The following is a 368,471-nucleotide window of genomic DNA, read 5'->3' as shown; positions in this document are numbered from 1 at the left end:
TATGTTAACGATTAACCAACCAGCAAGTTGCTAAGACACTTGATTTGATGATGAGACAGTCAGACTGATCTACTAAAAACCTTACGAAAACATAGGCTCTGATGAAGCCGCAGGGATGATAAGGACAGTAGAAGCAAATATCCATCAGGGCCAGAGGAATCCCTCAATAACAGGCCGAATATATGGGTGCAATGAACTCTTCTCAAAATTGATATCGAATGTCTTGCAAACCGGATGGGTCCATATATGGTTTTCTCTCGCTAAGAAAGTGCTGAATTATCGGGGGAAGACTTAATTGATTAAGTCTAACTAATTGTTACTCAATAAACTTATCGCGATACTGACACTAAAATTTTGTGCTAAAGTAGCAAATGCAATGTTAGTTGGATTTACCCGTGCAAGCAGTCTGCTGGGTGTGAGTAAGTTAGTGTGAATTTTGATGGTTTGACCTCTACCACCCTAAAAGGTGGATATGATGGAGTAAGTTTTAGATCCAACCTTAGTGCCAATTGAGATGTATTGATTTGATGTTAAACGTAAAATTTTATGAGATTTTACTGCTTGGTTAACGTTTTCCCTCTGTAGCAATATTGGGCATGTGTTTAAGGTCTTACGGTATTCTCGCCATAGGCCGATTGAGCAGTAACGAGATCTGAGTTGGCAAGATGATGATAGATGTACCTATTACGCAGCAACAGCTGGATAACTGGTTGAGTGACTTAAATTTAGTCGCTGAGATATCAAGCAGTAAAGCAATGTTATTAGCATGGAATGCTGCGGGTGAACTTAGCAGCATGTTAAGTTCAGACTCTGCGGCTGAAAGTGAAATACAGGCAATACTCAGCCACCTAAGTGGCAATCATTTGGCTAACCCCCAGCCTGCTATAAGCCAGTCCGTTGCGATGCCGTCAATGGTCACACCATCTGAAATCGTTCCTAATCCCTTTGATATAATTGATAAACCTACTATTTCCCCGCTAAGCAATGCTAAGTTGTACAGCTTGAGCGAGCCGATTTCAGCATTGCCGCGATTAGGCAGTCATCAAATCACGGCTGCATTATCTGTATCACAGCTAACTGAGCAGGTACGTGAGCCTCTGTTAATTATGGATACTCTGCAGCACTCAGATTGGCACACTTGTAGCGCAATCGGCAGCGTGATTTGTTTGTCTCTCGCTTGGCCATCTGGGGCTAATTTTGGCTTTTTATGCTTCTATCATAACAAGGCTCACGGCGTAGATTCAAAAACGCTACAACTCGCTAAGCTTATCAGCGATAGCATTCAACACCAGTTAGGCGAGATATTGAGCCAACATAATGCGGCTGAAACATTAAGCCGAGGTTCACCGAGTCGTGTCGATACGGTCGATTTACAAACTTTTATCGATAGTTTTGACGAACATATTTGGATAAAAAATGCCGCAGGCATTTACACTCTTTGCAATCGTAGTGTTGAGAATGCGTGGGAAATGCCCCGCAGTGAGATTGTTGGTAAATCCGATGTTGAACTCTTTGGTGCTGATATTGCAGAGATTTTTCTAGAGGGTGATAGGCTCGCTATCGAGTCTGGTACGCCTATCATTGTCGCTGAGTGTTTAGATGGCAGTGAAGCTAAAAATCATCTTTGGTTAGAAACGCTAAAACTCCCAACACTCAATGCCAAGGGGGAGCTCGTGGGCGTTATCGGTATGACTCGCAACATCTCCAAGCATAAAGCAGTTGAAGAACAGCTGACACTGGCGACCAATGTGTTTAAAAACTCGGTTGAAGGTGTCGTTGTGACCGATCGGCATGGCAATATTACCGACGTTAACGGTGCATTTTTTGAGATCACAGGTTATGTGAGGGAAGAGTTACTCGGCCAGAATCCTCGGATTTTTAGTTCGGGTCGGCATGATAAAGATTTTTTCGATAAACTCTGGAATACCTTGTTTACTCAAGGTAAATGGAATGGCGAAATTTGGAATCGGCGCAAGAACGGCACGATTTTTCCGCAAAATATCACCATAAGCACTATTTATGATGACGTTGGAGATGTGCGTTATTTTGTCGCTGTGTTTGCCGATATTTCAGCCCAGAAAGAGAATGAAGCGCAACTCACGCACTTAGCGTATTTTGACCCGCTAACGCATTTGCCCAATCGCATGAAGTTCATGATGCAGCTTAAGCAAGAAGTGCGACAAGCTAAGCGGCTGAATTTGCAATTAGCGACTGTGATGATTGATGTCGATCTGTTCAAGCATATCAACGACAGTTTTGGCCACAGTATAGGCGATGAAATGTTGGTCGAGCTTGCCAAGCGTTTACGCAGCCAAGTAGGCGATCAGGATGTGTTATCACGGATTGGTGGCGATGAGTTTGTGGCATTGATTTCAGGGATCGACAATAGTGCCGATGCCGCAGTTGCCATAAATCAATTGCGCCAAGTGTTTGAGCAACCTTTTATTGTGAGCACGGGCGACCACTTACGTTTAACGGCGAGTATGGGCGTTTCTTTGTATCCAAATGATGGAACCGATGCGGACACTTTACTGCGTAACGCCGATGCGGCCATGTATCGCGCCAAAAATGATGGCCGCAATAATTATGCTTTTTATACAGAGTCCTTAACTCAACAGTCTTTTGAGCATCTTAAGCTGCAAAGTGCCCTCTATGGCGCGATTGAGCAAAATGCCTTGTACTTAATGTACCAGCCAAAACTTGATTTAGTGACTCGACAAACCGTGGGATTTGAAGCATTACTGCGTTGGCACGATCCTCAACTGGGTTTGATTTCGCCCGCGATATTTATTCCTGTGGCAGAAAAAATAGGTCTTATCCATGAAATTGGCTTATGGGTGTTAGAAACTGCTTGCCGTCAGGGAATGCGCTGGCTTAGTGAAGGCAAACACTTTGGCCGCATTGCCGTGAACGTGGCAGGACAACAGTTACAGCGCAGTTCCTTTGTGGATGATGTGAAACGTGTCTTAGCTGAAACGGGTTTGCCCGCAAAGCATTTAGAGCTTGAAGTGACCGAAAGTGTGATGATGCAGAATCCTGATCTTGCTATCCGTGACTTAAAGCGACTTGGCGATCTGGGTATCGAATTATCGGTTGATGATTTTGGTACTGGCTATTCATCGCTCAACTATTTGAAAAAACTGCCTATTCATAAATTGAAAATTGATCAATCTTTTGTGCGGGACATTCCCTTCGATACCAACAATACCGCTATCGCTAAGGCTGTGATTGCGCTTGGACATGCGTTGAAGCTGGAAATTATCGCCGAAGGGGTTGAAACTAAAGAGCAAGCTGATTTTCTGCAACAAAACCAGTGCGATCAAGCCCAAGGTTATCTTTTTAGTCGTCCGCAACTAGCTGCAGATCTCGACGCATTTTTATCGTAAAACAAGTTTGCATATAACAATAGGACTAACGCTATGTCGCTAGTCGCTTAGGGTTGTGTCTGCTAAAATTCTGGCCATTATTTTCAGTGGTTAACCGCAATGTCTTTTAGTGCCTTACCCTTAAACTCCACGTTAGTGAATACCTTAGCGGCTCTTGGCTATGAATCGCCAACGCCTATCCAGTTAGAAGCGATCCCTGCCATCTTAGCTAAACGTGATGTTATGGCTGGCGCCCAAACGGGTACAGGCAAAACCGCTGCGTTCGCCTTGCCTATCTTGCATCATTTGATGACACTCAGCCCTACGCAAGAGTTAACGGCTGTGAGACCCATACGCGCATTAGTCTTAGTGCCTACACGTGAGCTGGCTGTGCAGGTGCAGCAGAGTTTTGTTAAGTACGCTAAAGGGACTGATATTCGTATCGGCATCGCCTACGGCGGCGTGAGTATCGATGCGCAGGTTGCCGTGTTTAATGCAGGGATTGATGTGTTAATCGCAACACCGGGCCGCTTACTTGACCACCTTAGGCAAGGTGCATTAAATCTTAAGCAATTGAGTGTGCTTGTTTTCGATGAAGCTGACCGTATGCTCGACATGGGGTTTATGGATGAAATTCAAGCCGTGCTCAAGCAAGTACCGAGTGACAGACAAACCCTGTTATTTTCTGCCACTTTAGATGCCGCTATCTTCAGCTTAAGTAAAGCTTTACTGCGCGATCCCAAGTTGATTGAAGTTGCCAAGCGCAACACGACCGCTGCCGAAATTGAACAAGTGGTTTATGCCGTCGACGCCGACCGTAAAACCGAACTCGTCAGCCATCTGGTACGCAGTAAAAACTGGCATCAAGTGCTGATTTTTAACCGCACCAAGCAAGGTGTCGATAAACTGGTTCAGCAGCTCAATAAAGCCGATATTATTACTCAGGCGTTTCACGGTGACTTGTCCCAAGGCGCGCGCGAGAAAGTTTTGCAGGAATTTAAACAAGGTAAGATTCAAGTGCTAGTGGCAACGGATGTCGCCGCCAGAGGCTTAGATATCGTCGAGCTAAAATATGTGATCAACTTTGAGCTACCCTTTATTGCCGAAGATTATATTCATCGTATTGGTCGCACAGGTCGAGCGGGTAGTGCAGGGCTTGCCATCACCCTCTTTAGTCAAGAGGACGCCCTATTATTGGAAGAAGTTGAAGTTGTGCTCGACAAGCGTCTACCACAACAATGGTTACTAGGCTTCGAACCCGACTTTAATAAGATGGATACTGAACCTAGACGTAACGGCAAAGCGGCTCAGAAGCAAAGAGCGAAGAAACGGGCTTTGGGTGGAAAGGGGAAAAGGTAGGTTTTTAGGTGCGGCGTCTGAATGGCTGAATCTAATAGAGATTAGATCAAGTGACATGATTCATTTATTGATGCCAGTTCAGTTCCCGCCGCCGCATTTGAATCGATAGCTCGAAATAAGTAATCGCATGAAAGTTCAAACAAAAAGGGCTTAACCTTACGGTTAAGCCCTTCTGGTAAAATTGGTGGAGGCGGCGGGACTTGAACCCGCGTCCAGAACACCTACATCCAAGGCACTACATGCTTAGTCTCTCTTTTAATTAACCCGAATAAACTCCGAAAGACAGGATTTCATCGGGCGAGTCCGGTACTATTTCGCGGTTCACCCCCGGACGGAGTTCCCTCGCTATCAAATGTAAGATGACCATCTGTATACACCGCCCATTTGAGAGACCTGTGTCAGATGGCTAGCTAGCCTAAGCTGCTAGAGCGTAGTTATCGTCGTTTGCAACTATAACTGTGCGGCTTTTTACGAGGCCAACCGCCCCTCGGCATGCTCCCAGGGTTTCGTGAATCCTGTCGAATCCAGAATCGCCCCCAAGAATTTGATTGTAACCCGTAGCACTATGATCACCTAGCATCATTTGCTTCAAGTTCAATCGTTTGTTCATTATCCGTGCGTTTTTTCTTTTTTCATCACGCGGGCTTTTTCAACTTCCCATTCACGCGCTTTAGTATCTTCGCGCTTATCGTGATCTTTCTTACCTTTACCTAGGCCAATTTCCACTTTCACCCATGCACCTTTACGCCAGTACATTGAGATAGGAATAATAGAGTAGCCTTGGCGCTCAACTAAGCCCGCTAGTTTATCTAGCTCTTTACGGCTGAGTAGCAGTTTTTTCAAACGTAGGGGATCGCAGACAACGTGTGTCGATGCCGTATTCAAGGGAATAATGGTGCAGCCATGCATAAAGGCTTCGCCATTTTTCAGGAATACGTAACAGTCGGACAAGTTGACCTTACCCATACGGATAGATTTCACTTCCCATCCCATAAGGGATAGGCCGGCTTCCATTTTCTCTTCGAAACGGTATTCGAAGGTTGCGCGCTTATTACGTGCGATAGTCGCAGGCGCGGCTTTGCTTGAATTTTTCTTTACCATAGTGGCGCCATTATACGCACGGTGATTCAATTTGGTATTGATATAAGGTTTTATTTAGTTAATTTCAAGCCTCTATCGTGTTGTTGCTTGTTTTTTGAACGCCATTAAGGGGTTGAGTATCAGCTTAAGTGCACAAGGGGTGCGTTTTTTACGTATCGTGATAAAATCCGTGCAAATTTTGATTGCTTGCCTAAGTTGTTTATTGCACGTGCGTTATTTTCGTGCGTTTGAGTTTGCTTAGGTCGCTGTGAATACGTTAGTGAAGAGTACTAAGTCCTATGCCGCAAATTTCTCGAAGTGTGTTAGTCCGTTTTAGTGCGATGCAAATGTATGACTTAGTGAATGATGTCGAGTCGTATAAGGAATTTTTACCCGGTTGTGTGGGTGGCAAAGTCTTAGAATTTGATGGCAAGACTATGTTGGCATCTGTTGATGTGAGTAAAGCGGGGATCCGTAAGACATTTACGACTCGCAACCAAGTGGTTCCTGGTAAGAGTATTGATTTAACATTGGAAAATGGGCCCTTTAAGCATTTATTGGGGCAGTGGCGTTTTACTGAGCTGACTGAAGAGGCCTGCAAGGTAGAATTCGAGCTGAGTTTTGAGTTTTCAAGTTCGTTAGCCGATATGGCCTTTGGTAAAGTGTTTAATGATCTTATGGTATCAATGGTGACGGCATTTACGAGTCGCGCTAAGGTGATTTACAGTGACAAATGAGACAGATAAGTTTGTAGTTGATGTGGTTTATGCCTTGCCTACACAGCAAAAAGTGATTTCGGTGAATGTGAATCCCGGCACGTCAGCGATTGAGGTTGTGCGTTTAAGTAACATTGTAAGCTTTTTTCCTGAGATCGATTTAGACACGGTTAAGCTCGGTGTGTTTAGTAATGTGATTAAGCATGACCAAGTGATTTTACCGGGGCAAAGGGTTGAGATTTATCGTCCTTTGATTGCTGATCCTAAGGATGTGCGTCGTCGCCGAGCAGATAAAGCTAAAGATGAAGGCCGCGCGAATAAAGTGACGGGCGGACGGGCTTAAATACTGACATCATTGCTCAATAAAAAAGCGCCCTTGGGCGCTTTTTTGTATTTGATTGACTGAGAAGAGCATTAGCAAAGTTTAGGATATTACTTAATTGGTTTTTGAACTTGCGCTTCAGCTTGATTTTCTTTAACTAATGGCTTTTCATCGGCGCGCTGTGCTGGAATTTGTGGTACTAGCTCAGTTTTATTACCTGTTGGTAAGCTGCTTTGCTCTAGCGGCGTACTAAATTCTTTACTCAGTTCATAGTCGCCTTTTACTGAGGTAAGTTTATCGCCCGTAAAGTGCAGTATGAGTTCTTTATGCGTAATGCTGGCATCACGCCCACTCTTGTAGTGATACACATAGTACCAAGTATCGTCAGCAAAACTATCTCGTAATACCGGACGGCCGAGAATGTATTCGGCTTGTTCCTTGGTCATGTCAATGCGCAACTTTTCAACTTGTTGCGGTTCCATGTAGTTGCCCTGTGGAATGTCGGGCTTATAAATCAACCAATCGAACACGCTACAGGCACTGAGCGAAACAGAGAGCGCCACAGCGCCCAGTAGGGTAAGACTTTGCTTTTTATTGATCATTGTATGCGCTACTTCTGAAAATCTGGCGGCCATAATACCCAAGCATTCCCCCTCATGACAAGGGCAATCGGGCTTTGCTACCGTCATAGATCGAATTGTGTGACTTTTCGACCCAGTATGTTGGCTTTAGTTCTCAATCTTTAAGGATATTTATTCGCTAAAGTCATATGGGGCTATGAGTATGATTTTCGGCTTCAGAGCCGTACAGGTTTACTGTTGGCTGGATTGGGAAAAGAGTAAATGTGAGCGATTTCTTCTTTAAAGCCAAGCAATTAGTTAGTAAGTCGATAGACAGTATGTGTGGCGATAAACATAGTAATCTCGTTAAAATCAGATTAAAGTTACCGATATGTTTTTATTGTGTTCTTGTACTGTGGCTTTTTGCCGTGAGTTTGCAGTGTTAGAAATAAAATAGTGGGATAGATGCATTGGGTTCTTTAGTTTGCGTAGGTACGGGTTTACAACTGGCCGGACAGATCAGTGTGATGAGTCGTAGTTATATTGAGCACGCTGATGTCGTGTTTTCACTCTTGCCCGATGGTTTTTCGCAGCGTTGGATCCAGAACATTAATCCCAATGTCATTAATTTACAGCCGTTTTATGCACAAAATGGTGAAGTTAAAAATCGCCGAGAAACCTATGAACAAATGGTTAATTCTATATTGGAGGCGGTGAGGGCTGGCAAAAAAACCGTTTGTGCACTCTATGGTCATCCTGGAGTCTTTGCCTGTGTTTCCCATATGGCGATTACGCGGGCGAGGGCAGAAGGGTTTTCAGCGAAGATGGAGCCGGGGATTTCTGCCGAGGCGTGTTTATGGGCTGATCTGGGTATTGACCCCGGTAGCTCTGGGCATCAAAGCTTTGAAGCTAGCCAGTTTATGTTTTTTAATCATGTGCCCGATCCGACAACCCATTTATTGTTATGGCAAATTGCGATTGCTGGTGAACATACCTTAACTCAGTTCCATACTACGAGTGACAGGCTGCAGATTTTGGTTGAACAACTGAATCAATGGTATCCGCGAGATCATCAAGTGGTGATCTACGAAGCTGCTAATCTGCCAGTTCAAGCCCCTAGAATTGAGTATTTGCCGTTGAGTAAGCTACCCGAGGCAAACTTGTCTCCGAACAGTACTTTACTGATCCCGCCAGCAAAAAAACTCGAATACAACTATGCTATTTTAACTAAATTAAGCATTAGACTTGAAGATTTAGGCTAATTGTGAGTGCTGTACTTCTGAGCTGAATTCGGGAGTCATCATATAAATAAGGAAAGGTATGTCTGCATTATCGGATTTTTTTACCCAGTTAGGCCAAGATGCACAACTGATGGAAGCGTATCAACAGGACCCTGAGTCCGTTATGCGTGCCCATGGGTTAACTGATGAAGAAATTAGCGCTGTAATGACAGGGGATATGACAAAACTAAAAGTTTTGAGTGGCGACCAAAATTATCAAACATTTATTTTAGTCAATCATGGTAATAATTAACTAATCTTGAAACGGTTACGTTGTGCCCTATTAGCCATCTTCGCCTTGTGTTCGACAGCTTTGATGGCTAACTCTCTCGATTTTGATCAGGCACTCAATGAGCTTGATGTATTACTGCAATCTGATCTTAGTGCTGCGCAGAAAAAGCTTGCCGAATATGAGAAAGAATTCAGTCGTTTAACTACAATACAACAAGGGCGACTGAGGATAGATAGAGCGATAGGTTATTTTTTCATCGGTGAATATACTAAAGCGTTAGATGATCTTCACCAAGCTGAAACCTTAGTGACAAATACTGATTTATTAGCGTCAGTTTATAGTTACAAAGCCACTGTATATATAGGGATACGTGACTATGACAAAGCCTTGGCTGCAGTTGCTCAAGCATTAGCCCTAGTGGTGAATATTGATGATGTCACGATTAAACGGCACTCATATTTAAGAATTGCCAATATTTATTCCGAAATGGATGCTTATAGCGATATGGGCCTTTATGCCAATAAGGTGCTACAACTCGCAAAGGAAACCGATGTCCGCGATATTTGTCATGCCAAATTGTTGCGCGCTATTTATTTACTCGGCGTGAAAAATCCCGACGCCTTCGATGCCTTCGAAGATAGCCGTCAATACTGTGATACGAAGCAATTCCCCCTTCTGGCGACTATGTCGATAAAAGGCAAAGCTATGGTTTTGCAGGAGCGGGGCGATTTTTTAGGCGCGAGATCGATTCTGCTATTAGCTTTAAAAGGGTATGAAGCTTTTCAATTTCAGTTAGAAATCAGCCATGTACATGCACTACTTGCCGAGAATTACTTTGCCATGGGTGAGCAGGTTCAAGCGAAAAGTCACGCCGTTAAAGTGCTTTCATTCCCCGATGATAATAGCTACATCGAACATAAGCATATTACATATAAGGTATTTGCCGAACTGATGGCGGCGGATAAACAATTTGAGCAAGCCTATGAATACACAAGAAAAGAACAATATTATAATCAATTGATTTTTGACCAATCTAGAATGAAAACCCTCGCTTATCAGGCGGCTAAGTTTAATGCTGATGAACAGTCGCGTGAAATCAATTTACTCAATAAAGAGCGTGAACTTTACATCGCTCAGCAAATGGTAAAAGAGCGGGAATACACCAATATGCTGATGTTTATCACTATTCTAATGGGTGGGCTGTTCTTCCTTGGAATTTTGTTAGCCGTAGGTCAGATGCAGAAACGTAAGTTTATGCGTATGGCGAGAATGGATGCCTTAACAGGCATATTGAATCGTGGTGCAGGGCAAGAGTTGGGAGAAAACCTTTTTGTGCAAGCCACGGCGCGTAGCGGGGATTTCTGTGTCATTTTATTCGATTTAGATTTCTTCAAACGCATCAACGATTCTTTTGGTCATGGAACTGGCGATTGGGCGCTTAAAAAGGTGGTTGACTCCCTTAAATCCCATATCCGAAATGGTGATGTTTTTGCTCGTATCGGCGGTGAGGAGTTTGCAATTTTATTACCCTATGCCGATGAAGAGAAAGGCATGGAAGTGGCGGAGCAATGTCGAGCTCGTATCGAGGCCATTGATACCCAACATTCAGGGCATAAGTTCGTCATAACGGCGAGTTTTGGCGTGAGCGGTTTAATGGCTGATGATCTGAGTTTGGATCCATTATTTCACCGAGCCGACATGGCGCTCTATGCCGCTAAGGCCAATGGCCGCAACACCGTAGTACGCTATTCTGACATATTAAAATGTGACAAGCAGGCAACTGATTTACGGCGTCATATCGCATCGCCCTCTGTGTAATGCAAGTCGAGTGAGCATTTAGTCTCATCCAGAGTTGGCAAGCCCTTCCTGGTTTTATCCTTCTTTAGTTTATTGCTCACTTTTTATTTTGCAGCCACTCACTAAAATGCGATAACAGTCTAAGGTGTCTCTAAGCGCTCCTTTACTCTGCTTTGTTGCTCCAGTTGATTTCCTCTACGCTTAAGTGTTTTTCGTATCAAAATTTCTCATTTTTAATGAATTGCCTTGACCTTGTTAATAAATAAATGGGATATCATAGCTGATAATTGCCTAGCTATTGCTGGGTCCTTACATAGAACAATGCGCATTCCTTTTTCCGTTGGAGCCTTCATGGAACAGTCGAGTTTACTCACGTCGGTGCTGCTATTTTTATTGGCGGCGGTTATTTTTGTTCCCTTGGGTAAACGTTTTGGCGCGGGTCCTATTCTTTCCTATTTGGCCGCAGGGATTATTTTAGGCCCAGGTGGTATGGCGTTGGTTTCTGATCCTGCAGCCGTGTTGCATTTTGCCGAGTTAGGTGTGGTACTTATGCTGTTTGTACTTGGACTCGAATTGAATCCAAGTAAATTATGGGAACTTCGCAGTGCTATCTTTGGTTTAGGCAGTGGTCAGCTGTTGTTGTCATGGGCTGCGATTGGAGGTTTGGCTTGGGGCTTTGGCTTGTCTATTGAGGCGGCTTTAGTGGTTGGCGCCGCGCTATCTTTATCATCGACAGCCTTTGCCGTGCAGTTAATGAGTGAGCATAGGTTGCTCACAACCCCACTTGGACGTGATGCTTTTGGGGTCTTGTTAATGCAAGATCTTGCGGTTATCCCTATGTTGTTGCTGACAGCATATTTGGCGCCCAATTCTGCTCAGATTGAACATCATGCGGTGCCTTGGTACTGGACGTGTCTTGCGCTCGTTGGTTTTGTGTTAGTGGGAAAATATTTACTGCCTAAATTCCTTAAACTAGTGGCAAGCAGTGGGGTGCGTGAAGTGCTCACCGCTTTTGCATTATTGCTGGTCATGGGTAGCGCTGAGTTAATGGAGTGGTTGGGACTTTCTGCGGGCATGGGGGCATTTTTGGCGGGTATTATGCTCGCTAACTCAAGTTATCGGCACCAGCTCGAAACTGACATAGAACCTTTTAAAGGCTTATTGCTTGGGCTGTTTTTCATGGCTGTCGGTATGAGTATGGATTTGAAATTATTGATATCTGATCCGTTACTTATTCTGGGCATTTTAATGGCTATGTTGCTGATTAAAACCTTTGTGCTGATGGTGTTGGGGCGCATTCGGCACCACAAATGGCGGCCTAGTATTGCACTAGGGTTGATCCTTGCTGAAGGGGGCGAATTTGCCTTTGTGCTGTTATCTCAGGCGCAGCTATCTGGTATTGTCGGCGATAAAATTGCGCAAGTCCTTGTGCTTGCTATTGGTTTGTCTATGGCAGTAACGCCTCTATTATTTACTTTGTTCCGAGCAACTAAAGCCAAAGTGGTGGATACTCGTCTGCCAGATACGATTAATGTCACCGAATCTGAAGTGGTGATTGCTGGATTTGGTCGAGTAGGCCAGATCACGGGGCGTATTTTGGCCTCATCAGGTATCCCTTTTGTCGCATTGGATAAGGATGCGAGTCATGTGGATGTTATTCGTAAATACGGTGGTGAAGTGTATTTTGGTGATGCCAGACGCTTAGACATGTTGATGTCGGCGGGGATTGCTCGGTCTAGATTACTATTGCTTGCCGTGGACAGTGTTGAGGATTCCATTGAAATTGCTCAGCAAGTGAAAACGCATTTTCCCCATATCAACATAGTCGCGCGGGCGAGGGACCGTAACCATGCTTATCGTTTGATGAGCCTTGGGGTGACGGATGTGTTTCGTGAGACCTTTGGTTCGGCGCTATCGGCCAGTGAGAAGATTCTCCAAGGCCTAGGTTTATCGCAGGTACAAGCCAACGAGCGGGTAAAAATCTTTGCTGAACATGATAAGAAACTGGTGATTGCGAGTGCGGCTCATCAGAATGATTTAGCGACGTTAATCAATTTATCGAATAAGGGTAAGGCAGAGTTGGAATCCCTCATGCGTGGCGATAGGGAGAATGTGAGCTAATGTTGTCACTCTGATTTGGATATAAAAAGAGAGCATAAATGCTCTCTTTTTTATTGGTTTACAACATCAAATTTAACGCTGATGTTTAAGTGTTAAAAGCTATAGCTGTATTGCAGTTTGACGTTGCGTTCTTCACCCGGCATACCTCCGAGGAACATGGCTTTACTGTAATAGTCTTTATTGAAAAGGTTATTAATGTTCAGCTGGATTTTCCAAGAATCCGCGTTGTAGCTCACTGCCGAGTCAACGACGGTATAGCTAGGCACGTAACCGTCTGGAATACCAAATGAGCTTGAGTGCGTACTGCGATCATCGACAAATTTTGCACCAAGGCTCAGCTCGATTGGGCTTGATAATCTAAACCAATCCGCGCCATAGGTAACCCAAGCACTGGCAGTGACATAAGGCACACCTTTTTGACGGCTGTCGTAATTTGCGACGTCATTCGGGTTTTGCTTATCCCTTGCATCTTGGTACATGCCATTAAGGTTAACGCGCCATTGATCATTCAGGTGGGCATTGAGATCGAGTTCGACCCCCTGAGTATCTTCGCTGCCATCGTAAAAATATACGGGAATATTAGGGGTTAATATGCCATTGGTATAATCAGGGTTGTTATAGGCGACATTAGTACGCGAGCTTTTAAAGAATACCAGTGAGCCAAGCAATTGATCCTCAAATGCTTTAAAGCGCATACCTACATCATTGCTAATTGATTCTGAATCATCTCGGTCGGTAGCATTATCTTTTACTGCATCAAGTACACTGTAAGCGGTGCGCCCTTTAGAATGGTTGATGAAAAATGATAAATCCTCAATCGGCATGTAGGTTAACCCTAGGTTATAGGTCATACCGTTATCTGTGGTATCAGCTTCTGGTGTTGCTTGGGATTGGCTAGTGCTATAGCGTGGATCAACACCAAAGTGCTCATAGGCTTGTTTAATTTCATTAAAGGCAACACCAATACGTGTGGTAAAGCCGTATGGCAGATAACTGACATGTTGTAAGCCTACGCCCCAAGCGCTGACTTTTTTGTCATAGTTAGCGGTTTTGAGTGGGTCATAGTCCTCGAATTTACCTGTGCCCCAATTAGGATTGCGGATGTCGTATATATAAGGCAGAGATCCTTGGTAAATGATTTTGCCATCTTTGTTTTTAAAGATTTGATCCGCATCGTAGATAGAATATTGTTGGAAACGAATATTACGATCTTCATAGTTGGCATTGAGCAGCAATTCATTGTCGACAGCGCCGAGCTGGAAATCATAACGTAGATCGGCAAAGTACTGCCACGAAGTCTCGTCGGCATCCACTTTACGGTATTCCTGACGTCTTGCAGCAAAAGGATAAAGTTCGCCGTTTTCAACTAATGGCGCGCGGGGATCAGTGTTGATCGGGTTTTTGCCTTGTTTCCAGTAGACGTAGTTATAAGCACCTGTTTGGCGGGCGAAGCCTGAAGTGTAGTCGCGATACTGTAATTGCTGATTAAGAAACAGATTATCGTTGAAGTAAATATTATGGGTTAGTTTAAATCTTAACTCTTCGCCTTCATTGTCCTTCGCCATTGGTGAAATCAGCCCTGCATCACCAAACGAATAGGGCCTTAAGCCATCAGCGCCTGACAACGAGGCCGCTAACTGCTGACGCTGTGCATCGGTCAGTTGTAGACCCTTACCACTTGGATCGTTGATCAAATCCTGCCAAGTGACCTCTCCCGCGCTCTTACCGCCGACTGAATCAGCATTGTAAATCCGAATCGGGTGGCCAATAGAGTCAACGGCGATAGCATCTTTTATGTAAGCACCTGAAAGCATTACATCTTGGCTATCACTTAACACCCATTTTAAGGCACCATAGATTTCGTCTCTGTCTGTACCTATATCGCGATAGCCATCACTGCGGCCGGATTTGGCCACTAAACGGTAGGCGACATCATCACTCAGGCCGCCCGTGCTATCCAGAGCAAGAGAGTAGGTATCCCATTGCCCAACTTCGGCGGTAAATTTGTTTTTTGACTCGAATTGCGGTTTTTTCTCAATTAAATTGATGACGCCGCCAGCACTCCCCATGCCATAGAGCCCAGTCGCTGGGCCTTTTAATACTTCTACGGATTCAACGTTGGTTAAAGAGCGCGTGGGGTTGAAGGTATTTCCTAGGCCTGCACCGCCATACATACCGTCATAGGTGTAATTTGCGCCTAAACCACGGATGACTATGTTGTCACCGATGCCATAGTTATTACCCGCTTGAGTCACACCACTGATGTTACGGATCAAGTCTTGTAGATTATCTGTACCTTGGGTTTCGATCAGTTCTTGGTCAACAATTACAACTGCAGCGGGTGTTTCCATGAGAGACATGTCGGATTTAGTCGCTAGCCCTGAATTTTTCACCACTGAGTTTTGTCTGCCATAAACCGTGATGCGCTCAACGTTGGCTTCAGTATTTGCTGATACCGAGTTAGCTTCGGCGGATGCAGTTTGCGATAAAACGGAAAGGCAGGCGAGTGCAGTTAGTGACAAACGAAATGATTTCATTAATGGTTCCCCCAAATAAATAGGTTGCGAATAGTAATGATTTGCATTTGAGTTGGCAACATATGTTTCAGATGTCGTGGTTGAAATGTGCAGTGCTGCGAATAAGTGTTACGAAAAGGCATGTATTTGAGGAAGTAAGGTATGGGTTCTCGCAGGAGAAAAGCTTCATAAAAAGTCGCGTCTAAGCTCCATCCCGCTGTAATGTCAAATTTGTTTCATTTTTTTTATAAAAAAGTGATTTATTTTTTGAGTTAACCATCACATCCCACCTTGTTGATCGGGAAACGCAACCTGGTACTTAGTTTGAATCGCACACGACACTTATTTCGTTTACGTAAACGTCAAAATGAAACGGTCGTTTTAATTTGTGGCAATAGCAACAGTCTTTATCATTATGATTTATATGAATTTATCTGACTTACCTCTAGGTTAGTTCAAAACATTGAGCATTTTCTACTTAGGTCTAATAGAGTAAAAATGATGTAATAATTAATTTACTATTAGTTATTTAATTACGTAATTAATTACTTTGCGTATTGATTGGTAAAGTTGTCTGACAAGTTTCATTTAACTGCAATTGTCATATGTGATTAAAATGTTTAATTGCATATTTATCAGTTGTTTGTTGTTTGTTTTTTTGTTTGGTCAGACCAATTTTAGCATGGTTTCTACTTAGGTTAATGCATGTTTTTGTCAATCTTGGACTGTTGCAAATACAAACGTTTGTCGGTAAGTTTTAGTTCGAAACAAACATTTGATGGTTTTTTGGTGAGTTTATAAGCAGCGGTGATTGGGGATGCTACTGCTTTATATGTCAGCGCTAAGCCTGTGATAGTGGAGCCTCTTGGGAGGGCATCAAGATGACGGAACACACTTTGAGTGAACAGCAATTGAATTCGACACTGGGTAAAGCTACAGCAAACGCCACGCTTAATATTGTGGGTCGTGACATTCCAGGCCAAGAAGTCATATTTACCGAAGGGGCTGTCGCCTTACTCGAATCCCTTTGTCGTGAATTTGCCGACGAAGTACCCGCCTTACTCGCTAAACGTAAAGATAAGCAAGCGCGTATCGATAAAGGATCATTACCAGACTTTCTGCCTGAAACCCGCGCTATTCGTGATGGTGCATGGCAGATTCGTGGTATTCCCGATGACTTACTCGATCGCCGCGTAGAAATCACAGGTCCCGTTGAACGTAAGATGGTGATTAACGCACTCAACGCCAATGCCAAAGTGTTTATGGCCGATTTTGAAGATTCTTTAGCACCAAGCTGGGAAAAAGTCGTCGAAGGTCAAATCAATCTACGTGATGCCGTGCGTGGTGATATTGAGTACACAGCACCGGACACAGGTAAGCACTACAAATTAGGGCCAAATCCTGCAGTGCTTATTTGCCGCGTTCGTGGTCTGCACCTTAAAGAAAAACACGTGCAGTTTAATGGAAAAGCGATTCCTGGCTCACTGTTTGATTTCGCACTGTATTTCTACCACAACTATCGCCAACTTTTGGCCAAGGGCAGTGGTCCATATTTTTATATTCCTAAGTTAGAAAGTCATATAGAAGCGCGCTGGTGGGCAAAAGTGTTTGCTTTTGTTGAGGAAAGATTTTGTCTGCAAGCGGGCACGATTAAATGTACTTGCCTGATCGAGACGTTACCGGCCGTGTTCGAAATGGACGAAATTCTCTATGAACTACGTTCCAATATCGTCGCACTGAACTGTGGTCGTTGGGATTACATCTTCAGCTATATCAAAACATTAAAACGTCATAGCGACCGAGTCTTACCGGATCGCCAAGCCGTCACTATGGATACGCCTTTCTTAAGCGCTTATTCAAGACTCTTGATTAAGACTTGTCACAAACGCGGAGCTTTAGCGATGGGCGGCATGGCAGCCTTTATTCCTGCTAAAGATCCTGCTCAGAACGAAGCCGTATTGCAGCGAGTTCGTCGAGATAAAGAGCTTGAGGCGCGTAACGGCCACGATGGCACTTGGGTAGCGCACCCTGGCCTTGCCGACACCGCTATGGGGATTTTCAACGAATACATAGGCCAAGATCACTGTAATCAATTACATATTACCCGTGATGTAGACGCGCCAATTCTGGCTAGTGAGTTACTTAAAACCTGCGATGGTGAGCGCACTGAACAAGGGATGCGTCTGAACATTCGTATCGCCCTGCAGTATTTAGAGGCGTGGATCAGCGGCAACGGTTGTGTACCTATTTACGGCTTAATGGAAGATGCGGCTACGGCTGAGATCTCTAGAGCCTCAATTTGGCAATGGATCCAACACGGTAAGTCGCTGTCAAACGGCAAATTAGTGACCAAACAACTCTTTAAAGACATGTTGGTTGAAGAGCTGTCGAACGTGAAAAAAGAAGTGGGTAGCGACAGATTCACCCATGGCAAATTCACCCAAGCAGCGGTGTTGCTTGAAGACATTACCACCTCCGACGAGCTGGTCGATTTTTTAACCTTACCCGGTTACGAAATGCTGACAGCCTAGGATGAGCCCATTTGCTTGAACCGTTTTAGGTAAACCAGATTTAGCTGTGGCGGGGCTACCGCCAACCAAATAATTTAGCAGAGTGAAACTGGGGGCAGTTTCATGATAGCTACAACATCAAAGATAAAGGAGCGACACTATGACTAAGGCAACGACTCAGACTTCACGTCAAGAACAGATTGATGCAATCAAGAGAGATTGGGCAGAAAACCCACGTTGGAAACACGTGCGTCGTCCTTATACCGCAGAAGAAGTGGTTGCGCTTCGCGGTTCAATCGTGCCTGAGAATACTATAGCTAAGCGCGGTGCTGCTAAGTTATGGGAATTGGTTAACGGTGGCGCTAAAAAAGGCTATGTGAATTCACTGGGTGCGTTAACGGGTGGTCAAGCGGTACAACAGGCGAAAGCGGGTATCGAAGCGATTTACCTTTCAGGTTGGCAAGTGGCAGCCGATGCTAACTTAGCCGGCACTATGTACCCAGATCAATCTTTATACCCAGCCAACTCAGTGCCAGCTGTGGTGTCACGCATCAATAACTCATTCCGTCGCGCCGACCAAATTCAGTGGGGCAATGGCGTTAATCCAGAAGATGAAAAGTTTGTTGATTACTTTCTGCCAATTATTGCTGACGCAGAAGCGGGCTTTGGCGGCGTATTAAATGCCTTCGAACTGATGAAGTCGATGATCGACGCGGGCGCTGCCGGTGTTCACTTTGAAGATCAGTTAGCTTCAGTGAAGAAATGTGGTCACATGGGCGGCAAAGTATTAGTGCCAACCCAAGAAGCGGTACAAAAGCTGGTTGCTGCACGCTTAGCGGCGGATGTGAGCGGTGTCGATACACTAGTTATCGCCCGTACCGATGCTAACGCGGCCGATTTGTTGACTTCAGATTGCGACCCATACGATCGTGATTTCGTGACTGGCGAGCGCACCAATGAAGGTTTCTACCGTGTGAAAGCGGGTCTTGACCAAGCGATTTCTCGTGGTCTAGCTTACGCCCCTTATGCGGATTTGATTTGGTGTGAAACCGCTAAACCGGATCTTGAAGAAGCGCGGGTTTTTGCTGAAGCGATTCATGCTCAATACCCAGATCAACTTTTGGCGTATAACTGTTCGCCTTCGTTCAACTGGAAGAAAAATCTGGATGACGCCACTATCGCGCGCTTCCAACAAGCATTGTCAGACATGGGCTACAAGTACCAGTTCATCACTTTAGCCGGCATCCACAACATGTGGTACAACATGTTCGACCTCGCTTACGACTATGCTCGTGGCGAAGGCATGAAGCATTATGTTGAAAAAGTTCAAGAAGTTGAGTTTGCTGCTGCGAAGAAAGGTTACACCTTCGTCGCGCATCAACAGGAAGTGGGCACAGGTTATTTCGACCAAGTGACTACGGTTATTCAAGGTGGCCATTCTTCAGTGACTGCACTGACTGGGTCTACCGAAGAAGAGCAGTTTTAAGCAGTAGAAGCGCTTAGGATGATCCATTGTGATTGTGGATCACTCCTTAGCACGCCTTATGCTGATGTTTGTGGTGAGGCGTGGTTAAAAACTCGAAATAGAGGGCAAGAGCGGACTGTGATGAGTTACCGAGCTTGCAGCTTAAATCTCGAGTTGAGTATGAAAGAGTGTTACCCGTAAGCCTGTGTTTAGCTGCTTTGCAGCTGTTGTCCCCGTGCAGTTCGCCTACATGTGCTGCGCGGGTTTTTAAGTCAAACCTTGTGACTTAACTTCCTACCCAGTAAGTTTTTGCTTGCCTTAGCTTGGCGACTCTATGAGTCGCTATTTTTTTGCTTATTGGTTCATTATTGCGCTGATTAATATGGTGCAACTCTGATGCGACTTGGTGCAATAATCGGATTATTTTACAGCAGCTTATTGCTATCTCATTGTTATTTAATAGCTATCAAATGTGGCCTGAAAAATGCTCTTAATATCAAGGGAAGTTACAGTGCATTAAAGCTGATTATTGGCATTCACATTGAGGTCACCGCCATGAAATATTACAGTCGCCGTTTAGTTAAACCTGAACATTTAAATCCAGCAAATACCCTGTTTGGCGGTCAGTTACTCAGTTGGATAGATGAGGAGGCCGCTATCTTTGCTGCCTGCCAGATGAAGAGCACGAGCCATGTGACTAAGCTGATTTCTGAAATCAACTTTATGACGCCAGCGCATCAAGGGGATGTGATTGAGTTTGGTCTGGAGCTGGTGAGTCTCGGCCACAGCTCGATTACTGTCAGCTGTCAAGTACGCAATAAGATGACGCAGGCGCCAGTGGTGAGCATAGATAAGATGGTGTTCGTGCATGTTAATGCCCAAGGATTGCCTGTGCCCCATGGTATTCGGGCGAATGCGGCTTAAGGGGCGTGGCGCTTAAAATGCGTGATGATTAAATGTATAAGATGCTTAAAATGAGCAGTGACGCCTAGGCGTCACTGTCATTAGTCTTTGGTTAAATCTTCTTTTACCGATTTGACCGCATCCCGTGAAGCATGACCTATGGCTTTTGTCGTGTCTCGAGTCGCGTGGCCTATCTCAGTGGTGACTTCTTTAGTCGTTGTGCCGATGGCACGGCCTGCGTCCTTTAAATCCGCACAGGCGGATGTAGCGAGTAATAAAGGAATAATAATGAGTGTCGCTTTATTCATTGTGATGCTAATCCTCAATTTAAGTTCGTAACTCAATTTACTGGGCCTTGCCATTTTTACTGTGCTAAATGACATTCGGGACAATATAACAGATCTTGAGCTGAATCACGCTATGGCGATATTATCTGCCGAGTCGCTGTTGCAATGCTTCTGGGCGAGTGTCAACCGAGTGAGCGAAACAGAAAGCAGTAAATGACGTCGAGGGTTGAGTTATCGAACTCGACAAATAAAAACGCCAGTGGCGTTTTGCGCACTGGCGTCTAAGGTCGCTAAATAATACTGCAAAGATTATTCGAGTTTGGCTAAGCGTTGTTGATAGTCTTCAATCAGGTGCTGCATGATTTCTTCTGGCGCCGCATCGTCACAGCAATCGTCTAAAAAGATTTTAAAGGTGACTAAGGCATGGCCGTCATTTTTGAGTCTGTCACTCTGCATTGAGAAGTAAGCGTCTTCATTTTCGGCTTTACGAACCACAAACTTATTCGTTTCGAAGGTTTTTTCCCCAGAAAGCTCGTGCCATTTAGTGATGCGATTTAACGCGATCTCACAGGACTGGTTCATTTCAATATGATTTAACCAAGTAACGGGATGTTCAGGATCTTTGTAATGTGGACATCTAACTGTGTAGTTATATACATGGGTGATTGCAGTCATAGCGTACCTACCTGTTCGAGGATATTGTTGCCATCATAGGCATCGTTTTTGAATTCGGTCAATCATTAATTAAGTCTATATAGCCTTGATGTTTTTTGACGGAGAAGGATAGTTACTGCATGAAAATTAACCATTTACTTAATCTGTCATGTCTCTATTTAGCATGAGTTTTATGCCAATAACTTTGTGCTAGATCTCAGTTTTGGGTGAAGTTTCGCTTTTGCTGAATTACTGATTAATAAAGCAACAACTTGGTCGTCAGTAAGTCTTATTGATAAAAAGAGTTTACAGCGGAGTAAATAGGTTAATTAAACTTTGATGGGAGCTATACGGGTAACTGGCAGCATAAGTTGTCGCAGAGGAAACGCAGAAGGAAGAATGGACAGAGGCCCATTCGTTAGAACGGGCCTCTCAGCTGGCTTCATCTTTTGCAGGGAAAAAGCGAACTGGGGCCATCTTATCGGATCTGTAACAGTCTGTAACCCACAGAGATCACGTTTTTTATATCATTTTGCTATGAATATTTTAGGTTCAGATCCTTTCTTCTTGAATATGCTGATTTGTGAGTGTTTTGTCAGTGCAAAGGTGCATAGACACTGAGTTTTATGTTGGTTTTTGTTACTCAATTTTTAAGATAGCAACTTACCTCGCCATCTTGTTGATACAGGTGTAAAAAAGGCCCCAATAGTGCAGCAATAATCTGTGCACTATTGGGGCCTAAAACGAATTCATTGGAGGATGAAGTCGTGTTTACTCACTAGCAGGACAATAAGTCGTTATCCAGCAAGTTAGCGCACGATTGTTGTGTGCTAACTTGCGATTGGTAAGGTATGGCGATTACAGCGCATTAGTGAAGATCTGACAGATCTCCGCATGGGTCGCTTGTTTTGGATTGGTGAATCCACAGGCATCTTTTAACGCGTTATCCGCAAGTGTTGGAATATCTTCCGCTTTCACGCCTAATAAGGTCAGGTTTTCAGGGATCTTAACCGCAACAGACAGTTTTTTGATTGCCGCTATCGCCGCACTGGCACCTTGCTCATCTGTCATCGCAGACACATCCACGCCCATAGCCTTGGCAATGTCTTTTAAGCGAGCAGGGACGACCTGGGCGTTGTATTCCTGCACATGGGGCAGCAGCAGGGCGTTGCACACACCGTGGGGCAGATCGTAGAAACCGCCTAATTGGTGCGCCATCGCATGCACATAACCTAAGCTGGCATTGTTAAACGCCATACCCGCTAAGAACTGGGCGTAGGCCATTTGTTCACGGGCGTTGATGTCTTGACCGTTTTCAACTGCGTTGACTAAGTTAGCTTGAATCAATTCCATGGCCTTGATCGCACAGGCGTCGGTGATCGGGTTAGCAGCAATAGACACATAGGCTTCAACCGCGTGAGTCAGTGCATCCATACCGGTTGCGGCAGTTAGGCTCGCAGGCTTTTTCAGCATTAACTCAGGGTCGTTGACCGACAGCAAAGGCGTGGTGTGTTTATCGACAATCGCCATTTTAATGTGGCGGGCTTCGTCGGTAATGATACAGAAGCGCGTCATTTCACTGGCTGTGCCTGCCGTCGTATTAATGGCTACTAACGGCAACTGTGGTTTTGCGGATTGATCTAACCCTTCATAGTCTTTAATACTGCCGCCATTGGTGGCAACAAGGGCGATACCCTTGGCGCAATCATGGGGTGATCCGCCGCCGAGTGAAATCACAAAGTCACACTTGTTGGCTTTTAACAGGGCTAAACCCGCTTCGACGTTCGTCACTGTTGGGTTAGGTTGTACGCCATCATAGATGGTGGCGGTAATGCCATTTTGACCGAGTTTTTCGGCCACTTCACCCACTAAGCCAATCTTGACTAAGGGTTTATCTGTCACTATGAGTGCGTGTTTAAAGCCTAAGGTTTTGATGTCACCGATAGCATCATCCACTGCGCCTTGGCCTAATACGTTGACAGAAGGAATAAAAAATTTAGCAGCCATAAAATCCACCTATTTGCTTGTAAAGATTAAGTTGTGTTCTTTTCTGGTGATCAAGCTACCAATTTGGAGGTAGTGAAAGTGTGAGCTTGATCGAGTTCGGCGCTTATCTGAGGGTAATTTCCCACTAAAGTTGGAACTGGGTAACTAAATTTCGGACTTTTATGACGGGTATTAGTGTTGGCGTACGATATGGTTTTTTTAGCGTTGTTAGCGCCCCTGGTGATGCATCATTTCTGTGCATTTTTCGTTTACTTTTTATCCCACTTTCTTATCCAGAGTTTGACGGCTCAATTGTTAAATCTAACAGAGGTTAAACCTCATGAATACTCTCATTTGTAGCATTAACTCCAATTAATTAGTTTGATATCTAATATTAATTTATGCGTGCTGCTGTGGTTGTGGTAGGGCCGTAAGTCAAAGAAATCTATACATTTATCTTGTTTTTACAGATTAATTCTTTTTTACATAACTAACTTGTGAGCTTTGTCACTGTGCTATTTTAGGTTGATAGTTACATCACTAATCATTATCATGATTGTTAATTGAACGTTCAATTAACGTCGTTCAGAGTATTGAGATAGTGGTTATTCCTTGAGTATTTATGCCTAAAACCGCCATGAAATTGATACGCAGACAGCAGCTTATTGATGCGACATTAGCATCGGTTGCCTTGCATGGATTGCAGCACACGACCATCAACAGCATTAGTCAGTTGGCGGGGATGTCGTCGGGGATCATCAGTCATTATTTCAGTGGTAAGCAGGGCTTGATCCAAGCGACGCTGCGCCACTTGCTCGAGCAGTTAAAGCAAGCGTTGCTCAATCGAATCCAAGGACAAGTGTTGGCGCCAACAGAGCGCTTAATGATGATAGTTGAAGCGAATTTTACCGAGTTACAACGCTCGCGAAATGTCACTCACACTTGGCTGAGTTTTTGGGCACAGGCCGTCCACGATCCCCAGTTAGCCCGTTTGCAGAATATCAATAGTCGCCGCTTATACAGCAACTTACATTTTTCCTTTCGGCACGTGTTGCCCAAAGAGTTTGCCCTGATGGCTGCTGAGCAAACGGCGGCGATGATCGATGGATTCTGGTTACGCAGCGCCTTAAGTGAAACCCCTGAGCAGGATTTTGTTCAGGCCGAAAAATTATGCAAAACCTTTATCCACAATGTGATAAAGCAGCATGGAGTCAAAACATGTCAGTAGAAGTACAGTACAACTTTATTGCGGGTCAGTTGCTCGCAAACGATAGCGGCGAAACCTTCGACGTCGTCAATCCCGCCACGGGGCAATTGGCGTATCGAGTGCAAGTGGCCGATGAAAAAATTCAGCAAGCGGCCATCGAAAGCGCCAAAAAAGGCTTTGCGATTTGGTCTGCCATGAGTGCCACCGAACGCAGCCGTATTCTGTTAAACGCGGTCGCATTATTGCGGGCTCGTAATGATGAACTCGCGGCAATCGAAGTGTGCGACACAGGTAAACCTTGGCAAGAAGCCTCAGTGGTTGATGTGGTCACAGGCGCAGATGCTATCGAGTTTTTCGCCCATATTGCCCCTGGGCTTGAAGGCGCGCAGCAGCAAGTCGGTGGGGATTTTTATTACACCCGCCGCGAGCCCTTAGGCATTTGTGCTGGCATTGGCGCGTGGAATTATCCATTGCAAATCGCCTGTTGGAAGGCCGCACCTGCCTTAGCTAGCGGCAATGTGATGATTTTTAAACCTTCGGAAGAAACGCCGCTTGGCGCACTGAAATTGGCGCAACTCTTTAGTGAGGCGGGTCTGCCCGATGGCGTATTTAACGTCGTGATGGGTGACGGCAAGGTTGGCGCTTGGTTAACGGGGCATCCAGATATTGCCAAAGTGTCCTTCACGGGTGAAGTCGGTACCGGTAAAAAAGTCATGGCCGCGGCGGCAAGTTCATTAAAAGACGTCACTATGGAACTCGGTGGTAAATCACCGCTTATCGTGTTTGATGATGCTGATATCGACAATGCGGTTTCAGGTGCCATGCTCGGTAACTTTTATACCCAAGGTGAAGTATGTACCAATGGGACGCGGGTGTTTGTCCATGAGTCAGTTTATCCACGCTTTATCGAAAAACTGCTTATGCGTACTCAAACTAATATTGTGGTGGGCGATCCTATGGCGCCAGAGACTAACTTTGGCGCCTTGATCTCCAAAGATCACCAGCAAAAAGTACTCGATTATATTCAGCAAGGTATCGATGACGGCGCAACTCTGCTCACCGGTGGCACAGCATTAACGCCTGATAATGCTCCCAATGGTTACTTTGTTGCCCCGACGATTTTCACCCATTGCACCGACGAGATGCGCATCTGTAAAGAGGAAATCTTTGGCCCTGTGATGTCGGTACTCACCTTTAAAGAGGAAGCCGAAGTGATTGCTCGGGCAAACAATACCGCTATGGGCTTGGCCGCTGGGGTGTTTACTCAAGATATTAGCCGTGCTCATAGGGTCATTCATCAGTTACAGGCGGGTATTTGCTGGATCAATGCTTATGGCGCCTCGCCAGCCGAAATGCCTGTAGGTGGCTATAAGTTGTCGGGTATTGGCCGTGAAAACGGTAGCGAGACACTCAAGCATTACACCCAAGTTAAAGCCGTTTATGTGGGTCTGCAGCCCTTAGAAAGCCCATTTTAAGGAGGCATTTTGACTCAGTCATTAGAGCAAAAATATTATAACTACATCATAGTTGGTGCAGGATCAACGGGTTGTGTGCTCGCCAATCGCTTGTCAAAGGATCCTAAAAACGAAGTGCTGTTATTAGAAACCGGAGGCAGCGATAAGAGCATCTTTATTCAAATGCCTACGGCGTTATCAATTCCGATGAACAGCCCTAAATATGCTTGGCAGTTTGAAACTGAGCCTGAGCCGTATTTAGATAATCGCAAGATGCATTGTCCTCGGGGCAAGGTGCTTGGCGGTTCATCGTCGATCAACGGCATGGTATACGTTCGTGGTCATGCCAGGGACTTTGATGAGTGGCAGGCGCAAGGGGCGACCGATTGGGATTATAGCCACTGCTTACCGTACTTTAAGAAGGCGGAAACCTGGGCCTTTGGTGGTGATGAGTATCGCGGTGAGTCAGGGCCGTTAGGGGTGAATAACGGTAATCAAATGCAGAATCCTTTATATCAAGCCTTTGTGGATGCGGGCATTGCGGCGGGGTATTTATCGACCGCCGATTATAATGCGGCGCAGCAAGAAGGTTTTGGCCCTATGCATATGACGGTCAAAAAAGGCGTACGCTGGTCAACCGCCAATGCCTATTTACGCCCAGCGATGGCCAGACGTAACCTTACTGTGTTGACTCATACCTTAGTGCATAAAGTGTTATTGGAAGGGCAAGCGGCCGTTGGCGTTCGCATTGAGCACAAAGGTAAAGTTGAAGATATTCGTTGTAACAAAGATGTGATTTTAGCCGCGGGCTCAATAGGTTCGCCGCATTTGTTGCAATTATCAGGCATTGGTGATCCCCAAGTATTGGCTGATGCTGGGGTCGAGTTACAACATGAATTACCCGGTGTCGGCCAGAATTTACAGGATCATTTAGAGTTTTATTTCCAATTCAAATGCCTTAAACCGATTTCACTCAATGGCAAGTTAGATCCTTTCAGCAAGTTCTTAATCGGGGCCCGTTGGATCTTAGATAAGTCTGGCCTAGGGGCCACAAATCACTTTGAATCCTGTGGTTTTATTCGCTCAAAAGCGGGTCTGGAGTGGCCGGATTTACAGTACCACTTTTTACCTGCGGCCATGCGTTACGATGGCAAAGAAGCCTTTGCGGGTCATGGGTTTCAGGTACATGTGGGCCATAACAAGCCTAAGAGTCGTGGTGCCGTGACCTTAGTGTCGGCAGATCCTAAAGCGCCACCTAAGATCCAGTTCAATTATTTACAGCATCCCGATGATATTGAAGGCTTTAGGGCCTGCGTGCGCTTAACCCGTGAGATCATCAATCAAGCGCCATTCGATGAGTATCGCGGTGAGGAAATTCAACCCGGCACACAAGTGCAAACCGATGCGCAAATCGATGCCTTTGTGCGTCAATCGGTTGAGAGTGCATATCATCCTTCTTGTTCGTGCAAGATGGGCACAGATGCGATGGCGGTGGTGGATCCCGAAACCCGCGTGCACGGATTGCAGAATTTACGGGTGGTGGATTCTTCTATTTTCCCGACTATCCCGAACGGCAATTTGAACGCGCCGACCATAATGTTGGCTGAGCGCGCCGCGGATCTGATTTTAGAGGCTGAGATGTTAGTGCCAGCAGATTCCGCCGTTGTGGTTGCCGACGCTTGGCAAACCACACAAAGAAGTACTGCGACAAGTTAAAGCCATAAGTTAACAACACGCCTGCTCAGTCCGTCGTATCGACGGACTGGCGGCTTCAATTTTGAAGTGACTCATTAATTGATGGCTCAAAACTCATTAATTGATTACTCAAAAGGGTCATGATTCATTTTATCTAAAGGGTCGGTCAGCCCGCAGTGAGTGTGCAAATGACCGCTTTCACGACTGATCATCTATCAGGGTTTAACTATCGCGGAGTGTTTTTAAGTAGCGATATTTAAGGCTTGAGGGCAGAACGTTGCCTTTAAAAATGGTTCAGTTTTTATTATTAAATAAAAACATGGAGTTACATTTTATGGGTTTATATCCAGATGCCGACTTATACCCAGTATCGACTGGGACTGAGTGCTCATTATGACTTGGTTATTATCCGCAGGGATACTGTTCACTTTTGCCGCGATTGCGTTTGTGATTTATCGCTGGGGCAATATTCGCTGTATCGGCGTGACGCCTGTGCGTACTTTTACCTTTATCGCGATTCTGTTTACCTCAGGACTTGATGTCGGCTTGATCATGTTTCCGCTCACCGAGTTTGCGGGTTACGCCAATGTGGCGGCGAGTCCTGAATACGGCTTTAGTAATCCGCTGGCGATTGAGTTTGGCTTCTGGGCCTTCTTGATTTGGAGCTTCTACTTTTTAACCTGTTTTTATTTTTGTGTCATCGAGCCTAGGGTGAGATTCTTCGATATTCCTTGGGTTAAGTTCATCAATAATATCGTAATTATTGGCACCTGCGCCTTTACCGCCTATTTGCTATTGAGCAATTTACCTTGGTATTTACCCGAATTAGGTGATGGCGAAACCATAGTCGGTAGCTTCTATTTAATCGTATTTATGGTGATCGCCGCGGCTGTGTATTCTAGCACTAGCATACGTTATGTGCGTATCTTGAGTCTGGCGAGCACTTGGTTATTTTTAGGCTTGATTGCCATGATGTGGGCCAGTGCATTTTTATCGGCTGACTCGAGTGTGGGCGAGTTCTTTACGACCTTTGCCATGCTGGGTGACTACTTCGGCAATATTCAACATTTTGTGTTACCCATCAACGACTACCATGAGTTTTATCTGTTCTGGTGGTTTGCATGGAGCATTATGATTGGTCAATTTACCTCGCGCTTTGTTGGCGGGATGAAAACCTATCAAGTGCTGCTGGCCATGATGGTGTTTCCGTCTATCCCCATCGCGATTTGGTTCACTGTACTTTATTACTACAGCGCCAATGGCTTAGATACCTCGGGCTTCTATAATCTGGCGATGGTGATTGTGGGAATTACCTTTGTAATCAATTCACTCGACTCACTGGTGCGCCTCTATACCGATAATCTTAATTTGACCATTGAGCGGTTAGGCAAGTTTAAATATGTCAGCTTTAACTTAGTCTTGCTCTGCAGCCTGACATTACTCTTTCAATTAGACTTTCTTCAAATTCAATGGGTTGGTGCAATCGCACTGGGCCTGATCTTTAGCTGTTTTGGTTACATCATGATGACGCAATTGCAAACTGTTCGTGCCATTGAGCGCTCGCCAAAAGAGAACAAAATCGACTTTACTAAAATTGAGCTAGCCAACTAATGGAAAAATTAATAATGAAATCAAAATGTTTTTATCTTGTCGCTGGAGGGTTGTTATTGGTGTCAACAGCGGCCAATGCCGGATTATCGGCCACTGTGACGGCGACGTCGGATTACACTTTTAACGGTGTTAGCCAAACGGATAGCGGCCCAGCACTGCAAGGCAGTCTGGATTACGGTTTTGATTCGGGATGGTATGTGGGTGGGTTTACGTCGAACGTCGACTTTGGGGGGAACGATGACACTTGGTTGGAGCTCGATGCCTATGCGGGTAAGTTTTATCAGCTCAATGAGCAACTGAGTTTCGATGTCGGACTGGCTTATTACACTTACCACGGCGAGTCGTTTTCCGATGAGTACAACTATCCTGAGCTGTATAGCAAGTTAGGATATGATAGTTCACTGGGTCACTCTGAGGCTAAGTTGACCTATACATGGGATTACTTTGGTTTGGGTGGTGAGCATTACACTATGTTGCTTGGCCATACTGTCAGTGTCGCTGAAGGGCATGATATTCGCTTTAGTGTCGATCGCTCGACATCACTTGATGAGGATAAATGGTCATGGGATGGTGGCAAATCCTTTAATCATTTCCGTATCGCCTATCTGACCAGCTGGAGTGGCTTTGATTTTAGCCTTGCCGCCGAAGATACCAGCATGAACTTAGATACCAGTGACGAGCGTTTAGTGTTGTCGGTATCGCGTCAATTCATGTTGTAATCTAAGGGACTTTTACCATAAAAGTGCCTCCCGTGGGTGAGTTCAGTCGCGCTTTCTGGTAAGGTGCACTCGTTGCTTAGAATGGGGAGAATGAAAAGAACGATGGAAAAGTACGAACAACTGCTTATTTCGCTGCGCCGAGTGATACGCGCTATCGACATTCATTCTCGCCAGCTAAACAAACACTCAGGTTTAACTGGGCCGCAATTGATGGTGATGCAGAAAATCGCCCAATTGGATGCGCCATTGGCTAAAACCGTGGCGGAAGAAATTACGCTGAGCCCTGCAACTGTGACGACCATTATCGATCGACTCGAGGGCCGTGGTTTAGTGATCCGTCTGCGCAGTGAGACTGACAAACGTAAGGTGCATTTATACCTTAGCGATGCGGGCCGAGCGCTGTTACAGGACTCACCTAAACCGCTACAGGATCATTTTATTAAGCGTTATCAGAATCTTGAAGAATGGGAGCAGAGTCAATTGCTCTCAGCCGTTGAGCGTATCGCGACTATGATGGACGCCGATAAAATTGATGCGGCGCCTATGCTCTTGGTGGGGAAGATCCAAGGGGATGAGTAAGTTTCGTTTTTTCAACGACTAAAGTTATAAGATAAAAAAGCACTGAATTCTCAGTGCTTTTTTGCTTTTAGCCGATTAAGCGTTAGATCAGACTGCAGGGCAGCTTGTTTCTGTTACTGAATTGATGAGGATCTCTTGTACTGGTGTGTCTTGGAAGCCTTCGATATTTTTTGTTGGGACTATGCTGATTTGATCTGCCACCTCTATGCCGTCAACCACTTTGCCAAACACGGCATAACCATAACTACTCGCTGACGCGTCTAGATGTGGATTATCTAATACATTGATAAAGAACTGAGAGGCAGCGGTATCAGGTGCATTTGCTCTTGCCATCGCAATAGTGCCACGTTTGTTGCTAATACCGACTGCGGCTTCATTCTTGATTGAGGCACTGGTCGGTTTGCTTTTGAGACCAGTGGTAAAACCGCCGCCTTGGATCATAAAGTTATTGATGGTTCTATGGAATAAGGTGCCGTTATAGAAAGACTTATCAACATACTGCTTAAAGTTTTTACCTGTGATTGGCATGTTAGTTAAGTCAATGGCAAGTGTGATATCGCCTTTTGTGGTTTTCATTAAATAACACACATCCGCAGCTAAGGCTGGCGGAGTGGGATCGGGCGTCGGTGGCGTCGGCGTTAAATCACCATCTGTACTTCCTTCACAACCCGTCAAGGCTATGCAGCCGACAAATAGTAATCCTGATAACTTCTTCATTTCATATCCTTATTCTCAATCATCATTGGGGTGTTTTTGCTTTAGCATTCCATGGGCTTGAGCCACTGGCGTATATGTGAGGGCATATCAGGTTCCATGAATTTAATGTTGTTATTATGTTTCTATGCTGTAGCGAGACGAGATGTTGACAGAGGAGAGATAGGCTGTTCAAGTTATAAAACGCAATTGATACAAAGTGTTGCACTGATATCTGTGGTTAATATGTAACTTGACGTATTTGTTAGTATTAGTCTGAACACAATGACATAAAAATGACTTACGCTTGTCATGTTATTTCTATCCCTTTGCTCTTCACTTATTGCATGCTTTAGGAGCCATGCTTGCCCTCTTGCTGAACGCATGCCCCAATTTAGTGCATTCCACTCTTTATATCCTGATAGCTACTGAGCGCCAACTTAACTGAGTGCTTCTAGTAAGTTACTGATTTTTTGAAAATGTTTTTTGTTATTTCTCTGAAGTATTTATGTCATCTTCTTGTTACTTTTCGTTGGCATGGTTACTGTATATCTAAAGCTATGGATGAGCGGTCGCGGGGGCGACAAAATATGGGGCTGGAAAAGTTGCTGTATTTGCGGGGAGTTGGAGCAGAATTTACTGATTGTTTTGGCCAAAATATCCATATTTCCGAGGTAGACAGGCAAGGTATCTTGACCTGTATGTTACAGGAAAAAAACAGCGTGGCAGGGACTGCCATTGATGCTCCTGCTACAGAAGCGTTATCGAGTGATGCTGGGCTGACCTGTGTCGATGCGGTATTGACCGAAGCACTGATCGCGTCGCAAATTGATTTACTGGATGCCCGTCCTTGGACTCAGGTTCTACCTGAATTCCATTGGTGTTTTGTGGATGAACCTTGGATAAGCCTTTGTTTACCAGAAACCTATACCTCAGATCTGAGTGTGGCGATTGAATGCGAACAGGGTGAGTCCATCGTATTCGATGTGCCTTTCTCGGCGCTTAAGTCCATTGGCGATTACCGCATTGAACAAACGCTTTATCTACACTATCGCCTTGATCTTACGCAACAGGGATTCGCACGCCTCGATTTAGCTGAGGCCAAGACCCAAGCTTTCCCTGACAACTTAATGCCCGCCGAGACTGAGGCGGTGAATTTAGCGTCCTACTTCCTGAGCAGCCAAGAGTTCACTAACAACCCTGCATTCACAAAAAACCAAGACTCATTTGCGCATGCAGCCGACAAAAATGCGAGTGATTTCTCTGTGTTAGGTTTGGGCTTTCATCGCATAGCCTTAAGCTTAAAACATACCCTATCGACAAGTACACAAGCGGCAAGCTTGGCGCTAAAGAGCAGTGTGACGGCAGAGGCTGATACTCGTACTTTGTTCTCTGGCACCTTAATGGTGGCGCCGCGGGCCGCCTACCAAGGCGTACTCACGGCTGTCGCCCAAGGTAAACGCCATAAACCTTGGGGGATCAGCGTTCAACTCTACAGTTTGCGCAGCGAGAGCCAATGTGGCATTGGCGACTTTGGTGATTTAGAACAACTGATCGGGCTGGTGGCGGCGCAAGGCGCGGATTTTATACAACTCAATCCCTTGCATGCCCTCGACATTGCGGCGCCAGAGCATCCGAGTCCCTATAGTCCGTGCGATCGCCGTAGACTTAATCCTCTTTATATACAATTACAAAGTGTTCCTGAATACCAAGCACTTGCCACTGAATTTTCAAGCGCTTCTTGGGTAGAGGCTATCGCCTTACTGAATCGTGATAATTGGCTCGATTATCCTAAAGTGAGCGAGCTGAAATACCGTGCCTTTGAGCAGTTATATCGCGTTTTTTGTGATACGCATCTGGCGAACGACACGCCCAGAGCGCAAAGATTCCATGAATTTGTGCGTGAGCAGGGCAGTGCGCTACAAGAGTTTGCTCAAGCGGAATATTTGCGTAGTCCTAAAGCGTTTGTGCAAGAGGAAGGTTTCTATCTTTACCTGCAATTTGTGGCTGAAAAGCAGTTACACCTCTGTCAGCTAAAAGCTAAAGAGGTGGGGATGGGGCTGGGATTGATCCGTGATTTGGCCGTCGGTGCAGCGCTGCAGGGCAGTGAAGTACAGGCTAATGCCGAGCAGTTTTGTTTAAATGCCAGCATAGGTGCACCGCCCGATCCCTTTGCACCCCAAGGACAAAATTGGGGCTTAACGCCACTCGATCCGGTTAAGTTAAAACAACATAATTTTAGTCATTTTATCGCCTTGATCCGCGCCAATATGGAAAGCTGTGGTGCTTTGCGTATCGATCATGTGATGGGCTTACTGCGACTCTGGTGGTGGCCGCTGGATAAGCAACTCGGTCACGGTGCCTATGTGTATTATCCCGTCGAAACCTTGCTTGCCATCGTTTGCCTTGAGAGCCAACGTGCTCGCTGTGTGGTGATTGGCGAAGATTTAGGACTGGTGCCACCTGACATTATTCATCGTCTCTACACTTCTGGCATTTATTCCAACGAGTTGTTCTATTTCTGCAAAGACCATCAAGGCTTTAAATCACCGGATCAATATAAGTCCCAAAGCTTAATGATGCTGGCGAACCACGATGTGCCGACTTTAGTGGCTTGGTGGTGTGGCAGCGATTTACACCTGCGTCGACAGTTATCCCTGTTTGAAACTGACGACCAGCTAGGCGAGGCGCTTGCTGGGCGTGAACATGAAAAGCAGCAACTCATTTCACTGTTAGTCGCTCAAGGTCTGTTAGCCGAGGTGGCGATAGCCGAACTCGATATTCAAACTTTGCTCACGGCTTGGATGACCTTAGGAGCTTGCGGTAATAGTGCGCTATACAGCGTGCAACTGTGCGATTTATTAGCCGATCGCCATGCGGTGAACATTCCCGGTACTTGGCTCGAATATCCAAATTGGCAGCGTCGCCTGCCGCTGAATTTAACGCAAGTGTCGACTTCGCCAGAGATACTGCAGCGATTACAAAATATCGCTGTGGCGAGACAGCTACCGAGCTAAATCTAGCACCAGCGAAAGGCTGCCTATGTCGCACCACATTATGCCATCCCTAAAGATGAGATTATTAGGGGGATGTGGGTAAAGAGTGCCAATTTGCAAGTTTAATTGACTGATAAACGGAAGAAAAATGATGACTCAAGCCAATGCCTATTTCTACGATGGTGCCGACGTCGCCCTACTTAATGGTCAATACACTGATGTTTTTTCGCTCTTGGGTATGCACAGTGCCAACGAGGGTAAGGCATTAATTGTTCGTTGTTTTTTTCGCAATGCCCTCAGTGTGGATGTGATCAGCATTAAAGATGGCCGCAAAGTGGCGAGTCTGGATAAGGTCAACGAGCAGGGACTGTTCGCCGGCACTTTGGGACGACGCGTCAAGCCGTTTCTCTACTTGCTACGGGTGGAATATCCCCTGTGTCAGTTAGATATAGTCGACCCTTATCAGTTTAATTCACTGCTCAATAGTGATGATATTTACCTGTTTGGTGAAGGCAGCGCCGAGCGCGCCTATGAATTTTTAGGTGCCAACTGGCGTCAAACCCAAGGCGTCGAAGGTGTGCATTTTTGTGTGTGGGCACCCAATGCTAAGCGGGTGTCTGTGGTGGGAGATTTTAACCATTGGGATGATACTCGCCATGTGATGCGCCAACATATAGCCAATGGTTTATGGGAGCTATTTTTACCCAATGTGGCTGAAGGTGCACACTATAAGTTTGATTTGGTTTATCAAAATGGTGAGCGCCATACTAAATCCGATCCTATGGCAACCCAAATGGAATGCGCGCCCCACAATGCTTCTATCGTGCCCAAAAAAGCCCACCATAGCTGGAATGATACCGCTTGGATGAGTAAGCGAGCGGCGACTGCTTGGCATAAAGCGCCCATGTCGGCCTACGAAGTGCACTTAGGTTCGTGGCGTCGTAAGGGAGAGCAAGGCGAGCAATATCTTGATTATCAAGACTTGATTGAACAGCTTATTCCCTATGTGAAGGAGCAAGGCTTTACCCACATCGAACTGATGCCGATCAGCGAGTTTCCCTTTGATGGTTCGTGGGGATATCAGCCTGTGGGTCTCTATGCGCCTACCCACAGATTTGGCGATGCCAATGGGTTAAAGGCCTTTGTGGATGCCTGCCATCAGGCGGGGATTGGTATTATCCTCGATTGGGTGTCGGCGCATTTCCCTAAGGATCCCCACGGCTTAGTGCGTTTTGATGGCACATGTCTGTATGAACATGAAGATCCTCGCAAGGGTACACATCCCGATTGGGATACCCTGATTTATAACTATGATCGCGGTGAAGTGCGCAGCTTCTTGTTGAGTAATGCTTGTTATTGGCTGCGGGAGTTTCATTTTGATGGCCTGCGTCTCGATGCCGTGTCTTCTATGTTGTATCTCGATTACAGCCGCGAGCCGGGCCAATGGCTGCCTAATGCCTATGGTGGACGGGAGAATCTCGAGGCTATCAGTTTCTTACAAATTTTGAATCAACGCTTGTACCAAGCTTTCCCCGGCATTTGCATGATTGCCGAAGAGTCCACCGCTTTTGCGGGGGTGACTAAGCCGACGGATCAGCAAGGTCTTGGCTTTGGTTTTAAGTGGAATATGGGATGGATGAACGACAGCTTAAGCTACTTAGGCCGTGACCCGTTTTACCGCCAGTTCCACCATCATCAATTGACCTTCAGTTTAATGTACGCCTATACCGAGCAATTTATGTTGTCCGTGAGTCACGATGAAGTGGTCCACGGCAAGGGTTCGTTGCTGCATAAAATTCCCGGTGATGATTGGCAGAAATTTGCAACTCTGCGTGCCTATTACGGTTTTATGTGGGGGCATCCAGGTAAGAAATTACTCTTTATGGGCTGCGAGTTTGGTCAGCGAAATGAGTGGAACCATAACCAGAGTTTAGATTGGCACTTATTGGCTTACAAGCCGCACCAAGGCGTCCAGCGTTGGCTTAAAGATCTCAATCACTTATATCAAAAAATGCCAGCCTTATCGGTTCAGGATTACGAGGGCGCAGGATTTAGTTGGCTAGATTGTGAGAATAGCCGCGACAGCATCTTTACCTTTGTGCGTTACGGGTTAGCGGGTGATGCGCCGTTAGTGTTTGTCATCAACATGACGCCCCAATTACACACTGGGTTCCGTATTGGTTTGCCTTTGGCGGGGGATTACCGCGAATATCTTAATAGCGATAGCCAGATTTATGGTGGCAGTAATCAAGGTAATGCGGGCACTGTGGTTGCTGAGTCGCTGCCGTGGCAAGGAATGGCGCAGAGCGCGCTGATCACTGTGCCGCCCTTGGGCTGCCTAGTGATAGGGCCTGCAACTGGATTGGCTGAGGCTAACTAGCATGCAAAAGCCCACGGCTGATGATATTAAGCTCAACCCTGACGCTAAAAACCACCCATTTCAAAGCGAAAAATGGGCGTTAGGGGTAGGTGAGCCTTTTCCGCTCGGTGCTAATGTTGAGGGCGATGGCGTTAACTTTGCGTTATTTTCAGCTAACGCCACAGCGGTCGAGTTATGTTTATTTGATGACAATGGCGAGCAAGAAGTCGCGCGTATTGCGTTAACTGAACAAACCCAGCAAATCTGGCATGTGTTTGTGCAAGGGCTTAAGGCGGGGCAACTCTACGGTTATCGCGTTTATGGCTCCTATGAGCCTCAGCTTGGTCACAGATTTAACCCCAATAAATTATTGCTCGACCCCTATGCGCGCCAGCTCGTTGGTGAATATCGCGACCATGAGTCTAACTATGGTTACGAGCTGAACCACATGGATGAAGATTTATCTTTCAGTAAGTTAGATAACGCTGCCTATGTGCCAAAATGCAAGGTCGTGGACATTCGTCCATTAATCAAGATAGCTGCCAAGCAGTCGATTCAGCCCCTTGCGACGAGGTTTCAGCCCAAACCCCTAGAGCGCAGCATCATTTATGAGATGCACGTTAAAGGCTTTACGGCGGTGCATCCTGAGATTGAACCCCATAAACGTGCCACCTTTGCGGGTTTAGCGACTCAGCCAGCTATCGATTATTTGGCCGAACTTGGGGTGACGTGCGTCGAGTTACTTCCTGTACAGGCCTTTTTCACTGAGCCATTTTTGCTCGAGAAAAAGCTCACTAACTATTGGGGTTACAACAGTATCGGTTTTTTTGCCCCTGAGCCGAGTTATCTGTCATCCGACGATATTGGTGAGTTTCGGGCCATGGTGGATGCACTTCACGGCGCAGGTATCGAAGTGATCCTCGATGTGGTCTATAACCACAGCGCCGAGGGGAGTCGACTTGGGCCGACCTTTAGTTTTCGTGGCATAGATAATCTCAGTTATTACCGTCTGCATCCGAATGATAAGCGTTTTTATATTAATGATACGGGTTGCGGAAACACCTTAAATATCAACCATCCACGCATGTTGCAGCTAGTGCTTGATTCGCTGCGTTACTGGGTAGAAATCATGGGCGTCGATGGGTTTCGCTTCGACTTAGCGGCCTGCCTAGGTCGCGAGGCCTATGGTTTTGATGCCGGCTCAGGTTTCTTCGATGCATTGTTACAAGACCCTGTTTTGTGCCGAGTGAAATTAATTGCTGAGCCTTGGGATATCGGCCCCGGTGGTTATCAATTGGGCAATTTCCCCGTGGCTTTTAGCGAATGGAATGACAGATATAGAGACACTATGCGCCGCTTTTGGCGAGGCGATCACAGCATGTTGCCCGAATTTGCCAGACGTTTTCACGGCTCGGGGGATTTTTTTGAGCACAGTGGCCGTCCACCTGCGACCAGTCTTAATTTTTTAACCAGTCACGACGGTTTTACACTTAAAGACTTGGTGAGTTATACCCAGCGCCATAACTTGGCAAATGGGGAGGATAATCGCGACGGTCACCAAGAAAACTTCAGCCATCATTATGGGATTGAAGGGGAAACCGAAGATAGCGCAATTCTGGAGCTTCGCAGTCGTCAACAACGTAACTTATTGACTACGCTATTTTTATCTCAAGGTGTGCCTATGTTGTTGAGCGGTGATGAGACGGGCCGCACTCAGCAAGGCAACAATAATGCCTATTGCCAAGACAATGAACTGAACTGGTTTGATTGGTCGGCAAAGGGCATGGACACTGAGTTGTTGGCCTTTACTCAACAGCTTATTGCCCTGCGGAAACGTTTCCCGCTGTTATGTGCTAAGCGTTTCATTCACGAACAGTTATTGGCTGAATCCTTAGCCGATATTGGTACTCGATTAGATTGGTTTAGTCGCCAAGGTGAACAAATGACCAAGAGCTTGTGGACCGAATCTATGTGCCGCAGTTTGTCTGTGGTGCTTTCCGGTGATTTAGAAGATCAAGGCAAGCAGCAAGCTTTGCTGTTGATGGTTAATGCCGACGACAATCCTCTCGCTTTTACCCTGCCGACATTCGAGCACTTGAGTCCGTGGCAATGCCTTATTCATACCCAAACTGAGCCGCTGGATGTTCAGATCTCTGCGACGCGATACTTACTGCAAGATCGTAGTCTCATGCTTTTTCATGCTGATTTGATTTTATAGGAAATGAAGGAATTAACTATGAGTGACAAAAGCGAGCTGAGCCCCAATACCAGCGAAAAACCAGTAACACTAGCTCAGTCAAAAGCCGCGAGCAAGAAGGCTCCCGCTAAGCGTCAGACTAAGTCTAAAGCCGCTGAGCCCTGTGAACCCTGCGATGCTTTGCCCGCTTCTTTTGAGCGCCATTTACGTTATGGACTCAGCCGTGGCGAAGGCGTGAGCTGCGAATTATTTCAAGCGTTAGCTTACAGCGTGAAAGAACAGATGCTAGATAATTGGCGTCAGACTCGAGTGGATGACAGCCATTTTAAGCGCAAGCAAGTGGCGTATTTATCCCTCGAATTTTTGATGGGCCGAGCACTAGGTAATGCACTACTGAGTTTAGATTTGCAACAAGATAGCCGTGATGCCTTGAGCAACTATGCCGTATCGCTAGAAGAGTTAGAAGAGGCCGAACATGATGCTGGTTTAGGCAATGGCGGCCTAGGTCGATTAGCCGCGTGTTTCCTCGATAGCTGCGCCAGCATGGACTTATCAGTGACAGGCTATGGCATACGTTACGAATATGGCATGTTCGCCCAGAAGATAGTCGACGGTTACCAAGTTGAACGCCCTGACCGTTGGTTGCGCGAAGGCAATCCGTGGGAAGTGCGTGTCCCTACTCACAACGTAATAGTGCCATTTTTTGGTCATACCGAATCCTATGTCGATAAACAAGGCCGTCGGCACATTATTTGGGTTGAAACCCAAGATGTGCTCGCCGTTGCCTATGACATGCCAGTTCCTGGTTATCGCAATGGGCGGGTAAATACCTTGAGATTGTGGAAGGCTGAAGCGACCGATGATTTTGATTTAGCTGAGTTTAACCAAGGCGACTACACGGAAGCCGTGGCCCGTAAAAACTTGGCCGAGCAGATCACTATGGTGCTCTATCCTAATGATGCGAGCGAGAACGGCAAAGAGCTGCGATTACGTCAGCAATACTTTTTATCCTCCGCTAGCTTGCAGGATTTACTCAAACGTTGGGTGAGTCGTCATGGTCATGATTTTACGCAGTTTGCCGCTAAAAATGTCATGCAGTTGAATGACACTCACCCTAGCATTGCCGTGCCTGAGTTGATGCGGTTATTGATCGACGAATACGGTTTGGAATGGGACAGTGCGTGGGCGATTACCAGTCAGACCATGGCTTACACCAACCATACCCTGTTGCCTGAAGCATTAGAGCGTTGGCCCGTGCGTATGATGGCGCAAATGTTGCCACGCATCTTAGAAATCATTTATGAAATCAACGCCCGTTACTTAGATATAGTCGCCCACCATTGGCCAGGAAATAGTGAGAAATTGGCGAGTATGTCAATTATTCAAGATGGTCCACATCCCCATGTGCGTATGGCGTATTTGGCGATTGTGGCGAGTTTCTCGGTCAACGGTGTCGCGGGTTTACACACGCAACTACTCAAATCTGGGTTGTTTAAGGATTTCTATGAGTTGTGGCCGCATAAGTTTAATAACCGTACCAATGGTGTGACGCCAAGGCGTTGGCTTGCCCATTGTAACCCTGCCTTAGCTAAGTTACTGACCGCCCATTTAGGTCAAGAATGGGTGACAGACTTAAGCCAGTTAACGGCGCTCAATGCCCTCACACAGGACAATGCGTTTATCCAAAAATGGCGTGATGTGAAGCAAGCCAACAAGGCTTTGCTGGCTAAGATGATTGTTAAGGAATGTGGGGTTGAGTTCGATCCGGCGATGCTGTTTGACGTGCAAGTGAAGCGTATTCACGAATATAAACGTCAGTTACTCAATATCTTGCATGTGATCCATCTCTATCACCAGATCCAGCAAGGCCACACCGAAAACATGGTGCCACGTTGTGTATTGATCGGCGGTAAAGCGGCGCCCGGTTACTTTATGGCTAAGTTGATCATCAAGCTCGCCAGCAATGTTGCTCATATGGTCAATTCCGATCCTATGGTGACGCCTTACCTACGCTTTGCTTTCTTACCAAACTACAACGTCAGCGCCATGGAAAAAATCTGTCCGGGGACTGACTTATCCGAGCAAATTTCAACCGCGGGCAAAGAGGCATCGGGCACGGGCAATATGAAGTTCATGATGAACGGCGCCCTGACAATCGGCACTATGGATGGCGCCAATATCGAGATGTTAGAGGAAGTGGGCTCAGAGAACTTCTTCCTGTTCGGACTCAATGCGGAGCAGGTCTCGCAGGTACGTAGTCACTATCATCCGCGCAGTATTATTGATGATTCACCGGCGTTATCTGAGGTGATGAAGTTACTCAAAAGTGGTCACTTCAATCTGCTGGAGCCGGGGATTTTCGATCCCATTATTACCGCCATCGAAAGTAGCGACGATCAATGGATGACGGCCGCCGACTTTGACAGTTACCGAGTCGTGCAAGAAGCCGTGGCGCGGGCCTATAAAGATCCGCAGGTGTGGACGCAGATGAGTATTCGCAATACCGCCGCCAGTGGACGTTTTTCGAGTGATGTGACGATCGCGGGTTATCGCGATGAAATTTGGAAACTGTAGGGTTGGGCTTTGGGTTATAAGTCTCTTGTTATAGCGGATGAGTATAAGTGTTTGAAAGGAATGCAGCAATCAATGGAAGGAATGGGGAATGCAAGTGAGAAATACTCAGGGGAGTACGGCAGTGTCTGCCGTATCGATAAGCCATTTATGGGCAATCAGTTTGCCGATTTCGGAGTAAGAGCCTATGTCTAATGTTCGTTATATCAGTAATTTAACTCGTGAAACCTATGCGTTGATTTTAGCTGGTGGGCGCGGGTCTCGCTTGCATGAACTCACGGATTGGCGTGCTAAACCTGCACTGTATTTCGGTGGTAAGTTTCGTATTATCGATTTCCCGCTCTCAAATTGTATCAACTCGGGTATTCGTCGTGTCGGGGTTGTGACTCAGTACAAGTCGCATTCTTTGATCCGTCATGTTATGCGCGGTTGGGGCCATTTTAAGAAGGAGCTGGGCGAGTCGGTGGAGATTTTACCCGCTTCACAACGCTATTCGGAAAACTGGTACCAAGGCACGGCCGATGCGGTATTTCAAAATATCGATATCATTCGCCACGAGCTGCCTAAATACGTGATGGTGTTGTCTGGCGATCACGTGTATCGCATGGATTATGCTGGGTTATTAGCTGCCCATGCCGAGTCGGGTGCAGATATGACTGTCTCTTGCCTTGAAGTGCCGATTGCCGAAGCTGCGGGTTCGTTTGGGGTGATGGAAGTCGATGAAGAGATGCGCATTTTAGGCTTTGAAGAAAAGCCGCTGCAACCTAAGCATTCTCCGGGTAATCCTGAAATGTGTTTAGCATCTATGGGCAACTATGTGTTTAACACAGAGTTTTTGTTTGACCAGCTCAAGAAAGATGCCTTAAACGAAAGCTCAGATCGGGATTTTGGTAAGGATATTATTCCTGCGATCATCGAAAAACATAATGTGTTCGCCTATCCCTTTAAGAGTGCTTTCCCAAATGAGCAAGCCTATTGGCGCGATGTGGGTACGCTAGACTCTTTCTGGCAAGCGAATATGGAACTGTTATCGCCTACGCCAGCACTGAATTTGTACGATGCGAAATGGCCAATTTGGACTTTCCAAGAACAATTACCACCCGCTAAATTTGTGTTTGATGACGATGATAGACGCGGTATGGCGTTGGACTCGATTGTTTCGGGCGGTTGTATTATTTCGGGGGCGACAGTGCGCCGTAGTGTATTGTTTAACGAAGTGCGCGTTTGTTCTTATTCGTTAGTTGAAGATTCAGTAGTGCTACCCGATGTAGTCGTGCTGCGCCATTGCAAAATCAAGAATGCGATACTTGACCGTGGCTGCATTATTCCCGAAGGCATGGTGATAGGTTATAACCATGATCACGACAGAGCTAAAGGCTTTAGGGTGTCCGAAAAAGGCGTGACTTTAGTGACCCGTGACATGCTAGGTTTGCCTGTAGGCTATGAATAGTGCTTTGATCATTAAAGTAAAAATGGCTTAGGTATAGGCAGCTTAATAAAAGCTGCACAGTTGAAGTAGCGGGAGTATCCAATTAATTGAAACAACGCATTTTGATGGTCGCGGCTGAAAACGGTGCCCTTGCGGGCGCCAAGGTTGGCGGTATGGCGGATGTCATCCGTGATTTACCCGCCGCTTTGGCGGGTGTTGATTTGTGCGCCGATGTGATCATGCCAAGCTATGGCTTTTTGACTGCGGTAGCGAATCAACCCCAAGATCTGGGTGAGTTAACTGTGGCTTTTGGCGGCCGATTGGAGCGGGTGCATGTGTTTGCCATGCCCCATCCCCATGTGCCAGAGGCGATGATTTATCTGCTCGAACATGCATTATGGCAATCCGTACCTGGGCAGATTTATAGCCAAGGCAGTGCCGAGCGTCCTTTTGCCGACGATGCAACTAAGTTTGCTTTCCTTTGCGCGAGCGTCGCGACAGCATTAGTTACTGGTAGAGTGCCTATGCCGACAGTGCTGCATTTACATGACTGGCATGCGGGCTGCTTAGCCATGTTAAGAGCATTCGTGCCTGAGTTCAGTGCTCTCAAAGAAATTGAGTGTGTGTTCTCTATCCACAATCTTGCGTTGCAGGGGATACGTCCCTTAAGCCAAGATTCATCCTCCTTTGCGGCTTGGTTTCCAGAGCTGTTTGCCACTTTGACGCAGGGGCAAAAACAGTTAATTACCGATCCCCGTTATCCCTACTGTGTTAACCCTATGCGCATGGGCATAGTGCTGAGCGACAAAGTGCATTTAGTCTCACCCAGTTACGCCAAGGAAGTGTTGCAGCCCTCCAGACCAGAAGCGGGATTCTTTGGTGGCGAAGGGCTAGAGCAAGACTTACAGGTCAAGGCCAATGATGGCAAAGTGGTGGGGATTTTAAATGGCTGTGTATATTCGTCAGTATCGGATTTACCCGCTAAGCCACCTGCGCGTATTCAAATACCCGAGTTCAAGCAACTGCTCAGTGCGGTTGAAACTGCGTTAGTGCAATGGCAGGGGCATCAAACGCAAGTGAGTGGCGTGGACATGATTGCTTTTGCCCGCACCCAAGCCCATTGGCGTCAAGCAATGGCGGAGCAAGTACCGAGTCTGTTATTGACTTCGGTGGGCCGCTTGACCGATCAAAAAGTATTATTGCTGCGCCATCAATTGCCCTCGGGTTTATCTGTGCTTGAAACCTTACTTAACGCGTTGAAGCAGACAAAACCGACGGCACTGCTGATTTTACTCGGCAGTGGCGATGCATCCATTGCTAAGTCTTTCCAAGCGTTAGGGGCTAAATACGATAACCTATTATTTTTGCAAGGATATAACGAGGCGTTATCCGAAGCACTGTATCAGCATGGCGATCTATTTTTGATGCCAAGCTCCTTTGAGCCCTGTGGCATCAGTCAAATGTTGGCCATGCGCGCGGGACAGCCATGCTTAGTGCATAGTGTAGGCGGTTTAAAGGATACCGTTGAGGATGGCGTTAATGGTTTTGCTTTTAACGGCAATAGCTTAAATGAGCAGGCCGAAGCGTTTCTGCAAAGGTTGGTGCAAGCCATTGCCTGTTTCGAGGGGAAAACATGGCCACATGTGCGTGCTGCGGCCATGGCACAGCGTTTTGACTGGCATTCTATTGCAGAGCAATATCGTCAACAACTCTATTGCAAAATGTAATGTGGTAAGTCCAAAGTGTGATGCGGCAAAGGGAATTAACGCATGATTTCTAAGTGATTCTGCTACACTTGTGGGGGAATGTTAAAATGTTATCAAGCCCCCTCATTTTTGGAGTCGCTCTCTGAGTTATGGATAAAGGTATTCTCTTTCCGTTAGTACAAAATGCGGCTTTATTGCTGGCGTTGGTCTTTTTGTACGACGTGATTCCTAAAAAGCATCAGCGGCAGTATTTTTTACTGTGGCGCATCATTATTGGGATGCTCATCGGTGGTATTGGTATCACTATTATGAGTACGCCTTGGGTATATTTGCCTGGCGTTTTCTTTGATACCCGTTCAGTTATTCTCTGTATTTCTGGTCTATTTTTCGGTGGTTTACCGACCTTAGTGGCTGTCGTGATGACGGCGCTGTATCGCATCAGTATCGGTGGCGCTGGTATATGGATTGGCGTCGGCGTGATAGTGTCATCCGGTTTAATCGGGGTGATCTGGCGTCAATATCGTAAGTCTCTGTTAGCCAATATTTCAGGTGGAGAAATTTTTCTCTTTGCCTATACCGTTCATATCGTGATGTTGTTGTGGTTCTTATTTCTACCCGATGGCATAGCAATGCCATTACTCGCCAAAGTGACCCTCCCAGTATTGACCATTTTCCCGATTGCGACTTGGCTATTGAGCCGCTTGTTATCGCGACGTTTTGAATTAGAGCGTGATGAACAAATTCGTCTGCAGGATGATTTTCTTTTTAGGAGCCAATTCAACGCGGGCAATATTGGTATTGCAATAACGGGGATAGATCAAAAGTGGATAAAGGTGAATCCACGGTTATGTCAAATGCTCAAGTATTCAGAAGCTGAATTGCTACGGATGACGTGGGCACAAATTACTCATCCCGATGATTTAGAAGCGGATGCCCTGAAATTTGAGCTTATGCTGCGGGGGGATATCGATAATTACGAGATGGATAAACGTTTTATCGTTAAAGACGGCAGCGTGGTTTACACCCATATGACAGTCGCCTGTAAGCGCGGTGGTAATAATGCCGTGTTGCTTGTTATTGCTGGATATTTAGATATCACCTCACAGGCCATTGCTGACCAAGAGGTGCTCGCTAGCCGTGAACAACTCGAACTGGTGTTGAGCAGTAGCGATCTTGGGGTGTGGGATTGGGATATTCGTAATGATCGTATCGAACGTAACGCCCGCAGCGCCGATATACTTGGCTGCGATGTTGATATGCTCAACGCTAATAGTCGCCAATGGATGGATGCGATAGTCGCCGAAGACAGGCCTAAAGTGCTGCATTCGATTGAGGCCCATATTCGTGGCGAAACGGCGCAACATAAGATGGAGTACCGCTTAAATACCGTAAACCGTAAGGTGCGGTGGATCCTTGATACAGGTAAAGTCGTGAGCAGAGATGCAAACAACAATGCTCTGCGTATGTGCGGAACCTATACCGATATTACCGACGCAAAACTTATCGAAGAATCCTTAAAATTGTCGGCACTGGTTTACGATAACAGCTCAGAAGCCATGAGTGTCCTCGATGAAAAGGGTGTGATTATTACCGTCAACGCCGCCTTTAGTGTGATGACGGGTTATCGCGAATTTGAAGTGCGGGACCAACATATTCGGCTGCTTTATTGTGACCTCAATGGCCGCGATTTTTACACCAAAATGAATAATGATATCCGCGAGAAAGGCCAATGGCAGGGGGAAATGTGGCAGCGGCGCAAAAATGGCGAGGAATATGTCATCTGGTTAACCATCAATACGATTAATGATAAAGAAGGCCATCCCTATCGACGTGTTGCCCTGTTCTCAGACATTACCGATAAGAAGCAAAATGAACATCTGATTTGGAAACAGGCTAACTACGATACGCTGACGGGGTTGCCTAATCGGCGCATGTTGTTGGAGTATTTAAGCAGTGAAGTGAAAAATGCCGACCGCAATCGCAACCACTTTGCCTTATTGTTCTTGGACTTAGATTTCTTTAAAGAAGTGAATGACACCTTAGGCCATGCCATGGGCGATTTACTGTTGATAGAAACCGCGAGTCGATTGAAATCCTGTGTGCGTGATGCCGACGTCGTGGCGCGTCTTGGCGGCGATGAATTTACTGTGGTGTTAAGTTCGATGGAAGACCATAAGGGGATTGAGCGCGTCGCCGAGAATATTTTGCGACGAATTGCCGAACCCTATGTGTTAGGGGAAGAAACCGCTTATATCAGCGTCAGTATTGGGATTACTTTATATCCCGATGATTCGACCAGTATTGAAGGGCTTCTCAAGCATGCGGATCAGGCGATGTATGCGGCGAAAGATCAAGGGCGTAATCGCTTCAACTATTTCACCCCATCGATGCAGGAATACGCCAAATACCGCATGCGCTTGATCCAAGACTTACGTCAAGCGGTCGTGAATAAAGAATTTGAACTGCATTATCAGCCGATTGTTGCCTTAGCAACGGGTGAAGTGACCAAGGCTGAAGCCTTGATCCGCTGGCATCATGCGGAGCGTGGTGCTGTGTCGCCTGCTGAGTTTATTCCTGTGGCGGAGGATACTGGCTTGATTGTTGAAATCGGCAATTGGGTGTTCGAGCAAGCCGCTCGCCAGAGTGCGGCGTGGCGTCATGAATTAGGGGTTGAAATCCAAATCAGCGTCAATAAATCCCCAATCCAATTTCGTGATGAAGGCACGCTGCTCAATGATTGGTTGAAGTTATTGCAAGATCTTAATATTACAGGCGCGGGCGTGTGCGTTGAAATTACCGAAGGCCTGTTATTGGATGCCAGTATGGGCGTGACCGAAAAACTACTGGCCTACCGCGATGCGGGTGTGCAAGTGTCGCTGGACGATTTTGGTACGGGCTATTCGTCACTTGCCTATTTGAAAAAGTTTGATATCGATTATCTTAAAATTGATCAATCTTTTACCCGCCATATTGATACCGATTCAAACGATCAAATTCTCTGCGAGGCGATTATCGTGATGGCCCACAAGTTGGGAATGAAGGTGATTGCCGAAGGTGTCGAAACCGATGCGCAGTGCCAAGTGTTGTTGGCTGCTGGTTGTGACTACGGCCAAGGTTACTTGTTCTCAAGACCTGTGCCTGCGGGTGAATTTAGCCGAAAATACTTACAGGATCCGCTTTTAGTCTCCCATGTCTGAGGAGATATTAACTTAGTGGCGATAATTGCCTATAAAAACGCCGCGGATTTTGCTAGACTCCGCGGCCCCGCGTTGGGGCATTGAGTATCACCTCGCATCAAAGTTTTACTACTTAGCTAAAGAGTCCCTATGAAATTTGAAACACTCGGTTTATCTTCTCCTATTTTGAATGCGATAACTGAGTGTGGCTATCAGCAACTCACTCAAGTGCAAGAGAAAGTGATCCCGCTTGCCTTTGAAGGCAAAGACATTATGGCCTGCGCCCAAACGGGGACAGGTAAGACGGCTTCCTTTGCTCTGCCTGTACTTGAAAAGTTGGCGGCTGAGTCTTTAACAAGCGATAGCAATGATAAACCGATTTTACGCGCGTTGGTGATGACGCCAACCCGCGAACTTGCGATTCAAGTCTGCGAAAATATCCAAAAATACAGCCAGTTCCTACCACTGAAAACCTTAGCGGTTTACGGTGGCGCCAACATGAATCCCCAGCGTAAAGGGGTAGAGCAGGGCGTTGATATTTTGGTGGCAACTCCTGGTCGTTTATTCGACATTATTGGCCAATTCCAGTTAGATTTGTCGAGCGTTACCACATTAGTGATCGACGAAGCCGACCGTATGTTAGACATGGGTTTTGTGCGCGACATTGAAAAAGTGAAACGCTTAATTGCGCCGCAGCATCAAACCATGTTGTTTTCAGCCACATATAGCGATGCAGTCAAACAACTCGCCGAGAAAATGCTGAATGAACCTCAGTGGGTCAATGTTGCTGACACGACTACCGCATCCACAGTTGTGCAGGAAGTCTATCGCGTTGATAAACGTCGCAAAGCCGAGCTGTTGTCTGAATTGGTTGGCCGCAACAATTGGCGCCAAGTGCTGGTGTTTGCCAGCACGAAAGAAAGCGCCGAGCATTTATTACAAGAATTAAAGCTGGATGGCATAGCCGCTGGTGTATTCCACGGCGATAAAACACAAGGCGCCCGTAATCGGGTGTTGGAAGAGTTTAAAGCTGGTAAATTGCGGGTGCTGGTGGCGACCGATGTGGCCGCTCGTGGTTTAGACATTCATGCCTTGCCTATGGTGATCAACCTTGAATTACCTTTCCTCGCCGAAGACTATATCCATCGTATTGGTCGTACTGGCCGAGCTGGATTAACCGGCCGCGCGATTTCGTTCGTTTCACCTTCTGACGATGAAATGCTCGCTGAAATTGAAGCCTTGATTGAGCAGAAACTGCCCGTGTCGGTACAACCGGGTTATGAAGAAGGCACGCCTTTGCCTGCCCGTTACCGTGATGCGCCCGCAGCACCGATTAAGCCGATTGGAAAGTGGAGCCATAAGGCGCCGCAGGATCGTACTATTGGCCAGTCTCGTCAGGGTAAGTACGCGAAAGGTAAAGCGCAGGATAGCAAAACCAGTGCCGATAAATCCTCTAGCCGTGCTAAGCCAGCTTCTGGCTCAGGTAAGCCGTTTAATGCAACTAAACCTAAGTCGAATTTGGTGAGCAATAAGTCAGGTTTTGGCTCTCGCACCAATAAGTCAAAATAGGCTAAGTCAAAATAGGCTAAGTCAAAATAAGTTAAGTCAAAATAAGCTAAGCCCAACAATCAAGGCTAATAAGTGCAAAGTGCCTATTAGTTTAGCCGTCTAACGGTTGCCTAGTTTGTTAATTTGACTGTTGAATAGTCAGTTGCATATTTTGCTACATAGCCTGTCGCTATTCTAAAAGCGCATCCTCACCGATGCGCTTTTTGTTGAGCTTCAAAGCCAATACTTCTACACTCGAGCGCCAAGCTTTCTATTCGAGCGAGTTTCCTTATGATTATCAAAGCGATTCCCACCAATATCATTACAGGTTTTTTAGGTGTAGGTAAAACCTCTCTGATTAAGCAATTGCTGGCGACTAAACCCGCGGATGAAATTTGGGCAGTACTGGTCAATGAATTTGGTGAGGTCGGCATTGATGCGGGGTTACTGAACTCCTCCGATAACGGCATACAAATTCGTGAGGTTGCGGGTGGCTGTATGTGCTGCGCCGCGGGCGTACCGACACAAGTGGCCATCAATCAGTTGATTGCGAAAGCGAAACCTGACCGCTTATTGATTGAACCGACTGGGCTTGGGCATCCTAATGAAATCATTAAAGTACTGAGTGCGCCCCATTATCAGAATGTGATTTCACTGCGTAGCACCCTATGTTTGGTCGACGCGCGTAAGATCCACGATCCTCGCTATCGCGAACATGCAAATTTTATTCAACAGTTGCAAGTGGCCGATGTGATCATCGCAACTAAGTCTGACTTGTATGATGCTGAAAATACTAAGTTACTCTATGAATTGCAGACTTATTTAAGCCATATTGAACGTACTGATATTCCTGTAGTGAGCCACTCTAATCAACAGCCTTTACCTAGCGCTTTGCTGGACTATCTTAACCAACCAAGGCGCGTGTCACTCAATATAAATGGGCATGCTAGCGCGGGCCTAAAGCTGGGCAGCCTACCGACGACGGCCCCAAGCTTGTTTCGTGCTGGTGGTTCTCGCTTGAGTGAGTTGAGCCTCTTTGCCGAAGGTGCAATCGAAGCCGCACTTGATTTTGATGATCGCGGTATAGTGCGAAAGCAGAATCAAGGTGAAGGTTGTTTTAGCTGCGGCTGGGTGTTTGAACCGAGTCAAGAATTTGATTTTGATAAATTAATGGATTTTATTCAGCGGCAAGCTCAGTCATCCAACGTTGGGCAAGTGTTGCTTAGATTAAAGGCCGTGATGATCACTACTGATGGAATTGCAGGATTTAACTGGATTGACCATGAGTTTACTGTGGTTGAACTCGATGACACCTTAGATTCCAGACTAGAAATGATTACCATGGACGACGTCAATTGGAACGAGATTGAGCTGCAGTTGATTGCTTGTCTTAGCTAACAGAGTTCCCCATCACTCTTTATTACAGGTGTGAGCATAGGTAAGAGGGGTCAGATTTGGTGGGAATAGTAAGGCCGGATCAGTAAGGCAAGGTTACGCGGTATTTTTGGCCGAGTGTCGTGAGTGTGCCATTTTGGATCATCTCCTCGAAGAAGCTGTCAAAACGAGTTCTTAGCGGATCAAATTTAGCTTGTTTCGGAAAAGCCATAAAGCCGTCTCGCACATCGATTATCGGCATGATTGGCGTAATTGCTTGAGGGATTTTGATTTGGGCGAGCACTGCATTTGTATTGCGACTATTGGTGGCGAGTAGATCTAAATCACCCCGCGAAAGCCGTTCTATGCCACTTTTAATATCGACAAATTCATTGATATTTAATGATTTAGTTTGTTCAGTAAACCTTGTGCCATAACTCCAGCCCTGCATTTTTCCAATCCGTTGCGTTTTAATACTGGCATAGTCGCCATTCCACACTATTTCATTGTCTGCCCGAGCATAAAACACCATATCATCGCGGTAAAATGCCTTCGCCGCAAAAACCAAGTTGGCATTACGCTCTGGGGTATCGTAGGGACCAATAAGAATATCCGCTTGGCCACGTTCAACCATAGAGATAGCGCGGCGCCATGGGGTAATTTGATAGTGAATGTTCACACTTTGCTGCTGGGCGAAGCGATTCAAAATATCGACACCTAAGCCGGTATATTCGCCATTGGCTTGTAGTTCAAAAATTTGGCTGAAACTCGAACCCACTGCGAGCAGGTCTTTGGCCTGTGCAGTCAAGCAAAGGCTGCTGAGCGCCAAAAGGACGACTTGTGCAAAGCCTTTGCTGAGTATCATGGCATTCCTTGTGTGGTTTGAATGCGGGAGGTTAGAACACTGTCTCTCGTAAAAGCGGCGATATCGTTATGCAATTCACTAGGGTTAAGGTTAGCAAATTTTACTCAGATTTGATTGCACGTTAACATTTTAATGTTTTGAAATAAATGGAAGATAAATCGTAAGGGCATTAAGCCGTTGATCTTCAATCGATACATCATCCTATCTCTCAGCCTGCTTAGTTACGCCTAAAAGTTTCAATTTGTATCGTTTGTAAGTGAGAATGAGAAATGTATTTTAGCTATGCGTTTAAATCAGTTAAGGCCGAATAAAGGGGATTGGGGTATGCTCTGCCATTCATTGATTTATACCCCAATGCTGGGCGGTTTATTTGAGCGGGATGTTATGAAGCTGCAGGAAATAGATAAAACCTTGTATCGTAAAAATATGAATTTATTCATTGTTATTCTAGTTGTTAGCTTAGTCGTGTTATCACTGATTTTTGGTACTGGACTCATTGCGCTGTTTGGGGTGACGCCAGTGCCAGGTGAGCCAACAGGTAATTTTCACTTGAATCTCTTAGGCGTGATTTTCAGTTTGAGTCTGTGTAGCGCCGTGATTTACAACTTAAAAGACCGACCTTTTTTCAGTGAAATTTATTATGTGTGGCAATTGAAGCAGCTCCATAATCGTATCTATCGCAAGTTGATAAAGATTAAAGCCGCTGCGGCGCAAAATGATGTGAATGCTTTGATTATATTGCTTTTTTATTACACCAGTTTAAGACAAGTGTATGTACTCGATGATAATACGCTGACCTTACCGGCACTGACTCAAGATCTTAATCGTCTAAATGCGCAAATCGAGAGCTTAGGCCTATTGCTTTCGCCCGAACAATTTACGCTCGAGTTGCTGACAAGATCTTTCTGATGCTGACAAGATAAGATGAGGATTGCTCCTCACCTTGCCATCATCTAGCCCTTATCTTGTCTTTGTCGTCCTTGCCCAGAATGAGGTCAGCGAGTTTCACTTATGCGGCTTGCTGGGCTCTTTGTAGTGTGAGTAACCACTTACCATAGATGTAAATTCCTACCGCTGAGATAGTCCCTATGGCGGCTATGATGTACCACGCCATGCCAATGTTATGGCTGTGGTACAGCAATTGAGTGAGATCGTGTGCGTTTTCACCTGTGTAACTCACCAAAGTAGTAAAGGCTTCACCTTGGGGAATGGCGCTGACCTCAGTGCTGTTCATGCCGCGCTCTAGCAATAAATCCCGCGAAAACAATTCCTTTGATGCATAAATCTCATAGAGTTTAGGGCCAAAGTAGCCTTCTAATCCCCAGCCGATCCCTTGGGGCAACATCACAAATCCTAAGTACATGGCTTTTTTGCCTTCGGGAGCAATATTACCCATAAACTCGTTTTTCTTCGGGCTAATCATCATTTCGCCAATGGAGAACATGGCAATCGCGAATACGATAAACCATGCCGCATGGAAAGCACCGATAAACACAAAAGCTAAAATACTCAGCAAACAACCAATAAACATAGCGGTAGTAATACGGTATTTAGCCGTCAGCGCCGCGACGATAAAACAGCAGGTCATAATCAGGCCCGCATTGAGGTTTAACATGCCTTCGGGCATCACCTTAGTGCCTTCGTTATTGAGGCCAAGCCAAAATTGCAGAATACCGTTACTGGTGCCTTCGCTGCCAAAGAGAGAGGTGACGATTACGCTGGTATCGACCCATTCGGAAATATGGATAGGCAGCACATCGAATAGGGCATTGAACAAGAACCAAAATCCTGAAAAAACGAGCATATAGTAGATCACAATCGGCTTTTTCAGCTCGCGCCAAGCATCACGCCACAGGGATTCTTGTTCGACTTCACCCGATTTTATTTGCTTATTGCGTTCCAGTCGCTCGGCTTTACCTGGCTCGGTATAGGTGAGTAAGAATAAGAAGTTGAGTGAAATAATCGCGGCGCAGGCGAAAAATACATTGTCCCACGACAATTGGCGCATATGCACGGCAACCAAGGGCCCGAGGAAACCGCCAATGTTTACAACTTGGTAAAAAATGCCCCAAGCCATTGAAGTGTTATTGCGATTAGTGGACAGCACTAAGGTGCCTTGAATGCCCGGTTTAAATATCCCTGTGCCTATGGCGAGGAGTAATGCACCGACAAGGAAGCCCCAAAAGCTGGGGAAGAATGCCATGACGAGATAGCCAAAGATTTTAATGATGGTGGAGCCGAAGATGGTTTCTTTGTAGCCCACTCGGTCAGACATGCCACCGGTGAATACGGGCACAAAGGTTTGCATGATTGCCCAGAGGGAAATAATAATGCCGTAGTCACTCAGGCTGATCCCAAGGCCGCCCGCAGACTCTGGCGCTTTAGCGTACAGTCCTGCACTGGCTTTAACACCGTAGTAGGCTATACGCTCGACTAACTCCATACCGCCAACTAACCAAAACACATAACCTAAGCTAGTAATGGAGGCCCACATGCCGAGCTGTTTGACTTCTCGCAGATCGTTGCCTGCATTTGGACTATTCTGACTCATGTCCTTCCCTTATTATTGTTATTGAATTTATTTCTATTTAACCCATTAATTATCAAAAACTTAAATTTATAAAGTTAATGATTTCATCTTGCTTAAATACGTTAATGGGCTTGCTTGAACGGATACTTTACCTAATTCGGCCTTAAACACCAAAAAAGTAGCAGAAAATGATGAATTAACCCACATCTGTTATTGAACTGTACTGAGTTTGTCATTTGGCTGAAATTGGACTGTTTCTTCTTAAGTCATTGTGATGATTAATCTTTATTGTTAATTATTCACAATGAACATGCTTTGAGTTCTCGCTATTTTTAGGTACAATCCATTGTCGCATTTTTGTTCACCCGATCATTTTTCTAGATAGATACGACTCTAGCCCCCCTTTTTGTGAGAAACGCTAATGACAGCAACAACATCTAATCATGCTCCTGCGGATATGAGCTTGCTTGAGGAGCCGATTGCGAAGCTTTTTTGGCGCTATACCATACCCACCATAGCCTCTATGTTGGTGACGGGCGTATATGTGACAATTGATGGCATCTTTGTTGGCCACTATTTAGGTGAAACAGGGTTGGCGGGGATGATGTTAGCTTACCCTGTTGGCGCGATTTTATACGCTATTGGCGCCATGATAGGTATGGGTAGCGCGGCATTAGTGTCAATCAATCTTGGCCAAGGTAATGTAGTCAAGGCCCGTAAACTACTGGGTAATGCCTTTACGTTATGTTTATTAACGGGATGCTTTTTTGCCCTTGTTGGTGGGATATTCTCGCGAGATATTTTGGTTGCTCTCGGGGCGCAAGGGGAGATGCTCGAAAACGCTAATGAATACTTATTCTGGTATTTTGCACTGTGTCATTTTCCCATAATTTCAATGACCTTCACCACACTGCTGCGTAATGATGGCAGGCCATCCATGGTGACTTGGGTGCTGATTTTGGGTGGTGTATTAAACACTTTCTTAGACTGGCTGTTTATTGTGGTTTTCCCCTTTGGTTTAGCAGGTGCAGCGATTGCGACTATGTTGTCGCAGGCGGTAACGGGGCTTTTGTGTTTGCAGCATTTTTTCAGTCCGCACACTCAGCTTAAAATCACTTTTGAGCAGATGAAGCTCAAGCTCGATAATTGCCTTAATATAGCCCGCGTTGGTTTCCCCAGCTTTTTGATGAATCTCTATTTGTCGATAGTGTTAACCCTGCATAATACGGCTTTTTTGTGGGTTGGCGGCCCATTACATGTGGCCGCCTATGGTGTGGTGAGTTACACCGAAGCGTTTTTCTATCTGATTTTTGAGGGCATTGCGCTTGGAACTCAACCTATTTATAGCTTCAACGCGGGAGCTGGGCGTTTCGATAGGGTTAAACAAGCGCGCAATATTGCCTTTGGTATGACGTTACTCACCGCAGCTTTAGGTTTAGCGCTGATTTATTCTCGCCCTGAATGGTTAGTGTATTTGTTTGCCGGTGATAATCCGAATTTAACACCAGTGGCGATTGAAGGTATGCGCTGGTATTTTTGGGGCTTGCCTATGGAAGGCTTAATCTTAGTCGGTGCGAGTTTCTTCCAAGCTATTAACTGTTCGAAACAAGCTTCTATGCTGACGGGCGCTAAGCTTATTCTTATCGCTGCGATCATCTACTGCTTTGCATGGGCGTTCGGCGTGATTGGTGTGTGGGTGTCGCTCGCGACCTGTAGCACTATCTTGACGATATGGATGTTTTACGCCATGAAGCGAGTCGAGGCACGTCTGCATTAATCCTTGCTTTGGGTTGTATTGGTTTCGCCTGATATATTGAGAAGACAAGGGGCGAGGCAAGTAACCTGTAGCTGTGGCATAAGTGTTTAGTTTTACGTAAATTTTACAATTGGGGCGATTAATGGCCCCGATTGTAATTGCCTGCATATCTTTCGTCGTTAAACATGACTTAGGGCTAGCGTGGGATGATGGCCTCTGGTACATTTCGCTGGTTTAATCTGCAATCAAAAATGACTTATCCAAGTGTGCTGTTGAGCCGAGGCTATAGCCCTCAATTAACAGACTGAGTTCGCTTAGGCTTTTGGGTCGATTGATTGTTGATATGACTGGGTATTGAGCCGAATGACTCGCTCGTTGATTTTAGTAATTTATGTTTTATGAGGCCCTTATGCGCACCACTGCAGTCATTTCTATGCTGTTGCTTGGCGTGTTAACGACAGTTAATGCCAGTGCCAAAGAGAATGAGTTAGTGTTTGCCAGCGACTTCGAAGGCAATCGTTTATCTCAACCTTGGTCGTGGATCATGGGTTGTCAATTTGAAGGCGCTGAACCTCACACAGGTGAAAGTGCGCTGCTTTGCGTCGAAGGCAATAGCAGTATCGTCAGTAAGTATCCTATTTCTGAAGCGGGTCTATTAGAGTTTTGGGTCAAAACCCAGAATACTCAAACCCAATATCGAATCAATGTATTGACCTCTCCGGTATTAAAGCTCGATGCCCAGTGGCAGCATGTTGCTTTAATCGATATCACCCCTGGGGCTAACGAATATTTAGCACACCGAGTGTCTATTGATGATCCGAGTCGCCAATATATCCGTCTTGATATTGAGGCCATTAATGGCCCTATCAGTTTGGACGATTTGAGCTTAGGTAAAATTCGCCTTGATATGGCCCTGCAAAAAAATGAGCAGAAAATTATCGGCGGGATTTTAGATAAGCTGAAAGCTGACAAGAATTACGAAGTGCAGTCTGAGTCATTTCGTACTTTAGGTAAAAATTATGCCGCCCAGCTAGAGAGCCAAAGACAATACCTCGAGTACTCGAATGCTATTTATTCAAGTATCACCTTTGTGTTGGCGACGTCTGAACGCAATAAAATGTCTAACCCTATGGGATATAACACCTTTAGGTCGGTTTTAACTGACGCTAAACGTGTGGCATCACCTCTCCAACAGGCGCGTTTAGGTTCTATGGTTAAACCCTTTGGTGACTTGGCTACTGCCACCTTAAACGTGGTTAGTGCCGGTGCGTATTCCGCCTTTGCCGAACCCTTTAAGTCATTCTTAGCTGCGACTTTTGATCGCTCTAATTATGACAACAGTGACTTAAGCCGTAGTGATAAAAAGTTTGCTGAAGAAAATGGCCTGAAAATTTATCAGCAGGCCGAACGGTTTATGTCTGAAATCGAAAAAGAACTGCAACAAGTCACTGCACTTGACAATGATTTAGTCAGTATGCAGAAGAACTTAGATAATTTCCGTAAGGATCTCGACAAACATCTGCGCAGTTACTTACAGCATGCCAGTATTGCCCGCACACCTGAAAATTACAGCCGAGTGATGAGTAAAGACGAGCAGGCACGCGCGCTGGTGATTGCCGAGGCGAGTGCCAATATCAGTGCTAAAGCTGAGGCGCTATTGGCTTCGAACAGCAATGCAGAGTTAGTGCAGTACATGATTAAAACCACTGAGAAGATTGATGAATTTCAAGAGTTCAAGGAACGTTTTAATCAGATCACTTCGGCCATGCTGACCTTCTACGACAAATTTGAGCGCTCAATTGCCGCCGAGCAAAACCCCTTTACTGATCCTAGCGATCGCGCCGTGTGGGAGCAGCACGCCAAAAGCGCCCGTAACTACATTCGCCAGTCGAAGGAAGCGTTCACTAAAGCCTTTATGTAAAGGATTGTTGTAAGTAAGTGGTAGTAACGGCCTAAAATTATGGCGATTTTTCTATTTTAGGTTTGGAGTTATCAAGGATAAAACAGGTAGTCAGAATCATTTCTGTTAGTGGGCAAGGATGATGAGTAAACCCTATACAACAACTCGGTTTGACACAGATACCGCCACAATGGCGATATTTGATCCCGCGGCATTAACTCATCGCTGTGAAGATACGGCTGATTGGTGGTCTGTGCCGAGTGACGAAATTTTGGAAATCAATCAAGGTCATGTGCTATTCGTAGGACTTGGCGCCGATGGCTGTTATGAGGTTGAAATTTTCCGCAAGCTAGGTGAGGCTGGGCTCAATTCGAATTATCTCTCTGCAAACTTAACAGTATTGTCAGGGTGCCTGTATATTGGCGCCGCCGAGCAAGTTCCAGCAGGAGATCTTGGGCCTGAAACAACCTATGGCGGCGCTTTAATTTATGCTGTGCGAGGGAATATTGAGGTGAGAGTGTATCGGCTTACACCCCATAAACTGGTGGTTGAATATGAGTCAACCTCAGAAGATGTACTAAACGAGTTTACGTCTAGCCCATTACTTTAAGCGGCTTACTTTATTCGCTATCATTTTTAATCCCTATACGGGCTGTTAAACACCAAAGGTAACTTGTTAATCATCAGGGGTAAAAAAGCAATTTAACATTATGAGTTCTATGATGAATAATACTAAATGGCGCGAATGTATGACGCTGTTAGCTTCTCGTCCTGTGTATTTGCAACTACAGTTGGTCGGTGAAGAGGACTTTCCTCTCGATTATGAAGCCTCAAATCAAGTGTTATCCGAGATCATGGCTACTGATTGTCTTTTTGTGCAAAGGCGTATTCGCTATAAATCCATTAACGCGATTAGAATTGCGAAAACCGTTTTTCCCGCCGGTTTGGCGGATGACAATGTATTTCTGCTTGCTGAATTAAAAATCAGATTACAGCAACTCGGCCAGTTACCACTAATTGAAGACGATCAGTTTATTGTTATTCATGGCTATCATGACCTCATGGTTTGTTGAATCCAGAGCATCTACACTGGCTTACAACACACACCATATCTTAAGCTCGCTCTGCGATGGAGTTCATAGACTTCACAACCTAACAATGGCTCAGTTCTATTAAGAACTGCGCCAAAACGCTCAAAGTAGTCTTCATTAACTTGTTTTGCACTGATAAGTGGTACTTCAATACTGACATCTACACGACCTTTACGTATCAACGCTGGGTCAAGATTATCAGGATGATTTGTGGTCATTATTACAAGGCAGTCATCAAGAGGAATGATTCCGTCTAACGCGTTTAGAATGCCACCTAAAGTGAGTGGTGGGTTATCTACATTGCTTTCAGCAGTACGTGATACCGTAGCCTTTACACAGTCACAGTCCTCTATTAACAACATAGCTCCGGGCGGTACCTTTCTAATCGCCTTATGAATAGTGGCATCATTTACAGTCGAAAGATTCAATATGTATAGATCGCGATGATACTCAACAGCTAAGGCTCTCGCTATACCCGTCTTACCCGTACCCGTTTTTCCATGTAACAGTATGGTTAGCTTACTTACAACCGACTTCCCTCTACTTGCGAAGTTATCAACTTCCCCCATCAACTTCTGCTTAAACCCTTCATCTAGCACTAATTCACTAAAACCCGATGATTTCAATGTGCCATAGCGACACCATTCGGTTTCTTCGAAAATATTCACTTTCGGCTCTGTAGATATGTCTCCACGAGTATCTTCTAAAAAACTATATAGTTTATCTTTTGCCCACCATGGTGCACTTACAGTAATAGAATCGTATGCCATCGTACTATCGACCTTAGATCGGGTAGCCAACATGAAACAACCACCGTATTTAAACAGGTGCATACCGTAGCCGATAGACTTAACACTGACACGCCCGTCGTAACTCACACTATAGTCATAGTACACAGCCTCAGAGATAGAGCGTGAAAAAAACGGAATAGTTGTATTACTGATCAAAAAGGACAGTTTATTGAATACCTCTGTGCGCGCCTGATGACTATCGTCTATAGTGAGCCGCACAAACAGCAGACTACTGAGCCAACTTAACAGCTTCGTGGGGACATCTTTTAGCATGTAGCCTACGAGTCCAATTAACGTTAATGTTAATACTCCAACAATGACAGCCGTCAATAAAGGATCACCATTGGTGAGCGCCTTTATTTGTAGTAATACCTCGTTCATTTACTCACCTTTACTATAAATGCCTCATGGACATAATCGAGAATACTATCAACCGAGTCGAGGATACTACTAAGGTATCCTCAGTATGTGCGCTATCGCACGTGGTTAAAGCGACTTGATAAAGATCCCCTGCTTATCACTAACGATTGCCTTAGAACGTAGTAATATCACATTTTAAATCAATATCTTAATGTTGGGTTTATATTTAAGCGTCACTAACGTACACAGATAAATATCAGAGATGGCGCCGTTCATCAAAGAGCAGGACGGGGCGACCCTGCATCCACGGATTGACTTGAACAACATCCGCGTTTAACTGCCAGTTCGCCATCTGACAGGCAGGACGCCTGAATGTCGTGCAATGCAGGGATGCATGAGAACTACCATGGCTCTCGTTCATAAGCTTAGAAACCCTAGGTTTCTATTCACCGAGTCGGCGAGTGAATGCCATGGCAAGCCTGTAAACTGCTCGTCAATAAACGTTAATTGGTAAGCAGTGTTAGTGGTTTATCAGCCTACAAATCAAATATCATTCAGCGAAGTCTCAATAAGAAAGCCGCTAATGAAGGCGGCTTTTGTGTTTCGATTATTCCATAACCCTTGAATTTTCTTGGTTACATTAAATCTCGAGGCATTAGAGTAAATACACGTTCAAGCTGCAGGCGCCGTGGGCGCCGACGACGAGGGCTTGTTCGATATCGGCGGTTTTTGATGGACCCGCGATAAACACCCCGAACTCACCTGATGCTAACGTGATTTCTTTAGCTGCCTGATGTAGGGTCGGCACAATCTTATTCGTTGGCAGGGCTAAGATCAGGTTTTCACAGATAAAAGGTGTCACTCTGTGGCCTAGATTCTTATTGTTAACCCAAATGGCACCGTTTTCGGCAACGCCAATGTCACCTGGGATCACTGCATAATCTATGTTTTTGAGCTCGTGGGCTGTGGGTGGCATTTCACGGTTTGCCGTGACACCCTCTACAAGGGAGATGACCTGTAACCCTTGGGCGATAAGTTCATCGACTTTGGCTTGCAGGGCTTTGATGCCACCTTCTTTATGCAGCGTACCCGCGACAGTATTGAGGTTGGTCTCGAACTGGCCGACGAGATTTTCGACTCTTGGCGTCACATCTATGCTTGGCATAGGATGATTTGTTAAGGCCGACAGTTTGAGCGCATTGAGAATTTCAAGTTTACTAGACATCTTATAGGCTCCTGTGTTTCTTAAACCAAGCTTCGAAGCTGGAGTTCGGGGCAACGGGCAGTTCACGGTATTTACCCCATGCACCGCTAAAGGGTTTTAACAGACTACCCGGTAGAATGCGCAGCGCAGTTCTCGCCACACTCATAGAGCAGTTCAGCATGGTTTCGCTTGCCATAAATTTACCCACTAATGGCATGTAACTGTTTTTGCCATAGGGGAGTTTTCCGGCTTCAGCCTTAAGGCGTCTGTGGTGGAAAATAATCTTATCGAGCGGCACCTTAGTCGGGCAGATATAGGTACAGCTGCCACACAAGGTACAGGCCCAGGCAATCGAGTTAGTGTCATCAATCTTAGCGCCCACTGCGATACCAATTGGGCCAGGGATAGTGTAGTTGTAGCTGTAACCGCCGGAGCGACGATACACAGGACAGGTATTGAGGCAACCACCACAACGAATACACTTCAATGATTCTGCGAGGATTTTATCCTTGAGCATCTCAGTGCGGCCATTGTCGACGATAATAATGTGCATCTCACCTTCGGGCTGTGGGCCACGGTAAAAGGCGCTATAAGTCGTGACAGGTTGGCCTGTGGCGTTGCGTGCCAGTGTGCGTAGCAAGACGGCTGCGCTATCGATATCGGGCACCACTTTGTCGATGCCCATTGAATGCAACTGCAACTTAGGCAGGTTAGCACCCATGTCGGCGTTGCCTTCGTTCGTGCAGACCACCACGGCGCCTTTATCGGCAATCGCCATGTTCACGCCTGTCATCGCGGCATCGGCGCTAAGGAACTGTTCACGCAGGTGAGCACGGGCGGCGCGGGTTAAATACAAGGGATCGGCTGCCCCTGCTTTAGTGCCGAGTTTCTCATGGAAGAGTTCGCCGACTTCTTCCTTTTTCATATGGATAGCGGGCACGACTATGTGTGATGGTGGCATTTTGGCGAGCTGAATAATCCGCTCACCTAAGTCGGTATCTATGACCTCAATGCCACGTTGTTCTAAGTACGGATTGAGGTGACATTCCTCGGTCAGCATAGACTTAGACTTCACCAACTTTTTGACTTTATGGCGGGATAAAATGTCATGCACGATACGATTGTGCTCTGCGCCATCTTTCGCCCAATGGACTTGTATGCCGTTGGCGATACAGTTTTGTTCAAAGGTTTCAAGATATTGAGCAAGATGGGTTAGCGTGTGGAGCTTAATTTCTGAGCCTAACTGACGCAGTTGTTCCCATTCTGGGATGCTACCCGCGGCGCGGTCGCGTTTTTCTCTGAGCATCCATAGCGCTTTTGAATGCCAGTCGACACGGGTTTCGTCGCGGCAAAAAATATCGGCTTTATGGGCATGGACTTGGGAGCCATTAGCTCCGTGATTATGATTGTAAGCCATGGTGAGTCTCCTAGAGCGCGGCGTTTAGCACTTGCGCTATGTGGCGAATTTCAATCGGCAATTGCTGTCTGCGGATCATGCCATCGAGGTGCAATAGGCATGAGGGATCAAAACCCACCACATACTCAGCACCCGTTGCGGCGTGGGCTTGGGCCTTGTCTTTGCCCATTTTGGCCGACACAGCGCCTTCATCGACGGCGAAGGTGCCACCAAAGCCGCAGCATTCGTCACGGCGGTCTGGATACACTATGTCTATGCCGGCAATATTGGCCAATACAGCTTCGACTTTGTTGAATCTTGGCCCCATTTGCTCACTTGGGGTGGCAAGGCTTAACATGCGAATGCCATGGCAACTCAGTTGCAAGCTTACCTTGTGCGCGAAGGGCTTGGTAAAGGCTGGGATCGGCGCGATATCGTGTAAAAACTCTGTGAGTTCATAGAGTTTGTTGATCACAGCTTGTGCTTCTGGGCTGCTATCAAACTCGTGGAAGTTTTCTTTGGCGGCCACTAAACAAGAGGCGGCAGGGCAAACAATAGCGTCGCATTCCACTCCTTTAAAGGCGTTGAGCAATTTAAGGGTGGTACTGCGTGCTGCATCGAAGCAACCCGAGTTTGTCATCGGCTGGCCACAGCATGTTTGACCCGCGGGTAGAATCACTTGGTGCCCGAGTTTCTCTAATAATTCCAAGGTGGCAATCGCGACCTCTGGCATCATTTGATTGACTAGACACGGGATGAAAAGGGCGATTTTCATTGTGTTTTCTCTTTCTTGTTAGTGAACGACATTGCCTTGCAGTGTGACCCAATATCCACACTAATGCTAAGGTAGTTGATCAAATATAGGCCTATCTTAGCGGAATAAGTAGCCCTAATTTAGTAAATGAGCTTGTAGATTTTTTCAAAAATGAGAATATTTTAACTTGATGATTACATTGATTTTAAAATGTATTTATTCAGGTTTGAAATTCTCAAAAAATACTTAATGACAAATAAATGAGAATAGTTCGCTTATATAAACAAACGGGGCAAAAAATAGCCCCGTTGTTTACTACTGTCATACCAGATTAGCGGCTGCACTCTTCGAGCAGATAAGCTAAGTGGCGGTAGGAAATGCCGCTGTGTTGGGTCAAACCGACTTCGCACATACGGTTGGCGTAATAGCCTTCCTTAATCTCGACAGGAATGAGCTTTTTGATATTACGCAGTGCGCTGGCGTTGATTTCAGGCTTATACAAGCCTTTTTCACCCGCATAACCGCAGCAGTCAATTCCTGCAGGTTTGAGCACTTGTGCAGAGCAGGCATCGGCGATTGCTTGCATCTTAGGCTCGAGTTTCATCTTGCGTGCGCTACAACCTAAGTGCAGTGCCACATTGACTTTTTTGCTGATGTTGAGCTTAGTCAGTAGCTTGTCGTGCATAAACTCAACTAAGTCGATAATTTGTACTTTTGGATTACCTGACAAAGTGCGGTAGGTGCAAGACAAGGCATCGACGATCACTGGCAGCTTGCCACCATTGGTCATCTTGCTCACTGCATCGATAAGTTCTTGGCGTTTGGCATCGGCGTTTTTAAAGTCGCCCTTAGATTCCCACATCTGACCGCAACATAAATCGCGGGTTTTTTCTGGCGTGATGACGTTATAGCCAGCACGTTCCAGCAGCGTGACGACCACCTCTGGCAAAGTGCGGTTATCGGGATCTTTTGGCGTCGGACCAAAGGTTCTGCCGCCGCAGGCTGGGAAGTAAACCACTGTTTCTTGGCCAACTTTAGCGGGGGATGGTTTTGGCAATTTGCCGCCTTTCGGGAAATCGGGGTTCCAATAAGGCACTTCTTTTGAAATCAAACGGCCGGTTTTCATTAGGGCACTGGTAATGTTGTCGCCAGTGATCTTGTGGATCACGCCAAGCATGTCAAAACCTGAACTGATAACCTGGTTAACTGCGCCAAAGTGTTTGGCTTGGAAATCTAAGACTTTTTGTTCAGTAGTGCTGATGTACGGCGTGCGCAGTTTACGCACCAGTTGGCCCATGCTGTTATCCACTGGGCAAGCAATAGTACAAAGCTGGCAGGCGGCACAGGTATCAACTACATCGTATTTAGCGGCGGCGCGCATTTCTGCTGCGGCGGCTTTATCACCGGATTGTTCTAAACGTTCGATTTCACGCAGAGTCGCAATACGTTGACGAGGTGAGAAGTTGAGTGCCGATGTTGGGCAGGTTTTTTCACAGAAACCACATTCGATACATTTATCAACAAAATCATCGACCACAGGGCAGGGCTTGATGTTTTTAACGTGGACATTGCTATCGTCGTTAAGAATAACGCCTGGGTTTAGAATACCCTGTGGATCAAATACTTGTTTGATGCTCTTCATCAAAGTGTAAGCATCTTGTCCCCATTCTTTTTCGACGAACGGCGCGACAGCACGGCCAGTACCATGCTCGGCTTTCATTGAACCGTCGTACTTGTTAATCACCATGTCGGCAATATCATCCATAAAGGCATGGAAACGATCGATATCAGCTTGAGTCGAGAAGGTGGGGGTGATAATAAAGTGGAAGTTCCCCGCAAGAGCATGGCCATAAATACAGCCTTCAGGATAACCATGTTTATGGAAAAGCTCAGTGATATCGTGCGCCGCAGCAGCAAGGTGCTCTAGTTCAAAGGCCACGTCTTCGATGATAACTGAGGTTCCCTTTGGACGCTCACCACCTACAATCGGGAACAAGCCTTTGCGCATTGCCCAGTATTTGTCATAAACCGCTGGATTCGTACTAAATTCCATTGGGCGGATAAAGTCAAAGCCGGCGAGTTTCGCGGTGACATCTTGAGTATAATTTTCTAAGGTTTTGTCGTCATCAGCACGGGACTCTATCAGTAGAATAGCGGATAGGGCTGGTAACTCTGATAACCAATCTGGCATGCCTGGCTTGCCCGTTACTGCTTTGATTGATGGCCAATCAAGGAGTTCAGCAGCAGAAACGCTTTCACCGTTTATCAGTGGTATGGCTCGTGCGGCATCTTCCATATTATGGAATACGGCCATAGCTGAGGCTTTAAATTTAGCTTCATTCACTGTGTGATAAGTGACTTCATTAATAAAGGCTAAGGTGCCTTCCATCCCCACCATTAAGTGGTTGATGATGTCAAATGGGTCGGTAAAATCGAGTAACGAATTGATGCCGTAGCCGGTGGTATTTTTAATGGAATACTTTTTACGAATTCTGTCCGCTAACACTGTGTTATGACGAGTCATGTGCGACAGTTCTGTCAGCGCATCCAGTATTTTTCCATGGGATTTAACAAAGGCAGCTTTTGATTTTTCACAGCCTGTATCGAGTTCAGTACCATCTGCAAAAAGAAGTTTCGCGGAAGCGATAGTTTGGTAACTGTTTTGCGCAGTACCACAGCACATTCCCGAAGCATTGTTTGCCACAATACCACCAATTTTGGCGGAGCCTATGGTGGCGGGATCGGGACCAATTTTGCGGTTAAGCGGCGCGAGTACGGCGTTAGCATCGGAACCAATGACAGCAGCACCTAAGGTGATCTGTTTGGCATCGCTACTGACTTCAATCTTTCTAAAACCATCATGGCCAAGGATCAACAAAATACCTTCACCGATAGCTTGGCCAGATAAACTGGTTCCAGCGGCCCTAAACGTGACGGGTGCATCATGCTTACGGGCAACGGCTAATGTGAGCTTTACCTGTTCTAGGGTTTCTGCATGGACAACCACTTCTGGGACTATCCTGAAGTAGCTTGCATCGGTGGACCAGGCAAAACGGCGAACGGGATCATCCGTCACGGGATGATCACCTAATTGCGTTCTTAGATCATCGATGACCAGTTTATAGTTAATCGACATAGCATCACTCTCTTTATTAATAGATTAAAGCCGAAGTCACTGGGAGTGACTTCGGGCATTCAATAAAATAAAACGGCTTAGAATCCACCCCACAGGGTAGCTATTGTGCCCGCCAGTAAGGCATAACCAATGGCAACAGGCATTGTTTTACGGATAATTTCTGACTCTCTACCTGCCATACCCACTACCGTTGCAGCGGCAACCACGTTCATTACGCACATCATGTTACCGGCGTTTGCACCGATACCTTGTAGTGCCAATACCAGTGTGTGGTTCATGCCAATATTGTCGGCAACGCTGTATTGTAGGCTGGAGAACATCATGTTTGAGAAGGTGGCTGAACCGGATAAGAAGGCACCAAAAATCCCCACGATAGGCGCCATCCAAGCCCACACTGCGCCCATGGAACCTGCCAACATATCCGCTAAAGCGACAGGCATTGAGGCAAGACCTGCACCATTCGCGCCTGAGTTTAAGAAGATTTTCACCATAGGCACTGATGCGCCTAATGAAATAATGGTTGGCAACATGGACTTACATGAAACACCGACCGTTTGCTGAATCGCAGGGCTTTTCATTTTGAACAGGAAGAAACCTAAAATACACACGGCAACAAAGAAGGCACCTGGTGCATATAAGGTTGCGAAGCTGGCTTTAAGCTCAGTGCCCATTAGGCCTGTCCAGCTGATGTTAAAGCTTGATAACCATGCTTTTAACGGTGCCACTGTACGCGACAGTACCAAAAGCGCAGCCATGATGATGTAAGGTGTCCAAGCGGCAATTTGGGAAAACTTAGCCGTTGTTTCGACTTTTCCGCTTTCTTGACTGTCATTCTCTGCGAAATCATTCCATGGTGTTTTAGGCAGTAAGTAGCCTTTACGCGCAACCGGGATCACTAAGGCCATACCGATCAATGAACCGATAACCGAAGGGAATTCTGGGCCTGCAAGGTAGTTGATGATCCATGCGGGGACGGTAAAGGCAAGACCTGAGAAAATCGCAAATTTCCAAATTGCTAAGCCTTCCTTAAAGGATTTATTGCGACCAAAGAATCCAGTTAGCATGGTCACCATTACGAGAGGAATTAATGAACCTGTGATTAAGTCGATAGTGATCATATGCATGACGATATATCGAGCATAACCAGCATAGTTACCCCCATGGGCAGCAAATTGCTCCGCCGCCATGCTCACGCCACCTTGGATCAGACCCTGTTCCATCCCAAAAAGTACGGGTAGACCAATCGCACCGAAGGATACACAGGCCGAGTCAGCAATCAAAGCCACGACAGCTGCGGCAACGGGTGGTACACCAAGCAATACCAGTAGTGGTGCGCCAATGGCTGCGGGAGTACCAAAACCAGCACTACCTTCAATAAAGGCACCGAATAACCAACAGATGATAATGACTTGTACACGGGCATCGGCACTGATGTTAGTAAACCCTGCACGGATAGTGTCCATGGCACCTGAGTATTTCAGGGTATTGAGTAGGAATACGGCACCAAAAATGATGGTTAATGGTGTGATGGCTGAGAGCAGTCCTTCGAGGACCGATGCCGCCAGTAATGTGGTATCCATTTGCCAAATAAACACGGCGGCGAGCGCTGTGATTATCATGGAGATAGGCATAGCCTTAGATGCAGGCATTCTGAGTAACACTAGAAATAGCATTACACTGAGCACTGGCGTCAAGCTAGCGAGGAGTTGAAGTATTGTCATGCTTGCCTCTTCATAAAGTGGTCTGTCTTATTATTGATATTAGGATTTTTCATCTGCCTTCATGTCGACTTCCCAGACCAATAAATCAGCAGTTAATACTGCAAGTACTTACGGTCTCGACATTCTGTGTTGTGTACTAGACGCTATTGTGAGCTTGACTAATATGATCTAGATCATCTTGGCTGTTATATGAAATGCTAATTTACAGTGCTGCGGGGTGCTTCTCTCGGGGGATTTTCTTATATGTGACAATGATCACTTAGACTGTTGGGTGTATATCTACTTTGGTTATATTAAATTAAATTTGTTGTTTTTCTGGTTATTAAAAGTAGAGCTATCACTCATATTCATCGTCATTATTGCAATTAACTGATCCATTTATTTCATTAATAGTCTGTTATTGGTTTTTTCAGTCATTTTTAAGGTGTGATTAAGGTCGCATAGATTGTTGTGGCTGGATTAACTCATTTACTTCTATTTTCATCAAGCTATTGTAATGCTTGCCTAATATGTCAATTTTGGAATGGTTTTTTATAGTGATCTAGAGCACGTTTTAAAATGGTGGGATTTTATTGTGATGGATATCACTTAATGAATTTTACTTTAATATGAAATTTAATAACCATTATTTAATTTAATTTCAGTTTATTTGAGCGAACAGCCAGCCAAAATATTCAAGTATATTGAGAGAACAACAGAAAAGTTGAAATAAATAGTGACCGCTTCTAATGGGTTAAGAGGGGAAATTGAGAGAACAGGGTGAAATTGAAGCAGAAATTTTAAGTAACAAAACTAAAAAATACTGTTTGAACTTTTATCAGACTGGTTAGTGTCATTAATGCTTAAACGCCATTAATGCGAATATTAGTCGTTTGTGAGAAGTGCTAAAAAGTTCACCAAAGACTGTGCAGGGGAAAAGATAAGGCTTTAATCGCAACCTTCTAGGTTAAATTTACAAAATAAAAAAGAGACGTGATATGTCTCTTTTATTGGTGATTTAGCCCAAAGATACAGACTTAAAACAATTTGCTGCCCCAGCCTAATTTGGTCCGCAGAACGTGGAAATAGTTGTGTCCTTTAGGATGAATAAGCCGTAAACGTTCAGAGCTGCGGCGCACTATGATTTCATCGCCGGGTAACACGGCTAAATGCACGTGGCCATCACAGCTGACTTCGAGGTTTTCGCCATTTTCAGGTGATACAACCATTTTTATGGTGCTGCACGCATCGACAACAATCGGGCGGCACGACAAAGTGTGCGGGAACATAGGTACTAAGATTAGGGCCTGTAAATTAGGCGTCAGAATAGCGCCGCCAGCGGAGAGGGCGTAGGCCGTTGAACCGGTAGGCGTTGACACTATCATGCCGTCGGCACGTTGGCTGTACATGAACTGATCGTCAATATAGACCTCAAACTCAATCATGTGGGCAATTTTACCCGGATGGAGTACGGCTTCGTTGACGGCGGTGTTGCTCGCCTTGAGCATACCGTGGCGATAGACTTCGGCTTCGAGTAAGAATCTATGCTCGGTATCGAACTCTCCATCGAGTACCTTGGCGAGCGCCTCTTCGAAGGCATCGGGCGGCAGATCGGTTAAAAAGCCTAAATTGCCGCGGTTAACCCCAATCACGCCTAAATCAAAGCGGGCTAATACCCTTGCCGCGCCGAGCATGTTACCGTCACCACCGACGACTATGGCTAAGTCGCAACGCGCGCCAATTTCTAGTAAATCGACCGCTATGATATTGGGTCCTAATTCGGTAGCAACACGCTCTTCCACTAAGACTTCAAAGCCCTGCATTGTCAGCCAATAATGCAGACGCTTTAAGGTTTGGTTGGTCCCTTGGTGGTGAGGTTTGCCGATAAGGCCGATAGTATGAAACTTTGTGGTCATATTTATGCTAGATCTGGCCTTAGGCCTTGAAACGTCAAAATTGATCCCCATAATATGCCCAGAGTATTTCAGAAACAAAGCATTTTTAGCTGGAGTGAAAATGAGCAACGAATCGATTAAAGCAGAACAGGATCTGATCCAAGAGGGTGTAGAGTCTGAAGTATCTACCGCAGAAGCAAGTCTGATCGATGAGCTTACCCAGGCCAATTTCCGTATTGAAGAGCTGGAACAGTTACTCGCTGAAGCTTTGGCGAAAGTTGAAGAGCAGAAGGATTCAGTCATCCGCGCCGCAGCCGAGGTCGATAACATTCGTCGTCGTGCCGCAATGGATGTGGAAAAGGCGAACAAGTTTGCCTTGGAAAAGTTCGCCAATGAGCTTTTGCCTGTGCTTGATAACATGGAGCGCGCGCTAATGGGTACAAACCCAGAAGATGAAGCGACGAAAGCGATTTATCAAGGTGTTGAGTTAACTCAAAAAAGCTTACTCACTGCGGTGGCTAAATTTGGTGTTAAGCAAATTGATCCACAAGGTCAGTCATTTAACCCTGACCAACATCAAGCGATTGGCATGCAGCCAAGCGCCGAGTTCCCAGCGAACACTGTGATGTTGGTGATGCAAAAGGGTTATGAGCTGAATAGTCGCTTGCTGCGCCCTGCTATGGTGATGGTGTCACAGGGTGGCCCTAACCAAGAAAGTGCAACGATAGATATCGAAGCTTAAGCTTTATTGGATCAGCAGCTGTTATAACAGACAGCAACAAAAAAGGACTGCAATTGCAGTCCTTTTTTTATGGGCGGAATTTTTTATTGATAACATTTAGCGTCTTAACGAGATAAGCAAGTTCAGCCTATTGCGCTAGATAAGCATTGATTTGCGCCAGTATGCCTTCGGCATCCAGTTGCAAGTCGTGGATGACTTCCTCTGGCGAGCCATGTTTAATGAACTCGTCTGGCAAACCAATTTGGAGTACGGCTTTAGGCATTTTTAGCTTTTGAAGCTGTTCAAGCACTCCGGCACCCGCACCGCCTATAATGGCATTTTCCTCCACAGTGACTAACACTTCATGGGTTAGTGCCATTTCTTTTACCAGATCAACATCAAGTGGTTTCACAAAGCGCATATCGACAACCGTCGCATCTAAGCTTTCGGCAGCGGTTAATGCCGATGCGAGCAAGGTACCAAAGTTAAGTATGGCAATACGCTTACCGATGCGCTTAATGACACCTTTACCAATTGGCAACGCAGTCATGGACTCGACTTGCATCGCTCCCGTGGCACTACCTCTTGGGTAACGCACCGCACTTGGGCCCGCATCATAGCAATAGCCAGTGTAGAGCATTTGACGACATTCGTTTTCATCGGACGGCGCCATGATCACCATATTAGGGATACAACGCATAAAACTTAAATCGAATGCACCTTGGTGGGTTGGACCATCAGCACCGACGATACCGCCACGGTCAATGGCAAATAACACGGGCAATTGTTGTAGTGCGACATCGTGAATAAGCTGATCATAGGCGCGTTGCAGGAAAGTCGAGTAAATTGCGACTACAGGCTTGAAGCCTTCGCAGGCAAAACCCGCCGCTAAGGTGACGGCATGCTGCTCAGCAATCGCTGCATCAAAATATTGTTTCGGGAAGCGCTGGGAAAACTCCACCATGCCAGAACCCTCACGCATCGCAGGAGTAATCGCTAACACTTTCTCATCTTGTTCGGCAATGTCGCACAACCATTTACCGAAGACTTGAGAAAAGGTCGGTAATCCGGGTTTGGTGGCCGGCTTTTTAAAGAGTGATGGGTCAAACTTAGGCACAGCATGCCAACCGATAGGATCTTTTTCAGCAGGTTCATAACCACGACCTTTTTTGGTCATGATGTGCAGCACCTGTGGACCTTTCAGATTACGCATATTGCGCATGGTCTCGACCAGAGCGTCTACATCATGGCCATCGATAGGACCTATGTAGTTGAAACCTAACTCTTCAAATAGAGTGCCAGGAACGACCATACCTTTGAGGTGTTCCTCAGTGCGCTTGGCCATTTCTTTGATGACTGGCATACCTTTTAACACTTTTTTGCCGCCTTCGCGCAGTGTGGTGTAGAAACGGCCTGACATCAGTTGTGCTAAATGATTGTTGAGGGCGCCGACATTTTCTGAAATCGACATTTCGTTGTCGTTCAGTACCACGAGCATGTCATTGTGCAAGTCGCCCGCGTGGTTCATGGCTTCAAACACCATGCCGCCGGTCATAGCGCCATCGCCGATGACAGCGACAACTTTACGACCTGCTTGTTCTTTTTCTGCAGCTATCGCCATCGCCAGCGCGGCGCTAATCGACGTGCCTGAATGGCCAACGCTGAAAGTGTCGTATTCACTTTCTTCACGCCATGGGAAAGGATGTAAGCCATCTTTTTGCCGAATGGTGTGCATCTTGTCACGTCGACCCGTGAGAATTTTATGGGGGTAGGCTTGATGGCCTACGTCCCAGATCAGTCGATCAAAGGGGGTATTGTAGACATAGTGCAGTGCCACAGTGAGTTCTACTGTGCCGAGCCCAGAGGCAAAATGTCCGCTGGACATGCCAACAGACTTAAGAAGGAACTCGCGCAGTTCATCGGCTACTTGTGGTAAAAGTGCCTGAGGAAGCTGGCGGAGCTCATTGGGGGTGTTGGCCTGCGCCAACACGGGAAACTGAGAAATGTCCAAACTCATAGCGAGATACTTCGACTCTTATTATATTCTTCGCTCAATGATATAGCGGGCGAAGTCTGCAATTAACTGGCTATTGTATGGCAATTTAGCCAGCGCTGATAGTGCCTCTTGGATCAGTTGTTTGGCGGTGTCTTGTGCACCTTGTAGTCCAAGTAGTTGTGGAAACGTACTCTTATTCGATTCAGTATCAGAGCCTTGCGGTTTACCTAGCTCTTCGGTGGTGGCTACGATGTCAAGGATATCGTCTTGTACTTGGAAGGCGAGTCCTACCGCACGGGCAAAATCCATCATAGCAGCATACTGATCTTTTGGCGCGTTTGCGGCGATTAAAGCTAACTCAACGGCGCAGCTGATAAGGGCGCCAGTTTTCATATTATGTAGCTGAGTTAACGCTTTAAGATCAATATGCTTATCGGTCGAGGCTAAGTCTATCGCTTGGCCTCCACACATACCACGATAACCTGAGGCTTTGGCCAATACTCTTACCATAGCAATATGTTGTTCGCTGCTGATCCCTGGTACGGCTTCGGTGACAATTTCAAAGGCTAAGGTTTGCAGAGCATCCCCCGCTAAAATGGCCGTCGCTTCATCAAAGGCGATATGCACGGTCGGCTGGCCACGGCGGAGCTCGTCATCGTCCATGGCGGGTAAATCGTCGTGGATTAATGAATAAGCATGGATACATTCAATAGCTGCGGCGCAAGCATCTAACTTTTCGAGTTCGACCCCAAACATGCGTCCTACACTGTATACGAGGAACGGTCGAATGCGCTTACCTCCCAATAAGGCACCGTAAGTCATGGCGGCTTTTAATTGGGGAGCTGTATCTTCAAGCGTACTAAAACGCTGTTTTAATTGATTATCAACTCGTTGTTGATATTCTTGAATGGTACTGACTAACACGCTTATTCGCCCTCAACGGCATAGGGGGATAGGGGCGCATTTTCATCTTGTTTCAGTAAAATGGCCACTTTTTGTTGGGCTTGTTCGAGTTTTGCTTGGCTATTTCGAACGAGATTGATGCCACGTTCAAATTGTTTTAACGCGTCATCGAGGGAGATATCGCCTTGTTCTAGATCGGCAACGATGCGTTCAAGTTCGCCAAGGGATTCTTCAAAACTAAGATTTTCGGGTTTCTTCGCCACGTTCAGGTTTCCTTTGATTTAGCGGACACAAGGTATATCAGGGCGGCGTAAGGGTCAAATTCAGACTAAAGATATTTGCTCAATAGCACGCTTTGTTACTGAAATTTTTCCAGAAAATATAAATTGTCGCTAAACTTGCTTAGTGTGTGTCCGATAACTGACAATAGTATCATCATTTGTATGGTAATTTTTAACTGGATAAACAAGACTCGTATGTGTGTCGGTGGGATTATCTTATTCGGTAGAATAACTGAGTGTTCTTGCTTACCCAGAGTAAGTATTATGTCGTTTATTACGAAAATTGAGGAGCCGTTGTGGATTTAGCAACAATAATCGGAATTGTGGGAGCCTTTGGTTTTATTCTCGGCGCTATGGTGACCAGTGGCGGCTTGATGATTTTCGTTGATGTGCCCTCGATCCTGATTGTGTTCGGTGGGTCCTTCTTCGTGGTAATGATGAAGTTCACTCTTAAACAGTTTTTAAGCGCCGTTAAAATTGCTTTGAAAGCTTTTGTATTTAAGATTGATAAACCAGAAGACTTGATTGAACAGTCAGTGACTATGGCGGATGCTGCCCGTAAAGGGGGTTTTTTGGCATTAGAAGAAGCGCAAATTAGCAATACTTTTATGCAAAAGGCTGTCGATATGTTAGTCGATGGTCATGATGGTGAAGTAGTGCGTGCAGCTCTAGAGAAGGACATCGCTCTAACGGAAGAACGTCATCGTACGGGGATTGGCATATTTAGAGCCTTTGGCGATGTTGGGCCAGCGATGGGGATGATAGGTACACTCGTTGGTCTCGTGGCCATGTTATCAAATATGGCGGATCCTAAATCTATTGGTCCTTCGATGGCGGTTGCGTTGTTAACCACATTATACGGCGCTATGGTTGCTAACATGGTTTGTCTTCCTATCGCGGATAAGCTAACGCTTAGGATGGGGGAGGAAATGCTCAATCGTAACCTTATTATGGATGCGGTATTGGCGATTCAAGATGGACAAAACCCGCGGGTGATTGAAGGCTTTTTGAAAAACTATCTTGCTGAAAAAAATCGTAAAATCGATACAACGGACGGAGAGTAGCCCATGGCTAAGTGCAATTGTCCACCGCCCGGAGCACCGCTCTGGTTGGCAACATTTGCTGACTTGATGTCGCTGTTGATGTGTTTCTTCGTATTGTTATTGTCATTTTCTGAAATGGACGTGATGAAGTTTAAGCAGATCGCGGGCTCAATGAAGTATGCCTTTGGTGTTCAAAATAAGGTGGAAGTTAAAGATATCCCGAAAGGGACTTCTGTCATTGCCTTAGAATTTAGACCCGGTCGCCCCGATCCGACTCCGATTGAAATCATTAACCAGCAAACGAATGAAATGACTGAACCTGTATTGGATTTCCAAGCGGGTGAAGACGATAGTGCGGGCGGCGTGCAGCAGCAAAATGGTTCTCAGCGGGGTGGCGAAGCGAGTGCTACGGCGCAAGAAGTTGCCGATGCGGTTAAAGCGGAAGCGGCAGCGGCAGCGGCGCAAGAAAAGATCAATCAGCAAGTGAAGAAGATGGCGCAGGAGCTCAATAAAGAGATCACCGATGGAGCGATTGAAATTGAGTCATTAGGTCAGCAGATTATTATTCGTATACGTGAGAAGGGGTCATTTGCTTCTGGCTCAGGTTTCCTGCAGCCTCGATTTAAACCTGTGGTACGCTCAGTCGGCGAATTGTTAAAAGATGTGCCAGGTGTCATCACAGTGTCAGGTTATACGGATGATATGCAAATAAGCGATGAGCTTTATAGTTCTAATTGGGATTTATCCAGCAAACGTGCCGTGGCAGTGGCCCATGAGTTAGTACAGGTCAGCGGCTTTGATTCTAATCGAATGAAAGTGGTTGGTATGGCGTCTAACAATCCGATTGTGCCTAACGATTCTCCGGAAAATCGTGCCCGTAACCGCAGGGTTGAAATTGCTATTGAGCAAGGTAAAGCGAAGGAGTCTGAAGAAATTCAGATCGGTAATTCGCCTTAAGTGTTTAGATACTCCCAATCAAAAGCCGCAATAATCTTGCGGCTTTTTTATCGAGCTAATGTGGACTTTTCCCTTTTTAGTTAACGTGTTATGCATCAAATCGCTGTGGTTGATTTAAATCCATTTGGGCTTTACGTTAATCACATTGAGTGTGTAATCCCTAAGTTTCCTTGACCATCCCTCAACGACTTATTGTTAATAATTCATCTCAAATCACTTATTTTAAGCAGGGCAATTCACACCATTCGAATAGGCTTTAGTGACATTATTTCAGCCTAACTAGCTGCCGTGATTGAGTCATTAATACGCAATGAATACGCAATGAATACGCCATAAATGTGGCCTGTGTCGCTGTTGGCTATGTGCGCTGAAACTCGCCTTTTTAGGTTGCTTGGGTATATAATCCCCCGATTATTCTTTTAACCAATTTTGCTGTTTTAAAATTGCCCGCGGAAATCCCATGAAGTTTATTGTAAAGCTGTATCCAGAAATCATGATGAAGAGCAAGCCTGTACGCATGCGCTTCACCAAAATGCTCGAAACTAACATCCGTAATGTGCTTAAAAAAGTTGACGAAGATGCAAAAGTGCAGCGTCAATGGGACCGCATTATGGTGATGGTACCAAAGGATAAGCCTGAATTGGCCCAAGCTTTCGGTGAGCGTCTGGCGTGTATTCCTGGCATTGCACACGTAGTGCAAGTGGATGAGTACAGCTTTGAATCTGTTGATGATATTTATCAGCAAGTCTTGCCTGTTTACCGTGACCAACTCGCGGGTAAAACCTTCTGCGTGCGAGTAAAGCGTACTGGCGATCATGATTTTAATTCTATTGAAGTTGAACGTTATGTCGGTGGTGGTTTAAACCAGTTTACCGATGCGCTGGGCGTGCGTTTAAAGAATCCGGACATTACCGTTAATTTAGAGATTGAGCGCGATAACCTTTATATGGTGACTAAGCGTATTGAAGGTCTAGGCGGTTTTCCGATGGCAACACAGGAAGATGTATTGTCCTTGATTTCGGGTGGTTTTGACTCTGGCGTTTCTAGCTATCAATTTATCAAAAAAGGCGCTCGTACCCACTACTGCTTCTTCAATCTGGGCGGCGCACAGCATGAAATTGGTGTTAAACAAGTGGCTTACCATTTGTGGAAAACCTACGGTGAATCCCATAAAGTGAAGTTTATCTCTGTGCCTTTTGAGCCTGTGGTTGCTGAGATTTTAGAGCGTATCGATAACGGTCAAATGGGCGTTGTATTGAAACGCATGATGATGCGTACCGCGGCGCGTATCGCCGAGCGTATGGGCATTCAAGCCTTAGTTACCGGTGAAAGTTTAGGCCAAGTGTCTAGCCAGACCCTGACCAACTTAAACGTCATCGACCGTTGTACTGAGCTATTGATTCTACGTCCCTTAATCGCCATGGATAAGCAAGATATTATCAACGAGAGCCGTAAAATCGGCACCGAAGATTTTGCTAAATCAATGCCTGAATATTGCGGCGTAATTTCGCAAAAGCCAACGGTAAAAGCGGTATTAGCTAAGGTTGAAGCGGAAGAGAAAAAGTTCTCTGAGGATTTGATTGATCAGATCATCGCCCAATCTGTCACTATCGATATCAGGGAGATCGCAGAACAAATGGATACTCGGATTACTGAGACAGAAACGGTTGCCAGTATCGATACCAACCAAGTGGTCATTGATATTCGTGCTCCTGAAGAAGAGGAAAGCAAACCGCTGCAAATTGAAGGTATTGAGATAAAGCGCATCCCATTCTTCAAGTTAGCGACTCAGTTTGCCGATCTCGATAAGCAAAAGACTTATTTGCTCTATTGTGAGCGTGGGGTGATGAGTAAATTGCAGGCATTGTATTTAATCGAGCAAGGCTACACGAACGTGAAAGTGTATCGCCCATAAGTCGGGCGAAAACCTGCCCATTGCCGTATATCGTCAGTGGGATTGATTTGTTATTCAAGTACAAAAAAGCCGCATATTAATGCGGCTTTTTCTTTGCTCTTACTGAGCGTGACCTGAATTTCAGTGTCGTTTAGGTTATTCGGCTTTAACGACCTGCTGATGAGATGTGACATCATCTGTGGCAATCAACAGAGTGGCTTCTTGTAGCACTTCTTGGTGCATTTTATTCATTGCAGCGGTTAAATCTGCAGTGATATTGGCTTGCAAGTCGCTTGTGTCGATGACGATTTCGTCAACGAGTACATTTGCACTGGCATTAAAGCTGAGTGCTGAGACTAATATTAACGCAAACGCCGATTTTAAATTGAACATAGTCGCCTCCGGGCTGACAAATTAACGCTGTCAGACATTCCCATCATCAACTTTGAGATTGTCTAACTTAGGTATTTCATAGCTATGGATGTTTCATCGCTATTGGTGTTTCGTTGATAAGCTGTTTCATTGGCGCAAAATTTAACCAAAAACGCTGGCCTTTACAAACGATTAAATGTAACAATACGGATTAGAAAAACTAATTAAAAAACGAGACTGAGATCACTATGTCGAGACGATTACCACCGCTTAATGCGGTTAAAGCTTTTGAGGCAGCCGCGCGGCATTTGAGCTTTACGCGGGCAGCGGAAGAATTGTTTGTTACACAGGCTGCGGTGAGCCATCAAATAAAGGCATTAGAAGATTTCCTCGGATTAAAATTATTTCGTCGAAAGAACCGTTCTTTGCTATTAACCGAAGAAGGGCAAAGCTATTTTCTCGACATCAAAGATATCTTTATTCAGCTTGCCGATGCTACCGACAGATTACTCGCCCGCAGTGCGATTGGTTCGCTGACGGTCAGTATGTCACCCAGTTTTGCGATTCAATGGCTAGTGCCACGTTTGGCTAAATTCAGTGAGAAAAATCCCGATATCGATGTGCGAATTAAGGCCGTTGATACTGAAGCGAGTTCATTAACCGATGATGTGGATGTGGCTATTTATTATGGCTTAGGTAATTGGCCTGGGCTACGTGCAGATAAGCTCAGAAACGAAGTGCTTATTCCCGTGTGTTCGCCCATGTTGCTCAATGGTCCTAAACCACTCTCAAAACCGAGCGATTTAAAGTATCACACGTTATTACATGATATGAATCGTCACGATTGGCAGGCGTGGTTTAGGCAATGTGGCATTACCGATATTAATGTGAATCAAGGACCTATTTTCAGTCATTCGTCTTTGGTATTGCAGGCGGCGGCCCACGGTCAAGGGGTTGCCCTGGGTTACAGCGTGCTGGCACGCCCCGATATTAAAGCTGGGCGGCTTGTGTGCCCATTCCAAGAAGTCTTGGTCAGTAAAGATGCTTATTACTTAGTTTGCCAACAAAACCATGCTGAGTTAGGTAAAGTGGTGGCGTTTCGTGAATGGATGTTAGACATGTTTGCCGAGGAGTCTCGCAGTGAGTTGTTGCCCGGATAAGCCGATTTATGTATTAGAAGGGGAGCCTGCGAGTACTTTGATTTTATTGGCCCACGGTGCGGGTGCTAACATGGATTCTGATTTTATGCAGGCCATGTCGGCGGGATTCGTTGCTCAGGGCTTCCGAGTGATGCGCTTTAATTTTCCTTATATGCAGGCGAATGCAGTCGATGGCAAACGGCGTCCACCGGACCGTGCGCCTAAATTGCTTGCGTGTTTTACACATATGCTCGATATCGCCCACTCACAACCACAAGTTGAACGTGTGGTGTTAATGGGGAAATCCATGGGCGGTCGTATGGCGGCCCTATTAGCCTGTGATCCTGCATTAGCGGCGCGCATCGATAGGGTGATTTGTTTAGGTTATCCTTTTGTGCCACTCAAAGGCGGCGAGCCTAGATTGGAACCTTTGAATGAATGCCAAGTCCCAGTATTAGTCGTACAGGGGGAGCGGGATAAGTTTGGTGGCAAAGCGCAGATCCCAAGCTGGCCCTTGAAAGCTGAGATAGGATTGGTTTGGATAACCGACGGCGATCATAGTTTTGTCCCAAGAAAGTCGTCAGGCACCAGTGAAGCCACTAACCTTGCACGTGCTATTGATTTATCAAGTGATTTTATTCGTGAGCTTGATGTTGAGCGAATAAATGTTGAATGAGTTAATCCCATTCCAGCAGGAGCGTTAAATGCGTAAAGGTTTATTGTTACTCGCCGCCGTGAGCGGATTCTTAGCCGTCGCTTTAGGGGCTTTTGGTGCCCATGGTTTAAAAGCGGTCGCGCCACCAAACTTAATTGAAGTCTTTAACTTAGGTGTGCAATATCATTTCTACCATACCTTTGCCCTCATCATGGTTGCATTCTCGGGCCAATGGTTAACCTCGCGTTTACTGGACTGGTCGGCATATCTCTTTGTCGCAGGCATAGTACTATTTTCGGGCTCACTATATGGACTGGCTTTGTTTGGGACTAAGTGGTTAGGTCCTATTACGCCTATGGGTGGTGGTTGTTTCTTACTCGGTTGGTTATTATTTGCCGCCGCGGTATGGCGTCACAAAGTTATCGATGGTCATGAGTCTTAATCGCTGATGCTTATGTGAGTTAATAGGCTTAGGGTGCACCTAAGCCTTTTTTATTTCTCTAATCGCAATTCAAGGTTCAGCAGTAGGCAAATAGGGCATTTGTGGATTGAAATTGGTATACTGGCGCCCAAATCGATAGTCAGCCAATGCTTTGGCTTGGATTTCTCAGGGATCCCCATGAAAAACCTATTTTTATTTTGCCGCGCAGGCTTTGAAAAAGAATGCGCTGCAGAAATCCAACAGCGAGCCGGTGAGCTCAATGTGGGTGGCTTTGTTAAGGCCAACAATAACGACGCTTATGTTGTATACCAATGTTTTGAAGACGACGCTGCCGATACGTTAGTCAAACAACTACCTTTAGACTCGCTCATTTTCGCCCGCCAGATGTTTGCTGCTAGCGACTTGTTAGTCGACTTGCCTGAAAATGACAGAATAAGCCCAATCGTTGCGGCGCTCAGTGACGTCAGCAAAGCGGGTGAAGTGCGGGTTGAAACACCTGACACTAACGAAGCGAAAGAGCTCTCGGCTTTTTGCCGTAAGTTCACTGTGCCTTTACGCCAGCATTTGAAAAAATCGGGTAGCTTGCTCGCGCAGGAAAATCCCAAACGTCCGATTATCCACGTGTGTTTTATTGGCCCCGGCCGTGCCTATGTGGGTTATTCCTATAGCAATAACAGTTCGCCACATTTTATGGGCATTCCACGCCTTAAAATGGCGGCGGATGCACCGAGTCGTTCTAGTCTGAAACTCGACGAAGCCTTTGGCCAATTCGTGCCTAAGGAAGAGCAAGAAGAGCGTATTCGCAGTGGCATGAACTCAGTGGATTTGGGCGCTTGCCCTGGTGGCTGGACTTATCAACTGGTGCGTCGCGGCATGTTTGTGTCGGCAGTTGATAATGGCCCTATGGATGAAAAACTGATGGAAACGGGCCAAGTGAAACATTACCGTGAAGACGGTTTCCGTTTCGAACCGCAACGTAAAAATATCTATTGGCTGGTGTGCGACATGGTTGAGAAACCTGCGCGTGTTGCCGAACTGATTGAAGCTTGGGCGATTAACGGTTGGTTTAAGGAAGCGATTTTTAACCTTAAATTACCGATGAAGAGCCGTTATAAAGAAGTGACAGCTATCCTTGAGACAATGCAGACGATTCTTAAAGAGAATGGTGTGACCGATTTTAAAATACAGTGTAAGCATCTTTATCACGACCGTGATGAAGTGACAGTGCATTTATGGCTACGTCCTAATACCGCGTGGAATTAATTGCTGCGCTAACCCTGCGGTGATCTTGTTGTCGCTAGAATGGTAATAGTCATGCGGGTTTAAAGCCACGCAGGTTTAAAAGCTAGATAACAAAAAGCCCCAAAGGAAACTTTGGGGCTTTTTTGTGTTTACTCATTTGAGTTTCAAGCGCTTGCTTCTTTATAAGCTTTTGCTTGAACACGCGCGTTATACGCTCGTCTTAAACGCGCTCAGCATTGAGATCACAGACGCTCAAGCACCGCTTGCGTGAAGTCAGTCGTGCCGTGAGTGCCGCCTAAATCGCGAGTCGTACGGTCGCCTTCTTCGATCACTGCAGATACCGCTTTACGGATTTGCTCAGCTTTGTCAGCCATACCTAAGTATTCTAGCATTTGGATAGACGCTAAAATCACTGAGGTTGGGTTTGCGAGGTTTTTGCCAGCGATATCAGGCGCACTACCGTGAACGGCTTCGAAAATCGCAGCATCACGGCCAATGTTTGCACCTGGCGCCATACCTAAACCACCCACTAAACCAGCACACAGATCCGATAAAATGTCACCGAATAGGTTAGTCGTTACGATCACATCGAAGTTTTCTGGGTTCATAACTAACTTCATGCACGTTGCATCGACGATCATTTCTTCTGTTTTGATGTCTGGGTAACGTAGGCTCACTTCGCGGGCCACTTTCAGGAACAGGCCAGAAGTTGACTTCATAATGTTGGCTTTGTGTACAATAGTGACTTTCTTACGGTTTTCTTTGCGAGCTAGTTCGTAGGCGAAAGTGGCGATTTGCTCAGCACCTTGGCGAGTGACGATACTGGTTGCTTCTGCCGTTAAACCATCTTCAGACACTTTTTGACCATGGCCAGAATACATGCCTTCGGTGTTTTCACGTACTGTGATGATATCGATATTTTCGTAACGGGCTTGGGTACCTTTGAAAGACAGTACTGGGCGTACGTTAGCATACAGACCGAATTTCTTGCGCAAGGTTACGTTGATAGAAGTAAAGCCTTCACCAACGGGAGTCGTCAGCGGCCCTTTCAGCGTGATACGGTTTTTTTCAATGAGTTCTAAAGTGCGAGCTGGCAGTAACTCGCCTTGCTTTTCAAGTGCAGTCAGGCCGGCATCGGCAAATTCATATTCAAAATCACAGCCCGCTTTATCAAGAATTTTTAAGGCTGAATCAATAATACTTGGGCCAATTCCATCACCTGGAATTACGGTTATCGTTCTTTTTGACATGGAGAAGTCCTTCCACGGTTCGTCGTTACTGCAATTGTCTGCCCCAGTGCTAACTGGATAGCAGGACTATGAATTTGGTATTTTTTCTGCCTATTATTTTAACCATCTTTGGTCAAACTTCACAGGAAATAGTGAGCAATATCACGATTTTTTATGTGGTATAACTTGTAAAAATACTGGGTTCTCACCATGATGGAGAGCCAATGGTTAAAAAAGTCTACTTTAGTCTAACAAATATATAAAAGAGGAAGACATTGAAGTTAATCCCTATCACATCTCTGGTTTTGTTATCCCTTGGAATATTGCCAGCAGTGCAGGCTGAAACCAGCACTAAACCGCTCACCCTAACAGACATTATGCATTTTGAATCCCTTGAAAAGCCGGTTATTGCAGACAAGGGGCAAGTCATCGCGGTCGAGTCTGCGCCCGATCGCGGGGATAGTCACGTCATTGTGAAAAATGTCCTGTCGCAGCAAAGCTATCAAATCTCGGGGGGGTCAGCTCCCTTGGTGAACCATGATGGTCGTTATGTGGCTGTGGTGGTTAAACCGAGTTTGCTTACGCGTGAGACGAGTGATGTCAAGGCGAAGAAAAAACTTAAGTCCGACATGGTGTTGCTCGATACTCAAACTGGCACGCAAACTCGCTTCGAGCGTGTGAAGGAATTTGTGTTCAGTGATGACGGTAAGCATCTGGCGATTTGGTTTGAGGCTGATGAAGAGTCCAAAAAAGAGGCTGAGCCTAAAACGACCGAAAAACTCGCTGAAGCAGGCACACAAAGCCCTGCGAATATTGATAAGCCAAAGGTCGATAAGTTTGACCAAGGTCGACGTTTTACGTTGCTCAGTTTAGAAGACCAAACAAAGCGAATTGATGTCGAGCAGGTTACTGACTATGTTTTTGATAAGGCAAGCCGTAGACTCGCGCTGGCAGTGAACGATATCACCAATAAGCAACATCAATTGCAGTTAGTCGATTTAAACACTCACAAAAAAACCGTTGCCTTTGATTCGCTTAGCCAACAGATTGGTGCGTTAGCGCTGGCTAAAAATGGTCGTTGGCTTGCATTTACGCAGGGCAAAGACAGCGAGTTACCTTATGGCCGCAGCTATCAGTTATCGCTGGTCGATTTGCAGTCTGGCAAAATCAGTACCCCCCCTGAGTCACCCGAGTGGAAACTTAATCGCTACACAAGTTTAAGCTTCTCATTGGATAGCGAACGGCTGTTCTTTGGCCGCGTACCTGAGGTGAGTCAGCTGCTCAGTTTGCAGAAGATCACCGAAGAAAAAGACCTGTTCGATACAAATATTGTCACCGGACAGCGTGGGCTTAAGGTGTGGCATGGGGATGATCCTCGTATTAAGCCTAATGAAATCAAGCAATATGAGGATGAGCAAAAACGCACTTACCTTGCGGTATTGCATTTAGGCTCAAATAACGTGGTGCAGCTTGGCGATAAAACTGTTCCAGATGTGACGATTTCACAACATAAACGTTTTATGTTGGCCAGTTCAGATTTGCCCTATCGCAAGATGGCAACTTGGGCAGGGTTCTACCAAGATTATTATCTGGTCGATATTAATACTGGCAGTAAAGTGCCATTTTTGACACAACAGCCGAGTGATGCCGAGCCTACGCTGTCGGGAAATGGCAAGTATGTGGCTTATTATCAGCAAGGTAATGTGTATCTCTATGATATTGCTCAGGATCGTCGTACTAATCTCACAAAATCCCTAAAGGTCAGTTTTGCCGATGAAGACCACGATTATCCATCCAGCGCTCCAGGATATGGTTTTGGTCCTTGGCTTAAAAATGATGCGGGTTTCTTGGTTTACGACAAATACGATGTTTGGCAGTTTAATACCGAATCTAAGGCGGGTTTTGCCTTAACCGCAGGTAAAGGGCGCACTCAGAAAATTCAATATCGGCTTGAGGGCTTAGTCGATAATCCCGATGAGCCGACAGAGCTTGCCTATAACGCTACGGTTTTACTCCACGGTTATAGTGATAAAACCAAGGCCGATGGTTTTTATCAAGCCACCTTGGGTGAAGCAGGCGTGAAGACGTTGATGCAAGGTGAGTATAAGCTGACAGTATTGGGACGCAGTAAAGACGCCGATACTATCGTGTTTTCTAAGGAACGTTTTGACTTATTCCCTGACTTGTATACGGCCAGCTATAGCGCACCGCAAAATGCAGTTAAGCAAACCGATTTAGATAAGCAGCGTCAAGCATTTAACTGGAGCCAATCCGAGTTAGTTCACTGGACAAATGGCGATGGTAAACCGTTAGATGGCGTGCTGATCAAGCCGACGAATTATCAAGCGGGTAAGCGCTATCCTGTACTGGTTTATTACTATCGCTTTATGACGGATAGACTGCATGCCTTCCCGCAGATGAACATTAACCACAGACCTAACTTTGCTTGGTACATCAATAATGGCTATGCGGTGTTTCTACCGGACATTCGCTTTGAAATTGGTTACCCAGGGGCGAGTTCAGTACAAGCGCTCACGTCTGGCGTGCAAAAGCTGATTGAGATAGGAATTGCTGATCCCGATGCTATTGGTTTGCAAGGTCATTCTTGGAGTGGCTATCAAACGGCGTTTGCCATTACTCAAACTAAGATGTTTAAGGCGGCGGTTGCAGGTGCTCCAGTATCGAACATGACCAGTGCCTATAGCGGTATTCGCCACGGCACAGGTATTGCGCGTCAGTTCCAATATGAAACCGGACAGAGTCGTATTGGCGCAAGTTTGTTTGCCGCGCCGCAAAAGTATATTGAAAACTCGCCAGTATTTTATGCTGACCGTATTCAAACGCCTTTGATGATCATGTTTGGTGATAAGGACGATGCAGTGCCTTGGGAACAAGGTGTTGAAATGTACTTAGCCATGCGCCGTGCGGGTAAAGAAGTGGTGTTCTTACAATACGAGGATGAGCCGCATCACTTGAAAAAGTACCCGAACAAGCTCGATTACAGCATTCGCATGATGCAATATTTCGACCATTATCTGAAGGGAAAACCCGCGCCAGAATGGCTCAGCAAAGGTGAAGCCTATGTCGAGTATAAGGCCGATGATGAATAGGCAATTGGTTTAGTTGTTTTACAACTGAGTCAATTCGTTGATTGTCAAAATAAAAACGCCACCGATTCGGTGGCGTTTTTATTTAACTGTCAGTCGTATTTATTTACTGGTTAATGTCTCTTGGGCAGAGCTGAGGACTGTGTCAGTATCTGCATCGAGATATTGCTTATAGGTATCTTGGCCCCAAGCAATCAATTGATCATTTTCAAAAATAAGTGGGGTACATTCCTCTTTCGTGGTTACACCGTCTGATTTTTCATGGTGAGTGCGATAAAAGAGCACCTGTAGCTTGGTTTCTTTTACGGCTTTGGCCTCTGAAAAGTCAGCTTTACCTAGTAACTGTTTTACTGAAACGATATTTTGCCCTAGCGCTAACTCGTTCATTTTTTGGCTGTTATAGGACTGTCGGTCCTCCCAACTCATGTCATCTGGCGTAGGTTCATAAACGAGTACCACCACAGCGACAAAGGCGACGTAGGCGGCGAAAATGCTACCGATGATTACCGAAACTTTTGATTTCATTTACAGTTATTCCTTTACCTCATTAAATGAGTCACGTTATTACGTCCATAAAATACGCTTTTGTTGTTCTAAGGTAAATGCGTTAATTGCAACTTTATATTAACAGATGTTTAGGCAGGATTGATTGGGGTTTTCAGGCAGATAGTTATTATCAGGCAAGGAGTTCATCACGCGAAAATCTTTTAAATTAATATTGAGTGGCAGGTCTGTTTGTAACTGTGCGAGCTTATAGCTGAGTCTTGCCATCTCCTTACCTTCGGCAAGTTTTTTGGCTTGTTTAGCGCCTAAGTTAGATAGCGATGAAAACAAGGTTGGTAAGCTTCTAAAGGTTTTCAATAATTCGGCAGCCGACTTAGGGCCTATGCCCGCAATACCAGGAATTTTATTACCGCTATCGCCCGCTAATGCCATCAAGTCGAGAAATTGACTGCGTTCGACACCGAGTTTTTGTTCCAATGCAGCGATATCTAAGTACTGCTGATTAAAGTGATCCCACTGGCTGATTTGGCGATGATTAAGCTGACTAAACCCTTTGTCGGTGGACACTATAATGGCTTCACCCTGCGCTTTGGCGGTTTTTATCGCTAGAGTGGCAATCACATCATCGGCTTCAGCCGCCGCATAAATAGAGCCAATGTTCATCATGGTTAAGTGATCTTGCAGTGCAGCAAGGCCTTTTGCCAGCGGCTCAGGCATAGGTTTACGGCCTTTCTTGTAATCGGGGTAAAGCTGTTTACGCCATGAAACTTCATCCCCATCCCACACGATAGCCACATGGGTAGGGCGATGCACCCGCAGCAGTTTAGTGCACGCCAAACTGACGCGCTCTGTGAGACTTTGCATATCGGATTCATCGGGGATCGCCGCATAAATGCGGCGAACCAAGTTGAGACCATCGATGATTAAAAACTTGTTCATGGGGTGTTGTTGCTTCGCTCTCTATTTCACTATTTGATAGCAAGGAATATAGGCGCTTCCTGGAAGCTTCATTCTTTGTTGTTGTACAAATGCACTTAAAAGTTTATCCATCATATCCATGAGCTTAGGATCGCCTTTTAATTGGAAGGGGCCATCACGCTCTATGTGCTTGATTGTTTCTGACTTGACGTTACCCGCCACTATACCCGAAAACGCTTTACGCAGGTTGGCGGCAAGTTCGGCTTTATTGGTTTGGAAGTGTAGATCTAAGTTTGCCATCACTTCGTGGCTTGGGATAAAAGGTAACTGAAACTCAGACTCAATCTTCAGTGCCCACTGATATTGGTAAGCATCACCCGTTGAGCGGCGATAGGCTTTTACTTGCTCCATTCCTTGCTTCATGATGCGTGCCACTTCAGTGGGATTATCTATGATAATTTGGTACTTTTTCTGAGCTTCGGGTCCTAAGGTTGAGGCAATAAACTCATCAATCTTAATGAAGTAATCTGCGCTCTCCGTTGGGCCTGTGAGTATCAGCGGGAAAGGCGTTTGTTGGTTTTCTTCGTTAAGTAAAATACCCAATATATAGAGCAATTCTTCAGCTGTGCCAGCACCGCCAGGGAAGATAATAATACCATGGCCTAAGCGCACGAAAGCTTCGAGGCGCTTTTCAATATCGGGTAAGATCACCAGTTCATTGACAATTTGATTCGGTGGCTCGGCGGCAATAATACTTGGTTCAGTTAAACCAATATATCGTGCATTTTTAATCCGTTGTTTGGCATGACCTATCGCCGCACCTTTCATCGGACCTTCCATCGCGCCAGGACCACAGCCAGTGCAAATATCTAATTCTCTCAGGCCAAGTTGATAACCTACCTCACGTGTGTACTGGTATTCAATGGCATTAATACTGTGTCCGCCCCAACAGACGACCACATTAGGGTCTTTCATCGGTGCTATCGCCCTCGCATTACGCAGAATATCAAACACCACATTGGTGATATGGTGGGCATTGGTCAGATTAATGTGTTTTAGTGAGTCATATCTATCACTGATATAAAGGATATCGCGTAAGACTGAGAATAGATGTTCTTGAATTCCCGTGATAATTTGACCATCGACAAAGGCTTGTTCGGGGGGATTGATCAGTTCTAATTTTACACCACGCTCCCGTTGTAGAACGTTGATGTCGAAATCATGGTATTGCTCGAATAGGGCTTTAGAGTTGTCGGTTTTTAAACCCGCGGCAAGCACTGCTAAGGAGCAGTTGCGGTACAGTTGGTATAGGGCACTTTTGGCACTATTTTTGAGTCGATCAACTTCAAGTTGCGAAAGCTGATCCATGCTGCCTTTTGGGCTGACTTTTACTATCATTTACCACTCCTTCGTCATGACAGGAGTGATTAGAGGAGGCGTATAGTGGGGCTTAATTATACGTCAATCACAACCCTGTCTCTGCTTTCGTGTTTCGCTTTGTAGAGTGCTGCATCGGCGCGTTCAAAGGTCTCATGTATGAGTTCACTTCCCATAACTTGCGCAGCCCCTATAGATACTGTAACTGTAATTCTCTGATTTTTAAATTTAAATGGAATATTTTTTACTTTCTCGCGCACTCTGTTTAAAAGTTGAGCGATATCAGCAGGGGCCACATCAGGTAATAGCAGTACAAATTCTTCGCCGCCATAGCGGGCTACAAATTCTGTATCTCGCAGGGAGTTTTTCAATGCCATTGCTATAACTTGCAAGGTTTTATCACCTGTGCTGTGGCCAAAACTGTCGTTGATAGTTTTGAAGTGATCGATATCGGCAACGGCAACCCACAACGGGGACTTATGCCGTTGATAGTTACGGTATTCTAGCTCCATGCGCTCTTCTAATGCCGCACGGTTAGGCAATTGAGTTAAGCTGTCGAGTAAGTTGAGTTTTTGTTGTTCAAACAAACGCTCTTTGTAGGTGTTAGCCTCACTACTTAACTCATTAAGCTCTTTGCGCATTGTCTCCATCGACTTGCGCAGCAGAGCTTGCTCTCTTTGCTCTAGGGCTTCTTTACGGGCTAATGCCGAGCGGATAGAGTTAAGTTGCTCTGTTAGTTGAGCTTTAAGGTCAACGACGTCTTCCACATCGATAATGATTTCACCGGCGTTGTCGACGCGGGTGTTAATCTCACGATTCAGCTGGGTTTTTAATTGGAAGCTACGTTGATTGTGATTGTAAGACTCGCTCACCACCTCACGTACCGCGGCTAAGGCATCATTGAGTGCAAACAAAAACTCTTGGGATGCCGATTTCTCGCGGGCGATGTTATCAAGCAATAACGCTAAAATGGTTTGGTAGGCTTCGAGCAAGCTATCAACTTCAATCTCAGAAGAGAGTACTTCTTTGATCACTAATACTTGGTCACGTTGATCTTTACGGAACTCGATTTCTGAAATCATCTGCGCCAGCTCATGGGCTAGTTGCCTGTGCTTTGGTAAGACATCGAGTTTTTCAGATTCGCTAAATTGTAGCTGTAATATGGTTTCGTAGAAGCCAATGATTTGCTTAACTTTGGGTATATATTCCCACACAGTATGAAAAGGTTTCGCCAGATCTTGCTTGAAGTAATTGACTTCTTTTTTGAGCTTTTCAGGTGCAGAGTTAACACGTTGGATCTGACGGATCACCTGTGATAAACCAGTACGACTCTCTTCGAGTTGTACCATCACATGGTGATATTGGCCTTTTAGCAGGCGCTCGACATCAACTAATTCTGGCAATGCCTCATCGACTCGCTCAAACGTATTTAAGTTATGGCGCAGTTTGGCGAGTTTATTATCCAGCTCAAGATTTTGCCCTTTACAGGCGAGGCTTAAGTGACCAATAAATTGGAGTAATGTCTGTAACTTTGCATTTCTATCTTCATTAACTTCATCAAGGGCAAGTTTGGCCGAATGGAGTTTCTGTTGCAGCAAGGCAAGTTGTGAAACTGTAGCGCTTGAATCCTTCATCCTGAGTATTGTCCTAACTCTGCAAGGCTAAAAAACATGACAATCCTATGTCCAGATTAGCTGTTAACTCATATGATACTAATGTTATAACACTGGGCGTAGAGTGCAAATGCGATTTGCCTGTGACTCTGTGATTAATTACCGATATTGATCAAATATTTTCCAATAATTGCCTATCTTGGTTATTTTCCCAGCAAGGCCAGCGAATATCTTCTTTATTGCCGTTGGTCTCTAATCTGATTAATCCACGCTCAATGCCTTTTTCAAGGTGTAAAAATAACGGATTTGCAAATAAGCTCAAAGGAACAAAGTCGAGGGCTCTGAGAGCGACATAATAGTCGTTATTGCCACCTAAACTACGGGCACAGGCAAGCGCCATCTGCACTGTTTCAAATTTTAATTTCGCGGCCATTTTAATTTCTGATTTCGCTAAAAGTGGCAAATGCGCAAAGCCAAGACGGAAATGATGTGTGATTTGCTGTTCATCGAGTTTCAGGCGTACTTGGCTGAGTATTTGTTTCGGCTCAATAGGTTGCGTGAACCGAACCGCAAATACCCCTTGGCGTACCACATAAACAGATGCTGCGAGTGCATCCGTTAGATGATTGGCAATTTGCGCTGTTACTGCATCACTAAAATATTGGCCGTAGTCCAGATCCGCCGTAAGTTGGGTGGGGAAGGCGATAATCGCGAGTGCCGTTGTGGATTCCTGACTTTGATTATGGCTTAAGTGCGCTAATAATGCGGCATACCCTAAATTGTGAGTGAAGGGCTCCTGTAGCGTTAATTGAGTTAATGCCGCGTTTTTAGCCGTTATTTTGCGGCGATTTTGTAGCATGAAAATAATCACTAGCAGCAAGAGTCCGGCAATAAGGCTGCAAATGAGCAGTAGCGTGTGAGTGTTGTTGCTTTCTTTCACTGTCTCAACGAGTTTTCCCTGTAGCATGTTGAGCTCAAGTTTAAGCTGTTGCTCTGCAAGGGCAGAGGCCGACACTGGGGAGTCTTTATCTGTCTCCGCAGGCTTTTTACTTAGCTCAATGATACGGGCTTGGGCATCGATGGTTTTTGATAATTCACCTAATTTTTGCGCCGCCGAGGCGATAAGGGTGAGTGCGGATTTTTGTTCATCGACCAGTTTTAAATCGACCGCGAGTGCTAATGCGATATCGGCATGGACCATCATCAGCGGCCAATCTTGGTTGGTTTGGGCGATTTCACCAATTAAGAGTTCGTTATAAACTTGATAGTGATGGCTTTGTTTTTCTTTGAATATTTGATTGGCCATCAGTAAATATTTTAGGGCGTTAACATTGTCTTTAATATTTGAGTAGGCTTGTCCTAAATTATGGAAATTAAGCCCCTGTGCGATGTAGTTACCGCGTTTTGCATCTAATTGCTGGGCATTTAGGTAGTAATCAATCGCTTTATGCCAATCCCCTTGTTCGCCATAGACCATAGCGATCACTGTCATACAACTTGAAAGATAAGTGTCATTGCCCATTTTTTTAAAGCCAGCCGCGGCTTCATGAGCGTTTTTAAGCGCTTCATCCCACTGCTTTAAATCACGGTATACCTTTGAAAGTTGTAATTGCAGATTGGTTTTCATTGATGGGTAATTAGAACGATTGGAGATCCGAATCGCTTCACTATAATGCTGTAATGATTTTGTAAGCTGCTGATTAAAGTTGTAATAAAAGCCAAGCCTCGCTTCAGCCGCCGCGATTAAATAATCGTTTCTGAGTTTATAGGCAATGTCGCGGTATGTGTGGAAGTGCATCAGTGCTGGCACTTCTTGGCGGATCAATAAATGTAAGCCACCTAGATGTTCATGAATATTGTGTTTAAGAATTAATGCTTCGATGTCATAGCTGTCGTTGATGCGGGTGAGCGCTTCATTATAAAGACCAATCGCTTCTTGATATTTCTGTTCCGTACGGCCAAGGTAACGGCCATTTAACATGGCGACCATGGCAAGTTCGTAGGGCGATTGCGCCGCAGTCGATAGGAGTTCAATCAAGCTTTTTGCGTTTTGAAAATCGACCTTGGTTTTAACGTTTGGCTCCATATTGAGGCGGGCCAGTAAATACAAAATCTGTTCAAATTCGAGTGGATTGTAGCCTTGCTCTTGGGCTGCGCGCTCAAATTGGTCACGGTTTTGAAATGCGAGGGGAAAGGAAATCGTTTTGTTGAGTGCATCATACATTTGCTGCGGTGATTCTCTTAACTCAACCTCATCCGCTTCGAGATCTCGGCTTTGGACTGTAAAAGGCAGTGACAGCAACAGAGTAAATAAAATAACCGTGAGTTTTTGCATTTGAACTGTGATTCCTCATTCCTTTAGTCAAGGAACTTATTTTGTTAGCTTTTGTTAGCGCCTAATGAGGATGCTACATCGACTTGTTATACTTGGAAAAATCATAAGAAGCATAATAACAGAAGGAAGCAAGAGTGAAACCCAACAGACTATCAATCTTGATATTGAGCGCATTATTTTCGGGTCAAGTATTGGCCGATGTGAAATACCAAATCGACCTTATTAAACCCGAACACCATATTGCCCAAGTGAGTGTCACTTTTCCTGAAGTGAAGACGAACGATTTTACGGTGAATCTCCCTGTGTGGCGGACGGGCAAATATCAAGTATTGCCTTTGGCCGATGGTGTGCGCTTATTTAGTGCTAAAGATAGTCAAGGTCATGAACTGCGATGGAAGCGCACCGCGAGCGGTGAATGGCAAGTGGCGCTCACGCAGCCAACCCGTGTTACCGTCAGTTATCAATTGTACGCTAATGAATTAGGCCAAAGGGTGCGCCATATTGACGCGAGCCATGCCTATTTGGATGCTAGCGGTGTGTTCATGTACAGTCCGCAATTTCGCTCTGAACCAATATCCGTAGAATTAAAAGTGCCTAAAAATTGGCAAAGTTACTCTGGGATGTCATCGGGTAAGGCCGCTCATTCCTTTATTGCCCCTAATTATGATGTGTTGATCGACTCCCCGATTGAAACTGGTGTGAGTACTCATAAACAATTTAGTGCTAATGGTAAAAACTATGAATTGGTGTTTTGGGGGGAAGGTAACTATGACACGGACAAAATAGTAAAAGATCTTAAAGCCTTAAGCGGTCAAGCTAAGGTGATTTGGGATGATTATCCTTTTGATCGTTACGTTTATATGGTGCATGCAACGAGTGGTGCCAGTGGCGCGACAGAACATTTAAACTCTACTGTCATTCAACTGCCGCGCTTTAGTTTCCGTGAACGCAAGGACTACCTGCGCTTTATTAGCACTGCATCCCATGAGTTTATCCATACCTGGAACGTGAAGGCTTATCGCCCCGAGGGATTAGTTCCCTATGATTATCAACATGAAAATATGACGGAATTACTGTGGATGGCTGAAGGTTCTACCAGTTATTTTCAAGATCAGTTGCTGTTGCGGGCTGGAGTGATAACAGCTAAAGAGTTCCTCGAAGATTTAGCCAAGCGCGTCGAGAAAAACCAACTCAATCCGGGTCGTGAAACTCAATCTGTGGCAGAGGCGAGTACTGGGGAGTGGAGCAGTATCAGTGGCGATTATGCCATTAACCACAGTGTAAATATTTACTCAGAGGGTTACTTAACCTCTTTAGCCTTAGATTTTTCATTGCTTCAAGACTCCGAGCTTAAGTATTCATATCGCGATGTGCACCGTCGTTTATATCAAGAACATCGCGTACCAAAAGGCTATGGTGTTAGTGATGTTCAGTACATTCTTAAAGACTTATCTGGCAAAGATTATGCGTCTTGGTGGCAAGCCAATGTGAATAGTCCCATGAGTTTAGATTTCCCAGAATTATTATCACAGGCAGGGTTAAATCTGTCCTATGGTAAAGATTCAAAAGCTGAGGCATTTGCGGGAATGACCTTGAGCAGTACCCATGGCTCTTTAGTGTTAGACCAAGTGTTGCGTAATGGTCCTGCTTGGCAAGCGGGCATAGTTGCGGGGGATGAAGTATTAGCGATTAATGGTCTCAAGGTGACTGCTGCGGGTTTCTATAAGCGCATCAAAGACTTTAAGGTTGGCGATAGTGTAGAGGTGATATTATTTAGCAACGATAAAATCAAGCAAGTACAGCTCACCCTTGGCGAGCAGCAAAGCGGTAAGCTAGTGCTCAAGGGGGATGCAAAAGCGACTAAACAGCAAAAAGCTTTCTTCAAGACTTGGTTAGGCATTGATTGGCCATTTGACAATAAAGGCGAGTTAGCGACTAAAGCTTAATGTGGTTAGGACTTCATCTTTAGCATCTAAATGCCTTTGTCTTAAAGCCACCTAAAGTAAAATCGTCATAAAAAAGGCGCAACCATTATTTTGATGGGGGCGCCTTTTCTTATCTTGTACGGCTCAGTCTAACAAGCGAATTGCAGATCTCGTCTGCTTAACGATTTCTGCTTAAACTTGTGCGTCTTCGAGTCCACCAAGGGCGGCCACGAGTGCATGCATCAAGGCGACTAACTCGCTGCCCATTAGGGCAAAGTCTGCATCTAAACGGGCCATAGGATCGTCAGTGCCGACTTCATCGTTCCCTGCTCTAAATTCTTCAGAGAATTTAAGGCGTTTCACGCTGGCATCTGATTGCAATAATAGTGCAATCGATTGGCCGAAATGCAGCGCTAACTTGTGTACTTGCTTACCTGTTGCTAAGTGAGCTAACACTTCGTCTTCTTTCAAATCCTGCTGTTTAAAGCGCACAATTCCGCCTTCATCAGCTTCAGATTTGAGCTCGGCTTCGTCTTGCATTTCAAAGGGTAATGGCGCGCTGCCAAGTTTTAACCATTCAGTTAAATTGGATTCGACTGGCGCTTTAAAGCTTAGTGGGATCACAGGTAAACTGCCGAGAGCTTTACGTAATAACGCTAATAATTCTTCGGCCTTAGTGGCACTTGAACTATCAACGAGGATCATTTCTAGTTCAGGCAAAATCAAGGCGTGGGTTTGGCTTCGGCGCGAAAAAGCGCGTGGCAGTAGGCTAGTGATGATTTCATCTTTTAGCGCATCTTTTTCTTTTTTCGCCAGTTTACGATTTTCTTCATCTTCAATGAGAGCCACTTTTTCTTCTAAGGCTTCTTTGATGACTTGGCCTGGCAGAATTTTCTCTTCTTTAGTCACGCAGATCAGATGGCGATTGTCAGCGCTATGGACCAAAGAACTGCCTTTTTTGCCTAACGCATTTGAGAAACCAAATTTACTGACATCTTGGCTTGAGCAGGGGGAGAAAGTGAAATCGGCCAACGCAGTTTCTAGCGCTTCGGTTTCGACGGCAAAAGGTTTATTGAAACGATAAAGAGTAAGATTTTTAAACCACATAAGAGGCGCCCATTGAAAATTAAAGTGGCAGTTTACGGCATAGTTTGGGCGGGGTAAACCTGTGTTCAATAGCTGATTTTTAACTGAGGATCAGAATTCATTAAACTGTAACATAATAATTAGCTTAGCTGCAGCCCGCATTTTTACTGGGTTTTATGCCTGGCTTCGCGTCAGCTTTTTTGCACGCCAACGTTAATGGTCACAATTGAAATAAAATTGAAACACATTCATTGCAAACTTTCGGTCGTTCCAAACCAATAACCAAGACGAACATAACGTCGAAAGGATTAAATGATGAACGTTTTTTGTAAAACTCTACTTGCTTCTGCGCTAGCTTCTGCAACTCTGGCTTCAGCTAATGCCGCTGAGCCACTGACTGTTTATGGTAAGTTGAATGTCACTGCTCAATCAAATGATGAGAAAGGTGATGCTACAACAACTATTCAAAGTAATGCTTCTCGTTTTGGTGTGAAGGGTGATTTTGCGCTGTCTAGCTCGCTGGAAGCTTTCTACACAGTGGAATATCAAGTTGATACAGGTGCAGCATCAAGCGATAACTTTACTGCACGTAACCAATTTGTTGGTTTGAAAGGCGCATTTGGTTCGTTCTCTGTGGGTCGTAATGATACCTTATTGAAAATTTCTCAAGGTGATGTTGATCAGTTTAACGACCTTTCAGGTGACTTAGGTAAGCTGTTCAAGGGTGAAGTTCGCGCTGCTCAAACGGCGACTTACCTTACGCCTTCCTTTGGTGATTTTGTATTCGGTGTTACCTATGTTGCCGAAGGAAATGATGTAAAAGGTCAATTTGCTCAAGATGGTTTTAGCTTAGCTGCCATGTATGGTGATGCGAAACTGAAGAAAACACCCGTTTATGCATCTCTTGCCTATGACTCAGATGTGTCTGGATATGAGATTGTTCGTGCCAGCTTACAAGCTAAGTTAGCCGGAATTAAACTGGGTGGTATGTACCAGCAACAAGAGCAAACCTATAAATTTGATTCTGTAACGTCTATGCCAGTTGAAGTCACTGCAGAAAGTGCTAACGGCTATCTATTAAGCGCAGCCTATGATATCGATGCTGTTACTTTAAAAGCTCAGTTCCAAGATATGGAAGAACTTGGTGATTCATGGTCGGTAGGTGCAGACTACAGCTTAGGTAAGCCAACTAAACTATTCGCTTTCTACACGAACCGTTCATTAGAAGCGTCTACAGATGATGACAAATACATTGGTGTTGGCTTAGAACACAAATTCTAAATCCAGCATTAAAACTCAATTAAGGAGGCATATAGCCTCCTTTTTTATTGCTATAAACAAACAGTTATATAAACTTATTATGACAAATATTACTACTATATGGCTCAAGCGGCGTGTTTATTCATAAATCTGTAATAAAAATGACTAATAATAGCCGTGTTGACATTCACTGACAGAAAATCACTTATGACTGCAAGGATATTGATAGTAGAAGACGAGTTGGCCATCCGCGAGATGCTGACTTTTGTAATGGAACAGCATGGGTTTACAACCTCTGCGGCGGAAGATTTTGATTCGGCCATTGCGCTGCTAAAGGAGCCTTACCCCGATCTGATTTTATTGGATTGGATGTTTCCTGGCGGAAGTGGTATTCAATTGGCGAAACGCTTAAAGCAAGATGAGTTTACGCGCCAAATTCCGATCATTATGTTAACCGCCCGCGGTGAAGAGGAAGATAAAGTCAAAGGCCTCGAAGTTGGCGCCGATGATTACATCACTAAACCTTTTTCCCCTAAAGAGCTGGTCGCACGTATTAAAGCCGTATTGCGTCGCAGTGCACCGACTCGTTTAGAAGAAACCATTGATGTACAGGGCTTAATGCTCGATCCTGTGAGTCACAGGGTGAGTGTGGGTGAAACTGTATTAGATATGGGCCCAACCGAATTTCGTTTATTACACTTTTTCATGACCCATCCTGAGCGTGTTTACAGCCGTGAACAGCTGCTCGATAATGTGTGGGGCACCAATGTGTATGTTGAAGACAGAACCGTTGACGTGCATATCAGACGCCTTCGTAAAGCCGTTGAAGAGTCTGGTCATGATCGCTTGATCCAAACGGTTCGTGGCGCTGGTTATCGTTTCTCTACACGCATTTAGTGCTGAATAACTGTTAGGCACAAGTTAGCTTTTACGCTATCTTGTGCTCCTCTTATTTAGCCTGATGTTTGGGTTTATTTATGTCTGACTCTTATTCAGGGTATCGGTTGTTTACGCGCTTAGGTTTATATCTACTGCTTTGCGCGCTAATAGGTTTATTGGTAGGGAAACTTCTCTGGATACTCTTTATCGGCACGCTAGGGTTAGTTTGCTGGCATTACCGACAATTATCACGGCTTAACTTTTGGTTATGGCGGGATAGGAAACTCACGCCGCCGCAGGGCAGTGGGAGCTGGGAAGGTGTATTTAACGGTATTTATCGCCTTCAAGGGAAGAATCGTCGACGTGTCGGTCAACTGGCCGCACTGCTGGCACGATTTCGTCAAGGTGCTGAGGCGTTACCCGATGCCGCTGTCGTGCTTGATTCAGAGCATAATATTTTATGGTGTAACAAGTTAGCGCAACTCATTCTCGGTTTTGTGTGGCCACAGGATAATGGTCAACGAATCGATAATTTAATCCGTCATCCTGATTTTTCTGCTTACATTAAATCCGCACAATACAAAGAGCCGCTGGAGTTACCTTCGCCAGTATCGGATAGGCGTTTGCTTGAAATCCGTATCATGGCTTACGGTGACCGGCAGTTACTGTTAATTGCGCGGGATATCACTCGTATACGTCAGCTTGAGGGAATGCGTAAAGAGTTTGTCGCCAATGTGTCGCATGAATTAAAAACGCCGCTCACTGTGTTACAGGGTTACCTCGAAATGATGCAAAGCATGGCTGAGCCTGATTCGATGAACGTCAAGCCGTTAGCATTGATGCAGCAGCAGACGCGACGAATGCAATCTATGGTGGAACAGCTATTGATGTTATCGCGAATTGAAGATGCGGCGGATATTAACCTCGAAAACACTGTGAATATGACGCAGTTGATGGAGGTGCTCAAGGAGGAAGCTAAGGCGCTGGCACAAGATAAGTATGAATTGAGTTTCTATTGTGAGCCTGGACTTGATTCTCACGGCAATGAATTACAGCTGAGAAGTGCCTGTTCTAACTTGATTTCTAATGCGATTCGTTACACAGAACCTGGCGGGAAAATTACAGTGCAGTGGTGCAGTGTGGCTACGGGTGCCATCTTTAGCGTAACGGATACGGGTGAAGGTATTGCGGCTCAGCATATTGGTCGATTAACGGAACGCTTTTATCGGGTAGACAGTGCGCGCTCAAGGCAAACCGGTGGTAGTGGTTTAGGTTTAGCGATAGTAAAACATGCGCTTAACCACCATCACAGTAAGCTTAAAATCAGCAGTGAAGTCGGTAAAGGCAGTACTTTTAGCTTTATTATCCCTTTGCATCTTATCGAACGTAAGAAATAGTATGTGTGAGTGAAATATTTACAATAAATAATAAAAACAGGCCATTAGGGCCTGTTTTTATTTCTAGGTTTATTGAGTCTTTATTATACCAATAGTATTAAATATCTGTTCATTCAGCGGGGATTCAACGCGCTTTAGACAAGGCGAAGGCTTGAAGGCAGAGTGGTGCTCTGTCGAAAGCCTTTAACGCAGTATAAAGCGCGTTGCCATGCCGTTAACATCACCCGCCCTTCGGGAGCCACACAGGCATCCCACTCCGGTGTTGCATGAATGACCATTTCTGCGTCAATGCGCCTTGGATTGAAATGCCTGTGAGGCTCTGAACTGATTAGATATTTAATGTGATTGGTATTAATGACAGAAAAAAGCGATAAATAGTGCATTGTCATTTAAGTGTCATATCACGGACATAGAATTGTCATTGTAGCGATTGATACTGGCTGCGTCTGAAGAAACTTAAGTTACAAATTAGTTAGCTTACTACTGGAGCACATAATGAAACTGAAAAAGCTTGTCGGCGCGATTACTCTAACAGCCGCTGGTGTATTCTCTGCCACTGCGATGGCATCGATTGATCCATCTCTGCCTACTTATGAAAAAGCGAGCGGTGTATCTGGCAACTTATCATCTGTAGGGTCAGATACTTTAGCCAACATGATGACACTTTGGGCAGAAGAATTTAAACAAATGTACCCTAACGTCAACATTCAGATCCAAGCGGCGGGTTCTTCTACTGCGCCACCAGCGTTGACTGAAGGCACTTCACAGTTCGGTCCTATGAGCCGTAAGATGAAGCCTAATGAAGTTGAAGCGTTCGAAAAGCATTTTGGTTATAAACCAACTGCGATTCGTGTAGCTATCGATGCTTTAGCCGTATTCGTGCACAAAGATAACCCAATCAAAGGCTTAAGCGTTGAGCAAGTTGATGGCATTTTTTCTTCAACTCACAAATGTGGTAGCAGTGACATCCAACGTTGGGGCGATTTAGGCTTAGACGGTAACTGGTCTGCCAAAGACGTTCAACTTTACGGTCGCAACTCAGTATCGGGCACTTACGGTTACTTTAAAGAGCACGCGCTTTGTAAAGGTGACTTTAAAGCTAACGTAAACGAGCAACCTGGTTCAGCTTCTGTTGTGCAATCTGTTTCTCAATCTCTGAATGCGATTGGCTACTCAGGTATCGGTTACAAAACTGCAGGTGTTAAAGCTGTTGCCATCGCTAAGAAAGGCAATGAGTTTATCGAAGCTACAGCTGAAAACGCGGCTAATGGTACTTACCCACTATCACGTTACTTATACGTTTACGTGAACAAGCAACCAAACAAAGACTTAGCACCAATGGAAAAAGAATTCCTGCGTTATGTGTTGTCTAAGCAAGGTCAGCAAGTGGTAGAAAAAGACGGTTATGTACCTGTGCCTAATAGCGTAGTTGCTAAAGATTTAGAGCAAGTAGGTATTCGCTTGTAAGCCAAACGGCTTGTTAATCAAGGACCTCTCAGGAGGTCCTTTTTGTTTTTGTGGTTTTAAATGTGTGATGATGTCAGGTTTAGACCAAATTAAAGACATAAAAAAAGCAACCTAAGTAGGTTGCTGTAAATTCCAATTCGGAATCTTGGGACGGTCGCGCTAGAAACCATCTAAAGGAGAATGATGATGAACGAAGAAACTCATTACAAAGATTCGGTTCATAATATCTGACTCAGCATCATCAAATTAGTTCAGGGAAAGTGCGAAATATTTTAAATAATTTTGCATTTTGTTTTTATAAAAAGAGGCTGACTCGATTTTTGCCAAGTTTGCACGTCTCAATTTTAGCTGCTTCTACTGTGACTACCGATAAATCCAGCAAGCTAGAGATAGCCTATTGCAAACTCGGTACCTACACCTAAAGATGAACTGTTACAAAAAACTTGTTCCTAAGGATCTTTAAAGCTCAGTTACGATTTGCCTCTGAGTAAATTTGCAGTCGATAATACCTCCCAATGATTAGTGATAAGTTATCAAGCCCGTCACCACAGCAAGGTAACTCATAACTCACTATTTAGAACATACCGCTCAAAACTTGAATATCGAGGCGACAGTGTTGCAACCAACTAAGAGTACATTAGCTGATGTAGCCCCTTGGGATTTAACCCGAGATTACCATTCTTTTGCGAATACCGAACAAGTGCAAGTGACCCATGTCTCTTTGGATGTCATGGTGGATTTTGACGCGCAGCGTCTTTTCGCTAAAGCGACGCTGTCCTTGGATTTTCTTGAGTGTGATGTAACAGAGCTTTGGCTTGATAGTCGAGATCTAACCATACTTGCTGTGACTTGCTTTAATGCTACAGAGGGGGTGAATGCATTAACAGAAATGGATGAAGAACCGCTCGACTTTGTGCTTAATGAAGCTGACCCCATACTCGGGCAAAAATTGTGTATCACTTTACCTGCATTTCTTTGCAGGCAGGTTTGTATTCACTATCAAACTTCGCCGTCTGCCCAAGGATTACAGTGGCTAGCGCCTGAGCAAACCGCGGGTAAACAGTTACCTTACCTCTTTAGTCAATCGCAACCGATCAATGCCCGCAGTTGGATCCCATTACAAGATACGCCTAAGGCGCGGATCACTTTTGATGCTAAGGTGCAAGTGCCCAAAGGCATGCGCGCCGTTATGAGCGCGATGAATCATCCCGATACGCCACTTAATGGTGTGTTTCACTTTGAGATGGAACAGCCTATTCCGACCCATTTAATGGCCTTGGCTGTGGGTGATATTGCCTTTCAAGCGATAGGTCCAAGATGCGGCGTGTATACCGAGCCGAGCATGCTAGCGGCCGCCGCAAAAGAGTTTGAAGATACTGAACACATGCTCGACGTTGCCGAGTCATTGTTAGGTCCTTACGTATGGGGCCGCTATGACATGATTATCTTGCCGCCGAGTTTCCCATTCGGTGGAATGGAAAATCCGCGTTTAGCCTTTTTAACGCCCACACTCATTGCTGGTGATAAAAGCTTAGTGTCAACCGTTGCCCATGAGTTAGCGCATTCATGGACGGGCAATTTGGTCAGTAATGCAACTTGGCGTGATCTCTGGTTAAACGAAGGTTTCACAACCTATTTTACTAACCGTATTGTCGAGGCTGTCTATGGAAAAGAACAGGCAGAATTAGAATGGGTAATAGAGTTTGGTCGCTTAAAAGAAGAAATCGCGTCTTTGCCTACGGGTAAGCAAACTTTACCCGCTAATGTGCAGCAGGACGATCCTAATCTTGCTTTTAATCGATTTACTTATGATAAGGCTTCGATGTTTGTCCATGATTTAGAGCGCAGGCTAGGGCGAGTAGAGTTTGATAAATTTTTACTCACTTATGTGAATCATTTTGCGTTTAAAGCCATTACCACCGAAGTGTTTGTCGAGTACGCAAAACAAACTTTACTGCAATTACACGCAGATAAAATCACTGAAGCTGAACTATTAACGTGGATTTATGGTGAAGGCTTACCTGAGGGCTATTGCGGACCAACATCCATGAGTTTAGATAAAGTCGATGATGCGCTGGCGTGTTTTCTACAGGGAACGGCAGCGGGCCGATTAAGCGTTAAAGATTGGCGAGTGCACCATTGGCAATATTTTCTGACCCAATTACCTGAAGTCGTTAGTCAAGTTCAATTGATGGATCTGGATGAAACCTTCCAATTAACCCAATCGACTAATGCAGAAATTGCCTGTGATTGGTTTCGAGTCGCGATTCGTAATCATTATGATCCTGTGTTGCCGGCATTAAGTGCCTATTTAGTGCGTATTGGACGCGGTAAATTTGTGCGGCCACTCTATGCTGAGTTACAAATTGCGGGATATCACTCTGAATTAAAAGACATCTATACAAAGGCTCGTGCAGGCTATCATCCTTCGATTCAAGTTCAATTGGACAAATCACTCAGCTTATAGAAATTTAGGTAAAAAAAATGGCAACCTATTGGTTGCCACAAAGAAATCAGTGTGGGATACAAATAGAATTCAATGCGCTAGCGTGTTTTCTATTGTGTCCCAAAAGGGAGATGATGATGAACGACCAACCAATTCGACTCAATGCGATAAAACAGAAACTGTGTCATTTGAGGGTATGAAACTGCGACTTCACATATTTCATTCTCAAGGTGCATTTAATCTTATCTGTTAATCCTTACCTATACTCAGAGTCACCATTTTTAATTAAGTTCACTGATATCAGAAAAAAATCCCAAAAAGTTTAAAAAAGATTTTATGGGACATTTTTCTGGGGAATACTGAGTACTCACACTTAAGTGTTACATTTTTTTCTACATTAAAATCATGGGGATAAAAAATTAAACGCGTGTCAGTTTATTAATCTATAAGCTAGCGTTAGCGCTTGTTGAAATTTGAGTAAAAAAAATGGCAACCTAAGGTTGCCACAAGGAAATCAGTGCGGGATACAAATAGAATTCAGTGCGCTAGCGTGTTTTCTATTGCGTCCCAAAAGGGAGATGATGATGAACGACCAACCAATTCGACTCAATGCGATAAAACAGAAACTGTGTCATTTGAGTGCATGAAACTGCGACTTCACATATTTCATTCTCAAGGTGCATTTAATCTTATCCGTTAATCCTTACCTATACTCAGAGTCGCCATTTTTAATTAAGTTCACCGATATCAGAAAAAAGACAAAAAAAGTTTTTGAGAGATATTGAGTGCCCACACTTAGTTGTTACATTTATATTACATATAAAATAAAGGGATAAAAAAAGGCAACCTAATGGTTGCCTAATGACCTATTCCTAGGTCAAGGGGACTGCGCTAGAAGCCCCAGGGAGATGATGAACATGAAAAAGACATTCACTGTTCAATACATTTGAGGGGCCTTGTACGGTTAAAGTTCCATAAAAAATTAAAATAAATCTAAATTTTTATAAATTGCAAGATTTCAAATAGATAGTGATTAAATTATTTTAGCAAAGCAGCAATTTTACTTTCTAATGCTTCGGGTTTGGTCGTTGATGCAAATCTTTCGATTGCTTCGCCTTGGCGATTAACTAAAAATTTAGTGAAATTCCATTTAATACCTTGAGTGCCTAATACGCCGGGAGCGGCTTTCTTAAGGTATTGATAAAGTGGATGCGTATGTTCGCCATTCACTTCTATTTTAGAAAATAGCGGAAACGTCACGCCAAAATTCAATTCACAAAAGGCTTGAATGCCTTGTTCATCGGCTTTTTCTTGGGCGCCAAATTGATTGCAAGGAAAGCCTAAAATCACTAATCCTTGATCTTTGTATTTTTGATATAGCGCTTCTAATCCTTTGTATTGCGGTGTAAATCCACATTCACTGGCGGTGTTGACGATTAAGAGTACTTTGCCCCGATACTGCTCTAAGCTTACCGCGTTGCCTTGAATGTCTGTTGCTGATTGGCTGTATATATTCGTAGTCATGTTCACCTCCGTAGGATCTTAGCCAAACAGCATAAACCTTAAAATAATTTTCAGCAATATAATTGCGCGCAATTTATTTTGTGGGTTTGCTAATTTACTTAATTATCAATATAGTTACAGCAATTTTGTGGCTAAAGAAAAGGGCATCTGTGTGATAGAAAATGACGCAGAATACGAAACAAACATGCAAGCGGATGTGGGGCAAGTAGTTCAACAACTCACTGAAGTTGAAGGCGAAGAACAGGCTGAAGTGTTTAGTGAAATTCTGAATGACTCAGAACCTGGAACCATAGCCTTAGCGCTTGAATCCTTGCCCTTGGATGAGCGTTACGAGCGTTGGCAGCAAGTTGAATTTGCTGACAGAGTGACTGTGCTGAGCCTAATGCGTGCCGATCCACGTATGGGGATCCTGAAGCGGATGCCTGACAATGAAGTGGATCTGTTATTTGCACAATTAAGCCCAGAAGATTTAATTGAGTGGAGTGATTATCTTCCTGAAAGTTTTACCGATCGTGCCTTGGCTCAGATGGGAGAGCGTCAGCGACAACGATTCGAACTTTATGATCAATACTCTGAGAATGAAATCGGCCGTTATACCGATCATCAAATGTTGGTGCTCAGTGATAAGGCGACAGTTGCTCAAGCTCAGCGCTTCTTTCGCCGTATCGAGCTCGACTGTAACGACAATTTGTTTATCGTTGATGATCTGGATAAGTATCAAGGTACTGTTCGTCGTTATGATATTTTTAAACATAATCCCGATGAATTATTGATTTCACTTTTGTCTGATGACTGCCGTGCGTTATCCGCCGATACGAGTCTTTTAGAAGCGGCTGAAGCGATAGAGCACAGCCGCGAAATTGAATTGCCTGTGATTGATGAGTCCGGAGAGTTAATCGGCCGCGTGACGCTACGAACCGCAACGGCATTAGTGCGTGAGCATTATGAGGCGCAGTTGATGGCAACAGCGGGTATGGATGAATCCGACGACTTGTTCGCCCCGATTATGAAAGGTGCTCAACGCCGTGCTGTATGGCTTGGGATCAATTTACTGACGGCTTTCCTTGCCTCAGCGACTATTGGTTTATTTGAAAATGTCCTATCGCAAGTGGTTGCATTAGCTGTGTTGATGCCGATTGTCGCTTCTATGGGCGGTATCGCGGGGAGCCAGTCTCTAACGCTAATGATCCGTGGCATGGCCATGGGACAGATTTCGGCGGGTAACTTGTTTTCGCTAATGAAAAACGAACTCGGCATTGGCATAGTTAACGGATTTTTGTGGGCGATAGTGATAGGTTTAGTCTCTGGCTGGTGGTTCGGTGAAGCGACGATAGGTATAGTGATCGGCTGTGCGATATTGATTAATATGGCTGTTGCCGCTATTGCTGGGGTGATAGTGCCTATGGTGTTACAGAAGTTTAATCAAGACGCGGCGTTATCGGGTTCAGTGATCTTAACGACTGTGACCGATGTGGTGGGTTTCTTTACTTTCTTAGGTATGGCGACGTTGTTATATCTGTAGCGTGGGCTCTTGGGTGAGTTTGGAAGATGAATGCACGGCAATTTGGTGTGCATTCACCGTATGTTGGGAACATTAACGGTTTAATCTGGATATGAATAACATTCAGTTTGTTATAGGTGAAAAGCCGGAAGAATTAGCGCTGGCGGCACAATTAATTGATGGACGTGATGATAATGCTCATCCGTTGGATCATCAGGTCTTTTTCCATTCTCGTGCGGTGATCTTAGCGAAAACTATCGAGGGTGAGATAGTGGGTTGCGCCGCGATAAAAGCTGGTAAAGGTACTGTTGGTAAAGGCACTGTTGATAAAGGCACTGTCGGTGAATTGGGTTATCTGGTGGTATCGCCCTATTATCGGCGTCAAGGCATAGCTCAAGGTTTAACGCAAAAACGTATCGAAGTGGCTAAGGCTTTAGGGATATTGATTTTATACGCCACAATTCGCGCCGAGAACACGTCGAGTCAAGCTAATTTATTGAAGGCAGGTTTTCAGTTTTGGCGTAATTATTTGAGTATCCGTGGCACAGGAAATACTGTGGGTTGGTATTACTTAGCTTTAAGCGCTAGTGTCGATGCTGAAGCGATAATGCAGTCTTTAGTTGGCGATCGTACCCCAGTGGTCTAATTGTGTTGTAAGTGAAAAGACTTAGATCTTAATGTGTTTTCATCTTGTTTTACATTTGTATATTCCTCGCAAATAATCCCTCTTTATACGCAAATAGGCTGATTTTCTTTATTTATTCGGTATGATCCGCGGCTATTACCCACAGTCATTATTGAGGTGTTTTTTTATGGCTAAGTTCAGAGTAGCAAGTGTCTTATTATTGAGTGCAGCAGCGCTGCAAGTGAATGCGTCAGAATTTAATCTTGGGTTGAACAACGATGTGGTTTCAACTGAGTTAGAACTGCAATTGAACAAAGATACTAACGCGGTTTTGGGTTATATCTATGCGGATGAAGGCGGCCATATCGCTCAAGGTGCAATGCACATGACCCATGATGCGGGTGTGCATCACTTTGAGGTCGGTGCTCAGTTAAGCCAGCTTTGGTCTGACTATTCACCCAATGGCAGTGCTGTTTCTGTTGGTGGTCGTTATGCACTATCAATGGGGCCCAATATTTCACTGCACGCCGCGGCTTACTATGCACCGTCTGTATTGTCATTTGGCAATGTTGATGGTCATTATGAATTAGACTCAAAAGTGCAATACCGTATAACGCCAAACATGGCACTTTATGTTGGTTACCGCAAGATTGCCTTCGAATACGATGATGCTCGCAATTTTACTTTCGAAGATGGTGTGTATATTGGCGGTAAATTCCGTTTCTAAGCACAAGGCTTATTGATTTAGCTATATTGCGATCGTGATGTCGAATTAAAGAGCCGGCGAGGTTAACTTCGCCGGCTTTTCCATTTCGCCTTTAGCTCACTGTAGCTTGGTAATATGGATGAGAAAATGACCAATCCAATCCCGATTAAAATCACTAGGCTGAGTTCTTCATCGAGTATCCACCAGCCTAACAAGGCTGCAAAAATCAATCCTGTATATTCTACTGGTGCCATTTGGCTCGCATCGGCACGTCGATAGGCATGGATGATGAGATAAGTCATGGCAATGTAAAATAGTCCCAAAGTCAGTCCCACTTGCGCCACTGGTAAACTAAATTCGGCGCCTTCGTATAAGGTCGCAGGTATCAGAAATATCATCGCAAAGGCATTAGACCAAAAGAGCATGGAAAAAGGATGTTCATGGGTCGAATAGGCCTTTAAAATCAAACTATTCAACGCTGATGTCATGGCACCGAAAAAGGCTAAACCTATGTACAGGTTAAATTCTGTTGGTTGGCTGATAAGCAAAATGCCGCTAAAGCCGATAAGACCTGCGACCGTGCGTCGATAACCAATGCGTTCATTTAAAAAAATGGCCGATAGTACTAGCAGTAACAAGGGTGAGGTATAAATCACGGCTGTTACTGTCGCGAGCGGAAGATGCAGAATAGCAAGCATAAAAATGGCATTGCCCAGTCCAATCAATAGTGCGCGGGCGAGATGCACTTTGTAAAAAGGATTCAGTTTAAGATTACCCTGTAAGTGCCACACAAAAGGCAGTACAAGCAGAGTGGCAAATAATTGCCTGTAGAGCACCAGTTGAAAAACAGGCGCATTGGTTTCAAGCAACTTAACCAATAGGTTACCGCTGGCAATCAGTAGTTGTGCGGCTAAAATCATCAATAGAGGCTGCATAGGATCCCAGCAAAAATAAGTCATTATTAAGGTGTATCTTGAATTTCATGCCGCAGTTTGGACTTTGAGACTAAAATAGCATCATAAGGCATGGTATATCCGACTAATTTAGCCTAATAGATTGTAAAAAACTAAATGTAGCCATAAAGTTAACCTACAAATCCAACTATCGACTAAGATTGACAGCATTAGCATTTTCTTCATAGCTGTAAAAATGATCTATGGCCCTTTAACTAAATAAGCCGATGAACAAACTTAAACAAACTCTATTTGGGTGTTTTTTACTTTTCTTGTGGACATTAAGTCCCTCTGTATTAAGCGCTGAAATTGCGTTGGACTCCCCGTATTTGTTCCATGCTAAAGCGGATCAACAGCCTCCTGAGCGGTTTGAAACCGTGCCCCATTGGATGGGACAACTCGACGAAGCTAGTTCGGTCAGCTTAACCGGTGGCGATTATTGGATGATTACACCTGTGATGGTCAATCAACGTCAATCAAACTGGGTAGTGGATGCAAGTAATTCGATTATTGAATCCGTAGATTATTGGATACTCGGCAGTGACGGCAGCGTACAACATGCCCACAGTGGCTACAGTGCTCCATACCAGTTTTTATTCGATTATGGCCGTAAGGTCACCTTGAATATGGGCACGGATTATTGGCTGGTTGTGAAGCTGAGCAGCCGTTATTACTCCTCTCCCCCTGAGATAGCATTGCAAAGTGTGGCGGATCATCAGTTGATGTCTGACCGTCTCGCAATGGCAGTGCTGCTGTGTTTAGGCGGATTATTGTTTATCGCTTTATATAATATTTTGATTTATATCTCTATTCTTGATAAAGCGTTTCTCTACTATGGCCTTTACGTATTTGCTTATTTTGGTGGCTGGGCACTGACTTTCCATTTGCCCGCACACTTATTTAGTTTCCATTACCTCGAGTTGCATCATCTGTTTTTCATCAGTTTGCCCATTTTTAATATCATGTTTTACAAGCACTTCCTGCAGTTGCCTAGTTACTCACCGCGGCTGTGGCGTCTTAGTCAGTATTTAATGTTTGCCTGTATTGTGGCTCTGCCGACCAGTATTTGGTTGTTGTCCTATACGGCAATTATTGCCTCTGTACTGATCATGCTATGGATTGCTTTAGCGATTACCTGCGGTAATGTGTGCTTGATGAAAGGCTTTGCTCCTGCGCGTTATTTTATTCTTGCCTTTACTTGCTTGCTGTTGCCTGCGGTGATTATTTTACCCGGAAATATGGGGTTAACCCCTGATTTTATCGAACATGCTGAGCTGGCGACACTGATGGGCGGCACGGCTGATGCGTTATTACTGTCCTTAGCGTTAGCGAATAAGCTGAAATTACTTGCTGAGGAACGTAAGGCGCATATTGAAGAGTTAGCGATTGCATGGGAAAAGGCTCGTTTAGATGGATTAACGCGAGTCGGTAATCGTTATGCCTTTGACGAATATATGAACTCACAATTAGGATTTGCCGATAAAGTCGTGCAACCGATGGCGTTAGCACTATTGAATATCGATAGTCTGAAAAGTGTCAATGAAACACTCGGCCATCAAGAAGGCGATAGATTATTGCTGTTGATAGTGCAGTTATTGCAAGCAACAGACTTAGCGCACATGAAGGTTTATCGTATTAGTGGTGACGAGTTTGTGATTGTGACGCCTTCTGCTGGTATCCAGTTATTACAGAGTGCTTTGAGTGGCTTAGGTGAAGAATTAGCAAGCCATGGTTTTAAAGATTGCCAGTGTAGTTTTGGGATGTCGTTAAACACTGAGGTCGCAGATCCCCATGAGTGGTTGCGTTCTGCTGACACTCACTTATATCAATCGCGTATGGATAAGCGTCGTCAAGAGTATGCAGATACTCGCGGTGTCGATGTGAGGCTACATTTAAGCTAGCTATTGAAAAAGTTAAAATAATCGTTTTATACCAATCACATTAAATAGCTAATCAGTTCAGAGCCTCACAGGCATCTCAATCCAAGGCGCATTGACGCAGAAATGGTTATTCCCTTTTAAGTCAATACAACACGGGAGTGGGATACCTGTGAGGCTCCCCAAGGGCTGCTGATGTTTACTACATGGCAACGCCCTTTATACTGCGTTTAAGGCTTTCGACAGAGCACCACTATGCCTTCAAGCCTTCGCCTTGTCTAAAGCGCGTTGAACTCCCGCTGAATGAACTGATATTTAATACGATTGGTATTATTAGAACATTAGAAAACATAAATGGCGCAGAATTTATCTGCGCCGTTTATGTATTTATCTTAGATTTATTAGCTTCATTTTGCTTGGACTGAGCAGTGTCCAAGTTTGCGACTTAGCTAGATTTAAGGACGAGCTTAGAAGTCTTTTTCGCCCTTAATCACCGCAGGATGACCTGATATCGCTTTTGATGTGTGCATTCCCGCCATCGTCGCGGCTTCGACGCAGCCCGCATTAAGGCCTGTCTTTATCCAATCGCCCGTCATATACAGGTTATCTATCCCTGTGCCATCTGTCGTGATGCGATACTGCGAGCTGTCTTTAACCGATAAGACATAACGCTCGGATGGGTCTACATTTGCGCGCCAATATTGGCTATCGAAGCGGGCAACTCCTTGACGGCCTTGTTCATCGTGTAACCATTCCCAAGGGAAGCTATCACCGACATTTTGCCAAAGTTTATGGATTTCGGTATTGAGTTGATGGATAGCACCCGCTTTAGCTTCTAAGGTTTTCTGTTGTTGGAAATCTACATCCGAGCTTGGTGGATAGGCTTCGACAGGCAATGCCGAGCAAAAGTAACTGGCATTTTTAGGTTCTAAGCCGCGCCAATCTTCTTTGTCTAGCAGTTGGTTCATCGATGCCCAAGTATCGAAGGGTTCGGTGAAGCCCGATAATACGGGTTCCTCGCCATCTTCAGAGTAATTAGGCCAGCCTATTCCATTCAGATCTTGGTTCATCCACAGTTGATAGGCTTGAGTGGCGACAGTTTGCACCTTATCAACGCAAAGCTTGAGGGCTGGGCTTTGTGCCATGACTTCACTCGCCACATGGGGCACAGAACCTATGGATAGACCGAAGATCACTTTGTCGAAATCTACGCCTTTGACTAAGCGCTTTTTCGGCAGGGCTTTGCCAAAGTGAGTTTCATACACGCTGTCCCAATCGCTCCAGAAGTGTTCAAGATTGATATTATGGGCTTTAAGCAGTGCCGCTTGTTCAGGCTCAAGCTGCTCATAATTGGGCGTACTCGGCCAGCAAGCGAGACCTTTCACATCGACTAAAGGATCGTAGTTTGTGACAGTCGGCGCCATGGCTACTTGCTCAGTGATCTCAATCACTTGAATACTTTGATTGTGACATTCGAGATTATCAACTCGATTGAAGTAGTGGAAATTGACTCCGCGGCGTTTGAGCACTTCGTAAAAAGGTGTAAACACAACATCACCCATGCCCGCCTGCATTTTCCACATCACGCTACCCTGATAGCACAGGGCAATACGCAGCATAGCGCGGATAATTGTGCCCGCTTCGACATTGGGTTTGTCGAAGTTCCCTTTCTCATAGGCAAACACTAAGTCGTAAAAACCACGCACTGGCGCACTGTCGACAGTGTACTTAAGGCTGGCGCCGTGTTTGGTTAACCATTCGCGATAATCATAGCCATTGATGGCGTCAAAGCCTTTTTCAAATACATCGTCGGCAAACATGCCCTTGAGGATCGTGAGGCCCAGATCGGCGGCTATATATAAGTGGCGCAGTTCGTCATTATTATCTAAATGTCCGCTAAAACGTTTCACGAGTCTTTGATGCAGGGCATCGACGGCCGATTCTACAAAACCATCGTCACTTTCACTGTGTACATGCTCATCGCACTCGCGGCCAATCATTTGATTAAAATGGCATTCAAGCTTGTCACCGAGCGCGTCGAGTGATTCTTTGGCATCTTCGACTGAATCCTCTAGCTTATCTTTTAAACGTTCAAACCAGCTGCTATCGAGCCAGTTTTTAGGTGTTCCCATGGCTTTTTCATCTGCATCGAGCAGGTCATCCATGTCTTTGAGCCATTCTTTGATCCACGCAAAGGCGACTTTAACAACTTTCCAGAAGGTGAGGGTTTCGGTGCCATCACCTGGGATGCCTGGTAGCATTGGGAAAGTGATTGGCCAACTTACAGAACGGCCATCAACTTCTTCCTGTAAGACGATGAAGTTATGGGGTTTAAAGGCATCAAAAAAAGTCGCAAGCGGCGCGTTTGCTGACCTATCCAATTCCTCATACGCTTTGCGCATTAAGGCAAACGCGTTTTGATAGAAACCAAACCAGATGTGTAAACCATGTTCTTCTATGCGTTGCCCCATAGCGGCATTGCGGCCACTAGCCCCTTTACCACCGATACGCCAGCCGAGTTGATAGACATCAATCTCATATTGATTCTGCCAGCCGGGTTTATCGGTTAGATAACAGGCTGCTGTCATTGCCGCGACACCGCCACCGAGAATGGCTATTTTCTGTTTTTTGATTTCGGAGTTATCGACTAATACTTCGCCGGGCGGTACTTCAAAATCGAAGTTCACATGGTAAGGGAGTAAAACGTGCTGCTCACCAATCTCGACCCCGAGCGTATCCTTTAACGGGAAGCTGGCATTATCAAAAATGGTCGCGACAAAATCATTTTTTAGCAGGGCAACACTGTGCACTTTATTCACTTGGGCTGGCGCGGCAACGATGGCTTGATAAATGGCTTTTTGCCCTGACGAGTCGGGGAACTGTTTTAGAAATACTTGATCGATAGCGGGTTTAAATAACAGATGAAATAGCTGCTCTTCGCCAAGCTGGTCAAGTTCTGGAATAAAATCGGTTTGTTCTTTAAAGAGTTGCCAAGTTTGAGCTATCGCTTCAAGGGTTGAAAGCTGTGCCTCGGGTTTGGCATCGCAATTCACTTCAATTAATGGATGCAGGGCAAGTTCGGTTTCGGGTGAGAAATGTAAAAAACTTTTGGTCTCAAGGGATAATCGCGTCAGAGGCTCGCCAACCGCTGGCATAGTGTATTCACATAAATACTTAGGATAACCAAAGAGTTCTCTGCCATTAATTAAGGCCATGGCATCGTTCACCCAAATGTGTAGTGGCTGAAAATACACTTGGCTGATTTGTTTACTGTCGCTGCTATCTTGGCGCCCGACCATGACCCAAGTGATGATGTCCGTTTCTTGGATCCAGCCCTTAGCTCTGTCCTTTGGATAAGCGGAGTAGGCTTTTTCAATTTGAGTGAAGGTTGTCAGTACGTAGGGAGACAGCACCTTAAAATACATTGCGCTGCCGGCAACTTGATTCAGAGTTTTATCAATAGATCGTTGCAGGTTTTCCTGTTTCCCCTTAAGAAAAAAACCGTACATATCGGCTTTATTTAGCACTAAGGGCGAGTGCATCAACATACTGCCTTGGGGATAAATAAAGTCGGGGCGCTGTTTTTCCATGGCGTTCATCCTTAAATTTCAGTGTAAGTCCAATGATTTGGGAGTTATAGCCCAAAAAGCATAGGGCAAATAAGCAATTAAGCCCATTGATTTTACACTGGAATGATTAAGTATTTGAGAGGGGATAAGGGGGTTGAGTAGCAAGTTGGATATTATCCAACTTGCTCAGATTTGGCAGGTTTAGCACAGAACGAATTTGTAAAACAAACCCGGAGAGCAAGGGTACTTAGATTTAGTTACTTCGATTTATTTTGGTAGAAATCCACCTCTGTATTATCGTCCGAGTAACGTCGCTTAGTATCTCTGCGGCGCTGTTTCACGCGTTTATTCTTTTGCTTACCTTTGACGTTATCGCCCCATGGCGCATCATCGTCGTCAAATTCATAGGAGTGTGACATGGTCAAAATTCCAAAAATACCTGTGCCATTCGCAGCACCCGATCTTTTTACCCAAAGGAGAGATGAAGCTAAAGCGAAATATTTCATCACTGATGGTGAAAAGTTTTGTCCAAAGGCTATATCTTGCCACTGAAATGGCCGTATCTGAGATTTTAATGGGGGATGCGTGGGTTATCTTTATGATAATTAAAGGATAAGTTTGATTATCATCGGAAATTATATTATATGATTGAAACTGGCGCCCAGAATGAAAGGCGCCAAGTTTTGATACAAAATAATGAGTTAGTGTTACTTGCTGCGCAGCATACGCGCGACAAACATACCATCACTATTCGCTTCAAAGGGCCATACGGTCAACATTTCTGTTTGTTCACCCGTAAAAGGATGGCGTATCGGCGTGAGCGTGAACTCTGGATGTTGCTGTAAAAACGCTGTCACTACATCTTGGTTCTCGAGCGGCGACAGGGAACACGTGGCGTAAACGAGGATGCCGCCCGCTTTAACTGCGCGGCTACTACGGCTTAAAATATCGAGCTGTAACGCGGCTTTATCGGCCACTGCTTCAACACCATCCAACCAACGCATATCAGGATTACGTCGCCAAGTGCCAGTGCAACTGCACGGGGCATCGACTAACACACCGTCGAAATGATCCGCTGGTACCGGCAGGGCATCACTCTTCCAACGGGCAACGCTAATGCCGTTAAAGTGGGCTCTTTGGGCACGTTTAGTCAGTTCTTCTAGGGCATTGGAGCGAATATCTGACGATATAATGCTGCCCGTAGAGGGTGTTTTATTATCAGCAGCCTTGGTCAACATCAAAGACCGCAGCTGCAGGGTTTTGCCGCCTGCACCACTGCAGGCATCCCACCAATGGGCATCGGGTTCTGGCGCGCAAATTTGCCCTATGACCTGTGAAGCCAAATCTTGGATCTCAATGTTGCCGTCTTTATACAGGGCTATTTCATTAAGATTCATACTCTTGCTGCCAAGGTTAATGGCATCGTTAAAGTAATGACCATAACTAGCATCGATACCTATCGCTTGCAGCTGCGCCGCCGCATCTTGACTCGTGATCCCTTGCGCACGGCCCCAAATCGGCGGGCGACTAGACATAGCAGCAATTAATTGGGTTTGCTGCGCCGTATCTACAGGGCACACTTGCCAGAACCAGTCGGGTAATAAATCCTGTGCCTTAAACTCAGTCGCGGGAAATAAATACTGTATCAGTGCCAATTTGTCGTCGAGACTTTCAACGGTAAGTGCTTGAGCCTGTTGATAATCGATAGGCGACTGCGATAACTCATGCCAAGCAGTGGCGATATCTTGCCAAGCATGGGCTTCCAATAACGCACTGGCACTTAGGCTGGCAAAATAAGTCGCTGATTCTTGTTGATCACCTAATCGCTGAAACCAACCCCACCAACGAAATAGACTAAACAAAGATTCACGGATGACTTTACGATCCTTCGAGCCGTGTTTTTTATGTTCTCTAAAGTAGTTGGCCAGAATACGGTCGGCGGGCATTTTACTGCTTTGAATTTCATCGAATAATTGCTTAATTGTACTGGCGTAACTGAGTGCACGTTTTTGCGCTGGGGTGCTCGCCTCTGCATCTAACGTTGACGATGTGTTTGAGTTGGATGCTTTACCGGAAGAGAAGCTGCTTGGATTACCCATAAATTTAGCCTGAATTATGCTCTCTGTGGCTGCGCCTTATGTAGGAGGCATAACTGTAACAGAGGGGAAAAATAAGTGGCGCAGAGTGTAGCAGTTTTGCCCGATAACAGGCAGAAAAAAAGCCCCAAAGTCGCATCAACTTGCGGGGCTTTTTGTGGTTGAGTCACTGAGACTCATAGTGCATTCAGTACCAAAGGGTTATTTGCAGACTATCACTCAATTGCCGCTTGGAAGGTGATTATTTCGTCACCATCTTTTGGATTTGCTTAGCCCGTTCTTCATCACTCATTTCCACCGGTGGTGGCGTGATTATGCCTTTTTGGCACGCGGGTCTGAGTGTTAACTCATCTAACCAACGTTGCAAATGTGTCAGACCTTCCATATTGATGCCGCTCCACTCGTGGATCCGCACCCAAGGCCAAGTTGCGATGTCGGCAATCGTGTATTCGTCACCAGCAAGGTATTGATTTGTAGCTAGTTGAGTATTCATAACCTCGAATAAACGTCGACCTTCTTTTTGATAACGGTCAATGGCTGCGGGGATTTTTTCAGGGAAGTACCTAAAGAATACGTTGGCTTGTCCCATCATGGGGCCGACGCCGCTCATTTGGAACATTAACCATTGGATCACCTGTGAGCGCTTTTTAGGATCGGCTGGCAGGAATTTACCTGTTTTTTCGGCGAGATACAGCAGAATCGCACCCGATTCGAATACCACAAAATCCTCGTTATCGCGGTCGATAATGGCGGGAATGCGACCATTGGGATTGATGGCGATAAACTCGGGCTGTTTTTGCTCACTGGTGCTGAAATCTAATTTATGGACGCGATATTCAAGTCCCATTTCTTCCAGTGCGATGGAAATTTTAAAACCGTTAGGGGTCGCGGCTGTGTATAAATCTATCATGATGATTCCTTTAGGTTATAACGCTTATAGCTACTCACTTTAGGGCCTATTAAGGCATTCGTGCCGCTATTTTGTAGGGGTTAGCGATACTATGGCAGGACGCTGCGCCATAGTGATGAACCAAGCTTTGAGATGCGGCAAGCTGTCAGTGACTTCAATATCTAAATTCTTAATAAAGCTGATAAAAACGTAAGCCGAAATATCGGCAATGCTGAATGCATCGCCTGCCACAAAGGCTGATGTGTTCAATTGTTGGTCTAAGGTTGGTAGGAAGTCAATGACCCTTTGGCGTGATTCTGCGCCCCAAGACTCGACACAATTTTCCCTGTCTTTATAGACACCGCTTAAATTACGAAAGGCTTGAAACCCAACCATTAATCCTTGTAACTCTATGATACGTTGCCACATTTCTACTTTAGCGCGCTCAAGTGGAGTATTGCCAAACAGCGAGTGAACACTTAGGTGGATTTCTTCTAAATAGCGGCAAATGGCAACGGATTCACACAGGTAGCTGCCATCATCGAGTTCGAGCAGTGGAATGCGGCCATTTACACTTTTGGCTTTAAACTCGGCGCTTAAATTTTCCCCTCCACGGATATCGACGTTCACTCTTGGTACTTCTATGCCTTTTTCCGCAAGAAAAATACTGACGCGGCGTGCGCTGGGAGTCGGAGCTAATTCGTAGAGTTTCATCTAAAGTCCTGTAGTTTTTATCAGTGCTTTATGCTCGATTCGGGCATATAAGGCTTTAACGGAACGATCGGTTAGGTTAGAATTTACGCTATATCTAAACGAACAGTCAAGAATGATTTACCCCTCAACTTTCTGTAGTAAAGAGGAATGGTGAAGCTGATCGTGAACGCGTATTCAAGAGATTAGGTCGCAGGCTATGGCACGGAGTTGTAATTTTGATCGGCAAGAAAAACTCATATTGGCGATGGAGCTTTTTTGGCAAAAGGGCTTTGCCAAAACCTCGATTTCCGATCTCGTCGGCCATTTAGGCATTAATCGATTTAGTCTCTATAACAGTTTCGGCGACAAGCAGAATCTTTACCGCGAGTGCCTCCGTTTTTACCTTGATCATTACTCTTTTGGCGCTTCAGATACTTTGCTGCATGAAAAAGCGGGCTTGGCTGAAATAGAAGCTTATTTAGCGCGCTTTGTTGCTTTGCAGCGGGAGCAAAAGTACGGCTGTTTTATGCAAAATGCCGTGCTCGAAAAGAGCCTTAACGATGGAAGTGTGCTGCAGGAATGTCAGCGATTATTTTGTCGATTACAGACCTCATTCACCCAAGTGTTACAAGTTTGCCAAGCGCGTGGAGAGCTATTAGCCCATGTGCAACCACATCAAGTTGCTGCTTTTTTAGTGCTGCAATTACAAGGGATTAGAGTGTTAGGCAAGGCGGGCGAATATGAGTTGTTAGACAATGCGTTTGTTGTATTGCAAGACTATTTACGTAGTTTGAGTGCTAATCAGACTGCATAACTGCAAATGACATAGTTTGATTGGCCTAGGTTTTTGCCTAGGCCATGTTTTTAGAAATCTATTTTTAAAAGTTTATTTCTAAAAGCCTATTTCTAAAAGTCCAAGTCCAGCGCAAAACACAGATAGGCCATCAGTTGAGTGCAGTGTGCAAACTGCTCTGCACAAAAACTGGCTGCATCTGGACGGCAGAGTTCCTCAAAGGCGATATTTTTAACTGCGATAAAATCTTTTCGTTTTAGCTCTATCAGCATAGGGTGGTTTTTATCAAATCCCTTTGGTGGTCTAGTTAAGCTGTCGCCATCCATATTAAATCCATGACCTTGTAAGGTCTGTAGCGCCTTTTTATAGCCGTTAGGATTCTCATCAATACAAGTGCGAATGGCATTTAAGGCTTTTGATTCTGGGTGCCAAATCCCTGCTGCAATAAAACAGCCATCTTCGGCAATATGTAGATACAGTCCCGGGGCATGTACGTCTTTACCTTGAAAATGGCGAAATTGAATGCCGACATTGGTTTTATAGGGCGTTTTATCTTTGCTAAAACGGCTGTCTCGCTGGGGACGCATCAAGCTGCCGCCGACTTTTTTTGGTACGGCAGTGAGCCTAGGCGAGAGGGCGAGGATACTGGGCTGCATTTGCTCGATAAACTGCAGTGCAGGCGTTCGCACTGTTTCTTCGTATTCCGCCTGATGGGCTTTAAACCAGTCGCGGGAGTTGTTTTGTGCCAGTTGATTTAAAAATTGCAGGCTCGCCGCGCTGAACGTTGCACCAGTCGCGATGGGGATTTTAGTTGTTAGAGTGGCCATTATCAGGGAACCTTATTAATGCAGATAAACCGAGCACAAGCAGTATTAATGCCGATTGAGGAGCAAGGTGAGTTGCTGACATATCCTTCCGTATCGCCCGCCCGTTCTTACTCACGATAGTTAAAACACGATAGTTAAGACTGCCAAGTTGGGTGCCAATACTGCCATCCTTCGGCAAGATCTTCACTTAAATTTTTGCATTGTGCCGCTTCTACCTTGTTTTCAATAAGTCGGTTATTTACACGTAAAGCTAAGTGAGAACTATTCTTATCTTGTTCGTTAGTGCCTATAATGCCGCCCTATTTTTAGATTGGTTTGTTAATAGGATGACGTTGAATGGGTTGCCTGCCTAAATGTGATAAGTGGAAAGCGAATAGAAATCTGTCGCTTATGGGGTTATGTATATTGCCCTCAATGCCGTTGTACGCCGCTGAGGTATTGGGCGAGCCTAAGGTTGAGCCGATTGAGATCCTGCAGGTTCATGGGCAGCAATATCGCAGGGCTATCACAGTCGCTAAACCCGGTGAAGCGATTATTTCCATGGATCAAATCGAGGAGATGCAGGCGACAACTTTCGCCGAAGTGATCGATGATATGGCGGGGGCGCATATCGATGGCGGTACCCGCAGCGGCGGTGAGCGGATTAATATTTGGGGCTTTGGCGAGACTGAAGATTTTAACGTTTATGTGGATAATGCTCCGGTGGGATTTGAGCAGTATCGCTACGGCTCATTTTTCCTCGATCCTGACCTCATCAAACGAGTGGAAGTGATCAAAGGCGCCCATGATGTGCGCTCGGGCAATGGCGGTTTTGGTGGTGCCATGTATGTGGTCACTAAATCGGCTGATGATTTTCTTAAATATGATCAATCCCTTGGCGCGCGAGTCAAAACCAGCTACGCCAGCAATAATGACGCTATGGGTTATACGGGGACAGTTTATGGCCGCGTGAATTCACATCTATCTGGCTTGCTGCATCTTACGCGTCGCGATGCGGGGGATGTCACTTTAGCCAATGGTGAAGAGTTTGAATATTCAGGTTATGAGCAAAATAACTACCTAGGTAAGATGGATTACGTGCAGGGCGATCACCAATTAGCCTTGAGCGTGACCCATTATCTTGATGAGGGCCGCAAACCTTGGGCTAATCGCCGTGGCCCTATGCCTGCCATCTCAGACTACAACATCAAAAAGTACGGTTCCTACGAGCAGGCTCTGTATGCCACAACCGCCTACAACACCTATGAAGATAACACTTGGTCGGCTAATTATCGCTATTCGCCGAGTAATCCCCTGATCGATACCCAAGTGGTGATTTCCCATTCGGCGAATGCACGCCACTGGGTAAGACCCGATATCGCGTGGGAGAAAATGACGGTTTCCGTAGGCAACTTCGGTCACGAATCTTGGCTAGACTATAAACGTGACTACATTGATATCAACAACTTGAGCTTGATTGGCGATCATGAGATCACCACAGGATTACAGTACCGTAGTCTTGACCGCACTTCGTTAGTGTTTAACAAAAGTTATGAAACAAATCCCGAGAAAAACTTTGGCTGGTACACACCTTACTACCAACCTGAAGGCCGTCAAGATACCTATGCTGCCTATATTCGCGATGCAATTCATCTTACTAATGACTTAACTGTGACTCCCTCGCTGCGATATGACTTTATCTACAGCATAGGTCGACCAAATATTGCACCAGATTACAATGATATTGCTGCGGGCCATGATTATAGCTCAACCCATCATTCGGGGTTCTCACCAAGATTAGGCATAGATTATCAACTGACAAATCACGCTCGGTTAAACTTTGATTACGCTTATAGCTTGCAAGCCCCTGTGGTGGATGAGATTTATGCCGTGCAATACGCTAAAGCCAGCATTACCGGCACGAGTCGCGATATTGATGTCGAACGCTTACATGCCTTCAAATTAGGCCTAATGACGCAGCACCAGCATCTGCTTGCCAACGATGATGCGCTGACGACGCAGCTTACTCTGTTTGCCAACCTAGGCCGCGATGATATTGCCCAGCGCCGCGGAGCTAAGTCTGATAAAACCCAGCTAATTCAAAGTGGTTACACAAATCTTGATGGTTACCATATTTATGGTGCCGATTTTGAAGCCCAATATCGCTATCAAGATGTGTTCAGTGATCTTGCGGTTTCATGGCTGCAAGGACAGCACAATGGGTCACTCAGAGATAGCCAAGATGACGATGAATATTTAGCTAACATAGCCCCGCTCGATATTCGTCTGCGTTTAGGCATGTATATCACAGATGACATTTCTATCGCTTGGCAGGGCGCTTGGTATGATGCGCAAACCAATGTTCCCCACGGTGATATCTTTAATGCCGAGTCGCCAAGCGAAAATTACTTCCTACAGAATGTGTATCTCGCCTATGAACCTCAAGCCATCTTAAAGGGATTAAGTGTGCGTTTGATGGTAAAAAATCTTACGGATCTGCAAGTGGTGCCGTTTCTCTCCGATGGGATCCCCGCAGCTGGGCGTGATGTTCGTTTGAGTTTAGCCTATGAATTTTAAAGACTAATCACTAAGGCTGTGTGGACTAGGCATATATAGCTCATAAAAAATAGGGTTATATTGCCTCAGCCCCCTGCCGAAAAATGCCAGTTTATGGCATAATCCGCGTTTTACTAGGCATATAGAACAGAAAAATGACTGAAAATGAATTGCTAAGTCGCTGTGGCGGCAAGTGTGAACTGTGTGGCAGCGAGCTTGAACTCTCTATTTATGATCTGCCAGCCTCCGATGGCCGTGACAATGAGATCATGATTTGTGAAACCTGCAGTGGCCAAATTGCGGCACCGGATACCATGGACATGAACCACTGGCGTTGTCTGAATGACAGCATGTGGAGTCCTGTACCGGCAGTTCAAGTGATGTCATATCGTATGCTTAAGCGCTTAAATGGCGAAAGCTGGGCGCAAGATTTGCTGGATATGCTTTATCTTGAAGACGATTTAAAAGCGTGGGGTGATGCCGAAGTTGCCGCAGCAGGTGACGATGCTACGCCAACGTTAGACAGTAATGGTGCAGTGCTCAATGCTGGCGATACTGTGGTCATCATCAAAGACTTAAACGTGAAAGGCACTAGCTTTGTGGCTAAGCGTGGCACAGCTGTGCGTAACATTGCTTTGACCAACAACCCAGAGCATATCGAAGGCCGCGTTAACGGTACTCGTATTGTGATTCTGACGTGCTTCGTTAAAAAGTCTTAAGTTTCGCTTAGTGTGAGCGCGATTTATTTAGCTCAACACAATAAAAACCGCCATGATCGTTAGCCGACATGGCGGTTTTTTTATTTTAAATTAGATGGTTAAGATACACAGCGGGTGATTTGATATTGGCGTGCATAGCCCTGCGGATTAAATTGCCAAGATAATATCCACGCGATCACACTTAAGCCACCGAGTAATAACCAAGCACTGTTAAAGCTGTTGAAATTATCGCGAATTAATCCGGCAATCCAAGGCGAGATAGCCGCTATGGTATATCCCACACCCTGCACGAAGGCGGTTAATTTACCTGCTAACATAGGATTCTGTTGATGATCCATAGTGACAATCAGCCCGAGTGGAAAAATCCCGCCAATACCTAATCCTGCAAGTCCCGCCCATAAAAATAGCGATACTTGAGGGGCGAGTGCCAGTCCCATAAAGCCAATGAGTTGTAGCAAGCAGAGTAGGGCTATGATGGCGCGTCTGTCCGTCGACTTGCTGGCAAGCCAAGGAAACACTAAGCCCGCGATCACTTCCATGCTGGTTAAGAAACCTAACACTAATCCCGATTGAGTTTGGCTATAACCTAGCTCGACCGCGTAGGGGGCTAACCATGCAAGTACGCAGACATAACAACTTGTGCCTAATGCAAAAAATATCGCCAATAGCCAACTGCGACGAAAACGCCAAAAGTTAAGCTGCAAAGCTTGCTCTTTTGCTTGGCTCGGTAGTGCAGCTTTATGTTTAATCAGGAGCCACAGCACGAGTGCGAATATGCCTAGCCAAGTCCAATGACCTAGACCCGCGCGCCAACCTAAGTTCATCCCGATAAAAGGCGCGCTACTCGCCGCTAATGCGGCGCCACCCATAATGGCGGTGACGTAAAGCCCCATCATTAAGGGGACCCGTTCACCAAAATTAAGCTTAATCATGGCGGGCATTATGGTTTGAATGAGGGCGATTGCGACCCCTGCCAGTAATGCCGAGCAGATAAGCCAATTGGCATCTATCGCCCAGAAGCGCATTGCAGTGGCGCCGATCAGCAGTAGCAATGATCCTGTCATTACGGTATTGAATCCTAAACGTTTGGCGATACTAAAGCCTGCAAAACAGCCCAGTCCCATGGCGAGCACGGGCAGCAATGTCAGCATAGATGCTAAAGTAAAACTTAAGCTGATATCCTTTTGTATGCTGGGCAGTAAAGGCCCAACGGAGGCGAGAATGGGTCGTAGATTTAGACCAATAAGGATGAACGCGAGTCCGAGCAGCAATAAATTCGCTTTCTCTGTCTGGGGGGATCGCATGGATTGTCTCCAAAAATAAGCTGAGTTTGATTTGCTGAAAAAGTGATTTGTAGCAGCATTTAGCATACTCATGATGATTTCCTTTCAACAACAGTAGGTTGAAACCACATCACTACAATTCAAAAAGAATCTCTTTCAGATGTATCTTGATATAAAGATATTTTAATTCTGCGAGAAAATGACTAAGATGTAAAGGATGATGTGAAGAATCTTTATATTGAGATAAACCTATGACAGCTAAAATGACGCTAACTAATGCCAGTCCTGCGGATACTAACGCGAGTTCTACGGATAAAAAGAAAGCGGATTCGAATACCAAAGAAGATGGCCTCGATAGAATTGTTGAACAGTGGCAACAGCAAGGGGTGAGTGAGGATTTGATCCCTATGGCTGTGCTCGGGCGAATCGCTCGTTTAACGAAATATATCGAAGTGGTACTGCTGCAATGCCACGCCGAATTTGGCTTAGGTCAGGGGGAGTTCGATGTGCTCGCGACGTTAAGGCGCTCGGGAGAGCCGTTCACACTCTCGCCTTCGCAACTTTATCAGAGCATGATGCTAAGTTCTGGCGCTATGACCAGTCGTTTAGACAGACTCGAAAATAAGGGGCTGATTGAGCGGGAGCACAGTAAGGAAGATCGCCGCGCCGTCCATGTTTCGTTAACTGCTGAGGGTAAGGCGCTCATTGATAAGGCATTACCTCAGCATATTCAATGTCAAAGTGCGTTGTTCGCGGGCGTGAGCGTTGAAGATAGGCCTGTATTACTGCAGATTTTAAAATCTTGGCTGAACCAATTTGAGCCGCAATAATTCGTTTAAAATCCCACTTTAGTCTTTAAAGTAGGCTGATATGTAATAGCGGATCACTTTGGCAAAATGCGGTAAACATGAGCCAACCGCGCGGGATAACATTTTATAGAACAAGGGAGTTGCCATGGTAAAAAGACGTGAAGCATTTGAATTAGCGGGAAAACGAGTCACAGCTGGGACGCAATTAGGGATCAAGCTGCCAGCCGCTAAGTTGTATACCGATACGCAACTCGATATTCATGTGGAAGTGTTTCACGGAGCCAAACCTGGCCCGACTTTACTGGTTTGTGCCGCCATTCATGGGGATGAACTCAATGGTATCGAAATTTGTCGGCGTTTATTAGCCAGAGTGAATCCAAAGAATCTGACGGGCACATTAATTGTGGTGCCAATAGTGAATGTGTTTGGTTTTATTCAGCAATCCCGTTATTTACCCGATCGGCGCGATTTAAATCGTTGCTTTCCAGGTTCTAGCAAAGGGGCGCTCGCAAGCCGTTTAGCTAATCTGTTTGCCACTCAGTTATTAGTTCATGCAACCCATGTGATTGATTTACATACTGGGGCCGTCCATAGGGATAATTTGCCGCAAATTCGCTGTGATACTAATGATGAGACTATGCTGGCCATGGCGAATGCCTTTGGTGCACCGCTGATCATGCATTCTAAAGCGCGCAGTGTTTCTATGCGAGGTTATGCTAATCAACAGGGCATTCCTTGCATTTTATATGAGGCTGGAGAGGCGTTACGTTTTAGCGAGTTGTCGATAAAATCTGGCCTCAAAGGTGTGCTCAATGTGATGCGCAGTTTAGATATGCTTAAAGGGCGAGTGAGTAACAAAGGCGCGAGTGTCAGTGCTATTCGCAGTTATTGGGTTCGCAGTGAATCCGATGGTTTAGTGAATATGAAGCTTAAACTCGGCCAGCGGGTGACTAAGGGTTATATCATTGCCCATATCGTTAGTCCCCACGGCGGTGACAGTGTGGCCATTCGCGCGCCAACCGACGGTATTATCATAGGAATAAGTAATATCCCTGTGACTAACGAAGGTGAGGGCATGTTTCATATCGCCCAGTTCGAAGGTGACGAGATTGAAATTGCCAACGAACAGCTCGATGAATTCCTGATGGAATATGCCTAGATTCTAGGTCCCATCACCTCTATAGTTTAAACCGTTCCACTGAGCTGGTGAGTGAATGGGCAAGCAGAGTGACTTCGTTGCTGCGTTTGGCCATGTCCATGGCTTCATTGGCATTTTGGTCTGCAGATTGTGCCGCCTCACTCATGCTCGACTCAATCCGTTGGCTGTAATCTAACTGCTCGTGGGCGGCGTGGGTGATCTCTAGACTCATTTTATTGAGGGTATGTAAGGTGCTTTCTATGTGAGCGATAGCATCCTGCAGGGTTTGGCTTTGTCCGACACACTCATTTGCTTGATTTTGCCCCGTAGTAATCGCATCGGCTGCCGTGGACGTTTCTTTTTGCAGGGCCGTGATCATGGTTTGAATTTCGGCGGTGGCGGCTTGGGTGCGTGAAGCAAGTGATCGCACTTCATCGGCCACGACGGCAAAACCACGACCATGTTCCCCCGCTCTGGCGGCTTCAATGGCGGCGTTCAGTGCCAGCAAATTGGTTTGTTCGGCAATGCTGCTGATGGTGGTTAAAATGCTGCCAATATTATCGCTTTGAATGCTCAAGCGAGACATGACTTCAACTGAGCTACTTAAACGGGTGCTCAGTTCGGCAATTTTATTGCGATTATCATCGGCAATTTGCTTCACTTGATTACCGTATTTCGAGGCTTGACTGATTTGTCTCGCCGACTCACTGGCCTGTTCTGTCACTAGATTTGAGCTAGTAAACATCTGTTCTGCTAAGGCTTTCGTTTCATCGACTCGACTGATTTGCGCCGTTGCGGCATTGGCGATGCGCTGGCCTTGCTCATTGGTTTGGGTGGCAGAGCTGTCCAATGAATGGGCATTTTGGCTGATATTGGTTAACAGCTTGGCAAGATCGTCACTCAAGGTATTCATGTTATCGATTAGGGCACCAAATTCATCGTTATGACGTTTATGAATGCGTTTAGATAAATCCCCTCGGGCGATACTGGCGAGTGCGCCGTTCACTAAGGCCAAGGGATTGAGCATGGCCTTGGAGGTGAAGAAAGAGATAAAGCTCACCATGGCGATAAATACCAGTGCTAGTACAATCGCTAAGGTTTGACCCTGTTGAATATCATTACTGGCGATGGTTTGCAGGCTGGTAAATCGGCGGTCGGCTAAGTTGATTAACTTATCTAAGGCGAGATTATTCGCATTAAACTCTTTATCGGCATCGAGGTAATGTTGCTCTGCTTGTCGTTGTGCCTCAACTACGGCTTCCTGCACTTTATAAAGTTCGGCAGGCGATGCGAGTAAGGTATTGATAATCGCATATTCTTGCTCGAATGTTTGCAGTAGGCCTAAGGTATCAAGCCCATCTGTTTGTTGTTTTAAAAAGGTAAAGTTAGTGGTGAGGTTCCCCAGTAAAATACCGACATCCTGTTGGTGCGATTGAATAACATCCAAACTTTGAGTGTGGATCAGTTCCCCCATAGTGTTGGCTAGCGTATAGAGCATGTCGTCAATGCGAGTACCTGTGCCGACAATTTCTTCGAGTAAAGTGGGATTATCGGGGATGGAAAGAGTTTCGAGATCAATCATCGCATTACTGGCGTTGGTCTTGGCATGGTTAAAGCGCTCAAAGAGTTGCAGGTACTGCCGTTTTGCTTGTTCATTGGCGAGTTTAGCGCTAAACATGGCTTGGCTTTGCTGCAAATAGGCTTGGTATCTTGCCTGCGCTTCGTTTAGGGATGTTTGCATCTTAGGTTGATCTGCAACTCGCTCAATTAACTCATTTTCGATACTTTGATATTTCTTCTGCAGCGCGGTAAATGCTTGCTGACTTTTGGTTAAGGCGGCAGTGTCTTGCTGACTATGGGCTAGGGTGGCAAGGCGTGACATTTTTAATAGCACTAGTTGTAAGCTATTACTCTGCTTTTGCACGGGTACGGCTAAGGTTTCAATATTTTGATAGGCGGTTTGCACTTGGGAGAGTGAATAGTAGAAAAAGCTACTACCAGCGATGAGCAGCGCGCCAATTGCACTAAAACTAAAGATGATTTTTTGTTTTATGGTAAGCGTTAACATAGTGCGAAAACCTCTTCTATGACTGTCCCTGTAAAATGGGTTTATTAATGGTTAGATCGCTGTTTTCGTTGAAATATTGATTTAAGTGTAGCAGAGTTCGTCATAAGTACAGTGATTAGTTCAATTGAACGTTTAGATTTAATTTAGGTTAACTAATTGGTTTTATTATTTAAAATAATCTCAACCCTATCTTGAAAAGGATTAAAGATGAAATCAGTCGTGTTAGGTGAAAACCTTATCGTACCGACAAAAATTCTCTGCATTGGGCGTAACTATGTTGAGCATATCCATGAATTAGGTAACGAAATTCCCGAGGATATGGTGGTATTTTTAAAGCCCAATTCGGCTATTTCGACTGTGCTTCATTCTGAGCATCAAGGGGAAACCTTGCATTATGAAACCGAGCTGTGTTTTATGTTTCAAAATGGCCGTTTCAGTAGCGTCGCCGTCGGTTTAGATCTCACAAAACGTGATTTGCAAACTAAGTTAAAAGCTAAGGGATTACCTTGGGAACGAGCAAAAGCCTTCGATGGTGCAGCGTTATTCAGTCCGTTTGTGGCGATTGATGATGCAGAGGCACAGCTGCATTTCACCTTGAGTATCAACGATAACTTGGTGCAAGAGGGGCATATCGATTTAATGATCTACAAACCTCAGACTATATTGTCCGAGCTACAGGCATTTATCAGTTTAGATGAGGGCGATATTGTAATGACAGGTACGCCCAAGGGCGTGGGAAGCATTCCCGCTAAAAGTGTATTTAACGTCACGCTGAGCCGTGGCCTGCAAGCGAGTGCTGAACCCTTACTCGAATGGCAGTGGTTAAGTGTTTAGTGATAAATCGCTGAGTTGTTCGCATGATTGAACCTGATGACGTAAAAAAGACTGCTGTATTGCAGGTGCCAACTTGCCAGCCACTGCAACAATTTTTGCTTGCGTTAGGGGCGAGTCAAGGCGCTGTTGAACGTTACTTACCACAGTTTAAAGCGTTGAACGTGCCGGCGGGAGAGGTGCTTCTTGGCCAAGGAGATGAGCAGTCACAGGCATATTTTGTTGTGGATGGTATCGTGCGCGCTTGCCATTATACTCAGGAGGGCATAGAGCGCTGTAAGGAGTTTTATTTCGAGGGTGAACTGTGTTTTTTGTATGTCAGTTGGCTTAAGCAAATTCCCGCTCGTTACCAATTAGAGGCCTTAAGCGCCTGTAAACTTATCCAAATGCCGTTATCCGTGTTGGATGATACTTCGCTGCAGTCAGTGCAACTTGGGTTACTTAAACAGCAATTATTGTATAAAGAACAAAAGGAAGCCTTTTTACTGCTGCACACACCTGAGCAACGTTATCTGTATTTACGCGAACATTCACCACTTTGGCTTGAGCGGTTAAGCCAAGGTCAGCTAGCTAATTATATTGGCATTACGGCAATCAGTTTGTCGCGTATGCGTAGACGACTTCAAGACTCTCTTTAATGGTTTTTGCTCCCAGTTAACTTAAGTTAATGCGCTAAAGCGCAATTCCCATGATGCTGCGCCTTAAGTTGCGCTCTCAAGTCTATAAGGCTTTCAATCTGAGTGCGCATTATTGCTTAAAGCGAAGGAGCTTAATAAGTTGACTGCGTTTACTTTGTCTCAAATTTTGGTGGCGATAGCCATTATCTTCGATCTGATTTCGTTTCAATTTAAGGCGCGGGAGCGGATAGTCGCTTGCCTTTTTGTGTCTGGCATCTTGATTTCAATTCATTTTTGTTTGCTGGAGCAATGGACTGCCGCAGGCTTAATGGGCATAGCCACAGTGCGTTATCTCACCAGTATTTTTACCACCTCAAAAGTAGCCCTATGGTGTTTCTCTATTGCTGCACTTGTGATGAGCATTGTGACCTTTAATGGGGTAACGACTGTGATCAGTTGTATAGGCACCTTGTTTCAAACCCGCGCCGCATTCTGTCAAAGTGATAAAGATCTCAGACTGCTTATGATAGTCGGAACTAGTTTTTGGCTCGTTCACAATGCCTTAGTGGGATCGCCTGTGGCAGTGTTAATGGAGGTACTCTTTATTGGCAGTAATTTGGTGGGCTATTATCGACACTATTTTCGTGGGCAGCTTAAGCAACTGCCGTGATTAGTTTAAATAATCTCATTGATAATTAGAAAGATATTTACTTTATAACGGCGAATTACAGTGACTGTTGTAATCGTCGCTTGGCCGTCGATGTGAAGCTAATGCCAGTGTGGGTTGGATCTGGAATGATTAGAGTCCCGCGACGGCTTCCATATCGAGTTCGATATCTGTGCAGCCTTTAGCACAGTAGATCCCTGCCGCTTGTTCTGCTTTTGCCTGCTCTGGCAATATCACTTTAAGTGTCTGTTTACAGCTAGGACATTGCACTGGCTTACCTTTAAATACCCGTTTAATCAGATTTTTCTGCTCATTGAACGAGGTTGCTGTGGTTTGGTTTAACACGGCAAAGGGGCTAGTAGAAGCAGTTGTCATCGGTTGGCGGATCCTTAGGCTTGATAAAGTATTATCACGAGAGTGTCATCGCGAATAGCGAGATTATAGCCTGAGTTGCGCTGTTATTGAAAAGCCTCAATGTAAGCTTGTGCCTAACCCATCGACCAGTGGTATTAATAGTCAATTAACGTATCGACCATCACATACGATGGCCGACATTATGCGAGAAACGACTAGAGGGTGTTTTGCCAAGTCGATGGGCGAGAGTAACGCGCGCCATCTTTGACTCTGGCGCGGATGTGTTTGACATCATTAAGCTTGAAAGATTGGCGGTAACTTAGCCAAGGTCCTGAGTCGAGTTGGTATTCCAGCTCGGCATTGGGATATAAGCTATTGAGCACTAACTGCTGATGTTCAACACGTATCCCTGGCGGTGATATGCGATAGAAAATTCCCGCTTTAGCTAACTTAGGTTGTACCTTATTGGCATAAACCGCGGCGAAAATTTGCCAATCCTGTTTGAGCACTTGCTCGGCTTGGCCCTTGAGTTTGCGGGCGAAATATTGAGTTTGCTGGCTATAGATTTTACCTTGATAATCATAGGCCAATTCCCATGGTGCCTTATGCCATGCCCGTTCGGCGAGGGCGACCATGCGCGGGAATAACATGTATTCTGCTTGCTCGTCCGATTGCACCATTTCGCTCCAAAGATGCCCCTGCAAGCCGTAAAAACCGTGTCCCGGTTTGAGCTGGCTGTGGCTATCGTCCGACACAAATGGCTGATTTAAGCTATTGTGCCAGCGCTCGGCATGTACAGGCAGATTATCGGGCATAAAGCTAAACACCTTAAAACTGTCTATTGCCCTCGAGGCCCAATGATTGCCGCGCTCATCTGGATGGCTAGCGTAGGGGAAATCGAAATAGGTGACTTCTGGCGTTGAGATAACGACCTTCCAGCCAAGATTTGCTTGCTTATGGGCGATTTGATGGCCGTTGTTTGAAATCTGCGACCAAGCGTTAGATTGCACTTGGGCGGGCATGTTTTCGGGACGCACTTCACCCATACCATCATTCCAACCAGCGGCAATAATCCCTTTCTCTGCCAGCATGTTAGCAACGCGCTCGATAAAGTAACCATTGAGTGAATGCAGTCCGGTTAACTCATCGGCTTTTTGTTTTTTCATTGCGATACACGCGGGGGATTCTACCCAAGCGCCTGCGGTTTCATCGGCGCCTATGTGGTAATGCACTAAAGGAATGCCTACGGCGTGGTGCATCTTTTTAACTTCATCAATCACAGTATCGATAAAGTGATAGGTGCTCGGCAGACACACATTGAGTGTGTTGTCGTGGTAATACTGAATCGACGAATACTGGGTTTTATCGGCAAATTCAGTCAGTAAAAACTCCTCCGCCTTAGTTTTGTCTCCCTTGGCGAGGTAATGGTGATAACGCGCCTCCATGGATTTTATTGCGGCGCGTGAATGCCCCGGCATGTCCAGTGAAGGGATTACTTCGATATGGTGAGCATCTGCCAGTTGTAATATTTCTTGGTATTGCGCCACGGTTAAGTAGCCATCGACGGGGTTAACGTCCGCTATGCCACTGCCCAGTTGTGGCAATAAACAGGTTTGCTCGGTGAAATCGAAACAGCGTTTTGCACCCACATCGGTCAGTTCGGGTAAGCCGGGGATGGCTAAACGCCAGCCTTCATCGTCGGCTAAGTGCAAGTGCAGCTTATTGATTTTATAGGCGGCGAGCGGTGGGATAATGCGTTTAATAAAATCGAGCGAGTGAAAGTTACGGGCTAAATCGATATGTAGGCCGCGAAAGGCGTAGCGAGGCTGGTCTTGAATATCGATGGCGACCAGTTGATCGTCACTTAAACTGATTAGCCCAGCTAGGCTTTGTAGGCCATAGAAGAGTCCCGCCTCAGTGCCCGCTCGAATACTGATTTGCTCAGCTGTTATGGTTAACCGATAGGCTTCGCTGCTTTTAATTTCACTATCATGGACTCCAGTGCTGGCGACTTTAGGTGCTTGAGTATCGAGTTGCAATAATAGCGCCGTGCCTTTGTCCTTGGCCGAAAAGCCTAAAGAATCGAGGTAATCAAATGCCGATTGCCGTCCTTTAAAATCGACAGTCGCAGCCGTGAGTCGATAACCTTTGGCAAGGGATAAAGGTGCCGAGTTTAGGCTTTGGCTATTAAGTGGCGTGGGGATGAGTTTGCCGCTAATGTCAGGTGCTTTGTCTGCGGCTAGGGCTTGATATTGCTCTGCTAAATACTGGCCATCGGCAAAGGGGGTTGCATCGTTTTTTGCCAGTAAGAATTGTTTCTCGGCATTAAAAGGCGCCAGGTAGTCTTGCTCGGCTAAACCCGTTTCTGGATCGCGCCTTGTTTGAGTGCTCTTTATGACCTGCGCCTTATCGCCCATAGCGACAAAGAAGTTTGGCATAAACTCGGAACGGGTGATTTGGCTGCCTTTGCTATAAAACTCAATACGATAAACTTGATTGGCGACGAAGCCCTTAAAGCTGACTTTAGGAGTGATTTTGTGTAAATCGCCATTGATATGCTCAATGCTAAAGTCACCCGCATCGACGAAATAAACGGGCGATAATTGGCTGAAATAAATTTGCCAGTCGCCATGATTTAGCTCTTCGCTGGATAACTTGTCGTTGGATAACTGAGTGGGCAGGGTTAGCTCAATGACGGAGCGATAGCATTGGGCTTCTTTAGCGGGACAGGTTTCAAGATAACTAGCGGTTAGCTGATAATTTAATTGGAGCTTATCGGCCAATTGATTCAGCGCGACATGATTTGCCTCCTGCACAGCATTGGCGGCCAGTACTGATGGCATAACAAGTATTGAAAGCACCGACGCCACGGGAAGCACTGCCATCACGCCGCTGACTAAGGCCGTCTTAATCCTCTGCCACTGTATTTTCCCTTTCTGTGTTATTTGTCCTTTCACTTAGCTGAGTCCTTTTGTTGTAAAAACCACGGCGCTGCGTCGATCAATTGCTGGAGCATTGTGATGTTAGTTGAAACCGCTTGATTTTCTGTTGTTGTAAAAACCACTGCGCGGCACCTATGAGGGCTGCATTGTGATGTTGGCTGGCTGAAATCGTCAAGTCTGTCAGTTGCGGGCCATAGACTAAGCTTTGCAATTTCTGTTTAAGCGCTTCAATAAAAAAGGGAAAGCTTTGGCTGACTGAGCCGCCAAGGATGATATCTTTGGGATCGTATACCAGTAAGGTTTGGGCGATCATGTGCGCCAAGTGTTCGCCAAAATGGGCGAAGGCTTGTAGCGCTTGGCTGTCACCTTCACAGGCTTTTTGGTACAAATGCTCGCCACTCATGTGATGATGAGTGGTGAAGTATTGCCCCGAGCAGTAGTGCTCAATAATGCCATCACGATAATTCAAACTACCTATTTCACCTGCGGCGCAATGTTTACCCGAATACAGCTGACCATTAAAAATCACCCCTGCGCCTACGCCAGTGCCTAAGGTAATCCCGAGCATGTCTTGATTGTGATTGAGTACAGCTTCGCCGAGGGCAAAGAGGTTAGCGTCGTTATTCACAACAACATCCATTTCAAAGGTATTTTTAAGCTGCTGAGCCAACTGCGTTGCCGTTAATGCAGGGATGTTGAGCACTTCGAGTAAAGTGCCGCTGTGCATATCCACCATGCCGGGCACCCCGATGGAAATACCATAGGTTTCAGGCGTGAGGTGGCTGTGGATACAGGCCACGAGGAAATCTAATAATTGTTCAAAATTGCCATCTGCGGGAACAGGATAGCGCCAAGTGTCGAGTAAGGTTTTATCCTCCACCTGTGCCAACATCAGTTTAGTTCCCCCAAGATCTAAACATAGGACGCTCATAATAGCTTGTTGCCTCTCGTGTTGTTTGTTGCCATCGGCTCGTCATTCTTTGAGGCCGCTTTCGCTGAGAACAGGGTGGTGTTTTTAATTAAGGGACGAGCCGTTAGGGCGACATAGCCTATGTATGCCATAGGAATTAACAGCACTAACATCCCGAGCCGTAATTCGCCGGACAGCTCACTGATAACACCAATGATCGGCGAGATAAACGCGCCGCCGATAATGCCGGTACAGAGAATGCCGGCGAATGATCCATGATCTTGAGTGCGCGAATTAAGCGCCAGCGAGAAGATCACCGACCACATGATAGAAATGAAAAAGCCAACCAATGGGAAACAAATTAATGTTAGTTGGCTCGGTCCCCAAATCGCCACCAGAAAACAAACCAGTGAACTAAGGGAAAAACTGAGCAGCAAGATCTGACTGTCGATAAGTTTAAGTAGCAGTAAACCGAGTAGGCAGCCGAGCGTCATGTAAAACCAAAAATCGCTAACCACATTGGCGCCGACACTTAAGGTATCAAGACCATGATATTGCAGTAAAAAGACTGAGATACTGTTAGCAAGCCCTTGCTCAAGCGCAACGTAGGCGGCGATAGCGAAGAAGAATTTCAAAACGGTTTTATCTTTGAAAAGGCGTAAATGGGTCTCCAGTGCCCCCGCAGACTCATCTGCCAATTTATCCACTTTGGGCATCTTCACTAGGCTGGCAAAGAGCACCATGGCGAGTGCGACCACGGCAAATAACCAGTACATGGCAAGCCAACTCATGTTCTCGGGCAATAGCTGTTGCACATAGTTGGCTGATGCTGCACTGGCTTGATCTAAGGCGACAAAATGCTGGTACACCAGCGGCGCTAAGGTTGCGGCGCCGCCAAAGGCGAGTTGGGCCAGTACGGAGAAAAAGGCAAAGTGCTCAGGCCCCGCGGCTTGGCGCAGTAAGGGATTCACTGCTACCTGCAATAAACTCATGCCAGTGCCGATACAAAACAGGCTAAACATGGCGATGCTAAAGGTAGGGAGACACACAAAAGTGACGGCGCCGATAAACGCGAGGCTAAAGGCTAAGATGATCACCCGTTTTTCACCGTACTTGTCCACCAAAATTCCCGCAGGAATCGATGTCACGCCGTAGGCGATAAAAAACGCAAAGGGAAATAACCCCGCCAACGTCAGGCCGATAGCATAACTGTCAATTAACGCAGGGAAAATCGGCCCCATACTGTTGGTCATCAAGGAAATCACAAAGAAAGTACAGAGGACAAACAGAATGATGAGTTTGTGTTTCATGTGCTTAGCCAATTGAATTAAGTGAAATTCATTGTGGACTGACACTCGCTATGGCGGTGATACGAATGGTGCCTCTGTCGATACTTTTCTCACATATGCAAATCCTGTTCGCGCTGATTTAGCTGATTTACATCAGGTGCAGTTAATACGAGCTGTAGATACTGGCGATAGATACGAGTTGCAGATAGCTGCTGCGGATGAGCATAGAGAAAACCATGTTTTAGCCTCTGCTGATAACCTGTTTACTTGTAAAATAGTTACCTTTAATTAACATTGGATAGAATAGTATTGGAGTGGCGGATTTTAGTATCACTGCAAGGCTGACTTGCTATAGACAATAGTGCGCGTGGCACTGCTATTTCGCCGCGCTGATAGGTCAAGGCTGGCATTAAAAATAAGGTCTAAGTAATTGAATAATTTAACAGGTTGGCATAACGGCTAGCTTGAGTGAATGGCGTTGAACTATAAGAGCTGATTGAAGCTAAGGTAAAGGAATGAGCAACTGGAGTTTAATGGATGAAACCTCTGTGTGAAAAAGTGATCCCCGATGAAAATAGCTCTTGGCGTTACTTTCGTTATGAATGGGACCACATGGATCTCAATTGGCATTATCACCCCGAGTACGAAATCTGCTTAACCCTCAACAGTTATGGTATGCGTTATGTGGGCGACCATATTGCCCGCTATGGCGATTATGATTTAGTGATCATCGGCCCAGATATGCCCCACGGCTGGCAATCCGAGGCGAACCTTGGTGTTTCAACTGACGAGATATCAAATGGCAACGCGCTAAAAGACGGCACTTCGAATGCGAGGGTGCAGGAAGTCGTTTATGTGGCACAAATTCCAGCGGTCTGGCTACACCAAATTGTGAATGAGCAACGTGAGTTAGCGTCTTTGCATTCACTTTTGACCCATGCCAAACGAGGTGTGTTGTTTAGTGAGGAAACGGCGCGTAAGGCCCATAGTGTGTTTATCGAAATGGAGACGGCCAATCCTTTTAGACGCTATATTTTGTTATTGGAATTATTAGCGTTATTACAACAGGATAGTCAGCAAGAACTCTTGTCGAGCACCTTGTTTACCCACGGTAGTAAACTCGACTTTACCGTGAAAAAGCTCGATAAAGTGATTGAGCATATTTATGACAATTACACTCAGGCCTTGTCGGCACAGGATTTGGCAAAGTTAGCGCACATGAGCACCAATCATTTCCATCGATTCTTTAAAAAACGCACCGAGAAAACCTTAACTGAGTTTATCAATCAACTCAGGATAGCTAAGGCGTGCAAGTTACTGCTGTCAAATCAAAGCCCGATATCAACCATCAGCGATCAGTGTGGTTTCAACAACTTATCCAATTTTAATCGGCGTTTTATTCAATTTAAAGGTGTCACGCCGAGTCGTTTTCGTCAGTGCTTTAGCAGTAAACAAAGGGCAATTTAACCATTCTTATCACGGATGCTTAGGTTGAAAATACTGCTCCACTAAGGTTTGGCTGTAGCGTATCGCTTGCGCCGTGATCTCCGCTGAAATCGGCTCAAATGGGCGCTTCAGTTTTGGGTCGCGGTAATCCATTCCCGCTAACAGCGCATACCAAGAAGGGCGAAAGTAGGCGAGTTGCTGATCGTATTGGTAAAGCAGTAAATCAAAGTCTTCCCCTTGATACCAAGCTTGCAATAGTTGTGTCAGCCTTTGGGAAATGGTGACTTTTCTCGCCGCCAACCAATAGGGTTCGCTGCGCTGGCTGGTGACATAATGGGCCTGAATATAATCCTTTATGCCGAGCACTAACTGCATGACCGCCTGATTGAGTGTTTGTCGACTTAAGGTCTCTGCCTGCTTATTCAATTGATAGCGCTCGAATAACGACATAAATTTTTCAAGGGTGAATTGGGTCATCATGATCGACGTGGCTTCGAGCGGTTCGATAAAACTTTGCGCAAGTCCTATCGCCAGTACATTGTTGTGCCAAGCCTTGTCACTGACACCGACCCGCATCTTGAGAAACCGTACTTGGGTCGATTCTGGCAGATTAACACTGTGCAATAATTCTTTGGCCGCGGCATTGGCACTGAGGTGGCGACTGCTATAAACATAGCCATTGCCAAGCCTGTGGGTGAGGGGAATTTGCCATAGCCAGCCCGCACTGAGCGCCGTTGCGCGGGTATGGTACTTGGCTTGCTGTGCTTGGGTTTGCAATGCATGGTTTTGTAGATCATGGGTTTGCTGTGTTTGAGTGGAGTCCATTAATGCTGGTACAGGAACAGGAACAGTGACGGCGCTGTCGTTGAGCAGTTCATTGGCGAAGGATTGAAAGGGTACGCCTAGGGTTTTATGAATTAACTTAGCGCTAAAGCCGCTGGCATCGATAAAAAAGTCGGCGTTAAGTCGTTCGCCATTCGCCAGCATTAAGGCGTCTATATGTTGGTTTTGGGTTGTTGAAACTTCAATGACATCGCCGATGAGGTGTTTTACGCCGCGTTGGCAAGCGTATTCTTTTAAGTAGTTGGCCAGCTCAGTCGCATCGAAGTGATAGCCGTATTCGTTAGCGTAGGGCAACGCTTTATTCGGCCTAGGGCTGAGATTGTGTTTGGCCAGTACGCCGCTTGAGAAAAACGCATCGGGTTTAACGGCACTGCCATGACCGCGGCGTCTTGCATTGGCGTTGATAAAGAAAACTTCAGCGGGTTTCACATCCATTTGACAATAGAAGGGGTGAAAATATTGCTGCCCGTCCCCATTCCAGTTGATGAAATCGATGCCAGTTTTATAGCTGGCGTGGCATTGTTCCATCCAATCTTTTTCGCTAATGCCTAAGTTGTCCATAAAGCGTTTCAAGTGTGGCGTTGAACCTTCACCAACGCCTATGGTGCCTATGTTGTCCGATTCCACTAAACAGAGCTCAATGGCGGCAAATACGGGGTTATTCGCGAGGGCTGCTGCTGCCATCCAACCTGCGGTTCCACCACCTAAGATAATGATTTTTCTGATTGCTTGCTTCACTTTCATGGCTTATCCCCGCTGCATTATCAACGCAAAAAGCCGACCCTAAGGTCGGCTATGGTGTGACTCAAGTTTAAAATTTGTAGCTGGCACCGACGAAATAACGCGAACCAAATTCGATGGTGTTTTGGGTCAATCCGTATTTAACATCATAGGATTGCACCACTTCATTGGTTAAGTTTACCCCTTCGAGTGAAACATCTAAGTTCTCCATTGCATGCCAAATAATCGAGGCATCGACTTGTTGATAGCTGTCGTTTAACACGTTTTGAATGTTACCCACGCCTAAGTATTCTGAACGCCAGTTATAGGCGATACGGGCGCTGAACAGATCATCTTCGTAGAAGAGTGAGCCGTTGAAGGAGTTTTCTGATACGCCTTCAATCATTTGCTCGGTGCCATCGGGGCGAGTGCTCTTACTGTCAACATAAGTGTAGTTGGTCAAGAAGCCAAAACCGCTTTCAAAGTTATGTTGTAGCTGGATTTCAAGCCCAGTAACAGAGCCGCTACCGCCATTGGCTGGGGCTGTGACACGGCATTTATCCCACTCGGATTCTGATGCGCCGCAACCTTCAATGTATTGAGTAGACTCAGTGACAAACACTACGTTATCAATATCTTTGTAGAACAAGGCTGCCGACAGCATAGAAGATTCAGTGAAGTACCATTCGATGCCAAGGTCAGCTTGATTCGCCTTATAGGGTTTTAAATTGGGATTACCGCCGGTCGCAGTACCAAAGTTTTTCGCTATCGCTAACCCAGGTTTAAGATCGCTGTAGTTGTTACGTGCCATCACGGCAGAGGCCGAGGCACGTAGGATTAGATCTTCTTGTAGATCGAAGGCGACGTTGATACTCGGTAACCAATTATCGTAATTAACGGATTCATTGTAGGGTTTGCCATCGGCAAAACCGGTTGAGGTTTGGTCTGTGTTAACGTAACGCAAACCAAAGTTACCACGGTAGAATTCGCCGCTGAAATCCGCTTGGGCATACAGGGCCAACATATCCTCTTCGACAGTGAAGGTGTTACCGAGATCGGCGACTTCCACTAACTCGCCATTGGCGTATTTCTCGCTGATAAACGCCCACCATTTGTCTTCATCTAACTTGGCATAGGAGTCGAGCACATTGCCACCGCTCTGGGAATGCAGGCCAGACAGTACGCCATCGCTCCAGTTGGCAAGGTTGCCATTAGGCACAAAACCTAAGATTTCTGCAGGGTTACGGTTGAAGGCATTACGCTCGAAATCACTGGTGTTGTACTTAATCCCGACCGCAATTTTATTAATAAAATCATGATCGAGTTGATATTCGAAGTCAGACTGGGCGTAGGTGACTTTATGATCTTGCACTGTGGTTTCGTAGTTGGCTTCCTGCGCATGCTTGAACTGGCTAGCATCGTTGGCATCTAGGCTCGTGAGCACCACTTGATAGGGACCTGTGGCATCGTAACTAAAGCCACCATCGACACTGCCTTGACCATTAGGGAAGGCGGGATCGCCAATTTTGCCGCCTTGGTCCGTCGCAGGGATCCACCAAGAAGATGAGCCGCCTTGGGTGCCGCCATCTGAGGTCGATTGGCCAATGACGCCGCTAAGGGTGAAACTGTCCCCGACGTATTTTCCGGTTAAGTTGAGTACGTCAGACTTCATATTGACCGCGTGGCGTACCACAGGGTTATAAATAATCGACGCATACGCTGGCAGAATCGTTGCCGATGCTGTGCCGCCTTGGGCGTTATTTACTACGTTGGTGGAGCCCGAACCGCGGGCGCCAAAGGTTAAGAAGTTATGGTTTACGTGGGGGATATCGAGTTCAAAATTAAAGTAATCTAAGGTGAACTCTGTTTTTTCAGTCGGTACAAATTGCAGTGTAACTTGGGCACTGGTCCTTTCACGTTCGGCCCTAAATGCTTGTGAGCCAATCCCCCACGCCCCTACAGTTGATTCTTGGTTTTGTGCAGGATCAGCGGAAAAGTACTCATAGTAACCGCTGAGCGATTCTAATACATGCCGACCACTGGTGAGTTTTTCTACTGAGTAAGCGCCTAAAATACCAAATTTTTCATCATCATTTTTCCAGCTTCCAACGAAAGATCCACTCGGATCTGTTTCATCGTACAGGCTGCTTTGGCTCAACTCACCCGCCACTTGATAAGTGTGAGCATCGAGATCTAAGGGCTTACGGGTTTTGAGATCGACAGTGCCGCCCAGCGCACCTTCTTCAAGGCTAGCGGTTGGCGTTTTGTGGACTTCAACCGCACTGACTTGCTCGGCTGACAATAATTCCATGTTGAAGGTACGAGTGGCAGGACCAAGATCATACCAAGAGGTGCTCGCAACGGTTTGACCGTTCAGCAAAATACGACTCTGTTCTGGCGCTGTACCACGAATGGTGACCCCACTCACTTCACCGTATTGCCTATCGACCGTCACCCCAGAAATTCGCTGCAGCGCATCACCGATATTTTTATCGGGAAACTTACCGATATCTTCCGAGGTGATAGCATCGACCGTGGAGTCGGCGAAGCGTTTGGTATTCATTGAGGCTTCAATCGAGCGACGTATGCCGCGTACTTGGATTACCTCAATATTTTCTGCGGTTGCCTCTTGTTGCTCCGCCGCGATTGCGGTTGAGCTCATCCCGAACAAGGCGTTAGCGATACATAATGCGAGCAAAGAGCTCTTAAATAGTTGACCTTCTGACATGTTATTGCATCCCTGTAGTGCTTTTGTGTTGTTTTTTTCTCCAGTTAACTTACCTGTTATCGAATTGTTGATGCGGTACTTTTCACACTAGGATTGGTATTTTTCTATTGTCTTTGAAACCTTGGGTAAGAGGATGGTTAACTGGGTGCAAAGGCAGGATTTATCGACTTAGTGTAGAAAAGTATGGCTTGTTGCTAGGATGGTATAACTAATGCCGGCGGGATTACTCACTATAGATAAGCTAAACGGATGAGTGAACTCGCTGTCTACAGGTTATGAATTAACCAGTGCGTAAAGAGAACTAACTTATTCATCTTTAAACATTATTTATAGGATGAAATCATGAAACTGAAATCGATAGCCGTTGCAGTTGGGCTTTGTGTTGCGAGCTTGAGTACTGGCTTAAGTGCGGCCTACGCCAGCGATAAAACCATTTACCTTACCTTTGATGATGGTCCAATTGACGCGACCTTAGGGCTGTTAGATGCGTTAAAGGATGCCAATATCAAGGCGACGTTCTTTATTAATGCGTTTCATATGTATGGCGAAGGGGATGAAAACGAGGCGTTAGCGGCTGTCGCTCTACAACGCTTGCTAGATGATGGTCATATTCTGGCAAACCACAGTTACGATCATATGCTGCATAACTGCACTGATGGCGTGCAATCTGGCGCGGCATATTGTAATCAAGTTGGACTCTGGCCCGTAAAATCCTATCAAGATGCGGCCACCGATTTCACCTATTTTGTGACGAACACGGCCAAAGTGGTTGAGCTTATTCCTAATGCCGCCAGTTATCCCAATAACAAGATGACTAAGTTGGCACGTTTGCCTTACACCAATGGTTGGCGAGTGACCAGTAAACTCAAAGGCGATGGCTTGTGTGCGACATCCGATACTGTGCCGCCTTGGGACCCCGCTTTTGCTTGTACCGCAGAAACCTCGACCAACAGTTCGCAAGTTGCGGTGCAAATTCAAAACATGCTCGCCGAGAGTGACTATAAAATATTTGGCTGGGATCTAGACTGGGGACCAGAGGATTGGGGGGTTGCCTTTCCTGCTGAATCCATGGCTGATGGGGTTGAGCTGGTGGCAAAAGTCAATCAAGTGATCAACACCTGCGCTGGAACGACGATGAATCCGCTTAACAGTCGTACGCAGAACTTAGATTGTAGTGATGGTTTACATAACGGGAAAGTGGTTATCTTGACCCACGATTTCCTGTTTGAGAATGCTCACCGCGGACAAGGTGCAACCATCAACTTGCCTAAAATTAAGCGTTTTGTTGAAGAAGCTCAACGTCAAGGATATCGTTTTGATACGCTAGATAACTATGCCCCTGCTTGGCAGGATCAGCATAATTATCAACTACCTGAGTTTGTGTCCTATCAAGATAAAATCTATTCCTTAGTGCAAGCGCATTTCTCCCAAAGCAATTGGCAACCAAGCCAAACCCCAGCCTTGTGGAAAAACGAAAAGTAGTGATGTATTGGGCTGAGTATTTACTCAGCCCATCATATTGGTCGAGTAAAAGGCATGTTGCTGAACTTAGCCTGACAAAATTCAAAATAGCGGCATTTTTTACACTTTACCCACTTCGCTTTAACTCAGTATCTGTAATACTGCTCCGACATTGATTTGAAGTTTATCGGTGTTAGAAAAGTAGCGCATAACGAGCGCGATTGGGGAGAGAAGATGAGTACGTTTGTAAAATTAACCATAGCGGCAACCTTAGTGGTATTAGCCTTACTTGCTGCGGGTATTTACCGTTTCAACATGACCAATGATGATATTTATATGGTGATGGAAGATGGACAGGTGATGCAATACGATGAGGCCATGGCGCATGAAAAAACTCAGGCTCAGGCGAATGAGATCGAAACTGTGACACCTTTTGAGGTAAAGCCTGTGGCGAATGCATCGGAAGTGATGCTTAAACTCTTTAGCTTAAATACCGCCAATCCTGTTGAAATAACGCTGCCTGAGGGCGGCAAGTCCGTTGCACTGACACATTTTATTAAGATCAAGCAAACAGAGTTTGCTATGGGCGACTACCAAGATGGTGAGATAAAAGGTCGAGCATTACTCGATTACTTGCGCATTACACCGTTAAATTTCGATCCCGCTCTAGAGCCGGACACCCAAAGTGACGCACCGATTCAAGATGATCCTAAAATGCAAACTATGCCCTTTGTGGCGCCCTTTATTGTGACGACTCAAGGTTCAGGCGTATTTTGGTATCTTGGATTGTTTAATCTGGATTTTAAACACAATAGCTTGAAACACTTAGGCAGTGTCATGCTTGGCGATCGAATCGAGGTGGATAGTATTGAACCTGTTTATCCTTTTGAAGCCCCATTTAAAATTGCTGTGACTTATCGTGATAGAGCGTCTGACCAACCCATGTCTGAAACCCCTGAAATAGTCAAAACCATAGAGATGATAGTGAGTGAGACCAGCATACATAAGTAACGTGTAAATGCCATTATGGATCTACGTAGGCTTATGCTAAGTTGTTTTTCGGTCTGTGGGTGATGTTTGCTTCAGTAGCAAGCGTTAGCAGGTAATAGGTCAGCATAAGATTTCGACAAGGAGAGTGTCATGCAAGTTAGCAAAATCACTGGGAAATTTGATGTTAAGCTCAATCCTGATAGCCCCTATGCTACTGGTATTGGTGGTGTGACGTTAGGACGTATGGGCTTAGATAAAACCTTTTATGGTGAGCTTGAGGGGCGCAGCAAGGGGGAAATGCTCAGTGCTATGACGTCAGTCAAGGGCTCAGCTGGCTATGTGGCCATTGAACAAGTGGTTGGTAATTTGTGCGGTAAGCAGGGCAGTTTTGTATTACAACATTTTGGCATTATGACCGATGGACAAAATCGTCTGATCTTAGAAGTGATACCCCATTCTGGGGCGGGGGAGTTGCAGGGGTTAACTGGCACTATGACCATCAATATTGAGAATGGCCAACATTTTTATGCATTCCAGTTTGGCTTTGAAGCTTAGTTTGGCTTTGAAGCTTAGTTTGGCTTTGAAGCTTGAATAACGCCTGTGTTTTAGCTCAGTTTTCTGTAACTCTTCTCCTTTATGATCATTCGAGTCATCTGAATTCACCCTTTTTAATATAAGCGAGTAGGTCTTTTCGATTGGGTCTGAAAATGGGCATAAAAAAACCAGCTGAGGCTGGTTTTTTTGATTCTTTTTTCATAAAGCACTATCGAACCTTGAGTCTAGATCGGCGTGCTGTTACTTAAAATACGTTTAATTTAAAAAATGCCGTTGTCGCGAGAGTTAAGACACTTTTTTAACCACTTTAATTTTATCAACGACCTTTTTCACATCGTCGGTATTTTCGGCAATTTTCAGTGCTAGTTGACGTTCGGCATCGCTGGCAACTTCACCTTTCAATGTCACTATGCCATTGGCAACATCCACATTAATTTGGGTGCCGGATACGTCAGTTGAAAACAGTAAACGCGTTTTGATGACTGTGGCAACTTTAGAGTCAGTTAAGGTGGCAACAACTTCACTGGTGCCTTCTTTTTCATTCATCACAGTGAGTTGGTTATCGACATCTTTCACCCCATCTAAGCTCTTGATGAGCTCTGTGGCGAGGGCTTTATCCACACTGCTTTCCACTTTACCTGTTAACGTCACTTTACCATCTTTGACATCTGTAATGATGTCGAAGGAATTGAGATTCGTGTTGAGCAGTAAAGTGGTTTCTGCTTTACCATCGATCCACGCATCCTTGGTTCCGCCTTTCCAATCTTGGGCGGCAGCCACATTTAAACTGATTGAACCGACAAGTAAAGCCACTAGTACTGATGCTGTTGTAGTTTTCATAATCATATCCTCCGTTGTTTTCTCGAAGCTAGATAATGCGCCAATCGTGCCAATGTTTTTAAGGTAATGATTTTTAATGTTTAAATTGTTTTATCTGGCGTTTTTATACCTTGGCATTTTCCTTTAGGTCGGTCTTTTTTACCGACAAAATGTAATTTTTTCTGGCATGCTGAGCCATCATTCGAGCATAAAAAACCGCACTCATCAGTGCGGTATTATGTCTGTATTAAAAGTGGAGGGGAGTCGGTTAAATATGGCTCACTTAGCGACAGGGAATTAATGGTGATTGAGCGATCCCGTACCGTCGTAACTCATTTGCAGCCAAGCGGCGCCTTCTGCAAGTTGGTTTGCAAGTTGTGGCTGATGCGCTTGCCTTACTGCTTGTTTTATTTGGATTAGCACTTGCTGTTCTATGTCGACAAGGGCGGTCATAGCCTGCGAAATTTGGCACTGTTGCAACAATTCTGTTGCTTGAGTATAAGTGACGGGCACGGTGTGACTTAGGCCATTAATTGGCTCGTCAGCCAAACTTCTCAGCTGTTCAAACCGAGTTAACATTCGTTGGTGGATGTTAGCTTTGGCGGAAAAAACACGCTTAAGATTATAGTCTTCGACATACCTCCTCGCTTGGTTGTAAAATGTGAGTCCTTCCTGATTCAGCTTGATGATTTCATCGATCAACATGATATCGGCGCGGATATCAGTCTGATGTTGCACAACATTAGACTTCATTATGGGCCTCCTAATGCCAGTGTTCGACATAGATTGTTTAACTGCTTGGGTAAACTGATTTTGTTTCGTTCAGCTACCATGCATATTCTGTTCTCGTTTTTAATGATATTTTAACAGGCTGATTTTTAGACTGATATTCTCAGTTCATCGAGATATCATCTTAGAACATCGGCAACTATTACCGTTGCTGTTGTTAAAATTTCATGGCTGACATACAGTAGTTTTTCATACAGGGAGTAGATACGCATGGCTCGACTGACACTTTTTTATCACTTGCAGGATGTTAGCGCCGAGCAAGCAATCATCGAACTTGCTGGTGCTGCTGACTTTAATAAGCTACGCAGTGTCGATGACTTGCCTTGGATAGAGCAGCTAGGGGCAAATCACGTCGATGTTGCCATTATTGAGTTATCCAGTCTTAGTCGTGAAGATTACCTTGTGCTGCTGGATAATGCGGCCATGTCAAATATTGAGTTTATTTTTCTCTCCGACGGTCAGCCAAACCCCAATCTTGATCAGTTAATGTCTCATTTTGCGGGTTACCACTTTCGCAAACCTTACGATATGCCGCTAATCAGCGAAATTTTTGCTGATTTTGCACAGTATTTAGCATCATCGCCTAATCGACTGCATCCTTTTGCTAGCGAGCTAGACCAATACGGTTTGCTTGTTGGTTCATCAGCTCCTATGCACAAGCTATACCGCACAATTCGTCGCGTCTCTGCGACAGGCAGTAATGTGCTGATTATTGGGGAAAGTGGGGTCGGGAAAGAACTGGTTGCTAATACCATACATCTTGCCAGCCCTAGGGTGAACGAGCCTTTTATTGCGATTAACTGTGGTGCATTAAGCCCAGAATTGGTCGACAGTGAGCTGTTTGGTCATGTCAAAGGCGCATTTACGGGGGCGAATCGCGATCACAAAGGCGTATTTGAACAGGCTGAAGGCGGGACCTTGTTTCTCGATGAAGTCACCGAAATGCCGATTGATCATCAAGTGAAGTTACTCAGAGTGTTGGAAAATAGCGAGTATCGTCCTGTGGGTGGCGACAAAGTGCAACGTGCAAACGTACGTATTGTGGCAGCGACTAACCGTGATCCCATAGTGGCGATAGAGGCTGGGCTATTTCGAGAAGATTTGTACTTTCGTTTGGCTCAGTTTCCCATTCGCGTTCCGCCCTTACGGGAACGTGGCGAGGATATTATTGGGCTTGCGCAGCATTTTCTTGCCTATCGTAACGTGGCCGAAAAGCAGAATAAGAGCTTAGCTGAAGACTGTATTCAGATGATTGCTAAGTACCCTTGGTCTGGTAATGTGCGCGAATTAAAACATGCTATTGAGCGAGCCTATATTCTGGCCGATCAGGATATTTTACCCAGCCATTTACAGCTACCTCAGACGAATGAAGTGGGTTTATGTGGTGGTGAACAAGTTGTTATCCCCCAAGGCATGCGCTTAGATGATTTAGAGAGAATCGCTATTTATCAAGCACTAGAAACCACTCAAGGTAATAAAACGGATACCGCCGAACAACTGGGGATCAGCGTTAAAACCCTCTACAACAAGCTTAGCAAGTACGAGCAGCAAGTCGAGACCGGTGAAACGACTGCTGAATAAATATTAATTATCAAATTAATATTGAAACAGAGCTAAACTTTATACTCTTTTTTTTGTAAATAATAACTCCTATTCTACAGCCCTTAAACAGAAAAAGCGGAGATAGAATATGAAACACTTATTAACAACAGCATTATGGCTTTCTTTGACAGCCAGTAGTTTTGTAAACGCCACCCCAGTAGTAGGAAGTCTTGAAACAGTCGCTGAATTGCCAATACGACCTGGCAATGTCAGCGTCACTGCACAAGGTCGGATTTTTGCCACAGTACATCCATTTGATACACCATCAGGTTTGCAATTGATTGAAGTTAATCGTGAGACCAACGCTTATAAAGCTTGGCCTTCAATGGATTTGCAAAAAACATCGACAGCCAATACTGCTCAATTTGATACCTTATTAGGTATTGCTCAGGACAAAGCTGGACACCTCTGGACCGCAGATATGGGGTTAGAATTAGGCCAGACAAGGATTTGGGGATTCAACATTAAGGACGGCAGTCTATATAAACAAATCGTCCTACCACAAGCTCTCGCGCCTAAAGGCAGCTTTATGCAGGATCTGGTTGTCGACTCTCAAAAAGGCTGGATTTATTTAGCCGATATCGCCAACCCTGGCCTCTTAGCGGTGCGTATCGACGATGGTCATACAATACGTTTTTCAGGTCATAGCTCGCTGCAGGCCGAAACGGATGCAGTAATGAACATAGATAACAAAACAACATTGTTTAATGGCAAAGTTGCCAGTGTAGCGGTCAATCCAATCAGTTTATCTGCCGACGGAAGTACACTCTATTATGGTGCAATGAATGGCACTCACTGGTATCAGTTATCGACTGCGGCTTTACAAACAGGCAATAATGATCAAATTATCGCCACGGTAAAATTAGTCGGAGCCAAGCCTGTATCAGATGGCGCAGCAACGTCCAAACAAGGTAATCATTACTTTACCAATTTGAACCACAATGCCATTTCCATGCTAGATAACAAAGGCACACTAACAACAGCGGTCAGTTCTCCACTACTGGATTTTCCTGATAGTGTGCAATTTGGTGAAACAGGCTGGTTATATATTTCAGTGAACCAATTGCATAAAGCAAAAGCCTTTAATGGAAAAGCCGAAACAGCCAAACCGCCTTATCGTATCATGCGACTCTGGACCGGTGAGGATACTGCTGCGGGTCAATAACACCTTAGTTGCAACTGCAAAGTTGCAGCTTATATTTGCAGTATGAGTTATATCACAACTGTTTATTTACGTTGATGTGAGTCTTTGGTTTAACTCGAAAGCGTCTAGAAATGAGTTAGGTGTTGATTGTGCAAACTATCAATGCCTTTTATTGTGACTGGCACAGGTCAATATTGAATGGTGAGATAATTTTTGGAACAAGGAACAAGGAACAAGGAACAAGGAACAAGGAACAAGGAACAAGTTCAGTGAAACTCAATCAACCTTCTAAAAATGCATTTTATATTCAAACTCTGAGTACTCAGTACCGACCTCTATTATGGTTGTTTGCTGCAGGGTTATTACTGCTTGGTTTACTCTGCGCCAGAGCAACCTATTTACAACCCGATCCGATACTACAGCTCGTTCTCGGCTGGGTAACACTGTTTCTATTGTTACCCGTGTTACCGACTGTGTTTGTTCAGCAACAGTGTTGGTTAGACGCTGAGCAACAGCAATTGTGGCTCGGTAAAGGTTTATTCAATGGGAGGTATATGGGATTGTGGCGGTGGCGTTCCTATGCCTTTTCGGACATCAAAGCAGTGCAACTTTATCAGCTGCAAATCACTCGTTGGCATCAGATCAGCCGCAATCGCCAAGCGGAAGATACTGTCCAACATTATCTGGCTTATTTAGAATTGCATCAGCCCAACGGTGCTCAATTGATATTGGGTGACAATACTGATAGAAAGGAATTACAACAAGTTCTACAGCAATGTGCGCAGGCGATAGATTGTAAATTTCAGGATTTTAGTAACACCACTCAAAAATCACTTCCCAAAGGTAGTGAATTTAATTTCATGCGGGTACTGGTTCTGCTGGTTATATTTATTTTGTTGAATATTTTATATTTTTTGTTCGTTCTATAAATGCCCAGTCATCCAGCCTAAAAAGTTAGGCTGGATGTCCTCCACAACGATCACTCATCTTGCTCTGTGGTTTCCTGATAAGGAACAAACACTTTAAGAGATGCTGGCTGGACTTCAATAGTGAGATCCGCTGGCTCAAATACTTCACCATCAATCACATATTTACACTTAGGCTGGCTGCTGATGGTGACCTTTTTAGCATGGGCATGATGGACTTTACTTGCACTCGCTTGTTGATCTCGCACACTCTTATTGCCTTCCTTTACCCATCCCGCAATCGCTAATTCAGCGAGGCTAAGCAACTGCTCTTTGGGTTCATCGCCAGCATCCAACCAAGTAATGTCGAGCAAACCGTCGGTCATGTTTGGCTCGCCATCGCCCTGCGCCAACACGCTGGTAAACGGTGCGGCATTGGCAACGATTAGGCTATGGGTCGTCAATGTTGTGGGTTTTGCATCATCTAAGCTGAGCTGGATGGTTAAAGTGATATCGGCATTCACTGCGCGCCATAAGCCATCGAGGTAGGCAAACTGGCCGAGAGCATTTTTACGCTCACGGTTTGCGGATTCAATCATTTGTTGCTCAAACCCTATGCCCACAAGCAACAACACTAACTCCTCATTACAACGCGCGGTATCAATGGCTTGGCAATGCCCTTGAATAATATTATCCAACGCCTGAGAGATAGGAATAAGTTTACTGCCTAAACCAAAGAGGGCATGACTGAGAGCATTAGTTGTGCCAAGAGGAATGATGCCTAAGACGATATCCGTATCAACGATTTGAGAGGCCACTTCAGTCACAGTACCATCGCCACCACAGGCGATAATAATATCAGCGCCTGCATTACGGGCTTGCTCGGCGAAGACATTTGCGGTTTTGTCTGCTGTTGTGAGTTTTAACGTTAGGTCAAAATAGGCTTTGAGTTCATCTTGGATTTGCTCGCTGTATTCTTGCCATTTCCCGCCACCAGAAACTGGGTTGGCGATAATCCACGCCACTTTGTGGATGTTAATTTTCCCTTGACTGAGCATGCGATCTAGCGCGCGTAATTGCCATTTGTTTAAGCCGGCGGTTTTGCGAATTTGCTTTATCTGCTGCAGTACTTCGGCGAAGTGCTGTTGTTTATCTTTACAAACCAAATAAGCGGCGAGTACCAGCACTGAGCGGCCACGACCCATAGCACAGTGGATGAGTACCTGTTTATTGGCGCGCACTTGGCGGTGCAGCCAGTTAACGGCTTGATTGAGTTGGGCGCTGGTCGGTACGCTATGGTCGAGGATGGGAATATTTAAATACTCGATATGATCCTCAAATTGCGACCAATCTAAGCCATCAAATTCAGCGGTGACATCCAGAATGGCAGTGATCTTATTGGCTTTAATCGTTTCCAGATCTGCGGAAAAGAGTCTACAGCCGAGATACAGATGTTCATCAATCCTCTGCATGGGTGGTACTGAATCGTATTTTCTGGCCCAGTGGTTATAGAGTCGACTGCCTAATAAAAAGGGAATAAAACCCCAACGAATATACCAAGGAATAGTACCATCTTGGCGTTTTCTAAAAATACTGGCGAGATTAAACCAATAGGCCGAACCGACTAAAAACAGTGACAGACTTGTCCATGCACAAATGAAAGTGAGCAGGGGAGAAGTGTCTGTTATTGCAAAATAGGCTAACAATACTGCACCTGCAGTGTACAAATATTTGATGTGGATCTTCGTTAGCATGCAAGTCCTCCAATGCCATTGTTCTTGGTTAAAATCGTTGCACTTGAATGGATAGATGTCGAGATGAGAGATGCAGAAATGAGCGAGTCTAAACCAAAAGGGTGGCAATAGACGAGTCTATTGCCACCCTAAAGTGAGGTTTGTTTAGCACTTAGTATCTTTAGCTTTAACACCTTCTTTGACTTCTTCACAGGCATCTTCGATGGCGTTACCTGTATCAGTCATTACTTCATCGATTTTTTCGCCCGCGTCTTCGGCTTTGTTATCACTACAGGCCGTTAAACCTAGGGCGAGTAATAATGCGAATGCTGCACTTGTCATCAGGGTAAATGGTTTCATATCTATCTCCTTTTCTAAAAAAATTATAGTCGCGGTGATTTGCCCTTAAGGGCATTGATCAGCAGAGAAATCACTAATAACACAATAAATATGAAGAAAATGATTTTCGCTATTCCCGCCGCTGCGCCAGCAATCCCAGCAAATCCTAACAACCCGGCAATCACGGCAACAACTAGAAATACTAATGTCCAACCTAGCATAATAACCTCCTGCCCTTGTATTAATCCTTCTCATGACCGTTTGTGTCACTTGTAAGGTAACGGCTAATGGCTCTTACTTGATTGCGATCTTAATGCCAACTTTAAAAATTTTAAGTAGTTAATTGATTTTAAATATAATTTAAATCATTTTATTTAAAATGGTGTGAGTGAATTAAAAGAGGGGTAGGCAATTTTTACCTAAGCTTCGGTAAGAGTTTCAGCCTAATACGTTGAATCAAAGACTGTGAGCTGATGTCGTCCATAAGTAAAGATAAATAAAAGCCGACACTGTGAGTTGGTGTCGGCTTGAAGATATTATGATCTTATAATACAAGATGATAGGAGCTAAATACGTTTAAAAACGATTTAGCGGTTTCCAGCGCTGCAGGCTAACTGGGATGCTCGCGCCTTGGGATAACAGCAGGTTAATCCGGGATTGATATGCTGCGCCCACCATTAAATGTTTGGCTAAATCCACCGCATTACGGGCCTTATAGTCGTCTAAATAACTGCCTTTGGCCCACGCATTAAATGCACCCAGTGCTGGGCCTGCCCAGATTTGGTAATCCATTTCGCGGCCGACTTCACCTGTGTTTGACCAGCGGCTAGACAGACCCAAATACCAGCGGAAAATCAGCGCCATCTTACGTTTGGGGTTATCCAGTGCGCGCTCGATTTGCTTAGGATCGCGCTCGTTAAAGTGGGCGACTGTGCCCGCCCAAATATCATCGAGTGATGAGCGGAACACTTGCTCTTCGAGTTTTTTACGCTCGTCCGTAGGGATGGCATCAATCGAATCGTAACGGGTGTAGATTTCATAAAGCTTATTGGCGCGCATTGGGAACAGGGTGCCGCGCTTAACCACTTGTAATTTCACGCCCATTTCGAACATATCGGCGGCAGGCGCCATAGTCACATCGGCCATTTCTGTGGTGGCGAGTAACTTACGTGTGTGTTCACTCGCGCCCGCCTCCACACACGCTTGGTTGATTGAACCTGTGACGATAAACGCCGCGCCCATGTTGAAGGTGGCTAATGCTGCATCGGGTGTACCGACGCCGCCGCCAGCACCCACGCGGATAGGCGTTTTGTATTGATACTTAGCTTGGATTTCATCTTTAAGCGCCAAAATCGTCGGCAATAGCGTGACCAATGGACGATTGTCGGTATGGCCGCCTGAGTCGGCTTCGGCTGTGATGTCGTCCGCCATTGGCACGAGTTGCGCCATCGCCATTTGGTCTTGGCTGATAAGGCCGTCACTCACTAGTTGCTGGAGGATTTTGGCAGGCGCCGGCTCCATAAACTTAGTCGCGACTTCGGTGCGGCTGATTTTGGCTATGACTTTATTGCCAATGACTATTTCGCCATGTTCGTCGCGGCTCAAACCCGCCGCGCGGTAATAGACGATTTGCGGCGTTAAGCCTAAAAATGCCGAGGCTTCGACCGTGCGCACTTTATGTTTTAAAAACAGCTCAACGCTGCCGCGCTCTAAGGCGGGCTCGCTTGGGCTATGAATTAAGTTAAAGGCGTAGGGGCCATTAGGCAGCGCCGCCTGAATGCGGGTAATGGCCGCTTCAACGCGGGATGGAATTAACCCCGCCGCGCCAAACGAACACAAAATACCCGCTTGACCGAGCGCAATAACCAGTTCTTCCGAGGCAATGCCGTTGGCCATAGCGCCGGCATAGTAAGCATATTTTACCCCGTGTACGCGGCGAAAATTACTGTCGCCTAAACTTTGGGTGCCAAGGGCAGGGGCAAAGGCGCTGACAGGGTGTGAGCCTAGTGGCGCTTGGCTGTCGCTTGTGGTCACTTCGGCCGTTTGCGCTATGCCTAAGCCTTTTTCGCTGTGATTCACTAAGTAGCAGGCTTGGCTTAAATCTTTGAGTTTTTTGCCTAATGAGTCGATATCAAAGCTCAGCTCAGTATCGTTGACTTGCCACGGCCAAGGGCTGAGTTTTTCGTTATTGCTATTGTATTGATCGAGAGTATGGCTAGTCATAGGTGTTCTCATGTTATCAGTGCCGCCCTGCGCGATGTGGATAGCCAAGGCGGCGCAACTATTTGTTATTCGTTATTTGTTATTCGAGATTAGCGTCTTTCTAACAGCGTAAACTCATTAAGCTTCTTCAATACAGATGGCGATATCTTTGACTTCATAAATCCGCAGGCCATCTTTACTCAAGTTGGCATCGCCCATAATGATGCGTTTGCCATTGTCGTCAGTCACGCTGGTAATGTGCACATCCAGTGACATCTGCTTGTTTAATGGGTTAATTTGACCGCGATACTTCCATTTGATATCCGATAATATCTGCCCAAATTTAGGATTGTTAAAGCCAGCGCCAAGGTCTTGGTCAATCACATAGGTTTGCATCAGCTCGATAATGGCTTCAACCCCTAATGAGCCTGGCATCACAGGATCTTGATGGAAGTGGAATTGGAAGAACCAATCACTCGGGTCAATGGTGCGTTCGGCGTATAAATAGCCAAGGCCCGCTTTACCGCCGGCTTTTACGATTTCAGCCTTGTCGATAAAGTTAAGTTGACCGCCCGCTAAACGGTAATGTGGTTGACCTTTTGGTGCGTTAAAGCTGCGATGTTGTTTATCTAACAGATTGATTTGGCTATCGGCGGCTATGCCATTTTGCACATGCCAAGGCTGAGTTATCTTGCCGTTGTCTATGCCTAACTGGTTTTTCAGTGCATCGCCCTTGAAGTAACCAAATACCGCTTTACCTTGGTAGAAAGGCTCGCCATCGCAGCTTAATTCAAAACTGAAATTTTGGATGATGTTACTGCCAGCAATCACAGTCGATAACAAACGTGAGTCGTTCATTATGGTTTTGCCGCGTAAATCCACATGGCGCAGCAGCTTACCGCTACCGTCCAAGTTACGGAAAAACAGCTCTTGGCCGGGGAAGCCCAAGGTGGTGCCCATATAACCTGAGATAAAACCGTTTGGCTGCAGTGATATTTCCATCAGCACAGAATAGGGCATAACGGCGTGATGGCTGTTTTTATCATAATACCAAGCGTTTGCTGGCACTTCGTATTCAGCGATACACGAAGAGGGCTTTTTCAGCTCGCCGCGCTTGCCGTCAATCGCAACCACGCGGGTGGTAAGCTGTAAATCACCGCAAGGCGTGCGCGGTGGAATTAGGCCGCGATAGATGCTGAAATCGGGGCCGAAGCAGTTTTCGATATCGCCAGTGGCAAACTCGAACATGTGGTACGGCGTGAACGGCAGGGTGTCGGGCACGCGGTTAGTATACTTAGAACCTTCTGGCGCAATCGGCGCAGGCACGTGCTTAAGCGGCACTACGCCTTTGTTGGTTGGCGCGGTTAAATCAGGCTGCTGTGCCATCAGCGGCGCGGCGAACGATGCGACTGTTGTTGAAACCAGCGGCGCAGCCGAAGCAGTATTTTTAGCTACATTTCTAGTCGTATTGTTAGCTGTGCTGTTGGCATTATCCGCGAGGTAGCGGGTGCATTCGGCTTCTTCTTTGATCATCACACCAAGGTTTTGGAAATCCACGACCACTTTGCCATTAAGCAAAATATCGATATTCGCCTTAGCATACGGGCGCGGGCTCATACCGATTTCGGTAATTTCCATGCGATAGGTGAGCAGGCCAGATTGCGGCAAGACTTGACCACGACAGCGCACTTTTTGAGAGGCATTTTCTAGCGGTTGGAAACGCCCGTCTTTTACACCGAGGTGCATCCCAATATGCAGCATAAAGAATTGCAGTAATTGACCACAGCCTTCGGCCATTAACGATCCCGCCATCACTTGGTCGCCCTTGAAATGACACGGGAAATACCAATGATCAGCTTCGAGCTGCTTATGGCCTTGAACTGAGCCTAAGCCCCACGCGCCGCCATGCACCTCAAGATTGTTGACCTGTTCAATCATCAGGAATTTTTCGGATGCAAAACATAAAGAGGGCTGCAAACCATATTGGGCTTGATGCGCCGCATGGACACCGCCAAAACAGCCACCGATATCGGCGCCGAGCAGTTTATGGATTTGACTGTAATCAAATTGGCTTTGCGCGCAATCAAGCAGCGGATTAAAGCGCGGTTTATTCGGATTATTCAAGGCGAGGTTGCGCGCTTTGATTTCAGCTTCGGTGTGAATAACACCTTTGCCGTCGGCCAGTTCTTTATCGGTGAAGAAGCCGGCACAGCCGCCATCCATTTTCAGGATCAGTTTGTCGCCCACGAAACATTCGTAGGAGAAGAAGAACAACAAGGTATCGCCATTGCGGGCAAAGTGATTGATGGAAATGTCGTAGCGCAGGGTGTCGCCACCGCGCGGTAAGTCGCCAAGGAAGGTCAGGGTGCAATCGAGCAGGCGATAAACGCGCTCGCCCTTGTTTTCAAAATCGATACCTAAGTAACTGATCAGCATCAAATCGCATTGACCCGATTCGACCGCCACGGCCCAGGGGATTTGACCATCGACCAGATACGGCGCGTCCACAGGAATGTCGTATTCTGTGGTCATAGTGCAAGGCTGATATTGGTTCATCTGGGCGTTTAATTTCGTTACCCGAGACACCAGCAAATAGTCCGTGGTTGGCAGGCGTACACGGCGCGAGTAGCTGTCGATAATGGCGTAATCTTGGCCAAATACATTAGCGATATCACCTTCGGCGTACTCGACTAAATCCGCATAATCCCAAATACAAGGCTTGCTTATCGGTGTTGGCGGCGTGTACAGAGGCACTTTTGCATGGTTTGGATAAAGCGCAGCTGGGTTTGCCTCTGAGTTAACAACTGGAGCTAGCTCAGGTGTTGGCGCCTGAACAGTGGCTTGCTGTTGTACTGGCGCAGCTTGGCCATTGACGGCTAACTCGCTGGCAAGCTGGGCTTTCATCAAGGCATCGGCCAGTTTCAGGCCTTGCTCACGGCTTTGTAAAAAGGCTAAATGGGCTTCACGGGCGAGTTGCTGATTGCTTAAAAATGCAGCGTCTTTTAGCTCTGCTTGAGCGGCGTTGTTATTGGGCGTGCTTAGGGCATTCATTGGCATGCTGCTTAATGTCTCTTTTTGTTGAGCCGTGGTTGGGCTGCTTGTTGCAACGCGATTAGTGTCTTTGCTCGCTATTTGGGCCAAATGCTTGCGCTGGCTGCGCGCTGGCAGTGCTGTAATGGCTCGGGCTTTTTGTTGTATCGCATCAAGGCCCGCGAGCGGCGTATCAAGGATATGTTGATAGATATCGCGGCCACCGAGTGTCACTTGTTTTATTAAGTGTTTTTGCTCTGAAAGCGTTAAGTCTTGCTCAAGCCTTTGCCGCAAACTGTGCGCTTGCGTGGCACTTTGACTGAGCAATAACTGCGAGCATTTACCTTGGCTAAACGTGGCAACGAGCGCGTGCTGCTCTTGAGTAGCTTGTTGCTGTGCTTGGTTTTTTAATTGCCCATGATTTTTAAATTGTCCGTGATTTTTAAGCTGCCCATGATTTTTTAACTGAAGCAGGGCGCTCAAAATACTCGCCATTCCCGCAGCAGCAAAATTGTGGCCTAGGGTATCAGCGGCTTGGCTGCGCTCACTCACACTCGGCAGCAGGGTATTGAGTACCTGCTCTGAATCGGCAAGTTGCTCAACCGCAATACTGGTTTCAATCAAGCTAATCTGGCTGCTATTCACCTTGGCTTGGGTTAGCAAGTCATTGCAAATACGCGCAGTGTTGCTATTACCTTGTATGTCACAAATCGCGCCAAATACTTGGCCGCTGATGTGACCATAACTGTCGCCATAGCTGCTATTGGCATTAGCATTGTTAGCGGCATTACTTGGCTGGGCTGCACTTGATTGCGCTGTCGTGAGCACTAACGCGCCTGCACCTTCACCGACTTTCCAACCAGTGTCAGTTGCATTCAATGCCACTGGTGATACGGCGTTTTTAAGGATCACTTGCTCTAAACTGCCACTTAAATCGACGGCGGCGATCACTACTGCATCTAAGGATTCTTGGGACAAGAGGTTTTCGGCCACATCGATACAGCGGGCGACCGATTGCTCGGCCGCTGAAATGGTGAAGGCAGGGCCGTTAAAGTCCCAAAGGGATGCGATACGTGACGCCATGATGTTGCCAATAAAACTGGTGTATTGGTTCAGTTTGGCGGCATCGAGCACACTGTCCATGGCGATTTTTTCAAGGGCGAGATACTCGGCTTGCGTGAGTGTTATTCCTTGTTTTTTAAGACTGTCTGCCAGTTGAGTGTGCAGATTCACCCTGCCACGGAACTGGTGTAATTCAAGCTCTGTTTCCATCGCCACTAATACAGCAACCTTGCCACCTGGCATTAAGTTAGCATCACGAATCGCTTCATCGGCCACTTTGATCAGCAGCAGTTGCTGGGAGATCAGGCGATCATCCTCATTGGGCGGCACTTTAAAACGCAGGAAGTCAAAATCGAACTGGTCGATATAGGCGCCTTGCGGTACAGAAGGCAAGCCAAAGTTAGCTAAGATCTCAGGGTGTTTATCTAAGCCTTTCCAGCGTTTAGCGGGCAGCGGGATAAAGGCATCTTGCCGAGCATGAATCGTGTTATCCAATGCATTAATGGAGGATAAAGGCCCAAAGTGCGACGCTAAGCCAATGATATTTAATGGCGTGTGCTGGTAACTTACTGCGGCTGCGGCTTGTTCATTCTTCTTGTTTGTATTGGCAACATAGGATTCCAGCAATAAATGCGCGTTACAGCCGCCAAAACCGAACACGGAAACACCCGCGTGGCGGCGGTCATTGCCGGCTTTATCTGGCCAAGCATGCAATTCTGTTGGCAGATTTTTAGCGCTAAACAAGCCCTTAGGCGAAGATATCGGCGCCGATAAGTTAATACTTGGCGGCAGTCGACCCGAGCGCATGGCAAAAATCATCTTCATGATCCCCGGCATGCCCGCGGCTGTGAGTAAATGGCCTAAGTTGGATTTTGCCGAGCCGATCAGCGGCACCGCAGAGCCCGCGAGTTTGTCCTCAAAAAAGCGTTCCATCGAGGCGAGTTCGACTTTATCCCCAAGCGGTGTGCCCGTGGCATGGCATTCAATCACTTCGATATTGGCAGGCAGTGTGTTTGCGGCACTATAGGCGCGCTCGAAGGCTTGCACTTGGCCCTTGCTGTTGGGGCTTAATACAAACTGGCCTTTACCGTCGTTCGACAAACCAATGCCGCTAACGACGGCATAGATGTTATCGCCATCGCGCTCGGCATCTTCTAAGCGTTTTAAGACTAACACCCCAGCGCCTTCTCCAGCGAATAAGCCTTTGCTGTTGCTATCAAAGGGCGCCGAAATACCGTGATCTGGGTAGGCGTGGAAAATCGAGAATCCCATGTTGATAAAGAAGGGATCTGCGCCCGATACTGCGCCTGCAAGCATCATATCGGCCTTGCCAGTTGTTAGGTAATCGCAGGCGAGTTTAAGTGCGTAAACCGAACTGGCGCAGGCGGCGTCCAGACTTAACTGAGTGCCACCTAAACCGAGTGCATCGCTGACCAGCTTTGAGGCTGTGTGGGCAACGGCGCCATTGGCGACGTTTAAGGTTTGGCTATTGGCATTGAGATCGTTAACTGAATTGCCAAAGTCAGCCAGCTGAAATGCGCTTTGATTAAGTTTATTTTGCAGCGCCTTTTCAACGGTTTGATGATACAGAGGCAAAAATAATTCGTTGGAGCGGGCCGTGGGGAACGACAAGGTTCCCATTACGATACCAGTGCGCGCCAGTACGGCATCGCTTGGGGCAATCCCTGCGTCTTGCAGGGCTTTACGACTGCAATCGAGTGCCCATAAAAAGCTTTCATCTAAACCGTCAAAGGCGGACTCAGGCAGTTGATAGCCCTTGGCATCAAACTCAAAGTGTTGGATATAGCCGCCTTTATCACAGTAAAAACGGTCAGATTGCCCCTGCACACCTTGGTAATCGGCGGGATTGGCATTGAGCTTCTCGCGGCTGATTTGGGTGCGTGAGTCTTTTTTATCCAGCAGATTTTGCCAGAAGGTTTGGGGATTATCGGCGTCAGGATACTGAGTCGCGAGGCCGACAATCGCAATTTTTGACGCACTTTTTGATGCGCGGTTTGACGTAATGGTAGGCACGGTAGTTTTATCAATCGCAGGGGAATGCTGAGAACTCACTGGGGTTCTCCTTCTGGTGATACTTCTGATGATAAAGGGGCTGCGTTAGCACTTAATGGCTTAATGAGCGGCGCGAGCGACAGCGGCACTCTGTGGCTTATCAGCTGAGCTAAGCACTTGAGTAAGCTGGTAATCGCATCGGCACCCTTGGCATTGCAAGCAATGGCGACTGTTGCCTCGTTCGCCGTGCTTTGGCCTGCATGGGCGTGGCTGATTTTATCTATGAGTGTGCTGGTTTGCCTATCGGCGCCCACTTCGACAAACAGTCTTGCCCCTTGCTTAGTGGCATTTTGAATGAGCGCACTAAAGTCGAGTGGCGAACAAAAGGTATCGGCAATCGCGCGGCCAATGCTGTGACTATCCACGGTTACTGGCGCAGTTTGCGCTGCGCTGATAAAGCGAATAGGCGAGCCATGTGCTGCCGCTTCCAGCGCCTTAGGTTTCAGTGCCTCAGGTTTCACTGCTTGAGTATAGAAATCTTGTACTTGCCCATGGACTAACATGGCAGGTGCGGTATGCATTGCCGTGACGCGATTGGCGGCAATCCCACGCTTACCTAACTTTGCAAGTAGGGCTTTACAGCTTGTTTCGCAGCCTGCAATGACGCAAGTATCACCTTGGGTGATGGCTAAATAAGCACGATGAAACTCTGGCAATAATGCCTTGATTTCATGGCTGTCGGCACGTACCACAAAGCTGTTCCACACTATGGCTTCATCATCCGCAAGCTGCCACGCTCGGCGGACTGCGGTTAGCTCGCCAGAAATGGCATGGTTGAAAATATCGCTATTTTCAGTGGCGTTGATCATCCCGTGGGGCGTTTGCCACACATCTAGACTGGCCCACATGGCCGCTTCGCCCATTGAGTAACCGAGCGCCATTTTAGGCTTAATATTAAAGACTTGGGTCAACAGTTTAGTGAATAGATAACTGGCACCCACGCCACTAATCGCTTGCTGGCTTAAGCTCATGCCTGCCGCCGCTTTAACATCTGCGGCATAAATCTGCGGTGATTGCAGCATGGCGCTTAAGTCGCCTTCTCGTTCTAGCTGGTGATACAGCGCGGGGAAATACTCATGCAAGTTATTGAACATATTGGCGTAAACCGTGCCAACGCCGGGATAAACAAAGGTAAGTCCCGCATCCCCTAGCGGCTTAGCGGTAAAACAGCTACCCGCTGGCGTTTTAAAGTATTGACCATGATGGCGAACAGCATCATTTTCAAGCGCCGCAATCATAGCTTTGGCTTCAAGTTTGAGATCATCACTTGATGCCGCCATCAAGACTAATGCCAGTGGTGCGTTGGCATCATAGCGTTCAAACCAGAATGCGAGTTGATGTAATGCAAATGAGGTGTCCGGTGCGCCAATGTCTAGTGAACTAAGCAACTGAAACAGTTTTGCTTTTAGCTCATTAATACTGTCACTACTTATCGGCACAAACAGCTGGTTTTCATCAACAAGAGCTTTGGGCGCGATAACTTGTGTGCCTTGGGTCAGTACTAGGCTCTGGTAAATATCTTGGCCTGAATCCAGCAAGGTATCTGCTGGGTTTGATCTTGTTGCCGCTAGATTCTTTGTTACAAGATTTAGACATAAAACCCGCGCTTGATGTTGGTCGCTAAACCAATAGCCAGCTTGATGATTGGTGCCGTTTGTCTGTTTTATATCAGTAGCGCCATGAAGCGGCGCTTGTGTTCGCGCGGCGAGTGCGGTTACACCTTGGCGCAGCGCAACAAATGCCTCGTTGAGAGTGTTGGCGACAGTCTGATGTTGAACGGTTTGAGCTGGGCTGCGCTTTGCCGCCGCTAATGCCGCATTAGCAACCGCCCCTGCATTAGCAACACCTGCATTTACAACACCTGTAGTCTCATTGCCAGCGGCAAAACCAGCGATAAACGCGTGGGCGTGGAGGCGCAGTTTGGCGGCGGTTAAACCATCGAGCAAGTACAGAGACTGGGGCAGATTGCCATCATTGAATTTAAGTTCAACGAGCTTGCCTTGCTCAATGGCTGTTGTTGCTTGGCCTAACAAGGCAGTGAGCGAGCTTTGCTCATACACTGACGGTTCATGATCTGTCGATTGGTTGGCATCGGCAGCGCAAATTTGAACTCTTTCACGTTCCGCAAACGTCCCTAATATTTGGGCTGAGTGAGGGGAAAGATTGAGCGCATCGCCAAGCAACACTGCAATGCGCAGTGGCTTGGCAAGCTTTTCAGTCATAGCCGTGTCAGCTATCGACGTTTCAGGTTGGCCGCTATGTAGAGTTGCTAAAGTGTGGGCTAAATTCACTCGACTTTTGCCTCCACACTTTCAATGGCTTTATTCGCAGCGGTTTGATTAGCCGCAACTTTATTAGCTAAGAATGCACCGTTAAGGTTTTTGCTGATGGTGACTTTGGCGTTGTTCATCTCGCAGCTTAAACGGCCATCTTGATGATACAGCGTGATATTGGCTTCAAGGGCACGGCCAGAGTGTTTCACCACCTCGAGCACTAAATACCCTTTATCGCCAAAGGCAAACGGCGCATGGGAAATAAACTCACCAATGCTTGATGGCAAACTCGCCGCACCATATTTGAGTCTCGCCCATACCAGCATCGCCTGTAGCAACAAATCTTCCGCAAAAGCTTGTGAGCCTTTAGGCGTGAGATTAGGCACAAAATCCCCGCAGTCCGCTAACGCAACATGGGGAAGACTCACCTTAGCGACTAAGCTCGCATCGTCAAACTTCACCACCGACTCAATACCTTGCAGTCTTGGGCCGTGGAAAAGCGTGCCGTCGCTGTAAAGGCTGCTCGCGGTTGTGATGGCAGAAAGTCCTGCCAAGCTTTGCGCGTCAAAGGCGGTTGCTTTGCTGTTAGTGGCTAAGTAATCGTTAGCCGCGTCATCAACAGCATCATCAACGACTAGGATAGCTTGATATTGCGGACGACCTTCAAAGCTGATTAAGGCATTAATTTGTACACTAGCTTGTGCATTGACTAAGGATGCCAGTTCAAGTTCCAGCGTGATGGGCGCTTCACTTTCTAACACTCCATTTTGTAACACGGCAGTGTCGAAAATAATGCCCTTCAACAGCTTGTAGCTTTGTACTTTTACTGGTTGCTTGAGCACATCAAAGGCGGCTTCACGCATCCACTGAATCGCACACACAGTCGGTAATACGGGATTACCGTTAATGCAGTGATCTTCAATAAAGATCATTGCCTTAGGGTCCAGTGTGCGCTGCAGTGTTAGCGGTCGCGTGAAAGCGATTGCAGCAAGTGTTGATGCCAAAGCATGCGGATCCGACGCGTCAGTGGTCAGATCCGCTTCAGGCTTTTTTAGATTGCTACCTTGAGTTGCTTGCTCGTCACTTGGAACTGTGCCTTGCATGTCAGTACCGACCAGCAATTGTGCGCCTGTGTTGCTCAGTAATTGGCTAGCAAATAACTCAGCGCCTGCCTTTAGCGGGATCACATAAACACCGCGATCCATAAACATCTTTTTCAGCGCAGGATTCACCATGCCGCCGTCCCACGGACCCCAATCGAAGCTCATCACTTTGGCATTTGGCAGTTGCTGCGCCAGTTGCAGTGCGGCTTTGTTGAGTATGTCGTTGGACATAGCGTAATCGCTTTGGCCAGTATTGCCGTAAAAACCCGCCGCCGAAGAGAATAGGGCAATCAGTTTTAATTTATCTAAATCCAGTGCGGCAAGTAGATTGCTTATACCTGTGACCTTAGTGCCATACACCCGTGCTAACTCATCTAAGGTTTTGTCTTGGATGTGTTTATCGGCGAGTACGCCCGCACCATGGATGATGCCAGTAATAGGTGATAACTCGGTGATCGGCACTATCGTGCTGGCGATCGCATCTGGATTGTTAACATCGATACTTAAGTACTCGGCACTCGCGCCTACGGCGGTAAAGGCTTCTAGTGCGGCTGCAATTTCTAGGCTGCTTTGCACTGGCCATACTAAGGCATCCACTTGTTTTGGCGTGGGTTTCTCGCCCAAGCTTTGAATGTGGGCAATGGCAGCGGCTTTAAGTTCACTGTTATTCTTACCCTGCGCCCAAGCGGGAATGGCTTGTTGGCTGCTTCTGCCGGCAAGGATAAAGTGCGCCTTGCTGCGTTTTGCCAGACTCAAGGCACATTCAAAGGTCACGCCTTTTGCGCCGCCAGTCACCAGAATTTTATCTGCACTGGTCAAGTTAGCTGCGCGGTGGCGGGTATCTGCCTTGCCTGCAACTAAGGTCACGCGTGCCAGCGTTTCAGTTACGCCAGCTTCACTCACACCGACTTCTAATAGCTTATCGGTTGCAAAGAGCTCAGCGATCACTGCATTGGCCAGTTGCTTGGCATCAAGTGCTGGCGCGATATCTAAGGCGCGGCAATGCACGCTTGGCCACTCGTGGCTCAAGGTTTTCGTCAGACCTGCCAATGCTGCTTGGTTTAACTCGCTGCGGGCAATTTGGCTGTGGTTGAGATAACCAAAACCACCGTCGATACGACTGACGCTGATAAAACTACTACCAGTATTGGCGGTCGCTGCTGTTGTTAAAAACGGTTGTAAGTGCTTGGCGAACAAGAACGCTTGCTCGACGGATGCCTTGGCGGCACTGGACAACACTAAACCTTTCGCATCGGCTGAGTTTTTATGTTGTGGTTGCAGATGAATAAAGCCTGCAACCGTACCTAAGCTTTTGATCTCATTAATTACGGCACCAATGCTGGCATCGTCAATCGCCGCCAATGTGAAGCTGGCAATGTGGCTATTGAGCGGTGATGCACTGGCCACAAGGCTTTCAGGCGAGCGCACAACCACAACCGTTAGACCTTGAGCATGCAATTTTTCGGCAAGTACGCCAGCATTGTGGCCATCATCGCTAATGATAATGCAGGCATCTTTAGCAAAAACGCGTGGCAGGCCTTGTTGCGCTGATTGCTTTGACGATTGCTGTGGCGATAGTTGCGCTAGCTCAGCCGCCGCTGGCAACTTTTTTAGCACCACCTCACTGTGTGGCGGTAAATCGATAGTAGGTTCAGGCTGAACGACAGCGCTAACTGGCGCGGCATTCTGGCTTACCGCGTTTTGGCCTAGCTTGCTTTGCATATAGCTAACGATTTCACCTAAGGTGCGACACTCGGCCAGATCTTCAGGATTGAGTTCAGGCAAGCCCGGTAGCTCGTCTTGCACTGTGCCTAAAATTTCAACGCGCTTGATGGAATCTATGCCTAAATCGGCTTCCATATCCATGCTGAGTTCCAGCATTTCAGTGGGGTAGCCTGTCTTGTCGGCCACCACAGCCATCATGGTTTGTTGGACAAGTGCAGCACTTAAGCCATTATTTGTTGTAGTGGTAACAGTGACTTGCGCTGCTGTTGTAGCTGAAACCGAGCCAACCGCAGGTAGTTTGCTGTTCATGTAGTCAACGATTTCGCCTAGGGTACGACACTCGGCTAGATCTTCAGGATTGAGTTCAGGTAAGCCCGGAAGTTCGTCTTGCACTGTGCCTAAAATTTCAACGCGCTTGATGGAGTCGATACCTAGATCAGCTTCCATATCCATGCTGAGTTCCAGCATTTCAGTGGGATAGCCTGTCTTGTCGGCCACCACAGCCATCATGGTTTGTTGCACTAACGCAGCGCTTAAACCGCTGGCGGCAGGCGCGGCAGTTGTCACATGAGTTGCTACGATAACTGCGCCCGCTGCAGGCAGCTTGTCATTTTGTGTAAGCTTACTTTGCATGTAGTTAACGATTTCACCCAAGGTGCGACACTCGGCCAAATCTTCTGGGCTGAGCTCAGGTAAACCTGGCAGTTCGTCTTGCACTGTGCCTAGGATTTCAACGCGCTTAATTGAATCGATACCGAGATCGGCTTCCATATCCATGCTGAGCTCCAGCATTTCAGTGGGGTAGCCCGTCTTGTCGGCTACCACTGCCATCATAGTTTGTTGCACTAACGCAGCGCTTAAACCGCTGGCTGCAGGAGTTGTTGGCGCTGTTGTAGAAACGACAACTTGGTCAGCCGCTGGCAATTTGCTGTTCATGTAGTTAACGATTTCACCCAAGGTACGGCACTCAGCCAAATCTTCTGGGTTGAGCTCAGGTAAACTCGGCAGTTCGTCTTGTACTGTACCTAAGATTTCAACGCGCTTAATCGAATCGATACCTAGATCGGCTTCCATATCCATGCCAAGTTCGAGCATTTCAGTGGGGTAGCCTGTCTTGTCGGCTACCACTGCCATCATGGTGCTCTCGATTTCAGAAGCATGCACTAACGCAGCGCTTAAACCGTTAACGGCAGGTGTGGCTGTTGCCACTTGAGTTGCCACATTTGCAGCAGTAATAGGCGCTACGATAATTGAACCAACTGCTGGAAGCTTAGAGTTCATGTAGTCAACGATTTCACCTAAGGTACGACATTCGGCCAGATCTTCTGGGCTGAGTTCAGGCAAGCCCGGCAGTTCGTCTTGCACTGTGCCTAAAATCTCAACGCGCTTAATCGAATCTATACCTAAATCGGCTTCCATATCCATGCCAAGCTCTAGCATTTCAGTGGGATAGCCTGTTTTATCGGCCACCACAGCCATCATAGTTTGTTGCACTAACGCTGCACTTAAGCCGATCGTTGCTGGTGCCGCAGGTGTCATCTCTGGCATAACTACAGCAGGCATGACTAATGCAGGAGCGGCAGGAGCGGCAGGAGCTGCAGGCGCTGCAGGCGCAACTTGTACTTTCACAGCAGGTGCATAAGCAACGGGAGCCGTTTGCACAACAGGCGCAACAGGTGTGCTAACCGCGGGTCTCGTTGCAACAGCTTGAGTCACTGGTGCGGCATTGTGTGCCACTGACGTTGCAACAACAGGCGCTGGAGCAGGCGCAGTTGCTCGTGGCTGACTTGCAACCGCTGGGGTAAAGTTAATCGGCGCATTGTTTAGCATGGCCAAGGCTGCTTGGCTGCTACTGCTTTGTAGCTGCATAAATTCGGCGTGGCTTTGCAGGGTTTGCGCTTGATGCTGGTGGAACATCTCCATCGAGCGTTGCAGGCTTTCAGGGATTGCAATGCCAAGGCTTGCCATCTTGGCTTGTTCAGTCATGAGTGTCGTGAAGGTATCGCCATATTGCTGCGGGATAGCTAAAAACTGTTGATGTAACTGCGCCGCTTGAGATTGTGCGCTGAAAAATGCGGTTAACGCATCGCTGCTGACGCTTGCTGTACTTGGGCTCAATTGCGCCGTCGCTTGTTGCTGGTGATTGCTTAAGCCTTGCGTAACGCTTAGGAGTTTTTGTTTCATTTCAACAGTTGCCACTTGATTCGCTTCCACTTCTATTATTTTTTCAACAACTTTTTCGACGATGACTTGTTTCTCAACGATTTTTTCGACTTCTCTTTCGACAACCGTTTCAACGATGCGATCCACATATTGCACTTGGCTAGTCACGCTGCCTGTGGCGAGGGATTTTGCCATCTTAGCTTTGGTCGCAGCACTAATATGGTTAGTGGCGGTGAGTTTGATGTTCATCGCTGATGGCGCTTCACGTTCGGCAATTTCTTGTGATGTGACGGCTTGATAGGGGTCAACCTCAGTTAACGCTACACCGGCTACCGCGAGTTGCACTGCGGCTAAGCGTAATTGACTGTCACTGTCGCCCTTAGGATTCGGGTTCATGCTGACAAGGCAAAGCTCATTTAAGTGTTCACCTAAGGTATTTTCAACTAACTTTTGCAGTATGTTCTTAGGGCCAAACTCAACAAACACCCGGGCGCCAGCGTCATACATGGCCTGCAGTTGCTCGCTAAAGCGAACCGATTGCAGCATATGTTGTTTGAATTCTGCTTTAATGGCTTTGCCATCGCTTGGGTGTAATTGACCCGTGCCGTTGGCATAAAGTGCGACTGAAGGTGCGCTGAATTTAGCTTTATCAATGGCTTTGGCAAAGGGTTTTTGTGCGTGTCCAACCAATGGGGTATGGAACGCGCCTGAGACTGGCAGGGCAATCGCTTTAAAGCCCAGTTCGCTAATGGCTTTCGCGGCCAGCTGAGTTTGCTCTGTGCCACCTGCGATGACTAATTGCGTCGGCGCGTTGTAGTTGGCAATTTTAACGCCATCAAACTGGGCTAAACAGCTATTGATCGCATCGATATCATTCTTTTGCTTAAGAATAATCGCGAACATGGTTCCTAAATCAACTTGAGTCCCAGTATCGCTCGGCACTTGCGCCATGGCATGCCCACGGGCGAAGGCCAGTTCGACGTAATCTTCATTGGAAATCACGCCTGCCGCGCAAAGGGCTGACAATTCACCAAAGCTATGACCCGCCACCATATCGGGTGCAAAACCCGCTTGCGTTAATAGCGAATATTGCGCCATTGAAACCGCGCCTATGGCGCTTTGGGCGAACAGGGTATTGGTCAGCGCCGCTTCTTGGGCTTTAACTGCATCGGCATCGAATGCCGGAATAGGGTAAAGGATGTTCGATAACGGCGTTTGGCCGTGGTGAGCAAATACCTTATCGCTGGCCGTCACTTGTTGGCGCATTTCCGGGAAATGGCAGGCGAGTTCGCGGCCCATGTTCAGGTACTGTGAACCTTGACCAGCAAACAGGGCGGCCACTTTATTGGAGTCATTCTTGCTATTGGTTTCAGTGACTAGCGCTTTTGCGCGGTAGCTGATGCCAGACGGTAATTGCCACGCCTCGCTTGCACTGGTTTCTAGGTGCCCGCTTTCTAAATGCGCACTGCTTTCTAGATGAGAGATGGCTTGATTCAACTGAGCTTGCAGCTGAGCGATATCCTTAGCCACAAAACCTAAACGGGCATCTGTGTCTGCCAGCGGGCGCAGCGGATATTGCTGAGCGATAGCGTTTAGGCTCGCAGCGCTGCTCTTATTCGCGTTTGCGCTTGTGTTCACGCTTTGGCTCAGCGCAGCTTTTAACTCGCTAAGCAGCGCGGCTTTATTGGCTGCGGCAAACAATAGCGTTTGCGGCACACTGCGTTGACGATATTGCTCGTCACGGCTGTGCTCAGGTTTGTATTCTTCTAATACAAGATGGAAGTTCGTGCCGCCAAAACCAAAGGAGCTTACGCCAGCACGGCGCGGCGTTGCATCGGCGCGCTGGAACCATGGGCGAGTTTCGGTATTTAAATAGAATGGCGAGCTTTCGATATTCAGTTTTGGATTAGGCTTGCTAACGTTAATGGTTGCAGGCAATACCTTGTGGTGCAGCGCTAGCGCGGCTTTGATCACCCCCGCAGTACCTGCGGTGGATTTAGTGTGGCCCACTTGGGATTTCACTGAACCTAACGCGATATGTTGATTGGTGTCGTTGCCTTGGGCAAATACCGATTTTAAGCCATTGAATTCAGCTACATCACCTGCGGCAGTACCTGTGCCATGGGCTTCAACTAAGCCAATGCTGTGCGGTGCAAAACCCGCGTCGTCGTAAGCGCGCTCCAATGCTTTAGCTTGGCCTTCAGGGCGCGGCGCATAAATACTCTTAAACTTACCGTCAGATGAGGCGCCAACGCCTTTGATGACGGCATAAATCCGGTCGCCATCGCGCTCGGCATCTTCAAGGCGCTTAAGCGCGACCATGCCAATACCTTCGCCGATCATCATACCTTTTGAATCGATATCAAAGGGTTGAATGGTTTCATTGGTGGTGAAGGCTGGCGTTTTTGAGAAGCTCATGTACATGGACGGCGAGTTATCGGTACAGACACCGCCGGTTAACATCATGTCGCTGCGACCTTCGGTCAGTTCAGTTAGCGCCATACGCATAGCAGCGAGCGAGCCCGCACAGGCAGCATCGACCACACAGTTCATGCCGCCAAAATCAAAACGGTTGGCGATACGGCCTGCAATCACGTTGCCTAAGGACCCAGGGAAAGAGTTTTCTTCCCAGTGGATATATTGGTCTTGGAACTTTTTGATCAGCATTTCGCTGTCTTCATCGCTCAGGCCGCTGCTTTTGAATACTTTTTTAAGCACTGGATATTGCAGGCGCGAGTTCAAGCTCTGACTGATTTTTTGACCACCGCCCACGCCTAGTGTGATACCGATACGATCGCGGTCGTAATCGGTGGGCAGATTAGCATCGGCAAGCACTTCTTTGGCGACAATCAGCGACAGCAGTTGCGAGGTATCTGTCAGCTCAAGAATATTGGGCGGCAGACCGAATTCCATAGGATTGAAGTCGACTTCTGGTAAAAAACCACCGCGTTTACAGTAGCTTTTATCGGCTTTGCTTTTGTCGGCATCGTAGTAATCTTCGGCGCGCCAATGGGTGTCTGGGATGTCAGTAATGGCATCGATTTTTTCGCTGATCAAATCCCAAAATTTATTTAAATAACGCGAGTTAGCGAAGATGCTGGCCATGCCGACGATGGCAACGGGCATATCTTTTAAACGTTTGTTGAGTCGTTTATCTTTTTTTGACTCAGTCGCAGAATTAGGTACAGAAGGGGTATGGCTCATAAAGAGTCTCCACGGGTCGACCTGGATACGGTGACCTTGTTTTGGGATTCAGCCGCGCTTGTCTTTGGCGTGCCATGGGCACCGGGAAAACGGGCTAAGAAGGTGTGATAGTTGCGAACAAGCAACTTTCGTAAATGAAACGGCCCATGTCTGAGGACATAGGCGATATATCTATTGGTCGCTTGGGTATTACTGTCTTGATAAATATCGAGGTAAATCCAATCACTTGCTGTGTCTACGCCTAATAGTACTGAGCTTGGAGCTTGCTCAGTGAGCTGCGGCGGTATGGTGAGTGAGACCACTTGCACCACAGTATTGCCGTCGGTACTCGGCAATGCGAGCGCCTTAGCCAAGGTTTCTGGATTGACCGTATAGGTTTGGATATCGCTGCCTTGCGTCACAGGCAATTGATTAAAATAGCGTTCGGGGACTTGCGGTGCTTCAAATTCATCGAGCCGCGATATGCCATAGCGCTTTAAGCAACGGGCAAGGCCGGAGCGCGACACATTGGGATTAATAAAGGTTTGGGTAACCTGAAGTAATCTATCTAAGGTGAGTTTGAGTTGATAGCGTAATCCCACCACCACATATTCTTCCATCGGCGTGAGCGTGGTATTGAGGTGATGGGGCGTGTTCGAACTGTTACTAATGGACTCACGTTTCCGCCATTTGCGGACTGTTGCCTCAGTAATATTTAAAATTTTTGCCAGCTGGCTGACGCTCAGATCCGATTGCTGGATAAAGAGTCGCATTTCAGGCGTGGTGGTGGCGTTGCGATGCCGAGGTGCGCTGTCTTTTTTCGCCGCTTGAGTCGTGCTCTTGGGGGCGTAAGACGGCGCTTTAGATTGAGAGTCGCGAGCTGCCATTAATAATAATTATCATCCGACATAATCTATTGGGACTGAGAAGCCATTTTGGCTGAGTCAGCAGTGGCACTCTTGAAGAACATAGTGACACTCATCGTAAAACCTGTGCTTATCATCTGTGTCACTTAATGGGGATGCAGATTACCTGAGGTTTCGGGTCGATACAATCATCTGGGACTGGAATTTATTGGCTTTCGTTGAGTAATGGTATTTTCTGTGCGTTATGTTGGGTTTTCGTTGACCGCTTGGGCTTTTTAATACTTTGATAGTGGAAGAATTAAATTTTTAGGGGCGATAAAGACCGCTTTTTTGAGTTAGCGGGGTAAAATAGCCCAATATTGGCTTACTGCCCTTTCGTCATGAATGAGACTGTGCGGCTAAACCTGTTAATTTGGGCGCAAAATCTTGGCGCAATTGCAGCAAAAATTTGCGCTTAGGATGGCGTTCAGAGTCGTTCTAAGAATTGCTCTAATTAGAGAGTTGCTAAGAATTGCTCTTATTAGAGCGTGGCTAAGAATTGAAATAGGGCTTAGTTGAAACTATTTAAGATGCATAATGAAATCAAATAATGATGAACCCAGATAAGAATATTGCTAAGTGCTCTCCAAAAAGCCAGACAATGATAACCATCAGCCGCAAGGCTTTGTCCTGCAAGGCTCTCAAATGATCGACTCCAGAACATCTAGCAAAAACGGCGTGAATGTGGATCTATTTTTTATTCCACTGAGTGATATTTCATTGCCGCAAACATCACTCGCTCAGTCTTGGTTAAGTGATGATGAACTCGCTAAGGTCGCGCGTTATCGCGATCCCAAGGCGCAAATGAAGGGATTACAGGTCAGGGCAGCGTTGCGGGCCGTGTTATCTCGCTATGCGGATTTATCGCCACACGAGTGGTGTTTTGAATATGGCGCTAAGGGTAAGCCGAGTTTAACGGCAAAATTGCAACAGCAAACAGGGCTTGAGTTTAACCTAAGCCATAGCGGCGATTGGTTATTGATTGGTGTGACTCAGTTTCATGGTGTTGAGTCTGGGTTATTTGGGGTTGATATTGAAAGATCGCGGCCGAAGACGGATATCTATCCAATCCTAAATCATTATTTTTCCGCCCAAGAAACTGCGGCTTTGTTGACCCTTGTCGATGAAGCGAGTCAGCGGCAGCGCTTTTTCGATTTATGGGCGTTAAAGGAATCCTATATTAAGGCGACTGGCCTAGGTTTAGCGCAGTCGCTTAAATCCTTCGGCTTTGATCTTAAGCCATTCGAACAATTGGTGGCCGGATCGGTTGAGCTTAGATACCAAGATGCTGCGTTGATGCCGTTCTGTGGTGTAGCGCCTTTGCTGAGTGTCTATCCTAATATTCCGCTGCAAACCATTGATGCAAGTTCATTGTATTGGCAAACCTATTTTGGGCGTTTGACCGAGGAATACCGTTTTGCCGTGAGCTTAGGGTATGCTGGCAACACCGAGATTTCCATAATGCTAACGGCGCAACTGAGCAGCATAGAAGCCTTACTTGCCGATTATGGTTAACTGGTCTTATTCATCTTCGGTTAAACATTGCTGGGTATAGTAACGCCCATAATATTTTGAATTTGAATGAAATAAATGAGGTTTAGCAATGAAACGGATTAAGTGCCTAATACCTGCCACTATGATGGTGTTGCTATCTGGTTGTGGTTATTTTGGTGGCGATGAAAAGCAGCAATTAGAGCAGGCTTGGTTAGCCCAAGATCCACAGTTGCAGCAAGTGGTTGAGCAAATTCGTGCCAATGGCTTAGATGTTGTGGCTCAAAGCGCGGCAGCAGGCACAGTTTCGGCCTGTGTGGCTGAAAAACTCAGCCAAGATCCGCTGGGTAAGTTAGTCAATGTTGAAGGCTCGCTGGTGGAGTCCGCTAAGGTGGCAGAGTTGCTGGGTGACTTACAGAAAGTAATGGAGCAAGACATCAGTTTTGATCAGGTCGCGAGCTTGTTACAAAAGGGCGCCGATGCGGCGGCTTATGCTAAAAGTCTTATCGAGCAACAAGGTTTAGATCAAGCCTTACAAAGCCTTAAGCAAATGGTGACCGCGAGCGAGCAATTTGCCCAGCAAGACTTAGGCGCGCATTTTCAGCAGTTATTGCTTGAGTGCAAAACTTCAGTCCCAACGCCAGAGTCTGCGAATTAATTTTCTTACTTTAATCTGGCCTTTAAAGATTGCACGAGAGAACATGTCGTGCAAATGGCTATCCGTACTTCACTCTTGCTTACAGAACACGACTCGCCAAGTGTCAGAATGGTTAGTGCTAGTGTGATTTTTCCATAAAAACGCCCTGAAGGTTCAGGGCGTTGATTTGGTTATTTCGTGCTTGGTAGTGGGACGATTTCAAAGCTTTCATCGAACTTTACTAAGGTCGACGCTATCTTACCGAAGGCATCTTTATCACCTTCTAACTTGGCAGTACCCTTAGCCAGTAACTCTTTAAGTGTGACTTTTCCGAGTAAAATCCCCGTAATATAGCGTTTATCAATATAAAGATTGGCATCGGCCTCCATCGGTTTATCAACCTTAATATTGCTTAAATTACCGTTACTTAGTTCAACATAGAGCGTTTCTTGGGTGTCGGGGTTAATCACATTAAGCCTGATTAGCCCAAGTTCAGCAGCTTTGAGGCTATCGACTTTTACGGCGAGGAAGTCAAATAGGGTCGATATGTCCATTTCTCCTAAAATATCTGCAGAGGCCGATTTAGGCGCGCCGGGTTGAATGCCTACGCGTAACTCTTGGGCGCCAGTGAGGTAAATGTTGCGCCAGCCAGCACCTTCGGCTTGATAACCCAGTTGCTCATAGGTATCGGCAAGTAATTGTCTTGCCTCTTTGTTATTAGGTTCTGCCATCACGACTTTATTGAGTGCGGTGGCCACAAAACGGTACTCGCCTTGGGCATAGTCGGCTTTGGCGTGTTTCACTACGGCTTTGGCACCGCCCATATACTCCACAAATTTCGTCGCTTCATCTTTTGTCGGTAGTGGGTTTAAGTTGGCGGGATTCATATCGAAATAGCCAAGGTACATGTTGTACACGGCTTTGGCATTATGGCTGTAGGTGCCATGGTAACCATTGGTGTACCAAGTATCGCGCACAGCCTTAGGGATAGTGGTTTGAATCGCATCGCCAATATCTTGAATACCCACGCCATTATTGGCTAAACGCAGGGTTTGATTATGCACTAGGCCATAGTTATCCCTTTGCATTCTTAAGTATTGGTTTATATCAGTATTGCCAAATACGGGGGCTGAGTGGGCAGTGAATATAACCTGTGCATCATTACCAAAATGAGTCAGTAATTCGTTGATATCCTTAGACCATTTTATCGCATCTCGGACTTTTGCCCCGCGTAAGGTATAAATGTTGTGCATGCCGTGGTAGGTGAGCTCTGCGGTCCACAATGCTTTCATTGAGGGAATATAGGTGGCCATTTCCGAGGCGGCTTCTGTGCCTGAGGCATCCATAAACACCATGTCGATACCATCAATAGTGAGTGTTTCCCACTTGTCTTTGGCATTTAAGGTGACATCGGGTTTAACGTAGGTCACTTCGCCTTTGGATAATCCCTTAGCAAGTGCGGCATCGACAATGCCTTGATCGTTTCGCTCTAATGTGGCGCCGTATTGATAGGCGGCGCGGCGGCTCATGGCATTACCGGCAAGCACGTTTTCGTCGACAATTTCTTTGGTGATGTTATTGGAACCATAGACTTTGACGTTTGGGAACATATCTTTGATGGCGCGGGAGCCGCCAAAATGATCTCCATGACTGTGGGAATAAATCATTGCGACTACGGGTAAGTCATTGCCCTCGGGCAAGTGTTTAAGCGCAAACTTAAGGGATTGCTTTGCTGACTCTTTGGTGAGCAGTACGTCATAAAGGATCCAGCCCGTTTTACCGCGGATAAGGGTTAAGTTCGATAAGTCGGTGCCACGAACTTGATAAATGCCATCTGTGACCTTGTATAAGCCGTTAGACACCATATTCAATTGAGCTTGGCGATAAAGTGAAGGGTTTACTGTGTCTGGGGTTTTGTCGCCAATAAAGCTGAAATCGGCACGTAAAATGGCTGCTGTTGGTTCATCTAGTTCAGCAATAAGATTTTTAGAAAACTCTTCAAAGGCTTTTTTATCGGCAAAATTAAGGCTTGCTGCCGTGGCTTTGTTTACCGCAATGGTTTGCTCGGTGGCAGGCTTTCCCTGATAGTGCAGGCTAATATGTTCATGCTCATGTTCAGCGGCCACGGCGCTTAAAGAGAAGCTTGCGATAATACTCATTGTCATCAAAGATTTTTGCATTATTTTACCTACCGAAAAGTGGGATAGTGTCGTTGATGGTTTGAGTATAGCCAGCTTGTGTATTTAGATAACTCGAGTTAGCTTGGGTTGTAATATTCATATAGTGAATGAGTGCACTCCCTTATGCCGACACGAAAGCCATTAGATTTAAATTTATTACGCGTGTTTATGGTGGTTTACCGTACTCGTTCATTCACCCAAGCGGCGCAGGAGTTAGATTTAACTCAGTCATCTGTGAGCAATGCGATAAGCCGGTTTAGGGCTTGGGTCGGGGAGTCGCTGTTTAATCGCGTTGGACGGGGAATTGAGCCTACATCGGTGGCACGGGAGATGTACCGTAAATTTGAGCAGCCCATGGCGGATATTGAAACCGTATTACTGGGGTTTGAGCATTTTGATCCTACCTCGAGCCAGCGGCGCTTTTATGTATATGCTAATGAGTCAGTTATCGAAGCGCTGCAATCAGGCGTGCAGGCTTTGTTACAGAATGCGGATATTGAAGTCATTTTCCGCGAGTCGCCGCCGCAGGAGGATGAGCTATATCGCGATATTTTGCTTGAGCGGGTTGCCGTTGCCATAGACATTAAGCCCGCGCAGCAAAGTTTGCTCTCGAGTAAATTACTCTTCACCGAAACCCTCGTTTGTATCGTCAGTTTGCAGCATCCCCGTATTCAAGGTGTCATTAGCCATGAACAGTATTTTGAGGAGAAACACGTCTTTTTGAATCTAAGGCGTTTTAATTTGACTGCGGGGGATTTGTTTACCGAAGGCGTGTTACCAAGGCGCAAAATGTACAGTGAGCAATCATCTTTATTGAGTATGTTTGCAACTGTCGGCAAAAGTGAGGCGATAGGCATAGCGCCTTTGCGGTACGCCAGTCAGTACGCTGAGATGTTCGGCTTACAGATTTTACCTATGCCCCTGAAAACAAGGCCAATTGATTTGTATATGGTGTGGAGCAGTAAATATACCCAAAACCCGAGCCACCAATGGCTACGGCGTTTATTGCTTAATGCGAGTGCAAACACTGTGAATAAAAAAGCTCTGAATCTAGCGAGCAGCTAGGGCTAGCGATTCAGAGCTTTGTTGCAGTTTTTAAACCTTATTTTCTATCTCAGATTGTTAATCTAATCGCCTAAGAAGGTCATTACTGTCTTGCGAGTCTGTGGCTTTCACCAGGTTGCTCGAAGTCACTGCGATAAGGGTTGATATCTAAACCACCGCGACGCGTGTAGCGGGCGTAAACTGTCAATTTAGTGCAATGGCAAAAACGTTTTAAATCGACGAAAATTCGCTCGACACATTGCTCGTGGAATTCGTTATGTTGGCGGAAAGAAATCAAATAGCGCAGCAGTTTCTCGCGATCGATTTTAGGGCCTTGATAACGGATCATCACGCTGCCCCAATCGGGTTGCGAAGTGATCAAACAGTTGGATTTCAGCAGGTTTGAATTAAGTGTTTCCGCGACCGTTTGCTTATCGTCTGTACTGTTAACTAAGTAATCAGGATTAAAACTATAATCGCTGACTTCAATATCGAGATCGTCAATACAAGTGCCAGGTAACTCAATAATACGCTGAATACCAAAGCTTTTTGGCTCGATAATCTTAACGCTAACATCACCTTGAGCACACTGACTTAAGTCTTGCACTAAGGTTTTTTGCAGTGAATCTAGGCTATCAAACTTGGTTTGATTAAAGCTATTGAGATACAGTTTGAACGATTTCGACTCAATCAGATTCAGGCTTTCATAGCTTAAATGAAATTCAGCTATGGCCACCATAGGCTTACCTTTGGCATTTAACCAAGACAGCTCATAACCCGTCCAGATATCGGCACCATGAAACGGTAACGTCCCAGTGAGTGCAATAGCATTACGGTTTAGTGAGCGTGGAACCCCTTGCAGCAGCGACGCATCATACTCGGCTTGGTAGTCGGTGGCTTTACCTAAAGTCAGGCCAACAAGCGCTTGCGCATCACTATAGGGATCGTGATTCTGTGTCATCAATACTGTTTCCATGTCAAAATAGGCGCACATTATACCTGAAATTGGATTGTGCTTAAGTGTCTTGTCTGCCCGCACTCGATAAATTTTTGCAAAACTATCATCAAGCTTACTTAACGAGTTTAGGTGAACTACCGCGTTATTACCCACAGGGTGAGCCTTCTGTGTGTATTCAAGGCGAATTTCAACCGGATCTTGAACAGGCCGTTTCTTGGCAGCCAGTGAAACGCAAAGTTGAAGGCAGTTTCGCCAATGTAGAGCATGCACTGGAGTTAACTTTATGGCCAGAGATCAATGATTTTTACGGTCATTATTTCTCCGCCCCAGTATTATTTGACTCTAAGTGGGGCACGGGGGAGTTACTGCAAGTCTGGAATGATGACGATTTTAACTGCCTGCAACAAAACTTAATTGGTCATCTGATGATGAAGAAAAAACTGAAGCAGTTACCGACTTGGTTTATCGGTCTGTTAGATGAGGGAGATAAAATGCTCACCATCAATAACAGTGATGGTAGCGTATGGATTGAAATCCCTGGTGAAGTGCAATCTGAGCAATTGTCCTCGAGTTTGACTGCGTTTATCGAAGCATTATCGCCACGGATAGCACCACCCGTTAAACATGAAGAATTACCTATGCCAGCATTAGAACATCCTGGTATTTTCGCCAGTTTTAAACGTATGTGGCAAAACCTTTTCGGTAAACGTTAACTTCTGTGAGCGAAATTTTTATTATCAACCTAAGTATTAACTCAACCTAAGCGTGGCTTATCTTAGGTTGAGTTCTGCAAGGGGATAAACAGATGTTATTGATGATCCCAAGACAGATTCGACACTATGCGGCAAGGCTCGCAGCGAAAATGGAACATATCCAATAAAGGTTCATCGAGTTTCCAATCATGACTGCCACAACGTGGGCAAGGTCGCGTTTTTTCTGTGGCTAAATCTTGGCCGCCAACGCGATATAAGTAGTAATAGGTCGGGATCTGAGTGAGATATTCGATACGACCGCGCAAATCCCAACCTCTGCGAAATAAATCACTGTCAGGACTCGATAATTCCTCTAGCGCGGCAAATTCTGCCTTAGTGGCCGCCGCCATTTGCAGCTCGTCGCAGGCTTGCCATTCGCTCTGCCAACGGATAATACGTTTATGATCGCCATTAAAGGTTGCGGGTATACGGTACAGGGGAATGGGCAATAAATTGTCGCCGCTGCGTAGGGGCGAGCACATATGCACAAAACTGGTGTATAGCAGTTGCCAGCTGGGTGTTTCGGTATTACTTACTTCAGAATTGATATCCTGACCAATAAACTTTTCCCGCGGCGCGAGTAGTTTAGCGTCGGTTAATTCTACTAAGGCTTTTTTGACCCAAGGGCTGTGATATTTGTGCGCTAAACTGCTTTTCTCTGGCATCAATAAACGCACTCTAAACTCACCGTCATTAAAGGCGACCGCAAATTCTCGTCCTAAGATTTGGCCATTAGCTCGATAGGCTTCAAGGAGCTGATTAATGGCCTTCTCGGCGGCAGATATCGTGGTGTCGGCGAAGCATTCGAAGCGCAGTTCAGTAACAAACATTAAGCTGTTTTTCCTTGGATTTCTAATAAGTTGATGCGTTGTTTAAGTTCAAGCAGTTCGTTTTTTAATTGCATTATTTCTGTTTTTTGCTGCTCAGCATGACGTTCAAAATACGCCTGTTGTATCTGCAGGCGCTCGGCGAGCACTGCAAGGGTTAAGGTATCGTTAGTTGCGGGAGTGTCAGTTGTAGGGCTGATAGTTTGCAACTCAGCTAAACGCTCGCGATCCGCCTTAGGCATAGATTTAAATTGCTGTAAGCCTTGGATCAATATAGGTAAAGGTAGGCTACTACCTAAACGGGTTTTAATTAAGGCAAGGCTCGGTACTTTACCGCAGGCTTCGAGCGAACGTGCGGCCGCTAATACTTGGTCAAGGGGACTCATAATTAGCAAAATTCCTTAATTTGTTGAATTGTTTAAACCAATTTTAAAATAATAATTATTTTTTTCATTTAAAAACAGTGTGTTGTCTTGTGGCATTTATTTTGCTTATTGTCCAGCCGAAATACCATTTTTTAAGCTTCAATAATAATTACACAGGATGTCACATGATGAACCATAAATTGAATAACAAACTTATCGCCATCACTTTTTTAGGGCTCGCAAGCTTAGGTCTTAGCGGCTGCGTGGTCAATGTCGGTGATGGAGAATCGGGCTGGGATAGCAGCGAATCTTGGGAGAAAGTGCAGGATAAAAATCGCACTAACTTAACCAAACTGAGCTTAGGCATGCCTAAAGACCAAGTGATGATCTTAATGGGCACCGCTGATTTTAGTGAAGCCTATATTCAACAAAGTGCTCAACAAGGTGAAGCCAATAAAGAAGTCTTAGTGTTGTTTTATCGTACCCAGCGTAATAATGGCGATGGAAAAACCACTAAGGATGAATGCACGCCTATCGTGCTGAGCAACAATGCCTTAGTGGGTTGGGGTGAAACGGCTTACGGTAAAATCTGAACCAACGAGTCTTATCGTTTACGTAGCTGAGTGTCTAATTGCTCAATGGGCTCAGTCCAGAGGGCATCGGCTTCTAAACCTTCAATGATAAAGCTCTTTTGGGCAGGGGTCCAAAAGGGCGCTTGGCTTAAATGGATGTGATGGTCGATATCATGGGTTGCAATAAACTGCGCTATGGCCTCGTCGCTACTGTCTAAACCGAGTTGCTCAAACAAGTGGCTTAAGTCTACTGGAGTTGTATCCATCATTATTTCCTTTTCAGTATAGTGCCTTCGTTTAGAGTAAGCGCCTGATTGAAAAATGCAATCTATGATTAAAATTTGCACTTTTTAGTTTCCTTGGTAGATTAACAGTTACGCATAAAAAGTGTGAGCTAAGTCAAGGAATGCTAACGATGGACAATGAAATTCTGGAGGACTGCCGTGCAGTCTATTTGACAGCGGAAGACTTACGCATTGCCGCTTCTATTCTCTATAACGCTTACCATGATGATCCTTTTTTTGTCGATTCACTCTTTACCTCAGACAAAGCCGCTTATGAGCAAAAATTGCGCGCCGCAATCAGGGAAGAACTCAATACGTTATGGCAACAAAAACAAGCCCTCATTGGTTTATTCGACCATGAAAGACTCTTTGGGTTAGCCTGTGTCGTTACTCAAGAAGTGCCTTTAGGGGAAGGGCGTTATTGGCATTGGCGCTTAAAGATGTTGTTAGGTACAGGTTGGCAATCGACTCAAGCGCTAATGAACAAAGAGTCCAGTATTATTGAACTTTTACCCAGTAAGCACTGCGGTATTTTGCAGTTTATTGCTCTTGCACCAAATGAACAGCACAAAGGACTTGGACATAAGTTAGTACAAGCTGTGGTGAGTTGGTGTGATGAGCAGCCTGATTTGGATGGCATTGGTGTGTTTATCGCTCAGGAGAACCACTTGCAACTGTTTACTCAGCATGACTTTGTATCCATAGGCGAGCTGAGTATTGGCAGTATTCATGGCCAACTTTTATTCTATTCGGTTCAACAAGATGACTAACTCTTATAAACGTTTCGCCGATTTTTATCCTTTCTATTTATCCCAACACCAGCACCCGATTTGTCGGCAATTACACTTTGTTGGCAGTTGTTTAGTTCTGCTGCTGATTGGCATTGCCTTGGTTTCACAAGCCTGGTGGCTATGTTGGTTCATTCCTATTGTTGGTTATGGTTTTGCGTGGGTGGGACACTTCGTATTTGAGAAGAATCGACCCGCGACATTTCAGTATCCTTTTTACAGTTTGATGGCAGATTGGGTGATGTTTGCGCAGATGATCCGCCGCTTTTTTAAACGTTAAAAAAATTGCCAGAGTGAGATGCCCATGCCCGTGTGAGAGATCGCTTACAAACGTTGTAGGACATAATGTTTTCTTTTTGATTGTTTTTTGTTCTGCAACATTTAATTTTAAATAGAATCATTGGGTTGTATTTATTTTCCTTTGGTTGGTCCGTAATTAATTTTGTAGTCCGTTCTTTGAGCCGAACAAAAACGTTAGGGTTAACGTAGAATTCACTCATGGCCAAAGCAAATGGATAGCAAGGAAAGCGAAACAGGCCAAAGGGACGCAAGAAGCAACGAATTAAGATTTCAAGGTTGAAATCGCTGACGGTAGGAAAACTGTCATTCGCCTAGGATAGGCTAAGGAAAAGCAGGATTGCTTTTCAAGGATGATTAGGGACAGTGAGTTTTATCGTCAGGATGATGAATTTCAGGAAGAATACAGGACACGCTTAAGGATTAAGCATGAACTCGAAACAGGATGTGTCGAGATAAGGATAAAGTATAAGGGTGAACAGCTTGTACTAATCTATGGAAAATAAATTTTGCAGGATGCAATAGGAATACGTCATAGGAAGTGACAGGCTCTGTAAAAAGGATTTACAGGTCAAGGGACTGAGTGTTATCTCACGTAAGTTTGATACACAGGGACAAAAAGGAATTACAGGGACGATGCAGGACGCAAGCAGACGCATGGATGGTGCAGGGAGCACAAATCGAGCAGGACGGCTTACAAAGGATAAATGGGGCGCACTTTAGTTGCGCCCTTTTCTTTGGTTCATTTTCAGCATTAATCTGGCTTTGCCAAGCTATAACGCTATTCACACAGACTTTATCTTAACTCTGCTTAAAGACTTCTCACCGTAAAGCATGTTCACCAGTCCTACTTCTCTTATTGCCCAATGATTTACTCTCTGTGTTGTCTGTGTTGTCTGTGTTCTGGTCATGCGCCGAATGCTTGTCGAATTTTGAGCGATAGCGGTTTATGCATAAGTCCTCAGGGGAGACATCTAGCGTTTTGCTTACTTTTGATTCGAATTGCCATCTTCCGTGTAAGAGATCTCCTACAAGTATGTAAGTAATTTGTAGGTTAAAAGGATGGTTATGTCTTGGGGGTTGTTATTATTTATATTCATATCAGTAGGTTAACCTGTTTGTTATCAGTTGAGCTCACCATTTTTGTTAACATTTTAAATAATCCACAATGAGTACTTTCGTTGGTTGGCGTAGAATTCATCTTGTAGAAGGAATTGCGGGCAACAGGATGTTGGCGATCAGGATGATCGAACAGTGACTAAGGAATGTTACTTAAGGAAAGATAGGGATATATGCCTTTCAGGATGAAAGAGAGCCAATGCCAAGGAAGGGAGACTATCAAGGATTGATAGACTCATTGCATAGGATGGCAATGGCACAGGGAGTGCAATTGAAATTGAATGGATGCAATACCCGTTTCATGGATGATGATGGAACCGCTCAGGAAAGAGCAAGCTTGGGACTGGATGACCAAGAGATAGGGAAGTACATGAGTACAAGGACCTCAAGGATTGAGCAGGGATGAAGCAGGACGCAGATTGACGCATGGATGGTGCAGGGAGCACAAAAATAGCGGGATAGCTTAACAGAGAATAGGAGGGCGTGGCTTTAGGGCCGCGCCCTTTCTTTTTTAACTTTTACAGTGAGTTATTTTGTAGCACCAGAGAATGACTGATTATTCTCAATGTTGGCTCACATTTTATTTGAGCCAACATTGTCGATAAAAGCTTAATGGCATTTGCCTGAGTTACAACCACTTTGCGTACCACACCCGCCAAACTTACCCTGTGACGTCGGCGCTTCTTGCCATTCGGGCTCAGGGAAGATAGGCCATTCAATCTTTTGAATTTTCTTGCCTTGCATCCAAATATGGCCACGGTATTGGTTAATGCCGTCGGTGCTGAATTCAAATAAATATTTCGCCTTCCAGCAGATCCCCGTCGTGCCGCCAATGCTAGGGCGGGCAGTTTCCATGGCAATGGCTAACAGTTGAACTTTTTGTCGCCAACATTCTTTTTCGGCAAAAATACGGCTCAACTCTGCCATTTGGCGTAGTTGCCAAAAGAATGCGGCAATCACGACGAGGCCAATAATTAACAGTAAATCTGACATCATTTGCTAGCTGCCTTAAACAAACCACCTATGGCTTGTGATAGTTGAACACTTCGATTGGGATTTCTTAATTCGCCTAGTAGTTGATTGCGCAAACTAGGAATAGCCACAATATCAGCAAAGACCTGATTAAAAAAGGCTTGGGGCTGCAGTGCCAGAGCTTCTAAGTAAAGACTGCGACTTGAATCTTGTTTTAATACCGACCAGTTACGTCCGGCAATGCTGATGAGGGCATTGGTATCTAAAGAGGATTGGCCGTGTAGATGCGCAAACGCTTTTTGGCTGTGTTTGGCGCTAGAAGCCAAAGCGCGAAGGAAATAGGCTTGGTGTTCTGGCGCTGCGTCTTGAAGTTTCGCGAGAATCTTATCGGCGAGTGTGTCGCTAATCAGTAAGTGTTCAAGGCATTGGCATAGGGCGATTTGCACTTCGATGGCGGCTGTATCAAAACTCGATACCAAGTGCTGCTCATGATCAAATTCTTTTGTGCGTACACACACATCGGCTATGCCTTGCATTCCAATATGTTGCCATTGTGATGGGGCAATTTGGCCTGACAGATATTGCACGGCAAACTCGTATTGTGATGAAGCGCGCTGGCCAAGTTGTTTACGAACGAGTGCGTTAAATACGGCAAGTTTTTCCTGGCTTGGCTTGAAATTAAACGGATTATTCGCGAGTCGTTCTTGCTGCTCATCACTGAGTGGCTGAGTGGGATCTTGCCCTAATGCCGCTAATATCATTTCGATAAATTGTGAGCGCGGTGCAGGCGACAGTAATCCTTGCTCATCTAACGCCAGTTTTAGAAACCAAATAAAGTGTTGCTGGCTCGCATCCCAAAAGACAATAGCAAATTGTGCATGCCCTTGAATGGGATAAGGATAAGGGGCTGACAGAGATTCGATTTGGTGAAACGCGAGCATATCAATATGTTGCACCCTACGGCCAAGATCATACACTTGGAACTGGGTTTTGGCTGTGGTTAAAAACTGGCTTAAAGTAGTAATTTCAGTCATTTGGCTGCCATATCAATCAAAGAGGCTCAATAAATTGGCGCCATTATAGGGGGAAGTGCGTCTGGATGGTATGATTGCGGCACTTTAATCGACCTATTCGGCCAGTGAATTGTGGGGAGTTCTTGAATCACACAGGGCTAACATGAGAATGGATCTGAAAGCTATGTTATACAGTCAAACCCAAGCTAAATTGGCTCAGATTACCCACGCGCTGCAAGCGGCCGAGTTGTGGTCTGAGCAAGCGCCTTCTGCCGCTGCAATGGCAAGCACAGCACCTTTTGCCTGTGATCTTATGCCCCTTGAGCAGTGGCTGCAGTTTATTTTGCTGCCTAGAATGCAGACTTTAATCGAAACGGGGGCGCCATTGCCGACTCAAATTGCGATTGCCCCTATGGCTGAACATGTTTGGCTGGATATGCCCCCGCGCCAAACTTTAATTAGCCTATTGAATGAATTGGATATGTTGTTAAATGAATCAAGATGATATCTGGCTTGAAACGCCTGAAAATGCAGTGAATGTATCCCAAGAGGATGATTTAGAAGAGCAGGCGCCTGAGATTGAAATTCTTTATGAAGATGAGCACTTAGTGGCAATTCATAAACCCGCAGGCTTATTGGTCCACCGCAGTTATTTAGCGCGTCGGGAGCGATTTTTTGCCATGCAGCTGACCCGTGACTTAGTGGGCTGCCATGTGTTTCCTGTACATCGTCTCGACAGGCCGACATCCGGCGTGCTCTTGTTTGCCAAGAGTAGTGAAGTGGCCAATGCTCTGTGTGAGCAATTTGCTTCCCATACGATTGAAAAACAATATTTGGCTTTAGTGCGCGGTAATATGCATGAGAGCGGTATTTTAGATTATGCGCTTAAGGTTGAGTTGGATGAATTAGGCGATAAGAATGCCGATCCTAACAAAGCCGCGCAGGAGGCTGTGACGGCTTATGAGCCATTACTCAATACTGAAATTCCGTATCCGTCAGGTCGATATCCCACTAGCCGATTCGCACTGGTACGCTTGAGTCCTAAAACGGGGCGTAAGCATCAGCTCAGAAGACACATGGCGCATTTACGCCACCCCATCGTCGGTGATACCACCCATGGCGATGGTAAGCAAAATGCATTTTTTCGTGAGCATTTCGGTATTAATCGCCTGTGGCTTATCGCAAAAAAACTCACCTTTACACACCCTATAACTCAAACTCGGCTCAGCATAGAAACCGAGCTCGAGTCCGAGTGGGAAACTGTGTTTGCCGAGCTAGGTTGGGACGAGGCGACCTTGAGTCAGCAAGCAGAGTTATTCATCGCCCAAGAGGCGTGAACAGCAAGCGGCCAATGCTTGATATGGTGATATCAACTTAGCCGCGTGAATAAAATTAAGAGCATTCACTTTGTTTTGTTATTGAAACTAAAGTCATCGAATTTAAAACGAGGTGGATTGCTTAATCGAGGAGTTGTGGCGTTTGTGCTGTTTGTGGCCGCAGCTCTTGCATCATAACGGCTAAGGTTGAGAATCCAGACGTGAGTGCAAGTGGCAATATGAGATTTTGCTGGGCGGAGTGGAAGTAGTTTTTACGTCGAATATGGGTTGTTTTGTGGTGCTGCTTGAGGTGTTTTTGGCGGGTGGACTGTCGCATTAGATATTTTCTCACGCTCAATGGCTTGATTTATAAAAAATTTGCGCCTTAGCTTGCTCATACGCTGAACAATAAAGTAAGGTCAGCCTAATAAGGTTTGCAACGCGATGTGGAGTGTATCATGAAAAAGGTGAATCTGGTGTTTGGCACTGTATATGGTAGTGCACAATTTGCCGCTGAAACCCTAGATAAAGAAATGCAAGTTTTAGGTTATGATGTCACATTGTGGCAACCTAATGAGGTAGCAAGCTTTATTCCTCCTCAGGATGAATTGTTAGTGGTGGTGACTTCGACGACCGGACAAGGGGACTTACCCGATGATATTCAGTCTTGGTACCATAATCTTAAACATCTAGCACCCTACTTACCTGAGCTTAGATACAGTGTGATAGCTCTAGGTGATTCAAGTTATGAGACTTTCTGCGGTGCAGGTAAGTCTGTAGATGCACTCTTGAGTGAACTTGGCGCTAAGCCGCTGGTGGAATTACTCGAAATTGATGCCTGTGAAACCATGGAACCTGAGGTTGAAGCGATAAAATGGCTAGAACGCTGGAATCAAGTCGTCAAAACCGAGCTCGTCGCTTAGGTAGTTTCGTCAATCTACAGTGGTTTAAATTTGCCCAGCGCTTAAGCCAAGCACTGCTTATTCCTATTGCCATTTTACCCGCAGCTGGGGTTATGCTCGGCTTAACTGTTAGTCCGATTCCTTTTATGCCCGAAGAGCTGACAGTGCTGATGCTGGCGGTAGGCAAACTCATTTTCGCCATTATGCCGATGTTATTTGCCGTGGCTGTCGCTATTGGTTTTTGTCGCGATCAAGGTATTGCCGCCTTTTCGGCAGTGTTTGGTTATGGGGTGATGACAGCGACGTTAGCCGCACTGGCCGATTTGTATCGACTTCCAACCCAACCTTTATTAGGAATGGATACCTTAGATACTGGAATTGCAGGTGGCATGATGCTCGGTGGTATCACTTGCCTCGCAGTCCGTTGGAGTCAATATATTCGCTTGCCTGCGATTTTCTCTTTCTTCGAGGGACGTCGCAGTGCATCTTTACTTATTATTCCCCTAGCGATGAGCCTAGGTTATGTACTCGCCCATGTGTGGCCACCCTTAGCTTTATTGATTGAGCGCGTATCCGACTGGGCGGTTTATCAAAAACCAGCCATTGCTTTTGGCGTGTATGGCGCATTAGAGCGGTTACTTATTCCCCTTGGCTTACATCATATTTGGAATGCGCCTTTTTACTTAGAGGTGGGCCAATATCAGTTATTGGGGCATGAAGTCGTTCGTGGTGAGGTGGCGCGCTATTTAGCAGGCGATCCGCAGGCGGGAAACCTTGCCGGTGGTTATCTGATTAAAATGTGGGGATTACCGGCGGCTGCACTGGCAATGTGGCGCTGTGCTGATCCCTCAGAGCGGAATCGCGTGGCGGGTATTATGCTCTCGGCGGGGGCGGCCAGTTGGTTAACTGGGGTGACTGAACCTATCGAATTTGCTTTTATGTTTGTGGCGCCGATTCTATTTATTATTCACGCCTTACTCACTGGGCTCGCTTATTTTGTCTGTATTATGCTGGATATTCACCACAGCATAGTATTCTCTCAAGGGCTGGTGGACTTTACGCTGCTATTTCCATTGTCCCGTAATGCCAGCTGGTTTATTTTCCTTGGGCCTTTAACCGCCATAATATATTACCTGTTGTTTAGACTGAGTATTTTAGCCTTTAATTTGAAAACTCCCGGTAGGCTTGAGCATAACGACAGTAAAGGACCTAAAGAAAGTTTACGGGCGATTATTGCGGCGCTCGGCGGGCGTGAAAATATCGTTGAACTTAATGCTTGTTTGACACGGTTACGCTTGAGCGTGCACAAGCCTGAGTTAGTCAATAAGGTGCGTTTGAGTCAGTTGGGTGCTAAGGGCGTGATTGTTATGGGCAAAGGTGTGCAGGTGGTTTATGGCACTAAGGCCGAAACCTTGCGTAAAGTATTGCAGCGTTACTTAGATACTCGCCGCTAGGATTGTGTTTTTACAAAATTAACTGCTTAATTTTTACATTTTATTGATTCAAGCCTCTGAAATATCATTTTTATTTTCGCATTATAGGGTTTTCATACTGTTCAGCATGATTTGCTATGGCAAACTCGATGTAGGGACAATATAGGAGAGCCAACTTTGCAACAAATGACTGAAACTCGCAGTAATACTTCGCCATCCATGGAACGTAAAATCTTACTGACGGATTGCGCCGATGCCCAAGGCCTTATCGCCAAAATCACCAGTGTTTGTTTTACCCATAAATTGAATATCATTAAAAACAGTGAGTTTGTGGATAATGCCCAAGGGCGTTTCTTTATGCGAACTGAGTTAGAGGGCATTTTTAACAGCGAACAGTTATTGCAGGATCTGCGTGACGTACTGCCTACGCAAAATCATATGACGTTAGTTAGCGCGGGTAAAAAACGCATTGTGGTGTTAGTCACAAAGGAAGCACACTGTTTAGGCGATTTGTTAATGAAAGCCTATTACGGTGGTTTAAGTGTCGAGATTGCCGCTGTGGTGGGTAACCATGATGCACTACGTGAATTGGCAGAGAAGTTTAACATCCCTTTTCATCTGGTGAGTCACGAAGGCTTAGACCGAATTCAACACGAGCAAGCACTGTTGGCTGCGGTATCTCAATACGAACCCGATTATTTAGTCTTGGCTAAGTATATGCGGGTATTAACGCCTGATTTTGTGGCGCAATATCCTAATCGCATCATCAACATCCATCATTCTTTTTTACCTGCTTTTATCGGTGCAGCACCCTATCGCCAAGCCTGGGAGCGCGGGGTGAAAATTATCGGTGCGACGGCGCATTTTGTGAATAATTGCCTCGATGAAGGGCCGATCATTAAACAAGACGTCATTCCCGTCGACCACAGTTATAGCGCCTTAGAAATGGCACGTGCTGGGCGCGATGTTGAAAAGAGTGTATTGAGTAAAGCGCTGCAATTAGTGCTCAACGAACAAGTGGTCGTGTACGGCAATAAAACGATCGTTTTCTAAGATGTAGGTGAGTCGTGGCAATGGCATGACATTCAGCGGCGTTTATTTTAACCCGCGTTTGTCATGAAATCAGCTATCATTATGTTTATTGGAGATTTTATAGTGCTCACATTGGGGTGAACATAGCGGTATAGTGTATTGCCCATGCTCGAATTACAGGTCGGAGTGCTGGATGTCAACTCGTCAAAGCCTTATCGTTGGAATGAAAGACTTGCCCGATAGTTTGAATTTATCTTGGGCACAGCTAGATGAGCAGTTTTGTGTGCTACGGATGAGCCAAGCCTTTTACAGCCGTTGCAAACGCTCTGCGGCGCAAATCATTAATCAACCCATTAGCCAATTGTTTAGTGCTTTTAATGCTGAACTATGCGCCGATATAGTGAGGCGACGCGGCCAAGAAATAGGTTTTCAATTACAAGATCATCGCGGCATACGTGTGCATCTCGCGCTGCATTCTTTGCCTGAAATGGGATGGTACTTGATTCTATCCGACATCAATTTTGAAGATCCGCAGATGAAGGAGTTGCACTCGGATTATCGTCGAGCGATTCAAGCCAGCGATGCTTGGCTGCAACACATTGAAGATGTGATTAAATCCTCCCAAGAAGAAGTATTTAAAGTCGCAGTTTCTAAGGCTATGTCGCTCACTGGCAGTCGATATGGCTTTATTCTGTTGCATAACGAAAAGTTAAAAACACTCACACTTGCTGCGCGTTCTGAGTATCCCCATGCAGAGGCTAATCAAGCCGATTTTGTTGAAGATAATACCCAAGTGTCAGAACTTGAAAGCCGCGTATGGCTCGAATGTGTGCGAGATTATAAGCCGATCATCCAAAATCAAACCGACTCCCAAAGGCGCTTAGGGGATTTGCCCTTAGATAAACTGCTACTTGGAGGGCGTTACTTGGCGGTGCCGATTTTATTTCGCAGTCGCTTAGTGGGCATGCTGTGCGTGGTCGACCGTAACGAGCCTTATAGTCGTAATGATGCGAGATCATTACTGACTTTTGCCAGCATTTTATGGCACAGCATTGAACTACCACGCACATTGCGCGCGGTATCCCGCCAGTCCAAAATCATTAAAGCGCAAAAAGAGCAATTATCTCAATCGTTAACCCAGCTTATTAGTGCTATTTCTGAGGCATTAGAACTGAAAGATGCCTATACCGCAGGGCATCAAAAGTCGGTGGCGCAATTAAGTTATTTGATTGGTGAGAAATTAGGTTTAGACCCGCTGCGTTTAGAAGGGCTGAAGATTGGTGCCTTAGTTCATGATATCGGCAAGTTAGCGATTCCATCGCAGATCTTGACAAAACCGTCAAAACTTTCAAAAGAAGAATACGCATTAATACAGACCCATCCGCTCCATGGTGCTGAAATTATTGAAGATGTGGAGTTTCCTTGGCCCATTAAAGAGATGATTTTACAGCATCATGAGCGGCTCGATGGCTCAGGTTATCCCGCGGGCTTAAAGGATAAGGCGATTTTATATGAGGCGAAAATTATTGCTGTCGCCGATGTTGCCGATTCGATATTGTCCCACAGGCCTTATCGGCCATCGTTAGGGCTGGAGAAAATGACCGAAGTGCTGCGTGCGGGTAAAGGAACACTTTTTGACCCTGAGATAGTCGAAACTTGTTTAGCGATTTTGATTAATCGAGAGTTGAGTATTAGCGATCATATTGGTGCTGCACCGCTTGAACCTTTAGTCACGATTTCACTCGACCATGAGTTAGTTGATATTAAGCGTTTACTTACGACTGCCCATGCTAAGGTGGCCGTGGTATTGGATGAGCAACATAAGATACTTGGGGTGATCACGAGTCGCTTACTGGAACATTGGTTTAGCCCATTACTTGGCACTGCGGCTGAGCGTGAACTGGATAGGGCATCTTTACATAAAAAAGCCCATCAGATCATGGAGCATTCAGTGCCTATTATCAGTGAGGTGGCCACATCGGAAGATGCCTTATTGCAGTTGAATCTTTTGGACTCAGAATATCTTGTGGTGGTGAACAAAGCGCAGCAGCCATTGGGGATTATCGGCTGGCGGGCCATTGCAATGACGAGAAATGCATTCCGTGAAGTAGAGCGCTTGATTTAAGTGCCTTATTAAACACTTTATTTTTAAGCCTGATAATGACAGCGCAACCGTAGGCTAAATTTTACCGACAATAAAAAAGATGCCCTTAGGCATCTTTTTTATGGAACTCATGTTATCGAACGAATGCTGTGACTGTTAATCAACAATACGCAGTAATTCGTTGATACCCACTTTACTGCGGGTTTTTGCATCGACTTTCTTAACGATAATAGCGGCATAGAGGCTGTACTTGCCACAGGCTGATGGCAGGTTGCCAGAAACAACAACAGAGCCTGCTGGTACACGACCGTAATGCACTTCGCCGGTTTCGCGATCATAAATTCGAGTGCTTTGGCCGATATACACGCCCATGGAAATCACTGAGCCTTCTTCAACCACAACGCCTTCAACAATCTCAGAACGCGCACCGATAAAGCAGTTATCTTCGATGATGGTTGGGCCCGCTTGCAATGGCTCAAGTACGCCACCAATACCTACGCCGCCAGATAAATGCACATTTTTACCGATTTGTGCACATGAGCCAACGGTCGCCCAAGTATCAACCATAGTGCCTTCATCAACATAAGCACCTAAGTTCACATAAGATGGCATCAACACGGTATTTTTACCTATGAATGAGCCTTTACGCACTGTAGCCGAAGGCACCACGCGAATGGCTTCCGCTTTAAAGCGAGCTTCATCATATTCGGCAAATTTTAACGGCACTTTATCGAAGTATTTGGTTTCGGCGCCATCGATAACCACGTTATCGAAAATACGGAAGGACAGTAATACCGCCTTTTTCAGCCACTGGTGTACGTGCCATTGTCCGTCGATTTTCTCGGCGACACGGACTTCACCTTTATCGAGCATATTGATGACATTTTGCACATCGCTGCGCACACCTGCGTCAACTGTGCTTGGTGTGATGTCGGCGCGTGCTTCAAAAGCCGCCTCAATACGTTGGCGTAAAGCCTCCATTTACTTCTCCCACTGGTCTCGTTAATTAACTGATTCGATATTCTTTGCACTCAGGGCACTGATTAAAGCGTCCCTGAGGGTATTCTCTTGGTTTTCGTTAAGTTGCAAGCCGTCATTGGTCTGCAGCATAAAAAAGTCTTCGGCTCGCTCACCAATGGTGGTGATTTTGGCCGCGAGTAATGTTGTGTTGCAACGGTAAAAGATATCCCCAACTTTTGCCAGTAATCCTGGCGAATCTAAGGCGATAAGCTCCATCATACTTGTACCATGACGACTGCTTTCGAGGAAACTCACTTGTGTCGGCACATTAAAAGGTTTCATCTTGCGCGATAGTTTTCTAAAGCGCGGCAGTTTTGGACTGTCGCTCGACAGGGCTTTCTCAAGCGCTTTACGGATACTTTGAATGCGTGAAAGCTGGCTAACGGGCTCACCATCCTGCTCTAAGATCACAAAGGTATCGAGAGCATAATTATCTTTTGACGTCATGATGTTGGCATCATGGACGTTGATATTTTTATTGTCGAGTACCGCCATCACAGTTGCGAACAATTTAGGTCTGTCTTGGCAATAGACAAATAGCTCAGTACCACCACGGGTGGTGTGTTTGGACACTAAGACTAAGGGCTCATCCTGTTGTTTGTGCTTTAAAATCGCTTCGGCGTGCCACGCGACTTGATTTGGCTGGTGGCGTAAAAAGTAATCTGCCTTAAAACGTTGCCACAGGGCATCGAGATCTTTCTCTTTCAATCCGCGGCGCAGCAGTTCTTTTTTTGCCTTGGCTTGGTATTCACGCACTCTGGCACGAATATCGACGGGTTTTTCTTTACCGCGGGCGAGCACTCTTTGGGTCGAAAAGTACAAGTCGCGTAGCAGTGAGCCTTTCCAGTTGTTCCAGGTTTTTTCGTTGGTGGCGCAGATATCGGCGACGGTTAAGCAGTACAGATAGCTTAAATGCACGGCATCGCGGACTTTATTGGCAAAGTCGGCCACCACATCGGGATCGGAAATATCACGGCGCTGGGCGGTGACAGACATCACCAGATGATTTTCAACCAGCCAAGCGACTAGACGGCCATCGTGATCGTTTAACCCGTGCAGCTTACAAAAGGCGAGGGCATCGCTGCTGCCAAGTTTACTGTGATCGCCACCGCGGCCTTTGGCGATATCATGGAAGATAGCGCCTAATACGAGTAAACCTTTTTTAGGCAGTTGGTTGATGAGAATCGAGCCTAAGGGAAATTCTTCCTTTTGTTCGGCTTGGGAAAAACGCTCGATATTGAGCAGTAATCTGTGGGTGTGTTCATCGACCGTATAGGCGTGGAACAGGTCGAACTGCATCTGGCCTTCAATATTTCGCCATGCGGGTAAATAGGCCGATAACACGCCGTGTTTATGCATTAAAGACAAAGCAACAATGCCGCGAGGGTGGCGCAGAATTTCCATAAAGGCTTGGCGACAAAGCGGGTTTTCTTGTAAGGCTTGCGGCTGGGCGCGTCTTGCTCGGCGCAGCGAACGCAGCGTTGGTGCGTAAATGCCTTTGATGTTGGAGTTTTTAGCGACTAACAAAAACAGCCGGACAATTTCTTCGCCGCTATCGAAAAGATCATCGCTTAGCGCTTCAATAAAAGTGCCGCGGCGCTGGTAGTGTTTATCTATCGATTGAATTTCTAAAGCTTTTGTATGGCCTAATGTTGCCCGTTTAAACAGCTGCAGCAACATTTCGTTTAGCTCCATCACTCGGCGTACCGTGCGATAGTAACGTTTCATCATTTGCTCAACAGCAAGCTGGGTGGCGTCTTCATACCCCATAAGCTCGGCAACTTGGCGTTGTACATCAAAGAGTAAGCGATTTTCATCGCGACCGACCACCATGTGCAGGGCAAAGCGTAACTTCCACAAAAAGTGCTGACATTCGAGCAGCTCTTCTAATTCACCGGGCTCTAAAAAGTCGTATTGGACTAATTCTTCGAGGCGAGCGGCGCCAAAGTGACGCATGGCTACCCAAGCAATGGTTTGAATATCCCTAAGACCACCGGGACAACTCTTGATATTGGGTTCTAAATCGAAGGCACTGGCTCTGGCATGGCGGGCATTTTGCTCATCCCGTTTTGCGATAAAAAAATCGCTTGAAGTCCAAAAGTCACTCTGACGAATCGCATCATAAAGTTGATCGAATAAAAATTCGGGCCCTTCGAGCAATCGTGCCTCTAACAGGTTGGTGGCTATGGTGATGTCTTCACGGCCGAGGATAATCGTGTCGTTTAACGTACGGACACTGTGGCCGATTTCCAGATTGGCATCCCACAGAAAGGCAATAAACTGACTGAGTGCCGCTTCGGCGGCGGGTGACAAGATATCATTAAACAGGAACAGCAAGTCGACATCCGAGTGGGGATGCAGCTCCCCACGGCCATAGCCGCCCACGGCAATCAAGGCAATATTATATTCCCTTAGACCGTGCTGTTCCCAAGCTTGCTTGACAAGGGCATCGACAAATTGACAGCGCTGCGTGACGAGCTCTTCAATCGGGGTTTTAGCCTTAAAACTGGCCAAAAGAATCTGATTCTGTTCGATTAATGATTGTTTAGCGAGCAGAGCTATATTCATCGAGTCCCTTGTTTTTATGCTTGTTAGTGTGGCCTATCGCTCGTGATTGATGATACGTGGGAAATCCTCATCCTCACGCAGGGTAAGTACTTCAACCCCTTTTTCAGTCACCAGTAAGGTATGTTCCCACTGGGCTGAATTTTTACCATCGGAGGTCGTTACCGTCCACTTATCATCGCGATCGAGTATGGTCGTGTGGCGACCAGCATTGATCATAGGTTCAATGGTGAAACACATGCCTGGGCGTAATACTGTGTTATCGCCGTTACGGTAATGCATAACCTGAGGTTCTTCATGGAAACCCGAGCCAATACCGTGGCCACAATAATCTTGCACGATGGAATATTTCTCAAGGCCTGTTTTACTTGCTTTGATGAATTTTTCGATAGTATTGCCGATTTCACCCAGTTTTAAACCTGGACGAACCTTACGAATAGCTAAATACAGGCTTTCTTGCGCGATGCGGCACAGACGTTTGTCCTTCGCACTCACTTCACCGATTAAAAACATCATCGAGGTATCGCCATGATAACCGTCTTTAATCACTGTGATGTCGATATTGAGGATATCGCCTTCTTTCAATGGTGGGTTGTCGTTTGGAATGCCGTGGCAAATCACATGGTTTACAGAAGTACAAATGGATTTGGGAAAACCATGGTAGTTAAGCGGCGCCGAAATCGCACCTTGCTCTTCGGTATATTTGGCGCAGAGGTCATTGAGCTCATTGGTGGTCACGCCCGGTTTAACATGCGGCGCGATCATTTCTAATACCTGTGCGGCTAGTTTGCCCGCAGCACGCATTTTTTCAATTTCTTCAGCGGTCTTGATGACTATACTCATTGCGTTTTCTCTTGTGTCTTTAATGTCTGTTGGCCACGCAACCTAATGCAAAAATTTGTGCTTTAGGGCTATTTATGGTATAAAGCGCGCCGTTATGTTTAAGTCTTGATGAATTGTCCAAGCCAGCTTTTGCGCTGCTTTGATACTTGCAAGACTAAAGATGGCGGCCATTATACATGGCTATTTGTCTAAATACTAAATCACACACGTGTCGACACATTCTTCGGGGTGCCCTCAGTTGTTATATAAGGGGTCGAAGACATGGGATACGTGGAGGTCTAACCCCCTAAATTTTAAGGTAATAGAAATGACTACAGTTTCAATGCGCGATATGCTTCAGGCCGGTGTCCACTTCGGTCACCAAACCCGTTACTGGAACCCAAAAATGAAGCCATTCATTTTCGGTGCTCGCAACGGTGTTCACATCATCAACCTTGAGCATACTGTGCCAATGTTCAATGAAGCGCTAGCTTTCATCAGCAACGTAGCTTCAAAGAAAGGTAAAGTATTATTCGTTGGTACTAAACGTGCTGCTGGCGAAGCGATCAAAGAAGCTGCTCTGTCTTGTGACCAGTACTATGTTGATCACCGCTGGTTAGGCGGTATGCTGACTAACTGGAAAACCGTTCGTCAGTCAATCAAACGTCTGAAAGAACTGGAAAGCCAATCAGTAGACGGTACTTTCGACAAGCTGACCAAGAAAGAAGCGCTGATGCGTACTCGTGAGCTTGAAAAGCTGGAAAAATCTTTAGGTGGTATTAAAAACATGGGCGGCCTGCCAGACGTATTATTCGTCATTGGTGCTGACCATGAGCATATCGCTATTAAAGAAGCTAACAACCTGGGTATCCCTGTTGTTGCAGTTGTTGATACTAACTCTGCGCCAGATGGTGTTAACTACATCGTTCCTGGTAACGACGACGCTATGCGTGCTATCCGCCTGTACACTTCTTCTGTTGCTGCTGCTGCAAAAGCTGGCCGTGGTCAAGATTTGGCTGTTCAAGCTGAGCAAGACGGTTTCGTAGAAGCCGAATAATAATAAGGCGGGATGATTATCATCACCCTTATTAACCAAGATTTTTGATTGGTTAACAGGGGCCATTCGGCCCCTGTTTTATATCTGCAAATTAGTCGATTTTTTATAGAGGATTTAACAATGGCAATTACTGCTGCCCAAGTTAAAGAACTGCGCGACCGTACTGGCGCAGGCATGATGGATTGTAAAAACGCTCTGACAGAAGCTAACGGCGACATGGAGTTAGCAATTGACAACATGCGTAAGTCTGGCGCTGCTAAAGCAGCTAAAAAAGCGGGTAACATCGCTGCTGACGGTACAATTCTGATCAAGAATGGCGAAGGTTTCGCTGCGCTATTAGAAGTTAACTGTCAAACTGACTTCGTTGCTAAAGATTCAAACTTCTTAGCATTCGCGAACGCAGTATTAGATGCCGCTGCTGCATCTAAAGTGACTCTTGAAGATTTAAAAGCACAGTTCGAAGATGCACGCGTTGCATTGGTAACTAAAATCGGTGAAAACATCAACATTCGTCGTGTTGAGTACATCGATGGTGCAAACCTATCTTCATACCGTCACGGTGAGCGCATTGGCGTTGTTGTTGCCGGTGAAGCTGACGAAGAAACCTTAAAGCACATCGCAATGCACGTTGCTGCTTCTAAGCCTGAATACGTGAACCCAGAAGATGTTCCTGCAGAAATCGTTGCAAGAGAACAAGCTCTGCAAATCGAAATGTCAATGAACGAAGGCAAATCGGCAGAGATCGCTGAGAAGATGGTTCTAGGTCGTATGAAGAAGTTTACTGGTGAGATTTCTCTGACTGGTCAAGCTTACATCATGGAACCAAAGAAAACTGTTGGCGAAATTCTGAAAGAGAAAGGCGCTAAAGTCACTAACTTCATTCGTTTAGAAGTGGGTGAAGGTATTGAGAAGAAAGAAGAAGATTTTGCGGCTGAAGTTGCTGCTCAAATCGCTGCTTCTAAAAAGGCTTAATCGCCAACGCTAAATACCCCCAAGACCGCGGCAATAGCTGCGGTCTTGTTATGACCAGGATAAAAATTATGAGCACCAATCCAAAACCCGCATTTAGACGCATTCTTCTTAAATTAAGTGGCGAAGCACTGATGGGCGACGAAGGCTTCGGCATCGACCCTAAAGTATTAGATCGCATGGCTCAGGAAGTGAAAGAGCTGGTTGAGCTGGGTATTCAGGTGGGTGTGGTTATTGGTGGTGGTAATCTGTTTCGCGGTGAAGGCCTAGCAAAAGCCGGCATGAACCGTGTGGTGGGCGATCACATGGGTATGCTGGCAACGGTTATGAACGGCTTGGCAATGCGAGACGCCCTGCACCGTGCCTATGTTAATGCTCGTCTGATGTCAGCTATCCCGTTAAAGGGTGTGTGTGATGATTACAATTGGGCTGAAGCGATCAGCTTGCTAAAATCTGGCCGAGTGGTTATTTTTGCTGCCGGTACAGGTAATCCTTTCTGCACGACCGATTCTGCGGCCTGTTTACGCGGCATTGAAATCGAAGCTGAAGTCGTATTGAAAGGCACTAAAGTCGACGGTGTATACTCCGAAGACCCAATGAAGAACCCAGACGCCGTTAAGTATGATGAAGTGACTTATGCGGAAATTCTGGAAAAAGAATTAAAAGTAATGGACTTAGCCGCCTTTACTATGGCGCGTGATCACGACATGCCTATTTTAGTCTTCAACATGAATAAACCTGGCGCTCTACGCCGCGTTATCATGGGTGAAGAAGAAGGCACGCTGATCAGAGCGAAAAAAGTTATTTAATGACCAAGAAGGACATTTAACGTGATTGAGAACATTAAGAAAGATGCGCAAGAGCGTATGGGTAAATGCGTTGACGCGACTAAAAACCAAATGGCAAAAGTGCGTACCGGTCGTGCCCACCCAAGCCTGCTGGATTCCATTCAAGTCTCTTACTACGGCACTATGACGCCACTAAACCAAGTGGCTAACGTGGGCGTTGAAGATTCACGCACTCTGTCTGTGACTGTGTTTGACCGTAGTGCTATCCAAGCCGTTGAAAAGGCTATTATGAGCTCTGATTTAGGTCTGAATCCTATGTCAGCTGGCGCGACATTACGTATTCCATTACCCGCGTTGACTGAAGAACGTCGTAAAGACTTCATCAAAGTGGTACGTAACGAAGCTGAAAACGGTCGTATTGCTATCCGTAACGTGCGTCGTGATGCGATTTCTGAAGTGAAAAAGCTTGAAAAAGCTAAAGCTTGTACTGAAGATGATGTGCGTCGCAGTGAAGAAGAAGTGCAAAAGTTCACCGATGCTCACATTAAAAAGGTCGATGAGATTTTAGCGGCCAAAGAAATTGAGTTGATGGAAGTCTAATCTCAGTTCGATAAGCTAGAGTTGATGCGCCGTGTAGGGGTATACTACACGGCGTTTGTCTATTTTAAAGGGCTGTATTAGATGTCATCCACAGTGGAACTTGATCCGCACCCTAGGACGAGTGAGAGTGATTTATACACTCAAACGACCTTGCCGGGACAATTACCCGAACTCGTGAAACAGTCGTTACCTAAGCATGTTGCTATTATCATGGATGGCAATGGGCGTTGGGCACAAACCCAAGGTAAACCACGAGTGATGGGACATAAGGCTGGTGTTAAGGCCGTTAGAAGAGCCGTAAGCACGGCAAGCCAATTAGGCATTGAATCGCTAACCTTATTCGCATTTTCTAGCGAGAATTGGCGTAGACCCGATAAAGAAGTCAGCTTGCTGATGGAGTTGTTTTTTACCGTATTACAGCGCGAAATTAAATTGCTGGATAAGAATCAGGTTAAGCTCAACATTATTGGCGATATCAGCCGCTTTTCTGCGCGATTACAGAAGCAAATTGCTGCTGCTCAAGAGAAGACATCTCGCAATACTGGCTTGGTTCTGAATGTTGCGGCTAACTATGGTGGCCGTTGGGACATACTTCAAGCAGCACAAAAATTAGCGGAAAAGGTCGAAACTGGCGAAATGACCAGCAGTCAGTTCACCGAAGAAGCCTTAAGTGCACATTTGTGCATGCAAAATCAGAGTGAAGTTGATTTAATGATCCGCACGGGCGGGGACTGTCGCATCAGTAATTTTGTGCTGTGGCAGGCGGCCTATGCAGAATTGGTGTTTACCGACACCCTTTGGCCTGATTTCGATGAACAGGCTTTTCATGAAGCGATAGCCATTTTTGCAAGTCGCCAGCGCCGTTTTGGTCTGACTGGAAGTCAGATTGATGAGATGCGTGCATTGTAAAACCTCATGAGGGATTTTTTTTGCTAAAACAACGAATAATAACAGCAACTTGGTTAGTTCCATTAGTTTTGGGGGCGATATTTTTGCTCCCTGCCAGCTACTTCGCCTGGGCCTTAGTTGCCGTCTTCCTTATTGCAGCAAAGGAATGGGGAAGAATTATCGATAATCAGTGTGATGTCACTCAGTGGAGCTTTACCTTCACAGTTGGTATCTTATTGGTGGCAATTAATCTGATTGTGCCAATTGATGCAGTTTGGTTAAGCCATCAGTTACATCCTATCTATTTGGCCATTCTCTATATTGGTGCATTCTGGTGGTTAGCATCACTATTATTAGTGGTAACTTATCCTAAAAGCGCTAAGTTCTGGCAAAAGAATCCTATGTTTAAGTCCATGTTTGGACAGTTAACCTTAGTGCCTTGCTTTGTTGCTCTTATCGCGCTCAAATCCATTAGCTCACAAACTTCACCCTATTACGGCCCAGTGTTAGTACTGTTAGTGATGTTGATTGTGTGGGCCGCGGATTCTGGGGCTTACTTCGTCGGTAAAGCGATAGGTAAAACGAAACTGATGCCTGCAGTGAGCCCTGCTAAAACCTTGGAAGGCCTACTCGGTGGTTTAGTGACGACTATGCTCGTGGTTGCAGGTGTTATGTATTATTCGCCAGAGCAAGAACTGGGTTTAGTTGTGGCTGTGACCTTATTTGTTGCTTTAGTGTCGGCGCTGGGCGATTTATCTGAGAGTATGTTTAAGCGTGCGGCCTGTATTAAAGATTCTGGCACTATTTTGCCCGGTCACGGCGGCGTGCTCGACCGCATCGACAGCCTGACTGCAGCCTTGCCGGTGTTTACCCTGATCTACATTGCATTCTGGATGTAACGCTATGCAAAATATGGTGATTTTGGGTGCTACCGGTTCAATTGGTGCTAGTACCTTAAGCGTGATTTCGGCTAATCCATTGGCTTATAGTATCTATGGATTGGTGGCCAATGCGAGCGTTGATAAGATGCTGGCTTTGTGTGTAGCCCATAAACCGAAAGTCGCGCATATGGTGGATGAAGAGGCTGCGAAACAGTTACGCGCCGTTTTACCCGCTGCGCTCAATATCCAAGTCACTACTGGCATGAACGATTTACTCGGTTTAGTGACGGCTGCCGAAGTGGATACTGTAATGGCAGCGATTGTCGGGGCGGCAGGGCTAGTACCAACCCTTGAAGCCGTGAAGGCGGGAAAGCGAGTATTACTGGCCAATAAAGAAGCTTTAGTCATGTCGGGTGAGTTGTTTATTGAGGCGACTAAGCGCTCTGGTGCTGTGCTCTTGCCCGTGGACAGTGAGCATAATGCTATCTTTCAATGTTTACCCCTAGAAGTACAGGCTAACCTCGGCCGTTGCGATTTAGCTGCGTCGGGTATATCCCATATTTTGTTAACCGGTTCTGGCGGACCTTTCCTGCGGTCGGAACTTGCGACACTTGCGGCCATGACGCCTGCCCAAGCCTGTAAACACCCTAATTGGTCCATGGGACCTAAAATCTCTGTTGACTCCGCCACTATGATGAATAAGGGGTTAGAGTTCATTGAGGCGCGGTGGTTGTTTAATACTCAGGCTGAGCAACTTAAAGTGGTTATTCATCCGCAAAGCGTGATCCACTCTATGGTGCAGTACCGTGATGGTTCGGTTATCGCCCAAATGGGTAACCCAGATATGCGCACACCGATTGCCCATTGCATGGCTTATCCGCAAAGAATTCATTCGGGCGTTGAACCTTTAGATTTTTTCAAAGTCGGACAGTTAAGCTTTTATGAACCTGATTTTGAACGTTTCCCCTGTTTGGCTTTGGCTATGGAGGCGTGTGCCCAAGGCCAAGAGGCAACAACCGTATTAAACGCTGCCAATGAGGTCGCTGTTGAAGCATTCTTGCAGGGGCAAATTGGTTTTACGCAAATTGCAAAAGTGAATGAGGCTTGTTTAGTCACTGTGCCTAAACGTCCTATGGGCAGCATAGAAGATATTTTAGCCTTAGATGCGCAAACCCGCGTCTATGCGTGTGAGACATTAGCAAGCATCGCTTAGCAATAGCTGAGTGATTAAATTTATAACGTAAGGAGTGGGATGTTAGATTTTTTATGGAACTTAGGTTCTTTCATCGTTGCACTGGGTCTGTTAATTACTGCCCACGAATACGGCCATTTCTATATCGCGCGACGTTGTGGCGTGAAAGTCGAACGTTTCTCCATTGGTTTTGGTAAGGCTATTTGGCGCCGTGTTGGTAAAGACGGCACTGAATATGTATTAGCCATGATCCCCCTTGGCGGCTATGTCAAAATGCTCGATGAGCGTGTTGAAGACGTTCCCGATGAATTAAAAGATCAAGCGTTCAATCGTAAAACCGTATGGCAACGTATTGCGATTGTGGCCGCAGGTCCAATTGCTAACTTTATTTTTGCCATCGTTGCCCTGTATTTTATGTATCTGATTGGTGTGCCATCACTTAAGCCTGTGATCACCTCGACGACACCCGGGACTGCTGCTGCGCAAATTCAAATCACAGAGCCAATGCAAATAACGGCCATTTCCGGTCAGGCTGTGCGTAACTGGGAAGAAGTGAATTTAGCTTTAGTCGGCCACATAGGTGATGAAAGTCTGAGTGTATCGCTAACGCCATTGAATGGTTTGCAAGGTTTAGACTCTAGTGCGCGGTCTTATACCTTAGATACGCGTAATTGGCGTTTTGATCCTGAAAAAGAATCCCCGATTACGGCATTAGGGTTAGGGATTTATCGTCCCGAAATCGTCCCCACCATTGCTGCGATTAGTCCTGACAGTGCCGCTGCGAATAGTGAGCTAAAAGTCGGTGACACCTTAGTCGCAATAAATGGTAAAAATTATACCGATTGGCAGGCTTTTGTTGACATTATTCAACATTCTGCCAATGTGCCTGTGAGTTTAACTGTGCGTCGCAATGGCGAACAGTTTAATGTGGCAGTAACACCCTTAAGCAGTAAAAATGCCGATGGCCAAGAGATAGGTATGCTCGGGGTGAGCCCGACTCAAGCACAATGGCCAGACAATATGCGTTTACAACTTGAATATGGACCAATCGATTCTTTCGGTATAGCAGCGGATAAAACATGGCAACTTGTTGCTGTGAGCTTTAAGATGATTGGCAAATTATTTACCGGCGATGTGTCGGTGAAAAACCTGAGTGGACCCATTTCGATCGCACAGGGTGCGGGCAGTAGTGCAAACTATGGCTTGGTCTATTTTCTCGGGTTCCTCGCGCTCATCAGCGTCAATTTAGGCATCATTAACTTGCTGCCTTTACCTGTGCTCGATGGGGGACACCTGCTGTATTACTTTATTGAAGTAATAACTGGTAAACCTGTACCTGAAAAGGTGCAGGAAATAGGATTCAGATTTGGGGCAGCAATACTGCTGATGTTGATGAGCGTTGCGCTTTTCAATGATTTTGCCCGACTCTGAGCAAGGACAGACTAATAATTAGAAGTGCTCTATGAGATTGAATAAACTTTTTGCCTCGATGTTATTCGTCGGTGCGTCGTTTTCAGGGACTGTGTTGGCAGATACTTTCCAACCGTTTGAAGTGACCGACATCCAAGTTGAAGGTTTGCAACGAGTTGCACTCGGTGCTGCCTTGTTAAGCTTACCAGTAAAAGTAGGTGACACTGTTGACCAGTTAAGAATCCAGCAAGCGATTAAAAGCTTGTATGCATCGACTAACTTTGAAAATGTTTCCGTGAGCCGAGATGGCGGCGTATTAGTGGTGAAAGTCACTGAGCGTCCGACTATTAGTGCCGTGACATTCGATGGCAACAAAGACATTAAAGACGAACAGTTACAGGAAAGTCTGGACGGTTCTGGCGTTAAAGTCGGTGAGTCCCTCGATCGCACTATGTTGACCGGTATTGAAAAGGGTCTGCAGGATTTCTACTACGGCGTGGGTAAATACGGCGCGAAAGTGGAAGCCCAAGTGATTAACTTACCCCGTAATCGGGTTGAGCTGAAATTTAAGTTTACCGAAGGTTTAGCTGCCGAAATCCGCCAAATTAACGTGGTCGGTAATCATGAGTTCACCGATGCTGAGTTGATTGGCATGCTGGAACTTAAAGATTATGTGGCTTGGTGGGATCTGTTTGGTGAGCGTCGTTATCAGAAGCAAAAGCTGCAGGCCGATCTCGAGACCATCAAAACCTATTATCACAATAAAGGTTATATCCGCTTCGAAGTCACCTCGACTCAAGTGGCCATGACGCCTGACCGTAAAGGTTTATATATCACCATCAACGTAGATGAAGGTGAGAAGTATAAAGTTAAAGAAGTAAACCTGACGGGTGATTTGATGGGCCGTGAAGAGTTGATGAAATCAATTCTGCCAATCAAAGCAGGTGATATGTACAACGGCGGTGATGTGACTTTCACCGAAGAAATGTACAGCAAATATTTAGGCCGCTTCGGTTATGCTTACCCTGAAGTGAAAACCTACCCTGAAATTGATGATAAGACTAAAGAAGTCACCTTAAACATCAATGTTAAACCGGGTAAACGTGTTTACGTACGGGCGATTAACTTCACTGGTAACACAGTGACTAAAGATGAAGTGATGCGCCGTGAGCTGCGTCAGATGGAAGGGGCTTGGTTAAACTCAGCGCAAGTTGAGCAATCTAAAGCGCGTCTTAACCGTTTGGGTTTCTTCGAAACCGTTGACACTGAAACCATTCAAGTGCCAGGTACCGATGATTTAGTCGATGTTGCGGTTAAAGTGAAAGAGCAGCCGTCGGGCTCATTCAACGCGGGTGTCGGTTATGGTACTGAATCAGGTCTGAGTTTGCAGTTTGGTGTACAACAAAACAACTTCTTAGGCACAGGTAACCAAGCGGGTATCAGCTTGAGCACCAACAAGTACTCTAAAAACGTTAACTTATCCTATACCGATCCGTACTGGACAAAAGACGGTGTGAGTTTAGGCGGGAGCGTTTATTGGAGTGAGTTTGACGCCAATGAAGCTAACTTAGAACGCTATAAAAACAGTTCGTATGGTGTGGCGCTTAACTCGGGTTTCCCGATTAACGAATACAACCGTATCAATGGTGGTATTGGCTATCGTCACAACACGATTTCTGAAATTTCTGCCTATGAGCAGGCACTGCGTTTCTATAACATCTATCGTGATGACGATCCAAACGCGGACTTAAGTTTCGATAACTTCGAACTCAGCCTGGGCTGGTATCGTAGCACCTTGAACCGTGGCACTTTCCCAACAGATGGCTCTTCTCAGCGTCTGAACGGCAAAATGACTTCGCCAGGGTCTGATTTACAGTATTTTAAGACAGACTTTGACACTAACTATTATTTCCCTGTTAACCGCAGTCAGAGCGTTGTGCTCTTGGCCCGTGGTCGATTAGGTTATGGTAACGGTTATGGTCAATTTAATGATAATGACCAAATTCTGCCTTTCTGGGAAAACTATTACTCAGGTGGTAGTAGCTCGCTACGTGGCTTTAAGTCTAACTCTGTAGGCCCTCGTTCATTCTATCTCTATCGAGGTAGTGAGCCGTGTGCACCGGATCCATCGGGCGATGGCTGTAGCTTGCCTGGCGATCCTAATAGTATCCAAGTCAGTTCTGGCCGCTCTATCGGTGGTAATGCCCTTGCAACGGCAAGTATGGAGTTGATTGTACCAACCCCATTCCTGGATGAGGCTTACACTAACTCAGTTCGTACTAGCTTCTTCGTCGATGCGGGTAACGTCTGGGATACTGAGTTTGATTACGAGTCATATCAAACACTTCCGGCGGACGAGTTTGCTAAGTTACAAGACTATAGTGATCCAGCTCGCCTGCGCGCCTCTTGGGGCTTGAGTGTGCAATGGTTATCACCTATGGGACCTATGGTGTTCAGCTTGGCGTGGCCGCTTAAAGAATATGAAGGTGACCAAACGGAGATCTTCTCTTTCAATATTGGCAAAACTTTTTAAAAGGCATACACTCGGCAAGTTTTGCTGACAATAACAAGGTAACAAGGAGTTTATTTTGAACAAGATGGTAAATTGCGCGCTGATGACGTTAGTTTTGTTAGGCGCGCCGTTAGTGGCACATGCTGAGAAAATTGCCGTAGTGGATATGGGCGCTGTGTTTGAACAGCTCCCACAACGTGAACAGATCTCTCAATCTCTGAAGAAAGAGTTTGGTGATCGCGTAGCTGATGTCCAAAAAATGCAAGAAGAAATGCGTTCTCTGATGGAGAAGCAGCAACGTGATGGTGCATTAATGAACGATGCACAAAAAACTGAGCTGGTTCGTAAAATGGAATCGCTAAAATCTGAATATCAGTTAAAAGGCAAAGCATTGGATGAAGACCTACGTCGTCGCCAAGGTGAAGAGCAAAATAAACTGTTAGTTAAAGTGCAAAAAGCCATCAACACTATCGCTGAAAAAGACCAATATGATTTGGTATTACAACGTGGTGCTGTCATTTATGTTAAGCCTAACGCTGACATCAGTGGCAAAGTGGTTGAAGCCTTAAGCAAAGGCAAGTAATAGATGAATAGTGTGACTTTAAAAGAGCTATGCCTGTTATTAGACGGTGATATCCAAGGCGACGAAACGCTAATTATTAATAGTGTGGCGACCTTAGAAAATGCCAAGGCGGGTCAGATCTCTTTTTTAGCCAACAGTAAATACCGCTCTCAGCTTGAGGCAACTCAAGCGAGTGCGGTGTTATTGTCAGCTAAAGATGCGCAGGATTATCAAGGTACTGCGTTAATTGTAAAAGATCCATATGTCGGTTTTGCTCGTGTTGCTCAGTATTTGGACACTACACCCAAAGCAGCGGTGGGTATCCATCCTTCGGCACAAATTGATCCTTCAGCCCATTTAGGGGAAGGTGTCGCTATTGGCGCGAATGCTGTGATTGGTGCGAACGTCATTTTAGGTGAAAATGTGCAGATCGGTGCCGGTGTTGTGCTGGGACAAGATGTGGTTATTGGCTCAAAAACACGTTTGTGGGCTAATGTCACCGTCTATCACGATGTGCATTTAGGACAGGATTGTATTATCCATTCGGGTGCCGTATTAGGCTCAGATGGTTTTGGTTATGCTAACGAACGTGGTCAGTGGATTAAAATTCCGCAGACAGGTGGCGTGCGTATTGGCGATCGGGTTGAAATTGGTGCTAATTCAACGGTAGATCGTGGGGCATTAGGCCATACAGAGATCCACGACGGTGTGATTATTGATAACCAAGTGCAAATTGCCCATAACGATATAATCGGCGAAAATACTGCTATTGCAGGCAGTACTACTGTTGCTGGCAGTGTCACTATTGGTAAATATTGTATTATTGGCGGTAGCTGTGCCATCGCAGGTCATTTGAGCATTGCCGATGGTGTGCATGTGTCTGGTGCTACCAATATCACCACTAATATGCGTGAGCCTGGTTTATACTCTTCTGCCACCGTGGCAATGGACAATAAACTTTGGCGTAAAAATACAGTTCGTTTCCGTCAGTTAGATGAACTGTTCCAGCGTGTTAAAACGTTGGAAAAAAATTTAAAAACACCAGATTAATTGCCCCAAGGCAATTTGAGGAACTCGGTTCGTGTCTAATCAAATGAACACTATGGATATTAAAGAAATACTTAAATATCTACCCCATAGATATCCATTCCTATTGATCGATCGTGTGCTTGATTACACTCCTGGTGTTAGTCTGCAGGCGATCAAAAACGTTTCAATAAATGAGCCATTTTTTCAGGGACATTTCCCGATACAACCTGTGATGCCAGGTGTGCTTATTTTAGAAGCGATGGCACAGGCAACTGGCCTGTTAGCCTTTAAAACGATGAGTAGTGATGTACCACCACCAGGTGTGTTGTATTACTTTGCTGGTATCGATAATGCGCGTTTTAGACGTGTGGTTGAGCCAGGAGATCAAATTCATTTTGATGTCAAAATGATTAAAGAGCGCCGCGGGATTGGCGTTTTCTACGGTGAGGCCAAAGTGGATGGTGAAGTGGTTTGTTCCGCTGAAATCATGTGTGCCCGCAGAGAGATTAGTCAATGATAAATACATTAGCGTTTGTGCATCCCGATGCAAAAATTGGCAATAACGTCACTATTGGCCCTTGGACTTATATCGGTGCGGGCGTCGAAATTGGTGATGATTGTTGGTTGAGTTCCCATGTGGTGGTCAAAGGTCCAACGATTATCGGCAAAGGGAATCGTATTTTTCAATTCGCCTCCGTTGGTGAAGAATGCCAAGACAAAAAGTACGCTGGCGAGCCGACACGACTGATCATTGGCGACAATAACGTCATCCGTGAAAACGTGACCATTCACCGCGGTACAGTTCAAGATAACAGTGAAACCCGTATTGGTTCGAATAACTTGTTTATGAACTATGTGCATATCGCCCATGACTGTGTGGTCGGCGATAATGTCATCATGGCGAATAACGCATCTATTGCAGGTCATGTGCACGTCGGTGACTGGGCGATTTTAGGCGGTATGACAGGCGTACATCAGTTTGTGCATATTGGTGCCCATGCGTTTACTGCCGGTTGTTCTTTAGTTTTGCAGGATGTGCCTCCTTTTGTGATGGCAGCGGGTCAACCGACAGTGCCTCGCGGCTTAAACAGCGAAGGTATGAAGCGTCGCGGTTTTTCTAAAGAAAGCCAGTTAGCCGTGCGTCGTGCTTATAAAACGTTATATCGTAGCAGCTTAACGGTAGAAGAAGCGATTGAAGCATTAGCTGAAGATGCGCAGAACGATGAGCAAGTCAAATTACTGCTTGAGTTTGTAAAGTCATCGAGTCGCGGCATTATTCGATAACTTGATGACCACATGACAACAAAAGGGCATTTTTATGCCCTTTTGTATTATTGGTTTAAGCCTTTTTTGTGGTAGACGTAGCCGTTAAAAATGTGTTTATTCATCAATGCATTCGACCATAAATGAGCTTAGTCATTAATTGAATCATTAACTTAACATAAGTGTAGGCTTGGAACGATGCATTTTAGGTGCGGTTTACCTCTTCATCCAATGCCATTAATTCATGAGACGTGATTGGTTTATGAGCAATAAAACTCCATTAGTGTTTGCCATGGTTGCCGGAGAACTCTCAGGCGATATTTTAGGTGCAGGTTTAATGGCTGCGCTGCAAAAGACCCACCCCGATGCGCGCTTTGTCGGTATCGGTGGACCCCGCATGGAAGCCCTAGGCTTCAAATCCCTGTTTGCGATGGAAGAACTCGCAGTGATGGGAATCGTTGAAGTGTTATCTCGTCTACCTCGCTTATTAAAAGTGCGGTCATCCTTGATTAAAGAGATCACCGCGCTTAAGCCCGATTGTTTTATTGGCATAGATGCACCGGATTTTAATATAGGCCTCGAGCTTAAACTCAAAGCGCGCGGTATTAAAACCGTCCATTATGTGAGCCCATCAGTGTGGGCATGGCGCCCAAAACGTATATTCAAAATCGCGAAGGCGACCCATATGGTGTTGTCGTTATTGCCATTTGAGAAAGCTTTTTATGACAAGCATCAAGTACCTTGCACCTTTGTGGGTCATACCTTAGCGGATGATATTCCGTTGCGAAGCGATAAAGCGGCGGCGCGTCAGTTACTTGAACTCGATGCCGATGCAGAATATTTAGCGATTCTACCGGGATCTCGTGGTGGCGAGTTAAAGCAATTGGCCGAGCCTTTCGTGAAGGCGGCTTTACTGATTAAACAGAACTTCCCTGATATACGTTTTGTGACGCCGCTGGTCAATCAAAAACGCCGTGAGCAATTTGAGCAAGCGCTGAAGGATTTTGCACCGGATCTCGAAATTCATATGGTCGAAGGTCAGTCGCGCGAAGTCATGGCGGCTGCCGATGGCATTTTATTAGCATCAGGCACCGCGACGTTAGAAGCCATGTTGGTTAAGCGTCCAATGGTGGTGGCTTATCGTGTTAGCCCTATGACCTATTGGATTGCTAAGCGCATGATGCAGGTCGAGCGTTTCTCGTTACCGAATCTACTGGCTGGAAAAGATCTCGTCCCTGAGCTCATTCAAGAAGATTGCACGCCAGAGAAAATAGCTGCGGCGGTCACAGTCGAGTTAAATCGAGATTTTACGCCGCTCAAAGCTGAGTTTGATGCCCTGCACCAAGTGTTACGCCGTGATGCGAGCTTAAAAGCCGCTGAAGCGGTAATGGCACTGGTTGAGCCTAAACCAAGTCATGCTAAATCACTGGAGGCTAACTAGTGGCAACTTTTAAAAGTTTAACCGACGCCGATTTGCTGGCCTTTTCGACGGGATTAATTGCTGGTGTGGATGAAGTCGGCCGTGGGCCATTAGTCGGCGATGTAGTGACTGCGGCTGTGATTTTAGATCCAAACAAGCCCATCAGTGGTCTGAATGATTCCAAGAAACTCAGTGAGAAGCGCCGCGAAGCTTTGTTTGATGAGATTTGTGAAAAAGCCCTGTGTTATCACGTGGGCCGCGCAAGTCCTGCTGAAATCGATACGCTTAATATCTTGCATGCCACTATGTTGGCAATGCAGCGCGCGGTTGCAGGGCTTAAGATTGCGCCTACGTTGGTGTTAGTCGATGGCAATCGCAGTCCGGCATTTGTTGCCCATAATGGCGTCTCGCTTACCAGTCACAGCATCATTAAAGGTGATGGTTTAATTGCCAGTATTAGTGCCGCATCGATTATCGCCAAAGTGACGCGTGATCGTGAGATGGATGTGCTCGATGCTGCTTATCCGCAATACGGTTTTGCTAAGCATAAGGGCTATCCGACTAAGGCGCATTTTGAGGCCATCGCCGAACATGGGGTGTTTGACCAATATCGTAAAAGTTTTAAACCCGTCAAGGCATTACTGGGACTGTAAGCTGTGCTCCCAAGCTACCTGAAGATACGAGTTTCAGGTTGTTTGGGTATAAGTTCCCGTTATCCAGCAAAGTCACTGGCTCTGGCTGCGTGACTTTGTTAGTCTGCTTTCTAGTTATTGTTAACCTGCTATTCAAAGATAATCCTAATTATGTCCGATCCTCGTTTTGTGCATCTTCGTGTCCACAGTGACTTCTCTATGACCGATGGCGTGGCGAAGGTCAAGCCTATTTTGGCGCAGGTGGAAGCGCAGGGAATGGCTGCGGTCGCCTTGACTGACCAAAATAACTTTTGTGGTTTGGTGAAGTTTTACAGTGGTTGCCATGGTGCGGGGATCAAGCCGATTATTGGTGCCGATTTTTGGATGCAAGTGCCCGGATTTGAAGGCGAATTATGCGCCTTAACCATCATTGCGATGAACAATGTCGGTTATCAGAATCTGACTCAAATCATCAGTCAAGCCTATTTGCGTGGCCAAGTGGCCGGCCGTGTAGTGATAGACCAAGAGTGGTTACTCACTTATAACGAAGGCATTTTGCTGTTATCGGGCGCCAAAGAAGGCGATCTGGGTAAGGCACTGCTCAAGGGCAATGGCACACAAGTCGAATCTTTATGCGACTTTTATCAGACCCATTTCACTGACCGTTATTTCCTCGAACTTATCCGCACAGGTCGACCCGATGAAGAGCGTTATCTGCATATGGCTGTGGCCTTAGCGCAGGAGAAGGGCATCCCTGTGGTGGCTACTAATCAGGTGGTGTTTCTTAAACCCGAAGATTTTGATGCCCACGAAATTCGGGTGGCAATTCACGATGGCTTTACCCTTGCAGATCCTCGCCGACCTAAAAAATACAGTGAACAGCAGTATTTGCGTAGCGAAGAGGAAATGTGTGAACTATTCGCCGACATTCCTGCGGCGTTGTCGAACAGTGTCGAAATCGCTAAACGCTGTAATGTAACGATCCGTTTATACGAATATTTCCTGCCCAATTTCCCGACGGGCGATATGTCCATTGAAGACTTTCTGGTCGATTGTTCGAAGAAGGGCCTCGAAGAGCGGCTCGAGTTTTTGTTCCCTGATCCTGAGGTGCGCGCCGAGAAACGCGGCGAATACGATGAGCGCCTCGATATTGAACTTAAAGTGATCAACCAGATGGGGTTCCCCGGTTACTTCTTGATCGTAATGGAGTTCATCCAATGGGGTAAAGATAACGGTATTCCAGTAGGGCCTGGTCGTGGCTCGGGCGCGGGTTCACTCGTGGCCTATGCGCTTAAGATTACCGACTTAGACCCATTGGAATTTGATTTACTGTTCGAGCGATTCCTCAACCCTGAGCGGGTTTCTATGCCCGACTTTGACGTCGACTTTTGCATGGATAGACGTGATGAAGTGATCGACCATGTGGCCGAATTGTACGGCCGCGAAGCGGTATCGCAAATCATCACCTTCGGAACTATGGCGGCAAAAGCGGTTATTCGTGACGTTGGCCGTGTGCTGGGTCATCCCTATGGCTTCGTTGACCGAATTTCTAAACTCATTCCACCAGAACCTGGGATGACGCTGGCGAAAGCTTTTGAGGTCGAGCCAGCCCTGCAAGAATCCTATGATGCCGATGAAGACGTAAAAGATCTGATCGACATGTGTCGCAAGCTCGAAGGTGTGACGCGTAACGCGGGTAAACACGCGGGTGGTGTGGTGATTGCACCAACAAAAATTACCGATTTTGCGCCACTCTATTGCGATGCTGAAGGTAAAAACCCAGTAACGCAATTCGATAAAAACGACGTTGAAACCGCAGGTTTAGTTAAATTCGACTTTTTGGGTTTACGCACTTTGACAATCATCGACTGGGCACTGGAAATGGTGAACAAGGTCGAGGTCAAAAACGGTCGCCCACCTGTGCGTATCGAAGCGATTCCGTTAACGGATGCGGCATCTTTCCGCTTGTTGCAAAAATATGAAACCACGGCGGTATTCCAGTTGGAATCCCGCGGTATGAAGGATTTGATTAAGCGTCTGCAGCCCGACTGTTTTGAAGACATGATCGCACTGGTGGCATTGTTCCGCCCTGGGCCTTTGCAATCGGGCATGGTAGATAACTTTATCGAGCGTAAGCATGGGCGCGAAGAAGTCTCGTACCCCGATTCTCAGTACCAGCATGAATCCCTAAAAGAACTGCTATCGCCGACCTACGGTATTATTCTGTATCAAGAGCAAGTGATGCAGATTGCACAGGTGTTATCGGGTTACACCCTTGGCGGCGCCGACATGTTGCGCCGTGCTATGGGTAAGAAAAAGCCCGAAGAGATGGCCAAGCAGCGCAGTATCTTTAAAGAGGGCGCAATCAATAACGGCGTCGACGGCGACTTGTCGATGAAGATCTTCGACTTAGTGGAAAAGTTCGCCGGCTACGGTTTTAACAAATCTCACTCAGCCGCCTATGCGCTTGTTTCTTATCAGACCTTATGGCTAAAAACCCATTATCCTTCGCAGTTTATGGCGGCGGTAATGTCGGCTGATATGGACAACACAGATAAAATTGTGACTTTGGTCGATGAATGTGAGCGTATGGGATTACCGCTCATTCCTCCGGATGTGAACAAAGGCTTGTTCAAATTTACCGTCGATGATGATTTGCGCATTGTTTATGGCATTGGCGCCATTAAAGGCGTGGGTGAAGGTCCAGTTGAATCGATTTTAGAGGCGCGTAAAGATGGCCCCTTCGTGGATTTATTCGATTTCTGTGCCCGTATCGATTTGAAAAAGCTCAATAAGCGCGTGATTGAAAAGCTGATCTGCGCGGGCGCACTCGATACTCTAGGGCCGCATCGTGCGTCTATGATGGCAACCTTGCCCGAAGCGATTCGGGCTGCTGATCAACATGCCAAAGCCGAGGCGATTGGCCAACACGATATGTTTGGTTTGCTCAACAGTGAACCCGAAGACAATAAGCAGCAGTTTGTCGAATGTACCCCATGGCCAGATAAAATTTGGCTCGAAGGCGAGCGCGAAACCTTAGGCTTGTATTTGACCGGTCATCCGATCAATCAATATTTAAAAGAGCTTAAGCATTACACGTCCGGTCGTTTGAAAGATGTGCATCCCACCGAACGCGGTAAAACCGCTAAGGCTGCGGGTTTAGTGGTGGCAACGCGAGTGATGCTGACCAAGCGCGGCTCGAAAATGGGCCTGTTGACGCTCGATGATAAGAGCGCACGTCTCGAAATCATGTTGTTTACCGAAGCCTTTGAAAAGTTTAATCATCTGCTGGAGAAAGACCGCATCCTCATTTGTGAAGGTGAGGTGAGTTACGATGATTTTGCCGGCGGCAACCGTATGACGGCGCGTAACATCATCGATATCAGTGAGGCGCGCAGCCACTTTGCCAAAGCGCTGGAAATTGATATGGATGGCAGCGAGTTAACGCCATCGGCGTTAGACACTTTTGAGCAAGCCCTAAGCCCGTGGCGTAACGGCGCCGTGCCTGTGGTGATCAATTACACTCAAGCTCAAGCCAAAGGTCAGTTTAGGTTAGCCGATGCTTGGCGAGTGAATCCGACCGATGACTTGATGCTCTCGCTCGAATCGCTCCTCGGGCCAAACAAGGTGAGAATTTTATTCTAATGTTGGCGAATGTCTTAGGTGCAAACAGATGAAGTTAACTTATGTCGGTTAAGCTTGACGAAGCGTCGACTGCTGGCGATCTCAGCGCGCATATCTGTGATTTTTTGGCTGCGCAATCCTTAGCGCCTGACAGCAAGTTAGTACTGGCTTACAGTGGTGGGGTTGATTCCGAAGTCTTGGCCTTTGGTTTAAGCCAGTTTGCACGGCAACATCCGGAGTTTAATTATCAGCTAGTGTATGTACACCATGGCCTAAGCGATAACGCTGAGGCTTGGGCACAGCATTGCCTTGAGCGGGGCCAGTATTACGACCTGCCCGTGACGGTTGAGCGAGTCGCGGTTAATCGTGGACCAAGATTGAGCCTTGAAGCCGAAGCTCGAAAAGTCCGTTATCAAGCGATTGAACGGCATTTAAGCGAAAATGATGTGTTATTGACAGCTCACCATGAAGACGATCAGCTCGAAACTATTCTGCTGGCGCTCAAACGTGGTCAAGGCCCGAAAGGGCTGGCGGCCATGGGGCAAGTACAAGCATTAGCACAAGGCAAACAATTGCGGCCGTTATTGGATATCAGCCGTGAGCAGATTGAAGCCTACGCAAAACAGCAGGGCTTAGTGCATATTGAAGATGAAAGTAATCAAGACGATAAGTACGATCGAAATTTTTTACGCTTAGAAATCATTCCCCGCTTAAAAGCGCGTTGGCCGAGTATTGCGACAACTGCGAGTCGAAGTGCGGCATTGTGCGCCGAGCAACAGGCGACGCTGGATTTACAGGTGAGTGAACGTTTACCTTTATGGTTAACCCAAGCGCCTTACCATACTCAAAGTGTATTCAAGCTCGATGGTTTTGCCGAACAGTCAGCCGACTGGCAAGCGTTACTCTTACGTGGCTTTATTGAATCCCAAGGTTTTGCTTTGCCCTCAAAGGTGCAGCTTAAGCAAATCATCACTCAGCTTCTTAACGCGAAAGACGATGCTAAAGTGCATATTCGAGTGGGTGAGTGTGAAATCCGTCGCTTTGCTAATCAAGTCTATTTATTCAAGTATCAAACTTACAAACGTCACACTCAGCCTGTGAGTTGGACCTTGCCACAGCATGACTTTATTTCTTTATTACAGGGAGATAGTACCGTATTAGTCGTGTCGCCTGAGGGCTTAGCGAATGGTGAGCAGATTAGGCTGATAGTGACAAAACAAGGTCCCAGAGTCCGTTTACCTTGGCCTGATGAAGTCGTTAGTGTGCGTTATCAACTTGCGGGGCAATTTCGCTGCCACCCGCATTCTCGGGGTAAGGGGCGAGAATTAAAGAAACTGTGGCAAGAGTTTGCCATTCCGCCTTGGGTACGCGAAAAGGTGGGGTTTGTGTTTTATGGCGAGCAACTGGTGATGGCAATTGGACTGTGGGTTGAAAAGGGCTTTATTGTTGAGTCGAATGGACTTGGTTTACAGGTATTTGTTGAGGAAGCAAAGGAATTCTAGTCGAGAGTCAATCTTGGAATATTGGTGTGTTCTAGGAAAGCGAGAGGAGAGTGGAACGCAGCGCGTCAGTTTGATTTAGACCTTTATGGGGTACGCGCTGCGAGTGAGTTATCGCATTTCATTTGGCATCCCTGCGCGTGTTAAACTAATTGATTTTGGCTGAGTTTATAGCAGTTACGTCCTGCGGCTTTGGCTTGATAAAGCGCCTTATCGGCAAGTTCATAAAGTTGTTCGGCTTCAATGGTATCGTGTGATTCTGCCGCCCCTAAACTACAGCTCACCCCAAATTGATTGAAACTACTGTGCTGATTGATTACCGAGACAATCCGTTCACATAACAAGCCAGCCGCATGAATATTGCCTTGGACAATAATGACGAATTCATCACCACCAATCCGGAAGGCTTGATCTGTATTGCGTATGGTTGCACGAATGATGTCACCAAATTCCTTCAGAATATAGTCACCACATTTATGGCCGAATTTATCATTAAGTTGTTTAAAGTTATCAAGATCGAGCACTATGAGAGCGACGGCTCCTTGTTTTCGATGGGCTCTTGCGGTCGCATTGCTGAGACTCTGACTGTAATAATGGCGATTGCCTAAGCCAGTGAGTGAGTCAAACATAGCTTGCATCGACATTTCTTGATATTGCAACGCATTTAATAAAGGTTGCAATAACAGCGGTTCAATATCCTGTAAGTTTGAGGTTTGTGATGGCGTAAATGGCGTCACCAGTTGGTACTGAATCGTTAATGGCATTCCTGCACACATGAGCTGTCGTTTGACGCTGATACCATAACGTTTGCCCCAGCTGAATTTGTGCTCGCCATAGGTTAAGCGCACGCCTTGGATCGGCAAGTGTTGTCCCAGCACTTTGCCATAGCAGGCAAAGACTGTCCTAGGATCTAAACTGGCGTGCAGTTGTTGGATCACTTGTATCAAGTCCAATGGATTATCATTGGGACTATAATGTTCTGTTTGATAGCGATATTCGTCGGGATACAGCTCGGTCGCTAGGCCAAAGTCCATAATCATCACTCCAGCAAATGTTAGTGCGATACATCTCTAACCTAGTCTAAGCAAATACCGTGCCGCAATATTTGTTAATAAAATTTGTCTTTGTTAGTCATTCAGTTAAGCTTAAAACTCAGCGTTAGATTTTTTGACACGTCAGCATTTTGACAGGAGTCATAGCGCCCAATGGAACATAGCTTTTTAATCCAAGTATTACTTATGCTCGTGATTGCCATTGTGGCCATTGCTGTGCTGCGCCGTTTGGGCCTACCCGCAATTCTGGCTTATTTACTCACAGGGGTCGTGAGTGGCCCGAGTGGTTTTCACTGGTTTACCCAGCATCAAATGCAATCTGTCGCCGAACTTGGCGTTGTGCTGCTGATGTTTACCTTAGGCTTAGAGTTCTCTGTGCCGCGGCTGTGGGCCATGCGCCGGACTGTATTTGGCTTAGGCAGTGCGCAGATGGTGATCACGACCCTGTTGACCATGGGCGTGGCCCTATTGTGCGGCCTGAATTGGGTTGAAGCCTTGGTTATCGGTGCTGCCATCGCGTTGTCATCTACTGCTATTGTCCTCAAATTACTCAATGAACAGGGATGGCTGAGGCGCCGCCACGGCGAACTCTCCGTCAGCGTGCTTTTGTTCCAAGATTTAGCGGTTGTGCCGTTGTTGATCCTATTGCCATTACTGGCCAATGGCGGCGAACCTTTGATGGTCGCGGATATCGCCTTTGCCTTGCTCAAAGGCATATTGGCCTTTTTCCTCTTAATGGCGTTTGGTAAGTGGGCGTTGCCGCGGATATTTGATGAGGTTGCGCGTTCTCGCTCCAATGAGCTGTTTGTATTATCGACCTTAGTCGTTGCGCTTGTCACAGGGGCTTTTACTCAGTGGCTAGGATTATCTATGGCGCTGGGGACATTTATGGCGGGTATGCTGCTGGGAGAAAGCCAGTATCGCCGCCAACTTGAGGCGGATATACGACCGTTTCGTGATCTATTGATGGGGCTGTTTTTCATCTCCATTGGCATGATGCTGGACTTTACCTTAGTGATGCGTTTCTGGTGGCAGATACTGCTGATCTTAGTGGCTGTTGTGCTAGGTAAGGCGCTGATCATTCATGGCATTTTAAGATTAGTAGGTGAGCCTTTTCGAATTGCGATGAGTACGGCTATGAGCTTAGCTCAAGTGGGGGAGTTCAGTTTTGTGGTATTGGCTTTAGCGGTCAACTATCAACTTTTAAATAATGAGATCAGTACCATATTAGTCATGGTCGCCGTGCTTTCCATGGCAATAGCTCCTTGGTTAGTTCGTCATAGTGTGGATATTGCTAAGTGGGCGCTGGGGATCCGTCAGGCAAAGCATGTGGATGAAGCTGTGCCATTGATGATGGATGATCATGAGCTGGTGATGATTTTTGGTTACGGCCGAGTAGGACAAACCATTGCCCGTTTTTTAAAAACTGAAGCTGTACCTTATCTGGTATTGGATCTCGATCCAACGCGCGTCACTGAAGCGCGTCGTGCTGGCGAACCTATTTATTTCGGTGATGTGTGTAAACGGGCAATTTTAAAACAAATGGGCGTTAAACAGGCCAAGATGATCGTTATCACTTTTTGTGAGTCACGTAGTTTAGAAGAAGTCTTACCTTTATGTAAGTTATTGGCACCAGAGGCTAAAATTTTAGTTAGAACCAAAGACGACAGTGATCTAGACTTGCTTAAAAAGGCGGGAGCTAATCAAGTTATCCCTGAGTCTTTAGAGGGGAGCTTGATGTTAGTATCGCAGGTACTACACCAATGTGGTGTGCCATTGACACGGATCCTAAAACGGCTAGAATCTGAGCGGCGCAATCATTATCAATTTTTACACGGCTTCTTTTCCGGTACAGAAACTGATTTTACTTTAGAGTCATTGCATGCGGTGGCATTACCGCGTGGGGCTGATGCGATAGGTAAAACTGTTGCCGATATCATGTGGGAAACATTGAAAGTAGAGTTAAGGGCGATTCGTCGCAATGGCGCTGAAGTGGAACATCCTGAGCAGGACTGGGTTTTTCGTGCAGGGGATATCTTACTGATAGTGGGTAAACCACGGCGACTTGAGAAAGCTGAGGCTAAGCTCCTACATGGCTAAAGGCTTGAGGTTCACTCTTTTGAGATGGATGAAAATGCAGATATAAAAATGCCGACATAGTGTCGGCATTTTTGTCTGGAACTTGTTAACTTAAATTAGACAAAGTCTAATTACAGAATAACTACGTTCGCAGCTTGAGGACCTTTTTGGCCTTGTTCGATGTCAAAAGAAACCTTTTGACCTTCAGCAAGAGTTTTAAAGCCTTCTGAAACGATTGCGCGGAAATGAACGAATGCGTCAGCGCCACCATTGTCAGGAGAAATAAAACCAAAACCTTTATCTTCGTTAAACCATTTAACTACACCAGTAGTTTTAGACATGAATGTCTCCAAAATTTTCAAACAAATAATTCGCAATTATGCGGTATGTTAGCCAGAAATAGAATTATTTACATTGATGATAAGTTATGAGTGGAAAGCTTCATGACAGCAAAAAAAATATTACAGGCGTAGCGAAGGTTTTCAAATACATAATATTGCTTATAAATAGGTCTGAATCACAGGCCGGAGTGCAGATTAACATACTCTAGGGGTTTGTATAGTTTTATTTTTAAATACCTCTCATATTGAAACTGCTTTTTTGCGACTTATTGAGTGCGGAATTAGATATAACTATTAATATTCAACTATTTAGATTTTGTTTTTGATTGTTATCTAGTGTGAAAGTTTTTTTATGTTTGCCACGACTGACTTGCGATTAACCTTTCAATCCGTTCCATGAGGTTTAAATGCGGGCTTGTATGCTTAGGTAAGGATTCTGTCATGATTCGTTACGTTATTGAATTGTTGCTTATTTGTGGTTAATGGTATTCTCGTCATTCAATAAAAACGTGCTTGAGCTATGGATTCAGGGCGATAACTTTAGATTGAATATAATAAGAATGGAGAATGACGTTGAAAACAGTACTAAAACGGATTGGACTCGGCAGCTTAGTCTTAGTGCTGTTATTAGTGGCGCTGGCCGCCCATGAATGGTTTGCGAAAAAGCCGTTTTTCTTTCGCGCATTTCTAGATCGAAGTGTGGTCAAGATGGCTTTCGAAAGCCCAGAGACCTTGACTTCATTGGGATTCTTGGAATCGTTAGGGATTACAGGCCATAACGCCGAGTTGGATGACGATAGTCCAGAGGCGATGGATAAGACTTTCGCGCAAGTGCGAGATCTGCGTGAAACCCTATTGAGCTATTCCGATGCGGATTTAGATGAAAATCAACGTATCTCCAAGGATATTGCCTTATATCTTGCCGATTTCGCGCTGATCTCTGAGCCGTATCGTTACCATAACTATCCGCTGAATCAGTTGTTTGGCGTGCAAAACGGGTATCCCAGCTTTATGCAGGCGCAGCACCAAGTGCATTCTGTGGGCGATGCAGAAAACTATCTGTCGCGTTTACAAAAGGTGAAACTTAAGTTTTCGCAAACTCTCGAAGGCTTAAAAATCCGTGAAGCTAAAGGGATTATTCCGCCTAAGTTCGTGATTGAGCGTGTTCTGACCGAGATGAATGAGTTTGTCGCGACGCCGATTCAAGACAATATTCTCTACAGTTCATTTAAAACTAAATTGGCTGACACGGATATCAGTGCCGATGAGCAAGCACGGTTATTGGCAGCGGTGGAAGCGGACATTAAAAGTTACGTGCATCCAGCGTATCAATTATTTATCGACTACCTTACCCAGCTACAAGCCAAAGCTGGGACGGATGATGGTTATTGGGCGCTGCCAAATGGCAACCTTGCCTATGAGCAATTGCTGAAGTTCTTTACGACCACTAATTACACTGCGGACGAAATCCATGTCAAAGGGCTCGCTGAGGTAGATCGCATTCAAAATGAAATCATGACTATTTTAGCCGCTGAAGGTTACGATATAAGCCAAGGTTTCTCGGTCGCGATTGAAGCATTAGCCGCCGATCCTAAGTTTTACTACGAGGATAGCGATGCGGGTAGGGCGCAAATCCTCGTCGATTATCAAGCGATTCTTGATGAAGTGAATGCGGGACTCGGTGATGCCTTTCGTATTCGACCCGAAGCGGGCATGGAAGTGGTGCGTATTCCTGAGTTTAAAGAGAAAACGGCACCGGGTGCCTATTATCAGCAGCCCGCGATTGACGGTAGTCGTCCAGGGCGTTTCTATGCCAATTTATATGACATCAAGGCCACGCCTAAATACGGTATGCGCACTTTAGCCTACCACGAGGGGATCCCTGGGCATCATTTCCAAATTGCGGTGGCGATGGAGTTAGAAGGTATGCCACTTATTCGTAAGATGGCGCCTTTTACGGCGTACATTGAAGGTTGGGCTTTATATAGCGAACGTTTGGCTTGGGAGCTCGGTTTTCAAAAGGATCCCTTTGATAATATCGGTCGTCTGCAGGCTGAGTTGTTCCGCGCTGTGCGTCTAGTGGTGGATACGGGTATTCATCATAGTCGTTGGACTCGCGAGCAAGCGATTGACTATATGAAGAAAAATACTGGCATGTCCGATCGCGATGTCACGGCTGAGATTGAGCGTTATATCGTTATGCCAGGTCAAGCGACGGCTTATAAAGTCGGTATGATGAAAATTCTCGAACTGCGCGAAAAAGCCAAGTTGGCCTTAGGTGATAAGTTCGATCTCAGGGATTTCCACGATGTAGTTCTGAAGAATGGTGCAGTTCCTTTGGATATCTTAGAAACATTAGTCGATCGCTACATTGCTGATAAAAAAAGTGCTGATACAAAAAATGCTGAGGCCAAAGCCACAGACGCTAAAGCGCAAGTTTAGCATTTGGTTATAGCAGTTAACGCTCACTCATTGATAATAATTGATATTTATCAATTGCTTTTCTCTCGATAAAGCCCATACCCTGTCTGCGAATAAGTGTGTTCTCTTATCTTGCAGGCAGGGTGGGTTTATCGATAGAGGCTATCATTCTGGCTTTCGGCCAAGGCTTTCAATACAATCCCACACAACTTATTGATAAATGTCGCGCGGCAATGGCTTGCTATTGCTCGGAGTTGATATTTTTAGTTTCAAGGTTTTTACATGAATCGCTTGTCCCCCCAAGATCCTATCCAATTGACTCGAACCACGATTGAGTCATTATTCACGCCGCCAACCTTAATGCGCGCCCGTGATTATGTGATGAAAGGACGGGTGTTGAGCGCCAAAGCGAACGCCGATTTTCGTCATATTGAAGGTCGTGTTATGGGGACGGAATCCCAGCCCTATCGGCAGGATATTCGCCTTGTCAGCATGAACCATAAGTTGATCATGAATGGCTTCTGTTCATGTCCCGCCACTGGGCATTGCAAACATATTGCTGCCGTACTTTACAGTTTACTGAGTGATAGAACCGTTGAAGATCAACGTATTGCTCAGTGGTTACATCTGCTAGACGAAAGTGATGATCTCACGGTTTCAAATGTTGATTTACTCTACGACGATCGCGTGCTGTACGTGTTATCTAAAGATGATAACGGTGTCTTTCTTGAGCTAAGAAAAGGCAAGTTGGCGAAGAATGGTGGCTATAACAAAGGCTCGAAAATCGCTTTATCCGACGTGCAATATTACATGCCCGCTTGGATTGGCGCTGAAGACGTGCTCATCATCAATCTCATCATGTCAACCCGTCGCCATGGTGCCTCTCGCCTGTATCTTAAAGCTCAGTTAGGTGCCATGGCACTGGAAAAAATGCTCGTCACTGGGCGGTGTTTTTGGGAGGAGAGCCGTTTACCGCTCACCCGAGGTGAAGCGAGCAAGCCTGAATTCATTTGGTTAGATAAGGATGCCGAGCATAAACAAATGCAGTTAATGCTGCCCAATAAAGACAATTGGGAGCTTATCCCCTGTGAGCCACCGACTTATATCGATTTAGATTATTTTAAAGTTGGCGCATTGGACACTGAGATCAGTGTTGAAAAGCTGTTATTACTCAGTCAGATGCCGCCAGTGCCTAGCTCACAGATTGAACTGGTGAGCCACAAACTGATTAAGCATTTTTCGGCGAAAACGGTACCTACGCCTGCTTTGATTGATTTTGTCGAGCTGCAAGTGCCGCTTCAAGTCAGGTTGACCTTAACATCGCAGGAGTTACCTGAGTTTGCTATGGCGCAGCCATTAGTGCTGTTGGAATTTGTCTATCAAGACGTGGTGCTCGGCGGCCAATACCCCGATGAGCCCTTGTCCTTAGTCACTCATCAAGGCAAAACCTATCAAATCGCGCGTCAACTCAATGCGGAAATGGATGTGATTAATCGTTTGATGGCATTGGAACTGGTGGAGCTGGCGCCTTCTTTTATCCCAAACAGTGGCAGCTATGTCAGCATTTGGGGGTTAGGTTCACTGCCTGAAACGATTGATGCTTGGTTGCACTTTATTCAACAGGAAATCCCGGCGCTAGAGGCTTTAGGTTACCAAGTGCATTTTGCCGACAATTTCAGCTTAAATGTCATTGATACTCCGCTGGCGATTGAGCTGGATGATACGCAAGAGGGTTGGTTTTCTCTGTCACTGAATGCTGACATCGATGGTCAAATAGTGCCTATGCTGCCCTTAATTGCCACTTGGCTTAAGCAGTACGGTGAGCCCGCCGATGATGCAGAACTGTTGTTACCAAGCCCAAATGGTGATTGGTTAAAAGTCAAAGCCAGCGTGATTAAGCCGCTGATCAGCATTATTTTAGAACTGTTCGATAGCCACAAAGGCAACAGCGTGTCTTTGCCTAAATACCGTGCCCACCTATTAAATGATTTTGCCGACAGTGATATTCGTCTGCTTAATGGCGAACGAGTGCGCAGTTTAGCGACTAAGCTCGAAAATTTTAACGGTGTGTTAGAGGTCGCAGTCCCAGACAACTTAAATGCTGAGTTACGTCAGTATCAACAGCAAGGGTTGAATTGGCTCTGTTTCTTAAAGGAATATCAGCTTGGCGGTATTTTGGCCGATGATATGGGGCTGGGTAAAACCATTCAAACCTTGGCTTTTTTACTTAAGCAGCAAGAACTAAAATCTACGGTAGCAAGTTGTTCACCGAGTTTAATTATTTGCCCAACGAGCTTAGTGGGTAATTGGGCGAAAGAAGCCGCGAAATTTGCGCCATCGTTAAAGCTAGTCGTTATTCATGGTGCTTTACGTAAGCCTTTGCTCGAACGCTTAAATGAGTTTGATATAGTGGTGACGACCTATCCGCTGATCGTGCGCGACAGTGACTATTATCAACAGCAGGTGTTTGAACATATCGTGCTGGATGAAGCACAGCAGATAAAAAATGCGCAGGCGAAAGTGACTCAAGTGATTAAAGATCTTAAAGCGCCGTTTAGATTGTGCCTGTCGGGTACGCCGCTTGAAAATCACTTAGGTGAACTTAAGTCTTTGATGGATTTTTGTTTGCCCGGACTACTCGGCACGAATGCCTTCTTTAACAAATCCTTTAGGCACAAAATTGAACGTTATGGGGATATGGAACAAGCGCAAATCTTGAGTCAACGGATTGCGCCTTTTGTGCTGCGCCGAACCAAAGATGAAGTGGTCGGTGAATTACCCCCTAAAACCGAAATCTCCCAGAGCTTAGAGTTAGAAAAAGATCAGCGTAATCTCTACGAGAGTATTCGACTGGTGATGGAGAAAAAACTGCGGGATTTATTTGCCACTCAAGGCGTTGGTAGCAGTCATATCGAGTTTCTCGATGCCTTACTTAAGCTACGCCAAGCCTGCTGCGATCCGCGCTTGGTGAAGTTAGAGCAAGCGCAGAAAGTGAAGAATAATGCTAAGTTAGACTGGCTGAAGCAGAACTTGCCCGAGATGGTGCAAGAGGGGCGTAAGATATTGATTTTCAGCCAGTTCACTAGCATGCTCAGCTTGATTGAAGCTGAGCTGGTGGACTTGGGGCTCGATTACAGTAAGCTCACAGGACAAACTCGCCTGCGCCAAGCGCAGATAGATAAGTTCCAAGAGGGCGATACACCTGTGTTCTTAATCAGCTTAAAAGCGGGCGGCACTGGGCTCAATCTCACCGCGGCGGATACTGTGATCCACTATGATCCCTGGTGGAATCCGGCGGCGGAAAAACAGGCTACGGATAGAGCCCATCGTATCGGCCAAGATAAGCCAGTGTTTGTTTATAAGCTGATTGCAGAAGGTACAGTAGAAGAAAAAATCCAAGAAATGCAGCAGCATAAGCAAAGTCTGGCGGACAGTATTCTCGAAGGTAAAGGCAAGGGCACATGGCAAGGAAGCGCCGATGAACTGTTATCGCTCTTTAGCTAAATCGTGGCCAGTTTTTCTAAATTGATTGAATCATTTGACTGAGGTGAACCATGCAGTACCAAGTCGACACTCATACCCATACTGTGGCGTCGAGCCATGCTTATAGCACGATTCATGACTACTTAGCGGTGGCAAAGCAGAAGGGGATTCGCCTATTTGCCACCACAGATCATGGGCCTGCGATGGCCGATGCGCCGCATTTTTGGCACTTTGTGAATTTAAGAGTTTTGCCACGTATGGTTGATGGCGTCGGGATTTTGCGGGGTATCGAAGCTAATATCAAAAATATCGACGGCGAGATTGATTTCTTTGGTGATTATTTAAAGCAGCTCGATATTGTGCTCGCAGGATTTCATGAGCCCGTCTATCCTCCGTCAGATAAAGCAACTCACACAGAGGCCATGATTAATGCGATTAAGAGCGGCAAGGTTGATATCATTACTCATCCAGGTAATCCAGCCTATCCAATTGATATTGAAGCCGTTGCCCGCGCCGCTGCTGAATACGGTGTGGCGCTCGAAATTAACAATTCCTCCTTTGAAGTGTCCCGTAAGGGCAGCGAAGCCAATTGCACTGCGATTGCCAAAGCGGCCAAGGAATTTGGCACGATTTTAGTTATGGGCTCTGATTCCCATGTGGCTTTTAGCTTAGGCGGTTTTGCGCGGGCGCAAGCGATTATCGATGAAGTGGCTTATCCGCCATCACGATTACTTAATCGTAGTCCTTCAGCACTCTTGGCCTTTTTAGCCGCCCGTGGCCATGAAACCGTTACCGATTTGATCCCCTTATTCAGTGACGATGAGCCATGCTGTTGATTAGTGATGAAAATAGTGGCAACTAAAGTGACGCCACTTCAATGCGGGGCGGCGAGTGCCACAGATGCTAACATTCCTCAAGTGGTGTTAATCACTGGCGCTAAGAGTCAGTTCGCTCAGGCCTTGCTGAGAGTCGCTGCCGATATTGGCGAGCTAGCCCTAAATAGCAGCACAAGTACAAACTCAGTCGCACCAATTAAGCTTTATGCGCTAAGTCGCAGTCAGTTAGACATTACCGATGCCGCCAATATTGCCGCCGTATTTGATCAATATCGACCAAGCTGGGTGATCAATTGTGCGGCCTATAATGCGGTCGACGCAGCTGAGCATGATGCAATCGAAGCGAATCGTGTGAATGCACTCGGCCCTGAGTTACTGGCGCAGCAATGTTGGCTGTCGGGCGCCCGCTTACTGCATGTGTCGAGCGATTATGTGTTTGGTGGTCATGCTGTTCGTGATGTTAGAGAAACTGGCGCTGAGCCGTATCAAAATCAAGACTCAGCTCCAAATCATTTACCAAGGCCTTTTGTTGAACTCGATGCTCCCAAGCCGTTGTCTGTATACGGTAAGAGTAAGTTGCTCGGCGAGCAGAAGGTAGTGGCCATCTTGGGGGAGCGCGCAACGATTGTGCGTACCTCATGGCTCTACGGTCAAGATGGGCATAATTTTGTCCAAACCATGCTGAACTTGATGCGCACTCAACCAAGCTTGCAGGTGATAGTCGATCAAATCGGCTGTCCGACGTGGAGTGATGCACTCGCTAAGGTGATTTGGCAATTACTCATGCAACAGTGCTCGGGCGTATTTCATTACAGCGCTCAAGGCCAATGCAGTTGGTATGAGTTTGCCTGTGAAATCCAGCGACAAGCCCTAGCGCTAAATCTGTTAAGTCTGCCAGTAGTTATCCAGCCGATTACCAGCGCTCACTATGCTAAACAAGCATTAAATCGCGGCATGAGTTTGGCAAAAAGACCGAGTTATAGCGTGTTGAATAGTGCCAAAGTACAGTCCGCTTTGGCTGTCAATACCGCACTGCCTATGCCTGATAACGTCGTATGGCAAGATTGGCGTCAGCAACTGAATTGCATGTTGCGACGCTATCATGACGATAATTAGCGTGACTCACATTTGGGTTTAGGCAGGTTTAATCAGGCGTTAAGCGTTTACATCATCGCAGTGATTAACGTTTTCGAAAACAAAAAGCCCGCCAATAATCAGATTTAAGCGACGGCTTTAGACTATCAATATGAAAACATAGGCTGTGAATACGAATGCAGCTGGACTTAAGCCTCTTCTCAGCGCCAATGGCTTGCCTTAGTATCGTAATCACTTTGTTTATCTGTGGTTTTGTGCGCCGCGGTTTAAGCTGCGAGTCTTAGTCTATTTTGCTTGATGTATGATGAATTTGTTCTAAATTCCCCTTGGATGACAATGGCATAATGCCAAGATATTTAATGCATTAAGGAAGTTTCAGTGACAGACAAGACGACAATAGCGCAGACATTGACCAAACAAGATCTACTGCAAGTGGTCGCGATTGCCAAAGGCGCAGGCGATGCCATTATGACGGTTTATGGTCAAGATGACTTTTCGGTGAGCTATAAGGGGGACGATAGCCCTGTGACGGCGGCCGATTTAGCCGCGCACCACGTGATAGCGGCAGCATTGGCAAAGCAATTTGTCGGTATTCCTATTATGTCTGAGGAAGCGGCGGATATCGCGTGGGACGTGCGTCGTCAATGGCAAACCTATTGGTTGATTGATCCTTTAGATGGCACTAAGGAATTTATTAAGCGCAATGGCGAGTTTACCGTCAATATTGCACTTATCCATCAAGGGGTTGCTATCGCAGGTGTGGTATATGCGCCTGTGCTCGATACCTATTATTACGGCGCTAAACATTTAGGTGCGTGGCGCCAACAAGCGGGTCAAGAGAGCCCCTTATTGGGCGCCAACACGCCACGCGAAATGCCGATGGTTGTCGGCAGTCGCTCGCACTTGAGCCCTGGCTTAGCGCAATATTTACAACAGTTTGGTGAGCATGACATCTTAAGCGTAGGGAGTTCGCTTAAGTTTTGTATGTTGGCAGAAGGCAGTGCCGATCTGTATCCCAGACTGGGTCCTACCAGTGAGTGGGATACCGCAGCGGCGCAAGCTGTGCTCGAAAGTGCAGGCGGCACAGTTGTCTGTTATGACTCAGGTGAACCATTAACTTATAATCAAAAACCCGACATTTTAAACCCTTACTTTATTGCCACAGCTCCTGGCTGGGTAAAATAACGATTGCCTTGCATCAATCTCACTTGATGAAAGGGCAAGCTAAACACTGGAGTAGTAATTCATGATGCGCATGGGCGTCGATTTAGGCGGAACAAAAATAGAATTAGTCGCACTGAGTGATGAGGGCAATGAGCTATTTCGCAAACGTGTGACGACGCCACGTGACTATCAGGGCACGCTTGCTGCGGTGGTTGATTTAGTTAAGGAAGCGGAAGCGACTCTTGGCGAGAAAGGCACTGTCGGCGTGGGTATTCCAGGTGTGGTATCGCCCTATTCAGGTTTAGTCAAAAATGCTAACTCGACGTGGATCAATGGTCAGCCCCTCGATGTACATTTAGGGGAATTGTTGCAGCGTGAAGTGCGGGTTGCCAATGATGCAAACTGTTTTGCGGTATCAGAGGCGGTCGATGGGGCAGCCGCTGGCGCTTCTGTGGTGTTTGGCGTGATTATTGGTACTGGTTGTGGCGCGGGTGTGGCAATTAACGGCAAAGTTCACGGTGGTGGTAATGGTATCGGCGGTGAATGGGGTCATAATCCTTTGCCTTGGATGACCAAGGAAGAGTTCAATACCACCCGATGTTTCTGTGGCAATCCCGATTGTATCGAGACCTTTATTTCAGGTACTGGCTTTGTGCGTGATTATAATGCGGCTTTGACGGCTGCGGGTACAGTGCGTGCTCATGCCAAATCAGGTGCCGATATTATGTTGTTAGTCGATGAAGGTGACGCCATTGCGGTTGCTGCATTTGATCGTTATATGGATAGACTCGCTCGTTCACTCGCCCATGTGATCAATATGCTCGATCCCGATGCCATAGTGTTGGGCGGCGGAATGTCGAATGTCGCGGCGATTTACCCAAGATTACCGGCATTGCTGGCCCATTATGTGGTGGGACGTGAGTGTCATACGCCTGTGGTGCAGAATCTATACGGTTGTTCATCGGGTGTGCGCGGTGCCGCTTGGTTGTGGGAAAAGTGATCCATTATAGAGGATATAAACTCCACCAGTGAACTCATTACGCTATGAAATCAACGTCTAGTGATATCAGAGTCTTGTAAACAATAGCCCAGTAAAACGCTGGGCTATCTTTATGTGCGATGTATTCCCCCCGTATTTTGATGCTATGATTGCGCTCCTTTGGATTGCTTGGCATGGACATCATGTTTTGGGTTAAGAAAGTTGTTTCACAGGGGATGATGCCGATTCCCTTTATCCTATTGTTATTACTGATTTCTTTTCTAGTATGGCGCCGTCGCAGTATGGCGAAATACTTAGTATCCTGCGCTTTTTTTCTCTTACTGTTTTTAAGCAGTCAACTGAGTGTGAATACCTTAGTGCGGCCGTTAGAATCAGCTTACCCGATTAATTCCACGCCCATCGCAGGCGCTTGTTTTGTGATGGTATTAGGTTCAGGGCATGCTGATATAGCAGGAGCGACTGCGGTGCAATCCTTATCGGATGTCGCCCTTACAAGGTTAACTGAAGGAATTCGGCAACTTAAGTTGGGTCAAGAGTGTATGTTGATCGTCAGCGGCTGGGGCGGTGAACTCACTCAATTTTCCCATGCTGAAATGATGGCTAAAGCCGCGGTAGAGCTAGGTGTTGATAAAAGCCGAATTATTCAATTTCCACTGGCGCGCGATACGATTGAAGAAGCGCAATACTTAAAGTGGGAGTTAGGGGAGGAGCCCTTTCGCTTAGTCACATCGGCCACTCATATGCCAAGGGCGATGGCTATTTTCGCCGCTAAAGGCTTACAGCCATATGCTGCCCCAACGGATTTTATTGGCCGAGATGATTTTGGGTGGCGGTTAACCGCCGATAATTTAGTGGCTTCTCAACGGGCGATTCACGAATACATTGGCCGTTTGTGGTTATGGATAAAGGCAGTAAGTTAAAGATGGCAAGTTAAGGGTGTGGTTTGCCAAGTTCAGTCTAAAGATCGTGAGTTTTAACAGGAAGATGAACAATGACAATTGAGTCAGAAATAGTATCAGTGCGTCCTTTATCGAAACGAAATGGATTAACCTTAACTTGGCTGGGGGGCTTAAGTCTGGTGCTGGGTTTGGGACTGTTTCTGACGTGGCCGGCCTTGTTTGCTGTTGGTTTGATGTTTTTTAGTTTGGGCGCGATTTCACTCATTCTCGGTTTAGCCAAGGTGTATGAGCCGGAAACGACTCTAGCATTAGATGACAAGGGGCTGACCTATTTTCATCGCCGCGGCAAAGTGGCTATCGATTGGGATAATATTCAGCGGGTCGATATTCCGCGGGTGACTAATGGTTTAGATACTATAGAGTTATCTTATTTAGGCATTAAACTGAAACATTTAAATCCCATTCTCGATAATATTTCCCTGCGTCTAGCAACAGGATTATTAACTGAACAGCGACCTTTGCTGGTGACGGCTGCCTCTCAAGATGCAGACTTAGCGACTTTAGAAACTTATCTCGGCGCTGAGTTTGGCCCTTTAGTGATAGAAGGGGATCGTTATCGTGGCGTATTGGCTATGTTTGGGCATCGCTGCGTGATGTTAGATACGCGTTTAGGGTATCACTTGTATATTCCCCATGACAGTTTAGATAGGGAACCTAAGGACTTTATTAAGTTACTTAGACAACGTATTGCACAATGTAGCCGCTCAGCTGGTTAAATCTACAATCTCAATTGAAGATCATCAGCAATAAAAAAGGGGACCCTAGGGTCCCCAATGAGTTGCAGAGATAAAGTTTGGGTTGTGCAGGGGCAACCCAAAGGTACTAGTGTGCTACCTCTGCGTGTACCTTATCTACACCGTAGGTTTTACCTTCAGCATGACAAGTTGCGCAAGATTCTACTGGTAAGTTAGGATCTGTCATTGCGTCAGCTTCAACCACAGCACCGTTGCTTCTAAAGTGAGCGACAGCCGCTGCATCAGAGTGAGCGTGGCAGCTACGGCATGATTCAGCTACTGGGCTAATGTAGTTGCTACCCACTTTGATTGAACGTTTCTCAGAGGCTAAACCACCGTCAGTCGCAAACAGTTTTGCATCATCTTTGTGACATGCAGAACATGCAGTTTCTGGTGATGGATAACCGACTAATTCACCATTGGCATCGCGGAAGATCCCTGCGATAACATCAAAGTTACCACTGTGGAAGCGGTGGGCGACGGTGAATAAGTCTTTGTTATTGAAAGTGACTTCTGGATTAATGACTTTGCTACCGTCTTCACCTTTAGAAACCACTGTTTTATGACCTGATGCACCTGTTGTATCGTTGTGACAGTTCATACATTGATCAAAAGTGTAAGTTCCGTGTCTGGTGCCCTTGATATAATCTAAGGTGCCGTGACAGGCGTTACATTTTGCTTCTTCTACGGTAATTCGAGCAGGATCTGTCATTCGAGCTTTAACTACTGCAGAAGCATCTAAGCTATAGAATTTAACAGGAGCAGTGTTACCAATTGGATTTGTTGGGCCAAATTCAAGTCCTGTGGCATTACAGCTACTCACTTTACCTGCTTTGATACAGACGTTGGCTTCTGAACTGACGTAGATAGTACCAACAGCTTGGGCATCGGGAATATCTTTTACGAAGGTTAATACACCATCGGCCAGCGTACCATTTTCAAGCTTAAGAGCGATTGCTGTTGGTTTGACATCTCTCCAAGCATAAACAGTACCATCAGTGGTTACGTTACCCAGTAATAAGCCGTTAGCCACAAACATACCAGTAGGGTTAGTTGTCGCGTTATACACTTTTAAATCGGTTCCGTTAGGAATTGCAGCGCCATTCATGGTCACATTGGCTTTTAATGTCAATGTTTTCATTCCAGGTGTTGCAGAAGTCGCTACTGCAGCACTGGTAAAGTCAACTTTGAATAGGCTTGCATACTCAGCGCGTTTACCGACACTGTGTACAGCTTCAGGTGTTAAGCTACCGCTGCCATGGCAAGATTTACATTGAGTATCATCAGCTTGGGCTAAACCAAATTCTGAATGGTTTTCGCCAGTGGTGAAGTTCACATTGATATGACAACCCACACAAGCTTGTGCATAAATATTGGTGTTATAACTTGGTGCACCATCATGACAAGATTTACATTCTTTCAAATCAGATGGGAAACCAACTTCACCGAAATATTCTTTTGCTTCGCCACTTAAGCTGTCACTGATGTGATGACCTGCGTGGATCCTATGGATCATGGGAGCAAAATCAAATACCCAACCTTCGGCCAGTTGTGCGTCACTTGGAACGAGATCAGGGTTATGACAAGTTACGCAGTTTTTAACATCTTGGTAGTTATGGTGGGCTTCAATCTTCGCGATATGGCCGTCTACTTCACCGTGACAGTTTTTACATGCCGCACTAGATACTGTGTCTTTACCCGATACACCTAATTCATCTGTTGCAGGGATAAAATCAACGGGTACAGACAAAATCTTGTCAGATAGGACGACACCTGTACTATCGGCGATGTTGTAAGCACGTAAAAAGACTCTGTGTACTGCGTTTGGATTATCATTTGGATTGATGATTGGCGCTGCGCCACCATAAGTCCAAGTTGCTGTGTAAGTGCCTGGCGTCGCTGTATCTTCGGTTAAAGTACAAGCGTTTTTAGTTCCGTTCAGGCCGTTTAGAGTACAAGTTAACGAAGTGCCAGCGGCATTTGCCGTGGCATTATTTTGCCACTCAATCGGGGCGCCAGTACCTGAGGTGTTTTCATTTGCTGTTAAAGAATAAATTGCAATTTTATCCAGTCCTTTGAAAGGGACTACTTTGCCTGCATTTTTACCCGTAACAGTAAATTTAACACTGAAGCCTTCACTGCTGGTTACTTTAATGTCAGCAGGACTTAAAGTGAATGCCAGATCTGTAATGGATTGAGCTGTCGTTGCGAAGGAACCCGCAGGGGCTCCGGGTGTACCTGGTGTTCCGGGAGTGCCTGGTGTTCCGGGTGTACCTGGTGTGCCAGGTGCCCCATCTTGACCATCGCTTCCGTCCCCGCAGGCGGTAAGACTTAAGGTACTGACGAGAGCCAGTGCCAGTAGAGATTTATTGTAGTTTTTCATCATCGCGTCCCTTTTTCTATCTATAAGACTGCGTGTGCAGTGCCTCTAATATAGGAGGATTCATCTACTTATAAAGTGGTATTTGCAAATTTGTATCTGATATGTGAACGATGATTTAACACCCGTGAATGGTAATTCTAAACTTTGCATTTTGATATTTTAAATAGTGAAATTAAGCCGCTAGCCTATGATGTGTATCACGATTTTAATCTTTAAACTTAGGCCGAAATGATGAATTCATTTTCGGTTAAGCAAAATGAACGATGTTAAGAGAGCCTAAATCTTAAGTCGTTATCTTAAGGTTTTGAGCACAAAAGCAATGGGATAAGAGGGCGAGGATGGGGGGAAGATATGGCATTTTAAAGTGATTGAATTGTGCCTTGGATAAATAGAAGTATAGCCCAGTAAACCCACTTAACCCACTTAACATCCATGACGTAAGCTAGGTTGATGAACTTAGTGTGTAATCTATTTTTGTATTAGTGCGCTGGTTCGAGTGCGGCAAGTAAGGAGCGCACGACGAGATCACACTGGCTTTGGCTGTAACGCCGATGAACTGCAGGTTTCTCAATCAGATAATAATGTGGCGCCATCATAGTTTCGTGGAGTCTATTAAGCTCTGTGTCGCTAAGGCGCTCGAGATGTAATCCGGGCATATGTTTAACTGTGTGCATATCAATGCTAGAACAAAAAGCCACACTCTTCATGGTTAATAGATGGGCATACCATTCCTCCCTGTCTATCACTTTCTCTACGGTAGGCAATAAGATACCTTGGCGCTGGCAAAATAATTCTAAGGGATCGATTTTACTGTTAAAGCCCTTGAGTTCTTGAAATAGAAACGGATGGCGACAAATTTGCTCTAAGGTAATATTCGTCTCAACGTCCCAAAGCGGATGTTGCTTGGCTGCAACGATATAAATGCCATTGATTGAGCCAAGTTTGGTGTAACTTAATTCTTTATTTTCAGCACTTTCAAACGTAATCCCAAAATCAAGCGCACCTGCGTGGATCAACTCAGCGCTATTTTCCTGCCATTTATGTAAGCGTATTTGTCCTAGCTTTTGGGCAAGTTCAGGAGTGCTTAACTGAGGCGCTAAAAAGCTTAGCAGGCCATTACAAGCAGCGATATGCAGCGGTAAGTCGGTATTGATGGCCGCATTTTGTATCTGGATTGCAGATTGTTCGAGGTGATAAACCGATTCAGTAAACTGGCAAATAGCAACATAGAGACTTTCTGCTAAAGGCGTCGGTTTAAGCCCCTGTTGACGACGATAAAATAGTTCATCATTAAAGGTTAGGCGTAATGCATTGAGGCAGCGGCTTATTTTGGGGGCAGAAACATCTAACGCTTTGGCCGCGCTATTTGCGTGTCCAGTGTCGAAAATACTTTTAAATACAAGCAAGGTAAAAACATCGAGTTCACAGATCTGTTTTAGTAATAAGTTGCTCATTTTGTATTTTGCCCTGTATGAGTCTTAAATGTTTTTGCGGCGCTATTAGGGGAGTTCTGTGTCCTTGCGATTACCCGAACCACCGCGATCAAATATCATGGATACTAACTGCCAATATTAACATTCAGCATGCGGATTAACTGTGATCCCTCTCGGCAAAATAACAATTATTTAACCATTGTAAAGAGGAGCGTTGGGGAGAGTTAGATGAGTAGGCACTATGTTTAACGTAATGATTGAGCTAAAAGAGTGAGTCAAAGTTAGCTCGCCTAAGGTGGCGAGCAAACGATAGTGATGCATTTAGGATTAGCGAGATTCTATGACGTCGTTTTGCACGGACGGTAAGTTGAGTGGATCTGCTGTTGGTGTATGGCCTATTGCATGGGAATAAATGGTTGGTGCATCTTCTTTAATCCGCATCCCGATAAATTGGCCACCCTCAAGGATTTGCATTGAGGTACTTGCCACTTCGCCGTCGACAACACCATTACGTTGGATCACTAAACGCTCACAAATGAGTCTGCCTTTGAAGTGCCCATCGACGATAAATTCATGGCACTTTACTTCACCTTGAATTATACCGCCTTGTTCTATGGTGATATTGGCCTCAGAAAGCAGCTGACCTTGGATATCACCGCCAACAAGCACGTCGCCTGTTAATTCGATATTTCCCGTGAGTTTAGTGCCTCGAGCAATAAAGCTAAAAGAGGTACTTTTTTTAGGCGAGAAAAACAGTTTTTTTACAAACATCATCATAAATTAACTTAATTCGAGAAGGGATTAACTGAGTTCAACAGAGGCGCGATACTAGCTTAAAATACAGGAGAAGCACAGCTCTGCATGTGTTAATGCAATTACAGTGTTTCTATCAAGTTGGTCGTTTTATCTCAATGGCTTTGCTAGGGCAAGGAGCTACGCAGGCACCGCATCCAGTACAAAGATCAAGGTCTATTTTGGGGCTCGGAGCCTGACCAATACTGAGCACAAAGCTGATGGCTCTTGGTTCGCAGGCATCCTTACAACTTTGGCACCAGATCCCTTGAAAGGTTAAGCAGCTTTCTTGAATATGGGCTTGGTATTGCCAAGGTGCTTGAGTCAAATCGAAAATATTTTCAGGGCAAGCCTTAGCACACAGGGTACAAAATGTGCACTCATTGTCCTTAAAGGAGACTTCAGGAAATCCGCCATCACCTTTGATGATAATGTGAGTTTCACAAACCTCAAGACAGGCGGAACAACGAGTACACACATCGGTGAACTCGATATCATCACGCACCCAAGGCGGCCTTATCGCATTATCTTTACGCCGGCTAAAGAGGCTGCGACGGCTGTGATTAATACTTTGAGTCATGTTGCTCCTCGGGTGGTTAATGATGTAAAGCGATGGTATTTAGAGGGATAAAGAAAAATGGCTTGGGAGATTTCCACAAGCCATTCAAGTTATTAGCCGTTATAACCATTCGGATTGGTTGATTGCCAATGCCAGCTACTGTTGGCCATATCTTCTAGGGTATGAGTCGCTTGCCAGTCAAGATCTTCCCTTGCGTGGGTTGGATCGGCGTAGCAGGCGGCAATATCCCCTGGGCGACGTGGCGCAATTTGGTAGGCAATGGTGTTACCACAGGCTTTTTCAAAGGCCTTAACCATGTCTAATACACTATATCCTTGGCCTGTGCCTAAGTTATAGGTCACTAGACCAGGCTTAGTGGCCAATTTTGCGAGCGCTTTTAAATGGCCATTGGCTAAATCCACGACATGGATATAGTCACGCACGCCAGTACCGTCGTGAGTCGGATAATCATTACCAAACACGCTTAAGGCGGTGCGTTTACCCACGGCAACCTGCGCAATAAAGGGCATTAAGTTGTTAGGGATATCGTTAGGATCTTCGCCGATTAAGCCACTGGCATGGGCGCCAACCGGATTAAAGTAGCGCAGACGGGCGATATTCCAGCTCGGATCGGCATTGTGTACATCTGCCAGTATATGTTCAACCATCAACTTAGACTGACCATAAGGGTTTGTTGCCCCTGTGGGAAAGTCTTCGGTGATCGGTAAACTTGCGGGATCGCCATACACGGTTGCCGATGAGCTGAATACGAGATTTTTTACCTTAAACTCTGCCATGACTTGGCAAAGGATAAGCGTACCTGTAACGTTATTCTCATAATACTTCAGGGGTTTTGCGACGGATTCTCCCACCGCTTTTAATCCTGCAAAGTGGATAACTGAATCAATAGCATGATCGTTAAACACTTTCTGCAATAACGCTTTATTGAGAATATCGCCTTGATAGAAAGTAACCGATTTACCAGTGATCCGCTCGACTCGGTTTAAGGCTTCTATGCTTGAATTAGACAAGTTGTCCAAGACAATCACATCATTACCAGCATTGAGCAGTTCTACTACTGTGTGGGTGCCAATATAGCCAGCACCACCGGTCACTAAAATCGTCATTACTTAATTCCTTTTACAACGGTTTTTAAATAGTGCGCAAAATCTTCACCGATTTCGCTATGGCGCAGGGCATATTCAACGTTAGCACGCATATAACCTTGCTTGTTACCACAGTCGTGGCTCTTACCTTCCATGTAGTAAGCATTTACGGTTTCTTGCTTCATTAACATCGCAATCGCATCCGTTAATTGAATTTCATCGCCCGCGCCCGCAGGAGTTTTAGCCAGTAGTGGCCAAATGCTGGCTGGTAACACATAACGGCCTACAACGGCTAAGTTAGATGGCGCTTCATCCACGGCTGGCTTCTCAACCAGTTCGACTAATGGCTCAGACTCACCCGGTTGTAAATCATGGCCATTCACATCGGCAATACCGTATTGGTTGACGACGTTATGTGGCACGCCTTCCACCATGATTTGACCGACTTGGGTTTCATCAAACAGAGCAACCATAGCGGCTAAGTTATCGCTACGAAGGTCACAGCTGGCTTCATCTATGATCACATCCGGTAGCAATACGGCAAATGGTGCATCGCCGACGACAGATTTAGCACACAAAATCGCATGACCTAAGCCTTTAGCTTGAGATTGGCGCACGCTGATCACTGTTACATCTTTAGGACAAATAGATTGTACGGCTTCAAGTAACTGACGTTTAACGCGGCGTTCTAATTGGGCTTCTAATTCGAAACTGGTATCGAAATGGTTTTCGATAGAGTTTTTACTGGCGTGGGTCACGAGTACAATTTCTTTGATCCCAGCCGCGATAGCTTCACTGACTACATATTGAATCAATGGCTTATCGACAACGGGTAACATTTCCTTTGGAATTGCTTTGGTCGCTGGAAGCATACGAGTGCCTAGGCCTGCGACAGGAATAACGGCTTTACGAATTTGATGTTGTTTCATTGCGAACCTTTTAGGTCAAGGAGATGCGGTTAATGGCCAATATTGTAAATGACCTGCACAGAAAAGCTATTTAGAAACGCTGAAAACTTAGGATATTTAAGTATTTTTACAGCGAAGTCGACGTAAGTTTTAGCAAAGGTAGCACAGTGCATCTAATCCAGCATGGGTGATGTGCACTTGCATGGCGTTTTTAATACCCTTGTAATATTTGCTTTACGTTTACGTCACAGTAGTGGTGCAAGAATAAAGTGTGAGGGAGTTAACAAATTTAAAGGCTTAGATCACTATGGTTCCATGAGCGCTAGCCATTAAGTGAAGACTATGACGAAAGGAACAGAGTACATCGCTCACAGAGCTGATGACACAGGGTTTATCAACTACCCGCAAGAAGAACATGAGATTTGGAGCCAGCTTTATGCCCGTCAAGCGATAAACCTGCCTGGCCGTGCCTGTAAGGAGTATTTGCAAGGGCTAGATGCCTTGGCTATGCCAAAGAATCGTATTCCGCAACTTACTGAAATTGATACTGTATTGCAAGCGACCACCGGCTGGAAAACGGCAGCCGTACCTGCGCTAATTTCCTTCGGCCGTTTCTTTGAACTACTGGCCAATAAAGAGTTTCCAGTGGCGACATTCATTCGCCGTAAGGAAGAGTTTGATTACCTGCAAGAGCCTGATATTTTTCATGAAATCTTTGGTCACTGCCCTTTGCTCACCAACCCTTCATTTGCCAATTTTTCACATATGTATGGCCAATTAGGTTTAAATGCCAGCAAAGAAGAAAGGGTATTTTTAGCGCGTTTATACTGGTTTACGGTTGAGTTTGGCTTGCTACAGCCTAAAGATGGCCCCTTGTGTATCTATGGTGGCGGTATTTTAAGCTCACCTGGTGAAACTTTATATGCAATGGAAAGTGACGTGCCAGAACGTCAGCCCTTTGATTTATTGAAGGTGCTACGAACCCCATATCGCATTGATATTATGCAGCCGATTTATTATGTGATTGAGCACATTGATATGCTTGATGAAATTGCCAAAATGGACATCATGAGTTATGTCACTAAGGCACGTCAGTTAGGTTTATTTGCACCTAAATATCCTCCCAAAGCCAAGGCGAGCTAGTCTCGATTCGATGGATAGTTCGATGTGTTATTTGAGTCGCCATCTAATTTAGTCATGTGATTTAAGTAATTAATAAGTAATAAGTAATGAGTAAAGTGCAACTGAATATCCCTATTAATGTTGCCAACAGGAGTATGTATGACTGCGTTATCGAATATGAAATGTGAAGCGTGCCAAGCCGATGCACCAAAAGTGACCGATGAAGAGTTGGCAGAACTTATTCGTATGATCCCTGATTGGGGCGTGCAAGTGCGTGACGGCGTAATGCAGCTTGAGCGCGTCTACAAGTTTAAAAACTTTAAACTGGCGATGGCATTCACGAATAAGCTGGCGGATTTAGCGGAAGAAGAATTCCACCATCCAGGCATTTTCACAGAATGGGGCAAAGTGACTGTCACTTGGTGGTCGCACTCCATTAAGGGGCTACATAAGAATGACTTCATCATGGCCGCCAAGACAGACCAGTTACTAGGTTAATTATTTAATCAATTTAATCAGCATCTTAATGTGTTTTACGATGCTGATTTTTTCTTCCTGTTACAATTCAACTGTAAACTAGGCTTGCCACTTTCAGTTTAACCTTCTAACGTATACGGGCTCTGCTATTTCCCCTCATCGCTGACGTTTTCGTCAAAGGTAACGATTTGCCTAGCAAGCGTTATTTTTGTTGTAAAGCCTAAGGCGAAAAATAGCTCTGCACGGTTTATCCCCAAAATTCAAATCAAAAAAGGGAATATCAGTCATTATGCGCTTGGAAGTCAGCTGTCAGGATCGTGTTGGTTTAGCCAAAGATATCTTAGTCGTGTTAGAGCGTTATGGTATTAATTTAATTGCCATTGATGCCAGTAACCAAGGATTCCTGTACTTACAATTTGCCGAAATCAGTTTTGAAACCTTGAGTGCCTTGATGCCGCAGATCCGCAAAGTGGAAAGTGTCCACGATGTGCGTACGGTGTCATTTATGCCCTCAGAGCAAGAACATTACGCCCTTAAAACCCTGCTCAAAACCTTACCGGACTCCGTTTTTTCTATCGATGCCAAGGCTCGTATCCGTATCGTTAATGAGTCCGCCTTGCTCAATATCGGTATGGGTGAGCACGAAGTGCTTGAAGAGTCGCTTAATCATTGGGTGCAAGGTTTTAACTTCAGCCGTTGGTTGAGTGAAGCACAAGTATTGCCACAAGCGGCGCGAGTTCAAATCGGCCCGAATGAGTATCTTGCCGAAATGCTGCCGATTTACCTACCCGATGAGGATGAAAAAACCATCTTGGTTGGTGCTGTGGTGTCGCTGAAATCCCCTGCGCGCGTTGGAAAACAGTTTAACGCGCTGCAGAACCAAACCACTGGCTTTGAAAATGTATTAGCCAGCAGTGACAAGATGAAGGAAGTGCTTAAGCAAGCGCGGCGTATGGCCCAGCTCGATGCACCTTTGTTGATCACGGGTGAAACGGGTACTGGCAAAGAATTAATGGCCAGAGCTAGCCATGATGCGGGGATGCGCCGTGAAAAACCTTTTATCGCCATCAACTGCGCCGCTCTACCCGACAGCGCTGCCGAAGAGGAATTATTCGGTTACGTCAGTCAGGGCAAAGTCGTCAAACGAGGTTTTTTTGAAGAAGCTAAGGGGGGCACTGTATTTCTCGATGAAGTGGCAGAAATGTCTAGGGCGGCTCAAGTTAAGCTGCTACGGCTATTGCAAGATGGCACTTTTAGACGCATAGGGGGCGATGAAGAAGTGCGTGCTGATGTACGAATTATTTGCTCGACCCAGAAAAATTTAGCTGAACTATGCCAAACCGGCGAGTTTAGGGAAGATTTGTACTATCGCATCCATGTGCTGAGTTATCACATTCCGTCCTTACGCGAGCGTAAAGTCGATATTATTCCACTGACGGAAATGTTCCTCGAACACTACAGTCAACAGTTGTCTAGCCCTGTTCGGCGGATTTCGGCCCAGTGCCGCGATCATTTGCTCACCTACGCTTGGCCAGGTAACGTACGCCAATTAAAGAACGCGGTATTTAGAGCCGTGTCTATGTGGGATGGCTCGGCCGAGTTGACGGTAGAACAGCTGAAATTGCCGTCATACGCCGAAGGTTTTGGTTACTTTGATAATGAGTTTGAGGGCAATCTGGACGATGCAATGAAGCAGTTTGAAGCGAGTTTGTTGCGTCGATTATATCCGGCCTACCCGAGCACTCGCCAGTTGGCGAAAAAGCTAGGTGTATCACACACAGCTATTGCTAATAAACTGCGTGAATACAAGATAGCCAAGCGCCGTTAGTCAGAGTCTCGTTGGGTTGACACAGTCAATGTAACAGTATCGTTCCACTTAGTTGCCGACTTTTCAGGCATATTGCTTACCGAGATATTGATAAGCGGTAACTAGGTTATAAACGTAATGATTAGTTTACAAAATGTGAAATAATTGACCTAAATGTGATTTTGGTCACGCTATAGGAATCTTGAGCTGCATCGGGTATTTCTACGCGCAACAAATACGTTAAAGCAAGTAACAGAGCATGCCTCGTTGGCGCGAACTGCGTAACATGTATGCCCTTAATGAGTCAAAAAGTTCGATTTAAATCGCCGAATATAAGCTGGGTGACGTCGCGTGTTTTCCAGCACAATAAAATTGTACACCTAGCCGAAGAGCACTGGAGCCAATATGAAACTTGCAAGTTATAACAATGGTCGTCGTGATGGTCAGTTGATGTTAGTCAGCCGCGATCTCACTAAAACGGTTGCCGTTCCTGCCATTGCCCACACTATGCAGCAATTACTCGATGGTTGGGATTTACTGAGACCGCAATTGCAAGAATTGTACGATGCGTTAAATGAAGGCATGTTAGATAACGCGCAATCGTTCGACGAAGCTAAGTGCTTGTCGCCATTACCGCGTGCTTACCAATGGGCCGATGGTAGCGCTTATGTGAATCACGTTGAATTAGTCCGTAAAGCCCGTGGCGCTGAAATGCCAGAAACCTTCTGGACAGATCCGTTGTTTTATCAAGGTGGCTCAGACAGCTTTATTGCCCCTAAAGCGGATATCCCATTGGCGAGTGAAGACTGGGGTATCGATTTCGAATCTGAAATTGCGGTTATTACCGATGATGTGCCTATGGGCGTGAGCACTGACAATGCAGCTAAGCACATTAAATTGTTGATGCTAGTTAACGATGTGTCATTGCGTAACTTGATCCCTGGTGAGTTGGCGAAAGGCTTTGGTTTTTTCCAATCTAAACCATCGAGCAGTTTTTCGCCTGTGGCTGTGACACCGGATGAATTGGGTGTCCGTTGGGAAGATTCGAAAGTGCATTTACCGCTGATCACCTATTTAAATGGTGAATTATTTGGTCGTCCGAATGCAGGCGTTGATATGACCTTCAATTTCAGTCAGTTAGTTTCGCATGTTGCAAAAACCCGTCCATTGGGCGCAGGCGCAATTATTGGCTCTGGTACTATTTCTAACTATGACCGTAGTGCAGGTTCGAGCTGTTTAGCGGAAAAACGTATGTTAGAAGTGATTGCCGAAGGCAAAGCCACTACGCCATTTATGCGTTTTGGTGACACAGTGCGTATCGAAATGCTCGATGATAATGATGTAACCATTTTTGGTTCTATCGATCAAAAAGTGGTTGAATACAAAGCCTAAGGCTTTTCCTTAAAGGGCTACACCGACTCAAACTAACGGGGCTTAATTGCCCCGTTTTTATACTGACTTTTATAAGGACATGAAAATATGAAACTTTACGGTTATTGGCGTTCCAGTGCAGCCTATCGGGTTCGTATTGCCCTTAATCTCAAGGGGATTTCAGCCGAACAGTTTTCAGTGCATCTCGTGCGTGATGGCGGCGAGCAACATAAAGCGGCCTACATTGCACTTAATCCTTTAGAGTTAGTGCCAACCTTAGTGGTGGATGATGAGCTGGATGTGGATGCCTTGTCGCAATCTTTAGCGATTATCGAATATCTTGATGAGATACATCCACAGTCGCCATTATTGCCTGCATCGGCTCTTGAACGTGCCCACGTGCGCGCTATGGCACTTACGGTCGCCTGTGAGATCCATCCATTAAACAACTTGCGGGTATTGCAGTATTTAACGCAAACCTTAGGTGCTGATGACACCGCCAAAAATACTTGGTATCACCATTGGGTCGCAAGTGGTTTTACGGCCTTAGAAACCTTGTTAACACGGCATAGCGGTCGTTATTGCTTTGGGAATGCCGTGACATTAGCCGATCTGTGTTTAGTACCGCAGGTGTATAACGCCCAGCGTTTTAATGTGGATTTAACGCCTTATCCCAATATCATGCGCGTGTGGGCCGAGTGTAATCAGCTTGAAGCCTTCGCCAATGCTGCGCCAGAGCGCCAAGCGGATGCGGTGTAACGAATTGCGCGGATACGGTTTTTACGAATAGAAAGAATGGATGATGAGGCTTGCTTTGCGAGTCTTATCTCAGCGATGGAGTTTAAATGCTTTTCAGTAAAAAATGTCCGTATTGCAAACGTAAACTCGGCGCTAAGGATGTGCCGATTAAGGAAGGACGCTGCTGCCACTGTGATAAGCCGATACTGTACAAATTCAATATAATAAAATGGATGCTACTGTTCGTGCCTATCTATATTGTTAGCGTTAATCTGCTAGACAAAGATGTACATGGTTTTTGGATTTGTGTTGCGGTGATGGCACCTATTTATAGTTTCGTTTCACTACTCTGTCATGAGGTCGTAAAGTGCCCAGAAATCGATGGCGAAGTGGAGTAAGCCTAATGTCTTTCCCGTGTTTTTATCTGATATTGAAGCGGGCGATACTGTTATGAGTGGTGCTACGAATAATGTTATGAATGATGCAATGAGTGAAGCAGCGCTAGAGCATCAATTACTTGAATGGATAGCTCAAGACTGCGAGCGGGTGAGGGCGCTTGAACTCGCGCTTCAATGTGCCAAAGTACACTCAATGCCGCAGTGGTGTCTGGCGGCGGGATTTGTCCGTAATTTAGTCTGGGATCGTTTGCACGAATTTGAGTTGAGTCCACTGAACGATATCGATCTGATCTATTTTTGCCCTTTAGATATTAGCCCTGAGCGGGATCTGGCGATTGAAACCTATCTTCATCAGCTTGCCCCTGAGTTACCTTGGTCGGTTAAGAATCAGGCGCGCATGCATAGTCGCAATCAAGACATGGTTTACACATCTTGTATTGATGCTATGGCCCATTGGCCAGAGTTAGAAACCGCGGTTGGGGTGGGTTTAAAATCTCATGTTGAGACAAATACTCAGGTAGATGCAGAGACTGATCATCATTGCACGCATTACGGTATTGAGCTGGTGGTTCCCTTTGGGCTGAACTCCCTGTTTGCCCTCAAATTGAGCGCCAATCCAAAGCGATCATTACCCGTGTTTCATCACAGAGTCGCGACTAAGGGCTGGCTAACTCGCTATCCTTTGCTTACGTGTTGTTACTCAAGCTAATCTTCTCACTTTCTTATTCGTTCAGTCTAAAACAGACTTAACCGCCTCACACTATCATTCCATGCAATCTAGTTATCTAACATGATAGGTATCATCCTCAAGCCGTTTTTATTTGTCCATTTTCTGTTTTTATCTCATTTAACTCGTCTCAATAATTTGAACTTAATGTTCAAATAACCTCTTAGTTAAGTGCTTTTTATTGTTACTAAAATGTTTATGGTGTTATTGGTCACTACTACTTGCGGTAGTCATTAGTGATGGTTAATACAATACTTAGCTCACAGAAAACAAAGGGGTATTATCAATAAATGTTTGAATTTCGTGATTCAGCTCCCATGTGTAGTACCTATAAGTGAGTATTGCTCACTCACTTTGATTTGGATCAATAAATCAGCCGCATATCTCTGGCAGTGTAGGCGTCAATTGTTAAGGATGTAATACAAAACAAAAACCTATGTTGTACATATGGAGTATGATGATGAATAAAAACACTGTTTCTACACTGGTCGCTGCCACCCTTTTAGCCGCTGGTTTTTCTGCCTCTGTATCGGCTCACCAAGCGGGTGACATTATCGTTCGTGCGGGTGCTGTGGTTGTTGCGCCAAATGAATCAAGTGATGATGTTGCGGGTAACGGCGAGTTCCAAATCAGCAATAACACTCAAGTGGGTTTAAACTTTGGCTACATGCTGACAGATAACTTTGGGGTTGAGTTATTAGCTGCCACACCTTTTAGCCACGATGTTTCTTTGGCTGGCGTAGGTAAGATTGCTGAAACTAAACATTTACCACCCACTTTAGTGGCGCAGTACTACTTTGGTGATGCGCAATCTAAATTACGTCCATACGTGGGTGTCGGTGTTAACTATACTAATTTCTTCGACAATGAGTTCACCAACGATTTAAATGGTGCGTTAACTGACTTGAGCATGAGCACTTCGTGGGGCTTAGCGGCACAAGCAGGTGTTGACTATCAGGTTAACAAAAACTGGTTAGTGAACGCTTCAGTGTGGTACGCGCAAATTAGCAGTGACGTGAAGTTTAAATTAGCGGGCGACACTGTAGTTATCGACACTGATATAAACCCATGGGTTTATATGGTCAGCGTGGGTTACACTTTCTAATCCACTGATTAGATAAGCGTAAAAAAGGAGCCTTAGGCTCCTTTTTCGTTTCTGCACTTTTTATCGCGCTATGTTCTGTTCCACTTAGGCTAAGCTGATTTAGCGCTTTGACTTTTTAGCTTTCCAGTGGCGAGTGTTATAGATAAATTCGGGTAATAACACAGTAAGCCAAGCGACGAGGCGCCAGCGTTTGGTCACATAGACGCGGCGTTTGCCTTGTTTCATCGCCTTGATGATTTGCGCTGCGACTTGTGGCAATGGTGCAAGCCACATCGCACTTTGCTGCATAGCGGCTTTATCGAGCAAACCAAGTTGGATATCGGTAATCATAATCGGTAGCTTAAGGCGCTGAGCATGCATACTTAAGCCCTCAAGGTAATTCTGCCCAAAGGCTTTTGAGGCGTGATAGGCCACACTCGGCCCGCCGCGTAGGCCTGCAATCGAGTTGATTGCCGCCAGTTGTCCATAACCTTGCTCGCGAAATAGTCTAAATGCCGTATTGCAGATGGCAGCAAAACCTCGCACATTGACATCGATAATGTCTTGCTCCGGTAGCCAAGGCAACTCGGGGTCATAGCTATTGAGACCTGTATTGACTAAGACTAAGTGTGCGCCGCCAAGACTTTGCCAGACTGATTCAAGTTGGTTGATGATGGCTTGAGGTTGTTCAATTTGAAGTGCAAAAACTTGTACTTTTGTTGGCAAGGATAAGGCAAAATCGCGCAGTGATTCTGGATCTTGGGCGAATAAGACTAATTCAACCTGTTGATCTGCCAATTGCTTTGCAAGTTCACGACTTAATTGTGAGCTCGCTCCCACAATGATTGCAGTTGCTTGGGTCATAGATTTTTCGGCAACGAAATGGTGGCTTATGATAGAAAGTTATGTTCACCAAGACAAGATTTATAGCTTGGGCGCATGGACATCTAGAAGTCTTTATGTATGATTAGGAGAAACAAAATGAACAAATGGTTGCGTTTAAGCGCGTTGAGATTAACAGCCTTAGCATTAATGGCCGTAATGGGGGTGTTATCGGGTTGTGCAACACCGAATGCTATCGTTGAGATAAAAGGCGAGACCTTATATCGCGAACGGATAGCCTTACCTGCCGATGCTAAGGTCATAGTGCAACTGCTTGATGTCTCAAAAATGGATGTGCCAGCCATTGTGATGGCGGAGCGCGTGCAACAAGGTGCTGCGACACCCGCGCCATTCAGTTTTGCGATTGGTAGCGATCAGTTCCAACCCGGTCACACTTATGCCATAGGTGCCCGGATTATGTTGGGTGATAAGTTATTGTTTATTAATACTCAAGCCTATCACATTGATCTCAATTCCACTGAGCCAATGACGATACTGCTAGAGAAAGTCGGTGGCTAGTTAGCCCGCTCAAAAGTGAGCTGACATACGCGCCGAATCCGTTAGTATTTACGAACAGAAGAGGCGCGGTATGCCGGTTAGAATTCCAGATCATCTGCCCGCAGCAGGGGTGTTAGAGTCAGAAAATATTTTCGTTATGTCCGAGACGCGGGCGGCGAATCAAGATATCAGGCCGATGAAGGTGCTGATTTTGAACTTGATGCCGAACAAAATCGAGACTGAAACCCAGTTATTGCGCTTACTGGGTAACACGCCTTTACAAGTCGATGTGGATTTACTGCGCATTCACGACAAAGAATCCAAGCATACTTCCATCGACCACATGAATACTTTTTACCGTGACTTTGAAGCCGTGCGCCATAAAAATTACGACGGTCTTATCATCACAGGCGCGCCGCTTGGGCAAATCGATTTCGAAGATGTGGTTTATTGGGATCATATCCGTGAAATCATCGACTGGTCCCAAGAGCATGTCACCTCAGTGTTGTTTTTATGCTGGGCAGCCCATGCGGGCTTGTATCATCTCTATGGTTTAAATCGAAAAATATTGCAACAGAAGCGTTCTGGCGTATTTGTACATAGGCGCACTTGTCAGCATTTCCCACTGCTACGTGGTTTTGATGATGAGTTCTTTGCACCCCATTCGCGTTTTGCCGAGATGGATGTGGAAGACATTAGACAACACCCGCAGTTGCAAGTGTTAGCCGAATCTGATGAGGCTGGGGCCTATTTGGTGTTAAGTCGCAATAACCGTAACTTGTTTGTAATGGGTCACCCTGAATATCAAAAATCGACTTTAAACGATGAATACCATAGGGATTTAGCCCAAGGCTTAACGCCAAATGTGCCACAAAACTATTATCGAAATAATAATCCAGAAGCCGAAGCCATTGCCCGCTGGCACAGCCACGGTAGTTTGTTGGTCAGTAATTGGCTCAATTATTACGTTTACCAGTTAACGCCTTATGACTTAAGTGATATGACGGCGATGACACCGTGGGAATCGCGCTAAGGTTTTGTTTAGCCTTTATGGTGATGTGGTCACATGGATGTGACCTAAGCTGATACCCAAAAGCCCTTAATTTATCTCTCCCTTAGATGCTGTTGTCCACGCTTGACTGTGCTTAATCCCTGCCTCGCTGTAAATCCTTACTGACAATTTTCACCCGATAAAATCGACACATTAGACCAAGGAATACTTGCTTTACGTTCGCGTAAACGTCAGAGTGGTTTTATTGTCGATTTTATTAAACGTCCCGAGGCTAGCACTAGGCCTTGTGGTCAATTTGGGTTGGAGCCTGCATGAGTACTGAAGCGTTAAATCAAGATATTGTTATTGTTGCCGCTAAACGCACCCCTATGGGTGGTTTTCAAGGCAGTTTGTCATCTGTTGTATCACCGACTTTAGCCGCGACAGCCATTAAGGGCTTGTTGGCGGAGACTCAATTAGCGGGTGAGCATGTTGATGAAGTCTTGATGGGCTGCGTATTACCCGCTGGTTTAGGTCAAGCGCCTGCGCGTCAGGCAACTTTGGGTGCGGGATTACCCTTATCCGTTGGTGCGACCACAGTGAACAAAGTCTGTGGCTCAGGCATGAAGACGGTAATGTTAGCCCACGATTTGATTAAAGCGGGCAGTGCAAAAGTGGTGATCGCTGGCGGTATGGAAAGTATGAGCCAAGCACCGTATCTTTTGGATAAAGCTCGCGGCGGCATGCGCATGGGCCACGGCAAAGTGCTCGATCATATGTTTTTAGATGGTCTTGAGGATGCTTATACTGGCGGCGCCATGGGAACGTTTGCCCAGAAAACCGCCGATGAATTTGGTATCACCCGCGAGCAGATGGACGCCTTTGCGCTAAGTTCGCTCGAAAAAGCCAATGCCGCGATTAACTCGGGCGCCTTTAAGGCCGAAATCACGCCTGTCACAGTCAGTGATCGTCGCGGTGATGTTACTGTCGACACCGACGAGCAACCCGGTAATGCCCGCCCTGAAAAAATTCCTACGCTGCGACCAGCCTTTACCAAAGATGGCACTATCACAGCGGCTAACTCTAGCTCTATTTCCGATGGCGCAGCGGCATTGATGCTGACCTCTCGCGGCGAAGCTGAGCGTTTAGGCTTAACTGTATTAGCCACCATCAAAGGCCACACGACCCACGCCCAAGAACCTTCACTCTTTACCACTGCACCTGTCGGCGCTATGGCGAAATTGCTGGCCAATGTGGGTTGGTCAACGGATGAAGTCGATTTATTCGAAATCAATGAAGCCTTCGCCATGGTGACTATGCTTGCCGTGTCTGAACTGGGTTTAGATGTGGCTAAGGTTAACGTCAATGGCGGCGCTTGCGCTTTAGGTCATCCTATTGGCTGCTCGGGTTCACGTTTGCTAGTGACTCTAATTCATGCTTTAAAAGCCCGCGGCCTTAAGCGTGGTGTTGCCTCGCTGTGTATCGGCGGCGGTGAAGCGACAGCGATGGCGATTGAGGTTTAATTGCAAAAGTTTTAGTCAAATCAGGTTTTAGTTAAATCAACAAGACGGGGCTGGCAAGGGCAATCACTTCCCTTGAGGATAATCATAATATCGCACCGCCAGCCCATCACTCTACAAGGAAAGGATTGCAACATGACCACACAAGTAAAGCATTACATTGACGGTGAGTTTATCCAAGGTACGGGCACATCACAGATTATTGTCACCAATCCCGCGAATAACTCGCCGATTGCTGTGATTAATGCTGCCACTAGCGAAGAAGTTCACGCCGCGATTGCCAGCGCCAAAGCGGCCTTTAAAACCTGGAAAGAAGTGCCAGTGTCTGAACGTGCGCGCGTCATGTTGCGTTATCAACATTTGCTAAAAGAACATCACGACGAACTGGCGACCATTCTTGCAAAGGAAACTGGTAAAACCTTCGAAGATGCCAAGGGCGATGTATGGCGCGGTATCGAAGTGGCTGAACATGCTTGTAACGTGGCGTCATTATTGATGGGTGAAACTGTCGAGAACGTCGCGCGTTCAATTGATACTTACAGCTACACTCAACCGCTCGGTGTGTGTGCCGGTATTACGCCATTTAACTTCCCTGCGATGATCCCGTTATGGATGTTCCCATTGGCGATTGCCTGCGGTAACACTTTCATTTTAAAGCCTTCAGAACAAGATCCTATGACGCCGCAGCGTCTGGTTGAGCTGTTTGTTGAGGCAGGCGCACCTAAAGGCGTATTGCAATTAGTGCACGGTGATAAAACAGCCGTAGATATCCTGCTGGCAGACCCTGCGATTAAAGCCATTTCCTTTGTCGGTTCTGTGGCTGTGGGTCAATATATTTATAAAACAGGTACCGATAACTTAAAACGCGTGCAAGCCTTTGCGGGCGCGAAAAACCACTGCGTGATTATGCCTGATGCAAACAAACAGCAAGTGATCAACAACTTAGTCGGCGCTTCTGTTGGCGCGGCGGGTCAGCGTTGTATGGCGATTTCGGTTGCCGTGTTTGTTGGTGCCGCTAAAGAGTGGATCCCAGAATTAAAAGAAGCGTTAGCCAAAGTTCGCCCAGGTTTATGGGACGATAAAGAAGCGGGTTATGGTCCAGTTATCAGCCCAGCCGCTAAGGCGCGGGTGCTTAAACTTATCGCCCAAGGTAAAGCCGAAGGCGCCGAGTGTTTACTCGATGGCAGCGATTTTACCGTGGAAGGTTATGAATCCGGTAATTGGATTGGCCCAACCATGTTCGATAAAGTCACCACTGAGATGAGCATTTACAAGGAAGAAATCTTTGGCCCTGTACTGTGTTGTATGGAATCAGACTCCTTAGAAGCCGCCATCGAATTAGTTAACGCCAGCCCTTATGGCAACGGCACTTCTATCTTTACCGCTAGCGGTGCAGCTGCCCGTAAATATCAACATGAAATCGAAGTCGGCCAAGTGGGGATTAACGTGCCGATTCCTGTGCCATTACCTTTCTTCTCATTTACGGGTTGGAAGGGCAGTTTTTACGGCGATCAACATGCTTATGGCAAGCAAGCGGTGCGTTTCTATACCGAGACCAAGACCATCACTTCCCGCTGGTTTGAGTCCGATATCGCCGTAGCTTCAACGCCAAATATGAGCATTAACTTACGCTAAGCTCGGTTATAAACCACGGCGTCTTTATGGCGCCCAATTTATTCAATAAAAAAGTGACCATAGAGTCATAGGAGAGCCCAATGGATTTTAATTTCAACGATGACCAACGCCAGTTTGCCGATCTTGCGCGCCAGTTTGCCGCGGAAGAATTAACCCCGTTCGCTGCCAAGTGGGATGAAGAACATCATTTCCCCAAAGACGTGATCCAAAAAGCCGGTGAGCTGGGTTTTTGCTCTCTGTATTCGCCAGAATCCGAAGGTGGCATGGGTTTATCGCGCCTCGATGCCTCGATTATTTTTGAAGAACTTGCCAAGGGCTGCACCGCGACCACGGCCATGCTGACCATTCATAATATGGCGACTTGGATGGTGACGACTTGGGGCACTGAAACGCTGCGTCAGACTTGGTCTGAGCCGTTAACCACTGGGCAGATGTTAGCGTCATATTGTTTAACTGAGCCGGGTGCGGGTTCTGACGCCGCATCTTTGCAAACCAAAGCGGTGCGCGACGGCGATGAATATGTGATTTCAGGCTCGAAAATGTTTATCTCAGGTGCGGGCGCAACTGAGCTTTTAGTCGTGATGTGCCGTACTGGCCAAGCTGGCCCTAAGGGGATTTCGGCCATTGCCATTCCGGCGGATGCCGCTGGCGTTATTTATGGTAAAGCTGAAGATAAAATGGGCTGGAATGCCCAGCCGACCCGTCAAATCACCTTTGAAAACGTGCGTGTACCAGTGGCAAACTTGCTCGGTGAAGAAGGCCAAGGTTTTGCGTTCGCGATGAAAGGCTTAGACGGTGGTCGCATCAATATAGCCACCTGTTCTGTGGGGACGGCGCAGTCGGCTTTAGAGCGCGCAACTCAGTATATGAATGAGCGTCAGCAATTTGGTAAACCGTTAGCGGCTTTCCAAGCGCTGCAATTTAAGCTTGCCGATATGGCGACAGAATTAGTCGCAGCCCGCCAAATGGTGCGTCTTGCGGCATTTAAACTCGATAGTGGCGATCCTGAAGCCACGGCTTATTGCGCTATGGCGAAACGCTTTGCCACTGATGTGGGTTTTCAAGTCTGCGATGCGGCGCTGCAAATTCATGGTGGATATGGTTATATAAGGGAGTACCCGCTGGAACGTCATTTCCGTGATGTGCGTGTGCATCAGATTTTAGAAGGCACTAACGAAATTATGCGCTTAATTATCGCCCGTCGTTTACTCGATGAAAATGCAGGACAAATCCTGTAATTCAACTCGCAATATGCATGACTTACAGGTCGGCGATAACTGAAAAGGAGTCTATAAAGATGGAATATTTAGTTGAACGTATCGAAGGCCACACGGCGATTCTGACCATGAACAATCCGCCAGCCAACACTTGGACCGCCGAGAGTTTGCAGGCGCTTAAAGCCAAAGTGCTTGAGCTGAATGCCAATAAAGAGATTTATGCCTTAGTGTTAACGGGCCAAGGGCAAAAGTTCTTCTCCGCTGGCGCCGATTTAAAACTGTTTAGCGATGGTGACAAAGGTAATGCGGCAACGATGGCCAAGCATTTTGGTGAAGCCTTTGAAACCTTAAGCCAATTCCGCGGTGTGTCGATTGCCGCGATTAACGGCTATGCCATGGGCGGCGGCTTAGAAGTCGCGTTGGCCTGCGATATTCGTATCGCCGAAATTCAAGCTGTAATGGCATTACCCGAAGCGACGGTCGGTTTATTACCCTGTGCGGGTGGCACTCAAAATCTGACCGCACTCGTCGGTGAAGGTTGGGCTAAGCGGATGATTTTATGCGGCGAGCGTATCGATGCGACTCAGGCATTGAATCTACGTTTAGTGGAAGAAGTGGTCGATACTGGCGAAGCGCTTAATGCGGCAATTGCCTTAGCCGTCAAAGTGGCGAATCAAAGCCCAAGCAGCGTGACTGCGTGTAAGACGCTTATTCAAGCGGGGCGCACTATGGCGCGTAGCCAAGCGCTACCGATTGAGCGTGAGTTATTTGTCGGATTATTTGATACTGAAGATCAGGCCGAAGGCGTGAATGCGTTTTTAGGGAAACGTAAAGCTGAGTGGAGAAACCGCTAATGACGAATGTAGTAGATAATGACGTGGTCGAGCATGTCGCAAATCAGGTCACGACCACACAAAATGTGGTTTTTCAAACCTTAGCCACGGCTTCTGGCAAATTGGTTGGTGTGGTCACACTCAATGTGGAAAAAGCCCTCAATGCCTTAGATTTAGGCATGGTGCGAGCTATGACGGCGCAGCTTAATCTGTGGAAGAAAGATCCCCTTATCGCTTGCATCGTATTAGATGGCAGCGGTGAGAAGGCATTTTGTGCCGGGGGTGATGTGCGCGCTTTATACCATGCTTCCATTGCCGCTAATGGGCAAGTGACTGAGGAAGCAAAGGTTTTCTTCGAAGAGGAATATCGCCTCGATTATCTACTGCATACCTTTGGCAAACCTGTGTTGGTGTGGGGTGATGGCATAGTCATGGGCGGCGGCCTCGGTTTGATGGCGGGCGCAAGTCACAGAGTCGTTACCGAAACCTCGCGTATCGCTATGCCTGAGGTGACTATCGGCCTGTATCCCGATGTGGGCGGCAGTTATTTCCTTAATCGTATGCAGGGCAAGATGGGATTGTTTTTGGGATTGACCGCCTATCAACTCAATGCCGCCGATGCCTGTTATGTGGGCCTTGCGGATCATTACCTGAACCGCGACGACAAAGAGCTGATGTTTGATGCCATGGCAACCTTAGATTGGAGCGATACGCCAGCACTTAATCATCAACGTTTAGATAGCATGATTAACGAGCTGTCTAATCAAGTGGATATTCCGAAGGGCGACAGTGTATTAGCCGAAAGCCAAGACATAATTGACAGGCTTATGGCGGGCAGTTTGCAGGATATTGCAACACGTATGTCAACTCTGGTATCGGAAGAAAAGTGGTTAATGAAAGCGCGGGACACCTTCCTTGCGGGTAGCCCTATCAGCTGGCACTTGGTCTATATCCAAGGGCAGTTAGGGACTAAGCTTAGCTTAGCTCAATGTTTCAAATGGGAATTAACCGCGAGTGTTAACGTGTGTGCCCACGGTGATTTCTGCGAAGGCGTTCGTGCACTCTTGATTGATAAAGACAAGAAACCGCAATGGCGTTTTAAGGATGTTAACTCAGTACCCACAGCGGTACTTGAGCAAATATTGGCTTCCCCATGGGGCGAGGCGCATCCCTTTAACCAACTGAGTTAAGCGTTTAAGGGCCGAGTTGGCTAAGTGCTGTGTTTATTTGCTTAGCCAAGCTCGCTTTACTCTGTGATAAAGTCAGCATAATCAATGGGCTAGAATTATCACAACACTAAAAAGAACAACACAGGAGTGATGGCATGAGTACAGTAGCCTTTATCGGTTTAGGTAATATGGGTGGCCCAATGGCGGCCAATTTATTAAAAGCAGGCATGACAGTTCGCGTCTTTGATTTAGTCCCCGAGGCTATGCAGCAATTGGCCGAAAAAGGCGCCTTAGTATCAAGTACCGCCTGCGGCGCTGCAGCGGGCGCAACTGTGGTGATTACTATGCTGCCTGCGGGCAAGCATGTGAAAAGTTTATATTTAGGCAATGGAACAGACAAAGGTCTGCTTGAAGTGGTTGCGGGTGATACTTTACTGATCGATTGCTCGACCATAGATGCGCAAAGCGCACAATTAGTGGCGGCCGAAGCGGCTAAAAGCGGCATCGAATTTATGGATGCACCAGTTTCTGGCGGCACGGCAGGCGCGGCGGCGGGCACCTTAACTTTTATTTGTGGTGGCTCGGATAACGCTTTTGAACGCGCGCAGCCCGTACTTAAGGCTATGGGTGTGAATATCTTCCACGCAGGCGGTCCAGGTGCGGGGCAAGTCGCGAAAATCTGCAATAACATGCTGTTATCTGTGTTGATGGTCGGTACTTCCGAAGCCCTGCAAATGGGCGTCGATCATGGTCTCGATCCTAAAGTGCTGTCGGACATTATGAAGGTCAGCAGTGGCGGAAACTGGACGCTAGAGAAGTACAATCCCTGCCCAGGCGTGATGGAAACAGTGCCTTCTTCTAAGGGCTATCAGGGTGGCTTTATGGTAGATTTGATGGTCAAAGATCTCGGTCTGTCCCAAGAAGCTGCATTATTGAGCAACTCTAGCACGCCAATGGGCGCTTTAGCTCGCAGCTTGTATGTCAATCATGCAAGACAAGGCAATGGTCGCCGAGATTTTTCCAGTATATTTGAACAATTTGCACCACTTAAAAAATAGACACAGATAACAAGGGATCACCAGATGGATTTAAAAGATAAGGTTGTCGTCATTACTGGCGGCGCGGGTGGCTTAGGCTTAGCAATGGCGCAAAATTTTGCGCAGGCGGGTGCTAAGATAGCGCTTATCGATGTGGACCAAGAAAAACTCGAGCGAGCCTGCGCTGAGCTTGGATCGGACACTGAAGTCCAAGGTTATGCCTTAGACATTACCGACGAAGAAGACGTCGTCGCGGGTTTTGCCTATATTCTCGAAGATTTTGGTCAAGTGAACGTGTTAGTGAACAACGCCGGTATTCTGCGTGATGGCATGTTAGTCAAAGCCAAAGACGGCAAAGTCACTGATCGTATGTCTTACGAGCAATTCCAATCGGTGATCAATGTGAACCTAACCGGCAGTTTCCTTTGTGGCCGTGAGGCCGCAGCGGCCATGATTGAATCGGGTCAAGCGGGGGTGATTGTTAACATCTCTAGCCTTGCTAAGGCGGGTAATATGGGCCAATCAAATTACGCGGCCTCAAAAGCGGGTGTTGCGGCTATGTCTGTTGGCTGGGCGAAGGAGTTAGCGCGCTACAATATCCGTAGTGCAGCGGTCGCACCTGGCGTGATTGCGACCGAGATGACGGCAGCAATGAAGCCAGAAGCGTTGGAGCGTTTAGAGAAACTCGTGCCTGTTGGCCGCTTAGGTCATGCCGACGAGATAGCTTCTACCGTACGTTTTATTATTGAAAACGATTATGTTAACGGTCGTGTGTTTGAAATCGATGGTGGTATCCGTCTTTAGAGCGATATCTTATTGATTTGCATAAAAACCGAGCTTAGGCTCGGTTTTTTTATAGGGTAAATAAAGATAATGGTTCTTATGCTCTAGCTTTCGGATTTATTTAGATTTCACTGTTGGAGTTGACATTTAGTTGTTAACCTTCAACAATCGCTCTCCCGTTTTTTTACATAACTTTACAAACATGTTGATCACATGTAATGGAGCTTGAAATCCGGATGTCTTGGCAGGAAAAAGCCCACTGGCTTGAGAAAATCACTAAGCGCATGATGTTGATCGTGGGTATCTTAGGGTTGGTTGTGATTTATTGCGGTTTCTTTTTTCTGCTCTTTAGTGGCCGCTCTGTGGCCGTGATCCCATGGTTTTTTCTTATCTCACCTTGGGTGTGTATTTATTTTGGTTTAACGCAAGTACAACAAGTGCAAGTGGTAAATTGGTTCTTAAAAAAATTTAAAAAATAACTAATTTACACATAACTCATTTCTGCAAGTTCATATTTTGTTTCGGTTTGTGCAGTTGGCAAACATTGGGGAGAAACAATGAAGCTACATGGATATTTATGGATGCTGGGGGGCTTATTTTGTTTAGGTGCTTGCGAGCGCTCGAACAAAGAGACGCCGCATCTTAGTGATAATGGCGCGCGCATAGTTGCGCCCTATGGTAGTTGGCAGTCTCCGCTATCGGCGACTGAAGTTTTTGAGCAGGCCGATAATGTGGCTGAGTTGCAAAGCGTTGATGGTGCTATTTATTTCTCTGAATCTGATGGTGAAAAACAAGGCCAAGTCGGCATTAAACGCCTCGACCAACGGGGAAAAATTACCGACATAGTGCCGCCTGCGTTTAATGTTAAATCCGCCGTTCATGAATACGGTGGTGCCGCCTTTTTGGGGATTGGTCAGAGTCTGTTTGCCACTAAGGCACAGGACCAACTGTTTTATCGTTTTGCCCCTAATCAACCCCCTTTGCCTTTAACGCCAAATGGTACTCGTCATGCAGATTGTATTGCTTACCCCAAAGGGTCGAGGATTATCTGTGTGCGCGAAGATCATCGTCAAGCGGGTGAGCCTAAGGCGAGTCTTGTTACCATTAATCTTAATTTTGCTGGTGAAGGCGATACCTTTGTTTCGGGCCATGACTTTATTTCTTCGCCAGCCATCTCGCCCGATAACAGCCAACTGGCGTGGATCACTTGGGAACATCCCTATATGCCATGGGATAATAGCGTGCTCTGGCTTGGGGATCTGGACCGTAAAGGGCAATTACACAATATTCGTAAGGTAAACACGCCCGCAGACTCTTCTGTGTCGCAGCCATTATTTAGTCCTGATGGACAATTGTATGTCGTATCGGATATCAGTAACTGGTGGAATATCTATCGAGTCACGGCACAAAATACCTTAGACCCAGTGCTAAAGAAAAAGGCCGAGTTTGCGGTGGCTGATTGGTATTTAGGTAATCATAACTATGCCTTTGAATCCGAAAAAACGATTATTGCCAGTTATATGCTTGGTAGTCAGGCCGTTTTAATTCGACTGCATCTAGCTTCAGGCCTGACCGAATCTTTGGCTGTCGACTTTGGTGAAATCACCCAAGTGATCCGAGGGGAAGATACTGTTTATTTTGTCGGCGCTAAGGCGACGCCAGAGAAGGGCATTTATAAAGTGATCGGTCGTGGTACTGAGTTGGTGTATACCCCTAACTTACCAAAACTTAATCCCAACTATATCTCCCGTGCTAAAAATATTACTTTTAAAACAGGTGCTAACCAGCAAGCTTACGGTTATTTTTATGGTCCGGTTAACCCCAACTATACTGCGCCTAATGATACCCGTCCGCCCTTGATTGTAATGTTACACGGCGGTCCTACGGCGCGGGCGAGTCTGGCTTATCGCAGTGACATTCAATTTTGGACCAGCCGAGGTTTTGCGGTTCTCGATGTTAATTTCCGTGGCAGCAGTGGTTTTGGCCGTGCTTACCGTCAAAGTATCTACGGAAAATGGGGCCAAGTTGATGTGGAAGATGCGGTCAATGCGGCCCGTTATTTAGTCGATAAGGGTTGGGTTGATGGACAAAAGCTGGCGATTCGAGGTGTTAGCGCTGGTGGGTTAACTGTGATGTCGTCCTTGGCATTTTATGATGTATTTCAAGCGGGGGTGAGCTATGCGGGGATCAGTGACTTTGAACAGCTCGCCAAGAGTACCCATAAATTCGAGACTGGCTACTTAGATCTGCTCATCGGCCCCTATGGTGAAAATCAAGCCCGCTATAGGGAGCTGTCGCCCCTGCATCACCTTGAAGGATTGAATGAGCCTTTATTAATTTTTCAAGGATTACGTGACCAAATCGTGCCACCACAGCAGTCGCAGCAGATTTATGAGGCGTTGAAAGTGAGAGGCGTACCCACGGCTTATATCGCCTATCAGGATGAACCCCACGGCGGTTGGAAACCTGAGCACAAGGCCGCAGGATTAGAAACTGAGCTGGCATTTTATGGGCAAGTGTTTAACTTTACCCCTGCGGGTAAGCTTGCAACACTGGTACTGGATAACGCCGCGGCGCTAAAGCCAACCATAGTGAGAAGCCAATAACGCAGTATTTACCGTTATTGAACTTGGCCATCATTATTGCGATTGGCTTTTACTGCAACACTCAGAGCCAGCATTTTGCTGGCTCTTGTGATTTTCATGGCTGCCATGAGTCTCGTGACTTAGGCTGTCGATAATGGCACAGTGGGGCTGATCGCCGCCTTGGCATTGGGTCACCATGTGCTGCAATTGCGACCTAAGCTGCTGTAACTTATTGATTTGTTGCTCGACATAGGCAAGGTGCGTTTGGGTAAGCTGCTTAACGTCCTCGGCATTACGGCTTTCATTGCCCTTAAGACCAAGCAAGGATTTGCAATCCTCTAGGCTAAAACCTAAGTCGCGACATTGATGCACAAACTTAAGTGCTTCAATATCTTGATGGCGATAAACTCGATAACCCGCCTCATTGCGCTCGCCGCACACTAAACCAATATCATGGTAATAACGGATACTCTTAACACTTAAGCCCGTTTGTTTCGCCACTTCCCCTATCTTCATTTTGACCTCTATTTTTCCAACTGAATGGTATCACCCATTTCGCCTAACAATTAATTGTCGATGTGATCACATTGAGCAAATTCATCCTTGACTCTCCAGTGATGGGAGACTTTATCTTAGACCTATAGTGTGAAACATCAAGTGAGGGATCTCCCATGTCTATGACCAGACTCTATGTCGCCAATATGAATTGCGCTGGCTGCGTCGCAAAAATTGAAAAGGCGTTTGCTGCCCAAGATGGCGTTGAAGCGCGTGTGAATCTCGCCGATAAGCAAGTGACGGTAGAAGGCAAGATGAGCGCTGATACCGCCTTGGCTGTGATGGCAAATGCGGGTTATCCGGCGCAGGTCGTTATTGATGCTAAAGTCGCCGCCGAAGAAAAACGCCTTGAAGATGCCGCCGAGTATCGACTGCGGATGCGCCAAGCTATAGCTGCGCTCGTTGTGGGTGTTCCCATGATGCTGTGGGGATTACTGGGCGGTGAAATGATGATCAACAGCCCAAACCTGCAGTTAGGCTGGGGCATCATGGGACTGGTCACTTTGGCTTTACTCATCACCACAGGCAGACATTTCTATCAAGGCATGTGGCGGGCGCTAAAAGCCAAAACCACTAACATGGATACGCTGATTGTGCTGGGCACCAGTACCGCATGGGCCTATTCCATGCTGGTGGTCATTATGCCCAGCGCATTCCCTATGGATACCCGCCATGTGTACTTTGAGGCGAGTGTGATGATTCTAGGTTTGATTAACTTAGGTCATGGACTCGAACTCAAAGCGCGGGGCAAAACCAGCGAAGCGGTGCAGCGACTGCTCGGGTTGCAATCCACTACTGCGATTCGTATTACGGATAAGGGTGATGAAAAGGTTGAGATAAGTCAGTTGAAACTGGGCGATAAGCTGCGTTTGCGCCCCGGTGACCGAGTTGCCCTTGATGGTGAGGTCGAAACAGGACAATCCCTACTTGATGAAGCCATGCTCACAGGTGAGCCTATTCCCGTGCTTAAAAATCGCGGCGACAGTGTGAGTGCGGGCACAGTCAACGGCAATGGCAGCCTAGTTTACCGAGTGACGGCGGGACAACAAGATACTAAGCTCGCCAAAATCATTGCATTGGTGCAACAGGCACAAACGTCAAAATTACCCATAGGTCGATTGGCCGATAAGATCTCCGCGGTATTTGTCCCTACTGTGGTGGCGATAGCACTACTGGCGGCGGCTATTTGGTATTTTGCAGGTCCAGCGCCCGCCTTAAGCCATGCGTTAGTGGTGCTGACGAGTGTGCTCATCATAGCTTGTCCCTGTGCGTTGGGGCTGGCTACGCCTATGTCTATCATGGTGGCTGTGGGCCGCGCCGCCCAAATGGGCGTGTTAGTCAAAAATGGCGAAGCGTTGCAAACCGCCAGTAAAGTTGATTGTGTGGTGCTGGATAAAACCGGCACTGTCACCTTAGGTAAGCCGCAAGTCACTGACTTTGTATTAGTACAAACACTGAGTGATGCCGACAAAGAAACCTTGCTGGGCGAAATTGCAAGCCTTGAGCAGCACTCTGAGCATCCGTTAGCGGGGGCGATTGTCAGTTATGCCAAGGAATCACTGACTCAATTGCCCGATACACAGGCGTTTACGAACCATCAAGGTAAGGGGATTGAGGGCAAGGTCGATGGCGTATCGCTGGCGATAGGTAATCTCGCCTTGATGACGGCATTGAATATTGTCAATTCCGATGGCAGTGCCTTAGATCCTAACGCGACATTAAGTTTTGCGAACCAAGGTAAAACCCCAATTTATATCGCTAAAGCGGGCAAGTTAGTGGCCACTATCGCACTTGCCGATCCGATTAAACCCGATGCCAAAGAAGCCATTGCGGCCATGCTGCAAAGGGGCATTCGCGTGGTGCTGTTAACGGGGGATAACCCACAAACGGCGCAGGCGGTGGCCGACCAAGTGGGTATCACCGAAGTGATTGCTGGTGTATTGCCCGAGCAAAAACAACAGTATGTGCTGGATTTACAAAAGCAAGGGCATGTGGTGGCTATGGTAGGGGATGGTATTAATGATGCGCCAGCTCTGATGAGTGCCGATGTGGGGATCGCGATGGGATCGGGCACTGAGGTGGCGATTGAAAGTGCGGATATCACCTTACTGTCGCAGCAATTGATAGTGATTGCTAACTTATTGGCATTGTCGCGGGCGACGATTACCAATATTAAGCAGAATCTGTTCGGCGCCTTTGTGTATAACAGTTTGGGTATTCCGGTTGCGGCGGGCGTGCTTTATCCACTTACTGGCATGTTATTAAGCCCTGTGATTGCGGGTGCGGCCATGGCTTTGTCTTCACTTACTGTCGTCACGAACGCCAACCGCTTAAGACGGCAGAAGTTATAAGTTGTCGATACCTAAGCTAACTTAAAATGTTGAAACGGGTATCTTGAGCTAACTCTGGGCTATGTCCACATTAACACTTACCACATAAGTCCTTAGCAGATAGTCCCTAAACAGATACTCCTTTAGCATCGCCAAGCTTTGCGATGCTAAGGGTCATCCGATTGTCATTCTGCTCGAATACATTGAAAGCTAAGCCAATAAGGTAAAATTAATTACGCTTCTCATACAGGCATAGTGCGGCGATCTCGGCATTCCCTCTGGCTTTCTAGCCGCCTTTTTAGTTGATAATTTAGCCCAAACTGCTATAGTGCCACGTTTATTTTTACCCCTTCGGCATAGCGTTATTTGGTTTATGCTTATTTAAAGCGGCGCCAACGGGCTCGGCCAACATTACTCGATTTGGAAGTTCATTTTGATCACAACAGCAAATATCACCATGCAGTTCGGCGCTAAGCCACTGTTTGAAAACATCTCAGTTAAATTTGGCGGTGGTAACCGTTACGGTCTTATCGGCGCGAATGGCTGTGGTAAATCGACCTTCATGAAGATCCTGTGTGGTGATCTAGACCCTAGCAGCGGTAACGTCTCGTTAGATGTGAATGAGCGTCTGGGTAAATTAAGCCAGAACCAGTTCGGTTATGAAGAATTCAACCTGATCGATACCGTGATCATGGGCCACCGCGAACTGTGGAAGGTAAAGCAAGAACGTGACCGTATTTATTCTTTACCCGAAATGAGTGAAGAAGATGGCATTACCGTCGCCAACCTAGAGATGGATTTTGCTGAGATGGACGGTTATACCGCCGAATCCCGTGCAGGCGAATTACTGTTAGGTGTAGGTATCGGTATTGAAAGCCATTTTGGTTTGATGTCTGAAATCGCTCCGGGTTTAAAACTGCGTGTATTGTTAGCACAAGCCCTGTTCTCTGATCCAGACGTGCTGCTGCTTGACGAACCTACCAACAACTTGGACATCGACACTATCCGTTGGTTACAAGACATGTTGAACCAACGTAGCAGTACTATGGTTATCATTTCGCACGATAGATATTTTTTAAACTCAGTCTGTACTCATATGGCTGACTTAGACTACGGCGAACTGCGCGTTTACCCAGGTAACTACGACGAATACATGCAAGCAGCGACTCAAGCTCGCGAGCGTTTATTGTCTGATAATGCGAAGAAAAAAGCCCAGATCTCTGAACTGCAAACCTTCGTAGCACGCTTCTCGGCTAACGCTTCTAAGGCGAAACAAGCCACCTCTCGTGCTCGTCAAATCGACAAGATTAAGTTAGATGAAGTAAAAGCCTCTAGCCGTGTGAACCCCTTCATTCGTTTCGAGCAAGAGAAGAAATTATTCCGTAATGCCTTAGTGATTGAAAACCTAACGAAAGGCTACGACACTCCGTTATTCAAAGACTTAAACTTAATTGTTGAAGTGGGCGAGCGCATTGCGGTATTGGGTGAAAACGGCGTCGGTAAAACAACCCTGTTACGTACCCTGATCCATGACATCCCGCAGGATGCAGGTACTATCCAATGGTCTGAAAACGCTAACATTGGTTATTATGCACAGGATCATGAGTCTGATTTCGCTAACGAAATGACCTTGTTCGAGTGGATGAGCCAATGGCGCAAGCCAGAAGATGACGACCAATCGGTACGTGGCATCTTAGGCCGTATGTTATTTGGATCTGACGACATTAAAAAGTCAGTCAAAGTGCTGTCTGGTGGTGAGAAAGGTCGTATGTTATTCGGCAAGCTCATCATGCAAAAAGCCAACATTTTAGTGCTCGACGAACCGACCAACCACATGGATATGGAATCGATTGAATCACTGAACAACGCGCTGGAAATGTACGAAGGGACCTTGATTTTCGTGAGTCATGACCGTGCATTCGTATCGTCTCTGGCAAACCGTATCCTCGAAGTGACTCACACAGGTGTGAATGACTTCAGAGGCACTTACGATGAGTTCCTTGCCAGCAAAGGCATTGAAGTCTAAGGTTATTCGCTCATTTAGCTGCATGTGTAAATACATGCATTTAAATACATGCATTTAAATACAGTGCAGCTAAATGCAGCATCAATAAAAACGCCGCAATGTATTGCGGCGTTTTTGTATCCATTTGCTGTCTTTTTATCTAGCGATTAGCTTTCGCGCACTCGATTTTAGTGCATTGGTGGCACTCGTTAGGGTGCTGACTCTTGCTGCACATAAATCAAATTGTCGGTATCAAAGCCGCGGGCTTTAGACATTTCAACAAACTTTTGCAGTACCTCGGGTGGCACAGTCGGGGTTTTAGCCAATAGCCACAAATAACCCGTGTCTGGTCCCGATATAAAAGCGTATTGATAGTTTTCATGATCTAATTCGAAGACCACATACGATCCATAAAATGGCCCAAAGAAGGAGACTTTCAAATAGCCTTCTGAGTCCCCATTCACAAAATAGGCCTTTCCTTCGGCTTCTTTCCATTCGTTTTTAGCCGCTGAAAATCCACGGTTAATGACCCTAACACCGCCATCCTCTTTCAGGCTGTATTCTGCGCTAACTTGGCTTAAGCCTCTTTCGAATGAATGATCTAATCGTGCAATTTCGTACCATTTACCTAAGTATTTATTTAGCTCAAAATCATTCACGGGTTGAACCAGTTTAGGCATGCCTAAGCAACCGCTGAGCAAAAATATACTAATAACTAACAGTAACTTTCTCAATTTGACCTCCTGATCTTAAGTCTTAGTCGCACGTCTTAAGTGCAATGTTCAATCAATCCTCTATCGAGCTTACACTATTTTCTTCACATTATTTCAGCTACTTGGCAAAGGTTGTTGGTTAGCCGCTCGTAATCAATACTTTGCGCTGACTGATAAAGCCTTGGCTAATGCCGGCCAGAATAATCAAGCCGACACCGCTTAATTGCATGGGACTCAAGGTTTCACCAAATATCCACCATGCTAACGTCACTACGATAACCGGTTCCACATAGGCGAGGGTGCCAAAAGTGACAGCAGGCAATTGGCGTAGGGCTTTTACCGCCAGCAAAATGGCTAAAAATCCGGGGAAGAATCCAATCGCAATTAACCAACCCATTTGCGGCAAACTTGGCGTTAGCGGTGCATTTATCACTAAGGGCAGTAGGCACAAAGCGCCGACACTAAGCTGCACTAAAGTGCTTTGATAGGGCGAACTCAGGCTCGGTTTTCGGTTGATTAACATAAAACCGCAGTAGGTTAATAAGGCGAGTAGGGAATAAAAATAGCCTAATAATTCAGTGTGATTGCTCGCTTGCTGCGGCCCTGTTGGGATCATTAACATAAAGCCCACCAGCGCGACGACCACGCTTGCCATGCTTAAGCGGGTGAGTTTTTCGGCAAAGAAATAATGGGCGAAAATAGCCGACACTACAGGGGCTAAGTAAATAATCATGATCACATTGGCCATTTGGGTGTACTGAATGGCTTCAATGTAAAATGCCATAAAGCCCGCGAGCATAGCACCGTTAACTAAGTTACGCTTACTCGGTCTATGGCGAATCTGATGGCCTTTACCTGTGAGCAGCATATAAGCCAATAGAAATAGGGCACCGAGCAGTAAGCGGTAGAAGGTAATGTGCTCGGCGGGCAGGGCGGCAAAGCGCGCTAATACACCGATTGTGCCCATAAGAATGGCCGCCAATAGGGCAAAAATGATAGCTAAAGCTGAGCTTGGCATAGACAACCTGTAACTGAAGAATTTAAGGGCGACACCGTCTGTGGACGGTGTCGATTTTGCCTTAAAAACTCACCCTAGGCTATGCCGATGTATTAACTTAGATAATGCTTTTACGTGAACGGAAATGGTTAAAGCTATCTTGGCTGTAGGCCGCCTTAATCCGTTTTAACGCGGCGTAATTGTGGTCAAAGTACACATCTGTAGGGATGCCCTTATCTTTGAAACTGATAAAAGCGCCCGAGGTGTTGGGGATGTCATAGTTTCGGCTGGCATCAATCCAATCGAGTGCACGATTGATGCGGGTAAACACTTGGCTATCCTGCAATTGTTGTTTCTCTTGCAGCGCGTTATTCCACCAAGTTTGATATTGAATTGTGTATTGTCTGTCCTTGTAGGGGAAGGCGCTGCGGCTCTTTTGCTCTTCGCCCATAGTGCGATAATAATCGCCCGCAATGGCGCCAAGGGTAACATAGGTAAATAGCCCCAGTTGGCGATTGCCTTCAAGCACATAGCGAGAGGTTAAGCTTTCGAGCAGTGGCTTATAACCGTCCCTCAGGCCCGTTTGATTCACTAAGCGCGAGGTGACTTTATGGGGTGCGGGCTCATCCAAATCGGGTGGCGTCGGTGAGCGGCTTATGCCTTGTAAGTCCGCTTGCAGATGATGAAAAGATTCCCTTTCCCAACTGAGCATTAAGTTTTCACCGTAGGCTTTGGTGAGTCCGCCCATACCCTCAATGCGAATATCATTGGGGATTAGGCCAAATTCATTAAATTGTGTCTGGATAAAGTGGGTTAGGCTGGCGGAATTGCCCTCCCAAAAACCATACATCAAGCAGTTATGCGTAATTGAGTCAGTTTCTATGTCGGGTGTTTTTTGTTGTTCTACGGGTAAATGTTTGGCATTAATCTTGAGATTAGTACCAATCAAACAGCCAGTGCTGTCGGCATTTATGATGCCTTCCCAGCGCTGTAAAATGTCTTTAGTTGGGGTGTGCTCAATGAGTTCATGGGTTTGTTTATCGTAGCAATTCCATTCTAATTCAAACTTGATAAGGCAAGGCGGTAGTGGAAAGGTTTGCACAAAAAAGCGGGTCACAATGCCATAACTTAACCCACCGCCACCCTTGAGCGCCCAGAGTAACTCAGGTTTATTGGCAACAGAGACGACTTGAGTTTCACCAATGCCGAGGACGATTTCTGCCTGTAATAGGGATTCGCAGCACATGCCGTGTTTGCGGGTCCAAGGTCCTGAGCCGCCGCCCATAATAAATCCCGCTATGGCAACACTGCCACAGGTGCTATGGGGGAGCATCACGCCTTGTTTGGCAAGCGCTGTGGTGAGATTGATAAAGCGATTGCCTGGGCCAATGGCCGCAATACCTGTAATGGGATCTAAAGTGAGGCTATCCATCTTCAGCAGATCTAACACTACGGTATTCGTTTCAGTGCTTTCACCTTCGTGATCATTCCCACCCGAGCGCACGCTGATTGGCAAGTTATAATCAATAGCCGCCTTATAGGCGATTTTGACTTCTTCAGTTGACGTGCATTTGATGATCGCCAGTGGCTTTTTTTGTAACCTGCGGTTGAACAGTTGGCAAGCCTGTTGATAGGCAATCATTTGCTTACCTGTGCTGACCGAGAGTTGCTGCTCACTATAATAATGGCCACCGGTAATAATATTATCGGCCGGAATGTGTGCGCGAACTTCATTGATGAAATTAACAAAGTTTTTGGCTTGAGTGATCACTAAGTTTTCACTAATACGCACTTCAGCACTTAATTCTTCTTCGGTCGATTGAATAATCAAACAATCCCGTTCCAGTTCATTTGCGACGGTGACTTTAATATTAGAGCGATAGGCCGTCAGCGATTTAAACACTTCAATATTGAGTGTAATATCCGCTTGATTACTCGCCGTGTAATTCACTAAATAACTAAAATTTGGCCAAGTGTTATAGTTACATTCAATAATGTAGGCTCGGCGTTCGTGGGGCGGAATAATTTTAGGTAATTGTTGATTATAGGTGTTGCTATCCGTAGTGGTTTTTATGAATTGATATTCAGTGTCATTAAATATGACCAGCAGCACTTTTTGTCTTTTAAGTGGGATAAAGTTTTCACCACGAATATTATGTGCATCTTGATGCTGGTAAATGTAAAGGTTATTTTCGCTAATCGATCTTTGTTGCGCAGGATTACGGTAATAGTCAACGATTTCAGTTCGGGTTAATAATCGATTAAGCAAGGTGATGCCAAATATTTCACCATCGAAATGTGTATCGCGATGATTCGGTAAAGACACGTTTTCAATTAAAAACTCATTGTCGGCAACCAGTGACAGGTTATTGAGTTGTGTATGGGTAATTTCACCATCCACATAACAACTGATTTCATGGTATTCATGGCAGATAGACAATAAGTGCCACTGACCATCGTTGAGTCCACCTAAGGTTGATATTGCTTCAACCCGCAGTAAGGTGGTATTAATCACGCATTCAATATGCCCAAGTGAATTAATATCCACCGCGAAATAGGTATCTTCCCTATCAGTTTTATAATGGAAAACACGCCCACCTGCGCTGGTTTTCAACCAACACTGGTAAGTGAATATGGCAAGGGGTGACGTGCTCACGGGTAAGCTTTTTTCAATCACTGCCCGTATATTTCTTGATGCCTCAAGCTTGTCCATATTCATGCGTCCTTTCGTGTGCTTTGCGTGTTTTCCTCAATGCGCTAAAGCGCTACTGAGGTCATTCATCCCGTTGTTAATCAATTGCGGGTAACTAAGCCGCGGGTAACTATGTTTTGGGTCAATCAGTTTTGGGTAAATCAGTTGCGGGCAAACAAGTCGCCAATTAATAGTAATAGGTATTAAAGCGATGTATTGATCCTGTCACGGCCATCGGCTTTGGCGCGATACAATGCGGTATCGGCGGCGCACAGCATGGCGAGTGAGGTACGGAACTGGCCATTGATTTCGCTCGCAATCCCTTGGCTCGCACTCACAGAGACATAATCGCGCAGCCCTTGCTCGGTAAAGCGCAGGTCATTAATCCCTTGCTGCACTTTTTGGGCAATCGTTAGTGCCATTTTGGCATTGTGGCTTGGTAGAATTAGCGCGAATTCTTCGCCGCCGTAACGCGCTGCCAGGCCAACTTCTATCGGCACTATGTCAGCAATCACTTTGGCAATTTTTCGTAGACATTCGTCCCCTTGGATATGGCCGAATTGGTCGTTGAACACTTTGAAGTAATCCACATCGATAATCACCACGCTGATCGGGCGCAACTTACCTGTGCATTCTTCCCAATAGTGATGCAGCATTTCATCAAAATATCGGCGGTTCGCCAGTCCAGTCAGTGAATCCGTGGCGGCCAATTTACGTAGCTTTTGATTCTCCGCTTTGTGCTGCGTTAAATCGTGCATCATCATCACGAATAGAGGTTCATGGCTGGGGATGTAGGAAATGGAGAGCTCGACATCTTTTGCTTTGCCTGAGGCAGTAATGAGGGTGATTTCTTCGGCGCAGTGCTGCACTGGAATACCGCAATTTTTGCCTAATTTAATATCATTGCTCAGCAGATTGTCGTAGCGAGCTTGATGGTGTTCGGTCAAAAAGTTGCGCCAATCTTGTCCCTTCAAACTGGCCTGTGGGCACGTCAGTAAGTCAGCACCTTTGATGTTGCTAAAGTAAATGTAACCTTGGGCATTGACGATAATCACCGGTTCAGTCAGATGCTGAATAAACTGTTGAATCGTTTCAATCGAGGCATGTTCGAAGAAGGTTAACGGCAACGAGGGTTCGACCAAGCCTTGCTGCGCAGTGCACTGTGAACCATTGCCTTCACCCACAAGTGATAATGGATGTTGTGAGCGAGTCTGTGTAGGTGAGCTTGTCATTGTTATCATTCTCCGTGAACCTAATGTCATCTGCGCTAAGCGCTTTTCTGATGATGACTTTATTCTTCGCAAAGAAAAGATACCTTCTGCTTACCTTCCGATTTAATCTATTGTTTATAAAGGTTTTAAATTTACTCTTCTCGCGATAAATTCTTTGATTTAGCAGAACTGAGCGAGGTTTTTGGGCATGGCTAAGTTAAAAGAGTGGCACCCATGAGTGGATTTTTGGCTATTAAGCGGCAAGCGCAAAGGATTTTAGTGTCGAAATTTAACTGCAGATAAAGAGTGGGGAACGGTTCGTTTACCCTAAAGGTTGATTTGGATGCAGAGCTTCGCTACTTGATTTTCCTCTACACCATTTACCACCTTGCTGACGTTTTAAAGCGCACATCGCATCCCAACGACCACTGATGCCACTGTACTGGCGGCGAAAATCTTTAGCAGAGCTGAGCCAAGCATCTGATGCAATCCCTAACTCCTTGAGCAGTTTTGGTCGCTGATTATCGATAAAGCCTTTTTTATCATGGCGAATTGCGCGACCCGTCCAATCGATAAGTTCCAGATAATCGGCAAAATGAAAAGGGATGCCCGTTTGTTGACTAGAGTGTGTCGCCGCATCGAACTTGGCGAGAGATTTGTTTATCGTTTGAGGCTTATTTTTTGCGGATTGGACTGGTGCTTGCGGTGAGATGATGGTGTTATTTACCTGCTTGAGTACACTAATTCTTTCTTGGATCGAGGTGAAATCAGAAGATTGCAAAGAATCTGCAATCCCTGCTCGAATAGGGTTTAAATCCACGTAGATCATACAAGCCAGTAAGGCTTGCTCATCTAGCAAAGCTTGGGATTTGAAACGGCCTTCCCAGAACGCGCCTTTACACTCATCTTCTCGATTTGCTTTACGGGCAATCTCTTCGTTCAGGCAGCGCATAAACCAAGATATGCTGGATAAACGTTCATGCCATTCGGTAATTAACCCATCGAGCAGCATGCGTTCACCGTCAATTAAGGCTTCACCATTCATATACTTAGTTGCGACAGTATGGCCTTTAGTTATTTGACACCACCGGCTGATAACCTCTTTTGGGCTTAAGGTTTTTGCTTCCTCAACATCAATTTTAAGTACTAAATGGTAATGGTTGTTCATCACTGCATAGGCGCAAATGTCGATACAAAAGATGGTGGATAATGCTTTGATTTTATCGACAATCCAGCCACGTCTATGCTCATAACTGCGGCCTGTGAGTTTATCCTCACCGCACAGAAAAGCCCTTCTGACACAGCGATTTATCACATGATAGAAGGGAGTTGTATTAGCATCGATAAGCATTCTTCTGGCCGAGGTCATCATCCGCTCCAAACAGACGCAATCAAGATAATGTAAAGGCTAGTATAAGAGGGGATAAAGCACAAAAAGACATGGCTGTCCCCGCTTTTCTACAATCCAGCCACGTCTATGCTCATAACTGCGGCCTGTGAGTTTATCCTCACCGCACAGAAAAGCCCTTCTGACACAGCGATTTATCACATGATAGAAGGGCGTTGTATTGGCATCGATAAGCATTCTTCTGGCCGAGGTCATCATCCGCTCCAAACAGACGCAATCAAGATAATGTAAAGGCTAGTATAAGAGGGGACAAAGCACAAAAAGACATGGCTGTCCCAGCTTTTCTTTCTGGCCGAGGTCATCATCCGCTCCAAACAGACGCAATCAAGATAATGTAAAGGCGAGTATAAGAGGGGACAAAGCACAAAAAGACATGGCTGTCCCAGCTTTTCTATAGAAGGGCGTTGTATTAGCATCGATAAGCATTCTTCTGGCCGAGGTCATCATCCGCTCCAAACAGACGCAATCAAGATAATGTAAAGGCTAGTATAAGAGGGGATAAAGCACAAAAAGACATGGCTGTCCCCGCTTTTTCCCTCCCCGCTTTTTCCCCGCTTTTGCATTGAGCTCATTTCAGGAGGCGTTTATCTAGAAAATATATGGCTGTCCTGAAAGAATTGTCCTGAAAGAATTGCTGAAAGAATTGCTGAAAGAATTGTGAAAAAAAATTATTGGGTCAATAAAAGAAGGGACAGGGTAAGCTGTCCCCGATTTAATCTTTTAAATTAATTAGGTTTGTTAATAATCTGCGGATCAGGACTTAGTATTAGTAAGGTATTAGTTGTATTACTTAATACAAATTGGAACTTAGTGGTACCTGGAGTTCTATCGAGGTCAACAAGTTGTACTAACATACCATCGCTGCTAATGGTAACGGCATCGACTATTTCATCAAATGGAGTCACAAAGCCTACACCGACAAATTTTAAACCTTTACCTGTTTGGTCATTTAGCAGGTAGGTTACAGTACCAGCTTGAGTGACGGTGATATCACCTTGGCATTGTTGACCGTTGGCATCGGTATAGATAAATACAGGTTCACCATTTTCTAGATTAACATTGACTTTAATAAATTGAGCGGTACCTTGTGGTGTTATCATTTGATTATCCTTTTTTAAGTACAGTTATTGATTGTGTTATTTGTTCGGTTTTATTTTTTCAAGACAGTCTTCAGATTCTAAGTATGGCTTTATTATTTGAGGATTTTTATCTTTCTCTATTAAAGGTTGCAATAGTTTATTTGCTGTGTTGCATAACTCAAAGTTAGCATTTTTATTCCCCATTGCAAAATTAATTTTAGCGATTGTTAAATTAGTTTTTACAAGTCCAATGAGATAATCTTTCTCATCTGGGAATTTATTGGTTAGTTTTATAAAAATAACATTAGACTCTGCTATTTCTTCATGATTTTGGCTAATTTCATGATTACTTATATTTTTATTTGCGATTGCTAAAAGGGCATTGGCGCGTAAATATTCTCTTTTAACTTCACTGGTTGAATTAAATTCAGTGTCCAGAGTGTCTAAAAGAGATTGAGATGTTTCTTTTACTCTAAAGTCATTAACTAAACTGTTTAAGTGAAATATTTTGGTACGGACATGAAATAAGTCTCTTTTCCAAACTTCGTTTTCAGAATCCAAGGCTAGCGATTTCTCTATAATATTTTGTGCTAATAATAGCTTATCGAGCCCAGAAACAAGATCACCTTTATATTCCAGTAGCTCTGCTAATCTGCCTAAAGTGCTCGCTAGTCTATCGCGCATATAAGCGTCATTTTGATTTGGCGAGTTTAATAATTGGTCCTGTGTTTCTTCTTGAAATTTGATTGCCGTATCTATATCGCCAAGTGAGGTTAATGCACTGGCTAACCAAGAACGAGTATCCGCCACATCCGCAATCAACTGACTATCCTCAGGCGCTTTTGCCAAAGCTAGCAATTTAAGCCTTAGCGACTCTTCAAAATCTTGCTGCGCTTTGGCAAATTCCTGCTGTTTCATCGAAACTGAGCCCAAAGTGTTATGGGCATAAGACAGCTCCATCAGCGCATCTTTATCCTCTGGCGCAAGGGCGTACATGGTTTGGCTATAGGCCAAGTATTGCTCGAAAAAAGGGCGCGATGCCGCCCAATCACTCACATCATACTTAAGCTGGCCTAACCAAAACGCATTGGCACCTAGAGTTTTCAGTAGGGCTAAGTTTTCCGGCTGCAATTCGAGTAATGGCAACATTTTTTCCTGCGCCGCGAGTAGGGCACTGCGAGCTTCATCGATTTTATTGCGCGAATAGGCGACTTCGCCCATGGCCTCTAAGGTTTGGCCGTGTTGGAAGCGGGCATCGAAGCTTAAGTGCGCGTCATCCTCTTTATTGGAAAAATCACTGAAATATTCCAGTGCTTTATTGCTGATCCCGTCGAGTAAGTCCATCCGGCCGATGCCGCGCATCTTGTCGGCGAAGTCGCCCACCATGAAACCGAGCAAATCTTCGGCGGCGAGGCGTTTTTGCAGGGCAAGTTTTTCGGCTTCTATGCTGCGAACGCTCATAATGACGGAGGTTAAGGTGAGGACGCACAGCAGGGCGACGGTTAGGCGCCTCGTCCAGCGCAGCATATTGGCGCGTTTGGTAGAGGCTGCGATAAAGGCGGTTTCGGGATCTTCTAAATCGAATAACGGATTTTGGCTGAGGCTTTGGGCCTCTTTTAACGGCTTGCCTTCGGCGAGCAGATAAGCGCTGTGTTTGGCTTCGCTGAGCCAACGCTTAGATAAATGCTGTAGGCGACTCTTAATGCTTAAGCTGTCGTTATGCTCGCTAATCCAAGCGGTTGCCCGCGGCCAACGGCGTAAAAGTGCTTCGTGGGCGATGCTAAAACAGGGTTCACCATTTTGCAGATGCGACACGAATAAGCGGCTATCGACCATGGCTTGCACTAGGGCGGTTTCTGCCGTGCTTTGCAGTTGCGACCAGCGAGCGGTGCGGCTGGTGATGGACTTTTCATCTTCGCGCAGGGTCACTAGCAGGGATAAAATCCGTGGTAGGCTGGCTTTTTCAGCATCGCTTAAATGGGAAATCGCCTGCTCGGCATTTTTGCCAATCGCCCCTTCAATACCGCCCAGTGCATGATAAACCGAGACTAATAACTTATCGTCGGCGCTACGTTGCAAATACAAGGCCTGCAGAGTGTATTGCAACATGGGCAACGCATCTGGGTTACTGGCGGCATCGCTGCAGAGCATTTCGTCGAGCGGCATTGCGGTGTCGCTGTCAACTTCCCAGCTTAAGTTGGCAGCCACCGCGGGCAGGCGGATCATTTGTAATAGCTCAGTACGTGTTGGCGGCGCTAAGTCAAAGTGGGCGCCGCGGGCTTTACCCGCCATTAAGCTTGGGTAATTGACCAATAAAGGATAAAAATCGTTGCGACAGGCACTGATGATAATCACGGCTTTTGAGGTGGCGAGTTGCTCCAATAATTCTATGAACTGGGTTCGTTCGGTATCGCTAAATAGCGGTGATGAGAGCAACACTTCTAATCGGTCGATAAACAAGGCAAAAAACGAATTGGAAAAGGGTTTAGCCTTGAGCGCTTGGGTGCACTGGTTGATCACGCTTTGGATATCTTCGACGAGTTGAATCGCCAGAGTCTCAGCGCTCATGCCTTCGAATACTGGGGTGTCGTTGATTTCCCAGTCGAGCATAGCACTGGCAAGATCGGTGAGTAGTTGTCCTTTACTCACATCGGCAAAATCTAAGCTGCTGAATGACGCGACACCAATGCCGTTATAGCCGTCGCCCTTCATTAAATTGGGCACAACACCCGCATTAATCAGGGAAGATTTACCGCTGCCACTTGGACCTAAGATCAGGCAGAAGGCACGGCCAAACAGGATTTGTTGACTTATCCGGTTAAGCAAAGTGCTGATTTGTTCACTGCGGCCAAAAAACACCTCGGCATAGTTAGCGCTATAGGCTTGCAGCCCCGGAAAGGGCGAGCCGCCTTGCCAACTCTGTGGGCTGGCGGTGGCTTGGTGTCCGATAGGAAAACGCACTTCGGCTAAGGTGCGATAGCCGCGTTTGCGTATGGTTTCTATATAGGTGGGTTCTGTGGCGCTGTCGCCTAATGCTCGACGTAACTGATTGATAATCTTGTGTAGTGGATTGTCACCGGTATCTACACCTGGCCAGCAGTGGCTGACTATTTCATCACTGCTGACGACTTCGCCCGCCCGTTGACAGAGAAACAGCAGCACATCCATCGCCTTGGGCTCAAGTTGTTTGACTTGTTTGCCAAGGAGCAGACTATTGGCGCTGGGATTGATTTGCCATTCACCAAAGAAAAATGTGCTGTCACTCATAACGATGTCCATTTATTGAGTATTGACCATGGCATGGTAAAAACTTGCGCTGTGAGTCACTCTTATTGTTATACGTATTGTTATAAAGAACCGTATGCTTGTCATTCAAAGGTCTGACGTCAAGACCTTGACATTATGCCGTTGATGATTGTTATTTAAAAGGAATAACCCTTGATAATCAATGTAAATTTTATCAGGGTGAAGTGTGGTAAATAGTCTTTAGCTTGTCATTTTTCTGTCAACAGTTTGTGCTTTACGCTAGATGTTAAATAAGGTGATGGCTTTTGGGTGTCGATTGCAAAAGATCAACAATAAAAAAGTGCCCATGATTGGGCACTTGGTATTAGAGAGGAACTTAAGGCTAACAAGCCTGACTTATCAGCACGTTAAGCTGAGTATCTTAACGTTAGCCCCTTAACATTCGTCCCTTTGGATTAGCGCGTTAAGGTTAGTGCCTTGGCTTGATAGCTTAATCTGGCCATTTGACCTTGATCTTGCAGTTCTAATTCATTGAGTTCGAAGGGCGGCTGTAAACCCGAGGCTTGGATGAGCTTAGGATCTAACATCAGCTTTAACTTCGGCGACTCTGGGGTCAGCCAATTGGCCGCTTGGGTGCGTAGAATCGCCACCTTTTGACCTTCGGCGTTGGTGCCCGTTAACGTGCCACTTAAGCCAAAACGTCCCGCCTCGGCGACAGTTAACTCAAAGTTGATTTGGTTAGGCAAGCCTTTATCCCAAACCGTGAGCACTTCGGGCTTGATGCTCGCCGAATTGACATAGGACTTAAAGACAGATTTGACCGTGCGCTGCACAGGTCGGCCATCGACTTGGGTTTGTACCGTGATTTCAATTTCACTGAAACCTGCATTGCTGCTCGAAAGTGCGACGCCCGCGGGGATCACCGCTTGCCATGTCTCCCCTTGTTTTACCATCGCCAGCGGTTGCATATTGCCATCGGCTTGTTTGAGTTTTGCCTGTGGTACAAAGGTGTTATCACTTTGGCTGAGAGCGAGTTCAAGCCCAAGGTTTTGCGCATCCGCCGCGATGGCGGTGGGGGCTTTGACGCTCAGTTGATAGGGCGAGCCTTTTTCCTTCACATTGACTAAGTAGCTGGCGCTCGGTGTTAACGGCTGGCTGATCTGCAGGCGATATTGGCCCGGTGTGGCTTTCGCCGACATTTGCAATGCACTCGAATCATCGGTTAACCCTGCGCTAGCCAAAGCATCGGCGTTGACCATTGATTTAACCAGTGACTCATTGGTGTTTATCCCGCTGCTATTGGCTGCTTTGCCTTGGGGTGACTGATTAGGGGTAACGCGCTGAATTTGTACGCGCTCAGGGGCAATAGCCTCTGCATGCATTAAGGCACCAGAGCGGGTATCGCCCCGAGGTGCAATGCGCACTAAGCTCGACGCTTGGCTCATGGTGAGGCCCACGCCCGCATTAAGCTGTGCGCCTGTTACATTGACCCAATACTCGTCACTTTGGCTGGCTTGCTCAAGCTGCGGCGCACTTGCCTGATACTCGCCGTACAGCGGGGTGATAAAGCTAATGTAATCCGAACTGGTGTTGATGGGCGTGAGTGTTGGGCTGGCAATATTGCTATCGACTAAATCGGTATCGCTCGGCGCGGCTAAGGTTAACCCTTTGGCGTACATTGGGCTGGCATTGGTTTTGGGATCTATGGGTGTGGCTTCATCTTGGCAGGCTGCAAGCAGTCCGCTTAGCGCCAAGACACTGGCAAGTTTGCTGAGTGTGTGCATCTTAGTGCTCCTTAAATGTGGTTGCGGATCAGCGTGTCTAAGTTGAAACACGTACGACGGCTCTGCTGATGGCTTAAGGGCTCTTGGCCACGGGTCTTTTGTTTATCAGTAAACCAGACAGTGCCAGCCGCCTTTTGTGAGCTGCAATTTAAGAAGCCGTCGGAGCAGCTATCGAGCCAGTTTTGGGTGGTTTCGAGCGCGACTTGGTATTGATAACCCGCGCAGTAACTGTCGCTGTCCCAAATAGCGGAATCAACATCTGAGCCCACCACGACTTCGAAGGGTTTACCCAGCGATGGGCGACCCGCTGTGCCATTAAGCCAAGCGTTGTTATAGTTTGCCATCCAACCGACTTGCTGTTGTTTCACCGCATTGCTGCCATAGCCTAAGAGCCAGCCTAAGCTGGTTTCGAACACATTACCTTGGTTCACCGCATCGGCCAGCGGCGTACCAGCACTGGAAGGCGCGATGGCGATAACCTTTGAGGTGGCGTTGATCACTGCAGGATAACGGCTGTCCCACGTTGGATTAGATAAAATCCACCGCACTACGTTGCCACCATTGGAGTGGGTCAGCAGAATTAAGTCGTCGATATTTTTGGCTTGGATAAAGCTATTGAGCTGCGTTGCCAGACAACCTGCGGCGCTTTCTTCCCACATATATTGGTCAAAGTCGCAGTTGATCACTGTGTAATTGTTTGGCACTGGGATGCCTTGGCGCACTGAGTTAACAAATTCGGGCGTCCAGTAATCGGCTAAGGCATTGGTCTGGTGACCCGTACCATGGATAAAGGCGACTCCGGTTGCGGCTAACGTTACTGGGCTGACAGCGAACAGACCCAAGAGCATGAGGGCTTTTTTGATCTTCATGGCTATATCTCGTGTTGTTGGTCTTGTTGATTGTGGCCGCCAGTCCGTTGCGACAGTTCAGGGCAAGTCAGTTAATGCAGGATTTGCCGTAAATAAGCTTGAAATCGGCTGGCATGGCTCGGTTTATAGGCGCTTAAGCGCGGGTTACTCACTTTGGGTAAAACATGACTTAAGGCCTGAATACGACGGGATAGTGTGAATGCGCTAGTTTAGGTTGGCATCAAATGTGATTGCCGTAACTTAGCCATTATCAACAGGACTTAACTCAAGCTTATTAACCTAGACGCAACATTTTAAGCTGGCAAGTAAAACCATCATTATAAAATGCAATCGCAGGGTCGCATTTTGAACGGTTCGTTTTAATGTCAAACTAAAGGTTGGTAACCTGATGATAAGCAATGCCTAATAAACTAAATTGTGCTTTATCGTGTTTGAAATATCGATTTGCTCACACAAAAGAATTTTCTGTGACACCCGCTTAGTGTTTGAGTTAATCAGTTTATCATTCTGTATATAAAGGTTTTTTGTGATAAATAATTCAAACTCGCCCATTTACTCTGGGATATGGGTATCACTTTAGTGCATTTAAAGACTAAACCGATTAGGCTGAGCTGAGGTAAAGTGGGATAAACGGGATAAGAACTAACATTGCCGAGATGATATTCTTCTTATCTTAATCAGTCATCTGAGCCATGGATTGACTGGGAGTAGAAAAAGTAGCGCGATATGGGCAGGTTTAATCTAAATAGACAACAAACACGGGAGAATAAGTTTGGCGATAGAACATAATAAGATGGTGAGTTGCTTAAGTGGACTGCAATGTCGCACTAATTTCACCATAAAAAACATTACTGAATACATGCTCCCAGAAACCAAAGAGGCGTTCTATTTACACCTCGACGGTAAATCACCAAACTTGATTATTCGTCCCGCATTCGAAGTCTTTTCCGGCGAACTTGCCACTATTGCAGGCGTGCATGCCAAATACGACTATTTCCACAATGCCGAGATGACACGTTTCCCCAAACGTTTGCATAAGAGTTTGACCGAAACCCATTATGGCCTTGCCTTTAGTTTTGACACAGTTGAAGCCGTACAGCAATTCATTACCCGTTTGAGTGCGATAGTGAAAGGCGCATAAGCTTTTACTGTATAAATCTTTAATAGAAGGCCGCTTAATTTTTCGATTGAACGGTATCTAAATTTTAACCATGCAGTCCTAGGGTTAAATTCCTCAATATCAATGAAAATGAGGAATTTAACTGCTGCCTTTTTACGCGGCTTTTCAGTATATTCATCAATAGATGAATTTTGCTGGAGCTTGCTATGTCGCTTATTCCCGGTCGCCCAAAGGGGGTTGTGCCATTTACCGCCCAAACTGAATCACAGCCGCAGACTCCTGGTCGTCCGAAAGGGGATTCCGATGCCCGCCAACGCTTAATTATCGCAGCCCTAAGTCTCTTCAGTCATCGCAGTTATCCCAGCGTTTCTACCCGTGAAATTGCTCGCGAAGCCGAGGTTGATGCCGCGCTTATTCGTTATTATTTTGGTTCAAAAGCGGGCCTGTTCGAACAAATGGTGCGGGAAACCCTTGAGCCGGTATTAGCGCGTTTTCGCGAAATATCCGCTGCGGATGCCCCTAATAACTTGGGTGAACTTATGCAGACATATTATCGCGTTATGGCACCTAACCTAGGATTGCCACGGTTGATTATACGGGTGTTACAGGAAGGCGATGGCTCAGAACCCTATCGCATTATGTTGTCTGTTTTTGAGCAAATTTTATCCCTCTCGCGGCAATGGCTCGAATCCACATTAGTCAATGCAGGGCTATTGAAGGAGGGATTAGATCCCGATTTAGCACGCCTCAGTTTCGTGAGTCTGATGGTCTTTCCGCTTATTGCGCCCCCGGTGTTAATGCGTCAGTTCGGCTTTTTTAGTGCCGATGCTGATGGTTTACAGCGTCTAGCGCTGCACAATATGCAGGTTTTTACCCAAGGTGTACTGCGTGAACCGAGGAAGTCGTAATGAGTGTGAATTTTAAAATTCTGACGCACGTGAGTGTGGGTTTTGTGATCTTGCTATTAGTCGGCTGCACTGAAGCGCCGCCCAGAGTGCTTGGCACTGTCGAGCGGGACAGGCTGACACTTACCGCGCCCGTAGGTGAGTTGATTACTCAAGTGAATGTGGTTGAAGGTCAACAGGTTAAGGCGGGTGAGGTGTTAATTCAGCTCGATACAACCTCAGCCAATGCGCGCCTTGCCCTGCGCCAAGCCGAGCTTGAACAGGCTAAAGCTAAACTTTCTGAGGCGGTCACAGGGGCGCGTTTAGAGGATATAGAACGCGCCAAGGCCGTGCTCGACGGGGCAAATGCCAGCGTGAAAGAGGCTCAGCGAGCCTTTGAACGAACAAACCGTTTATTTGCCACTAAAGTACTTAGCCAAGCGGATTTAGATACGGCCCGTGCGGCGCGGGATACCAGTTTCGCTAAGCAAGCCGAGGCGCAGCAAAGCCTGCGACTACTAGAAAATGGCACCCGTAGTGAGCAGCTAGAGCAGGCCAAAGCGGCGGTGGCTGCGGCTCGCGCCAGTGTAGCCATCGAACAAAAAGCCTTAGCAGACTTGAGCTTAGTGGCGGCGCGTGATGCCGTTGTCGATACGTTGCCTTGGCGAGTCGGTGATCGCATTGCCGCAGGCACTCAGTTGATTGGTTTGCTGGCGAGCGATAATCCCTATGTGCGGGTTTACCTGCCCGCGACTTGGTTAGACAGAGTGAAGGCGGGCGATGGCGTCAATATTCTTGTGGATGGCCGCGAGATACCGATTGCTGGCACTGTGCGCAATATTCGCAGTCAACCTGCTTACACGCCATTTTATGCGCTGAATGAACGTGATCGGGCGCGGCTGATGTATTTGACCGATATCACGATTTCCGACACAGATCAGGACCTACCTACTGGCATGGCATTAGAAGTTGAACTCGATGTGCTGCAAGGAGTGCAGCAAAAAGTGGAGCAGCCATGAAAAGCGCTGATTTTGCTATCGAGACCCAAGGGATGACCCGCGCCTTTGGTGGTGTTAATGCGGTGGAAAACCTCGACCTCGCCATTCCCAAGGGCACAATTTATGGGTTTCTCGGCCCCAATGGCTGCGGAAAATCGACTTCAATTCGCATGTTAACTGGGTTACTGAGTCCCACATCGGGGAATATCCGCGTATTGGGTGAAACCTTACCCGGCGCCGAGGAAAAACTGCGTCGCCGCATTGGCTATATGACGCAAAAATTCTCCCTGTACGACAATCTTTCGGTGCGGGAAAACTTAGAGTTTGTCGCGCAAATTTATGGCCTTAACCGCCGAGCATCAAAGCTGCGAATAGCCGAGTTAGTCACGCTATACGATTTAGTCGGCCGCGAGAAACAAATGGCGGGCTCCATGAGTGGCGGCCAGAAACAGCGTTTGGCCTTAGCGGCAGCGACCTTACATCACCCTGAATTGCTGTTTCTCGATGAGCCGACATCGGCGGTCGATCCTGAAAATCGGCGCGAGTTTTGGGAGCGCTTATTCGATCTCTGCGCCCAAGGCACCACGATTCTTGTGTCGACTCACTATATGGATGAAGCCGAGCGTTGCCATGGTCTTGCGATTTTAGAGCGCGGGATAAAACGCGCCGACGGTTCACCCCAGCAGCTGATGGCGGCGATGGGGGCTCGGGTGGTTGAGATCTCAGGGGACGACTTACGCACTTTAAAACAATCATTGATCAGCGAGTCCGCGATATTGTCGGCGGCGCAAATCGGCAGTCGTTTGCGGGTGTTAGTGCGCAGCAATATTGAAGATCCGCTCGCTTGGCTTAAGCCAAGAGTTGCCAGCCGGACGATGGAAGAAGTGCGCGCTAGCTTAGAAGATGTGTTTGTCACTTGCACCGGCGAGCGCTTGGCTGGGGTTTCCAAGGGAGAGACTGACCATGTGGCGTAGGATTTTTGCGATTGTGGTCAAAGAGCTGTGGCAGTTGTCGCGGGATCGCATGACCTTTGGCATGATAGTCATGATCCCGTTAGTGCAACTGATGTTGTTTGGTTATGCCATCAATACCGATGCTCGCCATCTGCCTGCTGGGTTAGTTAATTTGAGTGATTCTGCCTACAGTCGCGCACTGGTTAAGGCGGTGGAAGCAACGCAGGTCGTAGATTTTAAGCAGCGATATTTAAGTGCCGCCGAGGCTGAGGCGGCGATTACTCGCGGCGAAGTTAAAGCTGTGCTGTATTTGCCCGCCGATCTCGATGAGCGCTTAGTGCGTCACCCAAGCTTTGTGGGTCAGCAATATTTAACCCAATCCTATATCGCACAACCCGCTGGCCAATGGCTGGTGGATGGTTCAGATACGGTTGTCGCTTCAACTATTCGTAACCTAAGGCAAATGCCACTGGATGAAGTCGCAGGAAGAACACTAAAAACGGCGATGCCGAGTTTTGAAGTGGTGCAATATTTCAACCCAGAACAACGTTCTGTGGTCAACATAGTACCCGGCCTGTTGGGGGTGATTTTGACTATGACCATGGTGATGTTTACTTCCGCCGCCATAGTGCGTGAGCGCGAGCAGGGCAATATGGAGTTTTTGATCACTACGCCAGTGCGGCCACTGGAGTTGATGCTGGGTAAAATCGTGCCCTATGTGATGGTTGGCTTTGTGCAAGTGACCATTATCCTGAGCGCAGGGCATCTGTTGTTCGATGTGCCCATTCGCGGCGGGCTTGATTCTATCGCCCTTGCCGCTATGTTGTTCATTTGCGCCAGTTTAACCTTAGGATTAGTGATTTCGACCATAGCGAAAACCCAGTTGCAATCGATGCAGATGACGGTATTTATTCTCTTGCCATCGATTCTCTTGTCGGGATTTATGTTCCCCTACGAAGCCATGCCTATCGCGGCGCAGTGGATTGCCGAAGCCTTACCCGCAACCCATTTTATGCGTATGTCACGGGCCATAGTACTGCGCGATGCCCAAGTGATGGATCTGCAATTTGATGCCCTGTGGATGATAGGTTTTACCTGTGTCGGGCTATTTATCGCCAGCATGAGATTTTCGAAGCGCTTGGATTAACCCTGTACTGAGTTTCATCATCAAGGGCAAAGTGCCGAGTTTTGATATAGCGCAAATTATCAGTAAACAGTCGCGCTAAGCCATTGAAATCGATGTTGCTTAATTAGGATATCCCTTACACTGCCGCTAGGGCGATTGCCGCCATCATGCTTAGCGAAGGGAATTCATTATGCCTCCAATCATTTGTCATAGCGCGCTCGATGCGGTTGCTTTAATTCAAAGCGGCGAGACGCTGTGGACTCATTCCATGGGCGCCACTCCGCGCATTTTATTAGATGCGTTGGCGCAGCATGCTCTCACCAAAGAAAATCTCACCCTGTTACAGTTACATACTGAAGGCGCCGAATCCTTAAGCCATCCCAGTTTACAGGGGCATTTACGCCATCGATGTTTTTTCGGTGGGCTGCCAACGCGGGCATTACTGCAAAGTGGTGACGCGGATTATGTGCCGATTTTCCTGTCTGAAGTGCCTAAGTTATTTCGTTCCGGCGAGCAAAAAATTGATACCGCAATTATCCAAGTGTCGCCACCCGATAAGCATGGCATGTGTTCCTTAGGGATCTCGGTTGAAGCAACGCTCGCAGCTTGCCAAGTCGCGGGTAAGATCATCGCTCATATTAATCCACAAATGCCGCGCACCCATGGCGACAGCTTTATCCATATCGACCGTTTTGCCGCTGTGTATGAGCAGAGCGCGGCGTTGCCCATTCATTCCTTCGCGACGGGGGATGCGGTGAGTTTGGCGATCGGTAAAAATGTTGCCCAATTGGTGCGTAATGGCGATTGTTTGCAAATGGGTATAGGTGCGATCCCCGATGCCGTGCTGTCTTGCTTAACCGAACATAAAGACTTAGGCGTCCACACTGAGCTATTTTCTGACGGTATATTGCAACTGGTTGAAAAGGGTGTGATTAACAACAGCAAGAAGCGTTTTTATCCGGGAAAACTCGTCACAGGTTTCGCCCTGGGTAGCCAGAAATTATACGACTATGTTGATGATAATCCTGCGGTCATCTTTATGGACATAGAGCAAGTTAACGACACGGCCATTATCCGTAAAAATCCCAATGTGATGGCGATTAACTCGGCGCTGCAGGTCGACCTTTCAGGCCAAGTGTGTGCTGATTCCATTGGCACTAAAATCTATTCTGGTGTCGGGGGCCAGATGGATTTCATCCGCGGAGCAGGGTTATCTGAAGGTGGTCGTTCTGTGATTGCGCTGCCCAGCACTGCCGCGGGGGGAACGCTTTCTCGCATTGCAAGCGTGTTATCACCTGGCGCAGGGGTTGTCACCACTCGGGCCCATGTGCATTACATTGTGACCGAATACGGCGCCGCCAATCTACGCGGCCGTTCACTGCGCGAACGGGCACAAGCGCTGATCGCCATCGCTCACCCAGATTTTAGGGAACAATTAAGTCGTGATGCCTTTGAGGTGTGGGGATTAAGGGTTTAATTCTCTTTATTTATCAATGAATTTGTCTTTTATACTTTGTTTTTTTATTCAAAGTCAAAGTCGTGGGGCTTCACCCCACACCCGACAAGGAGGACTGCTCGTCCTATCAAAAACGTCCATGTTAAATAGCCAGCTCGATATCCATATCTCGCGCTCAAAGCGGCCGTGGGCCTTCGCCCTTAGATGCTCCAAGACGCCCCCAACGGAGTTGAAAGCCCCCTTGTGCTCATTGGCAAATTGGCTATCGCTTCCGAAGTTCCCTGTAAAGCAATCCTTGCCTCTCGCTCATAAGCTTGAAAATCATCAATTTTCATTGGCTCCTGCACCGCAAAAGCTAGCTTGTCATCCGTGAGCAAGACTCACGTACTCTTTATTAAATCAAGAACTCTATTGTTTTGCGGTAACTCCAAGGGGATGGTGTATTTCAGAGGCTTAATTGTTGATTGTTCTGCATATCAGAAACAAAATCTATGCTTACTGAGCTAGTCACTTTAGTCTTTGTATCGCAATGTACCATTATTGATCCGTAAAAGCAGGAGTAGATGAGCAAGCACGTTTAAGGATAACTACAGTTTTTACGGCTTGTATCATCTCACTAAAAATCATTAACCTTTTGATTAAAAAGGAACAATAAATTCCTCTAATATTGATTTTCTTATCTCAGGATCAACTCGTTTTAAGGCTTCGAATGCCGATTGGATTTCATTAAATCCAATGGTGTTGTTTTGTAACTCAGACTCTGACCCAAGTTCAAGATACACTTTTCCTTTATCATGTAGGAAACAAGTTGTTATACCATTCACAACATTTTTAGTAATAACGAAATCATTTGTTGCAATCAAAAAATCATACCAATATTTGTGTTCTCTGGGGTCAGGAAGTTGATTGACATCCGACATTGATACGTAATGTGTGGAGAATAAATTAGCTAGCAAATTTGGGAAGCTTCTAGCTTTAGCAATCAAATCAACTTCACTAATTTTCTCTTCTGCGTGTTCAGCATCGGCTGTTCTAAGTAATACCTTAATCAGTTCTTCAGACTTTCTGGCTGCTATCGTCAGATCATCAATTAACCTATTGGTTATTCTAGCATTATCATTTCTTGTTCTTTCAGCTAGCAAGTCATACATCATACCTGCCCACTGTTTCTTCAAATATGCTTCCATATCAGAAAAATCGTTGAATGAAACGATAGCGTTGTTAAGGCTATTTTTTCTAACTTCGTCAATAAAACCAAAAATTTTGATGTTGTCTATGCTGGGGTAGGTAATTTTTTCGTAGAATTCAGGATTAGTTTTCTTGTTAGAGTTATAGGTGTAATGGTCTGAATACACAGCACTTTCAACCAAAGCGAAAACTGGAGTTTTATTTTTAACCGCTTCTCGATATTCGTTGTTAGTAATTGAACCTTCCTTACCTTTATGTTCTCCACCATAGCGCCCACCTATGATTAAGATAAACAGTTGGCAAGTGGCTACTTCAGTAAGGCAAGCATCGTGGGTATGCGCATCTACACTGTAGTAAACATCACCATCATCGGATAGTACAGGTTCATAGCCTATAGTCTTAACGAAGTATTTTAAGTTTTCTCTAATATGCTTTAAGTCGTAGCATGTAGAACTTATAAAGACTCTAGGGATGGCCAATTTTTAATCCTTTAATTAGTGAATACATAAGCGAGCGAGTAAAGCATTTTCAACTTGTTACTTCAGACAGTCAATTTTTTGAATGGCCTAAGATAAAATGTCATCACAGCGTTTTTTAGAATTTATTATATAAATTCTAAAAAACTGTAGTTAGGGTCGCATGTGGTGCGCACATTTTCTGTCCTGTTTTTCGCCTGCTATCTTTGCTTCGCGGTCAGTCGGTATACACAAAAATCCACGGCATTAAGCACTGGCATGTAAGTGACCGTTGGCGGCATGGATGCCGTCGTCGAGCCCTCATGGACGAGTTTACGGCGAGTCACTGGAGTGACAGTGCTTAATTTTTGGATACCAAGGTTAAGTGATTGCTCTACAACTTCCTATATTTACCATCTCTCTCAGTTATTTCTGAGGCGCTCAAGCTATTTCCCCATGCACTCTGCTAACAGTTTGACGAAAAAGTCGCTGCCTTTACGTTCGCAAAAGGCGATGTTACGTTCTGGGATGGTTTCGGGATCTGTGTAGCTGGCGAGAGCGAGCTCCATGCTGGCTTCGCGGATGATGTGCAGGGTTGGGTAGGGCGCGCGGTTGGTGAAGTTGGCTGCCCCGTCCTGTGGTTCACCATCGAAACAATAGTCTGGGTGAAAGGTGGCGAGTTGGTAAGTGCCTTCGTACTCGTGTTCGATAAGCGTATCAGTTGCCATGTCGATGAGGTCGAGATAGGCATAAAACCCCTCAAAACCACGGGGCAGAATAAACAGTGTGGTTTCGGCTTCGGGGTGGGCGTCGAGGTATTGGCATTCTTCGATCAATGCCTTAAGCACTTGTTTGACTTTAGTTTGTTCCACTACCAGATACCGAATACTGCCGCGTTCGACTTCTTGTCTGGCGAAGGGGCAAATATTGTATTTCATGATCACTTTTTTCACCCAGTCGTCGGTTTGTTGAGTGATCATGTCAATTTCGTTCATGGCGGTTGTTTGCTCGTGCTTAAAAATTAGGGGGCGATCATAGGGATGATAGACGCCACAAGCAAGAGCGCCATGCTGATATTAAAAATCTTCTGTTGGCGCTCATTTTTTAAAATGCGTTTAAGGGCTACACCAAAGCCGAGCCAGACGATAGCGCAGGGAAAGGCGACGCACAAAAATACCGTTGCAATAGTGATGACCTGCGGGGTCAAATCCTGCTGTACTGACGTGAACGTCGCAATCGCGCCCACGGCCATGATCCAGCCCTTAGGGTTGACCCATTGAAAGGCCGCGGCTTGGATAAAACTGAAGGGTTTAGCAATGGCTTTGCCTTCCATCTTGCTACTGCTGTTGGCAATCAACCAAGACAGATACAAAAGGTAACCTATGCCGACGACTTTAATCACTTGATGGATGATAGGATAGCTTTGGAATAGGGCGCTTAAGCCCAAACCTATCGCGAGGATCATAGTCGGGAAGCCAAGGCTTATTCCCATAAGATGCGGAATACTGCGTTTTACGCCAAAGTTTACCCCTGAGGTCATCAGCATAATATTGTTAGGCCCTGGGGTGATTCCAGATGAAAAGGCAAACAACGCGATAGCGAGTATTAACTCCATAGATAGATCCACACCTTTTATTTTAGTTTTATGGCATTGTGATTATTTGCCGCATTGAGCCTGCGATTTACTCATCAGACGGTACGCAATACTGTGTTGCTATTATTTATAATTGCGACATTTGATTGCAACGCAGGCGAGGCATTCTAGCGATTAAATGTTGCCGCGCCTATACGACATAGCGAGTTTATAAACTAAAAAGAATAACAAAATATGTACATGCCTCGATGGGATTAATGGCGTGAGAATAGGGCTAGCGCAGTTTGATGGTTCTCTGTGTTAGCACGAATATCAAGATATATTGGAATATGCTGATTTAACACTATGATGGATATCAGCTTTCAGTTTTAGTAATAGCAACTATCCTTAGACAGCATTTTATAGATTGAGGTAACAGGGCATGATTAATCCATCATTACATAGTGAGCTAAGTGGAGTGCTAAATCGACAGCTCAGTCGAGTTCCTTGCTGGGTTCCCGACCGAGTGTTAAGTCGGTATTTGAGAGTGTTAATACTGCTTTTTAGCAGCGTTTTAGGTCTTACTGGGTGCGTGACTGTGACGGATAACGCGGCGCAGCCGTTGCGAACCACAATCGTGATGTCTGGCGATCTCAGTGAATTACCGTCAACGGCAATGACATTCACTTGGCATCCTAAATTTCAAAAAATCATCACAGATAAACGCTTAGATCCGCAGCCAGTGTTGCAACACATGCAAGCCGTATTAAAGCAAACTTTGCAGAGTAAGGGATATCGCTGGGTCGAAGATCCACTACAGGCGGATTTTCAGGTTGGCTTTGGCGTCGCGATGGGAACTGAAATGAGTGATGAACAAATTTTGGCAGTGACAGGGTTAGTCGCTGGGCTGTCAACCGACGGTGTGAATACCCAAAAGTATGACAAAGGTACCGTGGTGATAGCGCTCTTTAAACCCACTAAAATACAGGGCGTTGATGAGCCAATTTGGCGAGTGCTTGCCCAAGGTTTTGGCAACATTAAAAAGATGGATGAGCTAACCGAAAATTTCGACAGTCTCATTGCCAGTATGCTGGTCAATATGCCGTCGGTTAATATGGCTCCTTAGTCAGCGTTTGAGCTTTAGTTCAGTTCTAAGTGAATTGAGTCAGCATTTGGGTAGTAGCATTCGCCAGATAAACGGGATTAGTGCTTAATTGAGGTGTCTTGGTCCCATGTTTGTGGTGCTAGCTCCCATTTTTGAACTGTGGAACATGGTACTTTAGTGATAGCCATCTCAATAAAGGGCGCGACAGTGAAAACTGCCGCGCTTTTTCATTTTAATGGAGGGAAGTTCCATTTTGATTTCAGACTGTTTCAGCCGTGCTCGACTGTGATCTCGTAGGATGAAAATTTACGAATGTTAATCACGCCCGTATCAAACATTAAATACTGCCCCTTGATCCCCTGCAAAATTCCGCTGACGACCACATCTTTATCGAAATTGTGCGAAGTGATCTTCTTCGGAAAGGTGTCAATTGGATAATGAATTGGCTGAATCGTTTCGTGCAAACGCTCGATACTGTAATCGCCTTTTTGCATGCCGATTTCGTGCAACTTAGCCTCAATTTGTGGGATCAGTTCCGCAGCCTTAGCATTTAAATCAATATCGTCGGCATGGCCTTTTAACATGGCTTGCCAATGGGTTTTATCATTAACCAGTTTTGCCAATTCTACTTCGACTAAGCCTGAGAGCTGTCTTGTTGAGACTTTAAAAATCGGTAAACCTTGGGTAGCACCTTGGTCAATCCAACGGGTGGGCAGTTGAGTGTGGCGGGTAATGCCGACTTTAACGCCCGAAGTATTCGACAGATATACATAATGCGGCACAAAACAGTGGCTCTGGGCCCACTCTGGTTCGCGGCAAGTGCCTTGGTCGTAATGACAAGTTTCCGGCTTCATGATGCACATATCGCAACTCGCCAGCTTTTGCATACAGACAAAACAATGGCCCTGCGAGTAACTCTTCTTGCTCTTTTTACCGCAGTTGCAGCAGAAGATATTGCCCGTGTGGGTCAAGGTTAATTGCTTGCCTATCAATGGATTGAGCGGGAGTAACTCATCACCAATAACGAGTTGATATTGCACTTGTTGCGCGTCATCTAACTGCACGCGCATCTTTTTTAGCGTTCCTAACATGGTCATCCTAATGTGTTGCGTTCTGGTGCAGCTTAGTCGCTCATCATGCGTTCTAGTGCACGCTTTCGTTATATCGTCATTGCGTGGTCGCCAGTATACAAGATTATCCAAGCCAGTTTAGATAGGATTTTTCGATAAGTAAGTCGATTGATGGCGTTAATGACCTGAGTCGATTGAATGAGCTGATTAAGTGCGTCTTTGTAAATTGTACTCAACTCCATCGTCTTAATTAGACTTTTTGAGGGTAATGATTTGAGTCTTATGATAAAAACCAGTAAGTTACCCAGCATTACAAATAGAGGTGTACTTATGCGGTTGGTTTTAGTGCTGATGTTTTTCTTTTCAACGGTTGTCTTCGCACAGACGGATAAGACGGTAATTCATTCAGAAATCTTGAATGATGACATCAACTTACAAATCCATTTGCCAGATACCTATGCACATTCCAACGATTTTAACTATCCGGTATTAATCGTACTAGATGGCTCTACCCAATTTGAGCATGTGGCTGCGAATGTCGGTTTTTTAAGTACTTATGCCATTATTCCAGAAATGATCACCGTTGGCGTGAGTTCGGATCAACGAATGAAGTATTTCACGCCGACTCAAATCGATAAATTTAAAGACAGCTCCGGTGGTGCTGAAAGGTTCAGGCAGTTTTTAGAGCAAGAGCTGCTCAGTGAGTTAGGCAAAAAATACCGCACCTCAGATTATCAAATACTCACGGGTCACTCCTTCGCGGGGCTGTTTAGCAGTTATGTCGCCTTGACGCCAAATAGCCAATTTGATGCGGTGATTTCAATCAGTCCCAGTTTATGGTGGGACAGTGATTGGCTAGTGCTTAAGTCGGCCGAGTTATTACAAGCTAAGCGTGCGAAACCACTGCGCTGGTTTTTGAGTATGGCAAGTGAGCCCAATGAGATGGCGAGCGCATTTGCGTCGCAAATTAAGCAGTTGCAAGACCGCTTAGGTACAAGCCCCACGGATAACACATCAAAGCAATTGCATTGGTTTTACAAGCACTTTCCCGATGAAACCCACGACAGTACGCCGCTTGTAGGCAATATTGAGGCGTTAAAGACACTTTTTGCCGGTTGGAATGCCGTGCCTGAAATTGCCGTTATGCCACTTAAGGATATAAAACAGTTCTATCGGCAAAAGAGCGCTGAGTTTGGCTATGAATTTCCACTCTTTGCTCAGCAATATAATGTTTATGGGCTCAAGGCCACTTATGAACAAAAAACGGCTTGGGGTGTTGAAATTCTCGCAGAGGGGACGCGTGCGTTTCCTCATTCAGAGGTGTTATGGGACAGTTTAGCGACCGCCTATGATCTGGATGGACAACTTGAACAGGCGATAAGAGCCTCCGATAAAGCCGTGCTACTGGCAAAACAAACGGATTCCGTGTTTTTAAATGAGATCCTCAGTCAAGCTAAGCGCTTGCAGTTGCGAGCGAAAAAGTAACCGTTCCCAGAGAGGGGTTAACTACAAAGTTGCAACATGTTTGGGCAAGTCTCACGCGGCTGGGTAATATTGCTCTTTTTACCGCAGTTGCAGCAGAAGATATTACCCGTGTGGGTCAAGGTTAATTGCTTACCTATCAATGGATTGAGAGGGAGTAACTCATCACCGACAACGAGTTGATATTGCACTTGTTGCGCGTCATCTAACTGCACGCGCATCTTTTTTAGCGTTCCTAACATGGTCATCCTAATGTGTTGCGTTCTGGTGCAGCTTAGTCGCTCATCATGCGTTCTAGTGCACGCTTTCGTTATATCGTCATTGCGTGGCCGTCAGTATACAAGATTATCCAAGTCAGTTTAGATAGGATTTTTCGATAAGTAAGTCGATAAGTGAGTCGATTGACTGAGTGCACCTAAACCTTTTTTGTTTTACTTAACCATTTGTACACTAAGGCAATAATACCGAAAGTAAGCAAGGCTACTGGTAAGTAAATGATTATGCTCATAAATTGTGTTTGGTATTTTGTTGCTAATTGGGTATGGCTAATGAGATACCCAAAACCAACAACGGAAAAAATCCACACCATTGAGCTGATGAAGTTAATGAGTAAAAAACGACGGGAAGAAATACCCGTTGCACCTAAAATATAGGGGTAAACGGTACGAACAAAAGGAATATAACGTGCGAGTAGCAGGGTTATCACTCCATAGTTATCAATAAGGTGGGTCGCTTTTTCCTGATGTTTGATATCAATATTCGACAGCAGTTTTTGGTAAATTTGGGTATGCCCTAAAAATCGACCCTGTAAATAACCTATAGCTGTACCTGTAAAGGTTGCTAGAACCAATAACGGCATAATACCGATATGAAGAATATCTTGATAAATCAGCACTCCAGTGAGAAAGAGTAGGCTATCTCCGGGTAAAAACGCGGTGGGAATAAAGCCATTTTCTAACACTAAAAAGCCACAAATTAATGCGCTGACCATGAGGGCGATTTTAGGATTGGCTAAAACCGCCAGATCATTGTGTATCATGGCTTGGGCCAGTTCGTATAACTGCTCCATACGTACTACTCCCTAAAATAATTGATAAAACATAAAGATGGAAAAGCTCGAAAGCGGCAATTTTGAACCGGAGCTATGGTGTTTCGTGGGTTATTCTACCAAGGGAGCATGAATCGAAAGGCAGTTACAACATTAAATTTTGTTGGTGTTAGTGTGTTTATGGTTCAGTAATCGGGTTTTGTGGGCTTTTTATAGTAAAAATATTAAGCATTATTATAGGGTTAATAAATTTTAAATGATGACATCAACTTACAAACCCACTTGCCTGATTCCTATGCGCATTCTAACGATTCCAACTATCCAGTATTGATTGCACTGGCTTAACTTAATTTGAACACCTTGCCGCGAATGTCGGTTTTTAAGCATTGTTTTTAAGCGCACTTTAAGTGCTGTTTGAAAGTACTATTGCGAGTGCGCTCTCTAAATGTATTGGTGTGCTAAGTGTTAGCTTGCCGTAAAAGCTAATGGCATTAACGGCTTAATCTATCGAGCACGAGATCATCCCCAAGAGCATAGAGGGATTCTACCAGTTGATCTTCTTGGGCGAGATCTGTGAGTCCAAGGCCGATGGTCGCCCGAAACAAAGCTATACCTGTGTGGCCTGCGGTTTCATATTGACTACTAAACTGCTCGATATTGATGCCAATTGCATTGATTTTATTAGATATATCGAGCACAAGTCCGGGTCTGTCATAGGCCACTAGGTTGTAACTTAAGCGTTTGATAGGCTTAAGGGCGACCGAGGTTTTGGAGTAGGTGAGGGACAGGCTATCGATGCATTCTAGGGCCTCAATAAGCTCGTCCATGCGCAGTGACGGCACTTCGAGTAACAATATCGCGGCAAAGACACCGTCAATATGGCGTAATTCTGAGTCGAGCCAGTTGCCGCCATGACGACTCACAGCATGGGCGATTTGTTCTACTAATCCTTTTCTATCAGGTGCTTGTAGTGTGATTAAGTATCGTAGCATAGTGACTGACTCCTATTTTTTGTAAAAGGCACCTGTTTTAAAACGGGGTGTAACACAACTGTCATCTTTGCGTCATATAATCCAACGCACTTAGAATAAAGGATGTTGTTATTGCTCAGTTTACGTTCAAACAGTGTAAGCATAGCACTCGGCAAATCCTAGCGAAAAAACTCGCTAGCTATTAATAATAGAGGTTCTTAATGGAAAGTCAGGTCACTCAACCTGGTTCTGCATCGCACAGTATGCTTAAAGGCGGACGCTCGAATCGCAGGGCATTTAAGGATAAAGCGGCGCAAATCAGCGTCACTATCGGCGGCACTATGGTATTTGTCGCCTTATTGTTGATCTTCTTTTATCTGTTGTATGTGATTAAACCCATTTTCGACAGTGCTGATGTCACACCCGTTAAGAGTGTGAGCTATCAACACGCGGATGTGCCGACCTTAATGGTGGGTGCTGAAGAGCAAAATGAGGTGATGTACCGTGTGAGCGTTCATGGTCAAGTGGACTTCTATACTGTTGCCGACGGTAGCTTACTTTCTAGCTTTACCCCGACGTTACCAGCGGGTGTTACAGTCACCAGCGCCGCCGTTGCTGTACCGAGCGAACAACGTTTTGCGCTGGGATTAAGTAATGGTCAGGTCATAGTGGCGGGCCTAGAGTTTGGTTTAACGTACCCCAATAACAAACGTTTAATCACACCTAAACTGCGTTATCCCGCAGGTGAAACCCCCATAACAGTCGATGAGACAGGCAGCGCGATTCATAAGCTGACCTTTACTTATAGCTCAGACAAAATGAGTTTTGCTTATCAAGATGAGAGTGGTGTTTGGCGCCTCACTCGTCTCGAAGGGCAAGAGAACATGATGACTGAAGAAGTGGAGTGGGTTTCTACGACGTCACAAATTCAAGATGCACCGAAGAAAGTCTCCCATGAGCTGATGACGCCCGATCAACGTCAATTGATGTTGCAAACTGGCAATAAAATTTTCGTGTACGACATCCGTGATACTGACAGCTTAGATCTGCTGCAGGTGATTGATGTTGAACGTGCTAAGGCACAAGTCAATAACGTGGCTTTGCTGGCGGGAGCGAGTTCATTACTGGTCAGTTATGACACAGGTATTGTGGTGCAGTACTTCCAAGTTAATGGTGAAAAAGGGCGTTTATATCAAGAGATTCGTCAGTTTGATGACTTACCGCCCATCAGCTCGATTACCTCTGAGTTTTATCGTAAGAGTTTTGCGACTGTGAGCCCTGAGGGTGAGCTAACACTACTCTATACCACGAGCCATCGTGAACTGTTTGATGCAAAGTTTGACCTTAAAAACCCCGGTAAAATGGGCTTTACCCCACGCTCAAACGGCATAGTCGTTGAGGCGGACAAAAAGCTGCATATCTTCAGTGTGGAAAACTCCCACCCAGAAGTGTCATGGAGCGCTATGTGGGACAAGGTGTGGTATGAAGGTTATCCAGAGCCTAAATATGTATGGCAATCGACCTCAGGCTCTGACGATTTCGAAGCTAAGCTGAGCTTAATGCCATTGGCCTACGGCACAATGAAAGCGGCATTTTATGCCATGTTATTTGCCGTGCCTTTATCCGTTGCTGGTGCGATTTACACGGCTTACTTTATGTCGCCTAAGGTGCGCGGTTTCGTGAAACCGACCATTGAAATCATGGAAGCATTACCAACGGTGATTTTAGGCTTCTTGGCGGGTCTGTGGTTAGCGCCACTGATTGAAGAGCATCTCCCCGGCATTTTAATTCTACTGATCTTATTGCCGACCTCGATACTCACGTCTGCCTATGGCTGGAGCAGGTTGCCGGGTAAGTGGAAACAACGTTTACCCGAAGTGTACCAAGAGCTGATGTTGATCCCTGTGGTCTGTTTCGTGGGTTGGTTCTCTTTTGCGGTCAGCCCAATCATCGAAGTGGCGCTGTTTGATGGTAATACCCGTCAATTCATCACTAACGAACTGGGGATCACCTTCGACCAACGTAACGCGCTGGTGGTCGGTATTGCCATGGGCTTTGCGGTGATCCCAACGATTTTCTCCATCGCTGAAGATGCCATTTTCTCTGTACCGCGTCATTTATCTAACGGCAGCTTAGCCTTAGGTGCGACGCCTTGGCAGACATTGACACGCGTGGTGTTGTTAACCGCCAGTCCGGGAATTTTCTCGGCCATTATGATGGGCCTTGGCCGCGCCGTTGGCGAGACCATGATCGTGCTGATGGCCACTGGTAACACTGCCATCATGGAATGGAGCGTGTTCGAAGGGATGCGAACCTTGGCGGCAAACATTGCGGTTGAAATGCCTGAATCGGCTATCGGTAGCTCGCATTATCGTGTGCTCTTCCTTGCTGCGTTCGTACTATTCATCTTTACATTCTTCTTTAACACCATTGCAGAAGTGGTGAGACAGCGTCTACGTGAACGCTATAGCTCGCTGTAACGGGGATAAGACAATGACATTAAATACTATTTCGCCAGTGACCTTGAGAGGTTTGTGCAATGGGTAAGTGGGTAAAATCAGGCTCGCCATGGATATGGATGACGGGCGGTGCTGTGAGCATCAGTTTGATTGCCGTCTTAGGCTTATTATTGTTAATCGCATGGCGCGGCTTAAGTTACTTTTGGCCTGCAACCGTTTACCAGTGGGAGCTTGAAGATAACACGGGTGTACGTTCGACCTTAATTGGTGAGGTTTACGATAGGGAAGAAGTACCGACTGAGCGTTTGATTGCTGCTGGCCATGTGTTTAAGCAACACCCGGGCGAGTTTGTGACTCGTTACTTAGTGAAAACCGGTAACCGTGAATTTGTGGGTTTGGATTTCCGCTGGATATTAGGTACGGACATTGTTAGCCGTTCTGTGCCAAGCGAGGTTGCACTGATCGAGCGGGCTAAAAACGGTAACTTCTACGGTTATCCGATAGCCGTGATTGAAAATGGCAAGCGTCTTGATTTAGTGAATGATGCGATTGAATCCTCCTTAATGGAGCATATCGAACGCGCAGTTGCCTTATCGGACAAAGCGGTTGATTTGCAGAAGCAAGATATTGGTTCGATTAACTACGCCATTGAAAAATTGCGTTTGCAGGAGCGTCGTTTCGAGCTGGATGGGGAACTGACTGACAGTATTAAAGCTGAGTTGGTCGCCAAGAGAGCTCAACTGCAAGAAGATTACTTAGTGCTTGAAAAAGCGTTATTTGCCCTGCGTGATGATGCGGCGCGTGACTCGGTTATCGTCCGAGATATGCGCGGCGAAGAAGTTGAACTGAAGCTTGATACCGTTCTCGATGTGACCTATGTGAATCACTTAGGACTCATAGGAAAAATTGGTAAGTGGTTTGTCGGTATTGGACGCTTTATGAGTGACGATCCGCGTGAAGCCAACACTGAGGGTGGCGTGTTCCCCGCGATTTTCGGCACTGTGTTTATGGTGATGTTGATGGCGGTTATCGTGACGCCATTTGGCGTGGTCGCGGCGGTTTATCTACATGAATATGCTAAGAAAGGCCCTATTACTAAGATGATCCGCATTGCGGTAATCAATTTAGCGGGTGTGCCCTCGATTGTGTATGGTGTATTCGGTTTAGGTTTCTTCGTGTACATGATGGGCGGTTCCATCGACCAATTGTTTTACGCTGAAGCTTTGCCTGCTCCTACCTTTGGTTCGCCAGGGGTGATTTGGTCGGCATTAACCCTCGCGATTTTGACGCTGCCAGTGGTTATTGTGTCGACTGAAGAAGGGTTAAGTCGTATTCCAAGCGCAGTACGTCAAGGTAGTTTGGCATTGGGCGCGACTAAGGCTGAAACCCTGTGGCGGATTGTGATCCCGATGGCGAGTCCAGCGATCATGACGGGTTTGATTTTAGCGGTCGCTCGTGCTGCCGGTGAAGTGGCACCGCTGATGTTGGTGGGTGTCGTTAAATTAGCGCCAACATTACCACTGGACTTTAACTTCCCGTTTGTGCATTTAGAACGTAAGTTCATGCACTTAGGGTTCCATATATATGATGTGGGCTTCCAGAGTCCTAACGTTGAAGCGGCACGTCCTCTGGTGTATGCGACCTCTTTCTTGCTGGTGTCTGTGATTGTGGCACTCAACTTGACGGCCATTAGCGTGCGTAACCACTTACGTGAAAAATATCGTTCGCTTGAGCACTAATCAGCGATTATCCTGAAAGTATTAGGACTAAATATGATTTCTATAGATTCGACAGCAATGAAAACCAATAACTTTGATTTAGCTAACTTAAGCCAGAACGACACCGCGCTGGAGATCCGTAACTTAGATTTGCGCTATGGTGATAAGCAAGCGCTGTTTAATGTATCGATGAAGATCCCCAAGAAGCAAGTCACTGCCTTTATCGGCCCCAGTGGTTGTGGTAAATCGACACTATTGCGCTGTATTAACCGCATGAATGACTTAGTTGATAATTGTCATATCGGCGGCGAGATATTGCTGCACGGCCAGAATATCTACGACAAAAAGATTGATGTCGCGGCTTTGCGCCGTAATGTCGGTATGGTGTTCCAACGCCCAAATCCTTTCCCTAAGTCGATTTACGAAAACGTTGTTTATGGCTTGAGATTGCAAGGGCTGAATAACCGTCGTGAACTCGACGAAGCGGCTGAGCGTTCATTGCGCGGCGCGGCGATTTGGGACGAAGTTAAAGACAGATTACACGATAACGCCTTTGGTTTGTCTGGCGGTCAACAGCAACGTCTGGTGATTGCCCGTGCGATAGCCATTGAGCCAGAAGTGTTATTACTCGACGAACCAACATCGGCACTCGATCCGATTTCGACGCTGACGATTGAAGAGTTAATCACTGAGCTTAAGACGAAATATACTGTGGTTATCGTGACTCACAACATGCAACAGGCGGCGCGGGTATCGGATCAAACGGCCTTTATGTATATGGGTGAATTAGTTGAATATGCTGATACTAATACGATTTTCACCACGCCGAAAAAACGTAAGACTGAAGATTACATCACAGGACGTTACGGTTAATCGCTTGAGTATCGGATAAGGCCACCAAGGCTTGGTATGGGTCAACAGTTAAGTAACAGGTTGGAACGTAATGGAAAACATGAATTTAAGTAAGCACATTTCGGGTCAGTTCACCGCTGAGCTGGATGATATCCGTAATCGAGTGCTCGCCATGGGTGGCTTGGTTGAACGTCAGCTAGAGCAAGCGATTGATGCCTTAAGTGCCCTCGATGCCGAGTTAGCCCAGCGGGTGATTGCAGGCGATCATAAGGTCAATGCGATGGAAGTCTCCATTGACGAAGAATGCACGCGTATTATTGCTAAGCGTCAACCTGCGGCCAGTGATTTACGCTTGATTATCGCTATTTCAAAAACCATCGCCGATCTTGAGCGCATTGGTGATGCCTGTGTGCGGATTGCAAAAGCGGCATTAGATAAACGTTTGAATAATCAGCAGCCTTTGTTAGTTAGCATTGAAAATATGGGGCGTCATGCGACTCGGATGTTGCATGCGACTTTAGATGCCTTGGCCCGTATGGATGCCGATACCGCGTTAGAGCTGCATAAAGAAGATGCTAAGCTTGACCGTGAATATGAAGGCATCATTCGCCAGTTAATGACCTATATGATGGAAGATCCGCGTTCAATCCCAGACATACTCGACGTATTATGGGCAGCACGCGCAGTTGAGCGTGTCGGCGACCGCTGCAAAAATATTTGTGAATACATCATCTACTATGTGAAAGGCAAAGACGTTCGCCATACTTCCTACGAAGATATGGAAAAGGACATGAAAGGCTAACACACGCATTAATCTGCAGTTTTAATGCCTGAATAAAACGCTCCGCAGCCTCTGTGGAGCGTTTTGCTTTTAGGGCTTTTAAATGCGGTTTAATAAATGCCGACTGCTTTTATAGACTGATTTGACAGTACTAATAGCAATGATGAGTCAATTCGATTTGGTAAAAACGCATTGGAAAATTCTGCAGGCTATTATACCGGAGTGAGCTTTAACTACAGTTGTTGGGGGGCTTAGCGTTTGCTGATACTCATTCATACAGGCTTGCCATGGTATTCACTCACCGACGCGCAGCAAGTCCATCCTTGGATGCTCGACCGCCCCCGTCCATGGGGCGGACGGTCGTCTCGCTAATCACCATGGCTCACCTTTCGAGCATTCGTGTAATCTGTAGATTTAAAAGACATACGCAACACATTTTTGGACATTTCTTAGTCAGATTATTAGCTCGAATTAGTGAGTTTCGGATTAAGATTTCTATGGGTAACGCCTTTTTATATGAACACTATAACGCATTATTTTCTTTTTGTTTCTGCCAAAAATCTATTAATGGCCTCAAGAATTTATCTACTGAAATACTTATGCCATTTTCATAGGCAATATTTAACGGCCTAGCAAAACCATCGCTAAATGCCGACGAAAAACCACTTTGAGTGGATGTTGTAACACTCCTTATTAAACAATGCTTGGTTCCATTCGTAATATGCCTTGCCACATCAAATTCACTCGCTAATACAGCATCATCTGGATATTTAGCTTTAAACTTACTCTCAGTAAATTTTTCTTTATGTACCCATTCATATAAATGATAAGCAGATATTATTGTAAGCAGAGCATGTCTACTAGAGCTGTTATTTTCAATAAAATCGTCATATTGAGGTTTAACAATTAAATCGAAAAACTGTGTTGACGATTGAACCTCAAAAGTAGGCGGATTTTGCATAACTCTCCTGTGCGTATTTAAAAAAATCTAAAAAAATCTGGCCATCCATTTTAGATCAACAACATAATGCACTTTTGGTTTGTCTACAACTTGTATGAGCTAAAATTGCTTAAATGAGAGTCATCAAAAGTTGAGGGGCTAAAGCTGAGGCATAAAAATGAGCTAACTCATTAAAAAATTGTCGTGTTTAAGACATGCTAACCCACCCAATAAAACAAATGGGCAGTGATTGGTTTGATTAAGCAGGATTACCGTTAGTTGCTGTGAAGGTACTGACAGCTTGCCGCAAAGTGCCGTCGTCTCTTTTCTAGATGTTCGCAGTAATCGGTCAGTTCTTGCAGCGTACCCACCGGACCATGAAATAGCTTGCCAAACTCAGTAGTGAGCTTGAGCCAATTGTCATAGGGGATATTTAATCTTGTCAGTAACTTGGCGCTATTTCCACTGATGGCACCTCGTTTATCGTTGCGAATAATTCGGCCTGTATCATCGACCAATTCGAGGTAATCTGTTAATGAAAACGCAATGCCATTGGGTTGGTTCTCGCGCTCATTACCGATAAAAGGCAATAGATTTTTAGGTTGTTCACCTTTTAATGCGGCCCGAATGCGCATCTGAATACTGGTATGGTCGGATTGTTCTGGCGTATCCGCTATTTGGGCTCTAATCGGATTCAAATCAACGTAGGCCATACAGGTTAACACAGCGGCTTCATCGAGTAAGGCTTGATTCTCTATAAAAGAAGTAGGTAAACCGTCCTTCCCAAAAACGACCAGTACAGTTATCTTCTTGATTTGCTTGTCTTGCTATCGGTTCATGAAGGCAGCGCATAAACCATGAAATATCGCATAATCGGCTGCGGTAAATTGCGATTGAATGCCTTAATCGGTTGACCTCGTGAGCTTCAACTAACTCACCTTTGGCGAATTTTTGTGTTAAGTCATCACCTTTAAACAGCTTATGCCATTGCTCAAGTACTTCGCGGTCAGTCCAACGATTGGCACTGTCGATATCGACCCGCAGCACCACATGCAGATGATTCGACATCACCGCAAAGGCTGCCACATCAATGGCAAAAACGGCTTCAAGTTCAAACAGTAGTGACTCAACCCAACCACGGCGATGGTAATAGGGCGTATCTTCAAGACTAATTTGAGTTCTGCGAGGGCGCGGCATACAAACCTCCTTGTTTAATGCTTAACCCAAGCTATAGTCGGAGGTTAACAACTGCGCCATTAAGGCTGGGTGTCCAGTTTTGCTCTGGGTGTCCAGTTTTGCTCTCCTTGCCTTGTTAGCTTCTTGCTTCCCAGCCATCTTTACCATGAGAATATAGTTCCACTTTCATGTCTTCATCCCAGCTTTCAGGATGAGGTACAAATGCTAAGAAGTAATTATCGCCATCTTCCGGTACAGCACCACTCAGTATTGATAACGCCCAATTTTTTATACTTTTACTTTGAGAGAGTATCAATAGCTTATTTTCTGATCGAGCCATGGCCAATTTACTAAAATCGATTATAGAAGCGCGACTATCGCTTCTTTGAAATTCACTTTCAATAGCCCATTCCATTTTATTCACATAGATTAGCTGCTTCTTGTTTGACGCAGAAGGTATAGATTTAACATTCACAACACTAATATCAAAAAGCAATTCATTTAATTTAAATTCGCTTCTATTATCAGAATAATCTGCTGAAAAAACTCTGTATTCAGTTTGAACATATTCTTCTCTAAATGATGCTGCGATGTTTTTCACCCAAGCTTTACTTCTCGCAGCATGAAATAATCTAGGCTTAGAATAATTTGAACTTATACATTCTTGAAATGCATCTCTTAACGAATTCTGCAATTTTTCTAAAAGCATCGATTTATCCATGAAGCTAACGTCTTAGTATTTATGCGCTGCGCTGTTTGCAGGGTATAAATCGCTTGTTGGACTTGGCCGCTGCCACATCCATGTCAATTGGTATAGATGATGCTATAGGAATTTGCTTTTTTGCGGTAGCGGTTTTTTATACAGTTTGATGCGTAATCACTTGATATCGTTTTAGCTTTCTTATACATCCACACTCACGCCTGACTGATTATTGACCTTGGTTGACAGCATTTTGGCCCCATATTCAGGCTAACACTCGTACCACATTTTCTTATTGGCTAACGTAATTGCGGTTGGATCAAACTGATAAGGCCAGAACTCTGTAGCATTACTAAAATTGGGCCAACATACTAATGTTGAAGTGAGCTAGATGCACCATTGCTAACGAGGAATGGGGCAATAGCTTTTTAGCTGAATGAAAAGCGAGAGGGTTAGTGAGGATTGGCATTGTTGCAACAGTGACCGTTGGCGGCATGGATGCAGCCGTCGAGCCCTCAGGGACGAGTTTATGGCGAGTCACTGGGGAAATAATGACAATAAATGCCACTCAACTGTCGAGAGTGTTATCTCAAATGGGAGTGAACCAGTATAACGTCAACTGCAGTTCTGCTCGCTGCGTGCTCGCAGAACTGACAGATTACACTTTCTTAACTTCGCTTACCTTTGCCAAAATTCGCTTACCCAGTGCAGGCGGGTAGATATTCTGATAACTCAAGCAGGTTATAATCTGGGTCGCGGATATAGACAGAGTTTATCCGGCCTGTGGCGCCGGTTCGTAGCACTGGTCCTTCAATGATTTCAATCTGAAGTGCGTTTAAGTGGACGATCACTTCTTCTATATTGTGGCTGACCACAAAACACAGGTCGGCACTGCCGGGCGTGGCTGTTTCGGCTTTAGGTTCAAATTCTGCGCCCGCTTGGTGCAAGTTAATCTTTTGGTCGCCAAAACTTAACGCAATACGTTGATTGCCAAATACCACTTTTTTCATCCCGAGCACGGTTTGATAAAATTCGACACTGGCGGCGATGTCTTTTACGGTTAAGACCAAATGATCTAAGCGGGTTACGCGCATTTTACTTTCCTTAGAATGGCTCAGAGTGGGCTCTGAGTTTGAACGCTGTCTCTATGCTTGAGACTATTACTGCCAGATACCTTACATCATGTGCTGGTGCAAAAGTGACTCTGTGGTAGCATTTGTGGCGTTTTTTGCGTAAATATTTTATGCCTTCTGTATCCCTATGACTGAATGAGAGTGTGATGAAAAAAACCTTAGCCCGCGGCTTAATGAATCTATTACCTATGGCCTTGAGTTTGTGGCTGTTTTGGTCGTTGTTTGTATCGTTAGATGGTTTAGGAATTGTAATTTTAGAGTTGGTAGGGATAAACCAACACTTTGTCGGCGCGGGATTTATGCTGGTGGTGGCATTAGTTTTTGCCGTGGGCCTGCTGTTTTCGGTCAGCCCGATTGTGTGGCTTTATGGTTGGCTTGAGCGCCAGTTGATGCGTTTCCCATTGTTTAAATCGGTTTATGGCAGTATCCGTGATATCGCCTCTTTGATGAATCGTGATGGTAAGCCAACAAGCCAAAAGACAGTGTTAGTGAAACAGGCGAATGGCAGTTTTGTGGTGGGTTTTATTATGACGGATACGCCGCCACAGCCCTTGTTAGATGCGCTACCAGAGGGCGATTGGGTGCCTGTGTTGTTCCAATTGAGCTATCAAATGGCGGGCGTGACGAGCTTAGTTAAGCGGGATGATTTAATTATGGTTGATTGGTCGTTTGAGGAGGCGATGCGCTTCAATTTAACTGCAGGTATCTCGCAGTCACCGACTAAGTAATCCGATGAAGGTTTGTGCGTTTTAGCGTTTAAAATTAAATTTGATGATTTTTGTGGTATAATTTTTTGGCGACCAATATGGTCGCCATTTTTTATGCTGAATATTCTAGTAATATATTTGTTTTATGCTAAAGGTGGGTATTAGCTGCCTTAGTGGTGTTAATTCTGTTTATCCATCAATCATTGGCTTAAAAAAGTCGAGTGTTGTTAATCCCGTTGTTCAGATCCTGTCGCGTTTAGCCATAGCGAGTCGTTGCCATGATCTTTGGGATTTCCCCCATACTGGTCATAGATGAGCCACGCAGTATTAACCAAATTTTAAGTATAAGTTTTGTCCTATCTCGCCGTTGGTATGTTGAGATATTTGGAGTGTGAACCCGCTAGAAATAGGGAGAGTCAATGTCAATCAAGTCTAGTATTAATCCGCCGGTATTTTATTCGTCGGTCTTTTTCATCATCTTGATGGTGATGATTTGCGCAGTATGGCCCACAGAGGCAAACACCTTTTTTAGATCAATGCAGTCATGGATAGAAATGAAAGCCGGTTGGCTTTACATTCTAAGTGTGGCGTTTTTCCTGATTTTTATCATATTTGTCATGGTTAGTCGCTTCGGCGATATCAAACTAGGACCAGATCATTCAGTGCCAGACTACAGCTATAAAAGCTGGATCGCCATGTTGTTTTCGGCGGGTATGGGCATAGGTTTGATGTTTTTTGGGGTCGCTGAACCTGTGATGCACTATCTGGCGCCGCCGGATGCAACCCCAGAGAGTCTTATTGCCGCAAAAGAGGCAATGAAGATCACTTTCTTCCATTGGGGACTGCATGCTTGGGCGATTTACGCTGTGGTGGCATTGAGTCTGGCCTATTTCTCTTATCGACATAAGTTACCGTTATTGCCGCGAAGTGCGCTTTATCCCTTAATTGGTGAACGCATCTATGGTCCTATTGGCCATACAGTGGATACATTTGCTGTGCTTGGCACTATGTTTGGGGTGGCGACATCACTGGGCTTTGGGGTGTTGCAGGTCAATTCTGGGTTGAGTTATTTATTTGAAGGTTTACCTAATAATGCTGTGGTGCAGGTGTGCTTGATCATCGGCATTACCTTGCTCGCGACCTTGTCGGTATTTTCTGGCCTCGATAAAGGCGTGAAGCGCTTAAGCGAACTCAATCTGGGTCTCGCGATTATTTTATTGCTTATCGTCTTGATCCTTGGCCCTACGGTTATGCTGTTGCAGGCTTTTGTGCAGAATACCGGTAGTTACTTAAGTGATTTAGTGGGTAAAACCTTTAACTTGTATGCTTATGAACATAAGGAAGATTGGCTCGGAGGCTGGACCTTGCTCTATTGGGGTTGGTGGATTTCCTGGTCTCCTTTTGTCGGTACCTTTATTGCACGTGTAAGCCGCGGCCGTACCATCCGTGAGTTTTTGATTGGTGTGTTATTTGTGCCATCGGCGCTGACCTTTCTGTGGATGACGGTATTTGGTAATACGGCGATTGATTCGATTATGAATCACGGCGCGACCTATCTTGCCGAGGCGGTGAATACCGATGTATCAGTGGCCTTGTTTGTGTTTTTCGAGCACATGCCGTTTCCGACTTTACTTTCTGGGATTGCGATTTGTTTAGTCGTCACTTTCTTTGTGACCTCGTCGGATTCGGGATCCTTAGTGATTGATAATCTTACCTCGGGAGGTGATAACAATGCCCCCGTATGGCAGAGGATCTTTTGGGCACTGTTGCAAGGGGTCGTTGCTTCGGTATTGTTGTTAGCGGGTGGATTACAGGCGCTGCAAACGGCGGCTATCGCCAGTGCTATGCCGTTCTTAGTGGTGATGCTATTCATGTGTCTGGGCTTATTTAAAGCCCTGAAAAATGATTGGCTGAAGATTAATAGCGTGCAGTTACACAATACTAGTGTGCAATACGCCAAAACTAATATGAGCTGGGAAGAGCGTATTGGGGTTTTAGTCTCGCATCCTACCCATGAAGAAGCGCAAGTGTTCTTGAATAATGTGGCTACGCCCGCTTTATCTAAGGTGTGTCAACACTTTATGGCTAAAGGCATAGTGGCCGATCTTGAATACTTAGATGGCCGCGTGCGATTAGTGATCAGCAATGAGGTGAATTTACCCTTTGTTTACGGTGTACGAACGCGTTGTTTTGACATCACTAACCCAATAGGGACTGAAATCGAGCAGGGAAATACCTTGTATTACCGCGCCGAAGTGTACCTTGAACAAGGTGGTCAGCATTACGATGTGATGGGTTATACCGAAGAGCAAATCCTCGCGGATGTGGTGACTCAGTATGAAAAATACTTACACTATTTGCATCTGTCGAATGCCGATCATGCCCACGTAAGTTAAGTAACGTAAGCCTGTAACGTAAGTCGGCTTAGCCATTTACGTCTACAAATCGTGCACCATTAACCCGCAAAGTGCGGGATATATTGCCCCAAGTGATAACTCGGATTATCCTTGGGGCAATTTTTTTAGGGTTTGTTTTAGGGATTACACTATGTCATCAGTGCCAGGCCAGAGTAAGTTAGATAAAGTATTAGCCGATGCGCGGGAGTACAAAGCTAAGCGTGAGAGCGGTTACCGTGAGCAAGCGTTAAAACTCTATCCTTGGGTGTGTGGCCGCTGTACCCGCGAATTTACCCCAAAAAACTTAAGTGAACTGACTGTGCATCATAGGGATCATAACCACGATAACAACCCGTCAGACGGTTCAAACTGGGAATTATTATGTCTTTATTGCCATGACAACGAACATTCTCGCTTTGAAGAATTGATCCGCTACGGTAGCACCACAGAAACCAAGCAAGCGGCGGCGACCTACAATCCCTTTGCTGACTTAAAATCAATGCTGAAAAAATAGTCTTGTAGGCTGTTAGCAGGATGAGCTTGCGCAGAGGGTGGCGTTAGCAGGCGGCGTTTAGTCTTTGTCGGTTAAACGCGCTTCGGCAGCTAACCATTTATCACGACTTAAAATATGCTGGTTTTCACTGCCTTCAAATAAAGCTTTACGGGCGGGAAGTTGCTGACAAATGGCTGCCTGTTGTGCTTCGCTGCTCGTACGCCAACTGACAATTTCATCGATATGTCGAAAGCAGCCCATGCAGTAGTCTTCGTCATTTAAACCGCAGCGTGCGACGCAAGGTGAAAGCATGTGTGTCCTCTGGAGCCTTAAGGTTAGTTAACCGATGCTAGTTAATAGAAGCTAGTTAACCGAAGCCAGTTAATCAAAGTTCGTTAACCTATGCTCGCTAACGCGTGTATTCAGTTAACGATATGGTTGAGTGTTTAAAGGCCGCGATACTAACATTTTTTCGCATAAAGTCATCTTTAGGGCGCATTCCCTTGGCCTAAGGTGAGACAAGTATTTTTTACACTGGGCATGACGTGAACCAAGATAATCTGCAGCAACAATTCACTTACTCACAGCAATTTAGCAAGCTTAATCAGTTGCTTGAAAAGAGTGCTGCCCTGTGGCAAGTGCGTGCATTTGAAGTGAACTCTTTACCTTGGGCACAGGATTTTCCGCAGTTGGCCGAAGCTGTGTGGGCGCTGGCTGATGATGAGCTTGATGGACTCGATGCCGAGCAATCTTTACTGGTTAAGACGCTGTCACCGGCATTAAACCGCGATCTTAGGGCATTAGGCCAAGATTGGGACTTGTCATTACTTACCGCAGCCATTGCTGATATTACTATTACCGATACCACAAAGGTAGATAAAGCGCAGGACAGCGGTTTGTCCTTTGATGATGAGGCGCACTTTAGTGCTCACATTAAAGGCCGAAAATGGCAGCAAATTACCGCCTTTGTGCAGCATTTACCCCAGCTTAATTTACCCGTATTGGAATGGTGTGCAGGAAAAGGGCATTTGGGCCGCTTGATTGCTAAAGCTCGCGGCGCCGATGTGGTGAGCTTAGAGTGGCAGGCGCCGCTGTGTGAAGCAGGGCAGTCCTTTGCTGATAAGTGGCAGTTATCGCAGACTTTTATTTGCGCCGATGCCTTTGCTATTGGCGCTGAGCACAGGGCTATAGCCACTGTCGAAACACCAGTTGAACATCCCTCAGCAGCGAATCCGTTAACAACTCATCCCTTAACTGCTCAGCAGCAAGCAGTTGCTTTGCATGCCTGCGGAGATTTGCATGTTCGGCTGTTAACGCTGGCGGCCGAGGCGGGCACGCAGGCATTGGCGATTTCTCCCTGTTGCTATCATTTAATTCAAGCGAGCCATTATCAGCCGTTATCCATTCTTGCTCAGCAGAGCAGCCTAAAGCTCAGTCGCCATGATTTACAGTTACCGCTGCAGCAGAGTGTGATCGCTAATCCCAAGCAGCAAGCGCTACGCCATCAAGAAATTGCGTGGCGCTTAGGCTTTGATGCACTGCAACGTGAATGTCGACAAATCGACGAATATTTGCCTTTACCCTCGTTAAAACAGAGCCAGTTGAGCGGCAGTTTTACGGATTTTTGCCTGTGGGCAGCCGAGACTAAGGCCGTTAATCTTGCAAAAAACAGGGATTTTGAAGCTTGGCTTGACGTTGGGCGACAAAGACAACAATTAACTCGCCGTATTGATTTAGTCGCGCATTTATTCCGCAGCGCACTGGAGCAGTGGTTAATCTTAGATCGCGCTTGTTTTTTGCAGGAACAAGGATATGGTGTTTGCGTGGGTGAATTTTGTGCAAACAGCGTCACACCAAGAAATACGCTGATTTTAGCGCAAAAAATGGCGGTATAATTTTGCGCGTCTAAAAATATGCTGTACTGTGATGTTTTTTATGAATTATTTCTATATTAGCGCATTTAAGTTTAGTGATAGTTAATTCAGGGCCGTCGTGTTTGGAACCTGCGCTGTGAGACAAGTCTTACACTCAAGATGGTTTTTTATTGAATCATCGGGCTTTTCTTGTTCAAATGTCGCATTAATGACGAATAACAACTGAAAGCTGACCTGCTGGTCAGTCATTCTAGTGAGCGAATAAAACAGTTTCATGAAATATTCCCGCGTATTTATTAATAGCCTGGCCTATGAACTGGCGCCTGTTGTGGTTTCCAGTAGTGAGCTAGAGTCTCGTCTTGCTCCTTTGTATCAAAAGTTCCGTATTCCTATGGGACAGCTTGCCGCATTGACTGGGATTACCGAACGCCGCTGGTGGCCAAAAGGACATCAATTGTCCGACGGTGCGATTAAAGCTGCCCGTAAAGCCATGGTTGAAACTGGGATTGATGTCGCCGATTTAGGTGCGGTTGTCTATACCGGCGTGTGCCGCGATCAACATGAGCCCGCGACCGCGTGTCGTATTGCTGCCGAATTGGGTGTGTCAAAAGACACTGCGATTTACGATATCAGCAATGCTTGTCTTGGGGTGTTATCGGGTATTTTAGATATCGCGAACCGTATTGAGTTGGGTCAAATCAAGGCGGGTATGGTGGTGTCCTGTGAGTCGGCGCGGGATATTGTCGATGTCACTATCGATAACATGTTGGCCGATCCGACCATGCAGAATTTTGCCCAGTCACTGGCGACCTTAACCGGTGGTTCTGGTGCCGTGGCGGTGATTCTTACCGATGGCAGCTTGCCGCTGACAAATGTGCGTCAGCATCAATTGCTGGGTGCATCGCACTTATCGGCGCCTGAGCATCATCAGTTGTGTCAATGGGGTCTGCAGGAAGTGGGGCACAATCTGTACCGCGAGTTTATGCGTACCGATGCCGTTACCTTGCTTAAAGAAGGCGTTGAATTGGCGAAGCACACTTGGGAGCATTTCCTTGAGCAGCGTAATTGGCTGGTTGAGCAAGTGGACAAAGTGATTTGCCATCAAGTGGGTGCCTCAAACCGTAAGCAAGTGCTTAGCGCGTTAAATATTCCCCCCGAAAAAGAATTTCCTACGTATCAGCTGCTGGGCAATATGGGCACAGTGTCGTTACCTGTGACCGCTGCGATGGCGCACGATCAAGGCTTTTTACAAGCGGGCGATCAAGTGAGCTTTTTAGGCATAGGCAGTGGATTGAATTGCATGATGTTAGGTATTAAGTGGTAGGGTGCAGTGCACCTTTTCACGCCTTTGCTTGATGGCTGGCATACATTCGAGTCAACCCAGTAAGTCCATGATTCAGTTGATAGCTTAGTCTTTAGTTCTGTCGATAAGCTAAGCCAGCTGTACATAACCCGTTATTCGCTCTCATAAAGAATCAAGATAGGAAGCGTCATGTTAGACACTCTGTTGCCTTTTAAACGTCATTTTCTTAGCCGTAATGGCAACAAGCTACATTATATCAACGAGGGTCAAGGCGAGCCTGTGGTGATGGTTCACGGTAATCCTAGCTGGTCGTTTTACTACCGCAATCTTGTTAGCGCCTTAAAAGACACTCACCAATGCATAGTGCCGGATCATATCGGCTGTGGCCTGTCGGATAAGCCAGACGATAGTGGTTATGACTATACCCTTAAGAATCGTATCGACGATCTCGAAGCCCTGCTCGATAGCCTGAATGTGAAAGAAAATATTACCTTAGTCGTACACGACTGGGGCGGCATGATAGGTATGGGTTATGCGGCGCATTATCCTGAGCGCATTAAACGCCTAGTGATATTGAACACGGGCGCTTTCCATTTGCCCGAGACTAAACCATTCCCTTGGCCGCTGTGGATCTGTCGTAATACCCTGTTAGGCACTGTGTTGGTACGCGGTTTCAATGCCTTTTCGTCTATTGCTTCCTATGTGGGTGTTAAGCGTCAGCCGATGTCGAAATACATTCGCGAGGCGTATGTCGCGCCGTTTAACTCTTGGGCTAATCGCATTTCGACGCTGCGTTTTGTGCAGGATATTCCGCTGCGTGAAGGCGATAGAAATTATCAATTAGTCTCTGATATTGCTTCGAGTTTACCGCAGTTTGCCAAAGTGCCGACCCTGATTTGCTGGGGCCTCAAGGACTTTGTATTCGATAAGCACTTTTTAGCGAAATGGCGCCAACACATGCCCCATGCGACAGTGCATGAATTTGCCGATTGTGGTCACTACATTTTGGAAGATGCCAGCGATGAAGTGATTGCCCATATCAAAGGCTTTATGGCTGACGACCACGTAGAAGCGGCGCAGTCCGAACAGGCCGCAGGTTAATGTCGACCTTGCTTGAGACTGAAGTTGCTCCTTTAGTGACGCCGTTGGAAAAGTCACTTTTAAGTGGCACTTCTGCGTCAGCAACAATCAATGATGCCAATATTTGTCGTCATCTCAAGCAAGCCGCCCATGCCATTCCCCATCATCTTGCGGTAGCAGTACAAAGCGCTCAGGGCGCTTCTGTGGCGAATTTGCGTTACAGCGAGTTGGACTTTCTTAATCTAGACAGACAAAGCGATGCGATAGCCTTTGCGCTTAACGCCCATGGCATTGAGCGCGGCATGAAGGCTGTGCTTATGGTCACGCCGAGTTTGGATTTTTTTGCACTTACTTTTGCGCTGTTTAAAGCGGGGGTTATTCCTATCCTAGTTGATCCCGGCATGGGGATCCGCAATCTTAAACAGTGTTTTGCTGAAGCCGCGCCCGATGCCTTTATTGGTATTCCCAAGGCTCATATTGCTAGACGTCTATTTGGTTGGGGTAAGGGCAGTATTAAGTCATTACTCAATGTTGATGACGGCAAAACAGGCTTAGCGGCAAAGTTAATCCGTATCGGTACTGGTGCGATAAGTTTATCGACTCTGCTGCAAAGCACCTCAGTACAATCTTCTGCTCCAAAGTCTGAATATCCCATGGTGATGCTTAAATCTGATGAGATAGCGGCGATTTTATTTACCAGTGGCAGCACTGGCACGCCTAAGGGTGTGGTGTATAGCCATGGTATGTTTGAGGCACAAATTCAAGCGCTAAAAAACGATTATGGCATTTGCCATGGCGAGCGCGATTTAGCCACTTTTCCGCTGTTTTCACTCTTTGGTCCCGCACTTGGCATGGCGTCTATCGTTCCAGAAATGGATGCCAGCAAACCTATTACTGCTAATCCTGAATTTCTATTTGCCGCGATTGAGAAATATCAATGCAGTAATATTTTTGTTAATCCCGCTTTGCTCGAACGTTTAGGCCGCGCGGGGGAACAAAAACAGCATAAACTGCCCAGCGTACAGCGGGTGATTTCCGCGGGTGCGCCAGCCACCATTGCCTCCATCGCCCGTTTTAGTAAGATGCTGAGCCAAGGTGTGCCGATTTTAAATTCCTACGGCGCAACCGAATCTTTGCCTATTAGTATGATTGCCAGCGATGCGTTATTTGCCACGACTGACATCACAGATAACGGCGGTGGTATCTGTGTCGGTCGCGCTATCGATGGTGTGACGATTCGCATTATTGCTATCAGCGAAGAGGTTATTCCCGAGTGGGATGATGCCTTACAGCTGAATAACGGTGAAATCGGCGAGATAGTCGTGCAGGGGCCTATGGTGAGTCAGTCCTATTATCTAAACAATAGTCAGCACGCTAGCCAAAACGAAAGCCAAGGCAAACGCGCGACTGCGGCGGCCAAGATTTGGGACTCGGCAACCGATACCGTTAGACACCGCATGGGCGATTTGGGGTATCTTGATGATCAAGGTCTTCTGTGGATGTGTGGTCGTAAGGCCCACAGAGTCGACGCTACCCTTAACAGATTGTTTGCTAAACGTTATTATTCCATTCCCTGCGAGCGCATTTTTAATACGCATCCCAATGTGAAGCGCTCCGCTTTAGTGGGAGTGAAAGTGGCGAACGAGATAGAGCCGTTAATTTGTATCGAACTCGACCAGTCATTGGTGTGCAATAAGAGTCAGCAGTTGTACCAAGATTTGATCGCCATCGCCGAGCAATTTACGCAGACTCAGGGCATAAGGCGGTTTCTTATCCATCCTGATTTCCCTGTGGATGTGCGGCATAATGCCAAGATTTTTAGAGAAAAATTAGCCGTTTGGGCACAATCACAAACGAAAGGTTGATTTAAAACTCCACGGCTTTTTCCTGCATTTTTACGTTATATTCTGTGTTCATTTGAACAAACTCGCTTATTTTTAAGCCCTTGTGCTTATTTTAAACTTATTACACCGACTTTAAGTTCATGTAAATGTGCTGAAATGGATACCCTTAATGACGAAAGACCCAATCAAGAGCACGACGCTTGCCCAATTTGATGCGGCTGAACAAACGGCACTGGCGCAGCTCGCGCTTAAGGTGCAACACGCCTTTGTCACGGGGGCGGGGGGATTTTTAGGTAAAGCGATTTGTCTGAGATTGTTAGCCGCGGGCATTAAGGTCACAGGTTTTGCGCGTGGGCATTATCCCGAACTTGAAGCGCTGGGCGTAGTCATGCTGCAAGGGGATTTAGTCAATAAAGATCTGCTGCAACAGGCGATGCAAGGCTGCGATATTGTATTTCATGTGGCGTCTAAAGCAGGTGTTTGGGGTGACAGAGACAGCTATTTTTGTCCGAATGTGAAGGGCGCTGCCAATGTGATTGCCGCTTGTAAGGCATTAAAAATAGATAAGTTAGTTTATACCAGTACCCCGAGTGTGACCTTTGCAGGGCAGGATGAATCGGGTATTGATGAGTCTACTCCCTATGCTACAAGATTCCTGAATCATTATGCCCACTCTAAAGCCATCGCTGAAAAGATGATGCTCGATGCCAATCAAGTGGGTGACATGCCACTTGAAAATCCTGATGTGACCCAAGTATCTAGCCAAGTGACGACTCAAGCCACTGCACCCTATGCGTTAAAAACCGTCGCACTCAGGCCGCATCTGATATGGGGGCCTGGCGATCCCCATTTAGTGCCTCGGGTATTGTCGCGCGGGCGTTTAGGTAAGCTTAAACTGGTTGGCCGCGAAGATAAGCTAGTCGATACCATCTACATAGACAACGCTGCCTATGCCCATGTGCTGGCGGCACTGGAACTTTGCCAAGCAAAGCCTAAGTGTCAAGGGAAAGCTTATTTTCTGAGTAATGATGAACCCATCACTATGGCCGAGATGATCAATCTGATTTTGGCCTGCGATGCTTTACCGCCAGTGACTAAGCGTGTGCCTCAATTTGTGGCCTATGTAGTAGGCGCAGTATTGGAAAGTGTACATTACCTCCTAAAGAAGCAAGAAGAGCCCATGATGACGCGTTTTGTCGCACGGCAGTTATCCTGCAGCCATTATTTTGATATCAGCGCAGCTAAACGAGATTTAGGTTATCGTGCGCTCGTCTCTATTAATCAAGGGATGGCAAGGCTTAAAGTGTCGCTTTAGTTTTAGATATACTGCCATCATGGTATTGGGGGTTTATGAGTTGCGGTGATTGTAAAACGTCAATTTTCAGGCAAAAGATTGGTCGCTGCAAACGATGTATGTGGCAGCTTACGGCTTTGTCGGCTATCGGTTGGCCGCTGTGGTGGTGGCTTTATTATGATGCGCCTAGGGATGTAAACTCGATTGCCTTACTGTTTTTCTGCACCGCTTTTACGGGGTTATTGGCTTTACATCTTATTGTCTTGGCTTACCGTCGCCTCAGAGGGCGAGAGTAAGCCAACTGACTTTCTGTTTGTATGCTTAAACTGAGTTAGTTGCCATTTTCTCGTGCATCATTTTTTTCATTAATGGCGCAAGGGCAAAGAAGACTAATGCCATCACCACGCCAATTTGCGCCGAGAAGATAAACAGTTGCTCGTATAGCGCCATCGCACTCGGTACGTCACTTATCACGCCGCCTTGGGTATCAATCGCGGCGAGCTTGTTTAATTCGGCGGCTAAGATTTCAGAGTATGAAGTGCCGAGGAACCAAGCACCCATCATCAGGCTGACTACGCGTTTTACCGAAAGCTGAGTCACGGCAGATAAGCCTATGGGCGACAGCAATAACTCCCCGATTTCTAATACAAAATAAGCCGCGACTAAGAACCAAATACTCACTAAGCCACTGCTTAGCGGCATCTGGATCCCGAGCACAAGCACCATAAAGGATAAACCCGCGAACAAAATACCGAGTGCGGTTTTAACTGGTTTGCTTAGGTCGCAATTTTTACGGGCGAGGGCTGGCCACAGCCAAGCGAAGATAGGCGACAAACTGATCACAAAGAAGGCACCGAGGAAGGTTAGCTGTCCCGCACTCCATTCGAGGCCTAGCATGTTACGGTCCATCACACGGTCCGAAAATGCTACCCAAGAGCCATAGGTCTGCTCATATAAGCCAAAGAAGACCAAACCCGCAACGATGAAAAGCAGCAAAGCCGACATCTGTTGACGTTCAATCGGATTACAATGTTTCACCATGAACCAGCCAATACCAAGGGCAAGCACTAGTGATACTGAGTGCAAGAACCAAATCACTGGGCTCACAGCGGGTAATAAACTGCTAATCGAAAGTACGAGGGAGTGGGTTTGAATCAACCCCCAGACTATGATTACGCTGCCAATTGCGCTTAAGTAAATCCATTGTTCTGTCGTTATGCCGGCGGTTTTCTTTAAAATCCGCGCAGGATCTCTGGGTTCGGCGAAGCCTTGCAGATGTTTCTTGCCACGAATAAACACCAACAAACCCGCTAACATCCCCAAACCTGCCAAACCAAAACCGTATTTCCAGCCATAGGTTTCACCTAAATAAGCGCAAATTAGCGGGGCTAAGGTGGCGCCTAAGTTGATGCCCGCGTAGAAAATGGTAAAACCAGAATCTCGCTTAGCGGATGATTTAGGATAAAGCTGACCGACTATGGTGGAAATATTGGGTTTTAAAAAGCCCACTCCGACAATGATTAAGGCAAGGGATAAATAGAATACTTGCAGCGCTTGTTCATCCCGTTGAACTTCACCTGCAACGATAACCGCTTGATGGCCTTCAAAGGCCATACCTAAGTGGCCGAGCACCAATAAAACACCGCCAAAGATCACCGCTTTGCGCATGCCGATATAGCGGTCGGCCAATAAGCCACCCACTACGGGCATGGCATACACTAAGGCACCGTAAGCACCAATCACGTTGTAACCAAATTCATCAGTAAATAGATGATATTTAATCAGGTAAAGAAACAGTAATGCTTTCATACCGTAGAAAGAGAAGCGTTCCCACATTTCGGTAAAAAAGCAGACAAATAAGCCCTTAGGATGCCCAAATAGCATTTCAGCTGGGGGCGAGCCTTGTGGGCCCTGCATTGCGAGCGACGGGTTTTGTTCTATTGACACTTAAGACTCCCATTGCTGGCACTTTATGCGCCGAGCAGCTAATGATTCATTTTATCGTAATGAATTTTATTAATTATTTTTCATTATTTGTGATTATCGCGGCGCTTTTGATCACTAAAAGACGGCACTGTTGCAGCAGTTAATCACACTCGGATGATATGGAACAGCCAAGGGTCTTGAAAGTGATGAATATTTTGTATAACTAACATTTTTAGCCGTTCTTTAAGGCTCGCTATAGCAATACTAAGCGGTTAAATTAATTCATTTTCAGTTAAGAAATGAGTGCTAAATAGTGGCCATAATTCAACTGTGGCAGTTTTATCTTAGCGGCTTTAGCCTTGATTTAGCTGTAGTTCGTCGTTTAATGGATAGTGTAAGTTTTATGATTGATAGCAATTTTGCATTATTGGTAGAGCATCTACGCGCTTGTTCGAGGCTGCTATCTAAAGGAATGTCACGAATGGGTGGGTTAGATGATTTTCTCAGGGAAGCGCTGTGATTGAGAAGTGAACTTATTCGAGGCATAAGTATAAATAAGCACCATAATTATATTGATTGTAAAAGAATTTTAATCTTGATAGTTGCATTTTTCATATAAGATTTCACAGTTTATATTTCTACAATGAGTCAATGTCTATCTGCTCAACTTTACTGATTTAGATCAGTCGTTATGTGTTACTAAGGAGACTTATGGAGTTTTTTACCACCCTATTTGTGGGTTACCCGCTTTGGGTTTGGTTAATGTTTTTCGGTTTTGTGCTGGCGTTATTAGCCTTTGACCTTGGCGTATTGCACAAGGATCAGCATGAAATTACCGTGGCTGAAAGTTTAAAGCTTTCAGCCTTTTATATCTGTATGGGCTTATTGTTTGGGGTCTGGCTCTGGTGGTACAAGGGTTCAACCGCCGGTATGGAATACCTAACGGGCTATCTGATTGAAAAATCACTGTCTATGGATAACGTATTTGTTATTGCGTTAATCTTCAGTAGCTTAGGTATCCCACGTTTATACCAACATAGAGTGCTCTTCTGGGGCATTATGGGCGTAATAGTGTTGCGCGCCATTATGATCGGTCTTGGTGCTGTGCTTGTTGCCCAGTATCAAGGTGTACTTGTGTTATTTGGACTCTTCTTGATTTTCACTGGCGTGAAAATGCTCTTCTCAAACGATGAGCACGGTGATATCCAAGACAATAAGTTTTATAAATGGTTACGCACTAAGATGCGTTTTACGCCAACGCTGCATAAAGAAAAATTCTGGGTACGTGGCGAAGATCATCAGTTAACAAAAGGATGGTGGGCGACGCCGTTATTCTTGGCGTTGATCTTAGTGGAAACCGCGGATTTGGTGTTTGCAGTCGACAGTATTCCCGCTATTTTTGCGATTACCCAAGATCCTTTCATCGTTTATACCTCGAATATCTTCGCGATTCTGGGGCTACGTGCTTTGTATTTTGCCTTGGCTGCTATGGTGCACCGTTTCGAATACCTTAAATATGCGCTGTCAGTGGTATTAGTATTTATTGGGGTGAAAGTGGGTTTAGTGTATTTCAATCACGAGGGAATAGTGGACTTTACTATCCCAACAGCAGTGTCCCTTGGTGTGACTTTTGGTCTGTTAGTCTTAGGTGTCTTGTATTCGCTGTGGAAGACGCGTGGGCAAGAAGTTGAGAAATAGCTTGGACGGCTAGTCCAATAAGTAATATGTTTCGGCCGTTTAGTCATACTAAACGGCCTTTTTTATATCCTTAATATGTGAATCGTTAAGCTTTACAGAAGATGTTAAAAATTAGTCTATGCTTAATTCGAGCCGTTGTTAGTTTTGGGCTCACAAAGGGAGTTTTTAGGACTAATACTCTTCAAGGACGATATTATGAAACTCAACATTACCGCCATACTTCTGCTCACCGTTTGTTCATTGACCACAGTCAACGCAAAAGCTGCAGATAAGCAATCGCCCAACACTAGATCTAACGCAAATTCAACCTGTACTGGAGCCTATCCAAGTTACTTCCAAGATCCTGCTTTTACAAAAACAGGTATGTGGGACAATCAAGTCATTATCAACCAAGCTTATTCTGGCTGGAAGGGGCCTATTTTTAGCCTCAGTGATGCTTATTCGAGTGCTAAACCAGATAGCGCTGCACCTTGGCTTAAATTCAATCCCTTCGATAAAAATCTGAGTGAAAGTGATAAAAATACCCAAGCTGAGCAATACCTCTGGGCTGTGATGAAGTACATCCAAGAGGGAAACATCGACAAAGGCGATGTCAGTAAAGACTGGGATCTGTGTAACAACAAGGTGCGCTCTTGGTACCATATTCCCTATCAGACCTATGATCCCATGAGTGGGCGGGAATTTATCCATGGCTTGACCCGAGAAGCCCCCGTTACTATGGAGATAAAAGGCCAAGGCTCCCTTAAAACCACTATGTGGGCGGTGGGTTTTTATAATCCTCAGGCGGCAAACAGCATTGGCAAGGTATGGACGGGGGCACCATCACCTGTGATGCCCCAGCAAAATTTTGCATTTAATGAAGGCAGTGTGATTGGCAAGTTACTGTTCACTACCGCAACGCCTAATAACTATCCTTTCCTTGAAAATGTACCTGTTTGGCAAGCCAATATCAGTGCCAGTGATTTCTGTGTATGTAAAAACGCCGATGGCAGTGCCTGTAGTTTCCAACAGGAAACAGAGCAATGCCCGCGCTCTGTCGCCGATGTGTACTTGTTGCAGTTTGATATTGCAGTGCGCGACAGCCGTTCACCCGTGGGCTGGGCCTATGGCACTTTTGTCGCCGATGGTCAGTTTAAAGCGAAAGAGAAAAATCCTTGGGATCGTATCTCACCTCTGGGATTAATGTGGGGGAATGACACGCCGCCAGCAACAGTGGGAGCGGCAGCATTCCCTCAAAACCCAATCACAGGGCTTAAGGATAGCGCGGTATTTCAAGAGGTCGTTGGCCGTTTGAATGAGCACACCAATGCGGGACACTTAGGGTGTAATGGGCGTTTAAATGGCCCTGCGGATAATGCATTAAGTAGCTGTTTATCTTGCCATCAAACTGCTTCAGTTCCTGATAGTACCAATAATACACCGGCAATCCTGTACCAATTTGCCTCGTATCAAGAGCCGGGCAGTGGTCAATGTTTAACATCGCCCAGCGCCCTCGATTTATCAATTGACCAAGTGTATTTCAAAACCTTTATGTGTTCTGCGTCCTTCGTTGGACCCAGTAACATAGTCCCTGCACCTAAATATACTCAAGGGCAAAAACAGTGGATTTCTACTGATTTTTCATTGCAGCTTAGTATTAGTCTCACCCAGTGGCAAGAATGGCAACAAGACCAAGATAACCTGAAAAAGAATATCAAAGTACGTGTATTTGATGGCACTTTACCCTCGCGCTAATGTTGGCGTTTATGTAACTAAATTGTATTTAGTACGCCATATTTTAATTCGTGGCATATTTTTACTTTTATATTGTATTTCAATAGCAAGGGACTCAAATAGAGTCCCTTTTGCTATTTTAGGGATTAAGAATATGTAGTTTGTTTTGCTGGCTAGCATTCTGTAAGTACATGAATATCTTGATAACTACTGTAAAGGTTAATTTTATGTGATAGTTTGTCGGTATTTTGAACTCACAGACGCAAGAGGGAAGCATGCTGACTATTTCTAATCTCACTAAAACCTATGATAACGGTGTTAAAGCACTCGATGGTGTTGATTTAACGATTTCCAAAGGGATGTTTGGTTTACTCGGACCCAATGGCGCGGGCAAGTCATCACTCATGCGTACCATTGCCGCCCTGCAAAGTGCCGATAGTGGTAGCATAGTGTTTGACGGTATTGATGTATTAGCCGACCCTCAAGCGCTGCGTAAAACCTTAGGTTATTTACCTCAGGACTTTAATGTTTATCCGCGTATTAGCGCCTATGACCTGTTAGATCATTTAGCCATTCTTAAGGGCATTAATCAGAGCAAGCTGCGTAAAGAAGCGGTTGAAGGATTGTTGGCGCACACCAATCTTTATCAGCATAAAAATAAAGCCGTGAGTGGTTTTTCTGGCGGTATGCGTCAGCGCTTTGGTATTGCTCAGGCCTTGCTTGGTGATCCTAAGTTATTGATTGTGGATGAGCCGACTGCGGGTCTCGATCCCGAAGAACGTAACCGTTTCCATAACTTGCTGGTGAGTTTAGGCGAGGAAAAAGTGGTAATCCTCTCGACTCACATTGTCGAAGATGTGTCTGAACTCTGCGCTAATATGGCGGTTTTGGCATCGGGTAAAATTCTGCTTCAAGGCAATCCACATCAATTGGTGGGTGAATTAACGGAAAAAATTTGGACTAAGACTGTGAGTCAAGCACAGGCGCAGGAGCTTGAAGCGCAATTACCTGTGATTTCTAAGCGTTTATTAGCGGGACGCACAGTACTGAATGTGATGGCTGAAACTTGTCCTGAAGGATTTACCCCTGCGACTGCTGGGCTTGAAGATCTGTATTTTTCGACTTTACTCAGTCACCGCCGTCAGGCTGCCTAAGGAGATATCAATATGTTGTTATCAATGCTTAGGTTTGAGTGGCGTTATTATTTGCGTCAGCCATCCTTTTATGTTGTTTCTTTTCTATTGTTTTTAATGAGTTTTCTATCAGTCGTCTCTAACAATATTCAAATTGGTAGCGGCGGTGAGGTGATGAAAAACAGCCCATTTGGGATTACTCAAACCATGTTGATCATGGGACTCATTTCCATGTTTGCCGTGGTGAATTTTGTGGGTAGCACGGCTATCCGCAATCATCAGCATTTGATGGAAGAGCTGATTTATAGCAAACCCCTATCACCATTTGCATACCAATTTGGTCGATTTCTCGGCAGTTTTGTTGTGGTGATGATGGTATTTGCCTTTATCCCCATAGGGTTAATGCTCGGCTCTTTTATGCCATGGGTCGATGCTAGCCGTTTTGGACCTTTTGCGTTATCGAATTATCTTGTGCCGTATTTTTTACTCGCCATGCCGACTTTGCTGCTGATCTCGACTCTATTCTATGCGATGGCAAGTCATTTTCGTTCCTTAATGGCGCTCTATCTGACCGCTGTAGCCATGTTGGTGCTTTATACCTTGACGGGCGAAATGGCGAGTCAGCCACAATATCGTACTATTGCTGCTTTGCTTGATCCCTTTGCGCTGCGCACCTTTGCCGAAGTGACCCGTTACTGGACCATTAGCGAGAAGAATAGCCAGTTAATTGAATTCTCAGGACTCGTACTGCAAAACCGGGCGATATGGTTTGGAATTGCCTGTGTATTACTGGCCGTTTCAGGGATTTTCCGTCAGCCGAGTTTGACTAAGAAACGTGAGAAAAAATCCGATAAAGCAGGAAAAGTTCCCAGCTTAGTACCTTTGGCACAATTGGCTATGGCAACTGAGCCTAATGGTCGTCAGCAATTTTGGACGCGGGTTAAATTTGAAGTACGGCAAGTACTATTTACCGCGCCATTTGTGGTGTTAGGTGTGCTGACTATTTTCAATTTAGTCGGCCCCATGTTCGATGATTTTGGTTGGTACGGCACATCTAATTGGCCATTAACCCAAGATATGGTGAATAACATTGCCGGCGCGACGGGGCTATTGATGGTGATAGTGCTGATTTATTACAGCGCAGAAATCGTCTGGCGTGAACGCAGTTCAGGAATGGGAGATATCGTCGATAGCGTTCCTGTATCAAACTTAAGCTTTTGGGGCTCAAAGTTAGTGTCTGTGGTCATAGTAATGACCTTGCTGTATGTGCTCGCTATGTGTACCACAATTGCTTTTCAACTGATAAAAGGTCAAGCCAATCTTGAGATTGCTCAGTACCTTATTCGACTGGGATTTTATTACCTCCTGCCGCTGTTGATGACCGCTGTGCTGGCGTTTTTCCTGCAAGTGCTTAGCCCAAATAAGTACGCAGGTATGGGACTATTTGTTGCTTATTATCTAACGACATTTGTTATGGCAAGCTGGGGATTTGGCCATAGCTTATATAACTTTGGTCAATCACCGACCTTAATTTACTCGGATATGAACGGCTACGGTTGGGGCTTATTAAGTCATGCACTCTATATGATTTACTGGGGGGCTTTTAGCCTTATCCTGTTTGTTTTAGGTTATGGCTTGTACCATCGCGGACCGCAGCACAGCCTTAAAACCCGTATGGGATTACTGAGTTATCAGCTTGGTTTTAGTGGCAAAGTCATTGTAAGCGTTGCTTTGGTGGTGTTTTTTGGCATGGGCAGTTATTTGTTCTACCAAACAAAAGTGTTGAATCATTATTTAACCCAAGATGAAACCACAGATCTGCAAGCTGATTATGAGAAGGCCTTCAAACAATACCAAAACATGCCGATTTTAGTGGCTACTAAGGTCAATGCAAATATTGATATTTTCCCTGAAGAGCGAAAAATTGTTGCTAAGGTGATATTCGAATGGCAAAACAAGTCAAATAAACCAATCGAAAGGATGTTAGTGCAGTGGCCCGAGCATACTGAGGCCGAAACGGTAAAAATCAATATCCCGAATACAAACTTAGGTGAGTTAGATAGCCGCTATCGCAATGCTTGGTTGACCTTTTCGACACCTGTGCAGCCTGGGCAGGTGGTGCAAGGGGACATTCAATTAGTACGTCAGTCTGTGGGTATTGCTGAAGCTGGCTTTGATATGTCAGTGGTTGAAAATGGGACCTTCATCAACAACTTCGAACTATTGCCCCTTTTTGGTTATCAAGATGGCTATGAGCTGATGGATCGCCACGAGCGCGAAAAGCGCGATTTAGCCGAAAAAGCTCGAGCGAACAAGCTTGAAGACAGCCGTTACTACACGCAAAACTTCTTTGGCGTCGATGGTGATTTCATTCAGTTTGAAGCCACTATTTCGACAAGTGCAGATCAAATTGCATTAGCGCCAGGGTATTTGCAAAAACAGTGGCAGCAGGATGGGCGTGAGTATTTCCATTATTCAATGGATAGCCCTATGGTGAATTTCTACGCGATTATTTCGGGCCGTTATCAGGTGGAAAAAACTGAGCACAATGGTGTTGCGGTTGAGGTTTACTACCATGCGGAGCATCCTTGGAACGTTGCGCGCATGATAGAGTCCGTTAAAGATTCTATCGATTACTACACACAAGCATTTGGGCCTTATCAGCATAAGCAAATGCGAATTATGGAGTTTCCGGGGTACCGTAGTTTTGCACAAAGTTTTGCTAATACAGTGCCTTACTCAGAGCGTATTGGTTTTATTACTGATTTACGCAATGAGGATAATATCGATCCTGTGTATTACGTCACAGCCCATGAAGTGGCACATCAATGGTGGGGACACCAAGTGGGCGCTGCGAATGTGCAGGGCAGTGCTGTGATATCCGAAAGCTTGTCGCAGTATTCGGCGCTGATGGTGTTGGAGAAAAAGTACGGCGATAAAATGATCCGTAAATTCTTGAAATATGAATTAGATAGATATTTACGTGGCCGTTCATCCGAATCCATAAAAGAAATGCCTTTGCTGCGCAGTGAAAATCAGCAGTACATTCATTATCAGAAAGGCTCAGTGGTGATGATGGCGATTAAAGATGTGTTGGGTGAAGAGAAACTCAACGCTAATTTGAAGGCATTCTTAGCGCGTTATCAGTATCGTAACGATCCTTTCCCAACCACATTGGATTTAGTGAGTTACCTTGAGCAAGGTACGGATGAAGCGCAAGCTCGCTTTATCGATGAATCTTTTAATGAGATCACACTCTACGACCTCAGGTTAACCAATGCGGTAATGACCACTCTGCCTGATGGTAAGACGCAAGTTGACTTGAGCATTTATGCCAGTCGCAAAGTCGCGAGTGGTAAAGGTGAAGAAGCCGAACAACCTTTAGATGCCATCATCGATATAGGTGCCTTTAGTGCCGATCCCGATAAGCTAAAGGATGACAAACAGGTGTTATTGATTGAGAAGCACAGGCTGGTCAGTGGTGAAAACAAGCTGACGATCACTTTGGCTGAAAAACCCAGTTATGTGGGGGTCGATCCCTTTGTGAAGCTCATCGACAGAGATACGAAGGATAATATCTTTAAACTCTAAATCCGTTTTGAAACCAGTTTGTTAAAACCAACGCACTATCTGGCATGACCTGTTAGATAGTGCGTTTTTTATGGCAATACCCATGGCTCATTTTGAAATTAATGCAAATTAGCTTGTTCTTCTACGTGCTTTTTCCTAAGGTGATTGCAAATGATTTTCAATGAGGCGTGATATGAATACCCATCTGCAGTTACAGGTAAACCATTGGCTTGAAAATGATCCTGACCCTCGCACTCAAGCCCAGTTACAAACCCTAATTGATAGCGGCAATGAAGCTGAACTCGCAGCGCGCTTTGCGGGTCGCTTGGAATTTGGCACCGCAGGATTACGCGGTGTCGTCGGTGCTGGGCCTATGGGGATGAACCGTTTGGTGATCCGCCAAACCTCTGCTGGTCTTGGTGCTTATCTACTTGATCAGATTAAAGATGCCGCCGAGCGCGGCGTGGTGATTGGTTATGATGGCCGCCACGATTCATTTAATTTTGCCCATGATGCGGCGAGTGTGCTCACCGCTATGGGGATTAAGGTACGCTTAACGTCCAAAGTAGCGCCAACGCCGTTGGTGGCCTTTGGGGTAAAACATTTTAATGCGGCAGCGGGCATTGTGGTGACCGCGAGTCATAACCCGCCGCAATACAATGGCTATAAAGTCTATTGGGAGAATGGCGCGCAGATTATTCCGCCCCACGACTCTGGCATTGCCGCGCAAATTGAGCGCGCCGCAAATCAAGCGATTCCGTTTTTAGAGCATGATGACGCGGTAACACAAGGTAAGTTAATTATCCTGCAGGACGATTTTTACCAAAGCTATCGTCATGGCGTGCAGCAAGCTGAGGTGCTGCAAAACCATACCGCTCCTGAAAAGGTCAGTTTAGCCTATACCGCCATGCACGGTGTGGGTGCCGAAATGGCTGAAACGGTATTGAAAGATGCAGGTTTCACCCAAGTGTATTCGGTTGCCTCCCAGCGTGAACCCGATGGGGATTTCCCGACAGTGAACTTCCCAAACCCTGAAGAAAAGGGTGCGATGGATTTAGTGATTGCCGAGGCGAAAAAACACGGCGCTATGCTCGCCTGTGCTAACGATCCCGATGCCGACCGTTTTGCGGTTGCAGTGCGTAAAGAGGATGGCGAGTATCAGATGCTGACGGGCGATCAAGTCGGTGTGCTCTTTGGGCATTACTTGTTATCTCACGCCAAAGATAATCAACGACTTACGGGCACAACGATAGTGTCATCGAGCCTGTTATCTAAAATTGCTCAATGGTTTGGCACGCAAAGCTTTACCACGCTCACCGGCTTTAAGTGGCTGATGAATGTAGGGATTGCAAAAACTTCGCCTGAGGATCAATTCCTGTTTGCCTATGAAGAAGCCCTTGGCTATACGGTGGGCAGTATGGTGTGGGATAAAGATGGCTTGTCGGCGCTGGTGGCATTTGCCCAATTAACTGCCGAGCTGGTGGCGAAGGGGCAAACGATTTGGGACAGACTCGAGCAAATTTACCGTGAGCATGGCTTCCATCTCAATGCGCAGGTGAGCATTGCGCTAAAACCTGACACGCCCAATATTGGCGCCTATTTGCGCGAGCATCCACCGCTGAAGATTGGTGAGTTAGATGTGCTCTCAACCGATGATTTAAAGGCGCTTGAGCGTCGTTTTGCCGATGGAAATATTGAGAAAATCGACTTACCACCGAGCGATGTATTGACTTACTGCTTAGCGGGCGGGGCTCGGGTGATCGTCAGACCATCTGGCACAGAACCTAAAATTAAGTGCTACTACGAAGTGGTAGAAACTATGGTTGATACAGATACCTTAGCCAGTGCCCAAGCGAGGGCGAGCAAAGCCATGGATGATTTTATTCAGGCACATCAAGCCAGTTTGCCAAAGTAACGTTTTAACTAGGCCAAAACCCTCAACATTCACTTTTATTAAAAGGCTACTGACATCATGCTGTCAGTAGCCTTGTTTTATTCTTGTTGTCGCCCGTTAATGATTCAGTTCTGAATTTTATAAATAAGATTTTGAATCATTGATATTTTTCAACAAGGAGAAAGTGAAAATGTTATCTATTGCACCGTTAGTTTGGGGTGAAATTCCTGTCAGTGATATGAACCGTGCCGTTGCCTTTTATCAGCAGCATTTTGGGGTTGAGTTTAAACGTGACGATATGGAAGACATGGAATATGCGACCATAGTCACCGAAGATGCGAGTGCGGCGAGCATAGGGCTAGTCAAATGCAGCATGAGCCAACCATCGATGCAAGGCAGCACTGTGTATCTGCATTTCAGCGCACAATTGCAACCTTTAGTGGATAAACTGATCGCAGCAGAGGTGACGATTATCCTGCCAGTCACACCGATAAAAGACGGTGAGTGTGGTTATATCGCCTTATTTGCCGATAGCGAAGGTAACAAAGTCGGTCTGTGGTCTAAGGATAAGTAGTCGTAAGTGATTAATGTATTAGCGTCGTGGCCTTAAGGCACGACGCTAAAATCACGCAATTAACTAAAGCATGGGTTTAGATTTCTATGGAAGAAACAAAGATGGATGTGGTTTATATTGATGCTCGACCGTTACTTGGACTAAGCACCCGCACGAATAATCGGGCAGAAATGTCTGTCGATAGCGCGAGAATAGGTAGTCTGTGGCAAGCCTTTTTTGAATCATCCCAGCTCACCGCTATGCTCAATTCGCCCATGTATGGCGTGTATTATGACTATGAGTCAGACATGAATGGCGAGTTTTCTGTGCTGGTGGGTAAGGCAATTGATACCCCTGTTGATGCAAGTCATTTTACGCCATTGGAGCTTAACGCGGGCGAATACCTTAAATTCACAGCTCAGGGTGATATGCCCCAGTGTGTTATCGATCTTTGGGGGCAAGTGTGGGGTTATTTTAGCGCGGCTGATTGCTCTCATCAGCGACGCTATCAAACGGATTTTGAAGTCTATCTTAGTGCTACTGAGGTTGAGATCTATATCGGGATTTTATGATTCAAATCGTAAAAACACTCAAGTGTGTATTCAAAGACATACCAGCGATTGATCTAGGATAATAATACTTAATCAACTGATTGATAGATAAAGGGTTAAACCAGAGCTAATGCGCCGCGCTGACCGCCTATTTCAAATAGTGCAAATTCTCAAACATAAACGCTTAACCACAGCCCAAGAGTTGGCTGAACGGTTAGAGGTTTCTACACGCACGATTTACCGTGATGTGCAGGACCTGTGTTTAAGTGGCATTCCTATTGAAGGGGAAGCGGGTGTCGGCTATTTGTTGCGCCACGAGGTTAATGTTCCGCCCTTGATGTTTAACGAAGCCGAACTCGAAGCGATTCAAGTTGGCATGCGTATGGTGCAAACTTGGGGTGGTAAGGAGCTTGGTAGCGCCGCGAGGCAGGCGATGATTAAAGTCGAAGCTGTGTTGCCTAAACGATTACAAGCCTATCAATCCTTAATGTTTTCACCGGATTTTTACCTCGATTCCAATGAGTTTCAATTCCTCGATCCCTTGCGTAATGCGGCTCAGCGCCGCGAATACGTCAAACTCTTCTATCAAGACGTCAAACTGGATGTCACCGAGCGGGAAGTTAGGCCGCTCGCCATCTATTTTTGGCGTGGTACTTGGACCTTACTGACATGGTGTGAGCTACGTGCTGATTTTCGTAATTTCAGGGTCGATCGCATCACAGGTCTTGTGCGGTTAAACCGTCATTTTGATCTCACTCTCGGGCAAGAGCTTGAAGATTATATTTGCCTGATGGATGAGCAATCAAAGGCGCGAGCAGAAGCGAAAGAAAAGCCACTCGAATGAGTGGCTTTGTATTACATTTTTAATTTGCTAGTAACGGGCTAGTTGTATCGAGATCTCTCTGATACTAGTGTCATCGCTGTTATTGAGAGTCTAAGCTCACCGTTTTTAATTGTTTAACATGACTTCGCTTGATTGCGAAATATTCAGTTTTTTGATTAAACCATCTTCATCATTGTTTTGGATCTCGCCGACGGCAACCTGAATATTGCGACTCAGTCCTAATTTTTGAGCGCTTTTAGGACGATTAGCAATGTCTTCATCCGTTAGTGGATAGGATTCACTGGCATCGATATTAAATTGACTTGAATCTATTGCAGTAAATTTACCGCTGATAGGTGCGCCATGTTGTCTAACAATATTCGCCAATTGCCACTCAAACCCACTTTTTGACTGTGCCGAATTAATCGCAGCAGGCCAATCCCATACACCATAACCGTTTATATCTTGATGAAGATATTGATCGACTAAGGCTTCTGGTCCATTCAGATTATTCGCATTCGCTCCGCCAAAGGTGTAAGGGAAGTTAGGTCTATTTGTCGGATGATTAATATGCGCATTACCACCCCATTTTAAGAAGTTCTCATATTTTATATCGTACATCATATATAAACTTGAGGTGTATGGGACATCTGCCTTTTGTTTAAATAGGGTGATTGAGATATAACGTTTGCTGCGAGGCGGCATAATTGCGCGGTACTGCGCCTGACTCGAAATCGTTGTACTTTTGCCGTCGGTTTCACTCCAACCTTGGCTGGCAGAAAATTCGGCGCTGATTTCAGAACTCGCTCCACCTATTCCTGGAATACCCACTTCATATTTATTGGTTACGCCAATTTTCTCGGAGAAAGAGAAATTATCGGTTTTGGCCCAGCTAGTGGTGTAATCATAGTTTAGGGTGGCTACACCGGTATCTTCGGTATCGCCCCAGTTATAGATAACCACAGGAGCAGTATAAATAGCCTCACGATCATAAACTTGAGGTGAACCTAACTTTAGACTTTGAGGATTAGTGACGAAATGAATATTTTGTAAATTTACCTTCAAACGTTCATTCGCTCTGTAGCCGCTTGCATAAGGATCATTGCCGTTATAGCGGGCTTTAAGACTATATTCGTTGCTCGATTCTCTTCTGACTTCGATGTCTTCACCAACATACTGGGATGCTGTACCGCCAGCCCATGCATATCCAAGATGGTGCCCTAAGGAGAATAACGAGCTGATAAACGAGGGGTCGTTAATTGCATCATTTTTAAGCGAATCAAGATCAGGGGCTGCGTGTTCTACCATTGACAGTTTTGGAATAGTATTCGGAATAGCAGCTTCGGCCAACAAAGAAACAGTTCCAAGTGCGGTTAAACAGGATAACGTTAATATACCCAGGCTAGATTTTTTTCTCATGATTGTTCCTTTATTTTAATAAAATACGTCCTTTCATTGAGAGCGCCGATGGCAATTATATGTAGTTCTAAATCATATAAATAATCATTACTGCTAGGCACATCTAAAAACTAGCACTTTTATTTTTATTAAACAAAATAAAAATGAATTAATTTAAGGTGTGTTTTAATCTGGTTAAAAATGTTAATTACTTTATTTTTAAACGGTATTTATAACTTTATAATATAGTGTATTTACTTTAATTTTTAGTGGGTTGGTTTTTGAATGTGGATTAATATTTATGCGGCATTTTATTCTGTAAAAATTTTAAATGGACTCTTCATTCCGAGAACTATACCTAGAAAAATACTGAGATTAGTGCCGTAATAGATGCAGTAAATAACATTTCTGAATGGACGTTTTTAGAGACTAAATAGTTTGAATATGGTTAGGTTAAGTATTTTGTTTTTATTGTTTGAGCCTTTGTTATTGCTGATAAATATCATCACCCTTCCATTATCGTCGATGTGTGAAATACCGTTAAAGCCGATACTGTTAGTTGCACAGACATAAGAATCTAAGTACATGAAGATTGTGGAAAATCAAGATAACGTGTCAGTAATTTTCTAGGGGGGATGTCTCAGAGAGGATTAGGCTGTGTAAAAGAGTGGTAGGGGCGGTGTAAATGATTGATGCAAGAGTCAGTGCCGTTGCTGAGCACTGACTCTTTGTTGACTTAGTGGATAAAGAAAAACAGTCCCATACTCAGTACTGTGGTCAGCAAGGTATTACGGGTGACGAGCGCCAACACTGTAGCGACTACGGCGCAGATGAGATAGCTGTTGTCTAGGCTCAGACCGAGCTGACCTTCCTGCACAAATACTATGGGCGCAAAGATCGCAGTGAGTACCGCAGGGGCCGAGTAACTTAAAAAGGTTTGGGTGCCCTTACTTAATCGCAGCGGTAGTTTAGGCTCAAGTAGTAAATGACGACTGATAAACACAACCGCCGCCATTGAAAAGATCATTAACCAAATCATGCTTTCTCTCCTGACAATGTTTTTGTCTTAATGTCAGTCCCTGTTCCTGTATCCACTTCTGTTTTGGTCTGTGCGCTTGCTAACTGATTTGCGGATTGTTCTGCGCGTTCCGCTTCCTTGGTCACTTTGGCGTAAAGTACACCTGCCGTCATTCCCGCAATGGCGGCAATGAGCAGTCCCGCTTGAATTTTAAAAACGGCGCATATCACTGCTAGGGTAAGCGAGACTAATACACAGACGAGAATCGATGGTTTTTTTATGGTAGGAACGACCAGAGCGATAAAGGTGGCTGCGATTGCAAAATCTAATCCCATCTCATCTAAATTCTCGATCGCATTGCCCGCCACTATGCCAAGTAGTGTGGCTATATTCCAACCGATATAGAAACTCAAACCGCCGCCAAGGGCGTACCAAGGGTCGAACTTATATAACTTGCCTTGATTGGCGATGGCAAACAGTTCATCTGTGAGCAAAAAGCCCAATGTTAGGCGCCACTTTAATGGCAACGGACTGATTTGACTGCGCATCGCCATTGCATATAACAGATGGCGTGAGGTGATGAGTAACGTCGTAATTAAGATACTCCACAGACCAATACCGGCTTTCACCATGCCGAGCGCCACTAATTGCGCCGCGCCCGCAAAGATAATCGCCGACATGGCTTGGCTCTCAATGGGCGTTAGCCCAACCTCAATGGCGAAGGAGCCCGCTAAAATGCCCCAAGGTACAACCGCTATCGTCAACGGCATCATGGCTAATGTACCTTTTAAAAATGCCTTGGATTTCGATGGATGCACAGGATAAACATCAGGTTCTATAAGCTTGTCGGTTGTCACTTTGGCTCCTAAAAATAGCGGCGACGGGGTTGCCGTTAAACAATAAATGCTTGGATAAGGTTGCTTGCTTAGTCAATCGAGGAGAAAGCAAGAATGAGCATGGCAGATTAACTTAAAGTGGTTGTTTAGGCTTGGATAATATTGCGGCCTATTTCTTTGGCAAATTGCCCCGGTGTTACGCCGACTGTCTTCTTAAAATGTCGATTCAAGTGACTTTGATCGTGAAAACCACAATCGAGGGCGACATCGAGCAGCTGTGTGCCTTGTTTGATTTTTCCTTTGGCGAGTCTCACTCTTGCCTGAATTTGGTAAGCGTGGGGCGGTAAGCCGTAATAACGCTGAAATTGCTTCAGCAAATAATAGGGGCTTAATCCCGCGAGTGTTGCCAGCTCTTCAAGGGAGATGTCGGCAGCAGGATGATCGTCGATAAAGGATTTCACCAGTGCTAACGCAGGCTTCGCGATTACAGTGAGGTCATCGCTCGGGCGATTCTTGCCATGGCGTGTCATCAACTGTGTCAAGCTTGAATAGACCAAGCTTTCGCGCAGTAAGCGATTGTCCGATGTATCTAAGGTAGTAAAGGTGAGGCGCAGCAGTTCGGCTAATTCAGGATCGTACACTACGGGCTCAGGGAAATAGGGCGCACCGCGGTTTGATGCTAGCTCACGGTTAATATTGGCAAACTGCGCGGGTACTGGATACATGGCACGATAGGACCAACCGCCCTCGGTGGCGCTACAACCATTATGGACTTCGTCGGCGTTGACGAGAATGATGCTGTGCTTTGGCGCCACATGGTTGCCACCCGTGCGATAAAAACGCTGCGCCCCCGTTTCAATGACGCCGACTGTGTAACCTTCGTGGGTGTGCCGACTAAAGTTTTGTTTATGGTAGTGGGCATTGAGTAACTCGAGGCCACCTAATTCATCGGCAATCTGGTAGGCCGCATGTTCTGTGTTCACACTAGGCCTCCGAGTTTAGTGCATAAATGGGCGGGTTGTGCCTGATAGTAACCCAGAAACCCTCAGTGCTTTTGTACAAAATTGCGCATATTGGATTTTGTTTGCGTTTAATGGCGTTTTTTTTAATGTTTGTTGCTAATGCTTGTCGCTTGAGATTTTTCGTTCAGTCTTGCTCGCGACAGGCGTTATTTAGGTCGCCTGCTGTAATGTTGTGAGTTCTGCACCCGCGATAGCCTCTAGGTGTTGAGTTATTTTCTCTATCGGCCAATCCCACCAAGCGATGGCAACAAGCTCATCTATCACAGTTTGCTCGAATCTCAGCTTGATCACTGTGGCAGGATTACCGCCAACCACAGCGTAGGGTGGTACATCTTTTGTTACTACGGATTGACTGGCAACAATGGCGCCGTGGCCAATTTTCACCCCAGGCATGATAGTGGCGTTATAACCAATCCATACGTCGTTACCGATACAGGAGTCGCCCTTAAAAGGTAAATCTTCGGGCTTGGGCGCCGCTTTCTCCCAGCCATTGCCGAAGATATAAAAGGGATAAGTTGAAAAGCCAGATACTTGATGATTAGCGCCATTCATAATGAATTTCACGTCTTTCGCAATGGCGCAGAATTTACCGATATTCAGTTTATCGCCAATAAAGTCAAAGTGATAAAGTACATTCGACTCGAACCTCTCAGGACCTGCTGGATCGTCATAATAAGTGTAATCACCGACAATAATGTTCTCGCGGGAAATAAAATTTTTAAGAAAGCCAACCTGAGGAAAGCCTTTCATCGGCGCTTTATCGTTGGGATTTGGACCTAACTGCGGGTGAGTGTGGGTACTTGGCATGAATACCTCCGTGCTTAAAAGAGTTATTTACTAGGGTAATGCATTGTCTTTTTTGAATCGTCGTATTTTGGTACGCATATTCTTCATCGGGGAGTAAGTATTGAACTGGATCATACGGCCCAGAGTCCATTTATCGTACCAAGTTATGCCGTACAGTTGCTGATCACTGAGACTCGCAATCAGCGTTGACAGCTTTTTGATTGTTATTTCGTATTCATCAAGTAAATCAGTATATTGCCATTGGCTATATTCATGATGAAATCGCTCTGCTAATAATCCCAGTTGATTCCATTTATAACCCGTATCGGGAAAATCAACGGGGAGTGCTTGCGATGTTAACTCGTACCATTTGAGCACTAATTTACCCCAACCAATAAGGTAAGCAACTGTATCACTTACACTAATTTGTGTACCTTTGATGTTTCCTTCTATGCTGCACACACGGGACATTTGGGTTGGGATTGAACGATAGTCAGCCATCAATTTGGGGAAAACTGAGTAAATAGCCAATTCAAGTTCTTGTTTTGATTGGGGTACAGATGACATCACTACCTCGTTTACATTAGATGCTTAGGCTGAGTTTAACATCATCTATTGGGCTATTTAGTATTCACCTGTCACAATAAGCTCTTGTTCAATAGACTCCACTACTAAGGCAAGCGTAGTTTTTTCTCGCATAAAGCCGACAGAGCAAATCGCCATCGCGCCGCTACCACAGGTTATTTCAGGGTAATCTTTTGTCATTGGCGTTTCATCTTCTGCTACGGGGGCTAATACCCAGCCAGCAGCCAATAAACTCGATTTCACCTCAGCGTATTTTTTACCCCATAACGCGCTGCTGTCCTGTGCTTGAGCATATAGAGGCAATGCGCCAAGACTTAGCATGATCAGTGGGAGAATTATCTTTCGCATATAAAGCTTTCAGTTCCTATGTGGTTTCGATTGGTCGCTTAGCGCTTGTGAGCGTGTTAACAGCATATATTATTCATGGTCCCTCTGTGCATTATCCTTATGTGCATTAGTTGGGGGAATTATGGCTGTTCTTGTTTATTCGTTTTTCCCAATATTTTTCATACAGTATCTGTGTCGATATAAAAATAACAACGAACACACCCGTATAAATAATAAATTTCAATGGTTCAAAAGATCGCTAAAAATATCGTAGTGAAAATCGAAGTATTTGAATAATAATTTTGAACCAATAAAAGCAAAAATAAAAGAGGTAAAGAACTTCAATGGTTTTTCCTCAAAATATGTTGATAAATTAACCATTCTCTTTGGCGCGTTTGTACTCTTGTTGGGATTGATAAATTCCCAGAATGATCAGGCTAAATACGAAATAGAACAATTTTTGCGCTGAAAACTCGATTGTCAACGTAGGATGTTCTAGGTGGCGGTATAGAATACTGTGAGAAATTGCCTCTGTTATCGTCAGAATAAATGGATAGCTAATTAATGCAATAGACGATATTTTCGCGAATTTGTACGTTTGAGGTTGTTTAATGAATTTTGCAATAAATAGTAACCCAAATGATAGCGTCAGATTGCTTATCCATAAAATAGCCGCCGTAATTCGTACTTGAGTATGACTGGCTTGTTCCGCATCGGGATAAACCTCTAATATCTCCTGCAAGTAGCTTGCTGGGCTCACTAATCCCCAAACAGGGTAAAGGCATAGCAGCACGGCAGTGAGCATTAAAATATATCTGATAAACATCCTTTTTCTCCGACAGATTCTGCTTAGAAAGCAATACTTGTTATACGAATCATTACCTTAGCATTGTTTTTTACAAGTTGCGATTGCTTTAGCTAAAACTAAATTATTGTGACAAAATCCTTGTTGTTGGATTGCATACTATTTTTTAGGCGCCAACAGCAGAATAGATAAGTAGCAAAGATAGCGGGATGGAAAATAGACCAATTAAACGGAATTTATTGTTGAAGTATTGAGCAGACCATAGCGCAAACTTCCTATGTAACCTTGGAGGCGTTAACGCCAAGCCCATTCCAACACTGAACAATACAATACCTATCGCAAAAATGGTCTGTGGAAACAGAGTATCGGTTGAGTAATGGGTAAAAATGAGACCCGCAATAACTCGGCTGGTCACCTCAGCAATATGGAAGTAGGGCTGCTCGCTAAATGAAATGATACCCTTCGAGAAAGACGCAGGTTTTACAACCATCACTAGGCTTAATAACAACATCAATAGACCAAAAGCTGCAATAAAGTACATAGTCGTTCCTTGATATAGTGATGTTTTGATGTGGAAACTATAAATCCAGTGACACAATTAAGCCCTCTCATTCCAGTGACACGCTCTGCTTAAATAATAAAAGTCATCCCAGAGGGGTCGACGGCGGCATCTACTGCATATGGATGCTCGAATGCCACGGTCACATGGTCAATTATGTTCCCGACATAATAGTGATATTCTCCATATTCCTATGGGTCAGATATGAATGAGCGGCCATGCCGCCAACGGCCACTTCCATAAGAGTGCTTAATTTCGTTAATTCCTGCGTACCTTTTTAGCCAGTTCCCACACTATCAGTTTCCCTTTTCAAGTCGGTACATCAGGGCATATATTCACTTTTAACCTTAAAAATATGTAGGTGTCCTTACTCTTTTTATTTTTTGAGGCTATAAGTCCGTCTTTACAATTAAGCACTTTCATTCCAGTGACACGCCATTAACTCATCCCTGAGGGCTCGACGACGGCATCCATGCCGCCAACGGTCACTTCCATGAGAGTGCTTAATTTCGTTAATCCCTGTGTACCTTTTTAGCCAGTTTTTGCACTATCAATTTCCATTTTCAAGTCGACACATCAGGGCATAAATTCACTTCTAGTCTTAAAAATATGTGGATGTCCTTACTCTTTTTTTCCATGGACAGACCCATTCTAAAACTGTACAGTAATCAATAATAGACAAAAAAACGTCTGAAAGGGTCTAGCAATGATAAAATGGTATCGATTTAAAAATTTTCAATCTTACTTAGATGATTGTTTCGTTGACTTCACGGTGAATAAGAAGTCTGCTCATTCATATTTTGATTATTTATTGGATGATGAAACAAAAATAACAAAAGTTATGAGTGTTTTGGGTGGTAATGGTTCAGGTAAATCAAATTTGATTAAACCCCTTTCATTTCTATCTTGGTTTATTCCAATGTCATTTAAAAGTATGGATAAAGATGAAAAAATCCCTTTTTATCCTCATTTTTCTGCAACTGACATTAATACTGAAATTGAGATTGAGTTCATTTTACCTAAGTTATGTGATAGTGAGGAAAGCACAGAGATAGAGTATAAGTACTTTATAGAGATGAATCGTGAACGAGTAGTAAAAGAAGAGTTAAAAATAAAGACGTCACGACTTTTTACAACTGTTTTTAATCGTGAATACTCGGATGGTAAATATACGATAAAGAAAAACAATGGATTTTTAAACATACCTCACAGCATGCTGGATAAAGCGCCTAGCAATTGTTCTTTAGTATCATACATTTATAGAATGAGTGATGATGGAGTAATTGAGAGAAAAGTAGACACAAATGTAATAGATCTTGTTTATCATCATTTTTATTTTAGTGATTCAAACTTAAACTTGAATTCAAGGACTGATGCATCACACAGTATAATAAGTGCAACAAAATCTTTTGCTGAAAACACACAACTTTTCAACATAGTCAAGGATTTATTAATAAAATATGATCTTGGTTTGAGTGATATTGTAATTGAGGAAAAGTCAGTTATTGACAGGGATGGTGAAGAAAAAAATATGTTGGTCCCAATATGTGTTCATAAGCATAATGATAGTGAATACAGATTGCCATTATATTTAGAATCAACAGGCACTCAGTCAGCATTTTGTAAATTAGCATCAATAGCACAAACATTAGATTTTGGCGGCGTTTCTGTTCTAGACGAGTTTGATAGCGATTTACACCCTCAACTGACAGTGGAAATACTCAACCTATTCAAAGATACTAAGGTTAATAATAAAAACTCTCAAATTATTTTCACAAGTCATAGTCCTGAAATATTAAAATCATTAAGAAGACAGAATTGCTATTTAGTTGAGAAAGTTAATTGCGAATCTAGTGCTTGGAGAACTGATGAAGTTGAAGGCTTAAAAGAGCGCGACAATCTTTATGCTAAATATATTTCTGGTGCATTAGGCGGTACGCCTAATTTTGACTAAGGAATAAAATGAAAAAGAACAATAAAAAAAGAGTACTTCGTCAAACACTTTCTTTCGTTGGCGAAGGCCAGTCTGAAAAGGCTTTTATTGAACATTTAAGGGCACTGTACTCTATACCTGAGCTAAAAGTTTCATCAAAATCAGCTGGGGGGAAGGGGCCATCAAATGTTATTTCTGAAACAATTTCTGTATTAAGCAATACCGGCTGTGATAGGGCGGCAGCCTTGCTTGATTTAGATATTGCATGGCCAAGAGCATTAGTTAAATCAGCTACAAGCAAAGGAATAATCCTTATAGGTGTAGACCCCTGTTTTGAAGCATTTTTATTGGATATTCTCAATATTAAACGACCTATACCATGCAATAATCAAACATGTAAAAAAATAGTGCATCCGATGTTAGCAGGTAGAGAGACCGAGAAAAAAAGTTATGAAGTACTTTTTACTAAAGAAGCACTTGATGAAGCAAGAAGTCGAGTTGAACAATTGGATATGATAATTAAAGTTATAACAAATTTTAAGTAAAATATTTAGATATATTTATTTCGTTGATTGTCATTTGATATCTTAAACTTAAAAAGTTGATGTATTTTCTATGTTTAAAAAGTGAGTGATGACACCCATACCTTCATAATTACTTTTGACACCCTAATCCCTATGGGCTGTGGTTAAAATCGTAGCGATGTTACCACGGTATTTGTGTTTTAATATGCAGCAGATCACGCAGAAATTAGCCAAGGCGAATTCAACTGCGGACGTGACCTTCGATGACATGGATGTCATCGTAGAGCCGCCATGGATGGCTTCACGGCGTGTCACGGAAGCAGTTGAATTCGGCGGATGAGTGATGGATAAGCGCTTTATCTTGTCTCTTTAATGTTCAGCTTATTTCGTGTCGCGTAGCAAACAGCCGCAAATAATTTGCGGCTGTTTGCTATTAACACACTGTATTTGAACTGGGATTTAAAGCTTTCGCTAAACAACTCGCTATTCAGCCACCATCGCCATGAGTGCAGGTAAAAACTCTTTATCTAGTGCGGCGATTTCGCTTTGTTCGACCAGTACTTGATTGAGAATGTCATGGCTGGTGAGGGGGTTAGCGAGCACTACGCGAAACACCACGGTCGCTTGCCTAAAATAGCGGGCGGGTTGAATGCGAGTGCGGGAGACGAAGGATTTGCCCTGTTCGCGTTGGTGCTTTTGAATAAACTGAGTAAGACTATCGAGCAGCTCGTTAAAGCGAGCGATTCTTATCGTGTCTGCTTGCTCACAGGCAAGCTGCATGGCGGCTTGGACACTGGCGGGCACATAACGATAAGTCAGCAGACACAGTTCTGGTTCAGTGATTAACTCAAAATCCTCATGGGCTTTGATTTGTTCGGCAAAATAGCGGGCTTTTTCAAGGCTGTTATTGATTAAGATTTCATAACCATCGCGGCCGATGATCTGTAAGCAAGCGTGCACTAACATCGCCATGCCGGGGCGTGAACCTTCCAACGTTTGGCTGCCGAGATCCTTTGAACCACGGCGCAGAATATATTCGGCGTGGTGGGCAATGGCGTGGGCAAACTCTGGGTCTTTAAATAACACCATGCCTGCGCCCATAGGCACGTACATTTGTTTGTGGGCATCGATAGTCACTGAATCGGCAAGTTCGATACCTGCGAGTAAGTGGCGGTATTTATTGGATAATAAACTCGCGCCGCCCCAAGCAGCATCCACATGGAAATGGCAGTTTAACTCTTTTGCCAGCGCCGCTAACTCTGTCAGTGGGTCAACATTACCGGTTTCTGTTGTGCCCGCCACGCCAACAATCGCCAACACTTTGATGTTTTTGCTAGCAAGTTCAAGGGCGGCTTGGCGCATTTTCGCGACATCGACCTTGTTATCGCTGCCAGTGGGAATGCTGATGATATTGTCACGACCGATGCCAAGCAGATCGACGGCTTTGCCCAGCGAATAGTGGCCCCGCTCCGACACTAAAATCGCTAAATCGTCATAGCCATAGTGGCGTAGTGCCTTGAGTAAGCCTTCGCGGCTGACGCCTTTAAACTCACCATTGGCTTTCAATAATTGGTTGCGGGCAATCCACAGGGCCGTGATGTTGGCCACTGTGCCGCCGGAGCAAAATGCCCCGAGGGAATGATTGGCGCTGTGCATCCAGCTTTGATAAAAATCCGTGTCTTGGGCGTAAATCAAATGGTGCATCATGCCGAGCACTTGGCGCTCAAGCGGCGTAAATGCCTTAGAGGTTTCTATTTTGACCAGATTTTGATTGAGTCCCACCATCATTTTTGACAGCGGCAACACAAAGTAGGGCAGTGCCGAAGTCATGTGGCCGATAAAACTTGGCGCCGCTGTGTGTACCGAATGCGCCACCAGATTTTGCATGATCTCGTCAGTGTAATCGGAGACAAAACGCGGCTGAGTTGGGATCTCAAAGGCTTGAAAATCGGTTTCGATTTCAGACAAGGGTTTTTCGAGCGCGGCGATACTGTCACCCAAAAAGCCTGCTAAGTCCTCGGAGAGCTTTTGCTCGATAATACTCAGCGTTGAGCTTGCATCTTCCGGTGCAGTAAAAATGCGGAGCAAACTTGCTTCGGATGCGGTGGCTTGGCGAGGGAGTTTCTGGGTCATGGGGCTTGCCGTCTATTAATTTTTATAGTGAAACCGCAAATTGGCTCGAAGAGTATAACGTACCAGTGATTCTCGACCAGTGATGCGCGATCATTGACTCTCAAATGTTCAATCAGCGGAATACCAAAAAGGGAGCTCACTTTACTGCAAGGCCTTTTAGGCATCAAGCACTAAAATTTTGTGTTACCAAAGCGTTGCGGCCTAAATAAGCAAAGGCGCCGTTATGGCGCCTTTATGTTTAACTCGACGAGCCACTCATCAAGCCTGAGCATTAGCCCTAAAATTCATGTTAGCCCTAAAATTAGCGCTGGCCCAACATGAGTACCGCGCCGATATTTCGAGCGGTATTGCAAAGGTTTAGCTTGGCATTGGCTAGCACATCATCAAGTGGACTTAAGTGCGGGATGATAGGGAAGATAGCCGTCATACCGTGATCCAATATGGCATTGGCGTTTTCACCGAGGCAGCCCGCGATACCGATAGTGGGAATGCCCTGCAGTTTGGCTTGCTTTAACACGCCCATTGGGGTTTTACCAAACACGGTTTGACCATCGATGCGGCCTTCACCTGTGATCACTAAATCGGCGCCACGGATTTTGTCCGCAAGGCCAACGGTTTGCATTACAATCTCAACCCCAGGTTTAAGCTCGGCATTTAAAAAAGCCATCACGCCAAGACCCATACCGCCAGCAGCGCCAGCCCCGGCATGATCGCGGTGATCGCTAATGCCATTGCGGGCAATCACATCGGCATAATGGGCAAGAGCGGCATCTAGCTGCTTAACCATCTCGGGCGTCGCACCTTTTTGCGGACCAAAAATCGCCGAGGCACCGCGTTCACCGCACAGTGGGTTATCAACATCGCAGGCAACTTCGAAGCTGCACTCACGTAAAAGTGGATGAGCGTTTGATACATCGATTTGAGCAAGGTTCGCCAGCGCTGCGCCGCCAGAAGGTAGCGTTTTATCTTGGCCATCGAGCAATAAAATATCCAGCGCTTGGGCCATACCCGCGCCGCCATCGTTGGTGGCACTGCCGCCTAGCCCCAAAATGATGTGCTTTATCCCCCGATTAAGCGCATCACAAATCAGCTCGCCCGTGCCATAACTTGTGGTAAGCAGCGGATTACGTTGCTCCCTCGGCACATGGTGCAAACCTGAGGCTGAGGCCATTTCAATCACGGCAATCGCGCCTTGATGTGGCGATTTGCTCGTTGGATCTGCACGTGAAACTGAAGCAGAACTTGTATTCATAGCCGCGCCGAGAATGCCTTCACCAAGGATGCCATAGTGCGCTTGCACTCTATGCCCCAGTGGCCCCATGACCTCTAAGCTGACAATACTGCCGCCCGTGGCGTCCACCATAGATTGCACTGTGCCTTCGCCACCATCGGCAACGGGTATTTTGATTATGTCGCAGTCAGGTATCACTTGTTTTAAGCCTTGTTCGATGGCGTTGGCCACTTCGAGCGCGCTTAAGCTTTCTTTAAATGAGTCGGGGGCGATAACTATTTTCATTAAAAATCCTACAGCTAAATGGGATAAAACAGGGCTCAATGTTGAACACTAAACCCAAGGCCACTTACGTTGGGCGCAACAACATCCCTGTGCTAAAACTGAGGTGATATAAAGGCATTTATATCCATCACTGGCACATTAATCTGTTGCAATTATTAGGGCGTATAACAGAGATATATCTTGGGCACGGTATGCGCCCAAGGGACAATATTGAATCAAGAACTCATTAATATTAGAGCAACACTAGACTTAGCACATACACAGTTACCATGGATGTTACACCTTGGATTAGGGTCGCCATGGTTTGGGCTTTATAGGCTTGTTTGACGCTCATGCGGCTAAATTGGGTGACGACCCAAAAGAAGCTGTCATTGGCGTGGGAAACGGTCATCGCACCTGCGCCAATTGCCATTACTGTTAACACTCGGCCCATATCGCTACCAAGACCAATATCGCCAAGCATAGGCGCAACCAGTGCAGAGGTTGCGACTAACGCTACCGTCGATGAACCCTGCGCCGATTTAAGCGCTGCAGCGACGATAAATGGCATAAAGATACCGATACCCAGTGCCGACAGTGATGTGCCCAAAAAGTCACCGATAGGCGTGGCTTTTAATACCGCACCAAAAGCACCACCTGCACCTGTGATTAAAATAATCGGTGCGGCAGTGACGAGCCCTTGGCTGATGCGTTCGCTAAATTCGCTGATCTTATTCTCACCCTTTAACAGCAGCAGGGATAAAAACAGGCCAATCATCAGGGCATTAACGGGCTGACCGAGGAACACGAGCGCATCAAACACACCTTCTTTACCCAAAGGCGCTGAAGGGAAGTTAGCGATAGAACCTAAACAAATTAATACGATAGGCACAAAAATTGGTGCGAAAGCTTTTAATGGACTTGGTAGCGTGCCATAGCTTTTTTTCAGCGTTTCATAGTCACTGGCCTGCGCTTTAAGTTCTTCTGCGCCTTCACCATCGGGCTCAACATCGGCAAAGCGGTTTGCCCATAACATACCTGCGAGTGCCGCAACAGCGGCCACAAAGAGACCCACACCGATCACTAAGCCTAGGTTGGACTCTAAGCCTAAGTTGCCTGCGGCGGCGATAGGGCCTGGCGTTGGCGGTACAAAGGTGTGAGTGGCGTACAGACCTGTGGCTAAGGCAACGCTCATGGAGACACTAGAGACCTTCATGCGGTTCGCCATTGATTGTTTCAGTGAGTTTAAGATCACAAAACCCGAGTCACAAAAGACCGGAATAGACACGAGATAACCGATAATTGACATAGTGAGTGTCGGGAAGCGTTTACCTAATATCTTGATCACCACATCGGCCATGGTGATGGCGGCGCCGCTTTTTTCCAGAATAATCCCTATGATAGTGCCTAAGACGATCACTAAGCCGATATAGCCTAAAATATTGCCAAACCCTGTAGTAATGGTTTTAGCGATTTCTCCGCTCGGCAAGCCATAGGCGAAGGCTGCGATAAAGGCGGCCAGAATTAAGGTTAAAAAGGGGTGGAGTTTAAATTTTGAGGTCGCGATAACAATAAATGCAATCACACCGATGAGAATAAGCACTAAGTTCATAGTTTGTCCCGTTCAGTTCTTGGCTGAAGTTTTTGAGTAAGTTTTTTGACTTATAGTGTAGGGCGCAGTGCTTATTTGGGCCTGAGTCCAAATGAGGGCTGCTTTAAGGTCATCCTATTATTGTGCAGGTATGTTTGAATAGCTTTGGCTAAATCTACGGAATTACCGCGTTATGTTTCGCCATTTTTGTGCTCATGCACAAAAATGCTTAGGTGAATTCGAATGCAGGAGGAGGCGTTTTGTCGGTAAAGGAGGCGCTTGTCGATAAGGATTGGCAAATAGGGCTATTTGCCAATCCTAAACAGGAGGGACTTAACTCGACTCTTTATTGACGACGAATAAAGGATTCGACATAGGCTGCGGTGCGGGCATTGAGTATCGGATCGGCAGATGCAGTAATGCCCTTAGGCAATAACAGTGGGTTAAATATGCCTTTATCGCACTGTTGAACTTGGGGATCGCTGTCTCGCTCACCGTTAATCATCACTTGGCCTACCAGTAAACGCTGGCGAGTTTCAGGCCAGATCACAGTTGGGTCATTAATCTCATCCCCCATTTCGGCGAGTTGAATATAAAGGTTCCATTGTGCTGGCTGGGTTTTAATGCGCTCGAGTAATTCCGCCTTTAAAAAATCATCACTGAGATTGGCAAGTTCACTGGCTGACAGCCCGGCAGTACCAGCGACAGGTTCAAAAATCCATTTACCCGCGACCGTTTCACCTTGTTGAACACTGTTTTTTTGCGTGCTGAACAGGAAACTATTTACACCGAAGTAGCGGCTGTTGGCAAAACTTGGGCTGGGAGGCAACTGTCTAACATGGTCGAAAAAAGCTTTGGCGCTGGGTTGATTATCAATAAGCCACTGTTTACCTTCAGGGCCTTGTTTCACTTTGGTCTGAAAGTTAAAAAATTCTTCGAGATTTTTGGCAAAGAAAACAGGAACGTTAGTGGTGACAAAGTTAAGGTTTTCTTTATCGCCGTCAATTTTGAGTGACATAAAGCGCCCAGCGGTTTTATCTGAGATCTGCGGATTTGTACCTCCGAGGGAAAAGCGGGCTGTAACCTTGATACTATCTTGATTAAAAAATGGAATTGCCAACGTTTGTTGTAATTGTGGATTCGGTTTAAAACTGCCCGAGGTACAAAATCCCTTAGTGTGATTACGCAGTTTGACATTTTTACCCGCCTCGCGACTTGCCGCATCGGGTGTGCCGTTGACGGCATCGACCAGTTCGGGAATGGTTTTCTCGGCCGCGATTAACGAAGGTGAAGTCAGCGCTAAGCCGCTAATGAGACAAGCTTTGGCGAGTAAAGTCAGTTTGATTGAGGTCATTATCATTCCTTTCAATGGACTAAGTCGAGAGCGCTAGCATATCGACGCGATACTATATGAAAGGATAGGAAAGGGGATACGGTATAAATCTTTCAATTAATTTTTTAGTACAGCCCAAGTTTTACTCAATTGATCTGGTTATAAGGTCGGCGCCGTCATCTGCGGGCTTTTTTCTAGCTAATCTGTTGAGTTGCTAAGTCATTTGAGCGTTAAGTTAAGCGAGTCGAAGTATCAATTAATTGCCCAAGATACAGGCTTAATAATCCATGCAGGGATTGAATGTCAGCTTGGGTGATTTGCTGAATTTTATCGAGGCGATATCTCAGTGTATTGCGATGAATAAACAGGGCATTCGCGCATTGCTGTGCATCGCCAAAGTGGGTGATGTAAGCCGCTAAGGTTTTGCGTAATTGGCCATTTTTATCCGCCTTGGCGAGTTGCTGATAGGGCGTTGCCAGCGCCTGACCGCGCCAGTCATGTTTTAGCCCTGCAAGTAACACTTGTAGAGAATAATCTTCAAATAGGTATTTATTCCCTTCTGCATTGAGTTGCTTACCGAGTGCCAAGGTTTCTTGAGCCGTGTGATAGGAGCGCGCTATCCCACCTTTTTCCGGGAAGAAATGGCCTAGAGCAATTTTAAAGTTTAAATCCATTTGGGCGGGTAAGCGCTGCAACAGCTTATCGATGCGCTGATTTTCAAGCTCAGGATCCCATTGTTTTCCATCTAAAAAAGCAGGCTTTAGGATCACCAACTGCGACATTGAGGTCATGGCAATCAAGTTACCACGGTCAGGATATTGCAATAGATGCAGCACTTGCTTGAGGGTTTCACTGACTCTGGGGCTACGTTCATCGGCGGGCTGAGTGGATGCCTCAGCTAAGTACAAGGCCGATGGGGTGGTGTCGGTTTTTAAATGGTGTTTCTGGATGTTTTTCTCGCTGATCTCAATAATGGCCGCGACTCTTGGCAGGCTGATATCAATGTCGAGTTGTCTTGCCCAGCGGTGCAACTGTGCATCATCGGTTTCAGCTTTGATCAGTTGCAGAATAAACTCTTCACGCTGGCGATTCTCCCATTGCAATTTATCCTGCAGGTTGGCTTGTTCAACAATCATTTCGGCGGTCATTTTGAGTAACTCACCATAATGGGTGAGCTCACGTGGATCACCGGTAATGCCGACGACGCCGATAATTTGTCCTTGATAATGTAAGGGTAAATTGATGCCTGGCTTAACGCCATGCAGCCCTGAGGCGACTTCTTGACTGATCTCCACATTGCGATTTTGGGCTATCGCTAGCAGCGCACCTTCATGGGTTGAGCCAATACGCTTAGGGTCGCCTGAGCCTAAAATCACCCCTTGGCCGTTCATCACATTGATATTGTGGCCAATGATTTTCATTGTGCGGCTCACAATTTGCTTAGCGATGACAGAATCAAGTAGATACATACAGGCGCCTAGTGGGGTTGAAGGTTTAATAGGGATGCAATACGCATTCTTAATCTGGGTAGCATATCGCGTTCAAACTCAGGATGCTGCTTAAGCCAAAGATTATTACGCGGGCTTGGGTGCGGCAAGACAAGATACTTAGGCCAATATTGCTGCCATTGCGCGCATGCTTGGGTCACTGTTATTGGTTTCAGTTTGGGGATGACAGTTACGTTAGTGCCGGTTGTTTGATGCTTAGTGATCGGCGAAGTGGGGTTTACGGCCTCGGACGATTCGCGCGGTAGATGATAGTCGATGGCATATTGGCCGAGGATCACAATTAGCTCTATTTGTGGCATTAGGGCGAGCAAGGCCTGATGCCAAGTGGCAGCACATTCGGGGCGCGGTGGTTTATCACCCTGCTTTTTACCGTTTTTTTCGATACTGCCCGGAAAACAAAATCCCATAGGGATAATGGCAAAAAGATTGGGGTCGTAGAATTGCTCCCGCGTGACATTCAACCAAGTGCGCAGCCGTTCACCGCTGGCATCGTCAAAAGGTATGCCTTTATGGTGGGTTTTCACGCCCGGAGCTTGGCCTGCAATCAAAATCCGCGCTTGGGTACTGGCCTGCAATATCGGCTTGGGCGCTAAGGGTAAATGGGCCTGACATAAAGTACAGGCGCTGATTTTTGCCAGCAGTTTAGCCATTGATGCCGAGCATGATGGCGGTACAGTTACGCAAAGTGGCGATGGCGCTTTAGTGAGATTCGTCTTAGTCAATTTAATCGCTAATTTTATCGTTGCTCATTCATTTTCAATCAGGATTGGAGCATCATCACTGTTTGATATATCCAGTAGCCAAAAAGAGAATAGCCAAGGATTAAACCGATATAACTTAATATCTTAGGAATTTGATTTGGGCTTGAAGCTAAACAGATGTGGGCCAGTACAATCGTAAAGAAGGCTAAGGGGGCAATCACATAGCTCAAAGCTAAGATGAATAATGCCCCTAGGCTGATGATCCAATCGGCATTGCGATTGGTGGGTTTATCGATTTGGCAAAGCTGTAGTGGCAATAAAATCAGTCCAATACCGACACAGATAATACCTAAGTTAAGGGCGAAATCACTCCAACCTCTATGATCATAAATGGCTAACGCAATGGCAATTAATGGCACTATTAGTGCGCTTAATACATGGCGTTTAGCAAAAGTGGCGCTACGATACTGACCCGCAAAAAAGAATAAGCCCTGTAGAAACAGATTGATTAAGGTAAAACCACCTAGGCCTAAAATGATAAATAGGCTCGCTGCACCACCCGAAGGGTCGAACGCCATGGCGGGTAAGGGTAATAGGCTTAGCCCCAATAGTGCAGAAAGTGATAACAGCCACTGAGATTGGGAGAGTGAAGAATAAATACGCATGGGCTCAGAGGATTAACTAAAAGATTGAATTAAGATCCGCTAAAGTGAGCCAAAACTCAAGGATTAAGGTTTTTATGGGCGGACTTTCGCGCCAGAGTCTGATCTTATTCAAGATTTTTACTGTTATCTGCCATGATGTTATCGCTTTAAAAGATAATACTGCGCTTAAACAAAAGCCCGCAACATGCGGGCTTTTCGTGTTATGAACAGTATCGATTAGAGTTTGTAACTCATGCTCAGCATGATCATTTGCGCTGTGTAGTCATGGCTATTGCTGCCAAAGCCTACGACGTTCCAGATCCCATCGACGGCGATATCATTGGCGGCATCATTGTCTTTATAATTCTCAATTTTATAATCCAAGCGCAGCGCCATTTTCTCGGTGGCTTGATATTGAGCATATAAGTTAATGTTGTGCACTTTGGCAAAATAATCGCCATAGTCGCCTGTGATACCTTGTCTGACTTGAGTGTTACTGTCGGAGTTTGAATAAGTGTAATCCAATCCCATGCGTAACTTGTTCTCAAGCAAGTTGTTGTAGCTAAGGCCTGCCCCGACCACATCTACATTGTCTTCAATGAATCCTGTCCATGTTGGGGTGCTGTAATTACTGCTTCCCGCTTGTTCAGACTCAATGATTTGGTAATTGTAGAAGGCTGTCGCCAGTAAATCATCGGTGATCATGTAGCTGATGTTGGCATCATAACTGGTGTCTTTTGACTCAGTTAAGCCAATAACTGTGTCAGAGTAGTCATCTAATGCGTAACGGGCACCGAAATCTATGGTCAAGCTGTCGATTGGCGAGTGGGTGACTCGAGCTTCAATCTGGGTTCTGTCGCGGTTAGCCAGATTGTACTTACGTAACAGGCTGTTGGTTTCAGAAGATGTCCATTCAGAAGCTTGATATTGCGAGCCATCACGCTGACCGTAACTGCCCTTAACCCACATATCCCAAGTTTCAAAGCTGTTAACACGCAAACGTGCCCAAACGGTATTTTCATCCGTGGTTTCACGGTCTTGATAATTACGGTCATCACGTTTGAAGTCATAGCCGCCATCAAGCTTCAGTCCATGGGTAATACGATAATCCGCCGCCACTTTGAAGCGTTGGCTAGTGTTATCGTAAGGGGTGTTATAGGCCACCTTACCATTGACATTGTTGATGCTGACTTGGGTCCACTCTTCAATTTGAGTATTGTTATCACGGTCGCTATAGTCGTAGCTACCACTTAAGCGCAGTGAGTTAGTCACTTTACTGACGACTTTTAAGTTTAACCCTGTGAGGTCAACTTTGGCATCAACGGCCTCTGTCGGCACTTGATAGCCATAGCCTGAAGTGACTAATGCTTGGTCTTGACTCATTTGTCCCGCAAGCACACGACCTGTTAACACATTGGTATTGTCGTTGTATTGGCCCATGAGCGAGACTGTGTGTGACTGGTTGTCAGGGTCAAGGGCTAGTGTGCCAGAGGTTTGAGCACCAAAGGTCGGATTGAAGGCACTGTCGAAGTTTAACTGGTTGTACTCGTTCTTAAAAATTGAGCCATTGTAGTTAAGTGCAGTGAACCAACGATCGCCTTTTAGTTTAATGCCAGCTTCAATGGAGTCAGTGGTGTAATCAACTGGCTCAGCTAACATCATGGATTGGTTAAAGAATCCACCTGATGTTTTTTTCAAGCCGGTTTTTTCTTCACGCATGTAGCTCACATGCGTACTCCACAGCGATTCACCTTGATAATCAAAACCTAACCCTGTGCGCTCACGTTTGAGCGACAGTTCTAAGGCATTTAGGTTGTCCATCAGTAACGGCATCTGGTTGCTTGAACCCGCAGTTACCCAGTTGTCTGGCAAGGTTAAATTATCGCTGCCGACACCAGAGTAGGGCGTTAAGGCGCTATTACTGTTGTAAGTGGCGATTTGGCGATAGTTTACATTGACATTATACTGGCCCTGTTTGCCCGCATTGACATCTAAACGGCCACCATCCATGCCCAGTTGATAAGCTTCAACGCTGGCTTGATAGCCTTTCTCACCACGGAAGGTGACATCGGCATCAAATTTACCCGCAACTTCGTTTGAAGTTCCAAAGGCATTCGCCGAGCGAATATCCTCTTCGCTGTTGTAACCCACGCCAACACCCACAGTGCCAGACGTACCCGTTTCAACAACGCAGCCTTTACAGCTCCAAGCGGACATTTTGACTTTTTCTGTATTGGCATTGGCTAAGCCATACCCGTCGGCCGCTATTGCAAAACCTGTGTTTGCTAGTAACGCCAGAGTGATCAAATTGAGTTTAAATTTCATTTTCTCGTCTCCTTAGCGCTGTAATAGCTTGCCAGATGGATGGTTTGAACCATGGACCTGACTGTGGCAATTTAAACAGCTTCTTCCACCCGTAAAGGCATTGTCGCCGACGTTTGAACCTAAACCAGTGTTACCTAAGTAAGCATTGCTGGCGTGGCCATCGCTAGCGTGACATTGCTGACACAGCTGCGGTGCGCGGGTTTTCAACATGGCATCATTCACACTGCCGTGAGGATTGTGGCAAGTAACACAGTTCTCAGTGACGGGTGCATGTTCCCACAGTTTTGGGCCGCGTTTCTCGGCGTGGCAGGAGTAACAGGTTTCGTTAATGCTAGGCTTGTTTAGATCGGAATCTGTCATGCTCCCATGGGGATTATGACAATCGCTACAGGTCATTTGAGCCCATTTTAGTGGGTGACTCGAGCGTTTATTCATGTCTGCTTTTTGCTTAGTGTGACAGCTAGTACAGACTTCCATTTCGGTGTTTTTTGATAACACAGGATCTTTTGCGACATGCACTTGGTGGCATGAGGCACAAGCTACATCGGCATTGTCATGGTGACTACCGTTCCAAGATACGCGTTTATCATCTTGGTGACAGCTCATACAGACACTGTTTTGTTTTTCTGCACTTAAGGTCGATTGCTTACCAAAAGTGATCATCGGCTCGTTGCCGCCTTTATTGTGTTGACCCATAGGACCATGACAGGCTTCACATTGCAGGCCAGCCATTGGGCTCTTTGATGAATCAATGGCGCCATGAACACCTTTGAAGAGGTCCATCACTTTTTCAGATTTTTTGTGGCACATCAAACAAGAATCGGCACCTTTAGGGGAGTAGCTGCCTTCGGCAAACTTCTTATCTAAGGTGGCTTCGACTTGTTCTGGTGTCATTTTGTCATCCCACTTTGAGGCGTGCGCACTCGGTGTGATGCATAAAGACATCACTGCAGACATTGCCATGGAGATGACAAGTGCCGGCAGTAGGTTTTTCATTTTTAGGCTGTTCTTCATAATAGGCTTCCCAATTTGTCCCAACAAAATTCAAGAAAGGGGGAGCGAACTCCCCCTGCTTGGGCAAATTACATCTTCACCTGAGTGTGATCTGTTGGTGTGGGTTTGTGACAGTAGAAACAGGTTTCTGACTGCGCCGCTTGATTGGCTTGAACATAATCACCGTTCACAATCGCGCCCATATTTTCTAAGCCGTGGCCAATAGATTCTGGTGCGTGGCATGAAGTACAAGTGGCAGTGATTGGCGTGGTGTATTTACCCGCAGTTGTTGCCAGAGCGCCTTTGACCTTGAATGCATCTAGGTTGAAGTCGTTATGACATTGGGTACATTCTTTGATGACACCTTGTTTACCATGAACAACGTGTAATTTCATCTCCAACGCACCTTTGTTTGCACCACTTGCATAGGTACCATCTGGGGTATGACAAGCGACACACGCATCCACACCGACGATTGGTTTACCGCTGGCATCTTTTGCATGTGATAGCTGTTCTGTCATCACAAAACCTGCATGGTGGCCTTTGTGAATTTCGAAGCTATCACCGTGACAACCTTGACAGGTACCAAACTCAACTGAGTTAACATGACGCATGCTCGGTGCTTTACCAGACTTAGTGCCAAAAGCCAGTTCGGCTTTCATGCTCGTTGTTGCGCTGTCTGCGGTACATGCGGTTAAGCTTGTACCAGTGCTACACACTTCTAAACCGATAATGGTAAAGGCGGTATCAGTATCGCCTGCACCGAAAGGTAGAACGGGTGTTGTAAAGACTAATTTACCGTCAACTAAGGTTACACCTTCTTGCAGTGCGCCATCTTTGACTAAGTCTTTCGCTATTTTCGCTTTACCGCTACCTGGACTTGGGTTGTAGCCCATGATCGGGAAGTTAGGGCCAACGTTGGTAACGGACTCTAAACGTTTAATCTTATCTTGAACGGTTGCCGCATCAATTGCGTTACCATCTTTGTCTAAGATAGACACGGTTAATACTGCAGTATCATCAGCTTGACCAGCAAGTGCTGCTGACATACCTAACTGAGCGATAACGGCTTTTTTGTCTGCAGTCTTACCTGTGTGCAGTTCTGCAGTCCAATCGCTGTTATGACAGGCGATACAGTTAGAGTTATCTAGCTGTTGTGAGTGACCTTTACCGGCAGCAAAGTCCACTGCGCTATGGCAGCTTCCACATGAGGCAGCAGTTGGGATACGTGACCAATTACTCCAATCAGGCGTAGCCTCATTTGCTGCGTGACAGCTTTGACAGCTTTCTAATGAGCCTAAGGTGAGGTCTTTGTGTTTAGCGTGAACGAGAACATTGAACTCTTTACCTACACCGACTTTTCCGGCTGTGTGGCAAGTTGCACAGTAATTAACGTCAGAATACGCGCCGCCATGTTTAACATTGGCTAAATCTTGGTGACAAGTATTACAGCTTTCTGTGGCGACAATTTTGCGACTGTATGTTGGCAGTGCGCCAGTATCGGCAGTGAAGTCGACAAAGGCGTTACTGTTTGGTACTTGAGTACCATCGGGAAGCGGAGTGTTATAAGCGCGGATTAATACTCGTTGAGCTAACTGTTCGTTATAGGTGACTTTAGTGTTAGCGGTCAGGTTCATACTAAAAGTATAACTGTAGTGACCGTTTTTCTTGTCAACGAAAGTCCCTGGGCATGTTGCAGCGACATCACAGGTCTCATCACCAAAGTACTGCCATTGTGACGCATTACCTGCACCAGTTGCGCCTTGTGGGATTAATTGTGCTGCGGCAAAACGCATTTTTTGTAGGCCAACAACGGGTAAATCATTTTCGTTAGTGACGGTAAACTCAACACTCGGAATACCGTTAGTGACGACAGATTTGTCAAAGGCAAAATTAAGGGTTTGAATCGCTGGAGCAGGTTCGCCACCAGGTTCACCGGGATTACCATCATTACCATCACTGCCACCACAGCCCGCTAAGGCCATAGTGACTGCACTTGCTGCTAACAGCAGTGCGATTTTAGTTGTTTGTGCGTTCATCATTTTTTTCCCTGCATAGGTTTGGCATTGCTTAAACGCTATGTTCTAGAGCCAACAGATTCTATGTCTGTGTTTTTGGTCACTAGAAGCGACTTAAGTGGATGCTGGAAATAGAATTCCCCAAGGAAAGGCTAACCTAACATGACCTTAAAATCTCCAAGGCCTTTGCTAATGTGTGACTTGGATCTTTCTATTTCTAAAGAGGTATTTAAAGCGAGAGGTAAAAATGATTCTAGAACAAAAAAACAGCGGATTTTTGAAAGGGAAGAATATAAAGAGAGAGGTAACAACCTCTCTCTTTAATAACGATAAAAACATTGCTCTGAATGAGAGCGTTACACCTGTTTAGTTACCGTGGACTTCACTCAATTGAGCTGGTGTATGGCAAGTCGCACAGCTTTCAGATGCACGGGTTTGCACATCGGCTGCGCTAGTACCGTTTAAGATACCACCGTTAGCTTCAATATGAGATTTAGCGGCATCAGAGAGATATTTCTGGTGACAGCTTAAACATGCGCCTGCATCAGAAGAGACCCAAATATCGGTACCGTTATTGTTGATGTCACCAAAACGCCATGTGCGTTCAGGTGCACGGCCTAAGGTAATACCTGTAATGACGTTTGATTTATCTACAGTATGACATGTAGCGCAATCGGTTTTAAGCACAGTGCCCGATTGTACGCCTGCATATTTTAGATAATGGCCTTCACGTTCGTGAGCTTTCCAAGCAAAGCTAGTTGGGATTTTGCCACCAGGATAGCTTGAATCGGCTTTAAGGGTTTTGTCTGATGTATGACAAGTTTGGCAGTTTACACCATTGTCATAGTGGTGAATTTCTTGATTGTGACAACCCTGACATTTTGTTGGGTCAATAATATCACGACGAATAGCTGCTTTAGCTGTGCTATCCACAGCATTATCTTTCCAAACGAAGTGATAAGGAGCTTCTTTGACTGGGACTTTGTGTGTGTTAGCTGCCGCACAATCTGTCATCACAACATCCGCAACGCCATAGCCACCATTGTTGAAACATACTTCCAATGTTGACCATAGTTCGAATGTTTTACCATTTGCATCTGCGGGTAAATTGAACTTAGTGCCAGTCAATGAGTAGGTTTTATTGGCTTCGTTATAGGTACCTTCACTTAGAGCAATGCGACGGTTACTGTAAGAAGCCGTAGCAGAACTCGGGAAGTCTTTATTAGAATCCCATGCTACTACAACACGCGAGCCCTGGTTCACGAAGGCTTTGTCAATCGCATTGCCATCTTTATCAATAACTTGAACATCGAAAGTGATTTTGCCTGTGGTGTTGACACCTACATTGCTGAACTTAATACCCATAGTTTTAGTGTCAGAGTAAGCTTTCAGCACATCGCCATGACGTTTAGCCGCACTGCCTGTTCCACCATAGGGTTGAGTTGCATTATGACAGGCAACACAGTCATTGCTGCTGTGGTGAGCAGATGGTTTTTCAGTGTGACAACCAATACAGGCTTGATTACTTAAATCAGCCTTAAATAGATCGGCATTAGCTGGCGCGTTCGTTCCTTCTACGTGACAGGCTGCACAATCAGCGGCAGGTTTTAATGGGAAACCAACCTTGCCATAGTCAATGACTTTACCGCCATACCCCACAATTTTATATGGTGCAGGAACTTCCGCTCCAGTTTCATCATAAGTATGACGTTCGCCACCTTTATGGATAGCATGAATCATGTAAGTAAATTCAATGCTATTGCCTGATTCAGGGTCACCAGATGTTGCCGTATGGCAAGATGCACAGTTCTCAATATCAACTCTGCGGCCGCCGTGTAACTCTAAACTTTCTGGTTGGTGACAGGTGTAACAGGCTGTTATTGAAACAACGTTACGTGTTTGGATTCCTTCTGTTTTACCTGTTGAAGGCTGCCAGTCAAAATGTGCGTTTGCTGAAAGTTGTGGTAACTCAAGCTCTAAGGTTGCACGTTGAGTCGCTTCAGCGCTGTAAGTGATGGCTAAGGGCTCAGTGACATTGGCGATATTGGCTTGATAGGTATAACTGTAGTTGCCATCACCATGATCGACTAAACATGTATCACACTTGGCTGCAGCTTCAACGTTGGCTTGATATTGAGCGGATGGATTGAGGTTATCCACGCCAGAAGGCACTGTGCCAGGTTCTTTTTTCGTATTGATATAGGCTTGCCATTGGTAACCGCGGTCAGCGGGTTTTGCTGGATCTTCTGTTGCTACTGTTACGTGGCTAAGTTGCGCAATACCAAAGCGAATGTCGTGATCTTTATTCAAGCCAAGTACAGCCACACCATTCGCATTTTCTAATGTGAAATTAACAGTCACTTTACCTGCATCGACTGTGGCGTTAGTGAAACTTGCTTTCAGTGTAGGAGTTGAATCGATATTAACACCGACAACGCCAGGTTTTCCGTCTTCACCATCTTTACCGTCACTACCACCGCAACCGGCGAGTAGTAGAGAGAGTAAACCGGCACCCAACATCGCTTTTGTTGCGGTATTGAAATTGAACCGTTTCATCATGATATTTCCCTGCAATAGTTGTAATCATCATCAACCGCTTGGCAAATAAGAATAAATCTCATTACCCGCATAAGATGTGTGGAATTAGTTTTCCATCTGTAAGGCTAACTAAGTCACTGGTATTTATCAGTCACTTTAGGCGGGTAATGTGACTGAGATCTGACTATTTCTTTAGGAGTAGATGACTGCATCGTATGAGTTCCTTTTATATCTGCAGTTGCTGGCCTTTTTAGGCCAGCATCATAGGGTTAGTTTATTGGATGCACTTTCAACACGTCCGCGACTCCGCCCTGTCCATGACAGAAAGCACAGGTTTCAGTTCCTGCGGTTGCATCGGATTTTGTACCTGCAAAAACAGCACCTTGCTGAGCCATGTGGTTATGAGTGCTGGTATCTGAATGGCAGTTGCTACACACAGCGGCAATTGGGCTGGTAAAAGTGCCGTTATCGAGGGCAAGGGGTTGTACCGCTGAATTTAAGGGGAGGGCGACGGTAGAAATCCCCGCAGTATCGTTAACGTGACATTGGGCACAGTTACCGATTTTTCCTGGGTAGTTTAGGCTTTCAAACCCCGTGAATTGACTGGTGTGAATACCGTGGATCAGCTGCTTAAAGTCAAATGACGTGATTGAAGGATTGGCTGCCGTCGCATCGGCCAGCATATTGGCGTTATGGCATAGCTGGCATTGACCATCGAGATCGTTACGTGAGCCGTGAATATTCAGTTTTTGATCACCATGGCAATTACCGCAGCTTGCATTGCTCACAACGCTACGGCGACCTTCATTGCTCAATGCTGCCATATCAAAATAACTGTGGCTGGATTTAATCACTAACACTTCCGCCAGTTCAGTCGTGCAATCAACCAGTACTTTATCTTTGGCACAGACTCTGCCTTGAATCGCAAGTCCGCCATGATCCGTTTCAGTGCCTGCTGGCACGGTAAGGCCCGCTATCGTATAGGTATAAATGCCATTAGAGCCTGATATGGGTGTGGATTCCGGCAGTTTAATCGAGCGAGCTGAACGGGTCGCATAATCAAAACTGGTTCCCCAGTTGGCATATACCCTTAAATCATTGATAAATTTTAGTTTATCGGCACTTTCGCTATACACAGTTCCTGTGGCTGGATTCATCAGCTTAACCGCAACAGTGACCGTACCATTGGCATCCATACTGGCGCTGGTGATGCTTGGGCTAAATTGCATCAGTGCCGCGGTTTTAGCTTCATCACTGTGTACGCTTGCGGTCCAGTCGGCATTATGACACGCCACGCAGTTACTGTTATCTGTTTGCACTGGGTGTCCTTCGCCTGCGGGGAAATTGATCTGTGTATGACAGGCACCACAGGCTTGCATGGTCGGGACTCTGCGCCAGTTTTGCTGTTCGGTTAACTCAGCCTTATCGACGTGACAGGTTTGGCAGTCACTAATGGGTTGCGGGAAGCCGGTTAAATGTTTGCTGTGGATCATTTGTGGGAAAATATCCGCAGGGTTACTGACTTTTTTGCTGTTATGGCAGGTGACGCAGGTTTCGATTTGATTATATCTACTGCCATGGAAAGCTAGATTACTGTGGCAACCATTACAGGTCTCTATTGTGACTAAGTTGCGGGTGTAAGCGACATTACTACCTGAAGATTGCCAGTCATAATGCTGATTGGTTATAGGTAAGGGCGTGTTATCGGCAAGTTTATCGCCGCCAATTTTGACCACCATTCTTTGGGTCGCTTCGGGCATAAACGTCACTCCATTCATGGCATTAAATGCGGCGCTGAAGGTATAACTGTAGTGACCGTTTTTATGATCTGTGAGACTGCCTGGGCAAGTTGCCGCGCAGGTTTCAGCGGTAAAGTGCTGCCATTCACTGCTATTCCCCGCGCCTGTATAACCTTGGGGGAGAAGCTGCGCAGCAATAAATGTCGCCGATGGGATACCAATCACGGCTTCATCATCTTGATTGCTCACTTGAAAATCCACTTGAGCAATGCCATCTGTCATCGCGACTTTATCGACCATGATGTTAAGGCTAGTTATCGTTAATGCAGGCGGTTTCGCAGGCTCACCGGGATTACCATCTTGGCCGTTATCACCGCCACAGGCGCTTAATATGGAGACTAAGGCCAGCATAAGACTGAATTGAGTGCGAATTTTTGCAAACTTGTTCATATTTCTATCCTTGGAATGCGCTGTCAGTGCCTAAGTTACATTTGGTAGCTTAAGGTCAAGCCTAAGTAGTGAGCGTTGTAGTCGTGGCCCATATCACCAAAACTGAGTACGTTGGGAATCGTGTCCCAGCTTGTGCCTTGGTTTTGCCAGTTAGCATCTTGATATTTTTCGAATAACCAATCGATGCGCAGCGACATGCTGTCGGCAAACTTATATTTGGCGTAGGCATTAATATTGTGTTTGCGGGCGTAAAAATCGCCATAGGGACTGGTGATGCCGTAGGTCACTTCGGTATCACTCTGTCCGTCGGAATAGCTGTAATCCAAACCAATATCGAGGTGATGATCGAACAGGTTTTGATAACTAAGCCCTGCACCAATCAAGGTCGATTTTTCCTCGGCAGTGCTGTACCAATCGGGTGTCGAGAAGGAATTACTGCCCGCTTGGTCTGAATCGCGCCAATCTTGGTTAACAAAGGCGGTTAAATTGAGGTCACTGCTCAGCACATATTGGGCTGACAAGTCGTAACCGAGATAGGACACTTGAGTTAGACCTACTAAGGTATGATGATAGTCGTCATTAATACTGTGTAAGCTGGCACCAAGAGATAGACCAATATCGCTCTGATAATCCGTGTGTAAGGTGACTTTCTGTCTTTTTCTATCGGCAAGGTAGGATTTACGTAGCCAAGGATTACTTGAACTTTGAGTGGTTACGACGGGATGATATTCACTGCCATCTCGCTCTAGTGCTTCTCCTTTCAACCAAGCTGACCATGCGGGCGAATAGCGATAACTTAGTTTAGCAAACACGCCGGACTCGTCGACGGATTGGCGGTCGAGTTCGGCATAATCGTTTTCATTATGGCTGTAACCCGCTTCGGCATAAGCCGCTGAGGTAAAACGGTATTTGCTTTTAAGTTCGAGTTTTTTGGTGCGCTTATCATAAAGGCTATTTTGGGCTGTGCCTTGATCAATACTGTCGGTGACGATCTGCGGAAAGTCTAATTGAGCCGTTTTGTTATCTCTGTCTTGATAGTTGTAACTTGCCTGCATGCTTAAATCTTGGCTGATCCGTCCTGAATATTTAAGGTCCATCTCTACAATATCGACTTGGCCATTTAAGGTATCCGCAGGCAGGACGGGCGATGGGCCATTGATGGTGGCAGGAATAAAGGTGTCATCTTGGGTCATGCGGCTAAAGCCTGCGTGCATCAATACATTTTGACCATTTGCCCCCCCTGAGGCTTCTGCGGCAACTCGGTAGGCTTTATTGTCGGGGTCGACCGCATTCTGGCCTAAGTATGCTGCGCCAAAGGTGGGTGTGTAGGCTGATTGCCACAGCATGGCTTGGTGATCATTTTTATATTGGCTGATTTGGCTATTGATGCCAGCTTGCCAGCCTGAACCGTTAAAATAAACTCTCGCATCGACTTCATCAGTACTGTCATCAATTGGTTGGGCTAGCATAATGCTATTGGTGAGTATATTGGCACTGGTCTTTTTGGCGCCGCTGCGGTCTTCATGCTGATAGTTTAGCGAGGCTTTGTAGTGACTGTTATTGTCACCTTCAGGTGATATGTTGCCCGCGTAGTAACCACCGATACTAAAGCGATCACGTTGAATACTTAAATCTTGGCTAACAAGGCTGCTCTGTAACATAGGCATAGATTGCGTTGTGCCGCCTGTTATCCAGTTATCGGGCAATAACATTTTATCTTGCGCTGAGGTATAGGGGCTTTTGAGTTGATTATGGTTATAGCTTGCTAAACCTCTATAACCCAAGTTGATTTGATAGTTTCCCGGCCTTCCTGTTGTGAGCTTGGCTGAGCCCGCATCAAAGCCTAACTTGTCCGCGACCAGCTCGGTTTGATAACCCGTCTGCGTTTTGTACATCATATCCGCACCGACGGCGCCAACGAGACCATCATTATCTGTCCCTGTGCGGTTACCGAAACGGCTGTCCTCACTATCGTTGTAAGCGAGGCTGGCACTGACATTGCCAATATGACCTGTCTTAGGTTGGCATTGCTTACAGCTCCATGCCTCTGTCTTTATGCTACTTCGATTCGCTTCTTGCAGCTCATAACCTTCGGCGTGTGCTTGAGTCAAAACACCGTTTATCGCCCAAGTCAGCAAAGTGAGGGAGAAATAAGCGCTAGGGTGAGACATTTTAGCTGTTCGCATGATCATTCCCTTGTTATCTCTGTAGTAATTTGCCAGAAGGATGGTTAGAGCCATGCACTTGTCCGTGACAATTCATACAGGAATTACCAGAAGTGAAGGCATTGGTTTGATTGCCAAAATAGGCATTACTGCTATGGCCATCCGAAGCGTGGCACTGCTGACACAGTTGTGGCGGTTTGCTGATCAGCATGGCTTCGTTCACGCTGCCATGGGGATTGTGGCAATTAGCGCAGTTGTCGGTGACGGGAGCATGTTCCCACAGTTTAGGGCCGCGCTTTTCGGCATGACAGCTATAGCAATTTTCATTAACACTCATTTGCTTCAAGCTTGAATCGTTTAAACTGCCGTGGGGATTATGGCAGTCACTGCACACCATTTGTTGCCACTGTAATGGATGCGCCGAGCGCTTGTGCATATCGGCTTTTTGTTGGGTATGGCACTGGGTACAAATGGTGACTTCATTGGCTTTATCGCTGATAGGATCTTTTGCGGTATGCACTAGATGGCAGCTGCTACAGGCGACATCGGCGTTATCGTGGTGATTGCCTTTCCATGCGGTACGTTGACTGTCATTGTGGCAACTCATACAGACACTGTTTTGCTTTTGCGCGGGAACAGGGGAGTTTACGCCAAAGGTGATCATCGGCTCTTTGCCACCTTTATTATGATTCCCTAACGGGCCGTGGCAGGCTTCGCACTGCAAATCGGCCATGGGTGAATCTTTCACATTGGGGTTGCCATGAACCCCCTCAAATATCGCCATCACCACGACACTTTTTTTGTGGCACATCAGGCAAGTATCAGCGCCTTTAGCGGAATACTTACCTTCGGCGAATTTTTTGTCTAATGTCGCAACAACTTCTTCTGGTTTTTTGTCATCCCAAGGGGTCGCTGAGGCCGAAACGCTCGCGATTGATAACAAAATACATAGCATAGCCTTAGCTATGCTTCTGAACTTTAGCCCTATTTCCATGGTTATGTTTTCCCGAGTGCATTTATATTTGTTATTTTTACGCTTTCGACATTGCTAATTTAGCTTATTTAGCTCGGTTAATATTAGAACAAGTGTGTGACACGTGCTTAACATTGCGGGGTCTTTTCACTGTAAAGAGGGATGATTTTACAGGCGATATAGATTAAGTGTGATTTTGATCACACTTGTTTCGGGTGGGATTTGTTTACAGCGTTTTGACTTCTGTGCATCGCTTGATAGTCACTAATGCTAAGGTGCGGATTTTTATTTTCGGTTGGTCGTTTATTCATTGGAATTTTTATCACATAATACCCAACACAATTGAAAACTATTATCGTTACCAATCAAAAATCTTGATCTAGGTAAAGTTATTAGTGTCATCGCTCGGTTACAATGGGCGCAGTTTTTCGAGCTGAACCTGTTGCAAGGTGGAATACGTAATGAAGTTAAGCGAACTCAGTCCCGGCGATCGCGGTCTTATTTCTGAAGTGGGGCGTTTGGCGCTGCCACAAACCGTGAAGCGCAAGTTGTTGTCCATGGGGATCACGCCAAATACGCGTTTTTTATTGATCCGATACGCACCTATGGGCTCTGGTCTCGAACTGGATATTCGTGGTAGTAAACTTTGTATGCGCAGAGATTTGGCAGACATCATTGAGGTGGAAAAGACGAATGGCTAAGCAGTTTCATTGCGTCACAGTAGGAAACCCTAACGCGGGTAAATCTACACTCTTTAACGCGCTAACAGGCGCAAATCAACAAGTGGGTAACTGGTCTGGTGTTACGGTCGAAAAAAAGACTGGTCATTTCACCTTAAACGGTGCTGACGTCTATCTGACAGACTTACCGGGTATTTACGACCTTCTCCCTGCGGGCAATAGTTGCGATTGTTCACTTGATGAGCAAATTGCGCAGCAATACCTTGCCGAGCAACGTGTCGATGGCATTATCAATTTAGTCGATGCCACTAATATCGAACGTCACTTATATCTCACAGCCCAATTGCGTGAACTCGCTATCCCTATGGTAGTGGTGCTGAATAAAATTGATTCGGCTGTCAAACGTGGGATTAAAGTCGATTTAAAGAAAATGAGCCAAGAGCTGGGTTGCCCTGTGATTGGCGTGTGTTCGCGAGATCCTGCCGATGTCGCTAAAGTACAGGCACAGGTACTCGATTTACTTCAAGGCCGAGTCTCAGAAGCCCCATTAGTGCTTCACTATGATGAACAAATTGAAGCGGGCGTGCAGTTACTCTGCAGCAAAGATGCCCAATTAAGTCGCGGCCGCGCTTTGGCTATGCTAGGTAATGGTTCGGGTTGTGGTAGCTGTAAAAATGCTGAACTGCAGGATGAAGTGAATTCCTGTACTCAGATTATCGCTCAGCAAGGCCATGATATTGAAGTGATGGTGGCGACCACGCGCTTTAATTTCGTTGAACAAGTTTTTCAAGGTTCAGTGAAAGAGTCAGGGTTCCTCACCCTCAGTGACAAATTAGATAAACTCGTTTTACATCCTGTGCTTGGCATTCCTGTGTTCTTGTTTGTGATGTATTTGATGTTTATGTTCAGCATTAATATTGGCAGTGCTTTTATTGATTTCTTTGATGTTTTTGCTGGCGCATTGTTTGTCGATCACTTCGGTTCATTCTTGACGAGCATGGGCTCTCCAGCTTGGTTAGTCACTATCTTAGCGGGCGGTGTCGGCCAAGGCATTCAAACCGTATCAACCTTTATTCCTGTTATTGCGGCGCTTTTCCTCGGTTTGTCGATCCTCGAAAGTTCTGGCTACATGGCGCGCGCTGCATTTGTGGTTGACGGTTTAATGCGTCGTATTGGCCTGCCTGGTAAAGCATTCGTTCCTATGATTGTCGGTTTTGGTTGTTCTGTGCCTGCAATTATGGCGACGCGAACCTTAGGCAGTGAGCGTGAGCGTATTGTGACAGGGATGATGGCACCATTTATGTCCTGTGGTGCACGTCTTCCGGTTTATGCACTATTTGCGGCGGCTTTCTTCCCTGATTCAGGTCAGAATTTAGTCTTCTTGCTGTATATTATTGGTATCTTTGCCGCTATCGGTACGGGTTTATTACTCAGAAGCACTTTATTACCCGGCAGCAGTAGTGCAGTGGTGATGGAGCTACCAAGTTATGAACTACCTAAGCTGAAAGCTGTTATGGTTCGTACAGGTAAACGCACTAAGAGTTTTATTTTAGGCGCAGGTAAAACGATTGTGCTGGTCGTGACCTTATTGAACTTCATTAATGCTATTGGTGTTGATGGCACATTTGGCCATGAAGACAGCCAAGCATCTTTGCTGAGTGTCGCGAGCCAAAAAATCACGCCTATCTTCTCGCCTATGGGCATAGAGCAGGATAACTGGCCTGCAACCGTCGGTATTATCACGGGTATTTTCGCCAAAGAAGCGGTTGTTGGTACCTTAAACAGTCTATACAGCAGCGCGGCGCCGACAGATGAAGAGCTTGCACCATTGAGCGAAAGCTTTAATGTGGCTCTGGCAACGATTCCTGCTAACTTGTTTGGTTTAGATCTTGAAGATCCGCTTAAACTGTCGGTCGGTGATTTAACCAACAAAGAAACCGTGGCTGAAGAACAAGGTGTTGCGACATCGACTTTTGGTGCTTTACAAGCAGGTTTTAGTGGTAAAGTTGCGGCTTTTTCCTACTTGCTGTTTATCTTACTATATACTCCTTGTGTTGCGGCAATGGGCGCCTTAGTGCATGAATTTGGTTCTCGGTGGGCGACGTTTGCGGCAACGTGGACTTTCTCACTGGCTTATGGTTCTGCAACGGTAGTTTATCAAGCAGCTACCTTTACGCAGCACCCAGTTCAATCAAGTCTGTGGATTGGTTTCTTCTTGTTTGCATTAGCCGCTTTTTATCTGTGGTTGAAACGTAAGGGTAAAAGAAGCCAGCAGATTATTCCTGGGATCCGCATTATCACCGAGTAAGATTTACTGAGTCAGCATGACTGAATAATAAATGTCAGCTTAGTTAGGTCAAAGATACTTAGTTAGGTCAAAGATACTTAGTTAGGTCAAAGATAAAAGCAGCTTTCATGGCTGCTTTTATTGTTTTACTATCGCGGTTATAACCCTAAACAGTCAAAAACCAGAGTTTTTAACCCTAGGCATTGTAACTAGTAGTGATCTGTAGGATCATGCTGGTTTTCTTAAAATTGCCATTGTTCGCAAAGAGGAATTCCATGAGTCATGTGGACACTGAAGTACGTCCGAGTAACTTTATTCGTAATATCATAGATGAAGATTTACAAAGCGGTAAGCACACGAGTGTACAGACTCGTTTCCCGCCGGAACCGAATGGCTATCTTCATATTGGTCATGCTAAATCTATCTGCTTAAATTTTGGGATAGCGCGAGACTATAACGGTCTGTGTAATTTACGTTTTGACGATACTAATCCTGAAAAAGAAGACATTGATTATGTGAATTCTATTCAGGCGGATGTGCGTTGGCTTGGATTCCAGTGGGATGGTGATGTTCGCTATTCATCAAACTATTTTGATCAGTTACATCAATATGCGGTTGAACTGATTAATAAAGGTTTGGCTTATGTGTGTTTTTTGAATGCAGATGAAACCCGTGAATACCGTGGTACGTTAAAAGAGCCAGGTAAAAACAGTCCTTTCCGCGACACATCAGTCGAAGAAAACCTCGCCTTATTCGCTAAGATGCGCGACGGTGGTTTTAAAGAAGGCGAGTGCGCATTGCGTGCCAAAATTGATATGGCATCGCCATTCATGTGTATGCGCGATCCTATCATCTACCGTATTCGTTTTGCCCATCATCATCAAACAGGTGACAAGTGGTGCATTTACCCAATGTACGACTTCACGCACTGTATTTCTGATGCGTTAGAACATATTACCCACTCTTTATGTACATTAGAGTTCCAAGACAACCGTCGTTTATACGATTGGGTGTTGGATAATTTGAACGATTTTCAAGCGCCGAATCGTACTCGTCAATACGAGTTTTCCCGCTTAAATCTCGAATATACCTTGATGTCTAAACGTAAGCTGAACGACCTTGTGACCCGTAAACTCGTGTCAGGTTGGGATGACCCACGTATGCCAACGATTGCAGGCTTACGTCGCCGTGGTTATACACCGGCGTCAATTCGCGAGTTCTGTCAACGTATCGGCGTGACTAAGCAAGAGAATATGATTGAAGTCGGCATGTTAGATGCGTGTATTCGTGAAGAATTGAACGAACATGCACCGCGTGCGATGGCCGTATTGCGTCCATTGAAAGTCATCATTGAAAACTATGCTGAAGGTGAACTTGAGTACATTCAAGCGGCCGCTCATCCAAATGATGAGAGCATGGGGACGCGTGAATTAGCCTTTGGCCGAGAAATATTGATCGATGTGGCTGACTTTAAAGAAGAAGCCAACAAACAATACAAACGCTTAGTTACAGGCAAAGAAGTGCGTTTACGTAATGCCTATGTGATTAAAGCTGAACGTTGTGACAAAGACAGCGAAGGTAATATCACGACGGTTTACTGTACTTATGATCCTGAAACTTTAGGTAAAAACCCTGCAGATGGCCGTAAAGTCAAAGGCGTGATCCATTGGGTTGAGGCATCTACTGCCAAGCCTGCTGAATTCCGTCTCTATCAGCGTTTATTTACCGATCCTAATCCTGCTGCGGCAGAGACTGTGGATGAAGTGTTGAACCCTGAATCATTGATCGTTGTACAAGGTTTTGCAGAAGCAAGCTTAGTGAATGCACCTGCGGAACAAGCCTATCAGTTTGAGCGTGAAGGCTATTTCTGCGCTGACAGCAAAGATTCATCGCCGGATAATTTAGTGTTTAACTTAACCGTAGCGCTGCGTGATTCTTTCGAGTGATTTTGCTTAAGTGGATCTGTTTGACTGAGTGAGTCAAACAGATCTGCTAAATCGCTCAGAGCGTTAATTCAACTCAAAAAAGAAGGCCTTGACGGTCTTCTTTTTTATTTTCTGCTACAAATCAATTGCGACGCAGAGCTTGAGTTGCTGTTGATTAAATTTGTGATGAATTAAAGTGGTTATTGGTACATAGGACCAAAGCCTAAGCTCCATAAGATTACGCTGGTTGCCATTAGTCCCACTAACAACACTAAACCAGCGGTCACCATAGAGCTGGCATAGATAAAGCCTTTCTCTTCAGGGATATTCATAATAATCGGCACACCCGCGTACAGTAAGTAGACTGAGTAAGCCAGACCAATCAATCCCACTATCATGATAAACCACAGCACTGGATACAAGGCGGCTAAACCGACCATGAATAATGGCGTAGCGGTATAGGACGCGAGTTCTAACGCTTGGGTGTAGGTTGGGTTTGCATCGAAGGTTTTTGCCATCCAATAGGCCAAGTAGGCGAGGGCGAATACGCCCGCAATTAGGCCTAAATACATGCCCGCCGACATAAACATGGCGCTTTGAGGTGTGAGGTAAATAGGATCACCAGCGCCAGGATTCCAGCCAATGTAAGCCGTAGCTATATAGCTGCACACCGCCGGAATTAAGGCGATAAGTACTACATGGCTTAAGCTACTTTTCAGTGCCTCATGGTTTTTTTCAATTGTGTGCCACTCTTGTTTAGGATGAGTGTATAGCCCCATTAAGTGATTCAGTATCATTATAATTATCCTTGTTCAGCATTGATGAATGGCTCGCCAAACGTCAGACGAGCTGATAACAGCTCTACAATCGAGGTTAAAATGGTGTCCTGTCTCTTTATCCATCGATTGGTTACACATAGAGAAGTGAGAGGCTGTGTGATCAGGATCTCAGTTCTTTAGAGTGTAGATTATTTATTGAACAAAAAGTTCAGCGCGTCAAGTTTACTTAAGCCTAATGCTATAGCTTATGAGTAAATATGCGTAAAATAGTGCGATATTCAGAATGATATTGAGTGAGTCCATGCTGCAACTTCTTGCCCCCATCCACGCATTTCTTCACTGTGAAACACCGCAAACTTGGATTGATGTTGCGATAAAATCAGATTCCTTGGATGAGTTGCTGATCGACCATTGTAACTGTGAGTACTGTGGTAAGGTGTGCATACAAACTTTTTGAGCGACCAATTAATATGAAGAATCTTACTAAAGTGTATTTATATCAGCGTTTCAGTAGTCCTAAGCAGGAGTTGGGTAGCTCATTGTACCGACAAGGAGTCGAGCAGCGAGCGTGGCTTGAGAGAAATAAAGATTGGGCTGTAGAAGCTGGGTTGTATGAAGATAAAGGATTGTCTGGGCATACAGGAGCACATTTAGATAAAGGTTCCTTAGGTCGTCTTGTTAATGATATTGAAATAGGGCGAGTAAGGCATGGCTCTATTATTCTAGTAGAACGTTTTTCACGCCTTTCTCGAATGAAGGTATCTGAAACTCAAGAGTTATTGCGGAAGATCTGGAAAGCTGGAGTAACCATTGTAACTGCGAAGGATGATGCAAGATATGGCCCCGAAGGAGAAGATGATCTTGGGATACAAGTTAAGCTTCTGGTTGAAATTCACGGTGCTTTTTCTGAGTCTCAAAATCGTAAAGAACGAGTATTAGGTAGTTACAATAAACGAAGAGATGAAGCTCGAAAAGGTATTACTCCAAATATCAGAAAACCATTCTGGTTGAATAGTGATGGTACTGTTAACGATAAGCATGTCGTTATTAAAGATATGTTTGAGCTATATCTTTCTGGAAATGGGCAACGAAATATCCTAAATCAGCTGAAGGACAAGTATCCTGATTTGCTAGAAGTTCAAAGGATGAACCCGTCAACAGTTATCAAGTGGATCACATCTGATGTTGTTCTGGGTTACTGGCGAATCAACGAAGTTGAGTGTTATAAAGTTTATAAAGCTGCTGTGGATGAGTCGATTTATTACAAGGCTCAAACTGTACATGAAAAGCGTCTACATAAAAATGTAAACCCTAACCGAGAGTGGCATCTCAGCGGTTTAGTGCAATGTGGCCACTGTGGAAATGGATGTTCGATTCAAAAGTCGAAACATTCTTGGCCAGTATTGCGCTGCAGTTACAAGCAACGTCTGGCTAGAAATGCATGTAGTTCTAAAGGAATATTCCCTTACCTGTTGCCTTTATATTTTTTTAGGTCAAACCTTGAACACTTCTTTTTAGCTAGGTTAATGGAGTTAAGTCAAAATGAAAAAGCTAACTTAACTGTTTCAAAGTTAGATATCGAAATAATCAAGTGCAATGAGAAACTACAAGTTCTTGAAAATAAGCTGCTGAGTTCTGAAAACGAGATGATAAACTCGTTACTTAAAGTTATGGAAAAGATTACCGCGCAACTAAATGAATTAAAAGGACAAAGAGAAGAGGCATATAGTATAGCTACAGGTAATAGCATACTTAACTGGGTAGACTTGAAAGATATAACCAGTGATTCAAAACGACTTAATCTATTATTCCAACGACTAGACTCAAAGATGGTGATTAAAGATGATGAAGTTTCATTTGACCATGGGGACTTAAGAAAAACGATTAAATATCTTGGTTACTCCAGAAAAGATGAAGCTTACCGTATTGAGAAGAACTACGCTGACATGGGCGATCTAGAAGATGAACATGCTGTTATCTTCATTGATGACCAGATTGTGGCTTATGATGAATTAGCAAATATGTTGGAAAAAATGGGAGAAGTGACGCAACTAGAAGCCAATATCAAAGTATTGACTAATTTGCACCCTAAGCAAGTGATTATTGATTAGAACCATAACCTCTAGTCCCTTTGCCTTTCATCTGCGGTGTTTTTCAAGGTAGTTGTCACTCTTTGCTTAAATATTAAGCTGCATTTATTACATTGTTTGCGGGTGCCTTATCTGGGTTTAACGTGACTGGACCCACAGCATCACAATTTCTGACTTCCTTGGACCAACGCTCGGGCATTCTTGCCTTTGCCGCTTCGAGCACTTCTTTTCGCTTGGCTAAGATATCACCATCTTGCCCCGCATGACGTTGCCCTGGTGACACAAAGTTCAGCTGGCTGTGCT

Annotated in this window: 284 protein-coding genes, 1 other RNA gene and 4 pseudogenes; 167 read left to right on the top strand and 122 right to left on the bottom strand. The window is 45.8% G+C overall.

Going from position 1 to position 368,471, the window contains the following annotated elements:
* Window positions 1-665: 665 nt before the first annotated feature.
* Together L5M51_RS08745 and L5M51_RS08740 are read left to right on the top strand one after the other, a co-directional pair.
* Window positions 666-3,386 carry a putative bifunctional diguanylate cyclase/phosphodiesterase gene (locus tag L5M51_RS08745; protein WP_263145134.1) on the top strand — a complete coding sequence of 907 codons (2,721 nt, stop codon included), beginning with the start codon at window positions 666-668 and terminating at the stop codon, window positions 3,384-3,386.
* A gap of 99 nt (window positions 3,387-3,485) precedes the next feature.
* A complete protein-coding gene (locus tag L5M51_RS08740; RefSeq protein WP_173246050.1) occupies window positions 3,486-4,724 on the top strand; it encodes a DEAD/DEAH box helicase in 1,239 nt (412 codons plus the stop codon).
* Window positions 4,725-4,906: 182 nt separating this feature from the next.
* On the opposite strand, the gene ssrA is transcribed toward L5M51_RS08740, so the two are convergent.
* Window positions 4,907-5,262: a transfer-messenger RNA gene (gene ssrA / locus L5M51_RS08735) on the bottom strand.
* 71 nt (window positions 5,263-5,333) lie between these two features.
* Complete coding sequence (gene smpB / locus L5M51_RS08730) at window positions 5,334-5,825, bottom strand: SsrA-binding protein SmpB (protein WP_006080832.1); 492 nt, start codon at window positions 5,823-5,825, stop codon at window positions 5,334-5,336.
* Window positions 5,826-6,103: 278 nt separating this feature from the next.
* Here smpB and L5M51_RS08725 point away from each other — a divergent pair, with 278 nt between their 5' ends.
* The gene (locus L5M51_RS08725) at window positions 6,104-6,541 is read left to right on the top strand and encodes a type II toxin-antitoxin system RatA family toxin (RefSeq protein WP_028760728.1); all 438 of its coding nucleotides are present in this window, start codon (window positions 6,104-6,106) and stop codon (window positions 6,539-6,541) included.
* Window positions 6,531-6,863, top strand: coding sequence for an RnfH family protein (locus L5M51_RS08720; protein WP_263145130.1), 333 nt, complete (start codon window positions 6,531-6,533; stop codon window positions 6,861-6,863). Before L5M51_RS08725 ends, L5M51_RS08720 begins: the two co-directional genes overlap by 11 nt.
* Before the next feature lie 89 nt (window positions 6,864-6,952).
* On the opposite strand, the gene L5M51_RS08715 is transcribed toward L5M51_RS08720, so the two are convergent.
* Window positions 6,953-7,444, bottom strand: coding sequence for an outer membrane protein assembly factor BamE (locus L5M51_RS08715; protein ID WP_028760727.1), 492 nt, complete (start codon window positions 7,442-7,444; stop codon window positions 6,953-6,955).
* Window positions 7,445-7,872: 428 nt separating this feature from the next.
* Here L5M51_RS08715 and L5M51_RS08710 point away from each other — a divergent pair, with 428 nt between their 5' ends.
* The 4 genes from L5M51_RS08710 (at window position 7,873) to L5M51_RS08695 (ending at window position 12,832) form a co-directional block, all read left to right on the top strand.
* Window positions 7,873-8,664: an SAM-dependent methyltransferase gene (locus tag L5M51_RS08710; RefSeq protein WP_173246046.1), complete on the top strand. Its 792-nt coding sequence runs from the start codon at window positions 7,873-7,875 to the stop codon at window positions 8,662-8,664.
* A gap of 58 nt (window positions 8,665-8,722) precedes the next feature.
* Window positions 8,723-8,935 carry a hypothetical protein gene (locus L5M51_RS08705; protein WP_173246043.1) on the top strand — a complete coding sequence of 71 codons (213 nt, stop codon included), beginning with the start codon at window positions 8,723-8,725 and terminating at the stop codon, window positions 8,933-8,935.
* A 63-nt stretch (window positions 8,936-8,998) separates the two neighbouring features.
* Complete coding sequence (locus L5M51_RS08700; RefSeq protein ID WP_263172371.1) at window positions 8,999-10,732, top strand: GGDEF domain-containing protein; 1,734 nt, start codon at window positions 8,999-9,001, stop codon at window positions 10,730-10,732.
* A 330-nt stretch (window positions 10,733-11,062) separates the two neighbouring features.
* Complete coding sequence (locus tag L5M51_RS08695) at window positions 11,063-12,832, top strand: monovalent cation:proton antiporter-2 (CPA2) family protein (protein WP_105249794.1); 1,770 nt, start codon at window positions 11,063-11,065, stop codon at window positions 12,830-12,832.
* Window positions 12,833-12,924: 92 nt separating this feature from the next.
* Here L5M51_RS08695 and L5M51_RS08690 read toward each other — a convergent pair whose 3' ends face one another.
* Window positions 12,925-15,369: a TonB-dependent receptor gene (locus L5M51_RS08690; RefSeq protein WP_263145121.1), complete on the bottom strand. Its 2,445-nt coding sequence runs from the start codon at window positions 15,367-15,369 to the stop codon at window positions 12,925-12,927.
* Window positions 15,370-16,229: 860 nt separating this feature from the next.
* Here L5M51_RS08690 and aceB point away from each other — a divergent pair.
* From aceB to L5M51_RS08675, 3 genes are all read left to right on the top strand, one after another.
* The gene (gene aceB, locus L5M51_RS08685) at window positions 16,230-17,879 is read left to right on the top strand and encodes a malate synthase A (protein ID WP_263167146.1); all 1,650 of its coding nucleotides are present in this window, start codon (window positions 16,230-16,232) and stop codon (window positions 17,877-17,879) included.
* Between the two features lie 139 nt (window positions 17,880-18,018).
* Window positions 18,019-19,344: an isocitrate lyase gene (gene aceA, locus L5M51_RS08680; protein ID WP_028760720.1), complete on the top strand. Its 1,326-nt coding sequence runs from the start codon at window positions 18,019-18,021 to the stop codon at window positions 19,342-19,344.
* Between the two features lie 534 nt (window positions 19,345-19,878).
* Window positions 19,879-20,247 (top strand): acyl-CoA thioesterase, encoded by a 369-nt coding sequence (locus L5M51_RS08675; RefSeq protein ID WP_006080843.1) that lies wholly within the window; start codon window positions 19,879-19,881, stop codon window positions 20,245-20,247.
* Window positions 20,248-20,327: 80 nt separating this feature from the next.
* Here L5M51_RS08675 and L5M51_RS08670 read toward each other — a convergent pair whose 3' ends face one another.
* From L5M51_RS08670 to yiaY, 3 genes are all read right to left on the bottom strand, one after another.
* On the bottom strand, window positions 20,328-20,534 hold the full coding sequence (locus L5M51_RS08670; protein ID WP_028760719.1) for a hypothetical protein: 207 nt from the start codon (window positions 20,532-20,534) through the stop codon (window positions 20,328-20,330).
* Window positions 20,535-20,822: 288 nt separating this feature from the next.
* Window positions 20,823-21,188 carry a hypothetical protein gene (locus L5M51_RS08665; RefSeq protein ID WP_028760718.1) on the bottom strand — a complete coding sequence of 122 codons (366 nt, stop codon included), beginning with the start codon at window positions 21,186-21,188 and terminating at the stop codon, window positions 20,823-20,825.
* Between the two features lie 837 nt (window positions 21,189-22,025).
* Entirely contained in the window at window positions 22,026-23,174 is a 1,149-nt protein-coding gene (gene yiaY, locus L5M51_RS08660) for an L-threonine dehydrogenase (RefSeq protein ID WP_263167149.1), read from the bottom strand.
* A 601-nt stretch (window positions 23,175-23,775) separates the two neighbouring features.
* Between yiaY and betI the strand changes: the two genes are divergently transcribed.
* The 6 genes from betI to L5M51_RS08630 all read left to right on the top strand — a co-directional run bounded on the left by betI (window position 23,776) and on the right by L5M51_RS08630 (window position 30,418).
* Entirely contained in the window at window positions 23,776-24,381 is a 606-nt protein-coding gene (betI, locus tag L5M51_RS08655) for a transcriptional regulator BetI (RefSeq protein WP_198572099.1), read from the top strand.
* On the top strand, window positions 24,372-25,835 hold the full coding sequence (gene betB, locus L5M51_RS08650; protein ID WP_263172359.1) for a betaine-aldehyde dehydrogenase: 1,464 nt from the start codon (window positions 24,372-24,374) through the stop codon (window positions 25,833-25,835). Before betI ends, betB begins: the two co-directional genes overlap by 10 nt.
* 9 nt (window positions 25,836-25,844) lie before the next feature.
* Complete coding sequence (betA, locus tag L5M51_RS08645; RefSeq protein ID WP_263172357.1) at window positions 25,845-27,530, top strand: choline dehydrogenase; 1,686 nt, start codon at window positions 25,845-25,847, stop codon at window positions 27,528-27,530.
* A 372-nt stretch (window positions 27,531-27,902) separates the two neighbouring features.
* Window positions 27,903-29,120, top strand: a complete 1,218-nt coding sequence (locus L5M51_RS08640; protein WP_263172356.1) for a BCCT family transporter — start codon at window positions 27,903-27,905, stop codon at window positions 29,118-29,120.
* Window positions 29,121-29,134: 14 nt separating this feature from the next.
* Window positions 29,135-29,839: a TorF family putative porin gene (locus L5M51_RS08635; RefSeq protein WP_263172354.1), complete on the top strand. Its 705-nt coding sequence runs from the start codon at window positions 29,135-29,137 to the stop codon at window positions 29,837-29,839.
* Window positions 29,840-29,941: 102 nt separating this feature from the next.
* Entirely contained in the window at window positions 29,942-30,418 is a 477-nt protein-coding gene (locus L5M51_RS08630) for a MarR family winged helix-turn-helix transcriptional regulator (protein ID WP_006080852.1), read from the top strand.
* An 87-nt stretch (window positions 30,419-30,505) separates the two neighbouring features.
* Here L5M51_RS08630 and L5M51_RS08625 read toward each other — a convergent pair whose 3' ends face one another.
* A complete protein-coding gene (locus L5M51_RS08625) occupies window positions 30,506-31,135 on the bottom strand; it encodes a peptidylprolyl isomerase (RefSeq protein ID WP_028760712.1) in 630 nt (209 codons plus the stop codon).
* Window positions 31,136-31,701: 566 nt separating this feature from the next.
* Between L5M51_RS08625 and malQ the strand changes: the two genes are divergently transcribed.
* The 10 genes from malQ to L5M51_RS08575 all read left to right on the top strand — a co-directional run bounded on the left by malQ (window position 31,702) and on the right by L5M51_RS08575 (window position 50,491).
* On the top strand, window positions 31,702-34,128 hold the full coding sequence (gene malQ / locus L5M51_RS08620) for a 4-alpha-glucanotransferase (protein WP_263172352.1): 2,427 nt from the start codon (window positions 31,702-31,704) through the stop codon (window positions 34,126-34,128).
* A gap of 127 nt (window positions 34,129-34,255) precedes the next feature.
* Entirely contained in the window at window positions 34,256-36,487 is a 2,232-nt protein-coding gene (gene glgB, locus L5M51_RS08615; RefSeq protein WP_263172351.1) for a 1,4-alpha-glucan branching protein GlgB, read from the top strand.
* 1 nt (window position 36,488) lies between these two features.
* The gene (gene glgX, locus L5M51_RS08610) at window positions 36,489-38,684 is read left to right on the top strand and encodes a glycogen debranching protein GlgX (protein WP_173497054.1); all 2,196 of its coding nucleotides are present in this window, start codon (window positions 36,489-36,491) and stop codon (window positions 38,682-38,684) included.
* An 18-nt stretch (window positions 38,685-38,702) separates the two neighbouring features.
* Window positions 38,703-41,237, top strand: a complete 2,535-nt coding sequence (locus L5M51_RS08605; RefSeq protein WP_173497055.1) for a glycogen/starch/alpha-glucan phosphorylase — start codon at window positions 38,703-38,705, stop codon at window positions 41,235-41,237.
* Window positions 41,238-41,297: 60 nt separating this feature from the next.
* A complete protein-coding gene (locus L5M51_RS08600; RefSeq protein ID WP_263145093.1) occupies window positions 41,298-41,429 on the top strand; it encodes a hypothetical protein in 132 nt (43 codons plus the stop codon).
* Window positions 41,422-42,684, top strand: coding sequence for a glucose-1-phosphate adenylyltransferase (glgC, locus tag L5M51_RS08595; protein WP_006085131.1), 1,263 nt, complete (start codon window positions 41,422-41,424; stop codon window positions 42,682-42,684). Before L5M51_RS08600 ends, glgC begins: the two co-directional genes overlap by 8 nt.
* A gap of 86 nt (window positions 42,685-42,770) precedes the next feature.
* Window positions 42,771-44,390, top strand: a complete 1,620-nt coding sequence (locus L5M51_RS08590) for a glycogen synthase (protein ID WP_263145091.1) — start codon at window positions 42,771-42,773, stop codon at window positions 44,388-44,390.
* Between the two features lie 128 nt (window positions 44,391-44,518).
* Window positions 44,519-47,566, top strand: coding sequence for an EAL domain-containing protein (locus tag L5M51_RS08585; protein WP_105249783.1), 3,048 nt, complete (start codon window positions 44,519-44,521; stop codon window positions 47,564-47,566).
* A 129-nt stretch (window positions 47,567-47,695) separates the two neighbouring features.
* Entirely contained in the window at window positions 47,696-49,114 is a 1,419-nt protein-coding gene (locus tag L5M51_RS08580; protein WP_131522993.1) for a DEAD/DEAH box helicase, read from the top strand.
* A gap of 270 nt (window positions 49,115-49,384) precedes the next feature.
* A complete protein-coding gene (locus L5M51_RS08575) occupies window positions 49,385-50,491 on the top strand; it encodes a CobW family GTP-binding protein (protein WP_219250126.1) in 1,107 nt (368 codons plus the stop codon).
* A gap of 79 nt (window positions 50,492-50,570) precedes the next feature.
* On the opposite strand, the gene L5M51_RS08570 is transcribed toward L5M51_RS08575, so the two are convergent.
* Window positions 50,571-51,332 (bottom strand): substrate-binding periplasmic protein, encoded by a 762-nt coding sequence (locus tag L5M51_RS08570; protein ID WP_263172349.1) that lies wholly within the window; start codon window positions 51,330-51,332, stop codon window positions 50,571-50,573.
* 384 nt (window positions 51,333-51,716) lie between these two features.
* On the opposite strand from L5M51_RS08570, the gene L5M51_RS08565 reads away from it, so the two are divergent.
* A complete protein-coding gene (locus tag L5M51_RS08565) occupies window positions 51,717-52,241 on the top strand; it encodes a DUF3087 domain-containing protein (RefSeq protein ID WP_173497913.1) in 525 nt (174 codons plus the stop codon).
* A 100-nt stretch (window positions 52,242-52,341) separates the two neighbouring features.
* Here L5M51_RS08565 and L5M51_RS08560 read toward each other — a convergent pair whose 3' ends face one another.
* On the bottom strand, window positions 52,342-53,883 hold the full coding sequence (locus tag L5M51_RS08560; protein WP_028760700.1) for an MFS transporter: 1,542 nt from the start codon (window positions 53,881-53,883) through the stop codon (window positions 52,342-52,344).
* A gap of 400 nt (window positions 53,884-54,283) precedes the next feature.
* Between L5M51_RS08560 and L5M51_RS08555 the strand changes: the two genes are divergently transcribed.
* The 4 genes from L5M51_RS08555 (at window position 54,284) to L5M51_RS08540 (ending at window position 58,591) form a co-directional block, all read left to right on the top strand.
* Window positions 54,284-55,639 carry an MATE family efflux transporter gene (locus L5M51_RS08555; protein WP_105249778.1) on the top strand — a complete coding sequence of 452 codons (1,356 nt, stop codon included), beginning with the start codon at window positions 54,284-54,286 and terminating at the stop codon, window positions 55,637-55,639.
* 388 nt (window positions 55,640-56,027) lie between these two features.
* A complete protein-coding gene (locus tag L5M51_RS08550; RefSeq protein WP_113941018.1) occupies window positions 56,028-57,539 on the top strand; it encodes a hypothetical protein in 1,512 nt (503 codons plus the stop codon).
* A 121-nt stretch (window positions 57,540-57,660) separates the two neighbouring features.
* Complete coding sequence (locus L5M51_RS08545; RefSeq protein ID WP_251071031.1) at window positions 57,661-58,128, top strand: DUF6386 family protein; 468 nt, start codon at window positions 57,661-57,663, stop codon at window positions 58,126-58,128.
* A gap of 109 nt (window positions 58,129-58,237) precedes the next feature.
* Window positions 58,238-58,591, top strand: a complete 354-nt coding sequence (locus tag L5M51_RS08540; RefSeq protein ID WP_251071032.1) for a hypothetical protein — start codon at window positions 58,238-58,240, stop codon at window positions 58,589-58,591.
* Window positions 58,592-58,602: 11 nt separating this feature from the next.
* Here the strand turns inward: L5M51_RS08540 and L5M51_RS08535 are convergent, their stop codons facing one another.
* The 7 genes from L5M51_RS08535 to nadK form a co-directional block, all read right to left on the bottom strand.
* The gene (locus L5M51_RS08535; protein WP_263172344.1) at window positions 58,603-59,781 is read right to left on the bottom strand and encodes an AAA family ATPase; all 1,179 of its coding nucleotides are present in this window, start codon (window positions 59,779-59,781) and stop codon (window positions 58,603-58,605) included.
* A gap of 634 nt (window positions 59,782-60,415) precedes the next feature.
* Entirely contained in the window at window positions 60,416-60,985 is a 570-nt protein-coding gene (locus tag L5M51_RS08530) for a lactate utilization protein C (RefSeq protein ID WP_028760696.1), read from the bottom strand.
* 1 nt (window position 60,986) lies between these two features.
* A complete protein-coding gene (locus L5M51_RS08525) occupies window positions 60,987-62,381 on the bottom strand; it encodes a lactate utilization protein B (protein ID WP_113941021.1) in 1,395 nt (464 codons plus the stop codon).
* Window positions 62,382-62,391: 10 nt separating this feature from the next.
* On the bottom strand, window positions 62,392-63,135 hold the full coding sequence (locus L5M51_RS08520) for a (Fe-S)-binding protein (RefSeq protein WP_006085148.1): 744 nt from the start codon (window positions 63,133-63,135) through the stop codon (window positions 62,392-62,394).
* A 310-nt stretch (window positions 63,136-63,445) separates the two neighbouring features.
* Window positions 63,446-66,250, bottom strand: coding sequence for an FAD-binding and (Fe-S)-binding domain-containing protein (locus L5M51_RS08515; protein WP_113941023.1), 2,805 nt, complete (start codon window positions 66,248-66,250; stop codon window positions 63,446-63,448).
* A 77-nt stretch (window positions 66,251-66,327) separates the two neighbouring features.
* Complete coding sequence (locus L5M51_RS08510; protein WP_049821741.1) at window positions 66,328-67,971, bottom strand: L-lactate permease; 1,644 nt, start codon at window positions 67,969-67,971, stop codon at window positions 66,328-66,330.
* 1,016 nt (window positions 67,972-68,987) lie between these two features.
* Entirely contained in the window at window positions 68,988-69,866 is an 879-nt protein-coding gene (gene nadK / locus L5M51_RS08505) for an NAD(+) kinase (RefSeq protein WP_081729057.1), read from the bottom strand.
* 100 nt (window positions 69,867-69,966) lie between these two features.
* Here nadK and grpE point away from each other — a divergent pair, with 100 nt between their 5' ends.
* A complete protein-coding gene (grpE, locus tag L5M51_RS08500; protein ID WP_028760692.1) occupies window positions 69,967-70,587 on the top strand; it encodes a nucleotide exchange factor GrpE in 621 nt (206 codons plus the stop codon).
* Between the two features lie 127 nt (window positions 70,588-70,714).
* Here the strand turns inward: grpE and dxs are convergent, their stop codons facing one another.
* From dxs to xseB, 3 genes are read right to left on the bottom strand one after another with little or no spacing between them, the layout of a single operon-like run.
* Complete coding sequence (dxs, locus tag L5M51_RS08495; protein ID WP_105249771.1) at window positions 70,715-72,583, bottom strand: 1-deoxy-D-xylulose-5-phosphate synthase; 1,869 nt, start codon at window positions 72,581-72,583, stop codon at window positions 70,715-70,717.
* A 21-nt stretch (window positions 72,584-72,604) separates the two neighbouring features.
* Entirely contained in the window at window positions 72,605-73,486 is an 882-nt protein-coding gene (ispA, locus tag L5M51_RS08490) for a (2E,6E)-farnesyl diphosphate synthase (RefSeq protein WP_219234261.1), read from the bottom strand.
* 2 nt (window positions 73,487-73,488) lie between these two features.
* Window positions 73,489-73,728 (bottom strand): exodeoxyribonuclease VII small subunit, encoded by a 240-nt coding sequence (gene xseB / locus L5M51_RS08485; protein ID WP_006080884.1) that lies wholly within the window; start codon window positions 73,726-73,728, stop codon window positions 73,489-73,491.
* A gap of 314 nt (window positions 73,729-74,042) precedes the next feature.
* Here xseB and pomA point away from each other — a divergent pair, with 314 nt between their 5' ends.
* From pomA to thiI, 3 genes are all read left to right on the top strand, one after another.
* Window positions 74,043-74,810 (top strand): flagellar motor protein PomA, encoded by a 768-nt coding sequence (gene pomA / locus L5M51_RS08480; protein ID WP_173497062.1) that lies wholly within the window; start codon window positions 74,043-74,045, stop codon window positions 74,808-74,810.
* Between the two features lie 3 nt (window positions 74,811-74,813).
* Window positions 74,814-75,746: a flagellar motor protein MotB gene (locus tag L5M51_RS08475; RefSeq protein ID WP_263172342.1), complete on the top strand. Its 933-nt coding sequence runs from the start codon at window positions 74,814-74,816 to the stop codon at window positions 75,744-75,746.
* A 460-nt stretch (window positions 75,747-76,206) separates the two neighbouring features.
* Window positions 76,207-77,661, top strand: coding sequence for a tRNA uracil 4-sulfurtransferase ThiI (gene thiI / locus L5M51_RS08470; RefSeq protein WP_028760687.1), 1,455 nt, complete (start codon window positions 76,207-76,209; stop codon window positions 77,659-77,661).
* Between the two features lie 135 nt (window positions 77,662-77,796).
* Here the strand turns inward: thiI and L5M51_RS08465 are convergent, their stop codons facing one another.
* Window positions 77,797-78,033 (bottom strand): hypothetical protein, encoded by a 237-nt coding sequence (locus tag L5M51_RS08465; RefSeq protein WP_198572079.1) that lies wholly within the window; start codon window positions 78,031-78,033, stop codon window positions 77,797-77,799.
* Window positions 78,034-78,260: 227 nt separating this feature from the next.
* On the opposite strand from L5M51_RS08465, the gene L5M51_RS08460 reads away from it, so the two are divergent.
* The 4 genes from L5M51_RS08460 to rlmM all read left to right on the top strand — a co-directional run bounded on the left by L5M51_RS08460 (window position 78,261) and on the right by rlmM (window position 81,511).
* On the top strand, window positions 78,261-79,172 hold the full coding sequence (locus L5M51_RS08460) for a transcriptional regulator GcvA (RefSeq protein WP_105249769.1): 912 nt from the start codon (window positions 78,261-78,263) through the stop codon (window positions 79,170-79,172).
* Complete coding sequence (locus tag L5M51_RS08455; protein ID WP_212600334.1) at window positions 79,153-79,827, top strand: alpha/beta family hydrolase; 675 nt, start codon at window positions 79,153-79,155, stop codon at window positions 79,825-79,827. Before L5M51_RS08460 ends, L5M51_RS08455 begins: the two co-directional genes overlap by 20 nt.
* A gap of 28 nt (window positions 79,828-79,855) precedes the next feature.
* On the top strand, window positions 79,856-80,248 hold the full coding sequence (locus L5M51_RS08450; RefSeq protein WP_011918954.1) for a DUF423 domain-containing protein: 393 nt from the start codon (window positions 79,856-79,858) through the stop codon (window positions 80,246-80,248).
* Between the two features lie 177 nt (window positions 80,249-80,425).
* Complete coding sequence (rlmM, locus tag L5M51_RS08445) at window positions 80,426-81,511, top strand: 23S rRNA (cytidine(2498)-2'-O)-methyltransferase RlmM (RefSeq protein ID WP_263145067.1); 1,086 nt, start codon at window positions 80,426-80,428, stop codon at window positions 81,509-81,511.
* A gap of 221 nt (window positions 81,512-81,732) precedes the next feature.
* Here rlmM and L5M51_RS08440 read toward each other — a convergent pair whose 3' ends face one another.
* A complete protein-coding gene (locus tag L5M51_RS08440) occupies window positions 81,733-82,740 on the bottom strand; it encodes an isocitrate dehydrogenase (RefSeq protein ID WP_113941031.1) in 1,008 nt (335 codons plus the stop codon).
* Between the two features lie 254 nt (window positions 82,741-82,994).
* Between L5M51_RS08440 and L5M51_RS08435 the strand changes: the two genes are divergently transcribed.
* Complete coding sequence (locus tag L5M51_RS08435; RefSeq protein ID WP_263172340.1) at window positions 82,995-85,829, top strand: S9 family peptidase; 2,835 nt, start codon at window positions 82,995-82,997, stop codon at window positions 85,827-85,829.
* Window positions 85,830-85,928: 99 nt separating this feature from the next.
* Here L5M51_RS08435 and L5M51_RS08430 read toward each other — a convergent pair whose 3' ends face one another.
* From L5M51_RS08430 to L5M51_RS08410, 5 genes are all read right to left on the bottom strand, one after another.
* Window positions 85,929-86,351: a DUF3192 domain-containing protein gene (locus L5M51_RS08430; RefSeq protein WP_263172339.1), complete on the bottom strand. Its 423-nt coding sequence runs from the start codon at window positions 86,349-86,351 to the stop codon at window positions 85,929-85,931.
* Window positions 86,352-86,450: 99 nt separating this feature from the next.
* The gene (gene xni, locus L5M51_RS08425; RefSeq protein WP_263145062.1) at window positions 86,451-87,269 is read right to left on the bottom strand and encodes a flap endonuclease Xni; all 819 of its coding nucleotides are present in this window, start codon (window positions 87,267-87,269) and stop codon (window positions 86,451-86,453) included.
* Window positions 87,270-87,290: 21 nt separating this feature from the next.
* Window positions 87,291-88,646 carry a nucleotide 5'-monophosphate nucleosidase PpnN gene (ppnN, locus tag L5M51_RS08420; RefSeq protein WP_028760679.1) on the bottom strand — a complete coding sequence of 452 codons (1,356 nt, stop codon included), beginning with the start codon at window positions 88,644-88,646 and terminating at the stop codon, window positions 87,291-87,293.
* Window positions 88,647-88,702: 56 nt separating this feature from the next.
* Complete coding sequence (locus L5M51_RS08415; RefSeq protein WP_105249767.1) at window positions 88,703-90,259, bottom strand: GGDEF domain-containing protein; 1,557 nt, start codon at window positions 90,257-90,259, stop codon at window positions 88,703-88,705.
* 151 nt (window positions 90,260-90,410) lie between these two features.
* The gene (locus L5M51_RS08410) at window positions 90,411-92,573 is read right to left on the bottom strand and encodes a tetratricopeptide repeat protein (protein ID WP_263172337.1); all 2,163 of its coding nucleotides are present in this window, start codon (window positions 92,571-92,573) and stop codon (window positions 90,411-90,413) included.
* Window positions 92,574-92,707: 134 nt separating this feature from the next.
* On the opposite strand from L5M51_RS08410, the gene L5M51_RS08405 reads away from it, so the two are divergent.
* Window positions 92,708-94,519, top strand: coding sequence for a M61 family metallopeptidase (locus L5M51_RS08405; protein WP_263145057.1), 1,812 nt, complete (start codon window positions 92,708-92,710; stop codon window positions 94,517-94,519).
* Window positions 94,520-94,690: 171 nt separating this feature from the next.
* Here the strand turns inward: L5M51_RS08405 and rdgC are convergent, their stop codons facing one another.
* A complete protein-coding gene (gene rdgC / locus L5M51_RS08400; protein WP_113941038.1) occupies window positions 94,691-95,605 on the bottom strand; it encodes a recombination-associated protein RdgC in 915 nt (304 codons plus the stop codon).
* 291 nt (window positions 95,606-95,896) lie between these two features.
* Here rdgC and L5M51_RS08395 point away from each other — a divergent pair, with 291 nt between their 5' ends.
* From L5M51_RS08395 to L5M51_RS08375, 5 genes are all read left to right on the top strand, one after another.
* Window positions 95,897-96,865, top strand: a complete 969-nt coding sequence (locus tag L5M51_RS08395; protein WP_263145055.1) for a porin — start codon at window positions 95,897-95,899, stop codon at window positions 96,863-96,865.
* A gap of 186 nt (window positions 96,866-97,051) precedes the next feature.
* Window positions 97,052-97,741, top strand: a complete 690-nt coding sequence (phoB, locus tag L5M51_RS08390) for a phosphate regulon transcriptional regulator PhoB (protein WP_006085167.1) — start codon at window positions 97,052-97,054, stop codon at window positions 97,739-97,741.
* A gap of 80 nt (window positions 97,742-97,821) precedes the next feature.
* A complete protein-coding gene (gene phoR / locus L5M51_RS08385) occupies window positions 97,822-99,120 on the top strand; it encodes a phosphate regulon sensor histidine kinase PhoR (RefSeq protein ID WP_105249762.1) in 1,299 nt (432 codons plus the stop codon).
* 495 nt (window positions 99,121-99,615) lie between these two features.
* Window positions 99,616-100,587: a PstS family phosphate ABC transporter substrate-binding protein gene (locus L5M51_RS08380; RefSeq protein ID WP_113941039.1), complete on the top strand. Its 972-nt coding sequence runs from the start codon at window positions 99,616-99,618 to the stop codon at window positions 100,585-100,587.
* A 613-nt stretch (window positions 100,588-101,200) separates the two neighbouring features.
* Entirely contained in the window at window positions 101,201-103,054 is a 1,854-nt protein-coding gene (locus L5M51_RS08375; RefSeq protein ID WP_173245966.1) for a M1 family metallopeptidase, read from the top strand.
* 1,017 nt (window positions 103,055-104,071) lie between these two features.
* On the opposite strand, the gene L5M51_RS08370 is transcribed toward L5M51_RS08375, so the two are convergent.
* A complete protein-coding gene (locus tag L5M51_RS08370; protein ID WP_106651117.1) occupies window positions 104,072-104,557 on the bottom strand; it encodes a glutathione peroxidase in 486 nt (161 codons plus the stop codon).
* Window positions 104,558-104,708: 151 nt separating this feature from the next.
* On the opposite strand from L5M51_RS08370, the gene L5M51_RS08365 reads away from it, so the two are divergent.
* The 3 genes from L5M51_RS08365 to L5M51_RS08355 all read left to right on the top strand — a co-directional run bounded on the left by L5M51_RS08365 (window position 104,709) and on the right by L5M51_RS08355 (window position 107,410).
* On the top strand, window positions 104,709-106,079 hold the full coding sequence (locus L5M51_RS08365) for a magnesium transporter (protein WP_263172334.1): 1,371 nt from the start codon (window positions 104,709-104,711) through the stop codon (window positions 106,077-106,079).
* A gap of 91 nt (window positions 106,080-106,170) precedes the next feature.
* Complete coding sequence (locus tag L5M51_RS08360) at window positions 106,171-106,704, top strand: GNAT family N-acetyltransferase (RefSeq protein WP_263172332.1); 534 nt, start codon at window positions 106,171-106,173, stop codon at window positions 106,702-106,704.
* Between the two features lie 166 nt (window positions 106,705-106,870).
* Complete coding sequence (locus L5M51_RS08355) at window positions 106,871-107,410, top strand: YfaZ family outer membrane protein (protein ID WP_028760670.1); 540 nt, start codon at window positions 106,871-106,873, stop codon at window positions 107,408-107,410.
* Between the two features lie 62 nt (window positions 107,411-107,472).
* On the opposite strand, the gene L5M51_RS08350 is transcribed toward L5M51_RS08355, so the two are convergent.
* Complete coding sequence (locus tag L5M51_RS08350) at window positions 107,473-108,324, bottom strand: DMT family transporter (protein ID WP_263172330.1); 852 nt, start codon at window positions 108,322-108,324, stop codon at window positions 107,473-107,475.
* 245 nt (window positions 108,325-108,569) lie between these two features.
* On the opposite strand from L5M51_RS08350, the gene L5M51_RS08345 reads away from it, so the two are divergent.
* Window positions 108,570-110,243: a diguanylate cyclase gene (locus tag L5M51_RS08345; RefSeq protein WP_263172324.1), complete on the top strand. Its 1,674-nt coding sequence runs from the start codon at window positions 108,570-108,572 to the stop codon at window positions 110,241-110,243.
* A gap of 182 nt (window positions 110,244-110,425) precedes the next feature.
* The gene (locus tag L5M51_RS08340) at window positions 110,426-110,644 is read left to right on the top strand and encodes a hypothetical protein (protein WP_263172322.1); all 219 of its coding nucleotides are present in this window, start codon (window positions 110,426-110,428) and stop codon (window positions 110,642-110,644) included.
* 42 nt (window positions 110,645-110,686) lie between these two features.
* Here the strand turns inward: L5M51_RS08340 and L5M51_RS08335 are convergent, their stop codons facing one another.
* The 5 genes from L5M51_RS08335 to L5M51_RS08315 all read right to left on the bottom strand — a co-directional run bounded on the left by L5M51_RS08335 (window position 110,687) and on the right by L5M51_RS08315 (window position 117,487).
* The gene (locus L5M51_RS08335) at window positions 110,687-113,809 is read right to left on the bottom strand and encodes an NAD(P)-binding protein (protein WP_263172320.1); all 3,123 of its coding nucleotides are present in this window, start codon (window positions 113,807-113,809) and stop codon (window positions 110,687-110,689) included.
* Between the two features lie 236 nt (window positions 113,810-114,045).
* Complete coding sequence (locus L5M51_RS08330) at window positions 114,046-114,207, bottom strand: hypothetical protein (protein WP_006080915.1); 162 nt, start codon at window positions 114,205-114,207, stop codon at window positions 114,046-114,048.
* Between the two features lie 288 nt (window positions 114,208-114,495).
* Window positions 114,496-115,887 (bottom strand): RsmB/NOP family class I SAM-dependent RNA methyltransferase, encoded by a 1,392-nt coding sequence (locus tag L5M51_RS08325; protein ID WP_263172318.1) that lies wholly within the window; start codon window positions 115,885-115,887, stop codon window positions 114,496-114,498.
* 238 nt (window positions 115,888-116,125) lie between these two features.
* A complete protein-coding gene (locus L5M51_RS08320; RefSeq protein ID WP_263172316.1) occupies window positions 116,126-116,794 on the bottom strand; it encodes a glutathione S-transferase family protein in 669 nt (222 codons plus the stop codon).
* Window positions 116,795-116,860: 66 nt separating this feature from the next.
* Entirely contained in the window at window positions 116,861-117,487 is a 627-nt protein-coding gene (locus tag L5M51_RS08315) for a glutathione S-transferase (RefSeq protein WP_263172315.1), read from the bottom strand.
* 196 nt (window positions 117,488-117,683) lie between these two features.
* On the opposite strand from L5M51_RS08315, the gene L5M51_RS08310 reads away from it, so the two are divergent.
* Window positions 117,684-118,280, top strand: a complete 597-nt coding sequence (locus L5M51_RS08310; protein WP_263172313.1) for a TetR/AcrR family transcriptional regulator — start codon at window positions 117,684-117,686, stop codon at window positions 118,278-118,280.
* Window positions 118,281-118,372: 92 nt separating this feature from the next.
* Here L5M51_RS08310 and L5M51_RS08305 read toward each other — a convergent pair whose 3' ends face one another.
* Window positions 118,373-119,086: a DUF2461 domain-containing protein gene (locus L5M51_RS08305; RefSeq protein WP_173497078.1), complete on the bottom strand. Its 714-nt coding sequence runs from the start codon at window positions 119,084-119,086 to the stop codon at window positions 118,373-118,375.
* Between the two features lie 336 nt (window positions 119,087-119,422).
* Here L5M51_RS08305 and L5M51_RS08300 point away from each other — a divergent pair, with 336 nt between their 5' ends.
* Both L5M51_RS08300 and L5M51_RS08295 read left to right on the top strand, forming a co-directional pair.
* Window positions 119,423-121,642, top strand: a complete 2,220-nt coding sequence (locus L5M51_RS08300; RefSeq protein WP_263172310.1) for a TonB-dependent receptor — start codon at window positions 119,423-119,425, stop codon at window positions 121,640-121,642.
* A 134-nt stretch (window positions 121,643-121,776) separates the two neighbouring features.
* Complete coding sequence (locus L5M51_RS08295; protein WP_011790067.1) at window positions 121,777-122,340, top strand: PhnA domain-containing protein; 564 nt, start codon at window positions 121,777-121,779, stop codon at window positions 122,338-122,340.
* 98 nt (window positions 122,341-122,438) lie between these two features.
* Here L5M51_RS08295 and L5M51_RS08290 read toward each other — a convergent pair whose 3' ends face one another.
* Window positions 122,439-123,644, bottom strand: coding sequence for an MFS transporter (locus L5M51_RS08290; RefSeq protein ID WP_263172309.1), 1,206 nt, complete (start codon window positions 123,642-123,644; stop codon window positions 122,439-122,441).
* Between the two features lie 230 nt (window positions 123,645-123,874).
* Here L5M51_RS08290 and L5M51_RS08285 point away from each other — a divergent pair, with 230 nt between their 5' ends.
* Window positions 123,875-124,453: a MarR family winged helix-turn-helix transcriptional regulator gene (locus L5M51_RS08285; protein ID WP_173245937.1), complete on the top strand. Its 579-nt coding sequence runs from the start codon at window positions 123,875-123,877 to the stop codon at window positions 124,451-124,453.
* Between the two features lie 124 nt (window positions 124,454-124,577).
* A complete protein-coding gene (locus L5M51_RS08280) occupies window positions 124,578-125,591 on the top strand; it encodes a succinylglutamate desuccinylase/aspartoacylase family protein (RefSeq protein ID WP_028760658.1) in 1,014 nt (337 codons plus the stop codon).
* A gap of 19 nt (window positions 125,592-125,610) precedes the next feature.
* On the opposite strand, the gene L5M51_RS08275 is transcribed toward L5M51_RS08280, so the two are convergent.
* A complete protein-coding gene (locus tag L5M51_RS08275) occupies window positions 125,611-127,638 on the bottom strand; it encodes a methyl-accepting chemotaxis protein (protein ID WP_263172307.1) in 2,028 nt (675 codons plus the stop codon).
* Between the two features lie 207 nt (window positions 127,639-127,845).
* Here L5M51_RS08275 and L5M51_RS08270 point away from each other — a divergent pair, with 207 nt between their 5' ends.
* The 3 genes from L5M51_RS08270 to L5M51_RS08260 all read left to right on the top strand — a co-directional run bounded on the left by L5M51_RS08270 (window position 127,846) and on the right by L5M51_RS08260 (window position 129,756).
* Window positions 127,846-128,472 (top strand): fumarylacetoacetate hydrolase family protein, encoded by a 627-nt coding sequence (locus tag L5M51_RS08270; RefSeq protein ID WP_131525338.1) that lies wholly within the window; start codon window positions 127,846-127,848, stop codon window positions 128,470-128,472.
* Window positions 128,473-128,495: 23 nt separating this feature from the next.
* Entirely contained in the window at window positions 128,496-129,107 is a 612-nt protein-coding gene (locus L5M51_RS08265; protein ID WP_263172306.1) for a Crp/Fnr family transcriptional regulator, read from the top strand.
* Between the two features lie 139 nt (window positions 129,108-129,246).
* Complete coding sequence (locus tag L5M51_RS08260; protein ID WP_263172304.1) at window positions 129,247-129,756, top strand: YgjV family protein; 510 nt, start codon at window positions 129,247-129,249, stop codon at window positions 129,754-129,756.
* A gap of 129 nt (window positions 129,757-129,885) precedes the next feature.
* Here the strand turns inward: L5M51_RS08260 and L5M51_RS08255 are convergent, their stop codons facing one another.
* The 4 genes from L5M51_RS08255 to L5M51_RS08240 all read right to left on the bottom strand — a co-directional run bounded on the left by L5M51_RS08255 (window position 129,886) and on the right by L5M51_RS08240 (window position 135,269).
* Entirely contained in the window at window positions 129,886-130,128 is a 243-nt protein-coding gene (locus L5M51_RS08255; protein WP_006080930.1) for a hypothetical protein, read from the bottom strand.
* A 194-nt stretch (window positions 130,129-130,322) separates the two neighbouring features.
* Window positions 130,323-133,064, bottom strand: a complete 2,742-nt coding sequence (locus tag L5M51_RS08250; RefSeq protein ID WP_263172302.1) for a family 20 glycosylhydrolase — start codon at window positions 133,062-133,064, stop codon at window positions 130,323-130,325.
* 43 nt (window positions 133,065-133,107) lie between these two features.
* The gene (locus tag L5M51_RS08245) at window positions 133,108-133,980 is read right to left on the bottom strand and encodes an ROK family protein (RefSeq protein WP_263172300.1); all 873 of its coding nucleotides are present in this window, start codon (window positions 133,978-133,980) and stop codon (window positions 133,108-133,110) included.
* Window positions 133,977-135,269, bottom strand: a complete 1,293-nt coding sequence (locus L5M51_RS08240; RefSeq protein ID WP_263172299.1) for an MFS transporter — start codon at window positions 135,267-135,269, stop codon at window positions 133,977-133,979. The genes L5M51_RS08245 and L5M51_RS08240 overlap by 4 nt, the downstream gene beginning before the upstream one ends.
* A gap of 31 nt (window positions 135,270-135,300) precedes the next feature.
* On the opposite strand from L5M51_RS08240, the gene L5M51_RS08235 reads away from it, so the two are divergent.
* Both L5M51_RS08235 and L5M51_RS08230 read left to right on the top strand, forming a co-directional pair.
* Window positions 135,301-135,540 carry a hypothetical protein gene (locus L5M51_RS08235; RefSeq protein WP_263172298.1) on the top strand — a complete coding sequence of 80 codons (240 nt, stop codon included), beginning with the start codon at window positions 135,301-135,303 and terminating at the stop codon, window positions 135,538-135,540.
* Window positions 135,541-135,785: 245 nt separating this feature from the next.
* Window positions 135,786-136,715: an AraC family transcriptional regulator gene (locus tag L5M51_RS08230; protein WP_131525332.1), complete on the top strand. Its 930-nt coding sequence runs from the start codon at window positions 135,786-135,788 to the stop codon at window positions 136,713-136,715.
* Between the two features lie 9 nt (window positions 136,716-136,724).
* Here L5M51_RS08230 and L5M51_RS08225 read toward each other — a convergent pair whose 3' ends face one another.
* Together L5M51_RS08225 and L5M51_RS08220 are read right to left on the bottom strand one after the other, a co-directional pair.
* Window positions 136,725-138,281 carry a tryptophan halogenase family protein gene (locus L5M51_RS08225; protein ID WP_263172296.1) on the bottom strand — a complete coding sequence of 519 codons (1,557 nt, stop codon included), beginning with the start codon at window positions 138,279-138,281 and terminating at the stop codon, window positions 136,725-136,727.
* Between the two features lie 67 nt (window positions 138,282-138,348).
* Window positions 138,349-140,985 carry a TonB-dependent receptor gene (locus L5M51_RS08220; RefSeq protein ID WP_263172294.1) on the bottom strand — a complete coding sequence of 879 codons (2,637 nt, stop codon included), beginning with the start codon at window positions 140,983-140,985 and terminating at the stop codon, window positions 138,349-138,351.
* A 342-nt stretch (window positions 140,986-141,327) separates the two neighbouring features.
* On the opposite strand from L5M51_RS08220, the gene L5M51_RS08215 reads away from it, so the two are divergent.
* The 3 genes from L5M51_RS08215 (at window position 141,328) to L5M51_RS08205 (ending at window position 143,991) form a co-directional block, all read left to right on the top strand.
* A complete protein-coding gene (locus L5M51_RS08215) occupies window positions 141,328-142,467 on the top strand; it encodes a polysaccharide deacetylase family protein (protein ID WP_113941063.1) in 1,140 nt (379 codons plus the stop codon).
* A gap of 213 nt (window positions 142,468-142,680) precedes the next feature.
* Entirely contained in the window at window positions 142,681-143,457 is a 777-nt protein-coding gene (locus L5M51_RS08210) for a hypothetical protein (RefSeq protein WP_263172290.1), read from the top strand.
* A gap of 129 nt (window positions 143,458-143,586) precedes the next feature.
* On the top strand, window positions 143,587-143,991 hold the full coding sequence (locus tag L5M51_RS08205; protein ID WP_263172289.1) for a DUF3224 domain-containing protein: 405 nt from the start codon (window positions 143,587-143,589) through the stop codon (window positions 143,989-143,991).
* Window positions 143,992-144,276: 285 nt separating this feature from the next.
* Here the strand turns inward: L5M51_RS08205 and L5M51_RS08200 are convergent, their stop codons facing one another.
* Window positions 144,277-144,831 (bottom strand): BON domain-containing protein, encoded by a 555-nt coding sequence (locus L5M51_RS08200; protein WP_105249747.1) that lies wholly within the window; start codon window positions 144,829-144,831, stop codon window positions 144,277-144,279.
* A 276-nt stretch (window positions 144,832-145,107) separates the two neighbouring features.
* Window positions 145,108-145,563, bottom strand: coding sequence for a glutamyl-tRNA reductase (locus L5M51_RS08195; protein WP_219253568.1), 456 nt, complete (start codon window positions 145,561-145,563; stop codon window positions 145,108-145,110).
* A 246-nt stretch (window positions 145,564-145,809) separates the two neighbouring features.
* Between L5M51_RS08195 and L5M51_RS08190 the strand changes: the two genes are divergently transcribed.
* The 3 genes from L5M51_RS08190 (at window position 145,810) to L5M51_RS08180 (ending at window position 149,274) form a co-directional block, all read left to right on the top strand.
* Window positions 145,810-147,180: a sigma-54 interaction domain-containing protein gene (locus L5M51_RS08190; protein WP_219250162.1), complete on the top strand. Its 1,371-nt coding sequence runs from the start codon at window positions 145,810-145,812 to the stop codon at window positions 147,178-147,180.
* A gap of 109 nt (window positions 147,181-147,289) precedes the next feature.
* Window positions 147,290-148,366, top strand: a complete 1,077-nt coding sequence (locus L5M51_RS08185; RefSeq protein ID WP_263172285.1) for a major royal jelly family protein — start codon at window positions 147,290-147,292, stop codon at window positions 148,364-148,366.
* Window positions 148,367-148,614: 248 nt separating this feature from the next.
* Window positions 148,615-149,274: a hypothetical protein gene (locus tag L5M51_RS08180; protein WP_263172284.1), complete on the top strand. Its 660-nt coding sequence runs from the start codon at window positions 148,615-148,617 to the stop codon at window positions 149,272-149,274.
* A gap of 50 nt (window positions 149,275-149,324) precedes the next feature.
* Here the strand turns inward: L5M51_RS08180 and L5M51_RS08175 are convergent, their stop codons facing one another.
* The 8 genes from L5M51_RS08175 to L5M51_RS08140 form a co-directional block, all read right to left on the bottom strand.
* Window positions 149,325-151,004: a diacylglycerol kinase family protein gene (locus L5M51_RS08175; RefSeq protein WP_263172282.1), complete on the bottom strand. Its 1,680-nt coding sequence runs from the start codon at window positions 151,002-151,004 to the stop codon at window positions 149,325-149,327.
* A gap of 144 nt (window positions 151,005-151,148) precedes the next feature.
* Window positions 151,149-151,343, bottom strand: coding sequence for a hypothetical protein (locus tag L5M51_RS08170; protein WP_028760637.1), 195 nt, complete (start codon window positions 151,341-151,343; stop codon window positions 151,149-151,151).
* Window positions 151,344-151,366: 23 nt separating this feature from the next.
* Window positions 151,367-151,543, bottom strand: a complete 177-nt coding sequence (locus tag L5M51_RS08165) for a DUF1328 family protein (RefSeq protein WP_028760636.1) — start codon at window positions 151,541-151,543, stop codon at window positions 151,367-151,369.
* Between the two features lie 355 nt (window positions 151,544-151,898).
* Complete coding sequence (gene pfaD, locus L5M51_RS08160) at window positions 151,899-153,545, bottom strand: eicosapentaenoate synthase subunit PfaD (protein WP_263172279.1); 1,647 nt, start codon at window positions 153,543-153,545, stop codon at window positions 151,899-151,901.
* A gap of 117 nt (window positions 153,546-153,662) precedes the next feature.
* On the bottom strand, window positions 153,663-159,689 hold the full coding sequence (locus L5M51_RS08155; RefSeq protein WP_263172278.1) for a beta-ketoacyl synthase N-terminal-like domain-containing protein: 6,027 nt from the start codon (window positions 159,687-159,689) through the stop codon (window positions 153,663-153,665).
* Window positions 159,686-161,980: a PfaB family protein gene (locus tag L5M51_RS08150; protein WP_263172275.1), complete on the bottom strand. Its 2,295-nt coding sequence runs from the start codon at window positions 161,978-161,980 to the stop codon at window positions 159,686-159,688. Before L5M51_RS08150 ends, L5M51_RS08155 begins: the two co-directional genes overlap by 4 nt.
* Entirely contained in the window at window positions 161,977-170,157 is an 8,181-nt protein-coding gene (locus L5M51_RS08145) for a type I polyketide synthase (RefSeq protein WP_263172273.1), read from the bottom strand. The genes L5M51_RS08150 and L5M51_RS08145 overlap by 4 nt, the downstream gene beginning before the upstream one ends.
* On the bottom strand, window positions 170,154-171,023 hold the full coding sequence (locus L5M51_RS08140) for a transcriptional regulator (protein ID WP_263165795.1): 870 nt from the start codon (window positions 171,021-171,023) through the stop codon (window positions 170,154-170,156). The genes L5M51_RS08145 and L5M51_RS08140 overlap by 4 nt, the downstream gene beginning before the upstream one ends.
* Window positions 171,024-171,686: 663 nt before the next feature.
* Between L5M51_RS08140 and L5M51_RS08135 the strand changes: the two genes are divergently transcribed.
* Entirely contained in the window at window positions 171,687-172,556 is an 870-nt protein-coding gene (locus L5M51_RS08135) for a 4'-phosphopantetheinyl transferase family protein (protein WP_317629933.1), read from the top strand.
* Window positions 172,557-172,644: 88 nt separating this feature from the next.
* On the top strand, window positions 172,645-173,190 hold the full coding sequence (locus L5M51_RS08130) for a hypothetical protein (protein ID WP_105249737.1): 546 nt from the start codon (window positions 172,645-172,647) through the stop codon (window positions 173,188-173,190).
* Window positions 173,191-173,360: 170 nt separating this feature from the next.
* Here the strand turns inward: L5M51_RS08130 and L5M51_RS08125 are convergent, their stop codons facing one another.
* Window positions 173,361-175,349: an alkyl/aryl-sulfatase gene (locus L5M51_RS08125; RefSeq protein ID WP_263160679.1), complete on the bottom strand. Its 1,989-nt coding sequence runs from the start codon at window positions 175,347-175,349 to the stop codon at window positions 173,361-173,363.
* A gap of 123 nt (window positions 175,350-175,472) precedes the next feature.
* Between L5M51_RS08125 and L5M51_RS08120 the strand changes: the two genes are divergently transcribed.
* Window positions 175,473-176,414, top strand: a complete 942-nt coding sequence (locus L5M51_RS08120) for a LysR family transcriptional regulator (protein WP_219250172.1) — start codon at window positions 175,473-175,475, stop codon at window positions 176,412-176,414.
* 82 nt (window positions 176,415-176,496) lie between these two features.
* On the opposite strand, the gene queF is transcribed toward L5M51_RS08120, so the two are convergent.
* On the bottom strand, window positions 176,497-177,354 hold the full coding sequence (gene queF / locus L5M51_RS08115) for an NADPH-dependent 7-cyano-7-deazaguanine reductase QueF (protein ID WP_105249734.1): 858 nt from the start codon (window positions 177,352-177,354) through the stop codon (window positions 176,497-176,499).
* Window positions 177,355-177,413: 59 nt separating this feature from the next.
* Here queF and syd point away from each other — a divergent pair, with 59 nt between their 5' ends.
* Entirely contained in the window at window positions 177,414-178,064 is a 651-nt protein-coding gene (gene syd, locus L5M51_RS08110) for a SecY-interacting protein (RefSeq protein WP_263172271.1), read from the top strand.
* A 95-nt stretch (window positions 178,065-178,159) separates the two neighbouring features.
* Here syd and L5M51_RS08105 read toward each other — a convergent pair whose 3' ends face one another.
* Together L5M51_RS08105 and L5M51_RS08100 are read right to left on the bottom strand one after the other, a co-directional pair.
* Complete coding sequence (locus L5M51_RS08105) at window positions 178,160-178,933, bottom strand: Zn-ribbon-containing protein (protein ID WP_105249732.1); 774 nt, start codon at window positions 178,931-178,933, stop codon at window positions 178,160-178,162.
* Window positions 178,933-179,316: an ELKS/Rab6-interacting/CAST family protein gene (locus L5M51_RS08100; protein WP_263172270.1), complete on the bottom strand. Its 384-nt coding sequence runs from the start codon at window positions 179,314-179,316 to the stop codon at window positions 178,933-178,935. The genes L5M51_RS08105 and L5M51_RS08100 overlap by 1 nt, the downstream gene beginning before the upstream one ends.
* A 164-nt stretch (window positions 179,317-179,480) precedes the next feature.
* Between L5M51_RS08100 and L5M51_RS08095 the strand changes: the two genes are divergently transcribed.
* Window positions 179,481-179,888 carry a DUF3192 domain-containing protein gene (locus L5M51_RS08095; protein ID WP_028760621.1) on the top strand — a complete coding sequence of 136 codons (408 nt, stop codon included), beginning with the start codon at window positions 179,481-179,483 and terminating at the stop codon, window positions 179,886-179,888.
* Between the two features lie 11 nt (window positions 179,889-179,899).
* Here the strand turns inward: L5M51_RS08095 and L5M51_RS08090 are convergent, their stop codons facing one another.
* Window positions 179,900-180,133: a DUF2789 domain-containing protein gene (locus L5M51_RS08090; protein WP_028760620.1), complete on the bottom strand. Its 234-nt coding sequence runs from the start codon at window positions 180,131-180,133 to the stop codon at window positions 179,900-179,902.
* Between the two features lie 149 nt (window positions 180,134-180,282).
* On the opposite strand from L5M51_RS08090, the gene L5M51_RS08085 reads away from it, so the two are divergent.
* Window positions 180,283-180,921: a GNAT family N-acetyltransferase gene (locus tag L5M51_RS08085; RefSeq protein WP_131523813.1), complete on the top strand. Its 639-nt coding sequence runs from the start codon at window positions 180,283-180,285 to the stop codon at window positions 180,919-180,921.
* A complete protein-coding gene (locus L5M51_RS08080; protein ID WP_168823197.1) occupies window positions 180,914-181,219 on the top strand; it encodes a DUF962 domain-containing protein in 306 nt (101 codons plus the stop codon). The genes L5M51_RS08085 and L5M51_RS08080 overlap by 8 nt, the downstream gene beginning before the upstream one ends.
* 1,745 nt (window positions 181,220-182,964) lie before the next feature.
* Here L5M51_RS08080 and L5M51_RS08075 read toward each other — a convergent pair.
* Both L5M51_RS08075 and L5M51_RS08070 read right to left on the bottom strand, forming a co-directional pair.
* Window positions 182,965-183,351, bottom strand: a complete 387-nt coding sequence (locus tag L5M51_RS08075; RefSeq protein ID WP_028760616.1) for a DUF3301 domain-containing protein — start codon at window positions 183,349-183,351, stop codon at window positions 182,965-182,967.
* Window positions 183,348-184,361, bottom strand: a complete 1,014-nt coding sequence (locus tag L5M51_RS08070; RefSeq protein ID WP_168823196.1) for a DUF3549 family protein — start codon at window positions 184,359-184,361, stop codon at window positions 183,348-183,350. Before L5M51_RS08070 ends, L5M51_RS08075 begins: the two co-directional genes overlap by 4 nt.
* 163 nt (window positions 184,362-184,524) lie before the next feature.
* On the opposite strand from L5M51_RS08070, the gene L5M51_RS08065 reads away from it, so the two are divergent.
* Together L5M51_RS08065 and truC are read left to right on the top strand one after the other, a co-directional pair.
* Window positions 184,525-184,845 carry a YqcC family protein gene (locus tag L5M51_RS08065; RefSeq protein ID WP_028760615.1) on the top strand — a complete coding sequence of 107 codons (321 nt, stop codon included), beginning with the start codon at window positions 184,525-184,527 and terminating at the stop codon, window positions 184,843-184,845.
* Complete coding sequence (truC, locus tag L5M51_RS08060; RefSeq protein ID WP_263172267.1) at window positions 184,832-185,677, top strand: tRNA pseudouridine(65) synthase TruC; 846 nt, start codon at window positions 184,832-184,834, stop codon at window positions 185,675-185,677. The genes L5M51_RS08065 and truC overlap by 14 nt, the downstream gene beginning before the upstream one ends.
* Before the next feature lie 121 nt (window positions 185,678-185,798).
* Here the strand turns inward: truC and L5M51_RS08055 are convergent, their stop codons facing one another.
* On the bottom strand, window positions 185,799-185,993 hold the full coding sequence (locus L5M51_RS08055; RefSeq protein WP_131523808.1) for a hypothetical protein: 195 nt from the start codon (window positions 185,991-185,993) through the stop codon (window positions 185,799-185,801).
* Between the two features lie 121 nt (window positions 185,994-186,114).
* Between L5M51_RS08055 and L5M51_RS08050 the strand changes: the two genes are divergently transcribed.
* The 4 genes from L5M51_RS08050 to L5M51_RS08035 all read left to right on the top strand — a co-directional run bounded on the left by L5M51_RS08050 (window position 186,115) and on the right by L5M51_RS08035 (window position 191,148).
* Entirely contained in the window at window positions 186,115-186,579 is a 465-nt protein-coding gene (locus L5M51_RS08050; protein ID WP_263172266.1) for a flavodoxin, read from the top strand.
* Entirely contained in the window at window positions 186,531-188,012 is a 1,482-nt protein-coding gene (locus tag L5M51_RS08045; protein WP_113938960.1) for a PTS transporter subunit EIIC, read from the top strand. Before L5M51_RS08050 ends, L5M51_RS08045 begins: the two co-directional genes overlap by 49 nt.
* Window positions 188,013-188,177: 165 nt before the next feature.
* Window positions 188,178-189,044 carry a formyltetrahydrofolate deformylase gene (purU, locus tag L5M51_RS08040; RefSeq protein WP_263138433.1) on the top strand — a complete coding sequence of 289 codons (867 nt, stop codon included), beginning with the start codon at window positions 188,178-188,180 and terminating at the stop codon, window positions 189,042-189,044.
* A 172-nt stretch (window positions 189,045-189,216) separates the two neighbouring features.
* Complete coding sequence (locus L5M51_RS08035) at window positions 189,217-191,148, top strand: HD domain-containing phosphohydrolase (protein WP_168823188.1); 1,932 nt, start codon at window positions 189,217-189,219, stop codon at window positions 191,146-191,148.
* A 135-nt stretch (window positions 191,149-191,283) separates the two neighbouring features.
* Here L5M51_RS08035 and dapD read toward each other — a convergent pair whose 3' ends face one another.
* The 3 genes from dapD to map are packed head-to-tail and all read right to left on the bottom strand — an operon-like array spanning window position 191,284 to window position 195,579.
* Complete coding sequence (gene dapD, locus L5M51_RS08030; protein ID WP_028760609.1) at window positions 191,284-192,108, bottom strand: 2,3,4,5-tetrahydropyridine-2,6-dicarboxylate N-succinyltransferase; 825 nt, start codon at window positions 192,106-192,108, stop codon at window positions 191,284-191,286.
* Between the two features lie 21 nt (window positions 192,109-192,129).
* Window positions 192,130-194,715 carry a bifunctional uridylyltransferase/uridylyl-removing protein GlnD gene (glnD, locus tag L5M51_RS08025; RefSeq protein WP_131523804.1) on the bottom strand — a complete coding sequence of 862 codons (2,586 nt, stop codon included), beginning with the start codon at window positions 194,713-194,715 and terminating at the stop codon, window positions 192,130-192,132.
* 33 nt (window positions 194,716-194,748) lie between these two features.
* Entirely contained in the window at window positions 194,749-195,579 is an 831-nt protein-coding gene (gene map, locus L5M51_RS08020) for a type I methionyl aminopeptidase (RefSeq protein WP_226058787.1), read from the bottom strand.
* Between the two features lie 283 nt (window positions 195,580-195,862).
* Between map and rpsB the strand changes: the two genes are divergently transcribed.
* From rpsB to tilS, 17 genes are all read left to right on the top strand, one after another.
* Complete coding sequence (gene rpsB / locus L5M51_RS08015) at window positions 195,863-196,591, top strand: 30S ribosomal protein S2 (protein ID WP_028760607.1); 729 nt, start codon at window positions 195,863-195,865, stop codon at window positions 196,589-196,591.
* A gap of 120 nt (window positions 196,592-196,711) precedes the next feature.
* Window positions 196,712-197,563: a translation elongation factor Ts gene (gene tsf / locus L5M51_RS08010; protein WP_028760606.1), complete on the top strand. Its 852-nt coding sequence runs from the start codon at window positions 196,712-196,714 to the stop codon at window positions 197,561-197,563.
* A 68-nt stretch (window positions 197,564-197,631) separates the two neighbouring features.
* Window positions 197,632-198,369 (top strand): UMP kinase, encoded by a 738-nt coding sequence (gene pyrH, locus L5M51_RS08005; RefSeq protein ID WP_006080981.1) that lies wholly within the window; start codon window positions 197,632-197,634, stop codon window positions 198,367-198,369.
* 21 nt (window positions 198,370-198,390) lie between these two features.
* Window positions 198,391-198,948, top strand: a complete 558-nt coding sequence (gene frr / locus L5M51_RS08000; RefSeq protein ID WP_012088724.1) for a ribosome recycling factor — start codon at window positions 198,391-198,393, stop codon at window positions 198,946-198,948.
* 81 nt (window positions 198,949-199,029) lie between these two features.
* Window positions 199,030-199,857 carry an isoprenyl transferase gene (locus tag L5M51_RS07995; protein WP_028760605.1) on the top strand — a complete coding sequence of 276 codons (828 nt, stop codon included), beginning with the start codon at window positions 199,030-199,032 and terminating at the stop codon, window positions 199,855-199,857.
* Window positions 199,858-199,877: 20 nt separating this feature from the next.
* Entirely contained in the window at window positions 199,878-200,735 is an 858-nt protein-coding gene (locus L5M51_RS07990) for a phosphatidate cytidylyltransferase (protein ID WP_131523803.1), read from the top strand.
* 4 nt (window positions 200,736-200,739) lie between these two features.
* Window positions 200,740-201,930: a 1-deoxy-D-xylulose-5-phosphate reductoisomerase gene (ispC, locus tag L5M51_RS07985; RefSeq protein WP_263172265.1), complete on the top strand. Its 1,191-nt coding sequence runs from the start codon at window positions 200,740-200,742 to the stop codon at window positions 201,928-201,930.
* 39 nt (window positions 201,931-201,969) lie between these two features.
* Complete coding sequence (rseP, locus tag L5M51_RS07980; RefSeq protein ID WP_028760602.1) at window positions 201,970-203,340, top strand: sigma E protease regulator RseP; 1,371 nt, start codon at window positions 201,970-201,972, stop codon at window positions 203,338-203,340.
* 31 nt (window positions 203,341-203,371) lie between these two features.
* Window positions 203,372-205,852 (top strand): outer membrane protein assembly factor BamA, encoded by a 2,481-nt coding sequence (bamA, locus tag L5M51_RS07975; RefSeq protein WP_028760601.1) that lies wholly within the window; start codon window positions 203,372-203,374, stop codon window positions 205,850-205,852.
* Between the two features lie 64 nt (window positions 205,853-205,916).
* The gene (locus L5M51_RS07970; RefSeq protein ID WP_028760600.1) at window positions 205,917-206,414 is read left to right on the top strand and encodes an OmpH family outer membrane protein; all 498 of its coding nucleotides are present in this window, start codon (window positions 205,917-205,919) and stop codon (window positions 206,412-206,414) included.
* A gap of 3 nt (window positions 206,415-206,417) precedes the next feature.
* Complete coding sequence (lpxD, locus tag L5M51_RS07965; RefSeq protein WP_105249717.1) at window positions 206,418-207,443, top strand: UDP-3-O-(3-hydroxymyristoyl)glucosamine N-acyltransferase; 1,026 nt, start codon at window positions 206,418-206,420, stop codon at window positions 207,441-207,443.
* A gap of 31 nt (window positions 207,444-207,474) precedes the next feature.
* Entirely contained in the window at window positions 207,475-207,939 is a 465-nt protein-coding gene (gene fabZ, locus L5M51_RS07960; protein WP_006080990.1) for a 3-hydroxyacyl-ACP dehydratase FabZ, read from the top strand.
* Window positions 207,936-208,706 (top strand): acyl-ACP--UDP-N-acetylglucosamine O-acyltransferase, encoded by a 771-nt coding sequence (gene lpxA / locus L5M51_RS07955; protein WP_263172264.1) that lies wholly within the window; start codon window positions 207,936-207,938, stop codon window positions 208,704-208,706. Before fabZ ends, lpxA begins: the two co-directional genes overlap by 4 nt.
* 241 nt (window positions 208,707-208,947) lie before the next feature.
* The gene (gene lpxB, locus L5M51_RS07950; RefSeq protein WP_113938987.1) at window positions 208,948-210,126 is read left to right on the top strand and encodes a lipid-A-disaccharide synthase; all 1,179 of its coding nucleotides are present in this window, start codon (window positions 208,948-208,950) and stop codon (window positions 210,124-210,126) included.
* Window positions 210,126-210,758, top strand: a complete 633-nt coding sequence (gene rnhB, locus L5M51_RS07945; protein ID WP_263172263.1) for a ribonuclease HII — start codon at window positions 210,126-210,128, stop codon at window positions 210,756-210,758. The genes lpxB and rnhB overlap by 1 nt, the downstream gene beginning before the upstream one ends.
* A 150-nt stretch (window positions 210,759-210,908) precedes the next feature.
* A complete protein-coding gene (gene dnaE / locus L5M51_RS07940; protein ID WP_263172261.1) occupies window positions 210,909-214,382 on the top strand; it encodes a DNA polymerase III subunit alpha in 3,474 nt (1,157 codons plus the stop codon).
* Window positions 214,383-214,423: 41 nt separating this feature from the next.
* A complete protein-coding gene (tilS, locus tag L5M51_RS07935) occupies window positions 214,424-215,863 on the top strand; it encodes a tRNA lysidine(34) synthetase TilS (RefSeq protein WP_263172259.1) in 1,440 nt (479 codons plus the stop codon).
* A 140-nt stretch (window positions 215,864-216,003) separates the two neighbouring features.
* Here the strand turns inward: tilS and L5M51_RS07930 are convergent, their stop codons facing one another.
* Window positions 216,004-216,894, bottom strand: coding sequence for a GGDEF domain-containing protein (locus L5M51_RS07930; protein WP_105249714.1), 891 nt, complete (start codon window positions 216,892-216,894; stop codon window positions 216,004-216,006).
* 171 nt (window positions 216,895-217,065) lie between these two features.
* Here L5M51_RS07930 and L5M51_RS07925 point away from each other — a divergent pair, with 171 nt between their 5' ends.
* A complete protein-coding gene (locus tag L5M51_RS07925) occupies window positions 217,066-219,012 on the top strand; it encodes a monovalent cation:proton antiporter family protein (protein WP_263172257.1) in 1,947 nt (648 codons plus the stop codon).
* 110 nt (window positions 219,013-219,122) lie between these two features.
* Here L5M51_RS07925 and L5M51_RS07920 read toward each other — a convergent pair whose 3' ends face one another.
* Entirely contained in the window at window positions 219,123-219,332 is a 210-nt protein-coding gene (locus L5M51_RS07920; RefSeq protein WP_006080998.1) for a cold-shock protein, read from the bottom strand.
* A 567-nt stretch (window positions 219,333-219,899) separates the two neighbouring features.
* Between L5M51_RS07920 and L5M51_RS07915 the strand changes: the two genes are divergently transcribed.
* From L5M51_RS07915 to L5M51_RS07880, 8 genes are all read left to right on the top strand, one after another.
* Complete coding sequence (locus L5M51_RS07915; RefSeq protein WP_263172254.1) at window positions 219,900-221,774, top strand: DUF885 domain-containing protein; 1,875 nt, start codon at window positions 219,900-219,902, stop codon at window positions 221,772-221,774.
* A gap of 261 nt (window positions 221,775-222,035) precedes the next feature.
* Window positions 222,036-225,257, top strand: coding sequence for a DEAD/DEAH box helicase (locus L5M51_RS07910; protein ID WP_263172252.1), 3,222 nt, complete (start codon window positions 222,036-222,038; stop codon window positions 225,255-225,257).
* Between the two features lie 50 nt (window positions 225,258-225,307).
* The gene (locus tag L5M51_RS07905; protein WP_263172250.1) at window positions 225,308-226,072 is read left to right on the top strand and encodes a phosphatase; all 765 of its coding nucleotides are present in this window, start codon (window positions 225,308-225,310) and stop codon (window positions 226,070-226,072) included.
* 6 nt (window positions 226,073-226,078) lie between these two features.
* Window positions 226,079-227,188 (top strand): dTDP-4-dehydrorhamnose reductase, encoded by a 1,110-nt coding sequence (gene rfbD, locus L5M51_RS07900; RefSeq protein ID WP_263172249.1) that lies wholly within the window; start codon window positions 226,079-226,081, stop codon window positions 227,186-227,188.
* Between the two features lie 357 nt (window positions 227,189-227,545).
* On the top strand, window positions 227,546-228,352 hold the full coding sequence (gene cysQ / locus L5M51_RS07895) for a 3'(2'),5'-bisphosphate nucleotidase CysQ (RefSeq protein ID WP_263172248.1): 807 nt from the start codon (window positions 227,546-227,548) through the stop codon (window positions 228,350-228,352).
* A gap of 61 nt (window positions 228,353-228,413) precedes the next feature.
* Window positions 228,414-229,331: a fructokinase gene (gene mak / locus L5M51_RS07890; RefSeq protein ID WP_263172247.1), complete on the top strand. Its 918-nt coding sequence runs from the start codon at window positions 228,414-228,416 to the stop codon at window positions 229,329-229,331.
* Between the two features lie 218 nt (window positions 229,332-229,549).
* A complete protein-coding gene (locus tag L5M51_RS07885; protein ID WP_263172368.1) occupies window positions 229,550-230,251 on the top strand; it encodes a YdcF family protein in 702 nt (233 codons plus the stop codon).
* Window positions 230,252-230,322: 71 nt separating this feature from the next.
* A complete protein-coding gene (locus L5M51_RS07880; RefSeq protein WP_212600041.1) occupies window positions 230,323-231,006 on the top strand; it encodes a DUF2982 domain-containing protein in 684 nt (227 codons plus the stop codon).
* A gap of 106 nt (window positions 231,007-231,112) precedes the next feature.
* On the opposite strand, the gene L5M51_RS07875 is transcribed toward L5M51_RS07880, so the two are convergent.
* From L5M51_RS07875 to galU, 6 genes are all read right to left on the bottom strand, one after another.
* Window positions 231,113-233,410: an OmcA/MtrC family decaheme c-type cytochrome gene (locus L5M51_RS07875; RefSeq protein ID WP_263172245.1), complete on the bottom strand. Its 2,298-nt coding sequence runs from the start codon at window positions 233,408-233,410 to the stop codon at window positions 231,113-231,115.
* A 476-nt stretch (window positions 233,411-233,886) separates the two neighbouring features.
* Window positions 233,887-234,861, bottom strand: a complete 975-nt coding sequence (locus L5M51_RS07870; protein WP_113938944.1) for a LysR family transcriptional regulator — start codon at window positions 234,859-234,861, stop codon at window positions 233,887-233,889.
* Between the two features lie 306 nt (window positions 234,862-235,167).
* Entirely contained in the window at window positions 235,168-235,617 is a 450-nt protein-coding gene (locus tag L5M51_RS07865) for a polymer-forming cytoskeletal protein (RefSeq protein WP_263172243.1), read from the bottom strand.
* Between the two features lie 112 nt (window positions 235,618-235,729).
* Entirely contained in the window at window positions 235,730-236,212 is a 483-nt protein-coding gene (gene napF, locus L5M51_RS07860) for a ferredoxin-type protein NapF (RefSeq protein ID WP_028760580.1), read from the bottom strand.
* A gap of 92 nt (window positions 236,213-236,304) precedes the next feature.
* Window positions 236,305-237,318, bottom strand: a complete 1,014-nt coding sequence (gene galE, locus L5M51_RS07855) for a UDP-glucose 4-epimerase GalE (RefSeq protein ID WP_263172241.1) — start codon at window positions 237,316-237,318, stop codon at window positions 236,305-236,307.
* On the bottom strand, window positions 237,318-238,226 hold the full coding sequence (gene galU, locus L5M51_RS07850) for a UTP--glucose-1-phosphate uridylyltransferase GalU (protein ID WP_028760578.1): 909 nt from the start codon (window positions 238,224-238,226) through the stop codon (window positions 237,318-237,320). Before galU ends, galE begins: the two co-directional genes overlap by 1 nt.
* 321 nt (window positions 238,227-238,547) lie before the next feature.
* On the opposite strand from galU, the gene phhA reads away from it, so the two are divergent.
* From phhA to ompW, 8 genes are all read left to right on the top strand, one after another.
* Window positions 238,548-239,348: a phenylalanine 4-monooxygenase gene (gene phhA, locus L5M51_RS07845; RefSeq protein ID WP_263172239.1), complete on the top strand. Its 801-nt coding sequence runs from the start codon at window positions 238,548-238,550 to the stop codon at window positions 239,346-239,348.
* 138 nt (window positions 239,349-239,486) lie between these two features.
* On the top strand, window positions 239,487-239,825 hold the full coding sequence (locus L5M51_RS07840; RefSeq protein ID WP_106650051.1) for a 4a-hydroxytetrahydrobiopterin dehydratase: 339 nt from the start codon (window positions 239,487-239,489) through the stop codon (window positions 239,823-239,825).
* A 268-nt stretch (window positions 239,826-240,093) separates the two neighbouring features.
* On the top strand, window positions 240,094-241,632 hold the full coding sequence (gene tyrR / locus L5M51_RS07835) for a transcriptional regulator TyrR (RefSeq protein WP_113938940.1): 1,539 nt from the start codon (window positions 240,094-240,096) through the stop codon (window positions 241,630-241,632).
* A 384-nt stretch (window positions 241,633-242,016) separates the two neighbouring features.
* On the top strand, window positions 242,017-243,003 hold the full coding sequence (locus L5M51_RS07830; RefSeq protein ID WP_113938939.1) for a fumarylacetoacetate hydrolase family protein: 987 nt from the start codon (window positions 242,017-242,019) through the stop codon (window positions 243,001-243,003).
* Window positions 243,004-243,090: 87 nt separating this feature from the next.
* Window positions 243,091-243,741, top strand: a complete 651-nt coding sequence (gene maiA / locus L5M51_RS07825) for a maleylacetoacetate isomerase (protein ID WP_212600044.1) — start codon at window positions 243,091-243,093, stop codon at window positions 243,739-243,741.
* A gap of 86 nt (window positions 243,742-243,827) precedes the next feature.
* A complete protein-coding gene (locus tag L5M51_RS07820) occupies window positions 243,828-244,118 on the top strand; it encodes a hypothetical protein (protein ID WP_263172235.1) in 291 nt (96 codons plus the stop codon).
* Between the two features lie 52 nt (window positions 244,119-244,170).
* Window positions 244,171-244,827: a nucleotidyltransferase family protein gene (locus L5M51_RS07815; protein ID WP_258547585.1), complete on the top strand. Its 657-nt coding sequence runs from the start codon at window positions 244,171-244,173 to the stop codon at window positions 244,825-244,827.
* Between the two features lie 475 nt (window positions 244,828-245,302).
* Window positions 245,303-245,950, top strand: coding sequence for an outer membrane protein OmpW (ompW, locus tag L5M51_RS07810; protein ID WP_028760570.1), 648 nt, complete (start codon window positions 245,303-245,305; stop codon window positions 245,948-245,950).
* A gap of 99 nt (window positions 245,951-246,049) precedes the next feature.
* Here the strand turns inward: ompW and L5M51_RS07805 are convergent, their stop codons facing one another.
* Entirely contained in the window at window positions 246,050-246,793 is a 744-nt protein-coding gene (locus tag L5M51_RS07805; protein WP_263172233.1) for an SDR family NAD(P)-dependent oxidoreductase, read from the bottom strand.
* A 117-nt stretch (window positions 246,794-246,910) separates the two neighbouring features.
* On the opposite strand from L5M51_RS07805, the gene L5M51_RS07800 reads away from it, so the two are divergent.
* From L5M51_RS07800 to L5M51_RS07750, 11 genes are all read left to right on the top strand, one after another.
* A complete protein-coding gene (locus L5M51_RS07800; protein WP_173245790.1) occupies window positions 246,911-247,330 on the top strand; it encodes a YbaY family lipoprotein in 420 nt (139 codons plus the stop codon).
* 70 nt (window positions 247,331-247,400) lie between these two features.
* Entirely contained in the window at window positions 247,401-248,342 is a 942-nt protein-coding gene (metA, locus tag L5M51_RS07795) for a homoserine O-acetyltransferase MetA (protein WP_263172231.1), read from the top strand.
* A gap of 290 nt (window positions 248,343-248,632) precedes the next feature.
* Window positions 248,633-249,823 (top strand): thiolase family protein, encoded by a 1,191-nt coding sequence (locus L5M51_RS07790; protein ID WP_263172230.1) that lies wholly within the window; start codon window positions 248,633-248,635, stop codon window positions 249,821-249,823.
* Between the two features lie 132 nt (window positions 249,824-249,955).
* Window positions 249,956-251,455: a CoA-acylating methylmalonate-semialdehyde dehydrogenase gene (locus L5M51_RS07785; protein WP_011919010.1), complete on the top strand. Its 1,500-nt coding sequence runs from the start codon at window positions 249,956-249,958 to the stop codon at window positions 251,453-251,455.
* An 80-nt stretch (window positions 251,456-251,535) separates the two neighbouring features.
* Complete coding sequence (locus L5M51_RS07780) at window positions 251,536-252,693, top strand: acyl-CoA dehydrogenase family protein (protein WP_113938930.1); 1,158 nt, start codon at window positions 251,536-251,538, stop codon at window positions 252,691-252,693.
* Between the two features lie 59 nt (window positions 252,694-252,752).
* Window positions 252,753-253,526 carry an enoyl-CoA hydratase gene (locus L5M51_RS07775; protein ID WP_011789976.1) on the top strand — a complete coding sequence of 258 codons (774 nt, stop codon included), beginning with the start codon at window positions 252,753-252,755 and terminating at the stop codon, window positions 253,524-253,526.
* Entirely contained in the window at window positions 253,526-254,695 is a 1,170-nt protein-coding gene (locus L5M51_RS07770) for an enoyl-CoA hydratase/isomerase family protein (RefSeq protein WP_113938928.1), read from the top strand. The genes L5M51_RS07775 and L5M51_RS07770 overlap by 1 nt, the downstream gene beginning before the upstream one ends.
* Before the next feature lie 134 nt (window positions 254,696-254,829).
* On the top strand, window positions 254,830-255,732 hold the full coding sequence (gene mmsB / locus L5M51_RS07765; protein WP_173245769.1) for a 3-hydroxyisobutyrate dehydrogenase: 903 nt from the start codon (window positions 254,830-254,832) through the stop codon (window positions 255,730-255,732).
* Between the two features lie 24 nt (window positions 255,733-255,756).
* Complete coding sequence (locus L5M51_RS07760) at window positions 255,757-256,515, top strand: SDR family oxidoreductase (RefSeq protein WP_011846385.1); 759 nt, start codon at window positions 255,757-255,759, stop codon at window positions 256,513-256,515.
* Between the two features lie 215 nt (window positions 256,516-256,730).
* Window positions 256,731-256,973, top strand: coding sequence for a hypothetical protein (locus L5M51_RS07755; RefSeq protein WP_028760560.1), 243 nt, complete (start codon window positions 256,731-256,733; stop codon window positions 256,971-256,973).
* A 78-nt stretch (window positions 256,974-257,051) separates the two neighbouring features.
* Entirely contained in the window at window positions 257,052-259,100 is a 2,049-nt protein-coding gene (locus tag L5M51_RS07750; RefSeq protein ID WP_263172227.1) for an alpha/beta hydrolase family protein, read from the top strand.
* Window positions 259,101-259,133: 33 nt separating this feature from the next.
* On the opposite strand, the gene L5M51_RS07745 is transcribed toward L5M51_RS07750, so the two are convergent.
* On the bottom strand, window positions 259,134-259,595 hold the full coding sequence (locus L5M51_RS07745) for a Cu(I)-responsive transcriptional regulator (RefSeq protein ID WP_212600051.1): 462 nt from the start codon (window positions 259,593-259,595) through the stop codon (window positions 259,134-259,136).
* Between the two features lie 155 nt (window positions 259,596-259,750).
* Between L5M51_RS07745 and L5M51_RS07740 the strand changes: the two genes are divergently transcribed.
* Both L5M51_RS07740 and L5M51_RS07735 read left to right on the top strand, forming a co-directional pair.
* Window positions 259,751-261,985, top strand: a complete 2,235-nt coding sequence (locus L5M51_RS07740; protein WP_263172225.1) for a heavy metal translocating P-type ATPase — start codon at window positions 259,751-259,753, stop codon at window positions 261,983-261,985.
* Between the two features lie 412 nt (window positions 261,986-262,397).
* Complete coding sequence (locus L5M51_RS07735; RefSeq protein WP_173497118.1) at window positions 262,398-263,990, top strand: ABC-F family ATPase; 1,593 nt, start codon at window positions 262,398-262,400, stop codon at window positions 263,988-263,990.
* A 188-nt stretch (window positions 263,991-264,178) separates the two neighbouring features.
* On the opposite strand, the gene L5M51_RS07730 is transcribed toward L5M51_RS07735, so the two are convergent.
* From L5M51_RS07730 to L5M51_RS07685, 9 genes are all read right to left on the bottom strand, one after another.
* Window positions 264,179-264,703 (bottom strand): lipocalin family protein, encoded by a 525-nt coding sequence (locus tag L5M51_RS07730; RefSeq protein WP_106650068.1) that lies wholly within the window; start codon window positions 264,701-264,703, stop codon window positions 264,179-264,181.
* 118 nt (window positions 264,704-264,821) lie between these two features.
* Window positions 264,822-265,700, bottom strand: a complete 879-nt coding sequence (locus tag L5M51_RS07725; RefSeq protein WP_263172222.1) for a DMT family transporter — start codon at window positions 265,698-265,700, stop codon at window positions 264,822-264,824.
* A gap of 97 nt (window positions 265,701-265,797) precedes the next feature.
* Window positions 265,798-268,392, bottom strand: coding sequence for an FAD-binding protein (locus L5M51_RS07720; RefSeq protein WP_263172220.1), 2,595 nt, complete (start codon window positions 268,390-268,392; stop codon window positions 265,798-265,800).
* 182 nt (window positions 268,393-268,574) lie between these two features.
* A complete protein-coding gene (locus tag L5M51_RS07715; protein ID WP_263172218.1) occupies window positions 268,575-269,603 on the bottom strand; it encodes a diguanylate cyclase in 1,029 nt (342 codons plus the stop codon).
* Between the two features lie 301 nt (window positions 269,604-269,904).
* Complete coding sequence (locus L5M51_RS07710; protein WP_263172217.1) at window positions 269,905-270,951, bottom strand: transposase; 1,047 nt, start codon at window positions 270,949-270,951, stop codon at window positions 269,905-269,907.
* A 764-nt stretch (window positions 270,952-271,715) separates the two neighbouring features.
* Window positions 271,716-272,090, bottom strand: coding sequence for a DP-EP family protein (locus L5M51_RS07700; RefSeq protein ID WP_168823123.1), 375 nt, complete (start codon window positions 272,088-272,090; stop codon window positions 271,716-271,718).
* Window positions 272,091-272,126: 36 nt separating this feature from the next.
* Window positions 272,127-275,336, bottom strand: coding sequence for a winged helix-turn-helix domain-containing protein (locus L5M51_RS07695; RefSeq protein ID WP_263172215.1), 3,210 nt, complete (start codon window positions 275,334-275,336; stop codon window positions 272,127-272,129).
* 434 nt (window positions 275,337-275,770) lie between these two features.
* Window positions 275,771-277,099: a DUF4785 domain-containing protein gene (locus L5M51_RS07690; RefSeq protein WP_263144875.1), complete on the bottom strand. Its 1,329-nt coding sequence runs from the start codon at window positions 277,097-277,099 to the stop codon at window positions 275,771-275,773.
* Between the two features lie 11 nt (window positions 277,100-277,110).
* A complete protein-coding gene (locus tag L5M51_RS07685) occupies window positions 277,111-277,968 on the bottom strand; it encodes a hypothetical protein (protein WP_028760548.1) in 858 nt (285 codons plus the stop codon).
* Between L5M51_RS07685 and L5M51_RS07680 the strand changes: the two genes are divergently transcribed.
* The 7 genes from L5M51_RS07680 to L5M51_RS07650 all read left to right on the top strand — a co-directional run bounded on the left by L5M51_RS07680 (window position 277,967) and on the right by L5M51_RS07650 (window position 284,526).
* Window positions 277,967-278,167: a hypothetical protein gene (locus L5M51_RS07680; RefSeq protein ID WP_173497123.1), complete on the top strand. Its 201-nt coding sequence runs from the start codon at window positions 277,967-277,969 to the stop codon at window positions 278,165-278,167. The two genes, L5M51_RS07685 and L5M51_RS07680, sit on opposite strands and share 2 nt — an antisense overlap.
* A gap of 594 nt (window positions 278,168-278,761) precedes the next feature.
* Window positions 278,762-279,109 carry a hypothetical protein gene (locus tag L5M51_RS07675; protein WP_113938914.1) on the top strand — a complete coding sequence of 116 codons (348 nt, stop codon included), beginning with the start codon at window positions 278,762-278,764 and terminating at the stop codon, window positions 279,107-279,109.
* A 185-nt stretch (window positions 279,110-279,294) separates the two neighbouring features.
* The gene (locus tag L5M51_RS07670; RefSeq protein WP_168823112.1) at window positions 279,295-279,996 is read left to right on the top strand and encodes a TetR/AcrR family transcriptional regulator; all 702 of its coding nucleotides are present in this window, start codon (window positions 279,295-279,297) and stop codon (window positions 279,994-279,996) included.
* Entirely contained in the window at window positions 279,996-280,991 is a 996-nt protein-coding gene (locus tag L5M51_RS07665; protein WP_263172213.1) for an HlyD family secretion protein, read from the top strand. Before L5M51_RS07670 ends, L5M51_RS07665 begins: the two co-directional genes overlap by 1 nt.
* A complete protein-coding gene (locus L5M51_RS07660; protein ID WP_263172212.1) occupies window positions 280,988-281,944 on the top strand; it encodes an ATP-binding cassette domain-containing protein in 957 nt (318 codons plus the stop codon). Before L5M51_RS07665 ends, L5M51_RS07660 begins: the two co-directional genes overlap by 4 nt.
* Window positions 281,934-283,070 (top strand): ABC transporter permease, encoded by a 1,137-nt coding sequence (locus tag L5M51_RS07655; RefSeq protein WP_263172210.1) that lies wholly within the window; start codon window positions 281,934-281,936, stop codon window positions 283,068-283,070. Before L5M51_RS07660 ends, L5M51_RS07655 begins: the two co-directional genes overlap by 11 nt.
* Before the next feature lie 169 nt (window positions 283,071-283,239).
* On the top strand, window positions 283,240-284,526 hold the full coding sequence (locus L5M51_RS07650) for an acetyl-CoA hydrolase/transferase family protein (protein WP_173245739.1): 1,287 nt from the start codon (window positions 283,240-283,242) through the stop codon (window positions 284,524-284,526).
* A 617-nt stretch (window positions 284,527-285,143) separates the two neighbouring features.
* Here L5M51_RS07650 and L5M51_RS07645 read toward each other — a convergent pair.
* The 3 genes from L5M51_RS07645 to L5M51_RS07635 all read right to left on the bottom strand — a co-directional run bounded on the left by L5M51_RS07645 (window position 285,144) and on the right by L5M51_RS07635 (window position 287,763).
* Window positions 285,144-286,172 (bottom strand): DUF4062 domain-containing protein, encoded by a 1,029-nt coding sequence (locus L5M51_RS07645; protein ID WP_263172208.1) that lies wholly within the window; start codon window positions 286,170-286,172, stop codon window positions 285,144-285,146.
* 422 nt (window positions 286,173-286,594) lie between these two features.
* Window positions 286,595-287,143, bottom strand: coding sequence for a DUF1415 domain-containing protein (locus L5M51_RS07640; protein ID WP_173497128.1), 549 nt, complete (start codon window positions 287,141-287,143; stop codon window positions 286,595-286,597).
* A gap of 26 nt (window positions 287,144-287,169) precedes the next feature.
* On the bottom strand, window positions 287,170-287,763 hold the full coding sequence (locus tag L5M51_RS07635; protein WP_113938904.1) for a LysE family translocator: 594 nt from the start codon (window positions 287,761-287,763) through the stop codon (window positions 287,170-287,172).
* Between the two features lie 400 nt (window positions 287,764-288,163).
* On the opposite strand from L5M51_RS07635, the gene L5M51_RS07630 reads away from it, so the two are divergent.
* Entirely contained in the window at window positions 288,164-288,847 is a 684-nt protein-coding gene (locus L5M51_RS07630; protein ID WP_317629930.1) for a DUF4136 domain-containing protein, read from the top strand.
* 248 nt (window positions 288,848-289,095) lie between these two features.
* Here the strand turns inward: L5M51_RS07630 and L5M51_RS07625 are convergent, their stop codons facing one another.
* The gene (locus L5M51_RS07625) at window positions 289,096-289,917 is read right to left on the bottom strand and encodes a DUF2797 domain-containing protein (RefSeq protein ID WP_263172204.1); all 822 of its coding nucleotides are present in this window, start codon (window positions 289,915-289,917) and stop codon (window positions 289,096-289,098) included.
* A 309-nt stretch (window positions 289,918-290,226) separates the two neighbouring features.
* Here L5M51_RS07625 and L5M51_RS07620 point away from each other — a divergent pair, with 309 nt between their 5' ends.
* Window positions 290,227-291,381 (top strand): alpha/beta hydrolase, encoded by a 1,155-nt coding sequence (locus L5M51_RS07620; protein ID WP_263172202.1) that lies wholly within the window; start codon window positions 290,227-290,229, stop codon window positions 291,379-291,381.
* A gap of 44 nt (window positions 291,382-291,425) precedes the next feature.
* On the opposite strand, the pseudogene L5M51_RS07615 reads toward L5M51_RS07620, so the two are convergent.
* The 3 genes and pseudogenes from L5M51_RS07615 to L5M51_RS07605 form a co-directional block, all read right to left on the bottom strand.
* Window positions 291,426-291,620: pseudogene (locus L5M51_RS07615) on the bottom strand (DUF2797 domain-containing protein); the annotation flags it as partial.
* Between the two features lie 173 nt (window positions 291,621-291,793).
* Entirely contained in the window at window positions 291,794-292,447 is a 654-nt protein-coding gene (locus L5M51_RS07610) for a DedA family protein (RefSeq protein WP_105249676.1), read from the bottom strand.
* Window positions 292,448-292,917: 470 nt separating this feature from the next.
* Window positions 292,918-293,418, bottom strand: coding sequence for a glycine cleavage system protein R (locus tag L5M51_RS07605; RefSeq protein ID WP_028760534.1), 501 nt, complete (start codon window positions 293,416-293,418; stop codon window positions 292,918-292,920).
* Window positions 293,419-293,618: 200 nt separating this feature from the next.
* Here L5M51_RS07605 and L5M51_RS07600 point away from each other — a divergent pair, with 200 nt between their 5' ends.
* The 4 genes from L5M51_RS07600 (at window position 293,619) to phoU (ending at window position 299,228) form a co-directional block, all read left to right on the top strand.
* Window positions 293,619-295,877 (top strand): ABC transporter permease subunit, encoded by a 2,259-nt coding sequence (locus tag L5M51_RS07600; RefSeq protein ID WP_263144853.1) that lies wholly within the window; start codon window positions 293,619-293,621, stop codon window positions 295,875-295,877.
* A 59-nt stretch (window positions 295,878-295,936) separates the two neighbouring features.
* Complete coding sequence (pstA, locus tag L5M51_RS07595; RefSeq protein ID WP_028760532.1) at window positions 295,937-297,595, top strand: phosphate ABC transporter permease PstA; 1,659 nt, start codon at window positions 295,937-295,939, stop codon at window positions 297,593-297,595.
* A gap of 33 nt (window positions 297,596-297,628) precedes the next feature.
* On the top strand, window positions 297,629-298,447 hold the full coding sequence (gene pstB, locus L5M51_RS07590; RefSeq protein WP_028760531.1) for a phosphate ABC transporter ATP-binding protein PstB: 819 nt from the start codon (window positions 297,629-297,631) through the stop codon (window positions 298,445-298,447).
* Between the two features lie 70 nt (window positions 298,448-298,517).
* Window positions 298,518-299,228, top strand: a complete 711-nt coding sequence (phoU, locus tag L5M51_RS07585) for a phosphate signaling complex protein PhoU (protein ID WP_028760530.1) — start codon at window positions 298,518-298,520, stop codon at window positions 299,226-299,228.
* Between the two features lie 502 nt (window positions 299,229-299,730).
* Here phoU and L5M51_RS07580 read toward each other — a convergent pair.
* The 3 genes and pseudogenes from L5M51_RS07580 to L5M51_RS07570 form a co-directional block, all read right to left on the bottom strand.
* Window positions 299,731-300,168, bottom strand: a complete 438-nt coding sequence (locus L5M51_RS07580; RefSeq protein WP_263172201.1) for a hypothetical protein — start codon at window positions 300,166-300,168, stop codon at window positions 299,731-299,733.
* A 254-nt stretch (window positions 300,169-300,422) separates the two neighbouring features.
* A pseudogene (locus L5M51_RS07575) lies at window positions 300,423-301,344 on the bottom strand (transposase).
* 115 nt (window positions 301,345-301,459) lie between these two features.
* Window positions 301,460-302,044 (bottom strand): hypothetical protein, encoded by a 585-nt coding sequence (locus tag L5M51_RS07570; RefSeq protein WP_237709446.1) that lies wholly within the window; start codon window positions 302,042-302,044, stop codon window positions 301,460-301,462.
* 434 nt (window positions 302,045-302,478) lie between these two features.
* Between L5M51_RS07570 and L5M51_RS07565 the strand changes: the two genes are divergently transcribed.
* Window positions 302,479-302,742 carry a hypothetical protein gene (locus L5M51_RS07565; protein WP_317629753.1) on the top strand — a complete coding sequence of 88 codons (264 nt, stop codon included), beginning with the start codon at window positions 302,479-302,481 and terminating at the stop codon, window positions 302,740-302,742.
* Here L5M51_RS07565 and L5M51_RS07560 read toward each other — a convergent pair.
* Window positions 302,722-303,117, bottom strand: coding sequence for a VOC family protein (locus tag L5M51_RS07560; protein WP_263149029.1), 396 nt, complete (start codon window positions 303,115-303,117; stop codon window positions 302,722-302,724). The two genes, L5M51_RS07565 and L5M51_RS07560, sit on opposite strands and share 21 nt — an antisense overlap.
* Before the next feature lie 185 nt (window positions 303,118-303,302).
* On the opposite strand from L5M51_RS07560, the gene L5M51_RS07555 reads away from it, so the two are divergent.
* From L5M51_RS07555 to L5M51_RS07545, 3 genes are all read left to right on the top strand, one after another.
* A complete protein-coding gene (locus L5M51_RS07555; RefSeq protein ID WP_028760527.1) occupies window positions 303,303-303,884 on the top strand; it encodes a DUF502 domain-containing protein in 582 nt (193 codons plus the stop codon).
* Window positions 303,885-304,282: 398 nt separating this feature from the next.
* Window positions 304,283-306,259 (top strand): BCCT family transporter, encoded by a 1,977-nt coding sequence (locus L5M51_RS07550; RefSeq protein WP_105249669.1) that lies wholly within the window; start codon window positions 304,283-304,285, stop codon window positions 306,257-306,259.
* A gap of 151 nt (window positions 306,260-306,410) precedes the next feature.
* Window positions 306,411-306,773, top strand: a complete 363-nt coding sequence (locus L5M51_RS07545) for a YajD family HNH nuclease (protein ID WP_028760525.1) — start codon at window positions 306,411-306,413, stop codon at window positions 306,771-306,773.
* A gap of 57 nt (window positions 306,774-306,830) precedes the next feature.
* Here L5M51_RS07545 and L5M51_RS07540 read toward each other — a convergent pair whose 3' ends face one another.
* Complete coding sequence (locus tag L5M51_RS07540; protein WP_006085323.1) at window positions 306,831-307,064, bottom strand: DUF1289 domain-containing protein; 234 nt, start codon at window positions 307,062-307,064, stop codon at window positions 306,831-306,833.
* A gap of 233 nt (window positions 307,065-307,297) precedes the next feature.
* Here L5M51_RS07540 and L5M51_RS07535 point away from each other — a divergent pair, with 233 nt between their 5' ends.
* The 6 genes from L5M51_RS07535 (at window position 307,298) to L5M51_RS07510 (ending at window position 314,443) form a co-directional block, all read left to right on the top strand.
* On the top strand, window positions 307,298-308,647 hold the full coding sequence (locus L5M51_RS07535; protein WP_263149028.1) for an SAM-dependent methyltransferase: 1,350 nt from the start codon (window positions 307,298-307,300) through the stop codon (window positions 308,645-308,647).
* 253 nt (window positions 308,648-308,900) lie between these two features.
* Entirely contained in the window at window positions 308,901-309,950 is a 1,050-nt protein-coding gene (locus L5M51_RS07530) for a 3-oxoacyl-ACP synthase III (protein ID WP_028760522.1), read from the top strand.
* 168 nt (window positions 309,951-310,118) lie between these two features.
* Window positions 310,119-311,030: an alpha/beta fold hydrolase gene (locus L5M51_RS07525; protein WP_168823602.1), complete on the top strand. Its 912-nt coding sequence runs from the start codon at window positions 310,119-310,121 to the stop codon at window positions 311,028-311,030.
* The gene (gene oleC / locus L5M51_RS07520; protein ID WP_263172197.1) at window positions 311,030-312,874 is read left to right on the top strand and encodes an olefin beta-lactone synthetase; all 1,845 of its coding nucleotides are present in this window, start codon (window positions 311,030-311,032) and stop codon (window positions 312,872-312,874) included. The genes L5M51_RS07525 and oleC overlap by 1 nt, the downstream gene beginning before the upstream one ends.
* Before the next feature lie 148 nt (window positions 312,875-313,022).
* Entirely contained in the window at window positions 313,023-314,168 is a 1,146-nt protein-coding gene (oleD, locus tag L5M51_RS07515; protein ID WP_263172196.1) for a 2-alkyl-3-oxoalkanoate reductase, read from the top strand.
* A gap of 35 nt (window positions 314,169-314,203) precedes the next feature.
* The gene (locus L5M51_RS07510) at window positions 314,204-314,443 is read left to right on the top strand and encodes a DUF3624 domain-containing protein (protein WP_113938889.1); all 240 of its coding nucleotides are present in this window, start codon (window positions 314,204-314,206) and stop codon (window positions 314,441-314,443) included.
* Between the two features lie 25 nt (window positions 314,444-314,468).
* Here the strand turns inward: L5M51_RS07510 and L5M51_RS07505 are convergent, their stop codons facing one another.
* Complete coding sequence (locus L5M51_RS07505) at window positions 314,469-316,094, bottom strand: peptide MFS transporter (protein WP_263172192.1); 1,626 nt, start codon at window positions 316,092-316,094, stop codon at window positions 314,469-314,471.
* Between the two features lie 690 nt (window positions 316,095-316,784).
* On the opposite strand from L5M51_RS07505, the gene L5M51_RS07500 reads away from it, so the two are divergent.
* From L5M51_RS07500 to L5M51_RS07465, 8 genes are all read left to right on the top strand, one after another.
* Window positions 316,785-317,771 carry a TerC family protein gene (locus tag L5M51_RS07500; RefSeq protein WP_263172190.1) on the top strand — a complete coding sequence of 329 codons (987 nt, stop codon included), beginning with the start codon at window positions 316,785-316,787 and terminating at the stop codon, window positions 317,769-317,771.
* A gap of 195 nt (window positions 317,772-317,966) precedes the next feature.
* Complete coding sequence (locus L5M51_RS07495; protein WP_263172188.1) at window positions 317,967-319,505, top strand: hypothetical protein; 1,539 nt, start codon at window positions 317,967-317,969, stop codon at window positions 319,503-319,505.
* 254 nt (window positions 319,506-319,759) lie between these two features.
* Window positions 319,760-320,638 carry an ABC transporter ATP-binding protein gene (locus L5M51_RS07490; RefSeq protein ID WP_028760513.1) on the top strand — a complete coding sequence of 293 codons (879 nt, stop codon included), beginning with the start codon at window positions 319,760-319,762 and terminating at the stop codon, window positions 320,636-320,638.
* A 12-nt stretch (window positions 320,639-320,650) separates the two neighbouring features.
* Window positions 320,651-324,208 carry an ABC transporter permease/M1 family aminopeptidase gene (locus L5M51_RS07485; protein ID WP_263172186.1) on the top strand — a complete coding sequence of 1,186 codons (3,558 nt, stop codon included), beginning with the start codon at window positions 320,651-320,653 and terminating at the stop codon, window positions 324,206-324,208.
* 172 nt (window positions 324,209-324,380) lie between these two features.
* A complete protein-coding gene (locus L5M51_RS07480) occupies window positions 324,381-326,102 on the top strand; it encodes a phospho-sugar mutase (RefSeq protein WP_263172185.1) in 1,722 nt (573 codons plus the stop codon).
* Window positions 326,103-326,271: 169 nt separating this feature from the next.
* Complete coding sequence (locus L5M51_RS07475) at window positions 326,272-326,655, top strand: VOC family protein (protein WP_006081088.1); 384 nt, start codon at window positions 326,272-326,274, stop codon at window positions 326,653-326,655.
* 101 nt (window positions 326,656-326,756) lie between these two features.
* Complete coding sequence (locus L5M51_RS07470; protein ID WP_263172364.1) at window positions 326,757-327,206, top strand: GyrI-like domain-containing protein; 450 nt, start codon at window positions 326,757-326,759, stop codon at window positions 327,204-327,206.
* Window positions 327,207-327,315: 109 nt separating this feature from the next.
* Window positions 327,316-328,029 (top strand): helix-turn-helix transcriptional regulator, encoded by a 714-nt coding sequence (locus L5M51_RS07465; RefSeq protein ID WP_028760503.1) that lies wholly within the window; start codon window positions 327,316-327,318, stop codon window positions 328,027-328,029.
* Between the two features lie 105 nt (window positions 328,030-328,134).
* Here L5M51_RS07465 and L5M51_RS07460 read toward each other — a convergent pair whose 3' ends face one another.
* The 9 genes from L5M51_RS07460 to L5M51_RS07420 form a co-directional block, all read right to left on the bottom strand.
* Window positions 328,135-329,427 carry an aerolysin family beta-barrel pore-forming toxin gene (locus L5M51_RS07460; RefSeq protein ID WP_263172183.1) on the bottom strand — a complete coding sequence of 431 codons (1,293 nt, stop codon included), beginning with the start codon at window positions 329,425-329,427 and terminating at the stop codon, window positions 328,135-328,137.
* 715 nt (window positions 329,428-330,142) lie between these two features.
* Window positions 330,143-330,445 (bottom strand): AzlD domain-containing protein, encoded by a 303-nt coding sequence (locus L5M51_RS07455; RefSeq protein WP_263165913.1) that lies wholly within the window; start codon window positions 330,443-330,445, stop codon window positions 330,143-330,145.
* The gene (locus tag L5M51_RS07450; protein ID WP_263149009.1) at window positions 330,442-331,281 is read right to left on the bottom strand and encodes an AzlC family ABC transporter permease; all 840 of its coding nucleotides are present in this window, start codon (window positions 331,279-331,281) and stop codon (window positions 330,442-330,444) included. The genes L5M51_RS07455 and L5M51_RS07450 overlap by 4 nt, the downstream gene beginning before the upstream one ends.
* A 125-nt stretch (window positions 331,282-331,406) precedes the next feature.
* Window positions 331,407-332,243, bottom strand: a complete 837-nt coding sequence (locus L5M51_RS07445; protein WP_263172181.1) for an AraC family transcriptional regulator — start codon at window positions 332,241-332,243, stop codon at window positions 331,407-331,409.
* A 189-nt stretch (window positions 332,244-332,432) separates the two neighbouring features.
* Window positions 332,433-333,089, bottom strand: a complete 657-nt coding sequence (locus L5M51_RS07440) for a Vat family streptogramin A O-acetyltransferase (protein WP_028760498.1) — start codon at window positions 333,087-333,089, stop codon at window positions 332,433-332,435.
* Between the two features lie 30 nt (window positions 333,090-333,119).
* Window positions 333,120-333,635, bottom strand: a complete 516-nt coding sequence (locus tag L5M51_RS07435; protein ID WP_263172179.1) for a ClbS/DfsB family four-helix bundle protein — start codon at window positions 333,633-333,635, stop codon at window positions 333,120-333,122.
* 57 nt (window positions 333,636-333,692) lie between these two features.
* On the bottom strand, window positions 333,693-334,001 hold the full coding sequence (locus L5M51_RS07430; RefSeq protein ID WP_263172178.1) for a hypothetical protein: 309 nt from the start codon (window positions 333,999-334,001) through the stop codon (window positions 333,693-333,695).
* Window positions 334,002-334,353: 352 nt separating this feature from the next.
* Complete coding sequence (locus L5M51_RS07425) at window positions 334,354-334,806, bottom strand: hypothetical protein (protein WP_263172176.1); 453 nt, start codon at window positions 334,804-334,806, stop codon at window positions 334,354-334,356.
* A 145-nt stretch (window positions 334,807-334,951) separates the two neighbouring features.
* Window positions 334,952-335,326, bottom strand: a complete 375-nt coding sequence (locus L5M51_RS07420) for a hypothetical protein (RefSeq protein ID WP_263172174.1) — start codon at window positions 335,324-335,326, stop codon at window positions 334,952-334,954.
* Between the two features lie 724 nt (window positions 335,327-336,050).
* Here L5M51_RS07420 and L5M51_RS07415 point away from each other — a divergent pair.
* Together L5M51_RS07415 and L5M51_RS07410 are read left to right on the top strand one after the other, a co-directional pair.
* Window positions 336,051-337,298, top strand: a complete 1,248-nt coding sequence (locus tag L5M51_RS07415; RefSeq protein ID WP_263172172.1) for an AAA family ATPase — start codon at window positions 336,051-336,053, stop codon at window positions 337,296-337,298.
* A gap of 8 nt (window positions 337,299-337,306) precedes the next feature.
* Window positions 337,307-337,822 carry a hypothetical protein gene (locus L5M51_RS07410; RefSeq protein ID WP_263172170.1) on the top strand — a complete coding sequence of 172 codons (516 nt, stop codon included), beginning with the start codon at window positions 337,307-337,309 and terminating at the stop codon, window positions 337,820-337,822.
* A 462-nt stretch (window positions 337,823-338,284) separates the two neighbouring features.
* Here L5M51_RS07410 and panP read toward each other — a convergent pair whose 3' ends face one another.
* The 10 genes from panP to L5M51_RS07360 form a co-directional block, all read right to left on the bottom strand.
* Window positions 338,285-339,934, bottom strand: a complete 1,650-nt coding sequence (panP, locus tag L5M51_RS07405) for a pyridoxal-dependent aspartate 1-decarboxylase PanP (protein WP_263172168.1) — start codon at window positions 339,932-339,934, stop codon at window positions 338,285-338,287.
* A 301-nt stretch (window positions 339,935-340,235) separates the two neighbouring features.
* Window positions 340,236-341,450: a glycerate kinase gene (locus L5M51_RS07400; RefSeq protein WP_263172166.1), complete on the bottom strand. Its 1,215-nt coding sequence runs from the start codon at window positions 341,448-341,450 to the stop codon at window positions 340,236-340,238.
* 232 nt (window positions 341,451-341,682) lie between these two features.
* Window positions 341,683-343,041 (bottom strand): GntP family permease, encoded by a 1,359-nt coding sequence (locus tag L5M51_RS07395; protein ID WP_113938868.1) that lies wholly within the window; start codon window positions 343,039-343,041, stop codon window positions 341,683-341,685.
* A gap of 325 nt (window positions 343,042-343,366) precedes the next feature.
* Window positions 343,367-344,374, bottom strand: a complete 1,008-nt coding sequence (locus L5M51_RS07390; RefSeq protein ID WP_263172164.1) for a catalase family peroxidase — start codon at window positions 344,372-344,374, stop codon at window positions 343,367-343,369.
* 209 nt (window positions 344,375-344,583) lie between these two features.
* Entirely contained in the window at window positions 344,584-345,822 is a 1,239-nt protein-coding gene (locus L5M51_RS07385) for a sugar diacid recognition domain-containing protein (protein WP_263172162.1), read from the bottom strand.
* 8 nt (window positions 345,823-345,830) lie between these two features.
* On the bottom strand, window positions 345,831-346,511 hold the full coding sequence (locus tag L5M51_RS07380) for a uracil-DNA glycosylase family protein (protein ID WP_263172362.1): 681 nt from the start codon (window positions 346,509-346,511) through the stop codon (window positions 345,831-345,833).
* Between the two features lie 110 nt (window positions 346,512-346,621).
* The gene (locus L5M51_RS07375) at window positions 346,622-347,227 is read right to left on the bottom strand and encodes a hypothetical protein (protein ID WP_263172160.1); all 606 of its coding nucleotides are present in this window, start codon (window positions 347,225-347,227) and stop codon (window positions 346,622-346,624) included.
* Window positions 347,228-347,443: 216 nt separating this feature from the next.
* Window positions 347,444-349,531: an MtrB/PioB family decaheme-associated outer membrane protein gene (locus L5M51_RS07370; protein WP_263172157.1), complete on the bottom strand. Its 2,088-nt coding sequence runs from the start codon at window positions 349,529-349,531 to the stop codon at window positions 347,444-347,446.
* A gap of 12 nt (window positions 349,532-349,543) precedes the next feature.
* Window positions 349,544-350,545, bottom strand: a complete 1,002-nt coding sequence (gene mtrA, locus L5M51_RS07365) for a decaheme c-type cytochrome MtrA (protein WP_028760483.1) — start codon at window positions 350,543-350,545, stop codon at window positions 349,544-349,546.
* Between the two features lie 68 nt (window positions 350,546-350,613).
* A complete protein-coding gene (locus L5M51_RS07360) occupies window positions 350,614-352,566 on the bottom strand; it encodes an OmcA/MtrC family decaheme c-type cytochrome (RefSeq protein ID WP_263172156.1) in 1,953 nt (650 codons plus the stop codon).
* A gap of 138 nt (window positions 352,567-352,704) precedes the next feature.
* Here L5M51_RS07360 and L5M51_RS07355 point away from each other — a divergent pair, with 138 nt between their 5' ends.
* Window positions 352,705-352,866 (top strand): hypothetical protein, encoded by a 162-nt coding sequence (locus L5M51_RS07355; protein WP_181800802.1) that lies wholly within the window; start codon window positions 352,705-352,707, stop codon window positions 352,864-352,866.
* Between the two features lie 42 nt (window positions 352,867-352,908).
* Here the strand turns inward: L5M51_RS07355 and L5M51_RS07350 are convergent, their stop codons facing one another.
* The 4 genes from L5M51_RS07350 to L5M51_RS07335 form a co-directional block, all read right to left on the bottom strand.
* Entirely contained in the window at window positions 352,909-355,101 is a 2,193-nt protein-coding gene (locus L5M51_RS07350) for an OmcA/MtrC family decaheme c-type cytochrome (protein WP_263144391.1), read from the bottom strand.
* Between the two features lie 248 nt (window positions 355,102-355,349).
* Window positions 355,350-357,269 (bottom strand): OmcA/MtrC family decaheme c-type cytochrome, encoded by a 1,920-nt coding sequence (locus L5M51_RS07345; protein WP_263144393.1) that lies wholly within the window; start codon window positions 357,267-357,269, stop codon window positions 355,350-355,352.
* 35 nt (window positions 357,270-357,304) lie between these two features.
* Window positions 357,305-359,455, bottom strand: coding sequence for an MtrB/PioB family decaheme-associated outer membrane protein (locus L5M51_RS07340; RefSeq protein ID WP_263144395.1), 2,151 nt, complete (start codon window positions 359,453-359,455; stop codon window positions 357,305-357,307).
* A gap of 13 nt (window positions 359,456-359,468) precedes the next feature.
* On the bottom strand, window positions 359,469-360,428 hold the full coding sequence (locus L5M51_RS07335; protein WP_263172154.1) for a DmsE family decaheme c-type cytochrome: 960 nt from the start codon (window positions 360,426-360,428) through the stop codon (window positions 359,469-359,471).
* A gap of 440 nt (window positions 360,429-360,868) precedes the next feature.
* Between L5M51_RS07335 and L5M51_RS07330 the strand changes: the two genes are divergently transcribed.
* From L5M51_RS07330 to glnS, 3 genes are all read left to right on the top strand, one after another.
* A complete protein-coding gene (locus L5M51_RS07330; protein ID WP_028760477.1) occupies window positions 360,869-361,108 on the top strand; it encodes a ferrous iron transport protein A in 240 nt (79 codons plus the stop codon).
* Complete coding sequence (gene feoB / locus L5M51_RS07325; RefSeq protein ID WP_263172152.1) at window positions 361,101-363,395, top strand: Fe(2+) transporter permease subunit FeoB; 2,295 nt, start codon at window positions 361,101-361,103, stop codon at window positions 363,393-363,395. The genes L5M51_RS07330 and feoB overlap by 8 nt, the downstream gene beginning before the upstream one ends.
* Window positions 363,396-363,649: 254 nt before the next feature.
* On the top strand, window positions 363,650-365,320 hold the full coding sequence (gene glnS / locus L5M51_RS07320) for a glutamine--tRNA ligase (protein ID WP_173245638.1): 1,671 nt from the start codon (window positions 363,650-363,652) through the stop codon (window positions 365,318-365,320).
* A 179-nt stretch (window positions 365,321-365,499) separates the two neighbouring features.
* Here the strand turns inward: glnS and L5M51_RS07315 are convergent, their stop codons facing one another.
* On the bottom strand, window positions 365,500-366,096 hold the full coding sequence (locus L5M51_RS07315; RefSeq protein ID WP_263172150.1) for a Yip1 family protein: 597 nt from the start codon (window positions 366,094-366,096) through the stop codon (window positions 365,500-365,502).
* A 283-nt stretch (window positions 366,097-366,379) separates the two neighbouring features.
* On the opposite strand from L5M51_RS07315, the pseudogene miaE reads away from it, so the two are divergent.
* A pseudogene (gene miaE / locus L5M51_RS07310) lies at window positions 366,380-366,502 on the top strand (tRNA isopentenyl-2-thiomethyl-A-37 hydroxylase MiaE); the annotation flags it as partial.
* 46 nt (window positions 366,503-366,548) lie between these two features.
* The gene (locus tag L5M51_RS07305) at window positions 366,549-368,189 is read left to right on the top strand and encodes a recombinase family protein (protein WP_263172149.1); all 1,641 of its coding nucleotides are present in this window, start codon (window positions 366,549-366,551) and stop codon (window positions 368,187-368,189) included.
* Between the two features lie 73 nt (window positions 368,190-368,262).
* On the opposite strand, the pseudogene L5M51_RS07300 reads toward L5M51_RS07305, so the two are convergent.
* A pseudogene (locus tag L5M51_RS07300) lies at window positions 368,263-368,471 on the bottom strand (IS3 family transposase); the annotation flags it as partial.

It is taken from the genome of Shewanella sp. SM73, from assembly GCF_025653795.1.
Taxonomy (GTDB): domain Bacteria; phylum Pseudomonadota; class Gammaproteobacteria; order Enterobacterales; family Shewanellaceae; genus Shewanella; species Shewanella oncorhynchi.
The sequence above is the reverse complement of the archived record's forward strand: the minus strand, read 5'-3'. Positions and strand labels throughout refer to the sequence as shown.

Excerpts from the sequence above, each read along its gene's own strand:
- lpxB (WP_113938987.1), top strand. The coding sequence starts at position 208,948 with ATGAGCAATAAAACTCCATTAGTGTTTGCCATGGTTGCCGGAGAACTC.
- L5M51_RS07340 (WP_263144395.1), bottom strand. The coding sequence starts at position 359,455 with ATGCGAACAGCTAAAATGTCTCACCCTAGCGCTTATTTCTCCCTCACT.
- queF (WP_105249734.1), bottom strand. The coding sequence starts at position 177,354 with ATGACACAGAATCACGATCCCTATAGTGATGCGCAAGCGCTTGTTGGC.
- L5M51_RS07495 (WP_263172188.1), top strand. The coding sequence starts at position 317,967 with ATGAAACTCAACATTACCGCCATACTTCTGCTCACCGTTTGTTCATTG.
- L5M51_RS07485 (WP_263172186.1), top strand. The coding sequence starts at position 320,651 with ATGTTGTTATCAATGCTTAGGTTTGAGTGGCGTTATTATTTGCGTCAG.
- L5M51_RS08370 (WP_106651117.1), bottom strand. The coding sequence starts at position 104,557 with ATGACTACGAATATATACAGCCAATCAGCAACAGACATTCAAGGCAAC.
- dnaE (WP_263172261.1), top strand. The coding sequence starts at position 210,909 with ATGTCCGATCCTCGTTTTGTGCATCTTCGTGTCCACAGTGACTTCTCT.
- L5M51_RS07460 (WP_263172183.1), bottom strand. The coding sequence starts at position 329,427 with ATGAGAAAAAAATCTAGCCTGGGTATATTAACGTTATCCTGTTTAACC.
- L5M51_RS08065 (WP_028760615.1), top strand. The coding sequence starts at position 184,525 with ATGTTATACAGTCAAACCCAAGCTAAATTGGCTCAGATTACCCACGCG.
- ppnN (WP_028760679.1), bottom strand. The coding sequence starts at position 88,646 with ATGATAGTAAAAGTCAGCCCAAAAGGCAGCATGGATCAGCTTTCGCAA.
- L5M51_RS08535 (WP_263172344.1), bottom strand. The coding sequence starts at position 59,781 with ATGAACGAGGTATTACTACAAATAAAGGCGCTCACCAATGGTGATCCT.
- L5M51_RS07435 (WP_263172179.1), bottom strand. The coding sequence starts at position 333,635 with ATGTCATCTGTACCCCAATCAAAACAAGAACTTGAATTGGCTATTTAC.
- L5M51_RS08315 (WP_263172315.1), bottom strand. The coding sequence starts at position 117,487 with ATGAAACTCTACGAATTAGCTCCGACTCCCAGCGCACGCCGCGTCAGT.
- L5M51_RS08185 (WP_263172285.1), top strand. The coding sequence starts at position 147,290 with ATGAAACACTTATTAACAACAGCATTATGGCTTTCTTTGACAGCCAGT.
- L5M51_RS07395 (WP_113938868.1), bottom strand. The coding sequence starts at position 343,041 with ATGAACTTAGTGCTTATTCTCATCGGTGTGATTGCATTTATTGTTATC.
- L5M51_RS08220 (WP_263172294.1), bottom strand. The coding sequence starts at position 140,985 with ATGTCAGAAGGTCAACTATTTAAGAGCTCTTTGCTCGCATTATGTATC.
- galE (WP_263172241.1), bottom strand. The coding sequence starts at position 237,318 with ATGACGATTTTAGTGACCGGTGGTGCTGGCTATATTGGCACCCACACA.
- L5M51_RS08570 (WP_263172349.1), bottom strand. The coding sequence starts at position 51,332 with ATGATACTCAGCAAAGGCTTTGCACAAGTCGTCCTTTTGGCGCTCAGC.
- L5M51_RS07680 (WP_173497123.1), top strand. The coding sequence starts at position 277,967 with ATGGCTATATCTCGTGTTGTTGGTCTTGTTGATTGTGGCCGCCAGTCC.
- thiI (WP_028760687.1), top strand. The coding sequence starts at position 76,207 with ATGAAGTTTATTGTAAAGCTGTATCCAGAAATCATGATGAAGAGCAAG.
- L5M51_RS08145 (WP_263172273.1), bottom strand. The coding sequence starts at position 170,157 with ATGAGCCATACCCCTTCTGTACCTAATTCTGCGACTGAGTCAAAAAAA.
- L5M51_RS07490 (WP_028760513.1), top strand. The coding sequence starts at position 319,760 with ATGCTGACTATTTCTAATCTCACTAAAACCTATGATAACGGTGTTAAA.
- xni (WP_263145062.1), bottom strand. The coding sequence starts at position 87,269 with ATGAACAAGTTTTTAATCATCGATGGTCTCAACTTGGTTCGCCGCATT.
- L5M51_RS07410 (WP_263172170.1), top strand. The coding sequence starts at position 337,307 with ATGAAAAAGAACAATAAAAAAAGAGTACTTCGTCAAACACTTTCTTTC.
- L5M51_RS08575 (WP_219250126.1), top strand. The coding sequence starts at position 49,385 with ATGATTATCAAAGCGATTCCCACCAATATCATTACAGGTTTTTTAGGT.
- L5M51_RS08075 (WP_028760616.1), bottom strand. The coding sequence starts at position 183,351 with ATGATGTCAGATTTACTGTTAATTATTGGCCTCGTCGTGATTGCCGCA.
- L5M51_RS08625 (WP_028760712.1), bottom strand. The coding sequence starts at position 31,135 with ATGAAGAAGTTATCAGGATTACTATTTGTCGGCTGCATAGCCTTGACG.
- L5M51_RS07710 (WP_263172217.1), bottom strand. The coding sequence starts at position 270,951 with ATGACCTCGGCCAGAAGAATGCTTATCGATGCTAATACAACTCCCTTC.
- truC (WP_263172267.1), top strand. The coding sequence starts at position 184,832 with ATGAATCAAGATGATATCTGGCTTGAAACGCCTGAAAATGCAGTGAAT.
- L5M51_RS07830 (WP_113938939.1), top strand. The coding sequence starts at position 242,017 with ATGAAACTTGCAAGTTATAACAATGGTCGTCGTGATGGTCAGTTGATG.
- bamA (WP_028760601.1), top strand. The coding sequence starts at position 203,372 with ATGAGATTGAATAAACTTTTTGCCTCGATGTTATTCGTCGGTGCGTCG.
- L5M51_RS08095 (WP_028760621.1), top strand. The coding sequence starts at position 179,481 with ATGATGAACCATAAATTGAATAACAAACTTATCGCCATCACTTTTTTA.
- L5M51_RS08540 (WP_251071032.1), top strand. The coding sequence starts at position 58,238 with ATGATGAATAATACTAAATGGCGCGAATGTATGACGCTGTTAGCTTCT.
- L5M51_RS07885 (WP_263172368.1), top strand. The coding sequence starts at position 229,550 with ATGCCGATTCCCTTTATCCTATTGTTATTACTGATTTCTTTTCTAGTA.
- purU (WP_263138433.1), top strand. The coding sequence starts at position 188,178 with ATGACTGAAACTCGCAGTAATACTTCGCCATCCATGGAACGTAAAATC.
- phoB (WP_006085167.1), top strand. The coding sequence starts at position 97,052 with ATGACTGCAAGGATATTGATAGTAGAAGACGAGTTGGCCATCCGCGAG.
- L5M51_RS08130 (WP_105249737.1), top strand. The coding sequence starts at position 172,645 with ATGAAACGGATTAAGTGCCTAATACCTGCCACTATGATGGTGTTGCTA.
- rlmM (WP_263145067.1), top strand. The coding sequence starts at position 80,426 with ATGAAAAACCTATTTTTATTTTGCCGCGCAGGCTTTGAAAAAGAATGC.
- L5M51_RS08230 (WP_131525332.1), top strand. The coding sequence starts at position 135,786 with ATGAAACCTCTGTGTGAAAAAGTGATCCCCGATGAAAATAGCTCTTGG.
- L5M51_RS07675 (WP_113938914.1), top strand. The coding sequence starts at position 278,762 with ATGGTGAGTTGCTTAAGTGGACTGCAATGTCGCACTAATTTCACCATA.
- L5M51_RS07740 (WP_263172225.1), top strand. The coding sequence starts at position 259,751 with ATGTCTATGACCAGACTCTATGTCGCCAATATGAATTGCGCTGGCTGC.
- L5M51_RS07620 (WP_263172202.1), top strand. The coding sequence starts at position 290,227 with ATGCGGTTGGTTTTAGTGCTGATGTTTTTCTTTTCAACGGTTGTCTTC.
- pfaD (WP_263172279.1), bottom strand. The coding sequence starts at position 153,545 with ATGACTAGCCATACTCTCGATCAATACAATAGCAATAACGAAAAACTC.
- maiA (WP_212600044.1), top strand. The coding sequence starts at position 243,091 with ATGAAACTTTACGGTTATTGGCGTTCCAGTGCAGCCTATCGGGTTCGT.
- galU (WP_028760578.1), bottom strand. The coding sequence starts at position 238,226 with ATGAAACAACATCAAATTCGTAAAGCCGTTATTCCTGTCGCAGGCCTA.
- L5M51_RS07370 (WP_263172157.1), bottom strand. The coding sequence starts at position 349,531 with ATGAAATTTAAACTCAATTTGATCACTCTGGCGTTACTAGCAAACACA.
- L5M51_RS07790 (WP_263172230.1), top strand. The coding sequence starts at position 248,633 with ATGAGTACTGAAGCGTTAAATCAAGATATTGTTATTGTTGCCGCTAAA.
- L5M51_RS08450 (WP_011918954.1), top strand. The coding sequence starts at position 79,856 with ATGCGTAAAGGTTTATTGTTACTCGCCGCCGTGAGCGGATTCTTAGCC.
- L5M51_RS08555 (WP_105249778.1), top strand. The coding sequence starts at position 54,284 with ATGACAGCAACAACATCTAATCATGCTCCTGCGGATATGAGCTTGCTT.
- L5M51_RS07605 (WP_028760534.1), bottom strand. The coding sequence starts at position 293,418 with ATGCTACGATACTTAATCACACTACAAGCACCTGATAGAAAAGGATTA.
- L5M51_RS07755 (WP_028760560.1), top strand. The coding sequence starts at position 256,731 with ATGTCTTGGCAGGAAAAAGCCCACTGGCTTGAGAAAATCACTAAGCGC.
- L5M51_RS07550 (WP_105249669.1), top strand. The coding sequence starts at position 304,283 with ATGTCAATCAAGTCTAGTATTAATCCGCCGGTATTTTATTCGTCGGTC.
- L5M51_RS08520 (WP_006085148.1), bottom strand. The coding sequence starts at position 63,135 with ATGAAAATCGCCCTTTTCATCCCGTGTCTAGTCAATCAAATGATGCCA.
- L5M51_RS08080 (WP_168823197.1), top strand. The coding sequence starts at position 180,914 with ATGACTAACTCTTATAAACGTTTCGCCGATTTTTATCCTTTCTATTTA.
- L5M51_RS08665 (WP_028760718.1), bottom strand. The coding sequence starts at position 21,188 with ATGACTGCAATCACCCATGTATATAACTACACAGTTAGATGTCCACAT.
- L5M51_RS07685 (WP_028760548.1), bottom strand. The coding sequence starts at position 277,968 with ATGAAGATCAAAAAAGCCCTCATGCTCTTGGGTCTGTTCGCTGTCAGC.
- L5M51_RS08300 (WP_263172310.1), top strand. The coding sequence starts at position 119,423 with ATGGGTTGCCTGCCTAAATGTGATAAGTGGAAAGCGAATAGAAATCTG.
- tsf (WP_028760606.1), top strand. The coding sequence starts at position 196,712 with ATGGCAATTACTGCTGCCCAAGTTAAAGAACTGCGCGACCGTACTGGC.
- L5M51_RS07720 (WP_263172220.1), bottom strand. The coding sequence starts at position 268,392 with ATGGACAAGCTTGAGGCATCAAGAAATATACGGGCAGTGATTGAAAAA.
- L5M51_RS08430 (WP_263172339.1), bottom strand. The coding sequence starts at position 86,351 with ATGAAATCAAAAGTTTCGGTAATCATCGGTAGCATTTTCGCCGCCTAC.
- rfbD (WP_263172249.1), top strand. The coding sequence starts at position 226,079 with ATGAAAATAGTGGCAACTAAAGTGACGCCACTTCAATGCGGGGCGGCG.
- L5M51_RS08265 (WP_263172306.1), top strand. The coding sequence starts at position 128,496 with ATGATTGAACCTGATGACGTAAAAAAGACTGCTGTATTGCAGGTGCCA.
- L5M51_RS07375 (WP_263172160.1), bottom strand. The coding sequence starts at position 347,227 with ATGCGTATTTATTCTTCACTCTCCCAATCTCAGTGGCTGTTATCACTT.
- pstB (WP_028760531.1), top strand. The coding sequence starts at position 297,629 with ATGATTTCTATAGATTCGACAGCAATGAAAACCAATAACTTTGATTTA.
- L5M51_RS07775 (WP_011789976.1), top strand. The coding sequence starts at position 252,753 with ATGGAATATTTAGTTGAACGTATCGAAGGCCACACGGCGATTCTGACC.
- L5M51_RS07425 (WP_263172176.1), bottom strand. The coding sequence starts at position 334,806 with ATGTTTATCAGATATATTTTAATGCTCACTGCCGTGCTGCTATGCCTT.
- L5M51_RS07360 (WP_263172156.1), bottom strand. The coding sequence starts at position 352,566 with ATGATGAACGCACAAACAACTAAAATCGCACTGCTGTTAGCAGCAAGT.
- L5M51_RS07630 (WP_317629930.1), top strand. The coding sequence starts at position 288,164 with ATGATTAATCCATCATTACATAGTGAGCTAAGTGGAGTGCTAAATCGA.
- L5M51_RS08240 (WP_263172299.1), bottom strand. The coding sequence starts at position 135,269 with ATGAAACACAAACTCATCATTCTGTTTGTCCTCTGTACTTTCTTTGTG.
- L5M51_RS07690 (WP_263144875.1), bottom strand. The coding sequence starts at position 277,099 with ATGCACACACTCAGCAAACTTGCCAGTGTCTTGGCGCTAAGCGGACTG.
- L5M51_RS08245 (WP_263172300.1), bottom strand. The coding sequence starts at position 133,980 with ATGAGCGTCCTATGTTTAGATCTTGGGGGAACTAAACTGATGTTGGCA.
- yiaY (WP_263167149.1), bottom strand. The coding sequence starts at position 23,174 with ATGGCTGCTAAATTTTTTATTCCTTCTGTCAACGTATTAGGCCAAGGC.
- L5M51_RS07750 (WP_263172227.1), top strand. The coding sequence starts at position 257,052 with ATGAAGCTACATGGATATTTATGGATGCTGGGGGGCTTATTTTGTTTA.
- L5M51_RS07915 (WP_263172254.1), top strand. The coding sequence starts at position 219,900 with ATGACGTTGAAAACAGTACTAAAACGGATTGGACTCGGCAGCTTAGTC.
- panP (WP_263172168.1), bottom strand. The coding sequence starts at position 339,934 with ATGACCCAGAAACTCCCTCGCCAAGCCACCGCATCCGAAGCAAGTTTG.
- L5M51_RS08635 (WP_263172354.1), top strand. The coding sequence starts at position 29,135 with ATGAAATCAAAATGTTTTTATCTTGTCGCTGGAGGGTTGTTATTGGTG.
- L5M51_RS08210 (WP_263172290.1), top strand. The coding sequence starts at position 142,681 with ATGAGTACGTTTGTAAAATTAACCATAGCGGCAACCTTAGTGGTATTA.
- ompW (WP_028760570.1), top strand. The coding sequence starts at position 245,303 with ATGATGAATAAAAACACTGTTTCTACACTGGTCGCTGCCACCCTTTTA.
- L5M51_RS08605 (WP_173497055.1), top strand. The coding sequence starts at position 38,703 with ATGAGTGACAAAAGCGAGCTGAGCCCCAATACCAGCGAAAAACCAGTA.
- L5M51_RS08055 (WP_131523808.1), bottom strand. The coding sequence starts at position 185,993 with ATGCGACAGTCCACCCGCCAAAAACACCTCAAGCAGCACCACAAAACA.
- L5M51_RS08350 (WP_263172330.1), bottom strand. The coding sequence starts at position 108,324 with ATGCAGCCTCTATTGATGATTTTAGCCGCACAACTACTGATTGCCAGC.
- mak (WP_263172247.1), top strand. The coding sequence starts at position 228,414 with ATGATGCGCATGGGCGTCGATTTAGGCGGAACAAAAATAGAATTAGTC.
- phhA (WP_263172239.1), top strand. The coding sequence starts at position 238,548 with ATGACGAAAGGAACAGAGTACATCGCTCACAGAGCTGATGACACAGGG.
- L5M51_RS08070 (WP_168823196.1), bottom strand. The coding sequence starts at position 184,361 with ATGACTGAAATTACTACTTTAAGCCAGTTTTTAACCACAGCCAAAACC.
- L5M51_RS08255 (WP_006080930.1), bottom strand. The coding sequence starts at position 130,128 with ATGACAACTGCTTCTACTAGCCCCTTTGCCGTGTTAAACCAAACCACA.
- L5M51_RS07330 (WP_028760477.1), top strand. The coding sequence starts at position 360,869 with ATGAAGTTAAGCGAACTCAGTCCCGGCGATCGCGGTCTTATTTCTGAA.
- phoR (WP_105249762.1), top strand. The coding sequence starts at position 97,822 with ATGTCTGACTCTTATTCAGGGTATCGGTTGTTTACGCGCTTAGGTTTA.
- L5M51_RS08530 (WP_028760696.1), bottom strand. The coding sequence starts at position 60,985 with ATGTCTAGTAAACTTGAAATTCTCAATGCGCTCAAACTGTCGGCCTTA.
- L5M51_RS07745 (WP_212600051.1), bottom strand. The coding sequence starts at position 259,595 with ATGAAGATAGGGGAAGTGGCGAAACAAACGGGCTTAAGTGTTAAGAGT.
- L5M51_RS08715 (WP_028760727.1), bottom strand. The coding sequence starts at position 7,444 with ATGATCAATAAAAAGCAAAGTCTTACCCTACTGGGCGCTGTGGCGCTC.
- L5M51_RS07805 (WP_263172233.1), bottom strand. The coding sequence starts at position 246,793 with ATGACCCAAGCAACTGCAATCATTGTGGGAGCGAGCTCACAATTAAGT.
- L5M51_RS07785 (WP_011919010.1), top strand. The coding sequence starts at position 249,956 with ATGACCACACAAGTAAAGCATTACATTGACGGTGAGTTTATCCAAGGT.
- L5M51_RS08550 (WP_113941018.1), top strand. The coding sequence starts at position 56,028 with ATGCGCACCACTGCAGTCATTTCTATGCTGTTGCTTGGCGTGTTAACG.
- L5M51_RS07665 (WP_263172213.1), top strand. The coding sequence starts at position 279,996 with ATGAGTGTGAATTTTAAAATTCTGACGCACGTGAGTGTGGGTTTTGTG.
- L5M51_RS07815 (WP_258547585.1), top strand. The coding sequence starts at position 244,171 with ATGAGTGGTGCTACGAATAATGTTATGAATGATGCAATGAGTGAAGCA.
- L5M51_RS08700 (WP_263172371.1), top strand. The coding sequence starts at position 8,999 with ATGGCTAACTCTCTCGATTTTGATCAGGCACTCAATGAGCTTGATGTA.
- glgB (WP_263172351.1), top strand. The coding sequence starts at position 34,256 with ATGATGACTCAAGCCAATGCCTATTTCTACGATGGTGCCGACGTCGCC.
- L5M51_RS08035 (WP_168823188.1), top strand. The coding sequence starts at position 189,217 with ATGTCAACTCGTCAAAGCCTTATCGTTGGAATGAAAGACTTGCCCGAT.
- L5M51_RS08690 (WP_263145121.1), bottom strand. The coding sequence starts at position 15,369 with ATGAAATCATTTCGTTTGTCACTAACTGCACTCGCCTGCCTTTCCGTT.
- L5M51_RS07840 (WP_106650051.1), top strand. The coding sequence starts at position 239,487 with ATGACTGCGTTATCGAATATGAAATGTGAAGCGTGCCAAGCCGATGCA.
- L5M51_RS07475 (WP_006081088.1), top strand. The coding sequence starts at position 326,272 with ATGTTATCTATTGCACCGTTAGTTTGGGGTGAAATTCCTGTCAGTGAT.
- pyrH (WP_006080981.1), top strand. The coding sequence starts at position 197,632 with ATGAGCACCAATCCAAAACCCGCATTTAGACGCATTCTTCTTAAATTA.
- L5M51_RS07540 (WP_006085323.1), bottom strand. The coding sequence starts at position 307,064 with ATGCTTTCACCTTGCGTCGCACGCTGCGGTTTAAATGACGAAGACTAC.
- L5M51_RS07650 (WP_173245739.1), top strand. The coding sequence starts at position 283,240 with ATGCCTCCAATCATTTGTCATAGCGCGCTCGATGCGGTTGCTTTAATT.
- nadK (WP_081729057.1), bottom strand. The coding sequence starts at position 69,866 with ATGACCACAAAGTTTCATACTATCGGCCTTATCGGCAAACCTCACCAC.
- L5M51_RS08640 (WP_263172356.1), top strand. The coding sequence starts at position 27,903 with ATGACTTGGTTATTATCCGCAGGGATACTGTTCACTTTTGCCGCGATT.
- L5M51_RS08560 (WP_028760700.1), bottom strand. The coding sequence starts at position 53,883 with ATGAGTCAGAATAGTCCAAATGCAGGCAACGATCTGCGAGAAGTCAAA.
- L5M51_RS08325 (WP_263172318.1), bottom strand. The coding sequence starts at position 115,887 with ATGGGTAATCCAAGCAGCTTCTCTTCCGGTAAAGCATCCAACTCAAAC.
- L5M51_RS08345 (WP_263172324.1), top strand. The coding sequence starts at position 108,570 with ATGAACAAACTTAAACAAACTCTATTTGGGTGTTTTTTACTTTTCTTG.
- L5M51_RS07820 (WP_263172235.1), top strand. The coding sequence starts at position 243,828 with ATGCTTTTCAGTAAAAAATGTCCGTATTGCAAACGTAAACTCGGCGCT.
- L5M51_RS07920 (WP_006080998.1), bottom strand. The coding sequence starts at position 219,332 with ATGTCTAAAACTACTGGTGTAGTTAAATGGTTTAACGAAGATAAAGGT.
- L5M51_RS08460 (WP_105249769.1), top strand. The coding sequence starts at position 78,261 with ATGTCGAGACGATTACCACCGCTTAATGCGGTTAAAGCTTTTGAGGCA.
- L5M51_RS07870 (WP_113938944.1), bottom strand. The coding sequence starts at position 234,861 with ATGAGCAACTTATTACTAAAACAGATCTGTGAACTCGATGTTTTTACC.
- smpB (WP_006080832.1), bottom strand. The coding sequence starts at position 5,825 with ATGGTAAAGAAAAATTCAAGCAAAGCCGCGCCTGCGACTATCGCACGT.
- L5M51_RS08305 (WP_173497078.1), bottom strand. The coding sequence starts at position 119,086 with ATGGCCACTCTAACAACTAAAATCCCCATCGCGACTGGTGCAACGTTC.
- L5M51_RS08295 (WP_011790067.1), top strand. The coding sequence starts at position 121,777 with ATGACTGAAAATGAATTGCTAAGTCGCTGTGGCGGCAAGTGTGAACTG.
- L5M51_RS07655 (WP_263172210.1), top strand. The coding sequence starts at position 281,934 with ATGTGGCGTAGGATTTTTGCGATTGTGGTCAAAGAGCTGTGGCAGTTG.
- L5M51_RS07455 (WP_263165913.1), bottom strand. The coding sequence starts at position 330,445 with ATGATTTGGTTAATGATCTTTTCAATGGCGGCGGTTGTGTTTATCAGT.
- L5M51_RS08190 (WP_219250162.1), top strand. The coding sequence starts at position 145,810 with ATGGCTCGACTGACACTTTTTTATCACTTGCAGGATGTTAGCGCCGAG.
- phoU (WP_028760530.1), top strand. The coding sequence starts at position 298,518 with ATGGAAAACATGAATTTAAGTAAGCACATTTCGGGTCAGTTCACCGCT.
- L5M51_RS08085 (WP_131523813.1), top strand. The coding sequence starts at position 180,283 with ATGGACAATGAAATTCTGGAGGACTGCCGTGCAGTCTATTTGACAGCG.
- L5M51_RS07800 (WP_173245790.1), top strand. The coding sequence starts at position 246,911 with ATGAACAAATGGTTGCGTTTAAGCGCGTTGAGATTAACAGCCTTAGCA.
- betI (WP_198572099.1), top strand. The coding sequence starts at position 23,776 with ATGCCTAAAACCGCCATGAAATTGATACGCAGACAGCAGCTTATTGAT.
- L5M51_RS08360 (WP_263172332.1), top strand. The coding sequence starts at position 106,171 with ATGAATAACATTCAGTTTGTTATAGGTGAAAAGCCGGAAGAATTAGCG.
- L5M51_RS08225 (WP_263172296.1), bottom strand. The coding sequence starts at position 138,281 with ATGAAAGTGAAGCAAGCAATCAGAAAAATCATTATCTTAGGTGGTGGA.
- L5M51_RS08335 (WP_263172320.1), bottom strand. The coding sequence starts at position 113,809 with ATGGAAAAACAGCGCCCCGACTTTATTTATCCCCAAGGCAGTATGTTG.
- L5M51_RS07480 (WP_263172185.1), top strand. The coding sequence starts at position 324,381 with ATGAATACCCATCTGCAGTTACAGGTAAACCATTGGCTTGAAAATGAT.
- L5M51_RS07910 (WP_263172252.1), top strand. The coding sequence starts at position 222,036 with ATGAATCGCTTGTCCCCCCAAGATCCTATCCAATTGACTCGAACCACG.
- L5M51_RS08515 (WP_113941023.1), bottom strand. The coding sequence starts at position 66,250 with ATGTCGATTAACTATAAACTGGTCATCGATGATCTAAGAACGCAATTA.
- L5M51_RS08630 (WP_006080852.1), top strand. The coding sequence starts at position 29,942 with ATGGAAAAGTACGAACAACTGCTTATTTCGCTGCGCCGAGTGATACGC.
- L5M51_RS08565 (WP_173497913.1), top strand. The coding sequence starts at position 51,717 with ATGAAGCTGCAGGAAATAGATAAAACCTTGTATCGTAAAAATATGAAT.
- L5M51_RS07545 (WP_028760525.1), top strand. The coding sequence starts at position 306,411 with ATGTCATCAGTGCCAGGCCAGAGTAAGTTAGATAAAGTATTAGCCGAT.
- L5M51_RS07715 (WP_263172218.1), bottom strand. The coding sequence starts at position 269,603 with ATGACAAGCTCACCTACACAGACTCGCTCACAACATCCATTATCACTT.
- L5M51_RS08415 (WP_105249767.1), bottom strand. The coding sequence starts at position 90,259 with ATGAAGGATTCAAGCGCTACAGTTTCACAACTTGCCTTGCTGCAACAG.
- L5M51_RS08290 (WP_263172309.1), bottom strand. The coding sequence starts at position 123,644 with ATGCGATCCCCCCAGACAGAGAAAGCGAATTTATTGCTGCTCGGACTC.
- L5M51_RS08205 (WP_263172289.1), top strand. The coding sequence starts at position 143,587 with ATGCAAGTTAGCAAAATCACTGGGAAATTTGATGTTAAGCTCAATCCT.
- L5M51_RS08600 (WP_263145093.1), top strand. The coding sequence starts at position 41,298 with ATGCAGCAATCAATGGAAGGAATGGGGAATGCAAGTGAGAAATACTCA.
- L5M51_RS08395 (WP_263145055.1), top strand. The coding sequence starts at position 95,897 with ATGATGAACGTTTTTTGTAAAACTCTACTTGCTTCTGCGCTAGCTTCT.
- L5M51_RS07555 (WP_028760527.1), top strand. The coding sequence starts at position 303,303 with ATGAAAAAAACCTTAGCCCGCGGCTTAATGAATCTATTACCTATGGCC.
- L5M51_RS08705 (WP_173246043.1), top strand. The coding sequence starts at position 8,723 with ATGTCTGCATTATCGGATTTTTTTACCCAGTTAGGCCAAGATGCACAA.
- rseP (WP_028760602.1), top strand. The coding sequence starts at position 201,970 with ATGTTAGATTTTTTATGGAACTTAGGTTCTTTCATCGTTGCACTGGGT.
- grpE (WP_028760692.1), top strand. The coding sequence starts at position 69,967 with ATGAGCAACGAATCGATTAAAGCAGAACAGGATCTGATCCAAGAGGGT.
- L5M51_RS08330 (WP_006080915.1), bottom strand. The coding sequence starts at position 114,207 with ATGTCACACTCCTATGAATTTGACGACGATGATGCGCCATGGGGCGAT.
- L5M51_RS07780 (WP_113938930.1), top strand. The coding sequence starts at position 251,536 with ATGGATTTTAATTTCAACGATGACCAACGCCAGTTTGCCGATCTTGCG.
- L5M51_RS07970 (WP_028760600.1), top strand. The coding sequence starts at position 205,917 with ATGGTAAATTGCGCGCTGATGACGTTAGTTTTGTTAGGCGCGCCGTTA.
- L5M51_RS07670 (WP_168823112.1), top strand. The coding sequence starts at position 279,295 with ATGTCGCTTATTCCCGGTCGCCCAAAGGGGGTTGTGCCATTTACCGCC.
- L5M51_RS07305 (WP_263172149.1), top strand. The coding sequence starts at position 366,549 with ATGAAGAATCTTACTAAAGTGTATTTATATCAGCGTTTCAGTAGTCCT.
- L5M51_RS08135 (WP_317629933.1), top strand. The coding sequence starts at position 171,687 with ATGATCGACTCCAGAACATCTAGCAAAAACGGCGTGAATGTGGATCTA.
- mmsB (WP_173245769.1), top strand. The coding sequence starts at position 254,830 with ATGAGTACAGTAGCCTTTATCGGTTTAGGTAATATGGGTGGCCCAATG.
- pstA (WP_028760532.1), top strand. The coding sequence starts at position 295,937 with ATGGGTAAGTGGGTAAAATCAGGCTCGCCATGGATATGGATGACGGGC.
- L5M51_RS07625 (WP_263172204.1), bottom strand. The coding sequence starts at position 289,917 with ATGTTAGGAACGCTAAAAAAGATGCGCGTGCAGTTAGATGACGCGCAA.
- L5M51_RS07580 (WP_263172201.1), bottom strand. The coding sequence starts at position 300,168 with ATGCAAAATCCGCCTACTTTTGAGGTTCAATCGTCAACACAGTTTTTC.
- L5M51_RS07430 (WP_263172178.1), bottom strand. The coding sequence starts at position 334,001 with ATGCGAAAGATAATTCTCCCACTGATCATGCTAAGTCTTGGCGCATTG.
- L5M51_RS08675 (WP_006080843.1), top strand. The coding sequence starts at position 19,879 with ATGAAATATTACAGTCGCCGTTTAGTTAAACCTGAACATTTAAATCCA.
- L5M51_RS08440 (WP_113941031.1), bottom strand. The coding sequence starts at position 82,740 with ATGTCAAAAAGAACGATAACCGTAATTCCAGGTGATGGAATTGGCCCA.
- dxs (WP_105249771.1), bottom strand. The coding sequence starts at position 72,583 with ATGAGTTTGGACATTTCTCAGTTTCCCGTGTTGGCGCAGGCCAACACC.
- L5M51_RS08745 (WP_263145134.1), top strand. The coding sequence starts at position 666 with ATGATGATAGATGTACCTATTACGCAGCAACAGCTGGATAACTGGTTG.
- feoB (WP_263172152.1), top strand. The coding sequence starts at position 361,101 with ATGGCTAAGCAGTTTCATTGCGTCACAGTAGGAAACCCTAACGCGGGT.
- L5M51_RS07610 (WP_105249676.1), bottom strand. The coding sequence starts at position 292,447 with ATGGAGCAGTTATACGAACTGGCCCAAGCCATGATACACAATGATCTG.
- ispC (WP_263172265.1), top strand. The coding sequence starts at position 200,740 with ATGCAAAATATGGTGATTTTGGGTGCTACCGGTTCAATTGGTGCTAGT.
- L5M51_RS08120 (WP_219250172.1), top strand. The coding sequence starts at position 175,473 with ATGCCGACACGAAAGCCATTAGATTTAAATTTATTACGCGTGTTTATG.
- L5M51_RS07905 (WP_263172250.1), top strand. The coding sequence starts at position 225,308 with ATGCAGTACCAAGTCGACACTCATACCCATACTGTGGCGTCGAGCCAT.
- L5M51_RS08140 (WP_263165795.1), bottom strand. The coding sequence starts at position 171,023 with ATGGCAGCTCGCGACTCTCAATCTAAAGCGCCGTCTTACGCCCCCAAG.
- L5M51_RS07335 (WP_263172154.1), bottom strand. The coding sequence starts at position 360,428 with ATGGAAATAGGGCTAAAGTTCAGAAGCATAGCTAAGGCTATGCTATGT.
- L5M51_RS07385 (WP_263172162.1), bottom strand. The coding sequence starts at position 345,822 with ATGTATCTACTTGATTCTGTCATCGCTAAGCAAATTGTGAGCCGCACA.
- L5M51_RS08285 (WP_173245937.1), top strand. The coding sequence starts at position 123,875 with ATGACAGCTAAAATGACGCTAACTAATGCCAGTCCTGCGGATACTAAC.
- L5M51_RS07350 (WP_263144391.1), bottom strand. The coding sequence starts at position 355,101 with ATGATGAAACGGTTCAATTTCAATACCGCAACAAAAGCGATGTTGGGT.
- L5M51_RS07345 (WP_263144393.1), bottom strand. The coding sequence starts at position 357,269 with ATGAACAAGTTTGCAAAAATTCGCACTCAATTCAGTCTTATGCTGGCC.
- L5M51_RS07635 (WP_113938904.1), bottom strand. The coding sequence starts at position 287,763 with ATGGAGTTAATACTCGCTATCGCGTTGTTTGCCTTTTCATCTGGAATC.
- L5M51_RS07530 (WP_028760522.1), top strand. The coding sequence starts at position 308,901 with ATGAAATATTCCCGCGTATTTATTAATAGCCTGGCCTATGAACTGGCG.
- L5M51_RS08195 (WP_219253568.1), bottom strand. The coding sequence starts at position 145,563 with ATGAAGTCTAATGTTGTGCAACATCAGACTGATATCCGCGCCGATATC.
- mtrA (WP_028760483.1), bottom strand. The coding sequence starts at position 350,545 with ATGAAGAACAGCCTAAAAATGAAAAACCTACTGCCGGCACTTGTCATC.
- dapD (WP_028760609.1), bottom strand. The coding sequence starts at position 192,108 with ATGGAGGCTTTACGCCAACGTATTGAGGCGGCTTTTGAAGCACGCGCC.
- L5M51_RS07995 (WP_028760605.1), top strand. The coding sequence starts at position 199,030 with ATGTCATCCACAGTGGAACTTGATCCGCACCCTAGGACGAGTGAGAGT.
- L5M51_RS08580 (WP_131522993.1), top strand. The coding sequence starts at position 47,696 with ATGAAATTTGAAACACTCGGTTTATCTTCTCCTATTTTGAATGCGATA.
- L5M51_RS07440 (WP_028760498.1), bottom strand. The coding sequence starts at position 333,089 with ATGCCAAGTACCCACACTCACCCGCAGTTAGGTCCAAATCCCAACGAT.
- L5M51_RS08725 (WP_028760728.1), top strand. The coding sequence starts at position 6,104 with ATGCCGCAAATTTCTCGAAGTGTGTTAGTCCGTTTTAGTGCGATGCAA.
- L5M51_RS08045 (WP_113938960.1), top strand. The coding sequence starts at position 186,531 with ATGGCTAGAACGCTGGAATCAAGTCGTCAAAACCGAGCTCGTCGCTTA.
- L5M51_RS07510 (WP_113938889.1), top strand. The coding sequence starts at position 314,204 with ATGAGTTGCGGTGATTGTAAAACGTCAATTTTCAGGCAAAAGATTGGT.
- L5M51_RS07380 (WP_263172362.1), bottom strand. The coding sequence starts at position 346,511 with ATGGCTAAACTGCTGGCAAAAATCAGCGCCTGTACTTTATGTCAGGCC.
- L5M51_RS08670 (WP_028760719.1), bottom strand. The coding sequence starts at position 20,534 with ATGAATAAAGCGACACTCATTATTATTCCTTTATTACTCGCTACATCC.
- L5M51_RS07600 (WP_263144853.1), top strand. The coding sequence starts at position 293,619 with ATGGAAAGTCAGGTCACTCAACCTGGTTCTGCATCGCACAGTATGCTT.
- L5M51_RS07415 (WP_263172172.1), top strand. The coding sequence starts at position 336,051 with ATGATAAAATGGTATCGATTTAAAAATTTTCAATCTTACTTAGATGAT.
- L5M51_RS08740 (WP_173246050.1), top strand. The coding sequence starts at position 3,486 with ATGTCTTTTAGTGCCTTACCCTTAAACTCCACGTTAGTGAATACCTTA.
- L5M51_RS08275 (WP_263172307.1), bottom strand. The coding sequence starts at position 127,638 with ATGTTAACGCTTACCATAAAACAAAAAATCATCTTTAGTTTTAGTGCA.
- L5M51_RS08320 (WP_263172316.1), bottom strand. The coding sequence starts at position 116,794 with ATGATAGATTTATACACAGCCGCGACCCCTAACGGTTTTAAAATTTCC.
- L5M51_RS08510 (WP_049821741.1), bottom strand. The coding sequence starts at position 67,971 with ATGACAATACTTCAACTCCTCGCTAGCTTGACGCCAGTGCTCAGTGTA.
- L5M51_RS08410 (WP_263172337.1), bottom strand. The coding sequence starts at position 92,573 with ATGCAAAAACTCACGGTTATTTTATTTACTCTGTTGCTGTCACTGCCT.
- lpxD (WP_105249717.1), top strand. The coding sequence starts at position 206,418 with ATGAATAGTGTGACTTTAAAAGAGCTATGCCTGTTATTAGACGGTGAT.
- L5M51_RS07390 (WP_263172164.1), bottom strand. The coding sequence starts at position 344,374 with ATGACCTCAATCAAACTGACTTTACTCGCCAAAGCTTGTCTCATTAGC.
- L5M51_RS08340 (WP_263172322.1), top strand. The coding sequence starts at position 110,426 with ATGGCAACGCCCTTTATACTGCGTTTAAGGCTTTCGACAGAGCACCAC.
- L5M51_RS08050 (WP_263172266.1), top strand. The coding sequence starts at position 186,115 with ATGAAAAAGGTGAATCTGGTGTTTGGCACTGTATATGGTAGTGCACAA.
- L5M51_RS07660 (WP_263172212.1), top strand. The coding sequence starts at position 280,988 with ATGAAAAGCGCTGATTTTGCTATCGAGACCCAAGGGATGACCCGCGCC.
- L5M51_RS08465 (WP_198572079.1), bottom strand. The coding sequence starts at position 78,033 with ATGTTCAATTTAAAATCGGCGTTTGCGTTAATATTAGTCTCAGCACTC.
- L5M51_RS08170 (WP_028760637.1), bottom strand. The coding sequence starts at position 151,343 with ATGAAACCATTTACCCTGATGACAAGTGCAGCATTCGCATTATTACTC.
- L5M51_RS07470 (WP_263172364.1), top strand. The coding sequence starts at position 326,757 with ATGGATGTGGTTTATATTGATGCTCGACCGTTACTTGGACTAAGCACC.
- oleC (WP_263172197.1), top strand. The coding sequence starts at position 311,030 with ATGTCGACCTTGCTTGAGACTGAAGTTGCTCCTTTAGTGACGCCGTTG.
- L5M51_RS07400 (WP_263172166.1), bottom strand. The coding sequence starts at position 341,450 with ATGAAAATAGTTATCGCCCCCGACTCATTTAAAGAAAGCTTAAGCGCG.
- tilS (WP_263172259.1), top strand. The coding sequence starts at position 214,424 with ATGTCGGTTAAGCTTGACGAAGCGTCGACTGCTGGCGATCTCAGCGCG.
- oleD (WP_263172196.1), top strand. The coding sequence starts at position 313,023 with ATGACGAAAGACCCAATCAAGAGCACGACGCTTGCCCAATTTGATGCG.
- L5M51_RS08165 (WP_028760636.1), bottom strand. The coding sequence starts at position 151,543 with ATGCTAGGTTGGACATTAGTATTTCTAGTTGTTGCCGTGATTGCCGGG.
- L5M51_RS08200 (WP_105249747.1), bottom strand. The coding sequence starts at position 144,831 with ATGAAAACTACAACAGCATCAGTACTAGTGGCTTTACTTGTCGGTTCA.
- L5M51_RS08525 (WP_113941021.1), bottom strand. The coding sequence starts at position 62,381 with ATGGCTTACAATCATAATCACGGAGCTAATGGCTCCCAAGTCCATGCC.
- aceA (WP_028760720.1), top strand. The coding sequence starts at position 18,019 with ATGACTAAGGCAACGACTCAGACTTCACGTCAAGAACAGATTGATGCA.
- L5M51_RS08105 (WP_105249732.1), bottom strand. The coding sequence starts at position 178,933 with ATGTTTGTTACTGAACTGCGCTTCGAATGCTTCGCCGACACCACGATA.
- L5M51_RS08380 (WP_113941039.1), top strand. The coding sequence starts at position 99,616 with ATGAAACTGAAAAAGCTTGTCGGCGCGATTACTCTAACAGCCGCTGGT.
- L5M51_RS07465 (WP_028760503.1), top strand. The coding sequence starts at position 327,316 with ATGCGCCGCGCTGACCGCCTATTTCAAATAGTGCAAATTCTCAAACAT.
- L5M51_RS07355 (WP_181800802.1), top strand. The coding sequence starts at position 352,705 with ATGACCTTAAAATCTCCAAGGCCTTTGCTAATGTGTGACTTGGATCTT.
- L5M51_RS08475 (WP_263172342.1), top strand. The coding sequence starts at position 74,814 with ATGGCTAAGTGCAATTGTCCACCGCCCGGAGCACCGCTCTGGTTGGCA.
- L5M51_RS08090 (WP_028760620.1), bottom strand. The coding sequence starts at position 180,133 with ATGGATACAACTCCAGTAGACTTAAGCCACTTGTTTGAGCAACTCGGT.
- L5M51_RS07770 (WP_113938928.1), top strand. The coding sequence starts at position 253,526 with ATGACGAATGTAGTAGATAATGACGTGGTCGAGCATGTCGCAAATCAG.
- L5M51_RS08280 (WP_028760658.1), top strand. The coding sequence starts at position 124,578 with ATGGTAAAAAGACGTGAAGCATTTGAATTAGCGGGAAAACGAGTCACA.
- rpsB (WP_028760607.1), top strand. The coding sequence starts at position 195,863 with ATGACTACAGTTTCAATGCGCGATATGCTTCAGGCCGGTGTCCACTTC.
- L5M51_RS07500 (WP_263172190.1), top strand. The coding sequence starts at position 316,785 with ATGGAGTTTTTTACCACCCTATTTGTGGGTTACCCGCTTTGGGTTTGG.
- betB (WP_263172359.1), top strand. The coding sequence starts at position 24,372 with ATGTCAGTAGAAGTACAGTACAACTTTATTGCGGGTCAGTTGCTCGCA.
- L5M51_RS08125 (WP_263160679.1), bottom strand. The coding sequence starts at position 175,349 with ATGCAAAAATCTTTGATGACAATGAGTATTATCGCAAGCTTCTCTTTA.
- L5M51_RS07875 (WP_263172245.1), bottom strand. The coding sequence starts at position 233,410 with ATGATGAAAAACTACAATAAATCTCTACTGGCACTGGCTCTCGTCAGT.
- glnS (WP_173245638.1), top strand. The coding sequence starts at position 363,650 with ATGAGTCATGTGGACACTGAAGTACGTCCGAGTAACTTTATTCGTAAT.
- tyrR (WP_113938940.1), top strand. The coding sequence starts at position 240,094 with ATGCGCTTGGAAGTCAGCTGTCAGGATCGTGTTGGTTTAGCCAAAGAT.
- L5M51_RS07640 (WP_173497128.1), bottom strand. The coding sequence starts at position 287,143 with ATGAACGAAATTGACATGATCACTCAACAAACCGACGACTGGGTGAAA.
- L5M51_RS07700 (WP_168823123.1), bottom strand. The coding sequence starts at position 272,090 with ATGATAACACCACAAGGTACCGCTCAATTTATTAAAGTCAATGTTAAT.
- napF (WP_028760580.1), bottom strand. The coding sequence starts at position 236,212 with ATGACTCAAAGTATTAATCACAGCCGTCGCAGCCTCTTTAGCCGGCGT.
- L5M51_RS07695 (WP_263172215.1), bottom strand. The coding sequence starts at position 275,336 with ATGAGTGACAGCACATTTTTCTTTGGTGAATGGCAAATCAATCCCAGC.
- L5M51_RS08215 (WP_113941063.1), top strand. The coding sequence starts at position 141,328 with ATGAAACTGAAATCGATAGCCGTTGCAGTTGGGCTTTGTGTTGCGAGC.
- lpxA (WP_263172264.1), top strand. The coding sequence starts at position 207,936 with ATGATAAATACATTAGCGTTTGTGCATCCCGATGCAAAAATTGGCAAT.
- malQ (WP_263172352.1), top strand. The coding sequence starts at position 31,702 with ATGGGGCTGGAAAAGTTGCTGTATTTGCGGGGAGTTGGAGCAGAATTT.
- L5M51_RS07315 (WP_263172150.1), bottom strand. The coding sequence starts at position 366,096 with ATGATACTGAATCACTTAATGGGGCTATACACTCATCCTAAACAAGAG.
- L5M51_RS07930 (WP_105249714.1), bottom strand. The coding sequence starts at position 216,894 with ATGGACTTTGGCCTAGCGACCGAGCTGTATCCCGACGAATATCGCTAT.
- L5M51_RS08695 (WP_105249794.1), top strand. The coding sequence starts at position 11,063 with ATGGAACAGTCGAGTTTACTCACGTCGGTGCTGCTATTTTTATTGGCG.
- L5M51_RS07420 (WP_263172174.1), bottom strand. The coding sequence starts at position 335,326 with ATGTACTTTATTGCAGCTTTTGGTCTATTGATGTTGTTATTAAGCCTA.
- rdgC (WP_113941038.1), bottom strand. The coding sequence starts at position 95,605 with ATGTGGTTTAAAAATCTTACTCTTTATCGTTTCAATAAACCTTTTGCC.
- glgC (WP_006085131.1), top strand. The coding sequence starts at position 41,422 with ATGTCTAATGTTCGTTATATCAGTAATTTAACTCGTGAAACCTATGCG.
- L5M51_RS07525 (WP_168823602.1), top strand. The coding sequence starts at position 310,119 with ATGTTAGACACTCTGTTGCCTTTTAAACGTCATTTTCTTAGCCGTAAT.
- L5M51_RS07560 (WP_263149029.1), bottom strand. The coding sequence starts at position 303,117 with ATGCGCGTAACCCGCTTAGATCATTTGGTCTTAACCGTAAAAGACATC.
- aceB (WP_263167146.1), top strand. The coding sequence starts at position 16,230 with ATGACGGAACACACTTTGAGTGAACAGCAATTGAATTCGACACTGGGT.
- L5M51_RS08545 (WP_251071031.1), top strand. The coding sequence starts at position 57,661 with ATGAGTAAACCCTATACAACAACTCGGTTTGACACAGATACCGCCACA.
- L5M51_RS08175 (WP_263172282.1), bottom strand. The coding sequence starts at position 151,004 with ATGCTAACGAAGATCCACATCAAATATTTGTACACTGCAGGTGCAGTA.
- L5M51_RS07925 (WP_263172257.1), top strand. The coding sequence starts at position 217,066 with ATGGAACATAGCTTTTTAATCCAAGTATTACTTATGCTCGTGATTGCC.
- glgX (WP_173497054.1), top strand. The coding sequence starts at position 36,489 with ATGCAAAAGCCCACGGCTGATGATATTAAGCTCAACCCTGACGCTAAA.
- L5M51_RS07725 (WP_263172222.1), bottom strand. The coding sequence starts at position 265,700 with ATGCCAAGCTCAGCTTTAGCTATCATTTTTGCCCTATTGGCGGCCATT.
- L5M51_RS07570 (WP_237709446.1), bottom strand. The coding sequence starts at position 302,044 with ATGGATAAATCGATGCTTTTAGAAAAATTGCAGAATTCGTTAAGAGAT.
- L5M51_RS08100 (WP_263172270.1), bottom strand. The coding sequence starts at position 179,316 with ATGAGTCCCCTTGACCAAGTATTAGCGGCCGCACGTTCGCTCGAAGCC.
- L5M51_RS08270 (WP_131525338.1), top strand. The coding sequence starts at position 127,846 with ATGAAATCAGTCGTGTTAGGTGAAAACCTTATCGTACCGACAAAAATT.
- L5M51_RS08310 (WP_263172313.1), top strand. The coding sequence starts at position 117,684 with ATGGCACGGAGTTGTAATTTTGATCGGCAAGAAAAACTCATATTGGCG.
- L5M51_RS08355 (WP_028760670.1), top strand. The coding sequence starts at position 106,871 with ATGGCTAAGTTCAGAGTAGCAAGTGTCTTATTATTGAGTGCAGCAGCG.
- L5M51_RS08585 (WP_105249783.1), top strand. The coding sequence starts at position 44,519 with ATGGATAAAGGTATTCTCTTTCCGTTAGTACAAAATGCGGCTTTATTG.
- L5M51_RS07880 (WP_212600041.1), top strand. The coding sequence starts at position 230,323 with ATGACAATTGAGTCAGAAATAGTATCAGTGCGTCCTTTATCGAAACGA.
- glnD (WP_131523804.1), bottom strand. The coding sequence starts at position 194,715 with ATGAATATAGCTCTGCTCGCTAAACAATCATTAATCGAACAGAATCAG.
- L5M51_RS07760 (WP_011846385.1), top strand. The coding sequence starts at position 255,757 with ATGGATTTAAAAGATAAGGTTGTCGTCATTACTGGCGGCGCGGGTGGC.
- metA (WP_263172231.1), top strand. The coding sequence starts at position 247,401 with ATGCCGGTTAGAATTCCAGATCATCTGCCCGCAGCAGGGGTGTTAGAG.
- L5M51_RS07865 (WP_263172243.1), bottom strand. The coding sequence starts at position 235,617 with ATGATGATGTTTGTAAAAAAACTGTTTTTCTCGCCTAAAAAAAGTACC.